425 protein-coding genes, 6 tRNA genes, 3 pseudogenes and 2 riboswitches (1 of these 436 only partly in view) are annotated in these 451,269 nt (G+C 71.6%); of the genes and pseudogenes, 231 read left to right on the plus strand and 203 right to left on the minus strand.

Going from position 1 to position 451,269, the window contains the following annotated elements; all coding sequences use genetic code 11:
- Window positions 1–68 precede the first annotated feature (68 nt).
- The 3 genes from AC57BS_RS09855 to AC57BS_RS09865 all read right to left on the minus strand — a co-directional run bounded on the left by AC57BS_RS09855 (window position 69) and on the right by AC57BS_RS09865 (window position 2,589).
- Entirely contained in the window at window positions 69–1,340 is a 1,272-nt protein-coding gene (locus tag AC57BS_RS09855; protein WP_496411268.1) for a hypothetical protein, read from the minus strand.
- Between the two features lie 290 nt (window positions 1,341–1,630).
- Window positions 1,631–1,969, minus strand: a complete 339-nt coding sequence (locus AC57BS_RS09860) for a hypothetical protein (RefSeq protein WP_496411269.1) — start codon at window positions 1,967–1,969, stop codon at window positions 1,631–1,633.
- 80 nt (window positions 1,970–2,049) lie between these two features.
- Window positions 2,050–2,589: a hypothetical protein gene (locus AC57BS_RS09865; RefSeq protein WP_496411270.1), complete on the minus strand. Its 540-nt coding sequence runs from the start codon at window positions 2,587–2,589 to the stop codon at window positions 2,050–2,052.
- Between the two features lie 283 nt (window positions 2,590–2,872).
- On the opposite strand from AC57BS_RS09865, the gene AC57BS_RS09870 reads away from it, so the two are divergent.
- The 6 genes from AC57BS_RS09870 to AC57BS_RS09895 all read left to right on the plus strand — a co-directional run bounded on the left by AC57BS_RS09870 (window position 2,873) and on the right by AC57BS_RS09895 (window position 10,086).
- Window positions 2,873–3,310 carry a hypothetical protein gene (locus AC57BS_RS09870; protein ID WP_496411271.1) on the plus strand — a complete coding sequence of 146 codons (438 nt, stop codon included), beginning with the start codon at window positions 2,873–2,875 and terminating at the stop codon, window positions 3,308–3,310.
- Window positions 3,311–3,377: 67 nt separating this feature from the next.
- On the plus strand, window positions 3,378–4,655 hold the full coding sequence (locus AC57BS_RS09875; RefSeq protein ID WP_496411272.1) for a HEPN/Toprim-associated domain-containing protein: 1,278 nt from the start codon (window positions 3,378–3,380) through the stop codon (window positions 4,653–4,655).
- 533 nt (window positions 4,656–5,188) lie between these two features.
- Entirely contained in the window at window positions 5,189–6,406 is a 1,218-nt protein-coding gene (locus tag AC57BS_RS09880; RefSeq protein ID WP_496411273.1) for a hypothetical protein, read from the plus strand.
- A complete protein-coding gene (locus AC57BS_RS09885; RefSeq protein ID WP_496411274.1) occupies window positions 6,403–7,155 on the plus strand; it encodes a class I SAM-dependent methyltransferase in 753 nt (250 codons plus the stop codon). Before AC57BS_RS09880 ends, AC57BS_RS09885 begins: the two co-directional genes overlap by 4 nt.
- Window positions 7,148–9,769 carry an SUMF1/EgtB/PvdO family nonheme iron enzyme gene (locus AC57BS_RS09890; protein ID WP_496411275.1) on the plus strand — a complete coding sequence of 874 codons (2,622 nt, stop codon included), beginning with the start codon at window positions 7,148–7,150 and terminating at the stop codon, window positions 9,767–9,769. The genes AC57BS_RS09885 and AC57BS_RS09890 overlap by 8 nt, the downstream gene beginning before the upstream one ends.
- The gene (locus AC57BS_RS09895) at window positions 9,766–10,086 is read left to right on the plus strand and encodes a hypothetical protein (RefSeq protein ID WP_496411276.1); all 321 of its coding nucleotides are present in this window, start codon (window positions 9,766–9,768) and stop codon (window positions 10,084–10,086) included. The genes AC57BS_RS09890 and AC57BS_RS09895 overlap by 4 nt, the downstream gene beginning before the upstream one ends.
- Window positions 10,087–10,409: 323 nt before the next feature.
- Here AC57BS_RS09895 and AC57BS_RS09900 read toward each other — a convergent pair whose 3' ends face one another.
- The 5 genes from AC57BS_RS09900 to AC57BS_RS09920 all read right to left on the minus strand — a co-directional run bounded on the left by AC57BS_RS09900 (window position 10,410) and on the right by AC57BS_RS09920 (window position 15,423).
- Window positions 10,410–11,552, minus strand: coding sequence for a hypothetical protein (locus AC57BS_RS09900; protein WP_496411277.1), 1,143 nt, complete (start codon window positions 11,550–11,552; stop codon window positions 10,410–10,412).
- A gap of 290 nt (window positions 11,553–11,842) precedes the next feature.
- Window positions 11,843–12,316, minus strand: a complete 474-nt coding sequence (locus AC57BS_RS09905; RefSeq protein ID WP_496411278.1) for a hypothetical protein — start codon at window positions 12,314–12,316, stop codon at window positions 11,843–11,845.
- 203 nt (window positions 12,317–12,519) lie between these two features.
- A complete protein-coding gene (locus AC57BS_RS09910; protein ID WP_496411279.1) occupies window positions 12,520–13,779 on the minus strand; it encodes a sulfatase family protein in 1,260 nt (419 codons plus the stop codon).
- A 52-nt stretch (window positions 13,780–13,831) separates the two neighbouring features.
- Entirely contained in the window at window positions 13,832–14,920 is a 1,089-nt protein-coding gene (locus tag AC57BS_RS09915) for a hypothetical protein (RefSeq protein ID WP_496411280.1), read from the minus strand.
- Complete coding sequence (locus AC57BS_RS09920; protein ID WP_496411281.1) at window positions 14,917–15,423, minus strand: SigE family RNA polymerase sigma factor; 507 nt, start codon at window positions 15,421–15,423, stop codon at window positions 14,917–14,919. The genes AC57BS_RS09915 and AC57BS_RS09920 overlap by 4 nt, the downstream gene beginning before the upstream one ends.
- A 126-nt stretch (window positions 15,424–15,549) precedes the next feature.
- Between AC57BS_RS09920 and AC57BS_RS09925 the strand changes: the two genes are divergently transcribed.
- The 3 genes from AC57BS_RS09925 (at window position 15,550) to AC57BS_RS09935 (ending at window position 17,845) form a co-directional block, all read left to right on the plus strand.
- Window positions 15,550–15,774, plus strand: a complete 225-nt coding sequence (locus AC57BS_RS09925) for a hypothetical protein (protein ID WP_496411282.1) — start codon at window positions 15,550–15,552, stop codon at window positions 15,772–15,774.
- A gap of 76 nt (window positions 15,775–15,850) precedes the next feature.
- A complete protein-coding gene (locus AC57BS_RS09930) occupies window positions 15,851–16,549 on the plus strand; it encodes a YbjQ family protein (RefSeq protein WP_496411283.1) in 699 nt (232 codons plus the stop codon).
- Between the two features lie 87 nt (window positions 16,550–16,636).
- On the plus strand, window positions 16,637–17,845 hold the full coding sequence (locus AC57BS_RS09935; protein WP_496411284.1) for a YwqG family protein: 1,209 nt from the start codon (window positions 16,637–16,639) through the stop codon (window positions 17,843–17,845).
- Window positions 17,846–18,013: 168 nt separating this feature from the next.
- Here the strand turns inward: AC57BS_RS09935 and AC57BS_RS09940 are convergent, their stop codons facing one another.
- Window positions 18,014–19,471 carry a hypothetical protein gene (locus AC57BS_RS09940; RefSeq protein ID WP_496411285.1) on the minus strand — a complete coding sequence of 486 codons (1,458 nt, stop codon included), beginning with the start codon at window positions 19,469–19,471 and terminating at the stop codon, window positions 18,014–18,016.
- Between the two features lie 144 nt (window positions 19,472–19,615).
- On the opposite strand from AC57BS_RS09940, the gene AC57BS_RS09945 reads away from it, so the two are divergent.
- Together AC57BS_RS09945 and AC57BS_RS09950 are read left to right on the plus strand one after the other, a co-directional pair.
- Window positions 19,616–21,307, plus strand: a complete 1,692-nt coding sequence (locus AC57BS_RS09945; RefSeq protein WP_496411286.1) for a hypothetical protein — start codon at window positions 19,616–19,618, stop codon at window positions 21,305–21,307.
- Window positions 21,304–22,362 carry a hypothetical protein gene (locus AC57BS_RS09950; RefSeq protein WP_496411287.1) on the plus strand — a complete coding sequence of 353 codons (1,059 nt, stop codon included), beginning with the start codon at window positions 21,304–21,306 and terminating at the stop codon, window positions 22,360–22,362. The genes AC57BS_RS09945 and AC57BS_RS09950 overlap by 4 nt, the downstream gene beginning before the upstream one ends.
- Before the next feature lie 26 nt (window positions 22,363–22,388).
- Here the strand turns inward: AC57BS_RS09950 and AC57BS_RS09955 are convergent, their stop codons facing one another.
- Genes AC57BS_RS09955 through AC57BS_RS09965 form a run of 3 tightly spaced genes read right to left on the minus strand, consistent with a single transcriptional unit; the run spans window position 22,389 to window position 24,375 of the window.
- Window positions 22,389–22,892: a SixA phosphatase family protein gene (locus AC57BS_RS09955; RefSeq protein WP_496411288.1), complete on the minus strand. Its 504-nt coding sequence runs from the start codon at window positions 22,890–22,892 to the stop codon at window positions 22,389–22,391.
- Between the two features lie 13 nt (window positions 22,893–22,905).
- Window positions 22,906–23,667 (minus strand): hypothetical protein, encoded by a 762-nt coding sequence (locus AC57BS_RS09960; RefSeq protein WP_496411289.1) that lies wholly within the window; start codon window positions 23,665–23,667, stop codon window positions 22,906–22,908.
- A 9-nt stretch (window positions 23,668–23,676) separates the two neighbouring features.
- Window positions 23,677–24,375 carry a TetR/AcrR family transcriptional regulator gene (locus tag AC57BS_RS09965; protein WP_496411290.1) on the minus strand — a complete coding sequence of 233 codons (699 nt, stop codon included), beginning with the start codon at window positions 24,373–24,375 and terminating at the stop codon, window positions 23,677–23,679.
- Between the two features lie 59 nt (window positions 24,376–24,434).
- Between AC57BS_RS09965 and AC57BS_RS09970 the strand changes: the two genes are divergently transcribed.
- Window positions 24,435–24,953: a cupin domain-containing protein gene (locus AC57BS_RS09970; protein ID WP_496411291.1), complete on the plus strand. Its 519-nt coding sequence runs from the start codon at window positions 24,435–24,437 to the stop codon at window positions 24,951–24,953.
- Here the strand turns inward: AC57BS_RS09970 and AC57BS_RS09975 are convergent.
- Genes AC57BS_RS09975 through AC57BS_RS09985 form a run of 3 tightly spaced genes read right to left on the minus strand, consistent with a single transcriptional unit; the run spans window position 24,899 to window position 27,953 of the window.
- On the minus strand, window positions 24,899–25,699 hold the full coding sequence (locus AC57BS_RS09975; protein ID WP_496411292.1) for a cobalt-precorrin-4/precorrin-4 C(11)-methyltransferase: 801 nt from the start codon (window positions 25,697–25,699) through the stop codon (window positions 24,899–24,901). The two genes, AC57BS_RS09970 and AC57BS_RS09975, sit on opposite strands and share 55 nt — an antisense overlap.
- Window positions 25,699–27,303 carry a precorrin-2 C(20)-methyltransferase gene (locus AC57BS_RS09980; protein WP_496411293.1) on the minus strand — a complete coding sequence of 535 codons (1,605 nt, stop codon included), beginning with the start codon at window positions 27,301–27,303 and terminating at the stop codon, window positions 25,699–25,701. Before AC57BS_RS09980 ends, AC57BS_RS09975 begins: the two co-directional genes overlap by 1 nt.
- Window positions 27,300–27,953 carry a precorrin-8X methylmutase gene (locus AC57BS_RS09985; protein ID WP_496411294.1) on the minus strand — a complete coding sequence of 218 codons (654 nt, stop codon included), beginning with the start codon at window positions 27,951–27,953 and terminating at the stop codon, window positions 27,300–27,302. Before AC57BS_RS09985 ends, AC57BS_RS09980 begins: the two co-directional genes overlap by 4 nt.
- A 51-nt stretch (window positions 27,954–28,004) precedes the next feature.
- Window positions 28,005–28,080: riboswitch (cobalamin riboswitch) on the minus strand.
- A gap of 38 nt (window positions 28,081–28,118) precedes the next feature.
- Here AC57BS_RS09985 and AC57BS_RS09990 point away from each other — a divergent pair.
- On the plus strand, window positions 28,119–28,463 hold the full coding sequence (locus AC57BS_RS09990) for a hypothetical protein (protein WP_496411295.1): 345 nt from the start codon (window positions 28,119–28,121) through the stop codon (window positions 28,461–28,463).
- A gap of 99 nt (window positions 28,464–28,562) precedes the next feature.
- Here the strand turns inward: AC57BS_RS09990 and AC57BS_RS09995 are convergent, their stop codons facing one another.
- Window positions 28,563–29,387 carry a ferredoxin-like domain-containing protein gene (locus AC57BS_RS09995; RefSeq protein WP_496411296.1) on the minus strand — a complete coding sequence of 275 codons (825 nt, stop codon included), beginning with the start codon at window positions 29,385–29,387 and terminating at the stop codon, window positions 28,563–28,565.
- A gap of 44 nt (window positions 29,388–29,431) precedes the next feature.
- Window positions 29,432–29,570, plus strand: a riboswitch (cobalamin riboswitch).
- Window positions 29,571–29,596: 26 nt separating this feature from the next.
- On the opposite strand from AC57BS_RS09995, the gene cobN reads away from it, so the two are divergent.
- The 4 genes from cobN (at window position 29,597) to AC57BS_RS10015 (ending at window position 37,804) form a co-directional block, all read left to right on the plus strand.
- Window positions 29,597–33,361 (plus strand): cobaltochelatase subunit CobN, encoded by a 3,765-nt coding sequence (gene cobN / locus AC57BS_RS10000; protein ID WP_496411297.1) that lies wholly within the window; start codon window positions 29,597–29,599, stop codon window positions 33,359–33,361.
- A complete protein-coding gene (gene cobF, locus AC57BS_RS10005; RefSeq protein WP_496411298.1) occupies window positions 33,358–34,107 on the plus strand; it encodes a precorrin-6A synthase (deacetylating) in 750 nt (249 codons plus the stop codon). The genes cobN and cobF overlap by 4 nt, the downstream gene beginning before the upstream one ends.
- Before the next feature lie 76 nt (window positions 34,108–34,183).
- A complete protein-coding gene (gene clpB, locus AC57BS_RS10010; RefSeq protein WP_496411299.1) occupies window positions 34,184–36,766 on the plus strand; it encodes an ATP-dependent chaperone ClpB in 2,583 nt (860 codons plus the stop codon).
- 204 nt (window positions 36,767–36,970) lie between these two features.
- Entirely contained in the window at window positions 36,971–37,804 is an 834-nt protein-coding gene (locus AC57BS_RS10015) for a CPBP family intramembrane glutamic endopeptidase (RefSeq protein ID WP_496411300.1), read from the plus strand.
- A gap of 18 nt (window positions 37,805–37,822) precedes the next feature.
- Here AC57BS_RS10015 and AC57BS_RS10020 read toward each other — a convergent pair whose 3' ends face one another.
- The 4 genes from AC57BS_RS10020 to AC57BS_RS10035 all read right to left on the minus strand — a co-directional run bounded on the left by AC57BS_RS10020 (window position 37,823) and on the right by AC57BS_RS10035 (window position 42,556).
- On the minus strand, window positions 37,823–39,670 hold the full coding sequence (locus tag AC57BS_RS10020; protein WP_496411301.1) for a reprolysin-like metallopeptidase: 1,848 nt from the start codon (window positions 39,668–39,670) through the stop codon (window positions 37,823–37,825).
- Window positions 39,671–39,740: 70 nt separating this feature from the next.
- Window positions 39,741–40,178 (minus strand): DoxX family protein, encoded by a 438-nt coding sequence (locus AC57BS_RS10025; RefSeq protein WP_496411302.1) that lies wholly within the window; start codon window positions 40,176–40,178, stop codon window positions 39,741–39,743.
- Window positions 40,179–40,188: 10 nt separating this feature from the next.
- Entirely contained in the window at window positions 40,189–41,601 is a 1,413-nt protein-coding gene (locus AC57BS_RS10030) for an FAD-binding oxidoreductase (protein ID WP_496411303.1), read from the minus strand.
- Window positions 41,602–41,644: 43 nt separating this feature from the next.
- Complete coding sequence (locus AC57BS_RS10035; RefSeq protein WP_496411304.1) at window positions 41,645–42,556, minus strand: AEC family transporter; 912 nt, start codon at window positions 42,554–42,556, stop codon at window positions 41,645–41,647.
- Window positions 42,557–42,645: 89 nt separating this feature from the next.
- On the opposite strand from AC57BS_RS10035, the gene AC57BS_RS10040 reads away from it, so the two are divergent.
- Both AC57BS_RS10040 and AC57BS_RS10045 read left to right on the plus strand, forming a co-directional pair.
- Entirely contained in the window at window positions 42,646–43,578 is a 933-nt protein-coding gene (locus tag AC57BS_RS10040; protein ID WP_496411305.1) for a 2-hydroxyacid dehydrogenase, read from the plus strand.
- Window positions 43,579–43,703: 125 nt separating this feature from the next.
- A complete protein-coding gene (locus AC57BS_RS10045; protein WP_496411306.1) occupies window positions 43,704–45,509 on the plus strand; it encodes a sensor histidine kinase in 1,806 nt (601 codons plus the stop codon).
- A gap of 18 nt (window positions 45,510–45,527) precedes the next feature.
- Here the strand turns inward: AC57BS_RS10045 and AC57BS_RS10050 are convergent, their stop codons facing one another.
- Complete coding sequence (locus AC57BS_RS10050; protein ID WP_496411307.1) at window positions 45,528–45,989, minus strand: GNAT family N-acetyltransferase; 462 nt, start codon at window positions 45,987–45,989, stop codon at window positions 45,528–45,530.
- Window positions 45,990–46,059: 70 nt separating this feature from the next.
- On the opposite strand from AC57BS_RS10050, the gene AC57BS_RS10055 reads away from it, so the two are divergent.
- Both AC57BS_RS10055 and AC57BS_RS10060 read left to right on the plus strand, forming a co-directional pair.
- The gene (locus AC57BS_RS10055) at window positions 46,060–47,430 is read left to right on the plus strand and encodes an NAD(P)-binding protein (RefSeq protein WP_496411308.1); all 1,371 of its coding nucleotides are present in this window, start codon (window positions 46,060–46,062) and stop codon (window positions 47,428–47,430) included.
- A gap of 36 nt (window positions 47,431–47,466) precedes the next feature.
- Window positions 47,467–48,384, plus strand: coding sequence for an SDR family oxidoreductase (locus AC57BS_RS10060; protein WP_496411309.1), 918 nt, complete (start codon window positions 47,467–47,469; stop codon window positions 48,382–48,384).
- On the opposite strand, the gene AC57BS_RS10065 is transcribed toward AC57BS_RS10060, so the two are convergent.
- The gene (locus AC57BS_RS10065; protein WP_496411310.1) at window positions 48,374–49,192 is read right to left on the minus strand and encodes an NAD-dependent epimerase/dehydratase family protein; all 819 of its coding nucleotides are present in this window, start codon (window positions 49,190–49,192) and stop codon (window positions 48,374–48,376) included. The genes AC57BS_RS10060 and AC57BS_RS10065 overlap by 11 nt on opposite strands.
- 64 nt (window positions 49,193–49,256) lie before the next feature.
- On the opposite strand from AC57BS_RS10065, the gene AC57BS_RS10070 reads away from it, so the two are divergent.
- Window positions 49,257–50,345 carry a YihY/virulence factor BrkB family protein gene (locus tag AC57BS_RS10070; RefSeq protein ID WP_496411311.1) on the plus strand — a complete coding sequence of 363 codons (1,089 nt, stop codon included), beginning with the start codon at window positions 49,257–49,259 and terminating at the stop codon, window positions 50,343–50,345.
- Here the strand turns inward: AC57BS_RS10070 and AC57BS_RS10075 are convergent, their stop codons facing one another.
- The 4 genes from AC57BS_RS10075 to AC57BS_RS10090 all read right to left on the minus strand — a co-directional run bounded on the left by AC57BS_RS10075 (window position 50,346) and on the right by AC57BS_RS10090 (window position 53,867).
- Window positions 50,346–51,284, minus strand: coding sequence for a PfkB family carbohydrate kinase (locus AC57BS_RS10075; RefSeq protein ID WP_496411312.1), 939 nt, complete (start codon window positions 51,282–51,284; stop codon window positions 50,346–50,348).
- A complete protein-coding gene (locus AC57BS_RS10080; RefSeq protein ID WP_496411313.1) occupies window positions 51,284–51,835 on the minus strand; it encodes a cysteine hydrolase family protein in 552 nt (183 codons plus the stop codon). The genes AC57BS_RS10075 and AC57BS_RS10080 overlap by 1 nt, the downstream gene beginning before the upstream one ends.
- Before the next feature lie 323 nt (window positions 51,836–52,158).
- The gene (locus AC57BS_RS10085) at window positions 52,159–52,974 is read right to left on the minus strand and encodes an ABC transporter permease (protein ID WP_496411314.1); all 816 of its coding nucleotides are present in this window, start codon (window positions 52,972–52,974) and stop codon (window positions 52,159–52,161) included.
- Window positions 52,971–53,867 (minus strand): ABC transporter ATP-binding protein, encoded by an 897-nt coding sequence (locus AC57BS_RS10090; RefSeq protein WP_496411315.1) that lies wholly within the window; start codon window positions 53,865–53,867, stop codon window positions 52,971–52,973. Before AC57BS_RS10090 ends, AC57BS_RS10085 begins: the two co-directional genes overlap by 4 nt.
- 154 nt (window positions 53,868–54,021) lie before the next feature.
- Between AC57BS_RS10090 and AC57BS_RS10095 the strand changes: the two genes are divergently transcribed.
- Together AC57BS_RS10095 and AC57BS_RS10100 are read left to right on the plus strand one after the other, a co-directional pair.
- Window positions 54,022–55,203: a hypothetical protein gene (locus AC57BS_RS10095; RefSeq protein ID WP_496411316.1), complete on the plus strand. Its 1,182-nt coding sequence runs from the start codon at window positions 54,022–54,024 to the stop codon at window positions 55,201–55,203.
- A gap of 57 nt (window positions 55,204–55,260) precedes the next feature.
- Window positions 55,261–56,148: a hypothetical protein gene (locus tag AC57BS_RS10100; RefSeq protein WP_496411317.1), complete on the plus strand. Its 888-nt coding sequence runs from the start codon at window positions 55,261–55,263 to the stop codon at window positions 56,146–56,148.
- Between the two features lie 130 nt (window positions 56,149–56,278).
- On the opposite strand, the gene AC57BS_RS10105 is transcribed toward AC57BS_RS10100, so the two are convergent.
- Window positions 56,279–57,463 carry a pyridoxal phosphate-dependent aminotransferase gene (locus AC57BS_RS10105; protein WP_496411318.1) on the minus strand — a complete coding sequence of 395 codons (1,185 nt, stop codon included), beginning with the start codon at window positions 57,461–57,463 and terminating at the stop codon, window positions 56,279–56,281.
- A 39-nt stretch (window positions 57,464–57,502) separates the two neighbouring features.
- Between AC57BS_RS10105 and pyrE the strand changes: the two genes are divergently transcribed.
- Window positions 57,503–58,033: an orotate phosphoribosyltransferase gene (gene pyrE, locus AC57BS_RS10110; protein WP_496411319.1), complete on the plus strand. Its 531-nt coding sequence runs from the start codon at window positions 57,503–57,505 to the stop codon at window positions 58,031–58,033.
- Window positions 58,034–58,056: 23 nt separating this feature from the next.
- Here the strand turns inward: pyrE and AC57BS_RS10115 are convergent, their stop codons facing one another.
- Window positions 58,057–58,815 (minus strand): DedA family protein, encoded by a 759-nt coding sequence (locus AC57BS_RS10115; protein ID WP_496411320.1) that lies wholly within the window; start codon window positions 58,813–58,815, stop codon window positions 58,057–58,059.
- Window positions 58,816–58,879: 64 nt separating this feature from the next.
- Here AC57BS_RS10115 and AC57BS_RS10120 point away from each other — a divergent pair, with 64 nt between their 5' ends.
- Window positions 58,880–59,578, plus strand: a complete 699-nt coding sequence (locus AC57BS_RS10120; protein ID WP_496411321.1) for a TrmH family RNA methyltransferase — start codon at window positions 58,880–58,882, stop codon at window positions 59,576–59,578.
- Window positions 59,579–59,651: 73 nt separating this feature from the next.
- On the opposite strand, the gene AC57BS_RS10125 is transcribed toward AC57BS_RS10120, so the two are convergent.
- The 3 genes from AC57BS_RS10125 to AC57BS_RS10135 all read right to left on the minus strand — a co-directional run bounded on the left by AC57BS_RS10125 (window position 59,652) and on the right by AC57BS_RS10135 (window position 61,877).
- A complete protein-coding gene (locus tag AC57BS_RS10125; RefSeq protein ID WP_496411322.1) occupies window positions 59,652–60,386 on the minus strand; it encodes a septum formation family protein in 735 nt (244 codons plus the stop codon).
- Between the two features lie 70 nt (window positions 60,387–60,456).
- Window positions 60,457–60,948 (minus strand): SigE family RNA polymerase sigma factor, encoded by a 492-nt coding sequence (locus AC57BS_RS10130; protein ID WP_496411323.1) that lies wholly within the window; start codon window positions 60,946–60,948, stop codon window positions 60,457–60,459.
- Window positions 60,945–61,877: a hypothetical protein gene (locus AC57BS_RS10135; protein ID WP_496411324.1), complete on the minus strand. Its 933-nt coding sequence runs from the start codon at window positions 61,875–61,877 to the stop codon at window positions 60,945–60,947. Before AC57BS_RS10135 ends, AC57BS_RS10130 begins: the two co-directional genes overlap by 4 nt.
- Before the next feature lie 154 nt (window positions 61,878–62,031).
- Here AC57BS_RS10135 and fbaA point away from each other — a divergent pair, with 154 nt between their 5' ends.
- On the plus strand, window positions 62,032–63,066 hold the full coding sequence (gene fbaA, locus AC57BS_RS10140; RefSeq protein ID WP_496411325.1) for a class II fructose-bisphosphate aldolase: 1,035 nt from the start codon (window positions 62,032–62,034) through the stop codon (window positions 63,064–63,066).
- 170 nt (window positions 63,067–63,236) lie between these two features.
- Here fbaA and mctP read toward each other — a convergent pair whose 3' ends face one another.
- The 3 genes from mctP to AC57BS_RS10155 form a co-directional block, all read right to left on the minus strand.
- Complete coding sequence (gene mctP, locus AC57BS_RS10145) at window positions 63,237–64,958, minus strand: monocarboxylate uptake permease MctP (protein ID WP_496411326.1); 1,722 nt, start codon at window positions 64,956–64,958, stop codon at window positions 63,237–63,239.
- A complete protein-coding gene (locus tag AC57BS_RS10150) occupies window positions 64,955–65,194 on the minus strand; it encodes a DUF3311 domain-containing protein (protein ID WP_496411327.1) in 240 nt (79 codons plus the stop codon). The genes mctP and AC57BS_RS10150 overlap by 4 nt, the downstream gene beginning before the upstream one ends.
- 150 nt (window positions 65,195–65,344) lie before the next feature.
- Window positions 65,345–65,770: a DUF3151 domain-containing protein gene (locus AC57BS_RS10155; protein WP_496411328.1), complete on the minus strand. Its 426-nt coding sequence runs from the start codon at window positions 65,768–65,770 to the stop codon at window positions 65,345–65,347.
- Between the two features lie 37 nt (window positions 65,771–65,807).
- On the opposite strand from AC57BS_RS10155, the gene AC57BS_RS10160 reads away from it, so the two are divergent.
- Window positions 65,808–66,272, plus strand: coding sequence for an acyl-CoA thioesterase (locus AC57BS_RS10160; RefSeq protein ID WP_496411329.1), 465 nt, complete (start codon window positions 65,808–65,810; stop codon window positions 66,270–66,272).
- A gap of 26 nt (window positions 66,273–66,298) precedes the next feature.
- Here the strand turns inward: AC57BS_RS10160 and lysS are convergent, their stop codons facing one another.
- Window positions 66,299–68,035, minus strand: a complete 1,737-nt coding sequence (gene lysS / locus AC57BS_RS10165) for a lysine--tRNA ligase (protein WP_496411330.1) — start codon at window positions 68,033–68,035, stop codon at window positions 66,299–66,301.
- Between the two features lie 192 nt (window positions 68,036–68,227).
- On the opposite strand from lysS, the gene AC57BS_RS10170 reads away from it, so the two are divergent.
- Window positions 68,228–69,214 (plus strand): helix-turn-helix transcriptional regulator, encoded by a 987-nt coding sequence (locus AC57BS_RS10170; RefSeq protein WP_496411331.1) that lies wholly within the window; start codon window positions 68,228–68,230, stop codon window positions 69,212–69,214.
- 23 nt (window positions 69,215–69,237) lie between these two features.
- On the opposite strand, the gene AC57BS_RS10175 is transcribed toward AC57BS_RS10170, so the two are convergent.
- The gene (locus tag AC57BS_RS10175; RefSeq protein ID WP_496411332.1) at window positions 69,238–70,152 is read right to left on the minus strand and encodes a diacylglycerol/lipid kinase family protein; all 915 of its coding nucleotides are present in this window, start codon (window positions 70,150–70,152) and stop codon (window positions 69,238–69,240) included.
- A 169-nt stretch (window positions 70,153–70,321) separates the two neighbouring features.
- Here AC57BS_RS10175 and AC57BS_RS10180 point away from each other — a divergent pair, with 169 nt between their 5' ends.
- Genes AC57BS_RS10180 through purB form a run of 4 tightly spaced genes read left to right on the plus strand, consistent with a single transcriptional unit; the run spans window position 70,322 to window position 74,848 of the window.
- On the plus strand, window positions 70,322–71,605 hold the full coding sequence (locus AC57BS_RS10180; protein WP_496411333.1) for an adenylosuccinate synthase: 1,284 nt from the start codon (window positions 70,322–70,324) through the stop codon (window positions 71,603–71,605).
- On the plus strand, window positions 71,602–72,888 hold the full coding sequence (gene purD / locus AC57BS_RS10185) for a phosphoribosylamine--glycine ligase (protein WP_496411334.1): 1,287 nt from the start codon (window positions 71,602–71,604) through the stop codon (window positions 72,886–72,888). Before AC57BS_RS10180 ends, purD begins: the two co-directional genes overlap by 4 nt.
- The gene (locus AC57BS_RS10190) at window positions 72,881–73,426 is read left to right on the plus strand and encodes a ribonuclease FAU-1 family protein (protein WP_496411335.1); all 546 of its coding nucleotides are present in this window, start codon (window positions 72,881–72,883) and stop codon (window positions 73,424–73,426) included. Before purD ends, AC57BS_RS10190 begins: the two co-directional genes overlap by 8 nt.
- Before the next feature lie 3 nt (window positions 73,427–73,429).
- Complete coding sequence (purB, locus tag AC57BS_RS10195; RefSeq protein ID WP_496411336.1) at window positions 73,430–74,848, plus strand: adenylosuccinate lyase; 1,419 nt, start codon at window positions 73,430–73,432, stop codon at window positions 74,846–74,848.
- A gap of 109 nt (window positions 74,849–74,957) precedes the next feature.
- Here the strand turns inward: purB and AC57BS_RS10200 are convergent, their stop codons facing one another.
- Window positions 74,958–76,400, minus strand: coding sequence for an MFS transporter (locus AC57BS_RS10200; RefSeq protein WP_496411337.1), 1,443 nt, complete (start codon window positions 76,398–76,400; stop codon window positions 74,958–74,960).
- 35 nt (window positions 76,401–76,435) lie between these two features.
- Here AC57BS_RS10200 and AC57BS_RS10205 point away from each other — a divergent pair, with 35 nt between their 5' ends.
- The 7 genes from AC57BS_RS10205 (at window position 76,436) to AC57BS_RS10235 (ending at window position 81,702) form a co-directional block, all read left to right on the plus strand.
- On the plus strand, window positions 76,436–76,705 hold the full coding sequence (locus tag AC57BS_RS10205; protein ID WP_496411338.1) for an acylphosphatase: 270 nt from the start codon (window positions 76,436–76,438) through the stop codon (window positions 76,703–76,705).
- Window positions 76,706–76,781: 76 nt separating this feature from the next.
- Window positions 76,782–77,330, plus strand: coding sequence for an antibiotic biosynthesis monooxygenase (locus tag AC57BS_RS10210; RefSeq protein WP_496411339.1), 549 nt, complete (start codon window positions 76,782–76,784; stop codon window positions 77,328–77,330).
- 32 nt (window positions 77,331–77,362) lie between these two features.
- The gene (locus AC57BS_RS10215) at window positions 77,363–78,268 is read left to right on the plus strand and encodes a phosphoribosylaminoimidazolesuccinocarboxamide synthase (protein WP_496411340.1); all 906 of its coding nucleotides are present in this window, start codon (window positions 77,363–77,365) and stop codon (window positions 78,266–78,268) included.
- Entirely contained in the window at window positions 78,265–78,705 is a 441-nt protein-coding gene (locus AC57BS_RS10220) for an SRPBCC family protein (RefSeq protein WP_496411973.1), read from the plus strand. The genes AC57BS_RS10215 and AC57BS_RS10220 overlap by 4 nt, the downstream gene beginning before the upstream one ends.
- Before the next feature lie 32 nt (window positions 78,706–78,737).
- A complete protein-coding gene (locus AC57BS_RS10225; protein ID WP_496411341.1) occupies window positions 78,738–80,303 on the plus strand; it encodes a long-chain-fatty-acid--CoA ligase in 1,566 nt (521 codons plus the stop codon).
- On the plus strand, window positions 80,303–80,488 hold the full coding sequence (locus AC57BS_RS10230; protein WP_496411342.1) for a hypothetical protein: 186 nt from the start codon (window positions 80,303–80,305) through the stop codon (window positions 80,486–80,488). Before AC57BS_RS10225 ends, AC57BS_RS10230 begins: the two co-directional genes overlap by 1 nt.
- 143 nt (window positions 80,489–80,631) lie before the next feature.
- Window positions 80,632–81,702 carry a hypothetical protein gene (locus AC57BS_RS10235; RefSeq protein ID WP_496411343.1) on the plus strand — a complete coding sequence of 357 codons (1,071 nt, stop codon included), beginning with the start codon at window positions 80,632–80,634 and terminating at the stop codon, window positions 81,700–81,702.
- 8 nt (window positions 81,703–81,710) lie between these two features.
- On the opposite strand, the gene AC57BS_RS10240 is transcribed toward AC57BS_RS10235, so the two are convergent.
- Entirely contained in the window at window positions 81,711–82,544 is an 834-nt protein-coding gene (locus AC57BS_RS10240; RefSeq protein ID WP_496411344.1) for a DUF72 domain-containing protein, read from the minus strand.
- A gap of 135 nt (window positions 82,545–82,679) precedes the next feature.
- On the opposite strand from AC57BS_RS10240, the gene purS reads away from it, so the two are divergent.
- From purS to AC57BS_RS10255, 3 genes are read left to right on the plus strand one after another with little or no spacing between them, the layout of a single operon-like run.
- Complete coding sequence (purS, locus tag AC57BS_RS10245; protein WP_496411345.1) at window positions 82,680–82,964, plus strand: phosphoribosylformylglycinamidine synthase subunit PurS; 285 nt, start codon at window positions 82,680–82,682, stop codon at window positions 82,962–82,964.
- On the plus strand, window positions 82,961–83,629 hold the full coding sequence (gene purQ, locus AC57BS_RS10250) for a phosphoribosylformylglycinamidine synthase subunit PurQ (protein WP_496411346.1): 669 nt from the start codon (window positions 82,961–82,963) through the stop codon (window positions 83,627–83,629). Before purS ends, purQ begins: the two co-directional genes overlap by 4 nt.
- Window positions 83,626–84,069 carry a DUF3817 domain-containing protein gene (locus AC57BS_RS10255; RefSeq protein ID WP_496411347.1) on the plus strand — a complete coding sequence of 148 codons (444 nt, stop codon included), beginning with the start codon at window positions 83,626–83,628 and terminating at the stop codon, window positions 84,067–84,069. The genes purQ and AC57BS_RS10255 overlap by 4 nt, the downstream gene beginning before the upstream one ends.
- 1 nt (window position 84,070) lies before the next feature.
- Here AC57BS_RS10255 and AC57BS_RS10260 read toward each other — a convergent pair whose 3' ends face one another.
- The 3 genes from AC57BS_RS10260 to AC57BS_RS10270 all read right to left on the minus strand — a co-directional run bounded on the left by AC57BS_RS10260 (window position 84,071) and on the right by AC57BS_RS10270 (window position 87,076).
- Window positions 84,071–85,435, minus strand: a complete 1,365-nt coding sequence (locus AC57BS_RS10260) for a glycoside hydrolase domain-containing protein (RefSeq protein ID WP_496411348.1) — start codon at window positions 85,433–85,435, stop codon at window positions 84,071–84,073.
- Window positions 85,436–85,580: 145 nt separating this feature from the next.
- Window positions 85,581–85,979: a hypothetical protein gene (locus AC57BS_RS10265; RefSeq protein ID WP_496411349.1), complete on the minus strand. Its 399-nt coding sequence runs from the start codon at window positions 85,977–85,979 to the stop codon at window positions 85,581–85,583.
- A gap of 11 nt (window positions 85,980–85,990) precedes the next feature.
- Window positions 85,991–87,076, minus strand: a complete 1,086-nt coding sequence (locus tag AC57BS_RS10270; protein ID WP_496411350.1) for a hypothetical protein — start codon at window positions 87,074–87,076, stop codon at window positions 85,991–85,993.
- 170 nt (window positions 87,077–87,246) lie between these two features.
- Here AC57BS_RS10270 and AC57BS_RS10275 point away from each other — a divergent pair, with 170 nt between their 5' ends.
- The 3 genes from AC57BS_RS10275 to purL are packed head-to-tail and all read left to right on the plus strand — an operon-like array spanning window position 87,247 to window position 91,157.
- Window positions 87,247–87,600: a hypothetical protein gene (locus AC57BS_RS10275; protein ID WP_496411351.1), complete on the plus strand. Its 354-nt coding sequence runs from the start codon at window positions 87,247–87,249 to the stop codon at window positions 87,598–87,600.
- Window positions 87,601–87,602: 2 nt separating this feature from the next.
- The gene (locus AC57BS_RS10280) at window positions 87,603–88,817 is read left to right on the plus strand and encodes a WXG100 family type VII secretion target (RefSeq protein ID WP_496411352.1); all 1,215 of its coding nucleotides are present in this window, start codon (window positions 87,603–87,605) and stop codon (window positions 88,815–88,817) included.
- A gap of 57 nt (window positions 88,818–88,874) precedes the next feature.
- Window positions 88,875–91,157 carry a phosphoribosylformylglycinamidine synthase subunit PurL gene (gene purL / locus AC57BS_RS10285; protein WP_496411974.1) on the plus strand — a complete coding sequence of 761 codons (2,283 nt, stop codon included), beginning with the start codon at window positions 88,875–88,877 and terminating at the stop codon, window positions 91,155–91,157.
- 144 nt (window positions 91,158–91,301) lie between these two features.
- On the opposite strand, the gene AC57BS_RS10290 is transcribed toward purL, so the two are convergent.
- Window positions 91,302–92,054 (minus strand): ABC transporter permease, encoded by a 753-nt coding sequence (locus AC57BS_RS10290; protein ID WP_496411353.1) that lies wholly within the window; start codon window positions 92,052–92,054, stop codon window positions 91,302–91,304.
- The gene (locus tag AC57BS_RS10295; RefSeq protein ID WP_496411354.1) at window positions 92,051–93,088 is read right to left on the minus strand and encodes an ABC transporter ATP-binding protein; all 1,038 of its coding nucleotides are present in this window, start codon (window positions 93,086–93,088) and stop codon (window positions 92,051–92,053) included. Before AC57BS_RS10295 ends, AC57BS_RS10290 begins: the two co-directional genes overlap by 4 nt.
- A gap of 63 nt (window positions 93,089–93,151) precedes the next feature.
- Between AC57BS_RS10295 and AC57BS_RS10300 the strand changes: the two genes are divergently transcribed.
- The 13 genes from AC57BS_RS10300 (at window position 93,152) to AC57BS_RS10360 (ending at window position 107,912) form a co-directional block, all read left to right on the plus strand.
- Entirely contained in the window at window positions 93,152–94,102 is a 951-nt protein-coding gene (locus tag AC57BS_RS10300) for a helix-turn-helix transcriptional regulator (RefSeq protein ID WP_496411355.1), read from the plus strand.
- Window positions 94,103–94,376: 274 nt separating this feature from the next.
- Window positions 94,377–95,186, plus strand: a complete 810-nt coding sequence (locus tag AC57BS_RS10305; RefSeq protein WP_496411356.1) for an alpha/beta hydrolase family protein — start codon at window positions 94,377–94,379, stop codon at window positions 95,184–95,186.
- Between the two features lie 100 nt (window positions 95,187–95,286).
- Window positions 95,287–95,625, plus strand: coding sequence for a sterol carrier family protein (locus AC57BS_RS10310; protein ID WP_496411357.1), 339 nt, complete (start codon window positions 95,287–95,289; stop codon window positions 95,623–95,625).
- A 73-nt stretch (window positions 95,626–95,698) separates the two neighbouring features.
- Window positions 95,699–98,116 (plus strand): phosphoketolase family protein, encoded by a 2,418-nt coding sequence (locus AC57BS_RS10315; RefSeq protein ID WP_496411358.1) that lies wholly within the window; start codon window positions 95,699–95,701, stop codon window positions 98,114–98,116.
- 61 nt (window positions 98,117–98,177) lie between these two features.
- The gene (locus AC57BS_RS10320; RefSeq protein ID WP_496411359.1) at window positions 98,178–98,984 is read left to right on the plus strand and encodes a GNAT family N-acetyltransferase; all 807 of its coding nucleotides are present in this window, start codon (window positions 98,178–98,180) and stop codon (window positions 98,982–98,984) included.
- 24 nt (window positions 98,985–99,008) lie between these two features.
- A complete protein-coding gene (locus AC57BS_RS10325; RefSeq protein ID WP_496411360.1) occupies window positions 99,009–100,358 on the plus strand; it encodes a dipeptidase in 1,350 nt (449 codons plus the stop codon).
- Window positions 100,359–100,410: 52 nt separating this feature from the next.
- Entirely contained in the window at window positions 100,411–100,878 is a 468-nt protein-coding gene (locus AC57BS_RS10330; RefSeq protein WP_496411361.1) for an SRPBCC family protein, read from the plus strand.
- A complete protein-coding gene (locus AC57BS_RS10335) occupies window positions 100,878–101,918 on the plus strand; it encodes an NAD-dependent epimerase/dehydratase family protein (protein WP_496411362.1) in 1,041 nt (346 codons plus the stop codon). Before AC57BS_RS10330 ends, AC57BS_RS10335 begins: the two co-directional genes overlap by 1 nt.
- A 116-nt stretch (window positions 101,919–102,034) precedes the next feature.
- Entirely contained in the window at window positions 102,035–104,374 is a 2,340-nt protein-coding gene (locus AC57BS_RS10340) for a molybdopterin cofactor-binding domain-containing protein (protein WP_496411363.1), read from the plus strand.
- 10 nt (window positions 104,375–104,384) lie between these two features.
- Window positions 104,385–104,879 (plus strand): (2Fe-2S)-binding protein, encoded by a 495-nt coding sequence (locus AC57BS_RS10345; RefSeq protein ID WP_496411364.1) that lies wholly within the window; start codon window positions 104,385–104,387, stop codon window positions 104,877–104,879.
- 36 nt (window positions 104,880–104,915) lie between these two features.
- Entirely contained in the window at window positions 104,916–106,448 is a 1,533-nt protein-coding gene (gene purF, locus AC57BS_RS10350) for an amidophosphoribosyltransferase (RefSeq protein ID WP_496411975.1), read from the plus strand.
- A gap of 24 nt (window positions 106,449–106,472) precedes the next feature.
- Entirely contained in the window at window positions 106,473–107,567 is a 1,095-nt protein-coding gene (gene purM / locus AC57BS_RS10355; protein ID WP_496411365.1) for a phosphoribosylformylglycinamidine cyclo-ligase, read from the plus strand.
- A gap of 156 nt (window positions 107,568–107,723) precedes the next feature.
- Window positions 107,724–107,912 carry a DUF3073 domain-containing protein gene (locus AC57BS_RS10360; RefSeq protein WP_129456864.1) on the plus strand — a complete coding sequence of 63 codons (189 nt, stop codon included), beginning with the start codon at window positions 107,724–107,726 and terminating at the stop codon, window positions 107,910–107,912.
- A 205-nt stretch (window positions 107,913–108,117) separates the two neighbouring features.
- On the opposite strand, the gene AC57BS_RS10365 is transcribed toward AC57BS_RS10360, so the two are convergent.
- The 7 genes from AC57BS_RS10365 to AC57BS_RS10395 form a co-directional block, all read right to left on the minus strand.
- Window positions 108,118–109,227 carry a Glu/Leu/Phe/Val family dehydrogenase gene (locus AC57BS_RS10365; RefSeq protein WP_496411366.1) on the minus strand — a complete coding sequence of 370 codons (1,110 nt, stop codon included), beginning with the start codon at window positions 109,225–109,227 and terminating at the stop codon, window positions 108,118–108,120.
- A gap of 118 nt (window positions 109,228–109,345) precedes the next feature.
- Window positions 109,346–110,677: a hypothetical protein gene (locus AC57BS_RS10370; RefSeq protein WP_496411367.1), complete on the minus strand. Its 1,332-nt coding sequence runs from the start codon at window positions 110,675–110,677 to the stop codon at window positions 109,346–109,348.
- A gap of 91 nt (window positions 110,678–110,768) precedes the next feature.
- Window positions 110,769–110,842, minus strand: a tRNA-Phe gene (locus tag AC57BS_RS10375).
- A 47-nt stretch (window positions 110,843–110,889) separates the two neighbouring features.
- The gene (locus tag AC57BS_RS10380; RefSeq protein ID WP_496411368.1) at window positions 110,890–112,218 is read right to left on the minus strand and encodes a sensor histidine kinase; all 1,329 of its coding nucleotides are present in this window, start codon (window positions 112,216–112,218) and stop codon (window positions 110,890–110,892) included.
- Window positions 112,215–113,330, minus strand: coding sequence for a cytochrome P450 (locus AC57BS_RS10385; RefSeq protein ID WP_496411369.1), 1,116 nt, complete (start codon window positions 113,328–113,330; stop codon window positions 112,215–112,217). The genes AC57BS_RS10380 and AC57BS_RS10385 overlap by 4 nt, the downstream gene beginning before the upstream one ends.
- A gap of 45 nt (window positions 113,331–113,375) precedes the next feature.
- Window positions 113,376–113,534: a hypothetical protein gene (locus AC57BS_RS10390; RefSeq protein WP_496411370.1), complete on the minus strand. Its 159-nt coding sequence runs from the start codon at window positions 113,532–113,534 to the stop codon at window positions 113,376–113,378.
- A 23-nt stretch (window positions 113,535–113,557) separates the two neighbouring features.
- Complete coding sequence (locus AC57BS_RS10395; protein ID WP_496411371.1) at window positions 113,558–113,950, minus strand: response regulator; 393 nt, start codon at window positions 113,948–113,950, stop codon at window positions 113,558–113,560.
- 197 nt (window positions 113,951–114,147) lie between these two features.
- On the opposite strand from AC57BS_RS10395, the gene AC57BS_RS10400 reads away from it, so the two are divergent.
- The 3 genes from AC57BS_RS10400 to AC57BS_RS10410 all read left to right on the plus strand — a co-directional run bounded on the left by AC57BS_RS10400 (window position 114,148) and on the right by AC57BS_RS10410 (window position 114,840).
- A tRNA-Glu gene (locus AC57BS_RS10400) sits at window positions 114,148–114,220 on the plus strand.
- 81 nt (window positions 114,221–114,301) lie between these two features.
- Window positions 114,302–114,375: transfer RNA gene (locus tag AC57BS_RS10405), tRNA-Asp, on the plus strand.
- A 111-nt stretch (window positions 114,376–114,486) separates the two neighbouring features.
- The gene (locus tag AC57BS_RS10410; protein WP_496411372.1) at window positions 114,487–114,840 is read left to right on the plus strand and encodes a metallopeptidase family protein; all 354 of its coding nucleotides are present in this window, start codon (window positions 114,487–114,489) and stop codon (window positions 114,838–114,840) included.
- Here the strand turns inward: AC57BS_RS10410 and AC57BS_RS10415 are convergent.
- Window positions 114,837–115,823: an ATP-binding protein gene (locus tag AC57BS_RS10415; protein WP_496411373.1), complete on the minus strand. Its 987-nt coding sequence runs from the start codon at window positions 115,821–115,823 to the stop codon at window positions 114,837–114,839. The two genes, AC57BS_RS10410 and AC57BS_RS10415, sit on opposite strands and share 4 nt — an antisense overlap.
- A gap of 208 nt (window positions 115,824–116,031) precedes the next feature.
- Between AC57BS_RS10415 and AC57BS_RS10420 the strand changes: the two genes are divergently transcribed.
- A complete protein-coding gene (locus tag AC57BS_RS10420; RefSeq protein ID WP_496411374.1) occupies window positions 116,032–117,513 on the plus strand; it encodes an NAD(P)/FAD-dependent oxidoreductase in 1,482 nt (493 codons plus the stop codon).
- 41 nt (window positions 117,514–117,554) lie between these two features.
- On the opposite strand, the pseudogene AC57BS_RS10425 reads toward AC57BS_RS10420, so the two are convergent.
- Window positions 117,555–118,571: pseudogene (locus AC57BS_RS10425) on the minus strand (phosphatase PAP2 family protein); the annotation flags it as partial.
- 101 nt (window positions 118,572–118,672) lie between these two features.
- On the opposite strand from AC57BS_RS10425, the gene AC57BS_RS10430 reads away from it, so the two are divergent.
- The gene (locus AC57BS_RS10430) at window positions 118,673–119,695 is read left to right on the plus strand and encodes an NADPH:quinone reductase (protein WP_496411375.1); all 1,023 of its coding nucleotides are present in this window, start codon (window positions 118,673–118,675) and stop codon (window positions 119,693–119,695) included.
- A gap of 23 nt (window positions 119,696–119,718) precedes the next feature.
- Here the strand turns inward: AC57BS_RS10430 and AC57BS_RS10435 are convergent, their stop codons facing one another.
- From AC57BS_RS10435 to AC57BS_RS10445, 3 genes are all read right to left on the minus strand, one after another.
- Window positions 119,719–120,234: a gamma carbonic anhydrase family protein gene (locus AC57BS_RS10435; protein ID WP_496411376.1), complete on the minus strand. Its 516-nt coding sequence runs from the start codon at window positions 120,232–120,234 to the stop codon at window positions 119,719–119,721.
- A 90-nt stretch (window positions 120,235–120,324) separates the two neighbouring features.
- The gene (locus AC57BS_RS10440; RefSeq protein WP_496411377.1) at window positions 120,325–122,046 is read right to left on the minus strand and encodes a SulP family inorganic anion transporter; all 1,722 of its coding nucleotides are present in this window, start codon (window positions 122,044–122,046) and stop codon (window positions 120,325–120,327) included.
- 440 nt (window positions 122,047–122,486) lie between these two features.
- Window positions 122,487–122,559: transfer RNA gene (locus tag AC57BS_RS10445), tRNA-Lys, on the minus strand.
- Window positions 122,560–123,002: 443 nt separating this feature from the next.
- On the opposite strand from AC57BS_RS10445, the gene AC57BS_RS10450 reads away from it, so the two are divergent.
- Window positions 123,003–124,643 (plus strand): DUF4082 domain-containing protein, encoded by a 1,641-nt coding sequence (locus AC57BS_RS10450; RefSeq protein ID WP_496411378.1) that lies wholly within the window; start codon window positions 123,003–123,005, stop codon window positions 124,641–124,643.
- A gap of 150 nt (window positions 124,644–124,793) precedes the next feature.
- Window positions 124,794–124,934 (plus strand): hypothetical protein, encoded by a 141-nt coding sequence (locus AC57BS_RS10455; protein WP_496411379.1) that lies wholly within the window; start codon window positions 124,794–124,796, stop codon window positions 124,932–124,934.
- Between the two features lie 52 nt (window positions 124,935–124,986).
- Here AC57BS_RS10455 and AC57BS_RS10460 read toward each other — a convergent pair whose 3' ends face one another.
- Window positions 124,987–125,667 (minus strand): GntR family transcriptional regulator, encoded by a 681-nt coding sequence (locus AC57BS_RS10460; protein ID WP_496411380.1) that lies wholly within the window; start codon window positions 125,665–125,667, stop codon window positions 124,987–124,989.
- Window positions 125,668–125,752: 85 nt separating this feature from the next.
- Between AC57BS_RS10460 and AC57BS_RS10465 the strand changes: the two genes are divergently transcribed.
- The 4 genes from AC57BS_RS10465 (at window position 125,753) to AC57BS_RS10480 (ending at window position 128,503) form a co-directional block, all read left to right on the plus strand.
- Window positions 125,753–126,919 carry an enolase C-terminal domain-like protein gene (locus tag AC57BS_RS10465; RefSeq protein ID WP_496411381.1) on the plus strand — a complete coding sequence of 389 codons (1,167 nt, stop codon included), beginning with the start codon at window positions 125,753–125,755 and terminating at the stop codon, window positions 126,917–126,919.
- Window positions 126,920–126,941: 22 nt separating this feature from the next.
- Window positions 126,942–127,670, plus strand: coding sequence for a copper homeostasis protein CutC (locus AC57BS_RS10470; protein WP_496411382.1), 729 nt, complete (start codon window positions 126,942–126,944; stop codon window positions 127,668–127,670).
- Window positions 127,671–127,938: 268 nt separating this feature from the next.
- Entirely contained in the window at window positions 127,939–128,142 is a 204-nt protein-coding gene (locus AC57BS_RS10475; RefSeq protein WP_056598399.1) for a cold-shock protein, read from the plus strand.
- A 199-nt stretch (window positions 128,143–128,341) separates the two neighbouring features.
- Window positions 128,342–128,503 (plus strand): hypothetical protein, encoded by a 162-nt coding sequence (locus tag AC57BS_RS10480; protein WP_496411383.1) that lies wholly within the window; start codon window positions 128,342–128,344, stop codon window positions 128,501–128,503.
- A 15-nt stretch (window positions 128,504–128,518) separates the two neighbouring features.
- Here AC57BS_RS10480 and AC57BS_RS10485 read toward each other — a convergent pair whose 3' ends face one another.
- The gene (locus AC57BS_RS10485; RefSeq protein ID WP_496411384.1) at window positions 128,519–129,586 is read right to left on the minus strand and encodes a hypothetical protein; all 1,068 of its coding nucleotides are present in this window, start codon (window positions 129,584–129,586) and stop codon (window positions 128,519–128,521) included.
- 40 nt (window positions 129,587–129,626) lie between these two features.
- Here AC57BS_RS10485 and AC57BS_RS10490 point away from each other — a divergent pair, with 40 nt between their 5' ends.
- The 6 genes from AC57BS_RS10490 to AC57BS_RS10515 all read left to right on the plus strand — a co-directional run bounded on the left by AC57BS_RS10490 (window position 129,627) and on the right by AC57BS_RS10515 (window position 135,712).
- Window positions 129,627–130,484, plus strand: a complete 858-nt coding sequence (locus AC57BS_RS10490) for an NUDIX hydrolase (RefSeq protein WP_496411385.1) — start codon at window positions 129,627–129,629, stop codon at window positions 130,482–130,484.
- Window positions 130,485–130,684: 200 nt separating this feature from the next.
- The gene (locus AC57BS_RS10495) at window positions 130,685–131,641 is read left to right on the plus strand and encodes a PstS family phosphate ABC transporter substrate-binding protein (protein WP_496411386.1); all 957 of its coding nucleotides are present in this window, start codon (window positions 130,685–130,687) and stop codon (window positions 131,639–131,641) included.
- Window positions 131,642–131,663: 22 nt separating this feature from the next.
- Entirely contained in the window at window positions 131,664–132,605 is a 942-nt protein-coding gene (gene pstC, locus AC57BS_RS10500; RefSeq protein WP_496411387.1) for a phosphate ABC transporter permease subunit PstC, read from the plus strand.
- Window positions 132,605–133,510 carry a phosphate ABC transporter permease PstA gene (pstA, locus tag AC57BS_RS10505; RefSeq protein ID WP_496411388.1) on the plus strand — a complete coding sequence of 302 codons (906 nt, stop codon included), beginning with the start codon at window positions 132,605–132,607 and terminating at the stop codon, window positions 133,508–133,510. The genes pstC and pstA overlap by 1 nt, the downstream gene beginning before the upstream one ends.
- Window positions 133,511–133,629: 119 nt before the next feature.
- Complete coding sequence (gene pstB / locus AC57BS_RS10510; RefSeq protein ID WP_224745454.1) at window positions 133,630–134,400, plus strand: phosphate ABC transporter ATP-binding protein PstB; 771 nt, start codon at window positions 133,630–133,632, stop codon at window positions 134,398–134,400.
- 220 nt (window positions 134,401–134,620) lie between these two features.
- A complete protein-coding gene (locus tag AC57BS_RS10515; protein WP_496411389.1) occupies window positions 134,621–135,712 on the plus strand; it encodes a hypothetical protein in 1,092 nt (363 codons plus the stop codon).
- A gap of 115 nt (window positions 135,713–135,827) precedes the next feature.
- On the opposite strand, the gene AC57BS_RS10520 is transcribed toward AC57BS_RS10515, so the two are convergent.
- The 4 genes from AC57BS_RS10520 to AC57BS_RS10535 form a co-directional block, all read right to left on the minus strand.
- Window positions 135,828–136,823, minus strand: coding sequence for an inorganic phosphate transporter (locus AC57BS_RS10520; RefSeq protein ID WP_496411390.1), 996 nt, complete (start codon window positions 136,821–136,823; stop codon window positions 135,828–135,830).
- A gap of 5 nt (window positions 136,824–136,828) precedes the next feature.
- Window positions 136,829–137,446: a DUF47 domain-containing protein gene (locus AC57BS_RS10525; protein ID WP_496411391.1), complete on the minus strand. Its 618-nt coding sequence runs from the start codon at window positions 137,444–137,446 to the stop codon at window positions 136,829–136,831.
- A gap of 150 nt (window positions 137,447–137,596) precedes the next feature.
- Window positions 137,597–139,774, minus strand: a complete 2,178-nt coding sequence (locus tag AC57BS_RS10530; RefSeq protein WP_496411392.1) for an RNA degradosome polyphosphate kinase — start codon at window positions 139,772–139,774, stop codon at window positions 137,597–137,599.
- A 45-nt stretch (window positions 139,775–139,819) separates the two neighbouring features.
- On the minus strand, window positions 139,820–140,182 hold the full coding sequence (locus AC57BS_RS10535; RefSeq protein ID WP_496411393.1) for a DsrE family protein: 363 nt from the start codon (window positions 140,180–140,182) through the stop codon (window positions 139,820–139,822).
- Between the two features lie 23 nt (window positions 140,183–140,205).
- Between AC57BS_RS10535 and AC57BS_RS10540 the strand changes: the two genes are divergently transcribed.
- Genes AC57BS_RS10540 through ygfZ form a run of 3 tightly spaced genes read left to right on the plus strand, consistent with a single transcriptional unit; the run spans window position 140,206 to window position 142,090 of the window.
- On the plus strand, window positions 140,206–140,700 hold the full coding sequence (locus tag AC57BS_RS10540; protein WP_496411394.1) for a heme-binding beta-barrel domain-containing protein: 495 nt from the start codon (window positions 140,206–140,208) through the stop codon (window positions 140,698–140,700).
- Between the two features lie 10 nt (window positions 140,701–140,710).
- Complete coding sequence (locus AC57BS_RS10545) at window positions 140,711–141,145, plus strand: Fur family transcriptional regulator (protein WP_496411395.1); 435 nt, start codon at window positions 140,711–140,713, stop codon at window positions 141,143–141,145.
- Between the two features lie 9 nt (window positions 141,146–141,154).
- Window positions 141,155–142,090 carry a CAF17-like 4Fe-4S cluster assembly/insertion protein YgfZ gene (gene ygfZ, locus AC57BS_RS10550; protein WP_496411396.1) on the plus strand — a complete coding sequence of 312 codons (936 nt, stop codon included), beginning with the start codon at window positions 141,155–141,157 and terminating at the stop codon, window positions 142,088–142,090.
- Window positions 142,091–142,180: 90 nt separating this feature from the next.
- Here the strand turns inward: ygfZ and mshD are convergent, their stop codons facing one another.
- The 3 genes from mshD to AC57BS_RS10565 form a co-directional block, all read right to left on the minus strand.
- Window positions 142,181–143,014, minus strand: coding sequence for a mycothiol synthase (mshD, locus tag AC57BS_RS10555; RefSeq protein WP_496411397.1), 834 nt, complete (start codon window positions 143,012–143,014; stop codon window positions 142,181–142,183).
- Entirely contained in the window at window positions 143,011–143,286 is a 276-nt protein-coding gene (locus AC57BS_RS10560) for a hypothetical protein (RefSeq protein ID WP_496411398.1), read from the minus strand. Before AC57BS_RS10560 ends, mshD begins: the two co-directional genes overlap by 4 nt.
- A gap of 450 nt (window positions 143,287–143,736) precedes the next feature.
- Window positions 143,737–144,468, minus strand: a complete 732-nt coding sequence (locus tag AC57BS_RS10565) for a winged helix-turn-helix transcriptional regulator (protein ID WP_496411399.1) — start codon at window positions 144,466–144,468, stop codon at window positions 143,737–143,739.
- A gap of 44 nt (window positions 144,469–144,512) precedes the next feature.
- On the opposite strand from AC57BS_RS10565, the gene AC57BS_RS10570 reads away from it, so the two are divergent.
- From AC57BS_RS10570 to AC57BS_RS10605, 8 genes are all read left to right on the plus strand, one after another.
- A complete protein-coding gene (locus tag AC57BS_RS10570; protein ID WP_496411400.1) occupies window positions 144,513–144,809 on the plus strand; it encodes a MoaD/ThiS family protein in 297 nt (98 codons plus the stop codon).
- Window positions 144,810–144,990: 181 nt separating this feature from the next.
- A complete protein-coding gene (locus AC57BS_RS10575) occupies window positions 144,991–147,186 on the plus strand; it encodes a carboxypeptidase-like regulatory domain-containing protein (protein WP_496411401.1) in 2,196 nt (731 codons plus the stop codon).
- Window positions 147,187–147,300: 114 nt separating this feature from the next.
- Complete coding sequence (locus AC57BS_RS10580; RefSeq protein ID WP_496411402.1) at window positions 147,301–147,795, plus strand: TlpA family protein disulfide reductase; 495 nt, start codon at window positions 147,301–147,303, stop codon at window positions 147,793–147,795.
- Window positions 147,796–148,080: 285 nt separating this feature from the next.
- Window positions 148,081–148,554, plus strand: coding sequence for a DUF4395 domain-containing protein (locus AC57BS_RS10585; RefSeq protein WP_496411403.1), 474 nt, complete (start codon window positions 148,081–148,083; stop codon window positions 148,552–148,554).
- A 35-nt stretch (window positions 148,555–148,589) separates the two neighbouring features.
- Window positions 148,590–149,438, plus strand: a complete 849-nt coding sequence (locus tag AC57BS_RS10590; RefSeq protein ID WP_496411404.1) for a sulfurtransferase — start codon at window positions 148,590–148,592, stop codon at window positions 149,436–149,438.
- Between the two features lies 1 nt (window position 149,439).
- Window positions 149,440–149,742 (plus strand): DUF1416 domain-containing protein, encoded by a 303-nt coding sequence (locus AC57BS_RS10595; protein WP_129455677.1) that lies wholly within the window; start codon window positions 149,440–149,442, stop codon window positions 149,740–149,742.
- Between the two features lie 200 nt (window positions 149,743–149,942).
- A complete protein-coding gene (locus AC57BS_RS10600; protein ID WP_496411405.1) occupies window positions 149,943–151,385 on the plus strand; it encodes a sensor histidine kinase in 1,443 nt (480 codons plus the stop codon).
- Window positions 151,386–151,659: 274 nt separating this feature from the next.
- The gene (locus AC57BS_RS10605; protein WP_496411406.1) at window positions 151,660–151,782 is read left to right on the plus strand and encodes a hypothetical protein; all 123 of its coding nucleotides are present in this window, start codon (window positions 151,660–151,662) and stop codon (window positions 151,780–151,782) included.
- Window positions 151,783–151,823: 41 nt separating this feature from the next.
- Here AC57BS_RS10605 and AC57BS_RS10610 read toward each other — a convergent pair whose 3' ends face one another.
- Window positions 151,824–153,182 carry a helix-turn-helix domain-containing protein gene (locus AC57BS_RS10610; RefSeq protein WP_496411407.1) on the minus strand — a complete coding sequence of 453 codons (1,359 nt, stop codon included), beginning with the start codon at window positions 153,180–153,182 and terminating at the stop codon, window positions 151,824–151,826.
- 81 nt (window positions 153,183–153,263) lie between these two features.
- Window positions 153,264–154,646, minus strand: a complete 1,383-nt coding sequence (locus AC57BS_RS10615; RefSeq protein ID WP_496411408.1) for a tyrosine-protein kinase domain-containing protein — start codon at window positions 154,644–154,646, stop codon at window positions 153,264–153,266.
- Between the two features lie 217 nt (window positions 154,647–154,863).
- Between AC57BS_RS10615 and AC57BS_RS10620 the strand changes: the two genes are divergently transcribed.
- The 13 genes from AC57BS_RS10620 to AC57BS_RS10680 all read left to right on the plus strand — a co-directional run bounded on the left by AC57BS_RS10620 (window position 154,864) and on the right by AC57BS_RS10680 (window position 169,194).
- Window positions 154,864–155,280 (plus strand): hypothetical protein, encoded by a 417-nt coding sequence (locus AC57BS_RS10620; protein ID WP_496411409.1) that lies wholly within the window; start codon window positions 154,864–154,866, stop codon window positions 155,278–155,280.
- Between the two features lie 79 nt (window positions 155,281–155,359).
- On the plus strand, window positions 155,360–157,144 hold the full coding sequence (locus AC57BS_RS10625) for a DUF4012 domain-containing protein (protein ID WP_496411410.1): 1,785 nt from the start codon (window positions 155,360–155,362) through the stop codon (window positions 157,142–157,144).
- Window positions 157,145–157,310: 166 nt separating this feature from the next.
- The gene (locus AC57BS_RS10630; protein WP_496411411.1) at window positions 157,311–159,170 is read left to right on the plus strand and encodes a polysaccharide biosynthesis protein; all 1,860 of its coding nucleotides are present in this window, start codon (window positions 157,311–157,313) and stop codon (window positions 159,168–159,170) included.
- Window positions 159,167–160,315 carry a DegT/DnrJ/EryC1/StrS family aminotransferase gene (locus tag AC57BS_RS10635; protein ID WP_496411412.1) on the plus strand — a complete coding sequence of 383 codons (1,149 nt, stop codon included), beginning with the start codon at window positions 159,167–159,169 and terminating at the stop codon, window positions 160,313–160,315. The genes AC57BS_RS10630 and AC57BS_RS10635 overlap by 4 nt, the downstream gene beginning before the upstream one ends.
- Window positions 160,312–160,923: a sugar transferase gene (locus tag AC57BS_RS10640; RefSeq protein WP_496411413.1), complete on the plus strand. Its 612-nt coding sequence runs from the start codon at window positions 160,312–160,314 to the stop codon at window positions 160,921–160,923. The genes AC57BS_RS10635 and AC57BS_RS10640 overlap by 4 nt, the downstream gene beginning before the upstream one ends.
- The gene (locus tag AC57BS_RS10645; protein ID WP_496411414.1) at window positions 160,916–161,572 is read left to right on the plus strand and encodes an acetyltransferase; all 657 of its coding nucleotides are present in this window, start codon (window positions 160,916–160,918) and stop codon (window positions 161,570–161,572) included. The genes AC57BS_RS10640 and AC57BS_RS10645 overlap by 8 nt, the downstream gene beginning before the upstream one ends.
- The gene (locus AC57BS_RS10650; RefSeq protein WP_496411415.1) at window positions 161,569–162,747 is read left to right on the plus strand and encodes a glycosyltransferase family 4 protein; all 1,179 of its coding nucleotides are present in this window, start codon (window positions 161,569–161,571) and stop codon (window positions 162,745–162,747) included. The genes AC57BS_RS10645 and AC57BS_RS10650 overlap by 4 nt, the downstream gene beginning before the upstream one ends.
- 17 nt (window positions 162,748–162,764) lie before the next feature.
- Window positions 162,765–163,541 carry a glycosyltransferase gene (locus AC57BS_RS10655; RefSeq protein ID WP_496411976.1) on the plus strand — a complete coding sequence of 259 codons (777 nt, stop codon included), beginning with the start codon at window positions 162,765–162,767 and terminating at the stop codon, window positions 163,539–163,541.
- The gene (locus tag AC57BS_RS10660) at window positions 163,538–164,386 is read left to right on the plus strand and encodes a LicD family protein (RefSeq protein WP_496411416.1); all 849 of its coding nucleotides are present in this window, start codon (window positions 163,538–163,540) and stop codon (window positions 164,384–164,386) included. Before AC57BS_RS10655 ends, AC57BS_RS10660 begins: the two co-directional genes overlap by 4 nt.
- A gap of 50 nt (window positions 164,387–164,436) precedes the next feature.
- A complete protein-coding gene (locus AC57BS_RS10665) occupies window positions 164,437–165,672 on the plus strand; it encodes an oligosaccharide flippase family protein (RefSeq protein WP_496411417.1) in 1,236 nt (411 codons plus the stop codon).
- Entirely contained in the window at window positions 165,669–166,667 is a 999-nt protein-coding gene (locus AC57BS_RS10670) for a glycosyltransferase family 4 protein (protein WP_496411418.1), read from the plus strand. Before AC57BS_RS10665 ends, AC57BS_RS10670 begins: the two co-directional genes overlap by 4 nt.
- Complete coding sequence (locus AC57BS_RS10675) at window positions 166,664–167,797, plus strand: glycosyltransferase family 4 protein (RefSeq protein WP_496411419.1); 1,134 nt, start codon at window positions 166,664–166,666, stop codon at window positions 167,795–167,797. Before AC57BS_RS10670 ends, AC57BS_RS10675 begins: the two co-directional genes overlap by 4 nt.
- Window positions 167,794–169,194 carry a hypothetical protein gene (locus AC57BS_RS10680; protein WP_496411420.1) on the plus strand — a complete coding sequence of 467 codons (1,401 nt, stop codon included), beginning with the start codon at window positions 167,794–167,796 and terminating at the stop codon, window positions 169,192–169,194. The genes AC57BS_RS10675 and AC57BS_RS10680 overlap by 4 nt, the downstream gene beginning before the upstream one ends.
- Here AC57BS_RS10680 and AC57BS_RS10685 read toward each other — a convergent pair.
- From AC57BS_RS10685 to cysD, 3 genes are all read right to left on the minus strand, one after another.
- Window positions 169,155–169,943 (minus strand): FkbM family methyltransferase, encoded by a 789-nt coding sequence (locus AC57BS_RS10685; RefSeq protein ID WP_496411421.1) that lies wholly within the window; start codon window positions 169,941–169,943, stop codon window positions 169,155–169,157. The genes AC57BS_RS10680 and AC57BS_RS10685 overlap by 40 nt on opposite strands.
- Window positions 169,944–170,362: 419 nt before the next feature.
- Window positions 170,363–171,679: a sulfate adenylyltransferase subunit CysN gene (gene cysN, locus AC57BS_RS10690; protein ID WP_496411422.1), complete on the minus strand. Its 1,317-nt coding sequence runs from the start codon at window positions 171,677–171,679 to the stop codon at window positions 170,363–170,365.
- Entirely contained in the window at window positions 171,679–172,593 is a 915-nt protein-coding gene (cysD, locus tag AC57BS_RS10695) for a sulfate adenylyltransferase subunit CysD (RefSeq protein WP_496411423.1), read from the minus strand. Before cysD ends, cysN begins: the two co-directional genes overlap by 1 nt.
- Window positions 172,594–172,696: 103 nt before the next feature.
- Between cysD and AC57BS_RS10700 the strand changes: the two genes are divergently transcribed.
- Window positions 172,697–173,860: a glycoside hydrolase family 16 protein gene (locus tag AC57BS_RS10700; RefSeq protein ID WP_496411424.1), complete on the plus strand. Its 1,164-nt coding sequence runs from the start codon at window positions 172,697–172,699 to the stop codon at window positions 173,858–173,860.
- Window positions 173,861–174,084: 224 nt separating this feature from the next.
- Here the strand turns inward: AC57BS_RS10700 and dtd are convergent, their stop codons facing one another.
- On the minus strand, window positions 174,085–174,513 hold the full coding sequence (gene dtd / locus AC57BS_RS10705) for a D-aminoacyl-tRNA deacylase (protein WP_496411425.1): 429 nt from the start codon (window positions 174,511–174,513) through the stop codon (window positions 174,085–174,087).
- A gap of 56 nt (window positions 174,514–174,569) precedes the next feature.
- Here dtd and AC57BS_RS10710 point away from each other — a divergent pair, with 56 nt between their 5' ends.
- Window positions 174,570–175,394: a beta-keto acid cleavage family enzyme gene (locus AC57BS_RS10710; RefSeq protein ID WP_496411426.1), complete on the plus strand. Its 825-nt coding sequence runs from the start codon at window positions 174,570–174,572 to the stop codon at window positions 175,392–175,394.
- A gap of 25 nt (window positions 175,395–175,419) precedes the next feature.
- On the opposite strand, the gene AC57BS_RS10715 is transcribed toward AC57BS_RS10710, so the two are convergent.
- The 5 genes from AC57BS_RS10715 to cysC all read right to left on the minus strand — a co-directional run bounded on the left by AC57BS_RS10715 (window position 175,420) and on the right by cysC (window position 180,268).
- Window positions 175,420–176,448, minus strand: coding sequence for an NHL repeat-containing protein (locus AC57BS_RS10715; protein WP_496411427.1), 1,029 nt, complete (start codon window positions 176,446–176,448; stop codon window positions 175,420–175,422).
- A 157-nt stretch (window positions 176,449–176,605) separates the two neighbouring features.
- Entirely contained in the window at window positions 176,606–177,445 is an 840-nt protein-coding gene (locus tag AC57BS_RS10720) for a DUF559 domain-containing protein (RefSeq protein ID WP_496411428.1), read from the minus strand.
- Between the two features lie 66 nt (window positions 177,446–177,511).
- Window positions 177,512–178,522: a sulfite exporter TauE/SafE family protein gene (locus AC57BS_RS10725; RefSeq protein WP_496411429.1), complete on the minus strand. Its 1,011-nt coding sequence runs from the start codon at window positions 178,520–178,522 to the stop codon at window positions 177,512–177,514.
- Window positions 178,522–179,067: an arsenate reductase/protein-tyrosine-phosphatase family protein gene (locus AC57BS_RS10730; RefSeq protein ID WP_496411430.1), complete on the minus strand. Its 546-nt coding sequence runs from the start codon at window positions 179,065–179,067 to the stop codon at window positions 178,522–178,524. The genes AC57BS_RS10725 and AC57BS_RS10730 overlap by 1 nt, the downstream gene beginning before the upstream one ends.
- Entirely contained in the window at window positions 179,060–180,268 is a 1,209-nt protein-coding gene (gene cysC / locus AC57BS_RS10735) for an adenylyl-sulfate kinase (RefSeq protein WP_496411431.1), read from the minus strand. The genes AC57BS_RS10730 and cysC overlap by 8 nt, the downstream gene beginning before the upstream one ends.
- 41 nt (window positions 180,269–180,309) lie before the next feature.
- Between cysC and AC57BS_RS10740 the strand changes: the two genes are divergently transcribed.
- Entirely contained in the window at window positions 180,310–181,278 is a 969-nt protein-coding gene (locus tag AC57BS_RS10740; protein ID WP_496411432.1) for an asparaginase, read from the plus strand.
- Here the strand turns inward: AC57BS_RS10740 and AC57BS_RS10745 are convergent.
- Window positions 181,213–181,704: a VanZ family protein gene (locus tag AC57BS_RS10745; protein WP_496411433.1), complete on the minus strand. Its 492-nt coding sequence runs from the start codon at window positions 181,702–181,704 to the stop codon at window positions 181,213–181,215. The genes AC57BS_RS10740 and AC57BS_RS10745 overlap by 66 nt on opposite strands.
- Window positions 181,705–181,852: 148 nt before the next feature.
- On the opposite strand from AC57BS_RS10745, the gene AC57BS_RS10750 reads away from it, so the two are divergent.
- The 3 genes from AC57BS_RS10750 to AC57BS_RS10760 all read left to right on the plus strand — a co-directional run bounded on the left by AC57BS_RS10750 (window position 181,853) and on the right by AC57BS_RS10760 (window position 183,655).
- Complete coding sequence (locus AC57BS_RS10750; protein ID WP_496411434.1) at window positions 181,853–182,290, plus strand: helix-turn-helix domain-containing protein; 438 nt, start codon at window positions 181,853–181,855, stop codon at window positions 182,288–182,290.
- A 64-nt stretch (window positions 182,291–182,354) separates the two neighbouring features.
- On the plus strand, window positions 182,355–183,077 hold the full coding sequence (locus tag AC57BS_RS10755) for a hypothetical protein (protein WP_496411435.1): 723 nt from the start codon (window positions 182,355–182,357) through the stop codon (window positions 183,075–183,077).
- A 284-nt stretch (window positions 183,078–183,361) separates the two neighbouring features.
- Window positions 183,362–183,655: a DUF2516 family protein gene (locus AC57BS_RS10760; RefSeq protein ID WP_496411436.1), complete on the plus strand. Its 294-nt coding sequence runs from the start codon at window positions 183,362–183,364 to the stop codon at window positions 183,653–183,655.
- Window positions 183,656–183,657: 2 nt separating this feature from the next.
- Here AC57BS_RS10760 and AC57BS_RS10765 read toward each other — a convergent pair whose 3' ends face one another.
- Genes AC57BS_RS10765 through AC57BS_RS10775 form a run of 3 tightly spaced genes read right to left on the minus strand, consistent with a single transcriptional unit; the run spans window position 183,658 to window position 187,968 of the window.
- On the minus strand, window positions 183,658–185,061 hold the full coding sequence (locus AC57BS_RS10765) for a sugar nucleotide-binding protein (protein ID WP_496411437.1): 1,404 nt from the start codon (window positions 185,059–185,061) through the stop codon (window positions 183,658–183,660).
- Window positions 185,058–186,056: a dTDP-glucose 4,6-dehydratase gene (gene rfbB, locus AC57BS_RS10770; protein ID WP_496411438.1), complete on the minus strand. Its 999-nt coding sequence runs from the start codon at window positions 186,054–186,056 to the stop codon at window positions 185,058–185,060. Before rfbB ends, AC57BS_RS10765 begins: the two co-directional genes overlap by 4 nt.
- A 10-nt stretch (window positions 186,057–186,066) precedes the next feature.
- Window positions 186,067–187,968, minus strand: coding sequence for a DUF4012 domain-containing protein (locus AC57BS_RS10775; RefSeq protein ID WP_496411439.1), 1,902 nt, complete (start codon window positions 187,966–187,968; stop codon window positions 186,067–186,069).
- 73 nt (window positions 187,969–188,041) lie between these two features.
- Between AC57BS_RS10775 and rfbA the strand changes: the two genes are divergently transcribed.
- Window positions 188,042–188,908 carry a glucose-1-phosphate thymidylyltransferase RfbA gene (gene rfbA / locus AC57BS_RS10780; RefSeq protein WP_496411440.1) on the plus strand — a complete coding sequence of 289 codons (867 nt, stop codon included), beginning with the start codon at window positions 188,042–188,044 and terminating at the stop codon, window positions 188,906–188,908.
- Between the two features lie 102 nt (window positions 188,909–189,010).
- On the opposite strand, the gene AC57BS_RS10785 is transcribed toward rfbA, so the two are convergent.
- Together AC57BS_RS10785 and gmd are read right to left on the minus strand one after the other, a co-directional pair.
- Window positions 189,011–189,946, minus strand: a complete 936-nt coding sequence (locus AC57BS_RS10785; RefSeq protein ID WP_496411441.1) for a GDP-mannose 4,6-dehydratase — start codon at window positions 189,944–189,946, stop codon at window positions 189,011–189,013.
- Window positions 189,943–190,923, minus strand: coding sequence for a GDP-mannose 4,6-dehydratase (gmd, locus tag AC57BS_RS10790; RefSeq protein ID WP_496411442.1), 981 nt, complete (start codon window positions 190,921–190,923; stop codon window positions 189,943–189,945). The genes AC57BS_RS10785 and gmd overlap by 4 nt, the downstream gene beginning before the upstream one ends.
- A gap of 43 nt (window positions 190,924–190,966) precedes the next feature.
- On the opposite strand from gmd, the gene galE reads away from it, so the two are divergent.
- Window positions 190,967–191,980, plus strand: a complete 1,014-nt coding sequence (galE, locus tag AC57BS_RS10795) for a UDP-glucose 4-epimerase GalE (protein WP_496411443.1) — start codon at window positions 190,967–190,969, stop codon at window positions 191,978–191,980.
- A gap of 131 nt (window positions 191,981–192,111) precedes the next feature.
- Window positions 192,112–192,984: a hypothetical protein gene (locus AC57BS_RS10800; protein ID WP_496411444.1), complete on the plus strand. Its 873-nt coding sequence runs from the start codon at window positions 192,112–192,114 to the stop codon at window positions 192,982–192,984.
- A 48-nt stretch (window positions 192,985–193,032) separates the two neighbouring features.
- On the opposite strand, the gene AC57BS_RS10805 is transcribed toward AC57BS_RS10800, so the two are convergent.
- Window positions 193,033–193,935 (minus strand): dihydropteroate synthase, encoded by a 903-nt coding sequence (locus AC57BS_RS10805; protein WP_496411445.1) that lies wholly within the window; start codon window positions 193,933–193,935, stop codon window positions 193,033–193,035.
- A gap of 31 nt (window positions 193,936–193,966) precedes the next feature.
- Here AC57BS_RS10805 and AC57BS_RS10810 point away from each other — a divergent pair, with 31 nt between their 5' ends.
- A complete protein-coding gene (locus AC57BS_RS10810; RefSeq protein ID WP_496411446.1) occupies window positions 193,967–194,644 on the plus strand; it encodes a dihydrofolate reductase family protein in 678 nt (225 codons plus the stop codon).
- A 7-nt stretch (window positions 194,645–194,651) separates the two neighbouring features.
- Here the strand turns inward: AC57BS_RS10810 and AC57BS_RS10815 are convergent, their stop codons facing one another.
- The 4 genes from AC57BS_RS10815 to AC57BS_RS10830 form a co-directional block, all read right to left on the minus strand.
- Window positions 194,652–196,565, minus strand: coding sequence for a pectate lyase-like domain-containing protein (locus tag AC57BS_RS10815; protein ID WP_496411447.1), 1,914 nt, complete (start codon window positions 196,563–196,565; stop codon window positions 194,652–194,654).
- A 90-nt stretch (window positions 196,566–196,655) separates the two neighbouring features.
- A complete protein-coding gene (locus tag AC57BS_RS10820) occupies window positions 196,656–197,183 on the minus strand; it encodes a type 1 glutamine amidotransferase domain-containing protein (protein ID WP_496411448.1) in 528 nt (175 codons plus the stop codon).
- Between the two features lie 233 nt (window positions 197,184–197,416).
- The gene (locus AC57BS_RS10825) at window positions 197,417–198,577 is read right to left on the minus strand and encodes an acyl-CoA dehydrogenase family protein (RefSeq protein WP_496411449.1); all 1,161 of its coding nucleotides are present in this window, start codon (window positions 198,575–198,577) and stop codon (window positions 197,417–197,419) included.
- 25 nt (window positions 198,578–198,602) lie between these two features.
- Window positions 198,603–199,661, minus strand: coding sequence for a hypothetical protein (locus tag AC57BS_RS10830; RefSeq protein ID WP_496411450.1), 1,059 nt, complete (start codon window positions 199,659–199,661; stop codon window positions 198,603–198,605).
- A gap of 24 nt (window positions 199,662–199,685) precedes the next feature.
- Here AC57BS_RS10830 and AC57BS_RS10835 point away from each other — a divergent pair, with 24 nt between their 5' ends.
- On the plus strand, window positions 199,686–200,096 hold the full coding sequence (locus AC57BS_RS10835) for a VanZ family protein (protein ID WP_496411451.1): 411 nt from the start codon (window positions 199,686–199,688) through the stop codon (window positions 200,094–200,096).
- Here the strand turns inward: AC57BS_RS10835 and AC57BS_RS10840 are convergent.
- Window positions 200,071–200,355, minus strand: a complete 285-nt coding sequence (locus AC57BS_RS10840; RefSeq protein ID WP_496411452.1) for a PqqD family protein — start codon at window positions 200,353–200,355, stop codon at window positions 200,071–200,073. The genes AC57BS_RS10835 and AC57BS_RS10840 overlap by 26 nt on opposite strands.
- Window positions 200,352–201,233 carry a nucleotidyltransferase family protein gene (locus AC57BS_RS10845; RefSeq protein ID WP_496411453.1) on the minus strand — a complete coding sequence of 294 codons (882 nt, stop codon included), beginning with the start codon at window positions 201,231–201,233 and terminating at the stop codon, window positions 200,352–200,354. Before AC57BS_RS10845 ends, AC57BS_RS10840 begins: the two co-directional genes overlap by 4 nt.
- Window positions 201,234–201,305: 72 nt before the next feature.
- Between AC57BS_RS10845 and AC57BS_RS10850 the strand changes: the two genes are divergently transcribed.
- On the plus strand, window positions 201,306–202,820 hold the full coding sequence (locus AC57BS_RS10850; RefSeq protein ID WP_496411454.1) for a tyrosine-protein kinase domain-containing protein: 1,515 nt from the start codon (window positions 201,306–201,308) through the stop codon (window positions 202,818–202,820).
- 29 nt (window positions 202,821–202,849) lie between these two features.
- Here the strand turns inward: AC57BS_RS10850 and AC57BS_RS10855 are convergent, their stop codons facing one another.
- The 10 genes from AC57BS_RS10855 to AC57BS_RS10900 form a co-directional block, all read right to left on the minus strand.
- Window positions 202,850–204,262 carry a sugar transferase gene (locus AC57BS_RS10855; protein ID WP_496411455.1) on the minus strand — a complete coding sequence of 471 codons (1,413 nt, stop codon included), beginning with the start codon at window positions 204,260–204,262 and terminating at the stop codon, window positions 202,850–202,852.
- Between the two features lies 1 nt (window position 204,263).
- Entirely contained in the window at window positions 204,264–205,379 is a 1,116-nt protein-coding gene (locus AC57BS_RS10860; protein WP_496411456.1) for a glycosyltransferase, read from the minus strand.
- Entirely contained in the window at window positions 205,376–206,398 is a 1,023-nt protein-coding gene (locus tag AC57BS_RS10865) for a glycosyltransferase family 4 protein (RefSeq protein ID WP_496411457.1), read from the minus strand. Before AC57BS_RS10865 ends, AC57BS_RS10860 begins: the two co-directional genes overlap by 4 nt.
- Window positions 206,391–207,542 carry an O-antigen ligase family protein gene (locus AC57BS_RS10870; RefSeq protein WP_496411458.1) on the minus strand — a complete coding sequence of 384 codons (1,152 nt, stop codon included), beginning with the start codon at window positions 207,540–207,542 and terminating at the stop codon, window positions 206,391–206,393. The genes AC57BS_RS10865 and AC57BS_RS10870 overlap by 8 nt, the downstream gene beginning before the upstream one ends.
- Window positions 207,542–208,558, minus strand: coding sequence for a glycosyltransferase (locus AC57BS_RS10875; protein WP_496411459.1), 1,017 nt, complete (start codon window positions 208,556–208,558; stop codon window positions 207,542–207,544). The genes AC57BS_RS10870 and AC57BS_RS10875 overlap by 1 nt, the downstream gene beginning before the upstream one ends.
- Window positions 208,559–208,599: 41 nt before the next feature.
- Window positions 208,600–210,873 (minus strand): N-acetylneuraminate synthase family protein, encoded by a 2,274-nt coding sequence (locus AC57BS_RS10880; protein WP_496411460.1) that lies wholly within the window; start codon window positions 210,871–210,873, stop codon window positions 208,600–208,602.
- 72 nt (window positions 210,874–210,945) lie between these two features.
- Window positions 210,946–211,620, minus strand: a complete 675-nt coding sequence (locus AC57BS_RS10885) for an acylneuraminate cytidylyltransferase family protein (protein ID WP_496411461.1) — start codon at window positions 211,618–211,620, stop codon at window positions 210,946–210,948.
- The gene (locus AC57BS_RS10890) at window positions 211,617–212,639 is read right to left on the minus strand and encodes a prephenate dehydrogenase (RefSeq protein ID WP_496411462.1); all 1,023 of its coding nucleotides are present in this window, start codon (window positions 212,637–212,639) and stop codon (window positions 211,617–211,619) included. Before AC57BS_RS10890 ends, AC57BS_RS10885 begins: the two co-directional genes overlap by 4 nt.
- A complete protein-coding gene (locus tag AC57BS_RS10895) occupies window positions 212,630–213,640 on the minus strand; it encodes a CgeB family protein (protein WP_496411463.1) in 1,011 nt (336 codons plus the stop codon). The genes AC57BS_RS10890 and AC57BS_RS10895 overlap by 10 nt, the downstream gene beginning before the upstream one ends.
- A 42-nt stretch (window positions 213,641–213,682) precedes the next feature.
- Window positions 213,683–215,203, minus strand: coding sequence for a lipopolysaccharide biosynthesis protein (locus AC57BS_RS10900; protein WP_496411464.1), 1,521 nt, complete (start codon window positions 215,201–215,203; stop codon window positions 213,683–213,685).
- Window positions 215,204–215,290: 87 nt separating this feature from the next.
- On the opposite strand from AC57BS_RS10900, the gene AC57BS_RS10905 reads away from it, so the two are divergent.
- Window positions 215,291–216,160: a glycosyltransferase family 2 protein gene (locus AC57BS_RS10905; RefSeq protein WP_496411465.1), complete on the plus strand. Its 870-nt coding sequence runs from the start codon at window positions 215,291–215,293 to the stop codon at window positions 216,158–216,160.
- A 46-nt stretch (window positions 216,161–216,206) separates the two neighbouring features.
- On the opposite strand, the pseudogene AC57BS_RS10910 reads toward AC57BS_RS10905, so the two are convergent.
- The 4 genes and pseudogenes from AC57BS_RS10910 to AC57BS_RS10925 form a co-directional block, all read right to left on the minus strand.
- A pseudogene (locus AC57BS_RS10910) lies at window positions 216,207–217,184 on the minus strand (acyltransferase family protein); the annotation flags it as partial.
- A gap of 2 nt (window positions 217,185–217,186) precedes the next feature.
- Window positions 217,187–219,226, minus strand: a complete 2,040-nt coding sequence (locus AC57BS_RS10915) for a glycosyltransferase (RefSeq protein ID WP_496411466.1) — start codon at window positions 219,224–219,226, stop codon at window positions 217,187–217,189.
- Between the two features lie 26 nt (window positions 219,227–219,252).
- A complete protein-coding gene (locus tag AC57BS_RS10920) occupies window positions 219,253–220,248 on the minus strand; it encodes a TlpA family protein disulfide reductase (protein ID WP_496411467.1) in 996 nt (331 codons plus the stop codon).
- 36 nt (window positions 220,249–220,284) lie between these two features.
- Window positions 220,285–220,770 carry a DUF1707 SHOCT-like domain-containing protein gene (locus AC57BS_RS10925; RefSeq protein WP_496411468.1) on the minus strand — a complete coding sequence of 162 codons (486 nt, stop codon included), beginning with the start codon at window positions 220,768–220,770 and terminating at the stop codon, window positions 220,285–220,287.
- Window positions 220,771–220,854: 84 nt separating this feature from the next.
- Here AC57BS_RS10925 and AC57BS_RS10930 point away from each other — a divergent pair, with 84 nt between their 5' ends.
- Window positions 220,855–222,219, plus strand: a complete 1,365-nt coding sequence (locus AC57BS_RS10930; RefSeq protein ID WP_496411469.1) for an MFS transporter — start codon at window positions 220,855–220,857, stop codon at window positions 222,217–222,219.
- A gap of 81 nt (window positions 222,220–222,300) precedes the next feature.
- Window positions 222,301–225,522 carry a reprolysin-like metallopeptidase gene (locus AC57BS_RS10935; RefSeq protein WP_496411470.1) on the plus strand — a complete coding sequence of 1,074 codons (3,222 nt, stop codon included), beginning with the start codon at window positions 222,301–222,303 and terminating at the stop codon, window positions 225,520–225,522.
- Window positions 225,523–225,557: 35 nt separating this feature from the next.
- On the opposite strand, the gene AC57BS_RS10940 is transcribed toward AC57BS_RS10935, so the two are convergent.
- From AC57BS_RS10940 to typA, 3 genes are read right to left on the minus strand one after another with little or no spacing between them, the layout of a single operon-like run.
- On the minus strand, window positions 225,558–226,232 hold the full coding sequence (locus AC57BS_RS10940) for a hypothetical protein (RefSeq protein ID WP_496411471.1): 675 nt from the start codon (window positions 226,230–226,232) through the stop codon (window positions 225,558–225,560).
- A 17-nt stretch (window positions 226,233–226,249) separates the two neighbouring features.
- Complete coding sequence (locus AC57BS_RS10945) at window positions 226,250–227,407, minus strand: cysteine--tRNA ligase (RefSeq protein ID WP_496411472.1); 1,158 nt, start codon at window positions 227,405–227,407, stop codon at window positions 226,250–226,252.
- Window positions 227,408–227,456: 49 nt separating this feature from the next.
- A complete protein-coding gene (typA, locus tag AC57BS_RS10950) occupies window positions 227,457–229,349 on the minus strand; it encodes a translational GTPase TypA (protein ID WP_496411473.1) in 1,893 nt (630 codons plus the stop codon).
- Window positions 229,350–229,558: 209 nt separating this feature from the next.
- Between typA and AC57BS_RS10955 the strand changes: the two genes are divergently transcribed.
- Together AC57BS_RS10955 and AC57BS_RS10960 are read left to right on the plus strand one after the other, a co-directional pair.
- Window positions 229,559–230,899, plus strand: coding sequence for a M4 family metallopeptidase (locus AC57BS_RS10955; RefSeq protein ID WP_496411474.1), 1,341 nt, complete (start codon window positions 229,559–229,561; stop codon window positions 230,897–230,899).
- 75 nt (window positions 230,900–230,974) lie between these two features.
- Window positions 230,975–231,973 (plus strand): DNA topoisomerase IB, encoded by a 999-nt coding sequence (locus AC57BS_RS10960; protein ID WP_496411475.1) that lies wholly within the window; start codon window positions 230,975–230,977, stop codon window positions 231,971–231,973.
- A gap of 2 nt (window positions 231,974–231,975) precedes the next feature.
- Here AC57BS_RS10960 and serC read toward each other — a convergent pair whose 3' ends face one another.
- The gene (gene serC / locus AC57BS_RS10965) at window positions 231,976–233,097 is read right to left on the minus strand and encodes a phosphoserine transaminase (protein WP_496411476.1); all 1,122 of its coding nucleotides are present in this window, start codon (window positions 233,095–233,097) and stop codon (window positions 231,976–231,978) included.
- Window positions 233,098–233,208: 111 nt separating this feature from the next.
- Here serC and AC57BS_RS10970 point away from each other — a divergent pair, with 111 nt between their 5' ends.
- The 3 genes from AC57BS_RS10970 to AC57BS_RS10980 all read left to right on the plus strand — a co-directional run bounded on the left by AC57BS_RS10970 (window position 233,209) and on the right by AC57BS_RS10980 (window position 234,802).
- Window positions 233,209–233,700, plus strand: a complete 492-nt coding sequence (locus AC57BS_RS10970; protein ID WP_496411477.1) for a GNAT family N-acetyltransferase — start codon at window positions 233,209–233,211, stop codon at window positions 233,698–233,700.
- Between the two features lie 10 nt (window positions 233,701–233,710).
- The gene (locus AC57BS_RS10975) at window positions 233,711–234,076 is read left to right on the plus strand and encodes a thiol-disulfide oxidoreductase DCC family protein (protein ID WP_496411478.1); all 366 of its coding nucleotides are present in this window, start codon (window positions 233,711–233,713) and stop codon (window positions 234,074–234,076) included.
- 87 nt (window positions 234,077–234,163) lie between these two features.
- The gene (locus AC57BS_RS10980) at window positions 234,164–234,802 is read left to right on the plus strand and encodes a VldE C-terminal domain-containing protein (protein WP_496411479.1); all 639 of its coding nucleotides are present in this window, start codon (window positions 234,164–234,166) and stop codon (window positions 234,800–234,802) included.
- Here AC57BS_RS10980 and AC57BS_RS10985 read toward each other — a convergent pair.
- Window positions 234,775–235,878, minus strand: coding sequence for a citrate synthase 2 (locus tag AC57BS_RS10985; RefSeq protein ID WP_496411480.1), 1,104 nt, complete (start codon window positions 235,876–235,878; stop codon window positions 234,775–234,777). The two genes, AC57BS_RS10980 and AC57BS_RS10985, sit on opposite strands and share 28 nt — an antisense overlap.
- Before the next feature lie 191 nt (window positions 235,879–236,069).
- Here AC57BS_RS10985 and pdxH point away from each other — a divergent pair, with 191 nt between their 5' ends.
- The 6 genes from pdxH (at window position 236,070) to AC57BS_RS11015 (ending at window position 243,661) form a co-directional block, all read left to right on the plus strand.
- Complete coding sequence (gene pdxH, locus AC57BS_RS10990; protein WP_496411481.1) at window positions 236,070–236,708, plus strand: pyridoxamine 5'-phosphate oxidase; 639 nt, start codon at window positions 236,070–236,072, stop codon at window positions 236,706–236,708.
- Between the two features lie 86 nt (window positions 236,709–236,794).
- A complete protein-coding gene (locus AC57BS_RS10995; RefSeq protein WP_496411482.1) occupies window positions 236,795–237,382 on the plus strand; it encodes a TetR/AcrR family transcriptional regulator in 588 nt (195 codons plus the stop codon).
- Window positions 237,382–239,115 (plus strand): ABC transporter ATP-binding protein, encoded by a 1,734-nt coding sequence (locus tag AC57BS_RS11000; protein ID WP_496411483.1) that lies wholly within the window; start codon window positions 237,382–237,384, stop codon window positions 239,113–239,115. The genes AC57BS_RS10995 and AC57BS_RS11000 overlap by 1 nt, the downstream gene beginning before the upstream one ends.
- A 65-nt stretch (window positions 239,116–239,180) precedes the next feature.
- Window positions 239,181–241,172 carry an ABC transporter ATP-binding protein gene (locus AC57BS_RS11005; RefSeq protein WP_496411977.1) on the plus strand — a complete coding sequence of 664 codons (1,992 nt, stop codon included), beginning with the start codon at window positions 239,181–239,183 and terminating at the stop codon, window positions 241,170–241,172.
- A gap of 453 nt (window positions 241,173–241,625) precedes the next feature.
- Window positions 241,626–243,209 (plus strand): MDR family MFS transporter, encoded by a 1,584-nt coding sequence (locus AC57BS_RS11010; protein WP_496411484.1) that lies wholly within the window; start codon window positions 241,626–241,628, stop codon window positions 243,207–243,209.
- Window positions 243,206–243,661: a MarR family winged helix-turn-helix transcriptional regulator gene (locus AC57BS_RS11015; RefSeq protein WP_496411485.1), complete on the plus strand. Its 456-nt coding sequence runs from the start codon at window positions 243,206–243,208 to the stop codon at window positions 243,659–243,661. The genes AC57BS_RS11010 and AC57BS_RS11015 overlap by 4 nt, the downstream gene beginning before the upstream one ends.
- Window positions 243,662–243,811: 150 nt before the next feature.
- Here the strand turns inward: AC57BS_RS11015 and AC57BS_RS11020 are convergent, their stop codons facing one another.
- The 3 genes from AC57BS_RS11020 to AC57BS_RS11030 are packed head-to-tail and all read right to left on the minus strand — an operon-like array spanning window position 243,812 to window position 247,164.
- A complete protein-coding gene (locus AC57BS_RS11020; protein ID WP_496411486.1) occupies window positions 243,812–245,413 on the minus strand; it encodes a glycoside hydrolase family 13 protein in 1,602 nt (533 codons plus the stop codon).
- Window positions 245,414–245,461: 48 nt separating this feature from the next.
- Window positions 245,462–246,388 carry a hypothetical protein gene (locus AC57BS_RS11025; protein ID WP_496411487.1) on the minus strand — a complete coding sequence of 309 codons (927 nt, stop codon included), beginning with the start codon at window positions 246,386–246,388 and terminating at the stop codon, window positions 245,462–245,464.
- Complete coding sequence (locus tag AC57BS_RS11030; protein WP_496411488.1) at window positions 246,385–247,164, minus strand: hypothetical protein; 780 nt, start codon at window positions 247,162–247,164, stop codon at window positions 246,385–246,387. Before AC57BS_RS11030 ends, AC57BS_RS11025 begins: the two co-directional genes overlap by 4 nt.
- A gap of 62 nt (window positions 247,165–247,226) precedes the next feature.
- Here AC57BS_RS11030 and AC57BS_RS11035 point away from each other — a divergent pair, with 62 nt between their 5' ends.
- Window positions 247,227–247,907: an iron-dependent transcriptional repressor DtxR gene (locus AC57BS_RS11035; protein ID WP_496411489.1), complete on the plus strand. Its 681-nt coding sequence runs from the start codon at window positions 247,227–247,229 to the stop codon at window positions 247,905–247,907.
- Between the two features lie 79 nt (window positions 247,908–247,986).
- Here AC57BS_RS11035 and AC57BS_RS11040 read toward each other — a convergent pair whose 3' ends face one another.
- Genes AC57BS_RS11040 through AC57BS_RS11050 form a run of 3 tightly spaced genes read right to left on the minus strand, consistent with a single transcriptional unit; the run spans window position 247,987 to window position 250,990 of the window.
- Window positions 247,987–248,814, minus strand: coding sequence for a Sir2 family NAD-dependent protein deacetylase (locus tag AC57BS_RS11040; RefSeq protein ID WP_496411490.1), 828 nt, complete (start codon window positions 248,812–248,814; stop codon window positions 247,987–247,989).
- Window positions 248,811–249,077, minus strand: a complete 267-nt coding sequence (locus tag AC57BS_RS11045) for a DUF2277 domain-containing protein (protein ID WP_496411491.1) — start codon at window positions 249,075–249,077, stop codon at window positions 248,811–248,813. Before AC57BS_RS11045 ends, AC57BS_RS11040 begins: the two co-directional genes overlap by 4 nt.
- A gap of 56 nt (window positions 249,078–249,133) precedes the next feature.
- A complete protein-coding gene (locus AC57BS_RS11050; RefSeq protein ID WP_496411492.1) occupies window positions 249,134–250,990 on the minus strand; it encodes a beta-propeller domain-containing protein in 1,857 nt (618 codons plus the stop codon).
- A gap of 52 nt (window positions 250,991–251,042) precedes the next feature.
- Between AC57BS_RS11050 and AC57BS_RS11055 the strand changes: the two genes are divergently transcribed.
- Entirely contained in the window at window positions 251,043–252,215 is a 1,173-nt protein-coding gene (locus AC57BS_RS11055; RefSeq protein ID WP_496411493.1) for a saccharopine dehydrogenase family protein, read from the plus strand.
- Between the two features lie 149 nt (window positions 252,216–252,364).
- Here AC57BS_RS11055 and AC57BS_RS11060 read toward each other — a convergent pair.
- Both AC57BS_RS11060 and AC57BS_RS11065 read right to left on the minus strand, forming a co-directional pair.
- Window positions 252,365–252,440 (minus strand) — tRNA-Arg (locus AC57BS_RS11060).
- A 90-nt stretch (window positions 252,441–252,530) separates the two neighbouring features.
- Entirely contained in the window at window positions 252,531–254,042 is a 1,512-nt protein-coding gene (locus AC57BS_RS11065; protein ID WP_496411494.1) for a SulP family inorganic anion transporter, read from the minus strand.
- Window positions 254,043–254,102: 60 nt separating this feature from the next.
- Here AC57BS_RS11065 and AC57BS_RS11070 point away from each other — a divergent pair, with 60 nt between their 5' ends.
- The 3 genes from AC57BS_RS11070 (at window position 254,103) to AC57BS_RS11080 (ending at window position 256,064) form a co-directional block, all read left to right on the plus strand.
- Window positions 254,103–254,495 (plus strand): MerR family transcriptional regulator, encoded by a 393-nt coding sequence (locus AC57BS_RS11070; protein ID WP_496411495.1) that lies wholly within the window; start codon window positions 254,103–254,105, stop codon window positions 254,493–254,495.
- 83 nt (window positions 254,496–254,578) lie between these two features.
- On the plus strand, window positions 254,579–255,859 hold the full coding sequence (locus AC57BS_RS11075; RefSeq protein ID WP_496411496.1) for an LCP family protein: 1,281 nt from the start codon (window positions 254,579–254,581) through the stop codon (window positions 255,857–255,859).
- 10 nt (window positions 255,860–255,869) lie between these two features.
- Window positions 255,870–256,064: a hypothetical protein gene (locus tag AC57BS_RS11080; RefSeq protein ID WP_496411497.1), complete on the plus strand. Its 195-nt coding sequence runs from the start codon at window positions 255,870–255,872 to the stop codon at window positions 256,062–256,064.
- A gap of 153 nt (window positions 256,065–256,217) precedes the next feature.
- Here AC57BS_RS11080 and AC57BS_RS11085 read toward each other — a convergent pair whose 3' ends face one another.
- The 3 genes from AC57BS_RS11085 to AC57BS_RS11095 all read right to left on the minus strand — a co-directional run bounded on the left by AC57BS_RS11085 (window position 256,218) and on the right by AC57BS_RS11095 (window position 257,626).
- On the minus strand, window positions 256,218–256,568 hold the full coding sequence (locus tag AC57BS_RS11085) for an MscL family protein (RefSeq protein ID WP_496411498.1): 351 nt from the start codon (window positions 256,566–256,568) through the stop codon (window positions 256,218–256,220).
- Between the two features lie 61 nt (window positions 256,569–256,629).
- The gene (locus AC57BS_RS11090; protein WP_496411499.1) at window positions 256,630–257,262 is read right to left on the minus strand and encodes an SAF domain-containing protein; all 633 of its coding nucleotides are present in this window, start codon (window positions 257,260–257,262) and stop codon (window positions 256,630–256,632) included.
- 55 nt (window positions 257,263–257,317) lie between these two features.
- Window positions 257,318–257,626 (minus strand): FmdB family zinc ribbon protein, encoded by a 309-nt coding sequence (locus AC57BS_RS11095; RefSeq protein ID WP_496411500.1) that lies wholly within the window; start codon window positions 257,624–257,626, stop codon window positions 257,318–257,320.
- Window positions 257,627–257,755: 129 nt separating this feature from the next.
- Here AC57BS_RS11095 and AC57BS_RS11100 point away from each other — a divergent pair, with 129 nt between their 5' ends.
- Window positions 257,756–260,386: a penicillin acylase family protein gene (locus tag AC57BS_RS11100; RefSeq protein ID WP_496411501.1), complete on the plus strand. Its 2,631-nt coding sequence runs from the start codon at window positions 257,756–257,758 to the stop codon at window positions 260,384–260,386.
- An 81-nt stretch (window positions 260,387–260,467) separates the two neighbouring features.
- Here AC57BS_RS11100 and AC57BS_RS11105 read toward each other — a convergent pair whose 3' ends face one another.
- On the minus strand, window positions 260,468–261,076 hold the full coding sequence (locus AC57BS_RS11105) for a 5-formyltetrahydrofolate cyclo-ligase (protein ID WP_496411502.1): 609 nt from the start codon (window positions 261,074–261,076) through the stop codon (window positions 260,468–260,470).
- Between the two features lie 22 nt (window positions 261,077–261,098).
- Between AC57BS_RS11105 and AC57BS_RS11110 the strand changes: the two genes are divergently transcribed.
- The 7 genes from AC57BS_RS11110 (at window position 261,099) to AC57BS_RS11140 (ending at window position 266,457) form a co-directional block, all read left to right on the plus strand.
- Window positions 261,099–262,514, plus strand: coding sequence for a UTP--glucose-1-phosphate uridylyltransferase (locus AC57BS_RS11110; RefSeq protein WP_496411503.1), 1,416 nt, complete (start codon window positions 261,099–261,101; stop codon window positions 262,512–262,514).
- The gene (gene glp / locus AC57BS_RS11115) at window positions 262,507–263,736 is read left to right on the plus strand and encodes a molybdotransferase-like divisome protein Glp (RefSeq protein ID WP_496411504.1); all 1,230 of its coding nucleotides are present in this window, start codon (window positions 262,507–262,509) and stop codon (window positions 263,734–263,736) included. The genes AC57BS_RS11110 and glp overlap by 8 nt, the downstream gene beginning before the upstream one ends.
- The gene (gene moaC, locus AC57BS_RS11120) at window positions 263,736–264,227 is read left to right on the plus strand and encodes a cyclic pyranopterin monophosphate synthase MoaC (protein ID WP_496411505.1); all 492 of its coding nucleotides are present in this window, start codon (window positions 263,736–263,738) and stop codon (window positions 264,225–264,227) included. The genes glp and moaC overlap by 1 nt, the downstream gene beginning before the upstream one ends.
- Complete coding sequence (locus AC57BS_RS11125; protein WP_496411506.1) at window positions 264,224–264,700, plus strand: MogA/MoaB family molybdenum cofactor biosynthesis protein; 477 nt, start codon at window positions 264,224–264,226, stop codon at window positions 264,698–264,700. Before moaC ends, AC57BS_RS11125 begins: the two co-directional genes overlap by 4 nt.
- Window positions 264,701–264,759: 59 nt before the next feature.
- Window positions 264,760–265,317 carry a GNAT family N-acetyltransferase gene (locus AC57BS_RS11130; protein ID WP_242498526.1) on the plus strand — a complete coding sequence of 186 codons (558 nt, stop codon included), beginning with the start codon at window positions 264,760–264,762 and terminating at the stop codon, window positions 265,315–265,317.
- A 60-nt stretch (window positions 265,318–265,377) separates the two neighbouring features.
- Complete coding sequence (gene sepX / locus AC57BS_RS11135; RefSeq protein ID WP_496411507.1) at window positions 265,378–266,316, plus strand: divisome protein SepX/GlpR; 939 nt, start codon at window positions 265,378–265,380, stop codon at window positions 266,314–266,316.
- A gap of 68 nt (window positions 266,317–266,384) precedes the next feature.
- Window positions 266,385–266,457 (plus strand) — tRNA-Ala (locus AC57BS_RS11140).
- A gap of 91 nt (window positions 266,458–266,548) precedes the next feature.
- Here AC57BS_RS11140 and AC57BS_RS11145 read toward each other — a convergent pair.
- Window positions 266,549–267,067 (minus strand): VOC family protein, encoded by a 519-nt coding sequence (locus AC57BS_RS11145; protein ID WP_496411508.1) that lies wholly within the window; start codon window positions 267,065–267,067, stop codon window positions 266,549–266,551.
- A gap of 156 nt (window positions 267,068–267,223) precedes the next feature.
- Here AC57BS_RS11145 and AC57BS_RS11150 point away from each other — a divergent pair, with 156 nt between their 5' ends.
- Window positions 267,224–270,052, plus strand: coding sequence for an AAA family ATPase (locus AC57BS_RS11150; protein WP_496411509.1), 2,829 nt, complete (start codon window positions 267,224–267,226; stop codon window positions 270,050–270,052).
- Between the two features lie 174 nt (window positions 270,053–270,226).
- Window positions 270,227–272,002, plus strand: a complete 1,776-nt coding sequence (locus tag AC57BS_RS11155; RefSeq protein ID WP_496411510.1) for an ABC transporter substrate-binding protein — start codon at window positions 270,227–270,229, stop codon at window positions 272,000–272,002.
- A gap of 51 nt (window positions 272,003–272,053) precedes the next feature.
- On the opposite strand, the gene AC57BS_RS11160 is transcribed toward AC57BS_RS11155, so the two are convergent.
- Window positions 272,054–272,824: an aspartate/glutamate racemase family protein gene (locus AC57BS_RS11160; protein ID WP_496411511.1), complete on the minus strand. Its 771-nt coding sequence runs from the start codon at window positions 272,822–272,824 to the stop codon at window positions 272,054–272,056.
- A 131-nt stretch (window positions 272,825–272,955) separates the two neighbouring features.
- Between AC57BS_RS11160 and AC57BS_RS11165 the strand changes: the two genes are divergently transcribed.
- Entirely contained in the window at window positions 272,956–273,567 is a 612-nt protein-coding gene (locus AC57BS_RS11165; RefSeq protein ID WP_496411512.1) for a hypothetical protein, read from the plus strand.
- 10 nt (window positions 273,568–273,577) lie between these two features.
- Here AC57BS_RS11165 and AC57BS_RS11170 read toward each other — a convergent pair whose 3' ends face one another.
- On the minus strand, window positions 273,578–274,822 hold the full coding sequence (locus AC57BS_RS11170) for an MFS transporter (RefSeq protein ID WP_496411513.1): 1,245 nt from the start codon (window positions 274,820–274,822) through the stop codon (window positions 273,578–273,580).
- 82 nt (window positions 274,823–274,904) lie between these two features.
- On the opposite strand from AC57BS_RS11170, the gene AC57BS_RS11175 reads away from it, so the two are divergent.
- Window positions 274,905–275,777 carry a LysR family transcriptional regulator gene (locus AC57BS_RS11175; protein ID WP_496411514.1) on the plus strand — a complete coding sequence of 291 codons (873 nt, stop codon included), beginning with the start codon at window positions 274,905–274,907 and terminating at the stop codon, window positions 275,775–275,777.
- Window positions 275,778–275,796: 19 nt separating this feature from the next.
- Here AC57BS_RS11175 and AC57BS_RS11180 read toward each other — a convergent pair whose 3' ends face one another.
- From AC57BS_RS11180 to AC57BS_RS11190, 3 genes are all read right to left on the minus strand, one after another.
- A complete protein-coding gene (locus tag AC57BS_RS11180) occupies window positions 275,797–276,030 on the minus strand; it encodes a hypothetical protein (protein ID WP_496411515.1) in 234 nt (77 codons plus the stop codon).
- Window positions 276,031–276,199: 169 nt separating this feature from the next.
- A complete protein-coding gene (locus tag AC57BS_RS11185; RefSeq protein WP_496411516.1) occupies window positions 276,200–277,783 on the minus strand; it encodes a dolichyl-phosphate-mannose--protein mannosyltransferase in 1,584 nt (527 codons plus the stop codon).
- Window positions 277,784–277,850: 67 nt separating this feature from the next.
- Entirely contained in the window at window positions 277,851–279,293 is a 1,443-nt protein-coding gene (locus tag AC57BS_RS11190) for a PhoX family protein (protein WP_496411517.1), read from the minus strand.
- Window positions 279,294–279,393: 100 nt separating this feature from the next.
- On the opposite strand from AC57BS_RS11190, the gene rsmI reads away from it, so the two are divergent.
- The 8 genes from rsmI to AC57BS_RS11230 all read left to right on the plus strand — a co-directional run bounded on the left by rsmI (window position 279,394) and on the right by AC57BS_RS11230 (window position 288,722).
- On the plus strand, window positions 279,394–280,224 hold the full coding sequence (gene rsmI / locus AC57BS_RS11195; protein ID WP_496411518.1) for a 16S rRNA (cytidine(1402)-2'-O)-methyltransferase: 831 nt from the start codon (window positions 279,394–279,396) through the stop codon (window positions 280,222–280,224).
- The gene (locus tag AC57BS_RS11200) at window positions 280,211–281,125 is read left to right on the plus strand and encodes a TatD family hydrolase (RefSeq protein ID WP_496411519.1); all 915 of its coding nucleotides are present in this window, start codon (window positions 280,211–280,213) and stop codon (window positions 281,123–281,125) included. Before rsmI ends, AC57BS_RS11200 begins: the two co-directional genes overlap by 14 nt.
- Before the next feature lie 278 nt (window positions 281,126–281,403).
- A complete protein-coding gene (locus tag AC57BS_RS11205; RefSeq protein WP_496411520.1) occupies window positions 281,404–282,555 on the plus strand; it encodes a resuscitation-promoting factor in 1,152 nt (383 codons plus the stop codon).
- Window positions 282,556–282,630: 75 nt separating this feature from the next.
- Entirely contained in the window at window positions 282,631–283,500 is an 870-nt protein-coding gene (gene rsmA / locus AC57BS_RS11210; RefSeq protein WP_496411521.1) for a 16S rRNA (adenine(1518)-N(6)/adenine(1519)-N(6))-dimethyltransferase RsmA, read from the plus strand.
- Complete coding sequence (locus AC57BS_RS11215) at window positions 283,497–284,387, plus strand: 4-(cytidine 5'-diphospho)-2-C-methyl-D-erythritol kinase (RefSeq protein WP_496411522.1); 891 nt, start codon at window positions 283,497–283,499, stop codon at window positions 284,385–284,387. Before rsmA ends, AC57BS_RS11215 begins: the two co-directional genes overlap by 4 nt.
- 159 nt (window positions 284,388–284,546) lie before the next feature.
- Window positions 284,547–285,044 carry an NfeD C-terminal domain-containing protein gene (locus AC57BS_RS11220; protein WP_496411523.1) on the plus strand — a complete coding sequence of 166 codons (498 nt, stop codon included), beginning with the start codon at window positions 284,547–284,549 and terminating at the stop codon, window positions 285,042–285,044.
- Window positions 285,045–285,097: 53 nt separating this feature from the next.
- Entirely contained in the window at window positions 285,098–286,639 is a 1,542-nt protein-coding gene (locus AC57BS_RS11225) for a flotillin family protein (RefSeq protein ID WP_496411524.1), read from the plus strand.
- A gap of 205 nt (window positions 286,640–286,844) precedes the next feature.
- Window positions 286,845–288,722: an ABC-F family ATP-binding cassette domain-containing protein gene (locus AC57BS_RS11230; RefSeq protein WP_496411525.1), complete on the plus strand. Its 1,878-nt coding sequence runs from the start codon at window positions 286,845–286,847 to the stop codon at window positions 288,720–288,722.
- Between the two features lie 88 nt (window positions 288,723–288,810).
- Here AC57BS_RS11230 and AC57BS_RS11235 read toward each other — a convergent pair whose 3' ends face one another.
- Window positions 288,811–289,296, minus strand: coding sequence for a MarR family winged helix-turn-helix transcriptional regulator (locus AC57BS_RS11235; RefSeq protein WP_496411526.1), 486 nt, complete (start codon window positions 289,294–289,296; stop codon window positions 288,811–288,813).
- A 207-nt stretch (window positions 289,297–289,503) separates the two neighbouring features.
- Here AC57BS_RS11235 and AC57BS_RS11240 point away from each other — a divergent pair, with 207 nt between their 5' ends.
- The 6 genes from AC57BS_RS11240 to AC57BS_RS11265 all read left to right on the plus strand — a co-directional run bounded on the left by AC57BS_RS11240 (window position 289,504) and on the right by AC57BS_RS11265 (window position 293,689).
- Window positions 289,504–290,325, plus strand: a complete 822-nt coding sequence (locus tag AC57BS_RS11240; protein ID WP_496411527.1) for a trans-aconitate 2-methyltransferase — start codon at window positions 289,504–289,506, stop codon at window positions 290,323–290,325.
- Between the two features lie 62 nt (window positions 290,326–290,387).
- The gene (sqr, locus tag AC57BS_RS11245) at window positions 290,388–291,683 is read left to right on the plus strand and encodes a type III sulfide quinone reductase, selenoprotein subtype (protein ID WP_496411528.1); all 1,296 of its coding nucleotides are present in this window, start codon (window positions 290,388–290,390) and stop codon (window positions 291,681–291,683) included.
- Between the two features lie 2 nt (window positions 291,684–291,685).
- Window positions 291,686–292,000 carry a TusE/DsrC/DsvC family sulfur relay protein gene (locus AC57BS_RS11250; protein ID WP_496411529.1) on the plus strand — a complete coding sequence of 105 codons (315 nt, stop codon included), beginning with the start codon at window positions 291,686–291,688 and terminating at the stop codon, window positions 291,998–292,000.
- Window position 292,001: 1 nt separating this feature from the next.
- Window positions 292,002–292,556 carry a DsrE/DsrF/DrsH-like family protein gene (locus AC57BS_RS11255; protein WP_496411530.1) on the plus strand — a complete coding sequence of 185 codons (555 nt, stop codon included), beginning with the start codon at window positions 292,002–292,004 and terminating at the stop codon, window positions 292,554–292,556.
- 68 nt (window positions 292,557–292,624) lie between these two features.
- The gene (locus tag AC57BS_RS11260; RefSeq protein WP_496411531.1) at window positions 292,625–293,200 is read left to right on the plus strand and encodes an ATP-binding protein; all 576 of its coding nucleotides are present in this window, start codon (window positions 292,625–292,627) and stop codon (window positions 293,198–293,200) included.
- Between the two features lie 9 nt (window positions 293,201–293,209).
- Window positions 293,210–293,689 carry a hotdog fold domain-containing protein gene (locus tag AC57BS_RS11265; protein ID WP_496411532.1) on the plus strand — a complete coding sequence of 160 codons (480 nt, stop codon included), beginning with the start codon at window positions 293,210–293,212 and terminating at the stop codon, window positions 293,687–293,689.
- Here the strand turns inward: AC57BS_RS11265 and AC57BS_RS11270 are convergent.
- From AC57BS_RS11270 to AC57BS_RS11295, 6 genes are all read right to left on the minus strand, one after another.
- The gene (locus AC57BS_RS11270; RefSeq protein ID WP_496411533.1) at window positions 293,686–294,552 is read right to left on the minus strand and encodes an amino acid ABC transporter permease; all 867 of its coding nucleotides are present in this window, start codon (window positions 294,550–294,552) and stop codon (window positions 293,686–293,688) included. The two genes, AC57BS_RS11265 and AC57BS_RS11270, sit on opposite strands and share 4 nt — an antisense overlap.
- A 1-nt stretch (window position 294,553) precedes the next feature.
- A complete protein-coding gene (locus tag AC57BS_RS11275) occupies window positions 294,554–295,243 on the minus strand; it encodes an amino acid ABC transporter permease (RefSeq protein WP_496411534.1) in 690 nt (229 codons plus the stop codon).
- Window positions 295,244–295,321: 78 nt separating this feature from the next.
- Window positions 295,322–296,212, minus strand: coding sequence for a glutamate ABC transporter substrate-binding protein (locus AC57BS_RS11280; protein WP_496411535.1), 891 nt, complete (start codon window positions 296,210–296,212; stop codon window positions 295,322–295,324).
- A gap of 98 nt (window positions 296,213–296,310) precedes the next feature.
- Complete coding sequence (locus AC57BS_RS11285; RefSeq protein ID WP_496411536.1) at window positions 296,311–297,087, minus strand: amino acid ABC transporter ATP-binding protein; 777 nt, start codon at window positions 297,085–297,087, stop codon at window positions 296,311–296,313.
- A 59-nt stretch (window positions 297,088–297,146) separates the two neighbouring features.
- Window positions 297,147–297,644: a 2'-5' RNA ligase family protein gene (locus tag AC57BS_RS11290; protein WP_496411537.1), complete on the minus strand. Its 498-nt coding sequence runs from the start codon at window positions 297,642–297,644 to the stop codon at window positions 297,147–297,149.
- 36 nt (window positions 297,645–297,680) lie between these two features.
- Window positions 297,681–298,922: a glycoside hydrolase family 16 protein gene (locus tag AC57BS_RS11295; protein ID WP_496411538.1), complete on the minus strand. Its 1,242-nt coding sequence runs from the start codon at window positions 298,920–298,922 to the stop codon at window positions 297,681–297,683.
- Window positions 298,923–299,142: 220 nt separating this feature from the next.
- On the opposite strand from AC57BS_RS11295, the gene miaB reads away from it, so the two are divergent.
- Window positions 299,143–300,672 (plus strand): tRNA (N6-isopentenyl adenosine(37)-C2)-methylthiotransferase MiaB, encoded by a 1,530-nt coding sequence (gene miaB, locus AC57BS_RS11300; protein WP_496411539.1) that lies wholly within the window; start codon window positions 299,143–299,145, stop codon window positions 300,670–300,672.
- Window positions 300,673–300,825: 153 nt separating this feature from the next.
- On the plus strand, window positions 300,826–301,803 hold the full coding sequence (locus AC57BS_RS11305) for a hypothetical protein (protein WP_496411540.1): 978 nt from the start codon (window positions 300,826–300,828) through the stop codon (window positions 301,801–301,803).
- Window positions 301,804–301,892: 89 nt separating this feature from the next.
- On the opposite strand, the gene AC57BS_RS11310 is transcribed toward AC57BS_RS11305, so the two are convergent.
- The 3 genes from AC57BS_RS11310 to AC57BS_RS11320 are packed head-to-tail and all read right to left on the minus strand — an operon-like array spanning window position 301,893 to window position 302,953.
- Complete coding sequence (locus AC57BS_RS11310) at window positions 301,893–302,186, minus strand: hypothetical protein (protein WP_496411541.1); 294 nt, start codon at window positions 302,184–302,186, stop codon at window positions 301,893–301,895.
- A 16-nt stretch (window positions 302,187–302,202) separates the two neighbouring features.
- Window positions 302,203–302,712 carry an NUDIX domain-containing protein gene (locus tag AC57BS_RS11315; RefSeq protein ID WP_496411542.1) on the minus strand — a complete coding sequence of 170 codons (510 nt, stop codon included), beginning with the start codon at window positions 302,710–302,712 and terminating at the stop codon, window positions 302,203–302,205.
- Between the two features lie 22 nt (window positions 302,713–302,734).
- Window positions 302,735–302,953, minus strand: a complete 219-nt coding sequence (locus tag AC57BS_RS11320) for an antitoxin (RefSeq protein WP_496411543.1) — start codon at window positions 302,951–302,953, stop codon at window positions 302,735–302,737.
- Window positions 302,954–303,039: 86 nt separating this feature from the next.
- On the opposite strand from AC57BS_RS11320, the gene miaA reads away from it, so the two are divergent.
- From miaA to dapF, 4 genes are all read left to right on the plus strand, one after another.
- A complete protein-coding gene (gene miaA, locus AC57BS_RS11325) occupies window positions 303,040–303,966 on the plus strand; it encodes a tRNA (adenosine(37)-N6)-dimethylallyltransferase MiaA (RefSeq protein WP_496411544.1) in 927 nt (308 codons plus the stop codon).
- Window positions 303,967–304,024: 58 nt separating this feature from the next.
- A complete protein-coding gene (locus tag AC57BS_RS11330; protein WP_496411545.1) occupies window positions 304,025–304,543 on the plus strand; it encodes a dihydrofolate reductase family protein in 519 nt (172 codons plus the stop codon).
- Window positions 304,544–304,616: 73 nt separating this feature from the next.
- Complete coding sequence (gene ggt, locus AC57BS_RS11335) at window positions 304,617–306,479, plus strand: gamma-glutamyltransferase (protein WP_496411546.1); 1,863 nt, start codon at window positions 304,617–304,619, stop codon at window positions 306,477–306,479.
- A 28-nt stretch (window positions 306,480–306,507) separates the two neighbouring features.
- On the plus strand, window positions 306,508–307,305 hold the full coding sequence (gene dapF / locus AC57BS_RS11340) for a diaminopimelate epimerase (RefSeq protein ID WP_496411547.1): 798 nt from the start codon (window positions 306,508–306,510) through the stop codon (window positions 307,303–307,305).
- Here the strand turns inward: dapF and AC57BS_RS11345 are convergent, their stop codons facing one another.
- Complete coding sequence (locus AC57BS_RS11345) at window positions 307,306–307,521, minus strand: hypothetical protein (protein ID WP_496411548.1); 216 nt, start codon at window positions 307,519–307,521, stop codon at window positions 307,306–307,308.
- A 182-nt stretch (window positions 307,522–307,703) separates the two neighbouring features.
- On the opposite strand from AC57BS_RS11345, the gene AC57BS_RS11350 reads away from it, so the two are divergent.
- From AC57BS_RS11350 to AC57BS_RS11380, 7 genes are all read left to right on the plus strand, one after another.
- Window positions 307,704–308,480 (plus strand): SDR family oxidoreductase, encoded by a 777-nt coding sequence (locus AC57BS_RS11350; protein ID WP_496411549.1) that lies wholly within the window; start codon window positions 307,704–307,706, stop codon window positions 308,478–308,480.
- Between the two features lie 128 nt (window positions 308,481–308,608).
- Window positions 308,609–309,379, plus strand: a complete 771-nt coding sequence (locus AC57BS_RS11355; RefSeq protein ID WP_496411550.1) for an NYN domain-containing protein — start codon at window positions 308,609–308,611, stop codon at window positions 309,377–309,379.
- A gap of 77 nt (window positions 309,380–309,456) precedes the next feature.
- Window positions 309,457–310,449, plus strand: a complete 993-nt coding sequence (locus tag AC57BS_RS11360) for a thrombospondin type 3 repeat-containing protein (protein WP_496411551.1) — start codon at window positions 309,457–309,459, stop codon at window positions 310,447–310,449.
- Between the two features lie 61 nt (window positions 310,450–310,510).
- Entirely contained in the window at window positions 310,511–312,094 is a 1,584-nt protein-coding gene (gene hflX, locus AC57BS_RS11365) for a GTPase HflX (RefSeq protein ID WP_496411552.1), read from the plus strand.
- A gap of 99 nt (window positions 312,095–312,193) precedes the next feature.
- Window positions 312,194–314,476: a protein translocase subunit SecD gene (secD, locus tag AC57BS_RS11370; RefSeq protein WP_496411553.1), complete on the plus strand. Its 2,283-nt coding sequence runs from the start codon at window positions 312,194–312,196 to the stop codon at window positions 314,474–314,476.
- A gap of 192 nt (window positions 314,477–314,668) precedes the next feature.
- Window positions 314,669–314,800, plus strand: coding sequence for a hypothetical protein (locus tag AC57BS_RS11375; protein ID WP_496411554.1), 132 nt, complete (start codon window positions 314,669–314,671; stop codon window positions 314,798–314,800).
- A gap of 67 nt (window positions 314,801–314,867) precedes the next feature.
- Window positions 314,868–316,868 (plus strand): ATP-dependent DNA helicase, encoded by a 2,001-nt coding sequence (locus tag AC57BS_RS11380; RefSeq protein ID WP_496411978.1) that lies wholly within the window; start codon window positions 314,868–314,870, stop codon window positions 316,866–316,868.
- Between the two features lie 150 nt (window positions 316,869–317,018).
- Here the strand turns inward: AC57BS_RS11380 and AC57BS_RS11385 are convergent, their stop codons facing one another.
- The 5 genes from AC57BS_RS11385 to lexA form a co-directional block, all read right to left on the minus strand.
- Entirely contained in the window at window positions 317,019–317,762 is a 744-nt protein-coding gene (locus tag AC57BS_RS11385; RefSeq protein ID WP_496411555.1) for a sulfotransferase family 2 domain-containing protein, read from the minus strand.
- Window positions 317,763–317,775: 13 nt separating this feature from the next.
- Window positions 317,776–319,074, minus strand: a complete 1,299-nt coding sequence (locus tag AC57BS_RS11390; RefSeq protein ID WP_496411556.1) for an alkaline phosphatase family protein — start codon at window positions 319,072–319,074, stop codon at window positions 317,776–317,778.
- Window positions 319,074–320,756, minus strand: coding sequence for an alkaline phosphatase D family protein (locus AC57BS_RS11395; RefSeq protein ID WP_496411557.1), 1,683 nt, complete (start codon window positions 320,754–320,756; stop codon window positions 319,074–319,076). Before AC57BS_RS11395 ends, AC57BS_RS11390 begins: the two co-directional genes overlap by 1 nt.
- Window positions 320,757–320,822: 66 nt before the next feature.
- Window positions 320,823–322,040: an NAD(P)/FAD-dependent oxidoreductase gene (locus AC57BS_RS11400; protein ID WP_496411558.1), complete on the minus strand. Its 1,218-nt coding sequence runs from the start codon at window positions 322,038–322,040 to the stop codon at window positions 320,823–320,825.
- 57 nt (window positions 322,041–322,097) lie between these two features.
- Window positions 322,098–322,820, minus strand: coding sequence for a transcriptional repressor LexA (gene lexA, locus AC57BS_RS11405; RefSeq protein WP_496411559.1), 723 nt, complete (start codon window positions 322,818–322,820; stop codon window positions 322,098–322,100).
- A gap of 135 nt (window positions 322,821–322,955) precedes the next feature.
- Between lexA and AC57BS_RS11410 the strand changes: the two genes are divergently transcribed.
- On the plus strand, window positions 322,956–323,747 hold the full coding sequence (locus AC57BS_RS11410; protein ID WP_496411560.1) for an SDR family NAD(P)-dependent oxidoreductase: 792 nt from the start codon (window positions 322,956–322,958) through the stop codon (window positions 323,745–323,747).
- A 19-nt stretch (window positions 323,748–323,766) separates the two neighbouring features.
- Here the strand turns inward: AC57BS_RS11410 and AC57BS_RS11415 are convergent, their stop codons facing one another.
- The gene (locus tag AC57BS_RS11415) at window positions 323,767–323,937 is read right to left on the minus strand and encodes a hypothetical protein (RefSeq protein WP_496411561.1); all 171 of its coding nucleotides are present in this window, start codon (window positions 323,935–323,937) and stop codon (window positions 323,767–323,769) included.
- Window positions 323,938–324,107: 170 nt separating this feature from the next.
- Window positions 324,108–324,266 (minus strand): hypothetical protein, encoded by a 159-nt coding sequence (locus tag AC57BS_RS11420; protein WP_496411562.1) that lies wholly within the window; start codon window positions 324,264–324,266, stop codon window positions 324,108–324,110.
- A gap of 131 nt (window positions 324,267–324,397) precedes the next feature.
- On the opposite strand from AC57BS_RS11420, the gene AC57BS_RS11425 reads away from it, so the two are divergent.
- The 4 genes from AC57BS_RS11425 (at window position 324,398) to AC57BS_RS11440 (ending at window position 326,946) form a co-directional block, all read left to right on the plus strand.
- Window positions 324,398–324,751 (plus strand): LysM peptidoglycan-binding domain-containing protein, encoded by a 354-nt coding sequence (locus tag AC57BS_RS11425; protein WP_496411563.1) that lies wholly within the window; start codon window positions 324,398–324,400, stop codon window positions 324,749–324,751.
- Between the two features lie 274 nt (window positions 324,752–325,025).
- Window positions 325,026–325,580 carry a hypothetical protein gene (locus AC57BS_RS11430; RefSeq protein ID WP_496411564.1) on the plus strand — a complete coding sequence of 185 codons (555 nt, stop codon included), beginning with the start codon at window positions 325,026–325,028 and terminating at the stop codon, window positions 325,578–325,580.
- A gap of 35 nt (window positions 325,581–325,615) precedes the next feature.
- Window positions 325,616–326,401 carry a PKD domain-containing protein gene (locus AC57BS_RS11435; RefSeq protein ID WP_496411565.1) on the plus strand — a complete coding sequence of 262 codons (786 nt, stop codon included), beginning with the start codon at window positions 325,616–325,618 and terminating at the stop codon, window positions 326,399–326,401.
- Window positions 326,402–326,631: 230 nt separating this feature from the next.
- On the plus strand, window positions 326,632–326,946 hold the full coding sequence (locus AC57BS_RS11440; protein WP_496411566.1) for a hypothetical protein: 315 nt from the start codon (window positions 326,632–326,634) through the stop codon (window positions 326,944–326,946).
- Between the two features lie 184 nt (window positions 326,947–327,130).
- Here the strand turns inward: AC57BS_RS11440 and AC57BS_RS11445 are convergent, their stop codons facing one another.
- Window positions 327,131–327,463: a hypothetical protein gene (locus AC57BS_RS11445; RefSeq protein ID WP_496411567.1), complete on the minus strand. Its 333-nt coding sequence runs from the start codon at window positions 327,461–327,463 to the stop codon at window positions 327,131–327,133.
- A 348-nt stretch (window positions 327,464–327,811) separates the two neighbouring features.
- Here AC57BS_RS11445 and nrdR point away from each other — a divergent pair, with 348 nt between their 5' ends.
- Window positions 327,812–328,297, plus strand: coding sequence for a transcriptional regulator NrdR (nrdR, locus tag AC57BS_RS11450; protein ID WP_496411568.1), 486 nt, complete (start codon window positions 327,812–327,814; stop codon window positions 328,295–328,297).
- Between the two features lie 105 nt (window positions 328,298–328,402).
- Complete coding sequence (locus AC57BS_RS11455) at window positions 328,403–331,273, plus strand: vitamin B12-dependent ribonucleotide reductase (RefSeq protein ID WP_496411569.1); 2,871 nt, start codon at window positions 328,403–328,405, stop codon at window positions 331,271–331,273.
- Between the two features lie 54 nt (window positions 331,274–331,327).
- Here the strand turns inward: AC57BS_RS11455 and AC57BS_RS11460 are convergent, their stop codons facing one another.
- On the minus strand, window positions 331,328–331,636 hold the full coding sequence (locus tag AC57BS_RS11460; protein WP_496411570.1) for a hypothetical protein: 309 nt from the start codon (window positions 331,634–331,636) through the stop codon (window positions 331,328–331,330).
- Between the two features lie 30 nt (window positions 331,637–331,666).
- On the opposite strand from AC57BS_RS11460, the gene AC57BS_RS11465 reads away from it, so the two are divergent.
- Window positions 331,667–332,674: an HNH endonuclease gene (locus tag AC57BS_RS11465; RefSeq protein WP_496411571.1), complete on the plus strand. Its 1,008-nt coding sequence runs from the start codon at window positions 331,667–331,669 to the stop codon at window positions 332,672–332,674.
- 35 nt (window positions 332,675–332,709) lie between these two features.
- Here AC57BS_RS11465 and AC57BS_RS11470 read toward each other — a convergent pair whose 3' ends face one another.
- The 4 genes from AC57BS_RS11470 to AC57BS_RS11485 all read right to left on the minus strand — a co-directional run bounded on the left by AC57BS_RS11470 (window position 332,710) and on the right by AC57BS_RS11485 (window position 341,980).
- Window positions 332,710–335,799, minus strand: coding sequence for a DEAD/DEAH box helicase (locus AC57BS_RS11470; protein ID WP_496411572.1), 3,090 nt, complete (start codon window positions 335,797–335,799; stop codon window positions 332,710–332,712).
- A 60-nt stretch (window positions 335,800–335,859) separates the two neighbouring features.
- Window positions 335,860–336,273 (minus strand): (deoxy)nucleoside triphosphate pyrophosphohydrolase, encoded by a 414-nt coding sequence (locus tag AC57BS_RS11475; protein WP_496411573.1) that lies wholly within the window; start codon window positions 336,271–336,273, stop codon window positions 335,860–335,862.
- A gap of 102 nt (window positions 336,274–336,375) precedes the next feature.
- On the minus strand, window positions 336,376–338,487 hold the full coding sequence (locus AC57BS_RS11480) for an MMPL family transporter (protein WP_496411574.1): 2,112 nt from the start codon (window positions 338,485–338,487) through the stop codon (window positions 336,376–336,378).
- A gap of 100 nt (window positions 338,488–338,587) precedes the next feature.
- On the minus strand, window positions 338,588–341,980 hold the full coding sequence (locus tag AC57BS_RS11485) for an ATP-binding protein (RefSeq protein WP_496411575.1): 3,393 nt from the start codon (window positions 341,978–341,980) through the stop codon (window positions 338,588–338,590).
- Between the two features lie 95 nt (window positions 341,981–342,075).
- Between AC57BS_RS11485 and AC57BS_RS11490 the strand changes: the two genes are divergently transcribed.
- A complete protein-coding gene (locus tag AC57BS_RS11490; RefSeq protein WP_496411576.1) occupies window positions 342,076–342,807 on the plus strand; it encodes a hemerythrin domain-containing protein in 732 nt (243 codons plus the stop codon).
- A 155-nt stretch (window positions 342,808–342,962) separates the two neighbouring features.
- On the opposite strand, the gene AC57BS_RS11495 is transcribed toward AC57BS_RS11490, so the two are convergent.
- The 5 genes and pseudogenes from AC57BS_RS11495 to AC57BS_RS11515 form a co-directional block, all read right to left on the minus strand.
- Entirely contained in the window at window positions 342,963–343,172 is a 210-nt protein-coding gene (locus AC57BS_RS11495; protein WP_496411577.1) for a hypothetical protein, read from the minus strand.
- 14 nt (window positions 343,173–343,186) lie between these two features.
- Window positions 343,187–343,468, minus strand: a complete 282-nt coding sequence (locus AC57BS_RS11500) for a contact-dependent growth inhibition system immunity protein (protein WP_496411578.1) — start codon at window positions 343,466–343,468, stop codon at window positions 343,187–343,189.
- A gap of 9 nt (window positions 343,469–343,477) precedes the next feature.
- Window positions 343,478–344,884, minus strand: a complete 1,407-nt coding sequence (locus AC57BS_RS11505; RefSeq protein WP_496411579.1) for an RNase A-like domain-containing protein — start codon at window positions 344,882–344,884, stop codon at window positions 343,478–343,480.
- A gap of 79 nt (window positions 344,885–344,963) precedes the next feature.
- A complete protein-coding gene (locus AC57BS_RS11510; RefSeq protein ID WP_496411979.1) occupies window positions 344,964–345,293 on the minus strand; it encodes a DUF2249 domain-containing protein in 330 nt (109 codons plus the stop codon).
- Window positions 345,294–345,347: 54 nt separating this feature from the next.
- Window positions 345,348–345,749 (minus strand): annotated as a pseudogene (locus AC57BS_RS11515) (hemerythrin domain-containing protein); the annotation flags it as partial.
- 48 nt (window positions 345,750–345,797) lie between these two features.
- On the opposite strand from AC57BS_RS11515, the gene AC57BS_RS11520 reads away from it, so the two are divergent.
- The 3 genes from AC57BS_RS11520 to AC57BS_RS11530 are packed head-to-tail and all read left to right on the plus strand — an operon-like array spanning window position 345,798 to window position 350,211.
- Complete coding sequence (locus AC57BS_RS11520) at window positions 345,798–346,436, plus strand: helix-turn-helix transcriptional regulator (RefSeq protein WP_496411580.1); 639 nt, start codon at window positions 345,798–345,800, stop codon at window positions 346,434–346,436.
- Complete coding sequence (locus AC57BS_RS11525) at window positions 346,433–347,557, plus strand: DUF8744 domain-containing protein (protein ID WP_496411581.1); 1,125 nt, start codon at window positions 346,433–346,435, stop codon at window positions 347,555–347,557. The genes AC57BS_RS11520 and AC57BS_RS11525 overlap by 4 nt, the downstream gene beginning before the upstream one ends.
- Window positions 347,554–350,211: a multicopper oxidase domain-containing protein gene (locus AC57BS_RS11530; RefSeq protein WP_496411582.1), complete on the plus strand. Its 2,658-nt coding sequence runs from the start codon at window positions 347,554–347,556 to the stop codon at window positions 350,209–350,211. Before AC57BS_RS11525 ends, AC57BS_RS11530 begins: the two co-directional genes overlap by 4 nt.
- Window positions 350,212–350,213: 2 nt before the next feature.
- Here AC57BS_RS11530 and AC57BS_RS11535 read toward each other — a convergent pair whose 3' ends face one another.
- Complete coding sequence (locus tag AC57BS_RS11535) at window positions 350,214–351,017, minus strand: alpha/beta hydrolase (protein ID WP_496411583.1); 804 nt, start codon at window positions 351,015–351,017, stop codon at window positions 350,214–350,216.
- 118 nt (window positions 351,018–351,135) lie between these two features.
- Between AC57BS_RS11535 and AC57BS_RS11540 the strand changes: the two genes are divergently transcribed.
- Entirely contained in the window at window positions 351,136–351,324 is a 189-nt protein-coding gene (locus tag AC57BS_RS11540; RefSeq protein WP_496411584.1) for a DUF1918 domain-containing protein, read from the plus strand.
- An 80-nt stretch (window positions 351,325–351,404) separates the two neighbouring features.
- Here the strand turns inward: AC57BS_RS11540 and AC57BS_RS11545 are convergent, their stop codons facing one another.
- The 6 genes from AC57BS_RS11545 to AC57BS_RS11570 all read right to left on the minus strand — a co-directional run bounded on the left by AC57BS_RS11545 (window position 351,405) and on the right by AC57BS_RS11570 (window position 357,224).
- A complete protein-coding gene (locus AC57BS_RS11545) occupies window positions 351,405–351,998 on the minus strand; it encodes a hypothetical protein (protein WP_496411585.1) in 594 nt (197 codons plus the stop codon).
- Between the two features lie 129 nt (window positions 351,999–352,127).
- Window positions 352,128–352,577, minus strand: a complete 450-nt coding sequence (locus tag AC57BS_RS11550) for a nucleoside deaminase (RefSeq protein WP_496411586.1) — start codon at window positions 352,575–352,577, stop codon at window positions 352,128–352,130.
- 15 nt (window positions 352,578–352,592) lie between these two features.
- Window positions 352,593–353,492: an ABC transporter permease gene (locus AC57BS_RS11555; protein WP_496411587.1), complete on the minus strand. Its 900-nt coding sequence runs from the start codon at window positions 353,490–353,492 to the stop codon at window positions 352,593–352,595.
- On the minus strand, window positions 353,489–354,589 hold the full coding sequence (locus AC57BS_RS11560; RefSeq protein WP_496411588.1) for an ABC transporter permease: 1,101 nt from the start codon (window positions 354,587–354,589) through the stop codon (window positions 353,489–353,491). The genes AC57BS_RS11555 and AC57BS_RS11560 overlap by 4 nt, the downstream gene beginning before the upstream one ends.
- A complete protein-coding gene (locus AC57BS_RS11565) occupies window positions 354,586–356,160 on the minus strand; it encodes an ABC transporter ATP-binding protein (protein ID WP_496411589.1) in 1,575 nt (524 codons plus the stop codon). The genes AC57BS_RS11560 and AC57BS_RS11565 overlap by 4 nt, the downstream gene beginning before the upstream one ends.
- Window positions 356,157–357,224 (minus strand): BMP family protein, encoded by a 1,068-nt coding sequence (locus AC57BS_RS11570; RefSeq protein WP_496411590.1) that lies wholly within the window; start codon window positions 357,222–357,224, stop codon window positions 356,157–356,159. Before AC57BS_RS11570 ends, AC57BS_RS11565 begins: the two co-directional genes overlap by 4 nt.
- A gap of 175 nt (window positions 357,225–357,399) precedes the next feature.
- On the opposite strand from AC57BS_RS11570, the gene AC57BS_RS11575 reads away from it, so the two are divergent.
- The 3 genes from AC57BS_RS11575 to AC57BS_RS11585 all read left to right on the plus strand — a co-directional run bounded on the left by AC57BS_RS11575 (window position 357,400) and on the right by AC57BS_RS11585 (window position 361,938).
- Window positions 357,400–358,920, plus strand: coding sequence for a PucR family transcriptional regulator (locus tag AC57BS_RS11575; RefSeq protein WP_496411591.1), 1,521 nt, complete (start codon window positions 357,400–357,402; stop codon window positions 358,918–358,920).
- Between the two features lie 149 nt (window positions 358,921–359,069).
- Window positions 359,070–360,242, plus strand: a complete 1,173-nt coding sequence (locus tag AC57BS_RS11580; protein WP_496411592.1) for a T3SS (YopN, CesT) and YbjN peptide-binding chaperone 1 — start codon at window positions 359,070–359,072, stop codon at window positions 360,240–360,242.
- Between the two features lie 46 nt (window positions 360,243–360,288).
- Entirely contained in the window at window positions 360,289–361,938 is a 1,650-nt protein-coding gene (locus tag AC57BS_RS11585; protein ID WP_496411593.1) for a nuclease-related domain-containing DEAD/DEAH box helicase, read from the plus strand.
- 10 nt (window positions 361,939–361,948) lie between these two features.
- Here the strand turns inward: AC57BS_RS11585 and AC57BS_RS11590 are convergent, their stop codons facing one another.
- Both AC57BS_RS11590 and AC57BS_RS11595 read right to left on the minus strand, forming a co-directional pair.
- Window positions 361,949–362,599 carry an endonuclease/exonuclease/phosphatase family protein gene (locus tag AC57BS_RS11590; RefSeq protein WP_496411594.1) on the minus strand — a complete coding sequence of 217 codons (651 nt, stop codon included), beginning with the start codon at window positions 362,597–362,599 and terminating at the stop codon, window positions 361,949–361,951.
- A 92-nt stretch (window positions 362,600–362,691) separates the two neighbouring features.
- A complete protein-coding gene (locus AC57BS_RS11595) occupies window positions 362,692–363,879 on the minus strand; it encodes a zinc-dependent alcohol dehydrogenase (protein ID WP_496411595.1) in 1,188 nt (395 codons plus the stop codon).
- A gap of 180 nt (window positions 363,880–364,059) precedes the next feature.
- On the opposite strand from AC57BS_RS11595, the gene AC57BS_RS11600 reads away from it, so the two are divergent.
- Window positions 364,060–365,481: a sensor histidine kinase gene (locus AC57BS_RS11600; protein WP_496411596.1), complete on the plus strand. Its 1,422-nt coding sequence runs from the start codon at window positions 364,060–364,062 to the stop codon at window positions 365,479–365,481.
- Complete coding sequence (locus AC57BS_RS11605; RefSeq protein ID WP_496411597.1) at window positions 365,478–366,122, plus strand: response regulator; 645 nt, start codon at window positions 365,478–365,480, stop codon at window positions 366,120–366,122. Before AC57BS_RS11600 ends, AC57BS_RS11605 begins: the two co-directional genes overlap by 4 nt.
- Here AC57BS_RS11605 and AC57BS_RS11610 read toward each other — a convergent pair.
- The 3 genes from AC57BS_RS11610 to AC57BS_RS11620 form a co-directional block, all read right to left on the minus strand.
- Window positions 366,100–366,393 (minus strand): DUF6907 domain-containing protein, encoded by a 294-nt coding sequence (locus tag AC57BS_RS11610; RefSeq protein ID WP_496411598.1) that lies wholly within the window; start codon window positions 366,391–366,393, stop codon window positions 366,100–366,102. The two genes, AC57BS_RS11605 and AC57BS_RS11610, sit on opposite strands and share 23 nt — an antisense overlap.
- A gap of 86 nt (window positions 366,394–366,479) precedes the next feature.
- Window positions 366,480–369,473 carry an HYR domain-containing protein gene (locus tag AC57BS_RS11615; RefSeq protein WP_496411599.1) on the minus strand — a complete coding sequence of 998 codons (2,994 nt, stop codon included), beginning with the start codon at window positions 369,471–369,473 and terminating at the stop codon, window positions 366,480–366,482.
- Window positions 369,474–369,638: 165 nt separating this feature from the next.
- On the minus strand, window positions 369,639–370,649 hold the full coding sequence (locus AC57BS_RS11620) for a zinc-dependent alcohol dehydrogenase (RefSeq protein WP_496411600.1): 1,011 nt from the start codon (window positions 370,647–370,649) through the stop codon (window positions 369,639–369,641).
- 427 nt (window positions 370,650–371,076) lie between these two features.
- On the opposite strand from AC57BS_RS11620, the gene AC57BS_RS11625 reads away from it, so the two are divergent.
- The 4 genes from AC57BS_RS11625 (at window position 371,077) to AC57BS_RS11640 (ending at window position 374,514) form a co-directional block, all read left to right on the plus strand.
- Entirely contained in the window at window positions 371,077–372,315 is a 1,239-nt protein-coding gene (locus tag AC57BS_RS11625; RefSeq protein WP_496411601.1) for an HNH endonuclease signature motif containing protein, read from the plus strand.
- A 293-nt stretch (window positions 372,316–372,608) separates the two neighbouring features.
- Window positions 372,609–373,871 (plus strand): DUF2786 domain-containing protein, encoded by a 1,263-nt coding sequence (locus AC57BS_RS11630; protein WP_496411602.1) that lies wholly within the window; start codon window positions 372,609–372,611, stop codon window positions 373,869–373,871.
- Between the two features lie 24 nt (window positions 373,872–373,895).
- Window positions 373,896–374,123, plus strand: coding sequence for a type II toxin-antitoxin system CcdA family antitoxin (locus AC57BS_RS11635; RefSeq protein WP_496411603.1), 228 nt, complete (start codon window positions 373,896–373,898; stop codon window positions 374,121–374,123).
- Window positions 374,110–374,514 (plus strand): type II toxin-antitoxin system VapC family toxin, encoded by a 405-nt coding sequence (locus AC57BS_RS11640; protein ID WP_496411604.1) that lies wholly within the window; start codon window positions 374,110–374,112, stop codon window positions 374,512–374,514. Before AC57BS_RS11635 ends, AC57BS_RS11640 begins: the two co-directional genes overlap by 14 nt.
- A 4-nt stretch (window positions 374,515–374,518) precedes the next feature.
- On the opposite strand, the gene AC57BS_RS11645 is transcribed toward AC57BS_RS11640, so the two are convergent.
- From AC57BS_RS11645 to AC57BS_RS11655, 3 genes are all read right to left on the minus strand, one after another.
- The gene (locus tag AC57BS_RS11645) at window positions 374,519–375,184 is read right to left on the minus strand and encodes a nucleoside/nucleotide kinase family protein (RefSeq protein WP_496411605.1); all 666 of its coding nucleotides are present in this window, start codon (window positions 375,182–375,184) and stop codon (window positions 374,519–374,521) included.
- The gene (locus tag AC57BS_RS11650) at window positions 375,169–375,537 is read right to left on the minus strand and encodes a hypothetical protein (RefSeq protein WP_496411606.1); all 369 of its coding nucleotides are present in this window, start codon (window positions 375,535–375,537) and stop codon (window positions 375,169–375,171) included. Before AC57BS_RS11650 ends, AC57BS_RS11645 begins: the two co-directional genes overlap by 16 nt.
- 66 nt (window positions 375,538–375,603) lie before the next feature.
- Complete coding sequence (locus tag AC57BS_RS11655; protein ID WP_496411607.1) at window positions 375,604–376,011, minus strand: hypothetical protein; 408 nt, start codon at window positions 376,009–376,011, stop codon at window positions 375,604–375,606.
- A gap of 120 nt (window positions 376,012–376,131) precedes the next feature.
- Here AC57BS_RS11655 and AC57BS_RS11660 point away from each other — a divergent pair, with 120 nt between their 5' ends.
- Together AC57BS_RS11660 and AC57BS_RS11665 are read left to right on the plus strand one after the other, a co-directional pair.
- Window positions 376,132–377,301: a hypothetical protein gene (locus AC57BS_RS11660; protein WP_496411608.1), complete on the plus strand. Its 1,170-nt coding sequence runs from the start codon at window positions 376,132–376,134 to the stop codon at window positions 377,299–377,301.
- Window positions 377,302–377,453: 152 nt separating this feature from the next.
- Entirely contained in the window at window positions 377,454–377,843 is a 390-nt protein-coding gene (locus tag AC57BS_RS11665; RefSeq protein WP_496411609.1) for a type II toxin-antitoxin system VapC family toxin, read from the plus strand.
- Window positions 377,844–377,865: 22 nt separating this feature from the next.
- On the opposite strand, the gene AC57BS_RS11670 is transcribed toward AC57BS_RS11665, so the two are convergent.
- Window positions 377,866–380,988 carry a M14 family metallopeptidase gene (locus AC57BS_RS11670; protein WP_496411610.1) on the minus strand — a complete coding sequence of 1,041 codons (3,123 nt, stop codon included), beginning with the start codon at window positions 380,986–380,988 and terminating at the stop codon, window positions 377,866–377,868.
- Between the two features lie 93 nt (window positions 380,989–381,081).
- On the opposite strand from AC57BS_RS11670, the gene AC57BS_RS11675 reads away from it, so the two are divergent.
- Complete coding sequence (locus AC57BS_RS11675) at window positions 381,082–382,206, plus strand: serine hydrolase domain-containing protein (protein ID WP_496411611.1); 1,125 nt, start codon at window positions 381,082–381,084, stop codon at window positions 382,204–382,206.
- Window positions 382,207–382,224: 18 nt separating this feature from the next.
- Here the strand turns inward: AC57BS_RS11675 and AC57BS_RS11680 are convergent, their stop codons facing one another.
- Genes AC57BS_RS11680 through AC57BS_RS11690 form a run of 3 tightly spaced genes read right to left on the minus strand, consistent with a single transcriptional unit; the run spans window position 382,225 to window position 384,079 of the window.
- The gene (locus tag AC57BS_RS11680) at window positions 382,225–382,416 is read right to left on the minus strand and encodes a hypothetical protein (RefSeq protein ID WP_496411612.1); all 192 of its coding nucleotides are present in this window, start codon (window positions 382,414–382,416) and stop codon (window positions 382,225–382,227) included.
- A 23-nt stretch (window positions 382,417–382,439) separates the two neighbouring features.
- Window positions 382,440–383,210: a phosphatase PAP2 family protein gene (locus AC57BS_RS11685; protein ID WP_496411613.1), complete on the minus strand. Its 771-nt coding sequence runs from the start codon at window positions 383,208–383,210 to the stop codon at window positions 382,440–382,442.
- Window positions 383,192–384,079, minus strand: coding sequence for a 2-oxo acid dehydrogenase subunit E2 (locus tag AC57BS_RS11690; protein ID WP_496411614.1), 888 nt, complete (start codon window positions 384,077–384,079; stop codon window positions 383,192–383,194). The genes AC57BS_RS11685 and AC57BS_RS11690 overlap by 19 nt, the downstream gene beginning before the upstream one ends.
- Window positions 384,080–384,200: 121 nt before the next feature.
- Here AC57BS_RS11690 and AC57BS_RS11695 point away from each other — a divergent pair, with 121 nt between their 5' ends.
- The 7 genes from AC57BS_RS11695 to AC57BS_RS11725 all read left to right on the plus strand — a co-directional run bounded on the left by AC57BS_RS11695 (window position 384,201) and on the right by AC57BS_RS11725 (window position 390,150).
- The gene (locus AC57BS_RS11695; RefSeq protein WP_496411615.1) at window positions 384,201–385,142 is read left to right on the plus strand and encodes an ABC transporter ATP-binding protein; all 942 of its coding nucleotides are present in this window, start codon (window positions 384,201–384,203) and stop codon (window positions 385,140–385,142) included.
- Between the two features lie 10 nt (window positions 385,143–385,152).
- Complete coding sequence (locus tag AC57BS_RS11700) at window positions 385,153–386,328, plus strand: ABC transporter permease (RefSeq protein WP_496411616.1); 1,176 nt, start codon at window positions 385,153–385,155, stop codon at window positions 386,326–386,328.
- Entirely contained in the window at window positions 386,325–387,488 is a 1,164-nt protein-coding gene (locus AC57BS_RS11705; RefSeq protein WP_496411617.1) for an ABC transporter permease, read from the plus strand. The genes AC57BS_RS11700 and AC57BS_RS11705 overlap by 4 nt, the downstream gene beginning before the upstream one ends.
- A 77-nt stretch (window positions 387,489–387,565) precedes the next feature.
- Window positions 387,566–387,805, plus strand: a complete 240-nt coding sequence (locus AC57BS_RS11710) for a hypothetical protein (protein ID WP_496411618.1) — start codon at window positions 387,566–387,568, stop codon at window positions 387,803–387,805.
- Window positions 387,806–387,812: 7 nt separating this feature from the next.
- Window positions 387,813–388,322 carry a mycothiol transferase gene (locus AC57BS_RS11715; protein ID WP_496411619.1) on the plus strand — a complete coding sequence of 170 codons (510 nt, stop codon included), beginning with the start codon at window positions 387,813–387,815 and terminating at the stop codon, window positions 388,320–388,322.
- An 83-nt stretch (window positions 388,323–388,405) separates the two neighbouring features.
- The gene (locus tag AC57BS_RS11720; RefSeq protein ID WP_496411620.1) at window positions 388,406–388,627 is read left to right on the plus strand and encodes a hypothetical protein; all 222 of its coding nucleotides are present in this window, start codon (window positions 388,406–388,408) and stop codon (window positions 388,625–388,627) included.
- Between the two features lie 41 nt (window positions 388,628–388,668).
- Window positions 388,669–390,150: a cryptochrome/photolyase family protein gene (locus AC57BS_RS11725; RefSeq protein ID WP_496411621.1), complete on the plus strand. Its 1,482-nt coding sequence runs from the start codon at window positions 388,669–388,671 to the stop codon at window positions 390,148–390,150.
- 155 nt (window positions 390,151–390,305) lie between these two features.
- On the opposite strand, the gene AC57BS_RS11730 is transcribed toward AC57BS_RS11725, so the two are convergent.
- Genes AC57BS_RS11730 through AC57BS_RS11740 form a run of 3 tightly spaced genes read right to left on the minus strand, consistent with a single transcriptional unit; the run spans window position 390,306 to window position 392,786 of the window.
- Window positions 390,306–391,037, minus strand: coding sequence for a matrixin family metalloprotease (locus AC57BS_RS11730; RefSeq protein ID WP_496411622.1), 732 nt, complete (start codon window positions 391,035–391,037; stop codon window positions 390,306–390,308).
- A gap of 45 nt (window positions 391,038–391,082) precedes the next feature.
- On the minus strand, window positions 391,083–391,385 hold the full coding sequence (locus AC57BS_RS11735; RefSeq protein ID WP_496411623.1) for a contact-dependent growth inhibition system immunity protein: 303 nt from the start codon (window positions 391,383–391,385) through the stop codon (window positions 391,083–391,085).
- Window positions 391,386–391,397: 12 nt separating this feature from the next.
- The gene (locus tag AC57BS_RS11740; RefSeq protein ID WP_496411624.1) at window positions 391,398–392,786 is read right to left on the minus strand and encodes an RNase A-like domain-containing protein; all 1,389 of its coding nucleotides are present in this window, start codon (window positions 392,784–392,786) and stop codon (window positions 391,398–391,400) included.
- 84 nt (window positions 392,787–392,870) lie between these two features.
- On the opposite strand from AC57BS_RS11740, the gene AC57BS_RS11745 reads away from it, so the two are divergent.
- Complete coding sequence (locus AC57BS_RS11745) at window positions 392,871–393,629, plus strand: MOSC domain-containing protein (RefSeq protein WP_496411625.1); 759 nt, start codon at window positions 392,871–392,873, stop codon at window positions 393,627–393,629.
- Here AC57BS_RS11745 and AC57BS_RS11750 read toward each other — a convergent pair.
- From AC57BS_RS11750 to AC57BS_RS11760, 3 genes are all read right to left on the minus strand, one after another.
- A complete protein-coding gene (locus tag AC57BS_RS11750; protein WP_496411626.1) occupies window positions 393,619–393,918 on the minus strand; it encodes a WXG100 family type VII secretion target in 300 nt (99 codons plus the stop codon). The two genes, AC57BS_RS11745 and AC57BS_RS11750, sit on opposite strands and share 11 nt — an antisense overlap.
- Window positions 393,915–394,244, minus strand: a complete 330-nt coding sequence (locus tag AC57BS_RS11755) for a WXG100 family type VII secretion target (protein ID WP_496411627.1) — start codon at window positions 394,242–394,244, stop codon at window positions 393,915–393,917. Before AC57BS_RS11755 ends, AC57BS_RS11750 begins: the two co-directional genes overlap by 4 nt.
- A 64-nt stretch (window positions 394,245–394,308) precedes the next feature.
- On the minus strand, window positions 394,309–394,956 hold the full coding sequence (locus tag AC57BS_RS11760) for a TetR/AcrR family transcriptional regulator (protein ID WP_496411628.1): 648 nt from the start codon (window positions 394,954–394,956) through the stop codon (window positions 394,309–394,311).
- A 123-nt stretch (window positions 394,957–395,079) separates the two neighbouring features.
- Here AC57BS_RS11760 and AC57BS_RS11765 point away from each other — a divergent pair, with 123 nt between their 5' ends.
- Both AC57BS_RS11765 and AC57BS_RS11770 read left to right on the plus strand, forming a co-directional pair.
- Window positions 395,080–395,871, plus strand: a complete 792-nt coding sequence (locus AC57BS_RS11765; RefSeq protein WP_496411629.1) for an SDR family NAD(P)-dependent oxidoreductase — start codon at window positions 395,080–395,082, stop codon at window positions 395,869–395,871.
- A gap of 7 nt (window positions 395,872–395,878) precedes the next feature.
- Complete coding sequence (locus tag AC57BS_RS11770; RefSeq protein ID WP_496411630.1) at window positions 395,879–397,432, plus strand: AMP-binding protein; 1,554 nt, start codon at window positions 395,879–395,881, stop codon at window positions 397,430–397,432.
- Here AC57BS_RS11770 and AC57BS_RS11775 read toward each other — a convergent pair.
- On the minus strand, window positions 397,398–397,712 hold the full coding sequence (locus tag AC57BS_RS11775) for a WXG100 family type VII secretion target (protein WP_496411631.1): 315 nt from the start codon (window positions 397,710–397,712) through the stop codon (window positions 397,398–397,400). The two genes, AC57BS_RS11770 and AC57BS_RS11775, sit on opposite strands and share 35 nt — an antisense overlap.
- Window positions 397,713–397,850: 138 nt before the next feature.
- On the opposite strand from AC57BS_RS11775, the gene AC57BS_RS11780 reads away from it, so the two are divergent.
- Window positions 397,851–399,218 (plus strand): GntP family permease, encoded by a 1,368-nt coding sequence (locus tag AC57BS_RS11780; protein ID WP_496411632.1) that lies wholly within the window; start codon window positions 397,851–397,853, stop codon window positions 399,216–399,218.
- The gene (locus tag AC57BS_RS11785; protein ID WP_496411633.1) at window positions 399,215–399,757 is read left to right on the plus strand and encodes a gluconokinase; all 543 of its coding nucleotides are present in this window, start codon (window positions 399,215–399,217) and stop codon (window positions 399,755–399,757) included. Before AC57BS_RS11780 ends, AC57BS_RS11785 begins: the two co-directional genes overlap by 4 nt.
- Here the strand turns inward: AC57BS_RS11785 and AC57BS_RS11790 are convergent.
- Both AC57BS_RS11790 and AC57BS_RS11795 read right to left on the minus strand, forming a co-directional pair.
- Window positions 399,754–400,242, minus strand: coding sequence for a TspO/MBR family protein (locus tag AC57BS_RS11790; protein ID WP_496411634.1), 489 nt, complete (start codon window positions 400,240–400,242; stop codon window positions 399,754–399,756). The two genes, AC57BS_RS11785 and AC57BS_RS11790, sit on opposite strands and share 4 nt — an antisense overlap.
- Window positions 400,243–400,271: 29 nt before the next feature.
- Window positions 400,272–401,846: an FAD-dependent oxidoreductase gene (locus tag AC57BS_RS11795; protein ID WP_496411635.1), complete on the minus strand. Its 1,575-nt coding sequence runs from the start codon at window positions 401,844–401,846 to the stop codon at window positions 400,272–400,274.
- A gap of 78 nt (window positions 401,847–401,924) precedes the next feature.
- Between AC57BS_RS11795 and AC57BS_RS11800 the strand changes: the two genes are divergently transcribed.
- A complete protein-coding gene (locus AC57BS_RS11800; RefSeq protein ID WP_496411636.1) occupies window positions 401,925–402,485 on the plus strand; it encodes a helix-turn-helix domain-containing protein in 561 nt (186 codons plus the stop codon).
- A 41-nt stretch (window positions 402,486–402,526) separates the two neighbouring features.
- The gene (locus tag AC57BS_RS11805; protein WP_496411637.1) at window positions 402,527–402,739 is read left to right on the plus strand and encodes a hypervirulence associated TUDOR domain-containing protein; all 213 of its coding nucleotides are present in this window, start codon (window positions 402,527–402,529) and stop codon (window positions 402,737–402,739) included.
- An 18-nt stretch (window positions 402,740–402,757) separates the two neighbouring features.
- Here AC57BS_RS11805 and AC57BS_RS11810 read toward each other — a convergent pair whose 3' ends face one another.
- On the minus strand, window positions 402,758–403,147 hold the full coding sequence (locus AC57BS_RS11810; RefSeq protein WP_496411638.1) for a DUF2237 family protein: 390 nt from the start codon (window positions 403,145–403,147) through the stop codon (window positions 402,758–402,760).
- Window positions 403,144–404,079, minus strand: coding sequence for an acyl-ACP desaturase (locus AC57BS_RS11815; RefSeq protein WP_496411639.1), 936 nt, complete (start codon window positions 404,077–404,079; stop codon window positions 403,144–403,146). Before AC57BS_RS11815 ends, AC57BS_RS11810 begins: the two co-directional genes overlap by 4 nt.
- Before the next feature lie 187 nt (window positions 404,080–404,266).
- Between AC57BS_RS11815 and AC57BS_RS11820 the strand changes: the two genes are divergently transcribed.
- Window positions 404,267–404,950: an AIM24 family protein gene (locus AC57BS_RS11820; RefSeq protein ID WP_496411640.1), complete on the plus strand. Its 684-nt coding sequence runs from the start codon at window positions 404,267–404,269 to the stop codon at window positions 404,948–404,950.
- A 33-nt stretch (window positions 404,951–404,983) separates the two neighbouring features.
- Here AC57BS_RS11820 and AC57BS_RS11825 read toward each other — a convergent pair whose 3' ends face one another.
- Window positions 404,984–406,417: a serine hydrolase domain-containing protein gene (locus AC57BS_RS11825; protein ID WP_496411641.1), complete on the minus strand. Its 1,434-nt coding sequence runs from the start codon at window positions 406,415–406,417 to the stop codon at window positions 404,984–404,986.
- A 24-nt stretch (window positions 406,418–406,441) separates the two neighbouring features.
- Window positions 406,442–407,623: an endonuclease gene (locus AC57BS_RS11830; RefSeq protein ID WP_496411642.1), complete on the minus strand. Its 1,182-nt coding sequence runs from the start codon at window positions 407,621–407,623 to the stop codon at window positions 406,442–406,444.
- 303 nt (window positions 407,624–407,926) lie between these two features.
- Between AC57BS_RS11830 and AC57BS_RS11835 the strand changes: the two genes are divergently transcribed.
- The 5 genes from AC57BS_RS11835 to AC57BS_RS11855 are packed head-to-tail and all read left to right on the plus strand — an operon-like array spanning window position 407,927 to window position 413,556.
- The gene (locus AC57BS_RS11835; RefSeq protein ID WP_496411643.1) at window positions 407,927–411,343 is read left to right on the plus strand and encodes a sensor histidine kinase; all 3,417 of its coding nucleotides are present in this window, start codon (window positions 407,927–407,929) and stop codon (window positions 411,341–411,343) included.
- Window positions 411,340–411,777, plus strand: a complete 438-nt coding sequence (locus AC57BS_RS11840) for a roadblock/LC7 domain-containing protein (protein WP_496411644.1) — start codon at window positions 411,340–411,342, stop codon at window positions 411,775–411,777. The genes AC57BS_RS11835 and AC57BS_RS11840 overlap by 4 nt, the downstream gene beginning before the upstream one ends.
- 13 nt (window positions 411,778–411,790) lie before the next feature.
- The gene (locus AC57BS_RS11845; protein WP_129455222.1) at window positions 411,791–412,159 is read left to right on the plus strand and encodes a DUF742 domain-containing protein; all 369 of its coding nucleotides are present in this window, start codon (window positions 411,791–411,793) and stop codon (window positions 412,157–412,159) included.
- Complete coding sequence (locus tag AC57BS_RS11850; protein WP_056906137.1) at window positions 412,140–412,736, plus strand: GTP-binding protein; 597 nt, start codon at window positions 412,140–412,142, stop codon at window positions 412,734–412,736. Before AC57BS_RS11845 ends, AC57BS_RS11850 begins: the two co-directional genes overlap by 20 nt.
- Before the next feature lie 4 nt (window positions 412,737–412,740).
- Window positions 412,741–413,556 carry an ABC transporter substrate-binding protein gene (locus AC57BS_RS11855; RefSeq protein ID WP_496411645.1) on the plus strand — a complete coding sequence of 272 codons (816 nt, stop codon included), beginning with the start codon at window positions 412,741–412,743 and terminating at the stop codon, window positions 413,554–413,556.
- A 170-nt stretch (window positions 413,557–413,726) separates the two neighbouring features.
- Here AC57BS_RS11855 and AC57BS_RS11860 read toward each other — a convergent pair whose 3' ends face one another.
- On the minus strand, window positions 413,727–414,896 hold the full coding sequence (locus AC57BS_RS11860; protein ID WP_496411646.1) for a calcium:cation antiporter: 1,170 nt from the start codon (window positions 414,894–414,896) through the stop codon (window positions 413,727–413,729).
- A 35-nt stretch (window positions 414,897–414,931) separates the two neighbouring features.
- Window positions 414,932–415,939, minus strand: coding sequence for a GTP pyrophosphokinase (locus AC57BS_RS11865; RefSeq protein ID WP_496411647.1), 1,008 nt, complete (start codon window positions 415,937–415,939; stop codon window positions 414,932–414,934).
- Between the two features lie 106 nt (window positions 415,940–416,045).
- Here AC57BS_RS11865 and AC57BS_RS11870 point away from each other — a divergent pair, with 106 nt between their 5' ends.
- The gene (locus AC57BS_RS11870) at window positions 416,046–416,642 is read left to right on the plus strand and encodes a hypothetical protein (RefSeq protein WP_496411648.1); all 597 of its coding nucleotides are present in this window, start codon (window positions 416,046–416,048) and stop codon (window positions 416,640–416,642) included.
- A gap of 10 nt (window positions 416,643–416,652) precedes the next feature.
- Here the strand turns inward: AC57BS_RS11870 and AC57BS_RS11875 are convergent, their stop codons facing one another.
- Window positions 416,653–418,047, minus strand: a complete 1,395-nt coding sequence (locus AC57BS_RS11875; protein WP_496411649.1) for a phosphodiester glycosidase family protein — start codon at window positions 418,045–418,047, stop codon at window positions 416,653–416,655.
- 102 nt (window positions 418,048–418,149) lie between these two features.
- Here AC57BS_RS11875 and AC57BS_RS11880 point away from each other — a divergent pair, with 102 nt between their 5' ends.
- On the plus strand, window positions 418,150–419,382 hold the full coding sequence (locus tag AC57BS_RS11880; RefSeq protein ID WP_496411650.1) for a site-specific DNA-methyltransferase: 1,233 nt from the start codon (window positions 418,150–418,152) through the stop codon (window positions 419,380–419,382).
- 92 nt (window positions 419,383–419,474) lie between these two features.
- On the opposite strand, the gene AC57BS_RS11885 is transcribed toward AC57BS_RS11880, so the two are convergent.
- Together AC57BS_RS11885 and AC57BS_RS11890 are read right to left on the minus strand one after the other, a co-directional pair.
- Window positions 419,475–420,878 (minus strand): WS/DGAT/MGAT family O-acyltransferase, encoded by a 1,404-nt coding sequence (locus AC57BS_RS11885; protein WP_496411651.1) that lies wholly within the window; start codon window positions 420,876–420,878, stop codon window positions 419,475–419,477.
- A gap of 94 nt (window positions 420,879–420,972) precedes the next feature.
- On the minus strand, window positions 420,973–422,106 hold the full coding sequence (locus AC57BS_RS11890) for a glutamate--cysteine ligase (protein ID WP_496411652.1): 1,134 nt from the start codon (window positions 422,104–422,106) through the stop codon (window positions 420,973–420,975).
- A gap of 79 nt (window positions 422,107–422,185) precedes the next feature.
- On the opposite strand from AC57BS_RS11890, the gene AC57BS_RS11895 reads away from it, so the two are divergent.
- The gene (locus tag AC57BS_RS11895) at window positions 422,186–423,562 is read left to right on the plus strand and encodes a threonine/serine exporter family protein (RefSeq protein WP_496411653.1); all 1,377 of its coding nucleotides are present in this window, start codon (window positions 422,186–422,188) and stop codon (window positions 423,560–423,562) included.
- On the opposite strand, the gene AC57BS_RS11900 is transcribed toward AC57BS_RS11895, so the two are convergent.
- The 6 genes from AC57BS_RS11900 to AC57BS_RS11925 all read right to left on the minus strand — a co-directional run bounded on the left by AC57BS_RS11900 (window position 423,540) and on the right by AC57BS_RS11925 (window position 428,852).
- Complete coding sequence (locus AC57BS_RS11900; protein WP_496411654.1) at window positions 423,540–424,109, minus strand: DUF402 domain-containing protein; 570 nt, start codon at window positions 424,107–424,109, stop codon at window positions 423,540–423,542. The genes AC57BS_RS11895 and AC57BS_RS11900 overlap by 23 nt on opposite strands.
- A 30-nt stretch (window positions 424,110–424,139) precedes the next feature.
- Window positions 424,140–424,985 carry an SDR family NAD(P)-dependent oxidoreductase gene (locus AC57BS_RS11905; protein WP_496411655.1) on the minus strand — a complete coding sequence of 282 codons (846 nt, stop codon included), beginning with the start codon at window positions 424,983–424,985 and terminating at the stop codon, window positions 424,140–424,142.
- A gap of 21 nt (window positions 424,986–425,006) precedes the next feature.
- A complete protein-coding gene (locus AC57BS_RS11910; RefSeq protein ID WP_496411656.1) occupies window positions 425,007–426,446 on the minus strand; it encodes a sensor histidine kinase in 1,440 nt (479 codons plus the stop codon).
- Window positions 426,446–427,171 (minus strand): response regulator transcription factor, encoded by a 726-nt coding sequence (locus AC57BS_RS11915; RefSeq protein ID WP_496411657.1) that lies wholly within the window; start codon window positions 427,169–427,171, stop codon window positions 426,446–426,448. Before AC57BS_RS11915 ends, AC57BS_RS11910 begins: the two co-directional genes overlap by 1 nt.
- 95 nt (window positions 427,172–427,266) lie before the next feature.
- A complete protein-coding gene (locus AC57BS_RS11920) occupies window positions 427,267–428,436 on the minus strand; it encodes an RNA polymerase sigma factor (RefSeq protein WP_496411658.1) in 1,170 nt (389 codons plus the stop codon).
- 8 nt (window positions 428,437–428,444) lie between these two features.
- Window positions 428,445–428,852 carry a YciI family protein gene (locus AC57BS_RS11925; protein WP_496411659.1) on the minus strand — a complete coding sequence of 136 codons (408 nt, stop codon included), beginning with the start codon at window positions 428,850–428,852 and terminating at the stop codon, window positions 428,445–428,447.
- Between the two features lie 153 nt (window positions 428,853–429,005).
- On the opposite strand from AC57BS_RS11925, the gene AC57BS_RS11930 reads away from it, so the two are divergent.
- The 5 genes from AC57BS_RS11930 to AC57BS_RS11950 all read left to right on the plus strand — a co-directional run bounded on the left by AC57BS_RS11930 (window position 429,006) and on the right by AC57BS_RS11950 (window position 435,998).
- Window positions 429,006–429,449: a hypothetical protein gene (locus AC57BS_RS11930; protein ID WP_496411660.1), complete on the plus strand. Its 444-nt coding sequence runs from the start codon at window positions 429,006–429,008 to the stop codon at window positions 429,447–429,449.
- A 55-nt stretch (window positions 429,450–429,504) separates the two neighbouring features.
- Window positions 429,505–433,389 (plus strand): ATP-dependent RNA helicase HrpA, encoded by a 3,885-nt coding sequence (gene hrpA, locus AC57BS_RS11935; RefSeq protein WP_496411661.1) that lies wholly within the window; start codon window positions 429,505–429,507, stop codon window positions 433,387–433,389.
- 9 nt (window positions 433,390–433,398) lie between these two features.
- Window positions 433,399–433,995: a hypothetical protein gene (locus AC57BS_RS11940; RefSeq protein ID WP_496411662.1), complete on the plus strand. Its 597-nt coding sequence runs from the start codon at window positions 433,399–433,401 to the stop codon at window positions 433,993–433,995.
- A gap of 140 nt (window positions 433,996–434,135) precedes the next feature.
- A complete protein-coding gene (locus AC57BS_RS11945; RefSeq protein WP_496411663.1) occupies window positions 434,136–434,585 on the plus strand; it encodes a type II toxin-antitoxin system PemK/MazF family toxin in 450 nt (149 codons plus the stop codon).
- Window positions 434,586–434,594: 9 nt separating this feature from the next.
- The gene (locus AC57BS_RS11950; RefSeq protein ID WP_496411664.1) at window positions 434,595–435,998 is read left to right on the plus strand and encodes an extracellular solute-binding protein; all 1,404 of its coding nucleotides are present in this window, start codon (window positions 434,595–434,597) and stop codon (window positions 435,996–435,998) included.
- A gap of 255 nt (window positions 435,999–436,253) precedes the next feature.
- On the opposite strand, the gene AC57BS_RS11955 is transcribed toward AC57BS_RS11950, so the two are convergent.
- Both AC57BS_RS11955 and AC57BS_RS11960 read right to left on the minus strand, forming a co-directional pair.
- Window positions 436,254–437,555 carry an HRDC domain-containing protein gene (locus tag AC57BS_RS11955; protein ID WP_496411665.1) on the minus strand — a complete coding sequence of 434 codons (1,302 nt, stop codon included), beginning with the start codon at window positions 437,553–437,555 and terminating at the stop codon, window positions 436,254–436,256.
- A 4-nt stretch (window positions 437,556–437,559) separates the two neighbouring features.
- Window positions 437,560–438,180, minus strand: a complete 621-nt coding sequence (locus AC57BS_RS11960; RefSeq protein ID WP_496411666.1) for a DUF3000 domain-containing protein — start codon at window positions 438,178–438,180, stop codon at window positions 437,560–437,562.
- A 71-nt stretch (window positions 438,181–438,251) separates the two neighbouring features.
- On the opposite strand from AC57BS_RS11960, the gene hemE reads away from it, so the two are divergent.
- Complete coding sequence (gene hemE, locus AC57BS_RS11965) at window positions 438,252–439,298, plus strand: uroporphyrinogen decarboxylase (RefSeq protein WP_496411667.1); 1,047 nt, start codon at window positions 438,252–438,254, stop codon at window positions 439,296–439,298.
- A gap of 96 nt (window positions 439,299–439,394) precedes the next feature.
- Here the strand turns inward: hemE and AC57BS_RS11970 are convergent, their stop codons facing one another.
- Complete coding sequence (locus tag AC57BS_RS11970) at window positions 439,395–440,360, minus strand: DUF4349 domain-containing protein (RefSeq protein ID WP_496411668.1); 966 nt, start codon at window positions 440,358–440,360, stop codon at window positions 439,395–439,397.
- Between the two features lie 58 nt (window positions 440,361–440,418).
- Window positions 440,419–441,330 carry an NYN domain-containing protein gene (locus tag AC57BS_RS11975; protein ID WP_496411669.1) on the minus strand — a complete coding sequence of 304 codons (912 nt, stop codon included), beginning with the start codon at window positions 441,328–441,330 and terminating at the stop codon, window positions 440,419–440,421.
- Window positions 441,331–441,385: 55 nt separating this feature from the next.
- Between AC57BS_RS11975 and hemG the strand changes: the two genes are divergently transcribed.
- The 3 genes from hemG to AC57BS_RS11990 all read left to right on the plus strand — a co-directional run bounded on the left by hemG (window position 441,386) and on the right by AC57BS_RS11990 (window position 444,411).
- Window positions 441,386–442,735 (plus strand): protoporphyrinogen oxidase, encoded by a 1,350-nt coding sequence (gene hemG / locus AC57BS_RS11980; protein ID WP_496411670.1) that lies wholly within the window; start codon window positions 441,386–441,388, stop codon window positions 442,733–442,735.
- 69 nt (window positions 442,736–442,804) lie between these two features.
- Complete coding sequence (gene hemQ / locus AC57BS_RS11985) at window positions 442,805–443,527, plus strand: hydrogen peroxide-dependent heme synthase (protein ID WP_496411671.1); 723 nt, start codon at window positions 442,805–442,807, stop codon at window positions 443,525–443,527.
- A gap of 38 nt (window positions 443,528–443,565) precedes the next feature.
- Window positions 443,566–444,411, plus strand: coding sequence for a hypothetical protein (locus AC57BS_RS11990; protein ID WP_496411672.1), 846 nt, complete (start codon window positions 443,566–443,568; stop codon window positions 444,409–444,411).
- Here AC57BS_RS11990 and msrB read toward each other — a convergent pair whose 3' ends face one another.
- Complete coding sequence (gene msrB, locus AC57BS_RS11995; RefSeq protein ID WP_496411673.1) at window positions 444,412–444,810, minus strand: peptide-methionine (R)-S-oxide reductase MsrB; 399 nt, start codon at window positions 444,808–444,810, stop codon at window positions 444,412–444,414.
- 82 nt (window positions 444,811–444,892) lie between these two features.
- Here msrB and AC57BS_RS12000 point away from each other — a divergent pair, with 82 nt between their 5' ends.
- From AC57BS_RS12000 to AC57BS_RS12010, 3 genes are read left to right on the plus strand one after another with little or no spacing between them, the layout of a single operon-like run.
- Window positions 444,893–445,783, plus strand: coding sequence for a hypothetical protein (locus AC57BS_RS12000; RefSeq protein ID WP_496411674.1), 891 nt, complete (start codon window positions 444,893–444,895; stop codon window positions 445,781–445,783).
- Between the two features lie 9 nt (window positions 445,784–445,792).
- The gene (locus AC57BS_RS12005; RefSeq protein WP_496411675.1) at window positions 445,793–446,878 is read left to right on the plus strand and encodes a DNA polymerase domain-containing protein; all 1,086 of its coding nucleotides are present in this window, start codon (window positions 445,793–445,795) and stop codon (window positions 446,876–446,878) included.
- The gene (locus AC57BS_RS12010; RefSeq protein ID WP_496411676.1) at window positions 446,875–447,402 is read left to right on the plus strand and encodes a mycothiol transferase; all 528 of its coding nucleotides are present in this window, start codon (window positions 446,875–446,877) and stop codon (window positions 447,400–447,402) included. The genes AC57BS_RS12005 and AC57BS_RS12010 overlap by 4 nt, the downstream gene beginning before the upstream one ends.
- A gap of 143 nt (window positions 447,403–447,545) precedes the next feature.
- Here AC57BS_RS12010 and AC57BS_RS12015 read toward each other — a convergent pair whose 3' ends face one another.
- Window positions 447,546–450,302, minus strand: coding sequence for a stealth conserved region 3 domain-containing protein (locus AC57BS_RS12015; RefSeq protein ID WP_496411677.1), 2,757 nt, complete (start codon window positions 450,300–450,302; stop codon window positions 447,546–447,548).
- Between the two features lie 87 nt (window positions 450,303–450,389).
- Between AC57BS_RS12015 and AC57BS_RS12020 the strand changes: the two genes are divergently transcribed.
- Window positions 450,390–451,269: the 5' portion of a sulfotransferase family protein gene (locus AC57BS_RS12020; protein ID WP_496411678.1), read on the plus strand. 218 nt of this gene lie beyond the right edge of the window; the window shows 880 of its 1,098 coding nt (coding positions 1–880); it begins with the start codon at window positions 450,390–450,392; its stop codon lies off the right edge, out of view.

Raw genomic sequence — 451,269 nt, forward strand, 5'->3', positions numbered from 1 at the left:
GCGTCAGACAAGTCGAGGTCTTCCAGGATGAGCGTGTAGGAGCCTTCATCCTCGGGAGACCTCGACGTCTATCCCGGGACCGACGCGCCCGACCGATCTACACCCTCAACTGTGAAGAGCCCCGTTGCTGACCACTGCGGGGTGTCGGCGAGCAGGTCGAGAACCATGTACCGCAGGGCCGTCGACTTCCCGGCTCCGGGGTCGCCGATGACGATCTGCCGTTCCGAGGTGCCGAGCCACTCGTTGGCGGCAACGACGTGGTCACGCGGCGGGTCCCCGACATGGGTCGTGCCCCACGGTGTTGGGACATACCAGTCGCCGGCCATCGTCCCGCTCGTGCGAACGGACGTCTCGCCGGACGCCCCGCCTGCTTCTGCGGCCATGCCGCTGATGCCGGTACTTGCGGCTATGGGGCCGTCGGTGCTGGAGCCGTCGGCACTGGGGCCGCCGTCGGCAGGATGCGACCGCCGCGTCGCGGGCGCCTGATTCCACGAGGTCGTCAACTGTTCGAGGACGCCGACTGGCTCCAGATCCGGAGTGACAAACCGGTCATCAAGCGACGGTGCTCGATTCCCGCCGCGCAGTGACAGAAGCTGGCCCGAGTCGGCCACCGCGAACACGGCACCGTAGGCATCACGCAAAGCCGCCCGCAGTTCACCCACCTTCCTTGCATCCATCCGCGTTCCGAGCTCGTCGGCTGCTCGTTGACCGCAGAACACGCGAACCCACTCGCGACCAAAGAAGTCGTTCACCAGACGCGGACGTTCACGCAGCAGGTCCGACATGGCCTCGCGGTCCCAAACGACGAGATCGATGCCTATCAGGGCGAGTTCGGCGGCCTGAGCCTCGATGACGTCAGCAAGTTCAGTACGTACCCCGGTGTCCGAGGTCGCATAGATGAACTGTCGAGTCTTATCGGCCCACTTTCCGTGGCGGAAAGCAGCGATGGCCTCCTCGAACATCGCCTTCCCCACCTTGCGAACCCGCTTGGCCTGCAGTGACACCACGTTGCGTTGTGCCGAAGGCCGTCCGAGCAAAAGCGGGTCACGCGAGAAGACGTCGATGCCCCCCTGGTTCTGACCCGCCGTCCCGTAAAGGCGGGTCAACCTCGTCCCGACCGGATAGGAGCCGCCTGGGGAGGCGTTGTCGTCGTAGGCCTCAGTCAGTTCGAGCAGGCGCGCACACAGGCGCTCAAAGTCGGGCCAGTCGAGCTCTGGAGTCGGCAACGTCCGATAGGACTTGTCGAGCGGAGGATCAACACGTGATATCGGGGGCGTGAACAACCATCCGGGCGCCCGTGCCGCAGACGGAGGCTGTCCCGCTTCAACGTCCTCGGTCAACTCGCCCTCCGTCTGCGCTCATTCTTTGCCATGGTCGGCGTCACGCCGCCCGTCGCAAGTTCACCACGAGCGACCCAATAATGACCCCAGGGAGGCGACGGATGCCGTGCCCGGCTAGAGAGTCTCAAGGTGAGGAACCCTGACTGACGACGCATCTCGGCTATCGGCTCGGTCAAAGAGTTGGTAGTCCGCGGAGCCAGTGAGGTCGCGCGTTGTCCGTAGGCGCCGATTACGATGAGGCCAACCTCGTCATCGGCTGGCTGTGTCGTTTCCATTGACTGACCCGAGCGTCAGGATCCGTTGAATTCCTGGATGCGTTTGGTCAGTCTGATGACCTGCACCCAGGTCAAGATGACGAGCATCGCGAGGAACAGCCACACGATCTGGAACACAGCAAGCGCGGGCTGGTAATGCTTGAACGCCTTGAGGTAGTCGGTGGTGACAGCGCTCCAGGTTGAGTGCAGGACGAAAACCGCCGAGGGTGTCAAAGCAGCTGCCAGCAGAGTCCCGGCCAACGCGAGCGGCAATGCCATCCTCCATAGCGCCGTCCGCATGGCCTGCAGCGCGGGACCACGGTCAGCCGGGTGCTTCTCCTTCCGTGTCGACGTGGCTTCGGTGATCACCGGCATCCACTGTCCGTACAACACGGTCAGAGCGGCAAGTGCCAACCCTGCTGATCCGACGACGTCTGCTGTCGGTAGAAGATCGCTCATCCCTCGGTCAGCTTCAGGTAGGCGCTGTTCTTGATCTCATAGGTCGTGATCATGTTCCGTGCTCGCACGATCTGCGGAAGCGTCCCGTCCTTCGCCGCGAGACGGCGATTGAGAGCCTCGATGACGTTTTCAGAGTCCACGGTGATGCTCCATGAGTCGTTCTCCGCGTCCTGGATTGCGCCCTCGAGGGCAGAGGCCAAGGTCGCTGTGATGGCCTCCTGCAACTCGTACTGGTACTTCGACATCACTGCACGCAGGAGCGCCCGGCTCTGCGAAGTCGTTGTCTGGAAGAGGTCGCTGATCTGCTGCTCGGTTGGCAAGTGCCCGTGAAAGACATGACGAATGAGGAGGTAGAGCCGGTACTCGCGGACGTCTTGGCCTCGTGTGAATACGCGCTGTCCGAGCACCATTCTGACGTACTCCTCCGTTGCAGCGTCGGAAAACGTCTTCAACTCGTTCGTGACCTCGTCCTCCTTGCAACCGAAGATCTGAGCAAGTTGGGCAATCTCGTCGTCGGTAAACTGCATCTGCGCCACGTCATTACGCCCTTCTCATGTAGCTGTGCCTAATCGCTTCGACACGTGCGATGCATCGATCTCACCATGGCTCGAGCGCATCCATGACAGATTGTTCGGATCCGATGTCGCCGATCGCGGTCACAGTGTCACCAGTCGCTGGCCCCCAACCGTCGTTTCGCATCCGCGGGGCACGTCTCCGGATTCTCGTCGCGCATCGAGGGCATCGGCGGGCCCCGGGCCGAGCCGTCGTTCGTGCCCGATCTCGTCGACCCGGATGGTGGAGGTCCCTGACGCGGCATCGGTGGCTGCCGCGCACTTCCTGCCCTCGCGAATCGGTCAGCTCGCCGGACCTTCCATAGGGAACGCGCTGTACGTCGAGACCAAGCTGGCGTGCGACATGCAGGCTGCCGGAGAGGCAGGGTCCATCGTCACCCCGCTGTGCGATGACGGGGTCCGCTACCTCGACACGTACTTCTCCTCGTTGTGGGTCGCCGGGCAGGGCTGGGACCTGGCGCCGTACAGGCCGTGCTCTCACGGGCTTGGGACGACGGCACCTGGATCGGCTAAAGCCCCACCGGCGCGCGCCGGGGACGTCGTCCGCATCGGCGAACTGTTGATGGGTGATGAGCGGCTGCGCATCGACGTCCGGCAGCGGCTCCGCACTTTGTCGGCGCGCGTCTTACCGCTTGAGGCCGGGCCAGTGCCGTTCCAGGCGGTCTTTGGGACCCCACCCGCCTGAGAAGACAGGAGGTGGCCTGTAGGCCGCGTCGCTCTTCCGACGACGCTGCGCCGACTACGGTTGCCGAGTGGGAAGTTGGGCCAGTCTTCAGATCCTTGGGAAGGAAGTCTTCCATTGGAAGAGCGAAGTTGACCCCACCTTTTTGTTCCTGTTCACGCGGGACGACGTGACGTACACGCCGCTGGCCCCGGAAGCGGACGATCCCTTCCCAAATCCGCTACTCGTCCTCAGGTCGAGGGTACGCGTCCTTGCAGACCGTCTCGATGCATTGGGTATCGCAGCGACGGACTTGGATTCATGCCTCCGGCACTCCATCGAGGAGCAGTTGGAACTCATCGAGCAGATGGCGGACCCGCCGTGGGGGCTTGAACGCGATGAAGTGGCGATAGCCGAGCTTCAACATATGACCTTTGCGCGGTGGGTGGAGAGGGTCCGGGTTGCGCTGCCCAATCACGATCCCTTCAGCAGGACGCCGCCCCGTGGCGACTACATGGACCTCGAACCGCTGATGAGCCTGTGGGAGGACTTTGACCCTAGGTGGCTGCTGCGCGCGTTCCTCGAGGCCTGCGATCCAGATGAAGAAGTCGTTCTCGACCTAACCGACTTGGCGCTGGGTGGCTATCTAGAGGAGTACGACTTCGACCCCCAAGTCGCAGCCACAGTGATGTTCAGTGCTGCCCTCTTGAACGGGGTGCCCGCTGTCGTGATTACCGAAGGCACGAACGACGCAGAGTTCCTTCGTGCGGCGATCGAGGTGCGGCGCCCTCACCTCGCCCAGTTCGTTCGCTTCTACGACTTCGGGTCGGTTCCGGGTGGTGCCTCGTTCGCGCTGAGCACGGTGAAGTCGTTGGCCGCCGCCGGCGTCAGCAATCGCGTCATTGTGTTGCTGGACAACGACACGGCTGCTCGGGAGGCACGTCGCAGTATGAAACACGTGCGGCTGCCTGGCCACTATGCGATCGACCACTACCCACCCCTCGAGCTGGCGAGGAGTTATCCGTCGGTAGGGCCGACGGGAGCACACGTTGGCGACGTGAACGGCCATGCCTGTTCCATCGAGATGTATGCGGGTCGTGACGCTCTTACTGACCCTGCGACCGGAGACCTGCGCCCAGTGGTGTGGTCAACCCACATTCGAGCGGTTGGTGCATACCAAGGCGAGGTTGCCGACAAGGCCGCCATTCACGAGGCATTTCGGGCGAAGGTGGTCTCCGCCCTCGAAGACCCATCCGTCATCGACGATCAGGACTGGGACGGGATGGACGCCATCCTGGACAAGCTCATGGAGCTGCTGCGCTCCCTTGGCGTGCCAGATCCAGCACAACGCAATGCATTCACGCGCTAAGCACGGCACTCGTCCTCAACTCCGGCGGCCGTTTGCGGTCTACAACAAGATCTGGCGCTGCCGCGGGCACGGTCACCTGACGGTTGCGACGCGAAAGTCATTCCGCCGCGTGAGGGCCGGAGAGTCTGCTCACATGGCGATAAACGCGCGATCGGTTCTTGCGACTCGGTCATTCGGCGCGCTGCACGAAGCCTTCGGCGACAGGTCATCTAGCGTTGCACCGCGTTGGCGTCCGTTGCTGACAGGGGTGCCCCATGCTGAATCCCCCAGCCGTTGCCGCGATTCGCGCTCTGTCGAGAGTGGTGGGGTCGCCGCTCAACCTGGGCGTGAGCACCAATACGCGCCGTGCTTGCTGCACTCCAGAGCATCCTGCAACGGTCGCGAAGGCCGAACTGGGGAACGCAGCACGTAGATGCCATCGAATCAGTCATGGATGTCCCATCTCGCCCTTAGCATTACGGCCGCTGGGCATCGAGGCGCCGGCGACGCGAGGGGATGTGCTGTCCGTGTTTAGGAATGATGCTGTCGCCACCGTGATCTTCCGCGTGACGCCCACTGCCCGGCGTGAAGAGATCGGCTGGGCACGAGGACCGTGGCCTCTGCCTGTCAACGCCACGACAGCTACGCAGGCGATCAGGGCGACATACTTCCACCCCCGGGCCGCAGCGACGCTGTACGGGTCCGAGCAGGCACCGACCCGCTGGTGGACCGCACCGGACCGGCCCGCCACGTTCCGAGGCGCGGACGTTCTCGCCGTCGAGTACGTCTGGAACGACCAGGTCCGCGACACCGGCTTGCGCTCTGCGTCCGCCTACCTTCTGCTCCATGTCGGCCTCGGCTCCTGCGTGCCTGAGACGCTCGCAAGGCTCGCTTTCGCTGGCGGTGACGTCTTCGACACTGATGAAGCGGACCTTCGGATGCTCGCCGACGGCTGGTGCGAGCTGCCCGCCGAGAGTCGCTCGTTCCGGCAGCGCACGACCACCGTCTGCTTCGCCCGCCTCACGGACTCGGCTGAGCCGCCGCCGTACGCCATGAACATCGACGTTTCCGCGCGCTCGCAGTGGCTGTTCACGCTTGCATCTGCGACGCCGCCCGACCGCTTCCACCCGGACCCGGATGAGCCGCTGCCGCCCGAGACTGCCCTTTCTCGTTCCTGGCGCGGCATGGTGCTCCGCGACGGCGCCGCCTTCCTGGGACGTTCCGAGCCCGACGCCTTTCTCGACGGCGGCGTCGCAAGGGCTCTCATGCAGTCGGTGTACGTCGACGCGATCCTCCTCGGCCGGATGCAGTTGGACGCTCTCAGCGGTCTCGCCGAGGCGATCGCCAGTGTCAACGCCACGGACTCGGCCACAGCCAGCTCTGAACTGCGGGACATCCAGTACTGGCTCGACGACGTGCGCAGCAACCTCTGGTGGGACCGGGTGACCCACCACGGACCCGCCAACGAGATCCTGTCGGCCTTCCAGTCGCAGCACCGAACTCAGGACCTGCTCCGAGAAGTGGTGGCCGAGCTGGCTGACCGCGTCCGCTTCCACGGCATGCTCCAGGACGAGACCACTAACCGCCTGCTCAACGTAATCGCCGTCATCGGCGTCCCCATAGGTGTTGGACTCGCGGTTGCCCAGATCGTCACTTCGGCCGGCTTCATGGCCGCTGCTGTGTCGCTCCTGGTCTCGGCGCTCGCCGCGGTCGTGATCAGCCTGTCTCTGCAACGACGCTTCGCCACCAACCGAAGGACCCTGGACACGTGAACGACACACGCTCGCACTACGACCGCCTGGCGGCGACCTACAACGCCAACTGGGAGTACAGCGAGGAGTACCTCACCTGGATGAGCGACACCATCGCGAAGCACCTCGACGTCGCGGGAGCGGACATCCTGCTCGACATCGGCGGCGGCACGGGGATCTACAGCGCCCGGCTGCGTCGGCTGATGTCCCCGCGTGCCCGCGTCTTATGTCTCGATCCCTCGCAGGCCATGCTTGATCAGGCACCCGAAGGTATCGAAACGGTCCCCGCCTTCGCCGACGACGCGGTCCGGGTCCTCGCCGAGCGCGACGTCCCGCAGGTCGATCGGATGCTCCTCAAGGAGGTCGTCCATCACTTCGATGACCCGGCCGCGACCCTCGGACGCCTCTCGACGGCGCTCGGCCCAGGAGGGCGCCTGGTGATCGCGCTGCTGTCGCCAACGCTGGACTACCCGCTATTCCGTGCTGCGCACGAGGCCTTCGAGTCCAGGCAGCCGCACTACGACGACATCGCCGAGGCACTGCGGCGCGCGCACCTCCAGGTCTCAGTGGCGCACGAGGCGTTCGAGCTGGAGATCCCGGTAGCCACCTACGTGGACATGGTCCGTGACCGCTACATGTCGTTGCTCTCCGCCTTCGGCGACACCGAGCTGGCCACCGGCCTCCGCGAGATGGAGGCAGCGGCTCCCGAGTCCGGCGTCTACCGGTTCGCCGATCGGTTCGTGTTCGTGACCGGGAGCCGTAATGGATAGCCGGCTCGACGACCTGCGAAGGAAGCTCAAGTCGCAGCAGGTCATCGTGACCCGGCTCGGCCTCGATGTCGAGCGGCCACTGAAGTCGATCGACGCCGGCTTTCCCGAGAACGCCGTCACCCTCGTCGGCAAGCTCATCGAGCGGATCCTCAAGGAGTCGTGGGACTACTACGAGGTGATCGGCAAGCCCGAGGGCAAGGGCCTGAACGAGCTGATCAAAGGCGTCAAGGAGCACATCAACAGCCCGGGGGTGCTCCAATCGCTCGCGGACATCCAACAGCTACGCAACCGATCCGCGCACGACGGCTACCTCGTAGAGGAGCAGGACGCGCTGGTCGCGATCGCCCGGTTCGCCGTCGTTCTGGAGTGGTTGCAGGCGACCCGGCATGATCTCACGGGGACCGCCGACATCGTGCCTGACGAGGAGCTGGTCGCCCGCATCGAATTCGTCTCCGGCTTGTACGACGCCCTGGGATATCGGCTCCAGCTTCGCCAGGATCTCACCTCGTCGACGACGTATCTCCAGTTCGGCAACCAAGCGGGCAGCCACGCCGACTACGTCGAGATCGTCCTTGGCCAGTCCTACCTGGAGCTCTGCCAGATCTTCGAGAAGACCCACGGCGAGTTGCTGCGCACCGGCTATCCGAAGCTGACGCGCTTCGTCCTTGTCGACGACGAATTGGAGGAGGAGAGCCCGGGATCGCCGCTCAGCCCGGCGCGCATCGTCGGCTACCAGCAGTTCCTCGACACTGTCGTCGACTCCAAGGAGCTCTCACGGTTGGCCGCCGAGCAGGCCGCCCTCCGGCACCAGGGTGCCGAGATGGACCGGCTGCCGCTCATCGGCGATGTGCTGACCATCGACAGGCGCACCCTTGAGTACGCCATCCGTCGCGTTCCCGACGTCGAGTCGCTAGTTCGCCGGCGAGAGGCGGACGGCGGAAACCTACTCATAGTCGGCCCCGGAGGTATGGGCAAGTCCGAGATGCTGCTCCGGCTCGCCATGGAGCCCGCGCTCGGCGGCCGCTACCGTTTCTACCTCGATCTCGGGGACCGCCGCGACGGCGAGTCGTTCCCTGAGCTCGTGGTGCGCCAGGTGGGAGCGGCCTTTGCGATCCCCCGTCTCCAAGTCTGGGACTGTTTCCTCTACCTGGTGCGCTCCGGGCGGTGCGTGTGCCTGCTGGACGCCATCGACGAGGGCGTACCGGGTGGCGGGATCGACGCGGTCGTGGACCTGTTCGGCCAGCTCAGCGTCCTGCTGTCCCGGTCGTCGGCGACCGTGCTGACCTCTCGCCAGTCGTTCCTGCTTGATAGTCCATATGTCCGCCAGCTACTGCATCGGGACGCGCTCGTGTCCGAGAAGGTCTCCAGTAGGCTGGTGTCCGAAGGCGTCGACGTCCTGTCGCTGCCCGACTTCTCCTGCGTCCGGCTCACCGGGGTGGCGGACCGGCCGGGTGTTTCCCCGCTCATGCGGCTGCTCGCCGACCGAACCGGGCTCGACGGCGACGCGCTCTTCCCACTTGTCGAAGACTTCGTCGGCCGTGCCGCACGAGACGCCGGCGCGACCACGCATGACCTGGCCGACGCGATCGGCGCCGGGTGTTTGCGCGGCGAGAGCGTGGTCTCGGTCTTCGACCTCTTCCGTTCCATCGGTCCCACCGCTTTCGTGGACGGAATCCCCGAGGCGGACCAGTGCCGGCTCCTCGACCTGATGGCGCCTGTCAGCCGTGGCGAGCTGCGATTCCGCCATCAGGTCTTCCGCGAGTACCTCGCCGCTGACCACTATCTCCGTCATCCCGACTCCGCCGAGCTGGCCGGCGTCGCGGTGACGGACCAGTGCCGTGACTTCGTTCGCGCTCTTGCCGTCGGAAGCGAGCCAGGCGTAGGGGTGGTCGCGGGGACCTACCTCGTGGGACCGCCCGGACAGCTCCGGATCCATGCGCAGTCAACTCCGGTTCACATAGCGCGGCGACCCGTCACAGCTGGCGAGTACGCCGCGTTCCTCCGGGCCGTCGACGGTGACGACCCTGCGACGTACCAGCACCGGCTCCAACCGAGGGATGCCACCGTGCTGCCGTTCTACGAACGGCTCCAGATCCCCTCCCTGTACGACGACCCGCGATTCGCCGAGCACCCCGCGACCTGCGTTTCGTGGTGGGGAGCTTGGTCCTACGCCCACTGGGCCGGCGGGCGCCTTCCGACCTCGACCGAGTGGGAGCTGGCCGCTCGCGGGCGCGATGGCCGGTTTTTCCCGTGGGGTGACGAGGCCGACCCGACCCGACTTAACTGCGCCGACCACTGGTCCTCGCGGCTCTTCCCCTCCTGGGACGAGTGGCGCGCCGCCTATGACCGCGGCGACCTGGCGGCCGGAGCGCCGACAGCCGTTGGGGCCTTCCCGACCGGGATGTCGCCGTTCGGTTGTCTGGACATGGCGGGGAACGTCTGGGAGTGGACTGCATCGTGTCTCGAGACCGTTCCCGATGCCGTGATCGCCGGAGGCTCGTTCGACAACCCGATCCGCGGCACGCGGACGTTCAGCCGGGGAGCTTACCGGTTGAACGGCCGCAGCAACGCCGTCGGTCTTCGTATCGTCGTGCCCGAGGAGACTGGGGCATGACGGACTCGACAGCCGCCTACCTGGTGGGCCAGGTCGTCGCCAGCTTGACCCGCGGGGGTGGTGCGCGCGGCACCGGCAGCGTCTACAAGATTCGAGCCGACTCAGGCGAGGAGTACACGTGTGAGTATGTCGATGTGGTCACCGAGGGCTTCCGAACGCTCAAGACCGGAGACGTCGTGCGGTTCGCCGCGGACGACGAGCTGGGTGAGTTGCGCGCGCGCCAAATCCTGAAGATTGCCGACGCCACGCTGGACGACCTGTACACCAAGAGCATCACGCCCTTTGTGTCGGGGGAGACGGACCTCCAAGAACGGTGAAGCCCGGGAGTCAGCGCGCTTGGCGCCGTGGCTCGACCGATCCGCAACCGGGGCGTTCACTGATGGCGCACCGCAAGGACCGACTCCGGACGGGCGTAAGGGGTACTCCGACGCCTCGCACTGGCTCGCGCAGAGTATGCCCGGCCCTCTTCACGCGGTCACCGAAGTACGACATTCCGCCGCCTGTCGGGGACGCCGTCGACATCCAGATCCGCCCAGGAGCGTGGCGTCTCGGCATGATGACGCGGGGCTGGCTTCTCCGGCATGACCTCGACTATTCGCCTCCGCAGTAGCCCGGTTTGCACAAAGCGCTCGCGGCCGACCTACCCGGGTGTGACCGGCGTCCAGTGATATCCGTCGGAGGAGACGGAGATCGTTCGCACTCCGGTCCTGGCGATGATGACACCGCCAGAAGTGTCGATCCCCCCGGACCAATACGGACCGAGCAGGCTAGGGGCGCCGGCTAGGGGCTCGGGCACGCGGCTCCCCGGGGCGTAGCGCCAGATCTCGCCGGGCGGCCCGCAGATCGGTTTGGTGCACGGGATGTCGGAAACGAAGAGTCGGCCGAAGAGCAGAGCTCCATCGTCGGCGTACGCGATGCCGCCGAAGTAGGGTCGGTCCCAGGGCAGCGGGACCTGGTGGAATCGTTGCTCGTCATCTGTCTGCCACAGCGCGTTCACGTACGACGGCAGGTCCTGCAACCACGTCGTCGACACCGTCGCCTGCAGGTGTCCGGGCCCCACGGCGACCCCCGCTTGGCCGTACCCGAATCCTGAGCCGCCGGTGGACCTGCCTCCCGGCAGGTCGGCTTCGGTAGTGGTCCATGTGCGTCCGCGGTCGCTACTGGTCTCGAAGCGCCACTGCTGACCGCGACGCTTGAAGCCTTGGACGCTCACGATCGCTCCGCGTCGGCCCGGTACGTGCTTCCATACCTCACCGAACCGGGTGCCCTCGACCGGATAGATTTCCGCAGCATCGACGTCGGCAGCCCAAAGTTGCCGTGTCTGGACGTCGCCGAGACCGTAGATGACGCTGCCAAAGCGGTCGAGGTCGAGGAGCACGTCTTCGCCTCTCCGTGCTTGCGGCTCCAGGACTCGCAGAGGTTTCGTCTTGCCGTTCGGGTAGAAGACGAACGCCGGGTAGTTGATGAAGGGGTCCTGCTGCTGGGCCCTGACGGCCACCGCCCCACCTCCAAGCGGGCTGTAGTACACCAAGTAGGCGAGAGCGTCGCTGATGTACATCCGAGTGGCGTGAGCCCAGTTGTCGTCGGTGGTAGCGATGACCGTGCCTTCGTTCCCCGCGCGCGGGTCGAGGAACATCGCCACGGCGTCGGTCCGGGAGGTGTACTCGATCTCGCGCAGCTCGAGGTCTGGGCCGACGTGGTCGAGGAACTGGACGCGGTCGAGGAACCCGTCGAGCTTCTCTTGTCGCTTCGGCGAGATAGGTCCCTTCGTGGCCGTAGTCACCGGAGCAGTCGATGGACTCTCGTCGGAACTCTTGCTATCCGTGCTCTCGGGGGCAGATCTCCCACCGGGCTGGCTCGGGGAGCGTGACTCACTGCGCTGGCGGCTTTCCTCGCTGCACCCAGCGAACAAGACGACCATCGCTACCAGCGTGACGTAAGAGCCAACTGCGCGCATGAACCTCCGACAGGTACGCGGTGCTTGTCCACCTCACCTCAGAGTGCCCACATACCCCCGGTCTTGCAAGCGTGCGACATCCAGTCGCCACGCGAAGTGTGTCTTACCGCCGCGTGTCAGCGTGACTTTGGCCAATCGACGGGCTCGCCGAGTTCGGCTCTCATCTGGTCGCGAAGCTGAGCGTAGATCTTGTCCAGCTCAGCGTGATCTCCCGCGCTGCCGGCTTCGCGCCAACGCTCCACCAGCGTTCGTACCTCCTCGCTTCCGAAAGCCTCGAGGCCCGCCCTGGCCTTGATGCTCATTCGCACGCGTTCACCTTTGGGGAAGGTCTCTTCGAGCTTGTCTAGCTTGTCCTGCCGACCCTCTTGCGCATCGCGCCGACGGTGGGACTCAAGCTCGCCGTTTTCGAGTGCCGCCACGTAGGCATCACGCTTCTCCTGAAGGATGCGTGCATGGTCCTGAGCCTTCTGGTTCAACCGAACGACTTGCTCGGCGTGGGCGCGGCCCTGCGCTCCGCTCCACCATGTGAAGAAGATGCCGGCGAGGCCGACCACCGCGGTACCGGTCGGCCCCACCCATTCCCACGCCATCCACACATCTTGCACAGTCCGGCGAAGAATGTCAGCGACTACGGCACGAGCGTCTCCCCGGCGAGATGAGTCAGTCCGTCGCGAGCGGGCTCGGCCCGCGTCGCCTTGCGGCAGGGAAGTGGAGCGGCAGCGGTGCTGCAGTGACGGTCGCCGTCACCGAGCGCTACGCCCGCGCCGTACGCGCGTGGCGACATCGCCCGCAGCTACTGCTCGAGCCTGCGCAGGGCGAGGCCCTGCGCCTCCGAGAACTGACCAGTCCGTCGTGCCCATTCAGTGACGTCGGTGTCGCGTAGGCCGGCGAGCTGGTGGGGGTCGCGCTCGAGGTCGTAGAGCTCCCGATCCCCGGTGTCGTGGTGCTCGACGTAGGCGTGGGAGCCCTCCCGGAGCAGCGTCCAGTCGAGGTTCGTGTTCTCGATGAACAGGCGGCGTCGCCAGGAGGACCAGTCGCCGGACCTGAGCGGCTCGAGCATGGATCGGCCATCGAGCTCGCGCCCAGTGTCCGGGTCGAGACCGGCGATGTCGAGGGTGGTGGGCATCAGGTCGACCTGCGAGACCAGCGCATCGACGGTGCGCGCCTCGACGCCTGGTCCGCGCACGGCGAAGGGGATGCCCGCCGCCTCCTCGTACGGCTGCGACTTGGAGAGCAGCCGGTGCTCGCCCAGCAGGTAGCCGTTGTCGGAGACGAAGAAGATCCACGTCCTTCGGAGCTGGCCGGTCCCGCGCAGGACGTCCAGCACCTTGCCGATCTGGTCGTCGACGTCCTGCAGCTCCTCCAGCTTGCCCTCATAGATCTGCCGCATCCGACGACGGTCCTGTGGCGGCAGGTCTCGCAGCCACGTGGGCTTGTCGCTCATGTCGGGTTCGTTGAACGCCGGCGGGTCCCAGGCAACCCCGTCGAAGTCGTCGGCGTGCTCGGGACTCGGCGTGTAGGGGCCGTGGGGAGCTGTCGGGGCGTACACCGCGAACCACGGACCGTCGTCCTCGTGGCGCCGGATGAAGCGGCGCAGCCGCTGGGCGGCGAAGCGGTCGAACTCCCGCTGCGAGCCGACCTTCCGGACGGTGCCGTCGACGTTCACCCGGGGGTCGTCGATCATGCCGTCGAGCAGCGCGATCCAGCGGTCCCAGCCGGGGGCGACGTACGACGGGTCCTGGGCCAGTCCGTTCATGTACTTTCCGAAGTAGCCGGTGTCGTAGCCGGCCTCCTTCATCCTCGTCGCCGCCGTGTCCTGGTCATGCCCCTGAGCCACGAAGGGCTGATGGGTCATGTTGGTCTCGCACCCGTGGTTGTGGGGGTAGCGACTCGTGAGGATCGAGGCGCGCGCCGGCCCGCACAACGGCATCGCGCTGTAGCCCCGGCGGAAGTGCACCCCCTTGCGCACCAGCCGTCGCCAGGTGCGGTCCATCGACCGCAGCGTCGATCGCATCTGGTCGTCCGTGACGATCCACAGGACGTTGTCGGCCATGCGCCACACCCTACGCACGCGTGCCGTACCCGTCGCAGCCCTGACTCCCGGCTCAGCCGCCGAAGGCCGTCCTCAGGTCGAACCAGGTCGCCGTGTCTGTCGACGGTGCCACCGTGATCTTGGCGAGCAGCCGCTTGAGGTCCTCGATGTCGTAGCCCGTCAGCGGAGAGCCGTAGTTGTGGACGATGCGTTCGGTCCCGTCGACCTGGAGGACGACGGCGCTGACCTGCGACCTGTCGTCGCCGGTTCCCTGGAGACAGCCCGCGTCCCCGCGGTAGGAGAAGGCCTCGACGAACTGCAAGGAGGTCTGGGGCAGGTTGCACGAGGAGCTCGAGCCGGGTCGGCCCGTGATGCCGAGACCGCTCTCGAAGGAGGCGCGCCAGTACCGGCTGTTCGAGGGCAGGTCCACCTCCACGACCGTCTCCTCGCCGAGCACCTGGGCGAACGCCGTACCGAGGCGGAACGGCACGCGTACGGCCGCGCCGCCGGGACGGATCGCCTCCGCGATGGTGAGGATCTGCGCCTTCCTCGACGGCATGTAGGTGTCGTCCGACCTCCACACCGAAGCCCATGAGTCCGGCGCGTACTCCCAGACGAGGTAGGCCAGGTGGGAGCTGCCATCGAACCGCTCGACGAAGGTTCCGGGGACCCCGTGGATGCTGACCTCCTGCCGTGGTTGATCGGTTGCCGTCAGCCCCGGACCTTCGCCCTGGTAGTGGACGCGGACGGCGAACGTGGAGTTGGCCACCGCTACCTCGATCTCCTGACGGTCGGACCTGAGCGTCCCTGACAGCGCCGGCAGGCCCTCCGCGCGGAAGCCGAGCTCCTGCACGTCGAGGATCGACGACGGCGCGACCAGCGGGGCAGTCAGGCCGGGGTTCCCCGGCACCGGTACGAACGTGCTGCTGGGCGTCGGCGGGCCCGCGGGCTGCGGACGATCGGCCGGACCGTCGGCGGCGACGAGCGACGCGACAGCGACCACCGAGGCGAGGCCGAGGGCCGCCCCGCCGGCAAGCAGGCCGCGGCGTCGCCGTACGCGCCGTCGTCCCCGCTGGAGGTCGTCGGCGACCAGGACGGGCGGCGCGGCGATGTGGTCGTGGTAGTCCACGACCCTGCGCATGAGGTCGAGATCGTCGTTCATCGTTCGTCTCCCTGCCCGAGTGCGGCACCGAACGTCGGCGCCAAGGTCCGCCGGAGTGCGGCGACGGCGTCGGCGCTCTGGCTCTTCACGGTTCCGGGGCTGATCTGGAGCTCGGCGGCGGTCTCCTCGATCGTGAGGTTCCAGATGTGGCGCAGCACGATCACCCGGCGTTGACCGGGTGGGAGCGCCTGGAGTGCGGCCCTGATCGCATCGGCGTCCTCCATGGGGAACCCCGGCTCGACCGGCACGTCGCGCGGCTCGGAGGCCCGTTCGCGACGCCACGGCCGGCGGCGGTCGCTGTAGTGCGCGTTCACGATGATCCGGCGCACGTACCCGTCGATGTTGTCCATCCGCCCGACCCGGTCCCACGACGCGTACAGCCGCGCCAGGGCGTCCTGCACGACGTCCTCGGCACGATGGGGATCGCCACACAGCAGGCACGCCGTACGGAACAGCTGCGGCCGCCGCGCCACCACGTAGTCGCTGAACGCGGATTCGTCCATGGCGGGGCCTCCTCTCGGACACCTAACGCATCAGCATGGCCGAACTGTTGGGTCGAGAGGGCAACTTCCTGGAGCCGGTACAGACACGTGGCGCAGTGGCGTGGCGCGCGTCTAGTGTCCGGAGACATGGAAGGCCTTGTGCTCCGCGTCCGCCTCATCAGCGGCGACACCATGGACGTCACGTACGACGACCGCGCCGGGGCGAGCGAGGACGAGGTCGTCGACCACGTCGTCACGACGCTGTCGCAGGAGTCCGGCGTGCTGCGCTGTCGGCACGGCGGCCGGCTCCTCGTGCTGTACGCACGGGGGGTTGCGACCGTGGAGGTCGCGCCCCGCGGGGCCGTTCTCTAGCGAGACCGCGCCGGCGCCTCGTCACGACCCGGCGTGCCGGCGAGCGCCGAGTGTGGTGCACACCCATCATTGCTCCGTGGATCACAAGCCTGGGGCGCAGTGGACGATCACCCGAGACGGTCGGCCCGGGACACTGAGCCTGAACGCCGAGGGTTTCTCGCTGGACGTCGGTGCGGACGCAGACTTCATCGCCTGGGAACGGGTGCAACGCCTGTCCTTCCCCACGGCGTTCAGTGTGCTGATCGAGGTGGTGGACACGCCTTCCCTTGCGCTCGGATTCGCGAGCACCGGTCAGCAGCGGGAGTTCCGCTCGGCGATGGAGACGTACGAGACCCGCGCCGCAGCGGCCGGTGCCGACGTCGACCTGCCGCGTCTGGTCGCGCGCCCTGCCGATGTCCTCGTCCTGACCCTGCCGTCAGTCCCAGGACACGAGGTCGCCCAGGTCCTGGGCCTGGTGACGGCCAGCGCCGTCGTGAGTCGCAACATCTTCTCGGACGTGGGCTCCCAGCTGAAGAACGTGGTGGGCGGGCGTCTGCGTGGAGTCGAGAAGGCTGTCGACAGCGGCTTGCAGCAGGCGACCGCTGAGCTGACCGCTGCTGCTCGAGCTCTGGGTGCCAATGCCGTCATCGGTGCATCGATCGCGATTGCTCCGATCAATGACAACGGGAACACCGGATCGGCGGAGCTCATCCTGCTGAGCGGTACGGCGGTCATCAGCCAGCCCGTCGCGGAGACGTCCCGGGCAGCGGACGAGGGCTCGGTCCTGGAGCTGTAGGACCCACGACGGCGCCAGGCGCGAGGGTGAGCTCGCTCGGCCGGCAATCGCCGAGTGCCGTCCTCCGGAGAGTGGTAGGAACGCCTCATGGTGGCCGACCGGTACGACGAGCTGATGGCACGGCGCACGGCCCTGGAACGGGAGCTTCACAGCCGGATGGAACGCCATCAGGACGAGATGTCGCGCCAGCTCCCGCTCCTGGGGAGCTCTGCCCGAGGTTTCGGCAGCCGCACCGACGGCATTCGCCTCGCCGGGGACGGCTCGCTCGACGCCAGCCTGGAGCTGCGGGACGTCCACGGCCGTACGTCGACGGTGGTGCTGCGAGCAGATCCTCACGGTGGGGTGGTGGAGCACGTCGTCGGCGCGCGGGAAGGGACACAGGCCGTACGGCCGCCGCGCAGCGGGGACGAGGCGGCCGAGCGCCTCGACGCCGTCACGGCCTTGGCGGAGGCGCACCTCCCGAGCGGCGCGGCCCGCAGCTTTGTCGCTCTGTTGCGGCCGGCACTGAGACTGGAGCACGCCAGCGAAGGTGACCTGGTGGTGGCCCAGCTCGGCGGTCTACCGAGCCTGCCGATCAACTCGTGGCCGGTCTGGGACGGTCACGGGCCGCTGAGTCATGTGCTCAGCTTCGAGTGCGAGGCAGTCGGAGCCTTGCTGCCCGAGCTCGGACTGCCTGCCAACGGACGCCTCGCGTTCTTCTACTTCGACGGTGCCTTCGACAACTTCGCGAGCGCCGTCGGCACCTGGGACCCGGCGACACGGCCTGGATTCCGCGTGGTGCACCTCCACCCCGACCGAGCCGCGCCGCACGACCGCATGGACGTCGCTACTCCCGCCCCGCCTGGCCTCGCCGCCTTCCCCGCGGTCGCGCTGACAGCGGTCAGGACCGTCTCCTGGCCGGGGCATGAGTCGCCGATCGCGGAGGCCGTCTGGGCGAGCGCCGGCTTGGTCGGTCCCCGCCCCGGTGTGCCGGCGCCGCCAGTGGCCGCGCTCTACGAGGCGCTCCACGAACTCCCTCACAGTGGACTCGACACCCACCAGATCGGTGGGTACGCCTGCCCCCAACAGAATCCCGTGGAGCTGGAGATGGAACAGCTGCGGCGCGGGCTCACGGGCGAACCCTTCGAGTGGAGCGACCCGGAGATCCACGCCGAAGCGACGGGCTGGCAGCTCCTGCTCCAGGTGGCCTCCGATGACGACGCCGACATGATGTGGGGAGACGCGGGTCAGCTGTACTTCTCGGCCCGTAGCCCGAGCGACCCTGAGGACGCGCTCTTCACCATGCAGTGCGGCTGAACCGCGTCGGTCCGGAGCCTTGGTCTCACCATGTGCCCGCTCGCGCCCGACTGCGTAAGCGAGCACCCTCGGGCACACGGTGAGCAGGTCTAGGTCTACTCCGGGTTTGGATTCCGCACAACCATGGTTGAACGCGCTACTTCCTCCACCCCGTCAGACCCCTGCGGGTCAGCGTCGCGGGGAGGCACGAAGGAGGTGGATCTGCCGGCTGTTGCCGGTGATCCAGGCCATGGCGGCATGCCCGCGCGCTCCGATGGCAGCGCGGAACTCCCCGACCAGGCGGCCGTCGTTCGGCGTCACCGCGAGGGCCTCGGTCCACGGCTGCCCCGACGGCTTGTAGCGGGCCCACAGCCGTGGCGTCGGATCCTTGGTCCGCCACATGACGAGCGCGTCCCCGCGGGAGTTCACGGCGACGTGCGAGTCGACGTCGTCGAAGTAGCGCGGGTCGGGGACGTCGTCAGCGAGGACGCACGGAGCGCGCCATGCTCCGCCGGGCCCGCTCCGCCGCGTCATCAGGCGACGTTCTTCCCACCACACGTACAGGGCGCGACCGGTGCCGTCCATGGCGACCGGCCGGTCGGGGTAGAGGCCCTCGCCCGGCTGCGGGACCGGCTCACGCCACGTGCCGGAACGGGACATGCTGACCGTGTACGGGCGACGACCCTCGGTGCCACGGGACCCCTCGACCACGGCTGCGCCACCGGCACCGACGGCGAGGGAGCGAGCCCGGCCCGGCAACGGGTGCGGCCGGCTCCATCCGGCGAGCGGCGTACCCCTGACAACCATGGCGTCCTCGCCCTTCGTGCTGTAGAGCAGCACCGCGCGCCCCGCCTCGTCGATGCCCGCGTCCCACAACGGCCCCGACGTCGGTGCCACGAGCTCGGCCGGGGTCCACGCGGCGCCAGCAGAGGGTCGGTAGGCCACGTACGAGGAAGACGCGCCGCGGTCGTACCGGTCCCACGCGACGACCGCCGCTCCGGAGGAGCTCACCGCCAGCTCGGTGTTCCCGATGTTCCCCTCGTCCGCCACGTGCGGCACGGACGACCATGCGCCTCCGGGTGTCCGGTCGGAGAGCACGAGGTCGTAGTCCTCCGTGGTCTGGCCGCTGGCCAGCCGCAGGTCCTGCTGGAACGCGGCAGTGAGTGCACCCGAGCCGTCCACCTCGAGATGGTCACCCATGGGGAAGAGCGCGGAGACCCTGGCGCCGGCCGGCAGCACGTCGGGCGGCGGCCCCGGCAGCACCTGCGGATCACCCGGCCACGACGGCAGGCTGGACGTCTGCACCTCCCAACCCCTGCTGGACCTGGACCCGGACTCCCACGCCAGGGTCGCCGCGCCGCGTGGTCCGACGAGGAGGTCGCCGAGGCTTCCCCAGGCCACCTCCTCGGTCGTCTGGTCCCGGATGGTCAACGCGCTGCCTGACTCGGACGGGCAGGGCCGCGGACCGGTCGGTGCCGGATCCTCCTCGACGGCCTCGGTGGTCTGCGGCCGGTCGGCGTCGCGCTGCTGCACACCGTCGGATCTGCTCGCAGGCTCTGTCCCGTCACAGCCCGAGCTGGTGCCGACCAGGAGGACGAGGACGGTCAGGACTGCCCCATGCCCGCTCCGCCGTGGTGGAGGGTTCATGGGGCAATCCTGCGCTCGGCCCGATCCCGGCGTACAGGGCTGCGGTCCCGTACGGGCCGGGAAGAACCGAGGTTTGCTGAGGCCCCTCAGGTGGCACCATCCCCACGTACCCGGCTGTGCCGGCGACGCAACAGGGGGATGAGCATGGGAGTGGGGATCGGCCCGGAGCCGGTGCACGCGGAGATGACGTCGGGCAGCTCGGGCACCATCCGCTCGGTCGGCACCGACACGACCGAGGCGCTGGCCAAGGTGCGGGAGAGCATCGAGCTGATCCGCTATGCCCAGGACCGGCCGTCGTGGGACAGCGACGCGGCGCGACGGTCGTACAACATGCGGGCGTGGGCGACGCGGGCCTCCGCCGAGATCTGCGTCAACCGCCTCAACCGGGTCACGCTGGCCCTCGAGGTCGCCGCCGACGGCTACGACCACATGGTCGGCCAGGCCGACGAGGTCATCCGGTGGTACCGCCGCGAGAAGCCCCAGGCCGTCGACGCGCTCGGGATGTACCTGCTGATGTTCACCGCGGTCAACAACCTGGGCATCGTGCGCGGCTACTACACCGACGACCTCGACACGGCGCGCGACTTCCTCGAGACCGACCCGTTCAGCACCGACGAGAAGGACTGGGCCGAGCTCGGCCTGGTGAAGTCGATGCTGCGCGACCTCGAGCACGGCACCATGCCGGGGCCGATCATCCCCGAGACCTTCGGCACCGGGCAGGACGACCGCGCCTGGACGCCACAGGGCCTGGGACTGACGCCCGACGGCAACCTGATCCAGACCAGCTATGAGGAGGTGACCGACCCCGCGACCGGGGACAAGGCCTACCTCGCCAACCTCTCCATCATCGACCCGGACACCGGTGAGGCGCTCAACACCGTCGAGCTCGGTGGCGGCGACGGACTGCCGCCCAACCACGCGGGCGGCGTGGTCGTGCACGACGGCACGGTGTGGGTCGCCTCGAGCGACTCCGAGAACCCGACGATGGTGCCGTACTCGCTCTCCCAGCTCAGCGGTGCGACACCGACCGACACCGTGCAGCCGAGCGGTCCGCCGATCAGCGTGGGCGCCGGTGCGTCCGCCACCGTCAGCGGCGACACGATGTACGTCGGCAGCTTCGACGAGCACGGTCCCGGGAAGATGTACACCTACACCTGGGACCCCGACACGAAGTCCTGGGGCGACAAGCAGGGACCCGTCGAGATCCCGCCCAAGACCCAGGGCATCGCAGTGCGTGGCAACGAGATCGTCTTCAGCACCTCGTGGGGTCGCGACAACGGCAGCAAGCTGCAGAGCTACAACCTGGCTGACATCACCGGCGGCGGCAGCCTGCCCGACCCGCTGCGGACGGTCGACCTCCCCACCATGTCCGAGGGGCTCGTCATGCTTCCCGGGGGGATCGCCACGACGCACGAGTCGGGCTCGTCGCCCTACGCCACCCCCAACGGCAAGGACCCCGCCGACCTGTGGGCGGGCATGTTCCTGACCCTCACGCCGTACGACGAGCTCGGCCTCTCCGGCCAGGTGGACGTGGTGCCGGCGACGCTGCAGGCCGCGAGCGCATGGTTCGCCGATGCCGAGCGGGGGCTCGACCAGGCGCAGAAGCGGGTGGCGCGGCTCAACCTGCCGCCCGCGAGCCTGGGCACCGCGCCCGGCACGGGTGCGCTGGTCACCGCCGTCGACACGTACGTCGACACGACCGCCACGTGGATCGAGGAGTCGCGCCTCTCCTCCGACACCACGGCGTCGGGGCTGATCGCCGCGGCCAACGACTACGAGGACGCCGACTCGCGCAGCGACGGGCTCTTCGGCTTCCTGCAACGATTCGTGTCGTGATGTCTCGGACCCGCGCCGCCACCCTGCTCGCGCTGCTCGCCCTGTCGAGCGCAGCCTGCGGCACCGACGACGAGCCCGTGGCGTCGACGACCTCCTGGCCGACCACGTCGACCCCCGTCGCGACCGACGGCCTGATCTGGGCGAGCGGCAGCACGGTCCACCTGCCCGACGGGTCGACGATCGACACCGGTCGCCTCGCGGGCGCGTACGTCGTGGCGGGAGCGGGCGTGTGGTTCGCCTCCGCGGAGCCGGACGAGCTCGAGGGCAACGCGCTTCCGGAGCTCCGGGTCGCGACGGCTGACGGGATCGAGGACCTCGGCGCACACCCGGGCATCGGCAGCCTCACCACGTCCGCGGACGGACGGTGGCTGGCCTTCATCGACCGGCTCGAGGACGGCGCCGGCGCGGCCGAGGCGGTCGTGGTCGACCTGACGACGGGCGAGGAGGTCGTCCGCAGCAGCGAGGGACTCCTGCCCAGCGAGACCGAGGGCGCCGACTGGACCGATCTCTACGAGGACGCGCCCGTCAGCATGCTCGGCGTCGTCGACGGCACGGCGTACGTCGCGGGCCTGAGCACCTTGGTCAGTCACGACCTGTCGACCGGCGAGGCGACCTCGGACGACCTCGACTGGGAGGCGATCCGGGCCTCGGAGTGGTGGAGGTCGAGCCACCGCACGGTGCCGCTGTGGAACGCCGACCGGTCGTGGCAGATCCCCGCCCAGCCGTACGGTGCGACACCCCTGCTGGAGTCGGCCGACGGCGAGCGCGTCAACACGACCCTCCCAGACGCGACCGGGCCGCTCGGCCCGCCCGACGTGACCGGCCCGCCGCTGGAGGAGTGGCGGCTCGGTGGCTGGATCGACGGGACGACCGCCCTCGGCCTCACCCCGTCGCGCGACGGTGCGGACGCCGACTGGCTGCACCCGGCGTTGATCACCTGCGTCGTCCCGACCGGTGAGTGCGCCGTGGTCGAGGGGACCGAGGAGGGCGTGAACCTACCGGCCGACCGGCCGTACGGGTTGCCGCGGGAGCGGAGTATCGACCCCGACGCGTAGCTCTCAGCCGTGGCAGCGGCGCTGCGTCAGGCGCGTCGACCGGGACCGACGCGCGGCCCGGGCGGGCGTCCGTGCGCCTTCAGCTCAGCAGTCGCTCGGCCCGCGTCGGACCAGGGTCCCGGCAGGTCGATGACGACCAGCGCGGACGTCGGCATCGGCACGGAGTGACCGGTCAGGCTCTCCACCAGGGCCTCGAGCCCCGGGTTGTGGCCCACGAGGACGACCCTCGCCGCGTGCGCAGGCACCTCGCGAAGGACGCCGAGGAGTGTTGTCGGCGACGCGGCGTACACGCGTACGTCCTCCAGCACCGGCGGAGGTACGTGGAGCTCCGCGCCGGCGAGCCGCCACGTCTCGCGCGTGCGCTCGGCGGACGAGACGATGGCCAGGTCGATGACGCCGAGGTTGTCGGCCAGCCAGCGGCCGGCCTCGGGGACCTGACGCCGTCCGCGTCGCGCCAGTGGGCGCAGGTGGTCGGGCTCTCCGCCCGACCAGTCCGACTTGCCGTGCCGCAGCAGGACCAGGGTTCCCACGTGTGACGCCGACTCAGAAGCCCATGTCGAAGCCGCCGCCGTCGAATCCGCCGTCCCCACCGCCGCCGTCGCCGCCGTCGTCGCCGCCACCGTCGTCGTAGCCACCGCCAGCGTCGCCGAAGCCGCCGAACATCATGCCGCCCATGAACATCCAGGTCATGGGGCCGAAGGCGCCGAAGTAGCCCATCGCGTAGGGCTCGTAGGCGCGGCCGCCCTGCCAGTAGGGGACCCGCTGTGCCCCGACCATCACCTTGCGGATGTCCGGCTCGGCGCCGGCGCGGACGCGCTCGACATCGAGCGCGCAGGCGGGCACGTCGCGCTCGATGCCGTCCGGCGGGACGAAGGGGACGTCGGCCACCGAGGGGCCGTGACGAGGGTCGAAGAAGCACGGCGGCCGCCGGGTCGGCAACGGCTCTCCCGCGACGCGGGCGCGCACGCACGCGATGGCGTACCGGCCGTCCTCGACGATCTCGGTGACGTGCCGGATGTCCTCGGCGTCGTTGATGGAGTCACCGGCCACCTTGGCCGACTCGTACGCATCGAGCGCGCGCTGGTAGTCGGAGCGGGCGCCGGCGTCGAGCTCGTGACCGATCATCTCCAGGTCGAGCTCCTGCAGGTCCTCGCCGAACGCGGTGATGTCCTCGAAGGCGAGCTTCCTCACCGGAGCGAGCTCGTCCTCGCGCCTGGTCAGCTCGCGCTCCTTGTGGCGGCGCGACGCGCCCACCGCGACCGCCCCCAGGATCGCGAGGACCACTACCAGCACGATCAGCTCCATGACGAGAGCCTACGTCCGGTCGCCCCACGACGATTGGTCTCGTGAAGCGCGGGGTTCCCGGGGGCCGACCCCGAGCAGGGTGCGACACCAGAGGTCGGCCAGCGTCGAGGCGTACTGCTCTGTCGTGCGGTCCCGCGAGGTGAAGGCGGCGAACCACTCGGGGCTGTTGGTCGACCAGATGAGGTCGGCGACGTCCTGGTCGGTGAGGTCGTCCCGCACGTCGCCGGTGACGCGGAGGTCGGCCGCGAGGTCGAGCATGTGGGTGGCGCGGCGTTCGGTGATGTGTCGCCACGCCTCGGCGCACTCGGGGTCGGTGAGGCCGGCGTCGCGGAGCGCCAGCAGGAGGGGCGAGATCGTCGGCATCAGCCGCGCGAGGGCGGCGGCGTACGTCTCCAGCTTGCGGCGGGCACCCGTGGCGCGGCGGACGTCCTGGACGTAGTCGCGCTCGGCCGCGGGCAGGGGACGCGACGACGACGCCAGCACCATGTCGACGACCGTGAGGAGGAGTCGGGGCTTGCGTCCGACGGAGGTGTAGACGGTGTCCACCGACACCTCTGCCCGCCGTGCGATCTCGCTGACCGCAGTCGCCGCGTAGCCGACCTCGATGAACAGGTCGCGCGCCGCGACCAGGATCCGCTCGCGCGTCTGCTCGGCCGCGGCGCGCCGGGCCGACGCGTCGTACGTGCGGGTCTTGCGCCGGGTCTCCACGCGGCTTACCGTACTTGGTATTCATCCGAAGTCGATTCGGATCAACTTGGGGAGGCCCCATGGACGGCGAGGCGACAGTGGTGGTGCGGGAGCCGGGCAGCTCCGCGCACGCGACCTGGGCGATGGGGTCGCTCTTCGAGCACCTGCTGGTGTCGGAGGAGTCCGCGGGCCGGCTCGGAGTGGCGGTGGTGACCCAGCCGCCCGGGATCGCGACGCCGCTCCATCGGCACACGCGCGAGGCCGAGGCGTTCTTCCTCCTGGAGGGCGCGATGACCTACCGCGCGGGCGAGGACGACTACGAGCTCGGCCCGGGCTGCTTCATCTACCTCCCGCAGGGACTGCCGCACGCCTTCCGCACCCACGGCCCAGGGCACGTGCGCTACCTGGCGTTGACGGAGCCCGGACACCTGCTCGGCCTGTACGACGAGGTCGGCGTGCCGGCGCCCGCGCATCGGATCCCCGTAGAGGGCGAGGGCCGGCCCATGGCGGAGGAGATCGCGCGGTGGAACGAGGTCGGTCCTCGCTACGGCCTGGAGGTGCTCGGTCCGCCGACCCCTGCGGAGGGAGCACCGGCGTGAGGCTCCACTGATGGTCGTGCGCGGTCGGGTGTGTAGAGCCAGGACTCGCCCCCGTCGCGGGCGAGCGCCCATCCGACGAGGATCACCGCCGCCTGCCTGAGCCCTGCCTCCTCGACCTGGTCGGCGATGTCGGCGAGGGTCCCGCGGAGGACGAGCTCGTCGGGCTGGGACGCGCGGTGGACGACGACCGCGGGGCAGTCGGCGCCGTACTCGTTGCCGAGCTCGGCTGCCAGCTCGCGGGTCTTCGTGATCGCTAGGTGCAGGACGAGGGTCGCGCGGGTCGCGGCGAAGGCGGCCAGCGACTCGGAGGCCGGCATCGCGGTCGAGCGGGCCTGCGTACGGGTGAGCACGACGCTCTGCGCGACGAGAGGCACGGTGAGCTCGCGGCCGACGGCGGCGGCTGCGGCGGCGTACGCCGGGACGCCGGGGCACACCTCCCACGCGACGCCGGCCGCGTCGAGCCGGGCGGTCTGCTCGGCGAGGGCGGAGTAGAGGGACGGGTCGCCGGAGGTGAGGCGTACGACCTCCTGCCCCTCCGCGGCGGCCGACACCATCTCGGCGGTGATCTGGTCGAGGTCGAGGGCTTGCGTGTCGACCTGGCGCGCATCCGCGCAGTGGGCGAGGACCTCGGCGTCGAGGTACGTCCCCGGGTAGAGCACGACGTCGGCCGCCGCGAGGAGCGAGGCGGCGCGCAGGGTGATCAGGTCGGCCGCGCCGGGACCGGCGCCGACGAAGTGGACGGTCATCAGTCCTCCACGAAGCGGGGCGTCCAGACGTGGCCGGCTGCGGTCACGGTGGTCGACGAGGCGCCGACGATGAGCAGGCACTTCATGTCGATCGTGTCGGCCTCGAGCTCGGCGAGGGTGGTCACGGTCAGTGACTCCTCGGCGCGCCCGACGTCGCGGCCGACCACGACGACCGTGTCGGGGCTGCGGTGCTCCAGGAAGAGCTTCTGGAGGTCGGCGACCTGGGTCGTGCGGCTGCCCGAGGCGGGGTTGTAGACCGCGAGCACCAGGTCGGCCTCGGCGATCGCGTGGAGGCGCTTCTCGATCACCGGCCACGGCTTGAGCCGGTCGCTCAGCGACAGGACCGCGAAGTCCGCGCCGATCGGGGCGCCGGCCTTGGCCGCGACGGCCTGGACCGCGCTGACGCCGGGGAGGACCTCGACAGGTACGTCTGGGTAGTCGAGCGCTGCCTCGAACACGGCACTCGCCATCCCGAAGACGCCCGCGTCCCCGCCGGACACGACGGCCACGCGCTCGCCGCTCTGCGCGAGGTCGAGCGCGAGGCGGGCGCGGTCGACCTCCATGGTGTTGCCGGAGGCGTGGCGGGTGAGGCCCTCGCGCTGGGGGACACGGTGGACGTACGGGGCGTAGCCGACGACGTGGTCGACCTCTGCCAGGGCCTCGCGTGCTTCGTCGGTGAGCCAGCGATTGGGGCCGGGGCCGAGGCCGATGACCTTGAGGGGGTGGGGTCTCGATACGCCCGCTCGTCCCTCGCGGGCTACTCGACCACCGAGGGGGGGTGAGTCCTCGCGGGCTACTCGACCGCCGAGGGAGGGTGGGTCCTCGCGGGCTGCTCGACCGGCGACCGGAGGCCTTCTCCCGCCGGGGTCCTCGGCGACGCTGTCGCCGGGGACGACGATCAGCGAGAAGTACGGCACCGTCGCGGGGTCGACGTCGACCACGGGCATCCAGCGCTCGGCGGGCATCGAGGCGCGTTCGACGTACAGCGCGTGCTCCAACCTGCCGGCCTGGCGCAGCGCGTCGACGACGCCGGGGAAGCGACGGCCGAGCTTCATGATGATCGCGCCGTCGGTGTCGGCGAGGCGGCGGGCGAGCTCGGGGACGGGGAGGGTGCCGGGCAGCACGGTGAGCACGTCGGTCTGCCGCACGAGCGGCGAGGCGAGGACGGCGGTGGCGGCGGCGAAGGCAGGTACGCCCGGGACGACCTCGGTCTCGAAGCGCGGGGCGAGCCGGTCGTGGAGGTACATGAACGAGCCGTAGAACAGCGGGTCGCCCTCGGCCAGCACGACGACCGTACGGCCCTGCTCGAGGTGGGCGGCCAGACGTGAGGCGCACTCCTCGTAGAACTCGGCCATCGCGCCGGCGTACCCGCCCGGGTGCGCGGTCGGGCCGGTCGTGACGGGGTAGCGGAGCTCCTCCTCGATCGCCGTGCCCGGGATGAGGTCGGCGGCGATCCGGCGGGCGTTGGACTGCTTGCCGACGCCGGCGTGGAAGGCGATCACGTCGGCGTCGCGGATCAGCCGGGCGGCCTTGAGGGTGACCAGCTCGGGGTCGCCGGGCCCCAGGCCCACCCCGTAGAGCCTGCCGTACAGCCGGCCGGTCACTCCCGCTCCTGGGCCAGCGCGTTGAGGGCGGAGGCGGCCATCGCCGAGCCGCCGCGGCGGCCGCGGACGGTGAGGTAGGGGATGTCGAGGTCCACTTCTTCGAGTGCCTGCTTGGACTCGGCGGCGCCGATGAAGCCGACGGGTACGCCGACGATCGCGGCCGGTCGCGGAGCTCCGTCGAGCAGCATCTCGAGCAGGTGGAACAGCGCAGTGGGAGCGTTGCCGATCGCGACCACCGAGCCCTCGAGGCGGTCGGTGAGCAGCGAGAGCGCGGCGGCCGAGCGGGTGGTGCCCATCAGCATCGCGAGGTCGGGCGTACGCCGGTCGTGCAGCGCGCAGAGCACCTCGTTGTCGCGGGGGAGGCGGGCGCGGGTGACGCCGGACGCGACCATGTGGGCGTCGGTGATGATCGGCGCGCCGCCGTCGAGCGCCTCGCGCGCTGCGCTGACCAGGCGCGGGTGGATGACCAGGTCGTCGGTCAGGTCGGTCTGGCCGGCGCCGTGGACCATGCGTACGGCGACGCGCTCCGCGTCCGCGGGCAGGTGGTCGAAGCGGGCCTCGCGGCGGATCGTCGCGAACGACTCGTCGTAGATCGCGGCCCCGTTGGCGATGTAGTCGTAGCGACGGGTCGGTCGGGCAAGCAGGCTCATCACGGCTCCTCGGGGTTCGCGCCCCTGGGTAGGCAGGTAACGCCGCGCGGGCAGTGTCTGGCTCGCCCCCGATCTGGCTGGGGGACTGACAGTGGCGGAACCGCCCCGGACTCGCACCGGGTTCCTGCGTCGCGTGACGGGGGCAGCCTAGGGCAGGAGGGGCAGATGTGGATGTCCGGATACGGTGCGGTCGCCATGGATCCCGCCGACCGCACCGTCAAGCAGCTGGAGCTCAACCAGCTGCTGCGCAGTGCCGTCCCGCTCATCGCGGCAGGTCTGGGTATCGCAGGCCTGTACGCCTACCTCGCGTCGAGCAGCGGCCTCGCCGCTTTCTGGATCGGGCCACCGCTCGCGCTCGGGGGCAGCGTCCTCGCCGCGATCGGCTATCGCGGGCGGCTGCGCGAGATCCGCAGCCCGGTGCCGTCGACGGGGCGGCACTACCCGTGGCTCTTCCTCGGCTGGGCGTGCGTCGTCGCCGGAGCGCTGATCCCGCCGTACGCGCACGCCTGACGAGCACCATGAAGGCAGTTCGTGCCGTGATGGCGTCGGCTGAGCGTGGACTTGTTCGTCGAGCACGCGAACTGCCTGCATGGTGCACGCTGACCCGGGTCAGCGGGCGATGAGCGACTTCCACGGGGTGACGACCAGGTGCTCCGGGAGAGTGAGTGAAAACTTTCGCTCAAGCACTCCGGCCTCCACCTCGATGTGATTGACGCTGGGGGCGATGTCGCCGTACGCCGGAGGCTCGGACCGTACGAGCGCGCGGGGGTCGGCGTCGTGCGCCTCCGGCGCGACCGGGAGCTCGTCGACGTGCCACGCCGCCTGCTCGTCGCTGCCGCGGACCTGCTGGAAGGCGCGGGCCAGGCCGGTGAGTCGGGCGGCGGCTTCGTGCAGCGGGACGACCGGGCCCCAGCGGGACGACCCGATCCGGAGCTGGACCTCGTCGGCCGAGAGGGCGACGAGGCCGAGGTCGCAGGTCCGCGAGGTGAGGTCGCCCCGGCCGTCGTCGAGGACGAACAGGAAGCGGCCCGGGAGCTTCGCGAGGGACGGGGTCGCGCAGATGCGATCGTCGAGCTCGGCCGTGACCGGGCGGAGGTCGGCGCGGCCGCCGTGCAGCCCGGTCAGTGGCGACACGAGGACGTTGCGGACGAGCTCGTGGTCGGGGTGCGGGATCAGGCCGGTGGCGCGGATCGCTTCGACGACCTCCGGCGGGACGTCACCGTCGACCAGCGGGAGCGCGCGGAGCTGGAGGTTGGCCCGCTTGGTCAGGTGGACCTGCCCGTCGCCGTACGCCTCCGCGACGTCGAGCAGCGCCAGCAGCGTGGTGCGGGTGAGGCGGCCGCCGGGGACGCGGAGGCGTACGAGTGCGCCGTCGTCGGCGGGCCACGGGCGGAAGACGCCGGGGCAGAGGTCGCCTCGGGTCCGCTGGGTCACGGGGGCGATCTTGGCATGGCGTCGTGGTCTCGATACGCCCGGCGAAGAGCAGCTGCCGCTAGGGTCGTGCGCACCACTCCGCGTGGAACCCAGGAACCCGGTGTCAGTCCGGGGCGGTTCCGCCACTGTGAGGGCCTGCGTGCAGGCCCGCAGCCAGATACTGGCCCACGCGGATCCCATCAGAGGGGCGAGAACCCCGAGGAGGATCCGTGCGCATCGCACTGCTGTCCACGTCCGACACCGACCTGCTGAGCGCGGGGGAGTCCGGCGCCGACTACGTGCTCGCCAACCCGGCGCGGCCCGGCCACCAGTCGATGGCCGAGGTGATCGAGGGCTGCGACCTCGTGGTCGGCCGACTGCTCGGCTCACGTGAAGACCTGTGTTCCGGCTTCACGCGCGTCGCGGCGACCGGGAAGCCCGTCGTCGTCCTCGGAGGTGAGCAGTCGCCGAGCGCCGAGCTGATGGAGCTGTCGTCGGTTCCGATGGGGGTCGCTGCCGAGGCGCACCGCTACCTCGCCGAGGGCGGGCCGGCGAACCTCCGGCAGCTGCACGCGTTCCTCTCCGACACGGTGCTGCTGACGGGGGAGGGGTTCGAGCCGCCGCAGGTGCTGCCGCAGTGGGGGTTTGCGGCGCGAGAGGGTCTCGATACGCCCGCTCGTTCCTCGCGGGCTGCTCGACCAGCGATGAGAGTCGGGGTGCTCTACTACCGCGCCCACGAGGCCAGTGGGAACACCGCATTCGCCCACGCCCTCGCGGACGCGATCGACGCGACGGGGCAGGCGGTTGGCGTACCGGTCTTCGCCGGGTCGCTGCGGTCCGCGCCCGACGAGCTGTACGACGCGCTCGGCACGCTCGACGCGCTGGTCGTCACCGTGCTGGCGGCCGGCGGCAGCGTGCCCGCGGGCGCCAGCGCAGGCGGGGACGACGAGTCGTGGGACGTCGCGCGGATGTCCGCGCTCGACATCCCGATCATCCAGGGCCTCTGCCTCACGAGCAGCCGCGCGGAGTGGGAGGCGTCCGACGACGGCGTGAGTCCGATGGACTCCGCGACCCAGATCGCGATCCCGGAGTTCGACGGACGCATCATCACGGCGCCGTTCTCCTTCAAGGAGGTCGACGCCGACGGGTTGCCGCGCTACGTCGCCGACCCCGAGCGGTGCGCGCGCGTGGCGGGCATCGCGGTCAGGCACGCCCGCCTGCGCCGGATCCCCAACGCCGAGAAGCGGCTCGCCCTCGTGCTGTCGGCGTACCCCACCAAGCACGCGCGTATCGGCAACGCCGTCGGGCTCGACACCCCGGTCTCGGCGATCCGGATGCTGCGGAGGCTGCGGGAGGAGGGGTACGACCTGGGCGAGGGGAACGTCGTCACGGACATCCTGGATGGTCTCGAAGGTCTCGATACGTCCTCTCTCGTTCCTCGCTCGGACTACTCGACCACCGAGAGGGAGGCCGAGACCGCAGCCGGCGATGCGCTGATCCACGCCCTCATCGCGGCGGGCGGCCAGGACGAGGAGTGGCTCACGCACGCGCAGCTGACCGACGCGCACGTGAGGATCACGCCGGAGCAGTACGCCGCGTGGACCGCCGACCTGCCCGCGGACCTGCGCGCCGACATGGTCGAGGCGTGGGGCGAGGCGCCCGGCTCGCTCTTCGTCACGGAGTCATCGGATGGGGGCGCCGGCGATCTCGTGCTTGCCACTCTTCCTGCGGGCAACGTGGTGCTGCTCATCCAGCCGCCGCGCGGGTTCGGGGAGAACCCGATCGCGATCTACCACGACCCCGACCTCGCGCCGACCCATCACTACCTCGGTGCCTATCGCTGGCTCGAGCACGGCTTCAAGGCTGACGCCGTCGTGCACCTCGGCAAGCACGGCTCGCTCGAGTGGCTGCCCGGCAAGAACGCCGCCCTCTCGGCCAGCTGCGGCACCGACGCCGCGCTCGGCGACCTCCCGGTGGTCTACCCGTTCCTCGTCAACGACCCCGGCGAGGGCGCGCAGGCCAAGCGCCGCGCCCACGCGACGATCGTCGACCACCTCGTGCCGCCGATGGCGCGCGCCGAGTCCTACGGCGACATCGCCCGGCTCGAGCAGCTCCTCGACGAGCACGCCAACATCGCCGCGATGGACCCGGCCAAGCTGCCGGCGATCCGCGGCGAGATCTGGCAGCTCATGCACGCCGCCGAGATGCACCGCGACCTCGGGCTCGACGAGCAGCCGGACGACGAGGAGTTCGACGACTTCATCATGCACGTCGACGGGTGGCTCTGCGAGATCAAGGACGCGCAGATCCGCGACGGCCTGCACGTGCTCGGCGAGGCGCCGAGCGGCGAGGCGCGGGTCAACCTGGTGCTCGCGATCCTCCGGGCCGCGCAGGTGTTCGGGGGGCAGGCGCAGGCGGTGCCGGGGTTGCGCGCGGCATTGGGACTGGGTCTCGATACGACCCCACGTTCCTCGGGGTCTACTCGACCACCGAGTGGAGAAATCGCTGGTCGAGTAGCCGCGAGGGACGAGCGGCGTATCGAGACCACCGCCGACGTCGATGCGATCGAGGCGATCGCGCGCGACCTCGTCGAGCAGATGGACAAGGCCGACTGGGACCCCGCCCGCGCGGCGGAGCTGCACGACGACCCCGAGGTCCAGCGGGTGCTGGAGTTCGCGGCGACCCAGGTCGTGCCGCGCCTGGCCCGCACCACCGACGAGCTCGACGCGGTCGTCCACGCGCTCGACGGCGGCTTCATCGCGGCCGGGCCGTCGGGCTCGCCGCTGCGCGGGCTGGTCAACGTGCTGCCGACCGGCCGCAACTTCTACACCGTCGACCCGCGCGCGGTGCCGTCCCGCCTCGCGTGGCAGACCGGGCTGGCGATGGCGGAGTCGCTCGTCGCGAAGTACGTCGACGAGACCGGCACCTGGCCCGAGTCGGTCGGCCTCTCGGTCTGGGGCACCAGCGCGATGCGCACGAGCGGCGACGACATCGCCGAGGTGCTCGCGCTGCTCGGCGTACGCCCGGTCTGGGACGAGGCGTCGCGCCGGGTCAACGACCTCCAGGTCATCCCGCTCGACGAGCTCGGCCGCCCGCGCATCGACGTCACCGTGCGGATCTCCGGGTTCTTCCGCGACGCCTTCCCGCACGTGGTGGCGATGCTCGACGACGCCGTACGCCTCGTGGCTGGCCTCGACGAGCCCGACGAGCACAACCACGTACGGGCGCACGCGCGCGCCGACCTGGCCGCGCACGGCGACGAGCGGCGCTCGACCACGCGGATCTTCGGCTCGAAGCCCGGCTCGTACGGCGCCGGCATCCTCCAGGTCGTCGAGTCGGGCAACTGGCGCAGCGACGACGACCTCGCGGAGGTCTACACGGCGTGGGGCGGCTTCGCCTACGGCCGCGACCTCGACGGGGCGCCGGCGGCCGACGACATGCGCACCAACTACCGCCGCATCAAGGTCGCGGCCAAGAACGTCGACACCCGCGAGCACGACATCGCCGACAGCGACGACTACTTCCAGTACCACGGCGGCATGGTCGCCACGGTCCGCGCGCTGACCGGCAGCGACCCCAAGGCGTACGTCGGTGACTCGACCACCCCCGACGCGGTCCGCACGCGGACGCTGCAAGAGGAGACGAACCGCGTCTTCCGCTCGCGCGTGGTCAACCCGCGGTGGATCGCGGCGATGCAGCGCCACGGCTACAAGGGTGCGTTCGAGCTGGCTGCGACCGTCGACTACCTCTTCGGCTTCGACGCGACCGCGGGCGTCGTGCACGACTGGATGTACGAGTCGCTGGCCAAGGAGTACGTCCTCGACGAGACCAACCAGCAGTTCCTGCGGACGTCGAACCCGTGGGCGCTGCGCGGGATCGTCGAGCGGCTGCACGAGGCCGCCGAGCGCGGGCTGTGGGAGGAGCCGGACGCCGAGGTGGTCGCCGCGCTGCAGCAGGTCTACCTCGACGTCGAGGGCGAGCTGGAGGACCGGTGACCCGCGTCCGCGTCGTCGGCATCGGCTGCCACCCCGGCCAGCTGACGCTCGAGGCACGCGAGGCCATCGCGGGCTGCGACTACGTGATCGCTGCCGACAAGGGCTCTTCCGATCAGGGGGACGACCCGCTGCTCGCTCTCCGTCGCGCGATCTGCGCCGACCTCGGCGTCGAGCTGGTCGCCGTCCCGGACCCGCCGCGCGACCGCGACCCGGGCCTCGACGATTCCGGCTACGACGGAGCGGTCCTCGACTGGCACGACGCCCGCGCCGCTGCGTACGGCTCCCTCCTCGACCGGCGGCCGGGGACGGTCGGCTTCCTGGTGTGGGGCGACCCGGCGTTCTACGACTCGACGATCCGGGTGGTGATGCGCCTCGGCGTGCCGTACGACGTCCTGCCGGGCGTCTCCGCGCTCTCGCTCCTCGCGGCCCGGCACCGGGTCGTGCTCCACGAGGTCGGCCGTCCGGTGCTGGTGACGACGGGTCGGCGGCTGGCGGCCGAGGTGGAGGCCGGGCACGACAACCTCGTCGTGATGCTGGACGGGCGGCTGCGAGCGACGTCGCTGGACGGCGACTGGAACATCTGGTGGGGCGCCAACCTCGGCAGCCCGGCCGAGGAGCTGATCGCGGGGCGGCTGCGAGACGTCGAGCCGGAGATCCGGGACGCCCGCGCCCGGGCGAAGGCTGCAGATGGCTGGGTGATGGACACCTACCTCCTGCGCCGCGCGACCGAAAAAACTCAAAGTTGAGGGGAATCGACTCAACTTCTGGCGCGTTGACCCAGTACGGACCACAGTGGTCCCGACAGACAACGGAGGAGTCGAGTTGAGCGCGTTCGGTGCCGAGAAGTTCACCACCCGCAGCCGCGAGGTCGTCGAGGCTGCCCAGCTGGCCGCCACCACCGGCGGCAACACCCACACCGAGCCCATCCACCTGCTCGTCGCCCTGCTCAAGCAGGAGGACGGCGCCACCCGCAGCCTCGTGCAGAAGGCGGGCGTCGACCCGGCCACGCTCCTGGCGCAGGCCGAGCGCGTGCAGCAGCAGCTGCCCCGCGCCACCGGCTCGACCGTCCAGCAGCCCAGCGCGTCGGCGGCGCTGACCCGCGTCCTCGCCTCCGCCCTCGACCTCGCCGGGTCGATGAAGGACGACTACGTCGCCACCGACCACCTGGTCGTCGCGATCGCGACCGTCGAGTCGCCCGCCCAGAAGGTACTCACGGACGCCGGCCTCACCGCCGACGGCCTGCGCGAGGCGATCACCGCCGTCCGCGGCAACCGGCGCGTGACCAGCGAGGCGGCGGAGGCGTCGTACGAGTCGCTGGAGAAGTACTCCGTCGACCTCACCAAGTCCGCCGAGGACGGTCGGCTCGACCCGGTCATCGGCCGGGACGCCGAGATCCGCCGCGTCATCCAGGTGCTCTCGCGGCGCACCAAGAACAATCCCGTCCTCATCGGTGAGCCCGGCGTCGGCAAGACCGCGGTCGTGGAAGGCCTCGCCCAGCGCGTCGTCGCCGGCGACGTGCCCGACTCGCTCAAGGGGCGCCGCGTGCTGAGCCTCGACCTCGCGGCCATGGTCGCGGGCGCGAAGTACCGCGGCGAGTTCGAGGAGCGGCTCAAGGCCGTCCTCGAGGAGATCAAGGACGCCGGCGGGCAGGTCATCACCTTCATCGACGAGCTGCACACGGTCGTCGGCGCGGGCGCCGGCGGCGACTCCGCGATGGACGCCGGCAACATGCTCAAGCCGATGCTGGCCCGCGGCGAGCTGCACATGATCGGCGCGACCACGCTGGATGAATACCGCGAGCGCATCGAGAAGGACCCCGCGCTGGAGCGCCGCTTCCAGCAGGTCTTCGTCGGCGAGCCCAGCGTCGAGGACACCATCCAGATCCTGCGCGGCATCCAGGAGAAGTACGAGGCGCACCACGGCGTACGCATCACCGACGCCGCCCTCGTCGCCGCCGCCACGCTGTCCGACCGCTACATCACCGGCCGCCAGCTGCCCGACAAGGCGATCGACCTCATCGACGAGGCGTCCTCGCGGCTGCGGATGGAGCACGAGTCCTCGCCCGAGGAGATCGACGTGCTCCGGCGCCAGGTCGAGCGGCTCAAGATGGAGGAGTTCGCGCTCGACAAGGAGACCGACCCCGCCTCGGCCGATCGGCTCGAGGTGCTGCGCAAGGACCTCGCCGACAAGGAGGAGGAGCTGCGCGGGCTCGAGACCCGCTGGGAGCGCGAGAAGGACCAGCTCCAGGGCGAGGGCGAGCTGCGTCGCCAGCTCGACCAGCTCAAGATCGAGGCCGACAAGAAGCTCCGCGAGGGCGACCTCGCCGGTGCCTCGGAGATCCAGTACGGCCAGATCCCTGCGCTCGAGAAGCAGATCGCCGAGGTCGAGAAGGCCGAGGCCGTCGACCTCGAGCCGCTGGTTGGCGAGGAGGTCGGCGCCGAGCAGATCGCCGACGTCGTCGAGGCCTGGACCGGCATCCCCACCGGCAAGATGCTTCAGGGCGAGACCGCCAAGCTGCTGGAGATGGAGTCGGTCATCGGTGAGCGCCTCATCGGCCAGGCGGAGGCCGTGACCGCGGTCAGCGACGCCGTACGCCGCTCCCGCGCCGGCATCTCCGACCCCAACCGGCCGACCGGGTCGTTCCTCTTCCTCGGCCCCACCGGCGTCGGCAAGACCGAGCTGGCGAAGGCGCTGGCCGACTTCCTCTTCGACGACGAGCGGGCGATCGTCCGCATCGACATGAGCGAGTACAGCGAGAAGCACTCGGTCTCGCGGCTCGTCGGCGCCCCTCCCGGCTACGTCGGCTACGACGAGGGCGGGCAGCTGACCGAGGCCGTACGGCGCCGGCCCTACAGCGTCGTGCTGCTCGACGAGGTCGAGAAGGCGCACCCGGAGGTCTTCGACATCCTGCTGCAGGTGCTCGACGACGGCCGGCTCACCGACGGTCAGGGCCGCACGGTCGACTTCCGCAACACGCTGCTGATCCTCACCTCCAACCTCGGCTCGCACTTCCTCGTGGACCCGATCCTCGAGCCGGTGGCCAAGAAGGAGTCGGTGATGGGCGTGGTGCGCTCGCACTTCAAGCCCGAGTTCCTCAACCGGCTCGACGAGGTCGTGATGTTCGACGCGCTGTCCAAGGACGACCTGGCGCACATCGTCGACCTGCAGCTCGCGCTGCTGGAGAAGCGGCTCGCGGTCCGGCGGATCACCATCTCGGTGACCGACGCGGCGCGCGCCTGGCTGGCCGAGACCGGCTTCGACCCGGCGTACGGCGCCCGCCCGCTGCGGCGGCTGATCCAGTCGGCCATCGGCGACCCGCTCGCGCGCAAGCTGATCGCCGGCGAGGTCACCGACGGCGGCGCGGTCACGGTGGACGTGGGCGAGGACGGGCTCGTGCTCGCCTGAGGTGGCAGAACACCCCACCCAGTGACGGACTCCCCGCTCGAGCGGGGAGTCCGCCACTTGTCGGCTGTTGTGAAGGCCCGCAGGTGTCGGACTCGCCCACCTAGTAACCCGTCATGCGATGTGGTCGGGATCGCGCGGGGGGCGAGGGGGCTGCCGGCCCCGCTTCTCAGCGGCGGCTCAGCCCGCTGGGGGATGCTGTCTCCCGTGACCACCCCGACCACCGACGTACGCCCGTGGTGGCGGCTGCGGGACACCCCGGTTCCCGGCGGCGTCCCCGACCTCGCGAAGGCGCTGCTGTGGACCGAGCTCGCGCTCGTACTGCTGGTCTCGCTCGGGCGGTCGGCCGTCTACTCGGTCGTCAGCATCATCTCGGCGCTGACCGCGCCGGGGCCGCTGTCGTCGCAGGCGGCCAACCTCAACAACTCGCTCGCCCCCGACCGGCCGTGGCTCGACCTGACCTACCAGCTGCTGCGGATCGCGTTCGCCCTCGTGCCGGTCGCGCTGGCGGCGTACCTCCTGGTCCGCTCCGGCACCCGGCTGCGCGAGGTGTGGGCGCGTGACGGCGGGTGGAGCACGCTCGGCGACTGGGGGCGCGGCGCGCTGCTCGCGGCCGGGGTCGGCTCGGTCGGCGTGGTGTTCTACCTCGCGACCTTCGCGCTCGGCACCAACCTCACCGTCGTCGCGCAGTCGTTGCCGGGGGAGTGGTGGCAGGTGCCGGTGCTCGTCCTCGCCGCCGCGGAGAACGCCGTGCTCGAGGAGGTCGTCGTCCTCGGGTTCGTGCAGGTGCGGCTGCGCCAGATCGGCTTCGGCGACACCGCGGCGATCGGCCTGGCGGCGCTGCTGCGCGGCAGCTACCACCTCTACCAAGGGCTCGGCGGCTTCGTCGGCAACCTCGCGATGGGACTGCTCTTCGGCTGGCTCTTCCGCCGCTGGGGGCGGGTCATGCCGTTCGTGGTGGCGCACACGCTGCTCGACGTGGGCGCCTTCGTGGGGTACGCCGTGCTCGCCGGGCGGGTCGACTGGCTGCCGACCCTGTGACCCGCCCGGCGGCGGGGATCAGCGGCGGACCTTGACCTTCTTGGAGGTCCGCGACGCCTTCTCGTAGCCCTTCTTCCTGGTCGTGACCCGGACCGAGATCTTCTTGCCGCGGTCCTTGGCGCGCAGGCGGTAGGTGGCCTTCTTGGCGCCCTTGATCAACTTGTCGTTCTTCAGCCACTGGTAGCGCACCTTGACGCTCTTCTTGGCCGGCTTGGGCTTCCAGCCGTTGACCTTCACCGAGAGGACGCGACCGGCGCGCGGCGTGCCGCGGAGCTTGGGTCGCGACGTCCTGAAGAGCGCCTTGCCCACCACGACCGGTGCCGAGGACGCGGCCACGGCTGCGTAGTAGGGCGCCGACCCGGTGACCTGGAGGCTCAACGTGCGGCCGATGTCTCCCCGCGACAGCTTGTAGTAGGGCGCGGTGGCTCCCGGGACGGGGACGCCGTCGAGGAACCACTGGTAGCCCAGCTGGACCGCCGGGGCCCACGGGGTCGTCGCCGCGGTGACCGTCCTGCCGGACCGGGCCTCGCCACCCATCGCGACGGCGCCCGGGTAGATCTGCGACTGGCGGTAGTTGGCGACCGCGACGGCCTGCTCCTGGACTGCGAGCGCGTTGAAGGCGGCCGCCGTGCCGGTGGCCCGGCCGTTGCGGCTGACGTTGGGGCTGGAGAAGTTGCCGATGCGCACGCAGTCGGCGCAGGTGTTGGGATAGGCCATGACCGTCAGGAAGTTGCCGGCGACGTCGACGTAGCCGCGGGCGTACGCCTTGCCTCCGCTGGGCGGCGAGGACGCCCCGGCGTCGTGGTCGGCGCTGAGGTTGTGGCCGATCTCGTGGGCGAAGGTGAGGTTGCCGGTGGCGCACTTGTCGGCCCAGAGCACGGTCCAGGCCGCACTCTCGGGGTCGTACTCCGGCTGGGTGCCGCCGAGCGAGCCGAGCCCGCAGAACGAGCCCGAGGGGTAGGCGCCGCCGAGCCAGAGGCTGACCAGGTCGGCGTGCGTCTCCTCGCGCAGCGCCTGCGCCTCGTCGAAGACACCGTCGCCGGGCTTCGCGAGGGCGTAGTAGTTGGCCGTCAGCGACGACAGCTGGGTCGCGGCGACCTGCCGGGTGCCGACGAGCCGCACCTGGGTGGGGACGCCGGACGCGCTGAGGGCCTGGTTGGTCTGGGTGATGCCGAGGGCGAACTGCGCCCGCATCGCGGCGTCCCCGCCGACGGTCCCCGGCAGGTTCGCCGGGTAGACGATGGCCACGTCGACGACCGACGGGGCGTCCGCGGCGACGGGCGCCCCTCCGGCGACCGGGGCCGCCTCGGTCGGGGCGTCGCCCGCGGGTGCCGCGTGGTCGGCCTCATCGGCGTGCTCGCCGTGCTCGGCCTGCACGTCGACGGCGTCGTCGCCGGGCTGTGGCATCGCCGGCAGCTCGACGACCTCGTAGTCGCCGCCGCGGGTGGTGCTCACCTCGAAGGCGCCGTCGGCGGTGGACGCGACACTCAGGTGCGCGACGCCGTCGACCTCCGCGGCGGTGAAGCTGCCGAGCGAGCCGACCAGTGCGCCGGTCCACGTCGTGACGCCGTCGACGGACTCGCGGCGGTCGACGGCGGCGGTGACGGTCGTGTCGTCGAACAGCGTCAGGCTGACGCGGTCCCCGGCACGTACGTCGCGCAGCGCTGCCGCGTCGAGGCGGACGGGGCGCGATCGGGCCCCGTCGGAGGCCTCGGCGCCGCGGGTGGTCGGTGCTGCGCTCAGCAGCTCGACCGTCCGGGTCTTCTGGTCGGCCGTGGCAGTGGCCGTGGTCACGGGCGCCGCGGTGGTCGCGAGCGCGATCGCGCAGAGGCCGGCGACGCCGGCCATCGTGCGGGTCTTGGTCATGGGGTCCCCCTACTTTCTTCTCGGACCCCTTCGTGCCCCCGGTGCGCCCCGCCAAACCCGGATCGGGCGACTACTCGCCGGTCTCGACCTCCTCGCGCTCCTGCTCCTCGTCGACGCCCCTGCGCCGGCGACCGAGCAGGCCTCCGGCCCACAGCGCCCAGAGCACGAGGACGGGCTGGAAGAACAGCCGGACGAACCGGGCCCGGTCGGTGTCGAGGCCGAACGCGTCGGTGCCCTCGAGGTACTGGGCGACGTTGCCGGGGAAGATCGCGACGAAGAAGGCGGCGAGCAGCGCGCCGACCGTACGCCGGTGCCGGGGCAGTGCGACGAACGCGCCGCCGAGCGCGATCTCGACCACGCCGGAGCCCAGCACCGTGAGGTCCTCGTCGACGGGGAACCAGTCAGGCACCTGCGCCCGGAACTCCTCGCGCTGCGTGGTCAGGTGCAGCACGCCCGCGGTGACCAGGAAGCCGCCGAGCACCACGCGGCCGAGTGTCTGTGCCTTCATGGAGGCCAGCCTAGGCGGGCGGCACGACAGCCCCCGGGTTCATCAGCCCAGCCGGGTCGAGGGCGTGCTTGACCGCGCGCATCAGGTCGACCTCGACGTCGGACTTGTAGGACGCGGCGGCCGCGGCCTTCGTCCGGCCGAGCCCGTGCTCCGCGCTGATCGAGCCGTGCGCGGCGGCGACCGCGTCGTAGATCGTCGTCGTCAGGTCGCCCGCCGCGGCACGCAGGTCGTCGTCGCGACCCACGGGCGCGTTGAGGTTGTAGTGGAGGTTGCCGTCGCCGACGTGGCCGTAGGTCACCGGCCGCACCCCGGGAAGGACCTCCTGCAGCCGCGGGCCCATGGCCTCGGTCCAGTCGGCGAGGCCGGCGATCGGCAGGGTGACGTCGTGCTTGAGGGTCGCGCCCTCGACCTTCTGCACCTCGGAGATCCCCTCGCGCAGCGCCCACAGCGCGTCGCGCTGCGCCGGGCTGCCGGCGATCGCCGCATCGGTCGCCGTGCCGGCCTCGACGGCCTCGCCGAGCAGGGACTCGAGCGTCTCGTCGAGGCCCTCGTCGGAGGCGGAGCCCGCGAGCTCGACCAGGACGTACCACTCGCTCGGTGCCGCGAGCGGGTCGACCGCGCCGGGCAGGTGGGCGAGGACGAGGTCGATCGCCTGCCGGTTGGCGATCTCGAAGGTCGACAGGTGCACGCCGCCGTGCTGCTGCGCCGTGCCGAGCAGGGAGACCGCCGCGGCGACGGACGGCACCGCGACCCAGGCGGTCGCGCGCCGCGGGGTCGCGGGGAAGAGCCGGAGGATGGCGCCGGTGATCACGCCGAGCGTGCCCTCGGAGCCGACGAAGAGCTGGGTCAGGTCGTAGCCGGTGTTGTCCTTGCGGAGCCCGCGCAGCCCGTCCCAGACGCGGCCGTCGGGCAGCACGACCTCGAGGCCGAGCACCAGCTCGCGGGTCATGCCGTAGCGCAGGACCGCGGTGCCGCCGGCGTTGGTGGCGAGGTTGCCGCCGATGGTGCAGCTGCCCTCCGAGCCCAGTGACATCGGGAAGAGCCGCCCGGCCCGCTCGGCCGCCGCCTGCACGTCGGCGAGCACGACGCCCGCGTCGACGGTGATCGTGCCGGCCACCGGGTCGACGTCGCGCACGCTCCGCATCCGGCCGAGCGAGAGCACCACCGCGGTGCCGGAGCCGTCCGGCACCCCGCCACCGACCAGCCCGGTGTTGCCGCCCTGCGGGACGACCGGCGTACGCGTCTCGGCGCACGCGCGCACGACCTCCGCCACCTCGTCCGTCGAGCCGGGTCGCACCACCGCGAGCGCCCGCCCCTCGTGGGTGCCGGTCCAGTCGACGACGTACGCCGCGACGTCGGCGGGCTCGGTGAGGACGTGGGCGTCGCCGACGGTCGTACGCAGCTGGTCGAGCAGGTCGGTCACGGGGTTCTCCTGGGGGGTCGGAGTGGGTGGGAGTGGGGGTGGGTCAGCCCAGCAGAACCGCGACGAGCAGCGCCACGGGCAGCGAAGCCAAGGTGGTGACCAGGATGGTCTCCCGTGCCACATCCTCCCCGACGCGGTAGCGGGTGGCGTGCAGGAAGATGTTCTGCGCGGTCGGCAGCGCCGCGGTGATGACGACGCCGAGCAGCACCCGGTCGTCGAGCCCGAGCCCGACACCGACGGTCCAGGCGACCACCGGCATGACGGCCATCTTGAGCACCGTCGCCACGACGACCTCGCCGTTGTGGCCGGCCCGGCCGATCGGCGGGCTGAGCCGCAGGGCCGCGCCGTAGGACATCAGCATCAGCGGGATCGCCGCGCCGGCCAGCATCTCCAGCGGCGACAGCAGAGGTGCCGGGAGTCGCCAGCCGGTGGTCGCGAGCACCAGGCCGACGACGGCGGCGATGGTGAGCGGGTTCGTGACCAGGCGGCGAGCGGCGGAGCGTACGCCCTCCCCGCGGCCGGTGATCCGGTCCAGCACGATGAGGGCGGCCGGTTGCACGACGAGCATCTGGACGAGCAGCGTCGGCACGACGACCGTGAGGTCGCCGACGACGTAGGCCGCGATGGCGATGCCGAGGTTGCCGGCGTTGACGTAGGACGACGACAGGGCGCCGATCAGCAGCGACCCCGTGTCGAGGCGCCAGCGCAGCCTGGCCACCACGACGTACGCCGCGAAGCAGGCCGCGAGCGAGACGCTCGAGGCGACCAGGTTGGCCGCCGCGGCACCGAGCTCGACCCGGCTGATCGTGACGACCATCAGCGCAGGCGACGCCACGAAGAACGCGATCTCGCCGAGCGTGCGCTGCGAGCGGCGGTCGAGGACCCCGACGTGAGCGAGCGCAGCGCCGGCAGCGATCACGACGAGGATCGTGGTGAAGCCGATCAGCAGGTTCATCGCTCCACCTCTCGGGTCGTCGGTGCAGGCATCGTGCGATGGCCAGGTCGTCTTGGACGCGGTGACCCGCGCCCGGCAAGGATGGCGCGGTGAGCCTCGATGCCCAGCACCCGGTCCGTGTCGTCCAGCTCGGGGGGCTGATGCCCTTCGTGCGCGAGTGGCTCGCGGAGCGGTACGCCGCGCCCGTGCTCGCCGACCTCGACGACCCGGCGGGGGTCGAGGTCGCCGTCGTGGGAGGTGGTGCGCCTGCCGGTACGGCCGAGATGGACGCGCTGCCCGACCTGCGCGCGATCGTGAACTTCGGCGTCGGCTACGACAACGTCGACGTCGCCGAGGCTCGCCGCCGCGGCATCGTCGTCTCCAACACCCCCGACGTCCTGACCGACGCGGTGGCCGACCTCGCGGCCTTCCTCGTGGTCGATGTCCTGCGCGGGATCACCGCCGCCGACCGGTTCGTGCGCCGCGGTGCGTGGGCACGCGGCGAGGCGATGCCGCTGGCCCGCGACGTGCGGGGAGCCGTGGTCGGCGTGCTCGGGCTGGGTCGCATCGGCACGGCCGCGGCGCACCGGCTCGAAGCCTTCGGCGCCGAGATCCACTACCACTCCCGGACCCCGAAGGACGTCGCGTGGACCTACCACGCGAGCCCCGTCGAGCTGGCCGCCGCCAGCGACGTGCTGGTGGTCCTCACGCCCGGAGGCGCGGGGACCGAGGGGCTCGTGGACGCCGCCGTGCTCGACGCGCTCGGCCCCGAGGGCCACCTCGTCAACGTCTCCCGCGGATCGGTCGTCGACGAGGACGCGCTCGTCGCCGCCCTCGAGGAGGGCCGCATCGCCGGGGCCGGGCTCGACGTCTTCGCCGACGAGCCGCACGTTCCCGAAGCCCTGCTGGGTCGGGACGACGTCGTGCTGCTGCCGCACGTCGGCAGCGCCACGGTCCAGACCCGCGAGGCGATGGGCCGGCTCGTGCTCGACAACGTCGACGCCTTCCTCGAGGGCGGCGAGCTGGTGACCCCGGTCGACTGAGCACCGTCGATGTGAGCCCCGTCGGGTGAGCCCTGTCCGGTGACCTGTGTGTCAGGGTTCCCCTGCGCTCCACGGCACCTGAGGCTTAAGGTCGTCCTTGGTCCGCGCCGACGGCAGGGAGTGCGATGAAGGACGACACACGGGGCCAGCGCCGCGTGGCCGCTGTGCCGTGGGCCGACGAGCAGACCCGCCAGCACCTGCAGGTGCTCGTGGAGGGCGTGGCCACCCTCGCGGGGTTCGAGCAGTCGTCGCTCACGTTGCGCCGCGACGACCACTTCGAGGTCGTCGCCGCGGCCGGGGTCGAGGACGGCTTCGTCGGCACCCAGGTGCCCGTGGAGTCGATCGAGGACGACCTCGCCGGCGCGGACGAGTGGGGCGTGTGGCGCTTCGTCCCGCACGACCGGGCCAGCGCCGAGGCGCTCGCCTACAGCCACATCCCCGACGTGACGCCACTGGACGCCGAGGACGCGTGGCACCCGCTCGACCTGCTCGCAGCTCCGCTGCACGACGACCAGGGGCGCTTGCGCGGCCTGCTGTCGGTCGACAGCCCGCGCGACGGGCGCCTGCCGTCGGCGCAGAAGCTCGCGGTGCTCACCCAGTACGCCGGCGTGGCGCGCACCCTCGTCCTCCTCGCCCTCGAGCGCGAGGAGCTCAGCGAGAAGGTCCGGATGGCGACCCAGGCGCGCGAGATCGTCCGGCGGGCCCTGGGCGAGCCGACGCTGGACCTGGTCCTGGAGGCCTGCCGGTCGACGGTCGTCACCTGCTTCGACGCCGTCGGCATGTGGCTCACGGCCTTCGACGCCGACGGCGGCCCGGCCCGGACGACCTCCTTCGTGATGGGCGACGACTACGAGGTGCCGCCGTTCGCCGAGATCGACGACGTCGTCATCCGCCTCGCGCACCGCTACTGGAGAGACCAGTACGTCGCGCCCTTCTCCCGCAGCAACGCCGACCAGCCGGGCCTCCCGCCGGAGGACGCCGAGCGGCTGCTCGGCTTCCTCGACCTCATCGGCATCGGCTCGGTGCTCTTCGTCCCGCTGGGGGTGGGGCCGGAGTGCCTCGGCTTCCTCGTGCTGACCCGGGTCTCGGACGCCCGGAGCTGGACCGACGTCGAGATCGACGCCGCCCTCGACATCGGTCGCGACCTCGGCCGCGCCGTCGCCAACGCGCGCCAGCTCGAGCTCGAGCGGGCGATCGTCGACCGCCTGCGCAAGCTCGACAGCTACCGCGTCGAGGTGGTCAACACCCTCGGTCACGAGCTGCGCAACCCGCTCTTCTCGATGAGCGCCAACCTCGAGCTGCTCAACACCGGCACGCTCGACGAGGACGCGCGCCGGTCGGTCGCGGCCGCGAGCCGGGGTGCCGCGCGGATGCGGGCCGTGATCGACGACCTGCTGACCATGGCCCAGGTCTCCGACCCCAACCGCGAGTTCGACCCGATGGCGGTCGACCTGCGCCGCGTGGTCCACGACGTCTACGAGGAGTGCCACGCAGCGGCGGCAGCCGGGGACGTCACCTGCCACGCCGAGCTGCCCGACGGTCCCGTACGGGTGGCGGGTGACCCCGAGGAGCTGCACCGCCTCTTCACCAACCTGGCGTCCAACGCGATCAAGTACACCGACCCCGGCGGGAGCGTCACCGTACGCGTCGCCGCGGAGGGCGACACGGTCGTCGCCACGGTCACCGACACCGGCATCGGCATCTCCGAGCCCGACCAGGCCCAGCTCTTCCGCGAGTTCTTCCGCTCGACCAACCCGGCAGCGCTGGCGCGTCCCGGCACCGGCCTCGGCCTGGCCATCGTCGCCCGGATCGTCAGCCGGCACGGCGCGACCATCGAGCTCGACTCCGAGCGCGACCGCGGCACCACCGCGACGGTCAGGTTCCCGGCGTACACCGGCGAGCTCGCCGACGACGTCGTCCGACCGGAGTGAGGCCGGGGGCCCGGCCTGTCACGTGGTCAGGTCGAGCCTCATGAACGTGCTGTTCGGGTCCTCGACGTACGACCCGAACGGCGGGCAGGCGACGAAGCCGGCGCGGGCGTAGAACCTGCGGGCCGGCTCGAAGAACGCCATGCTGCCGGTCTCCAGCGACACCAGCTCGACCCCGCGCGAGCGCGCGTCGTCGAGGACGTGTGCCAGCATCCGCGACGCCAGGCCGCGGCCGCGGAGCGCGGGGCCCGTCCGCATGCTCTTGAGCTCCTCGTGCCGGTCCTCCAGCGCAGCGAGCGCCGCGGTGGCGACCAGGTAGTCGCCGTCGATGCCCACCCACAGGCGTACGCCGTCGCCCTGCAGCGCGGTCAGGTCCAGCGCGTGCCGGCTCTCCGGCGGCGCCGTCGGCTCCATGTCGTCGAGGTGTGCCTGCAGGAACGCCGCCAGGCGGGGGTCGGCGAAGTCGGCCCGGGAGATCTGCACGCGCAGATTGTGGCGTGCTCGTGTTTCGTACGGGTGACGGCGAGGTCGGGTGGTGTGCCAGCGTGTGCCCATGACTCGCACACTGGACGCCGACCACCTCGTGGTCGGGGCCGGGGCGATGGGCCTGGCGTTCACCGATGCGCTGGTCGACCACTCCGACGCTCGCGTCGTCATCGTCGACCGCCGTGAGGGAGTCGGCGGGCACTGGCGCGAGGCCTACTCCTTCGTGCGGCTCCACCAGCCCTCGTGGTTCTACGGCGTCGCGTCGACGCCCTTCGGCGGGCGGCTGCAGGCCACGGGACCCGAGGCCGGGCTGCACGAGCGTGCGTCGCAGGCCGAGGTGCTGGCCTACTTCGACGACGTGCTCGCGCGGCTGGAGGCGACGGGACGCGTCGTCTTCTGGCTGGGCAGCGAGTACGCCGACGGCGCGGTCGTGCGCGCGGACGGCCGGCGCCTCGACGTGCCGGAGCGCTGCCGGGTCGTCGACGCCCACTACCTCGCGCCGACGATCCCGGCCGAGGTGCCGCCGCCCTTCGCGGTCGGCGCCGGCGCTCGGGTGGTCCCGGTCAACGACCTGGCTGACCTCGAGGACGACGGGCCGTTCGTGGTGGTCGGGTCCGGCAAGACGGCGACCGACGCGATCGTCCGGCTGCTCACGACCGGCACCGACCCCGACCACGTCTGCTGGGTCCGGCCCCGCGAGCCGTGGATGTTCGACCGGGCCGTCGTCCAACCCGACCCGACCCTGTTCCTTGGCGCCGCGGCGGACCTGTGGGAGTCGGCGGTCGCGGCGTCGTCGGTCGACGACATGCTGCTTCGACTGGAGGACGCGGGGGTGCTGCTGCGCCTGGACCGCTCCCGGGTCCCGACGATGGCGCGGGTGCCGATCCTCGGCCGGTGGGAGCTCGACGTGCTCCGCACGGTCGAGGACGTCGTACGCCGCGGGCACCTGCTGGCCGTCGAGCGCGGCCGGCTGGTGTTCGCCGACGGGACGGTCGAGGTCGCACCGGACGCGGTGGTCGTGCACTGCGCCGCCAGCGGCCTGCGCATCCCACCGATGGTGCCGCAGTGGCGGCCCGAGGTCATCACGCTGCAGGCCGTGCGGGCCGGGTTCCCCTGCTTCGGCGCGGCGCTCACGGGTTACGTCGAGGCCACCCGGTCCGACGACGCCGAGAAGAACCGGCTCTGCGCGCCGAGCCACTACGGCGACACCCCGGCCGACTGGGTCGAGATGAACGTCCTCGGCGCCCGCAACACCGCCGTCTTCTCGGCCGAGCCCGACGTCAGGGCGTGGGCGGACACCGTCGCGCTCAACCCGGCGCGGGTCCCGCCCGGGCACCCGCCATCTGCCGCGCTCGACCGGGTGCGCGAACGCCTGGCCGAGCACGCCGGCCCGGGGGTGGAGCGGGCCGCCGAGCTCGTACGCCTCGCGCGGGCGTAGCCCGTATCGACCCCGCAGCGTCGGGTACTCGTGGGCATGACCGAAGGACAGGCAGACCAGACCCGCCAGGACCCCACCCGCGTGCACGAGCAGCCCGACACCGAGGGCGAGCAGCTGCCGAAGCCCGGCGACGAGGGCTCCGTGACCCGCCGCATGGGCGACGAGCCCGACCACGGGGAGGAGACGTACGTCGGCCACGACCGGCTGCTCGACCAGGTCGCGCTCATCACCGGTGGCGACTCCGGCATCGGCCGCGCGGTCGCGATCGCCTTCGCGCGCGAGGGAGCCGACGTGGCGATCGCGTACCTCGAGGGCGAGGAGGAGGACGCCCGCGAGACGAGGCGACTCGTCGAGGAGGCGGGACGCCGCGCGGTGCTCGTGCCGACCGACCTCGTGCAGGAGGAGGCGTGCAAGGCGCTCGTCGACACGACCGTGGAGGAGCTCGGCCGGATCGACATCCTCGTCAACAACGCGGCCTACCAGATGGCGCAGCCGGGCGGCATCGCCGACATCACGACCGAGCAGCTCGACCGGGTGATGCGGACCAACGTCTATGCGATGTTCTGGCTGTGCCGGATGGCCCTGCCGCACATGGGGGCCGGATCGACGATCATCAACACCTCGTCGGTGCAGTCGAGCTCGCCGTCGCCGGAGCTGCTCGACTACGCCTCGACCAAGGCGGCGATCGTGAACTTCACCCGTGGGCTCGCCCAGTCGGTCGCCGAGCAGGGCATCCGGGTCAACGCGGTCGCGCCCGGACCCATCTGGACGCCGCTCATCCCCGCCACGATGCCCCCGGAGAAGGTCGAGTCGTTCGGCGAGCACACCCCGCTGGGGCGCGCCGGCCAGCCGGCCGAGGTGGCGACGGCCTTCGTCTACCTCGCCTCACCTGAGTCGAGCTACGTCACCGGGGAGGTCATCGCCGTGACCGGGGGCATGCCGGTCACGATGTGACCGCCCGCGCGTAGCCCTCGCGGTAGGTCGGGAGCATCGGCTCCCACCCCGTCGAACGCAGCCGCGCGTTGGACAGCTTCTTGCCGTGGCCCTGCTCCGGGTCGGCCGGCGGGGGAGCGGGCGCCCCGAGCCGCTCGGCGAGGTACGCCGCGACGTCGCCCATCTGCGCCGGCTCGTCGTCCGTGCCGAGGTAGAGCCGCTCGGGCTCGGCGGGCATCGTCAGCAGGTGGACGACGGCAGCCGCCGCGTCGGTGCGGTGGATGCGGTTGGTCCACCGGTGGGGGTCGCTCACCCGACCCTCGCGGACCTGGTCGAGCAGCCGCGTGCTGCTGCCGCCGTACAGGCCCGAGAGCCGCAGCACGGTGCCGTGCGGGACCCGCTCGTGGAAGGCCTCCTCGGCGGCGACGAGCATCCGACCGGGGCCGTCGCTCGGAGCAGTCGGCGCCGTCTCGTCCTCGAGGTCCGGCCGCTCGCGGCTGCCGTGCACCGCGGTGGATGAGACCAGCACCGCCCGCTCGGGCGGCCCGGCAAGGGCGTCGAGGGCGCGGGCCATCCCGTCGACGTACGTCGCCCGGTAGGCCTCCTCGGTCCGCGGGCGGGCGGTGAGCGCGACGACGACGAGGCGGGGGCGTACGTCCGACAGGTCCGGCGGCTCACTGGTGAGGTCGACCGACCGCCCGACGAGCGGTGCCGGCACCTTCGCGGCGTCGCGGCGCAGCGCAAGCACGTCGTGGCCGAGGTCGGCGAGGCGCAGGCCGACCGCGGCGCCGAGGTCGCCGGCGCCGACGAGGAGGACGTCAGGGGTCACGCAGTCACGGTAGCGAGGCGTCCCACCGCGCATGGACGGGTCCGCCCGAGGGCACTGGACGTCCATGACGCACCGATCCGACTCGACCACCGATCCCGCCGTCGGGGAGTCCACCAGCGCGGAGCGTGAGCGGACCGCCCCCGCGCCGGACGCTCCGCCCAAGCCGGACTCGCCCGGCGACCTCGTGAAGCCGACGTGGGGCTATGCGCTGCGCAAGACCGTGCGCGAGTTCAGTGACGACCAGTGCACCGACCTCGCCGCGGCACTGACCTACTACTCGGTCCTCGCGCTGTTCCCGGGCGCGATCGCCCTGCTCTCGCTCGTCGGCCTGGTCGGCCAGCGGCAGCAGACGGTCGAGACGCTGCTCGACATCCTGCGCGACGTCGGCGCATCGTCCGCGGCGGACACCCTCGAGCCGACCCTGATGGCGCTCGCCTCCAACGAGAGCGCAGGGCTCGCCCTCGTGATCGGTCTCGCCGCCGCGCTGTGGTCGGCGTCGGGCTACGTCAACGCCTTCGGTCGCGGGATGAACCGCATCTACGAGATCGACGAGGGCCGGCCGATCTGGAAGCTCCGCCCGGTCATGTTGCTCGTCACCCTGCTCACGGTCCTGCTCGCGGCGGTCGTCGCGGTCGGTCTCGTCCTCACCGGTCCCGCCGCCGAGGCGGTCGGCCGGGCGATCGGGCTCGAGACGGCGGCCGTGACGGTGTGGAGCATCGCGAAGTGGCCGGTGCTGCTCGGGGTCGTCGTCATGATCGTCGCACTGCTCTACTACGCGACGCCCAACGTCAAGCAGCCGAAGTTCCGCTGGATCAGCATCGGCGCGTTCGTCGCGATCGTGGTGTGGGTGCTGGCCTCGGCGGCGTTCGGCTTCTACGTCGCCAACTTCTCCAGCTATGACAAGACGTACGGCTCGCTGGCGGGCGTGATCGCCTTCCTGCTGTGGCTGTGGATCACCAACCTCGCGCTGCTCTTCGGCGCCGAGCTCGACGCCGAGCTCGAGCGCGGCCGCCAGCTCCAGGCCGGCATCGCGGCCGAGGAGGAGCTCCAGCTGCCCCCGCGCGACACCCGCAAGTCCGACAAGGCGGCCAAGAAGGAGCAGCAGGACATCGAGCGTGGGCGGCGGCTGCGCGAGTCGAGCGGTCGCAAGTAGTCAGCGCTCGGCCAGGAACTCGTCCACCTCGACCGCGGTCGGCGCCGACTCCGGCCCGCGCCGGGTCACCTTGATGGCGGCCGCCGCGTTGGCGCGCCGGCACCCCTCGACCCACGGCGTACCGGCCGCGACCTCGGCCAGCAGCGCCCCCGTGTGGGTGTCGCCGGCGCCGTTGGTGTCGACCGGCGTCTGGGGGAAGCCGGGGACGTACGTCGTCTCGTCCGCCACCCGCACCGCACAACCCTCCGGGCCGTCGCGCACGATGGCGACGGCGTCACCGCGGAGCAACGGGGCGACCGCGGTGGTCAGCCCGGCCAGGTCGCCCGGGGGCTCGTGGCCGACCGCGCGCAGGAGGCCCTCGGCCTCCTCGGCGTTGCTCGACCAGACGTCGGTCACCTCGAGCATCGCGGTGCGTACGTCCTCGGGCAGGTCGGCGAACGCGGCCCCGGGGTCGAGCACGACGACCACCTCCGGGTGCAGGTCCGGCAGCCAGGCGAGCAGCGGGTCGCGGGTGCTGTCGAAGGCCAGCGAGAAGCCGGTGACGCAGACGAGGTCGCCGGGGCCGGGCCGTGAGGTCGCGAGGGACTCCACGCTGATGTGCCGCTCGGCGCCGAGCGTGGTGACGAACGTGCGCTCGGCGCTCGGCTCGACCATCACCACGCAGATGCCGGTGTCGAGGCCGGGGACCGGGGGAGCGGAGACCGCGATGCCGTCCCGGTCTAGCGCCTCGCGGACCAGGTCGCCGTGCGGGCCGGTGCCGTGGGCGCCGGCGTGCACGCAGTCGGCGCCGAACCGCGCGGCCGCGACGAGCACCGTCACCGCACCACCGGCGTAGTCGGTGGCGGAGGAGGCCATCACGTTCTGGCCGCGCGGCGGGAGGCCGGGCACCTCCACGACGACGTCGACCAGCGCCTGGCCGGTGTGGATCACCCGGCTCATCAGGCGTCCTCCCCGAGGACCTCGGCGGTCGTGGCCAGGGTGATCTGGGGCGGGTAGAGCGCCATCACGTCCATGGCGGAGCGGTGGTTGTCGGGGGTCGAGCCGGCGCACGCGTCGGTGACGACGGTGATCGTCGCGCCCGCGTCGGCTGCCGCGAGCGCGGTCGAGATGACGCAGCAGTCGGTGCTCACCCCTGCGAGCACCAGGTGCGGCGTCGCCCCGGTGATCGCCGCCAGCTCCGGTCCCCACTTGCCGAAGGTGGGCAGCGAGACGGTCGTGTCGGTGAGGCCCGTCGCCTCCGGCACGAGCTCGAGCAGCGGGTCGTCCGCCGGCACGTCGGCGAACGGCCAGGCCGCGAGGTACGCCGCCCAGCTGCCCTGCGGGTCGGGTGCCGGGACCCAGCGCGTGACGACGGTGCGCTCTCCCGCGGCGGCGGCGAGGCGGCGTACGGGCTCGACGATCTCGGCGAACATCGGCGAGCCCCACTCGCTGTCGGGCGAGGCGAAGATCCGCTGCGGGTCGATGACGACCAACCAGGCGTCGGGATGCATGCGGCCCAGCCTGTCAGAGCCCCTGAGGTGTCTGAGGACGTGGCGGTCGGACCGGGAGCCGGGATCCGTCCACCGCGTCCTCAGTCATCGGGTCCGGTGGGGGCAGGTTTGCACCCGCGTTTCGTGCTTCCAGGTCGAGATCTCTACCTGTAACCAAGGCGGTCACCGGATATCCGGATACTCCAGCCCCAGCCCCAGCCCCAGCCCCAGCCCCAGCCCCAGCCCCAGCCCCAGCCCCAGCCCCAGCCCCGCCCCGGGACAGGCATCAGCGGCCGCCGGTCCCCCGATCGGCAGCCGCTGATGGGCACGAGGGAAGAAGGGGATTACTTCACCTCGGCACGCAGGACCGCGCGCAGCCCGAAGGCCAGCGGGATCCAGAGCCAGACCGTCGTGGTGATCGCGAGCTGGAGCCAGTTCTCACCGGTCACGTTCCCGTCGAAGAGCGGGATCGTCGCGTAGTTCACGTCGACCCACGGCTGCAGGTCCTCGAACCACTGCTGGAAGGCGGCCAGGGCACCCAGGGCACCGGGCAGGACCAGCGCGTAGACGAAATAGGCCACGATCGCCGCCGGCGAGTTCCGGATGACGGTGCCGAGCATGAAGCCCATCAGCATGCCGATGAGGTTCGCCAGGACGATCAGCCCGAACTGCTCGACCGTGATGTTCCAGACCGGGTCCAGGCCGGTGACGGCCGAGCCGACGAGGGTGCCGACGGCACCGACGCCGAGGGCCACGAACATCGACGCGACGCCGATGCCGAGGACGACCAGGAGCTTGGAGAGCACGACGCGTCCGCGCCAGGGCACGAGCGTGTAGGTCGTCAGTCCGGTGCGCTGGCTGTACTCGCTCGTGATCGAGAGGATCCCGATCATCGGCAGGATGACCGACATCGGCATGCCCATCGCGGTGGCGAAGGTCTCGAACGTGATGACGTCGTCGGGTGCCCACAGGATGACCGCGGCGCTCGCCAGCACGGTCACGATGCCGACGCTGGCCATCAGCCAGAACCCGGCGCGGGTGTCGAACATCTTGCGCAGCTCGACACCCATCAGGCGCGTGAGCGGGATGGGAGCGATGGTGCGGGCGGTGCGCTCGGCGTGCGGGGTCGTACGGATCGGGGTGGCGGTTGCGGTGGTCATGCTGCTGCTCCTTCACGGGCGGTCTCGGCAGTGAGCTCGAGGAACATCTCCTCCAGGCCGGCGCCGTCGGCGCCGCGCAGCTCACGGAGGGGTACGGCGGCGCGCAGCGCGACCTCGCCCACGGTCTCGGGTTCGGCGTCGACGCGCAGTCCGCCGTCGACGGGATGGGCGACGAGCCCGGCCTGGGTCAGCGCCCGGGTGAGCACGTCGACGTGGCTGGTGCGCACGATCGTGCCGGCCCCGGCGAGCAGCTCGGCCTTGGTGCCCTGCGCCACGATGCGGCCCTGCCCGATGACGACGAGGTCGTCGGCGATGACCTCGATCTCGTGGAGCAGGTGCGACGACAGCAGCACGGTGCCGCCGTCGTCGGCGAAGCCGCGGAGGAGGTCGCGCATCCAGCGGATGCCCGCGGGGTCGAGGCCATTGGCCGGCTCGTCGAGGACCAGCACCTGCGGGTCGCCGATCAGGGCGGTCGCGATGCCGAGGCGCTGGCGCATGCCGAGGGAGTAGTTGCGCACCCGGCGCTCCGCCTCCTCCTCGGTGAGGCCGACGCGGGCCAGGGTCTCGGCGACGCGGGCCTTGGGCAGTCCCATGGTCTGCGCGGCGATCGCGAGGATCTCGCGACCGGTCCGACCGGCGTGCTGGGCGGAGGCGTCCAGGAGGACGCCGACCTCGAGGCCGGGGTTGACCAGCTCGCGGTAGTCGCGACCGGTGATCGTGACGCGGCCGGAGCTGGGGCGGGTCAGGCCGACCATGACGCGCATGGTGGTGGACTTGCCGGCGCCGTTGGGGCCGAGGAAGCCGGTGACGCGACCGGTGGCGGCCGTGAAGGAGACGTTGTCGACGGCCGTGAACCGGCCGTACTGCTTGGTGAGGTGCTCGACGCTGATCATGGCCCCAGCCTCGCCGCGACGAGCGGCCCGGCGCATCGGGGACAGGGCCCCGTCGGTCCCCGAGGCGGACCCTGAGATGACCCCCAGCGCGGCCCCGGGGCGGGGGTGGGGTGCGGGTGGGTGGTGGTTGGGGGCGACTTGGGACAATGGTGGGGTGAGCCAGCCCACCACGCAGCGTCCGCCCCAGGTCAGCCTGGCGTCGGGCATCGTCATGTTCTCGTCGGTGGTGGTGCTGCTCACCGTGTGGGAGCGGGTGACCTCCCTCGGCTCGCTCGAGACCCAGCAGGCGATCAGCGAGGTCCTGGCCGACTCGCCGTTCACCTCCCTCGACCTGACCGTCTCCGGCACCACCGAGCTGCTGCGGATCTCCTGCATGATCGCCGCGGTCTGCGCGTGCGCCACCGCGATCCTCGGCTGGTACGTCCGAAAGCCCGACCGCTCGGCGCGGCTCGGCCTGACGCTCTTCGCCGTGCCGGTCTTCGTCACCGGTCTGCCGGCCGGCGGGCTCGCCGGCTCGTTCGTCGCCGCAGGCGCCGCGATGCTGTGGATGCAGCCCGGGCGCGAGTGGTTCGCCACCGGCAGGTGGACCCCGCCCGCGCCGGCCAGGCCCAAGGAGTCGACCAAGGACGCCACCAGGTCGTCCGATCGGCCCGACCCGTGGAGCCGGGCGCCGCAGGCGCCCGACGTGCAGGATCCGGACGCGCCCAGCACCCCGCCGCCGGCCAGCCGCCCCTTCGGCGAGCCCCCGGCCGCGCAGCAGCACCCCGGCGGTCGGCCCGCGGAGTCGCCGTACGGGCAGCCCTATCCCCACCCCGGCGCCCTGCCCGGACCCCCGTCGCAGCCCTACCCGCAGCCGTACGCCCAGCGGCCCGCCGCCTGGCCCCAGCACCAGCCCGCTCCCCCGCGGCCCGGCGCGATGGTGGCGGCCTTCGTCATCACGGTCGTCACGGCCGGGGGGCTGCTCGGTCTCTCGGTGCTCTGGCTGGCGATCGCCGGGCTCTCGCCGGACTTCCTGATGAGCCTGCTCGAGCAGCAGCAGCCCGAGCTCGTGGAGGACGGCCTGACCCTCGACCAGCTGCGCACCACGGTGTTCGCGGTGGCTGGCGCCTTCGTGGTGTGGTGCGTGGTGGCGCTCGTGCTGGCCGGCTTCGCGATGGCCCGCCGCGCGTGGGCGCGTCGCGGCCTGATGGTCAGTGCGGCCTTCAGCGCTGCCGCGTGCTTCGCCCTCGTGCTCAACGCCCCGCTCGTGCTGGTCCCGGCGGCGGCCGCGGTCGCCACCGTCGTGTGCCTGCGCCGGGTCGAGGTGCGGCGCTGGTTCTCCCTCGACGCCCGCTGATCGTGGCCCGCTCCGACGTGGTGGGGCGGCGTTGTGCGGGCATGGTGAGATAGCCCCATGAGCGAGCCCAGCGACCCCGGCCCGACGCACACGCCGTACGGCCAGGACCCCTACGGTCCCCCTCCGCAGGGGAACCCCTACGGCCAGCAGCCGTACGGCCAGCAGCCGTACGGGCAGCAGCCGTACGGGCAGCAGCCGTACGGGCAGCAGCCGTACGGCCAGCCCGCCGGTGACCGTCGCCCCGGCACCGTGACCGCCGCGGCCTGGATCGCCATCGTCTTCTCCGGCATCACTGCGGTCTTCCTCGGCCTGGGCGCCCTCGGGCTCGTCGTCGCCCGCGACGACCTGATCGACGAGATCGAGCGCGAGATGCAGTCCGGCCCCCCCGGCACCGACGTCCAGCTCGACCTCGACCCGGAGTCGATCGTCGGCGTCCTGGTCGCCGTGATCCTGGTGCTCCTCGTCTGGGCGCTCATCTCGATCGTGCTCGCGGTCTTCGTGCTGCGCCGCTCCAACGTGGCCCGCATCCTGCTCGTCATCTCCAGCGGCGTCGTCGCGCTGCTGTCGCTCATCGGCATCGCCAGCGGAGTCTCCGCGGTGTCGATGATCGCCGCGATCGCCACGATCGTGCTGCTCTTCACCGGTGGTGCGGGCGAGTGGTTCAAGGGCACCCCCGCGTACGCCGCGACGCCTGCGCAGTACGGCCAGCCCGGCCCGTACGGCAGTGCGGACAACCCCTACGGCAGCCAGCCGAACCCCTACGGCCAGGACCCGTACGGCCAGCAGCCGCCGCCCGGCGCGGACAACCCCTACGGCCAGCAGAACCCGTACGGCCAGCCCAACCCGTACGGCCAGGACAACCCCAACCCGTACGGCCAGCAGCCTCCGTCCGAGGACGACTCGAACGGTCCCGACCACCCGCCGAAGGACTACCCGGGCCGCTGATCGTCAGTGGTGGGGCCCGACCGAGGCGCCTGGAGGTCCAGTCGGCGGCGTGTCGCGAGTGACACGCCGCACCCGACGTGGCTGGGCCACGTGGTGCGGCCCCAGGAGGTGGGTCCGGCTCCTTCGCGGCTCAGCGGTACAGGTCGGCCGCGGCGAGGCGGCGTACGCCCTCGCTGATCACCTCGGGCTGCTTGCAGAACGCCCACCGCACCAGCTGCCGCCCGGCCTCGGTGTCGTCGTAGAAGCCCTGCGCCGGGATCGCGACGACACCGGCCCGCTCGGGCAGGGCGAGGCAGAGCTCGCGACCGTCGGCCCACCCGAGGTGGGAGACGTCGGTGGTCGCGAAGTAGGTGCCCTCCGGCACCCGCGGTGACAGGCCGGCGGCGGTGAGGCCGTCGCACAACAGGTCGCGGCGCCCCTGCAGGTCTCGGGCGAGCTCGCGCGGCCAGTCGGGCTCGTGGTCGAGGGCGTGCGCGATGGCCGGCTGGAGCGGTGAGCCGGAGGTGAAGGTCAGCCACTGCTTGGCCGACAGCACGGCCTGCACGAGCGGCGCGGGCCCGGTGGCCCAGCCGACCTTCCAGCCGGTGAGGGAGTAGGACTTGCCGGCGCTCGACAGGGTGAGCGTGCGCTCCCACATCCCCGGCAGCGTGGCGATCGGGACGTGCGCGCGGCCGTCGAAGACCAGGTGCTCGTAGACCTCGTCGGTCACCACGATCACGTCGTGCTGGATCGCGAGGTCGGCGACCACCTGCAGCTCCTCGCGTGTGAGGACCGTGCCGGTCGGGTTGTGCGGGGTGTTGAGCAGGATCAGCTTGGTGTCACTGGTGACGGCCGCCCTCAGCTCGTCGAGGTCCGGGCGGAAGTCCGGCGCCCGCAGGGTCACCGGTCGGCGCCGGGCGCCGCACATGTCGAGCATCGCGACGTAGGAGTCGTAGTAGGGCTCGAGGACCACGACCTCGTCGCCCGGGTCGACGAGGCCGAGCAGGGCTGCCGCGACGGCCTCGGTGCACCCGGTCGTCACCACGACCTCCCGGTCGGGGTCGACCTCGAGGCCGTAGTGGCGCTGCTGGTGGCGCGCGATCGCCGCACGCAGGGCGGGTACGCCGATGCCGGGGGCGTACTGGTTGGCACCGGCCTCGAGGGCGGCCTCCGCCGCCGCGATCACCGACGGCGGACCGTCGACGTCGGGGAAGCCCTGGCCCAGGTTGATCGCGCCGGTCCGCAGCGCGAGCGCCGACATCTCGCTGAAGACGGTCGGCGGGATGTGGGCCAGGCGGTCGGCGAGGGGCTGGGAGAGCGGCTTCGCAGTGGGCACGGACCCACGCTACCCAGCGGCGTGACTAGGGTCGGGGCCGTGACCACCGACGCCGCCCTCGCCGCCGACATCGACGCGGCCTGCCGCCTGACCGGGGAGTTCACCCTGCGGTCCGGCCAGGTCGCCGACACCTACTTCGACAAGTACCTCTTCGAGGCCCAGCCCGCTCTGCTCGACCGGGTCGCGACCCGGATGCTCGACCTGCTGCCCGAGGACACCGAGCTGCTCGGCGGCCTCGAGCTCGGCGGCATCCCGATCGCCACCATGGTGTCGTCGAAGACCGGCCTCCCCGCGCTCTTCGTGCGCAAGCAGGCCAAGGAGTACGGCACCTGCAAGCTCGCCGAGGGCCCTGACGTCGTCGGCAGGCGGGTCACGCTCATCGAGGACGTGATCACCACCGGCGGCGCCGTGCGCGACGCGACGCGCGAGCTGCGGGCCGCCGGTGCCACGGTCGAGGTCGTGGTGTGCGCCATCGACCGGTCGCCTGCGGGGGAGAACCCGCTGGCCGACGTCGGCCTGGAGGTCCGTCCGGTCCTCACCCGCGCCGACCTGGACGCAGCCCGGGACTGAGGCCGCTGGGCCGGCGACGGCCCTCAGTCGAGGTCGCGGCCCATGATGTCGCGGTCCGGGCCGCCGTCCTGCGGGCCGATCTCGGCACCGGGGGCGTTGGTGCGCTTGTGGCGCCACCACTCGATGACGATCGGGACCAGTGAGAACGCCACGATCACGATGATGAGCTTGTCGATGCTCTCCGCGAGGCCGGGGAAGGCGTCGCCGAGGAAGAAGCCGAGCAGGCAGATCGAGGCCACCCACAGGACCGCGCCGACGAGGCTCCACACGAAGAAGCGGTGCCGCTCCATCCGGGTGACGCCCGCGACGACGGTGATGTAGGTCCGCACGAACGGGACGAAGCGACCGATGACCAGCGCCTTGTTGCCGTGGCGGTCGAAGAACGCGGTCGTCTGGTCGAAGTACTTGCGCTTGATGATCCGGCCGTCGCGCTCGTAGAGCGGCGGACCGATCTTGCGCCCGATCTCGTAGCCCACGACGTTGCCGAGGAAGGCAGCGGCGGTCAGGGCCGCCATCGTGATGAGCAGCTCGGCGAAGGGCGGTCCGGGGAAGAGGTCGAGCTGGCCCGTCGCGATGAACAGGCCGAGGGCGAAGAGGAGCGTGTCGCCGGGGAGGATCGGGAAGAACAGGCCGCACTCCACGAAGACGATGAGCAGGCTGATCCAGAACAGGGCCGCGCCGAACCGCTCGAGGAGCCAGTTGGGGTCCATCCACTCGATGCCCAGCAGCATCGGCTGGACGCCCGAGGACAGGATGGACTGCAGGTCCCACAACGCGCTCACGCGCGCCACCCTAACCAGCGCGACCCCCGGTTCCCGCTTCGGCGACGGTGCCTAGGGTGCTGCCATGCAGGACGAGCACGAGCAGCAGCGGGCGCCGTACGACCCCATGCCGCACGGCCCGGCGGAGGTGGGGGTCGGACCGTGGCAGGGGGCGTGGCCCGAGGGCGGGCACTGGGACCCCGAGCTGCTCCGCGACGGTGACCGCCGCAACGTCGTCGACCGCTACCGCTACTGGTCGATGGAGGCGATCGTGGCCGACCTCGACACCCGGCGGCACGACTTCCACGTCGCGATCGAGAACTGGCAGCACGACTTCAACATCGGCACGATCGTGCGCACGGCCAACGCGTTCCTGGCGGCCGAGGTGCACATCGTCGGCAACCGCCGCTGGAACCGTCGCGGAGCGATGGTGACGGACCGCTACCAGCACGTCCGGCACCACCCCGACGCGGCGAGTCTCGCGGCGTACCTGCACTCGCTCGGTCCGGATGAGGGAGAGCCGGTGCGCCTGCTGGGGATCGACAACCTCCCGGGCTCGCTGCACCTCGAGACGATGGAGCTGCCGCGGCGGGTCTGCTTCCTGTTCGGCCAGGAGGGCCCGGGGCTGTCGGAGGCGGCGCGCGAGGTGTGCGACGGCACGTTCTCGATCGCGCAGTTCGGCTCGACGCGCTCGATCAACGCCAGCTCGGCCGCCGCGATCGCGATGCACAGCTGGGTGCGGACGTACGCCGACCTGAGCGGCGACGACGCCTGGCGCGGGTAGGCCCCACCCGTCAGGGACGGGGCCTCCGGGCCCGGGATGTCCCCTGTGCACCCCGGACCCGTCCCTCCCAGGTCTAGCGGCGCGTCTTCGAGTAGCAGATCAGCGCGCGGTCGCCGGCCTTCCAGGCGGCCTTCGACGGCCAGCCGAACCGGTAGGACCGCGACGTCACCGCGCCGCGGCAGCGCTTGGTCCCGATGCGGTTCCACGCCTTCTCGCTGGGGAACCGCGACGCCTTCACCTTGATCGCGGCGGTGGCGCGGAAGGCGTGCCTGCTCGAGCACACCGTGAGCAGGAAGTCGCGACCGGTCAGGCAGCGCGACACCGACTTCTTGTAGGGGAGCTTCCCGAGTGCGAGCTTGGCCGGGAGCGGCTCGAGGGTGACGCCGCCGAGAACGAGGTCGCACCGCAGCCACCGCGCGCCGGCGGCCTGCTGCTCGGGGGTCGGCAGGAAGTAGCCGAGGTTGTAGGCGCTCATCCGCATGCCGAGCAGCGACGTGCCGAGCGCCTTGCGCTGCGCCGGGAGGCACGTCTTGAGCGCGAAGCGGGTCAGCGGCGCGAGCCTGTCGTAGGTCAGGTCCGCGGGCAGCTGGGCGACGACGATGGTCTGGGCGGTGTGGGTGCCGGCGCAGTCGACCGGCGCCTCGACGTAGGAGTCGGCCGCGAGCTCCTCGGCGTTCATGTCGAAGCACTGGCCGACGGCCGGGGCGCCGTACGTCGGGTCCGCGGCGTTGGCCGGGGCGGTGCCGGTGGTGAGGGTGGCTGCGACCAGGGCCGCGACGGCGGCGCTGAGTCCGAGACGGCGGGTCATGGACGTCAACCTAAACCTGACGGGGGGTGGACGCCAGCCCCGTGCGGGTGGATCGCCGCGCCCCGGGCCGCTATCGCTGCGGCGCGAGCACCGCCTCGAGCGCCGCCAGTCCGCGGCTGCTGTGGCTCTTGACCGTGCCCTCGTTGATGCCGAGCTCGGCGGCCGTCTCGCGCACCGACAGGCCCAACCAGTGACGCAGCACGACGACCTTGCGCTGCTGCTCGGGCAGCCCCTGGAGGGCGTCGAACAGTGCGGACCTCTCCTCCGGCGCGGTCGGCTCGGCGGCGGGGTGGTCCGGCAGCGCGTCGCTCGGGCGCTCGCGGCGCCACGGTCGGCGCGACTCGTCGATGTTGGTTCGCACCATGATCTGGCGGCAGTAGGCCTCCTCGCCGCCCTGGGTCCTGATCCGCGGCCAGGCCACGTAGAGCTTGGTGAGGGCCGTCTGCAACAGGTCGTCCGCGCGGTGCCAGTCGCCGCAGAGCGCATAGGCGATGCGGCGCAGGTGCGCCTGGCGGGCGGCGACGAACTCGGTGAAGGCCTCGTCGCGGTCGGTGCCCCTCATCGCATGCCCTCGCCGGAGGCGTACTGCTGGCGGGCCCAGGTGATGAAGGCGTCGAGGGACTCGAAGCTCCCCCCGCCGTACACCACCTCGAGCTCGCCGCCGACCACGCGCCACGCGACGAACTCCGGCAGCCCGGCCACCTGCAGCCGGGCGACACCCGTGCGGTCGGCCTCCAGCGCGAAACCGCCACCCAGGTCGGCCTCGCGGCTCTCCATCACGGCCACGAAGGGTGACGAGGACGCGACAGCACCGTCCGGGCCCAGCCTCAGCCACGCGTCCGGGGTCTCGGTCACCGTCGTGTCGGGGGTGTCGCGCTGGTCGAGACTGCGCTGGACGCCCACCTTGGCGGCCAGCCATCCCGCGAAGTCGCCTGTGGCGGTGTTGGTGTGAAACGACGTCGCGCCTGAGAACTCGTCGGTCTCGGCAGCGATGAGCGAGTACTTCTCCTGTCCCTCGAACATCACGCGGACGCCGATCGAGGTCCTCCCGCTCCCGGTTGCGTAGCCCATCGGGTTGGGCACCCGCTCGAGGACGGGCCCCGCCTTCGGTGCGAGCACCAGCCGGCCGTCGACGAGCGTCGCGGGGTTGCCGACGAACGTGGGCTTCTCTGCCTGCTGCCTCATCCGTTCGAGCTGCCCTTGCCGCCGGTCCAGCTGGGCAGGGTCCCTCTCCGGCTCGCTGACCTCGCCCTCCCGACTGTCGGCCCGCTCGGTGGCCACCGGGGCATCGCCGCGCACAGCCGTGCCCGACCCGCCCGCCCAGACCGCGCCCCCACCGACGGCAACGGTGGCGACGACCATGGCCGTGGCTGCCACCCGACGCCGGCGTACGGCCCTCCGCCCGGCGGCGACGTAGTGCCCGGGCGGGACGTCGCGACCGGAGCTGAACGACCTGTCCAGCTCGTGCTGCCAGTCGATGTCCGTGCTCATGATTCCCCCTGGGGGTCGAGTGTTCCACCCGCAGAGACGGAGCGACGCGCCCGCCGGTTGTCACGTGGTGAGACGACCGGTCACGGGATTCGCGACTCGCGGGTAGCCACTAGGGTTGGGAGCGCCTGCCTGACCGCTTCAGAGGAGATCCCCGATGCCCATCGCCACCCCCGAGGTCTACGCGCAGATGCTGGACGCGGCGAAGTCGAAGTCCTTCGCCTACCCGGCCATCAACGTGTCGTCCTCCCAGACGCTCAACGCCGCGCTGAAGGGCTTCGCCGACGCCGGCTCCGACGGCATCATCCAGGTGTCCACCGGCGGTGCGGAGTACCTCTCCGGCCCGTCCGTGAAGGACATGGTCACCGGCTCCGTGGCGTTCGCCGCGTACGCCGCCGAGGTCGCGAAGAACTACCCCGTCAACATCGCGCTGCACACCGACCACTGCCCCAAGGACAAGCTCGACGGCTTCGTCCGCCCGCTGCTCGACATCTCCGCCGAGCGCGTGGCCCGCGGCGAGGCGCCGCTGTTCCAGTCGCACATGTGGGACGGCTCGGCCGTGCCGCTGGAGGAGAACCTCCAGATCGCCCAGGAGCTGCTCGCCAAGTGCGCCGCGGCCAACATCGTCCTCGAGATCGAGGTCGGCGTCGTGGGCGGCGAGGAGGACGGTGTCGCCAACGAGATCAACGACCAGCTCTACACCACCCCCGAGGACGCCATCGCCACGATCAAGGCCCTCGGGTCCGGCGAGAACGGTCGCTACATGACGGCCCTGACGTTCGGCAACGTGCACGGCGTCTACAAGCCCGGCAACGTCAAGCTCCGCCCCGAGATCCTCAAGACCGCCCAGGAGGCCGCCGCCTCCGAGCTCGGCCTCGGCGCCGACGCGCGACCCTTCGACCTCGTCTTCCACGGCGGCTCGGGCTCGACCGCGCAGGAGATCAGCGACGCCGTCGACTACGGCGTGGTGAAGATGAACGTCGACACCGACACCCAGTACGCCTTCTCCCGCCCCGTCGCGGCGCACATGTTCGCCCACTACGACGGCGTGCTCAAGATCGACGGGGAGGTCGGCAACAAGAAGCAGTACGACCCCCGCGCCTGGGGCAAGGCGGCCGAGGCCGGCATGGCGGCCCGCATCGTCGAGGCCTGCGAGAACCTGCGCTCCGCCGGCACGTCGCTGGGCGGCTGATCCTGCGAGCGGTGCGCCACCCACATTCCTGAGCGCCGGGATGTGGGTGAACCACCGCCGCCGGCGCGCCATCGACACAACACGACACGAGCGGTGGCCCACCCACCTCCGAGATGCTCGGAATGTGGGTGGGCCACCGCTCGTGGCGTCTTTCGGAGCCGTACGCCGACCTAGCGCGCCGGTGCGTTGCCCGGGATGTCGTCCGGGTCGCCGTACGGGTCCCCGTGGTGTGCGTGCTCGGTGAGGTCCTTCTGCACGCGCGGGTCGTCGGCGTCGGCGAAGTAGTCGAACGGGATCGTCTCGTCGCGACCGTTGGACACGTTCGCCGCCCGCAGCGCGACCGTCAGCAGGGTCGCGACGACCACGTTGATGACGAAGGCCGTCATCGCGATGTAGCCCATCTCGCCGATGCCCGGGATGTTGTCGAGCGAGCCGCCGAACGCCTTGCCGGTGACGGGGTTCTTGACGTTGTAGGCCCCGACGGTGCCGTAGACCATGCCGACCGCCCAGCCCACGAGCAGGCCGTAGCGGTGGAACCAGCGCGTGAACAGGCTGAACACGATCACCGGGAACGTCTGGAGCATCCAGATGCCGCCGAGGAGCTGGAAGTTGATCGCGTTCTGCTTGTCGAGCGTCAGCACGAAGACCAGCGCGAAGGCCTTCACCAGCAGCGACATCAGCTTGGAGACCTTTGCCTCCTGGGCAGGGGTGGCGTCCTTCTTGAGCCACTCCTTGTAGATGTTGCGGCTGAACGTGTTCGCCGCGGCGATCGACATGATCGCGGCCGGCACGAGCGCGCCGATCGCGATCGCGGCGAAGGCCACCCCGGCGAACCACGCCGGGAACATGTCCTCGAACAGCTGCGGGATGACCAGCTGGGCGTTGGGCTCGCCGTCGAGGCCGATCGGCTGCGTCCCTGCGGCGATCGCGACCCAGCCGAGCAGGGCCAGCAGGCCGAGCACGAAGGAGTACGCCGGCAGGATCGCGGCGTTGCGGCGGATCGTGTTGCGCGAGTTCGACGACAGCGACGCGGTGATCGAGTGGGGGTACATGAACAGCGCCAGCGCGGAGCCCAGCGCCAGCGTGGCGTACGCCCAGCCCTGGCCCGCGCCGGGGATGAACGAGCCGGTGGGCCCGCCGGTGGCCTCGTTGGTGGCCGCCATCTTGTCCTCGGCCGCACCGAAGATCGCGTCCCAGCCGCCGACCTGGCCGGGCAGGTAGACGATCGCGACGATGATCACCAGGTAGATGAGGATGTCCTTGACGAAGGCGATCACCGCGGGCGCGCGCAGGCCGCTGGAGTAGGTGTAGGCCGCGAGCAGCGCGAAGGCGATGAAGAGCGGCGCGTCCTTGGCGACGATGTTGTCGCCGCCGCCGAGCCCGGCGACCTCGAGCACCGCCTGGATGCCGACGAGCTGCAGCGCGATGTAGGGCATCGTCGCCACGAAGCCGGTCACCGCGACGGCGAGCGACAGCCCGCGGTCGTCGTAGCGCCCGCGCACGAAGTCGGCCGTCGTGACGTACCCGTGGCGGTGGCTCACCGACCACAACCGCGCCATGAAGATGAAGATGATCGGGTAGAGCACGATCGTGTAGGGGACGGCGAAGAATCCCGCCACGGCGCCGGTCGCGAACATCGCCGCCGGCACCGCGACGAACGTGTACGCGGTGTAGAGGTCGCCGCCGAGCAGGAACCACGTGATCCAGGTGCCGAACTTGCGGCCGCCCAGGCCCCACTCCTCCAGCGACTCCAGCGAGTCCGCGCGCTTGAAGCGGCTGGCCATGAAGCCGGCGATCGTCACCAGCGCGAACAGGGCGATGAGCACCGAGAGGGCGACTCCGTTGATGCCGGTGTCGGCCGCCATCACAGTGGGAGCAACGGTGGGGGTCATCGGTCCTCACCCACCTTGTGGGTGGTCTTGCCGCGGGCCGAGAGCGTGAGCTTGTAGGCCGTCCAGGTCAGTGCGGAGCAGATGAAGACCCAGAGGAACTGGTACCAGAAGAAGAACGGGAAGCCGAGCAGCGTCGGCTCGACCCTCGTGTAGTGCGGCACCCAGAGGAGCACGACGATGGGGATGAGGAGCAGGACGGCGGCGAGCGCCATCTTGCCCTTGTCGGTCGGGGGCACGCCCGGGTCTTCAGGGCGCGACTGCGGAGGTGTGTTCCCGGAATTCACCCGCGAGACCTTACCGGCGCCGTGACGGTGGTCACCGCCGTGCGGGTGGGTGCGAGCCGGGACCGTACGACGAGCGGTCGGTCTCGCGAGACGAGCGGTCGCTCAGCCGAGCAGCTCGTCCGCCGCGCTCGCGCTGGAGTCGCGCAGGAAGGTCGAGCAGCGCTCCCACTCCGCGGTCTCGCCGATCGCGCGGGCAGCCAGCGCGAGGAGGGCGAGCGAGCGCAGGAAGCCGCGGTTGGGCTCGTGCTCCCACGGCACCGGGCCGTGACCCTTCCAGCCGTTGCGACGCAGCTGGTCGAGCGAGCGGTGGTAGCCGACGCGGGCGTAGGCGTAGACGGTCACGTCGTCCGCGCCGGCCTCCTGCGCCTGGGCGGCCATCGCGGCCCACGCAGCGGGCGACTCCGGGTGGCGGCGTACGACCGCAGCCGGGGCGTCGCCACCGGCGAGCTCGGCGTCGGCGGGGTCGGCGGGCAGGTGGGTGGGCGGGGGACCGGCCATCAGGTCGCCGCCGAAGGGTCCGGAGGTCATGGGCCAACCCTAGGTGGGGGTCCGCCACACTTCGGTCATGCCCCACACCTTCACCACCGAGATCCAGGCGCGCTACCGCGACATCAACCTCGCCGGGCACGTCGACAACGTCGAGGCCGTACGGGTGCTCGACGAGGCGCGGTACGAGTTCCTGCGGTTCGCGCGGCTGCCGGGCCTGCCTGACGGGGCGACCGGCCTGCTCCACGGGACCGACGCGGGCGTGTCCGAGCTCGTCGCCTCGCAGACGATCGAGTACCACGCGGAGATGCGGTTCGTGCCCTACCAGCCGTTCCTCGCCTCACTGTGGGTGTCGCGGATCGGCCGGTCCTCGTTCACCGTCGCGGCCGAGCTGCGGGTCGAGGCCGGCGGCGGCCCGGCCGCGGTGTGGGAGTGCGTCAACGTCCTGTGGGACCACGGCGCCCAGGCGGCGTGGACGATCAGCGACGCCGTGCGCGCCGACCTCGAGGCGTACGCGGGGGACCCGGTGGCGTTCCGCCGCTGACGTCGTACGCCTCGCAGCCGAGCCGCCTAGGTTGCGGCGCCGCCGAGCAGGCGGCGCACCTTGTCCGGTCCGAGCGCCAGCACGAGCGTCGGCAGGCGTGGGCCGCGGTCGGCGTCCACGAGCAGGTTGTAGAGCAGCCGGAAGAAGTCCTTCTGGTCGGCCTTGACCTGGTCGGTCGGGGCGTCGTCGAAGCCGAGGCCCCGGGCGACCTTGGGCACGCCGTAGACGACCGACGTCACGGCGTCGAGGTCGCCGTCGTCGGGCAGGCGGTCGAGGAAGATGCGCAACCACAGCTCCTCGTTCTCGGTCAGCGAGGACAACCGCTCGGTGTCGGGCGTCTCGCGAACCGTGGTGCGCTCGTCGGGCGGCACGTGCTCGGCCGTCCACTGCATGGCCTTGGACAGTCGCGGCTCGAGGTCGGCGACCGACTCGTGCGGGAAGCCGGACGACTCGATGATCCGTGAGATGAGCTCGGCCGAGCCGGCCGTGACGTCGGCGACGGAGGACAGGGCGCGGAAGGGGACCGGCACCGCGGGAGTGGGGAGCCGCCCGGCGGACGCCGTCTCCGAGGAGCGGTGCCAGGCCAGCGTGGCGACGTCGGACTTCGCGGGGTCGGCGGCCTTGCGGCCCAGCGCGTCCCACTCGTCGTAGAGGCGGACGACGGAGGGGCCGAAGTCGATGTCGAAGGCCTGCGTCGGCGCGCGCCGGACATAGAGCCAGCGCAGCATCGGCGACTCGAGGATCCGCAGCGCGTCGGTGGCGGTCGGCACGCCGCCGGCCGACGAGGACATCTTCTGCACCCCGGCGAAGCCGACGAACGCGTAGATCACCCGGGCCGGTGCGCGCCAGTCGAAGATCGAGGGCGCGATCTCGGTGCCGACGGTGTAGGACGAGCCCGGCGTCATGTGGTCGCGGCCGGCAGGCTCGAAGTTGACCGACTCGTAGGCCCAGCGCATCGGCCAGTCGACCTTCCACACGAGCTTGCCGTCGTTGTCGGTGGACAGGTCGGTGGTGCCCTCGAAGCCGCACGAGGAGCAGGTGTAGGACAGCGTCGTGGTCGCCTCGTCGTACGCCGTGGTGGTGACGGTGTCGCGCCCGCACTCGCGGCAGTAGGGGCGGTAGGGGAAGCGGGCGATGGCGTCGGCGGAGGAGGCCGCCGTCGGGTCGCCCTCCTCGTCGTCCTCGTTGGCGACCGAGTCGGCGAGGTCGGCGGCCTCCTGGGCGGAGGCGTCCTCGCCCGCGGTGACCTTCCTGGTGCGGTGCCTGGCGAGCACGGCCTCGATCTCGTCGCGGCGCGAGACCGCGAGCAGGACCTGGTCGCGGTAGGCGCCGGAGGTGTACATCTCGGTCTGGGAGATCTCCTCCATCTCCACGCCGAGCTCGCGCAGCGACTCCTGGAGGGGCGCCTTGAAGTGCTCGGCCCAGCTGGGGTGGCACTCCCACGGGTCGGGCACGGCGGTCAGGGGGCGGCCGATGTGGTCGGCCCACTCGGCCGGCACTCCGGCCGGCACCTTGCGGAACCGGTCGAAGTCGTCCCACGAGTGCAGGTGGCGGACCGGCACCCCGCGGCGCCGCAGCTCCTCGGCCACGAAGTGGGGCGTGATGAACTCGCGGAGGTTGCCGAGGTGGATCGGGCCGCTGGGGGAGGCCCCGGACGCGACCGTCACGAGGTTGCCCTCGCCCGCGTGGCGTACGGCGTCGTCCGCCGCGCGCGTCACCCAGTCGACCGGCTCGCCCTGTCGCTGTCGTCCACCTCGTGCCATGCGCGCAAGGCTATCGGTGGGCTCGCCGGTGCCGATGATCGGCGCCGGAGCCGTCCCCCGTGGCGGCTCCGACGCCGGTGCTCCCGTGGAGCTGCCCGGCCGCACACCCCCGCGGCGGCCATGGCACACCAGTATCCGCTGGCCGTTCGCTGCCACACGGGTCGCGAGTGCCGGTGGCACTAAACTGCCACCATGTCGGGTGACCCCTCCTCCGTGCTCACGGCCCTCGGTCTCGATCGCAGGACCGAGCGCCTCTACTTCCAGCTCGCCCCGGTCTCGGGGCACACGGTGGCGGGCGTGGCCCAGCTCGTGCAGACGCGACCCGAGCAGCTGCTGCGCGACATGGGCCCCCTCCTCGAGCGGGGCCTCGTGTTCGTGAGCGACGACCGGCTCCGGGTGCCGCCGCTCGCGGAGGCGGTCTCCGAGCTCGTGCTGCGCGAGGCCCGCTCGGCGGCCACCTCGGCCACCGTCCTGGCCGGGCTGTCCAGTGCCGTGCCGCACCTCGTCGCCGCAGCGACCCGCCCCGATCGCGCGGACGTCAGCGAGGTCCAGCCGCTCGACGGCGAGCTCAGCTCCGGCGGGAACCCGCTGGACCTGCTGCGCCTCATGCTGCGCACCAGCCGGGGCGACATGCTGTGGCTGCGTCCCGATGCCTGGGCCATGCCACGCGAGTCCCTCGTGAGCGAGGTCCTGGCCGAGGCGATCGCGACCGGGCGCCGGTCGCGCGCGATCTACCCCGTGCGCGCGCTCACCGAGGCGCCGGACGCGTTACGCACACGCGCCCGCCTCGGCGAGCAGGTGCGCGTGATCTCCGAGGTGCCCACCCGCATGTTCATCCTGGGCGAGACCCACGCCGTGCTGCCCGAGCCGCTCGGCTTCCGCGACGAGCCCCGGGTCCACGTCCGCCAGCGCTCGATCGTCGCCGCGCTGACCCTGTGGTTCGAGTCGCTGTGGATGCGGGCCGCCCCGGTGCCCGACCTCGAGGAGGGGGAGGACCCGGACGGTCGCCAGTTCCTGCTCGAGCAGCTCATGGCGGGCGCGACCGACGAGGTGATCGCGCGCAAGCTGGGCATCAGCCTGCGCACCGTGCGCCGCCGGGTCGCCACCCTCATGACGGAGCTGGGCGTCGACACCCGCTTCCAGGCGGGCGTCGAGGCGGTCCGCCGCGGCTGGCTCTGAGGAGCGTCCCGGTCGGGGCAGGATCAGGAGGGCAGGATCATCGAGTACGCCGCGCGCTCGAGGCGCCAGCTGCGGCTGCGCTCGGGGCCGGAGATCTCCCCGTCGGCCGACAGCCAGAACTCGTCGCCGCTGACCTTCACCGACGTGCCTCGCAGGCTCAGCACGTCGTCGCGCTCCTCGTGCTCGCCCTTGCGGAGCCGCGCGACGTAGCCGAGCTTGGCCATCGGCTCCACGGCGCGACTGATCATCACGTCGAGCAGCCCGTCCTCGGTGTCGGCGTCGGGGTTGAGCTCCGTGCCGCCGCCCACGTTGCCGCCGTTGCCGATCGCGACCATCAGGACGGGCCGGTCGACGTCGTTGACGACGCGTCCGTCGATCTCGACGCGCAGCCGCCAGCTCGGCGGGTGGAAGGCGGAGAGCAGGGCCCCGATGGGGTAGCCCAGCTTGCCCAGGTTGACCTTGCCGACGCCGACCGAGCCGAGCAGGCCCTTCCACTTGTGGCCCTTGCGACTGGCCTGGGCGCCGACCCCGACGTGGACGTTGTTGACCACCACGTTGCCGACCTCGTCGACGAGCAGGTCCACGCCGCGCGGCTCCCCGTCGAGGACGAGGCGGGCAGCGTCGGCGACGTCGAGCGGGATGTCGGTGCCGCGGGCGAAGTCGTTGCCGGTGCCCATCGGCAGGAGCCCCAGCGTGGTGTCGGCGAGCTCCTGGCGCTTGTGCAGGGCCGTGACGACCGCGTGCAGGCTGCCGTCGCCGCCGGCCACCACGACCGTACGCCCGCCCGCGCGGTGCAGCACGCCGTCGAGCTCGCCCGGGTTGGACGTCTTGGCGACCTCGACCGACGCCTGCTCGCGGAGCACGGCGAGCGCCTCGGCCAGGCGCTCCTCGTCCGAGGTGCCGGCCTCGGCGTTGGTGATGACCAGCAGGGAGCGCACGGGCCGAACGCTAGCCCACCGGTCCCCAGCCGCGTCCCACCCCTGGGGACGCGCGCGGGCCGGCGTACGGCACTGGTGCGGTAGCGTGGCGCCGCAAGAGCCCCGGTGCCTTGTGCCGGGGCTTTGGCATTTCCTGGATCACCTGCCGAAGAGACAGAGGAGGGCTGAGATGCCCGCGATCGTCGTGCTCGGCGCCCAGTGGGGCGACGAGGGCAAGGGCAAGGCCACCGACCTGCTGGCCACCACCGACCCCATCGACTACGTCGTCCGCACCAGCGGCGGCCACAACGCCGGCCACACCATCGTCGTCAACGGCGAGAAGTACGCCACCCACCTGCTGCCGAGCGGCATCCTCACGCCCGGCGCCACCTCGGTGATCGCCAACGGCGTGGTGGTCTCCCCGGAGGCGCTCTTCCGCGAGCTCGACGGGCTCGTCGCCCGCGGCGTGGAGGTGGCCGACCTCAAGGTCAGCGCCAACGCGCACGTGATCGCGAGCTACCACGCGACGATCGACAAGGTCACCGAGCGCTTCCTCGGCAAGAACCAGATCGGCACCACGGGTCGCGGCATCGGCCCGGCGTACGCCGACAAGATCAACCGCGTCGGCGTCCGCATCGCCGACCTCTTCGACGAGAAGATCCTCACGCAGAAGGTCGAGGCGGCCCTCGACGTCCGCAACCACCTGCTCACCAAGGTCTACAACCGCCGCGCGATCGAGGTCGACGCGGTCGTCGAGGAGCTGCTGTCCTACGCCGACCGGCTGCGGCCGATGGTGTGCGACACCTCGCTGCTGCTCAACCAGGCGCTCGACGCCGGGCAGACCGTCCTCTTCGAGGGCGCGCAGGCGACCATGCTCGACGTCGACCACGGCACCTACCCGTTCGTCACCAGCAGCAACCCGGTGGCCGGCGGCGTCTGCGTCGGCGCCGGCGTCGGCCCCACCCGCATCGACCGCGTGGTCGGAGTGATCAAGGCCTACACGACCCGCGTCGGCGCGGGCCCGTTCCCCACCGAGCTCTTCGACGAGGACGGCGTGCAGCTCCAGCAGCTCGGTGGCGAGATCGGCGTCTCGACGGGCCGTACGCGTCGCTGCGGCTGGTACGACGCGGTGGTCGCCCGCTACGCCAGCCGGGTCAACGGCCTCACCGAGCTCTTCCTGACCAAGCTCGACATCCTCGGCGCGTGGGAGCGGATCCCGGTCTGCGTAGCCTACGAGATCGACGGCCAGCGGGTCGACGAGATGCCGATGACGCAGACCGAGTTCCACCACGCCAAGCCGGTCTACGAGTTCTTCGACGGCTGGCAGAGCGACATCTCCGGGTGCCGGAGCTTCGAGGAGCTGCCGAAGAACGCGCAGGTCTACGTGCAGGCGCTCGAGGAGATGTCGGGCGCGGAGATCTGGGGCGTCGGCGTCGGGCCCGGCCGCGAGCAGACCCTGGTCGTGCACGGGTGAAGACGCTCGTGATCGGGACCGGTGGCCGCGAGCACGCCCTCGCCCTGGCCCTCTCGCTGGACCCCGCGGTGACCGAGGTGCACGCCGCCCCCGGCAACCCGGGCATCGGCGAGGTCGCCACCCTCCACCCCGTCGACCCGATGGACGGGGCCGCCGTCGCGGCCCTCGCGACGTCGATCGGCGCGGACCTGGTCGTCGTGGGTCCCGAGGCGCCACTAGTCGCCGGCGTCGCCGACCCGGTGCGCGAGGCGGGCATCGCGGTCTTCGGGCCGTCGCGAGCCGCCGCGCGGCTCGAGGGGTCGAAGGCCTTCTCCAAGGACGTCATGGCGAGCGCCGGCGTCCCGACCGCCGGGTCCCGGACCTGTACGACTCCCGACGAGGTGGCGGCCGCGCTCGACGCGTTCGGCGCGCCCTACGTCGTCAAGGACGACGCCCTCGCCGCCGGCAAGGGCGTGGTCGTCACGAGCGACCGCGACGAGGCGCTGGCCCACGCGGCCGGGTGCGAGCGGGTGGTCGTCGAGGAGTTCCTCGACGGTCCGGAGTTCTCCGTCTTCGTCGTGTGCGACGGCACCGTCGGCCGGCCGCTGCTGCCGGCGCAGGACTTCAAGCGCATCTTCGACGGCGGTCGCGGCCCCAACACCGGCGGCATGGGGTCGTACGCCCCGCTCACCTGGCTGCCCGAGGGCGTCGTCGACACCGTGATGACCGACGTCGTCGCCCCCACCCTCGCGGAGATGCGGCAGCGGGGCGCGCCCTTCGTCGGCTGCCTCTACGTCGGCCTCGCGCTGACCGACGCCGGCCCCAAGGTCATCGAGTTCAACTGCCGCTTCGGCGACCCCGACATCCAGCCCGTGCTCGCGCTCCTCACCTCCCCGCTCGGCGGGCTGCTCCGCGCCGCCGCCGCCGGCGACCTGTCGACCGTCCCCGAGCCGACCTTCGCCGAGGGCGCCGCGGTGTCGGTGGTGATGGCGAGCGCCGGCTATCCCGAGGGCTCGAGCACCGGGGACGTGGTCATCGGCACCGAGACCCTCGCGGTAGAGGACGACGTCGACGTGATCCACGCCGGCACGGCGCGGGTCTCGACAGGCTCGACCGGCGAGGAAAGACTGGTGACCGCCGGCGGTCGGGTGCTCGCGGTCCGCGCGATCGGGTCCGACGTCGCCGACGCCCGCGCCAAGGCGTACGAGGGCATCTCCTCCATCAGCTTCCCCGGCGCCCAGTGGCGCCGCGACATCGCCGCCGAGCCGCTCGGGGTCGTCGAGGGCGCGGCGTCGCGTGGCTGAACGGTTCGCGACCGGCTCCTCGATCCGCGTGCGTGAGGTGCTGCACGGCGCCGAGTGGGCCGCCTGGGAAGAGCGGGTGGTCAGCGACGACGCGATCCTGGTGAGCGTCAAGGTTGACGGCACGCCGATGTCCTTCCCCGAGCACCCGGTCCCGCACCCGTGGGGCCACCTCGACGCCTGGCAGGGCACGACCGTGCTCAAGCTGCGACGCGACGGCGACTGGTACTCCGTGTGGAAGTTCTTCGACGCCGAGGGCGCCTTCCTCTCCTGGTACGTCAACTTCGAGACGCCGTACGTCCGCACCGCCGACGGCGTCGACGTCAACGACCTCCAGCTCGACATCGTCATCGATCCCGACGGCGGCTGGAGGTGGAAGGACGTGCAGGACCTCGCCCCGTCGCTGGCGTCGGGGCGCATCGCGCAGGACGAGCTGCTGGCCGCCCTCGCCGAGGCAGCGCACGTCGCCGAGCTGCTCGACCGCGGCGACCGCTGGTGGGCACCGTGGGACGACTGGTCGCCGCAGGATGGGAGGATCTGAGCCGTGAGCGTCCCCAACGTCCTGGCCACCCGCTACGCCGGTTCCGACCTCGCCGAGATCTGGTCGCCCGAGCACAAGATCGTCCTCGAGCGCCAGCTCTGGGTCGCGGTGCTCAAGGCCCAGCGCGACCTCGGCATCGCGGTGCCCGACGGTGTCGTCGAGGCCTACGAGTCGGTCATCGACCGGGTCGACCTCGACTCCATCGCCGCGCGCGAGCGGATCACCCGCCACGACGTGAAGGCCCGCATCGAGGAGTTCTCGGCGCTGGCGGGCCACGAGCACATCCACAAGGGCATGACCTCGCGCGACCTCACCGAGAACGTCGAGCAGCTGCAGGTGCGCCGCTCGCTCGAGGTGGTGCGTGACCGGGCCGTCGCCGCGCTCGTACGCCTCGGCCGCCTCGCCGCCGAGCACGAGGCCACGGTCATGGCGGGCCGCTCGCACAACGTCGCCGCGCAGGCGACCACGCTCGGCAAGCGCTTCGCGACCGTCGCCGACGAGATGCTGATCGGTGTGCAGCGCGTCGAGGAGCTGCTCGCGCGCTACCCGCTGCGCGGCATCAAGGGCCCGATGGGCACCGCGCAGGACATGCTCGACCTGCTCGACGGCGACGCCGACAAGCTCGACGACCTCGAGCGGCGCGTGGCTGCCCACCTCGGCTTCGAGCAGACGATGACCAGCGTCGGACAGGTCTACCCACGCTCGCTCGACTTCGACGTGGTGGCGGCGCTGGTCCAGCTGGTCAGCGGGCCCTCCAACCTCGCCACGACCGTACGCCTGATGGCCGGCCACGAGCTCGTGACCGAGGGCTTCAAGGAGGGCCAGGTCGGGTCGTCCGCGATGCCGCACAAGATGAACACCCGCTCCTGTGAGCGGGTCAACGGCCTCGCGGTGATCCTGCGCGGCCACCTCTCGATGGTGAGCGAGCTCGCCGGCGACCAGTGGAACGAGGGCGACGTCTCCTGCTCGGTCGTGCGCCGCGTCGCGCTGCCGGACGCCTTCTTCGCCACCGACGGCCTCTTCCAGACCTTCCTCACCGTGCTCGACGAGTTCGGTGCGTTCCCCGCGGTGATCCAGCGCGAGCTCGACCGCTACCTGCCGTTCCTCACCACGACCAAGGTGCTGATGGCCGCCGTACGCAACGGGGTCGGCCGCGAGGCTGCGCACGAGGCGATCAAGGAGGCCGCCGTCGGCACCGCGCTCGCCATGCGCGCCGGCCAGGCCGACAACGACGTCTTCGCCAAGCTCGCCGCCGACGAGCGGCTGGGGCTGACCCGCGAGCAGATCGACGCGCTGGTCGCCGACCCGATCGAGTTCACCGGCGCCGCCGTGGCCCAGACCCGCGCGGTCGTCGCCCGGGTCGAGGCGCTCGCGGCGGCCCATCCCGACGCGGCGGCGTACGTCCCCGGCGCCATCCTCTGACACCACGCAGGCAGTTCGCCCCGTGACGGCACGCCGCGACGCTCAGGCCGGCCGCCCCGGCCGCGAACTGCCTGCAGGGTGCTCGTCGGTCCCGGCAGCGGCGCGAGGGTCAGTCCCCGCGCCGCCAGGACCGTACGGCGGCGGCGAAGGCCGCTGACAGCACCACGAGCGCCGCGAGGAGGGCCGACCGAGCGGCCACCGGCGCGGAGGCGAGAGTCCCCACCGCCTGGTAGACGGTCATCAGCAGCGCGGCACCGAGCGCGGACCCGATCCGCTGTCCGGTCTGCAGCGCGCCACCGGCCGCGCCGCCCATCTGGGGCGGGACCTCGGCGAGGGTGAGGGTGAAGTTGGGGGAGATGACGCCACCGCCGCCGATCCCGGCGAGCAGCATCGCCGGCGCGAGGGTCCACCACAGCCGGTCGGTCGGCTGGGTCACCAGCACGGCGGCGAGGGCGGTGCCCGTCATCATCACGCCGAGCGCGACCAGCGTGACGCGGCGGCCGATCCGACCCACGAGCCTGCCCGCCAGCGGTGAGGTCGTCGCCGCACCGACCGCGAAGGGCGTCATCAGCAGCGCCGCCCCGAGCGGCGAGAAGCCCTCGCCCTCCTGCAGGTGCACCGACAGCACGAGGAAGATCCCGGTGAACCCGGTGAAGTAGAGCGTGCCCACGAGCAGGCCGTTGGCATAGCCGGGCAGGCCGCGCAGGAGCGAGACGTCGAGCAGCGGCGGCCGCTCGCGGCGTACGGCCTGCCGCTCCCACCGCACGAACGCCCAGGCGAGAGCCGGGAAGGCGAGCAGGCCGGCCAGCGGGAGGCCGGCACCGCCCTCGAGGCTGATCAGCGGATAGAGGACCGACAGCACCGCGAGCCCGAGCAGCAGCGCGCCGACCAGGTCGACGCGCGGGTCCTTCTCGGCCTCGGCGCCCACGTCGTTGTCGGGCACCAGCCGGCGGATCAGCACCAGCGCGACCAGCCCGATGGGCACGTTGATGAGGAAGAGCGACCGCCACCCGTCCTCCTGGCCCAGCAGCGCGATCAGCGCCCCGCCGATCAGGGGGCCGGCAGCCGAGGCGACGGCCACGGTGAAGCCGAACATCCCGAACGCCCGGCCTCGCTCGGGGCCGCGGAAGAGCTGCTGGATGAGCCCGGAGTTCTGCGGCGTCAGCAGTCCCGCGCTGGCGCCCTGCACCAGCCGGGCGACGACGATCGAGGCGGCGTCGGGCGCCAGGCCGACCGCGGCACTGGACACGACGAAGCCGATGAGGCCGATCGTCATCATCCGGCGGCGACCGTGGGCGTCGCCGAGGCGCCCGCCGGCCACGAGCGTCATGCCGAAGGCCAGCGCGTAGCCCGACACCACCCACTGGATGGTCGCGGTGCTCGTCTCCAGGCCGGCGCGGATGGAGGGCACGGCGACGTTGACGATCGTGACGTCCAGCAGGGACATGAAGCCGACCACGAGGGACACCGCGAGCACGCGCCAGCGGCGGGGGTCGGGGACGTACGCCTCCTCGTCGCGGGGTGCGGCGTCCGTGCGGTCGTGCTGGCTCATCGCCGACAGCCTTGCACCCGGGGCATGATCGGGTCATGAAGGCGATCCAGGCGCGGGTGACCGGGCAGGTGCAGGGCGTCGCGTTCCGCTGGCACACCCAGGAGCAGGCGCGGAAGCTCGGCGTCACCGGCTGGGTACGCAACGAGGTCGACGGCACCGTGCTGGTGCACGCCGAGGGCGAGGACGACGCCGTCGACGCCCTCGTCGAGTGGTGCCGGCACGGACCGCCGTCGGCGCGGGTGCGCGACGTCGCGGCCCGCGAGGCCGCGGTCACGGGTGCCTCGCGGTTCGAGGTCACCGGCTGAGCGGGTCGCCCACGTGGCCGGGATCTCGTCGCCGCCGGCTTCACCGCGCGCGCCCGCGCGCCCGACACTGGGAGGCATGTCCGCCCCCGTCACCGTGTCCGTCACCCGCCACGTCGACCCGTCCCACACCGCGCAGATGCTGGCGTGGATGCAGGCGGGCACGTCGATGGCGGAGAAGTTCGACGGCTTCCTCGGCTCGGGCTGGGTGCGTCCCAGCGCCGACTCGGCCGACTGGCACATGCTCTACCGCTTCGCCGACGCCGAGTCCCTCGCCGCCTGGGAGGCCTCACCCCAGCGCGCCTGGTGGCTGGAGGCCGCTGCCGGCGACGTCGTGGAGTCGCGCCGCGAGCGGCGCACCGGCATCGAGGGGTGGTTCGACGAGCCGGCGTCGGTCGAGCTGCTCAGCGCCGCACCCGCCGCCCCGCCGCGGTGGAAGCAGATGGTCGTCATCTACATGGTGTTCCTGCCGCTGAGCCTCACGGCCAACCTTGTCGCCTCGCGCAGCATCGCGGACTGGGCGATCGTCCCGCGGGTGGTGCTGGTGACCACGATCATGACGCCGCTGATGACCTACGTGTTCCTGCCGTGGGTCACCCGGCGGATGGGCTGGTGGCTGCACCGCTGAGCTCCGGCGGGCGTCCTCGGTAGGCTCGCCGCGTGGCAGCCGAGCTGAACATCCCCGCAGCCCCCGCGATCGAGGGCACCACGCACCTCCACTCCGGCAAGGTCCGCGACCTCTACCGGGTCGATGCCGGTGAGCACGAGGGCCGGCTGCTGATGGTCGCCAGCGACCGCATCTCGGCCTACGACTTCGTCCTCGACACCCCGATCCCCGACAAGGGCGAGATCCTCACCCGGATGTCGCTGTGGTGGTTCGACCAGCTGTCCGGGCTCGTCGGCAACCACGTCGTCTCGACCGACGTGCCGGCTTCCGTGGCAGGGCGGGCGGTGATCTGCGAGCGCCTCGAGATGTTCCCCGTCGAGTGCGTGGCACGCGGCTACCTCACCGGCTCGGGGCTGCTGGACTACCGGCGTACGGGCCAGGTCTGCGGCATCCCGCTGCCCGCCGGCCTCCAGGACGGCAGCCGGCTGCCCGAGCCGATCTTCACCCCCGCGACCAAGGCCGACCTGGGCGACCACGACGAGAACGTCGACTACGAGGCGGTCGTCGAGGAGGTCGGCGACGACGCGGCCGCCGAGCTGCGGATGCTGACGATGGAGGTCTACGACAAGGCCCACGCGCTGGCGCGAGACCGCGGCATCATCCTGGCCGACACCAAGCTCGAGTTCGGCCGCCGGCCGGCGGCCGAGGGAGGCGCGACGATCCTCGGCGACGAGGTCCTCACCCCCGACTCGAGCCGCTTCTGGCCGGCCGACGACTGGCAGCCGGGCCGCGCGCAGGCGTCCTACGACAAGCAGATCGTGCGGGACTGGCTCACCGGCGAGTCCGGCTGGGACCGCACCTCCGGCGAAGCCCCGCCGCCGCTGCCCGACGCCGTCGTGGAGCGCACCCGCGCGCGCTACGTCGAGGCGTACGAGCTCCTGACCGGGGAGTCGTTCTGACCACCCGCCGCTTCTCCGCGGCCGTCGAGCTCCCGCACACGGCGGAGCAGGCGTTCACCTACCTCGTCGACCCCCGCAACCGGCCGAAGTGGCAGTCCAGCCTGCTCTCCGTCGACGTGCCGGCGGACGAGGAGCCCCACCTCGGACAGGCCTGGAGCGAGCTCACGGCGGTCGGCGTCCGGCCGCACCTCGTCGTCACCGAGTTCGTGCCATTCCGCACGTGGGCCGAGCGCGGCACGTGGCGCGGCGTCGAGGCGACACTCCACCTGCGCTTCACCGCGCGCGGCACCGGCTGCCGGGTGCAGGCCGAGGGAGAGGTGACCGGTTCGGGACTGTACGCCGTGGCCGCCGTGAGCTCGGGCCTGTTGGCCGGCCGCGCGATCGCGGCCGACCTCCGCAAGGCCGGTCGCCTGATCGCCCAGCGGGCCGATGGGTGACTGCCGTCACCACCGCTGAGTAGGTTGGCGGCATGCCGAACCTCTCCTCGCTCCTCGAACACACCGCGCAGGCCCACCCGGACCGTACGGCGGTCGTGCTGGGCGACACGCGCCTGACGTACGCCCAGGTCGACGGTGCCGCCAACCAGGTCGCCAACCTGCTGGTCTCGCGCGGCATCGAGCCGGGCGACAAGGTCGCGCTCAGCTGCCCCAACCTGCCCTACTTCCCGATCGTCTACTACGGGATCCTCAAGGCCGGGGCGACGGTGGTGCCGCTCAACGTCCTGCTCAAGGGGCGCGAGGTGGCCTACCACCTCGACGACTCGGACGCGCGGGCCTACTTCTGCTTCCAGGGCACCCCCGAGCTGCCGATCGGCGTGGAGGGCCACGCCGGGTTCGAGCAGGCCGAGGGCTGCGACCACTTCTTCATGATCACCGCCGACCCGGCCGGCGCTTCGCCGGTCGAGGGCACGCAGACCCTGGGCCAGGCGCTGGTGGGGCACTCCCCGGTCTTCGAGACGCGCGAGGTCGACGGCGACGACACCGCCGTCATCCTCTACACCTCCGGCACCACCGGCCAGCCCAAGGGTGCCGAGCTGATGCACCGCAACATGATCTCCAACGCGATGGCCAGCGACGAGCTGTTCGGCGCCGACGCCGACAACCCCGACACGCTGCTGTGCGTGCTGCCGCTGTTCCACTCGTTCGGCCAGACGGTGATCATGAACGCCGGCTTCGCGTTCGGCGGCACCGTGGTGCTGCTGCCCCGCTTCGAGGCCGGGCCCGCGCTGCAGCTGATGGACAAGGAGGGCGTCACCTTCTTCGCCGGCGTCCCGACGATGTACTGGGGGCTCCTCGGCGCCCTCGACGACTCGGGCGTCGACGTGCAGAAGCTCGCCGACACGATGCGGGTCGCGGCCGCCGGCGGCTCGGCGCTGCCGATCGAGGTGCACAAGGAGTTCGAGCGCCGCTTCGGCGTGACGATCCTCGAGGGCTACGGCCTCTCCGAGACCTCGCCGGTCGCCAGCTTCTCCGTGTGGGGCGAGCCCGCGCGCGTCGGCTCGATCGGCAAGCCCATCCCCGGCGTGGAGATGAAGCTGATCAACCCCGAGCCCGGCGTGCGTGAGGACCTCGAGGACGGCGAGGACGTCGTGGGTGAGATCGCCATCAAGGGCCCCAACGTCATGAAGGGCTACTACGGTCGCCCCGACGCCACCGCCGAGGCGATCGTCGACGGCTGGTTCCGCTCCGGCGACCTCGGCCGCAAGGACGCCGACGGGTGGTACTACATCGTCGACCGGTCCAAGGACATGATCATCCGCGGCGGCTACAACGTGTACCCCCGTGAGATCGAGGAGGTCCTCCTCGCCCACCCCGACGTCTCCCTCGTGGCCGTCATCGGCGTGCCGGACGAGAGCCACGGTGAGGAGGTCAAGGCCGTCGTCATCCGTACGGAGGGCTCCACCCTGACCGAGGACGAGCTGGTCGCCTGGGGCAAGGAGCAGATGGCGGGCTACAAGTACCCCCGCAGCGTGCAGTTCGTCGACGAGATGCCGATGACCGCGACGGGCAAGATCCTCAAGCGCGAGCTGAGCTGATGCGCGCGCTCGGGATCGCGCTCGGCGTGCTGATGGTGGTCATGGGCGCGATCTGGACGTTCCAGGGCCTGGGCTACATCGAGGGCAGCGTGATGACCGACCAGTCGATCTGGGCGGTCCTCGGGCCGATCCTCGCCGGCTTCGGGGTCGCCCTGGTGCTGGTGGCGGCGCGCCGGCGGGAGTGACGTACGTCCCCAGCCGTCGACGGCTGGGGAACCGTCGGGTCGCGCGTGCGTCCGATCTGCGACCCGAGCGTTCCCCGTCGGTGGCCATCCACAGGTGGGCCGAGCACGGTGTCGGAGCCTGTCCGGCCGGGCATCCGATCGGCGTGGAAGAAGACTGGCATCCCTGCTCCCTGCCCCCGACGGGACTGGTCGCACCCGTACGCCGTCGCACCGAAGGCGGTGCCGGCCCGACGCCGGGCGTGCTGCGCGGCGCCGCATGGCGGCAGGTGGGACGCGGCTGGCACGTGCCTGCCGGCACCCCGCGGACGCCGGAGCAGCGGGCGTACGAGGTCGGCGTCCGCCTGGGCCCCGACGGGCTGGTCACCGGGTGGGCGGCACTGCGGCTGGCGGGCGCGCGCTACTTCGAGGGTCTGGCGCAAGATCGGCGCACGCCTCTACCCGTGCCGGTCCTGCTGCGCCACGAGGCGCGGCTCCGCGCCCCGGAGGTCGTGGTCGAACGGACCCGGGGGCCGCTGCCCGCAGCCGTGACCAGGTCTGGGGTCCGTTGCGTGCCGAGTGAGCTGGCGCTCCTCCACGAGGTCCGGCGGGCGACGAGCGGGCGCCGCGCGGGGGTCATGGTCGACATGGCACTGGCGGCCGGAGTGGTGGACCTCGGACGGCTGCGGGAGGCAGCGAACACCCAGCGACGCCAGCCCCCGGCAGCGTCGTACGCCCTCCAGCGTGCGTGCGCCGAGTGCCGGTCGCCGCGCGAGTCCGAGATGATGCAGGTCTGGGAGTCGGCGGCGGGCTTCCCGCGCCCGCTGATGAACCGCGAGGTGCGCGACCTGACCGGTCGGTTGCTCGCGGTCGTGGACCTCCTCGATGTCGAGGCCGGGGTCTGCGGCGAGTTCAACGGAGCCGCGCACCGGTCGGCAGCCCGTCAGTCGCGCGACGAGAAGCGTCATGCGGACCTCCGTGCCGTCGGACTGGAGACGTTCGCCGTGGTCGGCAGCGACTCCGAGAAGGTGCAGGTCGAGCGGATGACCGCCGCTCGGGGGCGCGCGCTGTGGCTCCCGCCGGCTCAGCGCGGTTGGCAGGTCGGTGCCTTCGTACCCGCGCCCACGCTGTTCATCCCGGACGAGGAGGAGGCCGCGCGCGAGCAGATCATGCTGCAGCACTATGCAGCTCTCGAGGAGCGAGGGCTCGGGGCACCGTTGGGTCGTTCACGACCCTGACTGGCGACTCAATCGTTCCCCCCGGGCGTGATGCCCAGCCGCTCCTGGAGGGCCATCGCGTCGAACGGCGCGTGGACCTTGGCGTCGTTGTCGAAGTAGACGAACACGTCGAGCCCGTCGGCCTCCCAGCCCCGCACCTTCTCCGCCCACCGGTCGAGCGCCGCGGGGGAGTAGCCGCTGGCGTAGAGCTCGGTGTCGCCGTGCAGCCGGACGTACGCCACGTCGCTGGTCACCTCGTCGAACATCGGCCACGTGCCGGCGGAGTCGGCCACGACCATCCCGATCCCGTGGGCGCGCAGGAGCTCGCAGAACTCGGCCGTGCGGAAGGACGCGTGCCGCACCTCGAGGACGTGGCGCAGCGGACGGTCGGTCGGCGTCGCGGTGTCGGCCGGCTCCTTGAGCTTCGACGCGTCGTGGTGGGCAGCGGCGTACGCCGACGCGTCGGCCGTGGTGCGCGGCAGCAGGTCGAAGAACGCGGCGAGCCGGTCGGGGTGGAACCCGAGGTTGGGCGGGAGCTGCCACAGCAGCGGACCGAGCCGGTCGCCGAGCGACAGCACCCCGGACGCGAGGAAGGTGCCCAGCGGGGCCTCGACGTCGACCAGCTTCTTCATGTGGGTGACGAAGCGCGGGCCCTTCACGGCGAGGACGAAGTCGTCGGGCACCTCCGCGGCCCACGCCCGCCAGCTCGACGCCCGCTGCAGGGAGTAGAACGACCCGTTGACCTCGACGGACGTCAGCCGCTCGCCCACGTACGCGAGCTCGCGGCGCTGGGGCAGGCCGGGCGGGTAGAACACCCCGCGCCAGCCGGCGTACCGCCAGCCTGAGATCCCGATGTGCGCCATGCCGGCTCCTCTCGTACGTCGGGCTGCACCTGTGGCGTACCCGCTCCGTCCACCGTCATGCCCGGGGCGCGCGGGCGCGGCGCGGCTCACTAGACTCGGACCTGCCCGTCTCCACCCTGCACCCAGGAGCACCCCGTGGCCCGAGTCGTCGTCGACGTCATGCCCAAGCCCGAGATCCTCGACCCCCAGGGCAAGGCGGTGCTCGGTGCACTGCCCCGCCTCGGTTTCGACCTCGTCACCGACGTCCGCCAGGGCAAGCGGTTCGAGCTCCAGGTCGACGGCGAGATCACCGACGCGGTGCTCGCCGAGATCGAGAAGGTTGCCGAGACGCTGCTGTCCAACCCGGTGATCGAGGACTTCGAGGTCCACGTCGAGGAGCACTCGGTGGCCGAGGTCGCGCACGAGGCCGGTCGAGCATGAAGGTCGGCGTCGTCACGTTCCCCGGCTCGCTCGACGACGTCGACGCGCGTCGTGCGGTCACCATCGGCGGCAACGAGGCAGTCGCGCTCTGGCACGGCGACGACGACCTCAGGAGCGTCGACGCCGTGGTGCTGCCCGGCGGCTTCTCCTACGGCGACTACCTCCGCTGCGGCGCGATCTCGCGCTTCGCGCCGGTGATGACGTCGGTCGTCGAGGCGGCCGGCAAGGGCATGCCCGTGCTCGGCATCTGCAACGGCTTCCAGATCCTGTGCGAGTCGCACCTGCTGCCCGGTGCGCTCATCCGCAACGACCACCGCAAGTTCGTCTGCCGCGACCAGCGCTTGCGCATCGAGCGCGTCGACACCCCGTGGACGCAGGCGTACGCCGCCGGTGCCGAGGTCACCATCGTGCTCAAGAACGGTGAGGGCGGCTTCGTCGCCGACGAGCCCACCCTCGACATGCTCGAGGGGGAGGGCCGGGTCGTGGCGCGCTACCTCGACGACAACCCCAACGGCTCGCTGCGCGACATCGCCGGCATCTCCAACGAGCGAGGCAACGTCGTCGGCCTCATGCCGCACCCCGAGCACGCGGTCGAGGACCTCACCGGTCCCGGCACCGACGGGCTCGGCTTCTTCACCTCGCTCGCTGAGCGCGCATTCGCATGACCCCCTGCCGCCTCTACCGCGGCGCCGCCGTCGCCGAGGCGATCACCTGGGCGCTGCTGCTGACCGGGATGTTCCTCAAGTACGTCACCGAGACCACCGAGCTCGGCGTGCAGGTCTTCGGCATGGTGCACGGCGTCGTCTTCATCGCCTACTGCCTCGCCACGGGGCTGCTGTGGGTCGACCAGCGGTGGCCGGTCAGCCGACTCGCCCTCGGCCTGCTCGCCGCGGTGCCGCCGTTCGCGACCGTGCCCTTCGAGCGGTACGCCGAGCGCTCCGGCATGCTCGGCGACAGCTGGCGCCTGCGCACCGAGTCGCCGAGCGGGCTCCTCGAGAAGCTCGCCGCCTGGCTGGTCCGCCGCCCTGCGCAGGGTGCGCTGGTCGGTCTGGTCGCCGTGCTCGGCCTGACCGGCGTGGCCCTGGTCGTCGGCCCGCCCGTGTGAGTCAGCGGCCCTGCTGGAGCTTGTTCCAGGTCTGCCGCGTCGCCACTCCGGACCCCGCGATCCGCAGGCGTGCCTGGTAGGCCCGCACGGCCTTCTCTGTCTTGGCGTCGAAGACACCGGTCGCCCGGAAGCGTCCCGCGCCGGCCGCGTTGAGCGCCCGCTGCAGCCGGTGCACCGACTCGTCGACGGACCCGCGCTTGATCGTCGTACGGGGTCCGGCCGACAGCAGCGCGACCCAGTGCCGCTTGGCGAAGGTGTCCGTCGGCGTGAACTTCCGCGCCGCCTGCCAGGCCCGCGCCCCGGCGATCGTCGCGGCGTCGTACGCCCCGTTGATCGGGCCGGAGTAGGTGCCCTGCTCGGTGAGCAGGCACTGCAGGACCTTGACCCGGGTGGCCTTCGCCGACCCCGGGGACAGCGCGGGGTACTTCCAGAAGCCGAGCTTCGTGCCGGGGCAGCGGCCCTCCGGCCGCGGGACCGACCCGGCGCCGAGGTCGATGAAGTTGCTGTCGATGTTGATCGTGACGCCGCCCCACGTCTCGTTGTGGCCGCCGCGGTACTGCTTCATCCGGCCGCCCGGGCGCCAGCCGTCCTCGGGGATGTAGGTCGTCGACGTGTTGGCGACGCCGTCCCAGCGGGCGATCCAGATGCGGTCCGGGAGCTCGAACTGGCCCGGACGCAGGCGGCGCGCGTCGTCGAGCATCTTGATGCCCGAGCTCGCGCTGGAGTAGAAGCCGGCCACGTAGCCCAGCGCCTTGATCCGCGTCACCCAGCTGCTGGTGAACACCAGCGCCGACTCACGGCAGTGGGTGTCGCCGAGGTTGAAGCCCTCGAGGTCGTACCAGATCGTGCTGCCCGGCCCGATGCCGTACGCCATCGCGTCCGCGGCGTTCTTGTCGGCCTCGGCGGCCCCCTGCGCCGCGGCGACGGCGTAGCCGTTGGCGGGCTTGGGGCTGATCCTGAAGTCGTCCTGGTAGCGCGGGAACCGCGGCTGGCAGGAGGCCTGCGGGCCGAGGGCGATCGGCAGCAGCCGCCAGCCGCGTGCGACCTGGGCGGCGACCCAGGTGGGGCTGAGGTTGGGCTGGGACCGGCAGGCGCGCGAGTCGCCGGAGATGTAGATGCCGACGGCCGAGAACGGCGACTTCTTCCACCACCGGTCCATCGCGGTCTGCGTGGGGGCCAGGCACTGGTCGAACCCGTAGCCGGTGAAGTCGCCCGGGGTCGCCAGCGCGATCTGGCGCTGCGAGGCCAGCTTGCGGGCGCTGGTGGCGCCGGTCGCGACCGCCTCGTCGTCGGCGGCGGCGGGTGACGAGGCGTACGCCGGCACCACGAGGACGAGCGAGAGGGCAGCGAGGACGAGGCGACGCATGGGTGGCTCCAAGCAGGGCGGGCAGCAGACGGGGAAGGGCGTGGCGCAGGCGAGCAGACCCCAGAGAACCACACCAGTCACACGGGTCACAGAGGTTCGCGAGAACTACACACCTGTAGTTCGCGCAGCCGGAGCGCGAGCCCGGTCAGGAGTCGCTGGTGGGCACCTCGTCGAAGAGGAAGTTGCCCTTGGCCTCCTCCTCCTCGATGAGCTCCTCGAAGGCCAGCGCCAGGTCGTCCTGGTGCTCCTCGAACATCTTCGTCAGGTGGCCCTGGAGGAGGGCGCCGTTGGGCGACTCACCGGAGAACACGTTCTCCCAGGTGTCCTCGCCGCCCCGGATCTTCTCGACCAGCGTCTTCATGTCGTCTCCGAGCTCACCGGAGGCAGCCTGCTCCTCGAGGGCTTCCCTCTCCTCGTCGGTGAGCAGGGGGCGGGCGTTCATCTGGTCGACGGTCGCCTTGAGGTCGGCGAGGCTGGCGGTCAGGTCCTCGCGCGCCGCGCTGATGGCGGCCAGGATCTCGGCCTGGCTGCGGGGGTCGCTCATGTCGGCGGATGCTAGGCCGTGGCGACGGCCGGCGCCACGGGAGCGGGCCGCTGCCCGACGGTCGGCGTGGTGATCGAGCTCGGGTCGCGCGTGGTGCTGCTCGGCGCGCCGGTCGAGGTCGGAGCGGTGGGCGTCGACACCGGCGCCAAGTCGTCGTCGAAGAAGTTCTTCACCGTCTCGATGAAGGACTTCACCTGCGTGAGGATGTCGATCAGCTTCATGATCGCCTTGTAGGCCTTCATCACGGCCTGGAACGCTTGGAAGACGGCCTGCACGACCCTGGCCCAGCCGACGCCGGGGATGCTCATCGTCGCGAGCGCCGAGGACACGGTCTGCACGGCCGACTTCACGCACTGGACCACCGAGAGCGCGGTCTGCCAGGCGTCGCGGCAGATCTGGACGATGTTCTGGCCCATCTGGATGAGCTGTCCGGCCTGGGTGTCGAGCGAGCCCACCCAGGCGCCGATCTGCCCGATCGCGGCGTCGGCGGTGGAGCCCTGCCAGGTGGCGCTGATGGTCTGGCCGCCGCTCCGGAGGTTGGCCGCCACGCCCTTCATCGAGGTGCCGAGGGCGCCGAACGACGAGCCCTGCGTGGAGGCGCTGACGACGTCGCCGCCGATCTTCTCGGCGAGCTCGGCGCGGATGTCGAAGCCGGTGAGCATGCGGACGAGGTCGCACACGGTGTCGTAGGGGAAGCCGAAGCTGATCTGGGGGAGGCCGGTCTCGGTCGGACCAGCGCGACGGATCGTGGTGTCCGCGACGTCCCAGAAGCTGGTCGAGCCGTCGCGCCCGTCGAAGCCGTTGGCGTTGTGGCGGCGGACGATGCCGTCCTCGGTGAGCATGAAGTCGCGGGCCGTGGCGCGCAGCGCCTCCGCGTGGTCGCCCATGCCGGTGCCGTTGTCCTCGAGCGACTGGTTCACCGAGGGCAGCAGCGAGTGGTAGGCGCCCATCATCGTCTCGAGGATGGGACCGAAGTCGATCTGCACGAGGCTGTGGCCGCCGTTGCGGGCGATGCCCGTCAGGTCGTCGCTGGCGCGCTGGACCTGGGCGGACCATGCGTCCAGCTCGGAGAGGTCGACGGTCATCACGGCGTTCATCGCGGCTCCTGGGGGTCCGAGAGGCGGGGCGTTGCTGGCTGACTTCCCCGATCGACGACGGGCGAAACCCCCGCGCCGATCTCGTTGCCCACAGGTCGCGCACTGGTGTGTTTGGCCCGAGCGCGTGCGGGTATCCCGCTGACGTGGGCGGAAACGCGAAGCGATCCCTGATGCAGGTCGAGCCGGCCAGGCTGGTCGAGCTGGCGGCCTCGTCCGAGCACGTCCTGGACGCCATGCGCAGCGACTGGTCGCTCGCGCTCGACGAGCTGACCGGTGCCTGCGGCACGCTCGGTGACAACCCCGGCACAGTCAACCTCTCCGCGTCCTACGCCGACGCGCTGGCCGACGCGGGCGAGGTCGTCACCTCGCTCGCCGACGCCCTCGAGCTGGGCATCGCCGGCCTCGTCGACGCCGCGCAGGACGCCGTACGAGCCGACGACACCGTCGCTGCCGAGCTCGACCGGACGTCCCGTGCGCTGGGCGGGGGTCCGTTCGGGTCGACCCCCGGATGCGGGGGGCGCTGACCGTGCCGGCGAACCCGTGGGAGCTGCGCGCCGACGTGCGACCGCTGGAGGCCGCCGCGCAGCGCTGGAGCGAGCTCGGGGCCCTGATGGCACGCCGTGGCGACGACCTCGTCGAGGCCGCCCGCCGCGCCACCGAGGGATGGGACGCGGCCGCCGCGGAGAGGTTTGCGGAGCATCGCCGAGAGGTCCTCGCCAACCTCGACCGGTTCACCACCCTCGCGGCACAGATCGCCGGGTCGTTGCGAGCCGTCAGCGCGGTCCTCACCTCCTCGCAGAAGGAGCTCGACCAGGCGTGGACCACCGTGGCGATGGTCCCGCACGAGAAGGTCGGCGAGTCGCGCCACCTCGTCTTCAAGCCGTCCGAGGACGACGACCGCGGCAAGGTCGCGCGCGGCCAGGCCGAGACCGAGGAGATCCGCCGTCGCCTCACCCTGGCGCTCGACCAGGAGGCCACGCGGCTGCGCGCGGCCCGCGCCGAGCTCGTCACGGTGCGCACCGAGCTGATGACGCTGACCAGCAGTCGGTTCCCCGGGACCCTCGGCCCCGCCCACGAGGTGTCCGGTGTCGGCTCCGTGCCGCCGGAGTCGTCCACCTCCGTGCGCGGCGCCTCCCAGGCGGGCGTGTCCGCCCTGCCGCCGATCGCTCCCCTCTCGGTGTCGATGCCCGACCTGACCGGGATCTCGTCGAGCGGCATCGACCCGCTCGCCGGGGCCGCGGCGGCCGCGGCCCTGCGAGGTGCAGCGGCCAGGCGGTCGTCGGGCCAGACCACCCCGCCCATCGGCGGCATGGGCGCCGGGGCCATGGCGGCGCGCGCCGGCACGATGTCGCGGGGCATGGCGGGCGGCCGCAGCGGACCGTCGCGGATGCCCACGCCGCGACTCGAGCGCACCTCGTCGGATGAGTCCGCCGCCCGCGCCGCCCGCGACAAGGAGGCGGCCAAGGAGGCGGCCAGGGAGGCGAAGCGCGCCGCGCTCGAGCAGAAGCGTGCCGAGCGAGCGGCCCGCAGGGCCGAGCGCCGGGCCGACCGGGAGACCGAGCAGGAGAAGGCGCCTCACCGCGACGACGCGGAGCTCGACGCGGAGCCGGGCCTGGGGCCGGGCCCGGGGCCGGTCGAGACGGACGAGGCCGACGGCGGTGACCCTGCTGGGCGCCGGCCGCTGATCGAGGTCGTCCACGACCCGGCGCCCGACGCGGACCACGGGGGCGGTCGCCGGTAGATTGGCGTCGTGCCCGAGACGAGCGCCCCGCAGTCCCCTTCCCGCACGGCCTCCGGCCTGACGACGTCCGGCGCGACCGGCACGCTCGACACGGTGGCGTTGGCGGCCGCCGACGCCGAGCGGGAGCAGCCGTGGGCCGACCTCGGGCTGAAGGCCGACGAGTACGCCCGGATCCGCGAGATCCTCGGCCGTCGCCCGACCAGCTCGGAGCTGGCGATGTACTCCGTCATGTGGAGCGAGCACTGCTCCTACAAGTCCACCAAGGTGCACCTCAAGCAGTTCGGCGAGATCCCGCAGGAGACGCCGGTCGGCAAGATGCTCGCCGGCATCGGCGAGAACGCCGGCGTGCTCGACATCGGCCAGGGCTACGCCGTGACCTTCAAGGTCGAGAGCCACAACCACCCGTCCTTCGTCGAGCCCTACCAGGGCGCGGCCACGGGAGTCGGCGGCATCGTCCGCGACATCCTCGCCATGGGCGCCCGCCCGGTCGCGGTGATGGACCCGCTGCGCTTCGGCCCGCTCGACGCCCCCGACACCGCGCGCGTGCTGCCGGGGATCGTGGCCGGCGTCGGCGGCTACGGCAACTGCCTCGGCCTGCCCAACATCGGCGGCGAGGCCGTCTTCGACGACACCTACGCCGGCAACCCGCTCGTCAACGCGCTGTGCGTCGGTGTGCTCCGCCACGAGGACCTCCACCTCGCCAAGGCGTCGGGCGCGGGCAACCAGGTGGTGCTCTACGGCGCCCGTACGGGCGGCGACGGCATCGGCGGCGTCTCGGTGCTGGCCTCGGAGACCTTCGACGAGACGGGCCCCGCCAAGCGGCCGAGCGTGCAGGTCGGCGACCCCTTCATGGAGAAGCTGCTCATCGAGTGCACCCTCGAGCTCTTCGCCGCCGGCGTCATCGCGGGCATCCAGGACCTCGGCGGTGCCGGGCTCTCCTGCGCGACCTCCGAGCTGGCCTCGGCCGGTGACGGCGGTATGCACGTCGAGCTCGACCGGGTGCCGCTGCGCGACTCCACGCTCGCTCCCGAGGAGATCCTCATGAGCGAGTCGCAGGAGCGGATGATGGCCGTCGTCGAGCCCGCGGACGTCGAGGCGTTCATGGCCATCTGCGAGAAGTGGGACGTGGAGGCCGTGGTGATCGGCGAGGTCACCGACACCGGGCGCCTCGAGATCGACTGGCACGGCGAGCGCGTCGTGGACGTGCCGCCGCGGTCCGTCGCGCACGACGGCCCGACCTATCAGCGCCCGTACGCCCGCCCGGACTGGCAGGACGCCCTGCAGGCCGACGGTGCCGAGGCGCTCGCCCGACCGGCGTCCGGCGAGGAGCTGCGCGACACCCTGCTGCGCCTCGTCGCCTCGCCCAACCTGTGCGACAAGTCGTGGATCACCGACCAGTACGACCGCTACGTCCAGGGCAACACCGTCCTCGCGCAGCCGTCCGACTCCGGCATGGTCCGCGTCGACCCGGCGACCAACCTCGGCGTCTCGGTCTCCACCGACTGCAACGGGCGCTTCGCCAAGCTCGACCCCTACGCCGGAGCCCAGCTCGCGTTGGCCGAGTCGTTCCGCAACGTCGCCACCGGCGGCGCCCGCCCGCTGGCCGTCTCCGACTGCCTCAACTTCGGCTCGCCCGAGGACCCCGACGTGATGTGGCAGTTCGCCGAGGCCTGCCGCGGCCTCAAGGACGCCTGCCTCGAGCTCGGCATCCCGGTCACCGGCGGCAACGTCAGCCTCTACAACCAGACCAGCGAGACGGCGATCCTGCCGACCCCGGTGGTCGCCGTCCTCGGCGTGATCGACGACGTCACCCGGCGTACGCCCACCGGCTTCGTGGCCGAGGGGGAGCAGGTGTTCCTCCTCGGCGAGACCCGCGAGGAGCTCTCCGGCTCCGAGTGGGCCCACGTCGCGCACGACCACCTCGGCGGCCTCCCGCCCAAGCTCGACCTCGCCGCCGAGCAGGCGCTCGCCTCGCTGCTGCAGGACGCCGCCCGCGACGGCGTGCTCACCAGCGCCCACGACCTCTCCGACGGCGGCCTCGCGCAGGCGCTCACCGAGTCGACCTTCACCCGCGACATCGGCGTCTCGGTGTCCCTCGACGCGGTCGCGGACGACACCTTCGTCGCGCTCTTCTCCGAGTCCACCGCCCGGGCCCTGGTGACGGTGACCGACGAGCACGCCGACGCGCTGGTCGCGCTCGCCCAGCGCCACGGCGTACCTGTCACGCCCCTCGGGCGCACCGGCGGCGGCACCATCTCGGTCGAAGGCGCCTTCGACCTGCCCGTCGCCGAGGCCAAGGCCGCCTGGCGCGCGACGCTCCCGGCGGTCCTCGGCTCCTGAGATCGCCCGGCCCGGAGCCTCTGGAGTCACCGGATATCCGGTGAGTTCCCTGCTTACAGGTACAGATCTCTACCTGTAAGCAAGGCGGTCACCGGATATCCGGTGACCGCCCAACGAGGCAGGCAGGCAGGCAGGCAGCTCAGCTCAGCTGGAGCGCCGCATCGCCCGTACGCCGACGAGCAGGCCGACGGCCGCGACGATCGCCGCTCCGGCGGCCCCCTGGAGGATCACGTCGGCCGGCCAGGTGCCGGCGAACAGCGCGCGGGCCGCGTCGACGACGTACGTCATCGGGTTGAGCATCGACACGACCTCGAGCCAGCGGGGAGCGCCGTCCATCGGCAGCAGCACGCCGGCGGTGAGCAGGGCCGGGAAGAGCAGCGTCTGCTGGATGGTCCAGAACATCCAGTCCTCGCCCTTCGAGGCGAGCGCCAGCGCGAACGACAGCGCACCGACGCCGATGCTGAAGACCGACAGGAGCGCCGCCGCGGCCAGGACGCCGCCGAGGTGCAGGTCGAAGCTGAAGGGCGTCACGACCGCGACGATGATCGCGACCTGCATCAGCATCGGCACGACCTCCTTGAGGGCGCGGCCGACGAGCAGGGCCGAGCGGCCGAGCGGGGAGACCAGCTGCCGCTCGTGCGAGCCGGACTGCATCTCCTCCATCAGGTTCGCGCCGGTGAACGACGCCCCCATCAGCGCGGTCATCGCGACGATGCCGGGCACGAACCACTGGAGCGCAGAGCCTCCGCCGGTGGCCATGTCGGGCAGCAGGGGCGCGAACAGGCCGAGGAAGACCAGCGGCTGGATCATCGCGAACACCACGGCCATCGGCTCGCGCCACACGGGCTTGAGCTCGCGGTTCATCACGTTGACGGTGTCTGCCAGGAAGGTGCTCATGCTGCGACCTCGCTCTTGATGTCGGTGGACTCGGTGTCGGACCCGGTCGACTGCGCCTCGCGCAGGCTGCGACCGGTGAGGTCGAGGAAGACGTCGTCGAGCGTCGGCCGGGCGACCTCCACCCGCGCCGGGGGTACGCCGTCCGCGGCCAGGTCGGCGAGCACCTCGCCGACGAGGGTGGAGCCGTCCTTGACCCGCAGGTCGACCGAGGTGCCGTCGACGTCGACGCGCGAGTCGGGCACCCGCTCCAGCCGGGCGGCGCCGCGCGCGGCGTCGGCTGCCGAGCCGAAGCCCAGCCGCACGAGGTCGCCGAGCCCGCTCTTGAGGCGGGCCGCGGTGTCGTCGGCGATCACCCGGCCATGGTCGACCACGATCACGCGGCCGGCGAGGGCGTCCGCCTCCTCGAGGTAGTGGGTGGTCAGCACGACCGTGCTGCCGCTCTCGGCGTGCAGGCGCTGGATGAGCTCCTGGAGGTTCGCCCGGTTCTGCGGGTCGAGCCCGGTGGACGGCTCGTCGAGGAACAGCACGCGCGGCAGGTGCACGAGCCCCATCGCGATGTCGAGGCGGCGCCGCTGTCCGCCGGAGAGGGAGGAGACCTTGCGGTCGGCGACAGCGGCGAGGTCGAGGTCCTCGACCAGCTCGGCCGCCCGGCGGTGCGCATCGGCCCGGGACAGGCCGTGCGCCCGGCCCTGGCTGATGAGCTCGTCGCGGCCGAGCTGGCGATGGCCGGCGCCGTTGCCCTGGCCGACGAAGCCGATCGCGTGGCGTACGTCCCGCTGCCCGGTGACGACGTCGTGCCCGGCGACGCTCGCCGAGCCCGAGGTCGGCGGGATGAGGGTGGTGAGCATGCGCAGCGTCGTCGACTTCCCGGCCCCGTTGGGTCCGAGGAAGGCGACGAGCTCGCCCTGCCCGATCTCGAGGTCGAGGCCTTGCACGGCCTCGACGGTCTGCTTGCGCGAGGTGAAGTGGCGGGTGAGGCCGCGGGTCACGATCGCAGGCGATGAGGAGTGGTCTGAGTGCTGGTGATGGGTCATGGGAGAGACGCTAGGAACCAATCAGGTCAGTTCCTGACCGCATCCAGAACTATTCTGGTCGGCATGAGCACGAGCGAGCGGATGCTGCGGCTGCTGTCCCTGCTCCAGACCCACCGCTACTGGCCGGGCCCGGAGCTGTCCGACCGGCTGGAGGTGAGCGCGCGGACGCTGCGCCGCGACGTGGACCGGCTGCGCGAGCTCGGCTACACCGTCGACGCCGTACGCGGTGCGGCCGGCGGCTACCAGCTGCGGGCCGGCGGCTCGCTGCCGCCGCTGCTCCTCGAGGACGAGGAGGCCGTCGCGATCGCCGTCGGCCTGCGGACGGCGGCCACCTCGGCGGTGTCCGGCACCGACGACTGGTCGGTCCAGGCACTCTCCAAGGTCCTCTCCCTCATGCCGCCGCGGCTGCGGCGCCAGATGGACGCCGTTGCCAGCCAGACCGAGTCACCGGGGCCGTGGGAGGGCGCACCGGTCTTCGACGCGGCGGTACTCACCACCCTCGCCCAGGCCTGCCGCGACAGCGAGGTGCTCCGCTTCGACTACGCCGCGCGCGAGGCCGAGGTGACCCACCGCCGGGTCGAGCCGCTGCGCCTGGTCTCGCTCGGCCGCCGGTGGTACCTCGTGGCGTACGACCGCGACCGGGCCGACTGGCGCAGCTTCCGCCTGGACCGGATCGCCGCCCCGGAGCCCACGGGCCAGCGGTTCCGCGCGCGCGACCTGCCCGCCGAGGACGCCCTCGCCTTCGTGCAGCAGGGCATCCGCTGGATGCCCCAGCGCCACTCCGTACGCGTCCGCGTGGCGATGGCGGCCGACGACCTGGCGGCCCGCGTCGGTCGTTGGGGGACCGTCACCGAGGACGGCGCAGGATGCGTGCTCGAGATGAACGTCGACGACCTCGCCTGGCCGGTGATGGTGCTGGCGAGCTGCGGGGCCGACTTCACCGTCGAGTCGCCTCCGGACCTGGCCGAGCGCGTCGCCGAGGTGGGGGCGCGGTTCTCCCGGACGGCCGGCTGAGTCGACCGGTGACGCGACGAAGGGCCCCCCGGTGCGGGGACCCGGTCTCCCCGGTGGCGGCCGGTGCGGCGAAGGCCGCGGCGGCGAGGGTGGCGGCCGAGGGGAGGGCCAGGAACGCGGTGCGGGTGGTCCGCGACAACCTGGGGCGGTGCTGGGGCATGCGTGTCACTGGCAAGCCCCCGAAGGGACGAGGGCGACCGCGACCGGCACGGTGACCGAGCCGTGGCCGCCTCGGCTCCGAAGCACCGGCATGCGCCGCCGTACGCTCCTCGCGATGCCCGCACTCGGGCTCGTGCCCGCGCTGCGGGGCGCGTGCTCCGAGGGCCCGACCGTGGACCGGCTCGACGACACGCGGGACGGGCCGCGGCAGGATGGTGCCGTGCGGATCACCTACGGCGACGACCCGTCCCAGCTCGTCGAGCTCCACCGACCCTCAGGGGTTTCACGCGGCGTGGTGGTCGTCATCCACGGCGGCTTCTGGAAGGCCGCCTACGACCACGCCCTCGGCACGCCCTTGGCGCGCTCGCTGGCCGAGCGGGGCTGGACCGCGTGGAACATCGAGTACCGCCGGGTCGGCAACGGCGGCGGGACGCCAGAGACCTTCGACGACGTCGCCGCGGCCATCGACGCGCTGGCCGACGTCGACGACCTCGACCTGTCCACCGTCGTCACGCTGGGCCACTCCGCGGGCGGCCACCTCGCGGTCTGGGCGGCCGGGCGCCACGACCCCGGCGTACGCGTCACCCACGCGATCTCCCAGGCGGGGGTGCTCGACCTCGTCGCCGCCGACCGGGCCGGACTCGGCGACGGTGCGGCGGCCGCGCTCCTGGGCCACCCCGCCGGGTCCGGGGACGCCCGGTGGGACCCCCGACAGCAGCTCCCGCTCGACGTGCCGGTGTGGTGCGTGCACGGGACCGACGACGCTATCGTGCCGCTGGAGCAGTCCGAGGACTACGTCCGCGCGGCCACGGCGGCGGGCGCGCGGGCCGAGCTCGTCCGCGTCGAGGGCGACCACTTCGTCGTCATCGACCCCGACAGCGACGCCTGGCAGGTCCAGCTGGAGGTCCTCGACGCCATCGGGTGAGCACCGTGCAGGCAGTTCGGCCCCCGGACCCGCGACTCCACGCTCAGCGGCCGCCGACCTGACGCGAACTGCCTGCATGGTGTCGGTCTAGCCTCGGGTCGTGCCCGCCCGCCTCAAGGTCCTGACCCCCGCCCAGCTCGCCACCGCCCACGCCGAGGGCGACGCCAAGGCCCTGGTCAAGCACTACCTCGCGGTCCTCGAGCAGCGCGCGCCCGGCCGGTCCGTCGAGGTCCGGGTGCCGCCCTACGCGGCCGTCCAGGTGGTGCCCGGCGTGCGCCACACCCGCGGGACCCCGCCGGCCGTCGTCGAGACCGACGCCGAGACCTGGCTGGCGCTCGCCACCGGCCGTACGACGTGGGCCGAGGCGCTCGACTCGGGTGCGGTGGTCGCGAGCGGGGAGCGCACGGACCTGTCGCCGTACCTGCCCCTGGACGCCTGAGCCCGGGCGCGCCCGGCTGAGGTCGGATCGGCTCAGGGGTGCACGTGGGCCTCGGATTCCGGTACGAAGGAGCATGGCGACCATCACCGATGACCAGGTCCACGCCCTCGACCTCTGGTTCCGCGCGGCCAACTACCTCTCAGTCGGCCAGATCTACCTGCTCGACAACCCGCTCCTCGAGCGTCACCTCGAGCGTGAGGACATCAAGCCGCGACTGCTCGGCCACTGGGGCACCACACCCGGTCTGAACCTCGTCTGGACCCACCTCAACCGGCTGATCCGCGAACGCGACGTGGACGCGATCATCCTCTGCGGTCCGGGCCACGGCGGCCCCGCCGCGGTCGCGAACGCCTGGCTCGAAGGCACTTACTCCGAGGTCTTCCCGGCGATCGCACACGACGGCGACGGGATGTCGCGACTGTTCCGCCAGTTCTCCTTCCCCGGCGGCATCCCCAGCCACGTCGCCCCGGAGACGCCCGGATCGATCCACGAGGGCGGCGAGCTCGGCTACGTCCTGTCCCACGCCTACGGCGCCGCCATGGACAACCCCGACCTCGTCGTCACGGCGGTGGTCGGCGACGGTGAGTTCGAGACCGGTCCGTTGGCGGCGAGCTGGCACGCCAACAAGTTCGTCGACCCGGTCCACGACGGTGCGGTGCTGCCGATCCTGAGCCTCAACGGCTGGAAGATCGCCAACCCGACGATCCCCGCGCGCATCCACCGCGACGAGCTCGAGAGCCTGCTGCGCGGCTACGGCCACCACGTCCTTACCGTCGAGGGTGACGACCCGGCCGACGTCCACCGGCAGATGGCGGCCGCGCTCGACGAGGCGCACGACATGATCCGCGACATCTGGCGCGCCGCGCGCGAGGACGGCGACGTCGAGCGCCGGCCGTGGCCGATGATCCTGCTCGTCACGCCGAAAGGATGGACCGGGCCGGCCGAGGTGGACGGCAAGCCGGTGGAGGGCACCTGGCGCGCGCACCAGGTGCCGCTGGCCGGCACGCGGGAGAACGACGAGCACCGCGCCCAGCTCGAGGAGTGGCTGCGGTCCTACCGACCCGACGAGCTCTTCGACGCCGAGGGCAGGCCGGTGGAGGCCGTACGCGCCAACGCGCCGTCGGGCTCCCGTCGGATGAGCGCCAACCCCCATGCCAACGGCGGGCTGCTCAAGCGACCGCTCCGGCTCCCCGACTGGCGCGAGAGTGCCGTGGCCGTCGAGCGCCCCGGCGCCTCGATCCACGAACCGACCCGCGTCCTCGGCCAGTGGCTCGTGGGTGTGGTGGGCGACAACGACACGAACTTCCGGATCTTCGGCCCGGACGAGACCGCCTCCAACCGCCTCGACGCGGTCTACGAGGTGACCGACAAGGTGTGGGCAGCCGACCTCCTCGACGTCGACGAGCACCTCGCACGCTCGGGACGGGTGACGGAGATCCTCTCCGAGCACACGTGCCAGGGCTGGCTCGAAGGCTACCTGCTCACTGGCCGGCACGGCCTGTTCAGCTGCTACGAGGCGTTCATCCACCTCGTCGACTCGATGCTCAACCAGCACGCCAAGTGGCTCAAGACCACGCGCGAGATCGAGTGGCGCCCGCCGATCGCCAGCCTCAACTATCTGCTGAGCTCGCACGTGTGGCGCCAGGACCACAACGGCTTCTCCCACCAGGATCCCGGCTTCATCGACCACGTCGTCAACAAGAAGGCCGAGGTGGTGCGCGTCTACCTGCCGCCGGACGCCAACACGCTGCTGTCCACGATGGCCCACTGCCTGGAGAGCGAGCACTACGTCAACGTCGTCGTATCGGGCAAGCAGCCGAGCTTCGACTGGCTCGACGCCGAGCAGGCCGACCTGCACTGCGCCCGGGGCCTCGGCATCTGGGACTGGGCGTCCAACGACGACGGCGATCCCGACGTCGTCATCGCCGCGGCCGGCGACGTGCCGACGCTGGAGGCGCTGGCCGCGGTGTCGCTGCTGCGCGAGCACCTGCCCGACCTGCGCATCCGGTTCGTCAACGTCGTCGACCTGATGCGCCTGCAGGACGAGGCCGAGCACCCCCACGGGCTCAGCCACCGTGACTTCGACACCGTCTTCACCACCGACAAGCCGGTCATCTTCGCCTACCACGGCTATCCGTGGCTGATCCACCGGCTGACCTACCGCCGCACCAACCACGACAACATCCACGTGCGCGGCTACAAGGAGGAGGGCACCACCACCACGCCCTTCGACATGGTGATGATGAACGACACCGACCGCTACCACCTGGTCATGGACGTCATCGACCGGGTGCCGGCGCTCGGTCCGCGGGCCGCGTCCGTACGCCAGCTGATGACCGACACCCGTCGGCGCGCGCGGTTGTGGACGCGCGCCCACGGCGACGACCTGCCCGAGGTGCGCGACTGGCAGTGGGACGTCGAGACCGACCCCGACCGAGGTGGGTCGCCGTCGACCACGGCCGACCCCGACACCGGCGCCGACAACCTCTAGGACCGCCCTGGGACGAGCACCGCTCGCGTCGCGCGGGCCCACGGGGGCTAGCCTCCGCCACATGAACGTGAGCTCCCTCGGCTTCCGCACCGACCTGGCGCTGCTGACCGCCTCCGGCAGCATCGTCGAGGACCGGGGCACCCACCTCGTCGTGCGGTCGCCGGACAACCCGTCCTACTTCTGGGGCAACTTCCTCCTCCTCGCCGAGCCGCCCGTGCCCGGCGGCGAGCGGGAGGTCGTGGCGGCGTTCCGGACCGAGTTCCCGCTGGCCGACCACGTCAGCATCGGCATCGACACCGCCGAGCTGACCGACGAGGCACGCGCGGCCTTCGAGGACGCCGGGCTGACCGTCGACGTCGCGACCGTCCTGACCGCGACGAGCCTGCAGCCGCCCCGCGAGGTCGAGGCCGAGGTCCGTGCGCTCGACGGCGACGAGGACTGGGAGGCCCGCGCCCGACTCAGCCGCCACGTCGACGCGCGGCCGACCGAGGAGGCGTTCATGACGTTCGCCCGCCAGAAGAACGTCCAGGAGCGCAGGCTCGTCGACGCCGGCCGCGGCCAGCGCTTCGGGGCGTTCGTCGACGGCGAGCTCGTCGCGACCGCCGGCGTCTTCGTCGCCGAGGACGGCGTGGCCCGCTTCCAGAGCGTCGAGACCCACCCCGACCACCGCCGCCGGGGACTGGCCGCCGCCGTGGTGCACGCCGCCGGCCGGCACGCCCTCGACCACCTCGGCGTACGCACCCTCGTGATCGTCGCCGACGCCGACGGCGAGGCGATCGGGGTCTACCGCCGCCTCGGGTTCGCCGACCACGAGCGGCAGCTGATGATGGAGATGCGCAGCGGGGAGTGGGCCGGTCTCGACGGCTGAGACCCGAGTCCTAGGGTGGCCCGTATGACTGTCGACATCGCCGCTCGTCTCGCCGAGGTCATGCCCGGCATCCGCCGCGACCTCGAGGACCTCGTCCGCATCGAGTCCGTCTCCGCCGACCCGGCCCGCGCCGGCGAGGTCGAGCGCAGCGCCGAGGCCACCCGCGACCTGTTCGCCGCGGAGGGTTTCGAGTGCGAGATCGTCCGCGCGTACGACGGCGCCCCGCCCGCCGTGATCGCGAGGAAGGCCGGTCCCGAGGGCGCTCCGACGGTCCTGCTCTACGCCCACCACGACGTGCAGCCCGAGAACGACCACGCCGACTGGGACTCCCCGCCGTGGGAGCCGACCGAGCGCGGCGACCGCCTCTACGGCCGCGGCGCTGCCGACGACAAGGCCGGCATCGCCGCCCACCTCGGTGCGGTCCGGATCTTCGGCGACGAGCTGCCGGTCAACCTGGTGATCTTCATCGAGGGCGAGGAGGAGGTCGGCTCCGACACGCTCGTCGAGCTGCTCGAGACCCACAAGGACCGCCTCGAGGCCGACGTCATCGTCATCGCCGACTCCGGCAACTGGGACATCGGCGAGCCCGCCCTCACCACCAGCCTGCGCGGCCTCGTCCGGATGGACGTCGAGGTCCGTACGCTCACCCACGCCGTGCACAGCGGCATGTGGGGCGGCCTCGTCCCCGACTCGATCATGACGCTGAGCCGCCTCATCGCCAGCCTCAACGACGACGCCGGCAACGTCGCCGTCGAGGGCCTGCACGCCGGCCCTGCCGCCGACGTCGAGTACCCCGAGGCCCGCCTGCGTGCCGAGTCCGGCGCCGCCGAGGGCATCGAGTGGATCGGCTCCGGCTCGGTCGTCGAGCGCCTGTGGACCAAGCCGTCGATCAGCATCACCGGCCTCGACGCCCCCAAGGTCGAGGGCGCCTCCAACACGCTCGTCCCCGCCGCACGCTGCCGCATCAGCATGCGCATCGCCCCCGGCGACACCACCGCCAACGCGGTGACGTGCCTCCAGGCCCACCTCGAGAAGCACACCCCCTGGGGCGCGACGCTCACCACGACGGTCGTCGACACCGGCGAGGCCACCCAGATCGACGCCAGCGGTCCGGCCTACGACGCCGCGCGCGCGGCGTTCGCCGAGGCCTGGGACGGCACCGCGCCCGTCGACATGGGCGTCGGCGGGTCGATCCCGTTCATCGCCGAGTTCCTCGAGGCGTTCCCGCAGGCGAGCGTGCTGGTGACCGGCGTGGAGGACCCCGACACCCGTGCGCACGGCGCCAACGAGGGCCTGCACCTCGCGGAGTTCGAGAAGGTCGTCAAGGCCGAGGCCCTGCTGCTGCGCAACCTGGGCGAGCTGCCGCGGGGCTGAGACGCTCCGGCGGGTGAGCCCGCTGCTGGGGACCGTCGGTAGCGTGGCGGGCATGGCGACCTTCCGTGCCCGCGACCGCTCCTCGGCGGTGCTCCGCTCCCCGCGCCGCGAGGTGTGGGCTGCCCTGACCGACGCTGACCTGATCGCGCGGATGACGCCCTACGTCACCTCGATCGACGTGGACGGCGACCGGTGGACGTGGCGGATGGGCACCATCCCCGTCCTGCACGTCTCGGTCGCACCGCACTTCACCGAGGTGATGGAGTTCGAGCCGGAGGAGCGGATCAGGTTCCACCACGACCCCGCGCGCACCGACGAGATGACGGCGGTCGAGGGCACCTACGAGCTGGCGGACCACCCCGACGGCGGCACCGACGTGAGCATCGACCTGGAGATCAGCGCCCGGCTGCCGCTGCCCGGCCTCGCCCGGCCGGCGGTCGAGCGGGTGATGGCCGGGGTGGTCAAGCACATGGGCGCGGTCTTCTCGCGCAACCTCCTCAAGCACCTCGGCGAGGCGTGATGAGGGTCCTCGTGCTCGGTGCCACGGGCTACGTCGGGTCCCGGCTGGTGCCGCACCTCCTCGAGCACGGCCACGACGTGGTGGCCGCCTCGTCGTCCGCGCCGCGCCCGGACCGCTTCGGCTGGGACGACCGGGTCCACGCGATCCGGTGCGACGTGACCGACCCCGCCGCCGTCCTCGCGGCGGTCGACGGCGTCGACGCCGTGGTCTACCTCGTGCACTCCCTCGACCGCAGCGACTTCTCCGACCGCGACCGCGTGGGGGCCGAGACGGTGGCGGCCGTCGTGCGGGAGTCGGGCGTACGCCGCGTCGTCTATCTGTCCGGGCTCGTCCCCGACGTCCCCGAGTCCGACCTGTCGGCCCACATCTCCTCGCGGCTCGAGGTGGAGCGGATCCTGCTGGGCGCCACCGAAGGGGCCGTGGCGTTGCGGGCCGGTGTCGTGATCGGCGCCGGGTCGACGTCCTTCGAGATCATCCGCCAGGTCGCGACCCTTTTCCTCGTGCAGCCCGTGCCGACCTGGATGCGCAGCAGCGTCCAGCCGGTGGCGGTCTCCGACGTGCTGCGCGCGATCGACGACGCGCTCGCCGAGGACGGTCCGCGCGGAGCGGTCGACGTCGGCGGTCCGGACGTCGTCGCCTACCCCGACCTGATGCAGGTGGTGGGCGGCAAGGCGGGCCTGTCCCGGCTCCGGGTCCCCGCGCCGGTCGCCCCGACCGGACTGGTCGGGCTCGCGACCGCCCTGGCGACCACGGCGCCGTTCCACACCGTGACGGCCCTGATCGAGTCCCTGCACCACGACATGGTGTGCCGGCCCGGGCACACCTGGCAGCCGCGCTCCGGCGGTCCGCTCCTCGGCATCGAGGAGGCCGTGCGCCGCGCGCTCACCCCGATGTACGCCGGCCCCGAGGGTGCCCTGCCGTCTGATCCCGCGTGGGCGCGCCGCAACCCGCTGCTCGACGTCCTCCCCTTGCCGGCGGCCGGCCGGACGGCCGCCCGGCTCGCGCTCCACCGCGTACGAGCGCTGCTGCCGGGCGCCTGAGCGCGAGACGCCCCTTGAACGCTGACAGCGAGACTGTCACAGTGTCGGGACGCGGTTCCTGGGGAGGGACCTCCGCCCCGGGAGGCAGCCGGGGCTGACCAGAACGGGTGATCCCGGTGCCCCCTGAGCCTCACCTTCCCCCTGCCCCTCCGGCTGCTCCTGCTGCCCCGTACGCCCTCGACCGGCGTCGCTTCGTCGGCTACGTGCTGGGCGGTGCCACCCTCGTGGCCGCCGCCGACCTGGTCCTCGACCCTCCCGCCGCGGGAGCCGAGATCCCGACGGCCCCGCAGGTCCCCGAGCTCTACGACCTCAACGACATGCTGACCGACGCGGCGCGCCCGACCGCCAACCTCATCACCGTCACGATCAACGAGGACGGCACGGCGAGCTTCGAGCTGCCGCGGATGGAGGTCGGGCAGGGCATCACCACCTCGAGCGCCATGCTCATCGCCGAGGAGCTCGACCTGCCGGTGGAGCAGGTGCGGGTCACGCTGGCGCCGGCCCGACCCGAGCTGCTGTTCAACCAGCTCACCGGCGGCTCCAACACGACCATCTCGACCTACACCCCGATCCGCGTCGCTGCCGCGGTCGCCCGCCTCGCCCTCCTCGAGGCCGCCGCGATCGTGCTGGGCGACACCGTCGACGGACTGGTCGCCAAGGGCGGCGTCATCACCGCGACCGACGGCACCTCCGTCACCTACGGCGAGCTGGCGGTCAGGGCCGGTGCGGGCGGCACGCGTGCCGTCGAGGTCGAGCTCAACGCCGAGAGCGACTTCGCCGTCATCGGCCGGCCCACGAGCCGGGTCGACGCGCTCGCCGCCGTGACCGGCGCGAAGGACTTCACGACCGACCTCGACGTCCCCGGCGCCCTGCCCACCATGGTGTGCCGCGCGCCCACGCTCAACGGCACGCCCGTGTCCGTACGCAACCGGGCCCAGGTGGAGGCGATGCCCGGCGTCACCCACGTCGCGCAGGTCAGCACGGGCGTGGCGGTGCGGGCCGAGACGTTCGGGCAGTGCATCGACGCCGTACGCGCCCTCGACGTGGTGTGGCAGGACGGTCCGGTCGCGGGGGAGAGTGACGAGACGATCCTGCGCAAGGTCCGTGCCGCGCAGCCGCCGATGCCGGAGCTCCCCGACACCCCGCTCGCGCAGACCGTCTCCGGCGACTTCACGTTCTGGTTCCGCAGCAACTCCGCGATGGACACCAACAGCGCCATCGCCGACGTCCGGTCCGACGGCGCGACCATCTGGTCCGGGCTCAAGTCGCCGATCGTCGCGCAGCAGCAGATCGCCCTCAAGCTCGGGATGAGGCCCGACCAGGTCACGGTCAACGTCGTCACCGCCGGCGGGTCCTTCGGTCGGCGGCTGTTCTTCGACGCCGCGCTCGAAGCGGCCGAGATCTCCCAGGCGATGGCGGCACCGGTCAAGCTGATGTGGCACCGCGCCGACGACGCCCGGGTGGGGCGCGGGCACCCGCTGGGCACCTGCCGGGTGCAGGCGACGGTGCTCGGCGACAACGTGCTGGCCTTCAACCAGTCGCTCACGTGCGTGGAGACCGACTTCCGCCACGGGCTCGGCGAGATCATCACCGCCGCTGCGGCCGACCTCCCCGCCGGGGTGGGCAACCTCGGCTTCGCCGAGACGATCTTCGCCCTCACCCAGGAGGTGCCCTACGACTTCGGTGCCGTCGTGCAGACGCTGGTCGAGACCGACGACCGCTTCAACACCGGCTCGATGCGCAACATCTACTCACCCGACGTACGCGTCGCGAGCGAGCTCATCGTCGACAGGCTCGCGGCGAAGATGCGGATGGACCCCTACCAGTTCCGCCGGAAGTTCCAGCGCAACCCGCGCCTGCTCACGGTGCTCGACACGGTCGCCCAGGCGGGGGAGTGGGGCAGGTCGATGCCGGCCGGCACCGCCCAGGGCATCGCGATCCACAAGGAGTACAAGGGCGTCTCGGCCTGCCTCGTGGAGATCGACACCCGACCCGCGACCACCGGGCGCAGGATCCGCGAGGCCGTCACCGGGCCGCGCGTCACCCGCGTCACCTTCGCCATCGACGTCGGCCTCGCGATCAACCCCCGCGGGCTCGAGGCGCAGATGCAGGGCGGGATCAACGACGGCATCGCCCTCGCCCTGACCTCCAGCCTCCACCTGCGTGACGGGCACTTCCTCGAGGCCAGCTGGGACAACTACTTCTACACGCGCCAGTGGAACACCCCGCCCGACGTCCGGGTGATCGTCGTGCCGTCCGAGGAGAAGGTCCCCGGAGGCGCCGGCGAGGCGGGTGTCGCCGCATCGTTCGCCGCGGTCGCCTGCGCGTACGCCCGGGCCACCGGGACCATGCCGACCGAGTTCCCGATCAACCACCGGCAGCTGTCCTTCGAGCCCAAGCCCTTCGTCCCGCCCGTCCCGCAGTCGCCGACCAACGGCCTCGACCTCACCTCCTGAGGAGCACTCCATGCCTGAGCAGACATTCATCGTCAACGGCGAGCGGGTCACGGTCGACGTCGAGGACGACGTACGACTCCTGTGGGTGCTCCGAGACCTCCTCGGCGTCACCGGCCCCAAGTACGGCTGCGGGATCAACGTGTGCAAGGCCTGCACCTCGCACATCAACGGCAAGGCGTTCAACCCGTGCGCCGTGCCGGTGGGCAGGATCGGGCCGGAGGACGAGGTCACGACCATCGAGGGGCTGCCCGACCAGGTCGAGCCCGCGCAGCGCGGCGACCACGACCTCCACCCGATGCAGGAGGCGTGGCTGGAGCGCGACGTGGCGCAGTGCGGCTACTGCCAGCCCGGCCAGATCATGGCTGCCGTGGCCTTGGTCAAGCGGGTGCAGGCCGAGGGTCGCACGATCTCCGAGGCCGACCTCGACGCGATCCGCAACATCTGCCGGTGCGGCACCTACACCCGCATCCGGGAGGCGATCCGAGACGGGGCGTCGAGGATGTGATCGCGCGGCCGTAGACTCGGGGCCGTGCCCCAGCCGATGAGCAAGCGGAAGGGCGGCGACGGCCGTCTGACCACGGCCCTCGACCCCCACGACCAGGGCCCGCAGGACGCCTGCGGCGTCTTCGGCGTCTGGGCCCCCGGCGAGGACGTCGCCAAGCTGACCTACTTCGGCCTCTACGCCCTGCAGCACCGCGGGCAGGAGTCGGCCGGCATCGCGGTCAGCAACGGGCGCCAGATCCTGGTCTACAAGGACATGGGTCTGGTCTCGCAGGTCTTCGACGAGTCGACGCTCGACTCGCTGAAAGGCCACCTGGCGATCGGCCACTCGCGCTACTCCACCACCGGCGCGAGCACGTGGCAGAACGCCCAGCCCACCTTCCGGCCCACCGTCGACGGGTCGATCGCGCTGGGCCACAACGGCAACCTCATCAACACCCACGAGCTGCGCGAGATGGTCACCGCGCTCCCCGACCCTGACGGCGAGCTGCCCCTGCAGGCCCGCGACGTCGAGACCTCCACCAACGACACCGGCCTCGTCACCGCGCTGCTGGCGCACCATCCCGACACGACGCTCGAGCAGCGCGCGCTGGAGGTCCTGCCGCTGCTGCGGGGAGCCTTCTGCTTCGTCTGGATGAACGAGGGCACCCTCTACGCCGCCCGCGACCCCCAGGGCATCCGCCCGTTGGTCCTCGGACGCCTCGACCGCGGCTGGGTCGTGGCCAGCGAGGACGCCGCGCTGGCCACCATCGGCGCCAGCGTCGTGCGCGAGGTCGAGCCCGGCGAGATGATCGTCATCGACGAGAACGGTCTCCGCTCGCACACCTTCGCCGAGCCGGCTCGCAAGGGCTGCGTCTTCGAGTACGTCTACCTCGCCCGCCCCGACGCGACGATCAGCGGCCGCAACGTCCACGAGGCACGCGTCGAGATGGGCCGTCGCCTCGCCCGCGAGTTCCCGGTCGAGGCCGACCTGGTCATGCCGGTGCCGGAGTCCGGCACCCCCGCCGCCTCGGGCTATGCCGCCGAGTCCGGCATCCCGTTCGGCCAGGGCTTCGTCAAGAACGCCTACGTCGGTCGCACGTTCATCCAGCCCAGCCAGACGCTGCGCCAGCTCGGCATCCGGCTCAAGCTCAACGCCCTCGAGCACATGATCCGCGGCAAGCGCATCGTGGTGGTCGACGACTCGATCGTGCGCGGCAACACCCAGCGCGCCCAGGTCCGGATGCTCCGGGAGGCGGGCGCTCTCGAGGTCCACGTACGGATCTCGAGCCCGCCGGTGAAGTGGCCGTGCTTCTACGGCATCGACTTCGCGACCCGAGCCGAGCTCATCGCCAACGGACTCACCCCCGAGGAGATCGCCGCCAGCGTCGGGGCCGACAGCCTCGGCTACATCTCGCTCGAGGGCATGGTGGAGGCGACCGGGCAACCGGCCGATCGCCTGTGCCAGGCCTGCTTCACCGGTGAGTACCCGATCGAGCTGCCCGACGAGAGCCTGCTCGGCAAGCACCTGCTCGAGGCGACGCTGCAGTCGCCGACGATGGGCCGCGCCCTGCCGGTCCTCAACAACCCCTGATCCGCACGCACTCCGAGGAGCTCCGTGACCGACCACAGTGCCCGCACCGAGGGGGCCTACGCCGCCGCCGGGGTCTCGATCGAGGCGGCCGACCGCGCGATCGACCTGATGAAGGGCTGGGTCGAGAAGGCCCGCCGCCCCGAGATGATCGGCGGACTGGGCGGCTTCGCGGGGCTCTTCGACGCCTCGGCCCTCACGCGCTACGAGCGCCCGCTGCTCGCGACCTCGACCGACGGCGTCGGCACCAAGGTCGCGATCGCGCAGCTGATGGACGTCCACGACACCATCGGCTTCGACCTCGTCGGCATGGTCGTCGACGACCTCGTCGTGTGCGGCGCCGAGCCACTGTTCATGACCGACTACATCGCGTGCGGCCGGGTCGTCCCCGAGCGCATCGCGGCCATCGTCAAGGGCATCGCGGAGGCGTGCGTCGTCGCCGGCTGCGCGCTCATCGGCGGCGAGACCGCCGAGCACCCCGGCCTGCTCGACCCCGACGACTACGACGTCGCCGGCGCCACCACCGGGGTCGTGGAGGCCAGCAAGCTGCTCGGCCCCGGGCGCGTACGCCCCGGCGACGTCGTGATCGCGATGGAGGCCAGCGGCCTGCACTCCAACGGCTACTCCCTGGTCCGCCACGTGCTGCTCGGCTCCCCTGACGACGGGGGAGCGGGATGGACCGTCGACCGGCAGGTCGACGACTTCGGGCGCACCCTCGGCGAGGAGCTGCTCGAGCCGACCCGGATCTATGCCAAGGCGTGCCTCGACCTCGCCGACCGCACCGAGACCCACGCCATGTCGCACGTCACCGGCGGCGGCCTCGCGGCGAACCTCGAGCGCGTGCTGCCGGAGGAGCTGTCGGTGCGCATCGACCGCTCGACGTGGACGCCGCAGCCGGTCTTCGACGTCGTACGCCGCGTCGGCGACGTGTCCCAGCCCGACCTGGAGGCGACCCTCAACTGCGGGGTCGGCATGGTGTCGCTCACGGCACCCGAGTCCGTCGACACCGCCGTCTCCGTGCTCGCCGGCCACGGCATCCGGGCGTGGGTCGCGGGCGAGGTGCGGGCCGACGACGCCAACGGCGGTCGGGTCCTGATGGAGGGCCAGCACCCCGGCTGGTGACGAGTTTCGGCACTTGGCCGGCGAAATGCCGGGTCTTGGTGTGCGGGAACACCCACCGCTCAGGTAGCGTTGTCCCCACGATATGTAACCGATCAGACCGGGTGCGTCGGGCGGCTCTCCGACAGCCCCGGCCAAGTGTGCGAGGGGGTCGACCCTATGGGGCGCGGCCGAGCGAAGGCGAAGCAGACGAAGGTTGCCCGCGACCTGAAGTACCGTACTCACGAGACGGACTTCGGCGCGCTGGCGAAGGAGCTGCACGGAGAGGACTCTCACTCCACGAGTGAGGTCGATCCCAGCGAGGACGAGTGGTCGGACTATGCCGACCCGCGTCGTCGCGCAGACTGACTGATCGCACCCGATCACCCCGCCCGGTCCACCGGGTGACGAGGCGTACGACCGCGCCTCGAGGTGCTCGGGACGTTGACCGGGCGCTTCGTGCCGGTCCTGCGGCGTGAGCGGGCACTTCGTGCCCGTCCGCACCCCCGGACGGGCACGAAGCGCCCGGTCGGCGGTCGTGACGGGCACGAAGCGCCCGGTCGGCGCGGGTCGGTCAGCGCAGGTGGATGCCGCGCAGGCGGCCGACCTCGCGCATCCGGCGCTCGGCGAGGCGGTCGGCCGCCTCGGCGGTGGTGACACCGTCGGCCTCGGCCAGCTCGAACACCCGGCGGGTGGTCTCGAAGATCCCCGTCGCACGCTGCTGCGCGCGCTCGAAGGAGAAGCCCTCGAGCTCGTCGGCGACCTGGATGACGCCGCCGGAGTTCACGCAGTAGTCGGGGGCGTAGAGGATGCCGCGCTCGTCGACCTGCTTCTCGATGCCCGGGTGGGCGAGCTGGTTGTTGGCCGCGCCGCAGATGATCGACGCGCGCAGCACCTCGAGCACCTCGTCGCTGATGGCACCGCCCATGGCGCACGGGGCGTAGACGTCGATCTCGCTCGCGACCAGCTCCTCGGTGGAGGCGACGGCCCGCACCTGCGGGAACTGGGCGCGGATCGCCTCGACCGACGGGGCGTGCACATCGGTCACGACGACCTGGGCGCCGTCCTCGACGAGGTGACGCACGAGGTGGCGACCCACCTTGCCCACGCCGGCGACGCCGACGGTGCGACCGGCGAGGGTGGGCTCGCCCCAGACCTGCTCCGCCGCGGCGCGCATGCCCTGGAAGGTGCCGTACGCCGTCAGCACCGAGCTGTCGCCGGCGCCGCCGTGGGCGACGGTGCGGCCGGTGACGAAGTCGCACTCGCGGGCGATGTGGTCCATGTCCTCGCTGAACGTGCCGACGTCGCACGCGGTGAAGTAGCGGCCGTTGAGCGACTGGACGAAGCGGCCGTAGGCGCGCAGCAGCGCCTCGGACTTCAGCTCGGCCGGGTCGCCGATGATGACAGCCTTGCCGCCGCCCAGGTCGAGGCCGGCGAGTGCGTTCTTGTAGGACATCCCTCGCGCGAGGTTGAGCACGTCGACGATCGCGTCGTCGGTGCTGGCGTAGGGGTAGAACCGGGTCCCGCCGAGGGCCGGGCCCAGGGCAGTGGAGTGGATCGCGACGATGGCCTTGAGGCCGGTCGCCGGGTCGTTGCAGAAGACGACCTGCTCGTGCTCGCTCCCGAGCTCGAAGACGTCGACGCCGGAACCAGCCGTTCCAGTCGGGGCAAGGGGTCCTGACATGCTCGTTGATCCTTTTCTGGTGGGTGCGGCCGCGGGGTGTGCGGGCCTGGTCAGCGCGGTCGAGGGGTGGTGACCGCCGTCACGCCCAGCGTAGTCCCGCCCGCGCGCGCAGGCCGCATCACACCGACCGCATCACCACGAGGGCGCCGTGGGTGCCGTAGCCGAGCAGCTTTCCGCCCGCCCGCCGCCCGTTGAAGGTGACCATCAGCCAGCCGTCGTCGAGCCGCGCGAGCGTCGGCCACGGCAGGTTGGTGGGGTAGGGCGCGTCCAGCGTCCCGATCTCGGTCATCGCGAGGTCGTACGCTGGGAAGCGGGCGCGCTGTCCACGCCGCGAGTCGCGGCCGTCGCTCGCCAGCACGACCATCCGTCCGTCGACCTCGACGAGGGTCGTGCCCTCGGTCGCGCGGCGGTCGGTCGCCGCACCCAGCAGCCGCAGGTCGTCGAGCTCGGTGCCGCCCGCCAGCGCGGGGTGGAAGTCGAAGAAGCGGCGCGCGCTGACGAACCCGACCAGCCACCGCCCGTCGCGGCGCACGAGGTGGGGGTCCCACGTGGCGATGGAGTCGAGGCCGTCGGTGGGCAGCGGGAGCTCGCGCGTGTCGAGGACGTGGGTGCCGCGCAGCAGGTCGACGGAGGCCCGTTGCCCGGCGAGGGTCACCCGCAGCCCCGCCGGCTCCCGCCGCCCCGCGCGGGTCGTCGGCTTCTCGAAGTCACCCCACGTGCTCGTCGCGACGAGCCAGCCGTCGTCGGTGCGGACCATGTGGGTGGCGTGGTCGCCGAAGACGCCCGGACGGTCGGGGCGCCGGAAGAACAGGTCGCCGGTGTGCTCGACCTCGAGGGCCGCGGGGTCGAGGCGCCACACGCTCGTGTGGGCCGTGTCGAAGAACCCGGGCCCGGCCGACGTGGCCGTCAGCCACAGCGCGCCGTCCGTCCGCAGCGGGGTCCCGTCCGCGGCGGTGACGAACCGTACGTCGCGCAGCCCGAGCTGCCCGAAGCCGCCGCCGGTGCCGCCCCAGGGCGGCAGCTCGACGCGCAGGTCGGTGAGCGCATGCTCGTCCCGGGTGTCGACCACGTCGCGCAGGTCGTGCCGGGCGCGTGCCACCCAGCCGGCCGCCTCCCGGGTCCAGGCGGTCACGTGGGTCCCGGTGAGGGTCAGCCCGAGCTCGGTCGGCGCGACGGCCTGGTGGAAGCGCCGGCTCCGCAGCTCCTGCGTCTCGTGCCCGCGGGTGAGGGTCAGGCCGACCGAGCCGTGCTCGAGAGACGCGCCGATGCGGTGGTCGGCGAGGTGCAGCGCGACCCGGGCTCCGTCGCGCACCTCGGTCGTGGCGGCGACGTACGGCGCGACGGCGGGCAGCGCGACGACGCCGTCCGTGGTCTCCTCGACCAGGATCGAGCCGGGCGAGACGAGGTCGACCGGATGCAGCCGGCTGACGATCTCGAAGCGGGGGAGCACCGCACCATCCTCCCGGTCGCCGGGAACGCCGGTGGCGGCGGACCAGCAGAAGGGCCCCGATCGGGACGTGATCGGGGCCCTTCTGTGCTTGTGGGCAGGGGCGGGGTCGAACCGCCGACCTATCACTTTTCAGGCGATCGCTCGTACCAACTGAGCTACCTGCCCAAGCGGGGTCGAGAATACATGAGCCCGGTGGCAGGGGTGGAATCGGCTCAGGACGGGTCGCGCACCGGCAGCTCCACCCAGAACGACGAGCCCACCCCCGGCGTGGACTCGCCGCGGACCGCCCCGCCGTCCCGCTCCGCGATCGTGCGAGCCATCGACAGGCCCAGGCCGCTGCCCGGGACCTCGGGACCGGCGTAGCGGACGAAAGGCTCGAAGACGTGCTCGAGCTGCTCGGGCGTCAGGCCGGGGCCGTTGTCCCGCACGATGATCCGCACCATCTCCTGGCCGCTCTCGCCGAGGAGGCGCTGCGTCGAGAGGTCCACGGTGCCGCCGTGCGGGTGGTGGTGGGCGACGGCGTTGCCGAGCAGGCTCGTCAGCACCTGGCGTACGCCGGACGGGTGCGCGCGCACGGTGGCGGCGGGGTCGACGTCGATGTACATCTCGACGGCCGCTGTCTGGGCAGGGGTGCGGTGCCAGTGCGCGACGTCGGCGACGGCGTCCCCGACGAGGACGTCCTGCCGCTCGTCGTCGCTCGAGAGGGTCCGACCGGCTCCGAGCAGGCTGTCGACCACGTCGAGCACCCGCTCGCAGGCGCGCATCATCACCGGCCCGTCGCGGAGCACGCTTGCCGAGACGGGGTCGTCGGGGGTCTGGCCGGCCTCGTCGACGAGCACCTCGGTGTAGCCCAGGATCGCCGACAGCGGCGTACGCAGCTCGTGACCGACGGAGCCGAAGAAGTGCTGGTAGGCCACCTGGGCCTCCGTGCCCGCCTCGATCGCCTCGGCGAGGGAGCGGCGCGACTGCTCGAGGGACAGGCGGGAGATGATCGCCGCGTTGAGCAGCTTGAAGTCCTGCACGAGGGTGTCCGGCCAGGGACCGGTCTGGCTGCTGACCGCTGACAGGCTGCCGTACATGTCGCCGCCCGCGGTGAAGGCCGATGTGACGAGGCTCCGGATGTCGCTTCGGGCCAGCTCGTCGCGGTCCTGGGCCGCCTCGTCGGTCAGCTTCTCGCGATCCACGATGACGACGAGGTCGCCGGAGCGCGCGAGCCGGGAGAGCCACGGCATGGTGAGGGCCGCCTCCGGACCGGCCTCCGCTGGCGGGACGACGGTCACGCCAGCACCCGGCGCCGCCCACTCCCGGATCCAGGCGCGGCCGCCCAGGCCCTTCCACTCGCGGGTGTCCTCGGGCTGGAACCGGGTCAGCACCGAGGTGACCACGTCGACCCGCTCGTGGGTCAGCAGGTGCCGGGCCGCGAGGTCGACGGCTCCGTCGACGCCGATGGCACCGGTCAGGATGGTGACCGCCAACCCGGCCGCCGCGGGCGACGTCGGACCGGTGGCCGACGCGTCCTGCAGCGCGGGGTGCTCGATCACGGCGACGTCTCCGATCTGGCGGTGGCGGTGAACCGGCACGGCACGGGGGACATGCCCCGACTCTGGTCGATCCGGACGTCCTCGCTCAACGCCATTTCGTGGTCCGCGCCCCAGGAGGCGAGGCGCACCAGCACCGCCATGCCGAGGCTACGCCCCGGGCAGGCGTGCGGTCCCGCACCGAACGGCAGCCATGCCCCTGGGCGTCGGGTCCCGTCCTGCCAGCGGTCCGGGGCGAAGTCGGTCAGCGCGTCCTCGGCGCCGGGCACCAGCGCGGCCAGCCGCCCGAGGAGCAGCGGGCTGACGAACACCACCCGGCCAGCGGGGATGCTGGCCCCGCCGAGCTCGACCTGCCTCGTCGTCACCCGGGCGGTGAGCCAGGTGGGCGGGGTCAGGCGCAGCGTCTCCCACACGACGTGGACCGGGTCCGTCGCCGGCGCCGGGTGCTGGGCCAGCCAGGCCAGGAGGAAGGAGCCGGCCGCGATGGGAACCTGGATGCCGGCCGCGAGCATCGTCGCGAGCTGCTGGGCGGTGCGGTCCTCGCCCGGGAGGCAGGCGAGCGCGTCGTCGAGGACGTCCTCCAGCGCCACGCGCGTGTCGTGCTCCGTCCGGCGGATCCTGCTCCAGCGCCGGGGCCGCCGGTGTGCGGCGATCACCGGGCCGAGGGCGTCGATCCACGCGAGCACGTGGTCGGCGACCGCGTCCCGCCGCGCGTCGTCGAGGTCGGGCAGGACGGCGGCGGTGGTCGAGCGCGCCACCGGCCGGCGCAGCAGCTGCATCGCGTCGTACGGCTCGCCACGCGCACTGTGGGCGTGGTCGAGGAGGGCGGCCGCCCACTGGGCGTCGAAGACCGCCACGCCCCGGGCGACCTGGTCCGGGGAGACCGGGGCGAAGACGGTGTGGCCCGAGCGCGTCTCGCCGCGGCTGCCCGAGAGGTCGCCCGTCCGGTTGACATTGCCCGGGAAGTCGAACGTGGCCGGGTCGGTGAGCACCTGGCGCGCCTGCTCCAGGCTGGTGGCCAGCCACGGGCCCCCGGGGCCGAGCGCGGCCGCGCCGTCACGCGGTGCTGAGAGGACAGCGCCGAGCTGGCCACCGGCCGACTCGACGCTGTCCATGTGACTCACAGGGGAGTGGTCACGTCTCGTGGTCTGCCGGACGCGTCAGCGACGCGGCGGCGCCGGACGCCAGGCGTACGGCATGTGGTTGACGGCGCGCTTGCGCTCGATGGCGGTGAAGATGCGGTTCATCATGGGGTTCTCCAGGGTGGGTTGGTTGTGCACCAGGTAGGCGCACAGGGGACACGCCGCGGAGCTCTTCACCCGGTGTTGCTTCAGGGACGGGTTCAGGACTCCATGTCGCGGAGTGTCTCGGCTATGAGATCGGTCAGTTGCTGGATGCGCAGGGGCTTCTGCATGACCGTCGTGATGCCGAGCTCTTGGAGGACCGCGCGGTGCTCGCCGGCCCAGGCGGAGATGACCACGATCCGCAGCTCCGGGGCGACGTCGGGGTGCGCGCGCAGCCAGCGCACCACGTCGACGCCGGTCATGCGCGGCATGGTCAGGTCGAGGAGCATGACGTCGAACTTCTCGCCCTGCAGCGTCTCGACCGCCTCCTGCCCGTCCACGGCGGTCTCGGCGTCGTGGCCGGCCCGCTCGATGAGACGACAGAAGACGTCGCGGATGTCCTCGTTGTCGTCGACGACGAGGAAGCGCAGATGACGCCCTTCACTGCTCACGTAGGCAAGATTAGTCAAAGAGAGTGGCAACTCGCTGGGGTCTCGCAGAATTGCCCCTCTGGTGGGTGTCTTTTCACCTCCCGGTGACGCTCCTCCCCGATGGGTTCGGGTGGGGCGCGTGGCTGTCGGGTTGGGAGGCGGGCGCTCGCTGGCCCTATGCTGGGCGCTGCTCCACCGGGCATGCCCGGGACGAGCTGGCCCCCATCGTCTAGCGGCCCAGGACCCCGCCCTTTCACGGCGGTAGCGCCGGTTCGAATCCGGTTGGGGGTGCGATCCGGCCCGGTGTCGATGCCGATTGGGTGTCACCCGAGGCCATGGGTTAGAGTTCCACCCGCTTCACCAGTAACACCTGGCCCCGTAGCGCAGTTGGTTAGCGCGCCGCCCTGTCACGGCGGAGGCCGCGGGTTCGAGTCCCGTCGGGGTCGCAGAGGCATGACAACAGCAGGGTGAGCCGCGAGGCTCACCCTGTTGCTATTTGGGCCGTCACGTCCGGGCTGTCCCGTCGGGGTCTTTCGCGTCGCTCCTAGGCTGGCACCATGCCGATCGACCTTGACCCCGCCGAGTTCGACGCGATGGTCGGACGGGCGCTCGACGGACTGCCGGACGACCTGGCCAGGCTCGTGGACAACGTCGTCGTGCTGGTCGAGGCCGAGGCTCCGGAGGACGACCCCGACCTGCTCGGCCTCTACGACGGGCTGGCGCTGACCGAGCGCCCCGCGAACCACGCAGGCATGCTGCCCGACCGCATCCTGCTCTTCCGGGGCCCGCTCCTCGACATGGCCGACACGGTCGAGGACCTCGAGGACGAGGTGCGCATCACCGTGGTGCACGAGGTGGCCCACCACTTCGGTCTCGACGACCGCCGCCTGCACGAGTTGGGCTGGGGCTAGCCGGCGGTCCCCGCGCGCCCCGTGCGCTCCCCGCGCCCCGCCTGCTCTGCCCAGTGGCCCCTGGACGGCGCCGCCGACCGGGGGCTGCCGGTCCACGGTCGGGACGCGGAGCCGTCGAGCTGGTGGACCAGCTCGCCGAGCAGCCAGTTGTGGAGCGCGCGCTGTCGCGGCGTACGGGCGATCGACAGCAGCCGCTCTGCCTTGCAGAACTCGTCGGCGACGTCGAACATCTCCGTCATCGTCACGAAGATCGGACCGGCCTCCCGTGCCATCGGCACGGTGACGTCGACGCGGGGCAACCCGCGCGTCTCCGCGTCGTTGATCTGCTCGCGGAACGACTCGGGGAACTGGCGCTCGAAGTTGGCGAACATCGCCGTGAGGTCTCCGGCGAGGGGGTAGTCGGACTGGTGCGAGAGCGACAGCAGGCGCAGCTCGCGACGCAGCTCGTTGTACTGGCGGTCGAGCGAGACGTAGAGGGGGACGTCGATCTCTGCCAGGTGGACCTCGACGGTCGCGTCGCCGGTCGGCGGCGGAGGCGGCGAGGCGGGCTCGAGACGGTCGATCACCCACTCGACCGAACCGGAGTCGCTCATCTCGGGCGCCGGCTCGAACCAGACGATCTTCCCGTCGGACTCGATCGTGGCTCCCCACGCCTGGGCGCACTGGGCGACCATCGACAGCCCGCGGCCGAAGGTGAGCAGCAGGTCGAGCTCGTCGGTGTCCGCGTGGTTGGGAGGCTCCGGCGGCCGGGTCGACCCGTCGACGACCTCGATGCGGGGGTGCGAGGCGGTGCCGCGGACGCGGACCTTGTAGGGGGCGGTGGCGTGGAGGATCGCGTTGGCCACCAGCTCCGAGACCCCCAGCTCGGCACACTCGACGAGGTCGGTGCGCTCCAGGCGCCGACAGATCTCGCCGACCCAGCGACGCGCGTCGGCCGCAGCGCGCGGCGAGGACGCCAGCGTCAACTCGGAGCTCAGCGGCACTGGGACTCTTTTCGAGGGGGGTGGACAGTCCAGTGGGGCCATCATTGCCCGTGGGCAGATGGTTCAAACCTCGACAACACCATAGTTTCTCGGAAGTCTGGGTAGTGATGTGAGCAAGCAGACGCCCCCGGCGTTTCGCGCCGTGCTCCGGGCGGGAGGAGAATGGCCCGAGCCCGGCACGACGCACCTACGACCACCAGGAGCATCCATGACGTCGACAGAGGCAGCCCGTCACAAGGTCGTCGTGATCGGGTCCGGCTTCGGCGGCCTCTTCGGCACCAAGGCGCTGCGCAGGGCCGACGTCGACGTCACCGTCATCGCGAAGACCACGCACCACCTCTTCCAGCCGCTGCTCTACCAGGTCGCGACCGGCATCCTGTCCGAGGGCGAGATCGCTCCGCCGACCCGTGAGGTGCTCAGCAGCCAGGACAACGCCCAGGTGATCCTCGGCGAGGTCACCGAGATCGACCTGACCGCGAAGACCGTCACCTCGCGCGTCCTGGGCCGCGACACCGTGACGTCGTACGACTCCCTCCTCGTCGCCGCGGGTGCGAGTCAGTCCTACTTCGGCAACGACCACTTCGCCGAGTTCGCCCCGGGCATGAAGAGCATCGACGACGCGCTCGAGCTGCGCGGGCGCATCTTCGGCGCCTTCGAGATGGCCGAGCTCGGCGCGACCCGCGGCGACGACGTCGACCACCTGCTGACCTTCGTCGTGGTCGGCGCCGGGCCGACCGGCGTCGAGATGGCCGGCCAGATCGCCGAGCTCGCCCACCACACGCTGCGCAAGGACTTCCGCGCGATCAACACCCGCCACGCCCGCGTGGTGCTCGTCGACGCCGCCCCGCAGGTGCTGCCGCCTTTCGGGGCGAAGCTGGGGGAGAAGGCCCAGAAGGAGCTGGAGAAGCTCGGCGTCGAGGTCATGCTCGGCGGCATGGTCACCGAGGTCGACGAGCGCGGCCTCGAGGTGAAGTTCAAGGACGGCCGCAGCGAGCGGATCAACTCCGTCGCCAAGATCTGGGCCGCCGGCGTGCAGGCCAACCCCCTCGGCAAGACCCTGTCCGAGCAGACCGGCGCACCCCTCGACCGCGCCGGCCGGATCGCGGTCAACCCCGACCTCACCCTGCCCGGGCACCCCGAGGTCTTCGTCGTCGGCGACATGATCGCCCTCGACAACCTCCCCGGCGTCGCCCAGGTCGCGATCCAGGGCGCCAAGTACGCCGCCAAGGAGATCAACAACCGGCTCGAGGGCAAGGCCCCCCAGCCGCCGTTCAAGTACTTCGACAAGGGCTCGATGGCCATCATCAGCCGCTTCCGCGCGGTCGCGATGGTCGGCAAGCTCCGCCTGTCCGGCATCGTGGCATGGCTGATGTGGCTCGCCGTCCACCTCGTCTACCTCACCGGCTTCAAGAACCAGGTCTCCGCGCTGATGCGCTGGGCCATCACCTTCATCAGCAACACCCGCTCCGAGCGCACCACCACCGAGCAGCAGATCTTCGCCCGAGCCGCGCTCGCCCGGCTTCGTCGTGGCGCCGCCGACCTCGTGTCGGACCCCGGCATCTACGACGCGACGCGCGCCATGATGGAGGAGACCCGCCGGCAGGAGCTCGAGGCCGCCGCCGAGCGCGAGGCCGAGCTCACCGACTCCGGCGCGCGGGGCGTACCCGCCGATCGCGTCGGCGGCGCCTGAGTCCGTACGCCGCGCCCCGGCCGTTGGCCGGTCACGCGGGCGCCCAGCCAGAACGCCACCCACGCGATGGCGGCACCGGCGACGTCGTCGGCGATGTGGTGCCACCCGAAGTAGAGCGTGGCCACGACCGTGAGCGCGAAGTTCACCCAGAAGATCCGGCGCACGACCACGCTGCGCACGGTGTGCTGGGCCATCAGCGCCCACAGCAGCGCGATCGCGGTGTGCAGGCTCGCGAAGCCGGCGACGCCCTGGTAGTCGCCCTCGCCCCAGAGGAAGCCCTGGCGTGAGTAGACCAGCGAGTCCATCAGCTCGGACGTGCCGTTGGGCGTCAGGTCGCTGGTCAGCCAGGGATACATGAGCCCCGGCCCGAGCGTGGGCAGCAGGTAGTAGGAGACGGCGCCGAGCGTCCAGGCGATGCCCTGCGCGGTCACGAACCACCAGCCGTAGCCGATGTTCCTCGACCACACGAGCCAGACGGTGACGAGGATCGCGACGAGGGGGATGTAGGCGAGGTAGACGGCGGACAGCACGTGCGCCGCGACTCCGGTGCCGAGCAGGTCCTGCAGGAGCGTCGCCGGGTCGTTGCCGAGCAGCAGCGTCCGGTCGAGCAGCCGCAGCTCGGCGTCGTACTTGTCGTCGCGCACGAGTGGCAGGAGCGACTTGAGGTTGCGGTAGGCGACGTAGACCACGTAGAAGCCCGAGATGCCGATGACGACGAGCTGGAGCCGGGCGCGGGTCCAGTGGGTGCGGAGGCGCTCGCGGACGGCGGCGGCCGTACGGCCCGGGTGCAGGCGTCCCTGCCACAGCGCACGCGGCAGGAGGTCGAGGACGATGGCGGCCGCGCACAGCACCGGCAGGCGCACCCACGAGGGGCCGAGGAAGCTGCCCTCGGGGTCCGCCACCGGGCGGTCGAGGGCCACGCTGGCGACGAAGGTGACCGCCCCGATGAGGGCGGCGTTGGCCACGAGGAAGGCGTACGGGTGGCGCCGCGGCGTGGGGCCCGCGCCGGACAGCCTCCCTGCCGGCGCGTCGAGGGCGAGGGGGGAGGGCATGGACATGGAGCTCCGGTGGTGCAGTAGCGGGCGGTGGGAGAAGTTTGTCCGCCCGGACCAAACTGGGCCCCCTGTGCCTACGAGGGTCCGCGAGGGAGGATGGCGTGATGCGAGCTGTGGTCTACACCGAGAGTGGCGACGCGTCGGTGCTCGAGCTGGTCGAGCGGGATCCCGCGGAGCCGGGTCCCGGTGAGGTGCGCGTACGGATCGTGCGGGCCGGGGTCAACCCGACCGACTGGAAGTTCCGCGCCGGAGGCATGGGAGAGCTCGCCTTCCCGGAGATCGTGCCCGGCCAGGACGGCGCGGGCGTGGTCGACGCCGTCGGGCCCGGCGTCACGGACCTCGCCGTGGGCGACCGGGTCTGGACGATGCTCGCCCAGCACACCCGTCCCGGGGGCACGGCGCAGGAGCAGGTCGTCCTGCCGGTCCGCAACGTGACGGTGCTGCCCGAGGGCGCGTCGTACGACCTCGGTGCCTCGCTCGGCGTCCCGGCGGTGACCGCCCACCGCGCGCTGACCACGTCGGAGGGCGGTCCGACGCGGCTCGCTCCCGGCGCCCTCGCCGGGCGCACCGTGCTCGTCGCCGGCGGGGCCGGCGCCGTCGGCAACGCGGCCATCCAGCTCGCCCGGTGGGCGGGTGCCACGGTCGTCAGCTCGGTGAGCAGCGACGAAAAGGGCGCCCTCGCGACAGCGGCCGGCGCGCACCACGTCGTCGACTACCGGCAGGTCGACCTCGTCGATGCGGTCCGCGGGCTGGCGCCGGACGGGGTCGACCTCGTCGTGGAGGTGGCGCCCGCGCAGAACCTGCGCAAGGACGTCGCGCTGATCAGGCCCCGCGGGACGATCGCGATCTACGCCAACAACGGCGGCGACGAGATCACCCTGAGCGTCCGCGAGACGTTCTCGACCAACGCGCGCTTCCAGTGGGTGCTGCTCTACACCGTCGGCCACGACGCGCTGCGGGCAGCGGCCGAGGACGTCACGGCGGCCGTCGCCGACGGGGCGTACGGGGTCGGCGAGGAGCACGGGCTGCCGCTGCACCACTACCCGCTCGAGCAGACGGCCGACGCCCACGCGGCGGTCGAGGCCGGTGCCGTCGGCAAGGTGCTGGTGGACGTCGCCGACGCCTGAGGGCGCTGGCCCCGCCCTGGTCGTCAGCCCTGCGCGGCGTACGCCTGCGCCCGCTCGCGATAGCCCGCGACGTTGCGGGCGATCGACGCGACCTCCTCGTCGGTCGTCTCGCGGCGCACCTTGGCCGGGACGCCGGCGACGAGCGACCGCTCGGGGACCTGCATGCCCTCCAGCACGACCGCGCCGGCGGCGATGATCGAGCCGGAGCCGATGTGCGCGCCGTTCATCACCACCGCGCCCATGCCGACCAGCACGCCGGGCTCGATCGTGCAGCCGTGCAGCACCGCGCCGTGCCCCACCGCCACGTCGCCGACGAGGGTGAGCGGGAAGCCCGGGTCGGCGTGGAAGACGCAGTTGTCCTGGACGTTGCTGCCGGCGCCGACGGTGATGCGAGCGCCGTCGGCGCGGACGATGGCCCCGAACCAGATGCTGACGTCGTCCTCGACGACCGCATCGCCGATCACCGTCGCGGTGGGGGCGAGCCAAGCGGTGGGCGCGAGGTCGGGAGCGTGCTCACCGAGGGGCAGGATGACGGCCACAAGGCCTCCAGGGTGTCGAGGGTCGGACGTGCGTGCGTAGGGCTCATCCTCGCGGCTTCGTCGTGCGCTGGACGGAGCCGGTCCCGAGGGTCAGCGCCCCCGGCCATCATCCTCCCGCTGACGCTGGCGGAACGCCCGGACGGCGGCATTGATGGTGGCGAAGCCGCGCACCGGCCCCTCCGGCTCCAGCAGGTCGACCCGCCGCAGGCGTCGCACGACGTCGTCGTTGGCCCGGGCCACGGCGACCACCTCGATGCCCAGGCCGTCCAGCCGCCCGAGCAGACCGGTGAGGGTGTCGAGGGCGGTGGCGTCCAGGGCCCCGACGCCTTCGAAGTCCAGCACCAGCCACTCCTCGGCGCCGGGGTTGGCCTCCAGCACGTCCAGGACCCGGGCCGCGAAGCGGTCGGCGTTGAGGAAGAACAACGGAGCGTCGAACCGGTAGACCAGCAGGCCGGGCTCGGGGACGGCCTCCGGGTGCGCGTCGACCTCCACCCAGCCGTCGAGCTCCGGAGCGTCACCGAGGATCGCGTCGTGCGGCCGGGCGATCCGGCTCAGGGCGACCACGATGGAGAGGCTGACCGCGACGAGCACGCCGACCAGCACGTCGAAGACGATGACGCCCAGGGTGGCGACCACGGCCAGCAGGGCCTCCTGCCTGCTGGCGCGCCACAGGGCGCGATAGCCCGGGACGTCCAGGATCGCGATCGCGGCGGAGACGATCACCGCCGCCAGCGCGGCGCGCGGGATCTCCCCCAGCACCGGGCTGAGCAGCACCAACGTCGCGACCACCAGCCCGGCGGCGACCAGCGAGACCACCTGGGTGCGGCTGCCGAGGGAGGCGGGCACGGCGGTGCGGCTGGCGGACGAGGACACCGGGAAGCCCTGGGAGAGACCGGAGGTCAGGTTGGTCAGGCCCAGGGCGAGCAGCTCCTGGTTGGGCTCGACGCGGTAGCCGAGACGGTCGGCGATGGACCGGCCGGTGAGGACGTTGTCGGTGAAGCCGACCAGCACGATCCCGACCGCCACCGGGAGCAGGCTCACCAGGTCCGCCCAGCCGACGTCGGGGAGCCCGGGGGTGGGCAGCCCCTCGGGAATGGCGCCCACGACGGGGACCATCGGCTCTGCACCCGAGACGAACCAGACGAGCGCGGTCGCCAGCGCGACCGCGAACAGGGCACCGGGCCAGGCCGGGGCCAAGCGTCGCAGGACCAGCACGAGCACGAGGGTGGCGGTGCCCAGGGCCAGCGTGGCGGGGTCGACGCCGCCCAGCTCCCTGACCATCTCGGCAACCCGCGGGAAGAAGCGGTCCGCCTCGATGGCCAACCCGCTGAAGGCCGCGATCTGGCTGCTGAGCAGGGTGAGGCCCACCCCGGTGATGTAGCCGACCAGGACGGGCTTGGAGAGCACCGAGGCGATGAATCCCAGCCGCGCGGCCGCGCCGAGGATCGCGATCGCGCCGACCACCAGCGCGAGCGCGGCCATCAGCGCGACGTAGCGGCCCGGGTCCCCGGCGGCGATCGCGCCCACGCCGGTGGCGGCCAGGATCGCGGTGCCCGGCTCGGGCCCGACGCCGAGGTGCCGGCTGGTGCCCACCAGGGCATAGACGACCAGCGGGGCCAGGACGGCGTAGAAGCCGTACTCCGGTGGCATGCCTGCCAGCTCGGCGTAGGCCATCGACTGCGGGATCAGCATCGCCCCGACGGTGGCGCCGGCCACGAGGTCGGGGCGCAGCCAGCCCCGCTGATAGCCGCGCAGCACGGCGAGCCCGGGGACCAGGCCCTGCAGCCGGGGCCGCTGCCTGCTCGGGGACACGATCCTCACGCTAGTGCACCGGAGGGTCGCCGCAGCGGGCTCCTCAGGTTGGTGAGTGGTGTGGCACCAGCCGGGCGCGAACCAGTTCTCCGGTGACCACATCGGAGTCGACGGTGCAGGGGCCTTGCTGGGCGGGATGATGGAGGCCGGCGATGGAAGCTTCCAGCTCCTCGTGACCGGGCCCGCGATGGTCAACGGTGACCTGGTGGCGATTCCCGTGCGCTTCCGGTCGCCGCGGGACGCTGTCGATGGACATGGCCGGCGTCGACATGCTGCGGACTGCCGCACGACGAGCACCATGAAGGCAGTTCACGCGCCTGGTCCCGCGAGCCACGCTCAGCGAGCCGCCGTGGGCCTCGAACTGCCTGCATGATGTCGCTCATCGAGGGCCCTGCCCGCCTCGCGGACCCTGCTGGTGCCGAAGTAGCACCCGGCTTCTGTAGGCCTCCAGGGGCTCGAACCCTGAACCAACGGATTAAAAGTCCGCTGCTCTACCAATTGAGCTAGAGGCCCGGGGTGAGGCCGTCGATCCGACGACCCGTCCGGACCCGCACGCCTCACACTCCTGCCACGCATCCTGTCAGAGCAGGACGGACCGACGCCTCGGGGGCTCCGCGCTCGGGTGCCCCTCGAGCCCGGTCCGGCGGACCGGTCGCGTCGTCCCTGGTCCAGCGACACAAATTGGGTATATCCGCAGATACCGTCAAGATTCGGTCAAGTGCCGTCGAATCCAGTGTTAGCGTGACGCGGTACCTGTCTAGACCTCCGGGCGCTGCGAGCCGGTTTCGCCGCCGCCGCCCCGGGGGGTGACAGCCAGGACGTCGGGCCCTGCGGGGCACGGGTCCTGGGGACGCTGGCGTGCGCCCATTTTCTTGGTGGTGCGTCGGAAACGTCCCGGGGGGCGGTCGCGGCACGAGCCCCTAGGCAACCGACAGCACATTGGAGAGTCCCCCGCAATGAAGTCCCACCTCACTGGCGCGCGCTCGGCGCGTCCCGCGACGGTGTTCTCGCTGCTAGCCGCCATCACGGCCGCAGTGATCGCCTTGCTCCCTCACGTCCTTGCCACCGCGGCTCCCGCGGCCGAACGGAGCGCTCCGTCCTCGTACGGCATCTGGTCCGACTCGACCGTCCCCCCGGTGCCGTCCTCCGACGACACGAGGAGCGTCACCCTCGGCCTGGTGTTCAGCAGCGCCACTTCCGGCCGGCTCCGCGCGGTGCAGTACTACGCCGCGGGTGCCAACCGCGTCGCCACGACCGGTGACGTGTGGAACGGTGCCGGCCGCCGCATCGCCTCCGTCAGGTTCCCCGCGACCGCGACCGACGGCTGGAAGACCGCGTCGCTCAACTCGTCCGTACGGATCCGGGCGGGTGAGAAGTACACGGTCTCCTACCGCGCACCCCGCGGGCGCCACGCGATGGAGGCCGGCGTCTTCGACAACGGCGCGACGTTGTCCGCCAAGGAGCTGACCGCCCATCGCGGCACCTTCGGCTTCGGCACTGGTCGACCCACCGAGACCTCGAGGGGCTCGCACTACTTCATCGACGTCCTCTTCGCTCCCTCGAGCACGACGTCCACCCCGGTCCCCAGCCCGGCCCCGACGACGACCTCGAGCCCGACGCCGACGCCGACCCCGACGACCACCTCGAGCCCGACGCCGACCCCCACTCCGACGACGACCTCGACCCCGACGCCGACCCCGACCCCGACCCCGACGCCGACCCCGACGCCTGCCCCGGAGCCCGGCGGCGTGCCCACGCCGGGCGACTTCCCGACCCGCACGTCTGTCGGCCCCGCAGTCGAGCCGACACAGGCGTACGCCGGCGACTGCTACTTCGCTGCTGACGAGTCCGGCACGATCATCGACGGCAAGATCGTCGACTGCACATCCTCAGGAGTGAGGTTCGCGGAGGATGCCCAGGGCATTGTCTTCCGCAACAGCATCATCCGGGGAGGCATGCTCACCCCCGGCGTTGGTGATGCGGGCGGCGAGGGTGCTCGTGCGCCGATCTTCACCGTCGAGGACTCCAAGATCATCCAGGACACCAGCCTCGCATCGTGGCCCGACCGTGCCCTGTACGGCTCTCACTACACAGTGAAGCGGTCGCTGGTGCAGGGCTCCCACTCGGGCGTCGGCGCACACACCAACGTCACCCTCGTCGGGAACTTCATCACGACCGACGGCACCGACACCCACTCGTCGGGTGTGCGAATGCTGAAGAACAGCGTCCTGAGGGGCAACACGGTCACCTGCAAGCCGGTCACCGCCGGGAACAACGACTGCTCGGCACACGCGGTGTTCTACCGTGAGGCGATCAGCGGGGCCCCCTCGCCTGCTTTCAACTTGACCATCGAGGACAACTACTTCAAGCGTGGGGTGACCAACGGTGGTGCGGACGGCGGGCCCTACTTCGGTGTCCGGTTCGCCGGGTGCACTGGCTACGGCTTCACCGACTGCACCGGCATCACGTTCACCGGCAACCAGTTCTCTCTCGGCGAAGGCACCGACGGCGGGGAGTTCCCCTTCTACGGCGGCAACACGTGGGCCAACAACACGTGGACTGACGGAGAGCCTGCTCTGTCCAACACTGTTCGCTAGGAGAAGCCATGCCCAACACCAAGCCCGTGCCGCCCCCGGCGGCTGCTCGGCCCACGCTGTGTTCTGCCGCGAGAGGCTGGACGGAACGCCTGCGGCTGCGTTCAACCTGACGATCGAGGGCAACTACTTCAAGCGCCGCACGCCAACTACGTGAACATCAGCTTCACGGGCAACCTGTTCGACCGAGGTCAGGGCACGGACGGGGGCGAGTTCCCCACCTACGGCGGGAACGTCTGGTCCGCCAACTGGTGGACCGACGGCGTGCCCGCGTCGTCCGGCGAGGCGCGCTAGGGAGGTCTCGGGCCGGGACGGGCGAAGGCCCGTCCCGGCTCAGCCCTGCGTGTCACCCGCCGGCGGCGCCCGAGTCCTCGAGCCTCTCCGCGAGAGCGCTCGCGGTGAGGCTGTTGTCGATGTGCGAGACCATCAGCGCCGACGCCCCGGCCGCGTCTCCGGCGACGACCAGCCTGACCAGCTCGTGGTGCTCCTCGAAGTCGCGGGTGCGGTCCTCGCCGCCCGGCGGCAGCTGGAGCCCGACCCTGCGGTAGCGGTCGGACTTGTCCCACAGGTCGTCGAGCATCCGCACCATCACCTCGTTGCGCGAGGCGCAGTAGAGCGCGCGGTGCACCTCGCGGTGCGCCGCCAGGGCGCTCTCTCCCCATCGGCGGGTGACCGGCCGGAGCCGCTTCAGCGCGGCCTGCATCCGGGCGACGTCCTCGTCCGTACGCCGCTCGGCCGCGAGCGCGACGGCGGCGGGCTCGAGGGCACGCCGGGCCTCCAGCAGGGCGCGCGCGTCGGCCAGGTCGAGCTCGGCGACGCGCGCGTTGCGGTGGGTGTCGAGCAGGATCCAGCCCTCCCCGCTGAGCCGGCGTACGGCCTCGCGCAGCGGCGTGATGCTGATGCCGAGGTCGGCTGCGAGGTCGTACTGCGCCAGCTTCGAGCCCGCTGCGAGCGTGCCGTCGAGGATCCGCCGGCGGATCAGGGCGTACGCGACGTCCGCCTTGCTGGTGAACACGGGGTCCGGCATGGCGGGATCTTATAAGACGAGTTGGTGAGAGGTTGCACCCCGAGGTACGGTCCGGATCTCACATCTTATAAGACCCGGAGGAACCATGAGGATCGTCTCCGCCCACGAGGGCGTCATCCCGATCAGCTCGTCCATGAGCAACGCCTTCATCGACTTCTCGACAATGGACTGCTCGGTGCTGGCGCTGGTGAGCGACGTCGTCGTCGACGGGCAGCCGGTCGTCGGCTACGGCTTCAACTCCAACGGCCGCTACTCGGCCGGCGAGATCCTGCGCCGCCGGATCCTGCCGCGCCTGCTGGAGGCCGACCCCGACGGCCTGCTCGACGCGGACGGGGGCCTGTCGCCGAGCGCGGCGTGGGACGTGGTGATGCGCAACGAGAAGCCCGGCGGCCACGGCGAGCGGTCCGTCGCCGTCGGGGTCGTCGACATGGCGCTGCACGACCTGGCCGCCAAGGTCGCCGGCGTCCCGCTCCACCGCTGGATCGCGGACCACTACGGCGACGGCGGGTCGGACGAGTCCGTCTTCGTCTATGCGGCCGGCGGCTACTACGCGCCCGGCAAGACCCTCGGTGACCTCCAGGACGAGATGCGCGGCTTCCTCGACGCGGGCTACGAGGTGGTCAAGATGAAGATCGGCGGTGCCGACCTCGCCGAGGACCTGCGGCGCATCGAGGCCGTCATCGAGGTGCTCGACGGCGACGGCTCGCGGCTCGCGGTCGACGTCAACGGTCGCTTCGACCTCGACACCGCCCTGGCCTACGGCCGGGCGATCGACCCCTACGGCCTGTTCTGGTACGAGGAGGTCGGCGACCCGCTCGACTACCACCTCAACGCCACGCTCGCCGAGCACTACCGCGGCCCGATCGCCACGGGGGAGAACCTCTTCTCGCTCCAGGACGCGCGCAACCTGGTCCGCTACGGCGGCCTGCGGCCCGACCGCGACTGGATCCAGGTCGACCCCGCGCTGAGCTACGGGCTCGTGGAGTACCGCCGCATCCAGGACATGCTCGCCCAGCACGGCTGGTCCTCGCGCCGCTGCATCCCGCACGGCGGCCACCAGTTCTCGCTGCACATCGCGGCCGCGCTCCGCCTCGGCGGCAACGAGTCCTACCCCGGCGAGTTCCAGCCCACCGGCGGGTTCGCCGACGACGCCGTCGTCGAGGGAGGCCGGGTCCGCCTCGACGACCGTCCCGGCATCGGGTTCGAGGGCAAGGCGGCCTTCCACCGGGTGCTGCGCGAGCTGCACGCCTGACGGCGCGGCCTAGGGTGTCCGGGTGAAAACGCTCGTGGAGATCTGCCTGGAGGACGTGGGCGGCGCGGCCCTGGCCGCCGCCGCCGGCGCGGACGCGCTGGAGGTCTGCGCCGGCCTGGCCGACGGCGGCACGACGCCCACGCTCGGCTTCGTCCGGCACTGCGCCGACGCGGCGCCGGGCCTGGAGGTCCGGGTGCTGGTGCGAGCCCGGCCGGGTGACTTCGTCCACTCGCCGCAGGAGGTCGAGGTCATGGCGGCCGACATCGGGGCGACCCGGGCCGCGCTCGGCGCGTCGGCCCGGCTGGGCTTCGTCATCGGCACGCTCGAGCCGGACGGCACGATCGCCGCCGACGCCGTACGCCGCCTCGTGGCCGCCTGCGCGGATGCACCCGTCACCTTCCACAAGGCCTTCGACTCGGTGCCCGACAAGCCGGCGGCCCTGGCGCTCCTCGCCGACCTCGGCGTCACCCGCGTGCTGACCTCCGGCGGCCCGGGGCCGGCGCTGGACCACCTCCCCGAGCTGGCCGACCTCGTGCGCCGCGGTGGCGACGAGGTGCGGATCGCGGTCGGCGGCGGCGTACGCCCGGCCAACGCCGCGCGGATCGTGGCGGAGACCGGCGCGCGCGAGGTGCACCTGCGCGCTCCCGGCACGGTGACGCCCGCCGGGGTGTCCGCGGGCTACGACGACGGCCGCCGCAGCGTGACGAGCGCCGACGTGCTCGCCGAGGTGATGTCAGCGCTGGGTCGCTGACCCGAGGTGCCAGGCGCACTCACGGCAGCCCGTTCGCGGACTGTTCACCGGCATGTGGATCTCGACCGGTGACGACGCGCGATTTGTTGGTATCGTTGGCCGTGCAACAGGTGCAAGTTCCAGCAGGTAGACGCCCGCGGAGTTTGTGATCCAACGGCGTTTGTTCTTCGGGCCCTGCCAGCTCGTGAGTCTCAAGCGGCGTGTCACCGCATCTGGTGCGGGTCGCCGAGGTGGCGACTCCCGCCCCTACAGAGGAGTAACGAGCACCATGGCTCAGGGCACCGTTAAGTGGTTCAACGCCGAGAAGGGTTTCGGCTTCATCGCGCAGGAGGACGGCGGCGACGACGTCTTCGTGCACTACTCGGCCATCCAGAGCAACGGCTACAAGTCGCTGGACGAGAACCAGAAGGTCGAGTTCGACGTCACCCAGGGCCCCAAGGGCCCGCAGGCGGAGAACGTCCGTCCGCTCTGATCGGCTGACGCTGGACTGAGTTCCAGATCTGATCGCGAGTCCGGCCCTACCCCATAACGGGGTGGGGCCGGGTTCGTTTTCGAGGCAGACTTGACACGTTCGGGTCATTTCGCAGGCCGCCGCTGTCAGTCAGACTTGACCCGGACGCCTAGCATCGAATGATCCGGGCGACCGTTCCAGGAAGAAGGAGGGTGACGACGTGCACGACCAGTTCGACGTGACCCTCGAGGACGGTGACCTCCTCGGCGAGGTGGAGCTCACCACCACGCTGATCATCGCCGCGAGCGAGTCCGAGGACCACCTGTCCCAGGATGAGATCGATCGTCTCCTCGGGGTCACCCCGCGCAAGCCGCAGGACTAGCAGCCCGCCTGCCGCTCAGCAGGTCGCGAAGAGCACCGGGCCGCTGGTGAGCTCGGACAGGACGTACGCCCCCTCGACGGGGCGCAGGTCCAGCACCACCTCGCGGCCCTCCGATCCCGCCGCCTCGACCGTGAACCGGTCGGTGAAGTCCCCGCCCTTCCCGGGCGCCGGGCCGGCGGCCAGCCGGGCGCGCGCCTCGGCGTCCGCCGCGGCGTCGTCCGCGTCCTCCAGCTGCAGCACCGCGCGTACGTCGCCACCGGGCAGCCGACCCAGCGCGTAGCCGGTGAGCGGGCGGACGGTGCCGGCCGCCTCCACGAGCTGGTCCGCCTCGGCCTGCGCGTCGTCGTCGGCCTGCGCCATGGCGAGCTGCTCGCAGGCGTACGCCCCGTCGTACACGGCGGCGGCGAGCGGCTCGTCCAGCGCCGCGGCGAGGTCGATCAGCTCCTCGGGGTCGTCGTCGCCGAGCTCGTCGAGGACCTGCTCGAGGTGGGGCGCCTGGTCGGAGGTGAGGACGAGTCCGTCGTCGGCGAGCAGCGCGACGTGCTGGAGCTCGGGGGTCAGCATCGAGCCCGCGCCCGCCAGCACGTCCGGTCCGCCGACCCACACGCCGTCCGCCTCCTCGGGCTCGGTCCAGCCCAGCTCGGCGAGGCGGTCGGCGACGGCGTCGAGGTCGACGTCGTCGTCCACCCCGAGCACCTCCACGGCGCCGGTGCCCGACTGGGCGAAGAGCTCCCAGGAGACGCTCGCGGGGGAGAAGCCGAGCCGCTCCTCCATGACGCCGGCCGAGGTGCCGAGCGCCGACATCGGGGACAGGTCGGCGTCGAAGGCGTCGGCCATGAAGGCGTCCACCTCCTCGGCCGAGGCGCCGGCTCCGACCTCGGCGCCGAGCTCCCGGCGTACGCCTGCCCAGTCGGTCCAGGAGAAGCGGGTGGTGTCCGCGGGCACGAGCGACATGGCGCGCTCGAGCGGGGTCTCGGGGCTGAGCAGGCGCCACCCGACGACACCGCCGAGGAGCAGCAGGAGGACGGCGGCGAGCGCCGGCAGCGCGTGCGTGGCCGCACGCGGGACGACACGTTGTGGCACAGGGCTCCTCGCCGGTCGGGGTGGGTGTGACACTACTTCCATGGAGCCCCGCGACGTGCGCGCTGCCGGTGCCGTGGTGACCCGCAAGGGCGGGGAGGTGCTGCTCGTGCACCGCCCCAAGTACGACGACTGGTCCTTCCCCAAGGGCAAGCTCGACCCCGGCGAGCACACGGTCACGGCCGCGGTGCGCGAGGTGGCGGAGGAGACGGGGCTCGACGTACGGCTGGGGCCGGCGCTGAGCCTGCAGCGCTACCGGCAGTCCAACGGCCGGTGGAAGTCGGTCGACTACTGGACCGCGCGCGTGGTGGGCAGCGACGACGTCTCCGGCTACCGCGCCAACGACGAGATCGACGCCGTCGAGTGGGTGCCGTGGAAGGACGCCGTGCGCCGGCTGACCTACCCCTACGACCGCGACACCCTGGCCGAGTCGCGCCCCCTGCGCCGCCGGACGCGGGCGCTGGTGGTGCTGCGCCACGGCAAGGCGCGCTCGCGGGGCGCATGGAAGAAGGACGACCGCCTGCGCCCCCTCGTCCAGCTCGGCGAGACGCAGGCACAGCGGCTCGTGCCGCTGCTGGCCGCGTTCGACGTGACGGTGGCCCACTCCTCCCCCAGCACCCGCTGCGTGCAGACGGTGGCGCCGTACGCCGAGGTGACCGGCTGGCCGGTGAAGCTCCACGACGAGCTCAGCGAGGAGGGCGCGACGGTGGACGGGGTCGTGGAGGTCGTCGACGCCCTGCTCGACGGTGGGGAGAGCGCCGTGCTGTGCACCCACCGACCGGTGCTGCCGACCGTCCTCGACGCGCTGCGCGTGCCGGAGGTGAAGCTGGAGCCCGGCGGGATGCTGGTGGTCCACCACCGCAAGGGCCGGGTCGTGGCCTCGGAGCAGCTCCAGCCCTGAGCGGCTTGTAGAGCCGATTCGAGGGCCGCGTCAAGGGCGCCCGGCCGAGTTCATGTGATCGTCGTCTCACGCCCGGACGGGTGATGCCAACCGGTCCGACCGAGTTCACCGCCCGTTCACCGACGGCGACGTGGTCGTTCTCCTGACGTGCCTACCTTCCTCATCGTCAGCACACACGAAGACCTTTCAGGAGCATCGAAGTGAAGCGCACTTCTCACCGCTGGACCATCGCCTCCGGGGCAGCCGTCCTGGCCCTCACGCTCGCCGCCTGCGGCGGCGGCGACGCCGGCGCGTCCGAGGACGGCTCGGCTGCCAGCGGCACCGTCGCCGTCGACGGGTCCTCCACCGTCGAGCCCATGTCCAAGGCGGCCTCCGAGCTGCTCTCCGAGGAGAACCCCGACGTGCGCGTCACGGTCGGCGCTGCCGGCACCGGCGGCGGCTTCGAGGTGTTCTGCCAGGGCCAGACGGACATCTCCGACGCCTCGCGGCCGATCGAGGAGGACGAGGTCGCCGCCTGTGAGGAGGGCGGTGTCGAGTACACCGAGCTCCAGGTCGCCACGGACGCGCTGACCGTCGCCGTCCACCCCGACCTCGCGGTCGACTGCATCACCTCCGAGCAGCTCGTCGAGCTCTTCGGCCCCACCTCCGAGGTCACCAACTGGAGCGACCTCGACCCGAGCTTCCCGGACCAGGAGATCTCGTTCTTCATCCCGGGCACCGACTCCGGCACCTACGACTACATGGCCGCCGACGTCGTCGCGGACGAGTCCGAGGAGCTGCGCAAGGACGTCGAGTCCTCCGAGGACGACAACGTGCTCGTCCAGGGCATCTCCGGCACCGAGGGTGCGGTCGGCTTCTTCGGCTACACCTACTACGAGGAGAACCAGGACTCGCTCAAGGCGCTGTCCATCGACGACGGCAACGGCTGTGTCGAGCCGTCCGCCGAGACCGCGCAGGCCGGCGAGTACACCCCGCTGTCCCGCCCGCTCTTCATCTACGTCAGCAACTCCTCGTACGCCGACAACGCGGCGACCAAGGAGTACGTGGACTTCTACATCGAGAACCTCGAGACCATCGCCGAGGCCGCGAAGTACATCCCGCTGAGCGAAGAGCTCTACGGTGAGACCCAGAGCGCCCTCGAGGGCCTCTCCTCCTGACCGGAAGAGTCGTCACCTTTCCATGAGCAGCAACAACACTGCCGGCGCAGGCCCGTCCCTCGGGGCGGGCCTGCCCGGCGCTTCCGTGAACCTGGGCCGCAAGCCGCGCCCGGGCGAGACCGCGATCAAGGCCGTCCTGTTCGTGTCGGCGATGCTGTCGGTCGCCATCACGGTCGGGATCCTCGTCGCCCTGGTCGAGCCCGTCATCCACTTCTTCGCCGAGGTGCCCTTCGGGGAGTTCTTCTCCTTCGACGAGGGACAGCGCTTCGCCGTCTTCCCGCTGATCACCGCCACCCTGATGACGACCGCGATCGCCCTGCTGGTCGCCGTCCCGCTCGGTCTCGGCGCTGCCATGTACCTGTCGGAGTACGCCTCACGGCGAGCCCGCAAGTACCTCAAGCCGACCGTCGAGCTGCTGGCCGGCGTACCGTCCGTCGTCTACGGCTTCTTCGCCGTCATGTTCGTCACCCCGACCCTGCTGCAGGACTTCCTCGGTCTGGGCGTGGGTTTCACCAACGCCCTGGCCGCCGGCCTGGTGCTCGGCGTGATGATCATTCCGACCATCGCCTCCCTGGCCGAGGACGCCTTCTCGGCTGTGCCGCAGGCCCTGCGCCAGGGGTCGTACGCCATGGGTGCCAACCGGATGCAGACGACCCTGCGCGTCGTCCTGCCCGCAGCCCTCTCCGGTGTCGCGGCCGCGATCGTGCTGGGCCTGTCCCGGGCGGTCGGCGAGACCATGATCGTGGCGCTCGCGGCCGGGTCGCAGAAGAACTTCAGCCTCAACCCCCTCGAGGGCATGCAGACCATGACGGGCTTCATGGCGACCACGGCGGGCGGGGAGAACCCCGTCGGCTCGACCTCCTACAACACGCTGTTCGCGGTCGGCCTGACGCTGTTCGTCATCACGTTCGTGATCAACATGGTCAGCATCGCCCTCGTCCGTCGTTACAGGCAGGCCTACTGATGAGCGTCGCAACCGCCACCGCCCGGGACACCGTCCGCATCGCGACCGGCAGGAGCCGTGAGCGGAGCGTGGGCTCGCTGGTCTTCCTGGGGCTGCTGTGGTTCTCCCTCTTCTTCGGCGTGATGGTCCTCGTCGTGCTGATCACCGACACCGCCATCGCCGGGTCGGGTCGCTTCGACTCGGCGCTGGTCACGGGCTACGACTCCACCCTCTATCCCGAGCGCACGGGTTTCCGCGCCGGCATCCTCGGCAGCCTGTGGCTGATGCTCTTCACGGCGGTCATGGCCGTGCCCCTGGGCATCGCCGCGGCGGTCTACCTCGAGGAGTTCGCCGACTCGACCCGGTGGTACAACCGGATCATCGAGGTCAACCTGCAGAACCTCGCCGCGGTCCCGTCGATCGTCTACGGGCTCCTCGCCGTGGCCGTCATGGCGCTGATCGGCATCGAGCGCAAGGGCATCGTCCTCGGCGGCGCGATCGCCCTCGCCCTGCTCATCCTCCCGGTCATCATCATCACGACCCGCGAGGCGGTCCGCGCCGTGCCCGAGGAGATCCGTCAGGGCTCGCTCGCGCTCGGCGCCACCACGTGGCAGACGACGTGGCGGCAGGTGCTCCCGTCCGCCGTCCCGGGCATCGCGACCGGCACGATCCTCGGCCTCTCGCGCGCGATCGGGGAGGCGGCGCCGCTGCTGATGCTGGGCCTCGCCTCGTCGGTGCGCTTCGACCCCGAGGGCATGATGAGCCCCATCACGGCGCTGCCCATCCAGATCTACGGCCTGAGCTCGAGCTCGCAGCAGGCGTTCCAGGACGCTGCCTCGGCAGCCATCATCGTCCTCCTGGTGATGATCCTGAGCCTCAACGGGCTGGCCATCTTCATCCGCAACAAGTTCCAGCGATCCTGGTGAGAGAGACTGACGACATGGCTTCAGCCACTTCCTCCGACACGTTCCCCCAGATGGGCTCGCTCGGCGAGGTCCACGTGAGTGCCGACCGGCGTCTCCCGGACTCGCCGGTCAACCCCGTCATGGAGACGCGTGACCTCAACGTCTTCTACGGCGACTTCCACGCCGTGCACGACGTCAACCTGGCCTACGGCCGCCACGAGATCACCGCCATGATCGGGCCGTCCGGGTGCGGCAAGTCCACGGTCCTGCGCTGCCTCAACCGGATGAACGACCTGGTCGCCGGCGCGCACGTCGAGGGCGAGGTGCTCTACCACGGCCAGGACATCTACCAGAAGAACGTCGACCCGATCGCGGTGCGCACCCAGATCGGCATGGTGTTCCAGAAGCCCAACCCGTTCCCCAAGTCGATCTACGACAACATCGCCTACGGCCCCCGGGTCACTGGCATGAAGGTCGACAACATGGACGACCTGGTCGAGGAGGCGCTGCGCGGCGCCGCGCTCTGGGACGAGGTGAAGGACAAGCTCAAGCAGTCGGCGTACGGCCTCTCGGGCGGGCAGCAGCAGCGCCTGTGCATCGCCCGTACGATCGCGACGAAGCCCGACGTGATCCTGATGGACGAGCCGTGCTCGGCTCTCGACCCGATCGCCACCGCCCGCGTCGAGGACCTGATGCTCGAGCTGCGCAACGAGTACACGATCATCGTCGTGACCCACAACATGCAGCAGGCGGCCCGCGTCTCGGACCGTACGGCGTTCTTCACCGCGCGCCCCGACGAGACCACCGGCAACCGCACCGGACTGCTGGTCGAGTACGACCTCACGTCGACGATCTTCTCCAACCCCAACGACAAGCGCACCGAGGACTACATCTCGGGTCGCTTCGGCTGAGGTCGATGCGGGTCGGGGTGGTCGGGTACGTCCTGGTGGTTCGATCGGGGGTTTGATCCACCAGGGCGTTCCCGGCCACCCCGACATCTGAGGACGCGGTGGTCGTGAATCGGGGCCCCGACGTTCATCCTGTCCTCAGATATCCGCAGCCCCGCCCGGGGGCAGGGACGGTTGTGGATGACGCGAGCACGGGACGACCGGTTCGGCCCACGATGCAGTCGTGGACTCGGACACCAGGACGGCAGGCGCCTGGCCGGCGTGTGGGATCGGCCCGCGTGAGGGCCTGCGGCCGGGCGTGCGGTGGCCGTCGCGCCGAGACCCGCTCGGCGTCGACGGGCCGACCTCATGGGGTACGCGGTCCGGCGAGTGGCGGCGGTGCGGGAACAACCTGTGGGTGCCGGCATCGGTCGATGCCGGCGACACCGCGCAGCGCATCGTCGAGGCGGCGGCGCTTCTCCCGGGATATGGCGGGGTGACCGGGTGGGCCGGGCTCTTCTGGCTCGGCGGCGTCTGGTTCGGCGGGACGGGACGCGGCGATGTGCTGAGGCCCGTTCCGGTCGCGGTCAGCAGCGGCAACCGGATGCGGCCGCGCGTCGGCTTGGAGGTGTCGCAGGAAGTCATCGCCCCGCGGTACGTCCTACGAGACGGTGGAGTGCGCGTCACGGAACCGCTGTGGAGCGTCGCCTACGAGATGCGCTACGCCACGGACGACCAGGCCGCAGTCGTGGCCTTCGACATGGCAGCCTTCAACGACCTCGTCTCCATCGACGAGCTCGCCGCCTACATCGACACAGACCTCGTCGCCCGGCGTGGGATCGAGCGTGTACGCCGGGTGCTGCCGGAGCTCGATGAGAACTCGTGGTCGCCGATGGAGCCGGTGCTGAGATGCGTGTGGAAGGAGGAGATCGGTCGACCCCGCCTCCTGATGAACGTGCCGGTCTTCGATCGGAGCGGCCGCTTCGTCGGCACACCAGATGTCATCGATCCGGCCGCGGGGGTCTACGGGATGTACGACGGCGGACTCCACCTCGCCGGCAAGGTGCGCCACGCCGACGTCGCGAAGGAAGCTGCCTACCGCCGACTCGGTCTGGAGGGCGTCACGATGATGTCCGGCGACATCGCTGACACAGACCCCTTCCGCATGCGACTGCGCGACGCGTACGCCCGGGCAGACCGCCGCCCGGCGTCGCAGCGCGAGTGGACGCTCGAGACCCCGAAGTGGTGGCGGGACACCACCACTGTCGCTGCTCGCCGCGCGCTGTCGTCGTACGAGAGGAGGCGCCTGTTTGCCCATCGGCAGCGGGCCGCCTGATCGACTCCCCGTCCGACATATCTGAGGACGTGGTGGACGGGAATCGGGGTTCCAGACGTTCAGGACGTCCTCAGATATCGAGCGGGCGGGGGCGGCCGCGGCAGCCGGAGACCCGTCAGGGGAGGAAGATCCGCGCGATCCAGTAGCAGATCGCGGCGGCGAGGGCGGCGGCCGGGAAGGTCAGCACCCAGGCGGTGAGGATCGACTTAGCCACGCCCCAGCGCACCGCGGAGAGGCGCTTGGTCGCGCCCACGCCCATCACCGCGGAGGTGATGGTGTGCGTGGTCGAGATCGGGGCGCTGAAGCCGTACGCCGTGGTGTAGAGCACCGAGGCGGCGACGGCCTCGGCCGCGAACCCACGCGGCGGGTCGAGGTGGATGATGCGCCGACCGAGCGTACGCATGATGCGCCAGCCGCCGGAGTAGGTGCCGGCGGAGATCGCGGCGGCCGCGGCGATGATGACCCAGAGCGGGAGCGGGTCGTCGGCGGTGACGTAGCCGCCGGCGAGCAGCGCCAGGAAGATCACGCCCATCGTCTTCTGCGCGTCCTGGAGGCCGTGGCCGAGCGCCATCGCGGCCGCCGAGATCGTCTGCGCGATCTTGAAGCCACGGTTGGCGCGGCTGGGGTTGGCGCGGCGGAAGAGCCACATGATCACCACCATCAGCACGAAGCCGAGGGAGAAGGCGACGATGGGGGAGACGAACATCGGGATGACGACCTTCTCCAGCACGACGTTCCAGTTGGCGGTCGCGCCTGCGGCGACAGCGGAGCCGACGAGGCCACCGATGAGGGCGTGCGAGGACGACGACGGCAGGCCGTAGTACCAGGTGATCAGGTTCCAGGTGATGGCGCCGAGGAGGCCGCACATCACGATCACCAGGGCGTGACTGCCGGTGCCGGGGTCGATCGTCTCGGAGACGGTCTGGGCGACCTTCTGGCCGAGGAAGGCGCCGACGAAGTTCATGACGGCGGCCATGGCCAGGGCGACGCGAGGCTTGAGCGCGCCCGTCGAGACGGACGTCGCGATTGCGTTGGCCGCGTCGTGGAAGCCGTTGGTGTAGTCGAACACCAGGGCGACGACGACCACGGCAATGATGATGCCGATCTCCATCAGTCTTACGACTCCTTGACGGCGATCTGCTCCACGATGTTGGCGACCTTCTCGAAGGCATCGATCGCCCCCTCGAGGGACTCCACGATGTCCTTCAGCTTCAGGACCTCGAGCGCCTCGTAGTCACCGCTGAAGAGGTTGGCCAGGATCCGGCGGTAGGACTTGTCACCGGTGTTCTCGAGACGGTTGATCTCGATCCAGTACTCGTCGAGCTTGCCCATCGACTCCAGCTGCGGCATGGCCTCGGCGGTGAGCTCGGCGCAACGCTGCAGCACCTCCACCTGCTGGGTGGTCTCGGCGGGCAGCGAGGTGACCTCGTAGAGCAGGACGAGGTCGACGGCCTCGTCCATCATGTCCATGACGTCGTCGAGCGCCGAGGCGAGGTGGTAGATGTCCTCGCGGTCGAACGGGGTGACGAACGTGCTGTTCACCCGTCGGATGATCGAGTGGGTGGTCTCGTCTGCGGCGTGCTCGGCCTCGCGCATGCGCTGGGCGATCTCAGCCTTGGAGTTGCCGTCCGACAGCATCTCGTTGAGCAGCTGGGAACCGACGACGAGGTGGTTGGCTGCCTCGCTGAAGAGGTCGTAGAACGAGCTGTCGACAGGGCGGAACTTCAAACGCACGGTGAACTCCGAACGGGGGGCGGATGAACCGTGGTTCATGCTAGGGGGTCAGCCGCCCAACGGCGCAAGTTGCGGCGTACGTCGCGGGCGGGTGTGACGCGGGGCTCAGCGGTCGGCCCCGCGCTGGCTCAGCGCCCGCCCAGCGCTGCCTCAGCGGCGACGGGCGCGCTGGCGGGCGATCAGCTCGTCCTGCAGGTGGCGCTCGCCGTGGTGCAGGCGCCACTCGGCGTCCGACCCGAGCTCCCACGCGGTGGTGCCCGGGTCGAGCGCCAGGTCGAGCAGCGCCGCCACCTCGGCGACGACGTGCGGGTCGCGCAGGCGTACGAGCACCTCCACGCGGCGGTCGAGGTTGCGGTGCATCATGTCGGCCGAGCCGATCCACGCCGACGGCTCGCCGCCGTTGTCGAACCAGAACACGCGGCTGTGCTCGAGGAACCGGCCCAGGATCGAGCGCACGCGCACGGTCTCGGACAGGCCGGGTACGCCGGGGCGCAGCGCGCAGATCCCGCGGATCAGCAGCTCCACGCGCACGCCCTCCTGCGAGGCGAGGTAGAGGGCGTCGATCACCGCCTCGTCGACCACCGAGTTGGCCTTGATCCGGATCCCGGCGGGCCGGCCGGCCTGGTGGTGGGCGATCTCCTGGTGGATCTGCGCGACCAGGCCGTCGCGGACGTTGTGCGGGGCGACGAGCAGGTGGTCGTACGTCCGGTTGCGGCTGATGCCAGAGAGGTTGTTGAAGAGCAGCGCGACGTCCTCGCCGATCTCCTGGTTGGCCGTGAGCAGGCCGAGGTCCTCGTAGAGGCGGGCGGTCTTCGGGTTGTAGTTGCCGGTGCCGAGGTGGACGTAGCGACGGATGCCCTCGGGCTCGTCGCGCACCACCATCGACAGCTTGCAGTGGGTCTTGAGGCCGACGAGGCCGTAGACGACGTGGCAGCCGGCCTGCTCGAGCTTGCGGGCCCAGCGGATGTTGGCCTGCTCGTCGAAGCGCGCCTTGATCTCCACGATCACGAGGACCTGCTTGCCGGCCTCGGCGGCGTCGATGAGCGCCTCGATGATCGGGCTGTCGCCGGAGGTGCGGTAGAGGGTCTGCTTGATCGCGAGGACGTGCGGGTCGGCGGCGGCCTGCTCGAGGAAGCGCTGCACCGACGTCGCGAACGAGTCGTAGGGGTGGTGCAGCAGGACGTCGTGGCGCGACACCGAGTCGAAGACGTCGACGGGGGAGGACGACTCGACCTCGGCCAGGCTCGGGTGCGTGGTCGGCAGGAACGCGGCGTACTTGAGGTCGTCGCGCGGCAGGTCGGCGATGGAGTGCAGGCCGGTGAGGTCGAGGGGTCCGGGCAGCGACACCACCTCGTCGCGGCCCACGCCCAGCTCGGAGACCAGCAGCTCGAGGACCTTGGGGTCCATCGACTGCTCGACCTCGAGGCGTACAGGGGGCCCGAAGCGCCGCCGCTGGAGCTCCTTCTCGAGCGCCTTGAGCAGGTTCTCGGCGTCGTCCTCCTCGACCTCGAGGTCCTCGTTGCGGGTCACCCGGAAGGTGTGGGCGCCGAGCACGTCCATGCCAGGGAAGAGCTTCTTGAGGTGCTCGCCGATGACGTCCTCGATGGGGACGAACCGCTGGTTGCCCAGCCCGACGAAGCGACCGAACGTCGGCGGCACCTTGACCCGCGCGAAGTGCTCGGTGCCGGTCCCGGGGTGGCGGACGACGACGGCGAGGTTGAGCGAGAGCCCGGAGATGTAGGGGAACGGGTGGGCCGGGTCGACGGCCAGCGGCGTGAGGACCGGGAAGATCCGGTCCCTGAAGAGCTTCTTGCAGACCTTCTGCTCGTCACGGTCGAGCTCGGACCAGCGCAGGATCTCGATGCCGTGCCCACCGAGCTCGGGCAGGAGGTCGACCAGGGCCTGGGCGTGGCGCTCCATCAGCTCGCGGCTGCTGCCCCAGAGCCGCTCGAGCTGCTCGCGCGGCATCAGTCCGCTGGCGGCGCGTACGGCGACCCCTGCGGCGATCCGGCGCTTGAGGCCGGCGACGCGCACCATGAAGAACTCGTCGAGGTTGCTGGCGAAGATCGCGAGGAAGCGGGCCCGCTCGAGCAGCGGCAGGTCGGGGTCCTCGGCGAGCTCGAGGACGCGCTGGTTGAAGCGCACCCACGAGATCTCCCGGTCGATGAAACGGTCGTCGTACTTCTCCACGGCCTCGATCGCCGCGGCGTCGGGCGTGTAGGGGGGCTCGACGTCGAAGGTGTCGGTGGGATGCCCGAACGGCTCGGCCACGGGGCCCTCGTCGACCGACGGCGAGACAGCGCTGGTGAGGGTGGCCGGGTCGTTCATGGGCCAAGTCTGGCACCGGAAGGTGAACGGGTCATGACCTTGCCGTCAGTAGACCAGCGCCTGGACACCCTCGCCCAGCACCTGCTCGGCGAACACCGCCGCGCCGGCGATCGTCACGCCGTCGCGCAGGTCGCCCTCGACAATCCCGCGCCGGGCCGCGCACTGCGAGCAGACAATGACCGTGCCGCTGGTGAGGACCGCGGCCATCAGCTGGTCGAGGGGCGTGGCGAGGTCGAGGTCGAACTCCTCCGCGCGACCCGGGACGCCGAACCACGCGGCCTCGCCGGTCAGCCAGAGCGAGACCTCGGCGCCCGACGCGGCGGCGGCCGCGGAGACCGTGAATCCCTGGTTGCAGCGCTCGGCGTCCTCGGCACCGCAGGTGACCTTGACGACCAGTGATCGAGCCATGCCCTCACATTAGAGTGACGCCCATGCCCTTCGAGCTGCCGGACAACCTCCACCCCAACTGCGGCCCCGTCGCGTGGCTGCTCGGCACCTGGCGCGGCAACGGCCACGGTGACTACCCGACGATCGAAAAGTTCCACTTCGGCCAGGAGCTGATCTTCACCCACGACGGGCGACCGTTCTTCCACTACATGTCACGCGCGTGGCTCGAGGACGAGGACGGCGAGTTCATCCGCAACGCCGCGATGGAGACCGGCTTCCTGCGCTGCCCCGAGCCCGGCAAGGTCGAGCTGCTGCTCGCGCACAACATCGGCTTCTCGGAGATCTGGTACGGCGCGGCCGAGGGCGGCAAGCTCGAGATGCACACCGCGGGCGTCGCCTTCACCGAGACCGCCAAGGAGGTCACCGCCGGGTCCCGGATGTACGGCAACGTCGACGGCGACCTGCTCTACGCCTACGACATGGCCGCGGTCGGCCAGGAGCTCCAGCCGCACACCTGGGCGCGGCTCCAGCGCGCCTGATGGACATCCCATGAGCGACGACCTGGCGGGCCGGCTGCGCGAGCAGGGGCTGCGGCTGACCCCGCAGCGCGAGCTGATCCTGCGCGCCGTCGAGGAGCTGCGGCACGCGACACCCGACGAGGTGCTCGCCCACGTGCGCGCCCAGGTGAGCTCGGTCAACGCCTCCACCGTCTATCGCACGCTCGAGGTGCTCGAGGAGCTCGGGCTGGTGCGCCACACGCACCTCAGCGACCGCGCGCCGACGTACCACTCCACCCTCGAGCACGAGCACGTCCACGTCGTGTGCCGCAGCTGCCACTCCGTACGCTCCTACGACCCCGTCCTCGTCGAGTCGCTGGTCGCGGCGCTGGGCGAGGACGGCTTCTCGGTCGACGTCGGGCACCTGGCGATCTTCGGGACCTGTGCGGAGTGCTCGGCGGCGACCGGTTCACCCGAACCGACCTAGACTCGGGGCATGGCCAGCCCCCTCCTCGCCCTGCCCGGGGCCGTCGCCGGTGACGGCATCGACGCCCCGGTGGCCGCCCACTACGGCTCCTTCAACACCGAGCAGCGCAGCCTCGCCGCCGGCGACGGCTTCGTCGACCTCTCGCACCGCGACGTGGTGCGGATCGCCGGCCCCGACCGGCTGTCCTGGCTGCACAGCCTCACGACCCAGTTCTTCGAGGGGCTCGCCCCCGGCACCTGGACGCAGGCGCTGGTGCTGAGCCCGCAGGGCCACGTCGAGCACGCCTTCACCGGCGTCGACGACGGGGAGTCGTTCACCGCGCACACCGAGCCCGGCGCCGGAGCGGCCCTGGTGGAGTGGCTGGAGCGGATGAAGTTCATGACCCGCGTCGAGATCTCGCTCGTCGACGACCTCGCCGTGATGTGGCGCCCGGGCGAGGGGATCGGCCGCTACGACCTCGTGCCCCGCGACCGGCTCGAGGCGTACGCCGCGGCAGCCGGACCGGCCTGCGGGCTCTGGGCGTTCGAGGCGCTGCGCATCGAACGCGGCGAGCCGCGGCTCGGGATCGACACCGACCACCGCACGATCCCCAACGAGGTCGGCTGGATCGGCCCCGCCGTACACCTCGAGAAGGGCTGCTACCGCGGCCAGGAGACGGTCGCCCGCGTGCACACCCTGGGCCGGCCGCCGCGCCGGCTGGTGCTGCTGCACCTCGACGGCTCGGAGAACCGGCTGCCCGCCGCGGGCTCGCCCGTGTCGTACGACGGGCGCGACGTCGGCTTCGTCGGCTCGAGCGCCCGCCACCACGAGCTCGGTCCGATCGCGCTCGCCCTGGTCAAGCGCAACGTCCCGGTCGAGGCCACCCTCACCGTCGACGAGATGCCCGCCGCGCAGGAGGTCGTCGTCGACCCCGAGGTCGGCCTGCACGTCCGCCCACTGCGCTGAGGCCGTCGGCTCGGGTCACGGCCCGCCCGCCCCCTCGATATCTGAGGACGTGGTGAACGGGAATCGGCCTCCGGAACGACCGCCGCGTCCTCAGATGTCGACGTCGCCGCGGCGGCGGCGGTACTGGACGTGCGTGTCGGCGTCGGCGTGCTCGAAGCCGAGCCGGGAGTAGACCGCGACCGCCGGGGCGTTGTCGGCCTCAACGTAGAGCAGCACCTCGTCCACGCCGAGGCCGGCGAGGTGGTGCAGGCCCGCCAGCGTGAGCACCTTGCCGAGGCCACGCCCCTGGGCGGCGGGCGCGACACCGACGACGTAGACCTCGCCGAGGCGCTCGTCGTGCTGCTTGGTCCAGTGGAAGCCGAGCAACCCGGACGCGTCCTCCGCGACCAGGAGCCCGGCCGGGTCGAACCACGACTCGGCCATCCGGCGAGCGAGGTTCTCGAGGTCCATCGCGCCCTGTTCGGGGTGGTCGGCGAAGGCGGCCGCGTTGACGGCGACGACGTCGGCGGCGTCGCCGTCGCGCCACGACCGGATCGTCACACCCGCGGGCGGCTCGAGCGGGGGCAGCGACCGCGAGGACGGCCGGCGCATCACCCACAGGTCGCGTACGCGCTCCCAGCCGTGGGAGGCCGCGAGGCGGGCGGCTGCGGGGTGGTTGCCGTGCGACCAGGCGACCAGGGGCCCGCCGTACGACTCCTCGACCCTGCCGAGCAGGGCGGCGCCGAGGCCGCGGCCCCGCGCGGAGGGGCGAACGACCAGCGACAGGTCGCCGTCGTGGACGAGCGCGAAGGCGTCGTCCTCGGCCACCACCTCGGCCCCGCCGTCCGCCAGCGCGATCCGTGCGGCCTCGTCGAGCGGGTCGGCGCCGTCGGCGGCAGCGGCCTCTGCGGCGATCTCCTCGACGCGGTCGGTGGTGACGCTCATGGCGAGGACCCTAGACCCGCCGCGTGAGGAGTGGGGAAGGTCGCTCGCGACATGTCACGACGATCCTCCCCGAGGTCGCACCCGGGCGCGCCGCATCCGTGCGCCGCGCCGTCCCAGCCCCGGTCACGGAAGACGGCAGCCAGGCGGGAGGCCGTTCGGCACGGCGTGGTGAAGATCTGCCGATAGCGCAACCGGGGCGTGACGTTGCCCAGCGCGAGGTCGTCGAGATCGCGGTCGGCATCGGTGTCGCGCGCCTCCACGTCGTCGCGCACCCGGTGGATGCGGATCCCGGGCTGGGGAGCGATCCGGCGGGTCCAGTCGACGGCAACGTGGACCGGCCCCGTCGGTGGGGGAAGCCTGCCGGGCTGGTGCAGGGCGGTCGTGAGGTGCAGGGCGGAGCGGCCGGCGTACAGGGTCGCGGCCCAGCATCGTTCCAGGTGGGCGTCCCGGTGTGGGTGAGGCAGACGCCGGGATGGACGACGACGAGCTCGCGACGCCGCAGCAGGGTGTCGAGCCGGGTCTGGGTCGACCCCGCCTCGAAGAGCTGGCGGCGGCTGACGAGGCCGTCCTGGCGGGCGAGGACGGTGGAGACGGCGTCGAGTCGCATGGCGTACGTCTGCCCGGTCGGACTGACAATGATGCCGGGCCCGATCCGGCTGTGGACAACTCAGTGGGGAAGGTCGCTCGCGCCATGTCACGGGGATGATTCCCGCAGTCTCGGCTCAGGCGTCGCTCCGCGAGCGCGACGAGCGGGGCTGCTCCTCGGCGTCCTTGTCGCGGGTGGGCACGACGAAGCGGTAGCCGACGTTGCGGACGGTGCCGATGTGGTGCTCGTGCTCGGTGCCGAGCTTGGCGCGCAGGCGGCGTACGTGGACGTCGACGGTCCGGGTGCCGCCGAAGTAGTCGTAGCCCCAGACCTCCTGGAGCAGCTGCTCGCGGCTGAAGACCCGCCCGGGGTGCTGGGCGAGGTACTTCAGGAGCTCGAACTCCTTGTAGGTGAGGTCGAGGGGGCGGCCACCGATGCGCGCGGTGTAGGTGGCGTCGTCGACGACCACCTCGCCGCGGTGGATCACGTGCGCGGACGGGTCGTCGGGTGCGGCCGCGCTGGAGCGGCCGACCGCGAGCCGGATCCGCGCGTCGAGCTCGGCCGGGCCGCACGTGTGCAGCACGACGTCGTCCATGCCCCAGTCGTGGGCCACCACGGCGAGGCCGCCCTCGGTGACGATGAGCAGCACGGGGGCGTCGGTGCCGGTGGTGCGGATCAGGCGGCAGAGGTCGCGTGCCGCGGCGAGGTCCTGGCGCCCGTCGACGAGGACGAGGTCGGAGTCGGGGGCGTCCAGCAGTGCGCTGCCCTGGGCGGGCACGATCTTGACCGTGTGGGACAGCAGCGCGAGACCGGGGAGCACCTCGGCGGAGGGTTGCAGCGCGCTCGTGAGCAGCAGCAGTGCGCTCATGGGCAGGCCTCCTCGTCCACCGGGGATGAGGAAGGATATCCCGCATGGGTGACGGCACTGGACGCGATCGCGAGGATGAGACGGTCACCGTGCGCTACTGGGCGGGCGCCCGGGCCGCGGCCGGCACGGCGGAGGACGTCTTCGAGACGACCGGCGAGCTGACCCTCGCCGAGGTCGTCGAGCTCGTGCTGGAGCGACACCCGGGCGAGCAGATGGCGCGCACCGTCGGGGTCTGCTCGGTGCTGCTCGGTGAGCAGCCGGTCCGCTCGCAGGACCCGGCGACGGTCGTCGTACGCCCGGGTGCGGTCGTCGAGCTGCTCCCGCCGTTCGCCGGCGGCTGAGCCCGCCAAGGGACCACCGTCGGCGATTCGCGAGCCCGGTGAGGTTTGGGACGCGGCCAGTCGGTCATACTCCCGTCCGGAGTCCCATGGCTCCGCACGGGGGACGTGCTAGCTCGACGACGGCTGTCGTCGTGTTGCGCGCGCGGCTCCATGACGACGACAGTTCCAGGGGGAACAACCAATGCAGATCCGATCAGCCGGTGCGTCGAGGCGCCTGGCATCCATCGTGGCAGCGGGTGCGCTCGCCACGGGCGCCCTGGCCATCGCGCCGGCCAGCGCCGCACCGGTGGGCGTGACCACCACCGTCACCGACTCCGCCGGCAACCCGGTCGAGGGCCTCGTGACGGCCTACCTCGGCCAGAGCGACGGCAGCTACTTCATCGAGGAGCGGCAGTACCTGGCCGACGGCCGGATGAACCTCCCGCTCGAGCCCGGCACCTACAAGTTCGAGTTCGAGAGCCTGGACGGCACGCTCGCGACGGAGTTCTACACCGACAAGCCCGACCTGGCCACGGCTGACGCCGTCGCGGTCACCGGCCCGACCACGCTCGCTCCGGTCGCCCTCGCAGCCGCACCGACCGCCACCGGTCGCATCGTCAACGGCGCCGGTCGTCCGGTGCGCGGCGGCTCCGTCGAGCTGCACGCGGGCGGCAACTTCGTGTCGTCCGCGCGCATCGAGCGCGACGGTACCTTCAAGATCGGTGCCTCGCTCGCCGGCTCCTACAAGCTGTTCATCAGCGCCGACGGCTACGCCGACGAGTGGTACACCGACAAGACCACCGAGGAGACCGCCGACGCGATCACCCTCGGCGCGACGCCCCTGGCGCTCGGTGACATCGGCGTCGTGCGCGGCGGCGTGCTGACCGGCCGTCTGACCAACACCGACGGCACCGCGCTCGAGCGGGTCCGCGTCGAGGCCTACCGCAACAACAGCATCGGCTCGTCCTACACCGACTACACCGACGCCAACGGCGTGTTCCGGATCGACCGGGCCATGGAGGGCGTCTACAAGGTCGAGTTCAGCGACCCGGTCGGCCAGTTCGCCGGCGAGTGGTTCGCCGACAAGCCCGACCAGGCCTCGGCGACCGAGGTGGTCCTCAACGGCGGCGCGACCGTCGCCGGCATCGACGCAGCCCTTGCCAATGACCCGTCGTTCACGGTCGACCCGGCGACGATCGACCTCAGCGGCACGATCACCGACTCGTCCGGCGCGCCGGTCATCGGCGCGACCGTGACCGCCTACGACACGCCGGCCGCGGCGGGTCGCGAGCTCGCGTACGACTTCGCCGTCACCAACCGGGCCGGCCAGTACGCGTTCACCGACCTCGACCCGGCCAGCACGCGCTCGTCGGAGAACCAGTTCAAGATCTCGGTCAGCGACGAGCTCCCGCGCGAGGACGGCCAGTACTACCGCCTCGAGCGGTGGTACGGCGGTGCGCAGTCCTACACCGCCGCCGCCCCGGCGCCGGTGCCTGCTGCCGGCGTGAACGTGACCCTGCCGCTCACCGGCGGCATCTCCGGCGCAGTCTCCACTGAGTCGTCGGTCTCGCTCGACGGTGTCCAGGTGCAGATGGTCGAGGCCAAGGACGGGCTCGTCTCGGACAACAGCTTCGGCTTCGCCTCGATCGAGGACGACGGCACCTACAACGTGACCTCGCTCAAGCCGGGCACCTACAAGGTGCTGTTCGCCGACTCGAGCTTCTCAGGGAAGTTCTTCGGCCCCGAGTGGTACGACAACACCAACTACGCGACGGCCAAGACCATCAAGGTGACCAGCGGCAAGACCGTCTCGGGCATCGACGCCGACCTCGAGGAGGGCATGCGCGCCCTGCGCCGCCCCGAGATCAAGGGCAACCCCTACCTCGGCGGCAAGATCCGCGCGACCCCCGGCGTGTGGACCCTCGACGGCGACACGACCTACCAGTACGCCTGGCTCGTCGACGGTCAGGTCGTCGGCCAGGGCCGCACGCTCAACGTCACCAAGAAGTTCAAGGGCGAGCGGATCGCCCTGCAGGTGACCGCCAGCAACGACGGCGTCACGGGCAAGGCCACGGCCACCACCCAGAAGATCGCCAAGAAGCCCACGGTCAAGGTCGCCGTCAAGGGCGCCAAGGCCAAGGTCACCGTGTCGGCCAAGAAGGTCAAGGCCAAGAAGTTCAAGGGCACGGTCGTCGCCAAGAAGATCGTCCGCACCGACGAGTTCGGGGCGCCGGTCTACAAGAAGATCGGCAAGGCCAAGCTGCGCAACGGCAAGGCCGCGCTGACCCTGAAGAAGCTGACCAAGGGCAAGAACAAGGTCGTCTTCCTCATCACGCTCAAGGGCGACAAGTACGGCGACGCGGAGGTCGCGCGGACCATCAAGGTCAAGAAGCGCTGATCCCTGCTCGACGCACACCGCACGCAGGCGGGGCCCCGGGACTTTCCCGGGGCCCCGCTCTGCATCCGGAGCAGGGCCCGGAACAAATCCGGCGGCGGTCGTCGTTGGCCGGGTGTGACCACCGGAGCCTGGATCGCCCTCGCCGCCGTCGTGCTCGCCCTGTCCTTCGGCCTGTGGCGGGCCGCGACCGACGGCCGCTTCCGCGGCACCCACGCCGTACGCCGGTCCCAGCCGCTGGCCGATGAGGGCACCTCGGCCTCGCCGACGCCGGACGGGGACGGCACCGCGGACCCCGTCGCGCGACCCGGCGCCGAGCTCGTCGCCAGCGTTGGAGGGACGCTCGGTGACCGGGCCACGCTCCTGCAGTTCTCCAGTGCCTTCTGCGCCCCGTGCCGTGCCACGCGGCGGGTGCTCGGCGAGGTGACCGGCCTGGTCGAGGGCGTCGCGCACGTCGAGGTCGACGCCGAGCACCACCTCGAGGCCACGCGGGCCTTCGGCATCCTCCGCACCCCGACCACGATCGTCCTCGACGCCAGCGGGGTCGAGGTCACGCGGGCCACCGGCGCGCCCACGCGGAACCAGGTGCTGACCGCCCTGGCCGCGACCTGATCTCAGGATGTGGATGCATGGACCACATGGTGAGACCGAAGCGAGGAGGGCGGCGACGACCGCCTACTGTCGTCGCCATGTCCTCGACCATGCTCACCAAGCGCCGCGCAGTGGACCACTGCCGCGTCCGCTCGGCGCTGTGTCGAATGTCGTAGTGGTCCCACCGCTCACCTGAGCCCTGCCGTCCGGCGATCCGCTGGACCGTGCTCTCCGGTTGGGACCCTGCGCCGGGTCACGTCCCGGCGCGTCCGGCCCCGTGCTGTGCCGACCGACCTCAGGAGAGACATGACCACCACCGCCCACCCCCGTGCCGCCGCGGCCGGCGTCCGCCCGGACGGCGGCATCGACCCCCGCGGTCCCCAGCTCGCCGCCGGGCTGACCGCCGTCGTGCTGGTGGCCGTCCTGCTGCTCCCGCAGCCGTACGGCACGGCGCTGCTCGCCGTCCAGGCGGCGCTGTTCGCCGTCGGAGCCGTACGCGGGGTGCAGGCCACGCCGCACGCGTGGCTGTTCCGGACGCTCGTACGCCCCCGGCTGGGCCCGCCCACCGAGTGGGAGGCCCCGGAGCCGCCGCGCTTCGCCCAGGCCGTGGGCCTGGCCTTCGCACTCGTCGGCCTCGTCGCCCTGCTGGCCGGCGCCACCGTCGTCGGGCAGGTCGCCGTCGGCTTCGCGCTGGTCGCCGCACTGCTCAACGCCGCCTTCGCGTTCTGCCTCGGATGCGAGGTCTACCTGCTCGTCCGCCGCTTCATCGCCACCGTCTGATCCAACGATTTTCCACCACAAGGAGCACACCAACCATGAGCCGCGAGAACTCGCTCGTCACCGCCCAGTGGGTCGAGGACAACCTCGACACCGACGGCATCGTCCTCGTCGAGGTCGACGAGGACACCACTGCCTACGACAAGGGCCACATCCGGGGAGCCATCAAGCTCGACTGGACCACCGACCTCCAGGACCAGGTCCGCCGCGACTTCGTCAACAAGGAGCAGTTCGAGGCGCTGCTGTCCGAGCGCGGGGTGTCCAACGACGACACCGTCGTGCTCTACGGCGGCAACAACAACTGGTTCGCCGCCTACGCCTACTGGTACTTCAAGCTCTACGGCCACCAGGACGTCAAGCTCCTCGACGGCGGCCGCAAGAAGTGGGAGCTCGACTCCCGCGAGCTGACCGACGAGCTGCCCACCCGCGCGAAGACGTCCTACACCGCGCAGGAGCAGGATCACTCGATCCGCGCCTTCCGCGACGAGACCGTCGCCGCGATCGGCGTGAAGAACCTCGTCGACGTGCGCAGCCCCGACGAGTACGCCGGTCGCCTGCTTGCGCCGGCCCACCTCCCGCAGGAGCAGGCGCAGCGCGCCGGCCACGTGCCGACGTCGATCAACGTCCCGTGGTCGAAGGCCGCCAACGACGACGGCACCTTCAAGTCCGACGACGAGCTGCGCGAGATCTACGGTGCCGCCGGCCTCGATGACTCCAAGGAGACCATCGCCCTGTGCCGCATCGGTGAGCGCTCCTCGCACACGTGGTTCGTGCTCAAGGAGCTCCTCGGTCACCAGAGCGTCAAGAACTACGACGGCTCGTGGACCGAGTACGGCTCCCTCGTGGGCGTCCCGGTCGCCCTCGGCGACGAGCCCGGGGAGGCCTGACATGTGCGGAGCCAAGGAGGGCGGGCTGTCGCTCGACGGCGTCAACGTCGCCAAGGAGGCCGTGATCCAGGGCCAGGTCCTGCGAGGCGACGAGCCGGTGCCCAACGCGTACGTCCGGCTGCTCGACCGCAGCGGCGAGTTCACCGCCGAGGTGCCCACCTCGGCGACGGGGCACTTCCGCTTCTTCGCCGGTGACGGCGAGTGGACGCTGCGCACGCTCGCGCCCAAGGCGCAGCCGGTCGACACCCGCGTCGTGGCCGCCACCGGCTCGGTGGCCGAGGTGCAGGTGCTCGTCACGGCCTGAGCACCTCCGGTCCGCCGACTGGTCTGGACAGGTGGGGATCACCCCGTGCGCCGAGCGCGGGGTGATCCCCTCATTTTCGCCTCGGTTCCCCCACAGCCCCGCGACCGGGCCGGCCCGCGTCCTACGGTGAGACCTCGGGCTGTGTCGTCGAGGGAGCAAGTGTGGTCACAGAGGTGGTTCGGGCACCCGACACCGATGAGATGTGGCGCCTGACCATGGAGCACTCCCCGGTCGGGATGGCGCTCGTCTCGCCGTCAGGCGACGTCCTCACCGCCAACGTGGCGCTGTGCGACCTGCTCGGCTACGACCCCGAGGTGATGGCCACCCTCACCCTCCAGGACATCACCCACCCCGACGACCTCGCCGCCTGCCTGCGCCTCGTCGCCCAGGCGCTGGCGGGCGAGATCGGCTCCTACCGCATCACCAAGCGCTACGTGTGCTCCGACGGCACCACCGTCATCGGCGACCTGTCGGTCGCGCTGCTGCGCGACGCGCACGGCGCCCCGGTTCACTTCATCACCCAGATCGCCGACCTCACCGAGCGGCAGGCCTTCGTCGACCGGCTCGACGCGGCGGAGGCCGCCGCCGAGGTCGAGCGGCGCAAGGCCCACGCCGTCTTCGAGGGCGTCAACGTCGGCCTGCTGCACATCGACGCCGACGGCGCCTACCTCGCCCACAACACCCGCTTGCGCGAGCTCCTCGACCTCGCGTTCCCCGGCGGGCACCCCGGCGCGGTCGGTCAGGCCGGGTTCGCCTACGACGCCGACCAGCAGCCGCTGGAGCCCGACGAGATGCCGTCCGCACGCGCGGCGCGGGGCGAGCAGTTCAACGACGTCCGGCTGTGGGTCGGCGAGGACCCCGCGACGCGGCGGGCGCTGTCGGTGTCGGCCCGGTCGGTCCTCGACGGCACCGGCGCCTTCGCGGGGGCTGTGCTGGCCTACCACGACGTCAGCGACCTCGTCCGCGCGATGAGCGTCAAGGACGAGTTCGTGTCCACCGTGTCCCACGAGCTCCGTACGCCGCTGACGTCGGCGCTGGCCTATCTCGAGCTGCTCGACGAGTCGGCCGACGTGAGCGCCGAGGGTCACCAGCAGGTCACCGCGGCCCGGCGCAACATGCTCCGCCTGTCCCACCTCGTCGCCGACCTGATCTTCAGCACGCGGGCCTCGGCCGGGTCGGCCCTCGTCGACCCCTACCGCGTGGACGTGGCGATGCTGCTCGCCGAGGCCGTCGACGCGGCGTGCCTCGACGCGGAGAGCGCAGGCGTACGCCTGGAGTGCCGGCGCCCCGCGTCGCTGGTCGCCGTCGCCGACGGGATGCGCCTGCGGCAGGTCCTCGACAACCTGCTCGACAACGCCATCGCCTACAGCGAGCCCGGGGGAGTCGTCACGGTCGACCTCGCCGAGGTCGCCGGCGGCCTGGAGCTTGTCGTCGCCGACGAGGGCGTCGGCATCGAGGCGGGCGACCTCGACGAGGTCTTCGGACGGTTCTTCCGCGGCGCCAACGCGCGCCTGCTCAACGTGCCCGGTACGGGGCTGGGCCTCACGATCGTGCGCACCATCGTGGAGGCGCACGGCGGGCACGTCGCGCTCGCAAGCGCTCCCGGCCGGGGCACGGCGGTCCGCGTCGCGATCCCGCGCTGAGGCGCGTCCGACGCGTCGGCGTACGGGGGGCCGGACGTGCGGGGACCCCCCGCGTGGGGCGAGGGGTCCGACGGCAACCGGGTGGGGACCGGTGCGTGTCTCGCGAGGGGGAGTCGCGAGTGTGTCGCACACTGGCAGTACAGGGAATTGCCAGTAGTACTTGCCCAAGTTTGCCAAAGAACGCCACACTCGGCATCTGTTTTGACAAGATTTCTTCTGCAGCCGCTCGGGAGCCTGCTCAACCCCACCACAGCACCCCACCCTGGGAGACACCATGAACCGCAAGGCCGCCCGCATCTTCGTCGCCACCATCGCCCTCGTCAGCCTGGCCGGCTTCGCTGGCCCGGCCGAGGCCGGGCCGGGCAAGGACACGGCCCGCACTGGCTGGTGCTGCTGACCACCTGACCCTGTCGGGCCCGCTGGGCGGGTCCAGCAGACTCAGCTGCGGGCGAGCGTGGGGGACACCACGCGCGCCCGCAGCCCGGTCGACGCCGCGGCACGTCGATAGGCGTCCGACGCGGCCTCGGTCAGACCCACGCCGCCGAGGAGGTCGGCCAGGTCGAACCACAGCTGAGCGGCTGACCTGTCGGCACCGATCGCCGACAGGGTGAGCACGGCTCGTTGGAAGCACGAGCTCGCCTCAGCCGAGTCGCCCTCGGAGGCGTACGTGCTGCCGCGCAAGGCCCACGCCTCGGCTTCGGCGAGGGGCAGGTGTCCGTTGGCGACAGCGTGCACCTGGGCGACCAGGTCGCGGCTCGCCGGCACGTCCCCGGAGAGGAAGGCGGCTCGCGCGAGGCCGAGCAGCACCTGGGCCCGGTCGGAGGAGGTGGAGGGGCTCCACTCCATCTCGGCCGCAGCCTGCTCGAGGTTGTGCCGCGCGTCGTCGAGGGCGGGCGGGTCGAGCTCGAGCTGCAGCCGGCCCACCTCGCCGCGCAGGAGGGCCAAGTTGCGTGCGTCCTGTCCCTCGCCCAGCAGCGCGAGCGCGCGCTCCGCAAGCGGGACGGCCGCTGCCACGTCACCACGACGGGCCTGCATGGCGCTGGCGTTCCAGTAGGCCGAGGCACGCGCCTTGGACGTGCCGAGCGCCTCGGCCTGCGTGATGGCCTTGCGGCACATCCGTACGGCGTGGCCGGTGTCGCCGCGCTCGAAGTGGGCGGCGGCGAGGGTGACGGCGAGCTGGACGGCCTCGTCGCAGGCGGCCAGGCCGGCCTCCTCGACGTAGGTCATCACGCGCTGGCCGCACTCGATCGCGCGACCGAGGTCCCCGGTCTCGCGATAGATCCGGCTCAGCGCGATGCCGGCCTTGATGCGGGTGACTCCGTTGACCTGCTCGTCGTCGGCGAGCTCCTCGAGCTCGACGATCGCGTCGTCCTCGCGCTGGGTGGCCTCGAGCGCCCGGGCGTGCAGCAGCCGGGCGCGGTCGCGCATCCCGTCGATGCGCGAGGTGTCGAGCTTCTCCAGGGCCTGCTGGAGGTGCCTCTCGGCGTCCGCGGGCTGGCCCGACTCGAGGGACAGCTCGGCGTAGTCGAGCGCCAGCCGGATCTCGTCGACCACGTGGCGGTCGGGCTCGCCCAGCAGTGACTCGACGGTGACGTCGAGCCGCTCCGCCAGCGCGACCAGCGCGGGGAAGGTGGGCCCGCGGTGGCCTGCCTCGATGCGGGAGAGGAAGGCCACGGACATGATGTCGTGTGCGACGTCGCCCTGTGTCAGCCCCCGGGCGAGGCGAGCCGCCCTCAGGCGACGGCCCAGCGCCTCACGGTCGGTCTGCTCCAGCAGGTCGGCATGCCGCGGATCCATCCGGACATTGTGAGGCACGACTTGACAACGTGGTGACGATTTCCGGCAAAGTCCCACGTATGGGTCAGGCGCGACTGCCGATCAGGACCCGGCGGGTGGTGCATCGGGGGCATAGCCGTAGCCATAGCCGTACCCGTAGCCCGAGCCGTAGTTGCCGCGGCCCTTCCTGGGCACCATGTTGAACACGGCGCCGAGAGTGTGTGCGCCGACCGCGTCGAGGCGCTCGCGCGCGGCGCCGAGCTGCTCGCGGGTGGTGCGTCCGTGGCGTACGACCACCACGGCGCCGTCGACCTGGGAGGCGATGAGCGCCGCGTCGGTGACCGGTAGCAGCGGGGGCGCGTCGATGATGATGACGTCGTACGCCGCGCGCAGCTCGCGCAGCAGAGAGGCCATCGCCTGCGACTGCAGCAGCTCGGAGGGGTTGGGCGGGACGGCGCCGGACGCCAGCACGTGGAGGCCGGAGGCGTGGCTGAGGATCACGTCGGTCGCGGAGACCTTGCCCACGAGCGCGGTGGTGAGGCCGATCGTGCCGTCGAGGCCGAGCAGCTCCGCGGCCTGGGGACGGCGGAGGTCGCCGTCGACGAGCAGGGTGCGCTCGCCGGCCTGCTGGAGGGCGAGGGCGGTGTTGACGGCGGTGGTCGACTTGCCCTCGCCGGGCAGCGCGCTGGTGACCACGAACGCCTTGGACGCGGCGTCGATGTCGACGAAGGACAGGTTGGTGCGCAGCACCCGGAAGGCCTCGGAGCGCGGCTCGTGGGAGTTCAGCTCGGTGAGCAGCGGGCGCTTGCCGACCTCGCTGTCGAAGGCAAAGGTGCCGAGGATCGGCGCCTCGAGGGCGGTGGTCACGTCGTCGGCCGACTTGGTGCTGGTGTCGAGCAGCTCGCGCACGACCGCGAGGCCGACGCCGAGCAGCAGGCCGAGCACGAAGGCGAGGCCCAGGTTGCGTACGGGGTTGGGAGAGACGGGGCTCGTAGGGAGGCTGGCCGCGTCGGTGATGGTGGCCTTGAGGACGGGCTTGTTGCGTCCGGGAGGGGTCTCGAGCTCGGCGACGAGCGCCATCAGCTCCTCGCCGTAGGTCTGGGTGAGCTGCTGGGCAACCACCGGATCGGGGTCGGTGACCGAGACGTTGAGCAGGACGGTCTCGGGGGAGGCCTGGGCGGTCACCTTCGCGGCCAGCTCGGCCGGCGTCAGGTCGCTGCCGGTCGCCGCAACGACGCGGGTGGCGAGCTCGGTGCCGGCGGCCATGTCGGCATAGGACGACAGGCGCTGGCTGCTGAAGAGGTTGCCCTGGTAGGCCTCGGCGGAGGACGAGGCGCTCGTGGAGATGAAGAGCTGGGTCGTGGACTGGTACTGCGGGGTCGTGCGCCACGTGATGAGCGCCGCCGCGACCAGCACCAGCAGGAGGATGGCCACGACGAGTCGCCAGCGACGGCGCAGGATGCGCAGGTAGTCGGACAGTTCCACGAGTCGGTGTTCCCCCAGAGTCAGATGAGTGGCCAGTGTCAGCCACGAGCGACGGCGCGGGCAACTCGACCGGAGTCACCGTTCATTTACCGTCTTGTTGCTTTTCCGGGTTACGGTTTCCCCGCTGACCGCGTCAAGGCCACCTTGCCGTAGGGTCGGCTCGGATCGAAAAAATACCGGGGACGATCCCACTCTCTCTTTCGGAAGGCTCTTCAGTATGAAGAAGACGGCCATCGCCGCCGCCACCACGTTCGCTGCGCTCAGCACGATGCTGATCGCACCCGCTGCCCAGGCAGACCCCTACCCGCGCAGCATCGACACCGAGTGCGTCGCGGTCGCCGACGACACCAGGGTCGGCCCCGGTGACCGGGTCAAGGTCAAGTTCAAGTGGACCGCCGACGGCAACATCACGCCCAAGGGTCGCGTCAACTACACCGTGATCCGCAAGCGCACCGGGGTCGTCGAGAAGGGCTCCTTCTGGAGCGGCGCCGCCAACAAGACGCAGACGCGCTACTTCAGGTTCGAGCGGACCGGCAACTACTACGTCGAGTTCCAGACCAGGGCGAAGGCCACCTCGGTCTTCCGCAACTGCGAGGCCTCGACCGAGAAGATCCGGGTGCGCAAGCGCTTCTGATCCGGGCACCACACGCTTCAACGATCTGCTGCCCACCAGGCCCTGCCGGTGGGCAGCAGTCATGACGGGGTAATTCACTGTGGCGAGAACCACACGCGAGCGGGCGCAGCGCGCGACCTGGCGCCGGTGGCGCTGGGTTCTTGCGACGGCTCTTGCCGTGGCGGTCGCCGGCGCCCTCTGGGCGGGCTGGACGGTCTGGCAGGTCCAGCGCGACCTGACGGCCGCCCGGGCCCAGGCCGTGGCGCTGCCCGGCGCGCTGGCCGGCGACGGTGACGCCGCCGCGGTCGTCGACGACCTCCAGTCGCACGCCGGTGCCGCCGCCGACCGTACGTCGGGTCCGACCTGGCAGGTGCTCAGCGCGCTGCCGGCCCTCGGCGACGACTTCGACGCGACGGCACGGGTCTCCCGCGCCGTCGACATCGTGGCCCGCGACGGGGCGGGTCCGCTGGTCGGGAGCGGGCTCAGCGCGGAGACGTTCGCGCCGCGCGACGGACGGCTCCCGGTCGACCGGGTCGCCCGTGCCGCGGCGCCTCTCGCCGAGGCCCGCGACGGCTTCGTCGAGGCGCAGGACGAGCTCGACGACATCCGGCTGGAGGGTCTGGTGCGCGAGCTGCGGCCCCAGCTCGAGGCGCTGATCCGCGAGGTCGACGAGGGTGTCAGCACGCTCGACGGCGCCACCCGCGCCGCGGAGCTGCTGCCGGCGATGCTCGGTCGCGACGGTCCTCGCGACTACCTCCTCGTCTTCCAGAACAACGCCGAGCCCCGGTCGCTCGGCGGCATGCCCGGTCTGATGGCGCCGCTGCGCGCGGACCGGGGCATGGTCACGCTCGGCGGGACCGTCGCGGCCAGCGAGTTCGGCGAGCTCGACCGGCCCGTCCTGCCGCTCACCGAGCAGGAGCGCCGCATCTGGTTCGACCAGCCGGGAACGTACTTCCAGGACGCCGTCTTCATCCCCGACTTCGAGCGGGCGAGCGAGCTGATGGCCGCCCGGTGGAAGCTCGAGACCGGGCAGGAGGTCGACGGCGTCATCTCGGTCGACCCGGTCGCCCTGTCCTACCTGATCAAGGCCACCGGGCCGATCACCGTCGGCGACCGCCGGCTCACCAGCAGCACCTTCGTCGACGAGATCCTCCACCAGCCCTACCTGCGCTACCAGGACGACCCGGCGGCCGAGGACGCGTTCTTCGCCGAGGTGCTCACCACGACCTTCGACCGGCTCCTCGACCCGCGCACCAGCCCGTCCGCCCTCGTCAGCGCGCTCTCGCGCGGCGCCACCGAGGGGCGCCTGCTCGTCCAGTTCGCGAAGGACGACGAGCAGGAGCGGCTCGACGGCACCCGCGTCGCCGGCGCCTTCCCGACCGAGTCCGGGGAAGCGGCTCAGGCGGGCGTCTACGTCAACGACGCCACCGGGTCCAAGATGGGCTACTTCCTCGACTACGACGCCCGCATCAGCAGCGTCTCGTGCGCGGCCGGTGTGATCGGCTTTAGCGGCTCGCTGCGGATCCACTCCACAGCGCCGGGCGACGCCGCGTCGCTGCCGCCCACGGTCACCGGGCCCGGTACGTACGGCGTCGCACGAGGCGACCACCTCAACGTCTTCGACCTCGTCGCTCCCGTGGGCGGCAAGATCACCGACGTCGTCGTCAACGGCGTGAAGTCGACCGGCACCAACCGCACCTTCGAGGGCCGCCCGATCGTCTCCGTGCCGATCCTTCTCGAGCCGGGTGACGTGGTCACCCTGACCTGGCGCGCGACCTCGGGCGCGGGCCACTCCGGCGGCGTCGAGCTCATCAGCACGCCCGGCGTGCAGCGCGGCGGGGGCAAGCAGTTCGTCCCAGCGCCGTGCGCCGGTGTGGAGAAGTGATGGACGTCACGCGTCCTCTGTCCACCCTCCGGGGTGGATTTGCACGCCCGTGCCACGAGATGGTCACGCGTCAGGGCACGCTTGACTTAGGATCAGGGATGACCGTTCTCGGGGAACTGGGTCTTGCTGCCTCTCTGAGGCGATCAACACATGTGGGGACATGTCGATGACTGTGCTGGGGCTCGAGTCTGCTGTGCGCGGGCGCAGGACGGCGATGCTGATGGCGCTCGACGCGCTGGCGCTCGCCGCCGCCTACTTCTTCGCCGTCGTGGTGCGCTACGACGGACTCGCTCCAGTCCCCTGGCAGCATGTGGCGCTCGTGGTCGCCGGGGCCGTCGCGCTCCAGTGGGTCATCGGCCTCGTCGGACGCCTCTACCGGGGCCGCGTCGGGGTCGCCACCAACGAGGAGACCCTCCTGCTCGGGACGGCGACGGCCGTGGCCGGCCTGGTCGTCTTCGTCGCCAACGCGTTGACCGACCCCCTGTGGATCGCTCGCAGCCTCCCCCTGACGGCCACCTTCCTCGGCTTCTTCCTCATGTTGACCACCCGGGCGCTGTGGCGTCGGCTCACCATGCGCCTGGCTCCGCTGACGGCCGCTGACGGCCAGCGCACCCTGGTGGTCGGTGCCGGCGCCAGTGGTGCCCGGCTGGCGCACTCGATGCGCAGCCACCCCGATTCGGGTCTCGTGCCGGTCGGCTTCCTCGACGACGACCCGTGGATGCGCAAGCGCCGCCACTTCGGCGTCCCGGTCCTGGGCACCGTCGCCGACCTCGAGCGCGTCGTGCGTGCCACGAGTGCAACCGCGGTGGTCGTGGCGATCCCCAGCGCCAGCAAGGAGCTGATCAAGGCCGTCGTCGACTGCAGCACCGAGCTCGGCATCACCGCAAAGGTGCTGCCGTCCTTCGCCGAGACCTTCGCCAGCAAGGCGGACGTACGCGACGTCCGTGACGTCGACATGCGCGACCTGCTCGGCCGTGCCGCCATCCAGACCGACCTCGAGTCGATCGCGGGATACGTCACCGGCAAGCGAGTGCTCGTCACCGGCGCTGGCGGCTCGATCGGCTCGGAGCTGTGCCGCCAGCTGCACCGTTTCAGCCCCGCTGAACTGATCATGCTCGACCGCGACGAGTCGGCGCTGCACGGCGTGCAGCTCTCGATCCACGGCCGTGCCCTGCTCGACAGCCCCGACGTGGTGCTCAACGACATCCGTGACGAGATTGCCTTGCGGCGCGTCTTCGAGGACCGCCGCCCAGAGGTGGTCTTCCACGCCGCGGCGCTGAAGCACCTCCCGATGCTCGAGCAGTATCCCCACGAGGCGATGAAGACCAACGTGCTCGGCACGGCCAACGTCCTCGAGGCTGCGCACGCCGTGGGCGTGACCACCTTCGTCAACATCTCCACCGACAAGGCCGCCGACCCCACCAGCGTCCTGGGCTACTCCAAGCGCGCCGCGGAGCGCCTGACCGCCGACATGGCCCGTCGGGCGGAGGGGGCCTACCTCAGCGTGCGCTTCGGCAACGTCCTCGGCTCTCGCGGGTCGGTGCTGCACACCTTCACCGCCCAGATCGAGGCCGGCGGCCCCGTGACCGTGGTCCACCCCGAGGTCACCCGCTACTTCATGACGGTGGAGGAGGCGGTGCAGCTCGTCATCCAGGCCGGCGCCATCGGCGAGGACGGCGAGGTGATGATCCTCGACATGGGCCAGCCCGTGAAGATCGTCGACATGGCCCAGCAGCTCATCGCGATGTCCGGCAAGAGCATCGAGATCGTCTACACCGGCCTCCGCGACGGCGAGAAGCTGCACGAGGAGCTCTTCGGTGCTGCCGAGAGCGACGAACGATCCAAGCACCCGCTCGTCTCCCACGCGCACGTGGAGCCGCTGTCGGTCGACGTCGTACGCTCCTTCGACGTCGCCGAGCACCACCACCTAGGACTGCTCCAAGCCTTCGAGGACTGGGTGCACGGGTCCGAGTCGGAGCTGGTGGGGGCCCACGGATATGGCCGCGAGCATGGAGAGGCATCGTGACTGTCGACGTCGAGACCCAGCCACGCATCCTGCTGTCCCCGCCCGACGTGGGTGCGCTGGAGCAGGACTACGTCATGAGGGCCATGCGGTCGGGCTGGGTGGCGCCGGCCGGTCCCGACCTTGACGCCTTCGAGGCCGAGATCGCGGCACGCGTGGGCGTCCCCCACGCCGTGGGCCTCGCGTCCGGCACGGCGGCCCTCCACCTCGCCCTGGTGTCGTGGGGCGTCGGCCCGGGCGACGTCGTGCCCGTCTCGACCTTCACCTTCGCCGCGACGGTCAACGCGATCCGCTACGTCGGCGCCGAGCCGTTCTTCGTCGACAGCGACGAGGAGTCGGGCAACATGAGCGCGGCGCTCCTCGAGCAGGCGCTCGCATCCTTGCGCGCCGATGACCGCAGCGTCCCCGTCGTGGTGCCCGTCGACCTCTTCGGCAAGGCCGCGGACTACTCGAGCCTCGTGCCCGTCGCGGCCGCGGCCGGGGCGAAGGTCCTGTCCGACGCCGCTGAGGCTCTGGGAGCCACGCACCACGGGAGCCCGGCCGGCTCCTTCGGTGACGCGGCGGTCCTGTCATTCAACGGCAACAAGATCATGACGACCTCGGGCGGCGGCATGCTGCTGACGCACGACCGAGCCCTCGCCGACCACGTCCGCAAGCTTTCCACGCAGGCGCGCGAACCGGTCCCGCACTACGAGCACGTCGAGGTCGGCTACAACTACCGGCTCTCCAACATCCTGGCCGCCATGGGCAGGGCGCAGCTCGTGCGACTCGACGACATGATCGCGCGTCGTCGCGAGTGGCGCGAGCGCTACCGCGCGCTGTTCGCGGACAGCCCGGGCGTGCGGATCCTCGGTGGCCAGGACGACGCGGGTGACAACTGCTGGCTGACCCCGATCGTCGTCGACCCCGCCGTGTCCCCCTGGACGGCGGCCGACCTCGGCGCTGCTCTCGACTGCGCCAACATCGAGACCCGTCCGGTCTGGAAGCCGATGCACCTCCAGCCGATCTCTGCCGGTCTTGATGGGGTGCTCGACGGGACGTCGGAGCGCATCTTCGACCACGGACTGACGCTCCCAGCCGGCTCGGTACTGTCGGACGATGACTTCGAGCGCATTGAGCGGGCGATCCTCGAGGTGACCGCTGCGTGAAACCCTACGACCCCGTCAAGCGTGGCATCGACGTGGTGGTGGGATCGGCAGCGCTGATCCTCACCGCGCCGCTGCAGGCTGTCCTGGCCCTCGTCGTACGCCGGAAGCTGGGATCGCCCCTCCTGTTCCGTCAGCTGCGGCCCGGCAAGGACGGCGAGATCTTCGAGCTGGCCAAGTTCCGCACCATGCTGGAGCCCGACGAGTCGCGGGGACTCGTGACGGACGAGCAGCGGATGACGCCGTTCGGCGCCTTCCTCCGCTCGACCAGCCTCGACGAGCTGCCGACCCTGTGGAACGTGGTGCGCGGTGACATGAGCCTCGTCGGCCCGCGGCCGCTGCTGGTGCGATACCTCGATCGCTACACGCCGGAGCAGGCGCGCCGCCACGAGGTGCGGCCGGGCGTCACCGGGCTGGCTCAAGTGAGCGGCCGCAACGCGATCTCCTGGGCCGAGAAGTTCGCCAAGGACGTCGAGTACGTCGACCGCCGCAGTCTGCGACTGGACGCGTGGATCGTCTGGCAGACGATTGCCCAGGTCCCGCGCCGGGACGGGATCTCTGCCGACGGCCAGCCGACCATGCCTGAGTTCATTGGAGAAGGGCATGGCTGAGCCGATCGTCGTCATCGGGATCGGGGGCTTCGGCCGCGAGGTGATCGACATCATCGACGCGGTGAACGCGGAAAGCCCGGAGCCGGTGTGGGAGCTGGTCGGCGTCGTCGATGACGCGCCGAACGAGCTGAACCTCGAACGGCTGGCGCTTCGCGGTGTCGACTTCCTCGGCGACACTGGGGTTCCACTGAACTGGGCCAACCCGGTGTCCTACGTCGTCGGCATTGGCAGCCCCCGAGTGCGTCGGCTGATGGCTGAGCGCTACGACGCAGCGAGCTTCCGGGCCGCGACGCTGGTCCATCCCAGCGTCACCCATGGCTTCGGTGTGAGCATCGGTGCTGGCGCCGTTGTCTGCGCAGGGGCACGACTGACCACGAACATCACCGTCGGCCAGCACGTCCACATCAACCTTAATGTGACGGTCGGTCACGACAGCTCGATCGGTGACTTCGTCAGCGTGAACCCACTGGCCTCGATCTCGGGTGACTGCGTCATCGAGGATGGTGTGCTCATCGGCGTTGCTGGTGTCGTCCTGAACGGGCTCACCATCGGCGCTGGCGCCGTTCTCGGGGGGTCTGCCTGTGCAGTTCGCGACCTCGACGCTGGAGTCGTGGCGGTCGGAGTTCCGGCCAAGCCCATGGGCGCATGACCCCTCACGAACAAGCTGCTGGTCACGCGTTGCCGAAAGCATCCCGGTGCGCCGTCGCCACTGCCGCCCCGATCACCATCGACGCCTTCCTTGTGCCTCATGTCGATCAGCTGCTGGCACGAGGCGCCACTGTGAGTCTCCTGGCCGGACCCGGGGAGTTCCCTGACGTCACCGGACAGACAGATGCGATCGTTCGGATGATTCCCCACCTGCGTCGCGAGCCCTCACCCGCGGCGGACCTGCGGGCGCTACTAACGACGTGGCGCGTCCTTCGTCGTGATCGCATCGAGGCGATTCACATCGGTACTCCGAAGGCCGGACTCGTCGTCGGGCTGGCGGCCGTCCTGGCACGCGTGTGCCGTCGCGTCTACACGATTCACGGCCTGAGGTACGAGACGATGCGCGGCGGAGGACGAACCGTGTTCCGGCTCCTCGAGAAGCTCTCCTGCGCGATGGCGACAGACGTCCTGGCCGTCAGTCAGTCCGTCGCCGACACCGCCGTCGACGAGGGCGTCGTCTCCCGGTCGAAGGTGCGCGTGCTGGGACGCGGCAGCATCTCCGGCGTCGATGCCGCGCGGTTCCAGTTCACCGCCGAGAGGCGCAGCGAGTCGCGCCGACAATGGGGTGTCTTGGACGCCGACCTGGTGGTGCTGTTCGTCGGCAGGCTGAGCGTCGACAAGGGAATCAACGACCTGCCGATGATCTGGAGCGAGGTCCGCGCGCAGGTGGAGGGTGCGCGCCTCGTCGTCATCGGAGAGGTCGACACATCGCAGCGCCCGGCTCCGCCGGCGCTCGCAGCTCTTGCGAGCGACCCCACCGTCGCGATGCTTGGGCACGTAGCGGACCCCTCGGCCGCTTACTCTGCGGCGGACGTCTTGCTCCTGCCCACGCGACGCGAGGGCTTCGGCACGGTCGTTCTCGAGGCGGCGGCCGCGGGTGTCCCGACCGTGGGAAGCGACGTGACCGGCGTGAGGGATGCGATCGAGGCGGGAGTGACGGGCGTGCTGGTCGCGCCAGAGAGTCCACGAGAGTTCGCCAAGGCGGTGGCGGGTCTGCTCAACGACCGCGAAGCGCGGCAGCTGCTCGGTGAGAACGCTCGACGGCGCGTGATGACCGACTTCGTCGAGGAAGACGTGGTGGCGCGCTACGTCGACGTGCTCGTGGGTGAACGATGACCGCGATTTCTGTCCTGATGCCTGTCGCCGCACCGGCACCACACCTGCGCGAGGCTCTCGAAAGTGTCCTCGCTCAGACCCACGAGGATTGGACCTTGGTGCTTATCAACGACGGTGATGACCCGGTGGTCAGAGACCTTGCGACGGCCCTGATCCCAGGCGACCGTCTCATCCTCGTGCCGATCATGGATCGGCGCGGGTTGTCGTACGCCCTCAACTGCGGCCTCGACGCCACGCGCACGGAACTGGTGGCTCGACTCGATGCCGACGACATCGCCCACCCGGATCGTCTCGCCACTCAGTCGGAACTCATGGATCGCGCGCCCACGCTGGTGTTGACCGGAATGGCTGCACGGTTGATCGACGAGTCGGGGGCCGTGATCGGTCGACGCGACGTGGTCACCAAAGACGAAGCGGCACAGCTCTTGTCCCGCAACCAGTTCATACACCCGGCCGTGATGTACCGCAGGTCCGCGGTGCGCAACGTCGGCGGATACGACGTGGCGTGCGACCTGCGTGAGGACTATGACCTCTGGTTGCGCCTGGCGGCGATCGGCGAGGTTCGCAACCTCGCCACTGTCGGCATCGACTACAGGATCTCATCGGCTCAAGTCAGTCGCCGTGCGGTCCCGTGGCGGTCGGTTCGGATGGTAGGCCGGTCCCAGGCAGCGTTGGGGCGCACCTTGGGGCGACCGCGGCTTGCCACTCTGGCTCAGCACCTGCATTGGGCGGTCGCTCAGCACCCCTTTGTCCAGCACCTTCGTAGGACCGCGTCCAGTGGAGCGTCGTCATGAATGATCCGCAGACCAAGCGAGGGCACTGGCGTCCGGCCACCTCGGAGGACGTTCGGCGTGTGCTCGTCGATGGGCTGGAAGCGCTCGAACGACACGCTCGCGCCACTGACATCTCGTACGTCCTCATAGCAGGATCGGCTCTCGGGGCGCGGCGTCACAGTGGTCCCATCCCATGGGACGACGACATCGACGTGTGCATGGAACGCGAGGACTTCCTGGCCTTCTGTCGAGCACCGTTGCCGGACTACCCTGTCGATACTCGAGCGACGGACCCGGTCATCGGCAGCGACGCCAAGTTCTACCTCCCCGCGACGCGCCTTGAGCGACCGTTCGGAGAGGCGCACAACTTCGTCCCGCCTTCCAACGGCGGAGCGTTCATCGACATCTTCTGCTTCTACCGCGCCTCCACCAAGCGTTGGGTGCGACAGCTCGAGCGGGCCCTGGGGTGGGTGGTCTACGTGCGGCCGTGGGGTTGGGCCCTCGCGACGTCCCGCCAGCCTGTCGGCTTTGCTCGTCGCCTCCGTCACTTGGCGGCCGCGACCGTTCCCCGCCGGGTTCTAGCGCGTGTCGAGCAACACCTGTGGAATCGCAGCACGAGGCGAACATCCAGCTTGCGCGGGATCGGGATCGGAGGCGTCAACGGTCGGGTCTTCTATCCGGCGGACCACATCTGGCCAGCGAAGCGCTCGGAGTTCCACGGAATGGCGGCGCGGGTGCCGAACATGCTCGATGACTTCCTGGTCCTGACGTTCGGACAAGACTTCATGACGCCGCTCGCCGACGTGTCGGACTCGGGTCACGGTGACTTCCTGGTTTGGACCGACGAGTCGCGGGGGGCGCGATGACGCGCTCGTCCGGCACCCTCACCACTCGTGCCCCAGGCGTCAGGTCAGGCGTGGGTTCAGTGGCGCTGGGCTCGCTCGGTGCTCGCGCCGCCGGCCTAGTGAGCTCGCTCGCTGCGGCGTCGCTGCTGGGGGCCACGGACTTCGGACGCTACGCACTCCTGCTCGCAGCGACGACCGTGATCGCCAGCCTGGGCGGGATGGGCTTCGCCGCGCCCCTGACGCGGAGCGTGGCCAAGGCCTCGGGTGCGGCAGACCCCGGGACAGTGCCGACCGGTGCCGTGCACGTCGCCGCAGCGACTCTGTCGACGCTTGGGCTGGCGACGGTGCTGCTGTGCTGGCCCGGCTCGGGAGTCGTGACGCTACCGGGTGCCGACGATCGTTTGTCCGTCCTCGCGGTCGGGATCTGGGTCGTCGGCATGGGGTGCAATCCCCTGTTCGTCGCCGTGCTCGTCGGGCTGCAGGAGTATCGAGGCTCTGCCCTGCTGACCTCTGCTCGAGGTGTGATGGTGGCGGTCGCCGTCACTGTTGCTTGCTTGACTGCCCCGACTGCTCAGGTCGCTGCCGCAGCCACCGGGTCGGCAGAGGTGGTGTCCGCCGGGCTCGCCTACATCTGGTTGCGTCGACGGTCGGTTCTCGTGCCTTCTTCACGCAGGTCGTGGGCGGCCGGAGCTCGGCTGCTTAAGGTCGGCTTCGCGGCAGGTGCTGTCGGGCTGGCGATCCAGACGAGCATGTGGATCGGCCAGGTCCTGCTCAGCCGGACCCCCGACGGGCTCGCGGCGGCAGGACTGTTCCTGCTGGCGACGCGGCTGATGCTCGCAGTCACGTTCGTCCCCAACGCACTGGCGACGGTGGTGCTGCCCCGGCTCACCCGGATGGGGGCCTCCTCTCGCGAAGATTCTCGTGCCGTGTCGCTGTCCTACGTCGCGCTCACAGCAGGCATCGCGACGGTGACCGCCCTTGCTGTCACGACCGCAAGCATCTGGTTCGCACCCCGCCTCGACGAGGACTACGAGGGCAATGCCCTGGCACTTGCCCTCATGGGTTTGCTAGCGGTCCTCATCTCGCTCAACAACGTGTATGGAAGCGTGGTCATCGCTCGAGGGTTCATGGGCGTGTGGATCGGGAGCGACGTCATGCTCGCAGTAGCCCTCGTCGTGTTCGCCGCAGTGCTTGTGGGCGGACTCGGCGTTGTCGGGCTCGCTCTTGCCCACGTCGTTGCATATGCCCTGTCCATCGGAGTCCTGATCATCGGAAGTCGGCCGAACACAGAAGAGGCACTGCGATGAAGGTCTTGATTGCGGGAGGGGTGTTCCGGCTGCCGCCGGACGTCCGAAAGATGCGCCAGCCGGCTCCGGAGATGGTGCTCGCGGACGGACTGCGAGCGCGGGGCGTCGAGGTGACGACAGTGCCGCTGGAGGACCTCTCCGCCGTCGCGCGGTCGGCTGACAGTGACATCGTCCACGTCCACCACCTCTCCAAGGCTGCGGTCGTGTCCGCGCTGTCTCCTGCGTCGGCCCCAATGGTCTTCACCGCCCACGCGACCGCGCGCCCTTCTCGCCGGCTCGAGGTGCTCGGCGAGAAGGTCGTCCTGAGCCGCATGCGTGCGGGCGTGTGCCTGAGCGAAGACGAGCGTCTTCAACGCGTGCACACCAAGCCCGAGTTAGAAGGACGTTTGGTCGTCATTCCGAACGGGATGGACCTCGCAGACGCAGACCCCCGCCAACGAGAGCTCGCGCCGGACGAGGTCCTGCGCGGCCTATTCGTCGGACAGCTCATCGCCGTCAAGCAGATCGACCGCATCATCGCTGCAATGCGAGACGAGCCGCGCCTGCACGTGGAGCTCGCGTACCACAACGATCACCTCCTTGCCGACCTGCGAGATGCTGCCTTCCGAAGCGGGGTGCTACACCGCATGACGTTCCTCGGCCAGCTGCGGAGCGCCGAGCTGTTCGACGCGTATCGCCGGGCACACGTCCTGCTCCTGCCCTCTCGCTCCGAGGCACTGCCGAGCGTAGTGACCGAAGGTTTGTCGACCGGCCTGCCCGTCGTCGCGAGCAGTGTCGGTGGCATCGCGTCGCAGGTGAAGGATGCCGGGATACTCGTGCCGCCAGACGGTGTCGACGAGGTGTCCCGGGTCATCCCGCAACTGATCGACCAGTACGCCGACTTGGCCGCCCGAGCGTCGCGCAGGGCCGGAGAGCTGGTCGCAGAATTCTCCGTCTCATCGATGGTCGACCGTCACGTCGACCTGTACCACCATGTCTTGGAGGGCACCCAGTGAAGATCCTGCACATCGGACCGTCCGAGGTTCCGGTCCTCTCGTCACACGGCGGCGCTGTCCAACGGCGCATTGTCGGACTGGCCCGCATCCAGGCGGCCGATGGCCACGACGTGACCGTCCTGTCACCATCGGCAGCGGGAGAGCCGGCCGGCGAGGAGTCCGACTGGAGGCGCGTCGATGTCGCGCTGAGGACCAAGCGTCCACTCCGGGACTACGAGTTCCTCATGCAGTCGCGCCGCGTCCTTGCTGGCGAACACTTCGACGTCCTGCACGCGCATGGGGTCCCCGACGCCCACCGCTGGCTGGGCGGCCTGGCCGGAGTTGCGGTGCAGACCGTCGACTTCTATCGGTACCGCCTGACCGACAAGCAGTGGGGCCACCGTTACTACACCAAGTCTCTGAACCGCTACGCCAGGATCATGCCGGTCTCGCAGTTCTGTCGGGATGGTCTGACTGCCTACTACCCCGCGCTCACGACCCCCCTCGAGGTCGTACCGAACGGTGTCGACCCGTCGCAGTTCGACAGCGACCCGGCAGCGGCCGATGCCGCCCGCTCGGCGCTCGCGCTGCCCCGTGACCGACGACTCGTCGTCTACCTCGGTCGGGTGTGCCACCAGAAAGGGTCAGACCTCCTCAAACCACTCGCGGAGCGGCTGCGTCTCTCGCATCCTGACACCGTCGTGGTGGCCGCTGGCCCACCGGAGCAGTTCAGTGCTGAGACGGGCACCCGCTCGACGCTCATGGACGACCTTGCAGGGGCTGGAGTCGTCGTGACTGGCGCCGTGCACGAAGACTACTTGGCGGGACTGCTGGCGGCAGCAGATGTGGTTGTGCTTCCGACCCGTGCGGACGAGATGTTCGGGATGGCCGCGTTGGAGGCTCTGTCGTGCGGCACACCTGTCGTTGCCAGCGACCTTGGCGGGATACCGGAGGCAGTCGGAAGCGCCGGTGTCGTCTTTCAAGCTGAGGATGGATCGGCCTTCCATCGCTCCGTGGGTGAGGTGTTGGACGGCCAAGCATCGGGCCAGGACTGGACCGCGCGAGCACGCGCTCACGCGCTTCGATTCTCGTGGGGCGAGGTCGCCCGCAGAACCCACGAGGTGTACGCGGCCTCGCTGGAACTGTCATGACGGTCGCGCAGGCGACCGACCGCATCGAGGCGAGCACGCGGCCTGACGCTCTCCTGTCCAGTCGACGGCTCGTACGCGCCGCGTTGGTCGTCCTCGGGGCAGTCGCGCTTGCGGGAAGCGTTCTGAGCACGCAGCCGGACGCCCCACTTCTGGCGTTGTCCGCCGGCTTCATGCTGTTGATTGCACTGGGGGTTGTTCCGTTGCGACACAGGGCCCCGGGAATCAACGCCCTTGACCCCTTCCTTGCCGTAGGTCTGCTCTTCGGTGCCGTCATTCCGATCATCAACGTCATCGCCGGACCACCCAGGGTGGGCATCCGGTCGGCCGCTTCCGCTCAGGCCGCAATCCACGTTCAGGCAATCGCGCTCGTGTTCTTCGCGGGAGCAATGGTCGGGTGGACCTTGTGGCGCTCGCCCGTGAAGGAGCACCCGTCGATTGACTGGCCGAGCCGACGTTACGCGTTCGGGCTGATCTGCCTGGGGGCGGGCGGCCTCCTCGTTCGGGTCGTCATCGGCGTGGAGCATGCGAGCTCGCTCATCGGTTTGGCCAGCACCTTGGTCACCCCGCTGTTGGCCGTCGGCACGTTCCTTGCCCTCGCCCAGATGCGGGTCGGTCCGCGACTCCTCGCGAGTGTCGTCCTCGTGCCCGGATCACTGATCGGTCTGGCGAGCTACTCGTTGAACCGCGCCATCTTCGTGGTGCCGGTTGCAGCGATGCTGATCGTGTTGGTGCGTGCCGGTCGAATCCGGCGTGTTGTGCGGGTTGGTCTAATCCTCGTGACGGTCGCGGTTGCCTTCTTCGTGGTGATCGGTCTGGTGCGTATCGAGAACCTTCGTGAGGAGTACGGCGCCAACGTGCAGCGGCAGTCGGCGTTAGAGCTGGCGTCCACAAGTCTTCAGGTGTACGGGCAATCTCCCTACCTGACTGGGAGCAGCCTCGACAGCCCCTATGTAGCTGCGTTCAGCGGGAAGTCGTTCGTGGCGTCTGCGCTTGCGCCGATTCCTGCTGTCGGGGACCAGTATCGATCAATCACTGGAACTCGCCTCTTCAACCAGCAGCTCGGCCGCGGACAGGCAAGCGATCAGATCGTGCCCCTGTGGCTCGAGGCTTTCCTGTCCGGCGGTCTGTGGCTGACTCTGGCAGTTGCACTGGTTGTCGGCCTGCTCCTCAAGTGGTGCGACGAGGTGATGCGTACGAGTGGGCACGTCATGGGCGTCTACCTAGCCGCTTTCTTCGCGCTGTGGCTCGCACAATCGATGATCGTTTCGCTCTTGGTCCTCGCGCAGGTGACCTACTACTTCGTACTGCCAGTGCTGGCGGTGTCGTGGATCGGCCGGGCCGCTGGACCAAGTGACGGTCAGGATCGCTTCGGCGTGAAGAGGAAGTTGTTGACGTAGTTCTGCTCGTGTCCCGCCAGGATCGTGGCCCCGTCGGTAGTCAGGTGGCGCAACTGGTTCGCACCGACATCGAAGTCCTCCCACCGCATGGTCCCGAACCCACTCAGTGGCGTGCACGTGTATCCCAGGTCGATGAGCTCCGCGACCGTCCGGACGACCATCTCGGGTGAGGTGTGTCGAGCCTCGATCTCGACGACCAGCGCCGGAGCGTGCCGCTCGATCGTCTCGCGTGCGCCAGCCACCACGGCACGCTCATGTCCCTCGACATCGATCTTGATGAGCGACACCGGGCGGTGCTGCTCCACCAGGTGATCCAGCGGGACGCAGCGGACGGAGTACGTCGCCGCCTCGCCCGTGAGCGGCTGCAGTGTGCCGAGGGGCGCATGGTGGTTCGCGCCCGAGGTGGGGACCGCCAGTGTGGCGACCCCCGCCTCCACCGAGGCTGCGAGATTGAGCGCTACGACGTTCGTGCCCCAGATGCTGCGCACCAGCTCGGCATACACGTCGGGATTGGGCTCGAGTGCCAGTACCTGGCCTGTCGGCCCGACGCGTCGGGAGATCGCTGCCGCGTAGTTGCCGACGCTGGCGCCCACATCGATCGCGACCGAGCCCCGGGTGGCGTACTGGAGACATGCCCTGAGGTCGGCGTTGGCTTCGATCTGGGGCAGCTTGCGTCCCCAATACTCCGTGAGCAGCCGCGCCGTCGGTCGACGCGAGCGCAGCCGGCGGCCGAGCCCACCGTTCGTCATGATTTCCCCGCTTCTACGAATTGTCGAACGACAGTAAGCTGTCGCTTTTGATCATGCGTGCGCCGACGGACGATGCCGGTGGCCTCGCCATTCAGGATGAGAGATGCCCGTGGTGCGGTTCCTAGAGTAGAGGTCGCACAACAGGGGCACGTGATGGCAGTCAGACGGATGCCTGCTTCGAGGCAAGATGCTCCGAGGGCGCTGCCCAAAGTCGTGACGCGATCGGATGAGCGGAGCACCGATTGTGGTTCGCGGCAGGCGAGGGGACCCATCCTCGCCGGACCACGGGTCCGTCCACCCACGGCAACCTGAAGGCCTCAGTTCAGGCGAGACGAGCTCGGGGATTCGATGCGGCGAATGGCAGCGACGGCCGCTCGTAGAACAAGGGCCGCCGCCGACTGTGTATGCGAGTGAGTTTGTCAGCTGCCGCTGTTGATCATGCCCGCGCCGACGGTGACGCCGGTCGCCTCGTCGATCAGGATGAACGAGCCTGTGGTGCGGTTCTTCGAGTACGGGTCGCACAGCAGCGGCACCGTGGTGCGCAGCTGGACGCGGCCGATCTCGTTGAGCCCGAGCTCGCCGGCCTCCTGGTCGCGGTGCAGCGAGTTGACGTCGAGGCGGTACTGGATGTCCTTGACCATCGCGCGCCCGGTGCGGGTGGTGTGCTTGATGGCGAGCTTCTGCCGCGGCTTGAGGGGCTCGTTGGTCATCCAGCAGACCATCGCGTCGATGTCCTGGCTGGGCTTGGGCGCGTTCTTGGGGCGGGCGATCATGTCGCCGCGCGAGACGTCGACGTCGTCCTCGAGGTGGATCGTCACCGACATGGGCGGGAACGCCTCGGCGATCTCCTGGTCGAAGAGCTCCACCCGCGAGATGGTCGAGGTCATGCCGCTGGGCAGCACGACGACCTCGTCGCCCTTCTTGAGCACGCCACCGGCCACCTGGCCGGCGTACCCGCGGAAGTCGTGGTACTGGTCGGACTTGGGGCGGATGACGTACTGCACCGGGAAGCGGGTGTCCACGAGGTCGCGGTCGGAGGCGACGTGGACGTGCTCGAGGTGGTGCATGAGCGTCGGCCCGGAGTACCACGGGGTGTTCTCCGAGCGGTTGACGACGTTGTCGCCCTGCAGCGCCGAGATCGGGATGACCTCGAGGTCGGGGATGTTGAGCTTCGTCGCGAAGGTCGTGAACTCGCGGTGGATCTTCTCGTAGACCTCCTCCGACCAGTCGACGAGGTCCATCTTGTTGATCGCGAGCACGAGGTGCGGGACCCGCAGCAGCGAGAGCAGGACCGCGTGGCGGCGAGACTGCTCGGTGAGGCCCTGGCGCGCGTCGACGAGGACCAGGCCCAGGTCGGCGGTCGAGGCGCCGGTCACCATGTTGCGGGTGTACTGGATGTGCCCCGGGGTGTCGGCGATGATGAACTTGCGGTTGGGCGTCGCGAAGTAGCGGTAGGCCACGTCGATGGTGATGCCCTGCTCGCGCTCGGAGCGCAGGCCGTCGGTCAGCAGCGCCAGGTCGGTGTAGTCGTAGCCCTTGGACTGCGAGGTCGACTCCACCGCCTCGAGCTGGTCCTCGAAGATCGACTTCGAGTCGAGGAGCAGGCGCCCGATGAGGGTGGACTTGCCGTCGTCGACCGAGCCGGCGGTCGCGAAGCGGAGCAGGTCGGCGTTCTCGGTGACGGCGGCAGCTTCCTCGCCGACCGTGGTCTTCTCGGTCTTGTCCGGCGTGGCCATCAGAAGTAGCCCTCCTTCTTGCGGTCTTCCATGGCTGCCTCGGAGAACCGGTCGTCTCCTCGGGTGGCGCCGCGCTCGGTCACGCGGGCGACGGCGATCTCCTCGATGATGGCGGCGGTGTCCTTGGCCTCGGACTCCACGCAGCCGGTCTGGGTGCGGTCGCCGACGGTGCGGAAGCGGACCATCCTGGTCTCGACCTTCTCGCCGCCCTTGGGCTGGATCTCCGGGCCGACCGACAGCAGCATGCCGTCGCGCTCGATGACCTCGCGCTCGTGGGCGAAGTAGATGGAGGGGATCTCGATCTGCTCGCGGTGGATGTAGCTCCAGATGTCGAGCTCGGTCCAGTTCGACAGCGGGAAGATCCGCATGTGCTCACCGGCGTGGATGCGGCCGTTGTAGAGGCTCCACAGCTCGGGGCGCTGCATCTTGGGGTCCCACTGGCCGAAGTCGTCGCGGTGGGAGTAGACGCGCTCCTTGGCGCGAGCTTTCTCCTCGTCGCGGCGACCGCCACCGAAGGCGGCGGTGAAGCCGTTCTCCTCGATGGCGCCGAGCAGCGTGCCGATCTGCATCCGGTTGCGGCTCGTCTTGCCGTCGTCGACGACGTGACCCGCGGCGATCGCCTCGTCGATCGTGGCGACGATCATCCGGGCGCCGAGGCGCTCGACCCACGAGTCGCGCGTGGTGAGCACCTCGTCGAAGTCGAGGCCGGTGTCGACCTGCAGCAGCGGGAACGGCAGCTTGGCCGGGAAGAACGCCTTCTCCGCGAGGCGGAGCATGACGATCGAGTCCTTGCCGCCGGAGAACATGAGGACCGGCTTCTCGAACTCGGCGGCGACCTCACGGAAGATGTGGATCGACTCGGCCTCGAGCTGGTCCAGCTGACTCAGCTGGTAGTCGACGTGGGTGTTGGTCATGGCGTGGCGAGGACCTCTCCTAGGGACAGCAGCGTTCATCGTAGCGACGACGCACGCCACGGTGAATTCGCACTGCTGGGCGTGGTCGGTCAGACTCGTCAGAATGAGCCGTACCCCCCGACTCGCGCCCCGCCACCACCTGCTCGCCGGCGTACTCACCGTGGCCCTCCTGGCCACGGGTTGCTCCGCCGCCGACGGAGGCGACGCCAACCCCCCGTCGTACGAGCAGAGCGACGCGGTCGACGCCACCGTCCTGCCCCAGCTCGCCGCCAATGGCGAGGACCCCGAGGCCGCCGCCGACGCCGCCTGGGTCGTGGACGCCACCATCGACGACGTCGATAAGGGCACGGCTGTCACCCTCGTCGCGCGCACGGAGGACGGCTGGGACGAGGTCGACGAGCAGGAGACCGACGGCGACGGCCGCGTCTCCCTCACCAGCCGCTCGGACGGCGACCTCCACGTGGTGGTCGGCGACGGCGGCGACGCGATCGGCGCCGAGGTCTCGACCGACGACGCGCCCGCGGCGACCTTCACCGACGACTTCGACGAGGACTCGGTCGACGAGGAGGGCGCCACCTGGCTGACCCGCGACCAGGGCTACACCGGCGTACGCACCTGCTCGCGCGCCGGCGCCGAGGCCGCCGAGGTCACCGACGGCGTGCTCGAGCTCAGCGTCATGGAGGCCCCCGACCGCAAGGGCGACGAGTGCCAGCTGCCCGGTCGCCGCAAGAAGTTCCCCTTCCGCGTCAACGGCCACGTCGGCACCGAGTTCAGCCACTCGTTCACCTACGGCTTCGCCGCCGCTCGGATCCGTACGCAGTCCGCGCGCGGGCAGCACGCGGCCTTCTGGCTGCAGGCCGTCGGGGGCCAGAAGGTCGGCGGCCCCGAGAAGGGCGGCGCCGAGATCGACGTCATCGAGTACTTCGGCGACGACCACCCCGAGGGTGGCCTGACCAGCTTCACCTACTTCCTCGACAAGGCCGGCAAGAAGCAGACGGTCGGCGGCTGGCTGCCCGACGCCGAGCAGTACGGCGACGACTGGTCCGAGAAGTACCACGTGTTCTCCGTCGAGTGGACGCCCGAGGAGTACGTCTTCCGCATCGACGGCCAGGTCACCCAGCGCCTCGAGGGCCCGACGTCCGGGCAGCCGGAGTTCCTGATCCTGTCGCTGCTGTCGTCGGACTACGAGCTGCCGCGCTTCAACGGCGAGCTGCCCGAGACCATGGAGGTCGACTGGGCGCGGGTGTGGGAGACCGGGCCGCGCTAGTCAGCGGTGGTAGCGCGAGATGTGCGGGCAGGCCTGCCCGTGCTTGAGCCGGCACCGGGTCCTGCGCCACAGGCGGCGCGTCACGTTCGTCACGGCGACGATGATCGGTCGGTCGGGGACATCGTGGGGGCGGCTTGATCAAAAGTTGAAGGAATCGTTGCCGAGCGGGGTGGTTTCGAGGCTCGCTCCGCTCGCACCTCAAGCACCGAGGGGACCCCAAGAGGTCAGGGGGAGTCGAGGACGAGGGTGATCGGGCCGTCGTTGACGCTCTCCACCCGCATGTCGGCACCGAAGCGGCCCCGCTCCACGTGTGCGCCGAGGCGTTCGAGCTCGGCGCACACCGCGTCGTACGCCGGCTCGCTCACGGGTCCGGGCGCGGCCGCCTGCCAGGTGGGGCGGCGGCCCTTGCGCGCGTCGCCGTAGAGGGTGAACTGGCTGACCACGAGCACCGGCGCGCCGACGTCGCTCGCGCTCCGCTCCTCGCGCAGCAGGCGCAGGTCCCACACCTTGCGCGCCGTCCACGCGACCTCGGCCGGTCCGTCGTCGTGGGTGACGCCGAGGTAGACCAGGAGGCCGGGGCGGTCGAGCTCGCCGACCACCTCGCCGTCGACCCGGACGTTGGCGGAGAGGACCCGCTGGATGACCGCACGCATGAGGACATGGTCTCGATACGCTCGCTTCGCTCGCTACTCGACCACCGAGGAAATACATGTCTGACGCGTTGCTGATCACGGTCGCCCCCACCGGGGCCGAGACCGCCAAGGCCGACTGCCCGCAGCTCCCCACCACCCCGGAGGAGATCGCGCGCACGGCCGCCGAGTGCGAGGCGGCCGGCGCCGCCATGATCCACATCCACGTGCGCGACACCTCGCACCAGCCGACGCTCGACCAGGCGCTGCTGCGCGAGTGGGTCGCCGCCGTGCGCGAGTCGTCGTCCCTCGTCGTCCAGCTCTCCACGGGCGGCTCGGTGCACGACCCCCTCGAGGAGCGGCTCAAGGTCCTCGACGCCGAGCCCGACTCGTGCTCGCTGACGATGGGCACCACGAACTTCGGCGACGACGTCTTCCTCAACCCGTGGCCGTTCGTGAAGGACCTCTACCAGCTGGCCCTCTCGCGGGGCGTCGCCCCCGAGTTCGAGCTGTTCGACCTCGGCCAGGTGCACGCGCTGGACCGGCTGCTGCGCCAGTACGGCATCCCGGACAGCGGCAAGGTGCACGTCGACTTCGTGATGGGCGTGCCCGGCGGCATGCCCGGCACCGCGCCCGCGCTCGTCGCGGGGGTCACCGCACTGCCGCCCGAGGTCACCTCGTGGTCCGCCACCGGCATCGGCCGCTCGACCCTCGCCGTCGCGATGGCCTCGCTCTCGATGGGCGGCCACCTGCGCGTCGGGATGGAGGACGTCCTCACCATCAGCCGCGGCGTACCGGTCGAGTCCAACGCCCAGCTCGTCGAGCGCGCGGTCGACCTCGGCCGGATCGCGCAGCGGGAGCCGATGACGCCCGCGGGGTGCCGGGAGCTGCTCGGGCTGGGCTGAGTCCTGGCCCGGGTCCTGGCCCGGGTCACCGCGGGAGCGGCAGCTCCACCACGTGGACCGCGTTGTGGTCGTGGTTGGAGATCAACAGGAAGTCGTCCGTCGCGGCCGCGCTCGCGCTGCCCGGAGGCGGCCCGATCACGTGCGTGGCACGCCGCGTGCGCGGATCGATCCGGACGACGACGGAGTCCGTACGAAGCCACACGGCGCCGCCTCCGACCGTGAGGTCTCCGCCGCCGATGGCCAGGCCGGTCATCGCGAGCTGCTCGGACTCGCCGGAGCGCGGGTCGATGCGGGAGACGGAGCCGTCGCCCTGGTTCATCACCCACACCGCTCCGAAGCCGACGTCGAGGAACCGCGGCCTCGGCCCGACGGGCACGCTCGTCCACGAACCCGAGCCGAGGTCGTACCTCTCGACCGTGCCCTCGTTGGTCGGCACCCACAGGGAGCCGAAGCCGGCCCGCACCGCCACCGCCCCCTCGGGTGCCTCGATCTCCTCGACGACCGCACTGCCCTCCACCACGGCGATCCGCGGCTCGGACGGTTCGACGAGCACGTACGCCCGGCCGTCGGCGGCACCCACGACCGCCTCGGCCACCGGGCTGGCAGGCAGTCGTACCCGGTCGAGCACGGCGCCGGTGGTCGCGTCGAGGCGGAAGAGGGCGCTCGGGTTGAGGCTGGGCACCCACACGGACTCCGGCGTGGCAGCCAACGCCTGCACGACGTCGCCCGGGATCCTGGCCCGCGCGGTGATCGCACCGCTCGCGGCGTAGCGCACGGCCCCCGGAGCGACGCCCGACAGCCAGACCCCGTCACCCGCGGTCACGGCGAAGTCGGCGAACGGGCGAGCCGGCAGCGTGCGCGCCCCGACCTCCTTCAGCGACAAGGTCGCGGGGAGGTCGCCCGCCTCGAGGTACGTCGGGCTGGGCGAGTCGTCGTCCTCAGGCGTGGGGGTCTCGCTGGAGCTGGCCGGCTCCTCGGGTCGTTCGTCCTCCGCGCACCCGAGCAGCGCACCTGCGAGCAGCAGGAGGGTCGCTACGGGTGGGCCGAGCCTCATGCGCTCGATGATCCTCGGCGGGTCGTCGAACGCACACGGCATTAGCCGGCGGTCTGGTCCACCTGTGGGGCCGCTTCTCGACGCTGCCGCGCCGACACGCCGTACGGACTCCCGCGACACGCCGGTCACAGCGCCGGCGGTGCCGGATTCGGGCCCCTCAGGCGGCGACCGGCAGGGCCATCGCCGCGCGAACGGTCCGCACCACCACGTCCGGCGAGAACATCACCTGCTCCCACGTGAAGCGCAGGACGGTCCAGCCGGCGATGACGAGCGCGTTGTAGCGCACGCAGTCGGCGTCGTGCTCCGCCTTGCCGGCGTGGAAGGCCCACGAGTTCGCCTCGATGGCGAGCGCGCGGAACGGGTCGGCCAGGTCGGGGTGGTAGGTCACGCCGCCGACCGTCGTGGCCCACTGCGGGACGACGTCGATCCCCGCCTCGACCAGGATCGCCCGGAGCACCGACTCGAAGGGGTTGGCGGCGAGCGGAGTGGCGTGCTCGAGCACCCGACGAATGCGCTCGGGGGTGTCGGGCCGGATGGTGGCGAGGAGGTCGTCGTGGCACAGCTGGCCGTGGCGGAGCGCGGAGTCCGCCACAGCGATTGCCTCGTCGAACGGGAGCTCAGCAGCGCAGTCAAGGACCGTACGCAGCCGCGAGGTCGCCCAGCCGTCGCGGTCGGACGGCGGCAGCACGGCGTACGCCAGCTCGGCGTGGACGGGCGTGCCGGGCCTGCGCGGCGCGACGACCTGCGGGAAGCGTGCCGGCCACTTGGTCTCCCAGCCCCAGTGCGATGCGGCCGAGAGCAGGCGCAGGTGGCCGCCCACCTCGCGGGCCACGGCCCGGGCCTCGTCGGCCGTCGGCAACGCGTAGCGGCCACGGGAGACGCGTACGACCTGCCGGGCCTCGACGGCCCGCCGCAGGCGCTTGCGGCTGGTGAGGGTGAGGATCTCCGCGGTCGCCCCGATCCCGCCGAGGCGGGTCAGGGCGGTGACGGGATCCATGGCCGGGAGTCTGGCCCGGGCGCCGGATCGGCGCGACCGGTCATCCACAGGGCCGCAGGCCGGTCCTCAGCCGTCGTCGACCTTCTTCATCCCGACCAGCCCGGGGCGGTAGGACGGATCCTCGAGCTGCGCGATGGTCGGCGAGCCGAACATGGGCAGGCCCTGCTGCTTGCGCAGGAAGCCCCAGACGATGGGCAGCACCACCAGGACGGCCAGGCCGATGCCGGCGATCAGCATCGGGTGCGTCTCCTCCTCGCCGAGCGGCGCCCAGCCGGACTTGTCGAGCAGGGCGACGCCGCTCATGGTCAGGACGACGACGATGCCGCGGCGGATGAACGACTGCGGCACGCGCGGGGCGAGCATCGAGCCGAGGATGGTGCCCGGTACGGACCCGACCAGGAGGGGGACCAGGATCCCCCAGTCGATGCCGTGGAGGAAGATGTTGGAGACGGCGGCCGCCAGGACCAGCGGGACCGCCTGGACGAGGTCGGTGCCGACGAGCCGCACCGCGGAGAGCCCCGGATAGAGCATCAGCAGCGCGATCATGATGACCGAGCCGGAGCCGACGCTCGTGACGCCCACCAGCAGGCCGCCCAGCATGCCCACGAGGAGGGTCGGCACGACCCGGACCGCGGGGTCGTCGTCGACGACGTGGTTGCCCGAGCGCACGCGCAGCAGGTTGACGTAGAGCCGGAGGGCGTACGTCGCGGCGGCCAGCAGGAGCGCGAAGCCGATGCAGATGATCAGCACGTGGTTGAGCTCGTCGACGTCGTCGGTGAACCACGCGATGAGGTGGGGCCCGAGCAGGGCCATCGGGATGGAGCCGATCATCAGCCACTTGGCGAGCTGCATGTTGGGCGAGCCCTCGCGCTTGTGCACGATCGCGCCGCCGGTCTTGTAGACCGCCGCCGCTGTCAGGTCGGCGGTGACGACCGTCGCGGCCTCGCCCACCCCCAGGAACAGCAGCGCCGGCGTCATCAGCGCGCCGCCGCCCATGCCGGTCAGCCCGACCACGATGCCGACGACGAACCCGGCCGCGAGGATCGAGAAGAACGTGATGGTGAGGATCTCGAGCATCAGCGGTCTCCGACGAGTCTGGGTACGACGACGCTCAGCATGGCAGTGATTGTGCCGGTTGCCGTCTCGGCGGCTGCCGTACCGCGCCGGTAGGGGTCGGCCACGTCGTGGGCGGGGGTGGCGGGCGTACGCCGCCGGCCCGCGGCCTCGACCAGCTCGCGTCCGCTCAGGCCGGGGAGCTCCGCGATCGTCGCCTCGAACTGCCCGAGCGTGAAGACCTTGCGGTGCAGCTGCGGGTGGTCGTCGAGGATGTGCTGGCGGTGGGTGGACTCCGCGGTGAGGACCAGGTCGGCATCGGCGAGGACCGCCCGGGACAGGTAGCGGCTGCGGAAGGCGCCCGCCGAGTCGGGGGCGAGCGTCGTGGGCAGCGTGGGCGACATGTCGGCGTTGATCGCGTGGCCGTCGCGGGCGTGGGTGCCCGCGCTGCTGAACTCGACGCCCGACTGCTCGGGGTCGCCGGCCAGGTCGCGCGCGACGAGCTCCATGACGGGCGAGCGACAGATGTTGGCGGTGCACACGAAGAGCACCCGGAGCGGCTCAGGCATGGGTGCCGGTCAGCGTCGGCAGGTGGAGGAAGCCCGCCTCGTCGAGCGCGACGAGGACGTCGTCCAGCGCGTCCTCGATGGTGCGGCCCGTCGTGTCCACGCGTACGGCGGGGTCCTCCGGCTCCTCGTAGGGCGAGGAGATCCCGGTGAACTCGGGGATCTCGCCGGCGCGCGCCTTGGCGTAGAGGCCCTTGCGGTCCCGGCGCTCGCACTCCTCCAGCGGCGTGGCGACGTGGACGAGGAAGAACGCGCCGCCGGCGGCCTCGACCATCTCGCGCACCTGCTCGCGGGTCTCGGCGAACGGCGCGATCGGCGAGCAGACCGCCACCCCGCCGTGGCGGGCGATCTCGGCGGCCACCCAGCCGATGCGGCGGATGTTGGTCTCGCGGTCGGCCTTGGAGAAGGTGAGCCCGGCGGACAGGTGGCGGCGTACGACGTCGCCGTCGAGGCTGGTCACCGACCGCCCGCCCTGCTCGAGGAGGAGGTCCATCAGGGCGCGGGCGAGCGTGGACTTGCCGCTGCCGGAGAGACCGGTGAAGAACAGGACGAGCCCCTGGTCCTCGCGTGCGGGCCGGTCCTCGTCGACGATGGCGGCGATGGCGTCGGGGAACGCGTCGGGGAGGTCTGCTCGACCACCGAAGGGTGAGGTCAGGGCGTGGACCGGGTCGGGCCCGGCGTACGTCCCCACGACCTGAGTCCCCAGGGCGTGGTCGGCCTCGGCGTCACCGTGGGAGGGGAGCGGGACCGCCACGACGGAGGCGTCGTCGAGCAGGTCGGCGGCCGCGAGGCTCGCACGCACGAGCGCGACGGGGGAGAGCTCGGCCGTCCCGGTGCCGGTCAGGGCGAGGAGGACCACGCGACCGAGGCCGCGGAGCTCGGCGAGGTCTGCCTCGGTGAGGGCGTCGACGACGGGCACGAACGTCGCGCCGGCGTGCTGCTCACGCACCTGCGCGGGCGTCAGGTGCAGCCGGCGGAAGGGGCCGTACTGGGCGTGCGTCAGCGGCTCGAGCGACCCGTCGGCGGCGACCCGGGCCAGCGGCAGGCCCTCGGGGTCGACCAGCTCGGCCTCGGCGGCGCCGTCGGGGAGGGTCAGGGTGACCGGGGACCCCGGCTCGTTGAAGCGGGTGAGCGGGGCGTAGGCGCCGGAGACGAGGAGCTCCAGGTCGTCGAGCTCGGTCGGCGTCGGGCAGTGCTGGATCACCCGCGCATCCTCTCACCCTGACGGTGAGTAGCCTGCGCCCCATGTCTGCCGCTGCTGCTCAGCCCGTCGTCGCCGAGATCGTCCGCTCCGGGTTCGTCGAGGGCCACCACTACGGCTCGATCGTGGCGCTCGCCGCCGACGGCACCGTCGACTGGTCGGTGGGCGACGTCGAGGCGCCGGTGCTCCCGCGCTCGAGCAACAAGCCGGTCCAGGCCCTCGCGATGGTCGAGCTCGGCCTCGACCTGCCCGACGACCTGCTGGCGCTGGCCTGCGCGTCGCACTCGGGCGAGGCGTTCCACGTCGAGGGCGTACGCCGCACGCTGGCCTCGGCCGGGCTGGACGAGTCGGCCCTGCAGACCCCGCCCGACTTCCCGCTCGACGACGCCGCGCGCGAGGCCGTCCTGCGCGCGGGCGGCACCAAGACCTCGATCCAGATGAACTGCTCCGGCAAGCACGCCGCGATGCTCGCCACGTGCGTGCTGCGCGGCTGGGACACCGCGACCTACCTCGACCCCGCCCACCCGTTGCAGGTGGCGATCATCAACACCTTCGCCAAGCTCACCGGCGAGCCCGTGACGACCGTCGCGGTCGACGGCTGCGGAGCCCCGCTGCTGTCGACCTCGCTGACCGGGCTCGCGCGCGCGTTCGCCTCCCTGGCCTCCGCGACCGACGGCCCCCAGCGCCGCGTGGCCGACGCCATCCGGCGCCACCCCGAGTACGTCAGCGGCACCACCCGCGACGAGCTCGCGCTGCACCGTGCCGTGCCGGGTCTGATCGGCAAGGCCGGAGCGGAGTCGGTGTACGCCGTCGCGCTGCCCGACGGCCGCGCCTGGGCGCTCAAGACCGACGACGGCGCGCCCCGCGTACGCCCGGTGCTGATGGCCGAGGCCCTGCGCCGCTCCGGCGTGCTCGACGAGGCAGGGGTCGACGCCGACGCGGTGCGGTCAACGGGGCGGCTCGAGCTCCTCGGCGGCGGGGTGCCGGTCGGGGAGATCCGCGCGGTCTTCTGAGCCGACCGCGAGCGCGAGGAGCGCGCCGAGGAGGGCGCCGAGCAGGGTGCCGAGGGTGTTGGCGACGACGTCGGCGTGCGTCGCCGAGCGCCCGGCGAGGGCCGCGGCCTGCACGACCTCGACGAGGAACGACGCGGCGAAGCCGAGCGCGGTCCAGTCGCGCCACGTGGGTCGCGGCCACAGGAGCGTGCCCAGCAGGCTCAGGGGCACGAACGCGGCGACGTTGAGCCCGAACTCCACGCGCTCCGGCGCCGCCAGGACCTCTGGCAGCCCCAGGCGGCCCAGGAGCCCCGACACGGTCTCGACCAGCCACGACGGTCCGGCCGACGACGGCGCCAGCAGGGTGACCGCCAGCACCACGGTCCACGCCGCGAGCGCCACGGCCACTGCGCGGCGTACGGCGGGGTGGAGCCGGGGGCGGGGCATGCGGCGATCCTAGACGGCGCCCGATGGCACCCCGATGGGCGGTGCGAGCAGCGCTGTTAGCGCGAAAGTTCGCTTGTGATCTGCCGTTGTGAGTGGGCTCACCTGCTGTGGACTTGTTTTGTGCTAACAGAGTTAGCACACTGGAGACATGGCCAAGGACAAGAGCCCGGCCAGGACGAGCGGCAAGAGCGGCGATCGCGCCGGCACGAAGACCAGCAAGGCGGTCGTCGACTCGCTCGGCTCGCTGGGCGACTACCTCAAGGAGCAGCGCCTCGGAGCGCAGCTCTCCCTCCGACAGCTCGCCGACCAGGTCGGCGTCAGCAACCCCTACCTCAGCCAGATCGAGCGCGGCCTGCGCAAGCCGTCCGCCGAGGTGCTCCAGCAGCTGGCACGCGCCCTGCGCGTCAGCGCCGAGCAACTCTACGTCCGCGCCGGCATCGTCCACCCCGACCCCGGGCAGGCCGGATCCGTCGAGCTGGCGATCCTCGCCGACACGGCGCTGACCGAGCGGCAGAAGAACTCGCTGCTCGATGTCTACGCCTCGTTCCTCGCGCTCAACGAGCGCGACACCGCCCCACCCGCGTAGGACCCCCGTACGACCCAGCAGCACCCTGCAGCACCCACCGGACCCGAAGAGAAGGAGCACCACCATGGCTACCGCCAAGTTCGACATCAAGACCGAGGCCCTCAAGCCCGTCCTCGCCGGCGTCGGCGTCACCGACCTCGCCGTCGAGGCCGTCCGCGAGGCAGTGGCGGACGTGCAGAAGCGCGTCGCCGCGGTCCAGAAGGACGTCACCACGCGCGTCAACGACGTGCAGAAGACCGCCACCGACCCCAAGGCGCTGCGCAAGCAGGCCCAGGCCCGTCGCGCCGCGATCGAGGCCCGCGTCTCGGAGCTCCAGGCCGAGGCCCGCGCCTACCCCGCCAAGGTCTCCACCCAGGTGACCACGCTCGTCGACGAGAACGTCGCCGCGGCCAACGCCACCTACACCGACCTGGTCAAGCGCGGCGAGTCCCTCGTGGGCCGCATCCGCCGCCAGGAGTCGACCAAGGCCACCGTGTCGTCGGCGAAGACGACCGTCGCCAAGGCGAAGACCGCCGCCACCCAGGCCAAGAAGGCCGCCGAGGCCAACGTCGAGGCCGCTGACAAGACCGCCGCCACCAAGGTCGCCCCCAAGCCGAAGCCGACCGCAAAGAAGGCCACGCAGAAGGCTGCCGGCAAGAAGGCTGCCGCCACGACCGCGCGCAAGACCGCGGCCAAGAAGACCGCCACCGCCCAGAGCAGCGCCAAGGCCACGGCGACCGCCGCGACCACGACCGCGACCAACGCGGTCAAGGCCGTCGCCGACGCCGCCGAGAAGGTCGGCGACTGAAGAGCGCCAGCCGACGATGACCAGCTGATGCTGTTCTGAGCTGAGTCACGCGAGAGGCCCCCGTCCATCAGGACGGGGGCCTCTTGCTGCGTCAGGTGCTTCGTCAGACGTGGCTCTTCTGCTTGCCCGCGCCGGGCCGGGGTTGCGGCCAGCGTCATGCGAACCTGCAGTCATGCGTACGGCTTGGTATGACGCCGGGCCGGGGTGACGGCGAGCGTCATGCGAACCTGCAGTCATGCGTACGGCTTGGTATGACGCCGGGCATGTCCGGCTACCCTCGTGACGTGAACATCTACGCCTTCCAGAGCACCCTGATGCTGGTCGTGCTCGTCGCGCTGCTCGCGATCAAGGGATTCGCGTTCATCAACTCGCTGACCTACTCCGCCGAGGCCTACGAGGCGGCCGGCAAGCTGACCAAGCAGGCGTGGGTCGCGATCACCGGGCTCGGCTTCGGCGCGCAGCTGCTGCTGATCGGCTCGTCCCCGCTGGGGTTGATCCACCTGGTGTTCACGATCGCCTCGCTCGTCTACCTCGCAGACGTGCGCCCCGCGCTGGCCGAGGTCACCTCCCCCCGCTGAGGTCAGCCGGCGAGGTAGCGGTCGAGTGCGGCCAGCGCGTCCTCGGGCTCGAACCCGGTCGCCCGGATCTTGTCGAGCGACATGGCGGAGTTGAGCGGACGCGGCGCGAACGGGTTGCCCTGCGCCAGCACCCCCTCGGCGTACGCCGCGGTGGTCGTGCCGGAGACGTCCTCCGCGCTGCGGCCGGAGCGCTCGAAGACCGCCTGCGCGACCTCGCGCCACGACATCGCCGGGCCGCCGTTGGAGAGGTTGTAGGTGCCGTACGGCGCCTGGCTGTCGAGGAGGTGGCGGGTCGCGCGGACCAGCTCGTCGGTGAAGGTCAGCCGCCCGACCTGGTCCTCGACGACGCTGGGTGACACGCCCTTCTCGGCGAGGGACTGCATGGTGCGGACGAAGTTCTTGCCCTCGCCGATGACCCACGACGTGCGCAGGACGTAGTGGCGCGGGGCCAGCGAGGCGGCGATGTCGCCGGCGGCCTTGGTCTGGGCGTAGACGCCGAGCGGCGACAGCGGCTCGTCCTCGGTGTGGCCGGGGTCGAGCGGCGCGGTGCCGTCGAAGACGTACTCCGAGGAGAAGTGCACGAGCGTGAAGCCGTGCCGACGGGCGAGCCCGGCGAGCGTCGCGGGGGCGGTGGCGTTCGCGGCCCACGCGGCGACCCGGCCCTCCGGCGTCTCCGCTGCGTCGACGGCGGTGTAGGCGGCCGCGTTGAGCACCACGGCGTACTCGTGCCACGGCCACGCCGCCACGGCCTCGGCGTCGGTGACGTCGAGCTCGGCGCGGGTGACGGCCTCGCTGCCGGGGAAGGCGGCCGCGAGCGCCAGGCCGAGCTGGCCGCCGCCCCCCAGGACGAGGGTCTTCTTGGGCGGGATCGCGGTGGTGGGGTCGAGCGCGGGGTTGTTCTGGTCCTTCTCGCTGATGATCGCCTCGGCCAGCGGGATCGGCCAGGCGATCGCCGCGGACGGGTCGTCGAGCGCGAGCGCGGGGTAGGCGATGCCGGGGCGCCAGTGCTCGTTGACGAGGTAGGTGTAGGAGGTGGCGTCCTCGAGCGTCTGGTAGCTGTTGCCGACGCCGCGCGGGACGAACACCGCGACCGAGGTGTCCATCTCGAGGGTGAACGTCGCGCCGAAGCTCTCGCCCTCGCGCATGTCGACCCACGCGCCGAAGATCCGGCCGGAGGCCAGCGAGACGAACTTGTCCCACGGCTCGGTGTGGATGCCCCGGGTGACGCCGCGGTCGGCGTTGAAGGAGACGTTGTTCTGCACCGGGCCGAAGTCGGGAAGCCCGATCGCGAGCATCTTCTCGCGCTGCCAGTTCTCCTTGAAGAACCCGCGGTCGTCGACGCGACGGTCGAGGCGTACGACGAGGAGGCCGGGGATGGGGGTGGTCTCGAGGGAGGGGAGGGTCACTGGCCCTTCTCCGCGTACTTCGCCTCCGTGGCGTCCTTGTGCGGGCGCCACCAGTCCTCGTGCGCCTGGTACCACTCGATGGTGTTGGCCAGGCCGGACTCGAAATCCTGGAACTGCGGCTGCCAGCCGAGCTCCTGGCGCAGCTTGCCGGACTCGATGGCGTAGCGCATGTCGTGGCCGGCGCGGTCGTTGACGTGGTCGAAGTCGTCGGCGTCCTTGCCCATGAGGGTGAGGATCAGGCGGACGACCTCGAGGTTGTTCTTCTCGCCGTCGGCGCCGATGAGGTAGGTCTCGCCGACGCGGCCCTTCTCCAGGATGGTGAGCACGGCCGAGGAGTGGTCGTCGGCGTGGATCCAGTCGCGGACGTTCTCGCCGGAGCCGTAGAGCTTGGGGCGGATGCCGTCGATGACGTTGGTGATCTGGCGCGGGATGAACTTCTCGATGTGCTGCCAGGGGCCGTAGTTGTTGGAGCAGTTGGAGACGGTCGCCCGCACGCCGAAGCTGCGGACCCAGGCGCGGACGAGGTGGTCGGAGCCGGCCTTGGACGCCGAGTAGGGCGAGGACGGGTTGTAGGGGGTGTCCTCGGTGAAGCGCTTGGGGTCGTCGAGCTCGAGGTCGCCGTAGACCTCGTCGGTCGACACGTGGTGCAGGCGCTTGTCGTGCTTCCGCACGGCCTCGAGGATCGTGTAGGTCCCGAGGATGTTGGTCCTGATGAACGGGCTGGGGTCGTGCAGCGAGTTGTCGTTGTGCGACTCCGCGGCGTAGTGGACGACCGCGTCGTGGGCCGCCACGAGGGGGTCGACGACGTCCTCCTCCGCGATGTCGCCGACGACCAGCTGGACGCGGTCCTCGGGCAGCCCCGCCAGCGACTCCTTGGAGGCGGCGTAGGTCAGCTTGTCGAGCACCGTGATCTTCAGGTCGGTGTGGTCGACGAGGTGGTGCACGAAGTTCGACCCGATGAACCCCGCGCCCCCGGTCACAAGAAGGCGTTCCATGGCGGGGAGTCTAGGGCGCGCTGGCCCCGGCGGCGGACCCGGTGATGCCGAAGCTGGGCTGGGTGACCAGGCCGGGATCGGCGTACGTCGCCCGCCCCGGAGCCGTACGCGTCCAGCCCTCCGGCAGCTCGCCGACCTCGTAGCCGTCGGGCCAGCGCACGTCCACCGTCACCGCCTGCGGCACCACGAGGCCCTGCGGCGTGGCGTCGAGGCGGTAGGTGAGCGTGCCGTCGCCGGGCGCGACCGCGGCGGCCGGGACGTCGTACTCCAGGACCGCCTCGCGCGTCGTGCCGGGCGGGAGCGTGAGGCGCAGCAGCTTGTAGGGGCGGCCGTAGTAGTCGAAGAGGCGGGTGCCCTGGGGGCGCCCGGCGGCGGTGGCGCTGGTGACCACGGCGCCCTCGGGGAGGAAGACGCCGAGGGTCATGCCGTTCCACTTGGTGACGTAGGTGCCGTCGCGCGGGTCGGGGAACGGCTGGACGTAGGGCGGCGAGTCGTTGTGGACCGAGATGGCGAGCCGGACCTTCGCCGAGCCGTCCTCGCGCAGCCGGACCTCGCTGGCGACGGTCCGCTTCTGCCAGAAGTCGGCCTTGCTGCGGTTGGTGTTCTGGTTGAAGACCGCGAGGTAGTCGTGACGGGTGTCGGACAGCTCGCCGGCGAGCCCGATGTCGGCGACCGCGGACTGCAGGTCCGGGTCGCGCATCCACATCGCGAAGTGCCGCGCCCCGGCCGAGGTGCGCAGCGACTCGATCTTCTCGAGGCCGTCGCCGGGGTCGAGGAGCCGCTCGGCGAACAGCGGCACGATCGCGCGGTTGAGGTCCTTGCGTGCCTCGTTGTCCGGGTACTTGTCGTAGTCGCCGACGAGGGTCGCGGTGAAGTTGTCGGCGCCGAGCGTGCCGTAGCCGTCGGTCTCGACGGGGCCGGTGATCCGCAGCATGTCGGCCAGCGCCACCATGTCGACGACCACGATGCCGTCGACCTCCTGGTCGGTCCGGCGCTCCCAGCCGCGGAGCAGCTCCTCGCCCGACACGGACCAGTCCGGCGCGTAGGTCGAGGTCGACAGGCGCAGCTTGCCGTTGTGGAACGGGTTGCCGTCGACCCGCTCCCAGCGACCCACCCGGAACAGGTCGGGGTCGGTGGTGTCGCGGGCCTCGCCCATGCTGAGCCTGCCGTCGGTGACCTCCATCGGCACCACCGTCAGGGGTGCGCCGCCGGAGAAGCGCTGCTCGCTGGGGTTGAGCAGCGCCAGGAGGTAGGTGCGCTCGCCCCGCGCGCCGAAGAGGTCGGGCAGCACGTCGGCGATCGACCTCGCCCGGCGGGCGGTGGCGGCGACCGGGCTGACGACCTCGATCGCCTCGTCCCGCGCGTCGCCGAGGCGGGTGCCGACCCCGATCGAGGAGTCACGCACCTCGCCGAGCTCGAGCTGGGCGGCGTCGAGGTGGGTGCTCGCCTCGTCGACCGCCCCGACCAGCGTCTCGAGCGTGGGCAGGTCCACGCCCCGGTCGGCGAACAGGGTGGCGTCGTCGCCGTTGACCGCCGGCCACGCCTGCACGGCCACCTCGGCGGCCGCGGTCAGGTGGTCGAGGGCGTTGCCCAGGTGGCGTACGTCCGAGACGGGCTCGCCGACGACGGGGATCAGGCTCCAGACGTCACCGCCGAACCCCTGCATCGCGTCCTGCACCCGGTCGGCGTGCCGGCGGGCGCTCTGCACGCTCGCCTCCGCCGCGCCGACGTCGCCCGCGGACAGCGAGTCGCGGGCCGCCTCGAGGTCGGTCCGCGCGCCCTCCGCGGCCGCCGGCGCCTCGAGGAACGGGATCGCCAGCAGCGCCAGGCCGACCAGCAGCAGGAACAGGCCGCCGACGACCGTCGCGGGCCGTACCAGGCGTCGCGTGGACGTGCGACGGGAGGACGGCATGCGCACATGGTGCCAAACGGCTCCGACGTGCGGGCCCGAACGGCTATGACGCCCGACGCCCTAGGGTGCATCCATGCGCGGAATCATCCTGGCCGGTGGCACCGGCTCCCGACTGCACCCGATCACGCAGGGCATCAGCAAGCAGCTGGTCCCGGTGTACGACAAGCCGATGATCTACTACCCGCTCTCCACGCTGATGCTCGCGGGCGTCCAGGACGTCCTGATCATCACCACGCCGCACGAGGCCGACGGGTTCCACCGGCTGCTCGGCGACGGCTCGCAGTTCGGCATCAACATCACCTTCGCGGTCCAGCCCTCGCCGGACGGGCTTGCCCAGGCGTTCATCATCGGCGCCGACCACATCGGCGACCAGCGCTCGGCGCTCGTCCTCGGTGACAACATCTTCTACGGCTCCGGCCTCGGCCAGCAGCTGCTGCGGTTCTCCGAGCTCGACGGCGCCGCGGTCTTCGGCTACCACGTCGCCGACCCCCGGGCGTACGGCGTCGTGGAGTTCGACGACGAGGGCCGCGCGCTGTCGCTGGAGGAGAAGCCGGAGAACCCCAAGAGCGACTTCGCCGTGCCGGGGCTCTACTTCTACGACAACGACGTGGTGGCGTACGCCGCGGAGCTCGAGCCGTCCGCGCGCGGCGAGCTCGAGATCACCGACCTCAACCGCCGCTACCTCGAGGAGGGGCGCCTCCACGTCGAGGTGCTGCCGCGCGGCACCGCCTGGCTCGACACCGGCACGTTCGACTCGCTCAACGACGCGTCCAACTTCGTGCGCACCATCGAGGGCCGGCAGGGGTTCAAGATCGGGGCGCCCGAGGAGGTCGCGTGGCGGATGGGCTTCCTGAGCGACGAGGAGCTCCTCGAGCAGGCCGAGCCGCTGCGCAAGAGCGGCTACGGCGAGTACCTGATCGGGTTGCTGCAGCACGGCTGAGCAGCGTCCCCTTGCCGGAGTCACCGGATATCCGGTGACCGCCCTGCTTACAGGTAGAGATCTCTACCTGTAAGCACGCAACTCGGGTGCAAACCCCCGGCCTCAGGCCAGGTCGGCGGCGACCATCCGCCGCACGATCTCGGCGAAGTCGACCGTCGGCTCCCACCCCAGCTCCTCGCGCGCGCGGGTCGCGTCGCCGACGAGCTCGGTGGGGTCGGCGGGGCGGAAGAACGCCGCGTCCTGCCGGACGAGGGCCTCCCAGTCGGCGATCCCGGCCGCGGCGAAGGCTGCGGCCACGAAGTCGCGCACCGAGTGTGCGACGCCGGTGGCCACGACGTAGTCGGCCGGCTCGTCGGCCCGGGCCGCACGGACCATCGCGTCGACGTAGTCGGGCGCCCACCCCCAGTCGCGGCGGGCGTCGAGGTTGCCGAGCACCAGCTCGTCGGCGTCGCCGCGCGCGATCGCGGCCACGGTCGAGGTGATCTTGCGGGTCACGAAGCGCGGGTGGCGGCGAGGGGACTCGTGGTTGTAGAGGATCACGCTCGACACGTGCAGGTCGCGCTGGCGGAAGACGCGCGCGGACAGGTGGGCGAACGCCTTCGCCGCGCCGTACGGGTTCACCGGCGCGATCGGGGTCACCTCGTCCTGCGGAGCCTCTTGGGCCTCGCCGAAGATCTCCGCGCTCGAGGCCTGCACGAGGCGTACGCCGCCGAGCCGTCGTGCCGACTCCATCAGCGCCGCGGCGGCGTGGCCGTTGACGAGCGAGGTGCGGTCGGGCTCGTCCCACGACTGCGCGACCGAGCTGATCGCGGCGAGGTTGTAGACCTCCTGCGGCGCGATCTCGGTGAGGAGTCGCCGGGTGGCCTCGACGTCGGCGAGGTCGCCGGTGTGGAGCACGACCTCGGCCGGGCAGTGCTCGGGGTGGCCGTCGGCCTCGAGCACGAGGGCGTGGACCTCCAGGCCCTCGGCCACCAGGCGCTCGGCGAGGTAGGTGCCGTCCTGCCCGCCGATGCCGGTGATGAACGCGGCTGCGGTCACCAGCCCGCCTTGGCGGCGGCGATGTCGGCGTCGACCATCATCGCGACCAGCTCGGCGAACGAGACGGTCGGCTTCCAGCCGAGCTTGTCGCGCGCCTTCGACGCGTCGCCGATGAGCAGCTCGACCTCGGCCGGCCGCATGAAGCGCGGGTCCTGGGTGACGTGCTTGCCCCAGTCGTCGATGCCGACGTGGGCGAAGGCGAGGTCGAGGAAGTCGCGGATCGACCAGGTCTCGCCGGTGGCTATCACGTAGTCGTCGGCCTCGTCCTGCTGGAGCATCCGCCACATCGCCTCGACGTAGTCGCCGGCATAGCCCCAGTCGCGCCGCGCGTCGAGGTTGCCGAGCGCCATCGAGTCCTGCCGGCCGAGGTGGATCCGGGCCACCGCCTGGCTGATCTTGCGGGTCACGAACTCCGGGCCGCGGCGCGGCGACTCGTGGTTGAACAGGATCCCCGACGAGGCGTGCATCCCGTAGGACTCGCGGTAGTTGATCGTCATGTAGTGGCCGTAGACCTTGCTCACGCCGTACGGCGAGCGCGGCCACAGCAGCGTCTTCTCCGACTGCGGCACCTCCTGCACCTTGCCGAACATCTCCGAGCTCGACGCCTGGTAGAAGCGGATCGCGCGCGGGTCGTCGCCCGCGTGGAGGCGTACGGCCTCGAGCATGTTGAGCACGCCCATGCCGGTCACGTCGCTGGTGACGAAGGCGTTCTCCCAGGAGTAGGCGACGAACGAGATCGCGCCGAGGTTGTAGACCTCGTCGGGCTCGGAGTCGCGCATCGCGCGCATCAGGCTGGACAGGTCGGTGAGGTCGCCGTTGTGCAGCTGGACGTCGGGGACCAGGTCCTCGACCAGGGCGCGGCGCGGGTTGTTCTGGCCGCGGATGAGGCCGTGGACGTCGTAGCCCTTCTCGAGCAGCAGCTCGGCGAGGTAGAGCCCGTCCTGGCCGGTGATCCCGGTGATGAGTGCGCTCGGCATGCGGCCCAGTCTGTCAGGGCGGAGCATCGTTAGGGTGGGGCTCATGAAGATCCTCGTCAGCGGCGGCGCCGGCTACATCGGCTCGCACACCGTCATCCAGCTCGTCGCCGCCGGCCATGACGTGGTCATCGTCGACAACTTCAGCAACGCCCACCCGACCGTGCTCGGGCGGATGGAGTCGCTGACCGGGACGCCGCTGGCGCTGCACTCCTTCGACATCTGCGACTACGACAAGACCGAGCACCTCTTCGCCGCCGAGGACTTCGACGCGGTCATCCACTTCGCCGGTTTCAAGGCGGTGGGGGAGAGCGTCGCCAAGCCGCTGGACTACTACGAGAACAACCTCGGCTCGACGTTCTCGCTGGTGCGCGCGATGCAGAAGAACAACGTCGACAAGCTCGTCTTCTCCTCCAGTGCCACGGTCTACGGCACCGACCAGGCCGGTGCCACGGAGGACCAGCCGACCTTCGCGACCAACCCCTACGGCTGGACCAAGGTCATGCAGGAGCAGATCCTGCGCGACGTCGCCGAGGCCGCCCCGCGGATGCGCTTCGCGCTGCTGCGCTACTTCAACCCCGTCGGCGCCCACGAGTCCGGCACGATCGGTGAGGACCCCTCGGGCACCCCCAACAACCTGATGCCGTTCATCGCGCAGGTCGCGGTGGGCAAGCGCGACAAGCTCCAGGTCTTCGGCGACGACTACGACACCCCTGACGGCACCGGCGTGCGCGACTACATCCACGTCGAGGACCTCGCCGCCGGTCACGTCGCGGCCCTCGAGGCACTGACCACGACGTCCGAGGCCGTCAACGTGTGGAACCTCGGCTCCGGCCACGGCACCAGCGTCCTCGAGCTGCTGCACGCCTTCGAGCGCGCCGTCGGCCGCGAGCTCCCCTACGAGATCGTCGCCCGCCGCCCCGGCGACGTCGACTCGTCGTACGCCGACCCGAGCAAGGCCAACCGCGAGCTCGGCTGGAGCACCCAGAGGTCGGTCGACGAGATGGCCGCCGACACCTGGCGCTGGCAGTCGCAGAACCCGCAGGGGTACGCCGGCTGACACCATGCAGGCAGTTCGGCTGCTGAGGCGCTCGGCTGAGCGTGCCCAACTGCGTGCACGCCGCGAACTGCCTGCACGGTGCCTGTGGATGGAGCGAGCGAGCGCTGCGTGACTGGTGGCAACCTCGGGGAATGGACCCGGTTGTCGCCCTCCGCGAGCTCGGCGGCGTGGGCACCTTCCGGGAGCTGCTCGGCCTGACCACCCGGTCACAGCTGCTGGCCGCGATCGACAGCGGGGTGATCCACAAGCCGCGGCACAACCGGTACTGCCTGGCAGACCTCGAGGGGACGATGCGCGCGGTGGCGCGGACCGGAGGGACCGCGTCCCACCTCAGCGCTGCACAGGAGTTCGGGTGGAAGCTGAAGCACGACCCACTCAGGCCGTGCATCACGATGCCGCGCAAGGCTCGCAAGCCGAGCGGCTCCTACGAGCTGCACTGGGCCGACCTCAGCGAGCGCGAGCTCCGACGCAACGTCACCTCGCGCACACGCACGGTCATCGACTGCGCCCGCGCCTACGACTTCGACGTCGCCCTCTGCGTGGCGGACTCGGCCCTCCGCGAGGGGATCGTCGACCGGGACGACCTCGTCATCGCGGCTGCCCGCAGCCCGCGTACAGGTCGCGCCAAGGCGCTGCGGGTCGCCCACGCGGCGACGCCGCTGAGAGCGAATCCCTTCGAGACCTGCCTCCACGTGATCGCGATGACCGTGGCCGGGCTGAACGTCGTCCCGCAGGGTCACGTCCCCGGCGTCGGCTTCGTCGACCTCCTCGACCGGGTGCTCGGGATCGTGCTGGAGGCCGAGTCGTTCGAGCACCACTGGACGAAGGCCGGGCTCCAGCGTGACGTCGACCGCTACACGACGGCGGCCCGGTTGGGGCTGGTCGTGGTGAGGTTCTCGTGGGCCGACGTCATGTTCCGGCCGGATGACGTCCGTGCCGCCATCGAGGACGTGGTCCGTTGGCGCACCATGCAGGCAGTTGGGCGCCACGGCTTGGCTGCCTGAGCGTGGAGAGGGTGGTCAGCGACCCGAACTGCCTGCATGGTGTCGGCGTCAGCGGATCGTGAGCTCCTCGAGGCCGCGCAGCACGACCCGCAGGTGGGCGACCTCGTGGATCCGGAGCAGGTGGGCGCCGCCGAGCGCGGCGAACACTCCGTAGAACCCCTCGGCCTTGCGGAACTCGTCGCCGAAGATGTCGTAGGTGTGCGGCAGCACGTTGCACACAGGGACCCCGAGCGGCCGCAGCCGGAAGGTCTGCGTGAGGACGCGGGCCTGGTGCTGCGCCCGGGTCATCGGGTCGACGAGGTTGCCGTAGAAGAACCCCATCCCGGGGTCGATGACGACCTTGTCCACCCCGAGCGAGCGGGCGTGGGCCAGGCGGGGCGCGAAGTGGTCGAGCAGGACCGGCATCGGGTCGGCGTCGGGCGGGACGTCAGCGATCTCGCGCACGTTGGACGTCACGCCGAAGCACATCACCACGGCTGCGTCGTACTCGGCGGCGAGGGCGAGCATCTCCTCCTCGTGCTGGCGGCCCGTCATGTTGAGGACCCGCGCCCCGGCGTCGAGGCAGGCGCGCACGACCTCGGGCTCGTACGTCTCGACGGACACCACCGCCTCCGCGGCCAGCTCCTTCACCGCGGGCACCAGCGTCACGATCTGGTCGTCGACGGTGACGCGGGCTGCGCGGGCGTTGCTCGACTCCGCGCCGAGGTCGATGAGCGCGGCACCCTGGGCGGCCTGGATCCGCCCCATGCGTACGGCGTCGGCGGGGCTGGTCGCGACGCTCTCGCGGTAGGTCGAGTCGCGCGAGAGGTTGATGCAGCCCATCAGGGTCACCGGTCCGTCGCCGATGGTGACCGGTCCGCGCGGGCCGTCGAGGACGACCGGCTCCACCGCAGCCGCCAGGTCGTCCGCGTGTGCCTGGTGGAGGGCGGCGAGGTCCGCAAGGGTGATCACGCTCGCCAGCGTAGAAGGCAGGATGAAGTCCGTGAGCGAACCTCTCGAGCTGCGCCGGCTGGCCGACCTGTCCGACGACGAGCTGGCGGCGGCCTACACGCCGGAGCGCGAGCCGTGGCTGCGGGTCAACTTCGTCAGCACCGTCGACGGCGCGGCGCAGGGCTCCGACGGGTTGAGCAAGAGCATCAACAACGACGCCGACAAGCGGGTGTTCGACGCGCTGCGACGGCGGGCGCACTGCCTGGTGGTGGGCGCCGGCACGCTGCGCGACGAGGGCTACGACGTGCCGCCGATCCCGCTCGTCGTGGTCAGCCGGTCCGCGGACATCCCGCCGACGCTGCGCGACGCCCCCCGCGGGCGGGTCCTGATGGCGACCGTGGCGAGCTCCGACGGGCTGGCCGCCGCCCGCGAGGCCCTGGGTGAGGAGAACGTGCTGGAGCTCGGCGAGGACGAGATCGACCTCGTCGCCCTCAAGGCCGCGCTGGTCGAGCGCGGGTGGACCGAGCAGCTGTGCGAGGGCGGGCCGTCGCTGTTCGCCGACCTGCTGGCGGCGGGGGTCGTCGACGAGCTGTGCTGGACGGTCGTGCCGGCCCTGACCGGTGGCGACGCCGTACGCATCGCCACCGGCGCGGAGGTCGAGGTCGCGCTGCGTCCCGCCCTGCTGCTGGAGCAGGACGGGACGCTGCTGGGGCGCTGGCTGGTGGAGTGAGCCCGACTCAGGGAGCCGGGTAGTCCACCACGTAGCTCGGGATGCCCGGTGCGTTGCTGTCGACGCGCGCCCCGGTGTCGTTGACGACGTGCTCGATGCTGCCTGCCTCGAGGTTGACCGTCAGGACGTGGTGTAGGCGTACGCCTGCACGGTCGGGCACCTCGAACCCGCTCTCGGTGGTGATGGAGGGGTCGTTGCGGTTGTAGACGTAGACCCCGCCGCCGAAGAGCTGGTGACGCTGCACGTCGGCGCCTACCTTGAAGCCGGCCCAGCCGAGCGTGCCGTCCGGTCGGGTCCAGTCTGCCTGCGTGGGCGGGTCGTAGGGGAGCTCGTTCTGGTAGAGCACGACGTGGCCGTCCTCGCCGTTCCAGATGGTGTTGAACTCCTGGTAGTGCTCGACGAACAGGCCCGTGGCGCTGACGCGGTCGCCATCGACGATCAGGCCGACGCGGCCGGTGTTGGTGTTCCACCGGTCGGTGTCACCGGCGACGCCCGCGGTGAAGCCCTCGATGCCGTGGTCGGCGCGCCACACCCACGCGTGGTCGATGAGCACGTCGTCGGCGTCGATGCGCAGCGACACGTCGGCCTTGCCGATGTGCGGGCCGCCGACGCGGATGTAGACGTCGTTGAGGGTGGTGCTGGGGGTGGTGCGCGACGGGTCGGGGTCGGCCGGCTCGCCGCCCTGCCCGATGTGCACGAGGTTGTCCGAGAGCTCGGTGCCGGCGTCGACGGTCACGCCCGCGAGCACGACACCCTCGACCCCGTTCCGTACGACGAGCGGGGTGGCGCCGCCGACCGCGGTCAGCGTGGCCTGGCCCATGCCCAGCACGACGGCGTCGTCGCGGCTGACGACGAGGCTGCGGTCGACGTCGTACACGCCGGGGGTGAGCAGCAGGTTCTTGCCGCGCTCGAGGGCGCGGGCCAGCACGTGGGCGGGCTGCTGGGGGTTGGCGACGTGGAAGGACGAGAGGGCCAGGTCGCGGCCGGCGGTGGCGCCGTCGGACCAGCTGATCCCGCGCGAGTCGGTGCGGGCGTCCGGCACCCGGACCTGCCAGGCGCCGTCGTCATCCACGTGGAGGTAGGGCTTCTCGCGACTGAGCGGCGTGCGGTCGAGCGTGGTGTAGGGCTCGGCCGGGAAGTTCGCCTCCGAGGGCGCGCCGATCGTGCCGGCGAAGACCTGGTTCCACACGCCGTTGGTCCACGTGCCGACCTCGCTGTTGCGCGTCAGCCACTGCTGCTGCGAGCCGTTGATCACCACGCCGGCGCGGGAGTCGGCGAGGTAGCCGCCGCTGGCGTACTGCGGGCCCTCGGTGCAGTAGTCCATCAGCGACAGGTTGCCGCCGCGGACGTCGACGCGGCGCAGCGAGGACGCCTGCGAGGTCGCCCAGAAGTTGGCGGAGGCGCGGCAGCCGTCCTGGCCGGTGCCGTTGATGTCGATCGTGAGGTTGGACAGCGAGCGCCAGAAGTTGTTGAGGGCCACGCAGTAGGGCTGCCTCGGGGCGTCGGTGAGGCAGCGGTTGTAGACCTCGACCTTGCCGTTGATCACGGTGTCGGACGGCGAGGCACCGAGGCCGGCGACCTCGGTGTAGTAGCCGACCTTGATGTGCAGCGGCTCGTCGGCCGTGCCGTAGGAGCCGGGCAGGAACAGCAGGCTCCACCGCTCCTCCGACATCTCGGCGTCGACCTGCTGGCGCCAGATCGCGTCGGTGCGCTTGCGGATCTGGGCGACCGGCATCGAGTCGTCGAACACGATCACGCGCGAGCCGAGGTCCGGCGTAGCGGCCGGGGCCGCCGCGGGGGCGGCCGTGCTCGGCGCGACGGCCGGGGCGGTGAGCCCGACCACCGTCAGGGCGAGGGCGGTGAGGACGGCGCGCAGGCGCGTACGTCGGGGTCGGCGGGGGTGCGGAGGGGCAGGTTGCATGGGGGGACCTTCCGGGTGTGAGAGCGCTTCCACTCAGCATGCACCAAGGTTGTGACCACCGCCACACCCGGAGGCCCTCCCTGAGACGACTCAGCCGTCGAGCGCCCCGAGCAGAGCCTTCGAGAAGGCCGGGATGTCGTCGGGGTTGCGACTGGTGATGAGGTTGCCGTCGGTCACGACCTCCTCGTCGACCCACTCGCCGCCGCCGTTGCGGATGTCGGTCTGCAGGCTCGGCCAGCTGGCGACCCGCTTGCCGCGCACGCGGTCGGCCTCGACGAGGGTCCACGCCGCGTGGCAGATGGCGGCCACGGGCTTGCCGGAGTCGACGAAGTCACGGATGAAGGCCACGGCATCCTCGTCCATGCGGAGCGCGTCGGGGTTGGCGACGCCGCCCGGGAGGACCAGTGCGTCGTAGTCGCCGATGGCGGCGTCGGACACGCGCCGGTCGACGCGCTGGGTGGAGGACTTGTCGAGGTGGTTGAAGAGCTGGACCTCGCCCTCGTCGAGCGACAGGAGCTCGGCGGTGTGGCCGGCGTCGACGGCGGCCTGCCACGGCTTCGTGAGCTCGACCTCCTCGACGCCCTCGGATGCGGTCAGGAATGCGATGCGCTTGGACATGCCCACCACGCTCGCTCGCCCGTGGGGGCCGGACAACCCACGGAGGGGTGAGCGCCGGCGGGCGGGCGGCGTACGGGGTGGGGGTGGGGGGTCGGTCAGCACATGGCGGCGTACGGGGGGTGGGGGGTTTGCACCCGAGTTGCGTGCTTAGAGGTAGAGATCTCTACCTCTAAGCAAGGCGGTCACCGGATATCCGGGGATTCCAGCCGAGGACCCCCCTGCGCCCCCAGCGGTCAGCCGATCGCGCCCGCGTCGTCCTTGGCGAGCGAGCGGGAGATGACCATCCGCTGGATCTGGTTGGTCCCCTCGAAGATCTGCATCACCTTGGCCTCGCGCATGTAGCGCTCGACGGGGAAGTCGCGGGTGTAGCCGTAGCCGCCGAGGACCTGGACCGCGTCAGTGGTGACCTTCATGGCGTTGTCGGTGGCGACAAGCTTGGCGATCGAGGCCTCGCGGGAGAACGGGAGGCCGGCGTCCTTGAGCCGCGCGGCGTGGAGCATCGTGGCGCGCGCGGAGACGATGGCGGCCTCCATGTCGGCGAGCACGAAGGCCAGGCCCTGGTGGTCGATGATCCGCGTGCCGAAGGTCTCCCGCTCGCGGGCGTACGCCACGGCCGCGTCGAGGGCGCCCTGGGCGAGCCCGACGGCGACGGCGGCGATGCCCAGGCGGCCCGAGTCGAGGCCGGCGAGCGCGATCCTGAGGCCCTCGCCCTCCGCGCCGAGGAGGCGGGAGGCGTCGACGCGGACGTTGTCGAAGCGCATGGTCGCGGTGGCGGAGCCGGTGAGGCCCATCTTGCGCTCGGGCGGGTCGGCGGACAGGCCCTCGGAGTCGGCAGGCACGAGGAAGCAGGAGATGCCGTTGCGCTCGTCCGACGTGCGGGCCATCACCTTGTAGAAGTCGGCGTGGCCGCCGTGGGTGGTCCAGGCCTTCGCGCCGTTGAGGACGTAGGAGTCGCCGTCGCGGCGCGCGGTCGTACGCATCGCGGCGGGGTCGGACCCGGCGTGCGGCTCGGAGAGGCAGTAGGCGCCGAGCAGGTCGCCGCCGAGCATGTCGGGCAACCACCTGGCGCGCTGCTCGTCGGTGCCGAACTCGGCGAGGCCGAAGCACGACAGGGCGTGCACCGACACGCCGACGCCGACCGACGACCAGACGGCGCTGATCTCCTCGAGCACCTGGAGGTAGACCTCGTAGGGCTGGTCCCCACCGCCGTGCTCCTCGGGGTAGGGCAGGGACAGCAGCCCGGCCTGGCCGAGCATCGTGAAGACCTCGCGCGGGAAGGTCTCGGTGGCCTCCGCCTCCGCCGACCTGGGGGCGAGCTCCTTGGTCGCGATCTCGCGCGTCAGGGCGAGCAGGTCGCGGGCCTCGTCTGTGGGCAGCTGGCGGCGGGCGGTCATGATCGAAACCTACCCGGCGGTGGACTCAGGCAGGAGGTCGGAGCAGCCCCTCGGCCGCCATCAGCTCGAGGGCGTCGCCGACCAGCGTGGCGGCGTCGGGGTGGGCGCCCCACAGCTCCTGCACCTCGGCGACGAGCTCGTCGGTGGTGAGGGGGGCCTCGAGGGCGAGCCAGAGGACGACGCCGAGCCCGGCGAGCACGTGGACCCGGGAGTCGACCATCAGCACCAGCTCGTCGTCGTACTCGACCGCGTCGCGCCACGGCGTACGGGTCCAGGCGCCGGGCGGGCGCCCCGCGTCGGCCGAGCCGGGGTGGTGCAGGCGCGGCGGCGGCGGCCGGCCCTCGACGTCGAGGAGGTCGACGAGGTCGTCGAGGTGGTCCGCAAGCTCGCGGTAGTGCAGTGCCCACACGCCGCCGCACGCGTCGATCGTGTCGGCGAGGCGGCGGACCGGGTGCTCGAGCCTGACCAGCGAGGAGGTCTGCGCCACGATCTCGGCGATGGCGCGGGCCGGGGCGAGCGGGACGAGGCCGAGGTCGGTGTCGCCGCGGTGCAGCAGGACGATGCGGTGCAGATGGGCCGACGGGGGTGGCCGCAGCAGGTGGAGGTCGTCGGGCGAGAGCGAGTGCTTGACGAGAGGGGCGTCGCGGTCGGTGATGACCGAGAGCGGCTTGGGGTGGGGGTGGACGGCGAGGGCCTCGTCGACCGAGGTGGTCTCGTCGGAGAGGTAGCCGAGGCGACGCGCGAGCTGGTGCACGGCGGTCGTCTTGCCCGACCCGGACGGGCCGATGACGACGAGCGTCCGGCCCTCGTCGTCGGCCACCGCACCGGCGTGCAGGTTGATGCGGAGGCCGGCCGTGGCGTCGAGGGCGGCGAGGGTGACCCGCGTGGTGACGGCGTAGTCGTGGGCGACGTCGTCCTCGGTGCCGACCTGCTCGAGGTCCACGACCGTGGCGGCCGGGCGGTCGGTGAGCGCGCGGCTCCACTGCCGGCGCAGGCGCGCGGCGGCGGCACCCGAGACGGGGATGCCGATGGGCACTCCCAGGGCGTCCACCACCACCTCGGGCGGTGTTCCCTGGGAGCTCACGCCGCCCACTCTAGGGTGGACGACGTGGGCTGGAGGGGCGAACGACGGGTGCTGGTCGGCCTCGCGCTCGGCTACGTCGTGGCGCTCGCGGTCCTGGTCGGCGGGCCCTGGGGCTGGGCCCTCAACCGCTTCACGGTCGCCTGCTACGTCTGGTTCAGGGACGACTGGCCGATCGCGCCCGACTGGGTCACCCCGGAGCACTACGGCGTGCTGCTCAACGTGCTGCTCTTCGTCCCGCTCGGGGCGTTGTTCGTGCTGCTGGCACGGCGACCGTGGTGGCTCGCGACGGCGGTCGCCGCGGCCGGGTCCCTCGCGATCGAGGCGGTGCAGTGGCTGTGGCTCGACCGGCAGGGCACGTGGAGCGACGTCGCGGCCAACACCCTGGGTGCGGCGGTCGGCGCGCTGGCGGTCAGTCTTCTCGCGCGACGCCGATGATCACGAGCTGGTCGACCAGCGTCTCCACGTCCTCGCGGATCTCCTCGGTGTCGCTGCCCGACAAGGCGGCGGCCGCGGCGACGACCTCGTCGAGGGTGCCGCCGTCGGCGAGCGCGAGCCACACCACGCACCCCGAGCCCTCGAGCAGGATCGGCGGTCCCTTCGGGAGCCGGGTGAGGTAGGCCGTCGGCGTCTCCCCGCCGTCGAGCTCCTCCTCGCTCACCCACGCGACGTCGTCGGCGATCCGGTAGCGCGTCACGACCGCCGCCACCGCCTCATGGCACTCCCGGTGGCCCTGCTCGACACCTCGGCGACCGCCCGCCGGACGCGCAGGCGCTGGCGCTCGCGCACCTCGTCGCGGGTGGGCGTACGACCGAGCTCCATCCGCAGGTGGTCGCGGTTGACCCGCGTCGCGGCGGTCACCAGCGCCGCCTTCGCGCGTACGGTCGGCGCGGCCGCGAGCCGCGCACGCCACTCGTCGAGACGGGTCCCGCCCTCGCTGAAGTAGCGCCACAGCAGGTACGACGGGTCGCCGCGGTGGAGCTCGAGCTCCCCGATGCCGGCGGCGAGGGCGACCTCTGCCCCCAGCTCGGCGGCCAGGCGGCGTACGGCGTCCCGCTCCTCCGGCTCGGCACCGGCCCAGGCGTGGTCGACGTCGGTCGTCCCGCCGGACCGAGCGGAGTGGAGGACCAGGATCAGCCGCTGGGAGGTGCGGTCGGGCACCGGGCACGAACGGTGGGCGATCTCGCGATGCACGAGGGTGCGCGCGAGGACGTCGTACGCCTGCTCGGCGTCGACGGTGACGCCCGGCCAGCTGGTGTGGACGTCGACCCACCCCCAGTCGTCGTGCCACCAGTTGGCGGCGTGCGCGAACACCGACCCGGTCGAGAAGTCGGTGCGCTGCTCGAAGCCGACGGACTCCAGCGCCTCGACCAGGCGGGCGAGGTGGCTCGGGCGGACCAGGACGTCGACGTCGCTGGACTGACGGCCCTCCGCCCGCAGGCCCGGGAGGACCGCCGGACCCTTGAGGTGGAGCAGGTCGACGTCGCGGTCGTCGGCGAGCTTCTGCACGACGGCATGGGCGAGGTGGACGCGCGCGGCGATCGGGGCCGCCCGGGCCTCCCGGTGCTCGTCCATGCGCTCATGGTGCCAGCCCGAGTGTCTCGCTTCCGGGTAGATGGACCGCTTCGACGTCCTACACTCGCGAGCATGACGTTCGGGGACTTCGTCCGGCTGAGCCGCGCCTATGTGTGGGTGCTGGTCGGCTGCACGGTCCTCGGTGCGGTGCTGATGGCCGCCTGGACCACCCGCGAGCCCGTGCTCTACTCCGCGACCTCCTCGGGCCTGGTGACCGTCGGCAACGCGAGGAGCGCCGGTGAGGAGCAGGGCAACGCCCAGCTCGCCGAGGACAAGGCGGTGCTCTACGCCTTCCTGGTCTCCACGACCCCGGTGGCCGAGAAGGTCGTGGAGGACCTCGGCCTCGACGTGCCGCCGTCCGCCATCGCGGGTCGCTTCTCGGCGTCGGTCGACGCCAGCGTGAACGCCCTGACCGTGACCGCGATCGGCAGCACGCCGGAGGAGGCGCGCGACCTGGCCAGCGCCGTCGTCGACGCCGTCGTGGTCTATGCCCAGGAGGTCGAGACCGGTGAGGAGAGCCCGCGCGAGGCGCCGCTGACACGCATCGTCCCGGTCGAGCCGGCGCAGCTGCCCTCGTCGCCGTTCAGCCCGGACTACCCCGCTGCCGCGCTGAAGGGGGCGATCGGTGGTCTCGTCCTGGCCTACGCGGTGCTGATCGGACGCCGGTTGCTCGACCGCCGCATCCGCTCGGCCAAGCACGTCGAGGAGGCCACGGGCGCCGCGGTGCTGGGGATCATCCCCAAGGAGGACTCGCTCGGCCGTACGCACCGGGGGGTCCGCGGCGACCTGGGGCGCGCGGCGGAGGCCTTCCGGCAGCTGCGAACCAACCTGCGCTTCGTCGATGTCGACAACGAGCCGCGCCGCATCGTGGTGACCTCCGCGCTCGCCGGCGAGGGCAAGTCGACGGTCTCGGCCAACATCGCGCGCCTGGTCGCGCAGGCCGGCACCCCGGTGCTGCTGATCGACGCCGACCTGCGCCGGCCGATGCTCGCCACGACCTTCGAGATCGACGGCGCGGTCGGCCTCACCCAGGCGCTGGCCGGCGACGTGGACGTCCGCGACGTGATCGTCGACTCGGGCATGGCCAACCTCAGCCTGCTCCCCGCCGGACGCATCCCGCCCAACCCGAGCGAGCTGCTCGGATCGCTGCGGATGAAGCAGTTCATCGACGAGCTCTCCCACGACTACTTCGTCATCCTCGACGCGCCGCCCCTGCTCCCGGTCACCGACGCGGGCCTGCTGTCGGCGTTCTGCGACGGTGCGCTGCTCGTCCAGGCGGCCGGCAAGACCCAGATCGAGCAGAGCCAGCACTGCCGCCGCATCCTCGACCAGGTCGGCAGCCGCCTCCTCGGCGTCGTGCTCAACAAGGCCCCGGTCAAGGGCGCCGCGGCCATCGCCTACGGCGGCGGCTACGGCGGCTACGGGGGATACGAGGCGGAGTACGGGTCGCAGGAGGCCGACTCCACGGCCGGCAAGGGCTGGCGCAAGAAGGCCGACAAGACCGACCAGACCGACAAGACCGACCAGGCGGCCGACGCCGAGCAGGCTGCGGCGGCGGCCGAGTCGGAGAAGGCCAGCAGGTCCTGACCCGGCCCTGACCCGCCCGGTGCCGGCCGTCAGTACGCCCCGCGGCTGGCCAGCACGGCGGTGACCGTGCGCGCCAGGATCAGCAGGTCCTGCACCATCGACCAGTTGTCGACGTAGTAGAGGTCGAGGCGGACGGTGTCCTCCCACGACAGGTCGGAGCGCCCGGAGACCTGCCAGAGGCCGGTCATGCCGGGCATCACGTTGAGGCGGCGCAGCATGTCGTCCTCGTACTGCTCGACCTCGGTGGGCAGCGGAGGGCGGGGACCAACCAGGCTCATCTCGCCGCGCACCACGTTCCACAGCTGGGGCAGCTCGTCGAGGGAGAAGCGCCGGATGAACCGGCCGGGCCGGGTGACGCGGGGGTCCTGGGTGCTCTTGAAGAGGACGTGGTCGCGCGCCTCGAGCTCGGGCAGCCGGTCCTCGGCGTCGATCGACATCGACCGCAGCTTGAGGCAGGTGAACTCGGTGCCCTGGCGGCCGACGCGGGTCTGCCGGAACAGTGCGGGGCCACCGTCGTGGAGCCTGATCCAGAGCATGAGGGCGAGCAGGACCGGCCAGACGACGGCCAGGACCGCCAGCGACCCGAAGAGGTCGAAGGCGCGCTTGGCGTCGTTGGTCGCCAGCTGCGAGCGCGATCGCCCCAGGTGCATCAGCGGCAGTCCGGCGACCGGGCGGATCCGGACGCGCTCGCTCGAGACGTCGGTGACGTTGGGCGCGACGATGATCTGGACGTGCGCGTGGTCCTCGAGGTCCCAGGCGAGGCGGCGCAGCTGGGTGGAGGAGCTCACTGCCCCGGCGGTGAAGAAGACGATGTCGGGGGAGACCTCGTCGACGACGGCCCGGACGTCCTCGCTGAGCCCGAGGACCGGGACGCCGGCCGAGGTGACCTCCAGTCCGGCGTAGTCGCTCGGGACCAGGCAGCCCATCACGTCGTAGCCGAGCCACGACTCCCGCGCCAGCACGGTGTGGATCTCGCCGATGTAGCCCGGGCTGCCGACGAGCAGCACCTTGGAGTTGAAGTGCCCGGCACTCCTGAGCCGCTGGATGATCCGTCGGCTGAGCAGCCGCCCGAGCAGGAGCGTCATCACGCCGAGGGGGAAGTAGAGGACGAAGAAGCCGCGTGAGAGCGGGTACTGCATGAGGTAGGCCATGGTCGCGACGAGCGCGGCGGTGAAGACCGACGCGTTGACGACCAGCTTGAACTCCTCGGTGCCGGCGCCGATCACGTGCATCTCGTAGGCGCCGAAGTAGACGAGCATGACCAGCCACGTGCCGAGGAAGAAGACGCTGGCGAGCGCGGTGTTCTCGAGGATGTCACCGGCAGTGGCGAAGATCGGCAGGGTCATCCGGAAGCGGATGGCGAGGACGGTCGCCAGCGCGATCATGACGAGGTCGACGCCGCCGAGCAGCCACGGGAGCAGCCGGGAGCCATCGGGACGCACGTCAGGCCACCGTCCCTTCCCCCAGAGCAATGGTGCGGATCCTGTCGATGAACCGGGCCTCGCCGAACTCCTCGGCCCGGGCCCGCAGTCTTGCACCGTCCCAGCCGTGCCGGTCGGAAACGTCGAGGGCCACCGCGATCTGGTCCGGGTCGGGGCGGTCGAAGAACACACCCGTCTCGCCCTCGAGGACCGTCTCGAGGAACCCGCCGCCGCGCAGGGCCACCGCGGGGACCCCGAAGGCGGCCGCCTCGAGGGGGGCCAGGCCGAAGTCCTCGTGGCTGGCGGCGACGAGGACGCCCGCCCCGGCGTACACACCGCGCAGCTGCGCGTCGGGGAGGCCGCCGAGGATGCGGACGTTGTCGGGGAGCGTGGCGCGCAGCCGCGACTCCTCCGGCCCGCGGCCCACCACGACCAGGCGGCGCCCGGTGCCGCGGACGGCCTCGATGACGGCGTCGACGTTCTTGTAGGGCAGCAACCGCGAGACCACGAGCGCGTAGCCGGGGTCCCACCCCTCCAGCTCGGGCACGGGCTCGGTCGGGGCGGAGGCGTCCATGCCGTGCGGCGGGGGCAGCAGCTCGGCGTCGCGGCCGTACGTCTCGCGGATGCGTCGCTGCACGACGCGGCTGTTGGCGAGGTAGACGTCGACCTGGCCCGCCCGGCGCCGGTCCCACCGCTTGAGGACAGGCCGCATCGCCAGCAGCGGCGGGCCCACGGGGGAGCGCCAGGCGGCGCCGCCGAGGTACTCGTCGGTCTGGTAGAGCCAGCGGGCCGGGTTGTGGCAGTAGACGACCGTGCGGGTCCGCTCGCCGGTCTCGAAGCCGTGGGCCCAGCCGCTGCTCGACGCCACCACGACGTCGGCGTCGACCCGCATCCTGGAGGCGGCCGGGGCAAGGAGCGGGAGGGCGAGCCGGTGGTCGCGGCGGAGGGGGGCGAGCCGGTTCAGGGGAGACGTACGGACGTCGGCGCCGGCGAAGTCGGGATAGGTGGCGTCGGGGTCGTAGAGGGTGGTGTGCAGGGGCGCGTCGGGGAAGGCGCGCATGAGCGTGAGGACGACGCGCTCGGCGCCGCCTCGCTGGGTGAGGTAGTCGTGGGCGATCGCCACGGGTGGCCGTGTCATGAGATCCCCAGGTCGGTGAGGAGGGCCTCGACCCGCAGCCGACCGGCCCGCGGCGAGTGTTGCTCCTCCCAACGGCGGCGCGCGCGCCCGGTCACGTCGCGCACTTCCTCCGGGGTGGCCCCGAGCGCGCGCTCGAGGGCCCGGGCCAGGTCGTCGGCGTCGCCGGCGCGAGCGACCCAGGGGTGGCCGGGCCCGGCGACCTCGGGCAGGGCCCCGGCGTCGGAGATGACGAACGGGACACCGGCCGCCATGGCCTCGGCGACCACGAGGCCGAAGGGCTCGGGCCAGACGCTGGGGAACACGACGACGTCGACGCGCCGGAACAGGTCGGCGGGGCTGGTGTGCCCGAGGCGTACGGCTCGCGGACCGAGCCCGGCGAGCGCGTGCTCGACGGTGCGCACGTCGGCCTCCGCGACGTAGCGCGAGTCGCCGGCGAGGAGCAGGGTGCCCGCGGCGTCCGTACGGGCCACGGCGCGGGCGAGGACGTCGACGCCCTTGTCGGTCGAGATCCGACCGAGGTAGCCGACGTCGCCGGTCCGCCCGGCGGGCCGGTCGAGGAGCGGGAGGTCGGAGGTCCAGTTGGCGTGCGCGCGGCTGCCGGCCACCCGTCCCGCCATGTCCGACGACGGCACGAGGGTGGCCAGTGCGCCCCGGCGCGCGACGCGGGCCGCGACCGCCTGCGTCCGGCCGCGGGGGTCCTGGTGGAGGTGCACGATGCGTCGCGCGTGGCCGGCCGTCGCCAGTGCAGGCACGAGCCCGTGGCACCACAGGACGCCGTCGCGCTCCGTACGGTCCCAGGCGCGCAGCCGGCGGACGTGGTCGCGCCGGCCGTCGGCGCGGATCGCCACCACGTCCGCGCCGACGCCGGCGGCGGCGTCGAGGACCTCTGTGGGGGAGTCCGCCGCCACGACCGTCACCGGGTGGCCGAGGTCGAGCAGGACCTCGGCGTGGCGCAGCAGCACCTGCTCGCCGCCGCCCAGGTCGGGGTTGTTGGCGGCGAGGTGGATCCGCTCAGGCATCCGCCACGTCCTCCGGTGGTGGCCGCAGCGCCTGGCCGAAGGCGAAGCCCAACGCGATCGCCACGGGGGTGTCGAGGAGCACCTCGCCGAGGGTGATCGCCATGACCGCCGCGCCGATGAGGGCTGCCTGTGCGCCTGCGGCCGCGAGGTCGCCGGCGCGCGAGTGCCGCGAGAGCCGGAGGAAGGCGAAGGCCATCAGGCCGAGCACGAGGAGGAGCGCGATCCAGCCGCCCTCCTGCCGGACGGCGAGATAGCTGTTGTGGAAGAAGAAGTCGAGGTCGCGGACCTTGACCTGCGCCGTGCCGGGACCGTTGCCGTACCAGGCGGCATCGGCGAGCTCGACCCGCTCCTGCGCGATGATCCGCTCGCGCAGGGAGTCGCTGCCGGACCGGTCCGAGAACGGGCCGTAGAGGACGAGGCCCTCCGGGATGTTGTCGACCAGCCAGACGAGCACCGCTGCGAGCGCGACGCCACCAGCAGCCCCCAGGCGCCGTCCGGCGAGGACCCAGAAGATCGCGAACGTCCCGGCCACGAGACCGGTGCGCGAGAACGTCAGCACCAGGCCGGCCAGCAGCGGTACCGCGACGACGAGTCGCACCTTCCACCGGTCGTCGGCGAAGACCACGGCGAGCACGCCGAGCACGGCGATGAAGAAGGCGCCGGCGTTGGGGTCGCCCAGGAAGCCGGTCAGCCGGCCGGGGTAGGTGTCGCCCCCGATGTCGAACAGGGCGAGCCCGATGACGGCGACCAGCCCGGCGCCGAGGCCCGCGCCGGCGGACCGCATCGAGACCCGGCCGGTGCCGAGGGCCCAGACCAGGCCGGCCAGGATGACGACGTGCCCGAGGCGCCGCACCCAGTCGACGTCGTTGGCCACGCCGGAGTAGAGCAGGAGCGCGAGCAGGGCGCCGAGGGCGAGCACCACCGCCTCGTGCAGCCGGGCTCCGCCCCGGGCCGGCCGGAACAGGCTCAGGCCGACCAGCGCCGCCATGGCGAGCTCATTGACCGGCAGTCCCGCGACCTCGACGGTGCGGAACGGGAGGACGGCCATCAGCAGGAAGTCCGTCGCCCGGATCTCGCGGTCCGCCAGGTCGGCGCGGAGGACGGTCCGGTCCGGCAGGTTCCACGGGGTGTCGATGCGCGCCATCAGCCCGCCCCTGTCGAGGCGTAGGTCGCGGCGATCCGGGCGCACATGTCCGCCACCGTCGGCCAGTCGCGCAGCGTCGGGCGGGCGGTGACGTCGAGGCCCTGGACGGCGAGCGCGGCGGCGACCGCCGCGGTGTCGTCGGCGTCCACGAGCGAGGTCGGCGGCAGGATCTCGGGGTTGCCGCCGACGTCGCTCGCGACGACGCCCATCCCGCGGGCGGCGGCGTCGAGCAGGGCGTACGAGCAGTTCTCCCAGACCGACAGCATCGCCAGCACGTCGTGCTCGGCCATCGCCCGCGCGGCGTCGACGTATCCCGGCAGGGCGACGGCGTCGCCGAGACCGAGGCGGTCGACCTGCTGGCGGAGGGCCGGCTCCTCCGGTCCGGTGCCGGCCAGCGTCAGTCGGGCGTCGGGGTGGTCGCGGCGCAGCACGGCGAAGGCGTCGACCAGCGCGGGCAGCCGCTTCTCCGGCGCGAGGCGAGCCAGCGACAGGACGCGCACCCCGGGCTCCGCAGCGAGCCTCGAAACCACGTCGATCCCGTTGGGGACGACGACCGGCGCCACCCGCGGGTGCCACTTCTCGACCACCGCCTCGGCCGTCGCGCGGCTCACCGCGATCGCGGCGTGGAAGCGACGCAACCGGGCGGTGTGGACGGCTGCCATCGCCAGGGTCCGGGCGGACGAGTGGTGGTAGACGGCGTCGTCGCGGGCGATGCCGTGCTCGGTGGTCACCAGCCGCGGACCGCGCCCGGCGGCGAGGGCGACGACGATGTCGGCGTACGCCAGGTGGCTGTGCACCACGGCCGGACGCTCGCGGCGTACGACGCGGCGCAGCGTGGCCACGGACGCCCGCAGGCCGTGGTCGGGTCCGAACGGAACCTCGTGGACCTCGGCGCCCACGTCGCGCAGCTGCGCGGGCAGATCACCAGGCGGTGCCAGGACCACCAGCCGCCAGCCCGGGATGCCGGCGCGGGCGACGTCGAGGACGTGCCGAGCCACCCCGGCCAGGTCGCTCACCGGGACCACCCACAGTGCCGTCGGTGGGGCAGTGGGCTGGCTCAGAACCATTGCTCCAGCCGCTCGAGGGCGATCCAGAAGCCCTCGCCGTCGTTGACGTGGCCCTGCCAGATCTCGGGGATGAAGCTCACGCCCGGTGCCATCGCGTCGAGCTGGCGGGCCAGCACCGCCCAGTCGATCTCGCCGTCGCCGACCTGGACGCCCTCGCCGTCGACGCCGGTGGCGTCGACGAGGTGGAGGTGCTCGGTGTGCGGCGCCAGCCGGTCGGTCGCCTCGGCGAAGGGCATGCCGAGGTAGTTGGCCGAGAGCTTGGAGTGGGAGACGTCGAAGCAGAGCCGGCGGTCGTGGCGCGCAGCGAACTCCGCGGTGTCGCGCGGGTCGACGAAGAGGTTGCAGTAGAGCTGGCCGCCCATGTACCAGGGGTAGGGCGGCAGCGTCTGCGCGCAGAGCCGTACGCCGGAGTCGTCGACGCGTGCGAGGCCGGCGGCCACCCGGGCGTACATCGCCTCGCGCTGCTCGGGGCGGACGAAGGCGTCGGTGGTGAAGCCGCCGAGGCTGGCCACGATGACCGGGCCCTCGGTGTCGGCCTTGGCGTCGGCGCCCCGGGTGAAGTGCTGCTGCATCTCGCGGGTGGTGTCGACGACGCGCTGGAGCTCGCGGATCGAGCGCTCCCAGTGCTCGTCGTCCTCGGAGGCGAGGTTGAGCAGGAAGTCCCCGGCGAACAGGTCGGGGGAGTGGGTGGTGAAGCCCATCGGCAGGCCGCCGTCGTACTTCGCGAAGACCTCGGCGACCGGCAGGTCGAGGTCCTTGTAGGAGAAGTGGAACTCGAGGAAGTCCGGGGTGGTGTCCTTCGTCATCGCGTCGATGTCGTGGTAGCGGACAGCCAGGCCCCACGGCCGGTCGAAGTCGTAGGCCCGCCCGCGCGGGGCGGCGTCGCCGAGGTCGGTTGCGTAGAAGAAGTCACCGGCGTCGAGCGCCCGGGTGGTCGTACGCCCCACGAGCCGGTCGTAGGCGTTGGGCTGGAGGCCGCGGCCGGGGCTCTTGATGTCGATGTCGGCGTCAGTCAGGGTCTCGCCGACCTCGATGCGGCGAGCGGCGACGAGGGACTTGGCCAGGTTGACCCGGTTCATCATCTCGCCGGTGGAGACCGCGCGCGGCGCGGACGTGCCGAGGGCCTCCTCGACCTCGCGGACGCGCTGCACCATCTCCTTGAACTCGCCGGGGAGCAGGCTGACCTTGTGGTCGTTGCCCTCGAGGTCGCGGTCGACGGTGAAGTGCTTCTCGATGATGCGGGCGCCCAGGGCCACGGCGGCCAGCGCGACGTGGAAGCCGCGCTCGTGGCCGGAGTAGCCGATCGGCGCCTGGGTGAGCTCGGCGAGCCGGGTCAGGTAGGCGAGGTTGACGTCCTTGAAGGGCGCCGGATAGGTCGACTGGCAGTGCAGGAAGGCGTGCGCGACCCCGGTGCTGCGGATCAGGTCGACGGTCTCGCGGATCTCGCCTTCGGTGGACATGCCGGTCGAGATCACCATCGGGGTGCCGCTGGCGGCCATGTGGCGCAGCAGCGCGTGGTTGGTCATGTCGGCCGAGGCGACCTTGAGCGAGGTGATGCCGTAGTCGACGAGGCGGTCGACGCTGACGGGGTCCCAGGCGGTGCACATCACGTCGATGCCGATGTCGCGACAGTGGTCGAAGACCTCGAAGAGGCCGTCGGCGCCGAGGTCGTACTTGGCGAGGAGGTCGAGGGTGTACTGCGGGCCGAGGTCCTCGCCGCCGGAGCCGGACGAGCCCTGGCGGTAGAGCGAGTCCATGTCGCGCAGCTGGAACTTCACGACGTCGGCGCCGGCCTCGACGGACAGGTCGACGAGCTGCTTGGCGAGGCCGACCTCGCCCTGGTGGTTGATCCCGATCTCGCTGATCAGCAGCGCCGGCGCGTCGGGCGCGACGACGTGGCGGCCGATGCGGAGCTCGTCGGCCCGGTTGATCGCGATCGCGACGAGGTGGCCCCGGTCGTCGACGAGGGCGACGTGGTCGATGCCGGACCCGAAGGCGTGCGAGATCTCGGCCGGGCTGCTGCCGATCGGCAGGCTGCGCGGGGAGGTGTTGGCCGCCTCGATCGCAGGTACGTCGGTGGTGAGGCTGGCGGCGCTGCTGACCCAGCGCCGGAAGTCGCCGTCGGACAGCACGCCGTCGAGGTGGCCGTGCGAGTCGACGAGGAAGATCACGCGCGCCTTGTTGGCGGTGATCTTCTCCAGGGCACGCAGGACCGGGTCGCCCGAGTAGACGACGTACGGCGTGAGGTCACGCTCGATGATCAAGGCGAGGGCCTTCCCTGGGAGTACGTACCCGACCACGGTATCCAGCGGATCGCCACGGCGTGGGCAGTCCGCTCAATGCGCAGTCAACAACCTCGCGGCCAGCGCCACGTCGAGCTCGGTGTCGATGTCGATGCCCTCGTCCTCGGCCATCACGAACAGACCGATGCGGCCGCCGAGCCGGTTGTCGTGCCGCTCGTAGACCTCGGTGCGGGTGACGTAGAGGGAGCCGGTCTCGCGGTAGCGGCGGGCCTCGTCGGTCAGGTCCTGGCGCCGCGGGCGTGCCGCGACGTCGTACGCCGCGCTGGGCGGGTCGCCGGCCTGCCAGATGAACGGTGGTTGCTCGACGACGCCGACCATCGAGTCCACGCGGGTCTCTGCGAACTCGGCGAGGGCACGTCCGAGGGTGTCCTCGTGGCGGACCGGTGACGTGGCCTGGAGCAGCATCACCGAGTCGGGTCGACCGCGCTCGGCGGTCACCTGCTCGATGGCGTGCCGCACCACGGGCTCGGTCGGGGTGGTGTCCTGGGCGAGCTCGGCAGGTCGCAGCCACGGCACGCGGGCGCCGGCTCCGCGGGCGACGTCGGCGATCTCCTCGTCGTCGGTCGAGACGACGACGTCGAGGCCGGGCGTCGCCAGCGCCTGCTCGATCGTCCAGACGATGAGCGGCTTGCCGCCCACGTCGAGCAGGTTCTTGCGCGGGACGCCCTTGGAGCCGCCCCGCGCAGGGATGACGCACAGGGTGATCATCGGGCGGCCTCCTGCAGGACCTCGGCGACGCGCCGGGCCGGCTCGACCGCCGGACGCGGGGGCGGTGGCGTCGGGGTGCTTCCGGAGCGGTGCATGCCATAACGCTCCCAGAACTCCGCGAGCCACGCGGGCGGTCGCGGGAAGTCGACCCAGGCGTCACGTCCCTGGGCAGCCGCCTCGATCACGCCGGTTGAGAAGACGCTCACCACCGGTCCCGTCAAGCGGGCCAGCGGGGTCGAGCTGTCCACGGTGATGCCCAGGCGGCGGAAGCCCTCGTGGGCGAGCCGCGAGAGCCGGTCGTGCTCCGACGGGTGCGGTCGGTAGACCGCGTCGTGGGAACGGCAGAACGTCGCCGCTGCCTGCACCAGCCGCGCGCGGGGCAGCTCGGCGGCGTGCATCTGGCCGAGGTAGGTCAGCCTGGTGTCGGCGTCCGGATCCGGTCGCTGCTCGCCCGCGCGCCAGAGCAGCTGGCTCCCGGCGACCTCGTGGTCGACGTCCGCCCTCCCCGACCTCCAGAACTCTGCGTCGGCATCGCTCCAGGCCAGCAGGTGCGCGTCCGGCGGGAGCGGGGGCGCGTACGGCGTGAGGGCGCCGTGCTGCACCACGATCGACCGGGCGCCCAGGCCGCGCGCCCAGCGGTGCGCGAGCTCGCCGCGTGGCAGGTAGTGGCCGAGCGAGACGACCGCGCCGAGCCCGCGGAGGGCGGCGGGAAGGTCGGCGCCGACCTCCTGCTGCGTCAGCGGCTGGCGTCCGTCGAGGTCGGGTGCGGGCCCGGGGGACAGCACGGCAACGGGCAGGTCGAGCCCGGCCAGCGGCTCGACGAGGGCGGCGTGGCTGGTGGGGGAGGCGGAGTCGAGGGCCACCAGCAGCCTGGGCTCGGGGTCGTACGTCGTGAGCACGAACCTCTCGGGCGCCGGCCCGGGGCCCGGGCGTACGGCGTGGCGCACCTGGCGCAGGCGGTGCCGGGACTGCTGCCACCGGCGCCACGCGGCGAGGTCGCTCGCGTGGATCAGGCCCATGCGTGCTCCAGCAGCGACACCCGGTGGTCGAAGGTGTGCTCCGCCAGGGTGCGGGCCCGGCCGCGCTCGGCGATCGCACGGGCCCAGTCGCGGTCGGTGCGGGCGCGCTGGCAGAGCTCGGCGAGCTCGTCGACGTCGGAGAACACGAGCACCTCCCGGCCCGGTTCGTAGAGCGCCTCCACGTCGGGGCGGTCGATGAGCTGGAGCGACCCGGTGCCGGGCAGCTCGAAGGTGCGCATCGTGAAGCCGTCCTGGTCGGTGTGGGAGTTGAGCGCGGCGACGGCGCCGGCCGTCAGGCCGTAGGCGGTCGGGCGATCGACCCCTCGCGCGGATGGCACGTCCGGCCGTCTCAGCTGCCACGTGCGGGCCCGGTCCACCGGGTGCCGCGACCAGTCGCGGCCGTACGCCCGGACCGGCACGCCGCGCTCGTGCAGTGCCTCGAGCAGGCGGGTGCGGTCGGGGTAGCGCGCGCCGATGAAGACGACCTCGTCGCTGGGCACCGGGGTGAACGGCACCGTGTGGTCGAAGGCGTCGAGCACGTGACCGGTGCGCAGCCCGCGGGCGCGAAGGGCGGCCACGTCGTGGGGCGAGTACGACACGATCGAGGGCCGGGTCATGAGGACGTCGTCGTCGAGGTCCATCCGGGCGAGCTCGTCATAGAGCCACAGCAGCTGGCGCGCGCCGGAGGCGTCGACCGCCTCCCAGTAGTCCGTGCCCAGGACGTCGCCCTTGACCGTGATGATGACCTCGGCCCGGCTCGCGACGACGGCCGCGACGGCGCGGGCGGTCAGCGTGCGCTGCCTGGCGAGCTCGCCCGACGTCGAGCCGAGCCGGCTCGGCAGCTCGTGGACGAGCTTGGTGCGCAGCTTGTCGCCGACCGTCGCGTTGGCGTCGTACGCGTGGACGACCACGTCGTGCCCCGCACGGCGCAGAGCCCCCGCGATGGAGTCGCCGTAGTCGTGGAAGGCGGGGGCGACCAGCAGGATGCGGTTGCCGGACACTGTCATCCCATCTGGCGCGGACGTCTAGAACTGCGTCGAACCCTAGAGCACCGGGTCGCTTCGATCCGACGGATCCGAGTCCGTCGCGGGCTCGGCTCGCCGCCGGAGCAGACGCACCATCGTCCAGATGTCCTTGTAGTCGCGTCGATAGGCGCTCACGCCTGCGGCTGCAGCGAAGGCCGCAGAGACGATCGCCCCTGCGAGCAGCACCTGTGCCACAGGTGATGTGACCCCGTCGGCCAGCCGGAGCACCGCAGCAGCCAGCGCACCCGCCGCCAATGACAGCGCCAGGACCCGGGACGCGGAGAAGGCAAGTGGCCCGACTGCGAGCCGGCCCTCTGCCCGGAGGATCCACAGCGCCAGAGGAAGTGCGACCAGCTGGGCCACCGCGACCCCGGCTGCGACTCCCGGAGCCCCCCACTGCAGCCCGAGGAACATCGCGAACAGGGCGATGACCGTGGCGATCGCGTTGTAGCTCGTGATCGCCCGGCCCAATCCCCTGGCAGCGAAGACCCACAGGACCGGCATGGTCAGGCAGGCGAGGCCTCCTGACACTGCCACCCAGGCCATGATCGGAGCCGCTGCCGCCCACGAGTCCCCGAGCGCGATCTCCACGAACGCCGGAGCCGTGACCACGAGGACCGTGACTCCCGCGAGGATGGGATAGACGAGCGCCACCTGCGCTCGACGGGCTCCCGACATCATCCGCTCGTCATCGTCTCCAGCGCCTGCGAGGACGGGAAGCGCCACTGTGCCGAACGGCGCCTGCAGCTGCGCGAGCGGAGTTCGCACCAGTTGCACGCTCCGGGTGTAGGCGCCGAGGGAGGCTGCCCCGAACTGATGGCCGACGAGGACGTTGTCGGCATTGCGCGTGACGTAGCTCATCAGGCCCCCGAAGACGAAGGACATGCCCAGTTTCACGAAGTGCGCGACCGGGGTGTCACGGCGATACGGGCGTGGCAGCCACCTGCAGCCCGCGAGCAACAGGGCACACGCCAGTACCCCGGAGGACAGCTGCTGGGCCACGAGCGCCCAGTAGTGGGCTCCGAGCACCGCTGCCACGACGCCGATGGCCAAGGGGATCACCGCACAGGCGACGTCGATGGCAGCCAGGACCCCGAACCGAAGACGCCGCGTCAGGTCCACGCGGTACTGCGTGGCCAGGCCGGACAAGAAGTACGTCGGTGCCAACGCCCACGCGATCGCCGCCAGCTCGGGTCGGTCGTACACCTGGGCGATGAGCGGAGCCACGACGACGACCACCACGGTGAGGCATGCCCCAGCCGCGGTGTTGAGCCAGAACAGGTTGTCCCGCTCCTGACGACTGAGCGTCGGAGCCCGGATGGCGGCTGGCGAGAGCCCCATGTCCCTCAGGAGCTCCGCAACGCCGACGATCGCAAGGACCATGGCGACCAGGCCGTAGTCGCGAGGAGTGAGGAGTCTCGCCAGGATGACGACCGACGCGACCTGGATGAGCAGTCGCAGGACCTGGGCCAGAGTGGTGACGGCGACGCCGCGTACCGCCTTGTGCGCAAGCTCCTGCGGCGCAGGTGCCGACGTCATGCCGAGCAGTGTAGGTGCGAGTCGCACGGAACAGGGGCACTCCGGACTGCTGCTTCCGCGTCGCCCGGATCGTGTCACGATGGGCGAGTGCCGCACGAGAGTCCGCTGTCCGACGCGGTGTCCGACCTCCCGGTGGTGAGCGTGGTGATTCCCTGCTACAACGCAGGGGACACGCTCCTCGAGACCGTGGAGTCCGCTCTGGCGAGCAAGTACGAGCGCCTGGAGGTCATCGTCGTGGACGACGGCTCGACCGACGAGGTCACCCGGGTCGCGCTGGACTCGTTGCCGGGGTGCGTGTTGCGGGTGCAACAGCCGAACTCCGGGCTACCGGCCGCTCGTAACGCGGGAGTCCGGCGCGCCACCGGCACGTTCATACTCCCGCTGGACGCCGACGACCTGATCGAACCGGACTACGTGCCCGAGGCCGTTGACGTCATGTCAGCGGACAGCACCGTTGGCATCGTGTACTCCAGGGCCGACAAGTTCGGGGAGGTGGAGGGAGACTGGGCGCTGCCCGACTTCGACGTCGACCGAATCCTCGTGGAGAACTGCATCTTCTCCTGCGCGATGTTCCGTCGTGACGACTGGGCCGCCGTGGGCGGCTACGACGAGACGATGCGACGAGGGCGGGAAGATCACGACTTCTGGCTGCGGATCATCTCGTTGGGGCGGGGGGTGCGGCGACTCGACGGCCGCTACTTCCACTACCGGATACGCAGCTCGTCGATGAACCACGGGTACTCCAGGGAGGAGTACGTACAGATCTACGCCCAGATCTTCCGGAACAACGTCGGGTTGTACGCCGAGCATCCGGAGGCTCTCATCCGCCACCGCTTCGAGCTGATGGATGAGCTGAACGATCTGCGGCATCGCTACGCACTCCTGGAGCGTGCCCGAGTCCGGTGGCCGAGGGCGTATGCCGGCCTGAGGCGCCTCCGGCGCGCACGCGGTTCTTGACCCAGACCTGGGCAGGGCGCTCCACGAGCACCCAGCTCGCGACAGCCAGGGTGGCCGTGATCGCTCCCACTGCCAGCACGTACGCCGGAAAGCTCCAGCCGTCATCCCAGACGCCCACGAGCACCTGCGAAACAGGAAAGGCGTACAGGTAGACGCCGTAGGAGATGTCGTGCCGCTGGATGAGCCTGGGACCGCCGGCTCGCCCGAGCGACAGCAGCACAGCCGCTACCAGCGGCGCCGCGAGAGAGGCACCGAATCGAGGCTCGACAACGACGAGCAGCGCGGAGGCGAGTGCCGCCACTGCTGCATGGACTGGCCGCAAGGTCATCTTCGGCAGGCAGGCCGCCACCACGACGCCTCCGAAGAACAGGGGCGCCAAGAGACTGAACTGCTTCAGGAACACGCTGTCGAGCGGCGTGTGGGGCAGCGCGACCTGCAGTACGACCAGGCCCGACCAGGTCGAGACGGCCAGCACTCGTTCCCGTGTCCGGAGCCCGCGGATGACGCTGTAGATCAGGCCGACCGCGACGTAGCAGAGGAACTCGTGGGGCAGTGTCCACGCGGACGCGTTCCACACGCCGGCGTGGGGAACGTCCAGCGGCGTGCCAGCGATGTCGCTGTTCGCCTGGTAGAGCAGGGCATTGCTGAGAACGTGACTCAAGCCGCCGTCGGCTCCCCAGATCGGGGCGGACGTGAAGGCCGAGGCCGCCAGAACGGTGACGAGGAGGCAGACCCAGTAGCCCGGCATCAGCCGGCCGACCCGGCGCGCGATGAACGACGACAGAGGCAGCCGTCGTCGCGATCCAGCGATGAGGAAGCCGGACAGGGCGAAGAAACCAAGCACGGCCCAGCCGCCGAGACTGCGGCCGGCCACTTGGGGCTCCGGGAGGCCGAAGGCCGGGAACGCGTGGGAGACGAGAACGGCGGCGGCCAGCACGAGACGCAGGAAGTTGAGGCCCGGGTAAGGCGTACCGGGCGACACAGAGGGCGGCTCACGTCGAGCCGCGGCGCCCGCTGCGATCATGTTCAAGCCTTCGGGTGAGTGTGCTGGTCGATCGTCAGCAAGCTGCGGAATCGTTCCGCTGCCTGGTCCCACATCACATGACTGGGATGACCTTGCCGAACGTGCTCCTGCCCTCGTGAAGCGATCGTCAGCCTCAGGTGGGGATCGTCACGTAGTCGAACCATTGCCGAGCGCAGGTCACCAGCGTCACCGACGGTCGGCATCAGCGCAGTGGTTTCTGCTGAAAAGTAGTCAGACATCGCGGCGGTGTTGCTCACGATGACCGCACAGCCGGATGCCGCGGCGTTGAGTGCCACGGTCTGACCAGTGGGGTAGGCGTAGTCGTGGGTGGGAACGATGACCACCTGGGTGCGACGCAGGAGGTTCCTGTACTCATCGGGAGGTAGGACGCCGCCCGGTTCGATGTTGGGGGGGAGCTCCAGCGACTCGGCGCGTGCGGGTGTGGTGAGCAGCTTGACTCTGAGATCCGTGCCCTCCACTGCTCGGATGAGGGTCGGGTAGTCGCGGCCCCGGTCAACACCGACGGCAAGGAACTCGACGTCCCGGTGCGAGGTGACGTCACCGCTGAAGAAGTCGGTCGAGATCCCGAAGGAGAGGCAGACGAGCTGCTCGGGGCGAGCACCGTTCGCGAGGAAGATGTCGCGCTGGTTGCTGCTCAGGAAGAGGATGAGGTCTGATGCCTCGACGACTCGACGTGCTCGGGCCCTGCTGCGTGCATCGCCGGTACGGAGGTCCTCGGCCGCCCAGCACACCAAGGTGAAGATGGGCTTGTTCCGATACGGGCCGGGCAGCCGATGCAGCAGCGCCGGAAGCTCAGCCCAGTGCTCCCACACGGCAAGCGTGGCGTCGGCGCGCCGGGCTGCGTGCCATGCGCGCAGAGGCTGGAGCCGCACGCCGGTGCGGTGCTCGATCACCGTCGTGATCTTCGTGGGTGGGTAGCGTGGCGCCTCGATCAAGCGGATGCCGTGCTCCTCGAGGCGTTCCATCCCGTAGGGGAGTCGGCTGGGCCGGATCCGGTCGGCGTACTCGCGCTCGTGCTGATCGAGACTCATGTCGTAGATGACGTTGAGGGTGATCGGCAGGTCAGTGCTGTCCCGCACCCAGGCGGTCGCTCCTGACCGGCGCCCTCCTGCCGCAGCAGCCTCGACGGCAAGTGACACGGTCTTGCCGCGCACGGTCCGCGGAATCCAAGGCAGCAGACGGTCCAGCCGTCGGCCCCACTCGCGGGCGGCTCTGTGGGACGCCATGCTGCGTGCCCCTCGAGACACCAGGTGGTCCCACGGCGATCGTCCATCGGAGCGGAGATCGTCGACGGCTCCAGGGTGACGGTGGTCGAGGGCCTGCTCGGAGGCGCCGGACGTGAACGCCCGCGCCACCCGCGACTCGGCGTCGGGGGCAGGCCCGCGGTGCTCGATCTCGAGCTCGGGGTCGATGACGATCTCGACTCCGCAACGAGCCAGACGCAGCCCGAGCTCGGAGTCCTCGCGGTAGGTCACGGTCGGGTCGAATCCGCCGGCGGCGTCGTACGCCGCCTTCGGCACGGAGTTGCACGCCGCCCAGTGCAGCCACCTCTGCTCGGGCGGGCGTGCGTACGCCTGGGCGATCAGGCGCTCGTTGGCGGGCCTCCCGTACGCCGTCGCGTAGGGCGTGTCACGGAAGACGTCCCGGGTGAGCGAGACGACGCCGAGTGGCGGGGCGCCCGCTGGGCGCGCCCGGTGGCGGGCGAGGTGTCCCGCGAGGAAGCCGGGCCGGGGCGCGAGGTCGTCGTCGCAGCGGAGCACGATCTCGCCGAGCGCCGCGTCGTAGCCCGCCGCGAGGGCGGCGGACACCCCGTCGCCGCCGGCTCGCTCGACGATCCTCAACGGGACGCGACCGGCGTACGCCTCGACGATCTCGCGGCTCCCGTCGATGTCCCCGTCCAGCACGAAGAGGACCTCCCACGGCTCGTCGACCTGCTGGGCGGCGAGTGCCTCGAGGAGCACCGGGAGCCGTGTCGCACCGCCGCGAGTGGGCACCACGACGGACAGGGCGAGATCGGGCACCCGCCGATCGTAGGTGGCCTGCGCGTTCACTCGGCCGGGCTCGGCTGCTCCGTGAGCACGCCGAGGACGTCCTCCACGAACGCAGCCACCTCGTCCTCCCCGTCCACCGGACCCCCTGCGAGGTAGCCGTCGGCGCCGAGCAGGACCGCCGCGGGCGCGGCGACGGAGAAGACACGACGGACGTTGAGCTCCGGCTCCCAGGCGGCGAGGTCGTACGCGTGCTCCCCGGCCGCCCGCGCCGACGCCTCGTCCGGATAGATCGCCACCACGCCGACGGCCGGAGCGAGACGGGCTGCCCAGTCGTCCAGCTTCGCCGCGGTGCGTACGCACGGCCCGCAGCCGGGGTTGAGGACGACGAGGAGCCGGGCCTGGACGGCGGCGAGCTGCGCGAGGCTCGTGCTCGTGCCGTCGTGCAGGGTGAGGGCGCCGTACGGGGTGGCCTGGCGCTCGTAGTCGAGGAGGTCCTCGTCGCTCGGACCTGCGGCAGCCGCCCCAGAAGGCGCACCGACCACCAGGACCGCGACCGTCGCCGCGGCGCCAGCGGCCGCGAGCGCCCACCAGCCCGCGCCGTCCAGGGCGCCGAGGGCCGACGGCACCGATCCGCCGTCCAGAGCGAACCACACGACCGCGGCGGCGAGCACGGTCAGGAGCACGTTGCGGACAAGGGTCGTGGTGTCCACCTCGTGCCGGCCGATGCTCCCGAAGCAGCTGCACGTCACCGGCTCGTCGAAGGTGAGCGCCCGCGTGACGAGCGCGGTGTAGGCCAGCATCAGCAGCAGGACCACCAGGGCGACCGGCGCCAGCCAGCCGGACGGGGCCACGACCAGCAGGGCCGCTGCGGCGATCTCCACCCAGGGCAGGGCCGCGGCAGCGACGTCGGCAGGCACGATCGCCGGCACCCGGAGCGCGGTGAAGGAGTCCCGGGTCGCGCGGCGGTCACGGAGCTTGGCGACGCCGCTCGTGAGCAGCACGGCCACGAGGGTCAGCACGACCACGAGCGCGGCGACAGGTGCCTGCGACATGTGCGAAACCGTACGGCTCTGGCGAGGTGACCCCCGTCAGTGCCTCGGGTGCGCCCAGCGGTAGAGGGCGATCAGGCCGGGCAGGAAGATCACCAGCAGCACGATCCCGAAGACCTTCTCGCCGACGCCGTCGCCGAACAGCACGAACAGCGAGCCGCCGAGGACGAACGGTGACGTGAGCAGCCCGACGATCCAGAAGACCAGCCGGGGCAGGAACCCGCGCTCGGGACGCTCGGTCCACATCGCGCTCGTCCCGCTCGGGGCGAGTCCGGCGAGCACGTCCTCGAGGTCGCCGTGCGTACGGGCCGTGAGGGCGCGCGAGGTGCGCTCGTCGAGGTCGGCCGGGGTGAGGCGTCCCTGGCTGAAGGCCCTGTTGAGCAGCTCGCAGACCCGCTCCCGCTCGGCGTCGGACGCCAGCGTCGCCTCCCGGGCGGCCTCGGCGCGGTCGCGGGCGGCCATCCACATGCGCATGGCCTCGTCGCCGGGGCCCGACCCGGGTGTGGCGCCGCTGGGGGTGGTCATGCGGCTCAGGGTAGGTGCTGGTCGCGCCGCACGGCGGCACTTCGGAGGGAACAACCGCACTCCATCCGCTGTTGTCCTTCCTCGATGAGCCCAGCACCCGACGCCGCCCCCGACACCGCGGCCACGACCGCACAGGCGGACGACTCGCGTCGCGTCTCGCTGCTGCTCGGGCTCCTCTTCGGCCTGGCCGGCATGGGGTCGTCGAGCGCCGCGGTGGCGCTGGCGCTGCTCGGCGAGGACCTCGGCGTCAGCTCCGGCCTGGCGGCCTGGGCGATCAGCCTCTACGTCCTGATGCTGGCGGTCACCACCGCCCTCTACGGCCGGATCTCCGACCTCGTCGGCGTCCGCGGTCCGCTGCTCGCGGGACTGGTGCTCATGTCGATCGGCGCGCTGGTCGCCGCCCTCGCGCCCACCTTCGAGGTGCTGCTCGGCGCGCGCATGCTGCAGGGCGCCGGCGCCGCGGCCGTCCCGACGCTCGGCGTGACCATCCTGTCCGCGAAGTACACCGGCGAGGTGCGCGGACTCGCCTTCGGCCGGCTCGCGGGAGTCGCAGCGGCGGTCAGCTGCCTCGGACCGCTCATCGGCGGGCTCGTCGAGGCGGCCTGGGGCTGGCGCGCCGTGATGGCGCTGCCGATCCTCGGCGCGCTGGTCGTGCCGCTGCTCTGGCGGGCCCTGCCGACCGGTGGCAGCGGCGCCCGGCTCGACGTCATCGGCGCGATCCTCGTCGCCTTCACCGCCGCCGGCATGGTGCTGCTCGTGCAGTCGCCCTCGGCGGGCCTGCTGGTGGCCGCCATCGGAGCCGGGCTGCTCGTGCTGGGCGTGCCCGCCGTACGTGCGACCGTGCGCCGGCGCCCCGACGGCTTCCTCCCGGTCGAGGTCATCCGCAACGCCACCGTCGTCCGCAGCGCGGTCGCGGCGTCGGCCGTCCCCGCGTCGTGGTTCGCGATGCTCATCGCGCTGCCTGCCGTGCTGCTCGCCGAGGGCTGGGAGGCGTGGCAGGTCGGCCTGGCCATGGTGCCCAGCGCCGGCGTGGCGTTGCTGGTCCCGCGGGTCGCCGGACCGATGCTCAACCGGATCGGGCCCAGTCGCGCCCTCGCCGTCGCGGGCCTGGTGGCCTCGGCCGCGCTGCTGGTGGCGACGGTCGGTGCCTGGGCGACGAGCGCGACGGTGCTGGTGGTCGGCATCATCCTGGTCACCTTCGCCTTCGGCCTCGGCCAACCTGCCCTGAGCGCCGTCGTCGGCGACGCGGTCCACCAGGACGTACGCGGGGTCGCGCTGGGCGTCTCGACGTTGCTCTTCCTCATCGGCGGCAGCGTCGGCTCCGCCGTGGTCGCGGGCATCAGCGGACCGCTGGGCATGCCCGTGGCGCTGCTGGTACTCGCGGTGCTGCCGCTGCTCGGCCTCGTCGTGCTGGCGCCCACGCTGCGCGCGGAGCCGGTCGCGGACTGACCGGACCCGCTACCAAGGAGGGATGGCGCGGGTCTGTCGGGCAGACCTACGCTGCGAGCTCCGCCTTCGAAGGAGCACGTGTTGTCGTCTCGGGTACGTCGTCTCGCCGCCAGTCTCGCCCTCGTCGTGGGAGCAGGTGCACTGAGCTCGATCGTCCCGGTCGCCGCCGCGCCCGACGACCGTACGTTCGCCCCGCTGCGGGGGTTCGAGCCCACCGGCTCCAGGATCCGCGTGGAGCCGCGTGCGTACGCCGCCACCCGCGTCGACCTCGCCGCCCTGCGCGCCGAGCTGCCGCGCAGCGGTGGGGCCGTGGTGCAGGTCCCCGCTCCGGACGGGTCGCTCCAGGACTTCCGCGTCGAGCCGACGCAGCGGATGGAGTCGGGGCTGGCCGCCGCCAACGCCGACATCCGCACGTGGTCCGGCGTCGGCATCGACGACCCGCGCGCCACGATCGCCCTCGACGTCACGCCGATGGGCTTCCACGCCTTCGTCCGCACGCCCGGCGGCCTCGGCGACTGGTACGTCGACCCGGCCTACAACCGGCGCGGCACCACGACGCACCTGAGCTACAGCGCCGTGGCGCTGCCCGCGCCGGAGCAGCGCCGCGCCGAGGGTGAGATCGAGACGATCCGCGAGGCCGTCGTCGCCGCCGCCGAGGACCGCACGACGGAGCGCTCGACGGGCCCGGGCCAGCCGGTGCAGCGCCACTACTACCGGCTCGCGCTGACGTCCGACCCGTCCTACGCCGCCTACTTCGGCACCGACAACGTGCTCGCGGAGAAGGTCACCCTGATCAACCGCGTCAACCAGATCTACAACGACGACCTCGCCACCGAGCTGCGTCTCGTCGAGGGCACCGAGCTGCTCAACCTCGACACCTACGCCGAGGCGACCGGAGCCAACGGCCCCTGCGGCGTCGCCCCGTGCTTCGAGCCCTACGACGACAACGGCACGCCCGACGTCCCGGCTGACGACACCCCGAGCGAGCTCGACTTCTGCGACGTGCCGACGCTCGGCAAGAACCGCACCGTCCTCGGCCAGCTCATCGGTGCCTCCAACTACGACGTCGGCCACGTCGCGCTCGGGGTCAACGGCGGCGGCATCGCCTACCTCGGCGTCGTCGGCGGCGACTACAAGGGCGGCGGCTGCACCGGCCTGCCCGAGCCCAAGGGCGACTTCTTCGCCATCGACTACGTCGCCCACGAGATCGGCCACCAGTTCGCCGGCAACCACACCTTCAACGGTGCGCTCGGCGCGTGCGGCGGCAACATCTCCGAGGCCTCCGTCGAGCCCGGGTCGGGCTCGTCGGTGATGGCGTACGCCGGCATCTGCGGCCAGGACGACCTCCAGCCGCACACCGACCCCTACTTCTCCTTCCTCACCATCGACGAGGTCGACGCCTACCGCGCGGTCGCCTACGACAACGTCGAGGTCCGGACAGTCTCGCTGACCGAGGGCTTCGGTGTCGGCGACAGCCTCGTGCTGGGCTTCGACGGCGACACCACGACGGTGCCCTTCGCGGCCTACAACACGGCCGGCCTCGACGTCGCGATCGAGGGCCTCACCGGGCGCGACGTCTCCATCGCCCAGTGGGGCTTCGACCAGTTCGGCTACACCCCCGTCGTCGGCATCCCCGACGAGCGCGGCTTCCAGGTGATCTTCAACGACGTGCCGTCGATCATCCCCGGTCCCGGTGACGTGCTCGACGACGTCGCCGAGCTCACCGTCGAGCCCGGTGGCGTGACCGGCTTCGTCGGCGAGACCTCGCGCGGCGGCCCGGCCCAGAACGACGGCGTTCCCGTCCCGGGCCAGCCCGACGTCGCCGACAACGCCGCCCCCGTCGTCGTCGCGCCCGACGACAGGACTGTCCCCGTCCGTACGCCCTTCGCCCTCACCGGGGTCTCCGGCACCGACGCCGACGGCGACGAGCTGGTCTACCTCTGGGAGCAGACCAACGCAGGCGAGGGCACGCGACTGGCGAGCAACCTCAAGGAGTACGGGCCGCTCTTCCGGGTCTTCGGTGACGACGCCGTGGTCACCGACGCGGGCACGCTGACGAGCCCGTCCCCGGGCCTGAACATCGCCGACGGCAGCATCACGCGGGTGTTCCCCGACATGGCCCAGGTCCTGGCCGGCAACACCAACGCGGCCTCCGGCACGTGCCTGACGCCGACCGGTCCCACCAACCAGCAGCTGCCCGACCCGCTGCTCGACTGCTACTCGGAGTTCCTGCCGACGGCCGACTACCTCGGCAGCGCCGACGGCGGCGGCGACCGCGTCATGAGCTTCCGGCTCACCGCGCGCGACCTCTTCCCCAACGGCGGCGGTGTCGCCTGGGACCACGTGGAGCTGACCGTCGACGACTCCGCAGGTCCGTTCCTCGTCACGTCGCAGGCCGCACCCGGTGCGACCGTCGCGGGTGGTTCCGCCGTCCCCGTGACCTGGGCCGTCAACGACACCCAGGGCCTCGCCTCCTCGGTGAGGATCTCCCTGTCGACCGACGGCGGTGCGACCTTCGGCACCGTGCTCGCGGCGTCGACGCCCAACGACGGCTCGGAGACCCTCGTCATGCCCAACGTCACCGCGGGCGACGTACGGATCAAGATCGAGGCGGTCGGCAACTACTTCTTCGACGTCAACGACGCGTCGTTCGCCCTGGCCGCCGCCCCGGGCACCACCGACCCGACGACCCCGCCCCCGGGAGCCCCCGACACCACCATCACGTCAGGGCCCGCGGACGGCTCCGTGGTGCTGGAGCGCCGCCAGTCGATCACCTACGCCTCGACCGTCACGCCGGCGACGTTCGTCTGCCGCGTCGACGACGACACGGTGCCCTGTGACGCCACCGGGCTGGAGCGTCGCTTCCGCGCCGGCACCCACACCGTCAGCGTCGCCGCGGTCAACGCCGCCGGTGTCGCCGACCCGACTCCGGCGACCGTCACCTTCACGGTGCCCCGCGACGAGAGCACCTTCGCGCGGAAGGGCTCGTGGGACCGCAAGAAGGACCGGCGCGCCACGTTCGGTGACTACATCACCTCGCGCACGAAGGGCTCCGAGCTCGTCACCCGGGTCCCGGCCACCGACCGCATCGTGCTGGTCTTCGGCAAGGTGAAGAACGGCGGCACCGCACGCGTGTTCCTCGGCAAGCGCAAGCTCGGCGTGGTCCGGTTCGCCGGCGGCCGCGCCTTCGGTCAGCTGCGCACCTTCGAGCTCGGCAAGGCCCGCAAGGGCAAGCTGCGCATCGTCGTCGCGAAGAACAAGCCCGTACGCATCGAGGCCCTCGCCGTCGTCACCACCGACTGATCGCGGCCCGCGGGCGGCCCCGTGTCGGCCCCGCGTCAGCCCTGCGTCGAGCGAGCCCGCTCGGCCAGGGCGACGGCGGCGCGCTGCACGACCGGCAGCTCCTCGGGGTCGCGGGCGGCCTCGTGGGGCACCGCGCCGCCGAGCAGCGCGGCGGGACTGGTGAGCCAGATCCACACGCGCCACGGGTCGACCGCGGCGAGCAGCGGCTCGAGCACCGTCAGCAGCTCGGTGCGCACCTCGCCCGTCTCGTCGAGCTGGAACCTGGGCACCAGGATGGCCCCCTCGTGCCCGACGAGCAGGAGCGTGCGCCGCTCGGCCGCCTTGTGCACGGCGAAGCGGGCGGCGTTGGTCGAGACGCCCCTCAGCGCGGCGACCCCGGCGTAGTCGAGCCAGCCGCCGTCGAGGAGCTCCTGCCGCAGCCGGGTCTCGCGGCGCAGCCGGACCAGCGCGACCGGTACGGCGTGGGCGGGGTCGTCGCCCTGCGCGCGCAGCAGCCGGTCGAGCTCGGCCAGGCGCTCGGCGCCGAGCTGCTCGCCGGTGGCGGGCTCGGTCCAGCGCACGTCGGCGCCCGCGCGCTCGTACGTCGGCAGCCCGGCCGGGGCGAGCTGGTCGGCGAGGCCGAGCTGCTCGAGCCAGGCGGCCAGCTGTTCGGCGAGCTCGGGGTCGGTCTGGGCGGGCGGGCTGCGGCGGTGGTCGGGCGAGTCGCTCACGGGCCCAGCCTTCCACGTCAGAGCCTGAGCACCGCCAGCAGCGTGCGCGCGGCCTCGCCGCCGTCGCGGAGCGCGACGCCGATCGCGGCAGGCACGTCGAGGTCGGCCAGCAGGGCGGCGACCACGCCGGCGCCGTCACCGTCGGGGGGCGCCGCTGCCGCGCGGAGCCGGGCCAGCAGGTCGGTGGCATCGGCGAGCTCCGCGGCCGTGTAGTCCCACGGGTCCGACCACCTGCGGTTGAGCAGCATCAGCCGGATGGCGGAGCCCTCGTGCTCGGCCAGCAGGTCGCTCACGTGGACGAGGTTGCCCGCGGACTTGGCCATCTTGGCGCCGTCGACGAGCACGGTGCCGACGTGGAGCTGGCGGCGGGCGAACGGCCGGGTGCCGGTGGCCGCCTCGAGGATCGCGGCCTGGTAGGCGTGGTGGGGGAAGGCGAGGTCGGCGCCGCCGGCGAGCACGTCGACCGAGGCGCCGAAGACGGTGGCCGCCATCGCCGAGCACTCGACGTGCCAGGCGGGCCGTCCCCAGCCCCACGGGCTCGGCCACGCAGGGTCGGTGTCGCCCGAGGACCTCCACAGCGGCACGTCCCACCTGGTCTCGCGCCCGTCGTCGGCGTCGTCCCCGAACTCCGCGAGGGCGGCCGCCGCCTGCTCCTCGCCCAGCCCGTGGCGGTCCAGGTCGTCCGGTGCGCGAAAGAACACCGTCCCGCCTACGACGTACGCCGCGTCGGTGCGCAGCAGGGCGTCGGTGAGCTGGACGACCTGGGTGACGTGGGCGTGCGCCTTCGGGGTGAGGTCGGGGCGGGCGACGGCCAGCGCACGCATGTCGCGATCGAACTGGAACTCCTGCATCGCAGCCATCTCGTCGTAGTGCTGCGCGGTCCGCGCAGCCGCCGCTGTCAGCACGTCGTCGACATCGGTGACGTTGCGGCTGCTCACCGTCTTGACCTCGAGCCGGCGGGCGAGCGAGACGAGCAGGTCGCTCCACACGAAGGTGGCCGCGTGGCCGAGGTGGGTCACGTCGTAGGGCGTGATGCCGCAGGTGTAGATGCGCATCGTCCCGGTCAGGGGGAGCGGCTCCCCGGCCAGCACGAGGTCGGCGGCGCGCGGTCCCGACGCCTGCGGCAGCACGTACCGACCCTCGCGACCCATCACCCCGGGCACCATCCGCTCCATGCCTCGATCATGCCCCAGGACGAGGACGCCCGGTCGGATGCGGCCGGACCTACTTGTTGGCCTTGCGCGCGCGGCTCGCGGTCTTGGCGCGCGCGTTGGCGTCGAGCACGAGCTTGCGGATGCGCACCATCTCCGGGGTGACCTCGACGCACTCGTCCTCGCGGCAGAACTCCAGGCACTGCTCGAGGGAGAGGCGCTTCGGCGGGATCAGCTTCTCGAAGTTGTCGGAGGTGGCGGACCGGATGTTGGTCTGCTGCTTCTCCTTGGTGATGTTGACGTCCATGTCGTCGGCGCGGGAGTTCTCGCCGACGATCATGCCCTCGTAGACCTCGGTGGCGGGCTCGACGAAGAGCACGCCGCGCTCCTGCAGCGACGTCATGGCGTACGCCGTCGCCGCGCCGGCGCGGTCGGCCACGAGCGAGCCGTTGTTGCGCGAGCGGATCTCCCCGGCCCACGGGAAGTAGCCCTCGGAGATGTGGTGCGCGATGCCGGTGCCGCGGGTCTCGGTGAGGAAGTCGGTGCGGAAGCCGATCAGGCCGCGCGAGGGGACGACGAAGTCCATCCGGACCCAGCCGGTGCCGTGGTTGGTCATGCCCTCCATGCGGCCCTTGCGGGCGGCGAGGAGCTCGGTGATGGTGCCGAGGTACTCCTCCGGCGCGTCGATGGTCAGGCGCTCGAACGGCTCGTGCAGCTTGCCGTCGATCTCGCGGGTGACCACCTGCGGCTTGCCGACGGTGAGCTCGAAGCCCTCACGCCGCATCTGCTCGACCAGGATCGCCAGCGCGAGCTCGCCGCGGCCCTGGACCTCCCAGGCGTCGGGGCGCTCGGTCGGGAGGATCCGCAACGAGACGTTGCCGACGAGCTCGGCGTCGAGGCGGTCCTTGACCAGGCGGGCGGTGACCTTGGAGCCCTTGACCTTGCCGACCAGCGGCGAGGTGTTGGTGCCGATGGTCATCGAGATGGCCGGCTCGTCGACGTGGATGAGCGGCAGCGCGATCGGGTTCTCGGCGTCGGCGAGCGTCTCGCCGATGGTGATCTCGGGGATGCCCGCGATCGCGACGATGTCACCGGGGCCGGCGGACTCGCCGGGCTTGCGCTCGAGGCCCTCGGTCACCAGCAGCTCGGTGACGCGGACGTTCTTCACCTCGCCGTCGCGACGCATCCACGCCACGGTCTGGCCCTTCTTGAGGGTGCCCTGGTGGATGCGCAGCAGCGCGAGGCGGCCGAGGAACGGCGAGGAGTCGAGGTTGGTGACGTGGGCCTGCATCGGCGCGTCGTCGTCGTACTGCGGGGCGGGGATGGTCTCGAGGATCGTCTTGAAGAGCGGCTCGAGGTCGCTGCCCTCCGGCATGGAGCCGTTCTCGGGCTGGACGAGCGAGGCGATGCCGGCCTTGCCCGAGGCGTACACGACCGGGAAGTCGAGCGCGTCCTGGCTGTGCGACTCGTCGAGCAGGTCCATGAACAGCTCGTAGGACTCGTCGACGACCTCGCTGATGCGGGCGTCGCTGCGGTCGGTCTTGTTGACGACCAGGATCACCGGCATGTCGGCGTTGAGCGCCTTGCGCAGCACGAAGCGCGTCTGGGGGAGCGGGCCCTCGGAGGCGTCGACGAGCAGCACGATGCCGTCGACCATCGACAGGCCGCGCTCGACCTCGCCACCGAAGTCGGCGTGACCGGGGGTGTCGATGATGTTGATGACCATCGGCTCGCCGCCGCCGGCCGGGCCGGCGTAGTGGACGGCGGTGTTCTTCGCGAGGATGGTGATGCCCTTCTCGCGCTCGAGGTCGCCGGAGTCCATGACGCGGTCGGCGACGCTCTCGGCCTGGTGCGCGGTAAAGGCGCCTGCCTGGCGCAGCATCGCGTCGACCAGCGTGGTCTTGCCGTGGTCGACGTGGGCGACGATCGCGACGTTGCGCAGGTCGGAGCGGGACTGGGTGGACATGCAGGAGCCTTCCGGGCGGAGACAGGGCTGTACGAGGGCGAACGAGGCCCGTAGGGCCGGGCGCGGCCGGCACGGCCGCAGCGTGTCGAGTCTAGTGCGCGGGGCGGCAGATCGGGATTTGGCGGACCCAGCGCGATCGGGTGTGACCAAGGCCTCCCGCTTCGCCGAGGCCCCTTCCGGCTGTCGGACCGGACGGGTAGACCTGTCCCATGACCTCTCGGGACACCCACGCCGCCCCTGCTCCCCGCTGCACCTTCATCCCGCCTTGGCTGGCCGAGCGTGTCGACGGCCCGGAGGCCGCCGAGCGTGACGAGGCGGTGCGGCGCCTGCGCGCGCAGCGCGGGGTCGAGGCCCGCGCCGCCAGCGCCGCGGCCGCGGAGGGGGTCGGCGAGAGGGTTGCCGTCGCCCCGGTGTGGACGGTCCACGACGCGGGGTCGTCCACCTCGCTGCCGGGCACGCCCGCCCGCCGCTCCGGCGAGCCCGACACCGGGGACGTCGCGGTCGACGAGGCCGCCGCCGGCATCGAGGCGACCCTGCAGATGTTCCTCGAGGACCTCGCGCGCAGCTCCCACGACGGCGCCGGCGCACCGGTGAGCCTCACCGTCCACTACGGCTCCGACTACAACAACGCCTTCTGGGACGGCACCCAGCTGGTGTTCGGTGACGGCGACGGCCGGGTGTTCGAGCGGTTCACCAAGCCTGTCGACGTGCTCGCCCACGAGTTCTCCCACGCGGTCATCGAGCACACCGCCGACCTGACCTACCGCGGCCAGTCGGGCGCACTCAACGAGTCCGTCGCCGACGTGTTCGCGTCCTGCCTCAAGCAGCGGCTGCTCGGGCAGGAGGCCGCCGACGGCGACTGGCTGATCGGGGAGGGGATCTTCATGCCGTCCGTGCAGGCGCGGGCGCTGCGCGACATGGCGGCCCCCGGCACGGCGTACGACGACCCCGAGGTCGGCGCCGACCCGCAGGTCGGCCACATGGACGACTACATCGTGACCACCGCCGACAACGGCGGCGTTCACCTCAACTCCGGCATCCCCAACAGGGCCTTCCACCTCGCGGCCCTCGCAGTCGGCGGCAGGGCGATCGAGGGTGCCGGCCGGATCTGGTACGACGCGCTGGTCGGCGACGGGGTCCCCCGCGGTGCGGACTTCGGCACCTTCGCGGCGGCGACCGTCGCCGCGGCCGGCGAGCACGCCGACGCTGTACGCGAGGCGTGGCGGCAGGTCGGCGTCGAGCCTGGCCGCCGGTCGGTGCCTGCGTCCGACCCGCAGCCCGCCGGTCGTCTGCGCGTCGAGCGCAGCGGGGGCTTCGCGGGTCGCTCGGAGGCGGCCGAGGTCGACGTCGAGGCCTCCGGGCTGGGTCCGCTCGTCTCGGCGGCGGTCTCGTCCGCGGCGGCCAAGGACGCCCGGCCGCTCCCCGACATGTTCGTCTACACGTTCATCGTCGAGGGACACGAGCCGGTGCGGGTGCCCGAGCACCTGCTCACCGACAGCCAGGCCGAGCTCGCCCGGCAGGTGCTGCGACCAGGCACGTCCGAGATCTGACGCCGCGAGGGCGCGGCCCCGGAGACCTCCCTCCGGGTGTCCGCCACCACCCGGGTCGACCAGTAGGTTCACCGCATGCCGCGACTGAGGCGTACGTTCCCCGACCAGCCCGGCTGGACCCGACGCCGGGCCGGCAAGGGCTTCACCTACCTCGACCAGCACGGCAAGCGCCTCGACGACGAGCAGGTGCAGCGCTGCAAGGACCTGGTCATCCCGCCGGCGTGGACCGACGTGTGGATCACGCCCTACCCCAACGGCCACCTGCAGGCCGTCGGCACCGACGACGCCGGGCGCAAGCAGTACCTCTACCACCCGCAGTGGCGCGCGAGCCGGGACGCCGCGAAGTTCGACCGGATCCTGGTGTTCGGCAAGGCGCTGTCCAAGGCGCGCGAGCGCGTGCTCGCCGACATCGGGTCCGAGGGGATGTCGCTGGAGCGCGCGTGCGCGGTCGCCGTGCGCCTGCTCGACCTCGGCTACTTCCGGATCGGCAACGACATCTACACCGACACCCACGGCTCCTTCGGCCTGACCACGATGCTCAAGGAGCACGTCTCGCGGCAGGGCAAGGCGCTGCGCTTCAGCTTCGTGGGGAAGTCCGGGGTGGAGCACGACATCACCATCGACGACCCGTCTGCGACCGAAGCGCTCGACGTGATGCGCCGCCGGCGCGGCGGGGGCGACAGGTTGCTCGCGTGGAAGGACGGCCGGCGCTGGAAGGGCCTGTCGTCCGCCGACGTCAACGACTACATCCGCACGTGCTTCGGGATCGAGGCCACCGCCAAGGACTTCCGCACGTGGCACGCCACCGTCATCGCCGCCGACGCGCTCGCCGAGACCGAGGAGCCGGGGAAGTCCAAGGCGTCACGCAAGCGTGCCGTCGCGAGCGCGATGAAGGAGGTCTCGGAGTTCCTCGGCAACACCCCCACCCTCGCGCGGACGTCGTACGTCGACCCGCGGGTGGTCGAGGCCTACGAGCGCGGCCGCACGGTCAAGGTCCGGGGGAAGTACGACACGGACGATGCCCGGCAGGCCGCGCTCGAGCGGGCGGTGCTCAAGCTCCTCAACGCGGGCTGACGTCAGCTGTTGGCGACGACGAAGTCGATCGCCGCGGTGAGCTTCTCGACGTCGGCGGGGTCGATCGCGGGGTACATCGCGATCCGTAGTTGGTTGCGGCCGAGCTTGCGGTAGGGCTCGGTGTCGACGATGCCGTTGGCCCGCAGGGTCGCGGCGATCGCGGCGGCGTCGATCGAGTCGTCGAAGTCGATCGTGCCGATGACGAGCGAGCGGTCGGCGGCCTCGGTGACGTACGGCGTGGTCCAGGCGGTGCGCTCGGCCCAGCCGTAGAGCGCGTCGGAGGAGGCCGTGGTGCGCTCGACCATCGCCTTGAGCCCGCCCTGGCCGTTCATCCAGTCGAGCTGCTCGGCCATCAGGAAGAGGGTGGCGACCGACGGGGTGTTGTAGGTCTGGTTCTTCGAGGAGTTGTCGATGGCGGTCGGCAGGTCGAAGAACGGCGGGACGTAGCGATCGCTCGCCGCGATCTCCTCCGCGCGGGCCAGCGCGCGCGGCGACATCAGGGCGATCCAGAGGCCGCCGTCGGAGGCGAAGCACTTCTGCGGGGCGAAGTAGTAGGTGTCGACCTGGTCGAGGTCGACGGGCAGGCCGCCGGCGCCGGACGTCGCGTCGACCAGCACGAGCGCGTCGTCGTCGATCCCCGACGGGCGGCGTACGGGCGCCATCACCGCGGTGGACGTCTCGTTGTGCGCCCAGGCGTAGGCGTCGACGCCGTCCTCGGCGACCGCGTCGGGACGCGAGCCGGGCTCGCTGGTGATGACCGACGGGTCGGCCAGCCACGGCGCCTTCTTGGCCGAGGTGGCGAACTTGGAGGAGAACTCGCCGAACGACAGGTGCTGGCTCTTCTCGCGGATCAGGCCGAAGCACGCGATGTCCCAGAACGCAGTCGCACCGCCGTTGCCGAGCACCACCTCGTAGCCCTCGGGCACGTCGAACAGCGCGGTGAGGCCCTCACGCACCCGGCCCACCGTCTTCTTCACCGGCGCCTGCCGGTGGGAGGTGCCCATCAGTGACGCGCCGGTCGCGGCGAGCGCGTCGAGGTGGCTGGTCTGGATCTTGGACGGCCCCGCACCGAAGCGGCCATCGGCCGGGAGCAGGTCGGCGGGGATCTTCAGGGCGTCGGTCATGGAGGAACCTCACGTGGGATCACGGTGGACACGGAACGGCGGTCCTGACGACGCTGTCAGCAGCCCTAGTGTGTCACCCGCGCGCACGCGCCACACGACAGGGGACGAAGCATGGACGACCACGCCACGCGCATCGAGCGGGTCGCCATCACGCACCCGGACGCGCAGGTGCTGATCGAGGCCGTGCAGGCCGAGTACGTCGCGCGCTACGGCGGCCGGGACGAGTCGCCGATCGACCCGGCCGACTTCGAGGACCCGCTCGGCCAGTTCTTCGTCGCCTACCTCGATGGCGCACCGGTAGCGACCGGCGCCTGGCGACGCAGCTCGGTGAGGGCGCTCGGCGCCGAGGTGACCGCGGAGATCAAGCGGATGTACGTCGTCCCGTCCGCGCAGCGCCGCGGGCTCGCCCGCCGGATGCTCGCCCACCTCGAGGCGACGGCGGCCGCCGCCGGCATCGAGGCGCTGGTCCTGGAGACCGGGATGAAGCAGCCCGAGGCCATCACGCTCTACACGTCGTCCGGCTACGAGCCGATCCCCGGCTTCGGCCACTACCGCGGCTCCGAGCTGAGCCGCTGCTTCGGGCGGGTCCTGCCACCGACGTAGTCTGGACGTCGTGGCCCGCGGACTGATGCTCAACGACGCCGACTGCGGCTTCTGCATGCGCACCGCACGGCTGGTGCCGCGTCTCGGCGTCGACGTCGACGCCTCCACGGTCCAAGCCGCCGACCTCGCCGCCCTCGGCGTCGACCCGGCCCGCGCGGTCGTGGAGATGCCCTACGTCCACCCCGACGGCCGGGTCGACTACGGCCACCGCGCCTTCGCCGCGATCCTGCGCACCGGACCGCTGCCGTGGCGCGCCGTCGGGCGCCTGATGACCGCCCCGGGCGTCGACGCGGTGGCGCGCCGGACGTACGCCTGGGTGGCCGCCAACCGGCACCGGATGCCGGGCGGCACGGCCGCCTGCGAACTACAGCGGTGATGTTCTGACGATCCCCTGACGCCTGAGCGGGGGGCCGCTTACGGTCCCTGTGCCAGATGTGGTCACAGGGGAAGGTGGGACGTCTCGATGCGAGCGCCACTGCGTGCCGTCACGCGAGTCGCGGGCACGTGCGTCGTCGTGCTCGGCCTGCTCTCCGGCAGCCCGGGTGCCGCGGTGGCCGACGAGCCGAGCAGCCGGCGCGGCACCGTCACGTCCTCGGCGCCGTACCTCATGCCGATGGAGCCGTACGCCGGCTACCAGCCGCAGACCACGTGCAGGCAGACGCCGAAGCCCGGGGTGCTGATGCTCGCGGACTGGCTCGTCGCGCGCGGCGGAGGCTACGGCACGATCGCCCGCTCGTGCGCCGGGTCGAGCCGAAGCGAGCACAAGGAGGCGCGCGCCTTCGACTGGATCCTCGACGCGACCGACCCGGCCCAGAAGGCGCTGGCCGACGCGATGATCGACGAGATCCTCGCCCCCGACGACACCGGCCAGCCGCACGCGCTCGCCCGCCGGATGGGGATCATGTACGTCATCTGGGACGACCGGATGTACGCCTCGTACGACGGGTTCGTCGCCAAGCGCTACCTGAGCTCGGGCTGCCGGACCAGGCGCAGGTGCTCGCCCACCCTGCGGCACCGCGACCACGTGCACATCTCGCTCACGCGCCGTGGCGCGAAGGGCAGGACGTCCTGGTACTACGCCCAGGCCTCGTCCCAGCCCTGAACCTCGCTCGCCGGTCGGGTGCTCGGCCCGGCGTAGACGGCGGACGGCCGGATCAGCCGGCCGGTCGTCTTCTGCTCGAGGATGTGCGCCGACCAGCCGCCCGTGCGGGCGCAGGTGAACATCGAGGTGAACATGTGCGCCGGGACCTCGGCGAAGTCGAGGACGATCGCCGCCCAGAACTCGACGTTGGTCTCGAGCACCCGGTCGGGGCGACGCTCGCGCAGCTCGGCGAGGGCGGCCTTCTCCAGCGCCTCGGCCACCTCGTAGCGCGGGGCGTCGAGCTCCTTGGCCGTGCGGCGCAGCACCCGGGCGCGCGGGTCCTCGGCGCGGTAGACGCGGTGGCCGAAGCCCATCAGCCGCTCGCCGCTGTCGAGCAGCTCCTTGACGTAGGACGAGGCGTCGCCGTCGCGCTTCTCGACCTCTTCGATCATGCCGAGCACGCGGGACGGGGCGCCGCCGTGCAGCGGTCCGGACATCGCGCCGATGGCCCCGGAGAACGCGGCGGCCACGTCGGCGCCGGTGGAGGTGATGACGCGCGCGGTGAAGGTCGAGGCGTTCATGCCGTGCTCGGCCGCCGACGACCAGTAGGCGTCGATGGCGTGCGCGTGACTGGGGTCGGCCTCGCCGCGCCAGCGGATCAGGAACCGCTCGGCGAGGGTGCGACCCTGGTCGACCTCGGCCTGGGCGACGACCGGCTTGCCGAGGCCGCGGGCGGACTGCGCGGCGTACGACAGCACCATCACCGCGACGCGTGAGAGGTCCAGGCGGGCCTGCTCGTCGGAGATGTCGTAGGTCTGGCCCATCCCGAGCATCGGCGCGAGCATCGCGACGGCGGCCTGCACGTCGGCGCGGACGTCGCCGGTGTGGATGGAGATGTTGTAGGGCTCGGCGGGCGGCAGGCCGGGGGAGTAGGCGCCGTCGACCAGCAGCCCCCAGACGTTCTCGAACGGGACGCGGCCCACGAGCTCCTCGATGTCGACGCCGCGGTAGCGCAGCGCCGATCCCTCCTTGTCGGGCTCGGCGATCTGCGTCTCGAACGCGACCACACCCTCGAGGCCGTGCTGGATCTCGGTCATGCCACTCCTTCGTGGTCCTCCGTGCATCAGGCGCCCCGGGAGACTGCACGGGACGGCTCATTGTGCACCCCGGCCCCTGGAGCCCGGATCTCGATACGCCCTGCCGCGTCCTCGCAGGCTCGGCCGCGGGGCTACTCGATCTCCCTCCACACGCCGGGCTCTCGTCCCTCGTGCCCGACTAGTGTCGGGACATGGACCTCTCCGGACTGCGCGAGGAGTACGGGCGCGGCGGGCTGGACCTGCCCGACCTGGCCGACGACCCCATCGAGATGTTCGAGCGGTGGCTGCGGCAGTCGCTTGACGCGGGCATCCACGAACCCAACGCGATGGTGGTCTCCACGGTGTCGCCCGACGGTCGGCCCTCGAGCCGGACCGTGCTGCTCAAGGGCGTCGGGCCCGGTGGTTTCGTCTTCTACACCAACCACGCCTCGCGCAAGGGCGAGGAGCTCGCCGCCAACCCGCGATGCGCGCTGCTCTTCCCGTGGTACGCCCTCGAGCGCCAGGTGCGCGTCGAGGGCGTCGCGACCACGCTCGACGCCGCCGAGGTCGAGGCCTACTTCCGGTCGCGCCCCCGCGGCGCCCAGCTGGGGGCGTGGGCGTCGGCCCAGTCGAGTCGGGTGGACTCGCGCGCCGACCTCGCCGCGGCGTACGCCCGGGCGCACGAGCGGTTCGGCGACGACGGTCCGGTGCCGGTGCCTCCGACGTGGGGTGGCTACCGCGTCGCGCCCGGGGCCGTCGAGTTCTGGCAGGGGCGGCCGAGCCGGATGCACGACCGACTCGTCTACCGCCGCGACGGTGCCGGCTGGGACGTCGTACGGCTCGCGCCGTAGGACCTGGGCGCCCCCATCCCGCCGACTCGCCCGCCCGGCACACAACCCGCTTGTGAGTGAGCGCTCACTCACTTACGCTAGGCCGGGTGACTCCCCGCGCCCGCCCGATGACCCCCGACGACCGTCGCGAGTCGCTGGTCGACGTCACCATCCCGTTGCTCCACGAGCACGGTCGCGCGGTCACCACCCGCCAGATCGCCGACGCGGCCTGCGTCGCGGAGGGCACGATCTTCCGGGTTTTCGAGTCCAAGGACGACCTCGTCACCGCGGCGGTCGAGAAGGCGCTCGACGTGGAGCCGTTCCTCGCCGACCTCCAGTCGGTCGACCTCGACCAGCCGTTGCGGGAGCGGCTCACCGACCTGTGCTCGCGGCTGCAGGAGCGCTTCCGCGGCATCTTCGCGCTGATGACCGCGATGGGGATGGTCGGACCGCCCAAGGCCCACCGGCACATGGAGGAGCGGCGACGAGTCGTCGAGCAGGTCATGGTCGCGGTCGTCGAGCCCGACGCCGACCTGCTCACCTGCACCCCGGAGCAGCTCGTGCACATGCTCCGGATGCTGACCTTCTCCGGGACCCACCCGCACATCAGCGACGGGCACCTGCTCACCCCCGACCAGATCGTCGGCACGTTGCTCGACGGCGTGCTCAAGCCCACGACGGGGAAGGAGTCCTGATGCTGCTCCGACTCGTCCGCACCTATCTCCGGCCGTACGCCGCGCCGCTCGCCGCCGTCGTCGCGCTGCAGTTCGTCGGCACCATGGCAGCGCTCTACCTGCCCAGCCTCAACGCCGACATCATCGACAACGGGGTCGTCACCGGCGACACCGGCTACATCGTGCGCCACGGCGGGCTGATGCTCCTCGTCTCGCTGGTCCAGATCGTCTGCTCGATCGCCGCGGTGTGGTTCTCGGCGCGCAACGCGATGGGCTTCGGCCGCGACCTCCGGGCGGCGATCTTCCACCGGGTCGGGTCCTTCTCCGCCCGCGAGGTGCAGCACTTCGGCGCCCCCTCGCTGATCACCCGCGAGACCAACGACGTCCAGCAGGTGCAGATGCTGGTGCTGATGGGCGGCACGTTGATGGTGTCGGCCCCGATCATGATGGTCGGCGGCATCATCATGGCCGCCCGCGAGGACGTCGGGCTGTCGTGGCTGGTCCTGGCGGTGGTCCCGGTCCTCGGCGTCTCGATCGGGCTGCTCGTGCGCCAGATGGTGCCGAGCTTCCGGCTCATGCAGGAGCGCATCGACGAGGTCAACCGGCTGCTGCGCGAGCAGATCACCGGCGTACGGGTGGTGCGCGCGTTCGTCCGCGAGGACCACGAGACCGAGCGGTTCGGCGACGCCAACGCGGAGCTGACCGACGTGGCGATCCGGGCCGGTCGCTGGCAGGCCGCGATGTTCCCGACGGTGATGATCGTGGCCAACGTCGCCACGGTCGGCGTGCTGTGGTTCGGCGGGCAACGCGTCGAGGACGGCCAGATGGAGGTCGGCGCCCTCACCGCCTACATCTCCTACCTCATGCAGATCGTGATGTCGGTGATGATGGCGATGTTCATGCTGATGATGGTGCCGCGCGCCTCGGTGTGCGCCGACCGGATCACCGAGGTGCTCGACACCGAGTCGTCGGTCCCGAGGCCGACGGACCCCGTCACCGACCTCCCCGAGCGGCTCACCCTCGAGCTCGAGGGCGTCACGTACGCCTACCCCGGCGCCGACCAGCCGGTGCTGCGCGATGTCTCGCTGGTCGCCGCGCCCGGCGAGACCGTGGCGATCGTCGGGTCGACCGGCGCCGGCAAGTCGACGCTGGTCAACCTGGTGCCGCGCCTCTTCGACGCGACCGGAGGAGCCGTACGCATGGGCGGGGTCGACGTGCGCGACGTCGACCCCGAGACGCTCTGGTCCGAGCTCGGGCTGGTGCCGCAGAAGGCGTTCCTGTTCCGCGGGACCATCGCCGACAACCTCCGTTACGGCAAGCCCGACGCCACCGAGGAGGAGATGTGGGCGGCGCTCGACGTCGCCCAGGCGAGGGACTTCGTCGAGGCCATGCCCGAGGGTCTCGACTCCGAGGTCGCCCAGGGAGGCTCCAGCCTGAGCGGCGGGCAGCGCCAGCGGATGGCCATCGCCCGGGCGGTGATCCGCCGGCCGCGGATCTACCTCTTCGACGACTCCTTCTCCGCGCTCGACCTCACCACCGACGCGCGGCTGCGGGCGGCCCTGCGGCCGGTGACGCGCGAGTCGGCCGTGGTCATCGTCGCGCAGCGCGTGGCGACCATCCGGCACGCGGACCGGATCGTGGTGATGGACGACGGCATGGTCGTCGGCACCGGCACCCACGACGAGCTGCTCGAGACGTGCTCGACCTACCAGGAGATCGTCCGGTCCCAGCTGACCGCCGAGGAGGTCGCATGAACACCCCACGACCTTCTTCTCCTCCGCTGCGCTCCCCCGAACAACGCCGCGGGGACCCCGGGACCATGAGCACCGACGCACCGGCCAGGCCGGGCACGCTGAAGGAGACCGAGCGCGTGCAGACCGGTCCGGGTGGTCCCGGTCGCGGCCCGATGGGCGGGGGGATGATCGGCCAGAAGGCCGACACGTTCTGGCCCTCCCTCGAGCGGCTGCTCGCGCGCCTGCACCCGGAGCGCCGGAAGGCGTACGCCGTGCTGGTCCTCACCGTGCTCAGCGTCGCCGCCACGGCGGTCGGTCCCTGGATCCTGGGCCGCGCCACCGACCTCGTCTTCGCCGGCCTCATCGGCAAGGACGTCCTCGCGTCCGGGGCCACGCAGGAGCAGGCGGTCGACGCGCTGCGCGCGCAGGGCGAGGACGACCGGGCCGACATGCTCGCCTCGATGGACCTGACAGAGGGCGTCGACTTCTCGGCCGTCGCCGACGTGCTCCTCGTCGTGCTCGCGGTCTACGTCGTCGCGTCGCTGCTGGCGTGGATCGGTGGCTGGCTGCTCAACGACGTCGTCCAGCACACGGTGCTGCGGATGCGCTCCGAGGTCGAGGACAAGGTGCACCGCCTCCCGCTCGGCTACTTCGACAAGCAGCCGCGCGGCGAGCTGCTGAGCCGCGTCACCAACGACATCGACAACATCAGCCAGACGCTCCAGCAGACGATGAGCCAGATGCTCAACTCGCTGCTCACGGTGCTCGCGGTCCTGGCGATGATGTTCTGGATCTCGCCGGTGCTGGCGATGGTGGCACTGGTCTCGGTGCCGATCTCGATGTACGTCACGGGCGCGGTGATGAAGCGCTCGCAGGGCATGTTCATCCAGCAGTGGCGGCGTACGGGCACGCTCAACGCCCACATCGAGGAGACGTTCTCCGGCCACGCGATCGTCAAGGTCTTCGGCCGCCAGGCAGAGGCCGAGCGCGTGTTCGCCGAGCAGAACGACGAGCTCTACCAGGCGTCGTACGGCGCGCAGTTCGTCAGCGGGCTGATCATGCCGATCATGATGTTCGTCGGGAACCTCAACTACGTCGTGATCGCCGTCCTCGGCGGCCTCCGGGTCGCCAGCGGCACCATGTCGCTCGGTGACGTGCAGGCGTTCATCCAGTACTCCCGGCAGTTCACCCAGCCCCTCACGCAGGTCGCCTCGATGCTCAACCTGCTGCAGTCGGGTGTCGCCTCGGCCGAGCGGGTCTTCGAGCTGCTCGACGCCGAGGAGGAGTTGCCCGAGGCCACCGGCCGCCCGGCGTCCGCAGCCGACGCCCGCGGAGAGGTGCGCTTCGAGGACGTGTCGTTCTCCTACGACCCCGAGCGGCCTCTCATCGAGCACCTCTCGCTGGTCGCCGAGCCCGGCCACACCGTGGCGATCGTCGGGCCGACCGGTGCCGGCAAGACGACGATGGTCAACCTCGTGATGCGGTTCTACGACCCGCAGTCCGGACGCATCCTGATCGACGGCGTCGACATCACCTCGATCCCCCGCGAGGGGCTGCGCGGCCGCATCGGGATGGTGCTCCAGGACACCTGGCTCTTCGCCGGGACGATCCGCGACAACATCGCCTACGGCCGCCCGGACGCCACCGAGGAGCAGATCCTCGAGGCGGCTCGGGCGACCTTCGTCGACCGCTTCGTGCACTCGCTGCCCGACGGCTACGACACGGTGATCGACGAGGACGGGTCCAACCTGTCCGCGGGCGAGCGCCAGCTCGTCACGATCGCCCGCGCGTTCCTCAAGGACCCGGCGCTGCTGATCCTCGACGAGGCCACCTCCTCGGTCGACACCCGCACCGAGCTGCTGCTCCAGCACGCGATGGCCGCGCTGCGCTCGGACCGCACGTCCTTCGTGATCGCGCACCGGCTCTCCACGATCCGTGACGCCGACCTGATCCTGGTGATGGAGGAGGGCTCGATCGTCGAGCAGGGCTCGCACGAGGAGCTGCTCGAGGCCGACGGTGCCTACGCCCGGCTCTACCGCTCGCAGTTCGAGTCGGCCGTCGAGGACGTGGTGGCTTAACCCGTTGAGCGGCCCCGCGCGTCGACGTACGGTGGTCTCACACAGAAGGGAGGTGATCCGAAGAATGATTTCTTTTCGGATGAGTGAGGTGGCTGCCCGCTAGGCAGCCCCGGTCCGCCGACAGCTGCCGGCGAATCCACTGCAGCCACCCGACCCGCAGGCCCCCGGTGTCATCCCCCGGGGCCCCTCCCAGAGGGGCAGCAGGCCTGCGGGTCGCTGCATGTCCGGGGCAGGCCGGCGCGTCGGACGACCAGATGTGCGTACGCCGCCCGCCAGCGAGCGTGCCTGCCGCCCGCGTGCCGGAGTTGTGGTCGTCCGGCGCGCCGTACGCCGTCCCGGGACGAGCGGGTGTGGCCCGGGTCTCGTCGCCGTCAGGTGGCCAGCGGGTTCCTGCGGGCATATGGTTGTGGAGGACAACTATTGCGCGACGCAACCACGACCCGAAGGAACGCAGTGGCCCAGGCCCCCACCGTCACCGCCGAGCAGAGCGGGGAGATGAGCCACCGCGAGGTGCTCGAGGCCCTCAGCGGGCTCCTCCTCGCGATGTTCGTCGCGATGCTCTCCAGCACGATCGTCAGCAACGCGTTGCCGACCATCGTCGACGACCTCGAGGGCAGCCAGACCGGCTACACCTGGGTGGTCGTCGCGACCATGCTCGCGATGACGGCCACGACGCCGATCTGGGGCAAGTTCGCCGACCTCTTCGACAAGAAGCTGCTCGTGCAGTCGGCGCTGGTGATCTTCTCGGTGGGCTCGCTCATCGCCGGCTTCGCGCCGTCGATGGAGGTGCTGATCGGCGCCCGTGTCGTCCAGGGCCTCGGCGTCGGCGGGCTCACCGCACTGGTCCAGGTCGTCATCGCCACGATGGTCTCGCCGCGTGAGCGCGGTCGCTACAGCGGCTACATCGGCGCGGTCTTCGCCCTCGCCACGGTCAGTGGCCCGTTGGTCGGTGGCGTCCTGGTCGACACCGTCGGCTGGCGCTGGTGCTTCTTCGCCGGCCTCCCGGTCGCGGCGCTCGCCTTCGTGGTGCTCCAGAAGACGCTGCGCCTGCCCGTCGTCAAGCGCGAGGTCTCCATCGACTACCTCGGCGCCTTCCTGCTCGTCGGCGGTGTCTCCATCCTGCTGGTCTGGGTCTCGCTCGGCGGGCAGGACTTCGACTGGATCTCGTGGACCAGCGGCCTCCTGGTCGCGGGCTCGGTCGTGGTCATCGCCGCGGCGATCCACGTCGAGGCCAACGTCGCCAAGGACCCGGTCATCCCGCTGCGGCTGTTCCAGGACCGTACGCTCACGCTGGCCACCGTCGCGTCGGTGCTGATCGGCGTCGCGATGTTCGGCTCGACGGTCTACCTCAGCCTCTACTTCCAGCGCGCCAAGGACCTGAGCCCCACCGAGGCGGGCCTGATGTCGATCTGCATGGTCGGCGGCCTCCTCGTCACGAGCATCCTGAGCGGCCGGATCATCACCGCCACCGGGCTCTGGAAGCGCTGGTTGGTCGGCGGCATGGTGCTCGTCATCGCCGGCATCGCGCTGCTCGCGACCATCGACGCCTCGACCTCGCTGTGGCACACCGGCGTCTACATGGCGGTGCTCGGCCTGGGCCTCGGCGCGACCATGCAGAACCTCGTCCTCGCCGTGCAGAACACGATCGCCCTCTCCGACATGGGCGCCGGATCCTCGGTGGTGGCGTTCTTCCGCTCGCTCGGCGGCTCCATCGGCATCGCGGCGCTCGGCGCCGTCCTGGCCCACCAGGTCGCCGACGCCGTGCAGTCGGGGCTCGCCCGACTGCTGGCCGCCCACCCCGAGTACGCCGGCGCCGTCGGGCACGACACGGGCAGCATCCCGGACGTCTCCGGCCTGCCCGCGCCGGTGCGCGCGATCTTCGAGAGCGCCTTCGGCGACGCGACCGGTCACATCTTCCTCGTCGCCCTGCCCTTCGCGGTGGGCGCGCTCATCGCGGTGCTCTTCATCAAGGAGGTGCCCCTGCGCACCTCGGTGAAGCGCGAGGATGAGCTCATGGCGGAGGCTCCCCGGGCATGAGCACAGGATCGACGACGAGGTACGACGACCTCCGCCGCATCGAGGCCGAGGTCGGCACGCTGATCCGCCGGGTCAAGCGCGTGATGGGGGAACGGGCCCGCGAGGTCCACCCCGACCTGCACCCGATGACCTACTTCCTCCTCACGCACCTGGCCAAGCAGGGGCCGATGCGGGCCGCCGACCTGTCCGACGCCTTCGGCATGGACAAGGGCGGCGTCAGCCGGCAGGTGCAGACGCTGGTCGACCTCGGCCTGGTCGAGCGCCGCCCGGCCGCCGAGGACCGCCGCGCGATCCTGCTCGACGCCAGCGAGGAGGGGCGTACGCGGCTCGAGACCGTGGCCCGCAGCCGCAGCGACCGCTTCGACCAGCGCCTGGGTGGCTGGAGCGACGACGAGCTGTCGGCGTTCGCCGCGCAGCTGGCGGCGTACAACCAGGCCCTCAGCGACGACTGACCCGCCGCCGTCCGCCGCCGCGGGTATCTGAGGACGTCCTGGTAGGCGATTCGGGTGGAACGCCTACCAGTTCGTCCTCAGATACCTCGCGGCGACGGGAGTGGCTGCCGTACGCGCGCGCGGACGGACCCGTACGCGCGCGGGCGGGCGTCAGCGCAGCCAGGCAGCCGTGTCGGCCGGCAGCTTGCCGTTGACCGGGGCGCTGGACAGGAGCAGCTCGCCCTCGGGCAGCTCCACCGGCGCCGCGCCGCAGTTGAGCACGACCGTGATCGGGCCGCGACCGAACGTCAGCACGTCCTCGCCGGCGTCGAGGATCTCGACGTCGTCACCGGCGGTCCAGGCGAACTCGCGGCGCACGCGCAGCGCCTCGCGGTAGAACTCCAGCGTCGACGACGGGTCGCCGGTCTGGGCCTCGACCGTCAGCGCCGACCAGTCCGCCGGCTGCGGGATCCACGGCTGCTCGGTGCCCGGGCCGAAGCCGTACGGCGCCTCGCTGCCGCTCCACGGGATCGGCACACGACAGCCGTCGCGGCCGACCTCGCCGGTGCGGAGGTAGGACGGGTCCTGCCGGTGCTCGGGCGCGACGTCGACCTGCTCGAGGCCGAGCTCCTCGCCCTGGTAGAGGTAGCTCGAGCCGGGCAGGGCGAGCATGGCGAGCGTTGCGGCGCGACCGCGGGCCAGGCCCTGCTCGCCACCGCCGTAGCGGGTGACGTGGCGTACGACGTCGTGGTTGCTGAGCACCCACGTCGGCGAGGCGCCGACGGGCTCGACCGCCGCCAGGGTGTCGGTGATGACCTCCGCGAAGGCCTCGGCCGACCAGTCGGCGAGCAGCCACGCGAAGTTGAAGGCCTGGTCGAGCTCGTCGGGACGGACGAAGGCGGCCATCGACTCGGGCGTCTGGGTCCACGCCTCCGCGACGGCCATCCGGTCGGGACCGGCCTCGTCGAGGACCTTGTGCCAGGAGCGGTAGACCTCGTGGACCTCCGGCTGGTCCCACATCGGCTCGTCCTTGAGGTCGAGGGACACCATCGAGTGGTCGGTGTTGACCTGGCCGGACGACGCTCGCTGGCCCTCCTCCACGACCTGGTCGCGCAGGCTGGCCTCCTTGAACAGGCCGTGGGCCACGTCCACGCGGAAGCCGTCGACGCCGCGGTCGAGCCAGAACCGCAGCACGTCCTCGAACATCTCGTTGACCTCGGGGTTGCGCCAGTCGAGGTCGGGCTGGGTGGAGTCGAAGAGGTGGAGGTACCACTGGCCGTCCTCGACCTGGGTCCACGCGGGGCCGCCGAAGACCGAGCCCCAGTTGTTGGGGGGCGTGCCCTCGGGCTCGCCCTCCGGGGAGTCGCGGAAGAGGTAGCGGGCGCGCTCGGGACTGCCGGGGCCGGCGGCCAGCGCGGCCTGGAACCACTCGTGCTGGTCGGAGGTGTGGTTGGGCACGAGGTCGACCACGACCCGCAGGCCGAGCTCGTGGGCGCGCGCGACCAGGTCGTCGGCGTCGGAGAGCTGGCCGAACAGCGGGTCGACGTCGCGGTAGTCCGCCACGTCATAGCCGTGGTCGTGCTGCGGCGAGGTGTAGAACGGCGTGATCCACAGTGCGTCGACACCCAGGTCGGCGAGGTGGGGCAGGCGCGACGTGATGCCGGGCAGGTCGCCGATGCCGTCGCCGTCACTGTCGGCGAAGCTGCGCACGTAGACCTGGTACACGACGGCGTTGCGCCACCAGAAGGTCTTTGGATCGTTCAAATCGGGCATGCGCACCATCTTCTCAACACTCCCGGGGTCGCGGTCAAGATCGCGCGGTCACGATGCGTATCGATCGAGCACCCGCAGGGCGGTGAGCGTCGCCCATCGCGAGCGTCCCGGCGGGTCGGACGGCACGTGCGTCCGGCCGGGCCACACGCGCGCCGTCCAGGAGCCGTCCGGCCGACGCCTGGCGAGGAGCGCCTCGAGCGCGGCATCCATCCGCGGATCGGGCGGCACGCCCGCCCCCGCGAGGCAGTCGAGGCCGCGGAGGATGTCGAAGTGCCATCGAGGGGGATGGTGCGGCACCAGGAAGTCCTCCCGGATCACCTCTCCCGTCCGCTCGCTGCGGAACAGCTCGTGGCGCAGGACGAACTCCACCGCGGTGCCCTGCGCGGCGGTGACCTCCTGCCTGCGGTGCTGGTGGCCGGCCGCGAGATAGCTCGTGAACCCCTCGAGGACCGAGACGGTGGTGTGCAGGGACGAGTGGGAGAGGGGAGCGAGAGGAGGTCGGTGGCGGCAGTTGAAGCCGCCGTCGGCGACCGTGCGGGCCAGCAGGACGTCGACGAGCGCGGCCAGGTCCTGTTCCCGAGCGCCGAACCAGCTGGCGTAGCGAAGCCCCATGCCGTTGATGCAGGCGTCGCTGACGGCAGCGCGGTGGCTCGGGTCGAGCCCGCCGTCGGGCCCCCTCTCCTCGGCCAGGACCAGGGCCACGGACTCGGCGGCGGCCGGCTGGTCCTCGGGCAGGCCGAGGTTGCACAGCTCGAGGAGGGTGTAGTGGGTGCTGGTCCACTTCGGCTGGTAGAAGCCATGGCCCCAGTGGCCGTCCGGCCTGCGGGCGGCGAGCAGCGCTGCCCCGTGGCCCTCGGTGGCGATGCGGGCCCGAAGGCCCGGGTCCGTGCGGTGCAGGAGGTCGCGCGTCGTCTGGTGGGCCACCGCCACGTCACCCTCGAGCAACCACCCCACGACGTCCGCCGGAGCGGTCACCGCGGCGTCCGACCACCGAACAGCGCCGGGTCGACCGCGATCCAGGTGTGCTCGGCGGCCGCCACGACCCGGCCCGCCGAGTCGTACAGCGTGGAGGCGGTGAAGGTCTTGCGCCCGTCCCGTCCGCGCCCGTCGCCGACCACGACGTGGGGCTCGCCGATCACGGGCAGGTCGTCGACGCGCGCGGTCATCCGTCCGAGCACCATCAGCCGCTCGGTCAGGTCGCCCGCCCAGCCGCCGATGCAGTCCAGGGCCGCCCAGGTGACGGCCACCGAGGCGCGCGGGTGCTCGTCGCCGTACGTGTGCCAGTCCTCGTGCAGGCTCGCGTGCGGCGTCCAGGTGGCCGCGATGCGCTCGTCGCCCGCGTCCACCGGTCCGGGGAAGATCCGCAGCCCGTCGCCGTCCTCGCGCGCCGTGCCACAGGCGAAGCAGGTGGGGAAGGGGTGGAAGGTGTGGCCGGGGTACGACGCCTCCGCGGCTGCCGCCGCCGCGGGCGCGACCGGCTCGACCTCGGTGAGCGTACGGTCGACGCGCTGCGCGGTCGCGACGGGCGCGCCGCCGTACGACGCCGTCGTCACGCCTGCGTCGACGGTGACGGGCAGCGGCGTGTCCAGCGGCGGCGGCTGCCGGAGCGACACCTCGAACGTCGGCCAGCCCCCGCACCGGTCGGCGGGCGCGTCGGCGTCGTCGAGCGCGGCCAGCGCGCCGGCCGTCCAGCCGCCGTTGCCGGAGTCGGGAGGTCCGCAGAAGCGTCGGGGCACGATCAGCTCGGTCACCGGCTCACTGTGCCACGGCACGCGTGCCCGGGACAGTTGCGCCATGGGACACAATGACCCCCGTGAGTGACCTGATCGACACCACCGAGATGTACCTCCGCACGATCTACGAGCTCGTGGAGGAGGGCATCGTGCCGCTGCGCGCCCGCATCGCCGAGCGGCTGCACCAGTCCGGGCCGACCGTGTCCCAGACCGTGGCCCGGATGGAGCGCGACGGCCTGCTCACCGTGCAGGGCGACCGCCACCTCGAGCTCACCGAGGAGGGCCAGCTCCTCGCCACCCGCGTGATGCGCAAGCACCGGCTGGCCGAGCGGCTGCTGACCGACGTCATCGGGCTCGACTGGGAGCTCGTCCACGCCGAGGCGTGCCGGTGGGAGCACGTGATGTCCGAGACGGTCGAGCGCCGGCTGCTCGAGCTGCTCGACCACCCGACGGAGTCGCCCTACGGCAACCCGATCCCGGGCCTCGACGAGCTCGGCGACCGGGCCGGCGAGGACTTCATGGACAACGTCGAGCCGCTGTCGGCCGCCGCGGCCATGGAGGACCAGCGCGTCCACGTCAAGCGGATCTCCGAGGAGATGCAGAAGGACGAGGAGCTGATGGGCCTGCTGCGCCGCGTCGGCGCCCTGCCCGGCAAGACCGTCACCATCGCGCGGACCGACGAGGGCATCCTCATCGGCTCCGGCGGGGAGACCGCCGAGCTGGTGGTCGAGGCCGCCGAACACATCTTCGTACGCCGCTGAGATCGGGGCCCGGCGGGGCGGCTGATCTGGAGTCACCGGATATCCGGTGACCGCCCTGCTTCCAGGTAGAGATCTCTACCTATAACCCCGAAACTCGGGTGCACAGCTCGCCCAGGAACTCGCTGCACCCGACCTCGAGCTTGTACGCCGCCAGCGGGTCGCCGCGCGTCAGCCCGCGGTTCACGATGACGATCGGCGTGCCACCCGAGGCCGCGCGCTTGACGAACCGGAGGCCGCTCATCACGGTGAGCGAGGAGCCCGCGACGAGCAGGGCGCCGTCGGTGCCCAGGGCCTCGACCGCCGCGTAGCAGCGCGCGACGCGGTCGGCCGGCACGTTCTCGCCGAAGAACACCACGTCCGGCTTGAGCGACCCGCCGCACGGGCACCGCGGCACCACGAAGTCGTCGGTGTCGTCGAGGTCGACGTCGCCGTCGGGCCGGGACTCCACCCACCCGTGCCGTTGGAGCCACTGCGGGTTGAGCGCGTCGAGCTCGCTCGCCAGCGCGGCCCGCGACGACGTCGTACGGCACGACAGGCAGACCACGTCGGCGACCCGGCCGTGCAGCGCGACGAGGCTCCGCGACCCGGCGGCCTCGTGCAGGCCGTCGACGTTCTGGGTGATGAGGAGCCCTGGATCGAGGGTCGCGAGGGCGTGGTGGCCGTCGTTGGGGAGCGCCCGCCCCATCCGCTGCCACCCGAGGTGGCTGCGCGCCCAGTAGCGCTGCTGCGCCTGGGGCGTCGCGACGAACTCCTGGTAGGTCATCGGCGCCCGCGCCGGCGAGCCCGGCCCGCGGTAGTCGGGGATCCCGGAGTCGGTGGAGAGCCCCGCCCCGGTCAGCACGACGAGCGGCCGGGTGGCCAGCAGCTCGAGGGCCTCCTCGACCGACCGGTCCGCGAGGATCGTCACGCGTACCGTGCCTGTGCTCGCGCCCTGGCCTTGGCAGCCTCCACCTCGCGGTTCTTCGGCGGAGCGGTGGTCACGAGGTCGTCGAGGAGGTGCTCGGTGATGTGCGCGATCTCCTTCACCGCGGCGTAGAAGACCTCCTCGTTGGCCTGCGACGGCTTGGTCGTCCCGGCCACCTTGCGGACGTACTGCAGGGCGGCCGCGGTGACCTCGTCGCGGCTCGCGGGCGGCTCGAAGTTGTTCAGCGGGCGGATGTTGCGGCACATGGCGTCGAGCGTACGTCCGGAGGCGCGCAGGTTTCGAGGCTCGCCGCGCTCGCACCTCAACCGGCGATATCGAAGAAGGACACGTCGTCACCCGTCACGAGCGCCACCCTGCCCGACGCCAGCGGCACGAGGCGTACGTCCGCCACGTCGGTGCCGTGCTCGACCTCGACCATGCGGTTGGTCATCGAGCCGTCGGCGAGCGACAGCACCGAGACCCACCCGGTGGTGCCGGTCCAGCCCTCGGAGACGACCGTCAGCGCGATGCGCTGCTCCGGCAGCCAGGTGAACTGGCGCGGGTCCACGCCGGCGCCGGCCTGTGTGTTCTTCGCGTAGCGCACCACGTCGAGCTGGCGGGGGTCGGTCAGGTCGGTGACGTCGAAGAGCGCGGCCTGGGCGCCACGGGTGACGCCCTGCAGCGACGCGTCCTGGCCCATCCCGAGGAGGCGGTGCTCGCCGAGGGGGTGGAGGTACTCGGAGAACCCGGGGATCTTGAGCTCGCCGAGCAGCACCGGTGCGGCCGGGTCGGACAGGTCGATGGCGTAGAGCGGGTCGGTCTGCCGGAAGGTCACCACGATCGCGAGGTCGTCGAACCACCGCACCGACTTGATCTCCTCGTCGACGCCGAGCCGGTCGACCCGACCGTCCACGGCAAGGTCCGACCCGTCCTCGCGCAGCGTCAGCACGGAGCTGAAGTTGCCGGTCTCGCTGCTCGGCCCGACGGCGACGCGCAGGGAGCCGCCGACGGCGTCCATCGACCAGCGGTCGGCGATGGTGCCCTCGACCTCGCCGGAGGCGACGTACGTCGTCGCCGCCCCGTCGAGCGCGAAGGCGAACAGCGGCGTGGTGCCGCCCGGCGCCGGCCAGGACGTACGGCAGCCCATGCAGTCGTCCCAGCCCCACTGGGGCCCGGACGCTGCGAGGTAGAAGCGGTCGGTCGAGAAGTAGGAGAGGTCCGAGTCGATGGCCACCGCGGTCGTCGTCCGGGTCGAGGGGTCCGCCGGGTCGACGGCCAGGACGGTCGTCGTGCCGAGCGCGATCTCGTCGTCGTGCGGGATCGCGACGTCGGCGCAGTCCACCAGCGGCGCACCGTCGACCGTCGGCAGCCAGTCGGCGAGCGTCGTCCCGCGCACCAGCGCCCGGTTGCGCAGCCGCGCGCGCAGCTGGCCGAACGCGCCGTCGGGGAACGAGAAGTCGAGCTCGGGCAGGCCGTTCTGGAGCACGACCCGCACCACGTCGCCGTGCAGCCGTACGGCCGACGCCCGGCCGCGGACCGTGGTCGCGTCGACGACCGCAGGAGAGGTCGGGTCGGCGAGGTCGACGGTGGTGACCGTCGTGGACAGCCCGTCGTCGGAGGTCCCGATCACGACCGCCCGACCATCCACGAACACCAGCTCGCCGCCCGGGTCGCCGACCCAGGCCGAGCTCCCACGCGCGTCGTCGAGCCTGGTCGAGGACAGCAGGCGGGGCTCCGCGCCCGCCACGTCGTACGCCAGCAGCTCGCCGTCGCGCAGCCGCAGCAGGAGGCTGCCGGCGACCTTCACGACGTCGGACTCGTCGACGCCCACCTCCTGGACGTTGGTGCCGGACTCGTTGCTCGTCGATCGCGAGGTGCTCACGCCGGCGCGGGCGCTCTCCGACGCGGCAGCGGAGTCACCGCCCTCCATCGCGCCGAAGTCGACCGCGCCGCCGCCCCAGCCGTACGGGCCGACCTGCTCCATCGCGCGGTCGACGTACGACGCCAGCAGGTCGTCGCAGTCGGCCGCGACGCCGAGGTCGGAGTTGGCGAGCGCGATCGTCGGGGTGGACGGCCGGCCCGGCGAGCCGGGCTCGCTGCCGAGGGCGTAGCCGACGCCGACGGCGGCGGCGAGGCTGGTGCCGACGGTGATGCCCGTGATGATCCTGCGCGCTCGCATGGCGGTGGGACGGGGCGGTCGGGGTCTCGGTTCCGCGTGGCACGATGGCGCGATGAGCGACCCCCACCCCGACCGCGACCTCGACCTCGTGCTCTTCGGCGCCACGGGCTTCACGGGCGGCCTCACCGCCGACTACCTCGCCGCCCACGCGCCGGCCGGGCTGCGGTGGGCGATCGCCGGTCGCAACCCCGACAAGCTCGAGGCCGTACGCCGCCGCCTCGCCGACCAGGGGGCCGCGGACGTCGAGGTGCTGGTGGCCGACTCGTCCGACGCCGCCGCGCTGTCCGACGTCGCCCGCCGTACGCGGGTGGTCGCCACCACGATCGGCCCCTACCTCGAGCACGGCGGCCCGCTCGTCGCCGCGTGCGCCGAGGCCGGCACCGACTACCTCGACCTCACCGGCGAGCCGGAGTTCGTCGACCGGATGTTCCTCGAGCACCACCAGACCGCGCTGCGCACGGGCGCCCGGCTCGTGCACGCGTGCGGCTTCGACTCGATCCCGCACGACCTCGGCGCGTACTTCACCGTCCGGCAGCTGCCGTCCGACCAGCCGATCACCCTGCGCGGCGTCGTCCGCTCCGGCGGCACGTTCTCCGGCGGCACGTTCCACTCCGCGCTCAACCAGTTCTCCCGGGCGCGCGAGATGAAGAAGACGTACGCCGCCCGCCGCCGCGCGGAGGTGCGGCCCGAGGGGCGCTCGTCACGCTCCGTCAGTGGGAAGCCGCACCGCGACCCCGTGCTCGGCTTCTGGCTGCTGCCGCTGCCGACCATCGACGGGATCGTGGTCGCCCGCAGCGGCGCCGCGCTGGAGGCGTACGGCCCGAAGTTCCGCTACTCCCACTGGGCCGGCACCAAGACGCTGCGCTACGCCGCCGGTGGCGCCGTCGGCATGGGTGCGCTGACGGTCGCCTCGCAGGTCAAGCCGCTGCGCGACCTCCTGCTCTCCAGGGTGCCGCAGGGCTCGGGCCCCGACCCGGCCAAGCGGGAGAAGTCGTGGTTCACCGTCGACTTCGTCGGCGAGGCCAAGGGCAGCACCGTCCGTACGCGCGTCTCGGGCGGCGACCCGGGCTACACCGAGACCGCCAAGATGCTCTCCGAGGCCGCGCTGTGCATCGCGCTCGACGACAACCCGGAGACCGCCGGCCAGGTCACGCCCGCCCAGGCGATGGGCGACGCCCTGCTCGCGCGGCTGCAGGCGGCCGGGATGAGGTTCGAGACCCTCTGAGGCGACGAACGTAGGCTCGCACTCGAACACCATGCAGGCAGTTGGCGCCTCCGAGCACGCTGGTCACGCTCAGCGGACCGGCGTGAGCTCCGAACTGCCTGCATGGTGTTGCTCGTCGAGGGCCCGGCCCGCGTCACCGGACCGACTGCTGGTGCCCCAGGCAAGAGTCGAACTTGCGACCTTTCGCTTAGGAGGCGGCTGCTCTATCCACTGAGCTACTGGGGCGTTGCCGCGTCACCGCGAGGTGCTGCAGCGGGCAGCATCCTGCCACGACGACGTACGCCGCCGCCCATCAGGACGCCCGCCACGCGGTGGTCAGTGGGACGGCAGCGATCCGGAGAGCCGCTCGTGGCGCTCGGCGCTCGAGGGGTTGAGCCCGACGATCTCCACCGTCTTGCCCTTGCGGGCGTACTTGGTCGTGATCGCGTCCAGGGAGGCGACGGTCGAGGCGTCCCAGACGTGGGAGTCGGTGAGGTCGATGACGACGGCGTCGGGGTCGTCGGCGTAGTCGAACTGCGTGTAGAGGTCGTTGCTCGAGGCGAAGAACAGCTGGCCGGTGACTCGGTAGACGGCGGTGGGCACGCCCTGGCGGTCCTCGACGACCTCGCGCTGGACCTCGGTGAGGTGGGCGACGCGGCGGGCGAAGAGCGTCATGGCGACCAGGACGCCGACCACGACGCCGATGGCGAGGTTGTGCGTGGCGACGGTGACCGCCACGGTCGCGACCATGACGGTGGTCTCCGACTTCGGCATCCGGCGCAGGGTGGCCGGCTGGACCGAGTGCCAGTCGAAGGTGCCGACCGAGACGAGGATCATCACGGCGACCAGCGCAGCCATCGGGATGATCGCGACGACGTCGCCGAGGCCGACCACCAGGATGAGCAGGAAGACGCCGGCGAGGAATGTCGAGATCCGGGTGCGGGCGCGGGAGACGTTCACGTTGATGAGGGTCTGGCCGATCATGGCGCAGCCCCCCATGCCGCCGAAGAAGCCGGTGATGACGTTGGCGGCGCCCTGGCCCCACGACTCGCGAGTCTTGTTGGAATGCGTGTCGGTGATGTCGTCGACCAGCTTGGCCGTCAGCAGCGACTCGAGCAGCCCGACGAGGGCCATCGCCAGCGCGAAGGGGCCGATGATCTGCAGCGTCTCGATGGTCCACGGGACGTCGGGGAAGAACAGCGCGGGCAGGCTGTCGGGCAGCTCGCCCTCGTCACCGACGTCAGGCACCGAGATCGAGGCCAGGACAGTGAAGCCGGTGAGCGCGACGATGGCGATGAGCGGCGCGGGTACGACGGTCGTGACGCGCGGCAGCACGACCATGATCGCCAGGCCCACGGCGATCATCGGGTAGACCAGCCACGGCACGTCGACCATGTAGGGGATCTGGGCCATGAAGATGAGGATGGCCAGGGCGTTGACGAACCCGACCATCACCGAGCGGGGGATGAAGCGCATCAGCTTGCCGAAACCGCCGAGGCCGAGGGCGATCTGGATGAGACCGCCGAGCAGCACGGTGGCGATGAGGTATTCGTAACCGTAGTCACGCATCACCGGCGCGATGACGAGCGCGATCGCACCGGTCGCGGCAGAGATCATCGCCGGGCGGCCGCCGAGGAAGGCGATCGAGACCGCCATCGTGAAGGAGGCGAAGAGGCCGATGCGCGGGTCGACCCCGGCGATGATCGAGAACGAGATCGCCTCGGGGATGAGCGCGAGCGCGACGACGAGGCCGGCAAGGACCTCGGTGCGCAGCAGCCGCGGCGAGCGCAGGGCGGCTCGTACGGTGGCCTCGGTGGGGGTGGCCATAGGCTCGGCGACAGCAGACACGGAGGGGCAACCTACCCTTACGTAACGGTAGGTTTGAAATCGGCGCGAAGGAGCGGACCCGTGGGCGACGAACCCGTCATGCAGATCGGCGAGGTCGCCACCCGTACGGAGCTCTCCCTGCGGAGCCTGCGGCACTGGGAGGAGGTCGGCCTCCTCACGCCGTCCGGGCGCACCGACGGCGGGTTCCGGCTCTACACCGAGGCCGACGTCGACAAGGTCCTCGTGATCCGCCGGATGAAGCCGCTCGGGTTCAGCCTCGACGAGATGAAGTCCGTCATGGGCGACCTCGAGGTGCTCGACGACGCGACGGCCGACGAGCCCGCCCGTCGGGGCGCGCGGGAGCGCCTCGGAGCGGTGTCGCAGGAGGCGGCCGAGCGTCGTCAGCGCCTGGTGCGGCAGCTCGACATGGCCGACGAGTTCATCGGACTGCTGGAGGCGCGGCGCGACGGATGAGCGCGGTGCGGAGAACGGCAAACTTGCCGAAGTGAAGTAGATTCCGTCCCGGTCAGTTCATCCACGCTGTCGAAGGTGAGCCCGTGTCCGACGAGTCGCGCCCGGAATCTGCTGTGGGCGCGCCCAAGCGCAAGGGCAAGGCCGCCCGCCGGCACACCGTCGGGCGGGTCATCCTGATCAGCGCCGTGGTGCTCGCCCTCGTCACGGGGCTCGGCACGGTCTACTTCGTCCGCCACCTCGACGGCAACATCGAGGGCATCTCGCTCGGCGAGCTCGGCGAGGACCGCCCCGAGAAGGTCTACAAGGGCAACGGCGAGCCGCTCAACATCCTCGTGATGGGCTCGGACACCCGCGAGGGCGAGGGCAACGCGATCGACGGCGAGGGCGGCGGCGGCGGATCCGACACCACCATCCTCGTGCACCTCTCCGCCGACCGCGAGCGGGCGTACGCCGTCTCCATCCCGCGCGACTCGATCGTCGACCGGCCCGAGTGCAACGAAGGCGAGTCCGCGGCGGCGACCGACGTGATGTGGAACGCCGCCTACACCGAGGGCGGGCCCGTCTGCACGGTCGCGCAGCTCGAGGCCACCACCAACGTCTTCGTCGACCACTTCGTGGTCGTGGACTTCAACGGCTTCGGCGAGATGGTCGACGCCGTCGGCGGTGTGCCGGTCTGCGTGCCCGAGGACCTGGTCGACCGCGAGCACGGGATCTTCGTCCCGGCGGGCGACCCGTCGGTGCTCACCGGCGACGAGGCCCTCGACTACGTCCGGGCGCGCTCGGTCGGCGACCTGGCCCAGCGCAACGACATCTCCCGCATCCGACGCCAGCAGACCTTCATCGCCGCCCTCGTGCGCAAGGTGAAGTCGGCGGGCACCCTCACCCGCCTCGACAAGGTCGTCAACTTCCTCGACGCCGCCACCAGCTCCCTCACGACCGACACCGAGCTCGACTCGGTGACCCGGATCGGCAAGATCGCGATGCAGCTGCAGAGCATCGGCCTCGACGAGGTGCAGTTCGTGACGTTGCCGACCGAGTACTACTCCACGGACTCGGAGTTCAGCGGGAGGGTGTTCTGGACCGAGGACGCGACCCGGATCTGGAAGCTCATCAACGAGGACAAGGAGATCCCGGCGCGCCTGCTGTCCGGGAACGCCGTCACCGCCGCGCCGCCCAAGACCTCCTCCGAGGCGACCGAGACGCCGTCGCCCTCGGGCGAGGCGACCGAGACGCCGTCGGAGACCCCGTCCGAGACCCCCACCGAGACGGCGAGCCCGTCGGAGACCGCCTCGCCGAGCGAGACCGCGACGCCCGAGGCCCCCGCGACCACGGAGCCGGAGCCCGTCCCGGGCGTCTGCGCATGAGCACCAGCCCATGAGCACCCCGCGACCTCCTTCTCCGACACCTGGCGAAGGTGCGGAGGCGGACTGGCAGCAGCGGCGCCGGTTGGCCGAGGTGTTCGGCGACGGCGTACCGGAGCAGACCAGCGACGACAGCGACGCGCGCGAGGACCGCCCCGGCAAGGGTGACGACTGGTACCGCGACCAGGTCCCGCCGCACCACGGCTGAGCGCGACCGGGAACCGCCCCCACTCGCCCACAGCACCCCTCGATAGTCCGCTGCAAAAAGCCGCGGACGAGGGTCGCTCGAGCGGCTTCTTGCAGCGGACTACGTGAGGGGCTGGGGACGACGGACCGGTCGGGCGTACGCGCGTGGTGCGGGTCAGACGGTGCCGTTGCGGGCCTTGAGCAGGTCGCGGATCTCCTCGAGGACGGCCACGTCGGCGGGGGTGCCGGCCTCCTCGCTGGGGAAGAAGCGATCCTTGGCCTTCGTGTAGGGCAGCACGATGAAGAAGTAGACGACCGTCGCCATGATCAGGAAGGCGATCAGCGCGTTGAGGAAGGCGCCGAAGCTGCCGGTCTCATCGCTGAAGAAGTCGTCGCCCACAGGGAGGAGCCCGGTGAGCCACTCGGTGAACGTGGTCGTCACGGCAGCGAACGCCAGGGCCATGATCAGACCGGTGGCGATCTCGATCAGGTTGCCCTTCAGGATGAAGGCCTTGAAGCCACTCATGGTGTTTCTCCCTCGTGTGGGGCCCCGAGAGGAGGCCGCTGGTGAGTGAACGCACCTTACGCTAGCGGTTCCACGACACGGTGAGGAACTGCGTCAGTGCCGCCCCGGCGATGCTCACCGCCTCCCCGGCGCTCGCGCCGACCACCACGAGCGCCCCGCCGGTCCCGCCGGCCGGCCCCTCCGGCACGCCGGTCGGGGTGGCGAGCACGGTGACGTCGCGCGCCACGACCGTGGACGACCCGGTGCCGGGGTCGGTCGCGAGCAGGTCGACCTCGTCGCCGGCTCGCAGCAGTGCGGCCATGCCGGCGTCGGGCAGCCGCACCGGCACGACCGTGTCGCCGGACTCGGCCAGGGCGAGGCGGGGGCCGACGAGACGGACGTCGGTCACCACCTCGCCCCGCGCGATCGGAGCGGCGAGCACGCGCCCGGCGGGCGAGGCGGCTGCGGCGGCTGGGGCCAGGTCGGCCGGCCAGGCGCGGCTGACCACGTCGTCCTCGCCGATCACCGCCCCGGACGGCAGGTCACGTGCGGCGACGAGCACCTCGACCGTCGCGGGCGGTGCCGGGGCGAGCGTGTGCAGCGCGCTCAGCACCGCGAGCGCCGTGAGCGTCGCGGCGATCAGTCGGCGGCGGCGCCGCAGCTGGTGGCGTACGGCGCGGAGCCGGCGGCGGGCCGGCGGGAGTCCCGGGAACATGCGTCGACGCTAGGCCGGACGGGCGGGCTCCCGCTCGGCCTCTCCACAGGGAAGTTCAGTCGGAGGACGACGAAGACGAGGAGGAGCTGGACGAGCTGCCCGACGACGACCCGCCGGAGGACGTCGACGAGGACGTCGACGCGGGCGTCGAGGCGGGGGTCGAGGCCGGGGTCGAGGACGACGAGCCGGAGCGGCTGTCGGTGCGGTAGAACCCCGAGCCCTTGAAGACCACGCCGACGGCGTTGAACAGCTTGCGCAGCTTGCCGTCGCACTCGGGGCAGACGGTCAGCGCGTCCTCGCTGAAGCTCTGGAACTGCTCGAAGGAGTGGCCGCACTCGGTGCAGGCGTACTGGTAGGTCGGCATGTGGGTCCTTTGACAGCGACGGGTGGAGCGACGGTGACACACAGTTCGGGTGGAGATCGGCCGGGCCGGCGCGACGCGCTGGCACTCTGGCCCTTCGACTGCCAATGGTACGGCACAATGGGGGAGGACATGAGTGAGCCTGCACCCACCCCCGAGACCGACACCGCCGAGCCCACGCGTGGCTCCCGGTGGCAGACCTTCAAGCGCGCACCCCGGGCGGTGCGGTGGACGGCCTGGACGGCACTGGGCCTCGTGCTGGTCCTCGTCGTCCTCGCGGCCGCGGTCGTGGTGGTCGTACGCCGCCCGCTGCCGCAGACGGCCGGCGAGGTCGAGGTGCCGGGCCTGTCCGCGTCGGCCGAGGTGGTACGCGACGAGCACGGCATCGCCCAGGTCTACGCCGACACCGACGCCGACCTGATGTTCGCGCAGGGGTTCGTGCACGCGCAGGAGCGCTTCTTCGAGATGGACTTCCGGCGCCACGTGACCGCCGGCCGGCTCTCGGAGATCTTCGGCCCCGACACCCTCGAGACCGACCGGTTCATCCGCACGATGGGATGGCGCCGCGTGGCCGAGCGCGAGTGGGCACTTCTGGAGCCGGCCACGCGCGACGCGCTCGCGGCGTACGCCGACGGGGTCAATGCCTACCTCGCCGACCGCAGCCCCTCCGAGCTGGCGACGGAGTACAGCGTGCTCGGCCTCACCGGCCTCGACTACACGCCGGAGGAGTGGCAGCCGGTCGACTCGCTCGCGTGGCTGAAGGCGATGGCGTGGGACCTGCGCGGCAACATGGACGCCGAGGTCGACCGGGTGCTGCTGTCGCTCGACCGCACCGAGGACGAGATCTCGGCGCTCTGGCCGTCCTACCCCTTCGACGAGCACCCGCCGATCGTGGACGGGGGCGGCGTGGTCGACGGGGTGTTCGAGCAGAACGCGACCGGCAACGGCACCCGCAACCCGCGTCGCCCGGCGTACCCGCAAGGCGTGGTAGACGCGCTCGAGCGGGTGCAGGACCGGCTCGACGCGATGCCCGAGCTGGTGGGCAAGGGCCGCGGCATCGGCAGCAACTCGTGGGTCGTCGACGGCGAGCACAGCGCGACCGGGATGCCGATCCTCGCCAACGACCCCCACCTGGGCATCAGCCAGCCGGGCATCTGGATGCAGATGGGGCTGCACTGCCGCGAGGTGTCGGCCGACTGCACGCTCGACACGTCGGGCTTCACGTTCTCCGGTGTGCCCGGCGTGATCATCGGCCACAACGCCGACATCGCCTGGGGGATGACCAACCTCGGCCCCGACGTCACCGACCTGTTCCTCGAGCAGACCGAGGGCGACGACCGCTACGTCCGCGACGGCGAGACCGAGCCGATGCAGGTGCGCACCGAGACCATCGAGGTGCGCGGCGAGGACGACGTCGAGCTGCGGGTGCGCGAGACCGTCCACGGCCCCTTGATCAGCGACGTGTCGCCTGCGTTCGCCACCGTCGGCGCCAACGCCCCGACCGACGAGCCGGGGGAGCGGGGCAGCGGGTACGCCGTCGCGCTGGCGTGGACCGCCCTCGACCCCGCCCCCACGGCCGACGCGATCCTCGCGCTCAACCGCGCCTCGGACTGGGACGAGTTCCGCGCGGCAGCGGCCGACTTCTCCGTGCCGGCGCAGAACCTCGTGTACGCCGACCGCGCGGGCCACATCGGCTACCAGTCGCCCGGCCGGATCCCGATCCGCCGGGCCGGCAACGACGGCACGATGCCGGTCGAGGGCTGGGTCAGCGCCAACGACTGGACCGGCGACTACGTCCCCTTCGACGGCCTGCCGAGCGTCCTCGACCCCGACGAGGGGTTCATCGCGACCGCCAACCAGGCCGTGATCGGCGAGGACTACCCCTACCTGCTGACCGAGGACTGGGACTACGGCTACCGGTCGACCCGGATCCGCGAGGTGCTCGAGGCCGAGGGCGAGCTGTCCGTCGAGGAGATGGCCGAGCTCCAGCTCGACTCCGTCAACCCGATGGCCGAGACCCTCGTGCCCTACCTCCTCGACGTCGAGCGGCTGCCGTCGCCCTACTACCGCAACGCGCAGAACCTGCTCCGCGGCTGGGACTTCACCTCTCCCGCCGACAGCGCCCCCGCGGCCTACTTCAACGCCGTGTGGCGCACGCTGCTGCAGAAGACGTTCCACGACGACCTGCGCCAGCGCACCTGGCCCGACGGAGGCGACCGGTGGTTCCGCGTGGTCGGAGAGATGCTGACCGAGCCCGCCGGGCCCTGGTGGGACGACGCGACCACCGACGACGCGGTCGAGACCCGCGACGACATCCTCCGCGCGGCCCTCATCGACGCGCGCGACGAGCTGACCCGGCGCCAGTCCCGCGACCCGAAGCTGTGGGAGTGGGGCCGGCTGCACCGGATGGACCTGCGCAACGCGACGCTCGGCGAGTCCGGGATCGGGCCGGTCGAGCGACTGTTCAACCGCACCGGCTGGGAGGTCGGCGGCGGCTCGTCGATCGTCGACGCGACCTCGTGGAACGCCGTCGAGGGCTACGGGGTGACCGCGGCGCCCTCGATGCGGATGGTGGTCTCGGTCGCCGACTGGGACGACTCGCGCTGGATCAACCTCACCGGCGTCTCGGGGCACCCGGCGTCCGCGCACTACTCCGACCAGACCGAGCTGTTCGTCGACGGGGAGACCCTGCCCTGGGCCTGGTCGCGCGGCGCGGTCGAGGAGGCCGCCGAGGACCGGTTGGTGCTGACGCCGGCGGAGTGAGTCCCACCCGTCCCGGGAGTCACCGGATATCCGGTGACCGGCCTGCTTACAGGTACAGATCTCTACCTATAAGCAAGGGATTCACCGGATATCCGGTGACTCCAGAGGGCCGAGGTGGATGACCCCGCCCGCCGTCAGCGCGAACCCGACCCGTACGTCGTGCGGCTCGGCGGGCACGGCGACGCCGACCTCGTCGTCGAAGAGCACCACGGCGACGGGCGTGCCGGCCGGGACCCGGGGCAGGACCCGGTCGTAGCAGCCGCCGCCCTGCCCGAGGCGCTCGCCGGCGGGGGAGACCCCGAGGCCGGGCACGAGCACCACGTCGGCGGTGCGGATCGCGTCGCGACCCAGCCGCGGGCCGGTCGGCTCGTAGAGCCCGCGCGCCGCCGGCGCCAGGGCGTCGGGGCCGTCGTAGACCGCCCAGTCGAGGTCGAGGTCGGGCAGCACCACCGGCAGGATCACCCGCTTGCCCGCGGCGATGAGGGCGTCGAGCAGCAGGCCGGTGCCCGGCTCGCTGCCGACCGACACGTACGCCGCGACGGTGGCGGCGTCGCGGACCGGTGCCCACCCCAGGGCGACCCCTGCGACGTCGGCGGCGAACTGCGCCGCGGCACCGAGCGGTCGGCGTCTGCGCCCCGCGCGCACCTGGTCGCGGAGGGCCGTCTTGGCTGGCGAGTGTCCTGCTCCCACGTCGGCAGCCTACGATCGAAGCATGGCAAGCAAGGGCAACCCCCAGGGTCTCGCACTCGCGCGCGAGAAGATGCGGCAGGCCGGGGTGGACGAGGTCGCGATCGACACGTTCGCGCACTACTACCGTCTCCTCGAGCACGGCGAGACCGGCATGATCGCCGAGGACTCGATCGAGCCGCTCGACATGGAGTCGATCGCCGACGTCGAGGTGGCCGAGGACGTGGCCGCCGAGGCGATCCGCGCGACCGCGGTCATCAAGCTCAACGGCGGTCTCGGCACCTCGATGGGCATGGACCGCGCGAAGTCGCTGCTGTGCGTGCGCCGAGGGCTGAGCTTCCTCGACATCATCGCCCGGCAGGTGCTGCACCTGCGCAAGCAGTACGACGCTCCGCTGCCGCTGATGTTCATGAACTCCTTCCGCACCTCGGCCGACACCATGGCGGCGCTCGCCCGCTATGACGACCTGCCGATCGAGGGACTGCCGCTGGAGTTCCTGCAGAACAAGGAGCCCAAGCTCCTGGCCGCCGACCTGATGCCCGCGGCGTACCCGAAGTCCCCCGACCTCGAGTGGTGCCCGCCCGGCCACGGCGACATCTACACCGCGCTGCGCGGCACGGGCCTGCTCGCGCAGCTGCTGGCGGAGGGCTACCGCTACGTCTTCGTCTCCAACTCCGACAACCTCGGCGCGGTGCCCGACGCGCGCGTGGCCGGCTGGTTCGCGCAGAGCGGGGCGCCGTTCGCGATCGAGGCCGTACGACGCACGCCGTCGGACCGCAAGGGCGGGCACTTCGCCCGCCGCAAGGCCGACGGCCGCATCGTGCTGCGCGAGTCGGCGCAGACCCTCGACGTGGACAAGGAGGCGCTGAGCGACCTCGACCGCCACCGCTATGCCTCCACCAACAACCTCTGGTTCGACATCCAGGCCATGGTCGATGCTCTCGACGCACGCGGCGGCATCCTCGGCCTGCCGCTCATCCGCAACGTCAAGCACCTCGACCCCGCCGACAGCAGCACGCCCGAGGTCATCCAGATCGAGACCGCGATGGGCGCCGCGATCGAGGTCTTCGAGGGCGCACGCACGATCGAGGTCGGCCGCGACCGGTTCGTCCCGGTCAAGACCACCGACGACCTGCTGGTGCTGCGCTCCGACGTCTATGACATCGGCAAGGACTTCGTGCTCGACCAGTCCGGCGACGACGTGCCCTACGTGTCCCTCGACGGCGACTTCTACAAGCTGGTCGGCGACTTCGACAAGCGCTTCCCCGAGGGGGCACCCTCGCTGCGCGAGGCCGACTCGTTCACCGTCGACGGCGACTGGACCTTCGGCCCCGGCGTGCGCGTGGTGGGTGACGTCAAGCTCCAGGCGTCCCAGGCGCAGCGCATCGAGGGCGGCACCGTGCTGAGTGAGCAGGACTCGACCCGGGACACCGATGGCTGACCTCCTGCCGGTCGCCGACTACGTCGAGCGCATCCTCGCCACGGTCTCCCCGCTCCAAGCGTTCCCCCAGCCCCTCATGGAGGCGCTCGGCCTCGCGCTGGCCGAGGACGTCGTGGCGCCGATCTCGCTGCCGAGCTTCGACAACTCCGCGATGGACGGCTACGCCGTGGTCGCAGAGGACGTCGCCGGGGCCACCGCGGACGACCCCGTCACCCTGCCGGTCGTCGGCGAGATCGGCGCCGGGCAGTCGTCGATCCTGGCGCTCTCACCCGGCACCGCGGTCAAGATCATGACCGGTGCACCCGTGCCGGCCGGCGCGACGACGGTCGTCCCCTACGAGTGGACCGACCGGGGCGTCGCCAGCGTCCGCATCGACCGGGCCGCGAAGCCCGGCCAGCACATCCGGCCCACCGGCGACGACATCGCCGAGGGCGACATGCTGCTCGAGGAGGGCACCGTCCTCGGCCCGCGCCACCTCGGCATGCTCGCCGCGGTCGGCCGCGCGACCGTACGCACGCGCCCGCGGCCGCGGGTGGTGGTGATCTCCACCGGGTCCGAGCTCCGCGACCCCGGGACACCGCTCGGCCACGACTCGATCTACGACGGCAACTCCTACCTGCTCGCCGCGGCCGCCCGGGCCGCCGGCGCCATCGCCTACCGCGTCGGGATCGTGCCCGACGAGGCACACGCCTTCACCGAGGCGCTGAGCGACCAGCTCGTCCGCGCCGACCTCGTCGTCACGAGCGGGGGAGTGAGCGAGGGCGACTTCGACGTCGTCAAGGAGTCGTTGTCGCACCACGGGTCGATGTGGTTCGGCGGCGTCGGGATGCAGCCGGGCAAGCCGCAGGGGTTCGGCACCATCGGCGAGGACGACACCCCGGTCTTCACCCTGCCGGGCAACCCGGTCTCGTCCTACGTCTCGTTCGAGATGTTCGTGCTGCCCGCGATCCGCCGGATGATGGGCAAGCTGCCCTACGTACGCCCGACCGGTCGTGCGCGGCTGACCCACGGGCTGTCCTCGCCCGAGGGCAAGGTGCAGATGGTGCGCGGGCTCTACGAGACCGACCGCGGCGGCACCTTCGTCTCGCCGGTCGGCGGCCACGGCTCCCACCTCATCGGCGACCTCGCGACCGCCAACTGCCTCATCGAGGTGCCGGCCGAGACCACCGCGATCGCCGCCGGCGAGATGGTGGCGATCCGCAAGCTCGACGAGGAGTTCTGATGGCCTCGCACGACCACGCCGGCGACCCCCGGCTCACCCATGTCGACGACACCGGCGCCGCGCGCATGGTCGACGTGGGCGACAAGCCCGTCACGACCCGTACGGCGTCTGCCTCCGGTCGCGTGCTCGTGAGCCCGACCGTGGTCGAGCTGCTGCGCGGCGAGGGCGTGCCCAAGGGCGACGCGCTCGCCGTGGCCCGGATCGCGGGGATCATGGGGGCCAAGCAGACGCCCGCCCTCGTCCCGCTGTGCCACCCGCTCGCGATCTCGGGCGTGACGGTCGACCTCGAGGTCACCGACGAGTCCGTCGACATCACCGCCACCGTCCGCACGACGGACCGCACCGGCGTGGAGATGGAGGCGCTGACCGCCGTCTCGGTGGCCGCGCTCACCGTCGTCGACATGGTCAAGGCCGTCGACAAGGCGGCCGTCATCACCGACATCCGGGTCGAGACCAAGACCGGCGGCCGCTCGGGGGACTGGGCGCGATGAGCCTCCCCGCGGCCGTCGTCGTCGCCTCCAACCGCGCCGCGGCGGGGACGTACGCCGACGAGACCGGCCCGCTGATCGCCGACTGGCTGCGCGGGCAGGGGTTCGACTGCGGCGAGCCCGCGGTCGTGCCCGACGGCGACCCGGTCCGCGAGGCGATCGCCGCCGCGGTGACGGCCGGGGCGCGCCTGGTCCTCACCACCGGCGGCACGGGGCTGACGCCGACCGACCGCACCCCCGAGGCGACCGCGGCGCTGCTCGACCGCGAGGTGCCCGGCATCGCCGAGGCCATCCGCGCCGCCGGCGTCGCCAAGGGCGTGCCGACGGCGATGCTCTCGCGGGGCCTGTCCGGCCTCGTCGGCGACTGCCTCGTCGTCAACCTCCCCGGCTCGCGCGGCGGGGTGAAGGACGGGCTCGGTGTGCTCGAGCCGGTCGTGCGCCACGCGGTCGAGCAGGTCGTCGGGAGCGACCACTGAGCGCGCTGTCCGGCGACGCGCCGGGCTGGCCGGCCCGCCTGGAGTCCGAGGGCGTCGTCGTGCGCCCGCTCAGGCGCGCCGACGCCGACGAGTGGCAGGCCGTGCGCGCGCGCAACCACGACTGGCTGCGGCCGTGGGACGCGACGGTCCCGCCGGGTGCGGCACCGCGCCCGTCGTCCTACAAGGTCGTCACCCGGTCGCTGCTGCAGCAGGCGAGGCAGGGCCTGTGCCTGCCGTTCGTGATCGAGGTCGAGGGCCGCTTCTCCGGCCAGGTGACGGTGAGCAACGTGGCGCGCGGGTCGGCCCAGTGGGCCTCGATCGGTTACTGGGTGTCCGCCGACGTCGCCGGGCGCGGGGTGGCCCCGCGCGCGGTGGGCCTGGTGATCGACCACTGCCTCGGCCCCGTGCGGCTGCACCGCGTGGAGATCTGCGTACGCCCCGAGAACACCAACTCGCTGCGGGTCGTGGAGAAGCTCGGCCTCGAACAGGTCGGCTACGCCCCGCGGTTCCTGCACATCGACGGGGCGTGGCGCGACCACCGGATCTTCGCGGTCACCGCGGAGGAGGCACCCGAAGGGGTCCTCGCACGGCTCTCGACACACCAGTCACACCAGTAGTTCTGCGACACACCACTTGACATCCGCCCCGCTCACGCTCCACGCTCCTACGCTTCGACCGTGGACCCGAGCGCTCTGATCTTCGTCGCCCTTGCCGTGGCGTGGGCCGTCTACCTGATCCCCAAGGCCGTCAAGCACCACGACGAGGCCGTCCGCAGTCGTTCCGTCGAGAAGTTCTCGCACACCATGCGGGTCCTCGCGCGCCGCGAGCCCGTCGACCGGCGCAACGCACGCCTGGTCGTCTCGCCGATCCGCGCCTCCCTGCGCCCGCCGGTGGAGACCAAGGCCCACGCGCAGCCCGTCACCGAGACCGTCAGCGCGTCCGTGACCACCACGGTGACCCGCGAGGTCTCCGCCCCCGTCGCCCGTACGTCGCGCACCTCGCCCGTCGCCGAGCGCGCCTCAGCGCGGCGCGCCGCGAAGCGCCGCCGCAACGTCCTCGCCCTCGTCCTGCTGGCCAACACCGTCGTCATCGGCCTGGCCGCCGGGTCCGTCATCGGGTGGCCGTGGGTGGCCGCGCCCGCCGCCGTGCTCGTCGCCTGGCTGGTCGCCTGCCGTGTCTCCGTACGCGCCGAGCGTCGCCAGCGCGCCGCCCGCGGCGCGATCGAGATCGGCCTGCCGCCGCTGGTCGAGGAGGAGCAGGGGGACCTCACCGGCGAGCTGCCCGTCATCCCGCCCCAGCCGCGCGTCCCGGCCGCCCCGGCGGCGCCCGAGCCGTCGGAGTCCTCCCCGGCCGCCGACGCGCCGGCCGTGGTCACCGGCGAGATCCCCGTCGTCGGCGGGTGGGACATGGTGCCCACCACGCTCCCGACCTACGTCAACAAGCCGGCCGCGGCCCGGCGTACGGTCTCCACCATCGACCTCGACTCCACCGGCGTCTGGTCCAGCGGCCGCAACGACGAGGACTCCGCCCTCGCCCGGTCCGCCGAGCAGTCCGCCCGGACCGCCCGCGAGGCCGACGAGTCCGAGCGCGACGCCCGCCGCGCGAGCGGCGCCTGAGCCGATCCGGGCCGATTGGGCGGGCCTCTCGGGGCTCGTGTATCTTGGCGTCGCGCCGTGAGGCGCATGGGGCTGTGGCGCAGTTGGTAGCGCGTCTCGTTCGCAATGAGAAGGTCAGGGGTTCGAATCCCCTCAGCTCCACCCTTGTGGTCTCGCACGAGATCCCGGACAGCCCGGACCCCCTCGAGGGTCCGGGCTGTTGCTGTTCTCCGACGACGTAGGGTGGCCGGCTTCAGCCGGCCGGCGCGGAGGGGTCGCGGACGGCGTACGAGTCGTCGGCGTTCTCGGCGATGAAGGTCGCGATGTCCTCGGAGGTCATCTGCCCGGTTGCCATCGCTGCCTGGGCAGCAGTCATGAGCTCGTTGGAGCAGGAGAGCTCCAGGGCGATGTTGTCCGGGTCGCGGAAGTTCAGGTGGGAGCCGAAGGTCTCGTCGCGGATCGGGGTGTGGCGCACGCCGAGGTCGTCGAATCGCGCCTGCCACCACTCGAGCTCCGCGCGCGACGCCGACGCGAGGCCGAGGTGGTCGGCGCCGACGTTGAGCTCGGAGAACTCCTGGCCCGTGCCGCCGTCGTGGACCAGCAGCGCGAGCACGAAGCCCGTGGCGGGGTGCATGCAGATGCGTCCGGTGCCGACGTCCATCACGACGACGAAGCCGAGCACCTCGGTGTAGAAGCGCTCGCTGACGTCGAGGTCGGTCACGGTCAGCGCCACGTGGTCGATCCCGGCGAAGCCCGGTGCGGCCTGAGTCATGACAGGTCCGCCCGTACGCCCGCAGCGGTCGTGCGACGTGCGCGGCTCATCGACGTCCCGTCCGCTGCGGGCGGTACGGCGGCATGAAACGCCACGGCGTGTAGGCCCAGCCGGGGGAGCGCATGACGCGCTCCAGAGTCTCTAGCATGTGGTGCGATGTCCACATGGGGACCACCTCCTGGTGTTGAACGTCCCGGCAACCCTGACCCCGGGGCGTCTCTCCCCGCGTCCGTCAGATCCCCCAACTCGCCGCAGGAGCCGGTCGGCCGCGACCATGAGCTGCGCGTCGTCCGGCAGCTGCTGGACCGCGTCCGGGCCGGCGAGACCGCGGCGCTCCACGTCGAGGGTGAGCCCGGCATGGGCAAGACCCTGCTCATGGACCAGGCGCGGTCGATGGCCGTCGGGTTCACCTGCCTGTCCTCGACGGGGGCGGAGTCCGAGGCGACGCTCGCCCACGCGGGGCTGCTCGAGCTGCTCACCCCGGTCCGGCACCTGCTGGACGAGGTCCCCGAGGGGCAGGCCGCCGCCCTCGGCGTCGCGCTCGGCTGGACCTCCTCGGGCGCACCGGCGGACCGGTTCCTCGTGGCGGCGGGGACGCTGTCGCTGCTGGCGGCCGCGGCGGTCCTGACGCCGGTGCTGGTGCTGGTCGACGACCTGCACTGGCTCGACCGGGAGTCGGCGGACGCGATCCTCTTCGCGGCGCGTCGCCTCAACGCCGACGCCGTCGGGTTCGTGACCAGCGCGCGCAGCGGGGTGCTGCCCGCGGAGCTGGTCCACGGCCTGCCCGTGCGGCGCCTCGACGGCCTGGACGACCGTGAGGCGGGCGAGCTCCTGCGAGCAGACGTGGCGGCTCCCGTGGTCCGGCGACTGACCGAGCTCACCGGGGGCAACCCGCTGGCCCTGCTCGAGGTCTCCGGCCGCCTGAGCGCAGCCCAGCGGGTGGGCGCATCCCCCCTGCCCGACGCGCTGCCCGTGGGAACGCGGCTGCACACGGTCTACGACGCCGTCGTCGGCACGCTGCCCGACCCCGTACGTCTGGCCGTGCTGCTGACCGCCCTGGACCGGAGCGTGGCGCCCAGCGCCGCTCCTGCGGAGTCGTTCGACGAGGCCGTGGCCCGGGGCGTGCTCGTGCCGGGCGGGACCGGTCACGAGTTCCGGCACCCGCTGATCCGCTCCGCGACGTTGCGGCTGGCCACGCCGAGCCAGCTGCGCGACGCGCACCGGTTGCTGGCGAGCCACGTCCCCCCGGGATCGGCCGGGCACGCCCACCACCGCGCGGCTGCCGCAACCGGCGCCGACGACCTCGTCGCGGACGCCCTGGCGCAGACCGCCGCCGATGAGAGGTCGCGGCTGGGCTACGCCGCGGCCTCGGCCGCACTCGAACGCTCCGCGCTGCTGACCCGCGACCACGGGGTCGCCGCCGACCGGCTCGCCGCCGCCGCGCAGGACGCGTTCGTGGCCGGCGACCTGGCTCTCACCCGCGGACTGGTCGATCGGGTGCTGACCTCGCCGGGTGCCTCCGACGAGACCCGGGGCCGGGCCCTCTTCACGCTCGGGATGATGGAGCAGTACGCAGGGTCGGTGGTGCGCGCGGCGGACCATCTCGCCGGTGCGTGCGCCGCGCTGGAGGGCGCCGAGCTGGTGGACGCCCTGACCGAGCGAGCGCTGGTGGCCTTCCGGCTCAACGACCTCGCGACGTTCGCGGACTGCGCGGCCGGGATCGAGGCGGCCGCAGACGTGGATGACCCTGCGCAGCGCCTTCGCGTGCGTTTCACCGGCGGCATGGCGAGTGCTGTCGCCGGTGACTACGAGTCGGCCCAGACCCTGCTCGGGGGGCTGACCGACCTGGCCCTCTCGGAGGAGCTCCGGGACGACCCCCGGTCCCTCCTGGTCATGGCCCTCGCCGCGGGGCTGACGGGCACGGTGGGCGATGCCCTGGAGCGTGCCGCGGGCCGGGTCGACGACGTCAGGCGCAGGGGCGCGATCGGTGTGCTGATGCCGATCCTGGCGATCAGCGCGTCCGGCCGGGCCATGGTCGGCGACCACGCCGGCGCCTTCGCCGAGGCAGGTGAGGCGGTGGAGCTCGCGGACTGGCTGGGGTACGTCGCCGATGCCGCCGTCGCCGTCGAGCAGCTCGCCTGGCAGTGCGCCGCGCGAGGTCTCCACGACGACGCCCGGGCGGCGCTGGAGCGTGCCCGGCAGCTCATCGACCGGGCCGGGACGACGACCGCGGCTGCCCACTACGCGATCACTGCCGCGTTCTGCGCACTCTGCCGCGAGGACCTTCCGCTCGTGGTGGACCTGCTCGAGGCCCGGATCGCCGTCGACGGCGGTGTCGGCGCGATGGGTGAGCCGCTCGGCGTCGCACCCCTGCTCGTCGAGGCCTACCTCGGCCTGGGTCGCGCCGACGACGCGCTGAGCCTCTCGCAACGCCTCGCCGATGCCACGCCGGCGGCCTCGCCGGTCGAGCTGACCGCACAGGTCCAGCGCTGCCGGGCGCTGACGGCCAGGGACCGGGCCGAGGCGCACCAGTGCTTCGAGGCAGCGCTCGAGTCGTACGCCGCGCACCCCGACGCCTTCGAGCGCGCCCGGACGCACCTGCTGTTCGGGTCCCGGCTGCGGCGCGACGGTCTGCGCGTGCTCGCGCGCGAGCAGCTGCGCGCCGCCCACGAGGCGTTCACCGAGCTGGAACTGACCCGCTGGGTCGGTGTCGCGGCCGCCGAGCTCAACGCCACCGGCGCCACCGTCCGGACGGTGGATGACGGCGAACCTCGCGACCTGACGTCGCAGGAGACGCGAGTGGCCCTGCTGGTCGCCGCCGGGAAGTCGAACAAGGAGGTCGCCGCCGCCCTGTTCCTGAGTCCCAGGACGGTGGAGCGCCACCTCGGCAGCGTCTTCCGCAAGAAGGGCTTCCGGTCGCGCACCGAGCTCGCCCGCGCCTTCGCCGCGCGGGGGGACACCGGCGACGGCGACGGCGACGGCTGAGGCGCGTACGGCCGAGCTGTCGGTCCGCCCGAGACCGCTTCGTTATCTCGGCTTCGTTCCGAGATCCGATCGTGACAGTCGCCCACTCCTCCGGCAGGTGGGCGCCTCCTAGCGTCGTGCTGACCACGGGGGACCGCCGTCCTCGGTGATGACATGACAGAAAGGCTGGACAGCATGAAGCGGAACAAGCCGCTCGCACTCGTTGCTGGTGCCGCCCTCCTGACGCTCGCTGCCTGTGGCGGCGGTTCGTCGGACGATGGTGGTTCCAACGGCTCGGGTTCGGACCGAGAGTTCGGTGGGCAGGAGGGGGGCACCAAGGACGCTGAGCGTCAGGGCCCTGCTGCCGACGTCGAGGGCGCCACGCCGGGTGGGACCATCACGGTCTACCTGGCCGGTGACCCCGGTCCGGACTCCCTGGACCCCACCGGTGGCTGGTCGGTGACCGGCAACTCGATCCAGCAGGCGCTCACGAGCCGCTCGCTGACCCAGTACGTGCGTGACGAGGCGGGTCAGCCTGTGCTGGTTCCCGACCTCGCCACGGACCTCGGCACCCCCAACGAGGACTTCACGGAGTGGACCTTCACCATCCGTGAGGACGCCACGTGGGAGGACGGCAAGCCCGTCACGGCCGAAGAGGTCGCGTTCGGCATCTGCCGTTCGCTGGACTCCGAGGCGTTCCCGTCGGGTCCGGGCACCGAGTACTCCAAGCACTACTTCGCTGGTGCTGAGGAGTACGAGGGCCCCTACACCGGCAAGGACCCCAAGTGCGAGGCCTGGGACGGCATCTCGGTCGAGGGTCAGGACATCACGATCTCGATGTCCGTGCCGTTCCCGGACATGGACTACTGGGGCGCGTTCATGGCGATGGGCCCGGCTCCGCTGGGCAACGCCTCCAAGCCGCCGAACTACGGCACCAAGCCGCTGTCGAACGGCCCCTACAAGGTCGAGAGCTACAAGCCCAACGAGGAGCTCCGCCTGGTGAAGAACGACCAGTGGGTGGCTGAGTCCGACCCGGGTCGTCACCAGTACGCCGACGAGTTCGTGTTCAAGTTCAACCAGGACCAGGCCAAGGTCGACGAGATCATGCTCTCGGACAACGCCGACAGCCAGACCGCCGTGGCGACCTCGCTGGGGTCGGACAAGTACAACGACGCCAACTCGCAGCTGGGCGACCGCCTGGTGCAGCAGACCGTGCAGTGCGTGAACACGCTGACGCCTGACTACACCAAGATCACCGAGATCGAGGTCCGCAAGGCCCTGGCCTACGCCTACCCCTACGAGGACGTGTGGATCGCCGGCGGCGAGGTGCCCGGTGTGACCCGTGTCCCCGCGAACTCGATCATGCCTCCCGGCATGGCGGGCAAGAAGGAGTTCCAGGTCGACGGTGAGCAGATCACCTACGACCCGGAGAAGGCCAAGGAGCTGCTCGCCGAGGCCGGTTACGGTGACGAGCCCTACGAGATCACGATGGTCTACTACGAGGTCGACCCGCTGGCCGTGGCCACCCAGGACCAGATCACCAAGGGCTTCGAGGCCTCCGGCTTCAAGGTCACCGCGATCCCGGTCCAGGACTCGCCGTACAACATCTGGCTCGACCCCGACAACAAGGTCAACAAGAAGCTGAACCTGCGTGGCGTCAACTGGTGCTCGGACTGGCCGGCCGGCTCGACGATGCTCCCGCCGCTGCTGAAGGGTGAGGCTGTCTACAACACCGCGTTCTTCGACGAGCCGTCGATCAACGAGGAGATGGACGCCATCAACGAGATGCCGCTCGAGGAGCAGGCTGACGCGTGGGGCGCGCTGGACGAGAAGATCATGACGGAGTACTTCCCGATCATCCCGACCGCGTTCCGCAACGAGCTGTTCGCCTTCGGCACCAAGATCGGCAACCCGACGGGCGATGGCTCGCTCGGTGCGCCGAACTACAAGGACCTGTACGTCGTGCAGTGATCCCGGCGACGCGCCGACGAGTGGGGGCTTCCCGGACCGGGGAGCCCTCACTCACCGCGCGTAGTAGTGCTCGTGCGACTGGGGCGTCCACGCCCCCGACTCGTGCAGGCCGCCGCGCCACAGCGGCAGGGGTGCGTCACCCACCGCCACTGCGAGGGCGGCGTCGGCGAGCAGCGTCGTGACGTCCAGCAGCGGCAGCGGCGAGCTCGCGGGTGTCACCAGCGAGGTCAGCTCCTGGCAGCCCAGCACGACGGCCTGGCAGCCCTCGCGGCGCAGGCCCTCGACGATCCCGAGGGCCACGTCGCGGGAGTGCAGCGAGTACCTGCCGTGGACGAGCTCGTCGAAGATGATCGAGTGGAGCGTGGTCTCCTCCCAGAGCGGCAACGGGACCGCCGAGATGCCCATCGGCTCGAGGTGGTCGGCGTAGCGCGCCCAGCCCAGGGTCCACCTCGTGCCGAGGACGCCCACCCGGGCGAAGCCGAGGCGCTGGGCCTCGGCTGCCACGACCGGTGCGGCGTGGAGTCCAGGGATGGCCAGCTCGGCGCCGGGCACCTCGAGGGGCACGTAGGCGGTGTCGTCCGTGCACACGAAGAAGTGCGCGCCCGCCTCGCGCAGCCGGACCGAGCTCAGCGCCAGCTGGCTCCGGACCGTCTCGAGGTCGCCACGCTGCCAGGGCGTCGGCGCGGTGGCGAGCGGCGCCCAGCTCAACGTCAGCTCGGGGTGAGGACGGGTGCCGAGTCGGGCAGCGCCGCCGGCTCGCACACGGCGCAGCAGCTCGGCGCCGCTGTCCAGGGTGGGCGCGAGCGCGCCGATGTGGAACACGACTCAGCCGACCCTGGCATCGGGCTGCGGGAGGTGCGGGTGCATGACGAGATGCTGCGCCACGGCCCTTGCGGTTCGCTTGCGGCCGACCTGACGGCTCGTCGCACCCGCCTCCCGCTACGGTCTGGAGAGTGAGCGACTTCCAGCGCATCTTCGTGGTGAGCACGAACGCGGACGAGGCCGACGTCGCTCGGGTGCGCAAGGGCATGGGTGTCGGCGCGATCGTGCTCACCGCACCGACCGCAGAGGGCAAGCGGGTCGTGCAGGGGCTGCGCCACGACGCGCACCCGGAGGTCCTGCTGGCGCCCGTACGCTTCCCCGACGTCGACCGCGGGCACCGCCTCGACGAGGTCGTACGCCGCCACGCCGTCGCCGACCGCTACCGCGACGTGGTCGTGGTGGCCGACCCGGCGACGATCACCCTCCTGCTGCGGGTGCTGGCGCCCGACCAGCTGCCCGCGTCGGGGCCCGTCACCGAGGTCGGCCTGCCGCGCGGCCCGCGGCCGGTCCCGCTCGGTCGGGCGGCCCTCGGTGGCGTCGGGCTGGCGGTGCTGATGGGCCTGGTGTCCCTGGCGGTCCCGGTCTGGGTGCTGCCGACGATGGCCGCGGCCGCCGGGCTGGTGCTCCTCGCGCTGCCCGGGCTCCGCTGGCTGGGGCAGTCCGTGCTCATCGCCGTGGCGGTGGCGCTGGGGGTCGCACTGCTGGCGATCGCCGGGTCGGCCCGGTTCCCCGGCGCCTGGTGACAGGGGCGGCTCAGCCGCCGGGCTGCGCCAGCGCGGGCGTACGGCGCAGCACGACGACCATCGCGCACACCGTGAGCAGCAGCGCCGTGGCCAGCGCCACCACCCCCGACCAGCCGGCACGGCTCCACGCGGCGCTGCCGAGCCAGCCGTTGACCGAGGCGCCGACGTAGTAGGCGAACGCGTAGAACGCGGCGGCCTGGGCGGTGCCGACGCCCGCGAGGTGGGCCCGCGAGGTGACCCACCCGCTGGCGATGCCATGCACGCCGAAGAACCCGACGGTGAGTGCCGCCATGCCGAGCACGACGACCGGCAGTGCGCTCGCGAGGGTCAGCAAGGTGCCGACGAGGGCAAGGGCACAGCCGACCGGGATCGTCGCGCGGCGGCCGATGCGGTCGGCGATCCGGCCGGACGCCGCCGAGCTCACCGAGCCGAGCGCGTAGACGAGGTAGACGAGGCTGATCGTGCCCACCGGCAGGTCGTAGGGCGCCGAGCTGAGGCGGAAGCCGAGCGCGTTGAAGACGGCGACCATGGTGCCGATGCCGCATGCCCCGAGGACGTAGAGCGCCACCAGCGCCCGGTCGGAGACGGCGGCCCGCGCGCCCGTGAGCACCGCGCGGGCGCCCGCTGGACGGCGTACGAAGTGGCGCGAGGCGGGCAGCAGCCACGCCACCAGCAGCGCGCAGGCCAGCGCGAAGAGCGCCGCGGCGGCCAGGCCCCAGCGCCATCCGGCCGCTTCGGCGATCGGGGCGGTGACCACCCGCCCGGCCATCCCGCCGAGGGCGGTGCCGGCGATGTAGAGCCCGAAGGCGCGCCCGTGCGCGGAGGGGTGCAGCTCCTCGCGGAGGTACGCCGTGGCGACCGCGGGCAGCCCGGCGAGGGTGACGCCCTGGACCATCCGCAGCCCGAGCAGCGCCTCCCAGGAGGGCGCCAGCGCGCACGCGACGCCGACGACGGCAGCGGACCAGAGCGCCGCGTGGATCAGGGCGGTGCGTCCCACGCGCTCCGACAGCGGCCCCACCACGAGCAGCGCCACGGCGAGGGTCGCGGTGGTGAGCGACAGGGCGAGGGTCGCGCGGGCCGGGGTGAGGTCGAACGCGTCCACCAGCTCGGGCAGCAGCGCCTGCACGTCGTAGAGCAGCACGAAGGTCGCCATCCCCGCCGAGAACACCGCCACCATCACGCGGCGGTAGCCCGGGCTGCCCGGACGGTACGGCGAGGGGCCGGCGTCCGTGCGGGGCAGGTGAGCGGTGGCCATCCGATCGATGGTGCGCCTCGGAGGCCCATACGTCCAATGTCACGTGAGTGTGCAAGCCATGCGTACGACGTATGATCGCCGCGTGCAGATCCGCGACCTGGCGTGGCTGGTGCAGCTCGGCGAGACCGGGCACGTCACCGGGGCCGCCGCCGCGCTCGGGACCAGCCAGCCGACCCTGTCGCGGGCGCTGGCGCGCCTCGAGGACGAACTCGGCGTACGGGTCTTCGAGCGCACGCCGACCGGCATCGAGGTCACGCCCGACGGCCAGATCGTGCTCGACGCGGCGCGCGACCTCGTCACCCGTCACGACCAGCTGCGGGCCGACCTCGCCAACCGTCTCGACCCCGACGCCGGCCTGGTGCGGCTGGCCTTCCTCGACTCGATGGCCACCACCCTGGTGCCCCGGCTGCTGCGCGCGTTCCACGCCGACGCACCGGGCGTGAAGGTCGTGCTGAGCCAGGAGCCCGCCCACCACATCCGCCGCGACCTCGACCGTGGCGTCGTCGAGCTCGGGCTCACGATGGAGCGCGCCCCCGACCTGGGTTGGCTGCCGGTGCAGCGCGAGCGACTCGTCGTCGTGGTCCCGCCGACGCACCGGCTCCGTCGCCGGACCCGGGTCGACCTGGCCGAGCTGGGTGACGACGAGCTCGTGACGACGCCGCCGGGGTTCGGGCACAGCGCGCTCGTGCGCGCGCTGCTGGACGAGGCCGGGGTCAGTCCGCCGGTCTCCTTCGAGAGCGCCGACCTGGCCACGATCGAGGGGCTGGTGGCGGCCGGCCTGGGCGTCGCGATCGTGCCCGAGGCGTTCGCCGGGCTGTCGGGCTCGGTCGGGCTCGCGCTCGCCTCTGCGTCGGCGACCCGCACGATCGGGCTCACCTGGCGCACCGAGCGGCCCCTCGCGCCACCGGCGGAGCGGTTCGTGGAGTTCGTACGCAGCCGGGCGTGGGCCGACTGAGTGGTCGGCCCGGGTCCGATCAGCCCTTGCGGGAGCCGAACAGGCGGCGTCCCCTGGCGTTGCGCGGCTGCGGGATCGCGGGCGGTGGCGGCGCGGGCCACCACTCGAGGCTCGGGTGGCCGGCGCGGTTGAAGCCCTCGCGGTAGACGAAGTTGTCACCGCACGAGCACACCCAGCGCTCGCCGACCTCGTGCCCCTCGGGGGTCGGTGCACCTTCGGTCTGCAGGCACACGTGGATCATCGTGGAGTCCATCTTCAACGCTCCCTCCCATGGCGTCGACCCCGGTGACCGGGGTTGATCCATCGTCCTCGGGCGCTGGGAAAAAGAGAACGACCGACCGGCGAATCCGCTCGATCTTGACCGAACCTCCGCCGAACCTGCGGGTTTGCCCGCCCGTGGACCGGACCGCTGGGCGAGGGCGTCAGATCCACCGCTGGAACCAGATGCGGGCGTCCCACTCCGACTTCGTCAGCAGCTCGTCGGTCCAGATCGGCCAGAACCAGGCGAACGCGATGAGGGCGAGCACGGTGTAGCTTCCGGCGACCACCACCCCGGACGTACGCCGCGGTGTCGGCACGTCGGAGGAGCCGATCAGGTGGCCCATCGCCAGCACGATCGACAGGACGAGGAAGGGCAGGCAGGTGATGGCGTAGAAGAAGAAGATCGGTCGGTCGTCGAAGGCGAACCACGGCAGCCAGGTGCTCGCCAGGCCGACGACCGCCACGCCGTGACGCCAGTCCCGGGCGCCGATCCACAGCAGCAGCGAGGCCACCATCGCCAGGCACCCGCCCCACCAGATGACGGGGTTGCCGATCAGCAGGACCTGGCGGATGCAGCTCGACCCGGACGGCGCCTCGCACCCCTGTGAGCCGGGCTGGATGTCGGTCTGGGCGTCCACCCCGACGGGTCGTCCCATCACCAGCCACGTCGACGGCCTCGACTGGTAGACGTGGGTCGAGTCGTCGAGGAAGTGGCTGTGGAAGGTGTAGACGTCCTGGTGGTAGGACCACAGCGACCGCAGCGACTGCGTGACCTCACCGAGTCCCTCGGCGTCGGGCTCGCTCGCGGTCGGCCACGGGTCGTCGCCGCCGTAGGAGGTGTACTGCGTGTTGCTGAACGCCTCCTCGTAGGCCTCGGCGTTCATCATCCAGCCGGTCCACGACGCGACGTACGTCGCCAGCGCCACACCGACGAGGGCGACGAAGGCGGGGATGCCGTCGAGGAAGACCGAGCGCAGCAGCGGGCGGCGCTCGCCGAACGCGCGACGGGCGCCGGCGCTCCACAGCCAGGCGAGCAGCCCGAAGGCGGCAAGGGTGTAGGCGCCCGACCACTTGGTGCCGCACGCGAGGCCGAACGCCACGCCCCCGACCAGCAGCCACGGCCGCCACCAGAAGAGCCAGCGGCTGCGCGCCCGCTCCGAGGCCAGCCGGTCGCGCAGCCACTGCCGGTCCGCGACCACGCAGTGCACGCCGCAGAGCAGGAAGAACGCGAGGAAGATGTCGAGCAGCGCGAGCCGCGACAGCACGAGCTGCAGGCCGTCGACCGACAGCAGCAGGCCGGCGACGAGGCCGAGGACGGTCGAGCCGGTGACCCGCCGGACGAAGCGGCACATCACCAGCACCATGAGGGCGCCGACGACGGCGGACGCGGTGCGCCAGCCCGCCGGGTCCATGCCGAAGACCTCGATGCCGGCGGCGATCACCCACTTGCCGACCTCGGGGTGGACGACCATCGACGGGGTGTCCTGGAACAGCCCCGTGAGGTCGCCGTTGAGGATGGTCTTGTCGGCCTCCTCGACGTAGGTGCGGACGTAGCCGAAGGTGAGCAGCGACCAGGCGTCCTTGGCGTAGTAGGTCTCGTCGAAGGAGAACTGGTGCGGGGTGCCGAGGTGCCACCGGCGCAGGAAGAAGGCCAGGCCCGCCAGGCAGATCGCGCCCAGCCAGCCGGCCATCGGGTCCTCCGACCGCCAGCGCGGGCGATTCCGCTCGGCGGCAGTCGGGGTCACGCCGGAACTCTAACCAGAGGCGCGCGGGGGCAGGCCGCGCGCGCCTCTGGCGTACGGAGGAGGCGCCTCAGACCCCGATGGAGGCCCAGTCACCCCAGATCGCGAAGGTCAGGCCGCGGCTGGACTGGATGTTCACGAAGAGGGTGTGCCCGTCGGGGCTGAAGGTCGACCCCGCGAACTCGTCGTTGCCCGAGCCGATCACGTTCCTGGCGATGGAGAACAGGTCGCCCTCGGTGGTCAGCCCACGCAGGAAGTTGCCCTCGTCATGGTCCTCGCAGAGCACCAGGGTGCCGCGCGGGCTCGTGGTCACGTTGTCGGGGAAGTCGAGCACGTCGCGGCTCTCGGACTGGTAGACGCAGCGCAGCGTCGACGTCCGGGTGTCGTAGCCCCACACCTGCCCCCAGCCGCGGCCGTAGCCGTTGCGGTTGTCTGGTCCGGTCATGGCCGGACCTCCGCCCTGGGTGGCGGTGAAGTAGACGACGCCGTCGTGGAAGACCTGGCCCTCGCACCGGGAGAAGTGCGCGGCCCCCTTGGCCCGGCCCTGGTCGCCGACGAAGTTGATCGCGGTGTCGTTGCTCGTCGGCGCCGGCTCGCCCGGGGTGTAGGGGAACTCGACGTCGGGCTCGTCGATGTCGACCCACTCGACGTCGTGGACGGTCGTGGTGTCCTGGTGCGCCTCGAGGTGGGCCTGCGGGCGGCCCTTGACCGCGAGCATCTGCAGCCGGCCGTTGTGGTCGAGGTTGCGGTGCCCGTCGCGCCGCGCCCGCGGGACGTAGCGGTAGAAGCCCGACGGGAAGGCGAAGTTGTCCTCGGTGAGGTAGAGGATGCCGTCCGCCGGGTCGTACGACACCGCCTCGTGCGCGAACCGGCCGGCCTTGCGGATGGGTCGCGCGTCGGCGAGTCCTCCGGCAGGCACCTCGAAGATGTAGCCGTGCCGTTTCTGCAGCGGGACGTTGGAGGCTCCGGTGAAGTCAGGGCCCACGTCCGGGCCGTTGATGGTCTCCTCGCACGTGACCCAGGCGCCCCACGGCATCTGGCCGCCGCTGCAGTTCATCATCGTGCCGCTCAGGCTGGTGTAGGCGTCCTGCACCTCGCCGTACCTGGTCACCTGGATCGTGACCGTGCCGGCGCCGCCGCGCTTGTCGTACGGCTTGGTGGGACCGAATGCCGGCTGCGGGTTGTTGATCTCGTGGTTGCGCACCAGCAGCACCGACCCGTCCGGGCCCGCGAAGGCGCCCATGCCGTCGTGCCGGCCGGGCAGGCGGGTGCCGTCGGGCAGGGTCACCGGCGCGGAGGTGTCGTGGAAGGAGCGGTAGGAGAAGCCCGCCGGCAGGTGGAGTCGTACGACGTTGTCACGGGCGTCAGGGACCGGCACGAGGGTGCCGACGGCTGCGCCGGCGAGGGCGCCGGTGCGCGAGAGGGCGGCGGCGTTGGCGAAGCCCGCGAACGGGCCGGCGACGAGGGCGCCTCCCAGGGCTCCCTTGAGGGCGGTGCGGCGGTTGAGCTGCATGGTGACGGAACCTCCGGGGCGACGAGGGATGGGATCTCGTCACGCTAGGCCTGCGGGCGCGGTGGCGGAACCCCGCTGGGGAGCATCTACGGTGAACCTCATGGAAGGCGTCCTGGTCCTCGCGGGCACCCCGATCGGGCAGGCGGGCGACGCGCCGCCGCGGCTGGCAGCCGAGCTCGCCGGCGCCGACGTGGTCGCCGCGGAGGACACCCGGCGGCTCAAGCGGCTGTGCGCCGACCTCGACATCACGCTGTCGGGTCGCGTCGTCTCCTACTTCGAGGGCAACGAGCAGGCCCGTACGCCCGCCCTGCTCGAGGCGCTGCTCGCCGGTGACCGCGTCGTCCTGGTGACCGACGCCGGGATGCCGAGCGTCTCCGACCCGGGCTACCGGCTGGTGGCCGCCGCGGTCGAGCACGACGTCCGCGTCACGGCGGTGCCCGGCCCCAGCGCCGTGCTCACCGCGCTCGCCGTCAGCGGCCTGCCGGTCGACCGCTTCTGCTTCGAGGGGTTCCTGCCGCGCAAGGCCGGCGAGCGCGGCCGACGCCTCGCGGCGCTGGCCGCCGAGGAGCGGACGATGGTGTTCTTCGAGGCGCCGCACCGCACCGAGGCCGCCCTCGCTGCCATGGCCGAGGCCCTCGGCAACGACCGCCGCGCCGCCGTCTGCCGCGAGCTGACCAAGACCCACGAGGAGGTACGCCGCGGCCCGCTGGCCGAGCTGGTCGCGTGGGCCGCGGACGGCGTGCGCGGCGAGGTGACGATCGTGGTCGAGGGATCCAGCGGCGGCCCCGCCGTGGACAGCGACCCCGGCTCCCTGCGTACGGCCGTCGCCGAGCTCGAGGCGTCCGGGTCGACCCGCAAGGAGGCGATCGCCGAGGTCGCCCGGCGCGCCGGCCTGCCCAAGCGGGAGGTGTACGACGTTGTCCACCGCTGACCAGGGGCCGACCCGCAGCCGGGCCGCGACCGAGGAGGCGTCCGGCGCCCGCCGCGACCGCGAGCGCCCGCCGGCGCCCGAGCCCCTCCCGCACCCGGTCGTCGACAACCACTGCCACCTCGACATCGCCGACGGCGACTGGATCTCCACCGAGGACGCGATCGCGGCCGCCGCCGCCGTCGGGGTGCCGCGCATCGTGCAGATCGGGTGCGACCTGCCCGGTGCCAGGTGGGCCGTCGCCGCGGCCGACGAGCACGACGCCCTCGTCGCCGGCGTCGCCCTGCACCCCAACGAGGCGCCGCGGCTCGCCGAGGCCGGACGCCTGGAGGAGGCGCTCGCCGAGATCGAGCAGCTCGCGCAGGCCCACGACAAGGTGCGCGCCGTCGGGGAGACCGGCCTCGACCACTACCGACATGCACAGAGTCGTACGGGCGACGCGGGCTGGGCCGCGCAGGAGGAGAGCTTCCGGCGCCACATCGACATCGCCAAGCGGCTCGGCAAGACGCTCGTCATCCACGACCGCGAGGCCCACGACGACGTCCTGCGGATCATCGACGAGGAGGGGGCGCCCGAGCGCTGGGTGATGCACTGCTTCTCCGGCGACGAGGCGTTCGCCCGGCAGTGCCTCGACCGCGGTGCCCACCTGAGCTTCGCCGGGACCGTGACCTTCAAGAACGCCGCGTCCCTGCGCAACGCGCTCGCCGTCACGCCCCGCGACCGCGTGCTCGTGGAGACCGACGCGCCCTACCTGACCCCGACGCCCTATCGCGGCCGCCCCAACGCCTCCTACCTCGTGCCGCACACCGTGCGGGCCATGGCCGAGGTGCTGCACGCCGACCTCGAGGAGCTCTGCCGGGCCATCGACGCCAACACCGAGGCCGCCTTCGGGGGGTCCTGGTAGGCCGCATTCCGGGCGCGCGACAGCCGTCGCCGTGAGCGGAGACACGTACTTTTTTCCCGCTTCGAGTTTGCGTCAGGGGTCATCGTCGTTATCGTCTTGTGATTGTTGGCCGGGATCGGGAGCGATTTCGGCAGCACATGGACCGGATCGGGCCGGTCCAGCGAGACCCCCGCTCGCACGTCGTACGGCTCCACGCACGCTCGAAGCATGGCTGCCGCGCAGGCTCGGACGGGGAGTGCTGCCGCCCGAGGCCCGGGGAGTACGACGTTCGGAGAATCGTGCGCTCTCGTCTCGCGCAGCTCAGCAGGTCCAGGCTCAATTCACGGGCAGTCCTCGCGACCCTCGTCGGGGTCATCGTGGCAGCCGTCGCCGGCACCACGGTCGGCTATGCCGCCCTCAGCAAGGACGTGACCCTCACCCTCGACGGGAAGACCCGTCAGGTCAGCGCCATCGGTGACACCGTCGCCGACGTGCTCGCCGCCGAGGGCATCGAGGTCACCGACAAGGACCTGGTCGCCCCGGCGGTCGACGAGACCGTCAGCGACGGCTCGGCCATCGCGGTCCAGTTCGGCCGCCCCCTCGAGCTCTCCGTCGACGGCGACACCAAGACGTACTGGGTGAACTCCACCAACGTCGCGAGCGCCCTCGGCGAGATCGGCCGCCGCTTCGACGGCGCCGACCTGTCCGCCAGCCGTGGCTCCTCGATCGGTCGCAGCGGCCTGACGCTCGAGGTCGTCACGCCCAAGGTCGTGCACCTCAAGCTCGGCGCGAAGGACCTACGCAAGCGCACGGTCACCGCGCTCACCGTCGCCGACGTCCTGAAGTCGATGGACTTCGAGGTCGACAAGCACGACGAGGTCACCCCCTCGCTCGCCACCGAGATCGCCGACGGCGACAAGGTCGTCGTCAAGGACATCCGGATCGCGACCAAGCGGGTCGCGCGCGAAGTCGTCGACGCCCCCGTCATCGAGCGCGAGGACGACAGCATGTTCGAGGGCGAGGAGGAGGTCGTGCAGTCCGGCAGGGACGGCGTCCGCAACGTCACCTACCGGCTGCGCTTCGTCGACGGCGAGCTCGTCGCCCGCAAGGTCGTCAAGGCCGACGTGCGGCGCAAGGTCGTGCCCCGCATCGTCGCGGTCGGCACCAAGGAGAAGCCCGAGGAGACGGCCGCCAACTTCGCCGGCGGCAGCACCGTCTGGGACTCCCTCGCGCAGTGCGAGTCGGGCGGCAACTGGGCCATCAACACCGGCAACGGCTACTACGGCGGCCTCCAGTTCAGCCTCAGCACCTGGCGCGCCTACGGCGGCCCGGGCTACCCCCACCAGCAGTCGCGCGAGACCCAGATCGCCATCGCCGAGAAGCTGCGCGCGGCGACCGGCGGCTACGGCTCGTGGCCGGGCTGCGCGGCCAAGCTCGGCCTGCCCCGCTGACCCTCAGATCGGTGGTCGAGTAGCACGCGAGCGCAGCGAGCGGCGTATCGAGACCCACCACTAGGCTTGCCCACCATGACCACGAACCCGGCCGGCCCGAGGCTCCTCGGGCCGGCCGAGGTGCGTCGGCTGGCGGCCGAGCTCGACCTGCGACCGACCAAGCAGCGCGGTCAGAACTTCGTCATCGACGCCAACACGGTGCGCCGCATCGTGCGCGAGTCCGCGATCACCTCCGACGACGTCGTCGTCGAGGTCGGACCCGGGCTCGGCTCGCTCACCCTGGCGCTGCTCGAGGTCGCCCGTCGTGTCATCGCGATCGAGGTCGACCCGCTGCTGGCCGAGCGACTGCCCGCCACCATCGCGGCGTACGCCCCCGCGCAGGCCGACCGCTTCGAGGTCGTGCTCGCCGACGCGATGCGCATCGAGGAGGTGCCCGGACCGCCGCCGACGGCGCTCGTGGCCAACCTCCCCTACAACGTCTCGGTGCCCGTCCTCATCCACCTCCTCACCCTGCTGCCCTCGCTCGAGCGCGGCCTGGTGATGGTGCAGGCCGAGGTCGCCGACCGGCTGGCCGCCCGACCCGGCTCGAAGACCTACGGCGTGCCCAGCGTGAAGGCCGCCTGGTTCGCCGACGTACGCCGGGCGGGCGCCATCGGGCGCAACGTCTTCTGGCCCGCGCCCAACGTCGACTCCGGTCTCGTCGCCTGGACGCGGCGCGAGCCGCCGCGGACCACCGCCACCCGTGAGCAGGTCTTCGCGGTGGTGGACGCCGCCTTCGCCCAGCGTCGCAAGCAGGTCCGCGCCGCGCTGCGCGGGCTGGCCGGGTCGGCGGAGGCCGCGACCGCGGCGCTGGACGCCGCGGGCATCGACCCCACGGCGCGCGGCGAGGTGCTCGACGTCACGGACTTCGCCCGGATCGCCGAGGGCCTGGCGGCCACCCGATGACGATCACCGTGCGCGCCGCGGCCAAGATCAACCTGCACCTCGCCGTTGGTGCCCCCCGCGAGGACGGCTTCCACCCGCTCGACACCGTCTACCAGGCGATCGACCTCTACGACGACCTGTCGCTGTCCGCGGCCGACGAGGACTCCCTCGCCGTGGACGGCCCGCCCTACGTCGACCTCGAAGCCATCCCCACCGACGCCTCCAACATCGCGGTGCGCGCCCTGGCCGAGGTGGCCTGCGCGGGCGGGCACGCGATGCGCATCAGCAAGCAGATCCCGGTCGCCGGGGGCATGGCGGGCGGCTCCGCCGACGGAGCCGCCGCCCTCCTCGCCCACGACCGGCTGCACGGCCTCGCCCAGCCCGACGACGTCCTGCTCGCGCAGGCCGCGCGGCTCGGCAGCGACGTGCCGTTCTCCCTCGTCGGCGGCACGGCCCGGGGCCGGGGCCGCGGCGAGGTCGTCGAGCGCGTGGAGGACGCCGGCACCTGGTGGTGGGTCGTCGTCCCCTCCGGCACGGGCCTGTCGACCCCCGCCGTCTACCGGCACTTCGACGTCCTCCACCCCGACGCGCCCTCGCGGCCCGCCGAGCCCACCGAGCTCCTTGCCGCCCTGGCCACCCGGGAGCCCGTACGCCTCGCGCGCACCCTCCGCAACGACCTCGAGGAGCCCGCGATCGACCTGCGTCCCGAGCTCGGCACGCTGATCGAGCGGGGCGAGCTCGAGGGCGCGCTGCGCGGCATGGTGAGCGGCTCGGGCCCGACGTGCGTGTTCCTGTGCGAGGGGCGCGACGAGGCCATGGCCGTGGCGGCTGCGCTGTCGGCGACGTACGACGTCGTGCTCCCCGCGATGGGGCCCGTCGCGGGCGCGCACGTGGTCACCACCGGCTGACCGGGCGGTTCGTGCCCATCCCGACCGCCGACCGGGCGGTTCGTGCCCGTCCCGGTCTCTCGGACCGGGTGGCATGAACCGCCGCGGAGGGGGAAGCATCCCGCTATGTTGTGCGCGACGTCGACGACGACGTCGCACGGATGACCTGGGGGAGGCATCGTGACCGTGTTCCTGGTGGTGGGGGCCGTCGGCATCGTGCTGCTCCTCGTCGCCCTGGTCGTCGGCGACGTCCTCGACGGGGCGCTCGAGGGGCTCAGCGCCGGGTTCTTCTCGACCGAGGCGCTCGCCGGCTTCCTCGGCGCGCTCGGCTTCGGCGGAGCGATCGCGCTGGAGACCACCGGGTCGACGTCGCTCGCGGTCGTCATCGGCCTCGTCCTCGGCGTCCTGCTGGGCGCCCTAGCGGCCAAGGCGTCGCGGTTCCTCCACGGCGACGGTGAGGGCGACACCGTCCGCACCTCCGACATGGTCGAGAAGATCGGCTCGGTCGTCAGTGCGATCCCCGACGGCGGCTTCGGCGTGGTGTCGATCAGCGTCGGCGGCCACCTCACCCGCCTCAACGCCCGGTCGAGCACCGCCGTGCCGGCCGGCACCCAGGTCAGCGTTACGCAGGTCATCTCGCCCACGGCCGTCCAGGTCGAGCCGCTCTTCCTCCCCTGAACCCTCCCGATCTCTTCCTGATCTCGTACCTCTCGTCGCTAGGAGCACCGCCCATGTTCGGTCTGTCCCCGGTCGTCACCTCCGTGATCGGCCTCCTCGTCCTCCTGGTGCTGCTGGCGCTGCTGGTCACCACGCGCTACAAGGTGGCCGGGCCCAACGAGTCGTTCATCGTCACCGGGCGCAAGGGCAAGGGCGAGGTGCGCAACCCGGAGACCGGGGAGATCTCGACCGACCTGTCGGGCCAGAAGGTCGTCATGGGCGGCGGCGTGTTCGTCATCCCGTTCATCCAGCGCCTCGCGACGCTCGACCTGTCGTCGCGCCGGATCTCGGTGCAGATCCGCGGTGCCGTCTCCGGGCAGGGCATCAAGCTCAACCTCGACGGCGTAGCGCTCGTCAAGGTCGGCGGCAATGAGGACTCCATCCGCGCGGCCGGCCAGCGCTTCCTGAGCCAGCAGGCCGAGATCGAGACCTTCACCCAGGAGGTCCTCGCCGGTGCGCTGCGCTCGATCGTCGGCTCGATGTCGGTCGAGCAGATCATCCGCGACCGCGCGGCCTTCGCCCAGCGCGTGGCCGAGGAGTCCGAGTCGTCCCTCACCGGGCAGGGCCTGGTGCTCGACACCTTCCAGATCCAGGACATCACCGACGACGGCTCCTACCTCGCCGACCTCGGCCGCCCGGAGGCCGCCAAGCTCAACCAGCTCGCCTCCATCGCGGAGGCCAACGCCCGCCAGGCCGCCGAGCAGGCGCGCATCGCCGCCGAGCAGGAGATCGCCATCACCCAGCGGGCGCTGGCGCTGAAGAACGCCGAGATCAAGGCCGAGACCGACGCCGCCAACGCGCAGGCCGCGGCCGCCGGCCCGCTCGCCCAGGCCGACCGCGACCAGGCCGTCCTGCTCGAGCAGGAGAAGGTCGCCGTACGGCAGGCGGCCCTCAAGGAGCGCCAGCTCGACACCGAGGTCCGCAAGCCCGCCGACGCCGAGCGCTACCGCGTCGAGACCGAGGCCCAGGGTCGCCGCAGCTCCGAGATCCTCGAGGCCGAGGCCCGCAAGGCCTCCTCCATCGCCAACGCCGAGGCCGAGGCCGAGAAGGCCCGCCTGACCGGTGAGGGTGAGAAGTCCCGCCGCTCCGCGCTCGCCGAGGCCGAGGCCATCGAGGGCGCCAAGCGCGGTGAGGCCGAGAAGGCCCGCCGTGTCGCCGAGGCCGACGCCCTCCGCGCCGAGGGCGAGGCGCAGGCCGCCGCCATCCTCGCCGCGGGCCAGGCCGAGGCCGAGGCGATGGACAAGAAGGCCGCGGCCTTCGCCGGCTACAACGAGGCCGCCGTGCTCCAGATGCTCATCGAGGTGATGCCCAAGGTGGCCGCCGAGCTGGCCCGCCCGATGGCCGGCATCGACAAGCTGACCGTCATCTCCGCAGACGGCGCCGGCGAGCTGCCCAAGCAGGTGACCACCAACTTCGTGCAGACCATGGAGCTGCTCAGGACGACCACCGGCCTCGACGTCGAGCAGCTGATCCAGAAGTACGCCCGTACCGACGGGGCGCACGCCCAGCTCGACCCCGCAGGGCACGCGCCGGCGGACGGTCAGCCGGTCCGCTGAGGTCGTCGTGAGCGGTGCGTGAGCCACGTTTCCTGCGTACGCGAATGTCGCTCCCGCACCGCCCTCCGGCGTGTCCGGGCGACTCGCCGTGTGGGAGGTGCGCCAGCCACGTTCGACGGTGGCGGGATGTGGTTCACGCACCGCCCGCCACCCGGCGTACGCCGACCTGCGGCCGCTGGGGCGCACCTGAGAGGATCGCCCGGACATGGCGAACCTCATCAACCTCGAGCGCGTCTCGAAGTCCTACGGCGTGCGGCCGCTGCTCGACGACGTCTCCCTCGGCATCTCGGTGGGGGAGCGGGTCGGCGTCGTGGGCCGCAACGGCGACGGCAAGACCACCCTGCTCGAGGTGATGACCGGCCTCGAGCAGCCCGACTCGGGGCGGGTCTCGCGCACCCGCGGGATCGAGATCGGCTACCTCCACCAGGGCGACGAGCTCGTCGACACCCACACCGTCCGCGAGGCGGTGCTCGGTGGTCGGCAGGACCACGAGTGGGCCGCCGACCCGACGACCCGCCAGGTCGTCGAGGAGCTGCTCGCCGGGATCACGCTCGACCGCGCCGTCGTCGGCCTCTCCGGAGGTGAGCGCCGCCGCTGCGCGCTGGCCGCACTGCTGCTCTCGCGCCACGACCTGGTGATCCTCGACGAGCCGACCAACCACCTCGACGTGGAGGCGGTCGCCTGGCTCGCGTCCCACCTCGTCAGCCTGCCCAGCGCGCTCATCGTGGTGACCCACGACCGCTGGTTCCTCGACGAGGTCTGCCAGACCACGTGGGAGGTCCACGACGGTGCCGTCGACGCCTACGAGGGCGGCTACGCGGCGTACGTCCTGGCGAAGGCCGAGCGCCAGCGCCAGGCCGCTGCCACGGAGACGCGGCGGCAGAACCTGGCCCGCAAGGAGCTCGCCTGGCTGCGGCGCGGTGCCCCGGCGCGTACGTCCAAGCCGAAGTTCCGCATCGACGCGGCCAACGCGCTGATCGACGACGTGCCGCCGCCGCGCGACCGGATGGAGCTGCAGCGCTTCGCCAGCCAGCGCCTCGGCAAGGACGTCATCGACATCGAGGACGTCGACCTGGCGCGGGGTGAGCGGGTGCTGCTCGACCACGCCACGTGGCGCATCGGCCCGGGCGACCGGATCGGGATCGTCGGGGTCAACGGCGCCGGCAAGACCTCGCTGCTCTCGCTCATCTCAGGTGCGCTGCCGCCCGACGTGGGCCGCGTCAAGCACGGCCGCACGGTCGAGATGCAGCACCTGACCCAGGCGCTCGACGAGATCGACCCGGCAGCGCGGGTGCTGCCGACCGTCGAGTCGATCCGTCGGGTGACCAAGACCCTCGACGGCCAGGAGATCACCGCGACGTCGCTGCTGGAGCGCTTCGGCTTCACCGGCGACCGGCTCACCGCGCGCCTCGGCGACCTGTCGGGTGGCGAGCGGCGGCGTTTCCAGCTGCTCAAGCTGCTGCTCACCGAGCCCAACGTGCTGCTCCTCGACGAGCCGACCAACGACCTCGACATCGACACCCTCAACGTCCTCGAGGACTTCCTCGACACCTGGCCCGGCACGCTGATCGTGGTCTCGCACGACCGCTACTTCCTCGAGCGCGTCACCGACTCGGTGTGGGCGCTGCTCGGCGACGGGAAGGTCTCGATGCTGCCGCGGGGGGTGGAGGAGTACCTCGAGCGGCGTGCCGCTTCTGCCTCGTCGGCCTCCCTCGGCGCCGGGGGTGGCGGCACATCGCAACCCGCGGCGACCTCCGTACGCGACCTGCCGCCACCCCCGACCGGCAGTGGCGGCACATCGCAGTCGACGACCCCCGGGGCAAGCGAGGTGCCGCCACCCTCGGGCCCGGCCAAGGCGCGCCCCGGTTCCGCCGAGGACCGGGCGGCCCGCAAGGTCCTCGCCAAGGTGGAGAAGCAGCTCGAGCGCATCGCCGTGCGCGAGGCCGAGCTGCACGCCGAGATGGAGGCCAACCTCAGCGACTACGACCTGCTCGCGCGGGTCGGCGCCCAGCTCGGCGAGCTCGCGGCCGAGAAGGAGGAGCTGGAGCTGGAGTGGCTCGAGGCCTCCGAGGTCGTCGAGTAGACGCGCGGACACAACTCGTCCGCGCGCCGTGTGGTGACCGTGGCAGTCAGCTCACCGCCGGACTTCTGTCCGCGCGTCTCCGGCCGCTTCAGCTGAAGGGCGCGAGCAGCGAGCGCAGCAGCCCGGCGAGCCGGGTGCGCTCGGTGGCGGAGAGGTCGGCGAGCAGGTCGGCCTCCGCCGCGAGCAGCGCCTCGAAGGCTCCGTCGACGGCCGCCTTGCCGTCGGCGGTCAGCCGGACGAGGACCCCGCGCCGGTCGTGGGGGTCGGGCAGCCGCTCGACGAGGCCGCGCCCGGTCAGCCGGTCGACCCGGTTGGTCATGGTGCCGCTGGTCACGAGGGTCTCGCGCAGCAGCCGGCCGGGGGAGAGCTCGTACGGGCTCCCGGCGCGGCGCAGCGCGGCCAGCACGTCGAACTCCCACGACTCGATGCCGTGCGCGGTGAACGCGTCGCGGCGGGCGAGGTCGAGGTGGCGGGCCAGGCGGCTGATGCGGGAGAACACCTCGACGGGCGCGAGGTCGAGGTCGCCGCGCTCGCGGCCCCACGCCTCGACCAGGTCGTCCACCTCGTCACGCATGGCGGCAGTCTGCCAGATCGGTCGAGAATCTTGACATCGAGACAGTTCGAGGGGCAGTCTGGCGATATCTCGACATCAAGACATCTCTCGTCCCCTGCCCCTGATAGTCCGCTGCGAAAAGCCGCTCGTTGCCGCCGCTTCACCGGCCGAACGCAGCGGACTACCGTCCGGGGGTGTGGACCGACGACCCACGAGGAGGAGCCGAACATGAGCCACGCCTGGGACCCCGACCACTACCTCGCGTACGCCGACGAGCGCGGCCGGCCGTTCGTCGACCTGCTCGCGCGGGTGCCCGCCGAGCGCCCGCGGGTCGTCGTCGACCTCGGCTGCGGCCCCGGCAACCTCACCTCGCTCCTGGCCGAACGGTGGCCGGGCGCGACCGTCACCGGCGTCGATCGCAGTCCCGAGATGATCGCCGCGGCGCGGAAGATCGAGGGGGTCTCCTGGGAGGTCGCCGACCTGCGCGACTGGGTCCGGCCCGACCCGCTCGCGCTCCGCGCGCCCGTTGACGTGCTCGTCTCCAACGCGACCCTCCAGTGGCTCCCCGAGCACCTGCTGCTGATGCCGCGCCTGGTCGACCGCGTGGCCCCCGGCGGCTGGTTCGCCTTCCAGGTCCCCGGCAACTTCGGCGAGCCGAGCCACACCATCCGTGCCGACATCGCCGAGCGCGCGCCGTACGCCGAGCACGTCCGCGACGTGGCGGTGCCGGCCAGCCACGAGCCGGCCGACTACCTCCGCGTGCTGCTCGACCTCGGCTGCGAGGCGGACGTGTGGGAGACGACGTACCTCCACGTCCTGCTCGGCGACGACCCCGTCTTCGACTGGGTGTCCGGCACCGGGGCCCGACCCACCCTCCAGGCGCTGCCGGAGGGGCTGCGGGACGACTTCGAGACCGAGTTCCGCGAGCTGCTGAGGCAGGCCTACCCCGCCGACCCGTCCGGCCGGGTCCTGATGCCGTTCCGCCGGATCTTCGCCGTGGCCCGGAAGCCGGACGGCGGTCTCCTCGAGGACCTCGCCCGGGACGTCTGATCCCGGTCGGGACGGGACCTTGGTCCCTGTGCCGCATAAACCCCCCGGGGTATATCTGGAGCATGACCACATCACCCACCAGGCTCCTCGTCCTCGGCGGCGGCACCGCCGGGACCATGGTCGCCAACAAGGTCCACAAGGTGCTTCCGGACTGGGACGTGACGCTCGTCGATCGCGACGACGTCCACGACTACCAGCCGGGCTACCTCTTCATGCCGTTCGGGATGAACACCCCCGACCAGATCCGCCGGTCCAAGCGCCACTTCATCGACCCCGCGACCCGGATCGTGACGGGGGAGGTCGACCACGTCGACGCGGACGGTCGTCGAGTGGTGCTCCGTGACGGAGACGTCCTCGACTACGACTACCTCGTCATCGCGTCCGGCACCACGCCCCGCCCGGACCAGACGCCCGGCATGCTGGGCGAGGGCTGGCACAAGAGCGTCAACGAGTTCTACACCTTCGAGGGCTCGCTCGCGCTGCGCGACAACCTCGCCGCCTTCGACGGCGGGCGCCTGGTCGTGCACATCACCGAGCTGCCCTTCAAGTGCCCCGTCGCCCCCCTGGAGTTCACCTTCCTCGCCGACGACTGGCTGCGCCAGCACGGCCTGCGCGAGCGCACCGAGCTCGTCTTCGTGACCCCACTCGACGGCGCCTTCACCAAGCCGGTCGCCAGCCGTGAGCTGGGCCACGCGCTCGAGGAGCGCCACGTGAGCGTCGAGACCGACTTCATGGTCGAGTCCGTGGACCAGGAGGCCAAGGTGCTGCGCTCGTACGACGACCGCGAGGTGCCCTACGACCTGCTCGTGACCGTGCCGCTCAACATGGGCGCCGACTTCGTCGAGCGGTCCGGGCTGGGCGACGAGCTCAACTACGTCACCGTCGACAAGCACACCATGCAGTACCTCCCCCAGGGCGACCGTCCCGCGCACCCGGAGATCTTCGCGCTGGGCGACGCCGCCAACCTGCCCACCTCCAAGGCCGGCTCGGTGGCCCACTTCTCGGTGGAGGTCTTCGTCGACAACCTGGTCCAGCTCGCGCACGACCGGCCGATGACGCACTCCTTCGACGGGCACGCCAACTGCTTCGTGGAGTCCGGCAAGGGCAAGGCCCTGCTGCTCGACTTCAACTACGAGACCGAGCCGCTCACGGGCACGTTCCCGTTCCCGGGCGTCGGCCCGCTGCGACTGCTCAAGGAGAGCCGCTTCAACCATCTCTCCAAGCTGGCCTTCCGGCACGTCTACTGGAACGCCCTGCTCCCCGGCCGGCCGCTGGGACTGAAGCCGCAGATGACCATGGCCGGCAAGCACCCCGAAGGTCCCCCTGCCACTGCGGCAGCGTCAATGAGAGAGGAATGAGCATGCCCACCACCACCATCGCCGGGCGCACGCTCGAGGTGAACGAGGAAGGCTTCCTCGCCCACCCCGACGAGTGGACCGAGGACCTGGGTCTCGAGCTGGCCCGGTTGATCGGCATCGAGATGACCGATGCCCACTGGGCGCCCATCCGGTTCCTGCGCACCGACTTCGCGGCCATGGGTGAGACCCCGACACTGCGTCGGGTCAGCACCCAGACCGGCATCGACGTGAAGACCCTGTTCGGGCTCTTCCCCAAGAAACCCGCCAAGAAGATGGCCTACGTGGCCGGGCTGCCCAAGCCGAAGGGATGTGTGTGAGATGACCACCGACGTGACCACCCCCATGGTCGAGGACGCCCCCTTCGTCCCGTCGTTCGACGACGAGGCGGAGTCCGGCCGCAAGCTGGCCATCATCTGCTCCAAGGGCAATCTCGACATGGCCTACCCGGCTCTGATCCTGGGCAACGCAGCCCTCGGTGAGGGCATCGAGGTGCACCTGTTCTTCACCTTCTGGGGCTTCGACATGATCAACAAGAAGACCCAGGGCGACCTGCAGTTCTCCTACCTCGGCAACACCGCCATGCACCCGCCCGGGATGTTCGGCGTGCACATGCCGCAGGGGATGGCCGGTCTTCCCGGCATGACGGCGGCGACCACGAAGATGATGAAGAAGCAGATCGCCGACCTCGACGTGCCCGAGGTTCCGGAGTTCCTCGAGATGATCCACGCCTCTGGCGGCCACCTGTGGGCGTGCCGGATGAGCGCGGACATGATGAAGCTGCACGCGGAGGACCTCATCGACGAGGTCGAGGGCATCATCTCGGCCAGCGACTTCATGGAGCTCACCGACGGGGCCCAGCTGCTCTTCATCTGAGCCTGCCGACCACCTCGGGGGGTCGGAACTCGGATGCACGCGGTCGTCGGATGCGGCACCATCCCGGGATGCGCCTGCTGCTGATCATCGGACCTCCGGCCGTGGGCAAGATGACGGTCGGTCGGGCGGTCGCGGACCGCTCGACCTTCCGGCTCTTCCACAACCACCACACGATCGAGCTGCTGCTGGACGTGTTCGACTACGGCACGCCACCGTTCAAGACCCTCAACTCCGAGTTCCGCCGCCGCATCATCGAGGAGGCGGCGCAGGCCGGCACCGACCTGGTCTTCACGTTCGTCTGGGACCTCGACCTCCCCGAGGAGACCGAGTGGCTCGCGGACCTCGTGGCGCCGTACGGCGACCGGGTGGCCGTCGTCGAGCTGGTGGCAGGCCTCGACACCCGGCTGGCGCGGAACCGCACCGAGCACCGCCTGGCCGAGAAGAAGTCGAAGCGGGACCTGGAGTGGTCCGACGCCAACGTCCGGGGAATGGAGGCCGACTACCGGATGAGCTCGGTCCCCGGTCGCGACGCCCCGGGCGAGCGCCTGCTCGCCCGGTGGCCGCATCTGGTCGTCGACAACACCGACCTCCCGGCCGACGAGACGGCCGACCGGATTCTGGCGTGGCTGGTTACTCAACAGTAATATCGCCGCATGCCTGCTGTCCTCGACCTCTGGAGGAAGACCTCCGCGCTGCCCCTGGGCAACCGGATCTTCTCGCTCGCCTTCAGCCAGAAGGCGCCCTACTTCGCCACGATCCGGCCGCGCTTCACGGTGATCGAGCCCGACCACGCCGAGCTGGTGATCCCCAAGCGGCGCGGCGTGCACAACCACATCGGCACGGTGCACGCGATCGCGCTCTGCAACGGGCTGGAGGCCGCGATGGGTGCGCTCGCCGAGTCGACGATCCCGCGCGACCGGCGCTGGATCCCCAAGGGCATGGAGGTCGCCTACGCGGCCAAGGCCAGCTCCGACATCACCTGCATCGCCGAGACCGACCCCGAGCAGTGGACCGCCGAGGTCGGTGACGGCTACGACCTGCCGGTGCGCGTGCGAGGCGTACGCACCGACGGCACCGTCGTGGTCGAGGGCGAGATCCGGCTCTGGATCACCCCCAAGGCCCCTCGCGCCTAGACGGGCGGTCTCGCCGCGGCAGTCGTCTCGCCGACCATCGACACCTCGAGCACCTTCTTCTCCCCGACGAACTTGCGCTGGAGCCACATCGCGAGCGCGGTCAGCAACAGGTTGACGATGACGTAGATCGCGGTGATCACGATGATCGTCGGCACGTGGTTGGCGAAGGTCTGGTAGATCGGCTTGGCGATCCGGGTGAGCCCCAGCCCGGCGACCGCATAGCCCAGGCTGGTGTCCTTGAGCGCGACGACCATCTGGCTGATGATCGCCGGGATCATGATCTTCACGGCCTGCGGGAGCAGCACGACGGTCATGACCTGGGTCTTGCGCATGCCGATGGCGTAAGCCGCCTCGGCCTGGCCCCGCGGCACGGCGTTGATGCCGGCGCGGAAGACCTCGGCGAGCACGGCGCCGTTGTAGAGGGTGAGGGCCAGCACGACGGACCAGTAGGTCCTGCGGCTGAGCGGATCCATGCCGCCGAAGATCGCGTAGAAGCAGAAGATCATCAGCATGATGACCGGGACGGCCCGGAAGAACTCGACGACCAGCCAGCACGGCCACCGCACCCAGCTGTGCTCGGAGAGCTTGCCCACGCCGAAGAGGACACCGAAGACCACGGCGCCGATGACGGCGCTGAAGGCCATCTGGAGCGTGACCAGCAGGCCGTCGACGAGGATCGCCTCGATGTAGCGCGGCGTGAGGAACGGCTCCCACTTGTCGTACTCGAGCTGTCCGGTCGTCTGCAGGCGCCACAGCACGAAGGCGATGGCGGCGGCGAGCGCGAAGCCCGACACAATGCTGTAGGTGCGGTGGCGGGCCCGGGTCGCGGGCCCGGGGGCGTCGAAGAGGACTCCGGTGCTCATGTCAGGCCACCTTCCATCGGCGCTCGAGCATGGAGGAAACGAGCGAGACCAGCTCGACGAGGATCACGTAGCCGAGGGCGAACGCGATGAAGATGCCCCAGCGCTGGTCGGCGTAGTCGTTGGTGAAGCCCTTCATCCGGCCCACTGCCTCGATCACGCCGAAGACACCGGCCACGGAGGTGTTCTTGAGCAGGGCGATGAGCGTGCTCGCCAGCGGCGGGACCGACGCCCGGAAGGCCTGGGGCAGCACGACCTGCGACATCACTCCGGTGAACGGGAGGCCGATCGCGCGGGCGGCCTCGGCCTGGCCCAGCGGCACGGCGTTGACGCCGGCACGGATCGCCTCGCAGATGAAGGCGGCGGTGTAGAGGCTCAGCGCGGCGACCGCAGCGCTGAAGAACGACGTGAAGTCCCACTGGCCGATGGTGATGTCGACCCAGCTGAAGCGCAGCCAGTCGAAGATCTTGCCCGCGCCGAGCTGGAAGAACAGGAAGATCATCACGAGCGGGGTGTTGCGCACGAGGGTGACGTATCCGGTGCCGAAGATGCGCAGCACCGAGACCGGGCCGACCCGCATGGCGGCCAGCAGCGTGCCGAGCACCATGGAGATCACGGCTGAGACCAGGAAGAGGAAGATCGTGTAGCCGAAGGCCCTCAGCACCAGGTCGAAGTTGTCCAGGACGGCGTTCACGCCACTCCTCTCACGTGGGGGTCTCCCGCGCCGGGCCCGACGTCGATCGCCGGGCCCGGAGCGGGAGGAGGTGGTGGGTTACTCGCAGGTGTCCATCTCGGGAAGCTCGGGCACCTCGACGCCCGAGGGGCCGAGCGTGGCGTTGAACGCCTCCTCGTAGGTGCCGTCCTCGTAGGCCGCGGTGATCGTGTCGACGATCCACTGGCACATCTCGGGGTAGTCCTGGGAGTAGCCGACGCCGATGCGCTCCTCGGAGAACTCCTCGCCGACGACCTTGAGCTCGCCCTCGTTCTGCGCGGCGTAGCCCGCCAGGATGGTGCCGTCGGTCGACATCGCGGAGACGGTGCCGTCGAGCACCTTCTCCACGCACTCGGAGTAGGTGTCAAAGCCCACCGGCTTGGCGCCCTCGGCCTCGATGTTGTCCAGCGACGTCGACCCGGTGACCGAGCAGACCTCCTCGCCCTTGACGTCGGCGACGTCAGCGATGTCGCTGTCGGCGGCGACCAGCAGCTGCTGGCCGGTCACGAGGTAGGGGCCGGCCTGGCCGACGACCTGGCGGCGCTCGTCGGTGATGGAGTACGACGCCAGCACGAGGTCGACGGTGCCGTCCTCGAGGAAGGGCTCGCGGTTGTCGGAGATCGTCTCGACCCACTCGACCTCGTCCGGGTTCTCCGGGTCGAGGCCGAGGCTGGCCGCGAGGACCTTGGCCATCTCGACGTCGAAGCCCGTCGGGACGTCGGAGGCCGCGTCCTTGAAGCCGAGGCCGGGCTGGTCGTACTTCACGCCGATCTTGACCGAGCCGGCCTCGGCCAGCTCCTTCATGCGGGTGCCGTCGTCGAAGTTGTCGGCCGCGTTCTCGGTGACCTCGACCTCTGCGCCCTCGGTGTCCTCGCCGGCGTCGCCGCAGGCGGCCAGTGACAGGGCCAACCCCGCCGTGGCGATGATCGCCTTGGTCCTGATGAATCTCATCCTTGCTCTCCTTCGGTTGGCGGCCCGAGGCCGTCGGTGGGTTCCTGGGGATGGAGTGGTGCTGTCCCGAGTCCTGGAGGTGGTGCCGGTGGAGCGGGTCAGTGCTTGAGGATCTTGCCGAGGAAGTCCTTGGCACGGTCCGAGCTGGGGTTGGTGAAGAACTCCTCGGGGGTGTTCTCCTCGACGATGGCGCCGTCGGCCATGAAGACCACGCGGTCGGCGGCGGTGCGGGCGAAGCCCATCTCGTGGGTCACGACGATCATCGTCATGCCCTGCTCGGCGAGGTCGACCATGACGTCGAGCACCTCCTTGATCATCTCCGGGTCGAGCGCGGAGGTCGGCTCGTCGAAGAGCATCACCTTGGGCTCCATGGCCAGGGCGCGGGCGATGGCCACGCGCTGCTGCTGGCCGCCGGAGAGCTGGGCGGGGTACTTCTCGGCCTGGTGGCCGACGCCGACGCGCTCGAGCAGCTCGCGCGCCTTCTGCTCCGCCGCCTCCTTCTTCATCCCGCGCACCTTGATCGGGCCGAGGGTGACGTTCTCGAGGATCGTCTTGTGGGCGAAGAGGTTGAAGCTCTGGAAGACCATGCCGACCTCGGCGCGCAGTGCGGCGAGCGCCTTGCCCTCCTGCGGCAGGTTCTGGCCGTCGAGGGTGATCGTGCCCTCGTCGATGGTCTCGAGGCGGTTGATCGTGCGGCACAGGGTCGACTTGCCCGAGCCCGACGGTCCGATCACCACGACGACCTCGCCGCGGGTGACGGTGAGGTCGATGTCCTTGAGGGCGTGGAGCTGTCCGAAGTGCTTCTGCACGTCCTTCAGCACGACGAGGGGCTCGCCCCGGCCGGCGCTGACAGGTGCGGTTTCCTGCGCGGTCATAGGCGCAACCTATCGGCAGGTGGACCGTTCGGGCCATCGTGCACGGCCCGAACGGATCATCACAGTTCGCGCACGATTCCTTCGTCCGGGTCCCACCTGCGCAAGGAGGCGAGGGTCAGCACCGCGTCCTCGTGGCCGACGGCGTCCAGTGCTGCCGGCACGTCCGCCCGGGCCAGGCGCCGCGCGAGCGTGACGTGCGGGAGCCAGCCGGCGTGCTGCACCCCGGGCACGCGCGAGCGGAGGTCGAGCACCGCGCGGACCAGCTCGTCGGGCACGTCGACGAGGCGTACGAGCGAGACGCGGTTGCCCCCCAGCAGCGCGATCCCGGCCGGTCGCACCTCCACCGGCAGCAGGGGCGCGACCAGGTCGCGGGCGTGCTGCTCGTCGTCCGGGCCGACCGCCGGGGCGGCGAGGACCGTGAGGTGCGGGCTGTTGGTGGCGCCGCGGTGGTCGAGCTGGGAGGACAGTCCGGCGTCGCGCAGGGCCTGCCACTGCCGGCGTACGACGTCGCTCCCGGCCTCGTCGGGCAGCAGCTCGAGCGCGTGCATGCGGGGCATGCCGGCGAGCCTAGGCCGGGGACCCGTCGGACAGCGTCAGGACGCCTTGCGACCGCTGGTGACGCGCGAGGTCTGGTGCGAGGTGGCGTCGAAGACCCGCACCCAGTCGACCTGCGCGGTGTCGCCGAGCTCGTCCGAGGTCAGCTCGCCGAGCTCGTAGTCGGAGGTGAGGTTGGACAGGACCAGGTACTGCGGGGCCTGCGAGACGGCCTTGGCCTCGCGGTAGTACTCGCGGCCGTCGATGCGGAAGATGTACTCGCGCGGCGTCCACTCGACCGAGAAGACGTGGAACTCCTGCCACCACGAGCGCCGGGCGCCCAGCGAGCGCCGCAGGGTGGGGAACATGTCGCCGAGGCTGACCTTGTTCCAGCCGGCCTCGTAGTAGTGGACGTGCGACCCGACGGTCTCGGTGCCGCGGCCGTTCTCGCCGAAGAACTCCATCACGTCGATCTCGGTGCCGCCGGCCGGGACCCCGTCGACGTACGTCGTGCCCTGCGGGAGCAGCCAGAAGCCGGAGTGCATCCCCTTGGCGCGCTGCGGCTTGATGCGGGCGGCGACGATGCCGTGGCGGAACGAGCGGGTGTGCTCGGTCGCGACCTGGCTGTTGAGCAGGTACGGGCTGGTACCCGAGGCGCGGGGGTGGGTGTACGAGCACGGCAGGCCGGAGCGGGCGGGGTCGAGGGCCACGCCGAGGTGCAGCACGCCACCGTCGACGCGGCGGGCAGAGGGGTCGACGCGGGCGCAGGTGCGGGGGGCGTACACGCTCTCGTGCTCGCGCTTCTGGTCGTTCCACACCGAGAGGTCGAGGTCCGTGCCGGAGAAGGTGTCCTCGAAGGCGGGCGTCCAGCGCGACGTGGTCACCGTGCCGGTGGCCCAGGTGCGGCCGCGGGAGGTGGTGCTCGCGCGGTAGGTGCCGGCGCGGGGGGCGAAGGCGGCGGAGCCCCAGGCGTCCTCACGGGCGCGGTCCACGACCTTCCAGCCCTTGGCCGTGCGGCGCTCGAGGAGCACGGTCTGGCCCGGCGAGGCCGGGCTGAACGTGGCCACCAGGCTGCCGGTGTCCTGCGGGCCGGTGGGGGAGGTGCCGGGCTGCACGATCGGGGGGAGCGAGGCCAGCGTGGCGCGGACCGAGCCGGTCCGGGTCGACTGCTTGCCGCCCTTCTTGCCCGCGGCGTGGACGTCGGAGGGGAGCAACGAGAGCAACAGCACGGTAACGAACAGGCCGATCACCAACGCCGTGCGCGCGGTCGTGGATCGATCAACCTGCTGCTCGCGCTGCACTGGGGCTCCCCGGGGCCGGTGGGTGACGCCGGGCTCCCGTGGGGAAGGAGCGCTCGGTGTTACCACTCTGTGTATCTGATGTGACGATCTTGAGCAATGCTCGGCAAGGAATGTGGCAGTTCCGGACAAATGGCCCATCCGGACTACGTGCACTGGTCTGGACGTGTGGCCCGGGCGCGATGCGGTCGAGCGCCTCGCGCCGCCGTACGCTGGACCCGCTATGAGCACTGCACCGGTTGCCACCCCTGACGTCGCTGGCCCTGGCGTCGCCGCGCGTACCTACGAGGTCAAGACCCACGGGTGCCAGATGAACGTCCACGACTCCGAGCGGCTCAGCGGCCTGCTGGAGGACGCGGGCTACGTCCGCGCCGACTCCGGGGAGCAGGCCGACGTCGTCGTCTTCAACACCTGCGCGGTGCGGGAGAACGCCGACAACAAGCTCTACGGCAACCTCGGCCAGCTCGCGCCGGCGAAGGCGCAGCGGCCGGGGATGCAGATCGCCGTCGGCGGCTGCCTGGCGCAGAAGGACCGGGACACGATCACCCAGCGCGCACCCTGGGTCGACGTCGTCTTCGGCACCCACAACATCGGTTCGCTGCCGGTGCTCCTCGAGCGGGCCCGCGTCCAGCAGGAGGCCCAGGTCGAGATCCTGGAGTCGCTCTCGGTCTTCCCCTCGACCCTGCCCACCAAGCGCGAGTCGGCGTACGCCGCGTGGGTCTCCATCTCGGTCGGGTGCAACAACACGTGCACGTTCTGCATCGTCCCGGCGCTCCGCGGCAAGGAGAAGGACCGCCGCCCCGGCGATATCCTCGCCGAGGTCGAGGCGCTGGTCGCCGAGGGCGTCACCGAGATCACCCTGCTCGGCCAGAACGTCAACGCCTACGGCGTGGAGTTCGGCGACCGCCAGGCCTTCTCCAAGCTGCTGCGCGCGTGCGGGGAGGTCGAGGGCCTCGAGCGGGTGCGCTTCACCTCGCCGCACCCGGCCGAGTTCACCGACGACGTGATCGAGGCGATGGCCGAGACGCCCAACGTGATGCCCTCGCTGCACATGCCGCTGCAGTCCGGCTCCGACAAGGTGCTGCGCGACATGCGCCGGTCCTACCGCCAGTCCAAGTACCTCGGGATCATCGAGCGCGTGCGCGCCGCCATCCCCGACGCCGCGATCACCACCGACATCATCGTCGGCTTCCCCGGCGAGACCGAGGAGGACTTCCAGGCCACCCTCGACGTCGTCCGCGCCGCGCGGTTCTCGGCCGCCTTCACCTTCCAGTACTCCAAGCGCCCCGGAACGCCGGCCGCGACTCTGCCCGACCAGATCTCGCCGGAGGTCGTGAAGGACCGCTACCAGCGCCTCGTCGAGGTCGTCGAGGAGATCTCCTGGTCGGAGAACAAGGCGCTGGTCGGTCGCACCGTCGAGCTGATGGTCGCCGAGGGCGAGGGCCGCAAGGACAAGGAGACCCACCGACTGTCCGGTCGCGCGCGCGACAACCGGCTGGTGCACTTCGCCGCCGACTTCTCCGCCGTCTCCGAGGACTCGGTGCGCCCCGGTGACATGGTCACCGTCGAGATCACCTACGCCGCCCCGCACCACCTCGTCGCCGACGGCGCGATCCGGTCCGTACGCCGCACTCGCGCCGGTGACGCCTGGGAGCGGCGTACGTCCGCCCCGCCCGCGCCGACCGGGGTCGGGCTCGGCATGCCCGCGGTCGGCGTACCGGCCCCGCTGCCCCCGGCGCCCGCCTGCGGCTGACGCCCGGCGCTGGAGTCACCGGATATCCGGTGACTCCAGGAAGATCATGGAAGAACCGAGCCACCAGGTGACCCGGATCCTCCACGATCGCGTTGTCCACAGATCGTCCCGCGGGGATCGCGCGACGGCGTGCCGGCGCGTGATCGTGGAGGGGTGACCGATCTCGATCGCCTGCTCCTCGCACAGGACGGTGTTGTCTCCCGCGCCCAAGCACTGCAGGCCGGCCTGCGCCCCCACGACGTACGCCGGCTGGTGCGACATCGTGACCTCGCTCCGCTCCTCCCAGGTGTGTACGTCTCCCACACGGGCGAGCCGTCCTGGGTGCAGCGCGCGTGGGGTGCGGTGCTGGCCTGCGCGAGTCCGCGCGGTGGTGCCGGCGTCTCCCTGGGGGCGGCTCTCGCCGGAGCCTCCGCGATGCGGGCCGCTGACGGTCCGGGGCGCCCGGGCGCGGACAACGGTCCGATCCACGTGGTCGTTCCCCGCAGTCGGCGGGTGGTGGCACCGAGGGGCGTCGTGGTGACCCGCACGTTCCTCCTGCACGACCGCGTCCAGTGGAACCTCGGCCCGCCGCGACTGCGCTACGACGAGGCCGCGCTCGACGTGGCGCTCGGGAGCGTCGGCGACCTTGCGGCGGTGGGGGCGATCGCACGCGCGGCGCAGGGCCGGCACACCACGGCCGTCCGCATGCAGCGCTCGCTCGCGTCGCGCAAGCGGGTGCCTCGTCGCGACTTCCTCGAGGCCGTCCTGCGCGACGTGGCCGACGGGACGTGCTCGGTCCTGGAGCACGCCTACGTCGACCGGGTGGAGCGCCCCCACGGACTCCCTCGTGCCGATCGTCAGCGACGGGCCGGGACGGTGACCGGCATCGTCTACCGCGACGCGGTCCTCGGTGAGCGCGTCATCGAGCTCGACGGCCGGCTGTGGCACGACACCGCGGAGCAGCGGGACAAGGACTTCGAGCGGGACCTCGATGCGGCGATCGCCGGACTCGACACCGTACGCCTCACCTGGGGCCAGGTCGTCGGACGACCGTGCTCGACCGCAGCGAAGCTCTCGGTGCTGCTGGAGCGGGACGGCTGGCCCGCCGCACGACCGTGCGGCGCCGAGTGCGCGCTGGCCGTCGCAGCCTGATCGTGGAGGATCCGAGCCAGTGGGTGGCTCGGAACTTCCACGGTCTGCCCGGAGTCGCCGGATATCCGGTGACTCCAGACGAGACGTCGTCAGGCCGGCGGCTCCGGCGACCCGTCCTCGGCCTCCTGGCCGGCCTCGGGTGCCTCGTCGGTCGCGCCGGACTCCTGGTCGTCGGCCTCGCCCTCGGGCGCCTGCGACTTGTCGTCGGGCTCGGCGATCCCGCCGGGGAGGACGTCGTCGACGGCCGGGTTGTCGTCGGGGTCGAGGTCGCGGGCCAGGCCGTTGTCGGCAGGGTCCTCGGGCAGCGCGTCCACTCCACCCGGGACCAGCTGGGGCTCCTCGGCGTAGGGCTCGGGCATCGGGCTCAGCTCGTTCTCGTTCATCATTCCCCTCCCTGGGTCATTGCCGCGATCCTGCCGCGGTCGTCAGGCCCGGGCCACCCCCGGTCGGGCGGTCGTCCCAGCCGAAGGCGAGGTAGCCGACGCCCGAGGACAGGTTCGCGAGGGCGTACGCCTCGTGGGGCACCATCGGCTCCGGCAGCGCGTCGAGGCCGAACCAGCCGAGCGACGTCGCCTTCTCCGTCTCGACGATGCGCGGCTCGCCGCTCCACGACCGCGCGGTGAAGAAGAAGTCGGCCCGCTCCTCGACCGCCGGTCCGAACCGGCTGCGCTGCATCGTGAACACGAACTCCAGCGAGAGGTCGGTGATCCCGAGCTCCTCGAGCGCCTCGCGGCGCGCGGCGTCGTACGCCGTCTCGCCCGGCTCGACGTGCCCGGCGGCCGCCGCGGCCCAGTGGCCCGGCATGTAGGGCACGGGGCCGCGCTGCTGGAGGAGCACCTCGGTGCCGTCGTCGCCCGCCCGGAGCAGGTAGACGTAGGAGGCCGGGACGAGGGCGAAGCGGTCGGTCACGCGCCCAACCTAGGTGCTGGCGTCAGCGGGTCGTGCCGGGCGGGATGTCGTCGTCCTTGCCGTCGAGCTGGTCGAGCGCGTCGCGCGCCTTGCCGGTCGCCTTGTCGATCTTGTCGGCGTGCTTGCCGCCGGTCTTCTCGTTGGCGAGGGCGCCGGCCTTGTCGATGCCCTGGGCGATCTTGTCGCCGTGCTGGTCGACTGCCTCGGTGAGCTTGGCCTTCGCCTTGTCCAGGAAACTCATGCGGTCCTCCTCGCGATCAGCCGCCCACCCCGACGGGTGGTGACTCCGGCACGCTTCGAGCCTAGCCACGCTGCGACAATCGGAGCATGTCCCGTCCCAGGCCCCGACCGGTCGTCGCCCTCGTCGGAGCCACTGCGTCGGGCAAGACCGGCCTCGGCCTCGACCTCGCCGAGTGGCTCAGGGGAGAGGTGGTCAACACCGACGCGATGCAGGTCTACCGCGGCATGGACGTCGGCACCGCCAAGCTCCCCGAGGCCGAGCGGCGCGGCATCCCGCACCACCTGCTCGACCTGTTCGAGGTCACCGAGCCGGCCACGGTCGCGCTGTTCCAGGGGTGGGCGCGCGAGGCGATCGCCGACATCCGCGACCGCGACGCCACCCCGGTGCTGGTGGGCGGCTCGGCGCTCTACACCCGCGCGATCCTCGACCGCTTCGAGTTCCCCGGCACCGACGACTCGCTGCGCCGCGAGCTCGAGGCCGAGCTCGAGCGCATCGGCAGCCACGCCCTCCACGAGCGGCTCGCGGGCGTCGACCCCGAGGCCGCGGCGCAGATCCTGCCCGACAACGGGCGCCGCGTCGTACGCGCCCTCGAGGTCGTCGCGCTCACCGGCAGGCCGTTCAGCGCCAGCCTGCCGAGGCTGGAGTACGCCGACCCGTTGACCGTGCAGATCGGCGTGGACATCGACCGGCCGACGCTCGACGAGCGGATCGCGCGCCGGGTCGAGGAGATGTTCGCCGGCGGACTGGTCGAGGAGGTCGAGGCCCTGCTAACCCGCGGCCTGGCCGACGGGCGCACCGCGTCCCGCGCGATCGGCTACCGCGAGGTGATGGGCTACCTGGCCGGCGACCGCAGCCTCGCCGAGGCGATCGAGCAGACGACCGTCGCGACCCGGCGCTTCGCCCGGCGGCAGGACTCCTGGTTCCGCAAGGACCCCCGCATCGTGTGGGTCGCGCACGACGACCCCGACCGCGTGGACCGGGCGGTCGCGGCGGTCGACGCGCTCGTCCGCTGACGCCCAGAGGGCAATTCCGGTCAGGCGCGCAGCCGCCCGGCGGTGACACGCTGGCGCCATGGCGACGATCTACTACACCGGCTGCACCCTCGACGGCTTCATCGCGACCGACGACCACTCCCTCGACTGGTTGACCTCGCGCGACATCGACATGGACGGCCCGATGGCCTATCCGGTGTTCCGCGAGCAGGTCGGCGCCTGCGTCATGGGTGCCACGACCTGGCAGTGGATCCTCGACCACGACGACGAGCCGTGGGGAACGCTGCCGACCTGGGTGCTCACGCACCGCACCTTCCCCGAGGCCCCGCCCAGCGTGCGGTTCGACCGCGACGACGTACGCCGGGTGCACGCCGAGATGACCGAGGTGGCCGACGGCAAGGACCTCTGGGTCGTCGGCGGCGGCGACCTGGCCGGACAGCTCCACGACGCCGGGCTCCTGGACGAGGTGTGGGTGCAGTACGCCCCGGTCACCATCGGCGGTGGCGCTCCCGTCCTGCCGCGCCACGTCGAGCTGCGCCTCGAGGAGGTCTCCCGCAACCGCGACTTCATGTGCGGGCGCTACTCCGTGGTCCGCTGACTCCTCCGGGAGGGCGTGGACAACGCCCGCGGGGGCGGGCAGGGTGGACGGAACGACTCTCGGGAGGAACCCCATGCCCCACCTCGCCCGCCGCGTGAGCGCCACCCTCTCCGCCAGCGGCCTCGCCGTCGCGGCCGTCCTCGTCGGATCCCCGGCACCCGCCGAACCGGCGGCCCGGCCGTCCGCCCAGCCGGTCGCCGCGTCCGAGCGCCCCACCGTCAAGGACCCGACCGCGGTCGGCAAGGGCGGCGCGATCAGCACCGTCGACCCGGAAGCGAGCGCGGCCGGGCTCAAGGTGCTCAAGGCCGGCGGCAACGCCGTCGACGCCGCCGTCGCGGCCGCCGCGACCCTCGGCGTCACCGAGCCCTACAGCGCGGGCATCGGCGGTGGCGGCTACTTCGTGTTCTACAACGCGAAGTCCGGCAGGGTCCGCACGATCGACGGTCGCGAGACCGCGCCGCGCAAGATGCCGCAGGACGCGTTCATCGACCCGGCCACCGGCAAGCCCTACCCCTTCACCCCCGACCTCGTGACCAGCGGGGTCAGCGTCGGCACGCCCGGCACCCTGGCGACGTGGGAGAAGGCGCTGGGCAACTGGGGCACGTGGTCGCTCGCCGAGGCGCTCGCTCCCGCCACGAAGGTCGCGCGCCGTGGCTTCAAGGTCGACGAGACCTTCCGGCAGCAGACCCTCGACAACGAGGAGCGGTTCGCCGCCTTCAGGGACACCAAGCGGCTGTTCCTCCCGAAGGGAGACGCCCCCAAGGTCGGCTCCATCTTCCGCAACCCCGACCTGGCCTCGACCTACGACATGATCGCCCGGCGCGGGACGAGGGCGTTCTACCGCGGCAAGCTGGCGCGCATCATGTCCGACGTGGTGCGCAGGCCGCGCACCACGAAGAACAACGAGCTCCCGGTGCCCCCCGGCTACCTGACTCCACGCGACCTGCGTGACTACGAGGTGCGCTCGCAGCGGGCGACGCGATCGACCTACCGCGGGCACGACGTCTACGGCATGGCGCCGTCGTCCTCCGGGGGCACCACCGTCGGGGAGGCGCTCAACATCCTCGAGCGCTACGACCTGTCGGCGATGACGCCCGAGCAGGCACTGCACCACTACCTCGAGGCCAGTGCCCTCGCCTTTGCCGACCGCGGCAAGTACCTCGGCGACCCGGCCTACGTCGACGTCCCGGTCAGGCGGCTGCTCGACGACCGGTTCGCCGCCGAGCGTGCCTGTGCGCTCAACCCGGCCAAGGCCGCGACCAAGCCCGTCGCGGCGGGTGACGTGACGTCGTACGACGGGGTGTGCTCGCCGTCGTCGGCGAAGGGCGCCACCGACGCCGACACCGAGAACATCTCCACCACCAACCTCACGGTGGCCGACCGGTGGGGCAACGTCGTCGAGTACACGCTCACCATCGAGCAGACCGGCGGGTCGGGCATGGTCGTGCCCGGCCACGGCTTCCTGCTCAACAACGAGCTCACCGACTTCTCGACCGTCTACGACGCGGCCGACCCCAACCGCATCCAGCCGGGCAAGCGGCCGCGCAGCTCGATGTCGCCGACGATCGTGCTCAAGGACGGCAAGCCGTTCCTCGCGCTCGGCTCGCCGGGCGGCTCGACCATCATCACGACGGTCATCCAGATGCTGGTCAACCGCATCGACCTCGGCATGACGATCGAGGAGGCCATCGCCGCGCCCCGCGCGACCCAGCGCAACACGGTCAACGTGACGGCCGAGCCGGCGTTCATCGCGGCGTACGGTCCCGCGCTGACGGCACTGGGGCACACCCTCGTGCCGTCTGGCGACGCGTTCACCAGCGCCGCCGAGATCGGGGCGGCGACGGCGATCGAGTTCGGACCACGCAAGCGGCTGACCGCGGTGGCCGAGCCGAGCCGTCGCGGCAAGGGGTCCGCCAAGGTGGTCGACCCCCGCTGACGGTGGCGCGGCCTGCCACAATCGACGCGTGAGCTATCCCTTCCTCAAGGGCCACGGCACCGAGAACGACTTCGTGGTCCTGCCCGACGCGGACGGCACGGTGCACGGCGACGCCGACGGCGAGATGTCCGCCGACCGGGTGCGGGCGCTGTGCGACCGCCGCGCCGGCATCGGCGCGGACGGCGTGCTCCGCGCCGTACGCCGGGGTGACGGCTGGTTCATGGACTACCGCAACGCCGACGGCTCGGTCAGCGAGATGTGCGGCAACGGGGTCCGGGTGTTCGCTCGCTACCTCCACGAGCGCGAGGGCGAGGCGTTCCCGATGCGCATCCAGACCCGCGCGGGCGTCAAGGTCCTCGACCGCTCCGGCGACGAGCTGACCGCCGACATGGGCACGCCCGAGGTGCTGGGCGAGACCTCGGTGTCGGTGATGGGGCGCACCTGGCCCGCGCAGCACGTCTCGATGGGCAACCCGCACGCGGTCGCGTTCGTCGACAACCTCGCCGAGGCGGGCCCGCTCCTGGAGGCGCCCGAGCACGACGACGGCGTGTTCCCCGACGGCGTCAACGTCGAGTTCGCCGTACGCCGCGGCGCGCACCACGTCGCGATGCGGGTCCATGAGCGCGGATCGGGGGAGACGCGGTCGTGCGGCACCGGCGCGTGCGCCGTCGCGGTGGCCACGGCGCTGGCCGACGACGCCCCCCGCGGGACGACCTACCGCGTCGACGTGCCCGGCGGGACCCTCCACGTCGAGTGGACCGAGGACGACCGGATCCTGCTGACCGGCCCGGCGGTGCTGGTGGCCGAGGGCGTCACCGACCTGTGATCAGTGCTCACGCAGCAGCGTGAGCACCTCGTCGAGCTTGGTGTCGATCGTGTCCAGACGCTCGTTGAGGGTGTCCAACCGACTGTCGATCTCGTTGAGTCTGTTGCCATGACGCTGTTGTGTTGCCCAGACCGAGGCGAGAACCCCGCGAATCTCGTCCAGGTCAAGATCCGTGGTGGCGAGCGTGCCGGTGGGCCGTGCGGGCGTCATCGTCATGGCCCCGAATGTAGGTCGCCACTGTGCCACGCGACAGGGGTCCGCCGCGATCTGTGGACGCGGGTCTCGATACAGCCCGCGCGCCTTCGTACCTCAGCCGCTCGGCCACTCGACCTGGCCGGCCCCACGCGCCGACCTCCTGCGTCGGTCGTCGCTGCCCGCCTCACCTAGGATCCGGGGCCATGGACATCACCGGATCCACCGCCATCGTCACCGGCGGCGCGAGCGGCATCGGTGCCGCCGTCGCCCGAGCCCTCGCCGCCCGCGGTGCGACCGTCGTCGTCGCCGACCTCAACGCCGAGAAGGGCGAGGCGCTCGCCGCGGAGATCGGCGGCGTCTTCGCCTCCGTCGACGTCACGAGGACCGAGCAGGTCGCCGCGGCCGTGGAGGCCGCAGCCGAGATCGCGCCGCTGCGCGCGTGCGTCAACTCGGCCGGCATCGGCTGGGCGCAGCGCACGATCGGCCGCGACGGGCTGCTGGAGCAGGCCCACGACCTCGACGCGTTCCGCAAGGTGGTCGAGATCAACCTCATCGGCACCTTCGACGTGACCCGCCAGGCCGCGACTGTGATGAGCCGCAACGAGCCCGACGAGGACGGCCAGCGCGGCGCGATCGTCAACCTCGCCTCGGTCGCCGCGTTCGACGGCCAGATCGGCCAGGCGTCCTACTCCGCCTCGAAGGGCGGCGTCGTCGGCATGACCCTGCCGGTCGCGCGCGACCTGTCCGCGGCAGGCATCCGGCTCAACACCGTGGCGCCGGGCCTGATCGACACCCCGATCTACGACGCGTTCCCCGACCCCACGGAGTTCAAGGCCAACCTCGGCCAGAACGTGCTCTTCCCCAAGCGCCTCGGCCGAGCGGACGAGCTCGCCAGCATGGTCGTGGAGTGCCTCACCAACTCCTACATGAACGGCGAGACGATCCGCGTCGACGGCGGCATCCGGATGCCACCCAAGTGACGGTGCGCTGAGGCCCGGCTGGTCCAGACCGACGTCCAGCATCTGGGCGTTTCGATGCCTCCGACCGGGACGAGGGTGGATGGTGCGAGGGCACGTCTCATCTGCATCCGGCCTGTGGGGGGCACTCGATGGCACATCTGGCGGAGCCGCACGACGCGGCCCCCGGCGCGGCCGACGACCGCGCGCCCGGCGAGGGCGAGCTCGCCTCGCTCGTCCGCCGCTGGGTGGGCGCGCGCCGGTCCGGAGCCGCCGTACGGGTCGCGGAGGCACCCGCGACCACGCCCTACTGGCGTGACCGCAGCGAGGCCCCGGCTGTCCCCGAGCCGACCGCCGAGGCGATCCCTGTCGTGGAGGCACCCTCCGTGAGCCGCGCAGACGTCGCCGAGGAGCGCGCGCCGCGGATCCCGGCGCTGCCGCTCCGTCCGGCCGCGGAGGACACCGAGCACGCCACCCGGCTGGCGGTCCTCATCGACGCCCGCCGCGTCTCCGAGGACGTCGCGGCGGGACTCCTCACGCGGCTCGGTGACCGCGGGTCGGTCAACGTCTGCCGTGCGTACGCCGACTGGCGCCGCTCAGACCTCGGCTCGTGGGTCGAGCGCCTGCGCCGCCAGGGGCTGCACTCCTTCCACCAGTTCGCCGACGGGGACGACCAGGCCCTGGTGGCGCTGGCCATCGACGCGGTCGACATCGCCCGCGAGGCGTCGGTCGACGAGGTCGTCCTCGCCGGTGACATGACCTCGATGCTGCCGCTCGTGCACCGGCTGCACGGTGCCGGCGTCCGGGTGGTCGTGGTCGGTCGCGGGCACACGCCCCACGACGTACGGGCCGCGTGCGACGAGTTCCTCGACGAGGACGCTCTCGTCGGCGAGTCCGCCCCGGCCGGACGCCACCGCGCCTGACCGCGCCTGACCGCGCCTGACCGCGCCCGCCCCCCGCGGGTGTTGGCCGTCGGCCCAGTCAGGCCTAGCCTGACGCGATGCGTCCCCAGATGGCCCGACTCGCCCTGACCGGTCTCGTCGCCGGCTTCGTCTCCGTCGTGACCCCGGTGTCGACGGCGGTGGCCGTCCCGGTGCCGTGCGTGGTCACCACGACCGGTACGGGCGGGGTGGTCGCCGCTGCCGGTGACACCTTCGCCACGACGGCCTTCGAGCTGGTCGCGCCGTCCTCGGCGGCCAACGTCGAGGACGTGGACGTGGAGGTGTCGCTGGTCCACGACAACGCCTCGCAGGTCAGGGTGCGGCTCGCCCACGCGACGACCAGCATCCTGCAGCGCCGCTTCGTCGACAGCGGTCCGCAGGTGCGCCCGCTGACGTGGGACGACGAGGCGGCCTCCGCCTACGGTCCGACGTCCCTCGCAGGGACGTACCGCCCCGACGAGCCCCTCGCGGAGCACGACGGCACCGCCGCCCAGGGCCAGTGGCGCCTGCTGGTCGACAACTGGGCTGGGTTCCGCGGCCGGGTGGAGTCGTGGTCGGTGCGGGTCAGCTACTCCGCCTGCGACGCCGACGACGACGGGGCCGAGGACCACACGGACAACTGCACCGGCGTGGCGAACCCCGACCAGTCCGACCGGGACGCCGACGGCATCGGCGACGCGTGCGACGGCGACACGGACGGGGACGGCCTCGTCGACACCGTCGACGGCTGCCGCCTCGTCGCCGCGGCCACCCCCAGCGGGTGCCCGTCGGTCGGGACGCGGACGCGGCTCGGCAAGGAGAAGGGTCGCCTGGTCGGACGCGTACGCTCCGACGTCCGCGCCTGCCGGTCCGGCGCCGAGGTCACGCTCAAGCGCGCGAAGCCCGGGCGCGACCTCAGGCTCGTCGTCCTCCGTGCACGCTTCTCGGGCCGGTTCACCACGCGGATGCCCCGCGCCGCGGGCCGCTACTACGTCGTGGTCCGCTCGCAGTACGTCCCGGGGGTGGCCGAATGCGCCTCGAGCCGCTCGAAGAAGGTGCGCGTGCGCCGCTGAGCCCACCCGTACGGAGAACTCGTTAGCGCAGGTCGTCGCGCCGACCTACCCTTGTCGGTATATGACGAACGCACCTGCCCACCCACCGACTGACGGCCCGGCGGCCGACTTCACGCTGCGCGACGCCCTCGACGCCACCCGCGGCTGGGACGACGAGACCATCCAGCTCGACGACGAGCTCCTCGAGGACGGCCTCGACACCGGCCTCGAGGACGACGTCGACGACGACTTCGAGTCCGGCTACGCCGACGAGGACTACGACGAGACGGACCCAGAGGAGCTCACCGTCGGCGCCCAGGAGCTCGCCGAGCGGCACGCGCTGCGCCGCGTCGCGAGCCTGCGCACCGAGCTCGAGGACATCACCGAGGTCGAGTACCGCCAGCTCCGCCTGGAGAAGGTCGTGCTCGTCGGCGTGTGGACCGAGGGGTCCGTCACCGACGCCGAGAACTCCATGGCCGAGCTCGCGCTGCTCGCCGAGACCGCCGGCTCCGAGGTGCTCGAGGCCGTCTTCCAGCGACGGCAGAAGCCCGACCCCGCGACCTACATCGGTCGCGGCAAGGTCGAGGCGATCCGCGAGATCGTGCAGGCCACCGGCGCCGACACCGTGATCTGCGACGGCGAGCTCGCCCCCAGCCAGCTGCGCAACCTCGAGGACAAGATCAAGGTCAAGGTCGTCGACCGCACCGCGCTGATCCTCGACATCTTCGCCCAGCACGCCAAGAGCAAGGAGGGCCAGGCGCAGGTCGAGCTGGCCCAGCTGCAGTACATGAAGCAGCGCCTCCGCGGCTGGGGCGGCAACCTGTCCCGCCAGGCCGGCGGCCGGGCCGCCGGCGGTGAGGGCATCGGTGGCCGCGGTCCCGGTGAGACCAAGATCGAGACCGACCGCCGCCGGATCAACACCAAGATCGCCAAGCTGCGCCGCGAGCTCAAGGAGATGCGCGGCACCCGCGACGTCAAGCGCCAGTCGCGCCGTCGCAACCACATCCCCAGCGTCGCGATCGCCGGCTACACCAACGCCGGCAAGTCCTCGCTGCTCAACCGGCTGACCGACGCCGGCGTCCTGGTGGAGGACTCGCTGTTCGCGACGCTCGACCCCACCACGCGTCGTACGACGACCAGTGACGGACGCATCTACACGATGTCCGACACCGTCGGCTTCGTCCGTCACCTCCCGCACGGGCTGGTCGAGGCGTTCCGCTCGACGCTCGAGGAGGTCGCCGACTCCGACCTGCTGCTCCACGTGGTCGACGGGTCGCACCCCGACCCCGAGGGCCAGATCGCCGCGGTGCGGGTGGTGCTCGCCGAGATCGGGGCCACCAAGGTCCCCGAGATCATCGTGATCAACAAGGCCGACGCCGCCGACCCGATGGTGATCAGCCGACTCAAGGCGCGCGAGCCGCACAGCGTGGTCGTCAGCGCGAAGACCGGCGAGGGCATCGAGGAGGCGCTGCGGACCATCGAGTCCGAGCTGCCGCGCCCACAGGTCGAGTTCGACGTGCTGCTGCCCTACGAGCGCGGCGACCTGGTCAACCGCATCCACCAGGAGGCCGAGATCGGCTCGATGGAGCACACCGGCGACGGCACGCTGGTCGTCGGCCGGGCCAACGCCGACCTCGCGGGCGAGCTGGCGGCGTACGCCCGCTGACCGGCTGACCTGAGGCGGAACCTTCCTCGGTGCTGCCCCGTTGGACACTTCCGTGCCCTGATTGGGGCGTTCCAAGTCTCGTGGTGGAGGATGTCGCGCATGTCACGTGGTGTCTGGGTTCGCTTCATCCTCGTGCTCGGCCTGCTGGCCGGGTGCGCGGCGCTCGCCGTCAACGTCAAGCCCAACCTGGGCCTCGACCTGCGGGGCGGCGCGCAGTTCATCTTCCAGGCAGAGGGCACCGAGCAGACCCCGGCCACCGCCGAGAACGTCGACAAGACCCTCGAGGTGCTCCGCGGCCGCGTGGACGCCCTCGGTGTCGCCGAGTCCGTCCTGGTCCGCCAGGGCGAGAACCGCATCCTCGTCGAGCTCCCGGGCGTCACCAGCGACGAGGAGGCCCAGGAGGCCGAGGAGCGCATCGGCAGCACTGCCAAGCTGACGATCCACGAGGTCATCGCGACCGCGCAGCCCGAGGCCGAGCCGAGCGAGGAGGGCAACCTCGTCCTCCCGTCCGACCAGGGCGACACCCTCGAGGTCGGCCCGACGGTCATCCAGGGTGAGGAGATCAGCGGTGCCAGCGCGGTCCAGCGCGAGCAGAGCGTCGAGTGGGTCGTCGCGATCGACTTCAACGGCCCCGGCGGCAACACCTGGGCCGACATCACCGGCACGGCCGCCTGCAACCCGTCCGGCGACCCCAAGCGCCGCATCGCGATCGTCCTCGACGGCGAGATCATCTCCTCGCCCGAGGTCAACGAGACCGTCGGCTGCGACGTCGGCATCCGCGGCGGTTCCACCGACATCACGGGCAACTTCACCTCGGAGGAGTCCAAGGACCTCGCCGCCCTGATCGAGGGTGGCGCCCTGCCGCTCGAGCTGCGCGCGATCTCCGACCGCCTCGTCGGCCCCTCGCTCGGCGCCGCGGCGATCGACGCCTCCATCGAGGCCGGCATCATCGGCTTGCTGCTCACCGGACTCTTCATCGTGATCGTCTACCGCCTCGTGGGCCTGATGGCCACGGTCGCGCTGGCGTCGTACGCCCTGCTCGCCTACGCCATGCTCGTCGGCCTCGGGTCGACGCTGACGCTGCCCGGCCTCGCCGGATTCGTGCTCGCCATCGGCATGGCGATCGACGCCAACGTGCTCGTCTTCGAACGAGCGCGGGAGGAGTACGCCGCCTACCCGTCCGCGGGGCTGCGGCGCGCCCTCCAGGTGGGGTTCAACAAGGCGTGGACCGCGATCATCGACTCCAACGTCACGACCCTGCTCGCGGCAGCGCTGCTGTTCTTCCTCGGCTCCGGTCCGATCAAGGGCTTCGGTGTCACCCTCTCCATCGGTGTCATCGCGTCCATGATCTCGGCGCTCATCATCGCCCGCGTGCTGTGCGACCTCGCCGTCTCCAACAAGGGCGTCTCGCGCCGACCGGCCATCAGCGGCCTGAGCGACGTCGGCAAGGTGCGGGCCTGGCTGGACCGCAAGGACCCCGACATCATGAAGAACCGCGGCCGCTGGCTGGCCGTCTCGGGCGCCGCGATGGTGTTCGCCATCGCGGGCATCGCGCAGGGGCTCAACCTCGGCGTCGAGTTCACCGGTGGTCGCCAGCTCGACTACTCGGTGAGCCAGGACGTCACGATCGAGGAGGCCCGTACGGCCGTCGCCGACGCCGGCTTCCCCGAGGCCGTCGTGCAGACCGCCGAGACCGCCAACTTCACTGTCCGCACCGGCGAGATCTCCAACGAGGAGGAGCAGCGGATCGAGGAGGAGCTGGCCGCGATCGGCGGTGACGTGGAGAAGATCGACGACCAGCAGATCGGGGCGTCCCTCGGCGAGGAGCTGCGCAACAACGCGCTCATCGCCTTCGGCGTCGCCTTCCTCGTCCAGCTGCTCTACCTCGCCTTCCGCTTCAAGTGGACCTTCGGCGTGTCCGCCGTCATCGCGATGGCGCACGACGTGCTGCTCGTGGTCGGCATCTTCGCCTGGCTGGACAAGCCGATCGACGGCATCTTCCTGGCCGCGGCGATGACCATCATCGGTCTCTCCGTCAACGACACCGTCGTCGTCTTCGACCGCGTCCGCGAGCGCTGGTTCGCCTCGAAGCCAGAGGACGACTTCACCGTGCTGGCCAACAAGGCCGCGGTCGAGACGATCCCGCGTACGGTCAACACGGGCCTCGGCACGATGTTCATCCTCGCCGCGCTCGCGATCCTCGGCGGCGACTCGCTGCGCGACTTCTCGATCGCGCTGCTCATCGGCCTGATCGTCGGCACCTACTCCTCGATCTTCACCGCCACCCCGCTGGTGACCTACTTCCACGAGAAGTGGCCGATGAGCCGGGTCAAGAAGGAGCGGGTCGAGCGGGCGCCGGAGGACTCCGGCGCGGTCGTCTGAGGCGCTTCTTCGTCGGCGCCAGCGCCTCTCGCAGAGTCCCCGCTCGAGCGGGGACTCTGCCACTGGGAGGGGCGTACAACCCCCTCCAGGTGTCGGACCTCCCCTCCGAGTCCCGCTCCAGTCCCCTCCCGACGGCCCCCGCCGACCCCGAAGCGCCCCGCCCGGCTGGGCCGCCGGGCGTACGATCGGCGCATGCTGTGGATCCTGCTGATCGTCGTCCTGGGCGTGGTCGCCTACCGCTACCGGGTCAAGCTCCTCGCGCGCATCCTCGGCCAGCCCGAGCGCCGCATCGAGCGCCAGCTCGGGCGCAAGAAGAACTACTGAGCCCCACTCCCTGAGCTCCACTGTGGATGGCGTCCGACGTCGTGTCGGCGCCGCCCCGTAGGGTTCTCTGGTGCCCGAGACCGACACCGCCAGCGCGCCCGTCCAGGAGCTGCTGGCCACCGCGGTCGGCGCCCTCGGAGGCCAGCAGCGCGACGGCCAGGTCCAGATGGCGACCGAGGTCGCCGAGGCCATGGAGGAGGGCCGCCACCTCCTCGTCCAGGCCGGCACCGGCACCGGCAAGTCGCTGGGCTACCTCGTCCCGGCGATGCTCCACGACAAGCGCGTCGTCGTCGCCACCGCGACCCTCGCCCTCCAGCACCAGCTCGTCGAGCGCGACCTGCCGCGGCTCGTCGAGGCGGTCAAGCACGTCCCCGGCCTCGACACGTCGTACGCCGTGCTCAAGGGCCGCTCCAACTACGCCTGCCTGCACCGCATCCGCGCCGGAGTCCCCGACGACCAGGGCACCCTCGTCGACGTGCCGACGGGCTCCATGGCCGAGAAGGTCCTCGAGCTGCGGGAGTGGGCGGAGGAGGAGTCCGAGGCCGGCGGCAGCGGCGAGCGTGACAACGCCCCGCGCCACACCGACCGCGAGTGGCGCCAGGTCTCGGTCAACCACCGCGAGTGCCTCGGTGCGAGCAAGTGCCCGTTCGGGGCGGAGTGCTTCGCCGAGCTCGCCCGCGAGAAGGCCCACCGCAGCCACCTGATCGTCACCAACCACTCCCTCCTCGCGATCGACGCGATCGAGGACGTGCCGATGATCCCCGACTACGACACGGTCGTCATCGACGAGGCCCACGAGCTGACCGCGCGCGTCACCCAGGCCGCGACCGACGAGCTCGGCGTCTCCGACATCGAGCGCGCCGCCCGGCGCGCGAGCCGGTGGACCGCCGACGCCGCAGGCGACCCCGCCGGCGACCTCGAGGACGCCGCCCAGCAGCTCGCCGAGGCGTTCGACGCGACCTCGCCCGGCCGCATCGACCAGGTGTCGACCCAGCTCTCCGACGCCCTCGTGCTCGTCCGCGACGCCGCCCGCGCGTGCCTCTCGGCCTTCCCGCGCGAGTCCGGCGGCGAGGGCGAGGGCGACGCCGGACGCACCCAGGCCAAGGGCATGGTGCAGGAGGTCTTCGTCAACGCCGAGCGGATGGCGGCCGGGTCGCAGGCCGACGTGCTGTGGCTGGGCGAGGCCCGCGACAGGTTCCCGGCCCGACTCCACGTCGCCCCGCTCCAGGTGTGGGGCCCGATGCGCGACAAGCTCCTCACCGACAAGACGGTCGTCTTCACCAGCGCGACCCTGATGCTCGGCGGCGAGTTCGGCGCGGTCGCGACCACGCTCGGCCTCAAGCCCACCGAGCGCCTCGGGTCGCAGGTCGCGACCACCGACGACGAGACCTCCCTGCCGTGGAAGGGCATCGACGTCGGCTCGCCCTTCGACTACGGCCAGCAGTCCATCCTCTACGTCGCCCGCCACCTCCCGCAGCCCGGCCGCGACGGCCTCGGCCCCGCGCAGCTCGACGAGATCTGCGACCTCGTCGACGCCCTCGACGGTCGCACGCTCGGCCTGTTCTCCTCCCGTCGCGCGGCCGAGACGGCCGCGGAGGCCGTACGCACCCGGCTGCCGCACCTGACCACGCTCGCGCAGGGCGACGCGCAGCTGCCCGAGCTGGCCAAGCAGTTCGTCGAGGACCCGCACACGTGCCTGTTCGGCACGCTGTCGCTGTGGCAGGGCCTCGACGTCCCCGGCGACACCTGCCAGCTCGTGATCATCGACCGCATCCCGTTCCCGCGCCCCGACGACCCGCTCATGTCAGCGCGCCAGCGCGCCGCCGACCAGGCCGGTGGCAACGGCTTCATGCAGGTCGCGGCCACCCACGCCGCGCTGCTCCTCGCGCAGGGGACCGGCCGGCTGATCCGTACGACCTCCGACCGCGGCATCGTCGCGGTGCTCGACCCGCGGCTCGAGACCGCCCGCTACGGCCGCTTCCTCAAGGCGTCGCTGCCGCCGATGTGGTCGACGACCGACCCGGCTCTCGTGCGCCAGGCGCTCAAGCGGCTGGGCCAGTCGGCCTGACCGCGCGGCTCACGCGGGCGGGCTGCTGCACCGCCGGGCCCGGGACGTCATGGCGAGCGGTCGCCCGGGCAGCCGGCGGCCATGACGTACGAGCCTGACGTCATGGCGAGCGGTCGCCAGGGCAGCCGGCGGCCATGACGTACGCCGACGTCAGTAGGGCGGCGCGTAGCCGAAGAGCTGGTAGTCGCGGGCGTACATCCGCGCGACGAGCTCGCGCAGCTCGTCGGAGACCTGCCGGTCGCGGCCGCCGGGGGCCGTCTGGTTCTTCGGCGCGGTCGGCACGGCGGGCGCCCCGATCCGCTCGCACACCTCGCCGAAGTCGCGGTCGAAGGTCTCGAGCCGGCCGACGAAGTCCACCCGGTTGAGGTCGATCATCCTGCTCTGCAGCGTCAGGTGCTGGTCGGTGCCGGGCACCGCGGACAGGTCGTGCCCGGCGGTCCACCGGGCGAACTCCTCGACCCGCTGCATCCGCTCGTGGGTGGCGGGGTCGAAGTCGTAGTAGTTGTGGTCCACGACCTTGTCGTGCCATGCCGAGACGAACCGGTCGAGCGGGTCGCGGACGAAGGCGAACGTGAAGTAGCCGGCGAAGCTCGCCAGCGGGTAGCGGATCCGCATGGCGTGGTCGACGTCCATGCTCACGCCGTGGGTCTCGCAGTGGTGGCGGATCGTGCGGGTCGCGACCTTGGCCACGCGGTACCAGACGAACCGGTGGCTGTGGCTGATGGTCAGGTTGTACGCCAGGGGGCTGAGCCACGCGGACTGCTCACCCGCCGCGACCAGCCGGTCGACCTCGGCCTGCGCCTCCGGGGTCAGCCGCCGCCGGTTGCCCGGACGCGTACGGAAGAGCAGCGGGTCGGGGTGAGGGTCGGGAGCGTCGTGGCCGGCGGATGACATCGGCGCGAGGCTACTACGGCAGCCGCGACCTGCCGTCGTACCCGCCTCGCGGCGCCCCCACACCGAAGAAGTCCGCCAGCGTCGGCGCCACGTCGATCGTCGCCGCCTGCATCGAGGAGGAGACCCCGGTCGGCACCCGCGGGTGACCTCCGGCCAGGAAGAACGGGATCGGCATCGTCGAGGGGTGGCCGTGGTTGCCGGGGATCGGGTTGGACCACTGGTCGGGGTCGCTGAAGCGCCAGCCGGCGCGGGCGTAGGCGATCACGTCTCCACTCAGCGGACCCGTGCGCAGTGACGGCGTGACCCGCGGGTCGTGGGCGGCCAGCACGCCCGGCACCGCCGAGGCGAGCGCGATCATCCGCGCCACCGCGGCGTCGAGCAGCGCGGGGTCACCGGTCCAGTAGAGGAGGTCGGCGCCGCCGTTGTCGGCGATCACCACCTGGCCGGCCAGCAGCGGGTCGGCCTCGAGCGCCGGCGTGAGGTGGATGAGCTGGTGCGGGAGCGACCAGTCCATCGAGTGGTCGGCGAGCACGGCGACGAGCGCGTGCTGCCACTGCCCGGACGACTTCAGGAGGTCGACGAAGCGGCCGACCTGCACGTCGGTGGCCGCCAGCGCGGCCTGCCGCGCAGCCTTCACGTCGAGGGGCCCGGTGAGGTCGGAGTGGCCCATCCGGTCGATGTCGCCGAGGTTGACGAAGACGAGGTGCGGGTCGTGCTCGCGCACCATCGCGAGCGCCGCCTCCATGGTGAAGGCGTCGGGCGCATGCCCGGAGACGGGCACGATCGGCGCCGGCTCCCACCGGTGCGTGGCGCGGCTGCCGAAGATGCCGTAGAGGTACTCCTTGCTGAGCACGGTGCCGGTCGTGAGGCCGGCGCGGCCGAGTCGCTCGATGACGGTGTCGACCCGGATGTCCTCGGGCCGGTCCATGTCGCGCACCTCGCCAGTGGTGCGGTCGAAGATCGAGTTGGCCGGTACGCCGCTGCGGTCGGGCCGCACGCCGCTCATCATCATCACGTGGTTGGGGATGGTCTCCATCACCGGCAGCGAGGTCGCCCGTGGGTGGTTCAGCCCGCCGTCGCGCAGGGCGCTGGTGCGGGGCATCAGGGTCGGCGTGATCTCGTCGGGACGGCACCCGTCGAGCACCAGCACGTACGCCCGCTCCCGCGTCGCCGCGCGGGCGGCGCCGGCCGCGCCGGGCAGGCTGGAGATCGCGACCCCGGCAGCGCCGGCGGCGAGCAGGGTACGGCGGCCGGTGCGGATCTCGCGGCGGCCGCGCTCGAAGGCGCCGCCGGACCTCTCAGGCGCGCACATCAGGCACCACCCACCGGCGCGCTGACGGCGTGGACCTTGTTGGTCCCCGACCGGGAGGCCCACGACGCGGTCCACGAGGAGCCGGCGTCGCGGTCGGCGCGGTCGCCGATGACGTACCAGTCCATCTGCACCCGCTCCGGCGTGACGTCGAGGACGGAGTAGCCGTGGTCGTCGAAGTTGAGGTACTTCACGTGGCGGTTGTTGGCCTGGATCACCGCCTCGACGGCGAGCGACGAGGTGCGCGGCGGGGTGCCGGTGATGTCCTTGAGGTTGTTGGACGTGACCGAGGTGCACACCAGCTCGACACCCGCGGAGTCGCCGAGCGGGTAGGTCGAGGCGTCGTAGGGCAGGTCGCACGCCCAGCCGGAGTGGATGTCGCCGGTCAGGAACACGACGTCGCGCAGACCCTGGTCGCGGATGTGGTCGAAGAGCTCGCGGCGGTCCTCGGTGTAGCCGTCCCACTGGTCGACGTTGTAGGGCGCACCGTCGCGCGGCAGCAGCCCGGCGACGTCGTTGACCGGGTCGACGAGGTCGTGGGGGAGCTGGGCGAAGGTGACCGGGGCGATCATCACGGGGTTGCCGACGAGCTTCCACTGCGGCCCCTCGCGCCGCAGCTTCTGCTTGAGCCAGTCCATCTGGGCGCGGCCGGTGATCGTCCGGCCGGAGCCGTCCGTAGGGCTCGGCACCGGGCTCGGCGCGGGCGTGCTGGCCTGCTGGTCGCGGTACGTGCGCAGGTCGAGCATGCTCAGCTCGGCGAGCGCGCCGAACCGCAGCGTGCGGAACAGGCGGGTGCCGTCACCGGTCGCAGCCGTGCCGGACATCCGAACCGGCATCCACTCGTCGTACGCCCGGTGTGCGGCGGCGCGACGGACGGCGTAGTCGCCCTCGTCGGGCTGGTGGTTCTCCGCGCCCTCGCGCCACGCGTCGTTGGTGACCTCGTGGTCGTCCCAGGTGACGATGAAGGGGTGCCGCGCGTGCAGGGCGCGCAGGTCGGGATCGGCCTTGTACTGGGCGTGGCGCTGGCGGTAGTCGGCCAGCCCCACCATCTCGCGCGCCGGCACGTGCGGGCGGATGTCGGTGTTGGCGCGGCCGTAGCCGTACTCGCCGGGGGCGTACTCGTAAAGGTAGTCGCCGAGGTGGATCACCGCGTCGAGGTCGTCGCGCGCGGCGAGATGACGGTAGGCGCTGAACCAGCCGGCCTGGAGGTTGGCGCACGACACGACGCCGAACCGCAGGCGGTCGGGGCTGGTGGTCACGGCCGGTGCGGTCCGCGTCCTGCCCACGGGGCTGGTGCGGCTGCCCTGGGCGAAACGGAAGAAGTACGCCGTCGCCGGCCGCAGCCGGGTCGCGTCGACCTTGACCGTGTGGTCGCGCGCCGCGCCGGTGGTGGTGCGTCCACGCCGCACGACGTCGCGGAAGCCCGCGTCGGTGGCCACCTCCCACGTCACGCTCACGTCCGGCCCGACCCCGGAGCCGGGGGTGGCCGCCGGCGTCGGGGTGACGCGGGTCCACAGCACGACCGCATCGGGTAGCGGGTCGCCCGAGGCGACTCCGTGCTGGAACGGCTCGTGCGCGGTCGCGCGGGCACTCGAGGTGGTGCCGGCCACGGTGGCGGCACCGGCGGCGGCGCCGGCACTGCCGGCGATCACGGCTCGTCGGGTGAGGTGTGGTGAGGGGGTCACGGGTGGTTCAACGACGCACCCGCGCGAAGATCACGCCCTGCTGCGAGTGTTCACCCGCCGTTCAGCTCACCCGAACGGGATGCGCCCCCGCAGCGACTCCGGGTCGGCCACCGGGTTCTGGCCGGTCTCCTTGATGACCTCGCGGGCCTTGTCGACGCTGTCCCAGACGTTCCAGAGGACGACCCCGCGGACCTGCCCGGACCTGAGGTAGTAGACGACGCCGGTGCCCATCTCGCCGTCCTTCCAGTCCTCGACCAGGTCGAGCGCGCTGCTGGTCTCGCCGACCGCCTCGTAGCCCGCATCCAGGATGTCGGACCAGAAGAACGGCGTGTAGTCGTACGCCGCGTCGGCGCCGGCCATCACCTTGCCGGCGTGCTCGCCGGACTTCTCGGCGTGGTCGACGTGCTCGACGCGGCGGCGGCCGAGGAGGGCGTCGGGGTAGGACGCGACGTCGCCCGCGGCGTACACGTCGGGGTCGCTGGTGCGGAGGCGGTCGTCGACCACGACGCCGTTGTCGACCTCGAGGCCCGCGGCCTCCGCGAGTCCGGTGCGCGGCAGCACGCCGACGCCGATCACCGCAGCGTCGGCGACGATGTGGGAGTCGTCGTCGAGGCGGATCCGTACGCCCCCGTCGTCCTCCTCGCCACCAGAGACCGAGCCGTGCACGATCGTCACGCCGCGGTCGGCGAGCTCCTTGGTGAGGTGGGCGGCCAGGGCGCGGGGGAACATCTGCTCCTGCACGTCCTCGAGGTCGAGGACGAGGGTGACGTCGATGCCGTTCTGCACCAGCGCCGAGGTGATCTCGGAGCCGATGTAGCCGCCGCCGACGACCGCGACGTGGCTGCCGTTCGCGGCGACCGCGCGCAGCCGCTCGTAGTCGGCGGCCGTGCGGTAGTAGATGACGCGGGGGCCGGGGGCGACGCCCAGCACGCGGGGCTCAGCGCCGGTGGCCAGCAGGAGCTTGCCGTAGCCGACGCTGCTGCCGTCGGCGAGGCGTACGGCGTGGGCGCCGCGGTCGATCGCGGTGACGGTCGTGTCGGTGAGGAGGTCGACGGCGTCGTCGTCCTCGAGGTCACCGGCGAGCGAGCTGCCCTCGAGCGTCGCGTCGTCCTTGAGCCAGAGGTCCTTGGTGAGCACCGGCCGGTAGACCGGCTTGTCGGGCTCGGAGCCGAGCACGCCGATCGAGCCGCTGGCGTCCTCGGCGCGGATGCCCTTGACGGCGCTGGCCGCGGCAACTCCCGCTCCGACGATGACGTAGTCGTAGGTCTTCTCGACGTCGCTCATCTGACCATCGTGTCCCGGGGGTGGGCACCGTTCAATGGCGGCCCACCCCTACGGTGCTCAGAGGCTGCGGAGCACCGCCGTCACGACGCCGAGGATCGTGGCGTTGTCGCCCGGGATCGGGTCGTAGGCGTCGTTGTGGGGGAGCAGCCAGACGTGGCCGTCCTTGCGCTGGAAGGTCTTGACCGTGGCCTCACCGTCGATCATCGCAGCGACGATCTGGCCGTTGGTGGCGGTCTGTTCCTGGCGGATCACGACGTAGTCGCCGTTGCAGATGGCGGCGTCGACCATCGAGTCACCGGAGACCTCGAGCAGGAACAGCGTGCCGTCGCCCACGAGCTGCTTGGGCAGCGGGAACACGTCGGTGACCTGCTCCTCGGCGAGGATCGGGCCACCGGCGGCGATGCGGCCGACGACCGGGATGTTGACCGCGGTGGGGGCGACGTCGCCGATGCCGGTCTCGTCGACGCTGGACTCCTCGCCGCTCGAGATGGAGCGGCGGGCGGCCATCACCTCGGGCAGGAACACCTCGAGGGCGCGGGGCCGGTTGGGGTCGCGCTTGATGAAGCCCTTGCCCTCGAGCACGCGCAGCTGGTGGGCCACGCTGGAGGACGAGGTGAGGCCGACGGCCTGGCCGATCTCGCGCATCGACGGCGGGTATCCCTTGGTCTCGAGCGAGTCCTTGATCGTGGCGAGCACGCGCTGCTGGCGCGGCGTCAGCCCGGTGGCGTCCGGGGGGCCGTCGGGCATCTCGATGACGTTCTTGTCGTCCTGCTTGGCCATGGCGTCCTCCACTGCGGGGTGCTCCCACCGTCCGCGCCGGGCGGGAGCCGTGCGCTCACCGTAGCCCTCCGGGAGCCGTGGGATCAAACACCTGTTCGAAGCCGCGTGTCGCTACTTTGTCGCTAGTGTCGGCGGATGCAGACCTCGTGCGTCGTCACCGGTGGAGCCCGCGGGATCGGGCGTGGGATCGCGGAGCTGATGGTCGCGCGCGGCCACGCCGTCGTGATCGGCGACCTCGACGGGTGGGCGGGCGCTGCGACGGCGGCGGAGATCGGCGCGGTCGCGGGCCTCGCGCAGGACGTACGCGATCCCGCCTCCCACGTCCTGGTCGCGGAGGAGGCGGCGCGCCACGGGGCGCTGACGTCGTGGTTCAACAACGCCGGCGTCGGCGACGACGGCGCCCTGACCTCGCTGTCGGAGAAGCAGGTCCGTCGCCTCGTGGAGGTCAACCTGCTCGGGACGACGTGGGGCACCCGCGCCGCGCTGGCGGCCTTCGGGCCGGCCGGGGGAGACGTCGTCAACGTCGCCTCGTTGTCCGGGCTCGGGCCGGTGCCTGGCTACAGCATGTACGCCGCGACGAAGGCCGCGGTCGTCTCGCTGTCGGCGTCGGTCAACGCCGAGGCGCCGCGCGGGGTCCGGGTCCACGCGCTGTGCCCCGACGGGGTGGACACCGCGATGCTGGCCGCGCAGGACCCGAACGGCCTCGGCTCGCAGCTGACCCACTCCGGCGGCCCGATCCTCGGCGTGGCCGAGGTCGCCCAGGCGGCCGTCGCGCTGGTGGGCTCGCGCCGCGTGGTGCGGACCCTGCCGGGCTGGCGCGGGGGAGTGGTACGCGGCGCCGCGCTCGCACCGGGCGTCACGCAGCACGCCGCGTCGCTGTTCGCGGCGCAGGGGCGCCGCGCGATGCGCCGCCGCGCCGCCCGCTGAGCGGTCTCCTCGATCGGGGTCAGGGCAGTCGCACCTGGCCGTGCTTCATCTTCCAGAGGAAGTACTTCTCGAAGCCGAGCTTCATCGCGTGCGCCTGCGGGCCGGGGATCAGCACGCCGTGCTTGCGCGGCGGCAGCATCTTGTCGGCGAGGATGATGACGCCGTTGTTGCCGGCGTCCATCACGCACACGGCGGGGATGTCGCCGAACGCCTTGTGCGCGTCGGGTGCCTCACCCTTGACCTGCGCGGCGATGTGCGACCGCTGCCGTGCGGAGGATGACCTCCTGGCCGGGGAACGGCGGGATCATCGCGTACCCGAAGTCGAGCGTGCGCGCGTCGGCCAGCACCAGCCGGCCTTCTTCAGCTGTAGCTGGTGTTGAAGAGGAACTCGTACGCCGCGCCGAAGCAGCCGGCGCCCTGGGTCGCGCCGGTTGCGGGTAGGTCCGTTGATCCCCTCCGGACCAAGCCCTTCAGGGGATCGAACATTTGTTCGTCACGGTGCTTGACCTGTTCGAACACGTGCTCTAGCGTCGTACACACGTTCGATCGAACGTCTGATCGACCTCCGGTGGCCCAGGCCACTGTCGGTGGGTCCGACTAGACATTCGCTCGACAGAGACATCCGGCTGAATCTTCCCCAGGAGGCCACCATGAGCACCCTCAGCCTTGCCCCCGCTTTCGCTCCCGTCCCCGTACGCCGCGGCTCGACCGTGCGGCTGACCCGACGCGGGCGGCTCGTGGTCTTCCTGACTTCGCTGTTCCTCGTGCTCGCCGCGGCCTTCATGCTCGCCGGCGGCGCCGTCGGCACCGACGAGGCCGGCCAGCCCGCCCCGACCGAGATCGTCCAGGTCGCACCCGGCGACACCCTGTGGGGGATCGCCAGCGAGATCGCGACCGACGGCGACGTCCGCTCCATGATGAACGAGATCGAGCGGCTCAACGCCCTCGAGTCCGCCGGCCTTGCCGCCGGCCAGAAGCTCCGCGTCCCTGTCGTCTCCGACTGACGCGCGAGGCCTCCATCAGCCGCTTCGACCCCGGCTGGTGGAACCAAGGGGAAGACCGAGGGGCGGGCCTGTGGGCCCGCCCCTCGGCGCATTTCAGTTTCGGTGGTCGCGCCTTCGACGGTCGGGTAGCCCGCCTTCGATGGTCGCGTAGGCCGTGAAGCGGTGCCCTGAGTGCCGGTGAGGGACGAGCCGGCGTATCTTCTCGGGCGCCGGGTTGTCCACAGGCTTTGCCATGGGTCTGGTTCAGAACGCACCCGAATGGGTAGTTTCACCCGTGCTGACGTTGTTCTCGGGAAGGCACTTCATGCACGTACGCCGCGCACTCGCGCTCACCCTCACGGTCCCCGTCCTCTTGGCCGGGTGCTCCGACGCCCCGGAGCCCACTCCGAAGATCCCGGAGTCGACGAGCTCGTCCCCGACGCCCAGCCCGACGGAGTCGGAGGAGCCGGAAGCGGAGAGTCCGGAGGAGTTCATCCGGCGCTGGGTCGAGGCAAACACTCACATGCAGAACTCCGGTGAGGTCCAAGAGTATTCAGCGCTGTCCAGCAAATGTCGTCCGTGCCTGCAGACCGCCAAACGAGTCGAGCAGATCTACGCCAACGGGGGTTTCGTCAAGACCGACGGCTGGATCCTAGGGAAGGTCATCGATCGCTCTGGCGCGACAGGCAATCCCGTTCTAGACCTGGAGATCGAGTCCTCGCCCACGACATTCAAGGAGCGAGTGGATGCTGAGACTCAGAAGCTGCCAGGTGGCGACATCGTGATGCGGGTTCGGCTCACTCCTTCTGCTCCATGGCAGGTGGTTCGCCTCACTCAGGTGCCGTCTTGAGTGGCGCCGGACGCGCATCCCGTAGCTGCCTCTTGGTGCTCGCGGTGCTGTTTGGTCTAGTTGCATCGACTTCGAGCGCAGCTCAAGCGGAGGTTGTCGAACGGTGCTATGAGGTGGTCGATCTCAACGTGGTTGAGGTCAAGTGCGAGTACTCGGCCAAGTCCATCCGTGCGGCGCAGTTCGCTGAACCAGGTGCTGTCTGGAAGGTGTACCAACTCTGCAAGGACGGGACCTCCGGTGGCGTCGAAGCGTGCTCAAATCCGCGGGCCTGCACGATAGGGGGGCGGATCGGAACTCTCTATGCGGTCTTCAAGGACGGCGTTCGAGAAGGCATCGCGTGCCTGACCGCTGGCGAAGCCGGAGACATTGAGGCGCCACCAATCCGAGAACTGGTGATTGCTCAGTTCCGTGAGCTCGATTGGAATCCATCAACGGTCGTGGTTCAGCCCCCTGGGGGAAAGACACTGGTCAATCTGGATACGAACTTCTACACGAGTAACAGCCGCGAGCAGAACATCGAGGTTCGGCTAATGGGGCGGAATGTCATCGTGACCGCCCACCCGATTGCCTACCGGTGGAACTTCGGCGACGGCACGTCCACGACCACGACAAACCCGGGGGCGCCGTACCCGAACCTCGACGTCGCTCATGTCTACGAGCAGGTCGACGAGGTCGTCGTCAGCGTTGACACGCAGTACGGAGACGCGAGCTTCACGGTCAACGGCGGCCCGCCCGAATCGATCCCGTCGACCCTCTGGGTCGCCGGCGCGGCTCAGGACCTCGAGATCCTCGAGGCGCTACCGCAGCTCGTCCTCGAGTGATGGTTCGGGGACTCGGCCGTTGGTTGGCGGTCAGCGCAGCTGCTTCCACGATGTGGGGGTGCGGGACCGGGGGTGAGGGGGCCTTGCCAGCGAGTCCCGACCCAGGCGCCGGCAGTCGACCAGATGAGCCGGCGTCGGCAGAGTCGCCCGACTCAGCCTACTTCTCACAGGATCGCCAGAACCCGAGGGCATTCCTCCGGGACCTCGAGGCTGCCAGCGACAAGATGCAGGTGACGGGCAGGACCGCCAAGTACGCCTCGAGAACGACGGGCTGCGTGCCATGTGAAGGCTTCGTCGAGACGGTGAAGGAGGTCTACGCGGCCGACGGGACGGTCGACTTCGCAGGTTCGTCGATCGTGCGGATCGTGAAGGCGCAGGGATCGGACTCGGTGTACCTCCTCACGAAGGACGTGGCTCCCACCGTCGTTCACCACGGGGATGGACGTCTGGAGAAGTACCCAGGCGGACGAACCACCTTCAGATACATCCTCGAACCCGATGGGGACAGCTGGAACGTCGCTCACTTCGCCATCGAACCCAGCTGACCATCAGACGGTCGCAGTTCACTCGCACCAGGTACGAGCGGACTTCGTGCTTGGCCAACGCGCGCCCGAGCACCCGACAGTGCGGCGCCTGTGATTCACCAGGCGCACCACAGCCACAGCACAAGCGCTCAGCCAGCAAGATCGTGGCAGTTCCGAGCCACCCGGTGACCCAGAACCTCCACGATCACCGCGCGGCGCGCTTGCCGCCGACGGGGCGCGGGGGAGCGTCGGGGGACGGGGGCGCCGAGGTGACCCCCAGGACGCGCATCATCCGCCCGACCAGGAGCAGGCCGACGAAGAGGCAGGCGATGGCGCCGGCGCTGGCCAGCGCCATGAAGGTCCAGGCAGACGAGTTGCCCTCGCGGGCGGCCGTACCGAAGTCGATCGCGGCGTACACGAGGTAGCCCCAGGCCACCGCCAGGAGGGTGGTCGCGGCGCCCAGGAGCAGCGCCGCCTTGTTCAAGGTCCGGGGCTGGCTGGCGCCTCGGCGCGACCCTGCTCTCTTCCCCGCGGACACGGGGTCCATTGTGGCGGATGTGACCTGAGTGGGGCAGCCGAACGACCCAGAAGGAGGGGCCGACACGCCGCCGCTGGACCACCTCGCAGCGCACTGACCTGCGGTTTTGTCGCGGGCCCGAAATTGATCCGACGAGGTTCGGCATTCACTTGCCATGCGTTGTGGTCGGGGCGTACGGTTACCACTACATCTAGTAGTTACACCGCTGTAGTTATCCACATCTGGTGCACAGGCTGAGGGCGTGAACCCACAGGCACAGGCTAGATGTCCACAGGAAGATCCACAGGCGCCACCCCGTTATGAGGGTGTACGAACCGCGCCCTGAACGTACCCGGGAGGAGGGCCGCCATGCACTGTCCCTACTGCAAGAACGAGGACACCAAGGTCCTCGACTCCCGTGTCGCCGACGACGGTGGCTCGATCCGCCGCCGGCGTACGTGTGCGGCCTGCGACCGCCGCTTCACGACGGTCGAGAAGATGCAGCTCACGGTGCTCAAGCGCTCCGGCGCGACCGAGCCGTTCAACCGCGACAAGGCGATCGCCGGCCTCCGCAAGGCCTGCAAGGGCCGCCCGGTCACCGACGCCCAGCTCGCCTGCCTCGGCCAGGAGGTCGAGGACGCACTCCGTCTGAGCGGGCAGGCCGAGTTCGACGCCAACGACGTCGGCCTCGCGATCCTGGCGCCGTTGCGGGCGCTCGACGAGGTGGCGTACCTCCGGTTCGCCTCCGTCTACCGCGCGTTCGAGTCGGCGGACGACTTCGACGCGGAGATCAAGATGCTGCGGCTCGAGCGAGCCGCGGACGATCAGCCAGCGCATCCGGCGCATTCGGGCTGACCCACATGCGGCCCGGCAGGTAGTGGGGAAGCTGCCTGCCGGGCCTTCCAAGCAGCCGCGAGAAGACTCGCGAAGTTGAAGCAGAACCAGGGAAGAGGAGAACCCATGACCGAGACGGTGAGCACCCGCGCGAAGGCGAGGGGCAAGGGCCTGAAGATGGAGCGCGTCTTCAGCACCGAGGGCACCCACCCCTACGACGCCATCACGTGGGAGCGTCGCGACGTCGTCCAGCAGAACTGGAAGACCGGCGAGACCGTCTTCGAGCAGCGCGGCGTGGAGTTCCCCGACTTCTGGTCGGTCAACGCCTCGACGATCGTCACCACCAAGTACTTCCGCGGCGCCGTCGGCACCGACGCCCGCGAGTGGAGCCTCAAGCAGCTCATCGACCGGGTCGTGAAGACCTACACCAAGGCCGGCGCCGACCACGGCTACTTCGCCACCGACGCCGACGCCGAGATCTTCGAGCACGAGCTGACCTGGCTGCTGGTCAACCAGTACTTCTCCTTCAACTCTCCCGTCTGGTTCAACGTCGGCACCCCGTCGCCGCAGCAGGTCTCGGCTTGCTTCATCCTCTCGGTCGACGACTCGATGGACTCGATCCTCAACTGGTACAAGGAGGAGGGCTTCATCTTCAAGGGCGGCTCCGGCGCCGGCCTCAACCTCTCCCGCATCCGCTCCTCCAAGGAGCTCCTCTCCTCCGGCGGTACGGCCTCCGGCCCCGTCTCGTTCATGCGCGGCGCCGACGCGTCCGCCGGCACCATCAAGTCGGGCGGCGCGACGCGTCGTGCGGCCAAGATGGTCGTCCTCGACGTCGACCACCCCGACATCGAGGAGTTCGTGATGACGAAGGCCAAGGAGGAGGACAAGATCCGCGCCCTCCGCGACGCCGGGTTCGACATGGACCTCGGTGGCGCCGACATCACCTCCGTCCAGTACCAGAACGCCAACAACTCGGTCCGCGTCAGCGACGAGTTCATGCGCGCGGTCGAGGACGGCACCGATTTCGGCCTGCGCTCGCGCGGCACCGGCGAGGTCATCGAGACCGTCGACGCCCGCGACCTGTTCCGAAAGATCAGCGAGGCCGCCTGGGCCTGCGCCGACCCGGGCCTGCAGTACGACGACACGATCAACGACTGGCACACCAACCCCGAGACCGGCCGCATCACCGCGTCCAACCCGTGCTCGGAGTACATGTCGCTCGACAACTCCTCGTGCAACCTGGCGTCGCTCAACCTGCTGAAGTTCCTCAAGGACGACGACACCTTCGACGCCGCCCTCTTCGCGAAGGCCGTCGAGTTCATCATCACCGCGATGGACATCTCGATCTGCTTCGCCGACTTCCCGACCGAGGCGATCGGCCAGACCACCGTCGACTACCGCCAGCTCGGCATCGGCTACGCCAACCTCGGCGCGCTGCTGATGGCGATGGGCCTCGGGTACGACTCCGAGGGTGGCCGCTCGATGGCTGCCGCGATCACCTCGCTCATGACCGGCACCTCCTACAAGCGCAGCGCCGAGCTCGCCGCGATCGTCGGGCCGTACGCCGGGTACGCCCGCAACGCCGACGCCCACAAGCGCGTGATGCGCAAGCACCAGGCGGCCAACGACGTCGTCCGCGTGCTGCACACCGAGGACGGCCGCGTGCACAAGCTGGCCACGAAGGCGTGGGCCGACGTGATCAAGCTCGGCGACAAGAACGGCTTCCGCAACGCGCAGGCCTCGGTCCTCGCGCCCACCGGCACCATCGGCTTCATGATGGACTGCGACACCACCGGCATCGAGCCCGACTTCTCGCTGGTGAAGTTCAAGAAGCTCGTCGGCGGCGGCTCGATGCAGATCGTCAACCAGACCATCCCGCGGGCCCTGAAGAAGATGGGCTACCAGGAGGAGCAGGTCGAGGCGATCGTCGCCTACATCGCCGAGCACGGCCACGTGATCGACGCGCCCGGCCTCAAGACCGAGCACTACGAGATCTTCGACACCGCGATGGGCGCCCGCTCGCTCAAGCCGATGGGCCACGTGCGGATGATGGCGGCCGCGCAGCCGTTCCTCTCCGGCGCGATCTCCAAGACGGTCAACCTGCCCGAGTCGGCCACGGTCGAGGAGATCGAGGACGTCTACCTGCAGTCCTGGAAGCTCGGGCTGAAGGCGACCGCGATCTACCGCGACAACTGCAAGGTCGGCCAGCCGCTGTCCGATGGTGGCGGCAAGGCCAAGAAGGACGCGGCCGACAAGGCTGCCTCCGACGCGGCTGTCGAGACCAAGGTCGTCGAGAAGGTCGTCTACGCCCCGGTCCGCAAGCGCCTGCCGAAGTCGCGCGTCTCCCGCACGACGTCGTTCACCGTCGGCGGTGCCGAGGGCTACATGACCTCCGGTGCCCACGACGACGGCCAGCTCGGCGAGGTCTTCCTCAAGCTCGGCAAGCAGGGCTCGACCCTGGCCGGCGTGATGGACGCCTTCTCGATCGCGGTGTCGATCGGCCTCCAGTACGGCGTGCCGCTCGAGACGTACGTCTCGAAGTTCACCAACCTGCGCTTCGAGCCCGCCGGCCTGACCGACGACCCGGACGTGCGGATGTCGCAGTCGATCATGGACTACATCTTCCGCCGCCTGGCGCTGGACTACCTGTCCTTCGAGGAGCGCTCGCAGCTCGGCATCTACTCCGCCGAGGAGCGCCAGCGCCACCTCGAGACCGGCTCCTACGAGCCGCTCGTGGAGGAGACCGGCTCGGCGTCCGAGCTCGTCGAGACCCACGACCACATCGACGTCGAGACCAAGGACACGCACGGCTCCGAGGCCCGCGAGGTCCCGGCCCACGTGACCACGGGCGAGGCGAAGACCACCGCCGAGCTCTTCGAGAAGCTCACCGGCACCGCCGTCGACTCCCCGCTCTGCATGACCTGCGGGACGAAGATGCGCCCGGCTGGCTCGTGCTACGTGTGCGAGGGCTGCGGGAGCACCAGCGGCTGCAGCTGACCCCGGTGCTGGGAGATCGGCCTCGACGCCTCGGCGTCGGGGCCGATCTCTTTGTCAGTAGAGCAGGTAGATCTGTCCGATTCTTGCGACGTCCTCGGTGTGCGCGACCAGGCCGCTGAAGCCCTGTTCGCGCTTCGGTGGCAGGCAGAACCAGGCCCCTTTGTCGATCCTCAACGGTTCGAAGAGCCGCGGATCGAGGCCCTCGCTCAGCCGCTGCCCCGCACGGCGCTCGATCGCAGCTGCGACGCACTGCTGCACAATCAACGGATTCGGCGATGGGCGATACTGCGCGTGATGGCCGGAAGAGATCTTGACCCCCTGCTCCTTGGGCAACGCGTGGTTGCCATTCTTGAGCGCGGTCAACGCACGGCCACATACAAGCTGGCTACGCTGATGGCGCTTATCGATCACTCTGTGGAGAACGCCCCCGAGCGGGGGTACGAGGCGCTTGAGGTGCCGCTGCCCATTCTGTCGCACCGCGTCCTAGACCTCTATTGGCAGCAAGTGCGCCCATTCGAGGGAGTGGCTCTACGTCAATCGACCCAGGCTCGCGCTCGAATACCGCAGGCCGCCCTTGATCTTCGGGGGGCTTCTCGGATTGGCGCCGGCGGGGCCTCGCTCGATCTCGCCGCTAGCCGAGCTCCTCAGGCTTACGACCAGGCGATCGACGAAGTCGTCGTTTGCCTGGCTCGGCAACCGTTACATCGGCTCCAGCGCCTGCCTGGGTCCTCTAGTAGCGACTCCTTTCTCTACGAGGATGCGATCTTCCACGACAATGTCTCACGCAGGGCGCTACGCCTTCATGGCGATCGGATAGTCCTGAAGCCGGGAGTCGCCACCGGTCTCGCCAGGCTGGCGGGACTTCTCAAGCCCGCCCTCGAGATCATGTGGGTAGAGGATGTCCGTCGATTGAACCGCTTTCTCGACCAGAAGGTGCCCGATGTCGCGGGGCATCTCTTTGGCCGGGATCGGGTAGCGATGGGTCCGGTTCGAAACGCTCTCAAAGAAACTTTCGGCGCCACCTGCTTCTACTGCCAACGCCGCTTGCCGACCGACAACCCCGTGGATCACGTTCTCCCTTGGTCGATCCTCGGCATAAACGGGCTGGCCAACCTCGTGTTGTCGTGTGCAGGATGCAATGGCGATAAGAGGCATTCGCTGCCGGCACCGAGCATCGTTGATCAAGTGCTGGCTCGTGACCGCAACATGCTCGAGGGCATGGCTGCCACACTCGAATGGCCCACTGAGTACGAACGGGTCGTTGCTGCCGCTCGAGGTATCTACCGGAGTCAGCCGAGGGGCGCTGACACATGGGCAGGAGTGGGCGCGACCTCCCGCCTCGAATGGTCCGTCTCTCACTGGTGGCTAACGGTCGACCCGCTGGCGCTGCGGTCCGAGTAGGTCAGACCCGCAGCCGATGATCCATGGTGAGCCGACTACTGAGCCACCGCTGAGGCGTGGTTGAAGAAGTCCGTCGGCATAGACGTCTCCAGTCGCCACGTGATCGCAATCGGCCGATCGCCGGTGTGGCTGACATACGTCGCTGGACCGAGGAACAGATAGGGCGAGGTGCCGAACTCGTCCTTGGGCTCCTGGCGCGCAAACAGCAGCACCGTGCTGGTGCCCGCGAGGTACCGCTGGCCGGTCGCCGAGTTCACCGACGTCGTCGACTGACTCTCCCAGTGGAAGAGCTCGCGACTGATGGGGTAGTCGGCGTACATCGTGGTTGGTGAATAGTCGGACTCGGACTTCTTCAGAGTGATGAAGAAGGCGTCCACGTTGAGGTCGCGGGAGTACCAGACGCCCTCGCGGAAGCTGTTGGGCATGCGGGGGAAGTCCAGCGCCGCCAAGATCTCCTCACGCTGATAGCGCGCGTGCACCTGCAAGGGGATGTCGGCAAGACGCCCCGTCAATGACGTCGGCACATGCCGTGCGGCCTCGAAACTGATGTCCACGACGGTCGAGATCTCGGCTCTCGTTGCGGCTTCGCGGCGGAAAGCCTGGAAGCCTTCGCTCACTGACTCAAAGCCGCCGCCATCAGACCAGAGCGAGTAGTAGAGCATCCGGGCGAGACGTTGCTCCGCGGGCGAGAGATCCTCGTAATTCACAGCCGCCTCGGAGAGCAAGGCTCGGTAAGTCCGAGCCCGCTCCGGATCGTCGACGTGGGCGAATGCCCGCACCCGCTTGAGAAGCCTCTGTTCCAGCTCGGATCCGGGGAGCGTCGGAAGGCTGGCGTCGCGACGCAGCTTGGTCCATGAGTGGCTCCCGCGTCGCAGAATGTCGCTGAGTTCTAGGCCCGATCGGTCCAGGAACCCCTCGAGCGAGTCGTCCTTCGCGGCTCGCAGTTCGGCGACGATCTGGTTCCAGCGGTTGGCGATCTGCGACTTCAGGTTCTCCAGCACGACCTGCTGGCTCTGCGTGTCGAGGCGGACCTGACAGCCGGACGGCAGGAAGGGGAAGTCCTCTTTGACGGCCTTCTCCAGCTGCTTGCCGTGCAGCCCGGTGAGCGCACTGAAGCGGCGCGAGAAGTTGAACTCCTTGCGGTGGTAGCCGACGAAGTCGAGGACGGTCAGAACGGCCTTGCTGTGCGTTCGTCGGAGCCCTCGACCGAGTTGCTGCATGAAGACCGTCGAGCTCTCGGTCGGACGCAGGAACAACACTGTGTCGACATCTGGGACATCGAGTCCCTCGTTGAACACATCGACGGTGAAGAGCACGTTGACCTCGGCGGCACGTAGGTCACGCAATGCCTGCGATCGCTCATCTGAACGCGTCGTCCCCGTCACGCACTGGGCGGGAATCCCGGCCTCGTTGAAGACGCGAGTCATGTACTCGGCGTGGGCGACGCTGACACAGAAGCCGAGGGCACGCATCCGCCCAACGTCAGCGATCTTGTCGCGCACAGCCGCCAGGATGATGCGGGCACGAGCGTCGTTGCCTGTGAAGACTCCGTCCAGCTGCGAGTCGTCGTACTTGCCTCGCGACCAGGTGATGGCACGGAGATCCGTGCCGTCGGCAACAGCGAAGTAGTGGAAGGGGCACAGCAGGTCTGCGCCGAGTGCGTCCCACAGTCGCAACTCGGCGGCTGTCCGTCCTTCGAAGAAGCTTCGGACGTCGGTTCCGTCAGCGCGCTCCGGTGTCGCCGTCAGCCCGAGCAGTTCTTGGGGGGACAGATGCTCGATGATCCGCCGGTAGGTTCTGGCCTCGGCGTGATGGAACTCGTCGATCACCACGACGTCGAAAGCGTCTCGCGGGATGTTGGTCACTCCGTACGACGTCAGCGACTGCACGCTGGCGAAGACGTGCTTCCATCGCTCGGGCCGCTGACCGCCGACATAGAGCTCACCGAAGCTGCCGTCGCCCAGGACCTCGCGATATGTACGAACCGACTGTTCAAGGATCTCCCTGCGGTGCGCCACGAATAGCAAGCTCGGCTGTGAGCCGGCTGCCCGAGCCAGCTCGCGGTAATCCAGGGCAGCAATGACAGTCTTCCCGGTGCCCGTCGCCGCAACGACCAGATTGCGGTGACGATGATGAAGCTTGCGCTCCACGGCAATCGCGTCGAGCATTTCCTGCTGGTAGGGGTAGGGCCGCACATCAAGGCCCGCGATCGTGATGGTCACGCGGTCGGACGACTTGATGCCCTTGGCCTCCAGCAGGGCGTCGTCGAGCCGATCCCTGTCGCGATCCGGGTCGTACGACTCAAACTCGGGGCTGTTCCAGTAGGACTCGAACGTGGCCTTGAACTTGTCGAGCAGGCTGGGCGTGGCGCCCGCGCTGAGGCGAACGTTCCATTCCACGCCTTCAAGCAACGCCGAGGTCGTGAGGTTCGACGACCCCACGTACGCCGTATCGAATCCGGTGTGACGGCCGAATAGCCATGCCTTGGCATGCAGCCGCGTGCGTGCCGCGTCGTACTGCACCTTGACCTCGGCTCCGAAGTCTCGAACCAGCCGGTCGAGCGCTCGTCGCTCCGTGCCGCCGATGTAGGTCGTGGTGACGACTCGGATCGGCACTCCAGCGTCGCGCGCTGTCCCCAGTTCCTTCTCGATCAAGCGGAGTCCGTGCCACATGACGAAGGCGCACAGAAGGTCAACGGAGTCCGCGGAATCAATCTCGGCGCGAAGCTCGGAGGCGAGACTGGGCTCACCGTGTGCGTTGGTGAGCAGAGCTGCGTCATTCAGAGGAGTCTTCGGTCGGTGAGCGAGCCGCGAGGGCACGCCCGGGCCAGGCTCAGGCTTGAGTGCGTGGAGCTCCTCGACCGGGGAGATGACCGGATCACTCGGGCTCTCCATGTGACTGAGCCATTCATTGGCGGCCTCGAGGCGCGCTGCCGGATCCTTGATCGCTTTGAGTCGCTGAAGCGCGGCTGCTGCGATGTGTCGCGCCAGCACGTGAGTTTGATCCGCTTCGTCGACGCGGGCACGGAGAATTTGTCGTCTAGTCTCAGCGCGAAGACGGCTTGCCAGCTCGTCGGTGATGAGGGACTCGTGGAACCCGGTGGCGAGATCATCCGGCAAAGGCACGGTCAGGAGCTTGCCAGGTCGACCTTGACTTGGTGTGCGTTTGGCGCGACGTGGCCAGCCTTAGGAAGTCGGGCCCCTGGAGACCAGCCGTGATTGGACGAGGTGAACCGCCGGGATATCTGCAGGTGCCCAATCCAGCTCACCTAACTCGTCTGGCGAGCGCCATGACATCTGCGCATGCTCGACCAGCCGGGGCGTCCCCGCGACGAGCTGGCAGTAGAAGGTCGTCAGGTTGACGATGCCGAAGTCGTACTCGTGGCTGGTGGTCGTGTTCTCCTCGCCCACCTCGATGCGACACATCAGCTCTTCGCGGATCTCACGCTCAAGAGCTGCTTGAGGTGATTCGCCTGGTTCGATCTTGCCGCCAGGGAACTCCCACTTGCCTGCCAGCGATCCACGCGGGCCTCGCTGGACGCACAACACACGCCCATCGGCAACCACGACCGCACCGACGACGTCGATCTGCTTCTTCATGTGCCTCCTCGCCCTCATGAACTCTAGATCGACCGCGCGCGTCCGGAAGTAGCCAGGCCGGCGCTCCCCGCAAGGAACGCCGACCCAGCACACCCGACCGCCCTACACCCCGACCAACTCGCGATCGGAGTCCAGCTCCTCCTCGACCTCCACCCGCACGGTAGGCAGCAGCCGGTCGAGCCATCCCGGCAGCCACCAGTTCCGGTGGCCGAGGAGCGACATCGTGGCCGGCACGAGCACCATCCGGACGAGGGTGGCGTCGAGGACGATGGCGACGGCCATCCCGAGGCCGAGCTGCTTGACGACCACGTCGCCCTCGGTGGCGAAGCCGAGGAACACGACCACCATGATCGCGGCCGCGGAGGTGATCACCCGGCCGGTGGCCGAGAGACCACGGACGACGCTGCCACGCGGGTCGCCGGTGCGGAGGTAGTCCTCCCGGATCCGGGAGAGCAGGAACACCTCGTAGTCCATCGACAGGCCGAACAGGATCGCGAACTGCAGGATCGGCATCCAGCTCGAGATCGGCATCGACTGGTCGACCCCGATGAGCTCAGCGCCCCAGCCCCACTGGAAGACCGCGACCAGCACGCCGTAGGCGGCACTGATCGAGAGCAGGTTCATCGCCGCGGCCTTGAGGGGCACCAGGACGGACCTGAACATCAGCCCGAGCAGCGGCACGGAGACACCGACCACGAACGCGATCACCAGCCACAGCCGCTCCTGCAGCATGTCGGAGATGTCGGAGAAGAACGGCGTCCATCCGGTGACCTCGGCACTGGCCGGGAGCGCGGCGCGAAGGTCCTCGATCAGGTCCGGGGTCCGCTCGTCGGTGGGCCCGAAAGCGGGCTCGGCGGTGATGATCGTGAGGGCGCCGTCAGGCGTGGTGACCGCCGGTGCGAGGCCGGCGATGCGGTCGTCGGCGCGCAGCGTCGCCACCACGTCGTCCGCGGCCCCCGCGGCGGAGATGGGCACCACCACGGTCAGCGGCCCGTTCGCGCCGGGTCCGAACTCGGCGGCGACCAGGTCGTACGCCTGGCGGGTGGTGTTGCCCGCGGGCTGGTTGCTCGCGTCGCCGGGCCAGGTGCGCATGTCGAGCACGGGCGCGGCGAGCACCAGCAGGACGCCGAGGCTGACCAGCAGCCACGCCAGCGGCTTGCGGCCGACGCGGGCGGCCCAGCGGGCGGTGAGCGGTTCCCGGGTGGGCTGCGGACGGTTGCGTCGTACGGCGCGGGGAAGCAGCCTGCGACCACCCAGCCGGCACAGCGCCGGCACGAGCGTGAGGGCGGACGCGGCGACGAACACTACGGCGATGGCGGTGGCCAGGCCGAACGAGTCGTACGTCGACAGGCCGGCGAGCCGCAGGCCCATCAGCGAGACCAGCACGGTCGCCGCGGCGAACACCACCGACCGGCCGGACGTCGCGACCGCACGTCCGGCCGCCTCCACCGAGTCGTACCCGAGGCGGAGGTTCTCCACGTGCCGGGTGACCAGGAGCAGCGCGTAGTCGATCCCGACGCCCAGGCCCACCATGGACGCGACCATCGGCGCGGACGTGCTGACCGACATGGTGGCCGCGAGCAGGCCGATGCCCGAGCTGCCCACGGCCAGGCCGGCGACGGCCACGCCGATCGGGAGCCCCGCGCCCACGGCGGAGCCGAGCGCGATCACGAGGATCAGCAGGGCGAAGCCCACGCCGACCAGCTCTCCCGTGCCTCCTATGGGTTCGCCGGCGCTCTCGGGGACCTCGCCGCCGAGCTCCACCTGCAGACCGGCGTCGATCGTGCCGACGATCGCGTCCTCCAGCGGCTCGATCTTGCCCATGAGGTCGGGGTGCGTGATGACCTCGGCGTACTGCACGGTGAGGACGGCGGTGTCGCCGTCGTCGCTGAGCCGGGCCGGCCCGACGCCGGCGACGTGCTCGAGACCGAGCAGCCGCTCGGTCAGCCGGTCGATCTCGGCGGCGGGGACCGCGTCGCCGTCGCGGTCGTGGACCACGACGCGAGCGCTGGCGAACCCGCCGACCCCGTGCTCGCGCATCAGGTCGATGCCCTGTTGGGCGCGGGCGCCCGGCACGTCCCAGTCGTCGCGCATCGGGGCACCGAACGAGGAGGCGAGCGCCGCGGCGGTGGCGATGAGCAGGACCCAGGCGCTGATCACCCGCCACGGGTGGGCGGCTGACGAGCGGCCGAGACGGTAGAGGTACGACGACATGGTGGTCTCCTGCGGGTGCGGATCGGGCTGACCCGATGACCCTGCGGCCGACACCTTCGGGCGCACTTGGACGCGGCTTGGGTGCTCGACCCAAGCCCCCTCAGAAGCCGAGTCGCTCGCGGTGCGCGCGCAGCCAGTCGGCGTACGCCGTGAAGCCCCACTCCTCGCACTGGACCGCAGCGCGGGCGGCCGCGTCAGCGGCCTCGGCCCGCCGGTCGCCGGCGGCCAGGGCGAGCGCCAGGTAGCCGTCGACCGGACCCATCACGGTCGAGATGCCGCTGATCGCCATCCGCCCGTGGAGCGGGGCGAGCACCGCGGCCATCTGCTCGGCCAGGGATGCGTCGCCCGCGACCGCGGCCGCCTCCGCCTGGCTGCACCAGGCGGTCACGCTGCCCCAGTTGTCCACCGGGTGGGTCACCGGCGCGACCAGCTGTGCGCGCAACCTGTCGGGGTCGCCCGCCCGTGCCGTGGCGAGCAGCAGGACGTCTGCGGCCATGTCGTTGTCCGCGATCGCGATCGCCTGCGCGATCGGCTCGATCAGCTCGCCGATCCGCTCGTCCCACATGTGCGACGTCAGGTGGATGCCCATCAGGTGGAGCGCCTCGTTGCCGGGGTTGAGCCGCGGCCGCAGCGCGTGCAGCTCGGTCGCGATCCGGTCCACGGCAGCCTCGTCGCGCCGCAGCGAGGCGAGGCTGAGGTCGATCCAGGCCAGCGCCACCTGGGCGTAGGAGTTGCGGCGGCGCGACGCGAGCCGGGCGGTGGCAGCGGCGGCGTCGACGTACGCCCTGCGATCGCCCATCTCGAGCAGGCTGCCGGTCAGCACGACCGAGGCCACCGCCTCGGCGTCGGGGTCCGCAGCCTCCCGGGTGGCACGGAGGCCCTCCTCGGCAAGCTCGAGCCGGAGGGGTGCGTGGGCCGGGGTCCACAGTGCCTTCCAGCCGGTCAGCGCCGCCCAGGCCATCAGGGCGGGATCACCGAGCCGACGGGCCATGGCGACGCCCTCGTCGGCGAGCGCCCTCACCTCCGCCACGGCCGCGGGGTCGTAGTAGAGCATCACCGCCAGCGCGAGCATGACCCGACAGCGCTCCGGTGAGTCCCCGTGGGGGATCTCGGCCATCGCCCAGCGCAGGTCCTCGACCGTGTCCTCCGGCACCTCCTCCCACTGCTGCGGCATCCAGACCGACCCGTCGGTGGCGGCCCCTGCCGCCGCCGCCAGCCTGACGAGGTCGTCCTCGCGCCTGGCCAGGGCGATCGCCTCCGCCGCGGAGGGCAGCACCTGGTCCCACTCCGCGTTGGGTCGGCAGTCGCCGGCACGGGTCAGCAGCAGGTCGATGCGCTCGGCGGTCGTGCCCAACGGGTCGCGTCGGTGGGCGTCGATCGCGGCCGAGACGAGCTGCTCGGCCTCGACCCACGAGAAGGTGCGGCGCGCCTGCGCTGCCGCGTCGGCCGCAGCGCGCCAGGCCCGGCTGGCGTGCGTAGGCCCGGCGGCGAGCCAGTGCCGGGCGAGCTCGGCGACCCGCTCCTCCCGGCCGACCGTCCCGGCGATCACCGCGTCGTCGGCCAGCGTGTGGGCCACCTGCGCGTGGAGTCGCGCGAGACGGGACGGGCTGGTGGTCGTCACGACGGCGTCGCGGGTGAGGGCGTGCGTGAAGGCCACGGTGCCAGCTTCAGGGTCCTCCAGGAGCCCGGCCTCACGCGCCGGGGTCAAGGTGTCGTCGACGTCGTCCACGGGCTCACCGGCCACCGCCGCCAGCAGGTCCAGGGAGAAGCGCCGACCGAGGACGGCGGCGAGGAGGAGCAGCTCGCGGGTCGCCTCCGGCAGGCCCTGCAGGCGCCGCACGATGACGTCGCGGACGGTCGCTGGCAGCGTGGTGCTGTCGCGGGCATCGAGCCGGGCGAGCTCGACCAGGAAGTAGGGGTTGCCGCCCGACCGCAGGTGCCAGTCCGCGACCACCTCGGCGGGTACGGCGGTGCCCGCCACGGCGGCGACCAGGCCCTGTGCCTCCTCGAGCGTCAGGCCGGAGAGGTCGAGCCGGGTCACGTGGTGGCGCGCCAGCTCCTCGCCCACCTCGGCCAGGTCGCCGGTCGGCTCGGGGAGCCGGCGCCGGGTGACGACGACCGCCAGGCGGTGCCCGGTGGCGGCGCTCGCGACGAGGTGCCGCAGCACCTTGAGCGTCGCGGTGTCGGCCCAGTGCAGGTCGTCGAGGACCAGCAGGACCGGTCGGGACGACGACCGGGAGGTGACCTCCCGCGCCAGCGTCTCCCGGGCGCGGAACGCCTCGCCCTCGGCGCCCTCGCCGCTGCCCGACGGCGCACCGGTCAGAAGCTGCTCGACGTGGCTGTCGAGCTCGCCGTCGGCGAGCTCGCGCAGGGCCTGGCTCCAGGGCCACAGGCTGGGGGCGCCGTCGTCCTGGGAGCACCGTCCCGTCGCCACCCGGAAGCCTCGCTCGCGCGCCGCGGCCGCGATCCTGGAGACCAGCCGGGACTTCCCGATGCCGGGCTCGCCGACGAGGAGGGCGGTCGCCGGCATCCCCGCCTCGGCGCGGCCCAGCACGTCCAGCAGCGCTGCCTCCTCGGCCTCCCGGCCGACCGTCGCCCACTCGGCCGTCGTACCGGCGGGCGTCGCCGTTGCCGCCGCCGTCGCCGTTACGGCCGCGGGAGCACGCAACCACTGGTGCAGGGCGGGGTCCTGCACGAGCACCGCCTGCTCGAGGTCGCGCAGCTCCTGGCCCGGGTCGAGGCCGAGCTCGTCGGCCAGGACGGACCGGATGTGGCGCAGCGCAGCCAGCGCGTCGGCCTGGCGTCCGGACCGGGTCAGGGCGAGCGCGTGCAGCGCCCACACGCGTTCGCGGAGCGGGTACCTCGCGGTCGCCTCCTCGGTGGCGGCCACCACGACCGCATGGTCGCCCAGGGCCAACAGGCCGAGGACCCGGGCCTCCTCGGCGTCGAGGCGGAGCTGGTCGAGCGACGTGCGCTCGAGGACGATCTCGGGCTCGTCGGGGAGGTCGGCGTACGCCTCGCCGGTCCACAGACCGAGCAGCTCCTCGATCCGGTCGACGTGCTGCGAGATCTCGGCGCGGGTCGGCCAGTCCGTGCTTGGCCCGGTGGTCAGCTGGCCGGCCAGCGGTGCCAGCAGCCGGTGCCGGGTGCGGACCTCGTCGGCGAAGCGGTGCGCGTCGACCTGCTCCCGGCCCAGCGCCAGCCGGTAGCCGTGGTCGCTGGTGAGCAGGACCCGGGGCTTCTCGCGAGGGCCCAGGCCGGGCTCGAGGACGCGTCGTACGCCGGAGAGGTAGGAGTGCAGGGTGCCGTGGGCACCGCGGGGGGCGTCCTCGCCCCAGACCAGCCGCACCAGCGCGTCGGGCGGGACGTCGGTGCCGAGCCGGAGCGCCAGCGCGGCAAGGACCGAGCGGGGCTTGCGGGCGCCGACGTCCACGGTGGCTGCCGGATCGTCACCCAGCGCCACCTGGCTCGTACCGAGCACGCGGACCCACACGCGCAGCAACGTAGCGGGAACCGACCCAAGTCGCTCTGGAGTCCGGCTCAAGAGTCGGGCGAGATCGTGCTCGCACCACCAACCAAGGAGAGGCCATGAAGCACACAGGGACCGGCACGACGTCGTACCGACCGCAGCTGACGCTGCCCCGGCAGGCGCACACCGCCGAGGGTCCGCACGACCAGACGGGGATGTACGTGATGCACCACGCCCTGCGCCGCGACTTCGCCAGGTTCGCCGCCGCAGTGGAGAGCACGCCGGTCGCGGAGCACGACGTGTGGGCCGCGCTGGAACGGCGCTGGGTCGCGATGGCGGACGTCCTGCACCACCACCACTCCGCCGAGGACGCCGAGCTCTGGCCGCTGCTCGAGCAGCACGCGGAGGCCGCCGGCGACGAGGCCGACCTCCAGATGCTTGCCGACATGGAGGCCGAGCATGCGCACATCGACCCCGCACTGGCGAACGTGCGCGACGCCTTCGCCTCGATGAGCCGGCACCCCTGCACCGATCACCGCAACGCGCTTGAGATCCGGCTCGGCGCCGCCCACGAGCTCCTCCTGGCGCACCTGGCCCACGAGGAGAAGCACGCCCTGCCGATGCTCCAGCGGACCCTGAGCGAGGAGGAGAACAGGGCTTTCGAGAAGGCGATCGAGAAGCGCTACCCGATGCGGTTGATCCCGTTCACCCTGCCGTGGGTGCTGGACGAGCTCCCAGCGGATGCCCGCGAGCGCCTGCTCGAGTCCACCCCGCCGGGGTACGGCCTGCTGCTGCGTATCGTCCGCCGCCGCTACGAGCGCGGCGAGCGGCTCGCCTTCCGGTACGCCTGAGAGGGCACCTCACACCCCCCAGCCCGTCCTCAGCCGGGAAGGGCGCCCGGCTCGACGAGCGCCAGGAGTGGGGTGTCGGCCGGCGCGTCGGGATCCGCGTCCAGGTCGATGGGGGTCCCGGGCTCGGCCGGCCGCGCCTGGGTCAGGTCGATGGGCTACGGCACCCACACGAGCTGGAGGTCGGGGTGCCGCTCCACGAAGATGTCGTGGGCCTGACGGCAGGTACTGGCGAACTCCCGGTCGGACCTGTCCAGGCCGAGGCCGGCGAGCGACCAGGCGAACATGTAGAGGGGCAGCACGCCGTCGAAGTCGTACTCCTCCTGCACCTCGTCGAGCAGGCGATCCACGAGTGAGCGGTCAGTCATCGATCTGTCGGTACTCATTCAGCCCGCCCATGCCGGAGAATGGCGTTCCGGATTTCGATGAGGAAGGTGCGGTCACCGTCCGGCGGAGCGTCGTCGAAACCCATCGCACTCAGGCGTGTCTCGAGTTCCTCGTCGCTACCTGTCGAGCTCAGCAGCTCGTCGATCTCTCGCGTCACCATCGCGGCTCGATCCGGGGAACGACGAACGAAGTCCCCGACGGCCTCGTCGCGCGTGGCGTAAACGAGGTTCCAGTCCTGGTGGAAGTACGCACCGATCAGGTGCTCGAGGTTCTCCATGTCATCTTCCTATCGGGGATACGCAGTCAGAAGTTGCCAGCCATCCTTGCCGTGCGGGATGAGTACTGCCTTGATGCCCGTGCAGGTCGTCAGGTCGCCAGTGTGGGACAGGCTGCTGCCGGTCGGCTTGCCGAGATCGATGTCGATGACGAAGGCGTCCTTGCTGCCGCTCGCCGCCCACTCGCTCAGCGCTTGTTGCTTCTCTTGGATCGCCTGGCCGACGAGTCGTTCGGCGGATGCTTCGTCGGTGAACGTCGAGACCCGCTTCTTGCCCTCGTTCAGGATGCGCTCCTGCATCTCGTCGACGGTCTTCCCGACGTGCTGCGCCAGCGTGTGCCCCGGTGGCACCTCATGCGCTCGCAACCATCCTCGGCGAGAGACGTCGGCCAGAGCCGACCCACCCCAGCCCAGCGGGTTCACCATCTCCCCGCGCTCATCGCGGACCGGCGTACGGACGAACCGCTCGAAGCCCTCCCGCGCCCGCGCGAGCCCGTCCTCCGCTGCGCGGAGTCGTGACGCCGTCGTCGCGACCACCACGCGCAGCGAGGTGAGGAGGGCGTGGAAGCGGGGGGCCTGCGCACGGATGCGGGCGAGGGCCGCCGCGGCCTTGGCGCCGCCGCCGAACCCGCCGGTGATGCCGGCGACGATCGCGGTGAGGGCGACCTCCTCGATCACCATCTGGCCGATCTCGGTGAGCAGGACGCGGGTGCGGTCTCGCGCTTCCTCCACGGCGGTGGCGTAGTCGTCGCACGCGTCGGCGAGGGCGAGGAGCTGGTCGGCGGTGTCCTCGACGAGCGTCCGCAGCTCGGAGATCGCGGCCAGGGCGAGCGGGATCTCCGGTGAGAGCTGGCGTTCCAACAGGCCCACGACGACGTCGAGATGGGCGGTGAGATCGGCGACAGAGCCGCTCGTACGCCGCCAGCTCGCGGCTGCGTCGCGGAGCAGGTCGACGTCGGCGCCGGGCCACACGAACCCCTCGACCTGGTCGAGGATCCAGGCGTGGACGTCGCCCAGCCCTGAGGCGACCGAGCCGCCCAGGCTCGAGGGTGGAGGCTCGGGGGAGACGCGGACGTACGAGTTCTCGTCGAGCCCGCCTCCGGTGTAGGCGTTGGTCCTCACGCCGGCCGCACCCGCGGCGCCGGCCTCGGCCCGGGCGTGGGCGCGACCGCTGGCGTCGACGAGCCGGCCGAGCCCGATCAGGGCGTGGGTCAGGTCGGTGAGAGTGGCGACGGCCTCACGCGCGGCAGGGTCGTACGAGCCGGCGAAGTCGCGGCTGGTGGCGTCGTCGCCGGCCATGGCGACGTACGCGCCCAGCTTGCCGGCGAGCGACTCGGTGGACAGCGCGGCGATGTGGTTGGCGGTCCGGCACACGCCGGCCCCCTCGGCGTAGCCGCCGCACTCGACACTGATCCGCACCCGTCCAGCCTCACGGAACCGACCCCGCCGGCGGCACCCCGGGAAGCGGATCTGTGGACAACCGCCAGCAGCGTCCGCGTCAGGCGTTCCTGGTCAGCTCCAGGCGCCAGACCTCGGGACCCGAGTCGCGGTAGGACACGGCGAAAGCGCCGGGGGCACGCTGCTCGAGCTGCGCCAGGAGCGGCAGCGGGTCGTGGTCGGCGGCCAGCAGCAGGCCGGCGCCGGGGCGCAGGCCCTCCAGCGCGCCGAAGATGGTCGCGTGACGGATGGCGTGCGGGATGGTGCGCACGTCGAGCTCGGGCAGACCCGCCTCGTCATGGCTACCGCAGGCGCACTGGTGCCCGCCGTGCCCGGCCTCGGCGCTCGGGGCGTCCTCGTGCTCGGCGTGGCCGCCGAGGAGCTCGTGCATGCCGGCGAGCATCTCGGCGACCGAGTAGTCCGGTGAGGCGACGAGGGTCGGGATGAGCTGGTCGTTCTCCTTGGCGAGGTGGCTGCCGAAGAGCGTCTCGAGGGACCGGGCGACCGCGGCGGCCTCGATCGGGTCGGCCGCGGCCTCGAGGTCGCCCACCAGTCGGTGGATGAGGACGTGCTCGGCGAGCATGGCCTCGACGAGCAGTCGCGCCTCGGTGATCTGCGCGGCGGCGGGGTAGAGGGTCTTCTCCTCCGCGGTCGCGTGCGGCACGAGCTCGTCGCGCAGCCAGGACAGCAGCCCCTGCCGCGCGGCCTGGGCCTGGTCGGTGCGTGCGGCTCGCACGACGTCGGCCGTGAGCACGGCGAGCTGGCCGGCCATCTCGGCGTGGTGCTGCTCGACCTTCTCGGCGGCCTCGGCGTCGGCGTGGCTGCTGGCGATGGTGACGGTGGACATGGTGTGCCTCCTGGATGTGGGTTCACTCAATAATCTACAATGAATCCCGTGGAAATAAATGAGCAGGGTGTCACCGCCGCCCAGGCACGCGTGCTGGCGACCCTTCGCGACGCGGGCCGGGCGCTGACGCTGGGCGAGCTGCAGGAGCGCACCGGCCTGCACCCGAACACCCTGCGCGGCCACCTCGACGCGATCGTCGCCGGAGGCAACGCGAGCCGCATCGCCAGCCGGAGTGGCGGTCGTGGTCGCCCCGCGTGGAGCTACCTCGCCCGCCAGCCGGAGTACGCCGCGCTCGCGATGGCGCTCGCCTCCGGCCTGGACCGGGGAGCGGCGACGGACTCCGACTCGGGCTCGGATTCCGGCACCGGCGAGGGCCAAGCACGCACCCTCGACCCCGCGGCCGTACGCGGTGGCCGGGCGTGGGGCGAGCAGCTCAGGTCCCAGCTCGGGGCGGTCGAGGACGGCCGCGAGCGCGTGCTGCTGGCCCTCGCCCACACGGGCTTCGCTCCGGAGGCCGACGGCGACCACGTCAAGCTCCACGCCTGCCCCATCCTCGAGGCGGCGCGGTCGCACCCCGCCGTCGTGTGCGCGGTCCACCTCGGGCTCGTCGAGGGCGTGCTCGGCACCGAGGGCGCACGGCTCCGCCCGCGCCCCGACACCCTGGGCTGCGAGGTGAGCCTCCCGTGAGCGGGCGTCGTACGCCGGCGCCACGCGCGCTGCTGGCCGTCCCCGCAGCCGTCGCGATGGTGGTCGGCGTCGATGCCGGCCTCACCCTGATGGGCGTGTGGGCGCCGGTGCCCTCGGGCCGCCTGGGCGAGGCCCACGGGCTGCTCATGGTGCTCGGCTTCGTGGGAACCCTCGTGGCGCTGGAGCGGGCCGTGGCGCTGGGCTCGCCCTGGGGCTACGCGGCGCCCGCCCTCCTGGGATCCGGCGCCCTGGCGCTGCTCGTTCCCGGCGTGGGTCGCCTCGGCCACCTCCTCCTAGTCGCCGGCACGGCCGGGTTGTGCGCGCTCTACGTCCCGCTGTGGCGGCGCCAGCGCGACGACGCGGTCCTGGTCTCCGCACTCGGCGCGGTCCTCGCGCTCGGCGGCGCGGTGCTCGTCCTCGGCGGCGCCGACCTGGCCCTCGCGCTGCCCTGGCTGGCCGGCTTCGTCGTGCTGACCATCGCCGGCGAGCGGCTCGAGCTCGCTCGGCTGGCGATGCCCGCAGGTGCGGGGACCTCGCTGGTGCTGCTGGGCCTCGCGGTCACCGTGGGCGTCCCGGCCGCGACGATGTGGCCACGGGTCGGAGCAGGTGTGCTGGGCCTGGTGGTCCTCCTGCTCGCGGCCTGGCTCGCAGCGTACGACGTGGCGCGGCGGACCGTACGCTCCACCGGGCTCCCTCGCTTCGCGGCTGCCTGCATGCTCGCCGGTCAGCTGTGGCTGGCCGTCGCGGGCGGCATCTGGCTCGTCGCAGGACAGCCGGCCGACGGTGCGGCGTACGACGCGCTGGTGCACGCGGTCTTCCTCGGCTTCACGATCTCGATGATCATGGCGCACGCGCCCTCGATCCTTCCCGCGGTGACGCGGGTGCCGCTGCCCTATCGCACGACCATGTGGGCGCCGTGGCTGCTGCTCCAGGCATCGCTCGTCCTCCGCCTCTGGGGAGGCGACGCCCTCGGCAACGACCTGGCGCGCGAGATCGGCGGTGCCGGCAACGCGGTCGCACTCCTGCTGTTCTTCGTGGTGGCTGCCGCGAGCACGGTGATGGGTCCGCCCGCGCCGCGCGTCGCCGTACCCACCAGGCACCCCGCGGTGGTCGCGCGATGACCATCACCCAGTCGCCCCTCGGAACCCGCCCCGGCGAGCCGACAACCGGCACCCGCGGCTTCTGGCCGATCCGCGACCTGCCCGTCGTAGGCTGGTTGCTGGCAGCCGTGGTCGTGGCCCTCGTGCACCAGTGGGTGCCCGAGCCGCGCTGGCTCCTGCTGCACCTGCTCCTGCTCGGCGCTGCCGGCCACGCGATCCTCGTGTGGAGCCGCTACTTCGCCGACACGCTCCTGCGAGGACCGGTGACGCCGCGGCGGGAGCAGTCGATCCGCCTGGCGACGTTCGACCTCGGCGCTGTCGCGGTCACGATCGGGGTGGCCTTCGACGGGTGGCCCCTCGTCCTGTCCGGCGCGGTCGCCGTGGCGCTGGCCGTCACGTGGCACGTGGCGTCCCTGGCGCGGGGCCTGCGCGGCAGGTTCAGCTCACGCTTCGCGCCGACCGTCCAGTACTACCTCGCCGCAGGTGCCCTGCTCCCCGTCGGCGCCACGCTGGGCGTGTGGCTCGCCCGCGGGCTGACCGACCCCCTCGACGCACGCGTGCGCATCGCCCACGCCGGCATCAACGTGCTCGGCTGGGTGGGCCTCACGGTGCTGGGGACCCTTGTCACCCTCTGGCCGACGATGCTGCGTACACGCCTGGCCGAGGGCGCGGAGAAGGCGTCGCGCGCCGCGCTGCCCGTGCTGGTCGCGGGGATCGGCCTGGTGGCGGCCGGCGCGTGGACGGACCAGCCCCGCGTCGTCGCGCTCGGCCTGGTGACCTACCTCGGCGGCGTCCTGGTCCTGGCCCGCCCGATGATCGACGCGGCGCGGGCCAAGCCGCCCGGCAGCTTCCCCACGTGGTCGGTCGGCGCGGGCGTGCTGTGGCTGGTGGCGATGCTCGCCTGGGTGTCGGTGCGGGTCGCGGTCGGCGGCCAGTGGGACGACGTGTCCCGCGCGTTGCACGACACCGCGCCCTACCTGGCCGCCGGCTTCGTCGCCCAGGTGCTGCTCGGCGCCCTCTCCTACCTCGTGCCGGTGGTGCTCGGCGGCGGCCCGGCGTCCGTACGCGCCGCCAACCGGGCGCTCGACTCGGGCGGGGCGCTGCGGGTGGCCCTCGCCAACGTCGGACTGGTGTGGTGCCTGCTGCCCGTGCCGAGCGTCGTACGCGTGGTGGCGTCGGTGCTGGTGCTCGGCGCGCTCGCGAGCTTCGTCCCGCTGCTCCTGCGAGCCGTACGCCTGCGGCACCGCGGCGAGGCGTCCCCGGCGGCCGCCGTACGGCCGCGTGGGCAGAACACCGGGCTGGCCGCTGTCGGGGTGGCACTCGCTGTGCTGGCCGTGGCCGTCGGCGGTGCCGTCGACCCGGCCGCACTGGGTCGGGTGGGCTCGGCGGACGCCGGGGTCGCACCGACCGGTCGGACCGTCGAGGTCGAGGTGGTGGCTCGGGAGATGCGGTTCACCCCCGACAGCGTCGAGGTGGCGGCCGGCGACCGGCTGGTGATCACCTTGCGCAACGAGAGCTCGGGCGACGTCCACGACCTCGTCCTGGAGACCGGCGCCGACACCGGTCGCATCGCGCCGGGGGAGCCGGCCGTGCTGGACGTCGGCATCGTCGGCCGCGACCTCGACGGCTGGTGCTCAGTCGTCGGGCACCGCCAGATGGGGATGACGTTCGCCGTCGAGGTCACCGGCGGGGACCCGGCCGCCGCGGGAGGGGAGGCTGTCGCCGCCACCGAGCCCACCGAGCCCACTGAGCCCGCTGGGCACGAGGACCACGGCCACGACGAGTCCGGGGCGCCGATCGACGCGACGGGCGACCCGGGGCCGGACTTCGCGGCGTACGACCCGGTCCTGCCGCCGCTGGCGCCGGGACGGGTCCACCGCCGCACCTTCCGGATCACCGAGCAGCAGGCGGAGGTCGCTCCGGGGGTGACCCAGGAGGTGTGGACCTTCAACGGCACCGCGCCCGGGCCGGTGCTCCGCGGACGTGTCGGCGACCGGTTCGTCATCACCCTGGTCAACGACGGGACGATGGGCCACTCGATCGACTTCCACGCGGGCGTGCGCGCGCCCGACGAGGTGATGCGCACGATCCCGCCCGGGGAGTCGCTGACCTACCGCTTCACCGCGACGCGAGCCGGGGTGTGGATGTACCACTGCTCCACGATGCCGATGACCGCGCACATCGCCAACGGTCTCTTCGGCGCCGTCGTGATCGAGCCACCCGGCCTGCCCCGCGTCGACCGCGAGTACGTGCTCGTCCAGTCCGAGCAGTACCACGGGGCCGACGGCGCGGTCGCCGACCTCGACAAGGTGGCGGCCGAGGACGCGGACGCCGTGGTGTTCAACGGCTACCCCGACCAGTACGCGCACCAGCCCCTGCGTGCCCGGACCGGTGAGCGGGTCCGGCTCTGGGTGCTCGACGCAGGACCGAGCCGCGCCTCGTCCTTCCACGTCGTCGGCGGGCAGTTCGACACCGTGTTCAACGAGGGCGCGTGGCAGCTCGGCAGCCGGTCGGGTCCGGCACGCGACGGTGGAGCGCAGGTGCTTCCCCTGCTGCCTGCCCAGGGTGGGTTCGTCGAGCTGGTGCTGGACGAGCCGGGCGACTACCCGTTCGTCAGCCACGTCATGGTCGACGCCGAGCGCGGAGCCCGCGGCGTGCTGCGGGTCCGCCGCTGACGTCAGCGCACGCTGCGGGCGAGCCGTACGACGGCGTCGGCGACCCTCGGCCCGAACATGACCGCGTCGTTGTGGCCGGCGCCCTCGAGCACGACTCTCTCGACGAGGGCCGGCGCGCCGTCGGCGACCCGCACGCTGAGCTCGGTCGGGACCACCTCGTCGCGGTCGCCGTAGACGACGGTGACGGGTACGTCGCTCGCGGCGAGCGGTCCGAGCACGGGGAACCGGTCGCGGAGCAGCGTGCGCACGGGCAGCCACGGGTAGTGGTGGTGGCCGACGTCGGCGAGCTCGGTGAACGGTGACCTCAGCACGATCCCGGCCGGACGGTGCCGCTGCTGGAGGCCCGCGACCACGCCGGTGCCCAGCGACTCGCCGAGGAAGATCGTGCGGTCGAGGGGGTGGCCGAGGTCGGCCAGGGCACGTACGGCCGCGTCTGCGTCCGCGGCGAGCCCGTCCTCGCTGGGGCTGCCGGGGTTGCCGCCGTAGCCGCGGTAGTCGATGACCAGCACCGCGAAGCCCCGGTCTGCCAGGTCGCGGGCGAGGTCGGCGCGGCCGGCACGGTTGCCCCCGTTGCCCGGCGCCATCAGGACCGCCATGCCGGTGGCGCGCTCGGCGTCGGCAGGCACGTACCAGGCGCCCAGCTCGAGCCCGTCGGTCGTCTCCAGCGTCACGTCCCGGGCACCCGGGAGCACGTCGCCGGCAGGCGGTACGTCGCTCGCGTCGGGGTAGTAGATGAGCTGCCGCTGCAGGCCCCAGACCGCCGCCAGGCCGACGCCGGCGAGGACCACCACGACCACGAGCGCCACGACGAGCCTCCTGCTGCGGGACCGCACCACCTCATGGTTTCACGCTGGTCCTGGCCCCGGTCCGGTCACAGGCCGAAGGTCCCTTGCCGGACGATCCGCCGCGGCGCATGGTGGACGGATGAAGGCAGAAGTGGGCGACAGCCTGGTCGTCGAGAGCAACAAGGTCGATGCGGCCCCCAGGCAGGGAGAGATCGTCGAGGTGCGCGGCGAGGACGGCGGCCCGCCCTACGCCGTGAAGTGGAGCGACGGCCACGAGGGCCTGGTCTACCCGGGCGCCGACGCACACGTCGTACCTGGGAAGCACTGACGCGGCAGAGCGCATCCGTGACCGGTGCGGCGCGACCGTACCGGGGCTCCCGAGCGCCCCGGTGCATCCACGGGTAGGTCTCAGCGCGAGGCGAACCAGGGGTGGTGCAGGTCGTAGTACTGCGCGTTCGCCATGGCGTACTCGAGTCCGGACCGCACCTCCGGGGGCGGTTCGACCTGCTCGCCCTGTCGCGCGGCGTCCTCGCTGGTGAACGCGACGGTCTCGGTGAAGGTGCCGTCCGGCTCGATGGCGAGGGTGCCGCCGAGGATCTCGGGCCGCGCCTCGTGCAGCGAGTCGGTGTCGGTGGTCATCAACGACCTGAGGCGTTCGACGTCGTCGACCCTGCCCCGGATGACCTGGACGAAGCCGGCGTCGTCGGACCCGCCGTCCATCAGGAGGGTGACGTCGTCGCAGTCGTGGAACTCGACGGGCCCGTCGAAGAGCTCCATCATGCGGGCGGCCCACGCGTCCTGCTCGGACCGGCCGGAGTTGGACATCGCGGAGTCCCGCGAATCGAATCGGACGACGCCCACGAACATGTCGTCGTCGGTGAACCCGTAGGTCCCTCCGAGCCAGCCCGGTGCTCCGGAGCTGAGCTCGTTGCGCCAGGTGTCCAGGTGCTCGTGGAGCTCCTGCTGGCGCGTGCACTTGCCTTGGATGATCTGGATGAACACGCTGCGCCTCCTCTGTGTGGTCACCCACCTCTCGGGGATCGGGGGGTGGGAGGGCAGTCCTCGAATCTACGCCGGTGAGGGGGCCGCGGACAGGGGCGCCGGATCGGTCTGGACCGGCTCGGTCCGCGCTCAGGCGGGTTCGCCGATGTCCTCGTTCCACAGCTGCGGGTTGGCCGCGATGAAGTCCCGCATCATCGCCTTGCACTGCTCGTCGTCGACCACGACGACCTCGACGCCACGGGAGCGGAGGTAGTCCTCGCCGCCGTAGAACGTCGTGTTCTCGCCGACCACCACCCGCGGGATGCCGTAGAGCAGGATCGCGCCGGTGCACATGTCGCACGGCGACAGGGTGGTCGCGATGGTGGCCCCGGCGTAGACGCTGGCCGGCAGGCGCCCGACGTTCTCCAGGCAGTCGGTCTCGCCGTGCCGGATGGCGCTGCCCAGCTGCACCCGGCGGTTGTGGCCGACCCCGAGCAGGCGGTCTCCCTGCGCGAGGGCCGCGCCGATCGGGATCCCTCCCTCCGCCGCGCCCGCGCGCGCCTCCGCGATGGCGAGGGCGAGCAGCTCTTCGTCATTCATCGATGACTCCTCGTGTCAGGCACGCCGGTAGGCCTTCAAGTAGGACCCCGGGTAGTGCACCTTGCGGCCCCAGACGGCCAGGGCGGTGATCACCGCCACGTAGGGGAGCGCGAGCATCACCTCGCGCGGGACGTCGCTGAACGCCGTGGTGATGGCCAGCTGGAGCTGGAGGGCGTCCGTGACGGCGAAGATAAGGGCGCCGAGCACGACGGGCCACACACGCCACTTGGCGAAGATGACGAGCGCGATGCACACCCATCCGCGTCCGTTGATGATGTTGAGGGTGAAGCTGCCCAGCACGGCGAGGGTGAGGAACGCTCCCCCGATGGCCATGAACGCGCCGCCGACGGCGAGGGCGGCGTACCGCGTGGCGTTCACCGAGATCCCCGCCACCTCGGCGGCCTCGAAGTTCTCCCCGACGGCGTGGATCCGGTAACCCAGGCCGGTCGAGCGCAGCACCCACCACGTCCCCGGAGCCAGCACGAGGAAGGCGACGTACGTCAGCCAGTGCTGCTCGAGCACCGGTACGTCGGACAGCCAGGCGTCGAACTTGTCGTCGAGCTTCGGCCGTCCGCCGGCGTACAGCATCCGGAAGGTGAACTCGCACCCGGCGATGAGCAGCAGCGTCAGGCCGAGTCCAGAGACGTGCTGGTTGAGGCCCAGGGTGACGGACAGGACCGCCATCGCCAGCCCCGCGACGACCCCGGTGAGGATCGCAGCGAGCAGACCCCACCACGGAGAGCCGGTGCGGAGGGCGACGAGGAAGCCGGTGAAGGCGCCGGCGTACATCGTGCCCTCGATGCCGAGGTTGAGCACGCCGGTCTTCTCGACGATCAGCTCGCCGATGCCGGCCCACACCAGCGGGGTGGCGACGACCAGCATGGCGGACAGGGCGGCCAGGAGGTTGATGCTCATCGGTGCCCCACCTCTTCGCGCTCGGGGTCCTCAGCGGCACGTCGCGGTGGTCGCCACTGGACCCGGTAGCGACGCCAGCTCAGCGCGGACAGCACGGTCAGCATCAGGAGGGCGCCGAACATGTCACCGAGCTGGGTGGGCACCTGCAGCACCAGGGAGACGCTCTCGGCTCCGACGGTGATGTCCCCGAGGAGACCCGCGACGAGCACGACACCGAGCGCGGTGAGGCCACCCAGGGTGGCCACGATGATGCCGGTGTACCCGTAGTTGTTGGAGATGCCCTGGGTGAGCTGGTGCTGGACCCCCATCACCTGGGAGGCGCCGCCCAGGCCGGCGATGCCGCCCGACACCAGGGCGGCCCGGAACCGCAGCCGGCCGACCGGCACCCCGCTGAAGGCGGCCGCGTCGGGGGCCGCGCCCGTGGCCCGCACCTGGAGCCCGACCGCGGTCCTGCTGAGGACGAACCACGTCAGGGCGATGATGAGCAGGGCGACCGCGAACCCCCAGTGCACCCGGGTGCCGGGAACGATCTCCGGCAGGTCGTAGCCCCTGCCGAAGCGGTCGGAGTCGGTGAAGCCGCTCGCGGTGTTGCGCCACGGGCCGTTGAGGAGCCCCTGGACGACCAGCAGGGCGACCGGGTTGAGCAGGAGCGTGGTCACCACTTCGTCGATGCGACCGTGCCGCTTCAGCCAGGCAGGCAGGAGCGCCCAGCCGGCGCCCCCGACCGCGCCGGCGACGAGCCCGAGGGGAAGCGCGGCGACGGCCGGCAGGTCCGGGAGCGTCAGCGCCAACCAGGTGGTCAGCACGGCGCCCATGAGGAACTGACCCTCGGCCCCGATGTTCCAGTAACCGGCGCGGAACGCGATGGCGACCGCGATGCCGGTGAACAGCAGCGGCGTCGCGGACAACAGGACCTCGTAGATCCCCTGCGCCGAGCTGAGGGGCTGGACCAGGTAGCGCTCGAACGCCGCCGGCGGGTTGGCGCCGGCGATGCGGATGGGGATGGCGGTGAGCACGACCGTGGCCAGCACCGCCACCAGGACCGCCACGGGCGCGACCCACCGTGGCTCGCTGCCGCGCAGCACCAGGCGCATCATGCGCTCACCTCGCCGGCCATCAGACGTCCCAGCCGGTCGCTGGTGGCCTCTGCCCGAGCCACCTCCGCTGTGATCCGGCCGCGGAAGAGGACCAGGATGCGGTCGCACAGCGCGCGCAGCTCGTCGAGGTCCTCGGAGATCACCAGCACCCCACCGTCGCGCGCCTTCACGTCCTCGAGGCGGCCGTGGACGTAGCGGTATGCGCCGACGTCCAGGCCGCGGGTGGGTTGTGCGGCGACCAGTGCTCGGGGCCGGCGCGCCAGGGTCCGCGCCAGGAGCACCTTCTGCATGTTGCCTCCGGAGAGGTTGGCGATGACGTCCGTGGGGGTCGCCCGGATGTCGAACCGCTCGATGAGCTCCTCGGCGTGCCGACGGACGGCCGCGCCGTCGAGGACGCCGCGGCGGGCGAACGACGGCAGGTCCTCGAGCACGAGGTTCTGCTCCACGCTCAGCTGCGGGACGACGCTGCCACGCCGGTCCTCGGTGAGCCGCCCGAGCCCGGCCTGCAGCCGGGCGCCGACGCTGCTGCGGGTGATGTCCTGACCGGCGACCTCGACCCGTCCGCGGCTGGCCGCCAGCGTGCCGGCCAGCACCCCGGTGAGCTCGGTCTGCCCATTGCCGCTGATGCCCGCGACGCCCACGATCTCGCCGGGCATCACCTGCAGGCTGACGCCGTCGAGGACCGGATGGCCGCGGACCTCGTACGTCACGTCCGTCAGGCTGAGCGCCGGTACGCGCGCGCCGGGGTCCGGGGACGCGGGGGAGGTCGCGTCCCGGTTCGTCGCCGGGACGGAGAGTCCCACGGCGGCGGCGGTGTCGGTGTCCGTGGTGGTCGTGGTCGAGGTCGTGGTCGACCCCATCATCAGGGCCGCCAGCTCGGCGTTGCCGACCTCCTGGGTGACGCGCTCGCCGACCAGCGTGCCGCGCCGCAGCACCACCACGCGGTGGGAGATCTCCGCGACCTCACGCAGCTTGTGCGAGACGAAGAGCACGCCCAGTCCGGAGGCCCGCAGCCGCTCGATCGTGACGAACAGCGCCCGGACGTCCTGAGGGGTGAGCACGGCGGTCGGCTCGTCCAGGATGAGTACCCGGCAGTCGTGGAACAGGGCCTTCACGATCTCCACTCGCTGTCGCTCGCCGATGGACAGCGTGGACACGAGGCGCTCCGGCTGGAGGTCCACGCCGATGCGCTCCATGGCCTGCTCGACACGGGCGCGGTGCTGGCGGGCGTCGATCCGGCCGAGGCCGACACCGGACAGGGCGATGTTCTCCCGGACCGTCATCGTCTCCACCAGCGAGAACTCCTGGGTGACCATGCCAATCCCGGCGGCCATCGCGTCGCGCGGGGACCGGACGTTGAGGGTCCGGCCCTCCATGCGGATGACGCCGGCGTCCGGGCGTACGAGGCCGTAGACGATCTTCATCAGCGTCGACTTGCCGGCTCCGTTCTCGCCGAGCATGGCCACCACCTCACCGCGCCCCACGGACAGGCTCAGCGAGTCGTTCGCGACCAGGTCTCCGAAGCGCTTGGTGATGCCTTCGAGCTCGAGGAGCGGCGCGGCGGTGCTCACTGACGCGAGACGTCGATGGAGCCCGCCGGCGCCGACTCGTCCACCGGTGTGGTGAAGGAGCCGTCCATGATCGCCGCCTCCTTCTCCTCCACCTGCTGCACGAGGTCCTCCGGCACGCCACCGACGACGTCGGTGTTGATCGGGGCAAGCTCGCTGCCGCCGACGTTCATGAAGCTGTACTCGCCCAGGTCGACGGCGGCCGGACCGTTCTCGGCCTGCTCGACGACCGCGTCCACGGTGGGCCGCATGTGCCAGATCAGCGACGTCACGACGTGTTCGGGGGCCTCCTCCTCCTGGTCGACCATCATCCCGATGACCGGGATGTCCGCCTCCTCCGCGGCGGCGATGACCCCGTCGCGCTCGGCGAACAGCACGTCCGCACCGGCGGCGACGTGGGCGTTGGCGGCCTGCTTGGCAGCTGCGGGGTCGAAGAAGGTGTTGATGAAGGAGACCTTCACCGTGGCCTCCGGATTCGTCTCCTTGATGCCCTGGACGAAGGCGTTGACGATCCGGTTGACCTCCGGGATGGGCATCGCCCCGACCACGCCGATCACGTCGCTCTCGGTCAGGCCGCCGGCGATCATGCCGGCGAGGTAGGCCGGGTCCTGCAGCCAGTTGTCGAAGACGCTCATGTTGGGCTCCACGGGGTCCTCGCCCGAGCCGAACGCGAAGGGGATGTCGGGGAACTCCGCCGCCACCTTGCGGACCGCCTCCTCCGCGGCGAACGCGTCGCCCATGATCGCGTCCGGCTGCTCGCTGGACGCGATGTTGCGCAGCGTGCGCTCCATGGCGTCGGCGGTGTTCACGTTGTCGACGTGCTTGTACTCGATGGTCCCGTCCTCGACCGCGCTCTGCAGTGCGGCGTGGATGGCGCCGTCCCACGGCTCCTCGAGCGGGGTGGCGAAGACGCCGTAGATCAGCGGCAGGTCCTCCGTGCCCTCACCGCCACCGCCCGTGGTCTCCTCGCCGGTGGTGCCGCCGCAGGCGGCCAGGGCCACCATACTCGCGGCCGCGACCCCGGCCAGTGCCCGGTGCCGCCAGGTACGACGTGTCTGCTTGCCCATGAGCGTCTCCGTGCTGTCAGGAGCGGTGGCCCCGCGGGTCGCGGCTGTTTCCGCCTCGACAGCAACTCAACCCCCGACCTGCAGCGGACGACAAGGGTCGAAGCGTCATTTCGATGCGGTAACGACCGGACACTTCGTCATGCCGGAGCGGGACCGGTGACGTCATGCTGTCGACATGGCGATCACGGTGCAGGACCTCCTCGAGCTGCCCGTGCTCAGCGAGGCCCGTCCCGAGGTCCTGTCCGGGGGTGACCTGGCTCGCCGACCCGTGCGGTGGGTGCACACCTCGGAGATCTACGAGATCTGGCCACTGCTGCGCGGCGGCGAGGTCCTGCTGACCACCGGGCTGGGTCTGGTGGGTGCGTCACCGGAGGCGACGGCGGCGTACGTCCGCGCCCTGGCGCGCAAGGACGTCGCGGCCCTGCTCCTCGAGCTGGGGCGCACCTTCACCCGCCCGCCCGAAGCGCTCGTGTCGGCTGCCGTCGAGCACGGCCTGCCCCTGGTCGTCCTGCACGGTGTCGTGCCCTTCATCGAGGTCACCGAGACCGTCCACCCGATGCTCCTCGACCACCAGGTGGAGGAGCTGCGCGCCCTCGAACGCGCCTCCGCGGAGATGAACCGCAGGCTCGTGGGCGGCGACGGGCTGCCCGACCTCGTGGATGCCGTCGCCGAGCTGTGCGGGGGACTGGTCGGCCTCTACCGGATGGACGGCACCCTCGCTGCGGGCTCCGACGTCGAGGGTGCCGACGACGCTTGGGAGGTCGGTGTGGGCACGGGGCCGTGGGCGAGGCTCGCGGTCAGAGGGGTCGGGTCCGAGCACCGACGCCTCGTGGAGCACTGCGCCGGCTCGCTGGCCGTCTTTCTGGCCCACAGCGACGCGGCCACGGTCACCCCGAGCACGTCGGCCGCCGCGCTGCTCCGCGACCTCGCCTCGGGCCGGTACGTCTCGGGGGCGGACATCGCCGAACGCGCCTCCGCCCTGGGGCTCTCGGCCCAGCCGGGAAAGCGGCTGCTGGCGCTGGTCGTCCGCACCACGACCCTCACGTCGGGCCGGACCGGCGCCGATGCGGTGGTGCACGCCGCGCGGCGCGTGCTCGAGACCTGTGTGGCGGCGGAGGTGGACGGACAGGTGCTGATCGCCGCGAGCCTGCCCTTCGCCGAGCTCCGCGAGCGGCTGTCCCGTCTGCTCGACTCCATCGATGCCGAGCTGAGCGCGACCGTGGGCGGGTCGGTGAGCCTGATGACGGCCGGCGCCACGGTCGATGACGTCACGGGTCTCGCGCGCTCCGTGCCCCAGGCGATCGAGGCGGCGACGCTGGCCACGAAGCTCAGCCTGCGCTCGCGCCTGGTGCTGGCGAGCGACCTGGGCGTCTACGACCTGCTTTCCGGGGTGGTGGCCGACGCCGAGCTCGAGCGCTTCGTCGACGAGCAGCTGGGGCCCCTGCTGGACCAGGACGCCCGGACGGGCTCGGAGCTCGTCCGTACGCTCGACGCCTATCTGGAGGCGGGTCTGTCCAAGACGACCGCTGCGGCCGCGCTGGGCATCCGCCGGCAGACCATGTACGCCCGCCTGGAACGCATCAGCCGCCTGCTGGGCGGCCTGGCTCCCGACGACCGACAGCGGCGTACGGCGTTGGACCTGGCGCTGGTGACCTGGCGGATGCGGTCCTCCGCACCCGCCCACCGACCGCGCTGATCAACTGCTCGTCCGGCTTCTGGTTGTCGGTGGTGGCGGTCTTGCCCTGGTCGGTCCTGGCGCCGTCGACGGGACGTCACTGTCGGTGGCCGTCCCTAGAGTCGTGCTCGTGGGGATCGCGGGGGCGATCCGGTCAGGGGGTCGAAGGCATGGGCGACGAGCTGGAGCGTCGGTGGGACGACGCGGTCGAGACGGCGTGGCGGGGGTTCAGGCAGCGGCTGGCCGACCGCCTTGCGGAGCTGGGGTCCGGGGGTCTGGTGATCGTGGACACCGGGCCCGACGACGAGGCGGCGCCGTGGTGCCAGGTGCTGGTCGCCGACGGGGTCCTCATCGTCGAGGCGTTGCGCGGGGGAGTGACGGAGGAGTCGGTGGAGCTGACGTCGGGTCATGTCGACGAGGCCGCGGTGCTGGTCGTCGACGCCGTCCGCGAGCGCTACGGCGTGCTGCACCCCGTCTACCTCGACGCCGAGGGCCTCGAGACGGAGGGAGCCGTACGCCCGCTGCCGCCCGAGCCGCGGACTGAGGGGCCCGACCTCGACGAGGCGGTGCAGCCGTCGTCGGTCGAGGAGGTGCGCGCTCTCATCGACCTCGCGGTCGCCGACGCCTACGACGAGGCACCCGCGTGGGACGACGAGGGTGACCTCCCGCTGCCCACCGAAAGCCGCCTCGTCTGGGTCCTGGTCCACAAGGAAGCCCCGCGCGTGCTGCTCTCGTGCATCCTCGTCGACGACGTGGCGGACGAGCCGGCCGCGCTGGCGGAGGTCAACCGCCTCAACCGCACCGAGTTCGGCCTGACCTTCTTCCTGTCCGACCAGCGGATCAGCGTCACGCGCGAGCTCGGCCTCGGCGTCGCGGTGCCGGCGGCCGTGCGCGGCGAGATCATGCGGCTGCTGTCGCAGGTCGACGGGTGGGCGCGCGACCTCGGCGAGCGCGTACGCACCGCGCCGGAGCCCGCGGCCGAGCGGGCGGGCAGCCGCTTCGAGACGGCGTACGCCGTGATGGCCGAGCTCGAGCGGGAGGAGCGCGGGTCGGTCGGGCCGGCCACGATGGTGCGGATCTATGGCAACGACACCGGGCTGCTGCTCAAGGCCCTCCGCATCACGGAGAAGCGCCGCCGGGAGATGCGCGGCAAGGTCCGTGAGGCACGCCAGCTCGGGCACCGCAGCAAGGAGAAGGTCCTCCTGGCGCGGCACGACTACCTCCGCGACCTCGCCGCGCGGATGCGTGCCGGGCTGCGGCTGATGGTCGACGCGCCGGTGCGCAAGGTGCAGCTCGACCAGCTCGCGCTCTTCGACGAGGACGAGGCGGGGACCAACCGGTGACCGCGTTCGGCGGACGCGCGGCGGTGCTCGGTGATGGGGTGGTCGCATGCCGCGCGTGATCCCGGAGAGCCCGACCTTCGCCACGCCGTCCGAGCAGGCCGTGTGGGAGCGGCTGCGGATGAGCCTCGGCGCCGACGACGTGCTCATCGCCAACCTCCGGCTCACCGACGAGCGCAAGGACCACGAGATCGACCTGGTCGTCCTGATGCCCGACGTCGGCATCGTGACGGTGGAGGTCAAGGGCGGCAGCGTCTGGTGGGACGACGGCTGGCGCATCATGCGCCGCGGCCACGAGGCGACCATCCACCCCGTCGACCAGGCCCGTGACGGCAAGTACGCCCTCCGCGGCTACGTCGAGCGCGACGAGCGGTGGGGCAGCCGCACCCGGGTCGCGTGGTCGCACGCCGTCGTCACGCCCTACTCCGAGTTCGGGCCGGACTTCGCGCTGCCCGACCTGCCGCGCTGGGCGCTCCACGACAAGCACGACCAGGACCACCTCGTCGGGCGGCTCCGCCAGAACGCCCAGCGGATGACGCACGGCCAGCGGGTCGCGACCATCGACGACGTCGACGCGATCGCCGAGATCCTCACCGGCCGGCTGCCCACGACGTACGACCTCCGGGCAGAGGCCGACCAGCGTGCTGACATCGCCGACCGGCTGACGCTCGAGCAGGCCACGATCCTGCGGGTCACCCGGCTGCTCCACCGGGTCGAGGTGCGCGGCGGCGCCGGCAGCGGCAAGACCGTCCTCGCGCTCCAGCAGGCCAAGGAGCTCACCCGCGGGCTGCAGGACCGCAAGCCCCAGCGGGTGGCGCTGCTCTGCTACTCCATCGGCCTGGCCGAGCACCTCAGGCGCGAGGTCGCCACCTGGCCGCGCAACCACCAGCCGGCCTTCGTCGGCACCTTCCACGCCTTCGGCAAGCAGTGGGGGGCGTCCGACGGCGACCGTACGGACAGCGACTTCTGGGAGGAGCGGCTGCCGGCCGAGATGGCGGAGCTGGCGACCGCGCTGCCCGACGGCCACAAGTACGACGCGGTGATCGTCGACGAGGCCCAGGACTTCGCCGACTCCTGGTGGACCCCCGTACTGCGCGCGCTGCGCGACGAGGAGGAGGGCGGGCTCTACGTCTACTCCGACGAGAACCAGCGGATCTTCGCGCGCTTCGGCCGCCCACCGGTCGCGCTCGTGCCGCTCGTGCTCGACCACAACCTCCGCAACACCCGGCAGATCCACGAGTCCTTCGGTCCGCTGGCGCCGAGCCGGATGTACTCCCGCGGCGGCGACGGCCCCGCCGTACGCTTCCTCGACGCCGGCGGCGAGGACCCGCTCGACGTCGCCGACGACGAGGTCGACCGCCTCCTCGACGGTGGTTGGGACCCGCAGCACGTCGCGCTGCTCACCACCGGGCACCGCCACCCGATCCAGGTCGAGCGCACCGACTTCCACGACCAGGACGGCTACTGGCGCACCTACTGGGACGACGACGTCTTCTACGGCCACGTGCTGGGGTGCAAGGGCCTGGAGCGACGCGCGGTCGTGCTCTGCCTCAACGAGGACGGCTCGCGCGATCGCGCCCGCGAGCGGCTCTACGTCGGGATGTCCCGCGCCACCGACGAGCTGGTCGTCGTGGGCGACCCCGAGACCGTATGCCGGGTGGCGGGCGACGAGGTGGCGCGAAGGCTCGGGATCGGCTGAGGCTCCCTCGTCACACGTCAACGTCGACGACGTACGCGTCGTGGTCCGACAGCCGCACGCCTTCGTGGGCCGCCTCCACCCGCATCGCGGTGGCGACAGTGCTCTTGCGGACCGCAACGTGGTCGATGCTGAGCAGGCCGTCGATGGCGTGGGCGAGCTCGGCCGTGGGCACCACCAGGTCGAGCTCGTCGAGGGCGCGGATGACTTCGCGCCGACCACCTTGCGAGCCGGCGTACTCCTTGCCGGACAGCGCGTGGTTCCAGTCTCCGCCCCACACCAGGGAGCCGGCGGTACGGAGGTGCAGGAGCAGGTCGTCGACGGTGCCCGCTGTCTTCTCCGCATGGCGGGCCCCCACCCACGGAGGCCGCGCGCCACAGGCGCGCCACGGCAGCACGGAGCTGACGTAGGTCGTCGCGCCGACCTGCGCTGACGCGCTCGCGGGGTGCGGGTCGGGGCGCGAGGTCATCGGCAGCCGGCTGACGATCGCCGCCCATCGACGGCGTCTGGCGATCGACCCCTGGGAGTGGTGGACGGCGTAGCCCGGCAGCCTCGTCCGCTCGGCGACCTCGGTCAGCAACCAGACGTCGCAGTCGGCATCGAGCATCAGGGCTCGGTGGCCGTCCGACCAGCGTCCGGCGAGGTTCCACGTCCCGATGCGCACGCCCGCATCCTGTCGGACGTCCGAGCCCGTCCGGCGACGGGTCACCGCATGTCGAACACCAGCCTCGCCGGCACCTCGCCCGCCAGACAGGATCAGGGCTGGAAGACCACCTTGACCATGCCCTCCTCCTTCTTCTGGAAGTGCTCGTAGGCGTCGGGCGCCTCGGCGAGCGGGAGGTGGTGCGTGGCGAAGGCGTCGACGCCGAACGGGTCGTCCTCGACCAGCATGGCCAGCAGCTCGTCGGTCCAGCGGCGCACGTTGGCCTGACCCATCCGGACCTGGACCTGCTTGTCGAACAGCTGCATCATCGGCATGGGGTCAGCCATGCCGCCGTAGACACCGGAGATCGAGATGGTGCCGCCGCGGCGGACCGCATCGATGGCGGTGTGGAGCGCAGCGAGGCGGTCGAGCCCGGCCTTCTTCATCATCGGCTCGGCGATGGCGTCGGGCAACAGGCCGGTCATCTTCTGCACCGCCTGGGCTCCGCCCGAGCCGTGGGCCTCCATGCCGACCGCGTCGATGACGGCGTCCGGACCGCGCCCGCCGGTTGCTTCACGGATCACGTCGCCCACGCTGCCGACGTCGTTGGCGTCGTCGAAGTTGAGCGGTTCGGCACCGAACGCCTCGACACGGGCGAGGCGCTCGGGCACGCGGTCCACCGAGAAGACGCGGTGCCCGGCGCGTACGCCCATCCGGGCCGCCATGTCACCGATCGGTCCGGCGCCGAGGACGAGCAGGGTGCCACCGTCGGGAACATCGGCGTACTTCAGCCCCTGCCACGCCGTGGGCAGGACGTCGGAGAGGAAGAGGAACCGGTCGTCGGCGTGCTCGTGCGGCACCTTGACCGGCAGGAAGTCGGCGAAGGGCACGCGGAGGTACTCCGCCTGGCCACCCGGGACCTGGCCGTAGAGCTTGCTGTAGCCGAAGAAGCTGGCACCGGTCCCGTGCTCGTGGTTCTGCGTGGTCTCGCACTGGCTGTGGAGGCCCTGCTCGCACATCCAGCACGAACCGCAGCACACGTTGAACGGCACGACGACCCGGTCGCCGACCTTCAGGTTGCTGACGCCCGGGCCGACCTCCTCCACGATGCCCATCGGCTCGTGGCCGACGATGTCGCCGGCCTCCATGAACGGGGCAAGGGTCTCGTAGAGGTGCAGGTCGGAGCCGCACAGGCCGGTGGACGTGATCCTGATGATCGCGTCCGTCGGCTCCTCGATCCGGGGATCGGGCACCTCGGTGACCTGCATGTCGTGGACGCCTTGCCAGGTGACTGCCTTCATCGCGCTGAACCGCCTTCGGGTCGGGATCGTCGAGCCGATCCCGTACCCGAGGCGGCGAGGCGCATGCAGCGCTGACGAGCTAACCCGCGCGGGTGCGGCACATCCAAGGGACAGTCAACCTTGGGGCCAGTTCTGGTAAAGACGGTCAAGCGTGTGACCTGCGCCACCTACAGTGCGCGCATGCCTGTGGGGGGCACGACCACCCGTGTGGCGCCGCGGAGAGCGCCCGTGCTGACGGCTGCGGGTTGGGCGGCCGGTGCGGCGTGCACCGCAGCCATCCTGGGGACGCCGTACCTGCGCTTCGGCTACCACAGTCCGGAGCTGCACCTGGTGCTCGACTCGGTCGACGCCTGCATCGCGCTGCTGCTGGCCTACCTGCTCGTCGGGCGGCTGCGGCGGACCCAGCGTCTGCAGGACCTGCTGCTGGTCGTGGGCCTGGTGCTCCTGGCCGTCGTCGCGCTGGGAGTCGCCCTCTCGGCCAGCCGGTTCGCCGAGCCGGCCCGGCAGACGTTCGGCGTCTGGCTGCCCGTCACCCTCAGGACCACGGCCGCGATCCTGGTCGCAGTCGCGGCCGTAGCCCCGGCGAGGTCGCTGACGCGGACGCAGGTCGTCCGCGGGTCGCAGGTCGCGCTGGTGGGGGCAGCGGCGGCGGTGGCACTCGTCTGGGTTCTGCGCAACGACCTGCCGGTGGCCGTGACCGCCACGCCTCCCGAGTCGGCGCAGCGTCCCGTCATCGACGGCCACCCGGTGTTCCTCGCTGCCCAGGCGCTGGGCGCCGCGTGCCTGCTCTTCGCGTCACTGCAGTTCACCCGACAGGCTCGGGAGCGGGGTGAGGAGGTGCTGCGCTGGCTCGGACCGGGCTGCGCGCTCCTCGGGTTCGCGCGGGTCAACTACCTCCTCTTCCCCTCGCTCTACTCCGGCTGGCTCTACACCGGAGACCTGCTGCGCACTGCCGGGTACGCGTGCCTCCTCGTGGGCGCGACCCGTGAGATCCGCGGCTACTGGGCGGCGCGCGCCGATCTCGCGGTCGTCGAGGACCGGCGCCGGCTCGCGCGCGAGCTGCACGACGGCGTGGTCCAGGAGCTGAGCTGGATCAAGTCAGAGGCCCGCGTGCTGTCCCGGGGCGCGGCGGACGCCCCGACCGTGCAGTCGATCCTCGACGCCAGTGACCGGGCGCTCGACGAGGCCAGGGCGGCGGTCGAGGCGCTGGGCCGGGACGCCGACGAGCCCCTCGGATATGCCCTGCACCGCTCGGCCCGCGACGTCGCCGAGCGGCACGGTGCCCGTGTGGTGGTCGAGCTCGACGACTCGGTGCAGGCCGACCAGCACCAGCGGCACGGGCTCGCCCGCATCGTCCGCGAGGCCGTCGGCAACGCCCTGAAGCACGGGGGCGCCGACTGCGTCCGCGTGACGCTCCAGGCGACGCCGGCGGGCGGCCGCCTGGTCGTGCAGGACGACGGTCGCGGCTTCGACGTGGCGACCGCGGCGTACGGCAACGGCTACGGGCTGACGAGCATGCGCGAGCGTGCCCAAGGACTGCCGGGGGCCTGCACCGTGACGTCCGAGCCCGGCCGCGGCACCTCGGTGGAGGTGACCTGGTGAGCGAGGAGCCCATCCGGGTCGTGATGGCCGACGACCACGCCCGCATGCGCACGCGGATCCGGGAGGCCCTCGAGGCCGGCGGATGCGTCGTCTGCGGCGAGGGCGCATCGGCGGACGAGGCGGTCGCGCTGGCCACCGAGCACCGACCCGACGTCGCGCTTCTCGACATCCACATGCCGGGCAACGGCATCACCGCCGCCCGGGAGATCGCCCGCACGCTGCCCGGCACCGCGGTCGTCATGCTCACCGCCTCCGCCGAGGACGCCGACCTCTTCGACTCGCTGCGAGCGGGCGCCTCTGGCTACCTGCTCAAGGACACCGACCCGGCTGTCCTCGTCGACGAGCTCCGCAGCGCGCTCGAGGGGGAGTCCCCTCTCTCGCGACGGATGGTCAGCCGGATCATGGAGGAGTTCCGCTCGCCGGCCACGCCGCGGTTCGTGCGCCGGTCCCGCGCCTCGGCGAGGCTGAGCGGGCGCGAGTGGGAGGTGATGGAGCTGCTCGGGGACGGGCTCTCCACCGACGAGGTCGCCCAGCGGCTCTTCCTCTCGCCCACGACCGTGCGGGTGCACGTGTCGAGTGTCCTGCGCAAGCTGCGCGTCAAGGACCGCGCGAGCGCCTTCAAGGTCCTGCGGGGGGAGTGAGGTCCGCGGCGCGGTCGACCAGCTGGGTCAGCGCGTCGATGAGGGCCTCGGCCTCGTGGAGCGAGTACGCCTCCGCTCCGACCAGCACGTACGGCCCCTCCCGCACGGCGGTGCCCGGGTCGTGCGGCTGGCACAACCGCAGGACCGCGTGACGCACCATCAGCGCGCCGCTGACGTGCACCGCGTCGTCCTCCCCGGGAAGACGTCCGTGGTCGAGCACGCACCAGGACGGGCAGCTGACCAGCCGGCGCGGCGACGGCACGACACCCATGACTTCCTCCCTCGGTCCGGTGTCGCCCGAGCTGCCTCCAGCCCACTGTCGTGGTCTGGAGGCAACTCCGAGCGCTGGAGCCTCCGCTACTTCAGCGAGATGTTGACCGTGCGGAGCACACCGTCACCGACATCGACCCTGAGCTGGTAGGTGCCGGCGGACAGCGTCTTCGTGTTGAGGTTGAAGACGTACTGGCCGCTGGTGGTGTCGTACCGGAACAGGTTGCCGGTGGTGGCGCTGGAGGTCGAGATCGCCTCGACCTCCTTGCCGGCGGGGACGGTGCCGAGCTTCTGCAGGTAGAGCCTCGCCTGCAGGTTGGTGATGCCCGCACTGGCGCCGGTGAGCTGGAACTTCACCGGGACGGTGCTGGCCAGCTTGAAGATCGAGCTGCCGTCGGTGTTGACCGGCTGCAGGATCCCGGACCAGGCCGCAGTGACCGTGACGGTGAACGTCTCCGTCCCGGTGTTGCCGGCCCTGTCCGTCGCCGTGCAGGTCACGGTGGTGCTGCCCAGCGGGAAGATGCTGCCGGACGCCTTGTCGCAGGTGGCCTCCACGGCGCCGTCGACGATGTCGCTCGCGGACGGCGCTGAGTAGGTCACGGCCGCGCCGTTCGCCGAGGTGGCCGTGGCTGTCCGGGCGGTCGACACCGTCAGGTTCGGTGCTGTGGTGTCCTCCACCGTCACGGAGAAGGTGTTGTCACCCAGGTTGCCGGCCTTGTCCTTCGCCGAGCAGGTGACCGTGGTCGTGCCGATCGGCAACACCGAGCCGGACGCCTTGCTGCAGGTCGCGGTCAGCGGCCCGTCGACGTCGTCGGAGGCGGTGACGCCGATGTAGGTCGCCACGGCGCCGCCGGGTCCGGTCGCCTCCTTGGTGAAGTCAGCCGGGACGGTGACGACCGGCTTGGTCTGGTCCTGCACCTCGACGGTGAAGGTGGCCGTGCCAGTGTTGCCGGCGGCGTCCGTCGCCTTGCAGGTGACGGTGGTGATCCCGATCGGGAAGCTGCTCCCCGAGGCCGGTGAGCACGCCACCGGGCGGACGCCGCTCACCAGGTCGCTCGCTCCAGCGCCGGTGTAGGCGACGACCGCGCCGGTCGGCGAGTCGTTCCCCGTCACCAGGTTGGCGGGCGCCTGGACCTCGGGCGGCGTGGTGTCCTGCACCGTGACGGTGAAGGACTTCGACCCCTTGTTGCCGGCCGCGTCGATCGCCGTGCAGGTCACCGTGGTGGTGCCGAGCGCGAAGACGGTGTCGGAGGACTGGGTGCAGCTCGGGTTGATCGGGCCGTCGACGAGGTCACTGGCGCTGACGTCGCCGTAGGCGACCTTGGCGCCGGTCGGGCCGGTGGCCTCGGCGACCTCGTCGGTCGGGACCTGGACGCTCGGAGCGGTGGTGTCGACGACGGTCACGGTGAAGCTCTCCGCGCCCGTGTTGCCGGCATCGTCGGTCGCCGAGCAGGTCACCGTGGTCGTGCCCAGGCCGAAGGTCGATCCCGAGGCCGGGTCGCAATCGGTGCTCACGGCACCGTCGACCGCGTCGTTGGCCGAGCCGGAGAAGGTGGCCGGGGCCCCGGCGGCCGACGTCGCCTCCGTCGTGACGTCCGCCGGGACCTGCACGGCAGGTGCCGTGGTGTCCTCGACCGTCACCGTGAAGGAGCTGTCGCCGGTGTTGCCGGCCTTGTCGGTGGCGGAGCAGGTCACGGTCGTCTCCCCCAGCGGGAAGACCGAGCCCGCGCCCTTGCTGCAGCGCACCACGAGCGCGCCGTCGACGTCGTCCTCGCCGGTGGCCGCGGCGAAGTCCACGGTGGCGCCGGTCGGACCGGTCGCCTCCACGGTGCGGTTCGCCGGAACGGTGACGACCGGCTTGGTCACGTCCTGGACATCGACGGTGAACGTCTCGGTGCCCTCGTTGCCCGCCTGGTCGGTCGCCGTGCAGGTCACGACGGTCGTGCCGAGTGCGAACGTCGTGCCGGACACCGGCAGGCAGCTCGCCGCGACCTTGCCGTCCACCAGGTCGCTGGCGGTGGCGGCCTCGTAGCTCACGGTCGCGTCGTCGTTGCCGACGACGAGGTTCGCCGAGGTGGTCACCACCGGGGCCGTGGTGTCACGCACGACCACGTCGAACGGGTCGCTGGTGCCGGTGTTGCCGGCCTTGTCCGTGGCGGAGCAGGAGAGCGTCGTGGTGCCGACTGGGAATCCGGCACCGGAGGCGTACGACGCTCCGGCGGGCGTGGTGCACGCCACCGGGCGGACGCCGTCCACGGCGTCGTAGGCGCTCGCGGCGAACTCGACCGGGGTGAGGGCGTCGGTGGCCTCGACGGGGTCAGGCGCCACCGCGGTGACCAGCGGCTTGCGCGTGTCGACGATGGTGTAGGTGGCGGAGGCCTTGGCGTTCAGGCCGCCGCCGTTGGCGGCGTCCGTGTAGTCGCAGGACGCGGTCTGGCTGCCGAGGCCCTCGGCGGCGCGCGGGCCGGTGATGGCCGCCAGGCTGGCGTCGAAGGAGCTGTTGCCGTCCTCCTTGTCGGTGACGTTGCAGCGTGCGACCGGCACGTTGCCGAACTCGTAGGACGAGCCGTTGACCACGTTGGAGATGGCGACGGTCGGTGCCGTGTTCACGACGGCGGGCTTGGTGACCGTCAGGGTGAAGCTCGCGCCGCTCGTGACGTACGTGCCCGTGCCGGCGTCGCTGATCGACACCGAGATCGCGTAGGTCCCCGGGATCGCGGAGGAGAAGTCGAAGTACTGCGTCGTGCAGTTGGTGTACTCGCGCGAGGCCGGAGTCACGGTCACGGCCGCAGGCGTGACCACGGTCAGCCTGGCGGGCGTTGAGTCCGCGGGATTGCAGCTGTTCTGGACGTCGCCGTCGCGATTGTTCTGGTTGGCGATCGTGTAGCCGATCGACGTCGTGTCGCCTGCGACCACGCTCGGGCTGCCGCCTGCGACGATGGTGTTCGACACGGTGTCGGCCTGGGCCGCGGTGGGCACCGCGAGCACTGCCAGGACGCTCGCGCTGACCAGCGCGAGCGCCCGGCGTCCCCACGAGCTCGCTCCTGTGGACCCCCCGGTCCCCCTGTGCGTTCGTTGCATGACTTGCCTTCCCCACGATTGCCGGCCGCCCCCTGCGGGCGAGCCCTCACCAAGGGTGTGGTGGGGGCCGCCACGGGAGAAGGGGTTCAGGTGTTCAGGGGCCTGAACGCAGCGTTCAACCAGGTAAACGCAGCAGACGGTCGTCGGAAACCGCGACCAGACGCGTCACCGCATGTCGAACACCAGCCTCGCCGGCACCTCCCCGGCCAGCACCTCCTCGAAGCACGCGTTGACATCGTCGAGCTTCCGGCTCTCGGTGACGACGCGGGTCAGCCCGCGGGCGTGGAGGTCGAAGCAGGTGGCGAGGTCGTTGCGGGTCCCGACCAGCGAGCCGATGATCGAGATGCCCTTGAGCACGGTCTCGAAGACCGGGAGCTCGAGGCGGTTGTCGGCCGGCAGGCCGACCAGGACGAGGCGACCGTTGGGGTTGAGGGCGGCGTGCGCGGCGCGCATGGCGGCAGGCGACGGCACCGTCACGAGGGCGATGTCGACGCCGCCCAGGTCGGCGAGCTGCGCCGCCTGGTCGCCGCGCGCATCGACCACGTGGTCGGCTCCGAGGTCCTTGGCCAGCTGGAGCTTGTCGTCGTGCACGTCGACGGCGACGGTGCGGGTGCCGAAGATGCGCGCGTACTGCAGCCCGAGGTGGCCGAGGCCGCCGATGCCGACGACCATGCACGTCTCGTCCGGCTTGGGGTTCGCGACCTTGAGCGCCTTGTACGTCGTCACGCCGGCGCAGGTCAGTGGCGCCGCGTCCATCGGGTCGACGCCGTCGGGGACGGGTACGACGTGGCTGGCCCACGCGACGGCGTACTCGGCGTAGCTGCCGTCCATCGTGTAGCCCATGTAGGACGGGCTGGTGCAGTAGGTCTCCCAGCCGTCCACGCAGTAGCGGCAGTGGCCGCAGGCCTGGCCGAGCCACGGCAGGGCGACGCGCTGGCCGACCGCGACGGGCAGGTCGCCCTCGCCGACGGCCTCGACGATGCCGACGCCCTCGTGTCCGGGGACGAGCTGGTCCTTGGGCTTCACCGGCCACTCGCCGCGAGCCGCGTGGATGTCGGTGTGGCACAGCCCGCAGGTCTCGATGCGGACGAGCACCTGGCCGGGACCGGGCGCGGGTACGGCCAGGTCGCGGATCTCGAGCGGTGCTCCGAGGGTGGGGACGACGGCAGCCTTCATGGCGTGCTCCTCTGTGGTCTGGGTGCGGCGCGGAATGCGCCGAGGGAGCAGCTGGCTCCACCTCGAGGGTCGTCGTGTCGCGGGTCGGCCGGCAGGGGCGTTGGGCCCCGGGTGCGGGGCGAAGGTCCTGCCCCGCTTGGTGTAGACCGCGGTGATCTCCGCGGCCGCGGTGGCGAGGGCGTGCGGCACTTGCCGTGGTATTCGAACAGGTGTACGATGGTGCGTAGCACGCCGATCCGGAACGGGTCCCGTCTGAGGCGACGAGGATCTGGGGGTCGGGACAGTCATCCATAGAACCCGTCGTGGTGCTGGCGGGATGCCGTTGGTGCGGCTCACGGATGGCGACCGTGGCGAATGGGCCGGCACGTCTCACCGCACCACCCCGGGAGCGGGTGGGTGTTCGTGACGTGCTCGAGGAGATGGCCCAGTGCACCAGGCTCAGCCCCACCCGGTCGTGGCGTGTGCCGCGGTCCTCGACGGTGCGCTGAAGGACGTCGCGTCGGTGGAGCCGGGGTTCATGTCGGTGGGGGAGAAGCAGGCCGCGCTGACGGCGCTGGCCTCCGTGCGCTCGGAGCTCGACGCACTGACCGCGCGGGTGCTGGCGGCCTCGGGTGACGTGGCTGACGCGCACGGGCTGCGTGACGCGGCGGCGTGGCTGGCGGTCCAGACCCGGGCCACGCAGCGTGAGGCGCGCCGCGACCTCGCACTCGGGCGGGCGCTGGAGCAGCACCCGTGGGTCGCGTCGGCGTTGACGTCCGGTGGGCTGCGGACGGAGCAGGCGCGGGTGATCACCGCGGCGGTCGACGCGCTCCCCTCCCACGTCGACACGCAGACGCGCGAGGCCGCGGAGACGGTGCTGCTGGGGCTGGCCGAGAAGCACGACGCGCGTGAGCTCAAGCAGATCGGCAAGCGGATCCTCGACGTGGTCGCCCCCGAGGTGGGGGAGTCCCACGAGGCGGCCGCGCTCGCGGCGGAGGAGGCCCGTGCCGCGGCCACGGTGGAGCTGAGCATGAGTGACGACGGCGAGGGACGCTGCCGCGGCAGCTTCGTGCTGCCGTCCCACATCGGCAAGATGCTCAAGCGGCACCTCCTCGCACTGGCCAACCCGGCCCGCCACACCGAGGCCGAGCTGCGTGAGGAGACCGGCGGGTGGAAGCCGCTGCGCCGCCGCCTGGGCGAGGCGTTCATCGAGTACGTCGAGCGCTACCCCACCGACGCCACACCACAGACCGCCGGGGTCAACGCCACCGTGGTGGTGACCATGACCCTCACCGACCTGCTGGCCGAGCACGCCACCGCGCTCCTCGACGACGGCACGCGGATGTCCGCCGGGCAGGCACGCCGGCTCGCGTGCGAGGCCGGGATCATCCCCGTCGTCCTCGGCACCGACTCCCAGCCCCTCGACATGGGGCGCCTGCGACGGCTGTTCACCAAGGCCCAGCGCATCGCCCTCGGGCTGCGCGACCGCGGCTGCACCGCCCGCGGGTGCGAGACCTCAGCGTCGGGCTGCCACGCCCACCACGACGACCCCTGGTCCCGTGGGGGACTCACCGACCTGACCAACGGCCGGCTGCTCTGCCCGCGCCACCACCGCCTGGCCCACGACTCCCAGTACGCGATGACCATCCACGCCGACAACAAGGTCACCTTCGCCAGGCGGACGTAGACCGACGGGGGCGACCGTCGATCAACGCGAACAAGCTGAAGCGAGGCTGGCCTCGTCGAGTGGTCCTGGAGCTTGCTTCGCTCGCTCCTCGGCCAGCGATGGAGTCTGCAGCCGCGATCGGCCGCTCGAGGTTGCGCTCGAACCCGGGGACTTGCAGGGGCGTCGGGCCCGGCATGCGGGGCGAAGGGTCCTGCCCGGGCTACGGCAGCCGGACCTGTGGATGACCTCCACCCATCGGCATGCCGATGTCGGCGGCCAGTCGTAGCGTCCGCCGACAACGAAGGGGGACCCGGATGGGCGTCAACAACAGGAAGCGCAGGGCGGCGAGGCAGCGCAAGCAGGCGCGCGATCGCCACGAGACAGGAGCGCAGGGCGGCTTTCACCCGCCCGGGGCCGAGAGCTGGGACGCCGAGACGGCGTACGACCTCGTCGAGGCCAAGGTGCTTGCCGCCGTACGCCGCCTGGGCCGGCAGCGGCTCGCCGGCGCCGAGCTGGTGAGCGTCGCGGAACGGCTGGTCGCCAGCGTCGCGCCGCACCCGCGCCACGTGGTCGAGATCGTGGTCAGCGACCTCCTCCTCCGGGTGGTCAAGGCCGTGGCCGACGGCGGCTGGTCGCCTGCGGACCTGGCCGAGCTGGTCCGGCGCAACCTGAGCCCGGCGTACGTCCCGCCCCTCGCCGCCGCGCTGCACGAGGATTGTCGCCAGCACCCGCGCGGTCACGCATGGCAGTCGGCGGTGGACCGGATCGGCTCCCAGCCCGCGCTGCTGCTCGGCGCGAGCGAAGCCCTGCCGTCGGCCCTGGGGCTGGCCGCGCTGCTGACCCACACGCCGTTGCTGTCCGACGCCGTTGCCGCCACTCGTCCGGAGGACGGCACCGAGCATCCCAAGCTCGCACGGGTGCGCGCACTGCTGGCGAAGGCGGAGTCCACCGAGTTCGACGAGGAGGCCGAGGCGTTGTCCGCCAAGGCCCAGGAGCTGATCTCTCGATATGCCCTGGACCGGCTGGTGGACGAGGGGCCGGCCCGGGACCGGAGCGACCTGCAGGTCCGGCGGCTCTGGCTGGATGCGCCCTATGTGCGGGCCAAGACGGCGCTCGTGTCTGCCGTGGCGTCGGCCAACCGGTGCCGTGCCGCGAGCGCCGAGCGGTGGGGCTTCTGCGTGGTCGTGGGAGCGGCGCACGACCTGGACGCGGTCGAGCTGCTGGTCACCTCGCTCCTGGTCCAGGCCGACGCGACGATGCTGCGCCACGGACGACGCTCCGACCGAGGTGGGACCACCCGCACCAGGTCCTTCCGCCAGTCGTTCCTGACCGCCTACGCCACCCGCATCGGCCAGCGGTTGGCCGCCGCCAATGTCGCAGCTGCCCGCGCGGGCGAGGTGGACCTGCTCCCGGTGCTGCGCTCGCAGGAGGTCAAGGTCGCCGAGGAGTTCGAACGGCTGGTGCCGCACACCGTCGGAAGGTCGGCGAGCGTCAGCAACGGTGAGGGCTGGGCCGCCGGGCTCGCAGCCGCCGACCTCGCGGTGCTCGACGTCCACGGACGACTCGATGCGGGATGAGAACGAGGTGTGTAGCGTGTGTGTATGGCCCGGATCAATGTCTACGTCCCCGACGAGCTGGCCGCTCGCAGTCGTGAGGCGGGCCTCAACGTGTCGGCGCTGACCCAGCAGGCCATCGCCGCCGCGCTGGCGGTCGAGCAGACGGACGCCTGGCTCGCGGCTCTCGCTCCCCGACGGTCGACCGAGGTCGCCGTCGACGACGTCCTGGCCGCGCTCGACGAGGTTCGGGACGACTTCGGTGCCGCCGGCTGACAGCTGGGTGGTCGATGCCTCGGTGCTGGTCGACCTCGTCATCGGTGGCGCTGCTGCCACTGGCAGCGCCGCGGCGCTCGCCGGCCACCGGCTGCACGCGCCGGCTCACGTGGACGTCGAGGTCGCGTCTGCGCTGGCTCGCCTGCATCGTGCCGGCGCGATCAGCAGGGCCGCGGCGGGTCGCGCAGTGAGCGCCTTCGCCGACGCCCCGCTCGTACGCCACGAGCTGCCGACCCTGCTGCCCGGGGCGTGGAAGCGGCAGTCGCGGCTGAGGGTGGCCGATGCGTTCTATGTCGAGCTCGCGCACGAGCTGGGCACCCGGGTGCTGACCGTCGACGCCCGCCTCGCTCGCGCCACGACGTACGCCGTGCTGCCGGCGGGGATCGGGTAGCACCTCACCCAGCGATGGAGTCGGCATTCACCACGAGGTCGGCCGAGCCCCGCGTGGACGCCACCAGCGCGGCGTTCGGCTCGTCGACCTGCTCGACCCATGCCCGCGCCGCGGCCGGTTGCTTGCCGAACCGCTCGTGCCGCCGCACCAGCCGGTCGCGGCGTACGTCGTCGTCCACCTCCACGAACCACACCTCCGTGCACAGCGGGCGTACGCGCTCCCACCCGCCGTCGGGCAGCAGCAGGTAGTTGCCCTCCGTGACCACCAGCCGCACGGACGACGGGATCGCGATGGCAGCGGCGATCGGCTGCTCGAGGTCGCGCTCGAAGCCGGGGGCGTACAGGGTCCGGCCGGGCTCGTCGTGCAGCCGCTGGAGGGCCGCGACGTAGCCGTCGACGTCGAATGTCTCCGGCGCTCCCTTGCGGTCACGGAGCCCGAGCCGATCGAGCTGGACGTCGGCGAGGTGGAACCCGTCCATAGGCAGGTGCCCGACGGAGTCCGGACCGAGGTCGGAGCGCAGCCGCTCGAGCAACTGCGAGGTCAGCGTGGACTTGCCCGCGCCCGGTGCGCCGGCGACGCCGAGCACCACCCGCCCCGGATGGGCGAGGAGCGAGACGGCGCGGTCGGCCAGCCGGGACGGCGACGAGCTCGCGCTCAGTCGCGCTCCCACGGGGCCTCTTCACCCATCTTCGCGTAGTACTTCGCGAGATGGCTCTTGACCCGGTCGACGTCCTCGGCGGGCAGGTCGACGCCGCCGCGGCCACCGGACATCACGTTCCCCGCCGCCATGACCCCGCGCGGGACGGCGCGCAGTCGACCGTCGATCACGTCGGCGACCAACAGCTTGTAGGCGGTGAAGTTGTCCTTCTTGTCCGCGTCGTACCAGACGTGGGCGTCGCGGTACTTCTCGTTGGGCTCGTCCTCTGCCCCGGCCCACTCGCGCACCCGCTTCTCGGCGGCGGCGCCGTCCCAGTCGTGGTCGCGGTCGGTGAGAGGCAGGTCCTGGAAGCTCGTCACAGCCATGCCTCCACGGTGGTCCCGCAGCCGGCGCGACGCAACACCCCGAGGGCGGACGCCGGAGCCAGGCGACTACCGGATCCCGACGACGTCGGCCGGGATGGGACGGATCTCGCCGCGGGTGGCGAGGTGCACGACCTCGCACGGCACGCAGGCGCGGCGCGCGGCGGCGTACAGGCTCCTCGCCCAGGCGCGGTCGGTGTCGGTGATCGTGCCCTTCCCCGGCCGGGACCGGAGGAACGCGACTCGTACGCCGGGTGCCACCTCGCGGTCGAGCATGAGCAGGATCTCCGCGAGGCCGTCGACGTGGGCGGCGTCGGGCGGGTCCTCGCACTCCGAGATCTCGGTCAGCTGGGGCAAGGGACGATCGTCGACGACGAGCATCATCCAGACGCTGTGGCGGCCGAAGCTCCACGGACCCATGAGCTCGCGCCACGCGTCTTCCACCTGTGTCTGGGTCGTGAGTACTGGTTCGAACATGACGCCGAGCCTGCCTCTGTCGAAGGCGTCTGGCGAACGAGTCTCCACAGGGCTGCGGGTTGTCCACAGATCTGCATCAGCTGCTTGTGGCGGCTGACCGCACCGGCCTTGGCTGGAGTCATGTCTCGGAACCCCACTCCCGGCTTTCGCCGGCTGCCGCGCGTCGCCGACCGGATGACCGCCGCTCACTTCGACCTCGTGACGCAGTCACTCGCCGCCGAGCGGTCCGGCGATGCCGCCCGTGCGCTCGAGCTGCACTCATCCGTCCCCGCCTTCAAGAAACGCAGCCGGCACAACGTGCTGCTGACCCAGCTCGCCTCGCTCGGCGACGACCTCCCCGACTGGGTCTGGGCACGCTGGATCGCCTACCAGGCCATTCGCTGCGAGGACAAGGACACGGAGACGGGGAAGATCCAGCGACTCGCCCTGACGTACGTCCTCGAGACCGTCCACGACGACCAGCTCGCCGACTGCCACGCCAACGGCGGCGACCCGGTGAAGGTGGCCTCATGGGTGGCCTCGGAGTCGTGGCTGTTCCACCAGCTCCTCGTCCACGAGCTGGGTGGGCTCGCTCGCTTCGTGGACGAGCTCGCGACGGGTCGTCTCGCCGAGCGCAGCGCGCTGGCACGGTCCTGGGTGGGCGCACCGTTGGGCGGCTACCTGGTCGGACCGCCCCTGCCCCAGGGGCGCCTGTGCGTCGAGGACCTGGCCGCTGACTCGTGGACCGAGGTGCTCGACCTGGGCGCCCGGGCGAACGCAGGCGACTCGGGATGGGTCCTGGGGCGACTGGTGCCGAGTGGCGTCGACGACCTCCCCATGTTCGACAGCCCGCCGATCGCCGTACCGGAGCAGGTGGCCCGGGACGTGGCGGCAGCACCGAAGCCATGGCTGCGGGTGAAGGAGGCCCTCGACGAGGGCAGGCTCGTCGAGCGTCACTTCATGCGCACCGACCTCGAGCTGGTCACCGACGTGCCCAGCATCGACCTGCTCCGGGTCGGTACGCCGCCCGCCGACCTCGAACGCGTGACCGCCCAGCTGCGTGCCGGCCGTGACGAGATCCCTCGTGCGGCCTTCCGCGTCCTGCGACGAGCCGTCGACGGCACCCTGCAGGAGTCCGACGCTCCCCACGTCGCGGCGGCGGTCCTCCAGCCCGGCACCCGGTCCGACGCGCGGCGGTTGCTCGTCCGCGAGGGCCAGTACGACGTGTGGGCGCGGTGGGCCGCGCTGGTGCACCAGCCCGCACGTGGGCTGCTCCTCGACCTCGCCGAGACGTGCCGGGCGGCCGGATGACCTCGCCGTCCGGTCGCACGCCTTGCTCCGGTGCCCGATTCGGACCTTCGCCGGGTCCGATCGGCCGTGCCCGGGTGTGACGTCACGGCACTCCCACGCGTGGAGGCGTCGAGGTCGACGGCAGAGCACCTCGACGACCTCCGGGGCGATCGTTGAGCCGGTGCTACCTCGACACCTCCGGTGCGCTGAAGCTCCTGGTGGAGGAGGCGGAGTCTGACGCGCTCGCGGATGAGCTCCGTCGTCGGAGGCCGACGCTGGTGGCGTGCCTCCTGCTCGAGACCGAGCTGCGTCGCGTCGTGGCACGCGAGCCCGCCCTGACCCAGCGAGCCGTGAGCGAGCTGCTGCGGGGCGTCGACGTCCACGAGCTGCCGCCGCCCCTCTTCACCGAGGCAGGCCTGCTCCCCGGCGCCGGCCTGCGGTCGCCCGACGCCCTGCACCTGGCCGCGGCCATTCGCCTCGAGGTCGAGTCGGTGATCACCTACGACCTGCGCATGGCGGAGGCGGCGACGTCGCTCGGCATGGACGTCCTCGCCCCTGCCTGACAGCCGGTGGGAGGCCGGCGGCTCACTCCAGCAGGTGCTCCAGCGCCCTCCTCATCACCTCGTTGCGCTCCGCGGGGGTGGCGATGCCCTCGAACCCGAACCCCATCAGGAGCGAGTCGGGCGTCGAGACGGCGGCGCCCACGGGGAACCCGCTGGCGTCGGTCACGATCCAGTCGTTGCCGTTGGCGGCGCTGCCCGGAGGAGCACCGGACACCTCCCAGCCGTCGAGACCGGACTCGAACGAGGTCGACGAACCGTCGGGCAGGGTCGCGTCGTCGACGAACGTGCCGAGGTTCTGGGTGGCCCAGTCGCTCGCGTAGGTGATCGACACCTCGACCTGGCCGCCGGCCCAGTCGCCGAGGTCGACGCTCCACTCCTGCCAGCCGGCGGAGTTGCCGGACGCGGCGTGCCACGTGCCGGTCTCGCCGCTCGGCGAGCAGGTCCCGGAGGCCTCGTCCAGCGTCTGGTAGTGGTCGAGCTGCGGGTGCAGCTCGCGCCAGCCCGCGGCACAGCTGTCGCCGGTCTCCTGCGAGGTGTGGCCGTTGAGGTCGGGCAGCGTCGTCCAGTCGTCACCAGCAGGCGTACGCGCCTCGACGAACACGTAGTCCCAGTCGCCCTCGGTGTCGTAGGACGTCCAGAAGTCGAGGGTGCCGCCGCCGGCCGGGACGTCCACCGTCCTGGTCAGCCGCTTGTAGGACACGTCGGCGAGCTGGCTGTAGACGTACTGGTCGCCGGTGTGCGGGTCGAACGGTCCGCCCGGCTTGTCCCAGCGGGCAGAGGGCCAGCTCTCGAACTGCGGGAACTCATCGACGGGGAGGATGCCGCTGGTCGAGATGAACGACGAGGTCGCGTCCTGGTTGTCCGCCGAGCCCGGCCCGTTCATCGCCCAGCTAGCGCCGGCGAAGGGGGCGTCGACCCCGGCCACGTCGTAGACGTCGCCGTTCTCGTCGTGCCCGTCGCCCGCGATCTGCAGGTAACCGCCGAACCAGTACTGCAGCACGTCGTTGGTGCTGTCTCCCGAGCCGCGCAGCCGCAGGCACCGACGCGGGTCGATCCCGGCGGGGAGCGGGTTGCAGGCGATCTCGCCCTGCGGGTCGTAGAGCTGGGTGCCGACACCTGCGCCGGTGTACTGCGCGCCGGCCCAGTCGCCGGTGTACATGACCTGGCCGCCCTCGTTCATGTAGGCGCGGAACTCGTACATCTGGTCGAGCGCGAGCCGGTCCGCGTTGCCGCCGGCGCGCCCGGCGGTGCGGGTCACGATGTCGTCGCCGGTGTACCAGACGGCCGCGTCGTAGTGGCTGAGCACACCGAGGGCATCGGGAGCCGTACGGCCCTGGGCGTCGACGTCGTAGACGTCGGCGTCCTCACCGTTGGCGTCGAGGGCATCGAGGTAGTAGTCGAGGTAGTGCGGACCGGGCGTCTGGTTGGGCGAGGCGCCCGTGTAGTCCTCCGCCGCGACGACGAGGACCCGGTTGCCGGACTCGGAGACCGCCTCGTAGGTGAACGACTCGCTGCTCTCGCCGCCACCCTCGAACCACACCTCGACGGTGTCGCCGGGATCGGTGCCGGTGACCGTGCCGCGGACCTGGTGGTAGTGCGTCGAGGTCATCCCGAAGCGCTCACCCCCGGTCCACTCGGTGGTGGGGCCCGACTGGGTGGGGCCGCCGTTGACCTTCCACTTCGCGGTGACCGCGCCGAGGCTCCGCTTGGCGAGCACGGCGACGGTCTGGGGGTCGCCGTACGACTTCTCGAAGCTGAGGTTCACCGCCGGCAGGCCGGACTTGTAGGCGTCCTCGGTGTCGAGGTGGAACGGCTTGGTCTTGATGCCGAGCACCGACTTCGGGTCGTCCGGGTCGGTGGCCGACTCCGCCACGGACTCGGCGAACGGCCGGTTGCGCTCGAACTCCTCGGCCACCAGCTGCTCGTCGTCGGGGAACACGAAGCCGCACCCGGGGCAGCCGGGAGAGAGCTCGGGGGTCCAGGCCAGGGTGCCGGTGGCCTCCTGGGCGTAGCCGTCGATCTCGCCGTTGGTGATGTAGAGGACGTCGGAGGACAGGCCCGGGTGGAAGCCGTCGATCGCCGGCTCGTCGAGGTTGCCCGAGAGGGCGTGGTAGATCGGGTCGTCCGCGGTGGGGGTGCCGATCTGCCAGCCGTCGTTGTAGAGCAGCCAGCGGCCGTTGGAGTGGTAGTTGACCATGAACTCGGCCTTGGCCGTGTTGAAGAGCTTGATCCCTGCCTGGGTCTCCGGCTCGGAGGCGGGCGAGGGGCCGCGGTAGGTCTCGCTGGAGGGGATGTCGGAGGAGCCCTCGTTGTCGTAGCCCCAGTGGGAGGGGTAGTTGCGGTTGGGGTCGACACCGTCGCCGACCTGCGTGACGCCGTCGCCGTTGTTGTCGCGCAGGTTCTTGCGCCACAACCTCTCGTCGGTGAACGTGTACTCGTAGCCGTCGGGGTTCATCACCGGCACGAACCACAGCTCGGTGCTCTGGAGGAGCTTCTTGGTCGGCTCGTCGTCGGCCTCCCACCGCTCGAGGTAGGTGTACATCAACCGACGGACCATCTCCGGAGCGATCCACTCCCGCGCGTGCTGGGTGGCGCTGAAGATCACCGCCGGGCGCGAGCCGTCCTTCTGGCCGCGGGCACCCTGGGTCATCTTGAGTGCGAGGATGTCGCGGCCCTGGTAGGTCGTGCCGAGCTTCACCAGCTTGGTGACGCCGGGGTAGTCCCTCGCGATGGTGGTGAGCTGGTCGTGGTAGCCGCCGGCCTCGTCGTAGGACTTCCACACGTTGTAGCCGAACTCGGCCTGCGCGGCGGCGAACTGCCGCACAGTCTGGCCGCCCTTGACGCGCGCCAGACGCACGTCGATGCCCTGCCCGCGCAGTCGCTCGGCCTCGTCCTTCGTCAGGACGAGGTCGACGCGGGTCGTGTCACCGGTCGGGTGCGCCTCGTGGAGGTCGTAGCCCTGGCGGGCGAGCGTACGCAGCTGCCCGGCGCTGACGTCCCTCGCGGTGTAGGCGTCCAGCGGCTGGTCGGCCCGCGGGGCGCTCCGGGCGGCGGTGGGCGGCGAGGTCGAGGAGGGCGGAGCCAGGCCCACTCCCAGCGCGGCGACGGCGACGGCGACGACGGATCCGGACAGGAGACGGCGCATGGTGGACCTCCGAGTGGGTGTGATCCACGTCACACTGCCACCGCTGGCCTCGTACGGGAATACCCAAGTTGGGACGAGCGGTAGCGTCGCCCCATGCCTGACCTCGAGGCGGCGCTGCGACCGTACGTCGACTCCGGTGCCGTCCCGGGCCTGGTCGCGCTCGTCGCGCGAGGCGACGACGTCGAGGTCGTCACCCTCGGCACGCAGAGCTCGAGCGGCACGCCCATGGCACGCGACTCGATCGTCCGGGCGGCATCGATCACCAAGCCGCTGACGGCCGCGCTGCTGATGCTGCTCGTCGAGGACGGACGCATCGACCTCGACGCGCCGGTCCGCGACCTGCTCCCCGAGCTCGCCGAACCGCGGGTGCTGCGCGAGCTCGAGAGCCCACTCGACGACACGGTGCCGTGCGCGCGGCCGATCACCGCGCGCCACCTGCTGACCGGGACGGCGGGGCACGGGTTCTGCACGTGGGAGTCGGCCGTCACGCCGCTGCTGGTGGAGCAGCTGGGCCAGGGCGCGGGCGACATCCGCGACGTGCCCGCGCTCGACGAGTGGATGCGGCGGCTGTCGGAGATCCCGCTCATGCACCAGCCGGGCGAGGGCTGGACCTACAACACCTCGTACGACGTGCTCGGCGTCCTCGCCTCGCGGGCGGCCGGTCAGAGCCTCGCCGACACCATGGCCGAGCGCCTGCTCGAGCCGCTCGGCATGGGCGACACCGGCTTCCACGTCCCGGCCGACAGGCGCGGACGGTTCACCACGCTCCACGGCTGGCAGGACGGCGCGCTCCGGGTGCGCGACGAGCCCGACGGCTGCTTCGTCCGCCCGCCCGCCTTCGCGTCCGGGTCAGGCGGGCTCGTCACCACGGCCGACGACTGGCTGTCCTTCGGGCGGATGCTGCTGGCCGACGGCGGCGACCTCCTGCGACCGGAGTCGGTGCGGCTGATGATGACCGACCACACGACACCACGGCAGCGAGGGCTGGGCGGGTTCTTCCTCGACGGCCAGGGCTGGGGGTTCGGCGGCGGCGTCGACATCGAGCTGCTCCACGAGTGGAACGTCCTCGGCCGCTACGGGTGGGTCGGCGGCACCGGCACCGCGGCGTACGTGGACCCGCTCGCCGGCACCGTGTCGATCGTCCTCACCCAGGTCGAGCTCGGTGGCCCCGACTCGGCGAAGGTACTCGAGGCGTTCTGGCGAGCCGCCGCCTCGTAGTGCGGTCGCCCGGGTCGGTCACGCGCCCAGCGCGTCGAGCCCGTGGTAGACCGCGAAGGCGGGCCAGACGATCCCCTCGAGGATCGCCAGGACGTGCTGCCAGAAGCCGTCGGCCTGCATCCAGAAGTAGACCCACGCACCGAACATGCCGATGCCGTAGATGGCGTTGCCCGCCTGTCCCGTGGTGCTGCTGCCCTTGCGATCAGCCATGGTGGCCTCCCTCGTCATCGACGCTAGGCGGACGCGCGACCCGCTGACAGGGCCGTTCGGCCCTCGCGGGCCCGGGCAGACGACTCCAGCCACCGCGCCACCCCCAGCCCGACGAGGGCGAGCAGCACGCCTGCCGGGAGGTCGAGCACCCAGTGGTTGGCGGTGGCCAGCACCACCCAGCACATGACGAGCGGGTGCAGCACGCACCAGGCCCGGAGAAGCGGGGACCGGGACAGCCGCCACACCACCACGGACACGACCACCAGGTAGCCGACGTGGAAGCTCGGCATCGCGGCGATCTCGTTCGCGACGCCGACCGGACGGGCGGCAGCGTCGATCGCCGTGGAGGCGATGGTGTCGGTGTAGCCGAGGTCGGTGAGGCGGGGCGGGGCGAGGGGCCAGAAGGCGTACACCGGCAGCCCGACCACGCCGCCGGCGAGCAGGGCGTTGCGCAGGAAGGCGTACTCGCGGGGACGGCGTACGAACAGCACGACCAGCGAGCCGGCGACCACGGGCAGGTAGCCCCACACGTAGAACCAGGAGGCGAAGGTCGCCAGCCACGGCACGGCCTCGACGGAGTCCTGGGCCGCGTGCTCCCAGTCCAGGTGCAGCGACTCCTGGAGCGACAGGAGCGAGTGGGCGTGGGCGAGCGCGACGTCGAGGTCGTCGAGGGTGAACCGGCGGGCCAGCAGATTGGCGAGCAGCGCCACGCCGACCACGCCGACCTCGACCAGCACGCCTCGCAGCCCCGGGGCGCGCCGGAGCAGGAGGGAGCTCATCGCCGTGGCGGCCACACCGGGACGATCTGCTCGACGGTGAGGGACGGGTCGGCGAGCAGCTCCGGCTCCGCGACCAGCCGACGGATCACCTCGGACGTCTTGGCGAAGTAGAAGCCGTCGGTCGCGCGCTCGTCGAGGGTGTAGGCGACGTCGACGCACTGCCGCGCGACGACCGCACCGGACTCGTCGACCACCGGCTGCGGCGCCACCCGGCCGATCGCGACGAAGGCGCTCGCGGTGCCGGTCTCGTAGAGGTGGTGGAAGGGCGGGTCGATGCCGATCGAGCCTGCGTGCACGACGTACACGCTGGTGTAGAGCGGGATCGCCTCGACCAGCCTGCGCGGCATCAGGTTGTGGTAGTCCAGCCACCGCAGCCCGCCGGCGATGCCGGACAGCACCGGCCGCGGCCACGAGGCGAAGAAGTCGACCAGCCGGTCGTCGCCGCCGCGCTCGACGGCGGCCCGCTCGCGGCGTACGACGCCGTCGACGAGGCGGCGCACGTCCTCGACCGACTCCTCGCCGGTCAGCACGATCCGGGCCTCGGACTCCTCCGCCTCCTCGGTCATGCCCTGCTTGACGACGAACGAGACGGCGATCTCGTCGTGCTCGTACGTGCGGCGACCGGCGACGAACCGGTTCGTCTGGGGGCGCAACCGGATCGTGCGCCCGATCGCGGTCAGGAAGACGTGGAAGAGAGTCACGCGCTCGTCGCGGGGACGTCCGGTGTTGGTCTCGTCGAGCCAGGCGAGGAGGCCGTCGACCTCGATCCGCTGCGTGAAGTAGACGAGGGACTCCGTGCGGGTGCGCATGAGGTAGGGGACGACGCGGCGCAGCGGCGGCAGGTCACCGACGTACGTGCCGTCGGAGCGCCGCTTGAGGGCCATGCTTCGACGGTAGTCCGGATCACCGGTCACGCGACGGCCGGAAGGCCCCTGATCCATGACGTTTGGCCCTGCTCCCTCCGGTGCCCGCTCCCTAGGTTGAGGGCGACGGGGAGGGGTGCAGATGACGGACGACGTGCTGGTGGTGGACTCGCTGGTCCGCCGGTTCGGAGACCTGACGGCGGTGGACGAGGTGTCCTTCCGCATCGCGCCGGGGGAGACGTACGGACTGCTCGGACCCAACGGGGCCGGGAAGACGACGACGATCTCGATGGTCGCGGGGCTGATCGCGGCCGACGCGGGGACGGTCACGGTCGCGGGGTTGCCGATGACGCCGCGGACCACGGAGCCGAAGCGCCACCTGGGGCTGGTCCCGCAGGAGCTCGCGATCTACCCCGACCTGACCGGGCGGGAGAACCTCGCCCTCTTCGGCAAGCTCCAAGGCCTGCGCGGCGCCGAGCTCAAGGGCCGCGTCGACGAGGTGCTCACCCTGATCGGCCTCGCCGACCGCGCGAAGGACCGCAGCAAGGAGTACAGCGGCGGCATGAAGCGCCGCCTCAACATCGGCATCGGCCTGCTCAACCGGCCCACGCTGCTGATCCTCGACGAGCCGACCGTCGGCGTCGACCCGCAGTCGCGACACGCGATCCTCGAGTCCGTCGAGGCGCTGTCGGGCGAGGGGATGGCGGTGCTCTACACGACGCACTACATGGAGGAGGCCGAGCGGCTCTGCGACCGCATCGGCATCATCGACTCCGGCCGGCTCCAGGCCGAGGGCACGCGCGACGAGCTGATCCGGCTCACCGGAGGCGTCGACACGATCCGGCTCGGCGGCACCGGCGACCTGGCCGGCGCGGCGGAGGAGCTGCGCCGGATCCCCGGCGTCGAGCGGGTCGAGGCCGAGCGCCGCACCGCGATCCTCACCGTCCGCGACGCACCGGCGCTGGTCGCCCAGGTGGTGGGGACGGCGGCCTCGCGCGGCGTCACCCTCGCCGACGTCGAGATCTCGCGGCCCGACCTCGAATCGGTCTTCCTGCACCTCACCGGCAAGGGCCTGAGGGACTAGGGGGCGACACGTGCGCCAGCTGCTCGCCCTCACCGGCTCCGACCTGCTGCAACGACTGCGTGACAAGTCGGTCCTGATCTTCGCCCTCGTCGTGCCGATGGCACTGATGTCGGTCTTCAACCTCGTCTTCAGCCAGGCCGACGACATCGAGATCAAGCCCCTGACCGTCGCCGTCAGCGCCCCGGCCGGTGACGACCTCGCGGCCGTGCTCACCGACGTCCTGCGCTCCCTCGACGGTGCCGACGAGCTCGACGTGACGGTCGAGGAGGTCGACGAGGCCGCCGGCCGACGACAGGTCGAGGACGGCGACGCGGCCGTCGCGCTGCTCGTGCCCGACGGGTTCGGGTCGGCCGCACGAGCCGGCGAACCGGTCACCGTCGAGGCCGTACGCGGTGACGAGGCGGGACTCGAGGCCGACATCGTGCTGTCCGTCGTCGACGGCTTCCTCGGGCAGGTCGCCGCCGGCGCTGTCACCGCCCGGGCCGGCCTGGCCGAGGGAGTCGCGATGACCGACGTCCCGGCGCTCGTCGAGCAGGCGACGACGGGCGGGCCGGCGTACGACCTCGCGCGCGGCGAGGCCTCCGACGAGCAGCTCGACGCGGGCGCGGCCCTGGTGGCGGGGCAGGCGGGCCTGTTCCTGCTGTTCACCGTCGGCTTCGGCGTCACCGGCCTGCTCGTCGACCGCGAGTCCGGCACGCTCGCGCGGCTGCGGTCGATGCCGATCCCCGGCTGGGTCATCGTGGCGTCCAAGGCGCTGGTGAGCTTCGTGCTCGGGACCGTCGCGACGGCGATCCTGCTGGGGCTCGGCGGCTACCTCTTCGACGCGGACTTCGGCTCCCCACCGGCTGTCGCGGCCCTCGTGCTGTGCGCGACCGCGGCGGGGACGTCGGTCATGTTCCTTATCGTGCGGGTCGCCCGCACCAGCGAGCAGGCCAGCATCGCGACCTCCATCGTCGCCCTGGTGCTCGGCATCGGGGGCGGGGCGTTCTTCCCCATCAGCGCCACCGGCTCCCTCTCCCGGGTGCTCGACCTGAACCCGGTCGCGGCGCTGCTGCGCGGACTCGGCACCACCTCGGGTGGCGGCGGGCTCGGCGACATCGGCGTACCGGTCGCGATCATGCTGGGCTTCGTCGCGGTGATGCTCGTCGTCTCGCGACTGGTGCCGGACCGGGGGGTGCTGTCGTGACCAACGCGATCGTGGTCGCCGGCACCGAGCTGCGGCTCTTCCTTCGCGACCGCTCCAACCTGTTCTTCGTCTTCGTCTTCCCGCTGCTGCTGGTGCTGATGATCGGTCTCCAGTTCGGGGAGGGCGCCACCTCGGGGCGGGTCGCCGTCAGCGGCACCGGCTCCGACCTGCGGTCCGCGTTGGTCGAGCGGCTCGAGGACGACGACGTCGTGGTCTCGGACCCCGCCTGGGACGACGCCCTCGCGCTGCTCGCCCGTGGCCGGCTGGACGCCGCCGTACGGGTCGACGCGGCGGCAGCCACGGCGTACGACGTGGGGGAGGCCGTGACGCTCGAGGTCGTGCGCGGCTCGTCGGGCAACGCCCAGGTCGTCGAGCAGCAGGTGCGGGTCGCGGTCGACTCCCTCCGCGCCGACCGCGGCAGGCTCCTCGCGCTGGAGGACGCGGGCGTACCGCCCGACCGCGCCGCCGCAGCGGTCCAGGCCGCCGAGGGGCAGGTCGTCGCGCCGGAGCTGGAGGTCACGAGCGTCGACCGGCTGAGCCAGGAGTTCGAGGGGATGGGGCAGTTCGAGTTCGGCGCCTCGGGGCAGCTGCTGCTCTTCACCTTCCTCGCCTGCCTCGGCGGGTCGGCGACGCTCATCCAGGCCCGGCGGCTCGGCGTCGTCTCCCGGATGCTCGCCGGACCGATGACGGCGGGCGAGCTGGTCGCCGGCCAGATCGTCGGCCGGTGGGCGATCGCGCTTTTCCAGGGCGGTTACCTGATGGTGGCGACCAGCCTGATCTTCGGCGTGGACTGGGGCAACCTGCCGCTGGCCCTGCTCGTCCTGCTGCTCTTCAGCCTGGTCGCCGCCGGGGCCGCGATCCTCCTCGGCACGCTGCTGGAGAACGAGGGCGCCGCAGCGGGCGCCGGGATCGGCTTCGGCCTCGTGCTCGCCGCGCTCGGCGGCTCGATGTTCCCGCTGGAGCTGTTCCCCGACACGATGCGGGCGATCTCGCGGGTCACCCCGCACGCGTGGGCCTACGAGGCGCTGGCCGACATCCAGCGCCGGGACGGAGGGCTCCTCGACGTGCTGCCGCAGCTCGGCGTCCTGGCCGCGATGGCGTTCGTCCTCGCCGCGCTCGGCGGCTGGTCGCTGCGGAGGAGCCTGGCGCGGGCGATGTAGGCCTCGACCGCCGAGGAGAGGGGCGGCACACCCCGACGGACGTTGTCCTCACCCGCCGGCTGGCTAGCGTGGACGTCATGACTGACGAGGTGAAGCAGGCAGCGATCGAGGCCGCGCAGCGAGTGGTGGACGAGGTCAGCTCCTACCAGTACAGCGCCGAGGACGCGACCATCGCCGACCAGCTCGACGAGGGCCTGACGAAGGCGAAGGTGTCGCTCAGCGACGACGAGCGCGCCCGGATCCTCGCCGAGATCGACGGGCTGAAGGACGAGAAGTCGGCGGCGCCGCAGGTCAGGTCCGCCACCCCGGCGGAGTGAGGCGGCCGTGGACGTACGAGGGGTGCTGACCGAGGCCTTCGGCAGGGTCACCGAGCTGTACGACGAGGTCGCCGACGGCCTCGACGAGGACGCCCTGGCGCATCGCCCCGGCGGCACCGGCAACCCGATCGGCTGGCTGCTGTGGCACCTCGCGCGGGTGCAGGACGACCACGTCGCAGCGCTCGCCGACCAGCCGCAGGTGTGGGAGCAGTGGCAGGAGCGGTTCGGCCTGCCCAACGGGATCGACGACATAGGCTACGGGCACACGAGCGAGCAGGTCGACGCGGTCCGGATCGCCGACCCCGAGCTGCTCGTGGGTTACCACCGCGAGGTCACGCTCGCGACCGCGCGCTACCTCCAGACGGTCGACGAGCGCGAGCTCGAGCGCGAGGTCGACCAGCGGTGGGATCCGCCGGTCACGGCCGGCGTACGGCTCATCAGCATCGTCGGCGACTGCCTCCAGCACCTCGGGCAGGCGGCGTACGTCAAGGGGCTGCTCGGGTCGCGCGCCTCCTGACGTCCCCGGCGGCGCCGGCTGCGATCAGCCTTCTCAGGGTGAGGATGCCCCACAAGGCCGTCCGGAGGCGCATACTGGGGGTGATGACCTCCTCGAGTGGCCGACGGCCCAAGCACCTCCCCAGCAGCCCGTTCAAGCCCGCGGTCGACCCCGTGGTCGAGGTGTTCGAGGTGGGTGACCGCGTCACCCACGACATCTACGGCCTCGGCCAGGTGACGCACCTCGACAGCCACGCGGTGACCGTCGACTTCGGGGACAAGGCGGTCCGCATCGCGCACCCCTACCCCAAGCTGCACCACCTCTGAGCCAGCCCACTGTCGTTCTGCGGCCTGCCTAGGCTGACCGCATGACGACCCGCTGGCTCTTCGGCGACCAGCTCGGGCCGCACTTCGTCGACGACCACCGCGGACCGCTGCTGATGGTCGAGTCGACCGGCGTGTTCCGCCGCCGGCGCTTCCACCGGGCCAAGGCCCACCTGGTGCTGAGCGCGATGCGGCACCGCGCCGCCGAGCTCAGCGACCGGCTGACCTACGTGCAGGCCGAGACGTACGCCGGGGCGGTGCGCGAGCACGGCTCCGACGCTGGCGTCGAGGTGGTCCACCCGACGTCGTACGCCGCGCTCGGGCTGGTCGAGCGGCTCGGCTGCACGGTGCTGCCGCCGCGCGGGTTCGCCACGGCGCGCGAGGACTTCGAGCGGTGGGCCGAGGGCCGGGGCGGCAAGCGGCTGCTGATGGAGGACTTCTACCGGCGCGCCCGCCAGGCCCACGGCGTGCTGCTCGACGGCGAGGAGCCGGCCGGCGGGCAGTGGAACTTCGACCACGACAACCGTGAGCCACCGCCGAAGGGCGCCGAGACGCTCGGCGTGACCGAGCCGTGGTGGCCGACCGAGGACGAGATCGACGCCCAGGTCCGCGAGGACCTCGACCGGTGGGAGCGCGACGGCGAGGTGTCGTTCATCGGCCGCGACGGCCCGCGGATCTTCCCCGCGACGCGGCGCGAGGCGCTGGCCGCGCTCGACCACTTCGTCGAGCACCGGCTGCCGGACTTCGGGGCGTACGAGGACGCGATCCTCGAGGGGGACCCGTGGATGGCCCACAGCCTGGTGAGCGCCCCGATGAACCTCGGCCTGCTCGATCCGCTCGAGGTCGTCGAGCGCGCGGAGGAGGCGTACCGGAGCGGTGCGGCGCCGATCGCGAGCGTGGAGGGGTTCGTCCGGCAGGTCATCGGGTGGCGCGACTACGTGTGGCACGTCTACTGGCACATGGGCGACGGCTACCGCCGGGAGAACTCCCTCGCGGCGCGCGAGCGGATCCCGACGTGGTTCGCGGAGCTGGACGGTGGTGCCACCGACGCGCGCTGCCTGTCGCACACCCTCGACCAGGTGGCCGAGCAAGGCTGGGTGCACCACATCCCGCGGCTGATGGTGCTGGGGTCGTACGCCCTGCAGCGCGGGTGGGCGCCGACGCAGGTCACCGACTGGTTCCACCGGGCGTTCGTCGACGGCTACGACTGGGTGATGGTGCCCAACGTCGTCGGCATGTCGCAGCACGCGGACGGCGGTCGGATGATGACGAAGCCCTACACCTCCGGCGGCGCCTACATCGACAGGATGAGCGACCACTGCGGCTCGTGCCGCTTCGACCCCAAGGTGCGGGTGGGCGACGACGCGTGCCCCTTCACTGCGGGCTACTGGTGGTTCCTCGACCGGCACCGCGAGACGTTCGAGGGCAACCACCGGATGTCGCGGGCGGTCAAGGGGCTCGACCGGCTCAAGGACCTCGACGGGCTCCTCGAGCAGGAGGACGCGCGCGGCAACCGCGCGCCCTGATTTCGGGGTGGTCGGGCACACCATGAAGGCAGTTCGCGGCTCGCGGTGGCCATCTGAGCGTGCGACCGGGAGCCCGACGCGCGAACTGCCTTCATGGCGCACGCAGTCGGTCGCACGTGCGGCAGTTCGCCGTGCGGGCTCGCCCCTCGCCCGGTTCAGCCGCAGGGGAGCGAGCCGAGCCGGGCGAGGCCCTCGCGGTCGCCGGGCCCGAGCTCGACCTGCCCGGTGTTGTCGGCGTACATCAGCTCCATCGGCTCCTTGACGTGGCCCAGGCCGACGACGTGCGCGACCTCGTGCAGCACGATCGCCTCCATCACCCGCGGCTGCTGGGCGACGGCCGTCGACGTGAACGCCTCGACGTCGAGGACCACGCTCCCGCTGACGAACCGCAGTCGTCCCGCCGAGTCGCGCTCGGCGACGGCACCGCCGACGCCGGCGACCTGACCGGCGAGGTCGGGGTACTCGTGCGGGTCACCCCACCCGATGACGACGGGGTCCGGGCGGCCGAACAGCCTCACGCCGTCGGGGAAGGGTCGGTCGTCGGTGTCACCCGCGTCGGTGAAGGACAGGCCGGTCGCCGCGCTCGCCCGCCGCAGTGCCTCGGTGACGAGCCTGCGTCCGCCGGGCGGCTCGCCGGCCGGGTTCACCCGGTAGCGGATCTCCTCGCACGGGTCCCAGCCGACGGGCTCGTCGCTGTCGGGCTGGGTCATCGCCCACGTGTACGCCCCGCCCGCCCGTACGACCGCGGGTGCGGGCAGCGGTCGCTCGGCGCCCATCCCGATCGCGCGGCGTGCGCTCTCGAGCTGCTCGGCGGGGTGCCACGCCACGACGGCCGCCACCATCGCTGCGGTGACCACGAGGGTCAGGCGGGTCGAGGAGCGGGGCACCCGGACAGTGTGGCGGGTGGGTGGGGAGGCTGGGGTGGTTCGGGGTCAGGATGCCGTGGCGGTCGTGCTGAGGAACGTGCGGATCTGGCGGCGGATCTCGTCGAGCCAGCCTCGGTAGTCGGCGTCTGTGTCCCCGGCGTAGTAGTCGCAGCCCCACTCCTCGAGTTTGGCTTCGAGCTCACCCTCGGCCAGGTCCTGCCCGAGCAGCGCGTCGATCTGGTCGGCGCAGGACGACACCAGGTCGCGGCGTTCGTCGAGGAACGAGGACACGGTGTCCGACACCTTGCCTCCGTCCATGTCCCAGTCCTGGTGGAAGTAGGCGCCCATCAAGTACTTCAGTGCTTCCATGACTCACCTCCGCTAGTCGGGGAACGCTGTCAGTATGCGCCATCCGTTCGCCGTACGGGCGTCTGCGAGCAGGACCACTCGAACGGCGGTGGGTGTTGTCGCGGAACCATCGCGGCCGACGGTGACACCCGTGCGCACGCCCAGATCTTCGGTGAGGGTGAGGCGCCCGTTTGAGCTCGCCATCCACGCGTCGATGTCGGCGGAGCGTCGCTCCAGCACCTGCGCGATCAGCCGTTCGGCGCTTGCTTCATCGACGAAAGCTGAGGCGCGACGCAACTTCTGGTGATCCCGCAAACGATCCATCAACTGTTGCTCTGTCTTGCCGACGTGCCGTTCGATCGTGTGTCCAGGCGGCACCTCATGGCTGCGCAACCAGCCCCGCTCGCCTCGCGAGAACCACCCCAGCGGATGCTTCACGCTCCCCACCTCGTCCCGCGCAGGGATCCGGACGAACTTCTCGAGCCGCGCTCGCAACGCCGCGAGCTCGTCGACGACCCGCTCGATCCGCGCGGCGGCAGCGGCGACCCCCGCGCGCAACGCGGTCAGGAGGGCGAAGAACCGCGGTGCCTGCGCACGCACGCGGGCTGCGGCTGCTGCCATCGCGACCCCGCCGCCGAAGCCCCCGGAGAGGCCCGCGACCACGACCGAGATGGCCGCACCCTCGACCACCATCTGGCCGACCTCGGCGAGCAGGGCGCGCGTACGGTCCCTGGCCGACTCGACCGCATCGGCGTACGCCTCGCAGGCGGTCGCGAGCTCGGACAGCTGCCACGCGGTGTCGCCGATGACTGACGCGAGCTCGGTCAGTGCGTCGACGGCGAGCGGGACCTCGGGGGAGCGCTGCTGCTCGACCAGCGCGACGGCGGCGTCGACGTGGTCGGCGAGCCCTGCGGTCGACGCGGCTGCCCGTCGCCAGGCCGATGCCGTGGCGCCCAGCCTGCCCACGTCGGCGGACGGCCACACGAACCCCTCGACCTGGTCGAGGATCCACCGGTCGACCGCCCCAAGCGACGGCTCCTGCGCGCCGAGGCTCGAGGGCGGCGACGCGGGCTGGACGCGTACGAACGCGTCGTCGTCGAGGCTGCCGCCGGCGTAGCCGAGGGTGCGCGGCCGACCGGCTGCGGCGGACTCGGCCCGTGCGTGGTTGTCGCCGGTCGCCGCGAGCAGGCGACCGGTCCCGGTGAAGGCGTGAGTGAGGTCGGCCATCGCGGCGAGCGCCTCGGCAGCGGCGCCGTCGTAGGCCCGGGAGAACCCACCGCTGGTTGCGTCGTCGCCCGCCATCCCCGCACAACCCGCGAGCCGCGCGGCGAGGGACTCGGTGAGCACGGCGCTGGTGTGGTTGGCCGTCAGGCAGGCGTCCCCCGCTCGGGTGAACCCGCCGCACTCCACTGTGATCCGCACGAGCACCAGCCTTCGGGCCGCGTGGTGCCTCCCGCCAGAGGGTCGCGACGATCTGTGGACAACCGGGCGTGGAACGATCGGCCCGTGCCTGCCGACCACGTCGTACGCCGCGCCGGGTTCGCGCCGGTGAAGGGCATGCGGCACCTCGCCCTCGACCGGGTCGTCCTGGACGAGAAGGGCGCGGTCGGCGATCGGGCCTGGTGCCTCGTCGACGTCGAGCAGTCCCGCGTGCTGAGGACCGTGCAACATCCGTCCCTGATCGGTGTCGTCGCGCGGACCCGGGGGGACGAGCTCGAGCTGACCCTCCCGACCGGCGAGTCCGTCTCGGCGCCCGCCCCGTCGAGCGGCGAGGACGTCACATGCGACTACTGGGGCCGCCCCGTCGCCCTCTCGCTGTCCGACGGCCCGCACGCCGAGCTGTTGTCCGGCTGGCTGGACGAGCCCGTACGCCTCGCCGCCGCCCCGCGCGGCGGAGTCGTGTTCGCCGACCCGGTCACGATCGTCGGCACGGCGTCGCTGCGCGACCTGGCCGCACGGGTGGGGCACGAGGACGTACGCCACCAGGCCGCACGCTTCCGGGCGACCCTCGTCGTCGAGACCGACGAGCCCTACGTCGAGGACACGTGGACGGGGCAGGAGCACGTCGTCGGCGAGGCGACGCTGCGGGTCGGCGGTCCGGTCCCGCGGTGCGCGGTCATCGACCACCACCCGGTGACTGGGGAGAAGGACGTCCGGCTGCTCAGGGCGCTCGCGCGGGACCGGCCGACCAACAAGGCGGGCGAGCCGATGCTCGGGGTCTACGCCACGTGCGTGCGCGGTGGCCGGGTGGACGTCACGAGCTGACCCGCTGCCAGAGCGCGACGTTGGCCTTGACGGCGGAGGAGTAGTGGGTGTCCGCGGCGGCGACGATCGCGCGCATCGCGGCGAGCGCCGTCACCATGTCGGCGCACTCGTCGCGCCAGGAGCCGTACGCCGTCTCCTGCGCCGCGCTCGCCCGACCCGTCCACTCGTGCTGCACCCGAGCCTGTGCGTCGTCGATGTCGCCGGCGAGGCCGAGGAGGTCGCGCTGGCAGCCCGCGAGCTCCGCGACGACGCTGCGCAGCTCGGCGAGGTCGACGTCGAAGGCAGTCATCCCAGGCGCCCCTCGAGCCGTCCGGCCATCGCGTGGGAGCGCTGCGAGACACCGGAGTCGGCCGCGACGAGGTCGCCGCGGGCGCCGGCGAGCGCGGACACCGCGGAGCCGAGGTGCTCGGCGACGCCGGCGGCAGCGGAGCGCCACGTCTCCCACTGCGAGCCGAACGCCGACGCGGCCTCCCCGTGCCACGCCGAGAGCAGTCGCTCGACGGACGCCTCCGCTGCCCGGCGGCGGGCGTCGAGCTCTCTCAGCCGGTCGTCGAGCAGGGTGGTGGCGGCCGCGTGGGCGGTCGGATCGAGGTGGACGGTTCCCGAGGTCGTCATGCCTTGATCGTGGCGAGCGGGCCGCTCCCGCACCACCCCGCCGGAGAGATCTGTGGAGAACTCCTCAGGCGAGCAGCGACGGCATGAGCGTGTCCACCCGGGCCGTCAGCACCGCCAGCACGTCCTCGCGCTCGGCCTTCGGGCCCGTCGCCCAGGCGAGCAGGGACTGGGCGAAGAGACCGTCGAGCATGCCGTAGCAGGTCGAGGAGTCCACGGACGGCGCCCGGCCGGCGAGCTCGGCGTACCGCGACACCACCCGCCAGATCATCTGCTCGAGCTGGCCGTCGATCTCGAGGACCACCTCGCGCAGCGCAGGCTCGAACATCGACTGGTTGCGCAGGTCGTACCAGAGCTGGTGCATCGGACCCTCCTCGCGGATGGTCCCGGCTAGCTTCTCGGCGAAGCGCGACTGCAGCTCGGCCGCAGTGGCTGACGAGGCCACGATCTCGTCGTAGCGGGTCACGCAGGTGCGCTTGTAGTGGCGCACGCAGGAGGTGATCAGCTCCTCCTTGCTGGAGAAGTAGTAGTGCACGACCCCGTGCGAGAACGGCGAGCGCTGGGCGATCTCGCGCAGCGAGGTCTTCGCGTAGCCCAGCGTGCCGAGGGTGACCAGCGCCGACTCGGCGAGCTGCTCGCGCCGGTCCTCGTGCTTGCTCGGGCGCGACGCCGCCGGCGCGGCGGGGGCGGCGACGGAGCGGGCGGGGGACGGCACGCGCGGCATCCTACGCGCGCGGCCGGGGGTGGGACGGACCAGTGGAAGATTTTCTTGACAGTCGTCAAGACGGGCGTCCAGTGTGATGGCCATCACTCGCCCCGAAGCCCTGAGGAGACCTCGATGACCGCAACGGACCTGACCGGACGCGTCGCACTCGTGACGGGAGGGGCCCAGGGACTGGGTGAGGGCATGGCCCGCGCCCTGGCGGCTGCGGGCGCCCGCGTGATGATCGCGGACGTCAACGAGGCAGGCGCCGAGACCGCCGCGAGCCTCGGTGACGGGCACGGGTTCGTACGCCTCGACGTCACCGACGAGTCCGGCTGGGAGGCGGCCGTGCAGGCCTGCGTCGACCGGCTCGGCGGGCTCGACGTCCTCGTCAACAACGCCGGCGTCGAGATCACCAGCCTCCTCACCGAGGTGCAGGTCGACGACATCCGCACGATGCTCGACGTCAACGTCCTCGGCACCACCCTCGGGCTCAAGCACGGCCTGCGTGCCATGCGCCCCGACGGTGCGGCCGGCAAGGGCGGCTCGATCATCAACATCTCGTCGGTGGCCGCGACCATCGCCTTCCCCGCGATCGCGGTCTACAGCGGCACCAAGTCCGCGGTCGACCGGCTCACCCGCGTCGCGGCGATGGAGTCCGGCAAGCTCGGCTACGGCGTACGCGTCAACTGCGTCTATCCGGGACTGGTGCCGACCGCGATGGGGGCCGGGCTCGCCAACGACATGGCCTCGCTCGGGCTCTACGGCAGCGCGGAGGCGGCCGTCGGCGCCGTCATCGAGCTGACCCCGTCGGGACGGCTCGGCGAGGTCGAGGACATGGCCGACGCGGTCGTCTTCCTCGCCTCCGACGCCTCGCGGTTCATCAACGGGGCCGGCATCCCCGTCGACGGCGGCATGGGCATGTGAGGGGCCGATGCGGCTGCACGACTACCTCGACAAGGGCGCCAGCCTGGGCGTCGAACGCCCCTGCCTGACCACCGACGGCACCACGCGGTCGTACGCCGAGGTGGTCGGGCTGTCGCACGAGGTCGCGGCGGCGCTCCTCGGGTGCGGGGTGGCCGAGGGATCGAGGGTCGCGGTCCTCTCCGCCAACGACCCGGTGGCCTTCACCTGCGTGTTCGGCATCAGCCGCGCCGGAGCCGTGTGGTGCCCGATCAACCCCCGCAACGAGGCCGCGGAGAACCGCGAGCTGCTGGAGCTGTTCGACACCGAGGTGGTGCTCTACCAGTCCGGGTTCGCCCCGCTCGTGGCCGCGATCCGCGACGACCTGCCCCGGATCCACACGTGGGTCTGCCTCGACGGGGCCGACGAGGGGTCCCTGGCGTGGCAGGAGTTCCTCGACCGCGGCGCCGGGGTTGACGTCCCGGAGCGCATCGCTCCGCCCGGGCCGGGGGAGCTCGCCATGCTCGTCGGCACCGGGGGCACCACCGGCCGCCCCAAGGGCGTGATGCTCACCCCCACCAACCTCGAGACGATGACGGCGCTGACCCTGATGGGCTACCCGTTCGACGGGCCACCGGTCTACCTCGCGCTCGCGCCCCTCACCCACGCGGCAGGCGTGCTCTGCTTCCCGGTGATGTCGCTGGGCGGCGAGGTCGTGATCATGCGCACGCCCGACGTCGGAGGTTTCCTGCGCCTCGTGCAGGAGCACGGCGTGACCCACACGTTCCTGCCGCCGACCCTGATCTACATGGTGCTCGGCAGTCCCGGGCTCGACGCCACCGACCTCCGCAGCCTCCAGTGCTTCTGGTACGGCGCGGCGCCGATGTCGGCGTCCCGGCTCGAGGAGGCGCTCACGAGGATCGGACCGGTGATGGCGCAGCTCTTCGGCCAGACCGAGGCGCCGATGATGATCTCGATGATGCCGCCGGCCGACCACTTCCGCGCCGACGGCTCCGTGGCCACCGAGCGCCTGACCAGCGCGGGGCGCCCGGCGCCTCTGGTGCGGGTGGCGATCCTCGACGAGCACGACCGCCCGGTGCCGCCGGGGGAGCGCGGTGAGATCTGCGCACGGTCGTCGCTGGTGATGGCCGGCTACTGGAAGGACCCCGAGGAGACGGCGCGGACGCTGCGGAACGGCTGGCTGCACACGGGCGACATCGGGTTCGTCGACGAGGAGGGCCTCCTCCACATCGTCGACCGCGCCAAGGACATGATCATCACCGGCGGCTTCAACGTGTACTCGACCGAGGTCGAGCAGGCCGTCCTCGCCCACGAGGCCGTCCAGGACTGCGCCGTGGTGGGGCTCCCCGACGACAAGTGGGGTGAGCGCGTCGCGGTCGTCGTCCAGCCGCACCCGGGGGCGACGGTCGATCCCGACGCCCTGCGGTCCTTCGTCAAGGAGCGCATCGGCTCGGTGAAGGCGCCCAAGGACGTCCACGTGTGGCCGGACCTGCCGCGCTCGAAGGTCGGCAAGGTGCTCAAGACGGAGATCAAGACCCGGATCGTGGGCGGGGAGCCGGGCTGATCGCGCGGGCGTCGGTCAGGTCCTCGCGGGCGAGGTCGAGCGTGCCGATGAGCGCCGACAGCGAGTCGATGACGTCGTTGGCGGCGAGGTCCCAGTCCTGCCACCCGGACTGCTGGTGAAGCACTGCGCCGCCGTGCCACGAGGCGAGCAGCGCGTCGACGCTGCGCTCGGCGATCCGGCGTTGCGCGTCGATGTCGGCGAGCCGGTCGGACAGGCGGTCGGCGGCCGTACGGCCGTGCCGGTCGCGCCGGTCGTGATGGAGGTGCCCCGACAGGATCATGCCTCGACCCTCACCCGCGGACCCGGCGCACCGACAGGCCCTTGACCGGATCTGTGGAGAACCGGGACGTGTCCTTGCCCCGCCGTCGGGGCCTAGGGTGTGGGGCGAACCCGTCTCGGAGGTAAACACGTGGATCCCATGACTCCTGTCCATGGCGCCGGCACGCTCCTGGTGATCGCGGCTCTCGCCGTCGCCGTGCTGCTGGTGCTCATCATCGCCCTGCGCATGCACGCCTTCGTGGCGCTCGTCCTCGTCAGCCTGGCCACCGCGATCGTGGCCGGCGTCCCCGTCGCCGACGTGCCGGCGGTCGCGATCGGAGCGTTCGGCTCCACCCTCGGCGCGGTCGCGCTGCTCGTCGGCCTCGGGGTGATGATCGGGCGCATCCTGGAGGTCACGGGTGGCGCCCAGGTGCTCGCCGACACCCTGATCAGCCGCTTCGGCGAGAAGCGCGCCCCGCTCGCGCTCGGCATCGCGGCGCTGCTCTTCGGCCTCCCGATCTTCTTCGACGCGGGCCTGGTCGTCTTCCTCCCGATCATCTTCTCGGTCGCCAAGCGCTTCGGCGGCTCCGTGCTGATGTACGCCCTCCCCGCGGCCGGTGCCTTCGCGGCGATGCACGCGATCGTGCCGCCGCACCCCGGACCGGTCACGGCGGCCACCGAGATCGGCGCGAGCATCGGCCTCACGCTCGTGATCGGAGTCGTCGCCGCGGTCGTCGCCTGGGCCGTCGGCGTCTACGCCGCCACGCTCGGCTGGCTCGGCAAGATCCACGTGCCGATCGACGACTCGGTCCTCACCGGCGGTCGCGCGCCCGACGAGGGCGACCGCCCCGCGTTCGTGCACGTGCTCGCGATCCTGCTGCTCCCGCTGGTGCTGATCGGCCTCAACACCGTCCTGACCACGCTGCGTGCCAACGAGACGATCGAGGCCGAGGGCGGGTTCGTCGACGCGCTCGTGTTCATCGGCCAGACGCCCATCGCGCTGCTCATCGCGCTGCTCGTCGCGACGTACACCCTCGCCGTGCGCCACCACTCGCGCGCCGAGGTGGAGGACCTGCTCAACGACGCGCTCGGCCCGATCTGCGCGATCATCCTCATCACCGGCGCGGGCGGGATGTTCGGCGGCGTGCTGCGCTACAGCGGCATCGGCAGCGCGCTCTCGGACTCCCTCGCCGACCTCGGACTGCCGCTGATCGTCTCGGCCTTCGTCATCGCCACCATCCTGCGCGTCGCCCAGGGCTCCGCCACGGTCGCGCTCACGACCACTGCCGGCCTGCTCTCGGCGGCGGTCGTCGACGCCGACCCGTCCTCGCTGCAGCTCGTCGCGCTCGTGCTGGCCATCGCGGCCGGCGCGACGGTGCTGTCCCACGTCAACGACTCGGGCTTCTGGCTGGTGAGCAGGTTCTTCGGGATGGACGTCAAGACCACCCTGAAGACCTGGACGGTGATGGAGACGACCCTCGGCGTGAGCATCTTCGTCCTCGCGCTCGGCATCTGGGCGGTCGGATGAGCACACCCCACGGGACGAGTCCGGGCCGCCCGCACCACCTCGTCTTCATGGGCGTCTCCGGGTCGGGGAAGTCGACCGTGGCGCGAGCGGTGCAGGAGCGGCTCGGCTGGGAGATGGCCGAGGGCGACGACTTCCACCCGCCCGAGAACGTCGCGAAGATGCGCGAGGGCACGCCGCTCACCGACGCCGACCGCTGGGGCTGGCTGGAGTCGCTGGCCGCCTGGACCGCGGAGCGCGAGGCCCGCGACGAGCCGACGATCATGGCGTGCAGCGCGCTGCGCCGGGCCTACCGCGACGTGCTGCGCCGCGGCGGCGAGGGCACGTTCTTCGTCCACTGCACCGGCGACAAGCACATGCTCCTCGACCGGATGAACGCCCGCGACCACTTCATGCCGCCGAGCCTGCTGGAGTCGCAGCTCGACACCCTCGAGCCGCTCCTCCCCGACGAGGCGGGGATGGACGTCGACCCGGCGCTGCCGGTGGACCGGCTCGCGGCGATGGTGCTGGCGCGGCTCGGGCTGTCCGACCGGGCTCGTTAGCTCAGGACGACGATGCCGGCGTTGAGCGCGGTGGCGAAGCAGGTCCAGGCCAGGTAGGGCACGAGCAGCCACGCCGCGGCCCGTACGCGCTGCCACGCCAGGACCACGAGCCCGGCCACCGCCACGTCGAGGATGACGATGTCGACCAGCGCCAGGACGTACTGGTCGGCGCCGAAGAACAGCGGCGTCCACGCCAGGTTGAGCACCAGCTGGCCGGCCCACAGCCACAGCACGCCGTCCCAGCCGCCGGTGCGCCACAGCAGCCAGCCGGCGACCCCGATGAAGAGGTAGAGCACCGACCACACCGGTCCGAACAGCCACGGCGGCGGTGCGAAGGCCGGCAGCTCGAGCGCGCGGTAGGTCGCCTGTGCCGAGGAGGCGGCCAGCCCGCCGACCCCGGCCACCGCTACCACGGCGACCAGGAAGGGGATGAGCGTCCACCACTGGCGGGCGGGCGGCACGAGAGGCAGGTCCCGAGAGGTCATGCTGTCCATCATGCCCACCCCCGCCACGATCATGACCGGCGTCGGGCCCTGAGCACCGCGTCGGCGACGGCGATCTCCTCGCCGGTGTGCGGGTGGGCCTGCGTACGCGGTCGCGCCTCGCACGCCTCGACCTCGAAGTCGTCCGGGAGGGCCGGCGCCAGCTGGTCGGCGGTGAACATGAACGTGTCGTGCCCGTGCCGCAGCCCGGTGGCCAGGTCGTCGGGGTGGTGCCCGACGACCAGCAGGGTGCCGCCCGGTGCGACCGCGGACGCCAGCCGGCGTACGACGTCGGGCATGCCGCCGTCGGGCAGGTGGAAGAAGTGGGAGGTCACGAGGTCCCACGTCTCGCCGGCGGGATCGAAGGAGCGTACGTCGACGCGGCGGGTCTCGACGCGGTCGCGCACGCCTGCCTCCGCGGCGTGCTCGGCGACCCGCGCCAGGGCGGCGTCGGCGAAGTCGACGGCCGTGACGTGCCACCCCTGCGAGGCGAGCCAGATCGCGTCGCCGCCCTCGCCGCAGCCGATGTCGAGCGCGCGGCCGGGGACGAGCGACGGTGCCTCCGCGGCGAGCTGGACGTTGACCCGGCCGCTCCAGACGCGCTCGCCGGAGTAGCGCTCCTCCCACGCGGGGCGCTCGAAGAACCCGTCCCGGCGGTCCTGGGCGGCACGCGTGGCGTCGGCGGAGGCGAGCTCGGCGTTGATCCAGGCGCCGACGCGGGTGCCGTGGGCCGCGGACGCGACGAGGATCATCGAGATGTCGGTGGCGTTGCCGGCGGCGAAGATCCCGGGGACGGACGTGGCGCCGGTCGGCTCGACGTCGATCACCGAGCCGAGGACGAGGCCGTTCATCTCGAAGGGCTTCGGCTCGAGGCCGAGCGGGCCGAGGAAGTCGGCGCGCACGCGGGGCTGCGAGGCCACTACGATCGCGTCCCGCGCGAGCACCGAGCCGTCCGCCAGCCGCAGCCCGACGAGCGAGGCGCGGTCGTCCGTGGTGACGACCTCCTGCGGCGTGCCGTGGACGAACCGGACGCCGATCGCGCCGAGCTTCTCCATCTCCTCGTCGGCGATCTCTACGCCGTCGTGCACCACGACCACCACGTCGTCGGAGAGCTGGCGGAACAGCAGGGCCTGGTGGCCAGCCATCGGGCTGGTGGCGAGGACGGCGATCGCCCGGTCGCGCACCTCCCAGCCGTGGCAGTAGGGGCAGTGCAGGACGTCCCGGCCCCATCGATCTGCGAGCCCCGCCACCTCGGGCAGCTCGTCCACCACCCCGCCGGTGACGAGCACCCGGCGGGCGGCGAAGCGGCCACCGTCCGCGGTCGTGACGAGGAAGTCGTCGACCTCGCCGGAGAGCCCGACCACCCGGTCGGCGAGCACCTCGACGCCGTACTGCGCCACCTCGCGGCGGCCGATCTCGAGCAGCTCGAGCGGGGGGACGCCCTCGCGGCCGAGGTAGTTGTGGGCGTGGTCGGCGGGGGCGTTGCGGGGCTCGCCGGCGTCGATGACCAGCACCGACCGCCGCGACCGACCCAGGGCCATCGCACCGCTCAGGCCGGCTGCGCCGCCGCCGACCACCACCACGTCGTAGGTCTTCATCTCAGTCATGTCGTCGATGCTGCACCTCGTTCGCCAGATTGACAAACATTCTTGCCGCAACGGCAAAAGGGGTGGCACACTGGCGGCATGGACGACGAAGGAGTGCTGCGCGGCGTCGGGCCGCGGCTGCGACAGCTGCGCCTCGAGCGCGAGGCCACGCTGACCGACCTGGCCGAGGAGACCGGCATCTCGGTCAGCACGCTGTCGCGTCTGGAGTCGGGCCAGCGCAAGCCCACGCTGGAGCTTCTGCTGCCGCTCGCGCGCGCCCACCGGGTGGCGCTCGACGAGCTCGTCGACGCGCCCGAGACGGGTGACCCCCGGGTCCGGTCGAAGCCGGTGGTCCGCCACGGCCGCACGTTCATCTCCCTCACGCGGCGTCCGGGCGGGCTCCAGTCCTACAAGATGGTGATGCCGGTCGACGACGTGCCGGCGCCTTCGCTGCGCACCCATGAGGGCTACGAGTGGCTCTACGTCCTCAGCGGCCGGGTGCGACTCGTCCTGGGCACCAAGGACCTCACCCTCGAGCCGGGCGAGGTGGTCGAGTTCGACACCCGTACGCCCCACTGGGTCGGCAACCCCGGGCCCACGCCTGCCGAGGTGCTGGCGATCTTCGGCCCGCAGGGCGAGCGGATGCACGTCCGCTCCTAGGGGTGGGCCGCGGTGTCCTCGGCGCGTGCCACGGTGGGTCCATGGCGATCCGCACCGGCACGACCGTGAAGTGGAAGTGGGGCTCCTCGTGGGCCGAGGGCACCGTCACCGAGGTGCACCACGACGAGGTCTCGCGCACGACCAAGGGCGCGCAGGTCACGCGCAAGGGCAGCGGCGACGACCCGGCCTACGTCATCGAGCAGGAGGACGGCACCACCGTGCTCAAGCTCCAGAGCGAGGTCGAACGCGCCTGACCCGGGGTGGCGTGCGGGTCAGCCCCACGCGCCGAGGTCCGGGGGCACGTCGACGGAGAGCAGCTGGAGCACTGGCAACGGCACCACGTCGAGGGCGCGCTCGGAGGTGGCGGCGAGCACGACCAGTGCGGCCACCCCGTCGTCGTACGCCTGGAGCCACCGCGCCGCGACGACGCACCAGCGGTCACCCGGCACCAGGCCGGGGAAGCTCCACTCGGGGCGAGGCGTCGAGAGGTCGTTGCCGACCGAGCGCTGGTGGGCCAGGAACTCCTCGGTCATCACCGCGCACACCGCGTGCAGGCCGACGTCGTGCGGTCCGACGGTGCAGGTGCCGTCGCGGTGGAAGCCGGTGACGGGGTCGGTGCCGCAGGGCTCGAGCTCGTCGCCGAGGACGTTGCGCTCGCTCACGACGACTGTCGGGCGGCCCGCTTGGCCTCAGCCTCGGCGCGGCGCTCGACGAAGCGGGTGGCCTCGCCGTCGAGGGCCGACACCGCGGCCGCGAGCTCCTCGCGCGCCTTCTCGCCGTCCTCGTCGAGGTCCTCGAGGTCCCAGACCCCCCACTTCTTCAGCAGGGGGGTGACGATGTCGTCGTGGTGGATGCGGAGGTCGTAGATCCCGGCCTTGGCCATCTGCACCGCCTTGCGGGAGAAGCCGGGGATCACGCTGCCGGGCATCTGGAAGTCGACGACCTCCTCGGTGATCGCCCGCATGGTCTGGCTGGGGGCGAGCTGGAGGGCCGCGGTGACGATGTTGCGGTAGAAGATCATGTGCAGGTTCTCGTCCTTGGCGACCCGGCTCAGCAGCTTCTCCGCGATCGGCTCCTCGGTGTAGCGCCCGGTGTTGCGGTGCGAGATGCGGGTGGCGAGCTCCTGGAAGGAGACGTACGCGCACACGTTGAGCAGCGACTTGTCCAGCGCCTCGTAGCCGGTCTCCATCGTCTCCATCCGCGCGCGCTCGAGCTCGACCGGGTCGACGCCGCGCGTGACGAGGAGGTAGTCGCGGATGCAGAACGCGTGCCGGCCCTCCTCGGCCGTCCAGCGGTTGACCCAGGTGCCCCACGCGCTGTCGCGGCCGAAGGCGCGGTCGATCTCGCGGTGATAGCTCGGCAGGTTGTCCTCGGTGAGCAGGTTGACCTCGAGTGCCGTGCGGGCGATCGGCGACAGCTGCGACTGCGCGACCTCCCACGGCTCCCCGCCGAGCTCGGCGAAGTCGCGCCCCAGGCTCCACGGGACGTACTCGTGCGGCATCCACTCGTCCGCCATGTCGAGGTGACGGTTGAGGTTGTCCTCGACGGTGGGCTCGAGCTCGGCCAGGAGGGTTGCGGTGTCGAGCGCTGCCATGGTCCATCTCCTCGAGTGAGTGCGAGGGCGCGGTGTCCTCGGACCCTGCCTACACCTGCGGGGACCGCGTGACCAGAGGGCGGCCCGTCCGGTGTGCGGGAGGCGGGACGGATGGGTGGTCTTCTAGGCTCGCCGCAGCGCGGCCGACCGGGCCGCCACACACCGCTTCTTTCGACACGGGGGACACATGCGCAGTGAGCTGTTCGACCAGGCCAACCAGGAGAACGCGACCGCCGAGCGGTTCAGCCTCCACCACCGCAAGACCCTGCGGGTGGTGCTCGGCGAGCCGGTTCTGGCCGCCAAGGGATCGATGGTCGCCTACCAGGGCCAGGTGACGTTCGAGCACAAGTCGGCGGGCTCGATCGGCAAGATGATGCGTCGGCTGGTGACCTCGGAGGACACCCCGCTGATGACCGTCGCCGGGCAGGGGGAGGTGTTCTTCGCCGATGCGGCCAAGGACGTGTTCCTGGTCGGCCTCGAGGGCGACGGGCTCTCGGTCAACGGCAGCGCGCTGCTGGCGATGGACGCCTCGCTCGACTACGACGTGCACCGGGTCAAGGGCGCCGGGATGATGAGCGGCGGGATGTTCAACACCCTCGTCCAGGGGCACGGCACCGTGGCGCTCACGAGCGACGGGCAGCCGCTCATCCTCGACTGCTCCCAGACCCCGACGTACGTCGACATCAACGCCGCGGTCTGCTGGTCCGCCGGTCTGGTGCCGCAGGTGGTGAGCTCGATGAACATGAGGTCGATGCTGCGTGGCGGCACCGGGGAGGCGTTCCAGTACGCCTTCCAGGGTCCCGGCTTCGTCGTGGTCCAGCCGTCCGAGGGCCCGGTCGTGCCGCCGCACAGCCACGGCTCCGGCGGCTGATCGGGCTGGTCCGGGGGACTGCCCGACCCTGCGTCACCCGTGCCGGCGAGGGCAGTGCAGGGTCGCCAGACGACCGCCATCCAGTGGGGTCGTGTGCCAGGCAGCCTCCGCGGCCCGTGCCGGCAGCGAGCAGGTGAGGCGCAGGCGGTGCGGGGTCTCGAGGAACGAGACCTCCACCCGCAGCGTGCGGTCGTCGTCCCAGCCGCCTGACGCCGCGACCGGCACGACGTCGCCGTGGGAGTCGAGCGGTGACGACTCCAGCCAGCCGTCAGTCCCCACGGGGAACGTCAACGCGTTGTCCGCCTCGGCCAGGGTGACCTCGAGGCCGTCGTCCGCCAGGTTGACTCCCACGGACGTGAAGCTCGTCCCGGGAGCCACGACGAAGGGCGACGTCCAGTCCTCCTGGCCGCCCGGCTGTGGGCGGGCGGCGTACGGCACGAGCGAGAGGCCCCGCAGGCGCCGCTCGAGCTCGGGCTGGGCGCTGTCCTCGGGGCGGTCGTCACGCAGGCCAGGGAGGAGGTGGGTCCAGAGGTGGTCGAGCACCGCCTGCATCGCCTCGGTCCCGCCGGTCGTCGCGACCACGACGTCGTGCTCGGGCAGCACGATGCAGAACTGGCCGAAGGCGCCGTCGCCGCGGTAGCCGTGCCGTGCCATCCAGAACTGGAAGCCGTAGCCCTGTCGCCAGTCGGGGTTCTCCATGTCCGGGTTGTCGACCTGGCGCGACGTGGCCTGCTCGACGTACGCCTCGGGGATCAGCTGGGTCTCTCCCCACCGCCCGCGTCGGAGGTAGAGCAGACCGAGCTTGGCGATGTCCTCGGTGCGGGCGAAGAGGCCACTGAACCCCTGCTCGCGACCGGGCGGCCAGGTCGCCCAGCCGACCGACCCGATGCCGAGCGGGTCGAGCAGCCGGGGTCGCAGGTAGGCACTCAAGGGCATGTCCGCGGCTCGCTGGATGATGCTAGCCAGCGCGTACGTGCACGGCTGGCTGTAGGCGAACAGGGTCCCTGGCGGGGCATCCGGCGGCACCATCAGGAACCCGCGCACCGGCTCGTGCGGGTCGAGGGCCAGGGCCTCGTCGATCATGTCGCGGTCGTGGCCGCTGGCCATGGAGGCGACGTCCCGGACCGTGATGGACCTGCTGCCCGGGTCGGTGATGTCGTCGGCGAGCTCGGGGAAGTGCGACACCACGGTGTCGTCCAGGCCGACCAGGCCCTCCTGCAGCGCGAATGCCAGGGCGGTCGAGGTGAAGCTCTTGCTCAGGGAGTAGACCAGCCGGGTGCGCTCCGGCGTGTGCGGTGCCCACCAGCCCTCGGCGACGACACGCCCGTGCCTCAGCACCATCAGGCTGTGCAGCTCCACCGCCGGATCGCCGTCGATCGCATCCACGGTGGCCAACAGGGCAGCCGGGGCGACGTGCTCGTCGGCCGGCAGGCTGCGGGGGAGCGCTGCGTCGAGGTGGTCCTCCATTCCTCCGACAGTACGACGGGCGGCTCAGTTCCAGATCGAGCCGGCCCACTCCGGGTGGTCGATGAAGGGGTTGCGGTTGCCCTGCCACTGGGCGTGGATGCGGTCGTTGCGCCGCATCTCGAAGGCGTTGACCGGGTCGGCGGCGTGCCACGCCAGCAGGGTCTCGAGGTCGCCGATCAGCGTGGAGGACGTGCCGACCGTGGAGCTCATCTCGAGGTTGTTGAAGCCGTCGCCGCCCTCGTAGCGGATCGCCATGTAGAGCAGCATCCGCGCCACGTCGCCCTTGACGGCGTCGCGCGGCTCGAACGAGTTGGAGTCAGTCCAGCAGTCGGTGCAGCCGGAGACCGCGGAGCCGCCGTTGTCGAAGTCCTTGTTGCCGCGGATCGAGTTCACCGTGACGTCCTCGGGCCGGATGTGGTGCAGGTCGGTGCCCGGTCCGGCGCTGGTGGTGAACCCGCCGCGCGACTGCGCCCACACGTGCTCACGGTTCCAGTTGCCGGTGCTGCCGCCGTTGCTCGACTTCGAGATCGAGCGCCCGGTGTAGAGCTCGATGACGTTGGCGGTGTTGTTGGGGTCCTGGTCGGTGTCCTTCAGCGCGGTCCACACGGCGTCGTACGACAGCTTCGTGTGGTCGTCGATGATGTCGTGCAGCGCGGTGCGCAGCGCGGTGCCGGACTTGCCGACGGCCGGGGCGTAGTAGGTGGAGTCCCACGGACTCGTGCCGCCGCTCGGCGGCGGCTCGGTGGTGCCGCCGCCCGCGAGCGCGAACGCCGACGTGCTCGTCATGCCGGGGTGGGAGAAGTAGGACGACAGCTTGCCGGTGACGTCGATCTGCTTGCCCATCAGCGACGGGTTCGTCCTGAGGCCCCACTGCGAGCGGAAGGCCGAGGGGATCTGCACGTAGAGCATCGACGAGGTGCTCGTCGTCGACGGCGAGTCGGCGATCGCGAGCGCGTAGTCGTTGGGGAAGTTGGAGCGTACGACGGTGTTGGTGGCGGTCGGCTGCCCGACGACGTAGCCGCGGACCGTCTGCGTCGCGCCGGTCTGCTGGCCGATGGCCTGGCTGACGGTCAGGGGAGTGGCGGCGGTGGCGGGCGCGGTGACGGCCGGCAGCAGCACCAGTGAGAGGAGGAGGGCGAGCGAGCCGGCGAGGGAGGAGGCGAGGGAGGTCGCGCGGGCACGACCCTTCCCGAGATGTGGGGTCATGGCGGTGAAGCCTGCCGCACCGGCGCCCGCCGCGGAAGGGCCCGCAGGTGAACCGACGGCGACGGCCCGGGGGACGTCCCACCGCCTCACTCACAACGCTTTGGAAACGGGTCTGGTGTGGTCGGTGGTGCCGGTGGGACACTGCCCACCGCTCATCGAGGGGCCGCGAGGCCCCCTTACACCCCCACCACCCAAGTTCTGCGAAAACGCCACGGAATGTCGCAAGACTCCTTAGGTTGAGTCTGCTCCGGTCCCACCGGGAAAGTTTCGACGTCGTAGTCGCTCACCAAACGCGAGGCACACATGACTCAGGATGCAGCCCGGCCCCGCAAGGGCACGGGTCTCTCGGTCGCCGGCTGGCCGCTGGGCCGCAAGATGGCCCTGGCCCTGGCGATCCCGCTGCTGCTCGCGGCGGTCCTCGGCGGTCTGCGTGTCTCGGGCGACTACGGCGACTCCCGGCAGGCCTCCCGCAGCGCCCAGCAGGTCACGATCATCCAGCCCGCGGTCGACTACCTGACCGCCTCGGAGGCCGCGATGGTGGCCGCCCAGACCGACAGCGCCGCGAGCCAGGGCGACCTGATCGACGCGATCAGCGACATCGACACCAACGCTGAGACCCTCGTCCAGGCGCGCGACAGCGCCGACCTCGACGAGCTCCAGACCGCCCACGTCAACGCGCTGCTCGACCTGAGCCAGGCCATGCGAGGCGAGGGTGCCGAGACCCTCGGCCCGGCGACCTGGATCGCGCTCGTGCGCCAGCTCGAGTCGAGCGTCTCGCAGCTCATCACCAGCGTGAACGCCGCCCAGGAGACCCCGGAGCCGCGCCTCGAGCAGCTGTCCCAGGTCATGAGCGGTCGCCTCTCGCTGGCGCTCCAGCAGGGCCTGCTCGCCACCACGCTGTCGCAGTCCAGCTCGCAGGAGCTCTTCTCGGAGATCGGCGTCGAGGCCGCCGCCATCGACCGTCTCGCCGGCTCCGTCGAGGGCGCCGAGGACCAGACGGCCATCCTGCGTACGCAGAACACCCGCCACGCCGGTCAGATCCGCGACGACTCCGCGACCGACCTCGACGGCCGCGACGCGTACGTCCCCTACGACGAGATCACCCAGACGCTGGTCACCGGCGTGACCGACACCCTCGACGAGGCCGCCTCCGACGCCCAGCGCAACGCGCTCGTCGGCGCCGTCCTGACGCTCCTCGCGCTCGCCGCCGCGATCGCGCTCGCCTTCTTCGTCGCCCGCAGCCTCCTCGGCCCGATCGGCAAGGTGCGCGAGGGCGCGCTCGCCGTGGCCCGCCACCGCCTGCCCGACGCCGTCGCCCGGATCCGCGCCGGCCAGGAGCCCGAGCCGATCCGGACGATCGACGTCACCACCAACGAGGAGATCGGCCAGGTCGCGCGAGCGGTCGACGACCTCCACCGCCAGGCCATCCACCTCGCCTCGGGCGAGGCCCAGCTGCGCCAGACCGTCAACGCGATGTTCGTGACGCTGTCGCGCCGCTCGACCTCCTTGGTCAACCAGCAGCTCGCGCAGATCGAGCGCCTCGAGCACGACGAGGAGGACCCCAAGCGCCTCGAGTCGCTCTTCCGCCTCGACCACCTCGCCTCGCGCATGCGTCGTACGGCCGACTCGCTGCTGATCCTCGCCGACGCACCGAACCGCGCCGCCGGCCAGTTCAGCCTCACCGTCGGCGAGGCGCTGCAGGCCGCGACCTCGGGCGTGCAGGACTACCAGCGCGTGCAGATCCTGTCGCACCTCAACACCCGCGTCGGTGACGAGGCCGCGCCCGACGTGGTCCACCTGCTGACCGAGCTCGTCGACAACGCGCTGTCCTTCTCGCCGCCCGCCGAGCCCGTTCGCCTCGCGGCCAAGCAGGGCCCTGAGGGCGTCACGATCACCATCACCGACTCCGGCCTGGGGGTGCCGCCGGCCGAGCTCGAGCAGCTCAACCGCGACCTCCAGCACGGTGCCGAGGCCACGCCCGACACCGCTCGCCGGATGGGCCTGTTCGTGGTCTCCCGCCTCGCCGAGCGCCACGACATCGAGGCCCACCTGGCCCGCAACCCCGGTGGCGGCATGACGGCCACCGTCACGCTCCCGCCCTCGGTGCTGCCCGACCTGCCGCAGGCCGGTGCCCCGGCGGCCCCGGCCGCCGCGCAGGCCACCGCCGCGACCGGTACGACAGAGGTCCTCGAGACCGCCGCCGTCGCCGCTCCGGTCCTGTCCAAGCGTGAGGCCCGCAACCGGGCCCGCGCGGAGAAGGCCGAGGCGAAGGCCGCGGAGCGCGCCGCCGCCGCCGAGGCGAAGTCCGCGAAGAAGGACGCCGCGTCGGAGGCCAAGGCCGCCAAGCAGGAGGCCGAGCTCGAGCCCCTGACCACCTCGGCTGCCGCCTCCACTGCTGCTCCCGCCGCCGGGCGTACGTCCGACACCGCGCAGCCCGCAGCCTCGGCCGCGAGGTCCACCACGGGCTCTGAGCCGACCCCGGACCGCCCGCCGCTGGGCAGCCTGCTGCCGCGCCGCGACCCAGGCGCCAACATGCCCCGCACGGGTGCCGACGCCTTCCTGCCGCCGGAGACGTCCACGGCGACCGGTCCGCTCTTCGGCAAGCGCCCCGAGGCCTCGGAGGCACCCGCTGCGGCCGACTCCACCCCGCGCCAGGGTGCCGCCACCGAGCGCGCGGAGAAGGTCGCCCGCGTGGTGCCCATCACCGCCCTCGCCGCCCGCCAGCGCGCCCAGGCCGAGCAGGAGGCGCGGGTCGCCGAGGCCGCGCCGGAGGCGCGGGTCGCCGAGGCCGCGCCGGAGGCGCGGGTCGCCGAGGCCGCGCCGGAGACGACCGAGGTCGAGGACGAGACGGTCGTCGACGAGACGGTCGTCGAGCCGGCGGCCGAGCCCGCACGCGCCCACGACCCGCTCTCCGACCCGCTGCCGGCGGACGCCTTCGACGAGCCTTCCGCTCCCGAGGACGAGCCGGTCGCTGCCGCCGAGCCGGAGCCGGAGCCCGAGCCCGAGCCGGTCGCTGCCGCAGAGCCCGAGCCGGTCGCTGCCGCAGAGCCGGAGCCGGAGCCGGAGCCCGTCGTCGCGCGGTCGGCCGAGCGCGAGGTCGAGGTCGACGCCAACGACCCGCTGGGCCTGGACGCCCCCGTGGCCCCTGCGCGGGAGACCGCGCGGGAGACCGCGCCGGAGCCGGTCGCCCAGACGGCGCCCGAGCCGGTCGCCGAGCCGGTCGCCGAGCCCGAGCCCGAGCCGGCACCCGAGCCGTCCGTCTGGCAGCAGCCGGCGTACGAGCCCCCCGCCGCGGCGCTGGACGCCGGTCACGGCACCAACGGCACCAACGGCACCAACGGCTCCAACGGCTCCAACGGCCTGTCGCACCGCGGCGAGCCCGCTCGCTCCGGCGGCGAGTCGCCGATCTTCAAGTCGATGCGGTCGGGCTGGCTGACCGGTGACGCGAGCCAGATCCACGAGACCGAGGTGGACCGCGGGTGGGAGATCGCCGAGCACGTCGCCGAGGAGGCGCCGGCCGTCGAGTCGACCCCCGTCGGACTTCCGCGACGCGCCCCCGGGGAGCGGCTCGTTCCCGGTAGCGTGACACCGCCCACGGCAGCCAAGACGCGCGACCCCGAAGCGATCCGCCGCCGCCTCCAGGCACACACCGCGGGTGTCTCCCGCGGTCGACGAGCAGCCCAGAGTTCCACCCAGCACACGGAAGCAGGCCCCGCATGACTCACGACTCCGCCACCGCCCCCGCTGCCAGCGCCGCTGGTGACGACCGAGACCTCGACTGGGTGATGTCGCGATTCGTCGACGACGTCCCCGACGCAGCGCACGCCATCCTGGTGTCCGCCGACGGCCTCCTGATGGCGTCGAGCACCAGCATCCCCGGCGAGCGCGCCGAGCAGGTCGCGGCCGTCTCCTCCGGCCTGGCCAGCCTCGCCGTCGGTGCCGCCCGCCTCTTCGAGGGCGGCTCGGTGATGCAGACCATCGTCGAGATGGAGATGGGCTTCCTGATGCTGATGAGCGTGGGTGACGGCTCCAACCTCACCGTGCTCACCACCGAGGAGGCCGACATCGGCCAGGTGGGCTACGAGATGGCCCTGCTGGTGGACCGCGTGGGACGTACCGTCGAGGCCCAGGCCCGCGTCGGTACGAGCGGCTGACCGGCTCCGCGCCATGACGCCGCCACACGAGCCGGAGGACGAGGGCTACCGCCCCCGCCTCATCCGGTCCTACACCCTCACCGCCGGTCGGACGGCCGCCAAGGTGGAGCTGGCCATGGAGGCGACTCTTCGCCTCCAGGCCGGTGCGGAGGCACCTGTGCTCTCGCCGTCCGCCGCGCAGGTTCTCGAGGTCTGCGACCGGCGCTCCGTGGCCGAGGTGTCGGCCCTGACCAAGATGCCGATCGGCGTCACCCGGGTGCTGCTGGGTGACCTGATCGAGCAGGGCCTGGTCCGCATCCAGGCCACCATCAACGACAGCACGTCGACAGATGAGCGTCTCGAGCTCATCGAAAGGACCCTCCGTGGACTTCGAAACTACTAAGGCACAGCGTGCGGCTGCGTCGACGAAGATCGTCATTGCTGGCGGCTTCGGCGTCGGCAAGTCGACGCTGGTCGGCGCGGTCTCGGAGATCGACCCGCTGCGCACCGAGGCACTCGTCACCAACGAGTCCGAGGGCGTCGACGATCTCGCTGCCGTGCCCACCAAGGCCACCACGACCGTGGCCATGGACTTCGGGCGCCTGACCCTGGCCGAGGACCTCGTCCTCTACCTGTTCGGCACCCCCGGCCAGCGTCGCTTCTGGTTCATGTGGGACGACCTGTGCCGCGGTGCCATCGGCGCCATCGTGCTGGTCGACGTGGCCAGGCTCGACGAGTCCTTCTCGCCGCTCGACTACTTCGAGTCCAAGGGCATCCCGTTCATCGTCGCCGTCAACGAGTTCGACGGCGTCCCGCGCTACCCCGCCGAGGAGATCGCCGCCGCGCTGGCCCTGCCCGCCGACGTACCGATCATCAGCCTCGACGCCCGCGACCGCGAGCAGGCCAAGGGTGCGCTCGTGAAGATCACCGAATACGCCCTCATGCGACTTCGCGAGTCGCTCACCGTGAATGCGAACTGACGCCATGACCCGCACCACCCGCCGTACGAACCCTGCCCGCACGGCTCTGACCGTCCTGTCCTCCGTGGCCCTGATGGCCACGCTGAGCGCCTGCGGCGGCAGCGCCAGCGGGGAGGAGGCCGACGCGCTCACCGACGTGTCGCTCGTCTTCAGCGGCGCGCTGACGGTCTGCACCGACATGCCCTACGCGCCCTTCGAGTACGAGGAGAAGGGCAAGCCCACCGGCTTCGACATCGACCTGGTGCGCAAGGTCGCCGACGAACTGAAGGCCGACCTCGACGTGGTGGACGTGTCCTTCGACGACATCACGTCCGGCACCTCGCTCAACAACGACGTGTGCGACGTCGCGATCTCCGCGATGACGATCACCGGCGAGCGGGCCCGCGTCCTCGACTTCTCCAGCCCCTACTTCGACGCCAAGCAGGCGCTGATCACCCCGAAGGGCTCGGGCCTCGACCAGATCGCCGAGCTGGCGGGCCAGCGGGTCGGCGTCCAGAAGGACACCACCGGCGAGACCTACCTCAGCGACTTCGCCCCCGAGACCACCCAGGTCATGGCGTACGACGACGCAGCCGGGCTGCAGGCGGCGCTGGCGGCCGGTGAGCTCGATGCGGCGATGCTCGACAACACGGTGTCCGGCCAGTTCGTCACCGACAACCCGCGCCTGAAGCTCTCGCGCGAGTTCGACACCGGCGAGCAGTACGGCATGGCGGTGAAGAAGGACGGCAACATCCCGCTCCTGCGCTCCATCAACAGCACGCTCGCCGACCTCCGCGAGGACGGCAGCTACGAGGAGATCTACGCCAAGTACTTCGGCTGATCCGCCTCGTGCGAGCACCCGCTTGAGCGGTGTCCCACCCACCTTCCGCAGCAGCGGAACGTAGGTGGGGCACTGCTCAGGCGCGTCCGGGGCGTGTCGACGGCCGGGCGGTGCCTGAGCCACCTCCGCCGCGCTGGGAAGGTGGCTGGGACACCGCCCTGCGCGACGACCTACGGCGCGATCGTCAGGAACAGGAACGACGCGAGCAGCACGAGGTGCACGCCGCCCTGGAGCGGCTTGGCGCGGCCGGGGACGACCGTCAGGATCGCCACCGCGGCGGTCAGGACGAGCAGGACCGTCTGGAGCTGGTTGAGCCCGAGCTCGAGCGGGCCGTCGAGCCAGATGCTGGCCACCGCGATCGCGGGAATGGTGAGCCCGATGGAGGCCATGGCCGAGCCGAGCGCCAGGTTGAGGCTGACCTGGACCCGGTTGCGCACGGCCGCGCGGACCGCGGCGATCGTCTCCGGTGCGAGCACCAGCAGGGCGATGACGACACCGACCACGGCGTACGGGAACCCCGCGGCCGCCACGCCCGACTCGATCGCCGGTGACTCGATCTTCGCGAGCCCGACCACGGCGACGAGCGAGACCACGAGGAGCCCCAGACTGGTCAGGGCGGCCTTCGCGGTCGGCGGGTCGGCGTGCCCGTCCTCGTCCTCGTCGACCGGCTCGTGCTCGAAGGAGTCGGACCTCCCGGCTCCCGAGGTGCGCTGGGCATGCGCGCCCGGCCCCGTGACGACCGGGACGTACTGCTGCGGCGCGACCGGCAGGAAGAAGTCGCGGTGCCGGATGGTCTGGGTGAAGACGAACATGCCGTAGAGCGCCAAGGACGCGACGGCGGCGAAGACGAGCTGGGCCCCGGTGAACTCGGGCCCCGGCTCCGACGTGGTGACCGACGGGACGACGAGGCACAGCACGGCGAGGGCGATGACGGTCGCCAGGGCGGCGCCGGTGCCCTCGGGGTTGAAGACCGCGAGGTGGTGCTTCAGGGCACCGACGAGCAGCGAGATGCCGACGATGCCGTTGACGGTGATCATGACCGCGGCGAAGACCGTGTCGCGAGCCAGGCCGGCATTGCCCCCGTCGGCGGTGATCATCAGCGTGACGATCAGGCCGACCTCGATGACCGTCACCGCCACGGCGAGCACCAGGGAGCCGTACGGCTCGCCGACCCGGTGCGCCACGACCTCGGCGTGGTGCACCGCGGCCAGCACCGCACCGACGAGCAGGAGGGCGAGGAGGCCGAGCACGACGGCGTTCTCGGGGTGCAGCGGCCAGGCGACGGCCAGCGCCACGGCGGCCAGCACGGGGAGGACGGTGGTCAAGGAAGGCCGGGGCATGACATGACCCTAGGGGGCTCGATCCAGCCGACCGGTCAGCTCTCCGGGGTCGTCAGCTTCTCCAGCCGGGCGCGCAGCAGCGGCACTCGGTGGCTGTTGCCCTCGAGGGTGACGTACTGCTCCCCGAAGATCGCGAGCAGCGCGTCATCGAGGCGGCGTACGGCTCCGGCGGGGTAGCGGTAGCCCATCCGGCGGATCACGGCGTCGGCGTCGACGGAGGTCAGCAGGTCGTCGAGGTCGTCGATGCTGTCGATGCCGAGCTGGGTGAGCAGCCCGGCGATCCAGTCGTAGTGGTCGGTGTGCGACCAGCCGGCGTCGCTGTAGTGGCCGGCGAGGAAGGTCGCGAGCTCCTGGCCGACGATGTGGTCGGCCTCCACCTCCGTGGTGCTGCCCGGCGCCGCCTTCTGGATCCGCTCGCGGATGGTGGCGAACTCCCGGTCGGCGAGCTCGATGAGCCCGGCGGCCAGGGTGAAGCGGCGGTCGAGGTCGGCCGCGGCGTCCTCGGGGACGTTGCCCTTGTAGCGGATGTCGTGCTCGAACTCGGCCCAGGCGTGCTGCAGGACCGTACGGACCTGGATGCTGGCGCGCTCGCCGGCGAGCTCGGGGTGCCCGTCGGCGTCGTCGCCGTCGTCGGTGCGGACCAGCAGGTGCCGGCTGGCGTAGCCGAAGCGCCCGGACCGGGCGGTCTCCTCGCCGAGGTCGCGGTCGTCGAGGATGGTGAGCTGGTCGTCGAGCACCTCGGCCACGGCCGCGACGTCGCTGTGGACGTAGGTGATGACGCGGACGCCGATCTGGTCGGTGACCTGCTCGAGCGGGTGGGGGTAGAGGAGCCGGTCGCCGTCGGTGCGGTTGGCCTTGGCGGAGAAGGAGGCCACGCTCTTCGTGCGCCCGGTGACGCTGAGGTAGTCGATGCCGGCGTCGTCGAGCAGCGTGCGGACCAGGGTGACCCAGCCCGCGGTCGCCGCGACGAGCTGCGGCTGCCGTGCCGCATAGGCACGTACGGCCTCGCGCACCGGCTCTGCATGGGTCTCGGGGCCGCTCATGGCGTCAGCCTGCCAGTGCCGGCCGTCGGCGTCGACGCGACGTCCCGCACGTGCACGCGCGTGCCTGGCGAGGGAGCCGGACCGGGGTGGCTATCGTCGAAGGACCATGCGGACCTCCTCGACCACACCGGACCCCACCCTCGGCCGCCGGCTCGCGGGCCTCACCGGCCTCGCCGGTCTCGTGCTGGTCGGCGGGCTGTCGGCCTGCTCGTCCGGAGGCGACGACAGCGCGACCGACCCGTACGCGACGAGCACGCCGAGCGACACGCCGTCGGACACCTCCAGCGAGACCCCCTCGGAGACGCCCACCCAGGAGCCGTCCGACGGCGCCACCGCGACGCTGCGCGCCGTCGGGTCCGCCGGCATCACCGAGGTGGTGCTCGTCGACGCCACCGAGGGCGGCGGCTCGCCGTCGACGCTCGCCTTCGCGCTCGACACCGACCAGGCCGTCGACGACTTCGTGCTCGGCCTGCAGGCCGGGCTGCCCGAGAAGGTCGAGTCCGCCGTGGCCGACCTCGCCGGGCAGTCGCCCGACGCGACGCCCTACGGCGCGGTCGTGTCCACCGGGTGCGAGCCTCCGCGCAGCGTGGCCATCGACGCTGGCGAGGCCGGCTTCGAGGTCGTGCCCGCACTGCCGAAGAGCACGGTCCAGTGCCTGGCCCCGGTGACGTACGTCGTGGTCTTCGCCGCGCCGAACGCCTGAGGCCCGCCCGTCAGGGAGCGGCGGTCGGCGTCGGGGTCGGGGTCGGGGTGGGGGTCGGCAGGATCGGGACCACCGGCGGCAGCTCGGCGTGGTAGACCACGCCGAACGCGTTGGGCACGAGGCGCTCGCTGCCGTCGGAGGGCTCGTTGACGACTCCGAAGGCACCGGTGCCGGCGCGCGAGTACATCGTCGAGGAGCCGCCGCCGTCGAGGTTGATGGCGTTCTCCGCGCCGAGCGCGGTCATGAGGTCGGCGAGCTCGACCATCGTGTAGCCGCGGCTCACCGAGGAGCGGCCGTCGACCACGAGGATGAGCAGCTTGCGCCCGTCGGCGTCGATGCCGACCGCCGTACGCGGGTGGGCGATGGTGTTGTTGACGACCGTGCGCACGCCGTTGACCAGCACGGGGCGGTCGCCGCTGATCGCGACGGTGGGCTTGCCGCCGTCGAACCGGGTGGCGAGCGTGATCTTCTTGCCCTTCTTCAGGGTCTTGAGCTTGCCGGCGGACGGTCCGGTGCCGATGAGGACCTTGTCCTTCTTGCCGATCTTCTTGCCGCTGGAGAGCTTCGGGCGGTTGGACACGACGCGGTTCTTGCGCAGGACCACCTCGCGGGCGCGCTTCTTGCCTCCGGTGACCTGGTAGCCCGGGGTGCGGTTGAAGGCATGGGTGAAGACGCCGATCTCGCCGGCCGGGATGCTCGGGTGGTTGATGCCGCTGACCGACCACTTCCTGCGCTGGCGGATCGTGTTCTGCACGGTGATCGGGCTGACGTGCGGCCCGGCCGCGTCGAACCACAGCGTCGAGTTGACGTCGGGGATCCAGCCCTCGCGCGACCCGGTGAGGAGGCCCGCCTCGCGGTCGACCGAGGTGCCGAGCGGCGCGTTGGTCCGGCCGATGTCGAAGAAGTCGCCGTTGACGGCGGTCAGTGCCTGGCTCCAGGCGCCGAGCTGGCTGACGGTCTTGCGGCTGGTGACGAACGTCGGCGACAGCTCCTCGAAGGAGATGTTGGCCGCGTCGAGGCTGACGGTCACCAGGTTCATCCGGACCTGTCCGATCGGCTGGCGGCCGTCGACCTGGTCCCACTCGCGCAGGGTGACGCCGGGCGCGATCTCGTAGCTCACGTCGTTCTTGACCTGCGCCGTGCGGCCGCGGAAGTTCACCGGCGGGCCGACGACGGTGCCGGGCTTGCCGTCGGACGTCTGGTTGCGCCCGCGGTAGCCGCTGTCGGTCCCGGAGGTCAGGGCCCGGTCCCGGGCGTCGCCGTCGTCGGCGGCCGACGGGCCGACGCCGACGTTGAGCGCGAGACCGGCGACGAGCACGCCCGCGGTGGCGGCCGCCAGCTTGCGGGAGCGGAGAGCCGACACGGGGCGGAGGGCGGTCAGGGAGCGACGCGTGGAGGAAGGCACGCGCTCCAGAGTAAAGGAGATAGTGGGACGGGTGGGAAAATTGGGATCTGCGGCCCGTCGTACGGCCCTGCCGTCCCGCGTGGACGGCCTACGCTGTCGGGCGTGCCGGTCGAGCCCCCTGCCCAGCCCGCTCACGACGGACCGGTGTGGAACACGCTCCACGTCGGCGACAACCTCGACGTGCTGCCCCGGCTCGCGCCCGGGTCGGTCGACGTCGTCTACACCGACCCGCCCTACAACACCGGCAACGACTTCGCCTACGCCGACCGCTTCCGCGACGGCTCGCACCCCGACCCGTACGCCGGGCGTCACGCCGCGTGGACCGCGATGATGCGCCCGCGCCTCGAGGCCGTCCGCGAGGCGCTGGCCCCGCACGGGGCGGTGTTCGTCAGCATCGACGACAACGAGGTCGCGCACCTGCGGCTGCTGATGGACGAGGTGTTCGGCGAGGCCAACTTCCTCGCCCAGGTGGTGGTCAACCTCAACCCCAAGGGCCGCCAGCTCGGACGCGGGTTCGCGACGAGCCACGAGTACGTCCTGGCGTACGCCCGCCACCTGCCGGGGTGCGTGGTCGACGGCAGCACCACCGAGTCGGTGGACGAGGCCGACTTCCCGCTGACCAGTCCGGACGGCCGGCGCTTCCGCTACCTCCCGCTGCGCAACACCAACAAGAAGTTCAACCCGCTCTCCGCGCCGACCCTCCACTACCCGCTCCACGGGGACCCGGTCAGCGGCCGTGTCGCGACGGCGGCGTTCGAGGGGAGCCTGGAGCTCACGCCGGTCTTCGGCGACGGGCGCCCGGCGGTGTGGCGGTGGTCGAGGCCGCGCGTGGACGAGCGGCCCGACGACCTGGAGTGCCGGGTGATCCGCGGGCGCGCGGGCGAGCGCGCCGACATCTTCCAACGCGACTGGCTGCACCGCGAGGGCGGGCGGCGCAAGAAGCTGCGGACCATCTGGCTGGCCGAGGAGATCGGTTCGACGGACACCGCGGTCGCCGAGCTCAAGGCGCTGGTGGGCCACGTCTTCGAGTCGCCGAAGCCGACCGGGCTGGTGCGGCGCATCCTCTCGACGCTGCCCGACGACGTCGTCGTGCTCGACCCCTTCGCCGGAAGCGGGACCACCGGCCATGCCGTCGCCGCGGCCAACGCCGCCGACGGCGGGACCCGTCGCTGCGTCAGCATCAACTCCGCCGAACCCACCCGTGAGCGCTCCAACGCCCGGCTCGCCGGCCTGGCCACGGTCGCCGACATCACCCGCGCACGGCTGGCCGCCGTGGCCGCGCAGGTCGGCGGCGGCCTCGAGGTGGTCGGTCTGGAGTCACCGGATATCCGGTGAGTTCCTTGGTTACAGGTAGAGATCTCTACCCGTAAGCAGGTCGGTCACCGGATATCCGGTGACTCCAGAGCGGCGGCGGTGCCGCGCCCGGGTCAGATGCCGGCGGCCTTCTCGAGGGCCTTCAGCTCGTCGTCGAGGTACTGCAGCAGCACCTGCAGGTGGGGCACCGTACGCCGGCAGCCGGTGAGGCCGAAGCACATCTTGCCGTCGTAGGAGGTGCAGGTGATGTTGAGCGCCATGCCATTGATGGGGATCGACAGGGGATAGGTGCCGGTGAGCTTCGCGCCGTTCCAGTAGTGCGTCGTGCGCGGGCCGGGGACGTTGCTGACGATCAGGTTGTAGGGCGGGCGGACGATGCCCTGCATCCGGAAGATCGGACCCAGGATGGCCGGCGCCTGGCCGAGGGCGCTCATCGCGAGGATCTGCGCCGGGGTCATCGACGACAGGCTCTGCTTGCCGTCCTGCATCGAGCGGTGGATGGCCGCGAGTCGGTCGGCCGGGTCGGGGAGGTGGGTGCCGAGCTGCACCATCACCGCGCCGACCGCGTTGCCCCCGTCGGAGGACGCGAGCTGCGACTGCTTGGCGTTGAGGCCCACCGGCACCATCGAGATGAGCGTCGTCTCGGGCAGCGCGTCGAGGTCGAGCAGGTAGGTCCGCATCGCGCCGCTGACCATCGCCAGCACCACGTCGTTGATCGTCGTGCCAGTGGCCTTGCCGACCCCGCGCAGGCGCTCGACGGGCCAGTCCTGGGCGGCGAAGCGGCGCGAGCCGGTGATGCTCTGGTTGAGCATCGTGCGCGGTGCGTAGAGCGACAGCGCGGACGTCTCGTTGCGCACGCTCTTGTTGAGCGTACGGATCAGCGCGCCGGGCATCCCGGCGGCCTCGGACGCGATCGCGAGGGCCGTACGGACGGTGGCCGCGGAGACGTCGGCCAGCGAGGCGCCGTCGTCGGACGGCTGCTCCTCGCGGGGCCCGCGCGGACGCAGCGCCCACGGGGCGGGCATGTCGCGCTCGTCGGGGTCGGTCGACAGCACGCTCGCGAGCAGCCGCATCGCCGAGACGCCGTCGACGAGGGCGTGGTGGGTCTTGGTGTACATCGCGACCCGGCCGTCGCGCAGGCCCTCGATGACGGTGGCCTCCCACAGCGGGCGCTCCCAGGCGAGGCGGGTGCTGTGCAGCCGCGAGCACAGCTCGAGGAGCTCGCGGATCCGGCCCGGCTTGGGCAGCGCGCTGTGGCGCACGTGGTGCTCGATGTCGAACTGCTCGTCGGGCTGCCACACCAGCTGCCCGGCCGTACGCGCGGAGCGGTGCGGGTGCTTGAGGAACAGCGGCGCGACCTGCTCGACGTCGCGCATCTGCTCGTACATCTCGCGGACGTAGCCGCGACCTGCGCCCTCGGGCTTCTCGAAGAGCTGGAGCCCGCCGACGTGCATCGGCATGTTGCGGTTCTCGGCGAGGAGGAAGCCGGTCGCCGTCGGGTCGATCGGGTTGACCACTGACTTCTCCTCCGTTGCGACCCGCCCCCGGGTGCGAGTGCGTCCGGGCATCCTCTCGTCCCGGTGACGACTGCCACAAGGGCGCCGCGCGGTCTCAGGCCTCCAGGGAGTGCGCCAGCTCCGCCACGACGGCGTCGACGACCGCGACGAGGTCGCCTCCCGACTCCTTGGCGACCGCACGCTGCCGCTGGTAGGACGCGCCGCGGGTGGGGATGTCGGCGACGGTGCGCAGCTCGGCCTCGCAGTCCAGGCGCTTCGCGACCGGGGTGAGCTGCTCGAGCAGGTCGTGGAGGTCCTCGGTGACCAGGCGCTCGCGGTTGTGGTCGTCGACGATGACGATCGCGTCGAGGCCGTAGCGCGCGGCCCGCCACTTGTTCTCCTGCACCTGCCACGGAGGCATCGTGGGGAGCGTCTCGCCGGCGGCGAGCCGGGTGTCGAGGTCGACGACCAGGCAGTGCACGAGCGCCGTCAACGCGGCGAGCTCGCCGATGTCCGACATCCCGTCGCACACCCGGTGCTCGAGGGTGCCCAAGTGCGGCGCGGGGCGTACGTCCCAGCGCACGTCGGCCATCGAGTCGATGATCCCCGTGGTCGTCTGGTCCTCGATGCACTTCTCGAACTCGGCCCACGTGTCGAACGCGAACGGCAGCCCGGCGGTCGGCAGCTGCTGGAACATGAGCGCGCGGTTGGAGGCGTACCCGGTGTCCTGCCCGGCCCAGATCGGGGAGCTCGCCGACAGCGCGAGCAGGTGGGGGTAGGTCGTGAGGATCGACGACAGGACCGGCATCACCCGGTCGCGCTCCGGCATCCCGACGTGGACGTGGACGCCCCAGATCAGCATCTGGCGGCCCCACCACTGGGTGCGGTTGATCAGCTCGGCGTAGCGGTGGCCCTCGGTGAGCTGCTGGTGGGACCAGTCGGCGAAGGGGTGCGAGCCGGCGCCGAGGAGGTCGACCCCCAGCTCGGCGGCCGCGGGCACGACGACCGCGAGCGTGTCGCGCAGGTCGGTGACGGCCTCGCCGACGGTGTCGCAGATCCCGGTGACGACCTCGACCGTGTTGCGCAGCAGCTCCTTGTGCAGCCGCTGGGGCTCGGCGAGGCGACCGCCCGCCAGCTCGTGCACCTCGGAGGCGACGCTGACGAGGTCGCGAGTGGTCCGGTCGACGAGCGCGAACTCCCACTCCACGCCGAGCGTGGGCGCCGGCGACGCGTGGAAGTCGATGCGCATGCGTCGAGTCTAGGGACGTGCCCCCGACGAGGGCTCACCCCTGTGACAGCGCCGCTGTCGGCGGTGCCACCATGGCCCGGTGGACGAGCACGACGACCCCGAGCACCTGGCAGCGCGGGCCCGCGAGGTCCACCTCACGATGGACCTGTGCCTGCGGATCGGCGAGATGCTGCTGTCGTCGGGAGCCGGCGCTGCCGACGTGACGGCGACCATGCGATCCGTGGCCGACCACCTCGGCCTGCGGCAGGCCGAGATCGACGTGACCTTCACCGCGCTGTCGATGAGCCACCAGCGCACCGCCGACGACGTGCCGACGCTGATGATGCGCCACGTCCGGCAGCGCGACATCGACTACGAGGACCTGACCGCGGTCGACCACCTCGTCCGCGACGTGCTGACCGACCGGGCCGACCTCTACCTGGCTCGCACGCGGATGGCCACGATCGTCTCCCTCGGCCACGCCCTGCCACGTTGGGGCGTCACCGTGGCGTGGATGGTGATGGCCGCCGCCGTCGGCGTCTTCCTCGGCGGTGGGCCCGTCGTCTCGGTCGTGGCCGCCGTCGCCGCCGCCCTGATCGACCGCGTGCAGATCGTGCTGGCCCGCCGCCGGCTTCCGTTCTTCTACCTCCAGGTCGCCGGTGGTGCGATCGCGACGCTGCTGGCGGCGGGCGTCGCGGCGACCCCGATCGACGTGGACCCCTCGCTGGTTGTCACCGCCAACATCATCATGCTGCTCGCCGGCATCGGCCTGATGGGCGCGGTGCAGGACGCGCTCACCGGCTTCTACCTGACCTCGAGCGCCCGGCTCATCGAGGCGATGATGGCCACCGCCGGCATCATCGCCGGCGTCGCGCTGGGCATCTCGGTCGCCGACGGCGTGGGCCTCGAGCTCGGACAGCTCGTGCCCGGTGCGTACGGCATCTCCGACCTGCCGGCGGTGCTGGGCGGCGCGGCGGTGGCGGCGGCCGCCTTCAGCGTCGCGTCCTACGCCCCTCGCCGCGCGGTGCTGCCGGTCGCCCTCATCACGGCCGTCGCGGCGGGGATCTCGCAGGCCGTCACGGTCGCCGGCTTCGGTCGGGCCGCCGCGGCGGGCGCGGCGGCGTTCTTCATCGGCCTCGTCGCCTATGCTGTCGCCGGGCGCGTCCGCGTCCCGCCGCTGGTCGTGGCGGTGCCGGCGATCGTGCCGTTCCTGCCCGGCCTGTCGATCTATCGCGGCCTGACATTCCTGGCCGACGGCGGCTTCTTCGTCTCGCAGGGCATCCTCGCGCTGATGACGGCGATCTCGGTCGCGATCGCGCTCGCCTCCGGGGTGATCCTGGGGGAGTACGTCGCCCAGCCGCTCAAGCGCGAGGCGCGCAAGCTCGAGAGCCGGCTCGCCGGCCCGCGCCTGGTCGGGCCGTTCCGGGCAATGACGCGCGCCGAGCAGCGGGCGCTCAGGAAGCAGTCAGCCGACTGAGGGCCTCGAGCCACCGCTTGTGCGTGCCGTCGTACGGCGGCAGGCCGGCGCGCACGGCCGCGACGAGCTCGTCGCAAGAGGCCTGCGCGCTGGCGATCACCTCGGCCGGGTAGCCGAAGGTGACCTGGTGCTCGGCGAACTCGTCCTCGTCGTCGACGAAGACCTCGCCGGGGCCGGCGGGTGGTTCGTCCCACGGAGCAGACTCCACCGGCGGGAGCGGGTCGGGCAGGCGGATCACGTCGAGGTCGAGGTCGACGGCCCGGAGCACGAGGCCGTCCCAGGCCGCGGGCGTCGTCACGTCGACGTAGAGGTCGCACCAGATGCCGGGCGCCTGGAAGGTGGGCAGGTGCCAGCGATCGGGCTGGACGAGCGTCACGGCGTCGACCGCGGAGTGGAACTGGTGCCCGGGCCGCTCGTTGTGGGTGCCCTGCGGGAAGCCGAGCCACTCGCCGTGCTCGTCCGACCCGAGGTGGATGCCCTCGAACCGCCAGTGCGGCCGGTCGCCCCACTTCGTCATCTCGCAGCGGATCTGGGTCCCGGGCTCCATGCGCCCAACCTAGGCGCTGGCGAGTGCGGATCAGCGCAGGGGCATGCGGGAGGTCACCCGCGCGACCACGTCCTGGTAGCGCGACCCGGCGAGCTTGGCGAAGTGGTGGATGACGTGGGCGTCGATGCCGACGAGCACGCGGGCCTTCCCGGCGAGGGCGCCGTCGAGGATGATCTCGGCGGCCCGGTCGGGCGACATCCGGGCGAGCTTCTTCTCGAAGAGGGCGTCGATGCTGGCGCCGTCGAGACCGGCCGCCTTGCGGCCGTGGCGGCTGATGCCCGTACGGATACCGCCGGGGTGCACGCAGGTGACGGTCACCGGGTGGCCGGCGACGAGCATCTCGCCGCGGATCGCCTCGGTGAGCCCGCGCACGGCGTACTTGGTGGCGTTGTAGGCCGACTGGCCGGGCACGGAGACCAGCCCGAACAGCGAGGAGATGTTGACCAGGGCGCCGTCGCCGCTGGCGATCAGGTGGGGCAGGAACTCCTTGGAGCCGTGGACCACGCCGTGGAAGTTGATGCCGACGATCCAGTCGAGGTCCTCGTAGGACAGCTCGGTGAAGTCGCCGGTGGCGGTCACGCCGGCGTTGTTGACGACGAGGTTGACCCGGCCGAACTCCTCCACGACGCCCGCGGCCCAGGCCGCGACGGCGGCCCGGTCGGAGACGTCGACCACGTCGTGGCGCACTTTCGGGATGTGGGTGGCGACGCCCGCCTGCTCGACGAGCCGTACGGTCTCGGCGAGCCCGTCGGCGTCCCAGTCGGACAGCGCGAGGAGCGCGCCGCCGCCGGCGCTGCGGAGGGCGAGGGCGCGGCCGATGCCGGACCCGGCGCCGGTGATGACGACGACCTTGTCGCGGAGGGTGGTCAGGCTCATGGGAGCAACTGTAACTCTCGTTTACTGCTGTGGGGAGGGCAGCGCGACCGTGATCGTGGTGTCGCCCGGGGAGCTGGCGAGTGCGACCGACCCGCCGTGGGCGGCCACGATGGCCTGGACGAGGGAGAGCCCGAGGCCGGCACCGCCCCGCGTCCGGGCCACGTCGCCGCGGGTGAACCGCTCGAACGCGTGGGGCGCCAGGTCGGGTACGAAGCCCGGCCCGTCGTCGTGGACCGTGAAGCCATGGGGGGTCGCGGTGACCGTGACGGTGGAGCCGGCCGGCGTGTGCGCACGGGCGTTGGTGAGCAGGTTGCTGACGACCTGGTGCAGCCGCGCCTCGTCGCCGGTGACGGTGATCGGCTCGTCCGGCAGGGACAGCCGCCACGAGCGCTCCGCGTCGACGACCCGCGCGTCGTCGACGGCCTCGAGGAGCAGCCGCGACAGGTCGACGGGTTCGCGCTCCAGTGGGCGGCCGGAGTCGAGGCGGGCGAGCAGCAGCAGGTCCTCGACCAGGGCTGTCATCCGGGCCGACTCGGTCTCGACCTTGTCGAGGGCGGTGCCGCTGGTCTCGGGGCGGTGACGGGCCAGCTCGGTGTAGCCCGCGATGGTGGCGAGCGGCGTCCGCAGCTCGTGCGAGGCGTCGGCGACGAACTGCCGCACCTGCTGCTCGCTGCGGTGGCGCTGGCCGAGGGAGTCCTCGACGTGGTCGAGCATCGCGTTGAGCGCCGAGCCGACCTGGCCGATCTCGGTGCGCTCGTCGGTGAGCCTGTCGGGCACCCGCTCGGACAGGTCGATCTCGCCCGAGGCCAGCGGGAGCTCGGCGACCCGGTGGGCGGTGCCCGCGACCTCGCGCAGCGGCGCCAGCTGACGGCGTACGACGACCGCGCCGACCGCCGCCGCGAGCGCGATCCCCAGCAGCGTGGCCAGCAGCTCGAGGCGGACGAGGTCGGTGATGGTCCGGTCGACCTCGTCCAGCGGCAGCCCGGTGACCAGTCGCCCGCCCTCGAGCTCGGCCACCGCGACGCGGTAGTCGCCGAGGCCCGGCACCGCGACGGTGCGGACGTCGCGGTCGGACTCCTCCAGCCCTGCCAGCGCGTCGAGCTGGGCGCTGGTGAGGGCGGTGGAGGCCTCCCAGCCGCGGCCCTCCCGCTCGGAGACGACCATGCCCTGCGGGGTCTCGTCGTCGGGCAGCACCGCGGTCAGCAGGCCGAGCTCGCGGATCGGGCCGAAGTCGTCCTCGCCCCGGAATCCCTCGGGCGTCGGGGGCCGGGGGCTGCCCGGCACGTCCAGGGCCCGCGACAGCGTGGCGCGGACGTCCTGGTCGAGCTGGCGGTCGAGGTTCTCCCGCATGGCCAGCGTCGTGGCCGTGCCGATCACGGCGGCCGTGAGAGCGACGAGCAGCACCACCACCGCGACGAGGCGCGCAGTGAGGGTCAGGGGGCGGAGGCGGGGGAGTCTCATCAGGGGGCCGGCTTCAGGACGTAGCCCGCGCCGCGCATCGTGTGGATCATCGGCTCGCGGCCGGCGTCGACCTTCTTGCGCAGGTAGGAGATGTAGAGCTCGACGACGTTGGCCTGCCCGCCGAAGTCGTACTGCCAGACGCGGTCCAGGATCTGCGCCTTGCTCAGCACCCGCCGCGGGTTGCGCATGAGGAAGCGGAGCAGCTCGAACTCGGTCGCCGTCAGCGTGATCTCGTCGCCGCCGCGGTGCACCTCGTGGCTGTCCTCGTCGAGGGTGAGGTCGCCGACCACCAGGACGTTGCCGGCGTCGGCCTGCGCCGCGGTGCCGCCGCGGCGGATCAGCCCGCGCAGCCGGGCCACGACCTCCTCGAGCGAGAACGGCTTGGTGACGTAGTCGTCGCCACCCGCGGTGAGGCCGGCGATCCGGTCCTCGACCGCGTCCTTGGCGGTGAGGAAGAGGACGGGCACGTCGCTGCCGTCGGCGCGCATCCGTCTCAGCACCTCGAGGCCGTCGAAGTCCGGCAGCATGATGTCGAGCACGACCGCGTCGGGGCGGAAGTCGCGCGCGGTCGCGACGGCGTCGGTGCCGCTGTGCGCCATCCGGAGGTCCCAGCCCTCGTAGCGCAGCGCCATCGCGAGGAGCTCGGCGATGTTGACCTCGTCGTCGACGACGAGGACGCGTACGGGGGAGCCGTCGGCGCGGGTCAGCTGCTGCACGGGCAGCATCCTGCCGCGGATTCCTGTGTGCTCGCTGTGCGACGCCTGTCCCTCTTCTCGGTGGTCGAGTGCCCGCGAGCGCCAGCGAGCGGGTGTATCGAGACCTACTCGCCCACCGAGGCGTTCAGGCGGGCCGCCTGCTTGGTGAGGTGGGTGCGCTCGGCGAGGTTCGTCGCCAGCGCGGCCGCCTCGGCGTACAACCGTGCGGCGTTGTCGAGGTCCCCGGCCTTCTCGTGGAGGTACGCCGCGGCCGCGCGGTGCCGTGGCAGGCCGGGGTCGACGTCGGCGAGCGCCGCGAGGCCGGCCCGGGCGCCGTCGGCCTCGCCCACGGCGACGGCGCGGTTGAGGCGTACGACGGGGCTGCCGGTCAGCGCCAGCAGCTCGTCGTACCACTGGACGACCTGCACCCAGTCGGTCTCCCCGGTGCTCGGTGCGTCGGCGTGCAGCGCGGCGATGGCCGCCTGGAGCTGGTACTCGCCACGCTGCTGCCGGGCGAGCGCGGCCTGCAGGACGTCCACCCCCTCCTGCACGAGCGCGGTGTCCCAGAGGCTGCGGTCCTGCTCGGCCAGCGGCACCAGGGTGCCGTCGTCGCGCAGGCGGGCCGGCCGGCGGGCGTGGTGGAGCAGCATCAGCGCCAGCAGGCCCTCGGTCTCGGGGTCCTGGCCGTCGGGGCTGGCCAGGGTCGCGAGCTGGCGGGTCAGCCGGATCGCCTCGGCGGCGAGGTCGACGTCGCCGGAGTAGCCCTCGTTGAAGACGAGGTAGAGCACCCGCCGCACCGTCGCGAGGTCGCCGGGGTTGTCGAAGGACGCCGTGGACACGGTCTTCTTGGCACGGCTGATGCGTTGCGCCATCGTGGCCTCGGGCACGAGGTAGGCCTCGGCCACCTGCCTGGTCGTCAGGCCGGCCACCGCGCGCAGGGTCAGCGCCACCGCCGAGGCGGGCGTGAGCGCGGGGTGCGCGCACAGGAAGAAGACGTGCAGCGTGTCGTCGGCGTCCTGCGCCGGGCCGGGGGCGGGCTCGAGGTCCGTCGCGAGCTCGCGGCGCTGCCGCGCGGTCTCGGAGCGTACGACGTCGAGGAACCGCCGCCACGCGACCGTGACGAGCCAGCCCTTGGGGTCGCGCGGCGGGTCGTCCGGCCAGGAGCGCACCGCCTCGACCAGCGCCTCCTGGACGGCGTCCTCGGCCGCCGCGAAGTCGGCTCCGCGGCGGACGAGGACTCCGATCACCGACGGCACGAGCGAGCGGAGCGTCGCCTCGTCGAAGGGGTCGGTCACGGTCGAGGTCAGTCCCCGGTGGCCGACGGCGCGCCGTAGAACGGGCGCACCTCGAGCCACTCGTGGATCGGCTTGCCGTCCTTGCCCGGGGCGAGGGACAGCTCGCCGGCGAGCTCGACGGCACGGTCCCAGCCGTCGACGTCGACGACGTACCAGCCGGCGATGAGGTCCTTGGTCTCGGCGAACGGCCCGTCGGTCACCGGCCCGGTGCCGTGGTCGTTCGCGCGGACGAAGGCGCCCTCCTGCGACAGCGCCTGGGCGTCGACGAGCTCGCCGTTCTCCTCGAGGCGCTTGCCGAACTCGTCCATGAACTGCATGTGCGCGTCGACCTCCTCGGGCGTCCACCGGTCCATCGGGACGTCGTTCACGGTGGCGGGGGTGCCGCGGTAGTGCTTGAGGATCAGGTACTTCGGCATGTCGGTCTCCTTGTCGAGTGCGGCCCATTGTGGCCGCGTCCACCCCTGGGACGGAGTCGTCAGGGGGTTCTCGACATCGGGAGGCACGGAAGTCTGGGCGATCTCAGGGCTGGTCCACAGGTGCCGCACAGGTGGGCGGAGCACGCTCGGTGCATGAGCGACGACAAGCCCCGCGACACCCCGGCCCCGCAGGCCGGTGACGAGACCCAGCCCGTACGCGCCGAGGGCGCCGCACCACCGGCCTCCGCACCGGCGGCCGCGGAGCCGATTCCTGCAGTGTCCGCCGAGCCGGTGGGGCAGCGGCGCGGCTTCCGCGAGCGCCTGCGCTCGGTGGGCCGGTCCGGCGAGAGCCGCACGTTCGGCCTGGCCGCCCTGGTCGCCTCCGCGCTGGCCGGCATCATCGTCGGCGGGCTCGGCGCGGCTGCGGTGGGGGCGATCACCGACGACCACGACCGAGAGGCGGGCCGCGGCGGCTGGGTGCAGCGCGACGACGACCGCGGCCACGGCGACCGAGGCGGCGTGCGCGGCGGCCCCCGCGGCGTACCCGGGCAGCTCCCGCCGACCACCGCACCCGAGGACGAGGGCTCCGCCGGCTGACCGCGGATCCCCCGAGGCGACCTGACGCGAAACCCGGTTGCCGCCGTGGGCGAGAATGGCGCCCGTTGTGAAGATCACCTACCCGCCCGAGCTCCCGGTCTCCGCTCGCCGCGACGACATCGCCGCGGCCATCCGCGACCACCAGGTCGTCATCGTCGCGGGCGAGACCGGCTCGGGGAAGACGACCCAGCTGCCCAAGATCTGCCTCGAGCTGGGGCGCGGCGCCGGTGCCGCGGGTGGGGGCAAGCTGATCGGCCACACCCAGCCGCGCCGGATCGCGGCGCGCTCGGTGGCGGAGCGGATCGCCGAGGAGCTCGGCAGCGAGCTCGGCGACGTCGTGGGCTACCAGGTCCGCTTCACCGACCGCACGTCGCGGGCCAGTCGGGTCAAGCTGATGACCGACGGCATCCTGCTGGCCGAGCTGCAGCGCGACCGCGACCTGCGCAAGTACGACACGCTCATCATCGACGAGGCCCACGAGCGCAGCCTCAACATCGACTTCCTGCTCGGCTACCTCAAGCGCCTCCTGCCGCGCCGCCCCGACCTCAAGGTCATCATCACGAGCGCCACGATCGACGTGGAACGCTTCGCCGAGCACTTCCGCGCCCCGGTGGTCGAGGTCTCGGGGCGTACGTACCCGGTCGAGGTGCGCTACCGCCCACTCCTCGAGCTCCCGGAGGATGACGAGGAGGGCGAGCCGGTCCAGCGCGACCAGACCGAGGCGATCCTCGACGCCGTCCGCGAGCTGTCGGCCGAGGGCCCCGGCGACGTGCTCGTCTTCCTCCCCGGCGAGCGCGAGATCCGCGACACCGCCGACGCGTTCGAGGGTTTCGACGGGCTCAACCAGCGGGGGACCCGGCTCGAGATCGTGCCGCTCTACTCCCGGCTCAGCGCGGCCGACCAGCACAAGGTGTTCTCCAGCCACCCGTCGACGGTGCGGCGCGTCGTGCTCGCCACCAACGTCGCCGAGACCTCGCTGACGGTGCCCGGCATCCGCTACGTCGTCGACACCGGCGTCGCCCGGATCAGCCGCTACTCCGTACGCACCAAGGTGCAGCGGCTGCCGATCGAGCCGATCAGCCAGGCGTCGGCCAACCAGCGCTCCGGTCGCTGCGGGCGCGTCTCCGAGGGCATCGCGATCCGGCTCTACTCAGAAGAGGACTTCGAGGCGCGCCCGGAGTTCACCGACCCCGAGATCCTGCGCACCAACCTGGCGAGCGTCATCCTCCAGATGGCCTCGCTGCGACTCGGCGACATCGCCCGGTTCCCCTTCGTCGAGCCGCCGGACCGCCGCAACGTCAAGGCCGGCACGGACCTGCTCGAGGAGCTGGGAGCGGTGACCGCCGCGGGCGACCGCCCCGGCGTACGCCTCACCGCGGTCGGCAAGCGCCTGGCCCGCCTCCCGATCGACCCGCGGCTGGGCCGGATGATCCTCGAGGCCGAGCGGCTCGGCTGCCTGCGCGACGTGCTCGTCATCGCCGCGGCGCTGTCCATCCAGGACCCGCGCGAGCGACCCGAGGAGCAGCGCGCCCAGGCCGACCAGCTGCACGCGCGCTTCAAGCACGAGTCGAGCGACTTCCTCACCTGGCTCAACCTGTGGCGCCACCTCAAGGAGCAGCAGCGCGAGCTGTCCTCGAGCGCGTTCCGGCGGATGTGCAAGCGCGAGTTCCTCAACTACCTGCGCATCCGGGAGTGGCAGGACTACGAGTCCCAGCTGCGCCAGGTGGCCAAGGAGATGGGTCTCGATACACGCGGCTCGGGTCTCGATACACGCCGCTCGTCCCGCACGGCGCACTCGACCACCGAGAACGGCGCGGCCGGCGGAGCACCGTACGACGAGGACGGCATCCACCAGGCCCTGCTGTCCGGCCTGCTCAGCCACGTCGGCGCCCTCGAGGAGCGTGAGAAGTCCAGGCCGGGGGAGCGGCGCCCGATGCGCGAGTACGTCGGCGCCCGCAACGCCCGCTTCGCGGTCTTCCCCGGCAGCGTCCTCAAGGGCCGCAACCCGGACTTCCTGATGAGCGCCGAGCTCGTCGAGACCTCCCGGCTGTGGGCCCGGCAGAACGCCGCGATCAAGCCGGAGTGGGCCGAGCGCCTGGGCGCCCACCTGGTCAAGCGGACCTATTCCGAGCCCCACTGGTCGCGCAAGCGCGCCGCGGTCATGGCCCGCGAGCGGGTCACGCTGTACGGCGTGCCGCTGGTGGCCGACCGGCTCGTGTCCTACGGCAAGGTCGACCCCCCGCTCGCCCGCGAGCTCTTCATCCGCCACGCCCTCGTCCAGCGCGAGTGGGACTCCCGGCACCGGTTCCTCGCCGAGAACGCCCGTCTCCTCGAGGAGGCGGAGGAGCTCGAGCACCGCGCGCGTCGCCGCGACATCGTCGTCGACGAGGAGACCCTCTTCGAGTTCTACGACGCCCGCGTCGGCGACGACGTGGTGAGCGGCCAGCACTTCGACCAGTGGTGGAAGCGGGCCCGCCAGAAGCGCCCCGACCTGCTCACCTTCGACTCCGAGATGCTCACCCACGGCACCGCCGACGAGGTGCGCGCCCACGACTTCCCGACCCAGTGGCTCTCCGGGGGCGACGCCGGCGACACCGGGCTGACCTTCCCCATCAGCTACCACTTCGAGCCCGGCGCGGCCGACGACGGCCTCACCATCGACGTCCCGGTCGCGACCCTCAACCGCGTCGAGGCCGACGACTTCTCGTGGCTCGTGCCCGGACTGCGCGAGGAGCTGGTCACCGAGCTGATCCGCTCGCTGCCCAAGCACCTGCGCGTGGCGATGGTGCCCGCGCCCAACACCGCACGCGAGTTCCTCGACGCGACCCCGCCCGGCGCCGAGTCGCTGCTGGACGCCCTCGAGCGCTTCGCCCGCAGCACCCGGAGCCTGGTGATCGACCGCGACGCGTGGGACTGGTCCAAGGTGCCCGCACACCTGCGACCGACCTACCGCGTGGTGACCGAGGAAGGGGGAGAGGCCGGCAGGGGCAAGGACCTCGACGCGCTCAAGGAGCCCCTGCGACCGACCTTCGAGCAGGCGATGGCCGACGTCGCCGCCGACTCAGGCGTCACGGCGACCGGGCAGACGTCGTGGAGCTTCGGCTCGGTCGAGGAGTCCTTCGTCCAGCGCCGCGCCGGGCACGAGGTACGCGGCTTCCCCGCCCTCGTCGACGAGGGCGCCACAGTCGGGCTGCAGGTGCTGGCCACCGCCGACGAGGCGGCCGCCCACCACCGCCTCGGCGTACGCCGGCTGGTGCTGCTCGGGCTCGGACCCGCGCAGCCGGTGGACGACGTGCTCGCCGCTGCCGGGCTCGACCAGCGGGCCAAGCTCGCGCTCGTCGGGTCCCCGTACGCCTCGGTGGGGGACCTGCTCGACGACGTCCGGGCCGGCATCGTCGGCGAGGTCGTCGACGCGCGGCCGGCCGTGCGCGACGAGCCGGCGTACGACGCGGTGGTCGCCGCGGCCCGCGAGGCCGTCTCCGCCGGGACGAGCGCCGCCGTGCACGACGTGATGCGGGTGCTCGAGGCCTGGCGCACGACCGACAAGGCGATCTCCGGGCGGGCCGACCTGATGACCCTGCCGGCCCTGACCGACATGCGCGCGCAGGTCGGCCGGCTGATGGCTGCGGGGTTCGTCGGGGAGGCGGGGGTGACGCGGCTGCGCGACTACCCGCGCTACCTCCACGCGGTGACGTACCGCCGAGAGCGCCTCGACCAGCAGGTCGCCCGCGACCGCCAGCTGATGGACCAGCTCTCCGGCTTGCAGGAGGCGTGGTTGCACGCGGTCGCCGCGCTGCCCGACGGCCAGCCGGTGCCGCAGCACCTGCGCGAGGCCCGCTGGATGCTGGAGGAGTACCGCGTCTCGCTCTTCGCGCAGCCGCTCGGCACGCGGGAGAAGGTCAGCGACCAGCGCATCCGCAAGGTGATGGGCCGGTCCTAGGCTGGAGGCATGACCGGTCGCTCGCACCACCGCCCGATGACGCCCGGCGGCGGGTTCTTCGCCGAGATCGTCGGCGGCGCCGATCCCGCGCAGGTCCGCGAGGCAGGTGACCTGGCCGCGACGGTGCTCGTGCGCGGCGCCCGCACCTCCGAGGACCCGGAGGTCGCCGAGCGGATCGTCCACCTCGCGGAGACGGAGGGCCTCGAGACCCTCGCCGAGGTGTGGTCCGGCGCGCCCGCCGACACGCTTGCCGGTTGCCTGTGGCGGCTGTTCCTGCTGCGCTCGTGGGTGTACGCCGCCCCCGAGGAGGTCGCCGCGGAGTACGACGCGGGCCAGCGCCGCGTCGACGTCGCCCGCGTGGTCGCCGGGGTCGCCGACCCGCCCGGGCCCGACGAGCTGCGCCGGATGGTCGACGACGTGCTGCGCGGCATCGCCCGGGGCGACTTCGCCGTGACGCTCTTCCGAGCCGCCGCCTTCGCCCGGATCGTCGCCGCGGGACGCGCCGCGCTCGGCAGTGCCACGCACGAGGAGATCAGCCGCGTGCTCGTCCTCTCGGACCAGCTCGAGGCGGCCGGACACGGCGAAATCGCCAACACCCTGGCCTGAGTGTTTAAAATGGTCCTCGAGTGCGTCGGACCGTGGCAGCCCCGGGTCCCACAATTAGCCGCTACGAGCGGCCACGCGCCGTGAGGCGCTCCCGGTCCGGCGCACTCACCCATGTCCGGGGTCACCTCTAGGCTCGTGGGATGACGATCGCCAAGCGCATCCGCGCGTTCCTCTCCGGTGGCGCAGCAGGTGCGAGCGCCGGCACGCCCGCCCCGGAGTCGTCGTACGCCCCCGAGCGCGACGGCGAGCCCGACCCCGGCGAGGTCGTCTGGGCCTGGGTCCCCTACGAGGACGACCCGAGCCAGGGCAAGGACCGCCCAGTGCTGGTGCTCGACACCGCGGGCGACGGGTGGACCGGGCTGATGCTCAGCAGCCAGGACCACGACCGCGACGCCGAGGACGAGGCGCGGTTCGGTCGCCACTGGATGGACGTCGGCACCGGCGGCTGGGACTCGCAGGGGCGCCCGAGCGAGGTGCGGCTCGACCGGCTCATCCACCTCGAGCGTGACGGCGTACGACGCGAGGGGGCCGCACTCGACGAGACGATCTTCACTGCCGTCGTGGAGGCCCGCCGGGGGTTGTCCCGCTAGGGTTTCGCCGTGTCTCGCCTCTTCTTCCGCCGTAGCGCCGTGGCCGCCTCGGCCCTCGCGCTCGCGCTGACGACAGCCGCCTGCACGGGCGACGCGGAGCCCGAGCAGGGCCCGACGCCGTCGCCGAGCGCGTCCGGCAAGCCGTCCGAGAAGCCGCGCAAGGTCACGTTCGGCGCCTACGGCAGCGAGGAGGAGGTCGCGGCCTTCCAGAGCGTCGTCGACTCGTTCAACGCCTCCTCCACCACCCGCCAGGTCACCCTCCAGTCGTGGCCCGACCACGAGTCCGCCCTCGCCGACGTCCTGGCCGGCAACGCCCCGGACGCCTTCCTCACCTCGCGGATCGACCTCGACCAGCTGGTGGAGGCCGAGGCCCTCCGGCCCGTCAGCCTGCTGCTCGACGAGCGGGGCGTCGACTTCGGCGACCGCTTCTCCCGCGACGCCGTCGACGCGTTCGCGATGGACGACGAGCTGCAGTGCATGGCCTACTCGGTGTCCCCGATGGTCATCTACTACAACACCGACCTCGTCGACTTCGACAAGATGGAGCGCCGCGAGCTCGACGTCCCCACCGCCAACGACGAGGGCGTGCGGGAGCGCTGGACCCTCGCCGAGTTCGCCGCCGCCGCGGAGTTCGCGTCGCGGCGCGGCGACCGCCGCGGGGTCTGGATCGACCCGACGCTGCAGGGTCTCGCGCCGTTCATCTACTCCGGCGGCGGTCAGGTCTTCGACGACGACGAGGCGCCCACGTCCCTCGCCTTCAGCGACGACTCGACCCGTGAGGCACTCAACGAGACCCTCGCCATCCTGCGCAACGCCGCGCTGACGCCGACCAACGCCCAGCTCGCGCGGGCGACGCCGGTCCAGCTCTTCAAGCGGGGCGAGCTCGCCATGGTGGCCGGCTTCCGCAACCTCGTGCCGGAGATGCGCGAGGTCGAGGACCTCGACTTCGACGTGCTGCCGATGCCCGTCATCGAGGACCGCGCCACGGTCGGCGACATCAGCGGACTCTGCCTGTCCTCGGACTCCGAGGTGACCGGTGACGCCGCGGACTTCATCGCGTACGCCGTGTCCGACGCCGCCATCGCCACCGTCGCCTCGACGGGTTACATCGTCCCGGCGAACACCTCCGTCGCCGCGTCCGACGACTTCCTCGCCCCCGACGAGGAGCCCGCCAACGCCGCGGCCTTCAACGCGAGCATCCGCTACATGGTCGTGCCGCCCTTCATCGACCAGCGCGACGAGCTGGTCGAGGCGGTCACGCCGCTGCTGGAGCGCCTCGTCACGGCGCCCGGCGTCCTCGACCTCGAGGAGACCACCGAGCAGATCGACCAGACCTCACGGACGATCCTCGCGCCGGAGGACGAGGAGACCGAGTCGCCCACCGAGGAGCCGAGCGAGTCACCCTCGGAGTAGGGCTTCGCTGCGTGGGGCCGGCCGCGCTCGGCGCCCCAACTTGCCAACTGGCGGGTTGGCGCGCCAACTGGCGGGTTGGCGACTTGGGTCGGCTGGCATGACCGATCCCGGTCCCCAACTTGCCAACCGGTGAGTTGGCGAGTTGGGTGGCGATTGCGGACCGTTTCGGACCCCCAACTCGCCAACTGACGAGTTGGCGGACCAACTGGTGAGTTGGCGACTTGGGTGGCAGCGCCAGCCCAGCCGGGCCAGCAGCTACTCGCGCTCGGCCCCGAGGATGGCGCCGACCAGCGCGCCGGTGACCAGCTCGCACTGCCAGGGCCGGGCGCCGTACGAGGCGAGCTGGGCGCGTACGGCCTCCGCCAGCTCGGCCGGCTCGCGGGTCGCGGGGGGCGCCCACATCAGGCGCCGCAGGAAGTCGGGGGTGAGCAGGTTCTCGACCGGGAGCTGGTGCTCCTCGGCGAGGTTGAGCATCGACTCCCGGGCGGACTTGAAGCGGCGGTCGGCGACGGGGTCGCGGTCGGCCCAGGTGCGCGGGTGCGGGGGGCCGTCCCCGCGCGGGGCGCGGGTGGGCAGCTCGTCCTCGTCCATCTCGCGCACCCGCTGGAGGGCCTCGACCCACGTCGAGGCGTAGCGGCTGGCCCCGCGGCCGTGGAAGCCCTGGGTGGACAGCAGGGCGCGGCGGTCGGTGGGCATCACGGTGGCCGCGACGACGATCGCGGAGTCGGGCAGGATCCGTCCCGGCGTGACGTCACGCTCCGCGGCGATGGCGTCGCGCGCCTCCCACAGCGCCTTCGCGGCGCCGAGCGCGCGGCGGCCGCGCAGCCGGTGCACGCCCGACGTACGCCGCCACGCGTCGACGCGCACGGCGGGCTCGAAGCCCAGCAGGTTGTCGAACTCCTGGCGCGCCCACTCGGCCTTCCCGGCCTTCTCGAGCTCGGTGACCATGTGCTCGCGCAGCTCGAGGAGGACCTCGACGTCGAGCGCGGCGTACTCGAGCCACGACTCGGGCAACGGCCGGGTCGACCAGTCGGCGGCGGAGTGCTCTTTGCGCATCCGCTGCCCCAGGACGGTCTCGACCAGGGTGGCGAGCCCGACGCGGGGGTAGCCGAGGAGGCGCCCGGCGAGCTCGGTGTCGAAGAGGCTGGTCGGGGTGAGGCCGACGTCGCGCAGGCACGGCAGGTCCTGCGTGGCAGCGTGCAGGATCCACTCGGAGCCGTCGAGGGCCTCCTGCAGCGGGGCGAGCGTGGTCATCCCGATGGGGTCGACCAGCCACGTGCCGGCTCCCTCGCGCCGGAGCTGGATCAGGTAGGCGCGGTTGGAGTAGCGGTAGCCCGAGGCGCGCTCGGCGTCGATCGCCACCGGTCCGCTGGCGGCCGCCAGGGCCGCGCACGCCTCGAGGAGCCCGGCGTCGGTGTCGACGACCTCGCCCAGGCCGTCGCGCAGCTCGAGCAGGGGAGCGGGCGCCGCCTCGGGCTCGGTGGTTTCGGGCTCGGCGGTCTCGTGCTCAGCGCCGGGATCGGCCTCTGTGCGGGAGGTGTCCGGAGTGTCGGGCATCGGTTCAGGTGCCGCGCTGTCCACGACGGCTCGGGATCGCGGTGACGCCCTCAGGCACCGGGGGCAGACCGACGGCCGTGCACATCAGCTCGCCCCACGCCTCGACGTGGGCGGTCATGTCGAGGCCGCCGGCCTCGTCGACGTCGGGGGTCCACGAGGCGCGGATCTCGACCTGGGCGGTGCCGGACTCGTCGGCCATCTGGCCGAAGCTCTCGGTGGTGACCCGGGTGACGGTGCCTGACGCGGCGTGGAAGCCGGCGCCGTGGGCCTCGAGCGCCTCGGTCAGCCACGACCAGCCGACGGCCGCCAGCATCGGGTCGGCGCCGAGCTCGGGGTCGATGTCGGCGCGGGCGTAGGCCACGCAGCGGAACGTGCCGTCCCAGGCGTCGTTGCCGGCCGGGTCGTGGAGCAGGATCAGCCGGCCGGTGCCGAGGTCCTCGTCGTCGACGGTGACGTCGCCGCTCAGCGCGGACGACCAGGGTGCGATGCGCTGCGGCGCGGGCATCTCCTCGCAGAGCACCTCCGGGCGCAGCGTCGCCCGACGCATCGACTCCACAGCCGCGCGGAACTCCGCGGGCCCAGCCGCGGCAGCATTGCCGGGGTGGGTCTCGTGACGGGCCACCATGGCCTCAGAGTAGGCCAGCGCCCCACCTCGCCGATGTGCCGCCACGCCGCCTGACCTGCGAAGATTCGGGCGTGACCGACGCCGTACGCACGCCCCACCCCGGACTGGCCGAGAGCCCCTTCCTCGCTGCGGCGCGCGGCGAGCGGCCCTCGCACACGCCGGTCTGGTTCATGCGACAGGCCGGGCGCTCGCTCCCGGAGTACCTCAAGGTGCGCGAGGGCATCGGGATGCTCGAGTCCTGCATGGACGCCGACCTCGTCACCGAGATCACCCTCCAGCCGGTCCGCCGCTACGGCGTCGACGCGGCGATCTTCTTCTCCGACATCGTGCTGCCGCTCAAGGCGGTCGGCGTCGACCTCGACATCAAGCCGGGCGTCGGGCCCGTCGTCGCCTCACCCGTACGCACCCTCGCGGACGTCGAGGCGATCCCCGACCTCACGCCCGAGCACGTCCCCTACATCTCCCAGGCCGTGCGCCAGCTCGTCGCCGAGCTCGGCGCCACGCCCCTCATCGGCTTCGCCGGCGCCCCGTTCACCGTCGCGTCCTACCTCGTCGAGGGCGGCCCGTCCAAGGAGCACGCGAAGACCAAGGCGATGATGTTCGGCGCCCCCGACGTGTGGGACGCGCTGATGCGCAAGATCGCCGGCATAGCGGCGGCCTACCTCCGCATCCAGGTCGAGGGCGGTGCCTCGGCCGTGCAGCTCTTCGACTCGTGGGCGGGCGCGCTGACGCCGGCCGACTACCGCGCCTCGGTGATGCCGCACTCCGAGCGGGTCCTCGCCTCCGCCGGTCAGCTCGGCGTGCCGCGGATCCACTTCGGCGTCGGGACGACCAACCTCCTCGGGCTGATGGGCGAGGCAGGCGCCGACGTGGTCGGTGTCGACTGGCGTACGCCGCTGGAGCAGGCGATCCCGCTGGTGGGCGACCGGGCCGTGCAGGGCAACCTCGACCCGACCCTGGTCTTCGCGCCCACCGACGTGATGACCGCGCGCGCGGCCGAGATCATCGAGGCGGGCCGCGCCGCCAAGGGGCACATCTTCAACCTCGGCCACGGCGTCATCCCGTCGACCGACCCCGACCAGCTCGCGGCGCTGACCGAGTTCGTGCACACGTACTGATCGCTCCCGGCGGCGTAGACGCGCGGACGGAAGTCCCGTCCGCCGGCCGGGTCGAGCGTGGGGCGAGCAGTGCCGGGGGAGGTTCTGTCCGCGCGTCTACGCGGCGGGTGGCTGGGCGGCGGCAGCACCCCGGCGGCGGCGTACGACCAGCCACACCGGCAGGCCGAGCAGCAGGGCCACCGCGGCGAAGGGCAGCAGTGCCCCCAGCACGGTCGTGAGCACCGTGACCAGCGCCCCGAGCGCCTTGGTCCCGCCCTCGAGGCCGGCGAGGAAGCCTGCGGGCTCCTCGTCCTCCGGCGCGTCCTCGACGACCTCGTGGCGCGAGATGTCGACGGTGATCGTGGACAGCGAGGTCTGGTCCGCCAGCCACGACTGCTGCGACTTCAGCGAGTCGAGCTCGGCCTGGCGGCTGGTGAGCTGCGACTCGATCCAGATGATGTCCTTGAGGTCCCGCGCATCGGCGAGCAGCATCTCGACCCGCCTGAGGCTCGCCTCCTGCGCCCGGACGCGTACGCCGGTGTCGATGACCTCGGTGGTCACGTCGTCGGAGCCGCGGTCGGACGACCTCAGCATCCCGACCTGCTCGAGGGCCGACATGGTCTCGCCGAACTCGGCGCTGGGGACCCGTACGACCAGCCGGACGTAGGCGGTGTCGCCCTCGGAGTCGGTCTCGGACGTCTCGTCGGTGACCTCGCCGCCGTTCGCGTCGACGACGCGCTGCACCTCGCGCCGGGTGGCACGCACGTCCTCGCCCGCGAGCGAGATCGTGCCGCTCGAGATCACCGAGCGCTCCATCTGCGGGGTGGTCGGCCCGTCGTCGGCGCCGGCCCGGTCGGACGCCGACCCGTCGGCGCTGCCGCCCGCCTCGGAGCCGGAGCCGGGCGAGTCGGAGTCCGAGCCCCCGCCCGAGTCCGGGCTCGTGGAGGCCGGCGCCGACTCCCCGGAGGCCGCGTCACTGCCGCTGTCGGAGCTGGAGCAGGCGGCCAGCGCGGCCGTCGTGGTGAGGGCGATGAGGAGTCCCGCGGCACGGGAGGCGGTGGAGGCTGCGGTGGAGGTCGTCATGGCCGTCCGACGCCGACCGCGCGGGCGCCGGTTCCGGCCGTGATGCAACTGTGATGCGTCAGGACTTCTTGCCGGCCGACTTCCTCGCTGCCCGCGTGGTGGTGGTGACCTTCGGCGGTGCGGCCTCCGCCGGTGCGGCCTTCGGCGGTGCGGCCTCCGCCGGTGCGGCCTTCGGCGGCGCCGCCTTGGCTGGCGCCGCCTTCTTCTTCGACGCCGTCTTCGCGCTGCTGGGCCGCGTGCCCTTCAGCCGCACCAGCAGCTGGTTGCCTGAGCCCGAGGTCTCGAGGTAGGGCTGGGCGGTCACGAGCGTGCTGAGCCGGGCACCCGGTCCGGCGAAGTTGCGGGCGTCGAACGACGGGTGGGTGCGGACCAGCTGGTTGCCCAGGGCGGGCAGGAGCGCCCAGCCCTCGTCGTCGGAGACGGCGTTGACCGCGCGGGTGAGGGCGCTCTGCAGGTTGATCGACGGGGTCTTCTCGTCCGTGGCGTCGTCGGACTCGTCCTCGGTGTCGTCGCCGTCGTCGTCACGGTCGGTCACCACCGCGAGGTCGATGAACTTGTCGCACGCGTTGCGCAGCGACTCGGGCGCCTTGTTCTCACCGAGCACGTAGACCTTCTTGCCCGACTCGCGCAGCCGGTGGGCGAGGCTGGTGAAGTCGCTGTCGCTCGTGACGAGCGCGAAGGCCTCGACGTTGCCGTCGTAGAGCAGGTCCATCGCGTCGATGACGAGGGCGAGGTCGGTGGAGTTCTTGCCCGAGGTGTAGGCGTTCTGGTGCATCGCCCGCAGGCCCAGGCTGTTGAGCTTGCGCGCCCACTGGTTGAGGTGGGGGTTGGTCCAGTCGCCGTAGACCCGCCGGATCGTCGGGTCTCCGTACTTCGCGACCTCGCTCAGCACCTCGTTGGCGTACGACGGCCTGGTGTTGTCGGCGTCGATCATCACGGCGATCCGATCGGCTGCTCCGGTGTGCTCCATGCCCGCAGCCTAGGGTGCGCCGGAGTACCGCGGCCCCCTCTGGCAGGGTGGTGGCGTGACGCGTGACGCAGTGGTCGTGGGCGGCGGGATCGCCGGACTGGTCGCGGCCCGGGGGCTCGCCGCGGCGGGTCGCGACGTGCTGCTGCTCGAGGGGTCGCCGCAGGTCGGCGGCAAGCTGCGCACCGCCGAGGTCGCCGGGCTGACCGTCGACGTCGGGGCCGAGGCGATGCTCGCGCGTCGCCCCGAGGGGCTGGCGCTGGCCACCGAGATCGGGGCCGAGGTGGTCCACCCGACCGCCGCCACGTCCGCCGTCTGGTCGCGCGGCGCGCTGGGCACGATGCCGCGCTCGCTGATGGGAGTGCCCTTCGACCTCGACCAGCTCGCCGCCAGCGGGGTGCTCAGCCCCGAGGGCCTGGCCCGCGCGAGCCACGAGCTCGACTCGCCCGTCGGCGACGACGTCTCGGTCGGCGACCTGGTGGCGGCGCGGCTCGGCGACGAGCTCGTGGACCGTTTGGTCGAGCCGCTGCTCGGAGGCGTGTACGCCGGGCACGCCCGCCGCATCTCGGCCGCGGCGGCCGTGCCGCAGCTGCTCGCCATGGCCCGGCGCGGGAGCCTGCTCGAGCAGGCCGCGGCTGTCCCGGCGTCGACCACGCCCGTCTTCGCCGCCCTTCCCGGCGGCATGGGCCGGCTGCCCGGACTCGTCGTCGACGGCGGCGGCTTCGAGGTGCGGACCTCGGCGACCGTGCGTGCACTGCGGCGTACGCCCGGCGGGTGGGCGCTGACGGTCGGCCCGACCACCCACCCCGAGACCGTCGAGGCCGACGCTGTCGTGCTGGCCACGCCCGCCTCGCCGGCCGCGCGGCTGCTGGCGGAGGTGCTCCCCGAAGCGGCCGCCGAGCTGGCGGCGATCGAGACCGCGAGCGTCGCCGTCGTGACGCTCGCCTTCCGCGTGCAGGACCTCCCCGACACGCTCTTCGACCGCTCCGGCTTCCTCGTGCCGCCGGTCGAGCAGCGCAGCATCAAGGCCTCGACCTTCTCCTTCGCCAAGTGGGCCTGGGTGCGCGACCTCGACCCCGACGTCGTCGTGCTGCGCACGTCGCTGGGCCGCCACGGCGAGGCGACGACGCTGCAGGCCGCCGACGACGTGCTGGTCCGCGTCTCGCTCGCCGATCTCGCCGCGATGGCCGGCATCACGGCCCGGCCGCTCGACACCCACGTGCAGCGCTGGGGCGGCGGGCTGCCGCAGTACGCCGTCGGCCATCTCGACCGCGTCGCCCGGATCCGCGCCGCGGTCGCGGCACAGCCCGGGCTCGCGGTGTGCGGGGCGGCGTACGACGGGGTCGGCATCCCCGCAGTGATCGGGTCGGCCCGGCAGGCCGTGGCCTCGGTCACACGGGCAGAATGAACCCATGAACACCCCACGACGTTCTTCTCCCCCGCTTCGCTCCTCCGAACAACGCCGCAGGGACCCCGCATGAGCGAGACGGACCAGACGCAGGAGCAGACCAACGCCGCCCGCACGCGGGAGCTCAACGACACCATCCGCTACACGATGTGGTCGGTCTTCAAGCTGCGCGACGTCATCGGTGACGCCGACCGGGCCGCCGAGGCCACCGACGTCGAGGCGCTCTTCGAGGTGCTGGCCGAGCAGGACGTGAAGGTTCGCGGGCTCTACGACGTCAGCGGCCTGCGCGCCGACGCCGACCTCATGGTGTGGTGGCACGCCACCGACTCCCAGCAGCTCCAGGGCGCCTACAACGCGTTCCGCCGCACGTCGTTCGGCCGGCGCCTCGAGCCGGTCTGGTCGCAGATGGCGCTGCACCGTCCTGCGGAGTTCAACAAGTCGCACATCCCGGCCTTCCTCGCCGACGAGGAGCCGCGGGCGCACGTGTGCGTCTACCCGTTCGTGCGGTCCTACGAGTGGTACCTCCTCGACGACGCCGAGCGCCGCCGGATGCTCGCCCAGCACGGCCAGCAGGCCCGCGGCTACGCCGACGTACGCGCCAACACGGTCGCGTCGTTCGCCCTCGGCGACTACGAGTGGCTGCTCGCCTTCGAGGCCGACGAGCTGCACCGCATCGTCGACCTGATGCGCGACCTGCGTGCCTCCGACGCGCGTCGTCACGTACGCGAGGAGGTGCCGTTCTACACCGGCGCCCGCGTCACGCCCGCAGAGCTGCTCGACCGCCTGCCCTGACGGTGGAACGGCCCGGCACGCAGTAGCGTCGGAGCATCATGAGGATCTTCGCTGCTGCCGCCGTGCTGACAGTCCTGGGCGCCGCCACCGCCTGCTCCACCGAGGCCGAGATGAAGGCCGTGGACCCCTCCGGGGCCGGTGACTCGGCCGCCGCCGCGCCCTCCGGCGAGGCGCCGGCACCCGTGCCGGACGGCGAGGTCCGTACGCAGGGGCTGGTGATGGTGCTCGACGACGGGGACGGCCCCGAGATGTGCCTCGCCGGGGTGGCCGAGTCCTACCCGCCCCAGTGCGGCGGGCCCGCGCTGGCCGACTTCGCCTGGGGCGACGTCGGGTTCGAGGAGGCGTCGGGCGTGCGGTGGGGCCAGTACGCCCTCACCGGCACCTTCGACGGCACCACCTTCACCGTCGCCGACGCGATCCCGGCCGCGCTCTACGACGTCATGGCCGAGCCGGAGCAGGACCCGCTCGGGGCCGCCTGCGACGACGCCACCACCACCGACACCTCCAGGGCGACCCCGGAGGACATGGACGCCACGCTGGCCGCGGCCTCCGCGCTGCCGACGTACGCCACGGTGTGGCTGACCGGCAACACGATCAACGTCGCCGTCACCGAGGACGCCGAGGGCGCCGAGGCCGAGCTGCGCAAGACCTGGGGCGGGATGCTGTGCGTGACCACGGTCGAGCGCACCGAGGCCGACCTCAACACGATCAACCAGGAGCTGCAGGCAGCGCTCGGCGACCAGCTGCTGACCAGCGGGTCGTTCGCTCCCGACTCCCTCGACGCGCAGGTCGTCTTCGACGACGGCTCGATCCAGGACTGGGCCGACGAGACCTACGGCGACGGGCTGGTGACGATCAGCTCGGCGCTGGTCCCCACCGCCTGATCACTTCTTCTCGTTGAGCGTGATGCTGATCGAGTTGATGCAGTAGCGGTCGCCGGTCGGCGTGCCGAAACCGTCGGGGAAGACGTGGCCGAGGTGCGAGCCGCACTTCGCGCAGCGGACCTCGACGCGCTTCATGCCGTGGGAGTTGTCCTCGATGTACTCCACGGTGTCGGTCACCGGCTGGTAGAAGCTCGGCCAGCCGCAGCCGGAGTGGAACTTGGTGTCGCTGGTGAACAGCTCCGACCCGCAGGCCTTGCACGAGTAGGTGCCTTCGGTCTCGGTGTCGGTGTACTCGCCGGTGAACGCGCGCTCGGTGCCGGCCTGCCGGAGCACGGCGTACTCCTCGGGGGTGAGCTCCTCGCGCCACTGCTCGTCGGTCTTCTGCACGTCATAGGCCATGGCGCCAGTTTACGAGGCCGCCGAAGGTCACGATCCGGCGACGTCGCTCGTCAGCGCGGTCGGCGTGGGGCACCGTGTCGCCATGAGGGGGACGTGGCTGGTGGTCGTCGGGCTGACGCTCGTGTCGGGCTGCGGCGAGCGGTCGTCGGATCCGGCGGCGGGGGCGGCAGCCCAGGCGTACGACGGCCCGGTCGTGCTGCCGACGGCGGTGCCGGCCGCCAGCGGGTCCGTGGTCTCGAGCCGGCCGGTGACGGTCACCGACGACGGCTCGGGTGCCCGTCTGTGCTTCAGCGACGTCACCTGGGGAGGGGGCATCTCCACGCCCCTGGTGTGCGACGACGCGGCGGTGACGGGGTGGGACTGGGACCGGCACGGGGGCGAGTTCACCGAGCAGGAGGGTGTCCGGATGGGCACCTACCGCCTGGTCGGCACGTTCGACGGCTCGACCTTCACCGTCGAGGAGGCGACCCAGCCGGAGCCGGAGCCCCACGTCTTCGACTTCGAGATCCCGTGCCCCACTCCCGAGGGCGGGTGGCAGGTGACGGACGGCTCGCGGGTCTCCCGGGACGACCATCTCCGGGCGACGTCCGTGGCGCAGGGCCTCGACGACTTCGCGACAGCCGCGGTCAGCACCTCGGACGGCGAGCCCGGCCCGCGCGACCCCGCCGACACGGTGGTCTCGGTCTTCGTCGCAGGCGACCCGGCGGTGGCAGAGGCGGCGATCCGGCAGGTGTGGAGCGGGATGCTCTGCGTGGTCCGGGTGGAGCGCACCGAGAAGGAGCTGCTCGCCCTCCAGCAGGCGACGCTCGACCTGCCCGGGTTCGTCGAGAGCGGCGCCGGGAGCCCGAGCAACGCGCTCGAGCTCACGGTCTTCCACGACGACGGCCGCATCCAGCAGTGGGTGGACGACCAGCACGGCGAGGGCGTCGTGGTCGTCGACTCCGTCCTGCGGCCTGTCGGCTCACCCGGCTAGGGTCGGGCCATGGCGAAGGCGTCGGAGGAGTACGTCCGGGCGGGGGAGCGCGAGGTCAGGATCTCCTCGCCGGAGCGGGTCATCTACGAGGCGACCGACAGCACGCCGGCGGTCACCAAGCTGATGGTCGCGGAGTACTTCACGAGCGTCGAGGAGGGCCTGATGCGGGCCCTGCGCGACCGCCCGACGGCGCTCGAGCGGTGGACCTCGGGAGTCCGCGAGGGGATGAAGCTCGCGACCGGGCCCCAGGACCGCAACGCCGACGCGTTCTACCAGAAGCGCGTGCCCAAGGGCGCTCCCGACTACCTCGAGTCGGTGCAGATCACCTTCCCGTCGGGGCGTACGGCCGACGAGATCTGCCCCACCGAGATCGCGGTGCCGGTGTGGTGCGCGCAGATGGGGACGCTGACCTTCCACCCGTGGCCGGTGCGGCGTACGGACGTCGACCACCCCGATGAGCTGCGGATCGACCTCGACCCGCAGCCGGGCACGACCTTCGCCGACGCCGTACGGGTCGCGGGGGTCGCGCGCGAGCTCCTGGCGGACCTCGGCATGACCGGCTTCGCCAAGACGTCGGGCAACCGCGGCATCCACGTCTACGTCCGGATCGAGCCGCGGTGGGACTTCGCCGAGGTGCGGCACGCCGCGATCGCGTTCGGTCGCGAGCTGGAGAAGCGCGACGACGGCGTGACGACGGCATGGTGGAAGGAGGAGCGCGGGGAGCGGATCTTCGTCGACTTCAACCAGAACACCCGCGACCGGACGATCGCCTCGGCCTACTCGCTGCGCCCGATCGCCGGGGCGCCCGTCTCGACCCCGCTGGCGTGGGACGAGCTCGCCGGGCTCACCGACCCCCACGACCTCAACCTGTTCTCGGTGCCGTCGCGGCTCGCGGTCGACGGCGACCCGTGGGCGACGATCGACGACGTGCACCACTCGCTCCAGCCGCTGCTCGACCTGTGGGAGGAGCACCCGGTCGAGCTCAACTACCCGCCCGACCACCCCAAGATGCCCGGCGAGCCGCCGCGCGTGCAGCCGTCCAAGAAGGTCGAGTCGCACTGGGACGCCGAGGGGAACCGGATCGAGGGCACGTGAGCGAGGACCAGCGTGTCTCCCGCAACAGCGGCGAGCCGCCGAAGTCCGGGCCGGCCGGCGCGCAGCGGTGGGCCGACTACCTCGACTGGGTGCGCGGCGACCTCGCTGCCACGGCGCTGTCGCTGCCCCACGACGACCAGCGCACGTCGCGGCTGCCCTCGGGGTGGACGCCGCTGGAGCTGCTCAGCCACGTGCTGCACATGGAGCAACGATGGTTCGTCTGGGGGTTCCTCGGCGAGCGGGTCGCCGAGCCGTGGGGCGACTGGAGCGAGGGCGACCCCGGACCCCCGTCGCGGTGGCACGTGGTCGACGGCGTGACCGCCGAGGCGCTGGCGACCCGGCTCGAGGACGTCGCCGCCCGGACCCGGGGCGTCCTCCGCGACCACCCTCTGGACGCGACCGCCGCCACGGGCGGCCGCTTCGCCGAGGACCCGCCGACGCTGGAGTGGATCTGCTTCCACGTCCTGGCCGAGTACGCCCGGCACGCCGGGCACCTCGACGTGGTGGCAGAGCTCGCCGACTGACGCCCCCGGAGCGGTGGCCCAGCCACATTTCGAGGTGCCGGAATGTGGCTCACGCACCGCCACCCGGCGTGGCGTGCAGGACTCGCCGGGGAAGCGGTGCCGCAGCGACATTCCGAGGTGACGGGATGTGGCTCACGCACCGCTCAGCCGAGCTCCCAGGGCGCGGCGATCGGGAAGTACTGCTCCAGGAAGTCGTGGAGCAACCCGTCGGCGCGCTCCTCGTCGAAGGCGGCGAGCAGGTTGTCGGCGATGCAGAAGAAGTCGCGGTCGCGCTTGAGCATCTGCCGCAGCTGGACGGGCAGCTGCTGGTGGCCGAGGTCGACGTAGCCGTGGTGGGCGCGGGCTCGGAAGGCCTGCCCGGTGATCAGCCCGTAGCTCTGCGCGAACGACGAGAGCATCGACAGGTCCGTCTCCGAGCGGAACGGCGCGTGGGTGGTGCGCGAGACCTCGTCGGGGAAGCGGGCCGAGATCTCCTCGAGGGTCGTACGCCGCTGCGGGTGCGGGCTGTGCATCATCGTGTGGGTCAGCGTGACCCCGAAGGCGTCGGCCAGCACGCGGCGGTTGTTCTGCGCGGCGGAGAGGTAGGGGCGGTCGTCGGTGCCGGGCAGGCCGACGGCGCGGTGGTCGGCGACGAAGGCGGCGTACTGGCCGCCCGGCGAGAAGAAGTGCTCCTGGCGTCTCGGCCGCCCCAGGAAGACGTCGTCGTTGACGTAGACGAAGTGGTCGGCGAGGTCGGGCACGGCGTGCAGCCGGGTCTCGATCGCGTGCGAGCTGAAGGTCGGCAGCGCGGAGGCCGGCAGGATGTCGCGGTGGTCCACGACGCGTACGCGCTCGTGCGAGGTGTCGAGCCAGGCCGGCACCTGGCCCGCGGTCACGAGGTGGATGCGGCGCACCCACGGGGCGAAGAGGTGGATGCTGCGCATCGAGTAGCGCAGCTCGTCGCGGCTGCGGTAGCGCGAGGCACCGCCGGCCCGGGCGCTCGGGGTGCCGCCGAGCCCGGTGATCCGCTCGTCGCGGGCGGCCAGCCACGCCTCGTCGTCGCCGTCGACCCAGGTGTAGACGACGTCGACGTCGAAGCGGCAGTCGTCGAGCGTCGGCAGCGCCATCAGCTCGAGCGTGGGCACCTCGACGCCCTCGACGGTGGTCGTGGTGCGCGGCGTGCCGACCGGGACGCGGTCGCCCCAGCGGTTGGGTCCCGGCGCGAGCAGGTCGCCGTCGGGGGACTCCTCCCAGAACTGCACGCCCACCTCGACGCCCTCGCCGAGGACGCCGTCGTGGCCGCCGCGCATCGGCCACGGCTCGAGGAAGAGCGAGGCGGTGCGCGTGCGGGCCAGCTCGTCGGTCATCACCGCGACCGTGCCGCGGCGCTCGGGCCAGCCGCGCTCGGCCGGGTCGCGCACGGACAGCCACTCGGGGACGGCGCCCGACGCGAGGGCGGTCAGGAAGTCGACGCGTCGTGACGACGGCACCACGACCAGCGGGTGCGGGTCGAGACCGCGGGCGGGCACCACGAACCAGCCCTCGCCGGTCGCGGCGGCCGCGGTGGTGAGAGCGGTCAGCGAGGCCGTACGCGTCTGGGCGGGCGTCACGCCACGGGCGCCGTCGGTCTCGGGCAGGTCGCCGAGCGGTCCCGGACGCAGGCCGTGCAGCACGCGGCGCGGGGCGAGCGGGTCGGCGCGGCGGGCGATCGCCGTACGGAACGTGTCGACCCACTGACGGGCGAGGAGCTGCCCGTCCCAGCGCGTCGAGCGCTCGAGCGCGGCGGCGCCGAGGCGGGCGCGGAGGTCGTCGTCGGTGGCGATGCGCAGCATCGCGGCGGCCAGCGCGGCCTTGGACCCCGGCGGGACGAGGAGCCCGTCGACGTCGTGGGTGATGATCTCGCGCGGGCCGGACGGGCAGTCGTAGGACACCGGTGGCACGCCGGCCGACATCGCCTCCTGCAGGACCAGGGGGTAGCCCTCGCCGCGGGAGGCGAGCACGGCGACGCTGGCGCTCGCCCACTCGGCCGCCAGGTCGTCGGTCGAGCCGGGGAGGCGTACGCGGTCCTCGAGCCCGAGCTTGCGCACCTGCGCGGCCAGGTTGTCGGCCCGCGGTCCGTCGCCCCAGACCGTCAGGGTCCAGCCGGGCACCTGCTCGTGGATGCGCCAGAAGGCGTCGACGACGTGCTCGAACTGCTTCTCCGGCGCGAGCCGGCCGGCCGTCACGAAGGTCCGCTGGTCCAGCGGCGAGCGCGCCTGCGCGTGGGAGGGCAGCGGGTTGGGGATCACCTGGAGCTCGGGCGTCGCGCCGCCGAGGCGGCCCGCGAGCCACCGCGACATCGACTCGGTCAGGGACACCACGACGTCGGCCCGGGGCGCGAACTGGAGCAGGGCGCCTAGGTCGTTGACCCGGCTCGAGGAGGCGCGGTGCTCCTGGTGCACCAGCGCGACGTCGGCGGGGGCGTGCTGGGCGACGACGGCGAGCAGCTCGGGGGTGGTGGTGACGAGGACGTCGGCCTCGATCGCGCCGAGCGCCTCGCGCATCGTTGCGTCGGTCAACCCGTTGTAGAGGGCGTCCCAGCTGCGCGGCACGATCAGCGACTCGCGCTCGGCCAGCTCGGGCGCGTGGCTGCCGCGCACGGCGGCGGGCCGCTCGCCGCGCACGTCGACGAGGTAGGTGACCTCGAGCCCGTCGGCCAGCCCGTAGTGGGTCGAGGCGCCGCTGCGCGTGACGCTGAGGATGCGGACCCGGTGGCCCTCGTCCAGGGAGAGCAGCGCGTTGGCCTGCTCGATGCCCGAGCGGGCGGTGCCGCCCATGCCGTCGGCGTTGAACAGGACGAAGACGATGTCGAGCGGGCCGTCGCGGCGTGCGCGGCGCACCGCCGAGCGCACCTTCCCACCGAGCCTCTCGGTCAGTGCCACGTGGTCCTCAGTCCTCCTCGGTCAACGGTCCGCCGAACGGTCGGCACGATCCTAGGGGGAGGTGGTCCGGCCGATAGGGTGAGCCGCATGCCGACGTCCTCCACCCCGCTGGTCCTGGTGTCCGGTTCCGGCCGCAGCGGCACCAGCTCCCTCGCCGGCACCCTGAAGCGCCTCGGCCTCCACGTGCCGCAGCCCGAGGTCGAGGCGTCGGAGACCAACCCGCGCGGGTTCTACGAGCCGCAGTGGGTCATCGACTTCCACAAGCGCCACCTCAAGGAGCTCGCGCTCTTCAACATCGACAGCCGGCCCGCGGCGGTCGACATCGTCTCCCGCTACGTCGAGTCGGGGGTGCCGACCGCCGAGCTCCACGAGTGGCTCTCGGGCCAGCTCGACGAGCAGCAGGTCCGGGGGTCGCAGATCGTGGTCAAGGACCCGCACGCCTTCTGGTTCGCCCAGGTGTGGGAGGTCGTCAGCGCCGAGCTGGGGGCCGACCTGCGCTGGCTCACCGCGCTGCGCCACCCCGCCGAGGTCGTCGGCTCGCGCGACATCGCCTACCTCTCGAGCCAGTCCGACGACCTGCGGCTGACCAAGGAGACCTCCAACGTCGCCGGCTGGGTGCACGCCGCGCTGCTCACCGAGAAGGCCGGACGCGGTTCCAGGCGGTCGTTCGTGCGCTACGTCGACCTGCTGGCCGACTGGCGTACGGCCCTGGTGCCCGTCCAGCAGCAGCTCGAGCTCGAGCTCAACACCGACCTCTCGTCCCCTCCCTCTGAGCGTGAGCACCACTCCGTCGACGACTTCATCGAGCCGTCGATGCGCAAGTCGCAGCTCACCTGGGACGACGTCCGCACCCCCGACTGGCTGCGCGACATGGCCGAGGAGGTCTGGCAGCTGCTCGGCGCGCTGACCACCACCCCGCACGACCCCGGCACGCTGGCTGCGCTCGACCGCATCCACGCCGACTACA

It is taken from the genome of Nocardioides sp. BGA-UO-ETr-FS32, from assembly GCF_059567905.1.

Coding starts and splice junctions, on each gene's coding strand:
- AC57BS_RS09860 (WP_496411269.1), bottom strand. CDS start 1,969: ATGCCGGTGATCACCGAAGCCACGTCGACACGGAAGGAGAAGCACCCG.
- AC57BS_RS09890 (WP_496411275.1), top strand. CDS start 7,148: ATGGATAGCCGGCTCGACGACCTGCGAAGGAAGCTCAAGTCGCAGCAG.
- AC57BS_RS09895 (WP_496411276.1), top strand. CDS start 9,766: ATGACGGACTCGACAGCCGCCTACCTGGTGGGCCAGGTCGTCGCCAGC.
- AC57BS_RS09905 (WP_496411278.1), bottom strand. CDS start 12,316: ATGGCGTGGGAATGGGTGGGGCCGACCGGTACCGCGGTGGTCGGCCTC.
- AC57BS_RS09910 (WP_496411279.1), bottom strand. CDS start 13,779: ATGGCCGACAACGTCCTGTGGATCGTCACGGACGACCAGATGCGATCG.
- AC57BS_RS09915 (WP_496411280.1), bottom strand. CDS start 14,920: ATGAACGACGATCTCGACCTCATGCGCAGGGTCGTGGACTACCACGAC.
- AC57BS_RS09920 (WP_496411281.1), bottom strand. CDS start 15,423: ATGGACGAATCCGCGTTCAGCGACTACGTGGTGGCGCGGCGGCCGCAG.
- AC57BS_RS09925 (WP_496411282.1), top strand. CDS start 15,550: ATGGAAGGCCTTGTGCTCCGCGTCCGCCTCATCAGCGGCGACACCATG.
- AC57BS_RS09935 (WP_496411284.1), top strand. CDS start 16,637: ATGGTGGCCGACCGGTACGACGAGCTGATGGCACGGCGCACGGCCCTG.
- AC57BS_RS09940 (WP_496411285.1), bottom strand. CDS start 19,471: ATGAACCCTCCACCACGGCGGAGCGGGCATGGGGCAGTCCTGACCGTC.
- AC57BS_RS09945 (WP_496411286.1), top strand. CDS start 19,616: ATGGGAGTGGGGATCGGCCCGGAGCCGGTGCACGCGGAGATGACGTCG.
- AC57BS_RS09960 (WP_496411289.1), bottom strand. CDS start 23,667: ATGGAGCTGATCGTGCTGGTAGTGGTCCTCGCGATCCTGGGGGCGGTC.
- AC57BS_RS09970 (WP_496411291.1), top strand. CDS start 24,435: ATGGACGGCGAGGCGACAGTGGTGGTGCGGGAGCCGGGCAGCTCCGCG.
- AC57BS_RS09975 (WP_496411292.1), bottom strand. CDS start 25,699: ATGACCGTCCACTTCGTCGGCGCCGGTCCCGGCGCGGCCGACCTGATC.
- AC57BS_RS09985 (WP_496411294.1), bottom strand. CDS start 27,953: ATGAGCCTGCTTGCCCGACCGACCCGTCGCTACGACTACATCGCCAAC.
- AC57BS_RS09990 (WP_496411295.1), top strand. CDS start 28,119: ATGTGGATGTCCGGATACGGTGCGGTCGCCATGGATCCCGCCGACCGC.
- AC57BS_RS10020 (WP_496411301.1), bottom strand. CDS start 39,670: ATGACCAAGACCCGCACGATGGCCGGCGTCGCCGGCCTCTGCGCGATC.
- AC57BS_RS10025 (WP_496411302.1), bottom strand. CDS start 40,178: ATGAAGGCACAGACACTCGGCCGCGTGGTGCTCGGCGGCTTCCTGGTC.
- AC57BS_RS10035 (WP_496411304.1), bottom strand. CDS start 42,556: ATGAACCTGCTGATCGGCTTCACCACGATCCTCGTCGTGATCGCTGCC.
- AC57BS_RS10045 (WP_496411306.1), top strand. CDS start 43,704: ATGAAGGACGACACACGGGGCCAGCGCCGCGTGGCCGCTGTGCCGTGG.
- AC57BS_RS10055 (WP_496411308.1), top strand. CDS start 46,060: ATGACTCGCACACTGGACGCCGACCACCTCGTGGTCGGGGCCGGGGCG.
- AC57BS_RS10060 (WP_496411309.1), top strand. CDS start 47,467: ATGACCGAAGGACAGGCAGACCAGACCCGCCAGGACCCCACCCGCGTG.
- AC57BS_RS10070 (WP_496411311.1), top strand. CDS start 49,257: ATGACGCACCGATCCGACTCGACCACCGATCCCGCCGTCGGGGAGTCC.
- AC57BS_RS10075 (WP_496411312.1), bottom strand. CDS start 51,284: ATGAGCCGGGTGATCCACACCGGCCAGGCGCTGGTCGACGTCGTCGTG.
- AC57BS_RS10080 (WP_496411313.1), bottom strand. CDS start 51,835: ATGCATCCCGACGCCTGGTTGGTCGTCATCGACCCGCAGCGGATCTTC.
- AC57BS_RS10085 (WP_496411314.1), bottom strand. CDS start 52,974: ATGACCACCGCAACCGCCACCCCGATCCGTACGACCCCGCACGCCGAG.
- AC57BS_RS10090 (WP_496411315.1), bottom strand. CDS start 53,867: ATGATCAGCGTCGAGCACCTCACCAAGCAGTACGGCCGGTTCACGGCC.
- AC57BS_RS10100 (WP_496411317.1), top strand. CDS start 55,261: ATGAGCGAGCCCAGCGACCCCGGCCCGACGCACACGCCGTACGGCCAG.
- AC57BS_RS10120 (WP_496411321.1), top strand. CDS start 58,880: ATGCAGGACGAGCACGAGCAGCAGCGGGCGCCGTACGACCCCATGCCG.
- AC57BS_RS10125 (WP_496411322.1), bottom strand. CDS start 60,386: ATGACCCGCCGTCTCGGACTCAGCGCCGCCGTCGCGGCCCTGGTCGCA.
- AC57BS_RS10130 (WP_496411323.1), bottom strand. CDS start 60,948: ATGAGGGGCACCGACCGCGACGAGGCCTTCACCGAGTTCGTCGCCGCC.
- AC57BS_RS10135 (WP_496411324.1), bottom strand. CDS start 61,877: ATGAGCACGGACATCGACTGGCAGCACGAGCTGGACAGGTCGTTCAGC.
- fbaA (WP_496411325.1), top strand. CDS start 62,032: ATGCCCATCGCCACCCCCGAGGTCTACGCGCAGATGCTGGACGCGGCG.
- mctP (WP_496411326.1), bottom strand. CDS start 64,958: ATGACCCCCACCGTTGCTCCCACTGTGATGGCGGCCGACACCGGCATC.
- AC57BS_RS10155 (WP_496411328.1), bottom strand. CDS start 65,770: ATGACCTCCGGACCCTTCGGCGGCGACCTGATGGCCGGTCCCCCGCCC.
- AC57BS_RS10160 (WP_496411329.1), top strand. CDS start 65,808: ATGCCCCACACCTTCACCACCGAGATCCAGGCGCGCTACCGCGACATC.
- lysS (WP_496411330.1), bottom strand. CDS start 68,035: ATGGCACGAGGTGGACGACAGCGACAGGGCGAGCCGGTCGACTGGGTG.
- AC57BS_RS10170 (WP_496411331.1), top strand. CDS start 68,228: ATGTCGGGTGACCCCTCCTCCGTGCTCACGGCCCTCGGTCTCGATCGC.
- AC57BS_RS10180 (WP_496411333.1), top strand. CDS start 70,322: ATGCCCGCGATCGTCGTGCTCGGCGCCCAGTGGGGCGACGAGGGCAAG.
- AC57BS_RS10200 (WP_496411337.1), bottom strand. CDS start 76,400: ATGAGCCAGCACGACCGCACGGACGCCGCACCCCGCGACGAGGAGGCG.
- AC57BS_RS10205 (WP_496411338.1), top strand. CDS start 76,436: ATGAAGGCGATCCAGGCGCGGGTGACCGGGCAGGTGCAGGGCGTCGCG.
- AC57BS_RS10210 (WP_496411339.1), top strand. CDS start 76,782: ATGTCCGCCCCCGTCACCGTGTCCGTCACCCGCCACGTCGACCCGTCC.
- AC57BS_RS10225 (WP_496411341.1), top strand. CDS start 78,738: ATGCCGAACCTCTCCTCGCTCCTCGAACACACCGCGCAGGCCCACCCG.
- AC57BS_RS10230 (WP_496411342.1), top strand. CDS start 80,303: ATGCGCGCGCTCGGGATCGCGCTCGGCGTGCTGATGGTGGTCATGGGC.
- AC57BS_RS10240 (WP_496411344.1), bottom strand. CDS start 82,544: ATGGCGCACATCGGGATCTCAGGCTGGCGGTACGCCGGCTGGCGCGGG.
- purQ (WP_496411346.1), top strand. CDS start 82,961: ATGAAGGTCGGCGTCGTCACGTTCCCCGGCTCGCTCGACGACGTCGAC.
- AC57BS_RS10255 (WP_496411347.1), top strand. CDS start 83,626: ATGACCCCCTGCCGCCTCTACCGCGGCGCCGCCGTCGCCGAGGCGATC.
- AC57BS_RS10260 (WP_496411348.1), bottom strand. CDS start 85,435: ATGCGTCGCCTCGTCCTCGCTGCCCTCTCGCTCGTCCTCGTGGTGCCG.
- AC57BS_RS10265 (WP_496411349.1), bottom strand. CDS start 85,979: ATGAGCGACCCCCGCAGCCAGGCCGAGATCCTGGCCGCCATCAGCGCG.
- AC57BS_RS10270 (WP_496411350.1), bottom strand. CDS start 87,076: ATGAACGCCGTGATGACCGTCGACCTCTCCGAGCTGGACGCATGGTCC.
- AC57BS_RS10275 (WP_496411351.1), top strand. CDS start 87,247: ATGCAGGTCGAGCCGGCCAGGCTGGTCGAGCTGGCGGCCTCGTCCGAG.
- AC57BS_RS10290 (WP_496411353.1), bottom strand. CDS start 92,054: ATGAGCACCTTCCTGGCAGACACCGTCAACGTGATGAACCGCGAGCTC.
- AC57BS_RS10295 (WP_496411354.1), bottom strand. CDS start 93,088: ATGACCCATCACCAGCACTCAGACCACTCCTCATCGCCTGCGATCGTG.
- AC57BS_RS10300 (WP_496411355.1), top strand. CDS start 93,152: ATGAGCACGAGCGAGCGGATGCTGCGGCTGCTGTCCCTGCTCCAGACC.
- AC57BS_RS10305 (WP_496411356.1), top strand. CDS start 94,377: ATGCCCGCACTCGGGCTCGTGCCCGCGCTGCGGGGCGCGTGCTCCGAG.
- AC57BS_RS10315 (WP_496411358.1), top strand. CDS start 95,699: ATGGCGACCATCACCGATGACCAGGTCCACGCCCTCGACCTCTGGTTC.
- AC57BS_RS10320 (WP_496411359.1), top strand. CDS start 98,178: ATGAACGTGAGCTCCCTCGGCTTCCGCACCGACCTGGCGCTGCTGACC.
- AC57BS_RS10325 (WP_496411360.1), top strand. CDS start 99,009: ATGACTGTCGACATCGCCGCTCGTCTCGCCGAGGTCATGCCCGGCATC.
- AC57BS_RS10330 (WP_496411361.1), top strand. CDS start 100,411: ATGGCGACCTTCCGTGCCCGCGACCGCTCCTCGGCGGTGCTCCGCTCC.
- AC57BS_RS10335 (WP_496411362.1), top strand. CDS start 100,878: ATGAGGGTCCTCGTGCTCGGTGCCACGGGCTACGTCGGGTCCCGGCTG.
- AC57BS_RS10345 (WP_496411364.1), top strand. CDS start 104,385: ATGCCTGAGCAGACATTCATCGTCAACGGCGAGCGGGTCACGGTCGAC.
- purF (WP_496411975.1), top strand. CDS start 104,916: ATGAGCAAGCGGAAGGGCGGCGACGGCCGTCTGACCACGGCCCTCGAC.
- AC57BS_RS10360 (WP_129456864.1), top strand. CDS start 107,724: ATGGGGCGCGGCCGAGCGAAGGCGAAGCAGACGAAGGTTGCCCGCGAC.
- AC57BS_RS10365 (WP_496411366.1), bottom strand. CDS start 109,227: ATGTCAGGACCCCTTGCCCCGACTGGAACGGCTGGTTCCGGCGTCGAC.
- AC57BS_RS10385 (WP_496411369.1), bottom strand. CDS start 113,330: ATGGACAGCGTCGAGTCGGCCGGTGGCCAGCTCGGCGCTGTCCTCTCA.
- AC57BS_RS10410 (WP_496411372.1), top strand. CDS start 114,487: ATGCCGATCGACCTTGACCCCGCCGAGTTCGACGCGATGGTCGGACGG.
- AC57BS_RS10420 (WP_496411374.1), top strand. CDS start 116,032: ATGACGTCGACAGAGGCAGCCCGTCACAAGGTCGTCGTGATCGGGTCC.
- AC57BS_RS10430 (WP_496411375.1), top strand. CDS start 118,673: ATGCGAGCTGTGGTCTACACCGAGAGTGGCGACGCGTCGGTGCTCGAG.
- AC57BS_RS10450 (WP_496411378.1), top strand. CDS start 123,003: ATGAAGTCCCACCTCACTGGCGCGCGCTCGGCGCGTCCCGCGACGGTG.
- AC57BS_RS10460 (WP_496411380.1), bottom strand. CDS start 125,667: ATGCCGGACCCCGTGTTCACCAGCAAGGCGGACGTCGCGTACGCCCTG.
- AC57BS_RS10465 (WP_496411381.1), top strand. CDS start 125,753: ATGAGGATCGTCTCCGCCCACGAGGGCGTCATCCCGATCAGCTCGTCC.
- AC57BS_RS10475 (WP_056598399.1), top strand. CDS start 127,939: ATGGCTCAGGGCACCGTTAAGTGGTTCAACGCCGAGAAGGGTTTCGGC.
- AC57BS_RS10490 (WP_496411385.1), top strand. CDS start 129,627: ATGGAGCCCCGCGACGTGCGCGCTGCCGGTGCCGTGGTGACCCGCAAG.
- pstC (WP_496411387.1), top strand. CDS start 131,664: ATGAGCAGCAACAACACTGCCGGCGCAGGCCCGTCCCTCGGGGCGGGC.
- pstA (WP_496411388.1), top strand. CDS start 132,605: ATGAGCGTCGCAACCGCCACCGCCCGGGACACCGTCCGCATCGCGACC.
- pstB (WP_224745454.1), top strand. CDS start 133,630: ATGGAGACGCGTGACCTCAACGTCTTCTACGGCGACTTCCACGCCGTG.
- AC57BS_RS10520 (WP_496411390.1), bottom strand. CDS start 136,823: ATGGAGATCGGCATCATCATTGCCGTGGTCGTCGTCGCCCTGGTGTTC.
- AC57BS_RS10530 (WP_496411392.1), bottom strand. CDS start 139,774: ATGAACGACCCGGCCACCCTCACCAGCGCTGTCTCGCCGTCGGTCGAC.
- AC57BS_RS10535 (WP_496411393.1), bottom strand. CDS start 140,182: ATGGCTCGATCACTGGTCGTCAAGGTCACCTGCGGTGCCGAGGACGCC.
- AC57BS_RS10540 (WP_496411394.1), top strand. CDS start 140,206: ATGCCCTTCGAGCTGCCGGACAACCTCCACCCCAACTGCGGCCCCGTC.
- AC57BS_RS10545 (WP_496411395.1), top strand. CDS start 140,711: ATGAGCGACGACCTGGCGGGCCGGCTGCGCGAGCAGGGGCTGCGGCTG.
- ygfZ (WP_496411396.1), top strand. CDS start 141,155: ATGGCCAGCCCCCTCCTCGCCCTGCCCGGGGCCGTCGCCGGTGACGGC.
- mshD (WP_496411397.1), bottom strand. CDS start 143,014: ATGAGCGTCACCACCGACCGCGTCGAGGAGATCGCCGCAGAGGCCGCT.
- AC57BS_RS10565 (WP_496411399.1), bottom strand. CDS start 144,468: ATGAGCGCACTGCTGCTGCTCACGAGCGCGCTGCAACCCTCCGCCGAG.
- AC57BS_RS10570 (WP_496411400.1), top strand. CDS start 144,513: ATGGGTGACGGCACTGGACGCGATCGCGAGGATGAGACGGTCACCGTG.
- AC57BS_RS10575 (WP_496411401.1), top strand. CDS start 144,991: ATGCAGATCCGATCAGCCGGTGCGTCGAGGCGCCTGGCATCCATCGTG.
- AC57BS_RS10585 (WP_496411403.1), top strand. CDS start 148,081: ATGACCACCACCGCCCACCCCCGTGCCGCCGCGGCCGGCGTCCGCCCG.
- AC57BS_RS10590 (WP_496411404.1), top strand. CDS start 148,590: ATGAGCCGCGAGAACTCGCTCGTCACCGCCCAGTGGGTCGAGGACAAC.
- AC57BS_RS10595 (WP_129455677.1), top strand. CDS start 149,440: ATGTGCGGAGCCAAGGAGGGCGGGCTGTCGCTCGACGGCGTCAACGTC.
- AC57BS_RS10600 (WP_496411405.1), top strand. CDS start 149,943: ATGTGGCGCCTGACCATGGAGCACTCCCCGGTCGGGATGGCGCTCGTC.
- AC57BS_RS10605 (WP_496411406.1), top strand. CDS start 151,660: ATGAACCGCAAGGCCGCCCGCATCTTCGTCGCCACCATCGCCCTCGTC.
- AC57BS_RS10610 (WP_496411407.1), bottom strand. CDS start 153,182: ATGGATCCGCGGCATGCCGACCTGCTGGAGCAGACCGACCGTGAGGCG.
- AC57BS_RS10620 (WP_496411409.1), top strand. CDS start 154,864: ATGAAGAAGACGGCCATCGCCGCCGCCACCACGTTCGCTGCGCTCAGC.
- AC57BS_RS10630 (WP_496411411.1), top strand. CDS start 157,311: ATGACTGTGCTGGGGCTCGAGTCTGCTGTGCGCGGGCGCAGGACGGCG.
- AC57BS_RS10645 (WP_496411414.1), top strand. CDS start 160,916: ATGGCTGAGCCGATCGTCGTCATCGGGATCGGGGGCTTCGGCCGCGAG.
- AC57BS_RS10650 (WP_496411415.1), top strand. CDS start 161,569: ATGACCCCTCACGAACAAGCTGCTGGTCACGCGTTGCCGAAAGCATCC.
- AC57BS_RS10655 (WP_496411976.1), top strand. CDS start 162,765: ATGCCTGTCGCCGCACCGGCACCACACCTGCGCGAGGCTCTCGAAAGT.
- AC57BS_RS10660 (WP_496411416.1), top strand. CDS start 163,538: ATGAATGATCCGCAGACCAAGCGAGGGCACTGGCGTCCGGCCACCTCG.
- AC57BS_RS10670 (WP_496411418.1), top strand. CDS start 165,669: ATGAAGGTCTTGATTGCGGGAGGGGTGTTCCGGCTGCCGCCGGACGTC.
- AC57BS_RS10680 (WP_496411420.1), top strand. CDS start 167,794: ATGACGGTCGCGCAGGCGACCGACCGCATCGAGGCGAGCACGCGGCCT.
- AC57BS_RS10685 (WP_496411421.1), bottom strand. CDS start 169,943: ATGACGAACGGTGGGCTCGGCCGCCGGCTGCGCTCGCGTCGACCGACG.
- cysN (WP_496411422.1), bottom strand. CDS start 171,679: ATGGCCACGCCGGACAAGACCGAGAAGACCACGGTCGGCGAGGAAGCT.
- cysD (WP_496411423.1), bottom strand. CDS start 172,593: ATGACCAACACCCACGTCGACTACCAGCTGAGTCAGCTGGACCAGCTC.
- AC57BS_RS10700 (WP_496411424.1), top strand. CDS start 172,697: ATGAGCCGTACCCCCCGACTCGCGCCCCGCCACCACCTGCTCGCCGGC.
- dtd (WP_496411425.1), bottom strand. CDS start 174,513: ATGCGTGCGGTCATCCAGCGGGTCCTCTCCGCCAACGTCCGGGTCGAC.
- AC57BS_RS10710 (WP_496411426.1), top strand. CDS start 174,570: ATGTCTGACGCGTTGCTGATCACGGTCGCCCCCACCGGGGCCGAGACC.
- AC57BS_RS10715 (WP_496411427.1), bottom strand. CDS start 176,448: ATGAGGCTCGGCCCACCCGTAGCGACCCTCCTGCTGCTCGCAGGTGCG.
- AC57BS_RS10720 (WP_496411428.1), bottom strand. CDS start 177,445: ATGGATCCCGTCACCGCCCTGACCCGCCTCGGCGGGATCGGGGCGACC.
- AC57BS_RS10725 (WP_496411429.1), bottom strand. CDS start 178,522: ATGCTCGAGATCCTCACCATCACGTTCTTCTCGATCCTCGCGGCCGGG.
- AC57BS_RS10730 (WP_496411430.1), bottom strand. CDS start 179,067: ATGCCTGAGCCGCTCCGGGTGCTCTTCGTGTGCACCGCCAACATCTGT.
- AC57BS_RS10740 (WP_496411432.1), top strand. CDS start 180,310: ATGTCTGCCGCTGCTGCTCAGCCCGTCGTCGCCGAGATCGTCCGCTCC.
- AC57BS_RS10745 (WP_496411433.1), bottom strand. CDS start 181,704: ATGCCCCGCCCCCGGCTCCACCCCGCCGTACGCCGCGCAGTGGCCGTG.
- AC57BS_RS10750 (WP_496411434.1), top strand. CDS start 181,853: ATGGCCAAGGACAAGAGCCCGGCCAGGACGAGCGGCAAGAGCGGCGAT.
- AC57BS_RS10755 (WP_496411435.1), top strand. CDS start 182,355: ATGGCTACCGCCAAGTTCGACATCAAGACCGAGGCCCTCAAGCCCGTC.
- rfbB (WP_496411438.1), bottom strand. CDS start 186,056: ATGGAACGCCTTCTTGTGACCGGGGGCGCGGGGTTCATCGGGTCGAAC.
- AC57BS_RS10775 (WP_496411439.1), bottom strand. CDS start 187,968: ATGCCGTCCTCCCGTCGCACGTCCACGCGACGCCTGGTACGGCCCGCG.
- rfbA (WP_496411440.1), top strand. CDS start 188,042: ATGCGCGGAATCATCCTGGCCGGTGGCACCGGCTCCCGACTGCACCCG.
- gmd (WP_496411442.1), bottom strand. CDS start 190,923: ATGCCGAGCGCACTCATCACCGGGATCACCGGCCAGGACGGGCTCTAC.
- galE (WP_496411443.1), top strand. CDS start 190,967: ATGAAGATCCTCGTCAGCGGCGGCGCCGGCTACATCGGCTCGCACACC.
- AC57BS_RS10800 (WP_496411444.1), top strand. CDS start 192,112: ATGGACCCGGTTGTCGCCCTCCGCGAGCTCGGCGGCGTGGGCACCTTC.
- AC57BS_RS10815 (WP_496411447.1), bottom strand. CDS start 196,565: ATGCAACCTGCCCCTCCGCACCCCCGCCGACCCCGACGTACGCGCCTG.
- AC57BS_RS10820 (WP_496411448.1), bottom strand. CDS start 197,183: ATGTCCAAGCGCATCGCATTCCTGACCGCATCCGAGGGCGTCGAGGAG.
- AC57BS_RS10825 (WP_496411449.1), bottom strand. CDS start 198,577: ATGACCGCCCGCCGCCAGCTGCCCACAGACGAGGCCCGCGACCTGCTC.
- AC57BS_RS10845 (WP_496411453.1), bottom strand. CDS start 201,233: ATGGACGAGCACCGGGAGGCCCGGGCGGCCCCGATCGCCGCGCGCGTC.
- AC57BS_RS10850 (WP_496411454.1), top strand. CDS start 201,306: ATGACGTTCGGGGACTTCGTCCGGCTGAGCCGCGCCTATGTGTGGGTG.
- AC57BS_RS10860 (WP_496411456.1), bottom strand. CDS start 205,379: ATGACACGGCCACCCGTGGCGATCGCCCACGACTACCTCACCCAGCGA.
- AC57BS_RS10865 (WP_496411457.1), bottom strand. CDS start 206,398: ATGCCTGAGCGGATCCACCTCGCCGCCAACAACCCCGACCTGGGCGGC.
- AC57BS_RS10870 (WP_496411458.1), bottom strand. CDS start 207,542: ATGGCGCGCATCGACACCCCGTGGAACCTGCCGGACCGGACCGTCCTC.
- AC57BS_RS10885 (WP_496411461.1), bottom strand. CDS start 211,620: ATGATCACCCTGTGCGTCATCCCTGCGCGGGGCGGCTCCAAGGGCGTC.
- AC57BS_RS10890 (WP_496411462.1), bottom strand. CDS start 212,639: ATGGGCCTGATCCACGCGAGCGACCTCGCCGCGTGGCGCCGGTGGCAG.
- AC57BS_RS10900 (WP_496411464.1), bottom strand. CDS start 215,203: ATGACGTCGGCACCTGCGCCGCAGGAGCTTGCGCACAAGGCGGTACGC.
- AC57BS_RS10920 (WP_496411467.1), bottom strand. CDS start 220,248: ATGTCGCAGGCACCTGTCGCCGCGCTCGTGGTCGTGCTGACCCTCGTG.
- AC57BS_RS10925 (WP_496411468.1), bottom strand. CDS start 220,770: ATGACCACCCCCAGCGGCGCCACACCCGGGTCGGGCCCCGGCGACGAG.
- AC57BS_RS10930 (WP_496411469.1), top strand. CDS start 220,855: ATGAGCCCAGCACCCGACGCCGCCCCCGACACCGCGGCCACGACCGCA.
- AC57BS_RS10945 (WP_496411472.1), bottom strand. CDS start 227,407: ATGGAGCGGATGGTGCCCGGGGTGATGGGTCGCGAGGGTCGGTACGTG.
- typA (WP_496411473.1), bottom strand. CDS start 229,349: ATGTCCACCCAGTCCCGCTCCGACCTGCGCAACGTCGCGATCGTCGCC.
- AC57BS_RS10955 (WP_496411474.1), top strand. CDS start 229,559: ATGACCTCTCGGGACACCCACGCCGCCCCTGCTCCCCGCTGCACCTTC.
- AC57BS_RS10960 (WP_496411475.1), top strand. CDS start 230,975: ATGCCGCGACTGAGGCGTACGTTCCCCGACCAGCCCGGCTGGACCCGA.
- serC (WP_496411476.1), bottom strand. CDS start 233,097: ATGACCGACGCCCTGAAGATCCCCGCCGACCTGCTCCCGGCCGATGGC.
- AC57BS_RS10970 (WP_496411477.1), top strand. CDS start 233,209: ATGGACGACCACGCCACGCGCATCGAGCGGGTCGCCATCACGCACCCG.
- AC57BS_RS10980 (WP_496411479.1), top strand. CDS start 234,164: ATGCGAGCGCCACTGCGTGCCGTCACGCGAGTCGCGGGCACGTGCGTC.
- AC57BS_RS10985 (WP_496411480.1), bottom strand. CDS start 235,878: ATGACCGAGATCCAGCACGGCCTCGAGGGTGTGGTCGCGTTCGAGACG.
- pdxH (WP_496411481.1), top strand. CDS start 236,070: ATGGACCTCTCCGGACTGCGCGAGGAGTACGGGCGCGGCGGGCTGGAC.
- AC57BS_RS11000 (WP_496411483.1), top strand. CDS start 237,382: ATGCTGCTCCGACTCGTCCGCACCTATCTCCGGCCGTACGCCGCGCCG.
- AC57BS_RS11005 (WP_496411977.1), top strand. CDS start 239,181: ATGAGCACCGACGCACCGGCCAGGCCGGGCACGCTGAAGGAGACCGAG.
- AC57BS_RS11015 (WP_496411485.1), top strand. CDS start 243,206: ATGAGCACAGGATCGACGACGAGGTACGACGACCTCCGCCGCATCGAG.
- AC57BS_RS11020 (WP_496411486.1), bottom strand. CDS start 245,413: ATGCCCGATTTGAACGATCCAAAGACCTTCTGGTGGCGCAACGCCGTC.
- AC57BS_RS11045 (WP_496411491.1), bottom strand. CDS start 249,077: ATGTGCCGCAACATCCGCCCGCTGAACAACTTCGAGCCGCCCGCGAGC.
- AC57BS_RS11050 (WP_496411492.1), bottom strand. CDS start 250,990: ATGCGAGCGCGCAGGATCATCACGGGCATCACCGTCGGCACCAGCCTC.
- AC57BS_RS11055 (WP_496411493.1), top strand. CDS start 251,043: ATGAGCGACCCCCACCCCGACCGCGACCTCGACCTCGTGCTCTTCGGC.
- AC57BS_RS11080 (WP_496411497.1), top strand. CDS start 255,870: ATGAGCACCCCGCGACCTCCTTCTCCGACACCTGGCGAAGGTGCGGAG.
- AC57BS_RS11085 (WP_496411498.1), bottom strand. CDS start 256,568: ATGAGTGGCTTCAAGGCCTTCATCCTGAAGGGCAACCTGATCGAGATC.
- AC57BS_RS11090 (WP_496411499.1), bottom strand. CDS start 257,262: ATGTTCCCGGGACTCCCGCCGGCCCGCCGCCGGCTCCGCGCCGTACGC.
- AC57BS_RS11095 (WP_496411500.1), bottom strand. CDS start 257,626: ATGCCGACCTACCAGTACGCCTGCACCGAGTGCGGCCACTCCTTCGAG.
- AC57BS_RS11100 (WP_496411501.1), top strand. CDS start 257,756: ATGAGTGAGCCTGCACCCACCCCCGAGACCGACACCGCCGAGCCCACG.
- AC57BS_RS11110 (WP_496411503.1), top strand. CDS start 261,099: ATGGCAAGCAAGGGCAACCCCCAGGGTCTCGCACTCGCGCGCGAGAAG.
- glp (WP_496411504.1), top strand. CDS start 262,507: ATGGCTGACCTCCTGCCGGTCGCCGACTACGTCGAGCGCATCCTCGCC.
- moaC (WP_496411505.1), top strand. CDS start 263,736: ATGGCCTCGCACGACCACGCCGGCGACCCCCGGCTCACCCATGTCGAC.
- AC57BS_RS11125 (WP_496411506.1), top strand. CDS start 264,224: ATGAGCCTCCCCGCGGCCGTCGTCGTCGCCTCCAACCGCGCCGCGGCG.
- AC57BS_RS11145 (WP_496411508.1), bottom strand. CDS start 267,067: ATGACTCAGGCCGCACCGGGCTTCGCCGGGATCGACCACGTGGCGCTG.
- AC57BS_RS11150 (WP_496411509.1), top strand. CDS start 267,224: ATGTCCACATGGGGACCACCTCCTGGTGTTGAACGTCCCGGCAACCCT.
- AC57BS_RS11155 (WP_496411510.1), top strand. CDS start 270,227: ATGAAGCGGAACAAGCCGCTCGCACTCGTTGCTGGTGCCGCCCTCCTG.
- AC57BS_RS11170 (WP_496411513.1), bottom strand. CDS start 274,822: ATGGCCACCGCTCACCTGCCCCGCACGGACGCCGGCCCCTCGCCGTAC.
- AC57BS_RS11180 (WP_496411515.1), bottom strand. CDS start 276,030: ATGGACTCCACGATGATCCACGTGTGCCTGCAGACCGAAGGTGCACCG.
- AC57BS_RS11190 (WP_496411517.1), bottom strand. CDS start 279,293: ATGCAGCTCAACCGCCGCACCGCCCTCAAGGGAGCCCTGGGAGGCGCC.
- rsmI (WP_496411518.1), top strand. CDS start 279,394: ATGGAAGGCGTCCTGGTCCTCGCGGGCACCCCGATCGGGCAGGCGGGC.
- rsmA (WP_496411521.1), top strand. CDS start 282,631: ATGACCACGAACCCGGCCGGCCCGAGGCTCCTCGGGCCGGCCGAGGTG.
- AC57BS_RS11215 (WP_496411522.1), top strand. CDS start 283,497: ATGACGATCACCGTGCGCGCCGCGGCCAAGATCAACCTGCACCTCGCC.
- AC57BS_RS11225 (WP_496411524.1), top strand. CDS start 285,098: ATGTTCGGTCTGTCCCCGGTCGTCACCTCCGTGATCGGCCTCCTCGTC.
- AC57BS_RS11230 (WP_496411525.1), top strand. CDS start 286,845: ATGGCGAACCTCATCAACCTCGAGCGCGTCTCGAAGTCCTACGGCGTG.
- AC57BS_RS11235 (WP_496411526.1), bottom strand. CDS start 289,296: ATGCGTGACGAGGTGGACGACCTGGTCGAGGCGTGGGGCCGCGAGCGC.
- AC57BS_RS11240 (WP_496411527.1), top strand. CDS start 289,504: ATGAGCCACGCCTGGGACCCCGACCACTACCTCGCGTACGCCGACGAG.
- sqr (WP_496411528.1), top strand. CDS start 290,388: ATGACCACATCACCCACCAGGCTCCTCGTCCTCGGCGGCGGCACCGCC.
- AC57BS_RS11250 (WP_496411529.1), top strand. CDS start 291,686: ATGCCCACCACCACCATCGCCGGGCGCACGCTCGAGGTGAACGAGGAA.
- AC57BS_RS11255 (WP_496411530.1), top strand. CDS start 292,002: ATGACCACCGACGTGACCACCCCCATGGTCGAGGACGCCCCCTTCGTC.
- AC57BS_RS11260 (WP_496411531.1), top strand. CDS start 292,625: ATGCGCCTGCTGCTGATCATCGGACCTCCGGCCGTGGGCAAGATGACG.
- AC57BS_RS11265 (WP_496411532.1), top strand. CDS start 293,210: ATGCCTGCTGTCCTCGACCTCTGGAGGAAGACCTCCGCGCTGCCCCTG.
- AC57BS_RS11270 (WP_496411533.1), bottom strand. CDS start 294,552: ATGAGCACCGGAGTCCTCTTCGACGCCCCCGGGCCCGCGACCCGGGCC.
- AC57BS_RS11280 (WP_496411535.1), bottom strand. CDS start 296,212: ATGAGATTCATCAGGACCAAGGCGATCATCGCCACGGCGGGGTTGGCC.
- AC57BS_RS11285 (WP_496411536.1), bottom strand. CDS start 297,087: ATGACCGCGCAGGAAACCGCACCTGTCAGCGCCGGCCGGGGCGAGCCC.
- AC57BS_RS11290 (WP_496411537.1), bottom strand. CDS start 297,644: ATGCCCCGCATGCACGCGCTCGAGCTGCTGCCCGACGAGGCCGGGAGC.
- miaB (WP_496411539.1), top strand. CDS start 299,143: ATGAGCACTGCACCGGTTGCCACCCCTGACGTCGCTGGCCCTGGCGTC.
- AC57BS_RS11310 (WP_496411541.1), bottom strand. CDS start 302,186: ATGAACGAGAACGAGCTGAGCCCGATGCCCGAGCCCTACGCCGAGGAG.
- AC57BS_RS11320 (WP_496411543.1), bottom strand. CDS start 302,953: ATGAGTTTCCTGGACAAGGCGAAGGCCAAGCTCACCGAGGCAGTCGAC.
- miaA (WP_496411544.1), top strand. CDS start 303,040: ATGTCCCGTCCCAGGCCCCGACCGGTCGTCGCCCTCGTCGGAGCCACT.
- AC57BS_RS11330 (WP_496411545.1), top strand. CDS start 304,025: ATGGCGACGATCTACTACACCGGCTGCACCCTCGACGGCTTCATCGCG.
- ggt (WP_496411546.1), top strand. CDS start 304,617: ATGCCCCACCTCGCCCGCCGCGTGAGCGCCACCCTCTCCGCCAGCGGC.
- AC57BS_RS11345 (WP_496411548.1), bottom strand. CDS start 307,521: ATGACGATGACGCCCGCACGGCCCACCGGCACGCTCGCCACCACGGAT.
- AC57BS_RS11350 (WP_496411549.1), top strand. CDS start 307,704: ATGGACATCACCGGATCCACCGCCATCGTCACCGGCGGCGCGAGCGGC.
- AC57BS_RS11355 (WP_496411550.1), top strand. CDS start 308,609: ATGGCACATCTGGCGGAGCCGCACGACGCGGCCCCCGGCGCGGCCGAC.
- AC57BS_RS11360 (WP_496411551.1), top strand. CDS start 309,457: ATGCGTCCCCAGATGGCCCGACTCGCCCTGACCGGTCTCGTCGCCGGC.
- hflX (WP_496411552.1), top strand. CDS start 310,511: ATGACGAACGCACCTGCCCACCCACCGACTGACGGCCCGGCGGCCGAC.
- secD (WP_496411553.1), top strand. CDS start 312,194: ATGTCACGTGGTGTCTGGGTTCGCTTCATCCTCGTGCTCGGCCTGCTG.
- AC57BS_RS11375 (WP_496411554.1), top strand. CDS start 314,669: ATGCTGTGGATCCTGCTGATCGTCGTCCTGGGCGTGGTCGCCTACCGC.
- AC57BS_RS11385 (WP_496411555.1), bottom strand. CDS start 317,762: ATGTCATCCGCCGGCCACGACGCTCCCGACCCTCACCCCGACCCGCTG.
- AC57BS_RS11390 (WP_496411556.1), bottom strand. CDS start 319,074: ATGTGCGCGCCTGAGAGGTCCGGCGGCGCCTTCGAGCGCGGCCGCCGC.
- AC57BS_RS11400 (WP_496411558.1), bottom strand. CDS start 322,040: ATGAGCGACGTCGAGAAGACCTACGACTACGTCATCGTCGGAGCGGGA.
- lexA (WP_496411559.1), bottom strand. CDS start 322,820: ATGGCCAAGCAGGACGACAAGAACGTCATCGAGATGCCCGACGGCCCC.
- AC57BS_RS11410 (WP_496411560.1), top strand. CDS start 322,956: ATGCAGACCTCGTGCGTCGTCACCGGTGGAGCCCGCGGGATCGGGCGT.
- AC57BS_RS11425 (WP_496411563.1), top strand. CDS start 324,398: ATGAGCACCCTCAGCCTTGCCCCCGCTTTCGCTCCCGTCCCCGTACGC.
- nrdR (WP_496411568.1), top strand. CDS start 327,812: ATGCACTGTCCCTACTGCAAGAACGAGGACACCAAGGTCCTCGACTCC.
- AC57BS_RS11455 (WP_496411569.1), top strand. CDS start 328,403: ATGACCGAGACGGTGAGCACCCGCGCGAAGGCGAGGGGCAAGGGCCTG.
- AC57BS_RS11465 (WP_496411571.1), top strand. CDS start 331,667: ATGGCGCTTATCGATCACTCTGTGGAGAACGCCCCCGAGCGGGGGTAC.
- AC57BS_RS11475 (WP_496411573.1), bottom strand. CDS start 336,273: ATGAAGAAGCAGATCGACGTCGTCGGTGCGGTCGTGGTTGCCGATGGG.
- AC57BS_RS11480 (WP_496411574.1), bottom strand. CDS start 338,487: ATGTCGTCGTACCTCTACCGTCTCGGCCGCTCGTCAGCCGCCCACCCG.
- AC57BS_RS11490 (WP_496411576.1), top strand. CDS start 342,076: ATGAAGCACACAGGGACCGGCACGACGTCGTACCGACCGCAGCTGACG.
- AC57BS_RS11495 (WP_496411577.1), bottom strand. CDS start 343,172: ATGACTGACCGCTCACTCGTGGATCGCCTGCTCGACGAGGTGCAGGAG.
- AC57BS_RS11500 (WP_496411578.1), bottom strand. CDS start 343,468: ATGGAGAACCTCGAGCACCTGATCGGTGCGTACTTCCACCAGGACTGG.
- AC57BS_RS11510 (WP_496411979.1), bottom strand. CDS start 345,293: ATGCACGAGCTCCTCGGCGGCCACGCCGAGCACGAGGACGCCCCGAGC.
- AC57BS_RS11530 (WP_496411582.1), top strand. CDS start 347,554: ATGACCATCACCCAGTCGCCCCTCGGAACCCGCCCCGGCGAGCCGACA.
- AC57BS_RS11540 (WP_496411584.1), top strand. CDS start 351,136: ATGAAGGCAGAAGTGGGCGACAGCCTGGTCGTCGAGAGCAACAAGGTC.
- AC57BS_RS11550 (WP_496411586.1), bottom strand. CDS start 352,577: ATGAATGACGAAGAGCTGCTCGCCCTCGCCATCGCGGAGGCGCGCGCG.
- AC57BS_RS11555 (WP_496411587.1), bottom strand. CDS start 353,492: ATGAGCATCAACCTCCTGGCCGCCCTGTCCGCCATGCTGGTCGTCGCC.
- AC57BS_RS11560 (WP_496411588.1), bottom strand. CDS start 354,589: ATGATGCGCCTGGTGCTGCGCGGCAGCGAGCCACGGTGGGTCGCGCCC.
- AC57BS_RS11570 (WP_496411590.1), bottom strand. CDS start 357,224: ATGGGCAAGCAGACACGTCGTACCTGGCGGCACCGGGCACTGGCCGGG.
- AC57BS_RS11575 (WP_496411591.1), top strand. CDS start 357,400: ATGGCGATCACGGTGCAGGACCTCCTCGAGCTGCCCGTGCTCAGCGAG.
- AC57BS_RS11580 (WP_496411592.1), top strand. CDS start 359,070: ATGGGCGACGAGCTGGAGCGTCGGTGGGACGACGCGGTCGAGACGGCG.
- AC57BS_RS11585 (WP_496411593.1), top strand. CDS start 360,289: ATGCCGCGCGTGATCCCGGAGAGCCCGACCTTCGCCACGCCGTCCGAG.
- AC57BS_RS11595 (WP_496411595.1), bottom strand. CDS start 363,879: ATGAAGGCAGTCACCTGGCAAGGCGTCCACGACATGCAGGTCACCGAG.
- AC57BS_RS11600 (WP_496411596.1), top strand. CDS start 364,060: ATGCCTGTGGGGGGCACGACCACCCGTGTGGCGCCGCGGAGAGCGCCC.
- AC57BS_RS11610 (WP_496411598.1), bottom strand. CDS start 366,393: ATGGGTGTCGTGCCGTCGCCGCGCCGGCTGGTCAGCTGCCCGTCCTGG.
- AC57BS_RS11615 (WP_496411599.1), bottom strand. CDS start 369,473: ATGCAACGAACGCACAGGGGGACCGGGGGGTCCACAGGAGCGAGCTCG.
- AC57BS_RS11620 (WP_496411600.1), bottom strand. CDS start 370,649: ATGAAGGCTGCCGTCGTCCCCACCCTCGGAGCACCGCTCGAGATCCGC.
- AC57BS_RS11630 (WP_496411602.1), top strand. CDS start 372,609: ATGGGCGTCAACAACAGGAAGCGCAGGGCGGCGAGGCAGCGCAAGCAG.
- AC57BS_RS11635 (WP_496411603.1), top strand. CDS start 373,896: ATGGCCCGGATCAATGTCTACGTCCCCGACGAGCTGGCCGCTCGCAGT.
- AC57BS_RS11650 (WP_496411606.1), bottom strand. CDS start 375,537: ATGGCTGTGACGAGCTTCCAGGACCTGCCTCTCACCGACCGCGACCAC.
- AC57BS_RS11655 (WP_496411607.1), bottom strand. CDS start 376,011: ATGTTCGAACCAGTACTCACGACCCAGACACAGGTGGAAGACGCGTGG.
- AC57BS_RS11660 (WP_496411608.1), top strand. CDS start 376,132: ATGTCTCGGAACCCCACTCCCGGCTTTCGCCGGCTGCCGCGCGTCGCC.
- AC57BS_RS11670 (WP_496411610.1), bottom strand. CDS start 380,988: ATGCGCCGTCTCCTGTCCGGATCCGTCGTCGCCGTCGCCGTCGCCGCG.
- AC57BS_RS11675 (WP_496411611.1), top strand. CDS start 381,082: ATGCCTGACCTCGAGGCGGCGCTGCGACCGTACGTCGACTCCGGTGCC.
- AC57BS_RS11680 (WP_496411612.1), bottom strand. CDS start 382,416: ATGGCTGATCGCAAGGGCAGCAGCACCACGGGACAGGCGGGCAACGCC.
- AC57BS_RS11690 (WP_496411614.1), bottom strand. CDS start 384,079: ATGGCCCTCAAGCGGCGCTCCGACGGCACGTACGTCGGTGACCTGCCG.
- AC57BS_RS11695 (WP_496411615.1), top strand. CDS start 384,201: ATGACGGACGACGTGCTGGTGGTGGACTCGCTGGTCCGCCGGTTCGGA.
- AC57BS_RS11710 (WP_496411618.1), top strand. CDS start 387,566: ATGACTGACGAGGTGAAGCAGGCAGCGATCGAGGCCGCGCAGCGAGTG.
- AC57BS_RS11720 (WP_496411620.1), top strand. CDS start 388,406: ATGACCTCCTCGAGTGGCCGACGGCCCAAGCACCTCCCCAGCAGCCCG.
- AC57BS_RS11725 (WP_496411621.1), top strand. CDS start 388,669: ATGACGACCCGCTGGCTCTTCGGCGACCAGCTCGGGCCGCACTTCGTC.
- AC57BS_RS11735 (WP_496411623.1), bottom strand. CDS start 391,385: ATGGAAGCACTGAAGTACTTGATGGGCGCCTACTTCCACCAGGACTGG.
- AC57BS_RS11750 (WP_496411626.1), bottom strand. CDS start 393,918: ATGACTGCCTTCGACGTCGACCTCGCCGAGCTGCGCAGCGTCGTCGCG.
- AC57BS_RS11755 (WP_496411627.1), bottom strand. CDS start 394,244: ATGACGACCTCGGGAACCGTCCACCTCGATCCGACCGCCCACGCGGCC.
- AC57BS_RS11765 (WP_496411629.1), top strand. CDS start 395,080: ATGACCGCAACGGACCTGACCGGACGCGTCGCACTCGTGACGGGAGGG.
- AC57BS_RS11770 (WP_496411630.1), top strand. CDS start 395,879: ATGCGGCTGCACGACTACCTCGACAAGGGCGCCAGCCTGGGCGTCGAA.
- AC57BS_RS11775 (WP_496411631.1), bottom strand. CDS start 397,712: ATGATCCTGTCGGGGCACCTCCATCACGACCGGCGCGACCGGCACGGC.
- AC57BS_RS11780 (WP_496411632.1), top strand. CDS start 397,851: ATGACTCCTGTCCATGGCGCCGGCACGCTCCTGGTGATCGCGGCTCTC.
- AC57BS_RS11785 (WP_496411633.1), top strand. CDS start 399,215: ATGAGCACACCCCACGGGACGAGTCCGGGCCGCCCGCACCACCTCGTC.
- AC57BS_RS11790 (WP_496411634.1), bottom strand. CDS start 400,242: ATGACCTCTCGGGACCTGCCTCTCGTGCCGCCCGCCCGCCAGTGGTGG.
- AC57BS_RS11795 (WP_496411635.1), bottom strand. CDS start 401,846: ATGACTGAGATGAAGACCTACGACGTGGTGGTGGTCGGCGGCGGCGCA.
- AC57BS_RS11800 (WP_496411636.1), top strand. CDS start 401,925: ATGGACGACGAAGGAGTGCTGCGCGGCGTCGGGCCGCGGCTGCGACAG.
- AC57BS_RS11805 (WP_496411637.1), top strand. CDS start 402,527: ATGGCGATCCGCACCGGCACGACCGTGAAGTGGAAGTGGGGCTCCTCG.
- AC57BS_RS11815 (WP_496411639.1), bottom strand. CDS start 404,079: ATGGCAGCGCTCGACACCGCAACCCTCCTGGCCGAGCTCGAGCCCACC.
- AC57BS_RS11820 (WP_496411640.1), top strand. CDS start 404,267: ATGCGCAGTGAGCTGTTCGACCAGGCCAACCAGGAGAACGCGACCGCC.
- AC57BS_RS11825 (WP_496411641.1), bottom strand. CDS start 406,417: ATGGAGGACCACCTCGACGCAGCGCTCCCCCGCAGCCTGCCGGCCGAC.
- AC57BS_RS11830 (WP_496411642.1), bottom strand. CDS start 407,623: ATGACCCCACATCTCGGGAAGGGTCGTGCCCGCGCGACCTCCCTCGCC.
- AC57BS_RS11835 (WP_496411643.1), top strand. CDS start 407,927: ATGACTCAGGATGCAGCCCGGCCCCGCAAGGGCACGGGTCTCTCGGTC.
- AC57BS_RS11840 (WP_496411644.1), top strand. CDS start 411,340: ATGACTCACGACTCCGCCACCGCCCCCGCTGCCAGCGCCGCTGGTGAC.
- AC57BS_RS11845 (WP_129455222.1), top strand. CDS start 411,791: ATGACGCCGCCACACGAGCCGGAGGACGAGGGCTACCGCCCCCGCCTC.
- AC57BS_RS11855 (WP_496411645.1), top strand. CDS start 412,741: ATGACCCGCACCACCCGCCGTACGAACCCTGCCCGCACGGCTCTGACC.
- AC57BS_RS11860 (WP_496411646.1), bottom strand. CDS start 414,896: ATGCCCCGGCCTTCCTTGACCACCGTCCTCCCCGTGCTGGCCGCCGTG.
- AC57BS_RS11865 (WP_496411647.1), bottom strand. CDS start 415,939: ATGAGCGGCCCCGAGACCCATGCAGAGCCGGTGCGCGAGGCCGTACGT.
- AC57BS_RS11870 (WP_496411648.1), top strand. CDS start 416,046: ATGCGGACCTCCTCGACCACACCGGACCCCACCCTCGGCCGCCGGCTC.
- AC57BS_RS11890 (WP_496411652.1), bottom strand. CDS start 422,106: ATGCGCATCGACTTCCACGCGTCGCCGGCGCCCACGCTCGGCGTGGAG.
- AC57BS_RS11900 (WP_496411654.1), bottom strand. CDS start 424,109: ATGGAGCCCGGGACCCAGATCCGCTGCGAGATGACGAAGTGGGGCGAC.
- AC57BS_RS11905 (WP_496411655.1), bottom strand. CDS start 424,985: ATGAGCCTGACCACCCTCCGCGACAAGGTCGTCGTCATCACCGGCGCC.
- AC57BS_RS11910 (WP_496411656.1), bottom strand. CDS start 426,446: ATGAGACTCCCCCGCCTCCGCCCCCTGACCCTCACTGCGCGCCTCGTC.
- AC57BS_RS11915 (WP_496411657.1), bottom strand. CDS start 427,171: ATGCTGCCCGTGCAGCAGCTGACCCGCGCCGACGGCTCCCCCGTACGC.
- AC57BS_RS11925 (WP_496411659.1), bottom strand. CDS start 428,852: ATGCCGAAGTACCTGATCCTCAAGCACTACCGCGGCACCCCCGCCACC.
- AC57BS_RS11930 (WP_496411660.1), top strand. CDS start 429,006: ATGAGCGACGACAAGCCCCGCGACACCCCGGCCCCGCAGGCCGGTGAC.
- hrpA (WP_496411661.1), top strand. CDS start 429,505: ATGGCGCCCGTTGTGAAGATCACCTACCCGCCCGAGCTCCCGGTCTCC.
- AC57BS_RS11940 (WP_496411662.1), top strand. CDS start 433,399: ATGACCGGTCGCTCGCACCACCGCCCGATGACGCCCGGCGGCGGGTTC.
- AC57BS_RS11945 (WP_496411663.1), top strand. CDS start 434,136: ATGACGATCGCCAAGCGCATCCGCGCGTTCCTCTCCGGTGGCGCAGCA.
- AC57BS_RS11955 (WP_496411665.1), bottom strand. CDS start 437,555: ATGCCCGACACTCCGGACACCTCCCGCACAGAGGCCGATCCCGGCGCT.
- AC57BS_RS11960 (WP_496411666.1), bottom strand. CDS start 438,180: ATGGTGGCCCGTCACGAGACCCACCCCGGCAATGCTGCCGCGGCTGGG.
- AC57BS_RS11970 (WP_496411668.1), bottom strand. CDS start 440,360: ATGACGACCTCCACCGCAGCCTCCACCGCCTCCCGTGCCGCGGGACTC.
- AC57BS_RS11975 (WP_496411669.1), bottom strand. CDS start 441,330: ATGGAGCACACCGGAGCAGCCGATCGGATCGCCGTGATGATCGACGCC.
- hemQ (WP_496411671.1), top strand. CDS start 442,805: ATGAGCGAGACGGACCAGACGCAGGAGCAGACCAACGCCGCCCGCACG.
- AC57BS_RS11990 (WP_496411672.1), top strand. CDS start 443,566: ATGAGGATCTTCGCTGCTGCCGCCGTGCTGACAGTCCTGGGCGCCGCC.
- msrB (WP_496411673.1), bottom strand. CDS start 444,810: ATGGCCTATGACGTGCAGAAGACCGACGAGCAGTGGCGCGAGGAGCTC.
- AC57BS_RS12000 (WP_496411674.1), top strand. CDS start 444,893: ATGAGGGGGACGTGGCTGGTGGTCGTCGGGCTGACGCTCGTGTCGGGC.
- AC57BS_RS12005 (WP_496411675.1), top strand. CDS start 445,793: ATGGCGAAGGCGTCGGAGGAGTACGTCCGGGCGGGGGAGCGCGAGGTC.